Raw genomic sequence first — 461373 nt, forward strand, 5'->3', positions numbered from 1 at the left:
AAATATCGTAAGAAATTATTTGATTTTGAAAGCATTTTTACCAGGAAAATAAGCTGTATTTCCTAATTCTTCCTCAATTCTTAATAATTGATTGTATTTCGCCATACGATCAGAACGAGATGCTGAACCTGTTTTTATTTGACCACAGTTCAAAGCTACTGCTAAATCTGCAATTGTATTATCTTCTGTCTCTCCTGAACGGTGTGACATTACTGAAGTGTAACCCGCATTTTTAGCCATATTAACAGCTGCAATAGTTTCAGTCAAAGTTCCAATTTGGTTTACTTTAATAAGGATTGAATTAGCAATTCCTTTTTCGATACCAGTAGACAAACGTGTTACATTAGTAACAAATAAATCATCACCTACTAATTGTACTTTATCTCCAATTTTCTCTGTAAGTAATTTCCATCCATCCCAGTCATTTTCATCCATTCCATCTTCAATAGAAATGATAGGGTATTTAGCTACTAATTCAGCTAAATATTCTACTTGTTCAGCAGAAGATCTCACTTTACCAGTTTCTCCTTCAAATTTAGAATAATCGTATTTTCCATTTACGTAAAACTCAGCAGAAGCACAATCCAAAGCAATCATGATTTCATCTCCAAAAGTATATCCTGCAGTTTCAACAGCTTTTTTGATAGTATCTAAAGCGTCTTCAGTTCCTCCAGCTAGATTTGGTGCAAAACCACCTTCATCACCTACTGCTGTAGAAAGTCCTCTATCGTGTAACACTTTTTTCAAGCTATGAAAAATTTCAGTTCCCATTTGCATTGCATGTGAAAAAGAAGTTGCTTTCACAGGGAAAATCATGAATTCTTGAAACGCGATAGGCGCATCAGAATGTGATCCTCCATTGATGATATTCATCATTGGAACCGGCAATGTATTTGCAGAGACACCACCTACGTATCTGTATAAAGGCAATCCTAATTCATTAGCAGCAGCCTTTGCTACAGCTAGTGAAACACCTAAAATTGCATTTGCTCCTAAGTTTGATTTATTTGGAGTGCCATCTAAATCAATCATCATTTGATCAATTAGATTTTGTTCGAAAACTGAAACACCAACAAGTTCTTCAGAAATAATGGTATTCACATTTTTCACAGCATTCAAAACTCCTTTTCCAAGAAATGCTTTTCCTCCATCACGTAACTCAACTGCTTCATGCTCTCCTGTTGAAGCTCCAGATGGTACTGCTGCTCTTCCTAAAACACCATTGTCTGTAATTACATCTACTTCTATTGTAGGATTTCCTCTTGAATCGAAAATTTGTCTTGCGTGAATTTTGATAATAATACTCATATACTAAAATTTTAAATTTTAAAATACAAATATATTCTATCTTTTTGAATGATTTTATGAAAATAATGAATGTTATTAACGAAAACGTTATAATTTTTTGGCAAACAAAACATTTAAGCTATTTTAAGAATTTATTTTTACATTATCTGTTATTTTTTTCAATTCCTTTAAAATCTAATTCAGGAAATGCGTGCTACATTAACTAAAAATTAATGACACTTACTTAAGCATAAAATCAATTGATTTCAGCAAACAAATCAACACAAATAGCCTCATTATAAATTATATACATTAAATTTATACAGCTTTTTTAAAACCAAAAAATCCACGTACTATTACAGCATTCCAGATTAGCAATTTTTATAATTCAATTTCTAAATTAAAAAATAAATATGTGATGGAAGCTTTAAAAAACCTTAACAATTTAATGAATTCTAGTGAAATTGTAGCATTATTGAATAAAACGGCTTCTTCATTGGAAAATTCAACAGATTTAGACCCACTAATAGACTATATAGGAGATGCAAAATATGTCCTTTTAGGTGAAGCGTCACATGGCACACATGAATATTATACATGGAGAGCTAAAATAACACAACGACTCATTCAGGAGAAAGGATTTTCATTTGTAGGAGTCGAAGGAGATTGGCCGGATTGCTATCGTTTAAATCGGTATGCAAAAGGATATTTAGATTCCGAGAAAGATATTTTTAGCGTTATGAATGAGTTTAAAAGATGGCCTACTTGGATGTGGGCAAATTGGGAAACAGCAGCATTCATAGATTGGCTCAAGGTATATAACGAAAGCCTTTCTGCTGATAAAAGAATAGGATTTTACGGATTGGATGTATACAGTTTTAGGGAATCTATGAATTCGATCATTCAATATTTAGAAAAAAATGATCCAAAAGCACTTGCAGTTGCAAAAACAGCTATGAAATGTTTTGAACCCTAAAATAAAGACGATGGGCAATCTTATGCCAGAGCCTCTTCATACGTTCCAGAATTATGCGAGAAAGAAATCCTGCACATGCTTACGGAAATCATTAAAAATGTACCCAATTACAACCATGATACAGAAAATGTTTTAAGCACAGAACAAAATGCATTTATTGCCAGAAATGCCGAAAAATATTATCGCGCCATGATAAAAAGAGGATCTGCCTCATGGAACATTAGAGATGAACACATGGTCTCAACTATAAAACGACTTATGAAATTTCATGGAAAAGATGCTAAAATTATTGTTTGGGAACACAACACCCACATTGGCGATGCCCGTGCTACAGAAATGGCTTCCGAAGGAATGGTAAATGTAGGACAGCTAATGAGAGAACAACATTTGAATGATGGAGTTGTCGCGGTAGGATTTGGCTCCTATAAAGGAAGTGTCGTTGCCGGCAGAGAATGGGGTGATTCGATGCGAAAAATAAAAGTTCCCGAAGCAGTTGTGGGCAGTTGGAAACATGCTTTTCATCTTGCTGGCAATGGCAAAAACAAATTATTATTAATGAATAAAGTAAAGGATGAAGAATGTCTTTCATCTTATATAGGACATCGTGCAATAGGAGTTGTCTACAATCCTGAACACGAAAGATTCGGAAATTATGTTCCCACAATATTACCAAAAAGATACGATGCTTTTATTTTTCTAGACGAAACAAGTGCATTACATCCCATACACATACAGCCAGACGGAAACCAAATTCCGGAAACATATCCTTTTGGAATGTAATTGTAATTAAAAAAAGGGTTTGACTTTTAATTAAGTCAAACCCTTTTTATTACTATTTAATTTTGAAATTTATTCTAATTTATCCTTTTATGTTCTCTATAAATTGATCAAACAAATAAGAAGAATCATGTGGTCCTGGACTTGCTTCCGGATGGTATTGAACTGAGAAACAATTTTTGTTTTTAATTCGCATACCTGCAACCGTTCCATCATTTAGATGAAGATGAGTAATCTCTAAATCAGGATGATTATCCAGTTCTTCCTTATTAACAGCAAAACCATGATTTTGAGAAGTTATTTCTCCTTTTCCGGTAATGATGTTTTTTACAGGATGGTTGATCCCTCTGTGACCATTAAACATTTTATAAGTAGAAATTCCGTTTGCTAAACCAATAACTTGATGTCCTAAACAAATTCCGAATAAAGGCTTGTCATTTTCAAGGATTTCTTTTGCAACTTGAATAGCTCCAGAAAGTGGTTCCGGATCACCAGGTCCATTAGATAAAAAGTATCCATCTGGATTAAATGCTGCTAAATCTTGGTACGAAGAATCAAAAGGAAATACTTTGATGTAGCAATCTCTTTTGGCAAGATTACGAAGGATATTCGTTTTAATCCCTAAATCAAGCGCCGCAATTTTATAAGTTGCATTTTCATCTCCAAAAAAGTAAGGTTCCGTGGTAGAAACTTTAGAAGCTAATTCTAAACCTTTCATGTCTGGAACTTTTGCCAATGCAATTTTTAGTTCTTCTATTGAAGTTTCATCAGTACAAATGACTGCATTCATAGCGCCATTGTCACGAATATAACTTACTAGCGCACGTGTGTCTACGTCAGAGATACAGATTAGGTTTTGCTTGATAAAATAGTCTTCTAAACTCCCTGAAGCATCTTCACGAGAATAATTGAAGCTAAAGTTTTTACAAACCAATCCCGCTATTTTAATACTTTCTGATTCAACTTCTGAATCATTTACCCCATAATTTCCAATATGGGCATTGGTGGCTACCATTAATTGACCAAAATAAGATGGGTCAGTGAAAATTTCTTGGTAACCTGTCATTCCAGTGTTAAAACAAACTTCTCCAAAAGTGGTTCCACTTATCCCAATAGATTTTCCATGGAATATGGTTCCGTCACTTAATAAAAGAATTGCTTTTTGTCGTGTTGTATATTTCATTCTTTGATTTCTATTATTTTTTTAATAGTCTCATGGAACTCGCAAAGCTAGTTTCATCTGTAGTTAAATATTGTGCAAATTTAATCCTTTAAAGCAATGGATGCAAGTTTTTGAAATTTATTGTAAAATAAAAACATTCTAATCTAGCCCTGATGGGAACGGCATCCTTTTGCTTTTCTTTAAAAGCAAAAGATACAGTGGACAGCAGGAAGATGCGCAATTAAATCCCAAGGTTTTTGCTCCAAAAAAAACCAAAAAAAAAGGATAAACTAGTACTAGCTTATCCTTGATTTTTATTGAATGATTATTTTCATAATTACTCAGCAGTGTCTGTAGTTGTTTCAGTTTCAGCAGCTGGAGCTTCAGTAGCTTCATCTTTCTTAGCTTTTCCACCACGACGGCTTTTTGCTTTTTTAACTTCTTTTTTACCACCATTGTAAAGTTCATTGAAATCTACTAATTCGATCATTGCCATATCAGCATTATCTCCTAAACGATTTCCAACTTTAATGATACGAGTGTATCCACCTGGACGGTCTCCTACTTTAGCAGCTACGTCTCTGAACAAGTCAGTTACGGCATATTTGCTACGTAAGTAAGCAAAAACGATACGACGATTGTGAGTCGTATCAGCTTTAGATTTTGTTATAAGCGGCTCAACGAATTGTTTAAGCGCTTTTGCTTTAGCGACAGTAGTGTTAATACGTTTGTGCTCGATAAGAGAACAAGCCATATTAGCTAACATAGATTTTCTATGTGCAGTCTGTCTGCTTAAGTGATTGAATTTTTTTCCGTGTCTCATTGCTATGTAAATTTAAACCTTGCGGCTTAGATTATTCTTTATCTAGTTTGTATTTTGCTAAATCCATACCGAAGTTCAAATTTTTAACTGCAACAAGTTCATCTAGTTCAGTTAAAGATTTTTTACCGAAATTACGGAATTTCATTAGGTCATTTTTATTGAACGATACTAAATCACCAAGTGTATCAACTTCAGCCGCTTTCAAACAATTTAGTGCTCTTACAGAAAGATCCATATCAACAAGCTTAGTTTTAAGCAATTGTCTCATATGTAATGATTCTTCATCATATGATTCTGTTTGTGCAATTTCGTCAGCCTCGAGTGTAATTCTTTCGTCAGAGAACAACATGAAATGGTGAATTAAAACTTTTGCAGCTTCAGTAAGGGCATCTTTTGGATTGATAGAACCATCAGTTTTTATTTCAAAAACTAATTTTTCGTAATCTGTTTTTTGCTCTACACGGAAGTTTTCAATGGCATATTTTACATTTTTTACCGGAGTAAAAATTGAATCTGTAAAAATAGTTCCAATTGCAGCATTCTGTTTTTTGTTCTCTTCAGCAGGAACATATCCTCTACCTTTTTCGATCGTTAAATCAAAATTAAGTTTGATTTTACTGTCTAAATTACAGATAACTAGTTCTGGATTCAAAACTTGAAAACCTGAAATAAATTTTTGAAAATCACCAGCTGTTAATTGGTCTTTACCTGAAACAGAAATAGTAACTGATTCATTATCGATATCTTCAATTTGACGTTTGAAACGTACTTGTTTAAGATTAAGGATAATTTCGGTAACGTCTTCAACAACTCCTGAAATAGTAGAAAACTCATGATCTACACCTTCAATGCGAACAGATGTAATTGCATAACCTTCTAATGCTGAAAGCAAAACTCTTCTAAGTGCATTACCAACGGTCAATCCGTAACCTGGTTCTAAAGGTCTAAATTCAAATTTACCTTCAAAATCGGTTGAATCGATCATGATAACTTTATCGGGCTTCTGAAAATTAAATATTGCCATAAATTTCGACTAAGTCAATTATTATTTGTTGTACAACTCTACGATTAATTGTTCTTTAATGTTTTCTGGGATTTGAAGTCTCGCAGGTACAGAAACGAAAGTACCTTCTTTGATATCATTATTCCAAGTAATCCATTCATAAACATGACTTGAATTAGATAAAGAACGTTCGATAGCTTCTAATGATTTAGACTTTTCACGAACAGCAACTTTATCACCAGGCTTAAGGTGGTAAGAAGGAATATTAACCACTTCACCATTTACAGTAACGTGTCTGTGAGAAACGATTTGACGAGCACCTCTTCTAGAAGGAGCAATACCCATTCTGAAAACAACGTTATCTAATCTTGCTTCACACAATTGTAATAAAACTTCACCAGTAACTCCTTTAGTAGCTGATGCTTTTTCGAATAAATTTCTGAATTGTTTTTCTAATATTCCGTAAGAATATTTAGCTTTTTGCTTTTCCATTAACTGGACAGCATATTCAGATTTTTTTCCTCTTTTTTTAGCCATCCCGTGTTGTCCGGGTGGGTAATTTCTTTTTTCGAAAGCTTTATCGTCTCCGAAAATTGCCTCGCCAAATTTACGAGCAATTCTTGTACTTGGACCAGTATATCTTGCCATTTTAAATTGTTTAAGGTAGAGATTATGAATTCAGGTCTTATCCTTCGATAATCTATATTCTACCTAGGTTATACTATAAATATTTTGAGTACTAAACTCTACGTCTTTTAGGAGGACGACATCCATTGTGAGGCATTGGAGTAACATCGATAATCTCTGTAACTTCAATTCCACCGTTATGCAAAGAACGAATAGCAGACTCACGTCCGTTTCCTGGTCCTTTTACATAAACTTTTACTTTTTTAAGTCCAGCTTCAAGAGCTACTTTACTACAATCTTCTGCTGCCATTTGGGCTGCGTATGGAGTATTCTTTTTAGAACCTCTAAAACCCATTTTACCAGCTGAAGACCAAGAAATAACTTCACCTTTTTTGTTTGTCAAAGAAATGATGATATTGTTAAAAGTAGCAGAAATATGAGCTTCTCCCGTTGATTCAACGATAACTTTACGTTTTTTTGCAGTTGCTTTAGCCATATTACTTATTATTTAGTTGCTTTTTTCTTGTTGGCAACAGTTTTTCTCTTACCTTTTCTTGTTCTAGAGTTGTTTTTAGTTCTTTGTCCTCTTAATGGAAGACCAGTTCTATGACGGATACCTCTATAACATCCAATATCCATTAAACGTTTGATGTTTAAAGAAACTTCAGAACGTAATTCTCCTTCAATTTTAAAAGTTGATACCGCCTCACGAATTGCTCCGATCTCGTCATCATTCCAATCTTGAACTTTTTTATCTTGGCTAACTTGAGCTTTTTCTAAAATCTCAACAGCTCTACTTTTTCCTAATCCGAAGATATAGGTAAGTGCTATAACACCTCTCTTATTTTTTGGGATATCTACCCCTGCTATTCTTGCCATAACTATCCTTGTCTTTGTTTAAATCTAGGATTCTTTTTGTTTATTACGTACAATCTCCCTTTTCTTCGCACAATTTTGCACTCGGGACTTCTCTTTTTTACTGAAGCTCTAACTTTCATTTTGAATATCCTTTAATATCTATAAGTAATTCTTGCTTTTGACAAATCGTAAGGGCTCATTTCTAGTTTCACTTTATCACCAGGTAATAATTTGATGTAATGCATACGCATTTTTCCAGATATATGTGCGATTACAATATGTCCATTTTCTAACTCTACACGGAACATTGCATTTGACAATGCCTCAATGATTGATCCGTCTTGTTCTATTGCTGATTGTTTTGCCATAAGTTAAGCTACTGCTTTTCTATTTTTACCACTCTTCATCAAACCATCATAATGTTTATTCAACAAGTATGAATTAATTTGCTGCATTGTGTCTATGGCAACTCCAACCATAATTATTAATGAAGTACCTCCAAAAAACATTGCCCAAGATTGTTGAACATCCATAAGACTCACAACAATTGCTGGGAACACAGCTATCAAAGCAAGAAATAAAGATCCTGGAAAAGTTATCAAGGACATCACTTTGTCAAGATAATCAGAAGTTTCAACTCCTGGTCTGATACCTGGAATAAAACCACCACTTCTCTTTAAATCATCAGACATTTTGTTAGTAGGAACTGTGATTGCAGTATAAAAGAAAGTAAATACAATTATTAAAGTTGCAAATACAAAGTTATACCAAAATCCAAACATATTACTAAAAGCGCCAACGATTGATTGTGATGCATCTGATTTAGACAAACCTGCTAAGGCTGCTGGAATAAACATAATTGCTTGCGCAAAAATTATTGGCATAACCCCAGAAGCATTAAGCTTCAAAGGAATCCATTGTCTGTTTCCACCCAACATGTCTTGTTCAAAATCACCTGATGTTGTACGACGTGCATATTGAACAGGAATCTTCCTGATCGCCATAACCAATAACACACAACAAATGATAACTAATAACCAAATGATAATTTCAATAACTAACAACATTGGTCCACCATTATTATTGGTAACTCTTGTTGTAAACTCTTGAATAAAAGCCTGAGGTAATCTAGCCAAAATTCCAACCATGATTAACAAAGAAATACCATTTCCAATTCCTTTATCAGTAATTTTTTCTCCTAACCACATGGCAAAAATTGTCCCTGTAACTAAAATAACTACTGAAGAAAATAAGAATTCAAATGAATTGAATCCCAATAAAAATGCATTACTAGGTAATGTTCTATATAAATTATAGATATAAGTTGGACCTTGAACTAAAGTAATTCCTATTGTCAACCAACGAGTAATTTGATTAATCTTTTTTCTACCGCTTTCTCCGTCACTTTGAAGTTTTTGCAAATAAGGAATCGCAATTCCCATTAACTGAACAACAATTGAAGCAGAAATATAAGGCATAATCCCCAAAGCAAAAACAGAAGCTTGAGAGAATGCACCTCCAGTAAACATGTCAAGAATTGAACCAATTCCTTCTTTAGTTTGCCCAGCTAAATTACCTAACTGTGTAGCATCAATACCTGGCAGGGTTACTTGAGCCCCAAAACGATAAACTAAAAGCAAACCCAATGTTATTAGGATTCTATTTTTCAGTTCTTCGATTTTCCAAACATTACTTATTGATTCAATAAATTTCTTCATATTAATTGAAAAATTACATTGTTACAGCTTCTCCACCAGCAGCTTCAATAGCAGCTTTTGCAGTAGCAGTAAATTTGTGAGCGGTTACTTTTAATTTTGCTGTCAATTCACCTCTACCTAAAATCTTAACGATTTCATTTTTAGTAGCTAAACGATTAGCAACATAAACTGTCATATCAACAGTATCTTTAATAACACCATTATCAACTAAAAGTTGAAGTGTATCAAGATTTACACCTTCGTAATCTTTACGATTGATGTTTGTAAAACCAAACTTAGGCACACGTCTTTGAAGTGGCATTTGTCCACCTTCAAAACCAATCTTTTTAGAATAACCAGAACGAGATTTTGCTCCTTTGTGACCTCTTGCAGAAGTACCACCTTTTCCAGAACCTTCTCCTCTACCTAATCTTTTATTTTGATTGTGTGTAGAACCTTCAGCAGGTTGTAAGTTACTTAAATTCATAACAGTATTTGTTATTTAGTTTCTTCAACAGAAACTAAGTGTTTAACTTTATTTATCATCCCAAGGATTGTAGGGTTTGAATCATGCTCTACAACTTGTCCCATTTTACGTAGACCTAAAGCTTCTAATCCTCTTTTTTGAGTAAGAGGACAGTTGATTTTGCTTCTAACTTGTTTTACTAATAATTTAGCCATAATTTCCTTGAATTAACCTTTAAAAACTTTTTCTAAAGAAACACCTCTTTGTTTTGCAACAGTATAAGCGCTTCTCATTTGTAATAAAGCATCAAAAGTTGCTTTCACTACGTTGTGAGGATTTGAAGATCCTTGAGATTTAGATAATACATCATGAATTCCTACTGATTCAAGAACTGAACGAACAGCTCCACCAGCAATAACTCCTGTACCATGAGAGGCAGGAATTAAAAATACACGTGCACCACCAAATTTACCTTTTTGTTCGTGAGGAACTGATTGACCATTCAAAGGAATTTTTACTAAATTTTTCTTAGCATCTTCTACTGCTTTCGCAATTGCTTCAGAAACGTCTTTAGATTTTCCTAATCCGTGTCCAACCACTCCATTTTCATCACCTACAACTACAATAGCAGAAAAACCAAAAGCTCTACCTCCCTTTGTAACCTTAGTAACACGATTTACACTTACCAAACGATCTTTTAATTCAAGACCACTTGGTTTTACTAACTCTACATTCTTGTATTTACTATTAGACATACTATATTAGAATTTAAGTCCAGCCGCTCTTGCGCCTTCCGCTAATGATTTAATACGACCGTGATATAAATAACCTCCTCTATCGAAAGTCACTACGTCTATCCCAGCTTTTAAAGCTTTTTCAGCAACTAGTTTTCCAACCGCTGTAGCAACTTCAATGTTCGTACCGTTACCTATTTCTTTTTCTCTTGAAGAAGCTGCCAATAAAGTAACTCCGTTTACGTCATCAATAAGTTGAGCGTAAATTTCTTTGTTACTTCTAAATACAGATAGTCTTGGATTAGTAGCAGTACCACTAATTGTTTTTCTAATTCTGAATCTAATTCGTTGTCTTCTTTCAGGTTTTGTTAATGACATAATCTTATTTTTTAAGCTGATTTACCTGCTTTTCTTCTTAATACTTCACCTACAAATTTAACACCTTTTCCTTTGTACGGCTCAGGCTTACGGAAACCTCTGATTTTCGCAGCTACTTGACCTAAAAGTTGTTTGTCAAATGATGTTAATTTAACAATTGGATTTTTACCTTTTTCAGATATTGTTTCTAAAGTTACTTCTGGAGCAATTTCTAAAACAATATTATGAGAATATCCAAGAGCTAAATCTAACTTTTGTCCTTGATTTGAAGCTCTGTAACCAACTCCTACCAACTCTAAAGATTTAGTAAAACCTTCGTTTACACCAATAATCATGTTATTGATTAAAGATCTATATAAACCGTGTTTTGCTCTTTGGTCTTTGTGATCAGACGATCTATCAACTTGAACTTGACCGTCTTCAACCGTTACAGTAACGTCCGAGAACTCCTGTGTAAGTTGACCATTTTTTCCTTTTACTGTAATAATACCATTTGCAACTTCAACAGTTACACCAGCAGGGATTACAACCGGATTTTTACCTATTCTTGACATCTTCTACTATTTTAATGATTAGTAAACGTAACAAATTACTTCACCACCAACATTTAACTGTTTGGCTTGTTTTCCTGTCATCAAACCTTTTGATGTAGAAACAATAGCAATTCCTAATCCGTTAAGGATTCTAGGAATTGATGAAGAACCTGAATACTTACGTAAACCTGGTTTACTAATTCTTTGGATATCTTTAATTACAGACTCTTTAGTATCTTTATCATACTTCAAAGCGATTTTGATTGAACCCTGAACAGCGTTGTCCTCAAATTTGTAACTCAAGATATAACCTTGATCAAATAAGATCTTAGTTATTTCTTTTTTTAGATTAGATGCAGGAATTTCAACAACTTTGTGGTTTGCAGCCACAGCGTTACGAACTCTTGTCAAATAATCTGCAATAGGATCTGTATACATGTGTATTAATTTGCGGTTATGGTTTTCATAGGATACTCATCCTATGAACCTTTAACCAATTTATAAATGTGTTTGTATTGACGTAACTGAGTTACAGTCTACCAAGATGCTTTTTTAACACCTGGGATTAATCCGTTATTTGCCATTTCACGAAATGTTACACGTGAAATACCAAATTGACGCATATATCCTCTTGGTCTACCTGTCAATTTGCAACGATTGTGCAAACGAACCGGAGAAGCATTTTTCGGTAATTTTTGCAAACCTACGAAATCTCCAGCTTCTAACAAAGCTTTTCTTTTCTCAGCATACTTTGCTACAGTTTTTTCTCTCTTAACCTCACGGGCTTTCATTGATTCTTTAGCCATATCTTAATTCTTTTTAAAAGGTAAACCTAATTCAGCCAATAGTGATTTTGCTTCTTTATCAGTTTTTGCAGAAGTAACAAAAGATATATCCATTCCTGATATTTTGTTTACTTTGTCAATATCAATTTCTGGGAAAATGATTTGCTCCAAAACACCAAGGTTGTAATTACCTCTTCCGTCAAAACCAGTAGCTTTAATTCCGCTAAAATCTCTAACACGTGGTAAAGCAGAAGTGATAAGTCTATCTAAAAACTCATACATTCTTTCTCCACGCAAAGTAACTTTTGCTCCAATAGGCATCCCTTTTCTCAATTTGAATGACGCAACGTCTTTCTTTGAGATTGTAGATACTGCTTTCTGTCCAGTGATCTTTGTTAACTCATCAACTGCATAGTCAATTAGTTTTTTATCAGATACAGCTGCACCAACTCCTTTACTTAAAACGATTTTTTCCAATTTTGGAACTTGCATTACGTTTACGTATCCGAATTCCTCTTTAAGAGCAGCAATTACTCTGCTCTTATATTCTTCTTTTAGTCTAGGTATATACGCCATTACTATAGTACTTGATTAGATTTTTTTGAAAATCTTACTTTCTTATCTCCTTCTACTCTAATACCAACTCTAGTTGTTTCCTTAGTTTTAGGATCAATTAAAGATATATTAGATATTTGTATAGAAGCTTCTTTCTTTACGATACCACCTTGAGGGCTTTTCGCGCTTGGTTTCGTATGTTTTGAAACCATGTTTACACCTTCAACTATCGCTTTGTTTTTCTCACGGTAAACACGTAAAACTTTACCTTCAGCACCTTTATGGTCTCCAGCAATTACTCTTACGATGTCACCTGATTTTATTTTTAGCTTTATCATCTTAAAAACGAATTAAAGCACTTCTGGTGCTAATGATACAATTTTCATGAATTGTTTTTCACGAAGTTCTCTTGCTACCGGACCAAAAACACGAGTTCCTCTCATTTCACCAGCAGCATTTAATAACACACATGCGTTGTCATCAAATCTAATGTATGAACCATCGGCTCTTCTTACTTCTTTTTTGGTACGTACAACAACTGCAGTTGAAACAGCTCCTTTTTTAACGCTTCCGTTAGGAGCAGTATCTTTGATAGAAACTACAATCTTGTCACCAACAGAGGCATACCTTCTTTTGGTACCTCCTAAAACACGGATAGTTAAAACTTCCTTTGCTCCAGTGTTATCTGCTACTTTTAGTCTTGATTCTTGTTGTACCATAATTATTTAGCTCTTTCTAGGATTTCAACTAACCTCCAACATTTTGTTTTACTCATAGGACGCGTTTCGCTAATCCTTACAGTATCTCCAATGTTACAGTCGTTCTTTTCGTCGTGTGCGTGATACTTTTTAGTTTTCAACACGAACTTACCGTATAATGGGTGCTTTACTTTACGTACTTCAGCAACAACAATAGACTTGTCCATTTTGTCTGAAGTTACAACACCAACTCTTTCTTTTCTTAAATTTCTTTTTTCTTCCATCTTTCAGCAGATTACAATTATTGCAACTCTCTTTTAGTAAGTTCCGTAGCTAATCTTGCAACTGTTCTTCTTACACTTCTAATTTGAAGTGGGTTCTCAATTGGAGAAATAGCGTGAGCCATTTTTAGGTCGGCATATGCCTTCTTAGTCTGGCTAAGTTTTTCTTGCAACTCCGCTGCAGAAAGATCTTTTATTTCTGATTGTTTCATAATATAATATAGATTATGCTTCGAAATCTCTAGCAACGACGAATTTAGTTTTTACTGGAAGCTTTTGAGCAGCAAGACGTAACGCCTCTTTTGCAACTGACAAAGGTACTCCTCCAACTTCAAACATAATTCTTCCGGGTTTAACAACAGCTGCCCAATATTCAACGGCACCTTTACCTTTACCCATACGTACCTCAAGAGGTTTCTTAGTGATAGGTTTGTCTGGAAATATTTTGATCCATAATTGTCCTTCTCTTTTCATAAAACGAGTTGCAGCAATACGCGCAGCTTCGATTTGACGAGAGGTTAAGAACATTCCATCTTCATGTACAGATTTAATACCAAACATTCCATTAGAAAGTTCATGTCCTCTTTGAGAGTTCCCTTTCATTTTACCTTTTTGTACCTTACGGTATTTTGTTCTTTTAGGCTGTAACATTTTTCTTTAGTTTAAAAATTTACTTTCGTTTACGAGCGTCTGGTTTTCCACCTTTATTAAAAGGTTTTCTGTCTCCTCTAGGAGAATCACCACCTTTACCACCAGCACCAGATTGTTTTTTGTCCATTCCGGCAAGTGGAGAAAGATCTCTCTTTCCATAAACTTCACCTTTCATGATCCATACTTTGATACCCATTCTACCATAAGTAGTATGAGCTTCAGCCAAAGCATAATCAATATCAGCTCTGAAAGTTGATAGAGGAATTCTACCTTCTTTGAAACCTTCTGAACGTGCCATCTCTGCACCATTCAAACGACCAGAAATCAAAACTTTGATACCTTCTGCGTTCATACGCATAGAAGCAGCAATAGCCATTTTGATTGCACGTCTGTAAGAAATTCTGCTTTCGATTTGACGACAGATGCTTGTAGCAACTAGATACGCGTCAAGTTCAGGTCTTTTAATTTCAAAGATGTTGATTTGAACCTCTTTGTCAGTAATCTTTTTAAGTTCTTCTTTCAACTTGTCTACCTCTTGTCCACCTTTTCCGATAATGATACCAGGTCTAGCAGTAGTGATAGTAACGGTTACAAGTTTTAAAGTTCTCTCGATGATTACTTTCGATACACTAGCTTTTGATAAACGAGCATGGATGTACTTTCTGATTTTGTGATCTTCGGCAAGTTTATCACCGTAATCATTTCCACCATACCAGTTTGAGTCCCATCCTCTGATGATACCAAGTCTATTTCCAATTGGATTTGTCTTTTGTCCCATGCTGCTTAAGAATTGCTTTGTGTGTTATTGATAGCTCCAAGCACGATTGTTACGTGGTTAGAACGTTTTCTTATTCTGTGTGCACGACCTTGAGGAGCTGGACGAAGTCTTTTCAACATCATTCCACCATCTACTCTGATCTCTTTTACGAATAAACCTGCTTCTTCCATATTAGCTTCAGGGTTTTTTGCTTGCCAGTTGGCAATTACAGATAAAACCAATTTTTCTAATTTTCTTGAAGCTTCTTTAGAACTAAATCTTAAGATGTTTAGTGCTCTTTCTACCTTCTGACCTCTTACTAGATCTGCTACTAAGCGCATTTTTCTAGGTGAAGTAGGGCAGTTATTTAACTTTGCGAAGGCCAAAGACTTGTTAGCCTCTTTTCTTGCGTCTGCTGTTTCTCTTTTACGAACTCCCATTGCTTCTTATTTTTTACCTTTATTTTTTGCTCCAGCATGACCTCTAAAAGATCTAGTTGGTGAAAATTCTCCTAATTTGTGACCTACCATGTTTTCTGTTACGTAAACTGGTACAAATTGACGACCGTTATGAACTGCGATAGTTTGTCCAACAAAGTCTGGAGTAATCATAGAAGCTCTAGACCATGTCTTAACCACTCCTTTATTTCCACCTGCGATGTTTTCTTGAACTTTCTTGTCTAACTTATAATGAACGAAAGGTCCTTTTTTTAATGAACGTGCCATATCTTATTATTTCTTTCTACGTTCTACGATATACTTGTTACTCGGGTTTTTCTTAGAACGAGTTCTATAACCTTTAGCTGGTATTCCATTTCTTGAACGTGGATGTCCACCAGAAGAACGTCCTTCACCACCACCCATTGGGTGATCGACAGGGTTCATTGCAACAGGTCTTGTTCTAGGTCTTCTTCCTAACCATCTTGTTCTACCTGCTTTACCAGATACAACTAATTGGTGGTCTGAATTAGAAACCGCTCCAATTGTAGCCGAACAAGTCAACAAGATTAATCTTGTTTCACCAGAAGGCATTTTAATTGTAGCATATTTTCCATCTCTTGCCATTAATTGAGCAAATGTTCCAGCAGAACGAGCAATTACAGCTCCTTGTCCTGGTCTCAATTCGATACAAGAAATAACAGTTCCAAGTGGAACTCTACTTAAAGGTAAAGTATTACCAATTTCAGGTTGAGATTCTGGACCAGAAACTAATTTCTGACCAACTTTCAATCCGTTTTGAGCAATAACATACGTTTTCTCTCCATCAGCATACGCCAACAAAGCGATAAATGCAGTACGATTTGGATCATATTCAATTGATTTAACCGTAGCAGGAATTCCTTCTTTAGTACGTTTAAAATCAATGATACGATATCTCTGCTTGTGACCACCACCCGTATAACGCATGGTCATCTTTCCTTGACTATTTCTACCACCAGAGTTTTTTATCGGCGCTATCAAAGAGCGTTCCGGCTTATCAGTTGTAATGGCGTCATAACCATTCACAACTCTAAATCGCTGACCTGGGGTAATAGGTTTTAATTTTCTTACTGACATTTTATCTTAGATATTGTTGTAAAAATCAATTGTTTCTCCTTCTTGTACTTGAACAATTGCTTTTTTAATTGCATTCGTCTTTCCACTGATTAAACCACTTTTAGTGTATTTAGTAGTTCTATCCGGTCTTACGTTCATCGTGTTAACACTCAAAATAGTTACTCCGTAAGCAGCTTCAACAGCTTTCTTAATTTGCACTTTGTTTGCTTTTTTGTCAACAACGAATCCGAAGCGGTTTAAAACTTCACTTTCTTTGGTTACTTTTTCCGTTACTATAGGCTTAATTATGATGCTCATATCCTATTATTTACTTAAATTTTCTTCAATTATCTCCAAAGAACTCTCTAAAAGCACTAAATTATTAGCGTTTAATATAGCGTAAGTACTTAATTCTAAGCTACTTACTACGCTAGAGCCTTTTAAATTGCGTGACGACAAATATACATTTTTATTTGTATCACCCAACACAAACAGGGATTTTTTATTCTCTAACTCTAAAGCTTTCAAAACGTTGATGAAATTTTTAGTGTTTGGAGTTTCAAAATTAAAGTCTTCAAGAACGATAATGTTCGACTCTTTTGCTTTAATTGAGAAAGCAGATTTTCTAGCCAAACGTTTCAAGCTTTTATTCAATTTGAATGAATAACTTCTTGGTCTTGGTCCAAAAACTGTTCCACCACCTTTAAACAATGGATTCTTTGCACTACCCGCACGAGCAGTACCAGTTCCTTTTTGTTTTTTAATCTTACGAGTACTTCCCGCTACTTCAGCTCTTTCTTTAGCTTTGTGCGTTCCTTGTCTTTGATTAGCAAGATATTGCTTAACATCAAGGTATACTGCGTGATTGTTTGGTTCTATACCAAATACTGAATCAGAAAGTTGAACTTTTCTTCCAGTATCTTTTCCGTTGAAATCTAATACTTTTGCTTCCATTACTTCTGAATGATTACATAAGAGTTGTTATGACCAGGAACACATCCTTTAATAACAAGTAGGTTCTTATCAGCCACTACTTTTAAAACTCTAAGGTTTTGAACTTTTACATTGTCTCCTCCCATTCTTCCAGCCATACGCATTCCTTTGAATACTCTAGATGGATAAGAAGAAGCTCCTACAGAACCTGGCGCTCTTAAACGGTTGTGTTGACCGTGAGTTGCTTGACCAACACCACCAAAACCGTGACGTTTTACAACCCCTTGAAAACCTTTACCTTTAGATACACCTTGTACATCTACAAATTCTCCTTCAGAAAAAATAGAAACATCAATAAGATCTCCTAATTTTTGCTCTGTTGCGAAATCTTGGAATTCAACGACTTTTTTCTTAGCTACAGTTCCCGCTTTTTTAAAGTGACCTAAAGCCGCTTTTGTGGAATGTTTCTCGTTTTTGTCATCGAAACCAAGTTGCAACGCTTCGTACCCGTCAACACCTTTGGTTCTGACTTGGGTAACAACACATGGTCCAGCTTCGATTACTGTACAAGGAATATTCTTCCCGTTCTCGTCGAAAATGCTAGTCATGCCGATTTTTCTACCAATTAACCCAGACATAAATATTAATTATTAATTATTAAATATAAATATAGAACGCAGCTTTTAACCGAATCCTATTTTTTTAAGTGGGTGCAAATGTATAACTTATTTACACACAAACCAAAAAAATATTTTTCGCTTAAAAACAGCGTTCCTTTCTTACTAGTAAGCTATTTAAACTTTGATCTCTACTTCAACACCGCTAGGCAATTCAAGTTTCATCAAAGCATCAATAGTTTTTGATGAAGATGAATAAATGTCAATTAATCTCTTGTATGACATTACTTCAAATTGCTCTCTCGCTTTTTTGTTAACGTGTGGAGAACGTAGTACTGTAAAAAGTTTTTTGTGTGTTGGTAATGGAATTGGTCCTGTAACAACTGCACCGGTACTTTTTACCGTTTTTACAATCTTCTCAGCAGACTTGTCTACCAACATGTGATCGTAAGATTTTAATTTTATTCTGATTTTTTGACTCATTTTCTTAAAGATTATGCGTTTCCTTTTGCTTTTTTGATAACTGCTTCTGAAATATTAGAAGGCGTTTCAGAGTAGTGTGAAAATTCCATAGTAGAAGTTGCTCTACCTGAAGAAAGCGTTCTTAACGTAGTAACGTATCCAAACATTTCAGATAATGGCACATCTGCCTTAATAGTTTTAGCACCAGCTCTATCACCCATATCATTCACCTGACCTCTACGACGGTTGATATCACCTACGATATCTCCCATGTTTTCTTCTGGTGTAATCACTTCCATTTTCATGATTGGCTCTAATATAACAGCACCAGCTGCTTTAGCTACCTCTCTATAACCCATTCTTGCTGCAAGCTCAAAAGAAAGTGCATCAGAATCCACCGGGTGGAAAGATCCGTCTAATAAAGTTACTTTCAAACTATCTACTTGGTATCCTGCTAAAGGACCTGTTTTCATAGCTTCTCTAAAACCTTTTTCAACTGATGGAATATATTCTTTAGGAACGTTACCACCTTTTACTGCATTTACAAATTGCAATCCAACTGGAGCTTTACCGTCAACTTCATCTGCTGGCTCAAGTATAAATACGATATCACCGAATTTACCACGACCTCCAGATTGTTTTTTGTATGTTTCTCTATGTTGTGCTTTCTTAGTAAAAGCTTCTTTGTATTCAACTTGAGGCTCACCTTGATTCACTTCAACTTTGAATTCACGTCTCATTCTATCCACTAAGATATCTAAGTGAAGCTCACCCATACCAGAGATAATAGTTTGACCCGAAGCTTCATCTGTTCTAACTGTAAAAGTAGGATCTTCTTCAGCCAATTTAGCCAAAGCCATACCCATTTTATCTACGTCAGCTTTAGTTTTAGGCTCAATTGCAATACCAATTACCGGCGCAGGGAATTTCATACTTTCTAAGATAATTGGGTTCTTTTCATCACACAATGTATCTCCAGTTTTAATATCTTTAAATCCAACTGCTGCTCCAATATCACCTGCTTCGATATATTCGATTGGGTTTTGCTTGTTAGCATGCATTTGATAGATACGAGAAATTCTTTCTTTATTTCCTGAACGAGTGTTCAAAACATAAGAACCAGCATCTAAACGTCCTGAATAAGCACGGAAGAAAGCTAAACGACCTACGAATGGGTCAGTAGCAATTTTAAAAGCTAAAGCAGCGAATGGCTCTTTAACATCTGGCTTACGCAAAATTTTAGTTTGATCTTCTTCCAATAAATCAGCATCATCAGGATGAATTCCTTCGATACCATCTTTATCCATTGGAGATGGCAAATATTTACATACTGCATCTAACATGAATTGAACTCCTTTATTTTTGAAAGAAGAACCAGCAATCATAGGAATGATAGCCATATCCATTACAGCTGCTCTTAATGCAATGTTGATTTCTTCCTCTGTAATAGAGTTTTCATCTTCCATGAATTTTTCAAGCAAAGTCTCATCATAATCAGCTACTGCTTCGATAAGAATCGATCTGTATTCTTTAACTTCTTCAAGCATATCTTCTGGAATAGGCACAATATCATAAGTTGCTCCTAAACCTTCCTCATGCCATACTATAGCTTGGTTTTTAACTAAATCCACAACACCTTTGAAATCATTTTCTTCACCAATTGGCAAAGTGATCGCAACTGCATTTGATTTCAACATATCTCTTACTTGTTGACATACCATCAAAAAGTTAGATCCTTGTCTATCCATTTTATTAACGAATCCAATACGTGGAACTCTGTATTGATCTGCTAATCTCCAGTTAGTTTCTGATTGCGGCTCAACACCATCAACAGCACTAAATAAGAAAACCAAACCATCAAGTACACGCAAAGAACGGTTTACTTCAACTGTAAAGTCAACGTGTCCCGGGGTATCGATAATATTGAAGTGATAAGGCAATGTTTCAGGTAAAATTTTACCTTGTGTAGTTGGAAAATTCCATTCACAAGTTGTAGCAGCAGAAGTAATTGTAATACCTCTTTCTTGCTCTTGTGCCATCCAGTCCATTGTTGCAGCACCATCGTGTACTTCACCAATTTTGTGTGATTTTCCAGTATAGAACAATATACGCTCCGTTGTTGTTGTTTTACCAGCATCAATGTGAGCAGCAATTCCTATGTTTCTTGTATATTTAAGATCTCTAGCCATTTCTTAAGAATTAAAATCTAAAGTGAGAGAATGCTTTGTTAGCTTCTGCCATTTTGTGAGTATCCATTCTTTTCTTAACAGCAGCTCCTTCTTCTTTAGCCGCAGCTAAACACTCTGAAGCTAATCTCTGAGCCATTGATTTTTCGTTTCTTCTTCTTGAATAAAGAATCAACCATTTCATCGCCATAGAAATTTTTCTGTCTGGTCTAATTTGCATTGGAATTTGAAATGTAGCTCCACCAACTCTACGACTACGTACTTCTACGTGAGGCATAACATTAGTTAACGCATCTTTCCAAATTTCTAATGACGGTTTCTCTGCATCTTGTTTTTTAGACTCAATGATGTCAATTGCATCATAAAATACTTTAAACGCTGTCGATTTTTTTCCATCCCACATTAAGTTGTTCACAAAACGTGTTACCAGTTGGTCATTAAACCTTGGATCTGGTAAAAGTGGTCTTTTCTTTGCCGCTCTTTTTCTCATGTCTTTTTTTTAATAAAATGTCATACCCATACAGCTGTGACGAATCACATCTCTACAAGAAATAACTTTTTAAATTACTTTTTTGCTTCTTTTGGGCGTTTTGCTCCGTACTTAGATCTTCTTTGCGTTCTTCCTGCTACTCCTGACGTATCAAGCGCACCACGAACGATGTGATATCTAACTCCTGGTAAATCTTTTACCCTTCCACCCCTAACTAATACTATCGAGTGCTCTTGTAAATTGTGTCCTTCACCAGGGATGTAAGCATTCACTTCATTACCATTTGTCAAACGTACACGCGCTACTTTACGCATTGCAGAGTTTGGTTTTTTTGGCGTTGTAGTGTAAACACGCGTACAAACCCCTCTTCTTTGAGGACAAGAATCTAAAGCAACCGATTTACTCTTCTTAGTTATCTGAGTTCTTCCTGTTCTTACTAATTGTTGAATTGTTGGCATAATTAATACTAAAAATTTCTTATTATATTAAATTCCCGCTTTTTACGGGGTTGCAAATGTAGAAAATATTTTTTACTCTACAAACGTTAATTCATTAATTTTCAATAAGATTATTTTATCATTTGATTTTTATCACAAACAATAGATATTTGCGTTACTTTTATTAAAAATACATACTCATTTGAAATCCACCTTTATTTTACTTTTCTTTCTGAATTTTTGCCTTAATTCTTCTGCGCAGAATTTTCGATTATTGATAACCGGAAGTAATTCATTAGAAACAAAAACTATAGATTCACTCAAATACAATACAGAACACAAAAACACGAAATCCATTAGCGAAGAAATACACAAACTTTCAGAAAAACTATCCGAAATAGGCTATATCGACAACACTACTTTAGAACTTACTAAAAAAGAAGACTCTAGTTACGTTGCGAATTTTGAGTTAGGAAAAAAAATAAAATCTATACGTATATATATAGGTACAAATAATCCATTCAACAACTTGTCAGATATAAGCAAAAAAGACACATTAACGCTACCCTACACAAAAATTAATTCTTTTCTAAAAGAAGCTGTTCAAAAATTAGAGCAAAACGGATTTGCATTAGCAAAATTAAAACTGATTAATATTAAAAGAATCGATACCGAAATTTACGCAGATTTAAAACTAGATTCAGACCAAAAAAGAACACTAAACTCCATAATAATAAATTATACAGAAAATAACCGATCAAATAAATTCCCAAGTGGGCATTTAGCACAAATTAACAGAAAATACAAGAACAGCATTTTTAATCAAAAAATAGTAGACCAAATTTATAATGATTTTGAAAAATTCGGATTTACCAACCAAGTAAAATATCCCGAAATTTTATTCACAAAAGACACAACAAAAGTTTTTGTATATCTTGAGAAAAAAAAATTCAATACTTTTGATGGTTTTATTGGATTTTCAAATAACGAAAATAAAAAAACAACCCTAAATGGTTATTTAGACGTAAAGCTAGAAAATATTTTAGGCTCTGGTGAACAATTATCCGTTTATTGGAAAAGCGATGGAAACGACCAAAAAACATTTAATGCCAATATTGAACTGCCTTATTTATTTAAAACTTCGATAGGATTAAAAGCACAAATTCAATTATTCAGACAAGACAGCACTTTCCAAAACACAAAAACAGCAATTAACTTAAGCTACTATACTAACTACAATACACGTTTCTATATAGGATACCAAGCTACAGAGTCAAGCGACATTCAAAACTCAGTCGACACTTCGATAAGCGATTTCAATAATTCCTTTTTAACATCCAGCTTTAACTATACAAAATTAGATTTAACCAATTTCAACTTTCCTATAAAATCAATTTTTTCTATAACCACCGGAATCGGAAAACGAGAAATCAACAATAAACCAGAAAACACCAACAAAAGCAATCAATTTTTTTTAAATATTCAAGCGACACATAACTTTAGCTTAAACAAAAAGAATATAATAAATATAAATAGCCAGAATTATTATTTACAAAGCAATCGTTATCTTGCAAATGAACTTTTCCGTTTTGGAGGATTCAACAGCATAAGAGGCTTTACAGAAAACAGTCTACAAGCATATTTCGCAACTTCAATTCTTACAGAATACAGATACTTACTCTCTACCAATCTATATGTACATTCAATACTAGATTACAGCATCTACAAGAACAAATCAGACATTGAACAAACAGACAACACCGAAAAACTACTAGGAATAGGACTTGGATTTGGACTACAAACAAAAAATGGGTTGTTAAAATTTGCTATTGCAAATGGCAGCACAGAAGACCAAGAAATTGAAATTTATAACACTATAATCCACATCTGTTATAATGTTAAATTTTAATTACAATAAAAAATAGAGATTTATATATTAGGAAAGTTAACAAATTATTAAGAAGTTTGCGAGACTAATTCAAAATATTAAAAAATGAAACTAAAGTTCAATGGAATCTTAGTACTATTAGTAGTACTTATGGCGCAGCTAACTTTTGCGCAAGAAAGATCTGTTTCAGGTGTTGTTTCTGATAATGCAGGATTGCCGATACCAGGCGTGAGTGTATTAGTAAAAGGAACAAATTCAGGAACACAAACTGATTTTGATGGAAAATACTCTATCAAAGCTTCTCCAAGTCAAGTCTTGGTATTTAGCTACATTGGGATGAAAACCCAAGAAGTTACAGCTAGTTCATCAACTGTTAATGTAAAGTTAGCAAGTAGCGCATTAGAACTTGAAAGCGTGGTGGTAACAGCTTTAGGTATTAAAAGAGAGAAAAAATCTCTAGGTTACTCTACTCAAGAGGTTAAAGGTGATGCTGTTTCTAACGTAAAAAGCTCAAACTTTGTAAACTCTTTATCAGGTAAAGTTGCCGGTATGGAAATTAAAACATCAGGAAACCTAGGTGGTTCTACTCAAGTAGTTATTAGAGGTAATAACTCAATTGCAGGTAACAACCAAGCTTTATTTGTTGTTGATGGAGTTCCAATAGACAACAGCAATTCTAACACATCAAGCCAAAAAACTGGTGGAGGTGGTTTTGACTACGGTAATGCTGCATCTGATATTAATCCTGATGATATTGAAACTATTAACGTTCTAAAAGGAGCTGCTGCAACAGCACTTTACGGATCTCGTGCTTCTAATGGTGTCGTAATGATCACTACTAAAAAAGGGAAGAGTCAAAAAGGTATTGGCGTTACAATTAATTCAAGCGTAACTTTAGGAACTGCAGATAAAGAAACTTTACCTAAATATCAAAATAAATATGGAGCAGGTTATGGACCATACTATGACTCGGCTGATGGTTATTTTGGCTTAGCTGATATAAACGGAGATGGTATAGATGATTTAACAACTCCTTTTACAGAAGATGCATCATATGGTGCTGCATTTGATCCAAGTTTATTGGTTTACCAATGGAATTCTATTTATCCTCAATTACCTGGTTACGGAAAAGCAACTCCATGGGTAGCTGGTAAAAGCAACCCTAATTCTGTTTGGGGTACTGCAAGTACTACTGTAAACTCTGTTTCATTAGATGGAGGTACAGATACAAGCGCATTTAGATTAGGTTTTACTAACTTAATGCAAGAAGGTAACTTACCAAACGGTAGTCTTAAAAGAAATACGATATCTTTTTCAGGATCTCAAAATTTAACAGATAAATTAAAAGCATCTACAAGTTTCAATTTTGTAAAAACTGACGGAAAAGGTAGAAATGGTACAGGTTATTCTTCTAATAACGTAATGCAACAATTTAGACAATGGAATCAAATGAATGTTGATTTCAATGAACAAAAAGAAGCTTATTTTCTTACTAGAGAAAATATTACTTGGAATCCTAACTCATCTACGAATTTAAAACCAATTTACTCTGACAATCCGTACTGGACTTTCTATGAAAATTATGAGACAGATACAAGATCAAGATACTTTGGAAATGTTGCCTTAGAAGATAAGTTAACAGATTGGTTGAGTATAATGGGTAGATTTTCTTTTGATAGCTATAGCGAATTACAAGAAGAAAGAATAAATGTTGGAAGCTCAGATGTATCTAAGTATTCAAGATATAACAACACTGTTGCTGAATATAATTATGATTTAATGTTGAATTTCAATAAAAATTTAACTGAAAAATTAAATTTAGAAGGAAACATTGGTTGGAGTTTAAGAAACAACATCCAAAACAGCATTTTTGCTGCTACTAACGGAGGTTTAAACAAAGCACGTCTATACTCTCTTTCAAATAGTGTAAGTCCTATTCTTGCTCCTGTTGAATATGACGCAAACAGCATGGTAGATGGCGAATACATTAGAGCGAGTTTAGGTTATGATGGTTATGCTTACTTAGAGGGTACTTTTAGAACTGACCGTTCATCTAATTTACCAAAAGCTGATAACAGATACAATTATTTCTCAGTTTCTGGAAGTTTAGTGTTCTCTAAATTCATTGAAGCAAAATGGTTAACATTTGGTAAATTAAGAGCAAATTATGCTGAAGTAGGTAGTGATACAAGTCCTTATAGAGTTTTTAATACATTTGATATTGGAACTCCATTTGACGGAACTGGTGTTGCTTCAAACCCAGGGGCTCAAAACAACTTGAACCTTTTACCTGAGAGACAAGAAAGTTATGAATTTGGTTTAGAAATGTCTTTTTTAAACAGACGTCTTGGTTTTGATGTATCTTATTATAACGACCAAAACATCAATCAAATTACAAGTATTCCATTATCAACAGCAACTGGATATAATTCAGCTGTATTAAATGCTGGAACTATTGAAAACAAAGGATTAGAAGTACAGTTTAATGCTACTCCATTTAAAACTAATTCTTTCAAATGGGATTTAAATCTAAACTGGTCTCAAAATAAAAGCTTAGTTGTTTCATTACTTAACGGTATTGAAAACTTACAATTAGCAGCATTACAAGGTGGTGTATCTATCAATGCGACACCAGGACAACCATACGGAACTATCCGAGGAAGTGATTTTATTTATGCTGCAAATGGCCAACCAATTGTTAATCAAACTGGATCTAGAATTGGTACATACCAAAGAACAGCTGCAAGTAATGTTGTGATTGGAGATATCAACCCAGATTGGAAAGCAGGTCTTAATAATAGTTTCACTTATAAAAACTTGAATTTAAGTTTCTTAATTGACATGCAAAAAGGTGGAGATGTTTTCTCTCTAGATACTTGGTATGGTTATGCAACAGGTATGTATGACTTCTCTGCAGCTAACAATGATTTAGGAAATCCAAGAAGAGACCCAATAGTTGGAACACTTGGAAACTACGGTGCTAACAGTGGTGGTGTTATTATGCCAGGTGTTGCTCCTGATGGAACACCAAATCAAGCTAGAGCAAATGCAAGTGTCTACACTACTGCTGAAGGTTACGCAAGAGCTCCTAATAAATTACATGTTTATGACGCTGGTTATGTTAAGTTGCGTGAAGCAAGTTTAACTTACAATTTTGATAGTAAAATGTTAAAACAACTTCCTTTCACTAATGCATCTTTTTCATTAATTGGAAGAAATCTATGGATTATCGACAAAAACACTCCTTATACTGATCCAGAAGCTGGTCTAAGTTCTGGGAATGTTCAAGGGTACCAATCTGGAGCTTATCCATCTATAAGAGAAATCGGAGCAAGTCTTAAACTACAGTTTTAAAAAATTAAATTATGAAAAAAATAATATTAACAACATTAACTATTATTACTTTAATATCTTGTCAATCAGATGACAAATATGAAGATAAAAATAGAGATCCAAAAAACCCTACACAGGTTAGCTCAGAATTTTTATTCAATGCAGCAACCAAGAGTTTATTTGATCAAATGACAAGCACAAATGTGAACAATAACATCTATAGGATGTTAGGTCAGCATTGGACAGAAACAACTTACGTAGATGAAGCTAATTACGATTTCAATACACGTAATATCACACAAAGTCACTGGTCTGAAATCTACAGAGATGTTTTGGCAGATCTAGCTACAGCAAAAATAAATAATGATGCAGATCTTACTATATCAGCTGAAACCAAAAAAACAAAAAATGCTCAAATTGAGATATTGACTGTTTATGCTTGGGCACAAATGGTTGAAACATTTGGGGATATTCCTTATTCTCAAGCGTTAAATGCGGGTCAGTATGTATTACCAGTATACGATGACGCTGCAACCATTTATAGCGATTTACTTACTCGTATAGCTGTTGCAATACCAAATTTAACTGATAGTGGTTTTGGTACAGCAGACAAAATTTATGGTGGAGATACTGCTAAATGGAAAAAATTCGGAAATTCATTAATGTTGAGAATGGGTGTACGAGTTGCAGATGTTCCTGCTTTGGCTACTAAATCAACAGCGGCTATTAAAGCAGCTGTTAGTGGTGGTGTATTTACATCAAATGCAGATAATGCAAGTTTAGTTTATTCTAATGCAACACCTAATACCAATCCTGTTTGGGTTGATCTAGTACAAAGCGGAAGATCGGATTTTGTTATTGCTAATACATTAGTAGATTTCATGAATAATCTTTCTGATCCAAGAAGAGCTGTATATTTTGATCAAAATTTAGGGACTGGTGTTTATGAAGGAGGACCTTATGGAGATAACAATGCTTTCTCATCATACACTCATGTAAGTGATAGAGTAATAGACCCAACAAATCCAGCATCTTTGATTGACTATTCAGAAGTGTGTTTTTACTTAGCAGATGCAGCGGAACGTTCTATTTCAGGAACACCTGTTAATGCTGCTCTGTTTTATAATGCAGGTATTACTGCATCATTCGACTATTGGGGAGCCCCTAATGTAGCTACTTATTTAGCAAATCCTGCTGTAAATTATGCAACAGCTCCAGGAACTTGGAAAGTAAAAATTGGAAATCAACTTTGGTTAGCAATGTACAACAGAGGTTACGAAGCATGGACTGCTTGGAGAACTTATGATATGCCTGGATTTAACCTTCCAGCTGTTTCTGAAGATCCTGTTCCAACAAGATATACTTATCCTATTAGCGAACAAAACTTAAACAAAGTCAACTATACAGCAGCATCTGCAGCAATTGGTGGCGATACGCAAACAACAAAAGTATTCTGGGATAAATTCTAATTATCACTTAATTCAATTATTAAAAACCATCCCATTTTTTGGGGTGGTTTTTTTTTATATCTTTGCGCCATGGAAAAAGAACATCAAATATTTGGGATTAGAGCAATAATTGAAGCTATACAAGCGGGTGCAACTGTAGACAAAGTCTATATTCAAAAGGAAGCGAGCAGCGAACTGATGAAAGACCTGATGAAAGTTATGAAGCGTGGTAATATTAATTTTTCTTATGTACCAGTTGAAAAACTAAATAGATTGACACCAAATAACCATCAAGGTGCGGTGGCTACCATATCCCCTATATCATTCTTTGACTTAGAATCTTTGATAGAAACAGTAATCGAAAACGGAAAAAAACCTTTGTTTTTGATTTTAGATCAAATATCTGATGCACGTAATTTTGGTGCTATAATCAGAACTGCTGAGTGTACTGGAGTGAACGGAATCATTGTTCAAAAAGCAGGTTCGGCACCTGTAAATGGCGATACTGTAAAAACATCAGCCGGAGCAGTATTTAATATTCCCATTTGTAAAGTAGAACACATTAAGGACGCTATTTTTCTTTTGCAAGCTAGTGGTATAAAAACTGTAGCAGCTACTGAGAAAACAGATCAAAATATTTATGACATTTCATTAAACGAACCTGTAGCAATCATTATGGGATCGGAAGATAGAGGTGTAAACCCATCAGTACTTAAAATTGTTGATGAGAAAGCTAAACTTCCTATGTTTGGAACTATTGGTTCACTAAATGTATCAGTGGCTTGTGGAGCTTTTTTATATGAAGCTGTAAGACAACGATCTTAGATTGTTGGACTTCTTAGATTTTTAGAATACTATATTCTCTAAACTATTTACTAAAATGAATTAAGACTTATGTTTTGATTCATTTTTTCCATTTGTGACAATCTCATAATCTACTGGAAGACTAGAAGTATAATACGTTGAGAATTCCTGTTGTTCTTCATTTTCTTCAATTTTTGGGATATTTACAAAATTTCCATCAGCATCGAAACGCTGCATAAATTTATCTTCTGAAGGATCAAAATCTGGGCGTTCCCAATCATATTTAATGACTTTTTTATATTCAGGAGTTTTATAAACTAACGAAAGAAAAAAACCTGTGAGCAATCCTCCCAAATGACCTTCCCAAGAAATAGATTTATTTCCTGTAATTTCAGGACTTGGAAAAACATACCAAACCAAACCTCCATACACAACTATCACAGCAAGTGACAAAGCTACCAATCGATTGTATTTAGTTTGTATGCCTTTAAAAAAAATAAAACTAAAGAGAACATAAATCAATCCGCTTGCCCCTATGTGGTAATTATCTCTACCAATAACCCAAGTGATACATCCCGAAACTAAAATTCCGTATCCAATAACCTTTACCGATTGCTCTGCATAAAAAAATTGTAAAGCTGCCAATAAAATTAATAAAGGAATCGAATTATTATACAGGTGCTCCATATCAGCATGTATAAACGGACTAAGAAAAACGCCTTGTAAACCTGCAAAAGTTCTAGGATAAATTCCGTTTTGGACAAAGTCAAAATCAAATCGAATTTCCAGCCAAAAAACAAACCACAGGAATACCACAAAAAAAAGTGGTAACCCAATAACTGAATTGGTAAATTTAAAATGCTTTTCCATGAATAGCGAGAAGTTTTATATTCTGGTTTTAATTCAAAAACTTATCCAAAAGCAATTTAATGCTATTTTGTCATATTTAAACTGAAAACCATTTTTTAATGCTACTACCTAGCCCAGATGGAAACGACATCCTTTTATATCTCGTTTTTTCAACGAGATGTAAAAGATATAGTGTACAGCTGGAAATAGCTCCTAACGAAACAAATTTTGACAATCCAAGACAAGTTCAGATTAAAAAAAACAGTAATTTTACGTTATGGAAGCACCACTTGCAGAACGCATACGACCACAAAAATTAGAAGACTACATCAGTCAATCCCACCTTGTAGGACCAAATGGTTCATTGACACAACAAATTGCAAAAGGAATCATCCCATCGTTAATATTTTGGGGACCACCGGGAACTGGAAAAACTACATTAGCACAAATTATTGCGCAAGAATCGAAACGACCATTTTATATTTTGAGCGCCATCAATTCTGGTGTAAAAGATATTCGTGATGTGATTGAAAAAGCGAAGCAAAGCGGTGGTTTGTTTACCGCTAAAAATCCTATTTTATTTATTGATGAGATTCACCGTTTTAGCAAATCACAACAAGATTCTTTGCTGGCAGCAGTAGAAAAAGGTTGGATAACACTTATTGGCGCCACTACAGAAAACCCGAGTTTTGAAGTGATTCCTGCATTACTTTCCCGTTGTCAGGTTTATATTTTGAATGCCTTTACCAAAAAAGATTTAGAGTCTTTGCTGGAACGCGCCATGAAAACAGACGCTTATTTATCTACAAAAAATATTGTTTTAAGCGAAACAGAAGCGCTACTGAGACTTTCCGGTGGCGATGGACGAAAGCTATTAAATATATTTGAACTTGTCGTAAATGCGTCCAATGAAGACGAAATTGTAATCACAAATGATCGTGTTTTTGCCTTGGTGCAACAAAATACCGTTTTGTATGACAAAACTGGCGAACAACATTATGACATAGTTTCTGCTTTTATCAAATCCATTCGAGGTAGTGATCCTAATGGAGCTGTATATTGGCTTGCCCGAATGATTGAAGGCGGAGAAGATGTAAAGTTTATAGCACGAAGAATGCTAATTCTAAGTAGTGAAGATATAGGAAATGCTAATCCAACGGCTTTTATTATGGCAAATAATACTTTTCAGGCAGTTGCTACAATTGGATATCCTGAAAGTAGAATTATTTTGAGCCAATGCGCCGTTTATTTAGCGACTTCACCTAAAAGTAATGCTTCCTATTTAGCCATCGGAACGGCACAACAACTTGTAAAGCAAACTGGAGATTTACCGGTTCCAATTCATTTACGCAATGCTCCAACAAAACTAATGAAAGAATTAGGCTATGGTGAAGAATACAAATACTCGCACGATTACACCAATAATTTTGCTGAACAGGAATTTTTACCTGAAGCATTAAGCAAAACACCTATATATATTCCTGGGAACAATTCCAGAGAAAATAGCATCAGGGAATTTCTTAAAAACCGTTGGAAAGATAAATACGGATATTAAGTTTCATAAAAAAGGTCTTGATTTCTCAAGACCTTTTTTATGAAACTATTTTAGATAACAGCTTTCTGAAGTTTAAAACTTAACATCTACTTTTTCAGAAATCAATTTATCGTTTTGATAATATTCAAAATACCACTGATTATCTTTTAGAATTAATGACCCTTGAACGGTGTCTTTCATTGCAATAAAGGAATTTGGTTGAGAGGTTTTGAATAACTTCATAACAACCTTTGGTGTGCTATCTATCAATTGAAAACCTGTAGCCGTAGGTTGTGCATACAATAAATTAGAATCTCCAACTACAGTATTGACCACAACTGGCTCACTCACTACATTTTTAACCACAGCAACAGGAGATGCCATAGGCTTAACAACTTCTGTTTGTATCACAGGTTCGACTTTAGCAGCCACATTTCCATTGTATTTATATTGCAAAGCGTAAACAGATTTAAATGCTTCATTTAAAGCTTCTGTGTAAGCAACCTTATATTCTTTCTCTTTACTTTTTCCAATTATCGATTGGAATATTATTTTTCCATAACAATCTTTCAGTGTTATAAAAAGTTTTGTCGTCAAAAAGCCGTTATCTTTAACCACATCAACATATAACAAACTGCATCTTTCATTATACTCGGCCGGTATAGTTTCACTGGCATAAAATGAAACGAAACCTGCTTTATTTAAATTAAACTTGGTTAATGTATTCAACCGGAATTGGTTTTCGCCATTGAGAAAATCGTATTTCAAAGGAACAATTACAGCTTTGTAATCGTTCACAGATTGAGAATAGGAATAACTAACGACCAATAATAACAATAATAAAAATTGCTTTTTCATATTTATAAATATTTTTTAAGTTCTAATAAATGATTAATTTGTTTAATTTGCTGCTCAACTTGTATTTTACTTTCATTAAAAAAAATAGCATCTAATCCCGCGTCAAGAGCACCTTGCACATCTGCATCTAAGCTATCCCCTATCATAATACTATTTTCTTTTTTGGCTTTGGCTAAATCTAAGGCATAATCAAAAATAATTGGATTTGGTTTTTTTACGCCTGCCATTTCAGAATTTGTGACGGTTTGAAAATAACTCCCAATATTAGAATTATGTATCTTTTTGTATTGAACCTCAGCAAATCCATTTGTAATTATATGAAGATTATATTTTTGATTCAAATAGTCTAAAACTTCAAAAGTACCGTCAAAAAGATGATTGTTTTCAGGTAAAAAACGAATATAATCATTTGCTATGGCATCAATTTCTTCGTCAGAAATCGAATAATCAAGAGCATCAAAAGAATACTTCAATCGATTATAACGCAACTCTTCATGCGTAATTTTATCATATTGATATAGCTTCCAACATTCTTGGTTTATTGGCACATATTTTTCAATAAAAACTTTGGTTTCAATTGCGGGATGATTTTTATTAAAAATAGTCTCAAATGTCAACTCTGAATTTTTATCAAAATCCCAAAGCGTATGATCTAAATCAAAGAAAACATCAGTTATTATAGTATGTTTCATTTTATGTTTTAAAATATTCCTTCATCAGCAAAACTAAAATAGTTTTTTTCAGTAACAATCAAATGATCTAGTACTTTTATTTCTAAACTATCGCCTGCCAATTTTAATTTTCTTGTAATCTGTTTGTCTGCATCACTTGGAATCAGAGTTCCCGATGGATGATTGTGACACAAGATTAATCCTGTTGCACCCATCTCTAGCGCTGTTTTAAAAACGATGCGAACATCTACTAATGTTCCGGTAATACCGCCTTTACTCAACTGGGATTTAGAAATAACCTTATTCGAGTTATTCAAATAAATAATCCAAAATTCCTCGTGTGGCAATTCACCAATAATAGGCTGCATAATTTCGAAAATGATTTTACTGGAAGTCACTTTCTTTAAATCTACCGCATCTTCCGCCCTTCTTCTTCTTCCTAATTCTAAAGCAGCTATAATCGAAATGGCTTTCGCTTCACCAATTCCTTTGAAATTCATTAATTGCGAAATGGATAATTTACCTAATGCATTCAAATTATTGTCTACACTTGCTAAAATCCTTTTACTCAAATCAACAGCCGATTCGTTTCTACTTCCTGATCCAATCAAAATGGCAATCAATTCTGCGTCACTTAAAACACTTTTGCCTTTCAGCATTAGTTTTTCTCGTGGCTTATCATCTTCGGACCAATTCGTTATAGGAAAAAAGGAATTTTCAGCCATTCATTTGTTATTTAAATTTGTTTCCGCATGCAAATACTATTTTCTAAACCCACATAAGGCTCATAATTATCAACTATGCTATATCCTGTTTTTTGATATAAAGCGATAGCTTCCTTTTGTTTGTATAATGTTTCCAAAACAGAAAATGAATATCCTAAATCATGAGCCCAAAGTTCTAGCTCACGTAAAATATTTTGAGCTAAACCCATTCCTCTGGCTTCAAGAGAAACAAACATACGCTTTATTTCAATTGTATCCTTATCGTATTTCTTAAAACAACCACATGCTACAGGATTGTTTTCCAAATAAATAACAACAACATTTGGATTTAATTCAATAATATTATTACCCCAATAATCTGTTTTCAATTCCGGATAACGCTCCCACAAACTTTTATCTAATGCGCCAATGAGATTTATAAAATCGGGATTTTCACTTGTAGTTTTAGAAATTCTTATAGTATCACTCATATCACTTTTACTTTACCAATTCCTTTACCTCATCAAAGTTTAATCCGCCATAATTACCGGAACTCATCAACAACAAAGCAGAATTTTCAAGATTTAAATTAAATAAATAGTCTTTGAAATCTTTTGGATTCGTATAAATAATTAAATCTTCACGATTAAAAGATTTAGCAATTTGGTCGTATGTAACTTCTTCAAGCTGTTTGATTTTTACAGCGTCAGGGGAATAGAAAACTACTGCTTTATCCGCATATTCTAATGCACCTTCATATTCTTTTAGAAACTCTGCATTCAAACTGCTATAGGTATGCAATTCTAGACAAGCCACCAAAGTTCTGTTTGGATATTGCTCTTTAACTGCTTTAGTAGTTGCGACAACTTTACTTGGTGAATGCGCAAAATCCTTATAGGCAACTTTTGTTTTGCTTTCTGCAATTTTTTCCAATCGTTTTGATGCTCCTTTAAAACTGGCAATGGCTTCATAAAAATCAGCTTCATCGACTCCCATGTTTTGGCAAATCCATTTGGCTCCAGCCAAATTATTAAGATTATGTGCTCCAAAAACTTCAATTGGCATATCGCCTTCTGGTGTTTCTAGAAGTGTCACACCATCATTAACAGAATATTTTGGAGTATGATACGCTAGTTTACGGATTGGGTTCGTAGCAGCTTCGGACACACGTTTTACTTCAGCATCGTCTTCATTGTAAACTAAAATTCCGCCATTGGTAATTTTGCCAATAAAAATTTCAAACTGTTCTACATAGTTCTCATACGTTGGAAAAACATTAATATGATCCCAAGCAATTCCTGAAATTAGGGCAATGTTTGGTTGATACAAATGAAATTTGGGTCTTCTATCAATTGGCGAAGACAAATATTCATCTCCTTCCAAAACGATAAAGTCATTCTCCTCCGTAAGATGTACCATCGTATCGAAACCTTCCAATTGTGCGCCAACCATATAATCTACTGCTATATCATGGTAATGCATCACATGTAAAATCATTGAAGTTATTGTTGTTTTTCCATGTGAACCGCCAATAACTACACGTGTTTTATTTTTGGATTGTTCGTACAAAAACTCGGGATAAGAATATATTTTAAGTCCTAATTCTTGTGCTTTTAGTAATTCCGGATTATCAGCTTTTGCATGCATGCCAAGAATAACTGCTTCAATATCTGATGTTATTTTTTCTGGAAACCAGCCCAATTCTGGAGGCAAAATTCCTTTTTTATCTAATCTTGATTTTGATGGTTCAAAAATAGCATCGTCACTTCCCGTAACTTGATACCCTTTGTTGTGTAATGCTAAAGCCAGATTGTGCATGGCGCTTCCTCCGATAGCTATAAAATGTGTACGCATTCTAATTTTTGGTTTATGGTTGTTGAATTCCAGAGAGATTAAAATCTATCTTGAACTTTTTTTATTATAGGTTTCTAATACTAATTTTGCTTTTTCTGGCTCTCTCATTTTGTTCTTGTATAAGTTAGCTAGCTTTTGATAACTTATTTTTGAACCTCCAATAAGTATCGCTTTTTTATACTGTTGCTCTGCAACTTTATATCTTTTAAAATATTCCTCAATATGACCTCTGGACAAATAACCATCAACAGGTGATAATCGCAACAATTCATTTGAATATTTTATAGCTTTGGATTCACTACCTCCTACAATTCCCGGCAACTGAATATATAATTCTATCAAAGCCCAACGTGATTCAATGTGTTTTGGATTAAGACTTATCGCTTTTTCAAAAGAACCTTTGACTTCATCAATCATGCCAAGCGCTTTAAATTTACTTGTTTCTTTGGCTTTCATCCCTAAAGCTCCGCCATATTTATAATAATAATCCGCTTCTGAAGGTTTTAAAATTTTTAGTTTTTTGTAATAAACAATCGCTTTATCCCATGATTTATAATAACCTGCAATATCTCCTAAATATTCGATTGTTTTCAAATCTGAAGAATTGGACTTCAAAACAGATTCAAACAGGGATTGTGCCTGTTCGTACTTTTCCTCTTTAAACAGTTTTTCTGCTTTATCAAAATTGGATTGAGACCAAATCATAATAGGAAATAACAAAAAGACCAGTATAATATGTTTCATCCTCCAAAAATAAGGAAATTTATAATTGTAATTCTCCAAGGATGTGAAAGGTTTAACTATTTTTTATAAAAAAGCCGTCTCATATATCATACGAGACGGCTTTTATAATTTATTTAAAAAATCAAGAATTAGTCATTCAACATTTTCCATAATTTATCTTTCAATTCTGTTAGTCCTTGTTGAGCAACAGAAGAAATAAACATGTATGGTACATCCTTGAAAGCAACGTCTAATTCTGTTTTTAATTCTGCTTTCAACTCATCATCCAGCATATCGCATTTAGAAATCACCAACAAACGCTCTTTATCAAGCATTTCAGGATTGTATTTTGTCAATTCGTTAACTAAAATATCATATTCAGCTTTGATGTCCGGCGTATCAACAGGAACCAGAAAAAGTAACGTTGAATTACGCTCTATATGACGTAAGAAATAATGTCCTAATCCTTTTCCTTCGGCAGCACCTTCAATAATTCCGGGAATATCTGCAATTACAAAAGATTGAAAATCTCTGTACGCAACAATTCCAAGATTTGGTTTTAAAGTAGTAAAAGGATAATCTGCAATTTTTGGTTTAGCAGAAGTCAATACAGACAATAAAGTTGATTTCCCTGCATTAGGAAAACCTACCAAACCTACATCAGCAAGTACTTTTAATTCAAGAATCACATCCATTTCAACACCAGGCAAACCTGGTTGAGAATATCTAGGAGTTTGATTGGTAGAACTTCTAAAGTGCCAGTTTCCTAAACCACCTTTTCCACCACGAGAAAGTATTTGCTTTTCACCATCTTCGGTAATTTCAAATAATATTTCTCCGGTTTCCTTATCTTTTACTACCGTTCCTAATGGAACTTCAATGAATTTATCATCTCCATCTGCACCTGTACTTCTGTCTCCACTTCCATCTCCACCATTACCGGCTTTAATATGACGAGCAAATTTAAGGTGAAATAATGTCCATAGACCTTTGTTTCCTACAAGATAAACATGTCCTCCACGACCTCCATCTCCTCCATCTGGCCCACCTTTTTCAATAAACTTTTCTCTATGCAAATGCGTAGATCCTTTTCCTCCTTTTCCGGAAGAAACATATATTTTAACGTAATCTACAAAATTCCCTTCAGTCATTTTTTCTAATATTCAATGTTCAGCTTTAGCATTTAGTACTCATTTTGAGTAATTTAATCCTAAGCTATTTAATTTTTTAATGCTTTCACCATCACTTTATCAATCTTCACGCCATCCATATCAATGACTTCTAACTCAAATTTTTGCCAAATCAATTTTTCTCCTTGTTTAGGAATATGAGAGAGCTCCGTCATTATTAATCCACTCACTGTGGTTACTTCATAATCATTGATTAATTCATCTAATTCAAAGTAAGTCAAGAAATCATGCAACGAATAGTGTCCGTCAACCAACCAGCTTCCGTCTTCTCTTTCAATCAACTGAAAATCATCTTTATAAAAATCAGAAGCATCACCAACCAATGCTTCCAAAATATCATTCAAAGTAATTACTCCTTGAAAAACACCATATTCATCTGAGACAAATGCATAATGAATGCCTGTTTTTTTAAAGTTTTCTAAGGCTATATATGCGGTGGTTTGCTCCATCATAAAAGGAGCTTCTGTCATTATATCCGCCAAATTGAAGTTTTCATTTTCAAAATGGGCGAAAATATTTTTCAGGTTAACGACTCCAACAATATCATCATAATTTTCACCGTAAACCGGATAAATAGAATGCAATTCTTTGAGCATAAATTCCTTAACCTGTTCTTTATCAGAATGCAAAGGTAAAAAAACCACTGACTTCCTGTGTGTCATCAATGAATTTATTTTTCTGTCTCCAATATGGAAAACGCGCTCCACAATATCTTGTTCAATTTCTTGAACTTCTCCTCCTTCAGTTCCTTCTTTGATTATCGCTTTTATTTCCTCTTCGGTTACTTTACCGTCAGCGGTAGGCTTTATTTGTAAAATATCCAATAAAAAATCTGTAGAATGTGTTAACAACCAAATAAATGGTGCCGTTACAATTGAAACAATTTTCATGGGTAATGCCACTGCTTTGGCAATGGATTCCGGATGATTCAAACCGATTCTTTTAGGTAATAATTCTCCTAGAACTAAAGAGAAAAAAGTTAAAACTACTACAACAATCCCCACAGCAACTGATGGTGCGTATGGTTTTAGAAATTCAAATCCGCTTACAAAAGTCTCTACATCCATTGTGATTTTATCACCACTATAAATACCGGTAAGAATTCCTATTAGCGTTATTCCTATTTGTACGGTTGATAAAAATTTGTTTGGTGAGTTCGCCAAATCCAATGCGATTTTAGCACTTTTATTTCCTTTTTTTGCCGCGGTCTCTAATCTGTTTTTTCTTGCTGAAATCAATGCGATTTCTGACATAGAGAAAACCCCATTTAATAGTATTAGAAAAAATATTATTAGTATTTCCAATTTTTTAGTTGATTCGTTTTTTATTTAAAATCTGATTTCTGAATTTGATTTTCTGAAATCTCCAGTCTGGATTTTAGCCCAGATGGGAATGAAAAGCCCAGAGTTAAAAAAGCTAATTTTTCTTGTCAAAAAAGAGCGACCAAAAGAAGCTCCTTTTATGGCTTAGAAAAATAGATTTTTTAACGAGGACTTGTAATGTACAGCTGGAATTGCTCCTATAAATTATCAATCACGTTGCTTACTCTTTCTGTAATTTCAGCGATTGTACCTATTCCGTTTACTGCATAAAATTTACCTTGCTCCTCATAATAACTCATTAAAGGCGCTGTTTTTTCATTGTATTCCTGGTAGCGATTTCTGATTTTTTCTTCATCTTGATCATCAATTCTACCACTTGTTTTCCCTCTTTCCAAAAGACGTTTTACCAGAATCTCATCATCGGCTTCGAGTGCAATTGTCGCTGCAACTTTAGAACCTATTGACGTTAGAAATGCGTCTAAAGCTTCGGCTTGTGAAATTGTTCTTGGATATCCGTCAAACAATATTCCATTAGTATCCGGGTGTTTATTTACCTCATCAATCAGCATTTTTGTAGTCAATTCATCTGGAACTAAATCTCCAGCATCCATAAATACTCTTGCTTGTTTGCCAAGTTCTGTATCGTTTTTTAAATTAAAACGAAATACATCGCCCGTTGATATATGTGTTAATTTGTATTTTTCTTTCAAAAACTCTGCTTGAGTTCCTTTACCAGCTCCTGGTTTTCCAAATAAAACAATGTTAGTCATGTTGTTGTGTCGTTATTCTTTTAGTTTATATACTTCGGGTAAATTTCTTCCTAATCCATCGTAGTCTAAGCCAAAACCCACAATAAATTTATTTGGAATTCTAATCCCAATGTAATCTATTTTGATGTCTTTTGTGTATGCTTCAGGTTTAAAAAAAAGTGTTGCTATTTTAAAATGTTTTACATTTTGCTTTTTGAATAATTCTTTCAGTTCAACCAATGTATTTCCGGTGTCAACTATATCTTCGATTATGACAACAGAACGTCCAGTTAAATCCTGATTTATACCTATTAATTGTTTCACTTCGTTTGTAGTAGAAGTTCCTTCGTATGATGCCATTTTAATGAAAGATACTTCACATGGTTTTTTATATTGTTTCATAAAATCAGAAACAACCATAAAAGCTCCATTCAATACTCCCACAAATACCGGCGTTTCATCAGCAAAATCAGCTTCTACTTGCGAAACCATTTTAGCGATGGCAAAATCAATTTCTTTGGCAGAAATAAACGGAACAAATTGTTTATCGTGAAGTTGTATCATTATTTTCGTGTTTAAAATAATGCGCAAAGATACAGAATTCGGATTTGACAATTGATAAATGGGCATTAATTTCTAATTTTAAGTAAATTCCACAAAAAAACGAGTCAAAATGTATTAAAAGCAACAAATGATACAATAGAAATTATGAAGAAAATAAAATAGCATTTTCGGATTCAATCATTATAAAGTATCTTTGCATAAACATACAACTACACAATGAATTATTTTTCTTCTGATTTTAAATTGGGAATTCTCGGCGGAGGGCAACTTGGTAAAATGCTGTTGTTTGACACCCGAAAATTCGACATACAAACTTATGTTCTTGATCCAAGTGATGAAGCACCATGCAAGATAGCCTGTAATAAATTCTTTAAAGGTGATTTAATGGATTTTGAAACGGTGTATAACTTTGGTAAAAAAGTTGATGTTTTAACTTTTGAAATTGAATTGGTAAATCTTGAAGCTTTAGTAAAACTAGAGGAAGAGGGAGTAAAAGTATTTCCTTCGCCAAAAACGTTGAAATTGATTCAAAACAAAGGAATTCAGAAAGATTTCTACACGCAACACACAATTCCAACTGCAAATTATAAACGATTTGAGAATCTAAAAAGTCTAATTGTTGATATTTTAGATTCTAAAACAAAACTACCGTTTGTATGGAAATGTACGGAATTTGGTTATGATGGAAATGGTGTAAAAGTGATTCGACAAATCTCGGATTTAGACAATTTAGCCAATGTAGAATGTATCGCCGAAGAAATGGTTCCGTTCAAAAATGAACTAGCCGTTATCGTTTGTCGCAATCCATCAGGCGAAATAAAAACTTATCCTGTGGTAGAAATGGAATTTCATCCAGAAGCCAATCAAGTGGAATATGTGATTTGTCCTGCTCGTATTGATGATAAAGTTGCCGAAAAAGCAAGAGCAATCGCATTGAATGTTTCCGAAAAGTTCAATCATGTTGGTTTATTAGCAGTTGAAATGTTTCAAACTGAAGACGATGAAATCCTTGTAAACGAAGTTGCTCCTCGCCCACACAATTCAGGTCATTATTCCATTGAAGCCAGTTATACTTCACAATTTGAAAACCATTTGAGAGCAATTCTTAATTTGCCTTTGGGAAATACCGACAGTAAAGTTGCTGGAATTATGGTAAATCTTTCGGGTGAAGAAGGCTATTCCGGTGATGTTGTGTATGAAAATATTGAAAAAATATTAGGTTGGAACGGAGTTACACCTCACATTTATGGCAAAAAACAGACACGTCCTTTTAGAAAAATGGGACATGTAACGATAGTAAATCCAGACATCAATGAAGCTCGAAGAATAGCTGAAAATGTAAAAAACACGATAAGAGTAATAAGTTAGTTGAAAGATTGAAAAAATTAAAAGATTGAAAAATTCAGAATACCAACTAAATTGAGTTTTTCAAAAAATCTTTAAATACTTAAATCTTTAAATCTTTAAATAAAAAATAATGAAAGTAGCCGTAATCATGGGAAGCATTTCTGATATGCCCGTAATGCAAGAAGCAATAGACATTTTAAAAGCATTCGATATAGAAATAGAAGTCGATATTGTATCAGCACACAGAACTCCCGAAAAATTATTTGATTTCAGCAACAATGCACACACTCGTGGAATTTCGGTAGTAATAGCTGGTGCTGGCGGAGCAGCGCATTTGCCAGGAATGGTAGCTTCTATGTCGCCACTTCCAGTAATTGGCGTACCTATAAAATCAAGCAATTCAATCGATGGTTGGGATAGTGTTTTATCCATTTTACAAATGCCAGGTGGAGTTCCCGTAGCAACTGTAGCATTAAACGGCGCAAAAAATGCAGGAATTCTTGCCGCTCAAATTATAGGAAGCCACAATAAAAGCGTGATGGAAAAAATCATTAAATACAAAACAGGATTGAAAGAAGCGGTTAACATAGCTGCTGAAAGTCTAAAAAAATAAAAAAAGCTCCATTACGGAGCTTTTTTTATTTAAAATCTTGAATCATTTATTCAACATCTACTGCTATTTCTAAAACTCCTTCAAATTCCGAAGCAATTATATCTTCTTTATTCAGCCAATACTCAGAGGTGGTAATGGTATAATTCAGATTATCTGTAGTTGTTAAATCCCACAAAACATCCTCAGCTTCCGGAAAAGGAGCATTTTCATTCATTGCGTGATCAAACAATCTTTTAATCAGATTAGTGTCAGATAATCCTTTGCTCAATAATTTAAGCACATTCTCTTTGGTCAACTGCATCTCATTTTCACTTTCTAATGGCGCAATTGTAACCGTTATGATTGTTGCTTTTGCATTGGGAAATTTACCGTTATAGGCTTTGAAAAGCAATTGATTGATATGAAACAAAGTTGAATGTAATCCTATTTCAGGATATTCTTCACACACTTTATCCAAAAACATATCATTAGAAATTTGGTGAATTTGCCCTTCGTTTAAATGTTCTGATAATTTATATTCTAACACGATTACGGCTGCCTCTTTGGGTTCAAAATCAGAAATTGCCATAAATAATAATTCTCTTAAACTGGAAGCATCTGCATCTGAAGCATCCGGATAATCGAACTTTTCAAGCAGTTTAATATAATCATCATTTGTCCAATAGGTTTCAATTTCGTCTACAGTATTTGCGCTATTTATTGTAATTTGATAGTTCATGTTTTCTTTGAATATTTATTTCTTGTTTCGATTTGTCTCTTCAGAAACCCATCTTTTTTTTACAATTTAGGGCTTTATTACCGTGGAACGAAATAAATAACATTTAAATAACACAATCAGCAATGGCATTTTGAAATAAATCAATTGCTTTATCAACTTTATTTTTTTCATTAAATCCGTACATTTGTTATCTTTAAACATCGAATTATTTTTATTAAAAAATACAAATGAGCATCTTAACACACCATTTCAATACAAAGTATAATACTGCGCCTTTTTCGAAAATTAAAAACGAAGATTTTCTTCCTGCTTTTCAAAAAGGAATCGAATTGGCAAAAGCCGAAATCGATGCTATTGTTAGAAATCCCATACAGCCTACTTTCGAAAACACCATTGAAGCATTAGCTTTCAGCGGAGATGTTTTGGATAGAATTTCAAGCATCTTTTTTAATTTGAATTCAGCAGAAACCAATGATGAGATTCAAAAAATCGCTCAGGAAGTTTCTCCGTTATTATCTGAATTCGGAAATGATGTTCGTCTTAACCCTGATTTATTTGCCCGAGTAAAAACGGTTTATGAGCAACGAGAAAAACTGAATCTAAATCCAGAACAAATCACACTTTTGGATAAAAAATACAAAAGCTTCTCCAGAAACGGAGCGAATTTGCCAGAAGACAAAAAGAATCAATTACGAGAAATAGACAAAGAATTATCGAAATTGAGTTTGCAGTTTGGCGAAAATGTTTTGGCCGAAACGCAAGCCTATCAATTGCATATTACCAATGAAGCAGATTTAGCTGGTTTACCGGAAGGAACTATCGAAGCCGCTCATTCTTTGGCTAAAAGCCAAGAAAAAGAAGGTTGGATTTTCACGCTGGATTACCCAAGTTATGTTCCGTTTGTGACCTATGCTGATAATCGTGAATTGCGCAAGAAAATGGCAATCGCTTTTGGCGCGAAAGGTTTTCAAAACAATGAATTTGACAATCAGGAAATTGTACTTAAAATTGCAAAATTGCGTTTTGACAGAGCACAGGTTTTAGGTTATGCCACTCATGCTCATTTTGTACTTGAAGAACGAATGGCAGAAAGTCCGGAGAAAGTGAAAACATTTTCGAATGATTTATTGGAAAAAGCGAAACCGGCAGCTTTGAAAGAATTTGCACAATTAACCGCTTTCGCAAAAGAACTTCACGGAATCGAACAACTAGAGAAATGGGATGGCGCGTATTATTCGGAGAAATTGAAGCAACAATTATTCAATTTGGATGATGAAATATTAAAACCTTATTTTCAATTAGAGAAAGTTCTGGACGGTGCTTTTGCAGTAGCGCAAAAATTATACGGAATCACTTTCGAAGAAATTTTTGAAGTGGATAAATACCATGAGGAAGTAAAAACATACGAAGTAAAAGACGAGGAAGACCAACTGGTTGCTGTTTTTTATGCTGATTTCTTTCCAAGAAAAGGCAAAAGAAACGGTGCTTGGATGACGTCTTTTAAATCGCAATACATAAAAAAAGAAATCAACGAAAGACCACATATTTCAATTGTGTGCAATTTCACGAAACCTACCGAAACAAAACCATCATTATTGACTTTTAATGAAGTAACGACTTTGTTTCATGAATTTGGTCATGCGCTGCACGGAATGTTGGCAAACACGACATACCCAAGTTTATCCGGAACAAGTGTATATTGGGATTTTGTAGAATTACCAAGCCAGATTTTAGAAAACTGGTGTTACGAACCGGAAGCTTTGGCTTTGTTTGCGTATCATTATCAAACTGGCGAAATGATTCCGATGGAATTAGTACATAAAATTAAAGAAAGTGCCAGTTTCCAAGAAGGAATTGCAACGATGCGTCAATTGAGTTTTGGATTATTGGATATGGGGTGGCATGCGCAAGATCCTTCCAATATCAAAGACATCAAAGCTTTTGAAACCGAACAGTTTGCAGCCACACAATTGTATCCTGAAGTAAAAGAAAATGCGATGAGCACCTCTTTCTCCCATATTTTTCAAGGCGGCTATTCTTCAGGGTATTACAGTTATAAATGGGCCGAAGTTCTGGATGCTGATGCTTTTGAATATTTTCAGGAAAAAGGTATTTTCAATAAAGAAGTAGCTACAAAATTCAAAGAAAACGTGCTGTCTAAAGGCGGAACAGAACATCCGATGATTTTGTACAAACGCTTTAGAGGACAAGAACCTAAACCGGAAGCATTATTGAGAAGAGCAGGATTGGTATAAGTATAAATATTTGAAACCCGAAGTATAATGCTTCGGGTTTTTTAATACACTTTTAGCACAGAAAGCTAAAAACAACAATTTATTCTTGCATTACTTTAAATGTATTATTAAAAACAAAAAACATTTGATATGATAACAACTATTAAGGTTTTAACTAAAATAAATGCCCCAATACAAACTGTTTTTGATCTATCCAGAGACATTGACACACACCAAGAATCTGTCAATTTCACTAAAGAAACTGCAATTGACGGCATCACTTCCGGACTAATCAATTACAACGAAACCGTTACTTGGCGAGGCAAACATTTTGGTGTTTATTTGACTCATAAAAGCCGAATCACAGCCATGAATTTATACGACTATTTTGTTGATGAAATGGAAGAAGGAAAATTCAAATCATTCCGACATGAACATATATTTAATGAAAAAGACGGAGTTACTATAATGAAGGATAAATTACACTATGAAGTTCCCTATGGATTCTTTGGAGAATTATTTGATTTATTGTTTTTAAAAAATCACATGATTAATTTTATCATCGAAAGAAATAAAACCTTGAAAGCTTTATCAGAAAATGAGAAGCAATAACCACCAAACAATCGGGACACTTTCTACCCAAAAGGAAGTGTAATATTTAGACCGTTTTTCATTTGCAAAAAGCATAAATAATGAAATGATAATCACTAAAATCAAGTTGATAATCAATTGATTTTTGTCAAAATTACTTTTAAAAAATTCTAAAAAATAAAACGGAAGTAAAAGTAATAACCCTAATATTTTAGTGCGCTTCACTCCTATTTGCTGCGGTACTGTTTTTAAATGCGGATCGTCTTTTGCCAAATCAATAATTTCAAAAATAAGTACCAATACAAAAATCAAGATAAAGCGTTGCATACATTTTAAATAGAAATCGGAAGTAATTGGAACATGAGCATTCAAAACTGGCAAAGCCAATGTCACTCCAACCCAACACAATGCTACAATATAAATTTTAACACCTGCCCAATTCCTGGCATTTTTCTTATTTGGAAAAAAGGAAAGTGTGTACAATAATGTAACACTCAAGAAAACTACTGCGACTATTTGGGTTATACTTTGCAGCTTAAAAAAATAATATCCGACTAAAAAAAGAGCAAAAAAGCTAAATAAAGCAATCGTTTTTAACTGCTTACGCATTTGCAACCTTTGAACTCTGGCCAACGCATCGTATTTTACAAAATTATATCCTACAATTGTTCCAAAAAAAGCAAAGTTAGCAACTGGCTCATCTACTGGAATGTGGAACATGTGTTGCGTCATTCTAACCAAGGCATAACAAGACAAACCCACGTGAATGCTACTATTAATGTAAAAATCGAATATTAGTTTCAAAAACCTCATTAGACAAAATTAATCAAAGTGTTAACAAGAATGGCTTTTAGTTGAAAAATTCACAGAAAATCAAGTTAAAAAAGTCTTTTAATAGCAGATTAATATTTATTTTTACAGCCTTTTAAAACAAGAAACACACAACCCATTTTATATATAATGAAAACAGACGCTTTTGCATTAAGACACATTGGCCCAAGAGAAAATGATCTAGAACATATGTTGAAGACAATTGGGGCAGCAACACTTGACCAATTGATACATGAAACTATCCCAAGTGATATTCGTTTAAAATCTGATTTGGACTTAGAGCCTGCAATGACTGAATATGAGTTTGCAAATCACATTCAAAAATTAGGGAATAAAAATAAAGTTTTTCAATCGTACATTGGTTTAGGATACAATGCAGCCATTATCCCTGCGGTAATCCAAAGAAATGTATTTGAAAATCCAGGATGGTATACTGCTTATACGCCATATCAAGCTGAAATCGCGCAAGGTCGTTTAGAAGCGATTTTGAATTTTCAAACGATGGTTATCGAATTAACCGGAATGGAAATCGCTAATGCCTCTTTATTAGACGAAGGAACTGCTGCTGCTGAAGCAATGGCGTTACTTTTTGACGTTCGTTCTCGCGATCAAAAGAAAAACAACATCAATAAATTTTTCGTTTCTGAGGAAATATTACCACAAACTTTATCGGTTTTACAAACACGTTCTACGCCAATCGGGGTTGAATTAGTGATTGGAAACCATGAATCATTCGATTTTTCATCGGAATATTTTGGAGCAATCCTTCAATATCCAGGGAAATTTGGACAAGTTCATGATTATACCGCATTTATCGCTAAAGCGGCTGCAAGCGAAATAAAAGTAGCCGTTGCTGCTGATATTTTAAGTTTGGCAAAACTGACTCCTCCGGGAGAAATGGGTGCTGCAGTAGTTCTTGGAACTACACAACGTTTCGGAATTCCGTTAGGTTACGGTGGTCCACACGCTGCTTATTTTGCCACAAAAGAAGAATACAAAAGAAGTATGCCCGGAAGAATCATCGGTGTAACTGTTGATACGGATGGAAATCGTGCTTTGCGTATGGCATTACAAACACGTGAGCAACACATTAAACGTGATAAAGCCACTTCAAATATTTGTACAGCACAAGTTCTATTGTCAGTTATGGCAGGAATGTATGCTGTTTATCATGGTCCAAAAGGATTGCAATATATTGCTAATAAAGTACATGCTTCGGCAGCAACATTGGCAAATGCATTAGAAAAATTAGGTTTACAACAAACCAATACTGCTTTCTTTGACACAATTGTTGTTAAAGCTGATACACAGAAAGTAAAAGCGATTGCTGAACAAAACGAAATTAACTTTTATTACATCGACGAAAATACCGTTTCAATTTCTTTGAACGAAACTACAAGTATTGCTGATTTAAATAAAATTATTGCCGTTTTCGCTTCCGCAAAAGGCACTCAAGGAACTACAATTGACAGTTTATCAGAAACCAATCATTTCCCAGAAAATGTAAACAGAACATCAACGTTCTTGCAACACGATGTTTTCAATAAACACCATTCAGAAACCGCTTTGATGCGTTACATCAAAATGTTGGAAAGAAAAGATTTGGCGTTGAATCATTCTATGATTTCATTGGGATCTTGTACCATGAAACTGAATGCCGCTTCAGAAATGTTGCCTTTAAGCATGGCACAATGGAATAACATTCACCCGTTTGCTCCATTAGATCAAGCGCAAGGATACCAAGAAATGTTGGCTAAATTAGAACAACAATTAAATGTTATTACTGGTTTTGCAGGAACAACATTACAACCTAATTCAGGTGCTCAAGGGGAATATGCCGGATTAATGGTTATTCGTGCGTACCACCAATCTAGAGGAGATCACCATAGAAACATTGCTTTAATTCCATCATCGGCTCACGGAACAAATCCAGCTTCGGCGGCTATGGCAGGAATGAAAGTTGTGGTTACTAAAACATTGGAAAATGGAAATATTGATGTAGAAGATTTACGTGAAAAAGCAATTCTTCACAAAGACAATCTTTCTTGTTTGATGGTAACGTATCCATCAACTCATGGTGTTTTCGAAAGCGCTATCAAAGAAATCACACAATTGATCCACGATAACGGTGGACAAGTATATATGGATGGTGCCAACATGAATGCTCAAGTTGGATTAACAAATCCTGCAACTATTGGAGCTGATGTTTGTCACTTGAACTTACACAAAACATTCGCTATTCCTCACGGTGGCGGAGGACCTGGTGTAGGACCAATATGTGTTGCACCACAATTAGTGCCATTTTTACCTACAAATCCAGTAATTCCAACAGGTGGAGAAAACGCTATTACAGCTATTTCTGCCGCACCTTGGGGTTCTGCTTTGGTTTGTTTGATATCGTACGGTTACATCTGCATGCTTGGCGCTGAAGGTGTGAAAAAATCTACTGAATATGCAATTTTAAATGCAAACTACATTAAAGAGAAATTAAACGGTCACTATGATACGTTGTATTCTGGAGAAATGGGTCGTGCGGCACACGAAATGATTTTGGAATGCCGTCCATTTAAAGAAAAAGGAATTGAAGTAACTGATATTGCTAAACGTTTGATGGATTATGGTTTTCATGCTCCAACCGTTTCTTTCCCAGTTGCCGGAACTTTAATGATTGAACCTACTGAAAGTGAAAACTTAGAAGAGTTAGATCGTTTTTGTGATGCTATGATTGCGATCAGAAAAGAAATTGAAGCTGCTACTTTAGACAATCCAAATAATGTATTAAAAAATGCACCACATACTTTGATGATGGTAACTACTGATAGTTGGAATTTCCCATACACTCGTGAAGCAGCAGCATTTCCACTAGAATACATTGCCGAAAATAAATTCTGGCCTACCGTTCGTAGAGCAGATGAAGCATACGGCGATAGAAATTTAGTTTGTTCATGTGCGCCAATTGAAGCGTATATGGAAAACTAATTCTTAAATATTTTAGAAAAAACAAAAATGCCTCGATATATCGAGGCATTTTTTTTATAAGAATATTCTAAATCTAGTATTTATATCCTAAACCAGTTTTTATCGCTTGTGTTCCACCAAATTGATTAGAATTTGCTCCAACTGTAGTTTTATCAGAAATCATCAATACAAAAGGACAACCCAATATTGCAGCGGACATTTTAAGCTTTTTCTCTGCTTTTTTGTCACCTGTATTACCTGTTTGAAGATTAATCATTCCTGTTTTTCCCCTAACTTCGCCTACTTTTTTCAAACCAGCGATGTATGATTTTTCTTCAAGAATAATCACTTTTTCCCAATCAGCTTCACCAGCAACAACTATTTTTTCAGTAACCTCTTCTACTCTACCACTTTTACCATAAACAATTTTTTCAATTGCATATTTCCCGATAGAATTTTCAGCATCTTCACCATCATATTTAAAAACAACCGTGTATTCATCTACACGCATAACTTTTCCATTTACGATTTCACCACTGTGTTTTGTGATAACATCAACTTGAGCACTTGCTAAAGTTGCAGTTAAAATCATAGAAAACAATAAAATAATTTTTTTCATTTTTTATTAATTAGTTATTTATAATTATCAAAAATATAAAAAAACTTACAAAACCAATAACATTTAATAAAGAAATTATAATCCTACAAAATTAAGATTATAGCTAAAAACCTGCGGGAAATAATTTAACATACGCTTCATTGTAAATAAACATGAAATCCTAATCCTCAAAATATCAATTTTATCAATTGCAACAATTAGGAAATAAATATCGCATCGTTTTTTGCAATTCGTAATAAAATAATCAATATTTTTGCCAATAAATTATTATTTCATAATTATATGCATGCATAGTAAATTTTGTGAGTGTACTAATTTATTTATCATTAAATTAGCCTGAATTTTTGGAAAAACAACCCGATGAAAATAAAAATAACTGGAATAGGAAGTTATATTCCTGAGAAAAAAGTAAGCAATACTGACTTTAGTGAACATGTTTTTTTGAATGAAGACGGAACAGCTTTTGGATACCCTAATGAAGTAGTCATTAATAAATTTAAAGGAATTACCGGTATAGAACACAGACGTTATGCCGAAGACCAATACACTTCTTCTGATTTAGCTTTTTTTGCTTCTCAAAAAGCAATAGAAAATGCAGGAATTGATCCGGAAACGATTGACTATATCATCTTTGCTCATAATTTTGGTGATGTAAAATCCGGAACAACTCAATCCGATATGATTCCGAGTTTAGCCACACGTGTTAAAAATAAATTACAAATAAAAAACCCAAAATGCGTTGCTTACGATATCCTTTTTGGATGCCCGGGCTGGATTGAAGGCGTACTTCAAGCCAATGCATTTATAAAATCCGGCATGGCTAAACGCTGTTTGGTAATTGGTGCTGAAACCCTTTCCAGAGTAGTTGATGCGCATGACAGAGACTCCATGATTTATTCTGATGGCGCCGGTGCTTCTATCATTGAAGCTTCTGATGATGAAACAGGAATGTTGGCTTACGAAAGTGCTACTTACGCAAATGATGAAGCTAATTACTTGTTCTTTGGAAAATCATACAACCCAGATTTAGATCCAGACATTCGTTACATAAAAATGTATGGACGTAAAATCTACGAATTTGCATTAAGCCAAGTTCCTGCTGCAATGAAAAGTTGTTTGGACAAAAGCGGATTAGGCATTGATGACGTAAAAAAAATCCTTATCCATCAAGCCAATGAAAAAATGGATGAAGCTATAATTCAACGTTTTTACAAATTATACGACAGACCCGTTCCAAAAGACATCATGCCCATGAGCATTCATGAACTAGGAAATAGCAGTGTAGCCACCGTTCCTACCCTTTTCGACTTGTTAATTCGTGGAGAAATAGAAAACCAATCCATACAAAAAGGCGATGTTCTAATCTTTGCATCCGTAGGAGCAGGAATGAACATTAACGCATTTGTTTACAGATATTAAAATTGTGAGGAACACAACAATCAGGAGCTAATCCGGCTGTACACTACAATTCCTCACTACAAAACTTGTTTTTCTAAGGTGCAAGAAAGCTTCTTTCAGTCGCTTTTTGCACCTTGAAAAACTACATTTTGAAGTTCCGGGATTTTCATTCCCATCCGGGCTAAAAAACAATGCCCAAAAACACATTTATTACTATATTTGTGCCTTCGTGCCCTAGCGGCAAAATCAAAAAAACATGTACGAAAAAACGTTTCCCAATAAAAGATTCAAACATACTTTAGAATTTCTAAAAAAACACGTCTCAACTTCAGAAACCATATTAGATTTAGGCGTAGAAAATCCTTTTTCTAAAATCATGAAATCCGAAGGATTTGCAGTTACAAATACAACAGGAGAAGACTTAGACAAAGACCAATCCGTATTTTCAACAGAAAAAAAAGATGTCGTAACCGCTTTCGAAATCTTTGAACATTTACTAAACCCTTACACGATTTTAAGCGAAATAAAATCGGATAAACTTTTTATATCTATCCCAATGCGCTTGTGGTTTTCACCAGCTTATCGAAGCAAAACCGATATGTGGGACAGACATTACCATGAATTTGAAGATTGGCAATTGGACTGGCTTTTGGAAAAAACAGGTTGGAAAATAATCGACCGTGAAAAATGGACAAATCCCGTAAAGAAATTTGGTCTTCGTCCTTTATTGAGAAAATTTACCAATAGATATTATATTGTTTACGCTGAAAGGGCTAAGATTTAAGATTGTTGCTTAATGAATGTGGATTTATGATTGTGATAATGGATGTAAAAATCTGAAATCAAGAATCGTTAATCTTCATTCAAAAATATTTTAAATGAATTATTATATTGTTATTCCGGCTCATAACGAAGAAGCTTTCATCGCTTTAACTTTAGATTCTTTGATTTCTCAAACTGTTTTACCAAAAAAAGTAGTGATTGTCAATGATAATTCTACTGATAAAACAGCTGAAATAGTAACCGCTTACGCCAAAGAAAATCCGTTTATCTCTTTAGTAAACAAAACTTCCAGCGCAATACATTTACCGGGAAGTAAAGTTATTCAGGCTTTTCATAAAGGATTCGAAACATTGGACGAAGAGTATGATGTTATCGTAAAACTGGATGCCGACTTAATTCTACCCAACAACTATTTCGAAACTATCTTAAACATTTTCGAAAAAGATGCAACAATAGGAATGGCTGGCGGATTTGCCTACATTGAAAAAAATGGCGAATGGATTCTGGAAAATCTAACCGATAAAGATCATATTCGTGGTGCGTTTAAAGCCTATAGAAAAGCATGTTTCCAACAAATAGGAAATTTAAAACCGGCTATGGGTTGGGATACCGTTGATGAGTTATTATCAAAATTTTACGGTTGGAAAGTCGTTACCGATGCTTCCTTAATTGTTAAACATTTAAAACCAACTGGAGCTAATTACAATAAAACGGCCCGTTACAAACAAGGAGAAGCGTTTTATACTTTAGGCTACGGATTTTTAATCACTTCGATAGCTTCTGCAAAACTGGCGATGATGAAAAAGAAACCATTACTTTTTTTAGATTACATCAAAGGTTTTTGGAAAGCAAAAGCAGCTAAAACACCATTATTGGTAACCGCAGAACAAGCTAAATTTATTCGCAAGTATCGTTTGAAGAAAATGAAAGAAAAAATTTTCTAACGAAAACTACGAACGCATAACTTATAACTCATAACTATTTTTGTAATTTAGCCCATATTCACAAAACTATGATGCTCATTCGATATATAACGCAGATAGGAAGATACTTCTTAATGCTCAAAGAAATTTTCAATAAACAGACAAAATGGTCTGTGATGAGAAATCTAATTTTTAAGGAAATAGATGATTTAATCATTGGTTCCCTTGGTATTGTAGCATTCATTTCTTTCTTTGTTGGAGGTGTTGTTGCCATACAAACTGCATTGAACTTGACCAATCCATTAATTCCAAAATACCTTATTGGTTTTGCAACAAGACAATCTGTAATATTAGAATTTGCACCTACTTTTATCTCAGTGATTATGGCTGGAAAAATGGGTTCTTTTATCACGTCAAGTATTGGAACCATGAGAGTAACAGAACAAATTGACGCTCTAGAAGTGATGGGAGTTAACTCCTTAAACTATTTGGTTTTTCCAAAAATAATAGCTTTACTACTTTATCCTTTCGTTATTGGAATCAGTATGTTTCTGGGTGTTTTAGGTGGCTGGATGGCTGGTGTTTATGGCGGATTTACTTCAAGTGACGAGTTTATAAATGGGGCTCAATTGGATTTTATTCCATTCCACATCGTTTATGCTTTCCTTAAAACATTGATTTTTGCCATGTTATTAGCAACTATCCCTTCTTTTCACGGGTATTATATGAAAGGTGGCGCACTCGAAGTAGGACGCGCAAGTACCGTATCCTTTGTTTGGACCTCAGTTACCATAATTACTTTTAATTACATATTAACTCAATTGTTACTTGGCTCATGATAGAAGTAAAAAACATAGAAAAATCATTTGGCGGTATCAAAATCCTTAAAGGAGTTTCCACGATTTTTGAAACAGGAAAAACGAATTTAATTATTGGACAAAGTGGCTCTGGTAAAACCGTCTTGCTTAAAAGTCTTCTAGGAATTCACACTCCTGAATCTGGAACAATTTCATTTGACGGGAGAATTTATTCTGAATTAAATCCAGATGAAAAACGCGATTTACGAACTGAAATAGGAATGGTATTTCAAGGAAGCGCCTTGTTTGACTCCATGACAGTAGCCGAAAACGTGGGCTTCCCATTGAAAATGTTCACCAAAGACAACAATTCAAAAATTCAGGAGCGCGTAGACTTTGTATTAAAAAGAGTCAACTTAACTGACGCCCATAAAAAATTACCTTCGGAAATTTCGGGAGGAATGCAAAAAAGAGTTGCGATTGCGCGAGCTATTGTAAACAATCCAAAATACCTGTTTTGTGATGAACCAAACTCTGGTTTAGATCCAAATACGGCTATTTTGATTGATAATCTTATCAAAGAAATCACCGAAGAATACAATATCACAACGGTTATAAATACGCACGATATGAACTCTGTGATGGAAATAGGAGAGAAAATTCTATTCTTAAAAGATGGTTTAAAAGCTTGGGAAGGAACCAAAGAAGAAATTTTCAGAACCGATAACGAAGCTGTCGTTGCCTTTGTTTATTCTTCTAATTTATTCAAAAAAGTACGAGAAGCATATTTGAAAGAGTAAATCTAGCTTGATTTCAACAATTCTACCTCAGCATTAGGATTGAATAAATAAGTCTTTCCGGAACTCATTTCTAAGCATTCAAAACGCTTGGTTCTTATGGCTATTTTCTTGAAAATCTTTCCGTTTTGGATTCGGAAAACACTTCCATAAGGAATTTCAAACACATAATTTTTATCATTTTGCTGATCAAATTGTTTCAGTGCCAAAGCCAAAGTAGCATCCGTATCACTGCTGGCTGTTGGGTTTTTGAAATGCCTCGCCAATAAAGGCAATAAGTGATTCGGGAAAATTTCTGGTCGAATGTAAGGAATCATCAACCGTTGAAAAGAATATTTCCACTCGTTACCATGAGGTTTTATATTTCTACCAAATTTTTCGAAAGCCACCAAATGCGAGATTTCATGAATCAACGTAATCAAAAACTTGTATTTATTCAGATTTGAATTTACCGTGATTTCATGCTTTCCATTTAACCCTTTTCGATAATCCCCATGACGCGTCTGACGCTCGTTTACAATCTTAAGATGCACTTGATTGGCAACAATAAGTTCGAAAACGGGTTTTACCGCATGCTCTGGTAAATATCTTGAAAGTGTTTCGCTCATAACTTAAAATTTATAACTCCAAGTTACGGATTGGTAGAAGAAACTTGCAACACTTTCCCGTTGAAATATTTATTTCCGGTCAAAGTGAAATCATAAATATAATTTGCCATTTCACCCGCTGTTATTGGAGCTTGATAGCCTGGAAAAGCTTCTGCCAGCATTTCTGTTTGCACAGAACCCAAAGCCAAAACATTGAAAGAAATTCCACGCTCTTTGTATTCTTCTGCTAGTAATTCTGATAGCGTAATAACAGCTCCTTTACTTGAACTATAGGCTGCCAATCCGGCAAACTTTAAACTTCCCTGAATCCCACCCATAGAACTTATAGTCACTACATGGCTTCCTTTTTGTAAATAAGGCAGGCAAATTCTAGTCAAATTAGCAACTCCAAAAACATTGACTTTATAGATGTTTTCAAAATCATCTTGAGTCGTTTCTGAAAAAGGTTTCAACAATAAACTTCCTGCGTTATGAATGACTGCGTCTATTTGTTTCCAAGATTTGGATAAAAAATCGCTTACTTTCACTAATTCAGACTCCGTAGCTAAATCAACCGAAAGACAGGTAATATTTTCATTACCCAATAAAGCTTGAGGAATTTTTCTGGAAATGGCTAACACTTGATGTCCCGCATTAGCAAATTGCAATGCCAACTCAAATCCTATTCCCCTACTTGTTCCTGTGATGATGATATTTTTCATAGAGCAAAAATAAACAAAAACGATAAAAAACTAATGCTTTACGCAAAGGATTCTTGCTGTAATAAAAATTAAAGATTCCTATAATTTTACTTATTTTTGACAAACCAAATTAACATCTGAATTTTCATAAAATGACAGAAAGCATACAATTCGAGACTGCAAAAATAAGTGATATTGATGGCGTATTGGCATTACAGGAATTGTACCTTGTAGCTAATTTATCCGAAGAAGAAAAAGCTTCCGGGTTTGTTACCACGCCATTTACCATTGAACAACTAACCGAAGTCATCAATGAAAACAACTTATTTATTGCCAAAGACAATAACAAAATCATTGCTTACATTTTTGCAGGAAGTTGGGATTTTTTCAAACAATGGCCCATTTTCAATTACATGAGTTCCTTGTTTACGGAGCTGACCTTTTTGGATTTTGAAATCACCACAAACAATAGTTTTCAATATGGCCCTATTTGCATTCACAAAGAATATCGCGGCAAGGGATTGATAACGCCACTGTTTGAATTCATGAGAACACACATGCTTCATAAATATCCATTGGCCTTAACTTTCATTAACAAAATCAACATTCCGTCTACGAAAGCGCATACCGAAAAACTAAAATGGACCATTATTGGAGATTTTCAATTCAATAATAACGAGTACTTTATTTTGGCGTATGATATGAGTCAGGCAGTTTCTTAAACTATTTAAGCATTATAATTTCTTGTGTCGGCGTGTTTGCCATTTGTGTTACAGCAGGCAATAATTCCTGAATAAATGAAGTCATGTGCGGAATATCCATTGCTTTGAAATCATCTGAAACATGATGGTAGAATTCAAAATTTTCAAAATCAAATGTACTAACGGATTGGCAAGGCACTTTGAAAACATCATAAAAAGAGAAATTATCTGACCTGTAGAATAATTTATATTCGGCTTCTTTCGGAAGAAAACCAATCGTATTTTTTCCAGTATATTCATTGATTTTACCTGCCATATTAGATTTATCAAAACCTGTAATATAAGCTAGATAATCTCTTTTCATTGGTACACCAATCATTTCAATATTGAACTGAGCATACAATTTAAAATCCTGTGCTTTCAGTTTTTTGGCTAAATGTTTAGACCCTAATAACCCTTTTTCTTCTCCTGCAAAAAACACAAAAAGAATGCTTCGTTTATTATTTTTGGCAATGCTGAAATATTTTGCCATTTCAGCAACTGCAGTTGTTCCTGATGCATCATCATTGGCTCCATTATTTATAAAATCACCATTTATTCCTTTTTTATCCAAGCCAATATGATCGTAATGAGCACTTAAAATTATAAATTCATTTTTAAGAACTGGGTCGCTTCCTTCAATAAAACCTACAATATTGAAAGCTGGTTCTTTAAATGTAGACAAGGTATCGCGATACGATTTGAAATAGGGTTTCACATTGTTATTTTTGAAGAACTGCTCCAAATAATCAGCGGCTTTTACCATTCCTGCTTTTCCGGTTTCTCTTCCTTCTAATTCATCCGAAGCTAAATATTTTAAAGTCTCGGCAACATCATTTTCTGTTACTTTATATTCAGCCGCAACAATTTTTAATTGCGCGTTACTCACAGTTTGAGCAATTACTGACGAAGCTGACAAACAACCGAAGAAAATAAAAGAAAGAGACAGGAATGCTTTTTTCATGATTATTGAGATTTATTTTTTTATGATGTGACTTTATTTCTATAATATTTCTTGTAGACTTTTACCATTTGAACAATAGCTAAAACTACAAAAAATGACGGAATCACCACTGGCATTACATATTTAGAAAAGCCAGTTGTGTTTTGAGACAAGGTATTTAATATCAAGACCAAAGTCATCATTCCAAAAAATGTACCTATTAAAGTCCCTGAAACATAATATAATTTTAGCTTATTTACAATGGAGATATAATTCCCATTCATCAAATAAAGGTTCCAACCGGTCCAAAATGGCAATTGAAGAAAATTGATACAATTCAAAAATACACCGATCAGGAAAGGAGAATACATTGCATATTTCTCTAGAATACCTGGCTCTTCCATTGTTTGGTTGGAATTAGCATAAAAAGAATACCCTAAAATCAACAGAAAGAAAACGGCAAAAAAATCAATAATCTTCATTAATTTTTTATTGTTGACCAATTGTTTTGCGAAAATTAAAGTGAAATAAATCACAAACATCTCCACAAAAATCACTCCCAATAAAAAGAGAATCAAACTTTTCATTCCCAGCTTTGAATAGATTTCAAAACCTACTACATTCAAATATCCCAAGGGTATCGAACCGATAAAGCTCACTAAAAAACCAACAAAAATGTTTTTTAATGCCTTCATAATTTTAGAAATTTACAATTTTATTGCTTTGTTCCAGATGCATTCTGTATTCTTTCATCCCGTCTTTATGCAGTAAATACGGAGCGCCATTTTTATGGTTTGCCACGCTTATTTCATACATATAGGTAATGTGACGTGCGAGTTCTTTCCATGCAAAAAGCAAAGAATGCTTTGGATCATAAATGTGTGTGGGCTCACTTGCAGCGCCATTAAGCTCCACGACAGAAAAGTTCAATCCTTGTTCTAATTCTTCAATTGTATTGTACATCACATCCAATCTACCAAAGTAGAAACCTGGAATTTGCAGACACATTTCGTTTATTGTTTCCGTCAATTTTGGTGTAATCCAATGACTTCCATCAATGAATTTTGCACCTCGTGCATGATTCCCATAAGGTACCAAATTCAATTTTTCACCTTTTGGAAGAATATCGAGTAGTTTTTTTCCGTATTCCTGCTTCAAAACCTTTAATTGCAGTTCGTATCGAGGATTTTCTTTGATTAATTCTTCTACGGTAGAGAATCCGTTTCCGGTAATAATTAGAAATTCTTTGGAAACTATTCCGGTAATTCTGCCCGCTTTTTCATGAGGATAACGCACATAAAAAATCCCAACTTCATTTTCGTATGGAATTAAATCCTGAACTACATAATCGAAATTTGCTTTTTCAGCATATTCTTTTAAATCATCAATGGTATTAATTTTTTTAACCCCAGATCCTCGCAGTCCAATATCTGGTTTGGCAATCAAAGGATATTTTATTTTTGCTTCTTCAATAGTATTAACAATTTTTTCAAGAGCAATTCCTTCTTTTATTAATTCCGTTTTTGGGTAATATTTTTGTGGAATCAAATTGTAGATTTCTTTTTTGGACTCCATCATAAAACCTCCATTTTTTATGGTTGGATTAGAAGCATTAAAGAAAAAAATAGATTTTGCCTTGATGGAATAATAGGACCAAAGAAAATAAATTGGAATGTAAACAATCTGAAAAGGCCAGTATTCCCAATGCGTAATTTTATGAAAAAATAGTTTCAAATTAAGTTCTTTAAACGGTGATAAATGAGGTCGAAAAATCCTGTTGTGCAATCAAATCGTAATGCAATATAGCTACTTTATTTTTTTCAATAACCGATTGCGTGATACTTAAGGTTTTCATCTCGTCATTTCTATTGATGACTAAACCGTTTTCATCATTTCCTTCTTCGGTATAGCGATGAAAATCGTGCATTTTTGATTCCGAAATTTGAAAATTGTCATGCATAAAAGTATGAAACCAGTTGGCACGTTTTTCACGAATCGCTGATGGATACAAAGTCGATGAAGACCAAATATGATTTTGATGAATGTCCAAAGATGTCGTTTCTTTCTCTTTTCCGTTCCAGCGCAGTTGAAAAAGAGCATTGTTTTGAAATAAAACTAATGTAAAAGGCTCTATGTTTTCCAAATCAATTTCTGTCCAGAAATCCTTAGGAGAAATACTGCTGATCATCTCTAAAACTATCAAACCACGGCTTTTTCGATATGGAAGTTGCACTTCATGTTTTTCGTCAGCGCCATTTAACAGCACTAAAATTGTTCCGTCAGCATTAGCGACAAACCAAGTTCCTCCTGCTTTTGGATCTTTTGGAAAAATAAGATTTTTCCCGTTTACGGTATAACTTCTTGGAGGTATTGCACTCGGTCTTACTGTTTTTTCATCCCGATTTGAAGTAATGATAATTTTATCATTCGTTGCTACAAAACTTACTGTGCACATTGATTTCTATATTCTATTGTAGAACGGGCAACTCCAAAATTAGCGTCAATTATAACTGTTTCACATTGTAAAATAGCAACTTTAATAAGCGCCTGATGATGAATGCAATGTTCTAAATTATACAGTAACTCTCTGAAATAGTTGCTTTCAATTCGAATTTCCTCTCCATCAATAATTTGCAGCAACTCGATGTTTTTATTTTTTTTATCTAAATTTTGTTGAATCAACACAATATTTTCAATAGCAAAAGCAGTATCCGTTTGAATACGGGTATTTCGTTCTCTTTTATCATAATTCACAATGCCTAAATCATATTGATTTTCTAAGCATTGAAACATTTCAATAATATGCCTTGTATGCTCCCCAATAGTTGCATTACTTAATTCCGTACAAGAATTTGAATATTCTTTTTGAGACAATTGATTCAGCAAATCAATTAGTTCGTTTAAACTATTATTAATAGAAGGTATTAGCATATTTAAGTTTTAATTCAACAAATTCATCACTTTAGTCCTATCCTTAAAAACTAAAGTAACACAACAAAGAAAGGTAATTAGTGCCAAAATAAAAAGTGTACCACCATCATTTTTCACTTCAATCCCAAGCACGAACAGATGAGCAAAAATCGCACCAACCATAACGCCGCAACCCATTATAGCACCAAATAACGAAGTTCTGGGTATTAAAATCAAAATTACCGTAATCAACTCGGCTATTCCAGTGCCAATTCTTCCATACGGTTCTATTCCCAAAGCAGAAAAAATATAAACTGATTCTTCACTCGCTGTAAATTTAAAGTACAAAGTTTGCACTAAAATCACCGCCACGGCGAGTCGCATTATCCAGAAAAATATACCTGATTTCATAATTCCTGTTTTTTTACTTAATCCTTTTACTCCAATTCGCATCCGCTTTCATCATCAATCCGGTTTCCTCTTTATTCCAGCTTTTCAATGTATTATTAAAGAAAGCATTGTAAAACAAATACAACTTTCCATTACTAATCTTGAAAGTCTCTGGATTTATAGACACTTTTTCATTGGAATCTCCCATTGCATACGCACACCAACCTCCGTATTGAGGTTCAAATTTTGAAGGATTTTTCAAAAAATATTCTTTATTTACTAGCATCGAAAAATAATAAACCACACCTTCATACGATGCTGTTATTTCTTTTTTCCCCTTCACTGCTTTTCCTTGTTTAAAATAAGCCACTGGATCATATCCTTGAATAGCCACATTTTTTTCAAGATTAAAAAGAGTAACTCGTTTGTTATCCTTTTGCGAAAAGCCAGAAAAAGTACACAATACGGTTAGAATAAATAGTAGCTTCTTCATGATTATTTATTTAAAGATTTTGCAACGGCAATCAACAAATCATTTGAAATTCTATTTTTGAAATTAGGTGTGATGTATTCAAACTCAATTTCACCATTTACATTTAAAATAAACACCGTAGGAACAGGTAAAAAAGAACTATTCACACCTTCGGAACCTTTAGTTATAGTAGTCTTATAATTTTCTGGAGCTTGAAAAGCAATTCCAACAGCTTTAGACAATTCACCTGTACTGTCCGATAATAATAAATAATTTAATTTTTCTTTATCATCCGTTACCTTCAAGCTTTTTGGAGCATCCGGACTTATCGCGATAATTTGATATCCTAAATCCAGTAATTGTTTTTCGGCTTCCCCCAATGCCGCTAAATGAGCATTACAATATGGGCACCAACCACCACGATAAAATACTAAAACGGTCCTTTTCTTACTGATTAATTCCGTTAAATTAACATTCGTATTTTCTACTGATTTTAAATTGAAATTAGGAATTTTTTCTCCAATAAGTAGTGGAGCAATTTCCGTAGCCAATTTTGGCAAATCATTTTGAGCCTGAACGGATAATCCAATTACAAATAAAGCCAGACAAATTATTTTTTTCATAGTGTTACTTTTTGATGTTGTAAAACTACTGTGCAATTTCGAATAGATTTGTCGGCTAGATTACAGTTCCACTAAAATAATTATAATTTAGGGATATCCGTTATAATGATTTCTTTCCTACTGTAAATGATGGTACCATTCGTTTCCATTTCATTAAGCAATTGAGTTGCTGTTTGCCTTGAAGTACAAATAATTTGCGCAATATCATTTTGGGTCAGATAATTTTCAATTACCACTTTATCTTCTATTTTTTTACCTTCTTTTTCAGCCCAATCTTTTAGAAACTGAAACAATCTGGTTTTTGCGTCTTTAGAAATCAAATTAGAATAACTGTTCTTAATCCGTTTCATTTTTAGCCCTACGAACTTTGTATAAGATAAAGCCAGACTTGGATTTCGCAACAATAAATCTTCAAAATCCGACATTAGAAAACTACAAATGGCCACATCATCCGAAAGCACTTTTGCATATTCATTGGACTGGCTGTCAGCTTCCAAAGTCAGTTCTCCAAATAAATCTCCTTTTTGAATAATATCTTTAATCGTTTCATTGCCGTCTTCATCGACCGCAACAATCTTTATATTTCCTTTTTTCAGCAGAAAAATTCTCGGCAAATCCGAAGAAGAAAAATAGATAATCTCACCTTTCTTTGCTTTTTTAAAACCGGTGATAATACACAATTGTCTGATTTGTCCAAAACTCAACGTTCGAAACAATTTGTGATCGCGCAAATACCAATATTTTAAATCCTCATACATAAAAAAATTCTTTCAGTAAATGTATTAAAAAAACGATTTAAAAAACAAAACCCTTTCCAGCCGAAATTGGAAAGGGTTTTGATAAACTATTTTATATCCTTTAAGAAACTAATCCTCTTGAAATTACAATTCGTTGTATTTCAGAAGTTCCTTCATAAATTTGAGTAATTTTAGAGTCACGCATCATACGTTCCACATGATATTCAGCAACATAACCGTTTCCTCCATGAATTTGAACCGCTTCATTTGCTACTTCTAAAGCTATTTCTGACGCGTATAACTTTGCCATAGCACCAGAATGTGCGATATCTTTACCTTCATCTTTTTCACAAGCCGCTTTCATTACCAATAATTTTGCAGCAGTTACTTTTACATACATATCAGCCAGTTTGAAAGCAATAGCCTGATGATTGAAAATTTCTTTTCCAAATGCTTTTCTCTCGTGAGAATATTTTAAAGCAATTTCGTACGCTCCAGTTGCAATTCCTAACGCTTGAGATGCAATCCCTATTCTTCCGCCATTTAAGACATTCATTGCAAAAGCAAATCCAAATCCGTCAACACCAATTCTATTTTCTTTAGGAACTTTTACATCCGAAAACATTAATGAATGCGTATCACTTCCGCGAATTCCCATTTTCTTTTCTTTTGGTCCAATATCAAATCCAGCCCAACCTTTTTCAACAATAAAAGCATTGATTCCTTTGTGTCCTTTTTCAATATCCGTTTGAGCAATAACTAAATATGTTGATGCAGTTGACCCGTTAGTAATCCAGTTTTTAGTACCATTTAATAAGTAATAATCTCCTTTATCTATCGCAGTCGTTTTTTGCGAAGTCGCATCACTTCCAGCTTCAGGCTCTGATAAACAAAAAGCTCCAATAACTTCCCCTTTTGCAAGCGGAACCAAATATTTCATTTTTTGCTCTTCGTTGCAATATTTTTCAAGACCAGCGCAAACTAAAGAATTATTAACTGACATGATTACAGCTGCTGAAGCATCCACTTTTGCGATTTCTGTCATTGCCAAAACATACGAAATACTGTCTAAACCAGACCCACCGTATTTAGGATCGACCATCATTCCCATAAAACCTAAATCGGCCATCATTTTCACTTGCTCAGTAGGAAATTTTGAATGTTCATCACGTTCAATAACACCAGGTAATAATTCTACTACAGCAAAATCTTTAGCGGCTTGTTGAATCATTAAATGCTCTTCGGTTAGATTAAAATCCATATTTTTATTGTAAATTAAATGTTCTTAAATTTGTCGTCAAAAGTAATTATTAAATATCAAATTTCAAACGATTTCGTAAATTTAGCCAATGTTTAAAGAAAAGTATACTATTATAGGTGTTATGTCCGGAACCTCGCTGGACGGAGTCGATTTGGCGCATATTGTCTTTACTGTCAAAAACAACAAATGGGACTTTCAAATCCTGGAATCTGAAACCGTTTCGTATAGCATTGATTGGTTAAACAAATTGAAAATAGCTGTCGATTTTTCTGAAGCTGCTCTCGAAAAATTAAATCAAGACTACACGCAACTTCTGGCTGTTATTATTTCTGATTTTATCGAAAAATACGAAATAAAAGACCTCGATGCTGTTTGTTCCCACGGACATACTATTTTGCACCAACCACAAAACGGATTCACACTTCAAATTGGTAATTTACCCGAAATAGCTACTTTAATTAACCAAACTGTCGTTTGTGATTTCAGAGTTCAAGACGTACAATTTGGCGGTCAAGGCGCACCTTTGGTTCCTATTGGCGACCGAATTTTATTTTCTGAATATGAGTATTGCATGAATTTAGGTGGTTTTTCGAATGTTTCTTTTGAACAGAATAACAAAAGAATCGCCTTTGATATTTCGCCTGTAAACACCGTTTTAAATTTTTATGCGAATCAATTGGGATTAGATTATGATGACAAAGGAAGTATTTCAAGAACCGGAATTTGTAATAAAGATTTATTAAATGAACTAAATGCGTTGGATTTCTACCAAAAGAAACACCCTAAATCATTGGGCTTCGAATTTGTAAAAGAAACTGTTTTACCTATTATCGAAAAATATTCCATTCCCATTGAAGACAAATTACACACTTTCACCGAACATGTGGCGTTGCAAATTGCTTTGGCTTTGCCCAATAAAAACGGAAGCCTTTTTATAACTGGCGGCGGTGCTTACAATGATTTTCTTATAGAGAGAGTTCAGTATCATTTACCCAAAATGAAGCTCATTATTCCGTCAGCTAAAATATTGGAATTCAAAGAAGCACTGATTTTTGCATTACTCGGTGTTTTAAAATTACGCGGAGAAATCAATGTTTTGAGCAGCTTTACAGGTGCAAAAACAGATCACAGTTCTGGAGTTATTTATAACAATTGAATATTTTAACTAAACTATATTCCCTCATCGCTTAAAAGACTAATTTTAGCAAAAATTTAACCTACACAACTCATGAAAAAACTCTTATTACCCCTATTTACACTGTTTTTACTTATTCAATCCAACATCGTTACAGCGCAAAGCCAATTTGATGTCAATGGTGTTATTATTCCAAGAGAAATAAAATTCCAAAATAAAACGCTTCAGCTTAACGGGTTTGGAACCAGATCAAAAATGATGATTGAAGTATATGTTCAAGCATTATATTTAACAATACTTTCCCAAGATGCAAAAGATATTATTGACAGTAATACTGAAATGGCTATCAGAATACAAATCACCTCTTCAATGGTTTCATCAGCTAAGTTAACCCGAAATTTAAATAAAGGTTTCGAACAGTCTTCTAAAGATGTTCTTCCTACTTTAGTCCCAAGAATGGAACAACTTAAAGGTATGCTAAGCGATGAAATTGTAGAGAATGACATTTTTAATTTGATTTATAATCCTAATGATACTTCTCTTTGGGTCTACAAAAACGACAAATTAAAAGGTAAAATAGCAGGATTTGATTTCAAAAAAGCATTCTTTGGAATTTGGCTTTCGGATAATCCTGTGGGTGAAAACCTTAAAAAGAATTTATTAGGTCAATAAAAATTATTGTTTGAAATTATTCAAAAAAATAAATAATTCACATTATTCTATTTTTTATATTTGCCTAAATTAAACATATCGCAACAAATGAAAGATTTATTAAAGAAATTCGAAAATAAAGAACCTGAAATAGTTTTCCATTGGAAAGATGCTGAAACAGAAGCCGAAGGATGGACAGTCATCAATTCGCTTCGTGGTGGTGCTGCCGGTGGTGGAACTCGTATGAGAAAAGGGTTGGATATGAATGAAGTTTTGTCTTTGGCAAAAACCATGGAAGTGAAATTTTCAGTTTCTGGACCTGCTATTGGCGGAGCAAAATCTGGAATTAATTTTGACCCGAATGACCCAAGAAAAAAAGGCGTTTTACAACGTTGGTATAAAGCCGTTTCTCCTTTATTGAAAAGTTACTACGGAACGGGTGGAGATTTAAATGTAGATGAAATTCACGAAGTAATTCCGATGACGGAAGAATGTGGTGTTTGGCATCCGCAAGAAGGTGTTTTTAACGGTCATTTCAAACCGACCGAAGCAGACAAAATCAACAGAATTGGACAATTGCGTCAAGGTGTGGTGAAAGTGATTGAAAATCCAAAATTCTCACCAGATGTTTCCAGAAAATATACTATTGCTGATATGATTACCGGTTATGGCGTTGCAGAAGCTGTTCGTAATTATTATACAATCTATGGTGGAGACGTAAAAGGAAAGAAAGCAATCGTACAAGGTTTTGGAAATGTAGGTTCTGCTGCCGCTTTTTACTTAGCCGAAATGGGCGCTAAAGTAATTGGTATTATCGACAGAGACGGAGGATTAATCAACGAAGAAGGATTCTCTTTCGAAGAAATAAGAGCTTTATTTCTTGCAAAAGACGGAAACAAACTGGTTGCTGAAAACATGATTCCTTTTGAAGAAATCAATCAAAAAATATGGACTATTGGCGCTGAAATATTCACTCCGTGTGCCGCTTCCAGACTAGTAACTCAATCTCAAATTGACAGCTTGATTGCGAATGGCCTTGAAGTAATTTCGTGTGGTGCAAATGTTCCTTTTGCCGACACAGCAATCTTTTTTGGTCCAATTATGGAACATGTAGATCATAAAGTGAGTTTAATTCCTGACTTTATTTCTAATTGTGGTATGGCGCGTGTTTTTGCTTACTTCATGGAAAAGAAAGTACAAATGACGGATGAAGCTATCTTCCAAGACACTTCGGAAATCATCAAAAAAGCAATTGAAAAAGCACATGCTTTGAATCCAAGTAAAACAAATATTAGTGCCACTGCTTTTGAAATCGCATTGAAGCAGCTTACTTAAAATAAAATAGTTTTTTTTACTATTTATCGGAACTGGGATTAAGCAGATTTTAAAATCTATTTAATCCCTTTTCTTATTTCTAGTTTTAAGCGAAAGCAATATTATTTATATTCTGGCAGTCGCTTTTTACTCTTGACAATTTTTAGTACTTTTCAACGTTTTTTAGTAATACACTTTTTAAAATTTAAAATACAAATGAGTTCCACCATTTCATCAGATCAAAAGAAATCGTTAGCACTATCCATTCTTTTGTATGCGACAATGTTGTTAATTTTATTTTTCATCCGCTTTTGGCCTCCCGCAAACATGGATGAACTTGCTGGCGGCGGTGGTGGCGGTGGCGTTACAGTAAATTTTGGTGACAGCGATTTAGGATCGGGTGCGAATTATAAAAGTGAAGTTTTGGAAGTAAAAAACCAAACCAGACAAACGCCTGCAAAATCAACTCCTGACGAAGCTATTTTATCCCAAGAAAACAGCACCGAAGAAACTGTTGTCATTCCGACGAAAGAAAAAACTAAAAAACCAATAGTCGTTGTAAAAGAAGAAACAAAACCAGTAGTTGTAAAACCTAAAGTTTCTAACAATACCAATGATGCTTTATCCAGCATTCTAAAAGGTTCTAATAAAGGTGGCGATGGCGATGACAAAGCAGCCGGAAACAAAGGAAAAGCCAACGGAAGCTTGAGTTCTAACGGTTATTATGGAACGGGTGGTTCCGGTGGAGGAACAGGCGGAGGAAATGGTACCGGAACCGGAATAGGAACTGGCAGTGGCTATGGCTCCGGAAGCGGAGGAGGAACCGGAAGTGGTTCAGGCGGAGGAGTTGGATACTCCTTAGGAAACCGAAAAGCACTCTCTAAACCTGCACCAAAATACACATGTAATGAACAAGGGAAAGTAGTTGTAGAAGTTTCTGTTGACAGAACCGGAAGGACTGTAAATGCAGTTGCCGGTGTAAAAGGAACTACGAATACCGCAAAATGTTTATTAGATCAAGCCAGAATTGCTGCAATGAACACGAGATGGGATGCCAGCAGCGATGCCCCGGAAAAGCAAGTCGGTAAGATTGTTTACAATTTCAATTTGAATTAAAATCATATAAAGCTACATAAAAAATGCCTCGAAATATCGAGGCATTTTTTTTATTTTAAAATCAGCTTAACTAATTTACTTTGTAAAACTCTTAATGAAATCACTTAGGACTGGTGGCAATCACAAACTTCAGATTGTTCTTAACTCCTATTTGCAGTACGTCAACTAAGTCTTGTACTTGTAAATTGAATGGAATGCGAACAATTACAGTTTGGTCCTTTGATGAATCCATCTTAGACATCAAGGTTGTTTCCAGTTCTTCAAATGAAACAGGTTGCTTGTCGATGTAGAATTTTTTATCTTCTGTGACAGATAAACTAATGTATTGCTTGTTTGTTTTTTCGTTTGATTGTGCTTTTGGCAACGTCATCTTGATAACATTAGGATTCGCCAATGTTGATATAATCAAGAAAAACAACAACAGGAAAAACATAATATCACTTAATGAAGAAGTCGCGACCTCGGCATGAAATCTTCTTTTTCTTTTTATAGACATATTATGATCTTTGAATAATATTTACAAATTCTAATATTTGTTTTTGAATTTTTAAAGCAAAATTATCAATCTTACCGTTTAATAAATGATATCCGCTATACGCAATAATACCTACAATTAATCCAGCACCACTACTGATCATTTTCTCATACAATCCTCCAGAAATATTACCAATACTAATGTTTTCAGTTACCGAAATACTGTAAAATATTTTAATAACTCCAGAAATAGTTCCAATAAATCCTAATGTAGGTGCAATACCGGCAATAAGTCCCAAATGACCTAAATGCTTTTCCATTCCTCCTATTTCGATATCTGCAGCACGATCCATATTAGATTCAATCTCAATAATAGGTCTCCCAATAACCAAAATACCTTCTTTTACAATATTACCCGAAGCGGTATTATTTCTTTCTGCAATGGATCGAGCCAAATCAAGATTTCCTGAATTTAGATTATCCCGAACATCGCGCATCAAAAGTGCATCAATTTTTGATGCTTTACTGATGTACAAATAGCGTTCAATAATCAGATAGAAAGTGTAAAATAATAGAATCCCGATTGGGATAAGCCATACACCACCTTTTAAAAGGAATCCCAAAGTGGATATTTCGGTATTTGGAGCAATTTTTTCGATAACTACGTTTGAAGCAGCGTTGGTAATGGTGTCGGCCTGTAATTGTATAAAACTAAACATATAATATTATTGTATTTTAATCATTAATTCTAAAAATTATTTCAATTTTGCACTAAAGATACTTTTCGATGTACTATTAAACTAAAAAAATCGAAAAATATTTTAAACAACTACTATTTTATTACAAAAATGAACTATCAGGAAACCATAAATTGGATGTTTAATCAACTCCCGATGTACCAACTTCAGGGCGCTTCGGCCTATAAAAAAGATTTAACTAACACGCATTTACTCATAGCTCATCTTCATCATCCACAAGAAAAACTAAAGTGCATTCATGTTGCGGGAACTAACGGAAAAGGCTCGACATCACACATGTTAGCATCCATACTTCAAGAGGCTGGTTATAAAGTTGGATTGTACACTTCACCACATTTAAAGGATTTCCGGGAACGCATAAAAATTAACGGAAAGGATATATCTGAAGAATTTGTCACTGATTTCATCAATGAGCACAAAAGTTTTTTTGAATCCAATGACATGAGTTTTTTCGAAATGACCGTTGGATTAGCCTTCGATTATTTTGCCAAAGAAAAAGTAGACATCGCCGTTATTGAAGTGGGAATGGGCGGAAGATTAGATGCTACCAATATTATCACTCCATTAGTTTCGGTAATTACCAATATAGGATTGGATCACACACAATTTTTAGGAAATACATTAGAAGCTGTCGCTTTCGAAAAAGCGGGGATTATCAAACCCAACATTCCTGTAATAATAGGAGAATACACTCCTGAAACCAAACCTGTCTTTTTGGCTAAAGCCAAAGAATGCAATTCGGAAATTTATTTTGCTGCTGATTTAATTTCAGAAACCTATCCTTCTGATTTAATTGGCGATTATCAAATACACAATAAAAAGACAGTTTTACAAACCATCACTGTTTTAAATAGTCAGAGCGAATTTAAAATCACTCCCGAAAATACAAAATTTGGTTTGTTGAACGTGGTAAAAAACACCGGACTTCAGGGAAGATGGCAACAATTGAATGAGTTCCCAAAAGTTATTTGCGACACGGCACACAATAAAAACGGACTGGAAATTGTATTGAATCAAATACAAAAAGAAGATTTTGATACTTTACATATTGTTTTGGGAGTTGTAAATGACAAAGATTTAGATGAAATCTTACCATTATTCCCTAAAAAAGCAATCTATTATTTCTGTAAAGCCAATATTCCTCGCGGGCTGGACGTTCTAATTTTAAAACAAAAAGCAGCAACTTTCGAACTGAAAGGCGAAGTATATAATTCTGTTTCAGAAGCTTATAAAAGAGCAATTGAAAACGCAGCAAAATCTGATTTTATATACATTGGCGGAAGCACCTTTGTAGTAGCAGAAATTTTATAATTTTTTTGGTTTTTACTTGCAAATCTAGAAAAGTGGCGTATATTTGCACACGCAATAACGGAAACGAAAGTAACCAAATTGTTTAGGGCAATTAGCTCAGCTGGTTCAGAGCACCTCGTTTACACCGAGGGGGTCGGGGGTTCGAACCCCTCATCGCCCACTTTGAGGGATAATCTTTAGATTATCCCTCTTTTTTTGATATATAAGATATCCCTTTTCCTCCATTTTACTGGCATTATGAGATAACAGATCTAACATTGTAGGTGTTCGATATATACCCTTTTCATAGTACAAATTGCCATCGAACACCATGTTTACAAACTGACGTTTTTGCAAAACATCTGACTTTGTATATATGTGTCTGATATCACCCAATAAATCCAGATTGCTGTCCAAAACCTCGAAAGCTTTACCTTTATTTGTACTGAATCTTTCTATTGCAGCTGTAAGGTTTAATATATGATCACTGTAGGTAGAATACCATCTGTCGTAAGTATCTTTGTTTATCTCGTCCCTAAACCATTTTTCTTCTACCGCATTTAATCGCTGCTGAACTTCTTCCAGTTCATTTTTTTTGTCTGCTGCCTTTTTCCTGTTTGCTTTTACTTCCTGTTCAAGTGAAGCGTAACAGCCATTTCTTATATCCTTAATCTGTCTTTCGGGAACGCTCATAAGGTCACAGGCATTTAAGAACTGCTCATGTGCTTTGATTGCACTTATATTGTTATGTTTTGAATGCTTGCATTTATAATAGTAGAAGTATTTTCCAGATTTACCACGAGAAGGCGCACCAGTAAGCGGAGTTCCACAATGGCATTTTACAACTCCTCGTAGCGGTATTTCATCATCGATAACTACCTTTACTTTATCAACTTTCTTCATTTTAGACTGTACCATTGTCCATGTTGTCTTATCAACTATTGGCTCATGAATGGCTGGGAAAAGACCTCCCGGCAAATCTTTGAACGGCTCAACCCTTACAAGCCCTGCATAAACGGGATTTGCAAGCACACGATCAATAGCCATGTTGCCTTTCCTGTCAAAACCTGATTGATAAGCTATTTCTTTGATTTTATATAACGGCACATCACGCAGATACATATCATAAATTGTTTTGACAATTTTAGCTTCTATCTCATTTACTTCAAGGTGGCGCTGTTTTCCTTCTCCAACCTTGCTGTAGCCGAAAGGTTTTTCTCTAGTAAGGAAACGACCTTCTTTAGCACGGGCGGTATAGAGTCCGCCACGCACTTTTATACTCCTGTTGATATTGTCTTCTTCAGCTAGCAACAATTGTAAGCCTGCTCGGAAAAAGCTTCCCGGTGTATCATAATCAAAAACTATCCCTTCGGTCACGCTGATAATCTGAATACTGTATTTTTTTTGGAATTGTTTGACCAAACTCATAGCTTCACCCGCATCCCTGCTGAAACGGTCAAGCTGGTCTACAAGTAGGTAATCCACTGATTTATAATGTTTGGCAATGAATGCCTGTAATTTTATAAAATCGGGACGGTCAAAAGTCTTGGCACTTTTACCCCTGTCGATAAAGGAATCTACCAACTGTATATTATTATATTGCAGGTATTGGTCGGTATACAATTCCTGTCTTTCAATCGAGCCATTACTTTGCCCTAATTGACTAAATCTTAAATATCTAATCGCCCTCTTCATATAATTCTTTCAATGTTAATGATACAATAATTTCAATCATTAAATCTACGAATTTTTGTTCTTTTTCCTGTTCTATATCTTCATAATTTTTCAATATATATTCTTCTATATCAGTCTGTTTGACATCTTCATGCTTCATTTTGTACCTCCTTTGCCTTTTGTTAAAACAATGTTTGTTTTTAAGTCTTATGAATTTAACCCATCTGAAAGCTTAGGAGTAATTACAGTCTCACCGAGGAACTCTTTGGCTGTATTAGTCTCAAGACAACATTGAATACAGTTATAAAAAAACAAAGACAATCCCTCCTTATCGTCGGGACAGTCTTTGTTTTTAAAAATTGTTGGTACAGCCAATTTGATGAATCACTCCTTTGTCGTGAATCAACAAAAAGGCTGGCGATTAAAATTGATAGTATGCACTATCTTTTTTTGCGTCTGGCTTTCTTTTTCATTTGGTTGACAAATAATTCTTCATCATAGTCTTCTGCTTTTCCATTGGATAATAACCCTCCAAAGACTTCAATAAGGTTGTTTTCTTCATGGCTATAGGACATATTTTCCTTAACCAAAAAGTCAAACAGCTTGTGTGATTGTTTGATATCTTCATTTATAGTGGCATTGTTCTTTGAAGCAAGATTTCCTTGTACTGGCTGCTCCATTTTATTGCCATTATTCCACCAGTCATTGAATACGTTAGCCGAAAGGTTTTTGCCTAATTGCGAACCATTCCACACGGATTTTGAACTATGGTCAATAAAGGTTATTCCATAAACTCTGCCTTCGGTATTTCGTCTTACAACGGTATTAATACCTCGTTCCAACAACCTTTTTTTGAATTCTTTTTCATCCGATGCCGTCTGTAAGCACATCTCAATGGTTGTCTTAAGCAAAGCTTTGGATGGCTCATTTTTCAACAATTCTTTGGACTTCCCATAGTGTTGTTGAAGCTGAACATATCCTGCCTGTTTACCGAATAGCGAAGCCTTAAAAGGATTGCTTGCTTTTTCTCCCTTTTCATTTAATGCAAAATATACCAGTCCTTGTTTTGGGATTCCATTAAATTCCCCCTTGACTTCTTCGGCGGTAATATTGAAAAGGGAAAGCAGGGCATTGTAGGTGCCGAAACCCTCAAATTTGTAGTACTTTGGCAAATGACGGATTACCGAAGCCATCTGGCTCTTTATGTCCCCAGCCTTATAATCAACGGGTTTGAATATTTGATTTTGTGGATTTTGCTTTTTCTCGATAGCCGATATCAGGCAGTATTCTTTTTCCAATTCACGACAGACATCCATCGAACGCCTTTTTTCAAATTTATCAGATATTTTTCTTCCCTCTTCATCCACGCAAACCGATACAATATGAATATGGGTACGGTCAATATCAGTATGCTTGAATACCACAAAAGGCTGTTCAGCGTAACCCATTTTCCGCATATACTCCTGAGCCATCAGTTTGAATTTTTCATCACTTACCTTATCCTTCGGATCAGGATTGAGAGAGACATGTAATATTGGTTTTTCAGTCTTTCGATTGGCCAGCAGGTACGGTTCAAAAGAACGCAACAGTTGACCGACTGCATAACTGCCATCAGGAGTTTCAATTATCTTATTGGTATACAAAACCTGCCCGTTTTCCTTTTCCACTTTGAGCTGATTGTACACCAACGCACCATACAGATTGTTGCCTCTTCCGATTTTCGCTATCATTTTTTCAGGTATTTTGCTTCAAACTCCTCAGTTAGTAGAATGATTTTTTGGCACAATACCGCCATTTCTGCTGTCTGCTTTTCCAATTTATAGAGATAGGCTGCGGCTTTCTTTTCAGAAAAATTGCGGTAAAGTATTTTTACTACTTGGTTATAATTGGTTCCTACAGCCCTGAACTGGCCGAATAAAGTGGTCAGGCGCATATAGTAATCCATGGTTGCCTTGTCAACCGTTATGGTCGTAATTCCTTTTTGGAAAATACATGCCGTAATAAAATGCGCCATTACATCCATGCGTGAAGCTTCATAGAGAGAAAGGAAACATGCATTTTCCTCAGCACTAAGGCTTATAGAATAGCGGTGAACGGCGGGATCTTTCTTGGGATTCCTGCCTCCTTTATGCGGGGTGGTTTTGCCGTTGTCTTCCATAACCATTTTTACTGGTTTCGTCTAAATAATTTTAAAACCAATATACTTAATCATTAGTGATCGCTTCTGGATATTGCAGAATATGGAAGCATTTGGCTTATTATTTCCGCATGTGGATTTTCGCTTTAAGGACAACTCCCGTCAAATAAAGCCACGACAGGACAGTATGTAAGAGTGCCCCGCTTTCGGAATTAATTTCATGAAAAACGTGAAATTATGCTCTACAAAGAAACAGTCAGCAAGGAGATGTGGGAACTTCTCCAGAAACTTATGAAAGATGAAAAGCTGAAAGACTTCAGCCTTGTTGGAGGCACGGCTCTTAGCCTTATGATAGGCCATCGGCTAAGCATAGATATTGACCTGTTTACAATTAGAGATTTTGATGAACTGGCAATGCTTTCCCATCTTAAAGATCAACATCCGGTAAAAATCAGGGAGATACTTGAAAACACCATGCTTTTAGATATAGGCCTGGTTAAGGTAGATATCATTGCCCACCGATATCCGTGGCAGGAACCAATTCGGACTGAAGAAGGTGTACGTCTGGCATCTTTATATGACATCGGTGCTATGAAGCTTCATGCGATTTTCCAAAACGGCACAAGGATAAAAGACTTTGTTGACATGTATTTTCTTTTGGAACACCATTCCCTTAAAACCTATTTAGAAACTTACCAAAACAAATATAATGGAAATCCGAGACTAGCTGCTCTTGCATTAATGGATCATAGAAATATAGACAAAGAAGAAAAAGTCAAACTCCTGAAAGGCAAAGAAACCAATTGGAACAAAATGACCCAGCGACTAAAAAAAGCAGTTTTCAATCCTTCCATTTCATTTTCTGAATCAAAAAATCAAATTCCTCCACCCAATAAAGGAAATGGATTTAGACGCTAAGCGTTTGAATAAGAAGTTAAAAAATCGTATATTTACTTCATGGCACGAGTTAAAAAAAATAAGGCATTCCCAAATCTAAACCCAGTATTTTTTTGGGATTTCGATATAGATGCAATGGACTTTGAGAGAGCCTATAAAACTATTATTGCCCGTATCGTAGAGCGTGGAGGAAAAGAAGAAATCAACGAAATTGTTCGTTTCTACGGCCTTGAAAAGGTGGTGAAAGCGATTCGTGACGAAATTTATTTTCTTCCAAATTATGCCATTGACAAGGCTTTAAAATTGTTTCCTGAACTTAAAAAGGAAGAGATGTACTGCTATCTTAACCGTAAAGATAAACCCTACAGCTGGATCTAGTTTTTATACTATAAGCCATTCTTACGAACAAATAAATAAAAAGAAAACGAAGTTAGGCCAAGCATTAAACTTAGCAAAAGACTACGGCATAATGTCTTGCTCGTTCCTCACAATCCACCCTTACGGGACTTATTCCGTTTCCTTTTGCTAAGTTTACTGCCAGCCCTGTGAAATTGCTTTCTTTTTCTTTTTTACGGTTTTTCTGTTTTCTTTTGAATTTATATTTATGCCTTTGCATATGCACATACAGCAATATTTGAAAGCTTAAATATTTACTCATGTCCACATTCATATTTATATGTAAAAGCGTATATACATAAATACAGTTTTAAAAGCATATGTATATATTTCAATCTGTAGCTATTAACAACTATGCTTACATGTTTACTTTTGTAAAGTAGTGCGTTGCTACAGAGCTTTGTGCTTATGGGGTGACAAGCGTAAATACATAAATACGTAAATACATAATTAGGTAAGTTTGATTTCCAAACTTGATTGTGATAAACAATCATAATCCTTATACTTCGATGATTATACTGGTCTGAGATTTGAAATCGAACGCTTTTTAAATTAATTTATTGAATTAATTTACCTTCCAGTTTAGCTATATCAAAAAAAGGGCATCAAGCCCTTTCAATTAAAACCATCGGTAAGAATATTTTCGAGAGAAAATAGCAAGTTGTGTTTTGAACTGCTTGAAATACTTTCCGCAGCTCAAAACCACTTGCCCTTGCAGGGGGCTGGAAAACGTCTCCAAAGTCGGCGTTTTATCAAAATTCTAAATGGATTTACGATTAACGAATAAGTGCAGTTTGAAAAAACTGCACTTATTTATTTTTATTCCTTTAAATATCGGTCAAACCAATTGGTAATTCGTTTTGTAAGGTCCATTTTATTCTCCTTGATTACAATTACATGCTGGTCTTTTGGATATACTAATAAAACATTCTTTTTCTTGGCTCTCCTCAACGCATTATAAAAAAGTAAACTCTGTTCGTAGGGTAAATTAGTCTCCATTTTACCCACCCAAGACAGTAATGGTGTAGTAACATTATCTGCATAAAGTATTGGTGAATTTTTTAGGTACAACTCTTTGTCTTTAAAAATAGACTTTCCTATTCTCCATTGTTGCGTTTCACTTCGCCATAATTCTGGAATATTGAGACTTTTTGAGTTACTAAAATACCAACTTACCATGTCTGAAATTGCTGCACCCGATACTGCAGCTGCAAAAATTTTCGATTTTGTAATGATGTAATTTGTTTCATAACCTCCGAAAGAATGCCCTATTAAGCCAATATGTTTTGCGTCAATCATTCCTGTTTTTACAACTGCATTGTTTGCAGCAACAACACAATCCAGTGCACTATTGCCGGTTTCTCCTTCATAATATTTCACATCAGGCATTAGTACAAAATAATTCTGTTGCACAAAATGTTTCACATTAAAACCGGTATCGTTGTATAAAGTCGGAATGCAATATTCATGCAATGAGTTAGTGATTTGTGAGTACACATTGATTATCATCGGATATTTTTTACCTACTTCATAATTTACTGGATAATATAATAATCCTTGCAGTTTGTCTCCTTTTGAATTTGAAAATGAAATTAGTTCTACCTTTCCTTGATTAAAGTTTTTATCATGGGTATTGCTTTCAAACAGAACCTTATTTACACCGTTTTTAAATGATACAATTCTTGGAGACTCATTATGCGATTGTTCTCGATAGACATAGACTTCATTATTGGCTCTACGCAATTCATCTGATTTTGTAGCATTATTTGCTAGTGGAATTAAAGTGTTGGATGTAGAAACTAATTTGAATTGTTGTGCTTTGGTGGTCGCATTTCTTGCTGAAACAATTAAATCATTAGCTGAATTAATTTCAGTTAGTGCCCAGCCATTGTAATTATCATTTCCTATTTGCTTGATATTTGAACCATCTACAGTGAAGTAAGTACCGCTTTCTCGACCTTTTGTAATCCGTTTTAGTTTACTTGTTTTGATATCAAATTTAAAAATATCAAACTCATCTTGTAGCAAAAGGTATTCTCCATTATCACTCCATCCTTTCATTCCAAAAACATGTGGTCTTGTTATGTACTTTAAATCATTTGAAACCCATTCGGAGCCTGCAGGTGGCACAATTGACACCGTAGATTGTTTTTTTATATTGTAGAGCCACCAATTTTTATCTTTAAAATAGCATATGTATGCTCCATTTGGAGAAAAAGACAATAAGTAATTTTCACTAGGTTGCTTTTCCAAAAATAGCTTTTTGGTACCATCAGCCAGATTGTACAAGAAATAGTCAACCTCACCATAGCGCTTAAAATGAGGAGCATATGCCGTTGGATTGTAAAGTAATGCAACTGATTTACTGCCGTTAAGCTGTACAAAAGGGAGTTCTTTACTTGTAATCGTATTCCAGCGCTTTTCTTCAATAAACCAAACCGATAAAGTGGAATACCCTTCTAAATTTTCCCTACTTGCTTTTGGATAAATCCATAAATCTTCTGTATCCCAAACCTCGACATCGTCTTTTTTTGGTGTTGCCTCTTCTTTGACTTTCGCGATTCCAAAAAATACCCTTTTACCATCACTTGAAATTTTGAAAGATTTTGTGGTAACAATTTCATGCTTTTCTGGAAAATTTGAGAATGATTTTGGTTCAAAGGTTTGAATACTGTTATCTTGGTTTTTGTAGAAGTTCAGTTTTGTGTATTTCCCGTTGATGCCCTCTTCGAGCCAAAAAACACCTTTTCCATATTCTGCCAATGTAAGACCAAATAACTTGTGTGGCGTTGTGTGATATTCTGTTTTTTGGTTTGTCCTAAGATTTATTGTTCCGAAACTACTTTTCCCATTATTGTTAGTGAGATAAGTCAGGATATTGTTAGGCTGGTCCAATTGGTATTCTGTTACATTTGGAAGTTGGATGATTTCTTTATTTTTTATGATCCTCACCATTAATTCCCCATCATTGGAAAAGCTCACAATAATTTTTCCGCTGTTGGCAAATTCAAAAGCAGTACAATTTGATATACTAATGTTTTCACTATTTTCTAAGTTAGTTACTATTACTTTATCTCCTTGAAAGGCACCAAATGCAATTTCACCACCAAATTTGCCTTGTGTTCCTTGTGGAAAACTAAATCCAATATTTTTCTGCGTATGTTTCACAAAGAGTGTATCTGAACCATTGCTGTACTGCATATCAAATGATATCCAGTTTCCCTTTTGGGAAATAGCTCTGTTTTCTAATTTGCCCCACCTTTCATACTCTGCTGCAGCAATATTCTTTTTGGAATGATCCTGCCCGTAAATAGAGCAGGATAATACTATCCAAAATGACAAAATTGTTTTTTTACAAGAATAACCTAAAGCAGTATTACTATGGTTTTTTAATAGCTTCATAACTTTAATAACCTGTGTTTTGTGGTTGTAAATTTGGATTTGCGTTCAATTCTAGCTCTGGAATAGGCCACAAAATATCTGAACTATTCCAACCTGGTTTTGAAACAGATAATACTCCATCAGCTGTTCCACTGCGCTTTAAATCAAAAAAGCGATGCCCATGTTCCGTAAAAAACTCAAATCTTCGCTGTTTTTGAATTTCAGACAAAATTTCAGAAGTGATAGTTGATGTAATTATTGGTAAACCAGCGGTCGTTCTTATCTTATTTAAATCTTCTTTTGCGCCTGCTAAATCGCCTTGTTTTGCTCTTGCCTCGGCTCTGATCAAATATTGTTCTGCTAAGCGCAACACAATAGAATATTCCTGCGAACTTGTTGTTGCGGTGCGCAGTTTGTATTTATTGGGATGATACCAAGTATTCAGTCCGGTGGTAACTGACTTTGTCCAATTCACTTTGCGTTGGTCGCCTGTTTCAAATGCATTCATAAAATCGGCACGAAGCGCACAAACTGGTGGCGGTCCAGATACGAAAATAAAAGTTGTACCTTCATTACTATTTCGTACCGCTGTAGCTGATGCTAATTGCCAAATAGTAGTTTTACTATTTCTTAGAAAAATTTTGTTTAAATCCGTTTCCCAAGCATAAAGCGGACTATTGATAACAGTAGTTGCTTCATTTGCTGCTGCTGTATTTTTATTCCTGTATAAATATACTCTCGCCAGCATGGCTTTGGCCACCATTTTATTGGGTTTTGCACGATCCGAAGAACTATAATTTTCAGGTAATCTTGAACTGGCGCTTTCTAAATCCTTCGCGATTGCTGCATATACTTCATCCGCAGCACTACGCATAACTTTTCTATTAATTTCATAATTGGTTCCTGTAATATAGGGGATGCTACCATAAATTTGTAACAGATAAAAATGTACTAGAGCACGAACGAATAGTGCTTCACCCGACACTCTGTTTTTAACCGCAATAGGTAACCCGGTCGAATTTTCAACTCCTTGAATAACTGAATTTGCGTTATATATTTGACTATAGCTTGAAGTCCAAAGTGACGCCACAGTAGCATTATCAGCTGTAAGCGCATTGTTGTAAATAGGTAGGGCAATTGTAGAGTTGGTATAATCTTGTAATTCATCAGCGTACAATCCCATTCTAACAGATGCACCAGTAGGTAACCCAGATAGGATGCCGCCGTCACGAAGTTGTGCATAAATTTGTGCCATTGCTGCATTTGCTGTCAATTCACTTTCAAAAACTGTAGTTCCTGTAAGCTGAGAATTAGGCAATGGAACCTCGACAAAATCACTACAGGAACTTGAAAAAAGTATCAGTGCCAAAACCAAAAGAATGCGATACACCTGATATGGCTTTGTTTGTACCGTTATAAATTGTAAATTTTTCATATAACTATTTTTTGAGGATTAAAAGTTTAATGTCATTCCGCCACTGATCACTTTTAGCGGAGGGAGGAATCCTGAGAACTTAAACTCGGGATCACCTGCTTTGTAAGATGTAAATGTGAGTAGGTTTTGACCTTGAATAAAAAGTTTACATTTTACATTAGTGGTCGCTTGTAACGGAATATCATAGGAAAGTGATATGTTTTTTAGTCTGATAAAAGAGCCGTCTGTAATTACAGCATCGCTTTCTATGTATCTATAATAAGCGCTTACCGCAGCACCATTTAGTCCCGTAGTGTGCAGTTGCGAACTGCTTTGATCCCCAATTTGCTGCCAAGCATCACCACTAGTGTTGCTTTGGTTTACTTGACCACCTCCCGGAACATTTGAAATGTAATCGTAATTATCTCTTTTTACGAACTGCAATAAAAAATCCAATTGCCAATTTTTATAGTCCAATTGGTTTTGGATGCCTCCAAAATATTTAGGAGATAAGTCCTTGCTAATTTGCTTGTCGCCTGCTGTTATGCTTCCATCCCCATTTAAATCTTCAAAATCGTATAATCCTGTTTGTGGATTAACACCTTTACTTTGGTATAATTTTACAATATCAATGGATTGGCCAATCACATACCGATTTGCAAAAGTAGAACCTGAAAGATTCGGGAAAGAAAGTAATTTATTTTTTGCAACGGCCACATTGAAGTTTGTTGACCATTTAAAAGAGTTTGAATCAATATTTAGGGTTCTTACGGAAAATTCAAAACCTGAATTTTCAACGGTAGCATCAAGATTCGCATTCAATGACAAGAAACCTGTTGTAGCTGGCATAGGAATACCCACCAATTGATCCGACGAACGATTTCTATACAAAGCTAGCGTACTAAAAATTCGGTCTTTAAAAAAACCAGTTTCTAAAGCTAATTCTAGTTTACGATTGGTTTCCCATCCAAAATCGGCATTATAAAGTCGTGTAGGTTGTAACCCAATTATGCCCTGATAATTTGCACCAGTTGTACCGTAAGTATCATAAAACTGATAATCTCCAATTTGATCATTACCTGTAGTTCCATAACTAAAACGGAGTTTTCCAAAACTCATTTTACTATTTTCTGGATTGAATTTTTCTTTGCTAAAAATCCATGCAGCTCCAATAGCACCAAAATTAGCATATTGTTTGCCTGGTCCAAATCGGCTGGAGCCATCCCGACGACCTGTAAAGTTTAAAAAGTATTTTTCGTCGTAACTGTAATTGATGCGACCAAAAAAAGCTTGATAACGGTACAAAAAGGTATCGCTATTGGTTGTGTTTTTTGTAATTGCAGAAGCTAAGTTGTTAATCAGATTGTTGTTTGCAAAACCAATACCCGATTGGAATAGGCGTTCTGTACGTTGCTGTTGGCTTGTCATCCCCACTAGTACATCAAATTTGTGGTTTCTAAAATTTTTGAAACCTCTTAGTTGTGGCTCTATAATCCATGATTGTCTGCTGGTAAGGTTTAAGTACATTAAGGAATTGTCACTCCCAACTTCGTAAACGGGATTGTAAATGGTGGATGGTATTGTTCGAACTTCTTCGGTTTTTAAATCGGTAAAACCAAAATTTGATTTTATTTCTAAACCTGGAATTAGTTCATAAGACAATACGCTGTTGGCCACCAAGTCATTAGTATTTGCACGGTAGGTACTTTTTAGAGGTGCCAAAGGATTTTCGAAGGTATCATTTTCCCAATTCAGATTTCCATTTGAATCGTACAGTGCGGGAGCGTTTGGTGCCAAATAACGCGCTGTTAACGTCAAATCTGTCGCTGCTTGTAGATTATCTTGTGCCGTGTAATTTCCCGAAAAAGAGATTTTGAATTTCTTATCTAAAGAAGTGTGGTTTATTGAGCTAAGAATCCCTCCTTTAATGTACCTGAAATCTCCCGGAAGGACTGTTCCCTCGGTTCTGTAGTTCCCACTAATCAAGAATTGTGTTGTTTCACTACCACCAGAGATACTGGTTCTAAAGTCATTGATTGTTGCTGAACCGCCTAATAATTCCTTTTGCCAATTGGTATATCGAGTTTGATCCCAAGTTCCATTTATATCATAATCGGTATCCGATATTGGAATTCCATCATTGATAAATGCTTGTTTACGCATCGACAGATACTGCTGCGTATTCATCAGCTCTACAAATTTAGTAGCTGTACCAACGGCCGTTGAGGCCGTTACTGAAATGTTTGTTTTGCCTGATTTTCCTTTTTTTCGGGTAATTAATACCACACCATTTGCTCCCCTTGAGCCATAAATTGCCGTTGCATCGGCATCTTTTAATACTTCGATGCTTTCAATGTCATTTGGGTTAATACTGTTGAGCGGGCTGGCTTGGCTTGGTAATGCCGTTGAAGTATTCGTGCTTCCTATGGACTCGTTTGAATAGGGTACTCCATCAATAATATATAATGGTTCATTTCCATCAAGACGAATACTATTGCGACCTCTAATTTTAATTTGGAAACCACCGCCGGGAGTTCCTCCATCTTGAATGATATTGACACCTGCCAATCTTCCTTGCATTGCAGCTAGTACATTTGTGACAGGTTGCTTGTCGATGTCTTTTGCAATCATTCTTACAATACTACCGGTTTGCTCTTTTTCTTTAATAGAATAATATCCGGCATTTATTACGATTTCCTTTAAAGTCGTTGCATCTTCAGTCAATTTTACATTGATAGTTACTTGATCTGCAACTACAATTTGAATCGTTTTATAGCCTAGATAGGAAAAAACCAAAACATCATTCTCCGCTGCTAGTATGGTGTAATTTCCATTTTCATCAGAAAATGCTGTTGGTGGCTTATTTTTAACCTTTATGGTTACACCAGGAACTGTGCTGGTATCATCGGTAATTATACCTTTGATAGATCGTGTTTGCGCATTTAATCCTGTTATGAAGCACAGGAAAAGGATGCAGGACAGTTTGGACAGTTGTGTTGTTGTCCAAAACTTCAAAAATGATTTTTTTTTCATACTTTTGAATTGGTTTAGTTAGACTTCGGTTTAGTTTGCTTTGGTCCTCTATTCGTCCGCCAAGAAGAGTTAGAGGGCCTTTTTTTTCTGATTAGCCTCGAAAGTGCTAAGGCATAGATTTTTATTTTTTAAGTCATAGGCGTTATCTGTATTTATTAGGTGTTGTCACATCTCAGCAAGCTGTGTGATGTGAAAATAATTAGTTATTTTTCTTAGTTATTGCTGTTTATATAAAAGCATCGGAACCAGAAAGCCAACAAATTATCAGTGTAATTAAAGCTAGAATTAAAGTAACTTTTATAGTTTTATAGTATTTCATCTTTTCGTTGTTGTTTGCTGTTTTTCAATTTATTATTTCGATTTGCGCCATTGCTGTTACCACAGATCTTGAGAGCACTCTTTTTTGGGTGCAAAGGCTTTTGAATTTATGTTGTTTTTTAGGAAAGTACACTGCCGTTGCCAGTTGCAGCCCAACGCAGGCAGTGCGTTTCCAAACTAACTAATTCAATTAATTGATTTACGATACTGTAAAAAAGAAGATTTGCTAAGAATAAAAGGGAGTACCTTTTGCGCATAAAAAATGGCATGGAACTCAGCTTATTGCCCTTGAGGTACTGGTATACCGTGCAACAATAAGTGAGCCCACGCCATGGGACGTGAGCATCATACTTATCATCTAGTTGCAAAAATTACCAGTTTTCAAGAGCTAGATTCTAAGCGAATGCTTCAATATTTTATTTGAAGGATCGCAAAAATACAATTCATTTCTGAATAGGAAACAAATATAGAAATATTTTTCAAATACTGGCATATATCCCAATAATTTTTTTACTAATAAAATGGAAATTGCTTGAAAACATATTGAAATGGAAATAAATGCAGATTTACAAAAATATATAGGAAAAAGAATTTCTGAAATAAGATTAAAGAATAACCAAACTCAACAGGACATTGAATTTTTGACCGGTATTGATTCTGCTGAGGTTAGTAAGTATGAAAGTGGTAAACGAAATTTAACTCTAAAAACTTTAATGAAGTTTGCTAGAGCTTTACAAGTTCATCCTAAAGAGTTATTTGATTTTGAATTTGATATTAAAAAATACCGAGTTGATGAGTAAACAAAAAAATAAAAATTTGAAAGATGCTAAGGCATCTTTTTTTATTACCTAATTGGAAAACCTTAAAGAATTTTAGAAAGGGTTTTGTACGTTAGTTATTGAATATAAATTATCCAAATGAATTCGCAGTAATTTAACCAAAAAGGATTCATATCGATGGTCAGTTCGCACATGTATACAAGAATTACCGGGTTATAATAATAGTAAATCAACTGAAATTTATACTCAAGTAAGTACGAAAAGTATTCATCAAATAAAAGTCCATTTGATAATTTGTAAGATAATAATTAAAATGTATATTTGAATGTTATACGCTACTAAGTAGCGCCTATCCACCCAAAATAAGATGTATATGCGCTACTTTATAGCGCATATATACAAGTTAGCGGAAACCCTTGGAGAACTCAAGAAAAAATGAGTAAAATAACTTAATCCTATAATAATGTTTGATTTTCGTTTACAAGTATTTCACAAAGTAGCAAAACGACTTAATTTTACAAAAGCTGCCGAAGAATTATTTATTACGCAGCCAGCAGTTTCAAAACACATACAAGAAATTGAAAGTTTTCTGAAAACTAAACTTTTTGAAAGAAATGGCTCAAAGGTAAAATTAACAAAAGCAGGACTTATATTATTTTCTCATACCGAAAAAATATTTGAAACCTATCGTAATTTAGAATTTGAAATTAATTCTCTTTCTCAAAATTTCAACGGAAAATTAAGAATTGGTGCGAGTACAACAATTGCTCAATATCTTTTACCTGAAATTTTAGCATCATTTCATAAAAAATTTGACCAACTTATCGTTTCTTTAGAAGCTAATAATACAGAACAAATTGAAATTGCGCTGCAAAAAAATGAAATTGATTTGGGTATCATAGAAGGAAAATCCAAAAAAGCCTATCTAAAATATACCGAATTTGTCAAAGACGAAATTGTTTTAGTTTCAAATAGCACAAATCCTCTCTCAAAAAGACAAAACATTACTATTGATGAGCTGAAAAACATTCCTCTCTTGTTTCGCGAGCAAGGATCAGGAACACTAGAAGTTATTGCACATCATTTAAAATCTTTGAATGTAAAAATTTCAGATTTAAAAATTGAAATGCAATTAGGCAGCACTGAAAGTATTAAAAATTATATACTTCAGAGCAACACTATGACTTTTATATCATTACATTCCATATACAAAGAACTTAAAGAAAATAAATTTACAATAATAGATGTTCAACATTTGTCTATCGAAAGGAGTTTTTACTTTATCCAACAACAAGGTCAAGTTGAGGCTTTACCCGAATTATTTATGAAATTTGCCAATCATTATAACTTTAAGTAATGACGCATAACTTTTTACAATTTCCAACATATCCTTTATTTCCAGAAATTTGTACCAACAATAATATATAAAGTAAGATGGAAAATCAAAAAGGATTCAAAAATTTATTAGACAAAAGTATAACCACGAGAGAAGTGTTTTTTTTATTAGCAGTTGTACTCTGCTTGTCTCCATTAATATCACCGCCAATTGCCCTACTTATGGGTTTAATAATTGCGCAATTTATTGGACATCCATATTTACATCTAAATCATAAAGCAACTCATATATTATTACAGGTTTCTGTTGTTGGTTTGGGCTTTGGAATGAATGTTACAAGTGCATTAAAAGCGGGTAAAGAAGGTATTTTATTTACAATAGTTTCTATTATTGGAACATTAGTAATTGGTTTCTTTATGGGTAAGTTTTTAAAGATAGAAAAAAAGACTTCTTACTTAATATCAGCTGGAACAGCCATTTGTGGTGGAAGTGCTATTGCTGCTATTTCTCCTGTAATAAAGGCAGAAGAAAAACAGATATCGGTTGCATTAGGAACCATATTTATTCTAAATTCTGTAGCCTTATTTTTATTTCCTTTTATTGGGCATCAGTTAAATTTATCACAATCACAATTTGGAATGTGGTGTGCAATTGCTATTCACGATACCAGTTCAGTTGTAGGTGCAGCAAGTAAATATGGTCCGCAAGCTTTAGAGATTGCTACAACTGTTAAATTAGCACGAGCATTATGGATAATTCCTGTTGCTTTTTTATCAACTTTTATTTTTAAAAATAAAGACAGTAAAATAAAAATTCCTTACTTTATTGGATTATTTGTTCTTGCAATGATTGCAAATACCTATATTCCTTTTGTTCAACAATACAATCATTATTTAACAAATTTTGCAAAAGCAGGATTAACGCTTACCTTGTTTTTAATAGGATGTGGATTGAATAGAAAAACAATATCCTCTGTTGGATTTAAACCATTAATTCAAGGTGTAATTCTATGGGTGATTATAGCAACTGCTGCACTTTGGGCTGTAACAACTTTAACAAACTAATAAATTAAAAATATGAAAAATGAATTCAAAATTGGAATGTTAATACTATTCTTTAGTATTATTGCTACCAAAACTCAAGCGCAACAAATCTTTGACGGCAACATAAAAAATAATTCTTTAGCAATAAGTCCAACCGAAAATATTGCATTAGCATCAAACAGCGACGTAAATTTCGTAAGTGTTTATAATCTAAAATCTCGTAAATTAATAAAAAAGATACCTGGATTCATCAGTCCAAGAAACATCATTTTTTCGCCTGATGGAATGAAGTTTTACATCACTGACAGCAGCACCGGATTTTTAACTGTACTGGAAACAAAGAACTTTAAAATCATTGAAAAATATGCGGTAGGCTTTGGAGCATTTGGTTCAGCAATTAGCAACAATGGTCAAGAAATTTATATTAATAATGAGGCAACAAATACAGTAACGGTAATTGACCTTTCAAGTAAATCGGTAAAAAAAATAATAACAGGTTTTGCCGAACCAAGACAAGGTATTAAATTAAACGCAACAAATACAAAGATTTACGTGACCAATTTTGCCAGCGACGCTATTTCTGTTGTGGACGCAGCAACTTTAAAAATCGATACAACTATTACTGGTTTTAGCAAAATAAGAGCTATCTCTATTACTAAAGATGGTGAAACATTATTTGCTGCTAATAGTGGTTCCAATTCCATTGCAGTAGTTAATTTAAATACAGGTATAATCGCTAAAACAATTTCTGTAGGCAAAGATCCTTATGGCGCATCATTATCTTCAGATGAAAACATTTTATTGAGTGGAAATAAAGAAGATAATTCTCTTTCAATAATTGATGTACCAACACTAACTAATATTGGAGTGATAACAGGATTTAATGAACCAAGACAAGCGATTGTTTACTCTAAAAACGGTAAAAATGTATTTGTACTAAACAAAGATTTATCTATTAGTGTAGTTAATCTTTCTGAAAAGAAAATAATATATAGTATTCAGAATTAATAAATTTCCTAAAAAAGGTAAAAGGGCTATCCGCTAACAGCCGTTTCTCGCAATTGCGAATTTTGTGGTAAGTTCTCGTTCTCGTTTCGCAAGAATTTTTATCTTTAACAGAAAATAAAAAGTTCCGAACTTCGCAACTGACGAGAAGCGGCGGAACGTCAGGCTGTGAAAAAACCTCTTTTTTGCGTTAAAATCTTCAATTTTTCCTTTTCTACAATCCAAAAGAAAGCCTTTTAAGAAAGGTCTTTTTTAGGCTGCTAATTTTAAACTGGAAAAAAAGAACTCTAAATTCAGCTTTAAATAACTCGTTTTTAGCAAAAACAAGACTTTTGCCTTGTAGGGTGAGTTCCATTTTTTGAGTTTGGCAATCAAATCGGGAACGCCTAGGATATTGATACTGCGTTTGATGTTATACACCAGCATAATCAGGCTGTGTTCTCCGTTTACTTTTTCTAATCCCGTTAAGTTGGTATGGTTATAGCCCCATTGTCGTTTGATGGTGCCAAAAATATGTTCATTAATTTCTTGCCTCATGCGGTACAACTGCGCATTTGCATGGTAACGCTTGTTGTTTTCTTCTACGGCATCGGCATATTGGCTTCGGTCGATTTCTCTGCCTGCAGCTCTACTTGTACATAAATGCTTTACGGGACATTCTTTGCATTTTGGGGTTCGGTATTTTTTAAAATTATAACTGTCTTTATCTGTAGTTTTCTTATGCCAACTGCCTGTAGTTTTTAGTGTTTCGCCTTGTGGGCAAGTATAAGTATCGGTGTCGTGATCGTATTGAAATTGGGCTACCAAATAAGCCTTGGTCGTACCGTTTTCGTTACTTTTTCCTTGTTCAGGCTGTGCTACAATGGTAGTTATGTTGGCTTGTTTGCAGATTTCTATTTGTTTGCCATTATGGTAACCTTTATCGACCAATGCAGTATAGGTTTCGATACCCAGATTCTCTTTGGCTTCTATGGCAATAGCTGACAAAGCACTGCGATCATTCTTATTGATGGTGTGCGTGGCTACAACAAGATTATTTTTAGCATCGACTGCGGCTTGAACATTAAACGAAATTTCAACTACTTGTCCTTGAACTAGTAATGCTCTGGCATCACTGTCAGTTGTGCTTATTTGAGGCTCGCCACTTGCTTTTAGTTTTTCTTCCAGTTGCTCATAACGCAATTTGTTCCCTTTCAATCGGTCTAACTTTTGTTGGATATTTTGGATTATAGCTGGATTATCTTTGCCGTCATTTTCTTCCAAGGTATCCAAGTATTCTTGGGTCTTAGCTTCAATATAAGCTAAGTGTTTGTCTATTTTCTTTTGGTTAAAATTGGCTTTCTTACTATTGTGCGCGCGACTTTTGGTGCCATCAATAGCTATAGTTTCACCGCCTATTAAGTCAGAATCTTTTAAAAAGAGAACATAGAGTTTGAATAATTTTTTCAAAGCAATAGGATTGTCTTTTCTAAAATCTGAGATGCTGTGGTAATTGGGACGAATATCCTCTAAAAGCCATTGCATTTCGATGTTTCTCAAACATTCCTTTTCTAGATCACGGCCACTTCTGATTCCGTTGAGATAACCGTATAAATACATCTTTAGAAATACTTTACTATTGAAACTTGGGCGACCTTCGGTCTTGAGCGTTTTTACAGCAAAATCGAGTTTAGAGAGGTCAATATATTCGACAAAGGCATCTATAAATCGCACCTGATTATCGGGACTTATAGTGTCTTCTAAACTTGAAAAACGCATTTGTTGACGGGAAATACCTGTGATATGTTGCATTCTTAAAAATACGAAAAATCTTCTTTTTATACTAGTATTTTGTTATATTTGATGATAATACAACGGAGGTTTTTTCACAGACTGACGTTGGCAGACATATTATGACGAAACTACAAACAACAACATTCTTCTTCTTAATCATTCTTTTTGCAAATTGTAAAAAGAACGATTATGATATTGAATTTAACAAACAAGTTTTGACGGAAATTTTGCCAAGCATCATAGACTCAACTTGCGTTGATACTAGAATATTATCAAATGCTCCACCACCATATGGGAAAATGATTTTTGATAAAGAAGGTCGATATGTGAAAATTGATTCTACAAAAGCAACGGCGGAAGAAATTCAAAGATTGAAAAATTGGAAAAAAGATATTGCAGAAATAGAAAAAGATACTTCAAAAGTTATTATAGCCTTTGACCCAAAAATTTCTCCCTACGAAAAAGAATATGAATTAATTGTGAGTAAAGATTTTCCAAAAGATACTTTGAAAAAATTGATAGTTAATAAAACAAAGGAATACTTCCTAAATTACAAAAACATAAGATTGAATGGCAAATTCAAACTAAAAAACATAAACGAATTCGAAAAAGAGAATGTTTTTGAAAGAAAATATCAATTTAACTTTTCAGGAATATTGAGAGTTTCAGGAATAAAATTTGATAAAAAACAAGAAAACGGAATTCTTGAAGTGGGATTTATTTGCGGACGAGAATGTGGATATGGTAATAAAATCTATATCAGAAAAGTAAAAAACAAGTGGAAAATAATTAAAATGGAAAGAAATTGGATTTCGTAAAAAAAATACGCCTGCCAACAGCTAGAGATTCGTTGCGTGCGCAGCACGAACAATGAAACTCCGGTTGAACGGAACCGTTCACTGGCAGGAACTATGGAGTTATCGTAAAGTTTTAAAGGAGAATTTCAAGAGGATTTAGTGTCCTCTTTTTTTTTGAGAAGGATTTTGGGTTTAGTTTCGTATTTTCGGTCACTTATGAACACACGTTCCCTTACCCATAAAATTAGTTTTGACAGGGAATTGTGTTGTGGCTACTGCCAAAAAACCATCGATAGCTATGGTTTCGCAACCTATCAAATCAGCATCTTTCAAGAATGAAACAAATAGTTTGAAAGGGTTATTAAATGCGATCAGGTTATTTTTCTAAAATCTGTAATGCTGTGGTAATTGCGACGAATGCCTTCTAAAAGCCATTGCATTTCAACGTTTCTTAAACATTCCTTTTCTAGATCTCGATCATTCCTGACCCCGTTGAAATAACAATATAAATACATCTTTAGAAATACTTTATTATTGAAACTCGAACGACCTTCAGTCTTGAGCGCTTTTACAGCACAATCGAGTTTAGAGAAGTCTATATATTCGACAAAAGCATATATTAATAACACCAAATTATCAGGCTTATAGTATCTTTTAAACTTGAAAAACACATTTGATGGCGGCAAATTCCGGTAGTGTGTTGCATTCTTAAAAATACGAAAAATCTTCTTTTTACACAAGTATTTTGCTATATTTGGTGAGAATACAACGGAGGTTTTTTCACAGGCTGACGTTATGGGCAATTTGTGGGCAAGAATATCAAATATAGAATAAATGGCAAAACAGCAGATTGAAGATAAAATTCGAGATAAACTCGCTATAAAACTTAACCTAATTGAAGATGGATTGACATATATTGATGACGAATATCATCTCAAAAATCCAAATGGAGCTGGTGGTTTTGTAGATATATTTGCCAATGATACCAATAATAACTTTGTAATTATAGAGGTAAAGCGTTCAGACGCCGCATCAAGAGAAGCGATTACAGAACTTTCAAAATATGTTGCCCTTCTAAAGCGAAAAAAAAATCTTAAGAATAGTGAAATACGGTTAATTGTAATTTCGACACATTGGCATGAATTATTAGTCCCATTTTCAGAGTTTTATCATGCAACTAATTATCAGTTGAGTGGTTTTAAGCTTACTGTTGACAAAGATTATAACCCAATTTCAGTTGAAAAAATTGAAGCACTTCCTGAAATTGAGGGTAGAAATATTTGTAGGCGACATTTTATTAGATATTATAAAACTTATGAAGATTTACTTGATTCAAAAAAAGAAATTGTTAAGCAAGCCACTACTTTAGGTATACACGACTATATTCTTGTAGTATTTAATTTGAATTTTGTGGACCCATTTTATGGAGCAACAAAAGTACTTTATTGGGCGCCACAACTCAAATCGCGTGAATTTTATATTGAAAAGCTTACTGAAGTTCTAGATTCAGAAAGTCTTAATGAAATATTAGAAACAATAGAAGAACTTGATGATGAAGATGCATTAGACGAATTATCTGAAAGATTAGACGGTGAGATTGATGTAACTTGTGAAACTTGCGAAATTGGATATCCAGAAAAATTAACCGATCGACTCATTGAAATGTGGAGTCTCGAAAAAGTTTTCAAACTTGGAGTTTTTCAGGAAGATGAACGTCTTTCTGAATCTATGATTCTGATGGATTTGAAAGGTCTTAATGGAGCATCATTTATGCATTTTTTCTCTACGCTAAAAAGTGAAAACCGCTCAAAATTTAACGAAATTGAATCGAATATAGAAACTCCGTTTTTCAACAACTCAATTTGGAAACATGATGTCAAAGACATTATTTCTTATTGCAAGAAAAAGACTCATTCAACCATGTTAATTTCTATTTTTAATAAAGACGACATTTTTGAAACCATTTGGCAATCAATTTCTTGTAGAGACTCAAAATTGTGGGCACCTCGTTTTTTTGTTATAGTTGATCCAAATGATTCCTCTAAAGCCGTTGAGTTTTTTAGTGGAGAAATTGTTTGGGAAAGAAAACAGTTTGAGATAAATAACATAATTCAAGAATCGTTTGAAAACTTCGAAGAATATCTTTTTGCAAGACATTTTGGAGAACAAAGGCAACATAATCATTTGCTTATGGAAAAAATGGGATTGAAATATGTTACCAACTACAAAAAAGTCGGTAAAGAAGTCGAAACGGATTTGAACGACATTTTGATTCGTAATAAAACAATATCTGAAAAAAGCAAAATCGAAACTGTGCCTTTTGATACATTTCTTACAGAAAATATAAACGAGTTAATGATTCTGTTCAATTACTTTGAAAATGCGCATTTAGGTAATGGAATGTTCGCAAATTTTTAAATTCAAACTGCCCATAACACAGGCTATAATAAATTGCTGCCTTTCAATTAAATAGAACCACTTTTTTTCATAACTTCCAACCTGGTAACAGAGAATACTCAGCTTCGAAAGCCGCAACTTCTCATAGCCTGGAAACGTTAGCAATAATACTAAAACAACATTAGATTTATGAATGAAAATTTTGAATGGGAACAGTTTAAAAGTGAAATAAACTCTTTGTCAGAAAAAGGTAAAATTATTTATGAATCTAAACCAAAAAACAATAACGAATTTGATGTTTTTTCTGAAAACTATAAACTTTGGAAAATTGAAGTTATAACTTTTTTAACTAATTCATTTAGTGCAGAAAACTACTTTGTCCAAAATTTCAAAATTTCAAATTCTAATAGATATAACTTTGGGAATACTCAAAACCAATTGAACAACAAATTAAAGAGAAAAATGAAGACTTAAATTCTGACCTTCGATATATCAATTTCATAATAAATATCGTTAGCGTATCTGATGTTTTAACTAAGCCAAATGAAATTGACTTATCAATTAGACAAAACTATACTTCGGATGAAATCCTAGAACTTATTCTTGAAAAATTGTATGATTTATATGGAGATGGAATTTACCCCATTTTACAAATATTGGAAGGAAATGGAATTACTTTGAAAAAAAGACGAGAAGAATTTGATTATGTTTCTATACTTGAACAAAATGGCTATGTTAACAGCAACAATATCGCAAGACAAGCTGACGCACAATTGACATTAAATGGGAAAATATATATTGAAGAAAAACGAAGACTAACTGTTCCAAATTATAGCTCAATTAATTATGATAATGAAGAACTTAGTATCAAAATAGACGATTTGAAAATTCAATTAGAAAAGTTAGGTTTTGGTCAACAAATAATCTTCGAGGAACTTGAAGAATTAAAAGAATATTATACTTACTTAAACAAACAAAGTTGGGCACAATTATTCAAAGGAAAATTAATCGATTTAGGTTTATCACAAGTTATTAATGCTGATATAATGAAATTAATGTATGAATCAATTGTACATGATACACTTAGAATCCAATAAGTACTATTAGCAGTAATTATAAAAAAAACGATCGAATGAAGAAAATATTATTATTGACTTTAACACTTATTTCTTTATCAACTTATAGTCAGGAAGAAAAAATACAAATGATATCCAAATATGACAATCCTGAATTTGGTTCAAAAGAATTTATAATACAGAACTTTCAAGGTATTGAAAAACTAAATATTGTTTTTTCAAATTCTGAAAAATTGAAAGATAAAAACTTTAAAATAATTATTCGTAAATACAAAAACGGTCAAATAGAAATTGAAAAAAATGTAATAGATACTAAAAATGAAGAGCTACCAAAAATTGGAAAAAACTTCAATTTTTCAATTGTAAGCCAGCATATTTTACAAAACGAAAAGATTGGATTTTACTTTCCAAATTTTTTTAATAAACAAATTTTTGAAATTAATAAGAAATTCAAAGATGGCTCATTTCTACTCAGAGATGTGTGCGGAAATGAATCTGATAAAATTGATTTTGAACTTGGAAAAGAAACACAAATTGCTTTAATTACACCGCCAAATGACAATCCAGATAAAGGCAATTTAGGATATTGTGAAGTATCAAAAGGGAATATTGATGTTGAAAAATGGTATGAAAAATATAAAATTTCGGAATTTTTCTTAATCTACTTAATTGTTGAAGAATAATAACTGTTGCTAACAGCCGTTTGGCAAGATTTGGGTCTTACGCTTAATTTAAAATTTATCTTGTCTTTGGAAAATTTACGATAACCCGATAAATAAATCTTAATTTAGTCCCAAACCCGCTGAGTACCGGAACGTCAGGCTCTGAAAAAACCTCATTAAATTTAGAAAGTATTCGGAGGGCTACCAAAAAAAATCTCAAATATGAGAATCTTAAGAGGTAGATTTTAGTTTTTTCACAGACTGACGTTGGAGGCAATTTTACGAACCGACGTAACCACAAAACAGACACAAATATTTAATAATTTTCAGAACATAAATGAAACAATTTTTTAGACTAACAATACTTGCAACAACAATTCTATTTACAAGTTGCAATTTATCAGCACAGCAAAAAGACAACTATTCAACAAAAATTGACAGTTTACTACTAACTAAAAATCCGAGAGATTTTAACGGAGTAGTTTACATTCAACAAAACGGAAAATTGAAATATGCTAAAGCATACGGATTTGCTAATTTAAACAAAAAATCACCTCTAAAAATCGACGACAAATTCTCTACAATGTCGATAGCAAAACAATTTACGGCTACGCTTATCTTACAAGAAGTTGAAAAAGGAACGATTGATTTGCAGACGCCTATTCGTAAATATTTACCTAATTTAAAATATTCTTGGGCAGATACCGTTTCAGTTCATCAATTGCTTAACAACACCTCGGGTTTGTACAGCGAAAGTATAGATAAGCCTTTGAAATTTAGACCAGGTACTGCATTCAATTACTCAAACGTTGGTTATTTTGTGGCTGGAATGGTTTTGGAAAAGCAAAGTGGAAAAAGTTTTGAAACTTTAATATCGGCATTATTTAAGAAATGTAAAATGAACAATAGCTATTATCCGGACGAAACCAATAGTATTTTTTTGACCAAAGGACACCTTATAAAAAAAGAGGGAACGATAATGCAATTTGAAAAAATCAGCTTAACACCTGACCAGTATTGGGGAAGTCATTTAATTGTTACCGCATCAGATTTAGCCAAATGGAACGAATGTTTGCATAATGGAAAATTATTAAAACCAGCTACTTACAAACTGATGACTAATTATTCTATTACCAACAAACATCAACTTTTTAGTGAAAATCCTATTGGTTATGGTTATGGTTTGCGAATTAATGATAAAGACGACATCTATGAAATTGGACATACTGGTTTTCATCCAAGCGAAGGATTTACGGCAGTAAATTTATATTACCCTAAAACCAAAACAAGTGTCATAGTGATGGAAAATCAAGCCCATGAAAACTTTGAAATTGCTTATTATTTCGAGCAGGAAATTAGAAAAATAGTTAAAGAAAGTAAACTTTTGAAATAAATCGCTTCAATAAAAAAAGCACTATTGCTGTTTTGCAGTATAATATCATTTATAGTAAATGCACAAACAAATCACAGGAAATAATTAAAAATTAGTCGAACAAAGCAAGCTGAGCAAATGCTCGGCTTTCTTATTTTACATCATTAAGCAAACCCGAAAGGGTGTCTTTATATTTTCTTGGAAACGAAAGCATCAAGAATATTAAACAAGGTCTGTTTTTCTTCATCTGACAGCGTTTCTTTAAATGTCAATTTTTCCATTAAACTTTTATCGTTGGAATGAATGTCTCTTATTTCTTCGGCAGACGCAAACAGTTCGGCAATCGAGCAACCCATTGCTTTTGTAATTTTTTCAATCGTAGAAAATGATGGGTAAGTTTTATTGTTTTCTATACGACTAAATTGTGATTTGTAGATACTTGCCTGCCAAAACAATAAATAGCAGATGTTTCATTCGATTGTTTTTGATATAGAAATAGAAGACAAGAGATAAACGGGTTATTATAATTATATTTCGTATCTATATTGTCAGGTTCAACCTGACAATATAGCTTTGGTATGTATATCGTACTAAATAAATAATTGTTGATATTATTATATTTTGTTTCATTGTAGTCAGGTTAAACCTGATATGTTAACTATGAGGCATAAATTTATATCTACACAATCTAATTAGATTTACTGCATTCGAAATTTTGATTAAAAGCTGGATAGTTCTATATGCACTATTATGCCAAATTATTTAACGAAGCTAAAAAAAAATTCTGGTGCAAATCACGAAGTGTAGATGATTTATTTTAAACTATGTCATTAATTTTTTGGAACGTTGGCAAAGAAGTGGCGACTGAAATGTAAAACGTACTTTTAATACCGTAAAAAGGAGAATGTTGGAGTTATCAAACAAGTAGTTCGTTAAATGAAGCTAATAAATAAATGAGTTGTGCACGGTGAGAAAAAATATATAAAGACAATTATTTATTATAAACTTATATTTGAAAAAAGGCTTTAATTATAAAAACCGAAGTCTAGACTTTTCAACTTACACTTTTTGCGATAGTGTCCAGAATTCCATTTATATCTGAATATTTAAAAAAATATTGCTTTCAATACTAAGTGTCAATTATACTTATACATTAGAAACCAATTAAAATTAGTATTTTAGGCTAAATCAGATAATAATCTAAAAAAAAACCACTTCTCTTTAACAAAAAGTATCTTTTAAAAATAATTACAAATATTAAAACGTTTTAATGAAGCCTACACCTAATTGTTTGCCATTATAGAAAGGTGCTATAGCTGACATACTATTTTTTTCTTTGGATTTGAATATTTTTTCTTGTATCCATGGATTGATCCAATAGGCAACTTTTGTACTTAAAATTCCAATTCCAGCACCTGCAACCACATCTGTTAGCCAATGTTTGTCGTTGTAAATTCTGAATGCTCCTGTACCAGTAGCAATTATATATCCTGAAATTCCATACCATATTGAGACATCTTTATACTCTTGCCAAAGGAACTCTGCGCCTGCAAAAGCCGTGGCTGTATGTCCAGATGGAAAAGAATTGAAACCACTACCATCAGGTCTTTCGACTTGTGTAATTGATTTTAAACTTAAAACTGATGCTGAGATAATTAAATAAGAAGTACCGAGTATTATGGTTCTGTCTTTAAAATTATGTTTTCCTTTTATGCCCAAAGCATTTAATCCGTAAACTGATAAAGCTGGTGCATATTGCGAGAAATCGTCAATGGTTACTTTTTTATCGATATCTTCATTTACTTCTTCTTTTATTTGAGTATTGAAGAGTTTTAATTGATCACTTTCAATACCAATTACACCATAACCTATTAAAACGGACGGAATGATTAGTTGTTTTAATTTGAATTTATGCGTGCTGTCGGTTTTCGGAATAGTATCTGTATCAATTTTCTTCTCTTGAACACTTTCAATCTGGTTCTGTGCATGCAATGTAGCTATACTTAATAATGAAAATAAAATGGTTTTAAACATGGTAAATAATTTAAAAGGTTACGCGTAGTTTTATACCATTATGATTTCATTGTTAAGATTAGTATTCCGCCTATAATCATCAAACCACCCAAAGCTATGCGCCAAGTAAATTGTTCGTTTAGAAATATAAAAGAAAGTACTAGTGTGATAATTATACTTCCTTTATCGATTAATGCCACTTCGGAGACTGTGCCTATTTTTATTGCTCTATAATAAAAGACCCAAGAAATTGCCGTTGTTAGAGCCGAAACACCTAACAACAAAACATCTTTTTTGGTAAGATTAGAGAAATCTTTATAATTATTAAAAACTATGATGTTAAACCAAATAAAAATAAATACGAATGAAGTCCGAATAGCCAAGCCTGTATCGGAAGCTACATTCTTTAAACCTGCTTTAGCAACTACCGATGTCAAACCAGCGAAGAACATCGATATTAGAGCAAAAATTTGATACTGTTTCATAACTTAATTAGTTTAAATTTTATTCTGTCAAAACTTCTAATCCACTTTTTATTATTGTAACTTCTATTTTATTTGTTCTCAAATTATGAAATTCTCCGTCAATTTGCGTGTCTACGAAGATTTTCTTAGGCATTTCTATATTTATTTTTTCGATTAATGTGTGTCGTGCTTTTTCGAATTTTTCTATTTTATTTGATATTACTCTCATACCTAAAATTAGTTTATCAAATAAGTTTAGTTTAGAAATTACAACTAAATCTAATAGACCATCATTTAAACTTGCTTTAGGTGTTAAACTCATTCCATATCCCATTTCATTTGAATTAGAAATAAAAATCATGAAGGCATTTGTATTGACAATATGATTGTTAAATGAAAGTATCGTTTCCATCGGATTAAATTGAATACTTGATGCTATAGAAGCCCGAACATAAGAAAACAATGTTCTCTTACTGTAACTCTCATATTTTTTTATAATCGTTGCATCAATTCCAACCCCCACATTGCTAAAAAAATAATGGTCGTTTACTTTTCCAACATCAATAAATTGTGTGTTGCCTTTACGTATAATTTCCGTTGCTTTATCCAATGATTTTGGAATGTTTAGATTAGAAGCTAAACCATTTCCAGAACCAACTGGAATAATTCCTAATTTTATTTTGGTATTAATTAAACACGACGCCACTTCATTTATGGTGCCATCTCCGCCACATACTACAATACAGTCCGGATTGTTAGAAATTGCATTTTGGGTAAGGATGATTGCGTGTTTTTTATAATTTGAATAGTCAACTGCAATCTTATAAGTTTCCTTTGGAAAATGCTTTTCTAATTCGGTTTTGCCAATATTATGTTTTCCACTACCTGATATTGGATTAACAATAAAATGAATGTAAACCATTATTCAAGCAGCTTATTAGTAAATAAATAATCAGCAGTTTGATACCAAGAAATGGTTTCATTTAGGAAATTTTTGTCCAATGGCAATGGTTTTAATCTATTATCGGTTTTATTCCAAGTATAAAATGCTTGCTTCTTTTGGTCAGACAAAATCATTACTTTTTCTTTTTTCATCAATACTAATTTTCTGTATGTTCCTACTAATGCGCGTTCTTCAAAGTTTGGATTAAATACATTTTTACCAAAGAAATTGCTTTCGTAACTCCAATTCATCATTGAAAAAAATGTTGGAAAAACATCTATTTGAGAGCATTGTTTTTTTACTTTTTGGTTTATTGCTTCTGGAAAATTTATTATAAATGCCGGGATGTGATAATTGGCAACATCAATTTCATCTTTACCTGCACTACTAGCGCAATGGTCGGCAATAATTATAAAAACAGTATTCTTGAACCAAGGTTTGTTTTTGGCTTTTTGAAACATTTTTTTTAAGGCATAATCAGTATATTTTACAGCTCCTTCACGACCAGTTCCTGATGGAATATCAATTGCATTGTCAGGATAAGTATACGGTCTGTGGTTGGAAGTTGTCATTACAAAATTGAAAAATGGTTTGTTGTTTTTGTAATGTTCATCAGCCACTTTAAGCATTTTAGAGTAAATGTCATCATCACAAATACCCCAAGCATTTTCAAAAGTCACTTCGTTATCATTAATATTATTTCGTACCGTTTTAATTTTATCACTTAAAACGCTACCTCGTCCACGATCATAAATTGTAAATCCGTTGCCACCAAAATACGCGTTCATATTATCAAAATAACCATCGCCGCCATAAAAGAAATTTGAGTTATATCCTTTGGTTTTAAAAACATTTGAAACGGTATATAGGTTTTGATTTTCGGGACGTTTTACGATACTTTGTCCCGGTGTTGGTGGAATACAAAGTGTCATTGCTTCCATACCACGAACGGTTCTAGTTCCTGTGGCATATAAATTGTCGAAAAACACACTTTTTTGAGCTAAACTATCTAAAAAAGGTGTAATATTTTCTTTATTTCCAAACTCGTTCATAAAACTACCACTAAGACTTTCAACCAAAATAAATACTACATTCTTTTTACTTGGCTCTTGGTTAGTTGTGTCTGTTATTGTTCTGTGAATAGATAATCCTTCTGATTGGTATTTACTGTTTTTATCGCTCAATTTATTTCTAATAATAGCAAAAGCCGATTTGTTATTTACAGAAGTATAAAACTCATAGTATGCCATTTGATTGTTTCTGAAAGCTGCAAAAAATGAATAAATTCCCGATTTTGATATTTCAGCGTTGTATCTATTTTTAGACCATTCCGCCTGATTATTTGTTATAAATGTTGTAAAAAACAAACAAGAAACTACACCAGTACCTAACACAATACTTTTTTCTTTTAAAGTTGTAGTTTGTGAAAATGTGTTTTTGAAGGCATTTCTTTTATAAAATAGAAATAAGACTAAAAATACAATTAATGATACTCCACTAATTAATATTGGTAGAGGATATGATTGTTGAATGTTTGAAATAACTTCGTGAGTGTATATTAAATAATCTACTGCAATGAAATTAAATCTCGTTTTGAATTCGTCCCAAAAAGTAATTTCGGCAAAAAAGGTAAATACTAATATAAAGGTTACTACTGTGGTAAAAAACCAAATGAATATTTTATCAACCAACGAGCCAACCCATTTATTTGGAAAAATGAAGTAATAAATAATGGCAGGAAATACAATAAAACTAATTGTACCTATATCGAAAAATAATCCTGTTAGTACTGTTCCTAAAACAGTGAAAATGTTAAACGAAACTTCGTCGTATTGCCATATAAAAAAAATAATTCTTACTATCTGAGAGATAATAACAAACCATAATACAAAAGTAAGTAACAATGCGTATCTGGTTGATAAGTTGGTTTTTTTGAACATAATAGTTGGTAAATAATATTTTGAAAGAGAGTGAAATAGTGATTTGTAAACAGAAAAAAACACCCACACATACTGTCTAGATGCTTTAAAAAAAATCTAACTAACCTTGTCTTTAGTGATGAAATTACCGTTCTCGTCAAAAAGCAAATCCTTGCCTTTAATTTCGGCTTCGTATATTATAGTACCTTCTTCAGTAACAATTTTTGCTGCTTCTTTTACTTTTTGATTTTTATAATTATCCTTTAAGTATTGCAACGCATTTTTAGGCAATTGACTGACTTTAATTTCAATTTCTGTTTCAACAATTTTTCCATCTTGACTTAACAAAACCGAATTATCTACATTATTCAAATCAAAACTTGCTTCAAAGTTTTTCCCTTCCTTATCCCATTTTACTTCTTTTGCTTTTGGAAATTTTTGAAGAAGCGCATTTTTGACTACTTGAGGCACATTTTGCTCTTTCGTTTTTTGAGCAAACGACACTAATGATACCATTATTAAGGTTATCACAATTATTGATTTTTTCATTGCTATTCTATTTTATAAATTAATAATAGTCAAAGATGAAAACCAATTTAGAATAAATATTGAATTTTGGGCTTGGGACTGTTTTTTATGAAGTTTTTATGATATTACTTTCCAATAATCAGTTTTTGTTTTTCTATTTTATTGTTTTTAATAATGGCAACGGTTATTAATAGCATTAAAATTGTAAATAGTATAGCTGACGACAAGTAGTTCCAAAATTTAGACCGCCTTTTTCCAAAGGTTTTGTAAGTAAATCTCCAAAAGTTGCTCCGAATGGTCGTGTTAAAACAAATGCTAACCAAAACGTTTCTTTGCTAGAGCTCGTGGCGACTTATGGAAAGCTTTTTTTCCATAATTGCCCGAGAGAAGTTATGAAAAGTAAATGAACAATTTACCGAAAAACTAGCCATGAGTTTTAGCAATTGTTGGCAGATGCCCTTTATTCTTCTGTTTCCGTTCTGTTTTGTAATCCTTTCATAATTAGGTTTCGGGTTTCAATAAATTTAAGTCTGATAGGTATAAATACAAATCGGATTACAAAAAATATAAGTCACACATAAATAAATATAAATTGGATTGATATAAATAGGACAAACAGAAATGTAAATGCGAAACATATTTATATAAATGCGGAGCAGATATATATAATTGCGATAGCAATAAATATAAATCCGCTAGTTAGTTTTATATTTCTGTTTGTAACATACACTATTTTTATATCTCCAAAATCTTTACAAATAATACCAAACTAATTTGTTAAAAAGCTTGACCTATGCCGATGTAGAAGAGTTTATCTTCTTTTGATATTCCGTAATCAAATGATAAAATTGTGGACTGATTCCAAGCAATTCTTGCACCTAAACCATACGAGTAACGAATGTTTTTAAAGTTTAGATTTTGCCATTCGTCTCTTACTGTTCCTGCATCAAAAAATGGTGCGACACCGAAAGCAAATCTTTGTTTTCCTAATTTTGTTTCTGCAATTCTATATCTTATTTCAATATTTGTGAACCACATAGAACGTGCTAAAAACCGATTTGCTCGATAACCTCGCAATGATTGCTTTCCACCAAGTGCATTGATGCTACCTTCTGGACTCCATTGGTCTTGAAATTCAAAAAATGGGGCATTCGAGCCAAAAATGTTACCAACTCCAAATCTTCCAGCGATAACAGTTCTTTTTCCAAAAGGCAACTTTTGATATGCTCTTGCTTGAATAAAAAGTTTATTGAAATCAAATTGTGAGCCAATATATTTGCCAGAATATTCATTTGCTATTTCAAAATAGTAACCTTTGGTTGGGTCGGGTTCAAAATCTCTTGTGTCATAAATTAATGCGGTTTGTAAAATTGAAATCCAACCACCATTTAAGCCAGATATTAAGCCTTGATTAAAATCTCTTTGCAAAAGTGAAAATCCATTTGGAGCAGTAGTTTCTTCTCCTGAATTTGGATTTATTGCCTCTGCTTCCTCTCCCTCAAAAGTTTTATAACTTAAATTTTGAATTTCATAACCACCCATTACTCGCCATTTTCCGTTTCCTATTGCGTAATCTCCTTTTAGATTAAGCATATATTCTGTTTCTCTAAATCGGTTTGACAAGGCATCTGTCACAAAACTTGCTTCGCCAATTCCACCTGGTCTCAGCGTTTTTCTTGCTTTGTCAAATGCTTCATATGTTGAAAAAGTAATGTTTTCATTGGATGGCAATCGTAGATTGCCCAACGTTGATTCTGTTGAGCCAAAATATAAATTTGCTGGATTTTGTTGTGCTTTAAAATCAATTTTAAATCTCCAACGTGTTCCTTTATAATATGGTACATCTAAAGATAAAATTAATTCTCTTGCGTTTGAAGTGTAATATGCTGCATTAGCTTTTAGTTTTGCCAAGTAAGGTGTGTAGGCAAAAAGTGGATTTGTTCGTTCGCCGTTCCAATAGACATTACTTCTAAGACCAAAACCAAAACCTGTAACAGGATCTGATGAAAAGTCAGGCAAACCCGTTATGAAAGTTCCTTCTCGTTTTTTTGCAAGGTCATCATCTGACATTCGTTTTGATTTTACAAATGAAAGTGTATCGTTTACTTGTGCGTTAATCGAGTACGTTGAAATAGTTAAAATAAAGCAAAAGAGAATCTTTTTAATTAATTTAAGTTGCGACATAATTTTGGGTTCTTTTAATTATTTCGCAAATATCGTAAGTGATTGTGTTTTCATAAAAATGAAATAAGTGCAAAATGATTGATTTGTACCAATTACTTTTTTTACAAAAGATTTTTCTTGAATTGTGTTGGTGTTAAGCCTTTGAATTTCTTAAATGTAGCATTAAAAGAAGATTTAGAATTAAAACCTACATCTGTAGCGATTCCTAAAAGTGTAAGATTATTGTTTTGGTCGTTTTTTAGTCGGTTTACAAATTCTTCCACTCTATATTCATTTATGAAATCTTGAAAATTGGTATTCATATGTTCGTTTAAAACTTCAGAAATGTATTGACGCGGAATATTTAATTTATCTGAAACATCTTGTATGGATAATTTTCCATCAAGATATATTTTATCAATTTGCATTGCATTGATTAAAGCAGTTTTATATTTACTAATTGTTTCATCGTTTAGATTTGAGTTTTTGTATTTACCGATTTCTACTTTAGGTAAAATTTCTTTATTACCATTAAACAACTTAAAAGTTATAAAATAGAATAAAAACGCAACAACTATTAAAAGATATGAATTGAAATTTTGGTCGTATAAAAACGGTAATTCTGATAATCCAACGATTTTAAGAATATCATTAATGAGTGAAAAAACGAACAAAATAATGATTGGAATGATGAAATATATAATCCAATTTTTTCTTTTACTTGAAATTATGGAAAATAAAATTAGTAATAAGTAGATGATAAAAGTTAATTCGCAGAATACTTCTAAAACTTCAATGACTATATTAGTTTGAATTAATTTTATTTCAATTACTTCAAGAATTAGATAAATGATATTTGGTATGAAAAAACAGTAATCTGATTTTATAAACTTTTCTTTATTGCTTTTGAAATACCTAAAAAACAAAAATAGAAATGTTATAAAAAGTGTGTTATCGAAAAGAAACCAATCGGTGTTATTAACAAATATATTATTCTTGTCATCTCCAATAATGTATAAAACGATAGAAAATAAACTTCCGAATAATAACCAAAAAGTTGTGTTCTTATAACTATTGCGATTGTTATATAAAACAAAAAGGACGAAAAGTCCTTGAAGTAATGCAATAATTTGAATTGTTTTAAGCATCATTAAAATTTACTGTTTGCAAGATACAAAATTTGAAAAATATTTAATAGTGCGAAATATCTTTATATTATTTTAGATAATGTTTCTTTTTATCGAGGTTTTTATGCGTTTCGTGCAGCTCGAGGGTTTCTGCCATCAATAGTACTTCCGAAACTTTCAAAAAATAGTGTGCTAAAATTAGTAGCAGTAATAAACTTCCAATAAGCAACGCACCACCAAGAAACCCAAGACCTGAATTATCGGCTAAAAAGTCGCCTAACGCTGTACCCAATGTATTAGAAAATAAAATAGCTATCCAATAGAATGTTTCACCATGAAATGTATTAATATCGTTTACGGATACTGATTTCTCCGTTTTTTTCCATGCTACAAATGTTGCAATCAATATTGTAATTAGAAGTAATGAACCGGTGGCATATCCTAAGCCTAATGTGCGATCCATAAAATCTGACATTGTAGTTCCAGCTGTGCTTGTTGCCAAAATTACTGACCAATATAGCATTGGTTTGTACTTTGTAGCATACAATTGCAATTGAAGAGTAACAATGAAAAAACCAACTAAGATTAATGAAATCAATGCATAACCAATATTTAATGTCATTGAAAATAAATCTCCTGCTGTTTCACCTAAAGTGGTAGCGCAAATTTTCATTATCCAAAACGCCATTGTAATTTCTGGTAATTTTTTCATTAGAACTAATTTAGAATTTATAGTTGTAACCCAGTCTTATTACTTGTGTTTCGTAATAGTCATTGCTAGTATAACTAAAATCTTGTCCTTGAATTTCTTTTTTAATTACCAAAGTATTTAATAGGTCAGTAGCATTTATAAAAAATTCTCCTTTACCATTTTGAACTGATTTTTTCAATCCTAAATCAATAGAAAATCTTGATTTAATTTTGCCTTGCGGAATAATATCTGGTGCTAAATAAACAGCCGTTAGTTGCGCATCCACTTTTTTAGTTAAGTGCAATGTGTTGTTCCACTTTATATTTCCTGAGAAAACATCTTGTTTTGCTGCCGAAAAAGTATTTGGCTGTGGATATAAATTTTGAACTGTAAACGCACCGATTTGATTATAATAGGCATTAAGATTAATATTGGAAGAATACCATTTTACAATATCTTGTGAAATGACCATTTCAACACCTGTATTTGAACTTTTATTTACGTTTTGAAAAATGGCATAAATCAGATTACTACTAGGAACTGTAGAAGCTATTCTTGTTATTGTAGCATTGGTAAAGCGATGGTAGATAGCGGAATATAAATAGCCTTTTTTCAAATTTCTTTTGAAACCTAATTCCACTAAATTAGTGAATTGTGGTCTTAGTCCAGGATTACCAACTTTGATAATTTCGGCATCGTCGTACTTTGGAAATATTCTAATATCTACTTCGTTTGGTCTGTCAATTCTGCGGTTGTAGAACAATGATATTTTGTTGTCATCATTGATTTTATAAGCAAAACGGAAATTAAGAAATGGTTCGAAATACGAATATCCATCAGTTCTATAGGTTGGATGGTTTGGATTTACCTCGTATTCTAAATCTAAGTATTCTAGGCGTAATCCGATTTCGGCTTCGATTTTATTGGTTTCATAAATGTAGTTTCCATAAACTGCTGGAATAATTTCTTCATAGGTTGCTTTACCACCTGCACTTGCATCCAAAGGCGAATTATTTCCTGGAAAGAATTGCATGTTTGTTGGAATAATACGGTTTCGAAATTTGAACCCTGTTTCAATTCGTCCGTATTTTAAAGGTTTTATGTAATCGATATTTAGATCTATTACACTTTCATCTGATAATAATTTGAAGGAATCTTTACTCGAAAAACTTGGCAAAATGTTATCGAAGAAATATTTTTCATCTTCTCTATGAAAGGTATAATTGAAGCCAATATTTAACAAATGTCCGGCTTGCTTGAATTTATGTTGATATGCAGCAGTTCCCATCACTGTTGTTTTTAATTCATCCTCTAAAAATTGCCAAAGTCGTAATCGTTCGGAATAGTCTGCATTAAAAAAAGGTTGGTCGCCGTTATCAATAATTTTTTCTGAACCAAATAAACCCGAAACGGTTAGCGTATTGTAATCATCGATATTCCAATCAATTCCCGATTTAATTGTTGAAAAATGGGTGTTTCGATTTCTTTTTAATTGTTGGCTAATTATTGTGCCGTCATTGTATGTTCGTGTTACAAATTCATTTTTATTTAGGGTTTCTGTGTATAGATAATCGCCTTGAAAAAACGCATTAATTTTATTTTTGCGATAATTGAGTGATAGTGTAGGATTGATTTTTGGTGTTAATGAATATTGTGGTCTTATTGTAGGCAAATTTTCTTTTCGTTCCCACAAAGCACCTAAACCCGACGTAAAACCCACTTTACCATTAAAGCCTTCTTTTTTGTTTTTCTTATAGATGATGTTAATAATTCCAGCATTACCATTGGCATCGTATTTTGCAGATGGATTATTAATGATTTCTATTTTATCTATTGCTGAAGCAGGAATATTATCTAAACCCGATTGATTTCCGAAGCCTGTTAAAGCAGTTTGCTTACCGTCAATCAATACGGTCACTTTATCATTGCCTCTAATTTGTACTTTTCCGTCTTGGACTGTAACCCCTGGTAAGTTTTGCATGGATTGTAAAACAGAGCCGCCACTTTGACTAATATTGTCAGCCATAGAAAAGGTTTTTTTATCCATTTTCTCGCTGACAGTATTTGTTTTTGATACTACTACTACTTCTTGTAAGGTTGTGGCATCTTCTTCTAATTCGATAGTGCCTTGATCTAAAAACTCGGAAAGGGATCCAACATAAACTGATTGTGTCTTGATTTTGAACCCAATAAAGGAGAATTCTAAAATATAGTTTCCAGATTTGATATTGGCCAATGAAAATCGACCTTCCTCATTTGTTATTGTTCCGGCAATTAAAGTAGCATCTTTAGAAGTTTTTAATGCCACATTTACAAATGGTAATGCAAGTTTAGTTGTTTTGTCTTTTGTGTTACCCGACACTGTTACTGATTTATTTTGTGCCCTTAAATTTGCTACCGATAATAGTAGCATTGTTACTAATAGAACGTTTTTAATTCGCATCATGCTTTTTCCTTTTATTTTTTTTGAACAAAGTTCTGAATGGAATTTGAAGAAATATTGAATTTTAAAAAACTATTTCGAATTTATGCATTCTATCCATAAAATAGTAGTTAACGGACCAATGGTTTGTATCCGCAATTTTTTTAATGATCGATAATCCTAAACCATTTCCTTGAGAGGATGGATTGGATTTAGAAAAACGCTCAAACATTTTTTCAGTCTGTAAAGCTATGAGTATTCCTGTATTTGCGAAAGTTATACTATGATTAGTAAGTTTGATTATAACTTGACCATTTAATACATTGTGATTTATGGTGTTTAAAAATAAGTTACTGATTATCATTTCTGCCAGAAAATGATTTGATTTGGCTTCAACTTCATTTGATAATTCTGTTGTAATATCTATTTTTTTTGAAAGTGCTTGTTCATTAAAAAAGGTTAGTTGATTATTGATAATATCTTTTATGTTTATTTTCTCAATCTCATTGTATGAATTGCTATCAATTTTTGATAACACCAACAGATTTTTATTAAGTTTAACCAACCTTGTGGTAGTGTTGTTTAAATCATCAATCAATTTAAATTGTTCTGAGTTTAGGTCATTTCTTTGAAGTATATTCTCTAATTTACCTTTAAAAATTGCAATTGGTGTTTGCAACTCGTGTGCTGCATTTTCTATAAACTCTCTTTGACTTTGATAAATGCTAGAGTTTTTATGGATTAAGCTATCGATGGCACTATTTAATCGGTTGAACTCTTCGGTTGTGTTTTTAATTAATTTTACTGAAGTAGATTTGTCAATTTCAAATTGTTCCATTTTGTCTAAAGCTGCATAAAATGGTTGCCATAATTTTTTTGAAATTATTTTGGTGATAATGAAAAAGCCTATAATTAAAAGTACTAATAGTGAAATGAAAAGAATTACAGTACTTCCAATTAGATTTTCTTTTTCGACCATATTTATTTTGGCAGAAAAAGTGAACCATTTGCCTTCAATTTTTACTGGAGCGTTGAGCACTCTAAATGGTTCGTTTTCTTTAGTTAATGCATCGTAATAACTATGATCAAATAAACTGTCTTTTTGTATGCCATTGAATTTTTCGAGATTTACATCGCGATTGAACTTGTTCCAAAGCGTTATGTCCATTATAGTTAAATCATCTTTAGTAAATTTATCAAATTGCTTTTTTATCGCATATAAATCCTCATTAGCATCGTCTTCATATAAAATATTAGAAATAATATAAAATACAGGACCAACTGTGATTAGTATTACTAGCGCATAGATAAAATAATAATTTAGTGTTTTTTGAAGTAGTTTTTTATTCATCTTGCCATTTATAACCTGTTCCATAAACTGATTTTAGATAATCTGTTGCGCCCATTTCTTTGAGCTTCTTTTTCATGTTTTTAATGTGCGCATATACAAAATCATGATTGTCTAACATGTCCGCCATATCACCCGATAAATGCTCGGCAATGGCACTTTTGGATAAAACTTTATTTTTATTACCAATCAAAAATAGTAATAAATCCATTTCCTTTTTGGTAAACTCGATTTTCATGCCTTTGATTTTGACCGACTTGCTTATTGTATCTATTTCTATTTCATTAAAGGAAATCACATTTTTTCCATTGAATTGTTTTCGTCGAACTAATGCTTGAATGCGAACTAATAATTCTGATAAGTGAAATGGTTTTGTTAGGTAATCATCGGCACCAAGTGTTAGCCCTTCAATCTTAGTTTCTAGAGTGTCTTTGGCAGAAATTATAATTACTCCATCTGTTTTGTTTTGCTTCTTTAGGGCTTCTAAAATTTTAAATCCATTACCGTCAGTCAACATTAAATCTAAAAGAATACAATCGTACGAATATAAAACTATCTTCTCGATAGCACCTTTTAAGGTAGTTGCTGATTCACAAAGAAAATCGTTACTGCTCAAGTAATTTATGACACTTGTTGCAATTTCGATTTCATCTTCTATTATTAAAATTTTCATATCACAAAGAAACTAATCAATTTTGAATATAAATTGAATTTTGCTAATATTTCAAACTCATACCTACACAAAATCCCATATCGTTATCATAATGTATTCATGTACTTAGGTTTCTTTTCATAATATATTTCAAGCCAAAAATGTATAATTTGTCAGTATTCCACATTAAATCCATTCTTATACTTTTAGAAACTGGAATGTCCATTGGTTCTAAGTGAAATCTGAAATTACCATCGGTAAAGACTTCAGCTTGTTCTTTTATAACCATTGGTATTGTATTTTAAAGACATTTGCTAAAAACGGAACGATTGTCTTTAGCATTGGACTGCTTTAAAAGGTTTTTTTCCATTTGGCCACCTTCCATTCCTCTACAAAGCCAATCAAAGCAAATGAATGGCATTAACATTGTGTTTTGCCAATATATCTACCAATATTTGTTTCTGTTCCAAGACCACGTTGGAATTCGAAACAAAAGTGAAATTATTTTATATTCTCGAAAAATGTCAAGACAGGTATCAAGAGTTCGATTTCAAACCCTGACAGCCCACACAAAGACAAACAACGCCATTGGATTCCAATGGTGTTGTTTTTAGTTAACATTCTTGACAAATTAGTTCGCTTAATTTTTTGGATCAAAACCAAAACCTAATTATCACAAAAACAAATATCAGTTTATTTAAAAAAAACAATCGTAGTATTATGTTTTGTGTACTATTGTAAAAAGACACCCTTGCTTATTTAGCACATATACACCAATAAAGAGGTAGATATACGCTTTAAAGTAGCGTATATATACAAGTTAGCCGTCATTGCGGAAATTAGGATAAATAACAAGAAGATGCCGAAAAACTAACTAATGAACTTTTAAAATTCTACTAAACAATAAAGCAGTACACAACAGCTACAACAGATTTGGACAATTGGCTTAATGGAAAGTTGATCTTGTATTTAATGATTTGGCAAATCCGAAAACAGAGTTTAATTTAGTCCCAAACCCATTGTAGTACCAAGAAGTTAGGCGTCATTTTTCAAAAAAATACGTTGAAAACATAAAATTAAATGGTAATATTTCTCAATTTTAGTTGCAACTCTAATTACAATATTTATTCTAATAGAATTTTTTGAAGATGAATTTTTTTCAAAGAACTATCTTTGAATATCAGAAATAATGAAGGCATTTAATAAATGAATTTGTAAAAAACCGATCTAAACAAATGTAAAAATTAATCCTAGGACGGTTTTAATGGCTCAGAAACTGTCCATAATAAGAAATATTTGAATTTCAAGTATTTTCTGAAACCATTATCCCAAAATGTTTCATCAATAAGTTTTTTGACAATATTTTTTTCTGTTCCTTTTTTATTAGTTTGCTTGAACCTGTATATACTCTTCATCTGTTACCGCTTCTAACCAAACTGGTACACCGTTTTTGGTATTTGTAATGGCTACTTGTACAAAATGGGTATCAATACTCGCACCGTGCCAATGTTGAATATTTGGTGGACATTTGATTACATCCCCTTTACGAAGTGTTTTTTTAGGTTGCCCTTTTTCCTGATAATATCCAACTCCATCGGTTGCTAACAAAATTTGTCCACCCGGATGAAGATGCCATTTTGTTCTTGCTCCGGGTTCAAAGGTTACATTTCCCACTGAGGTTGGATTAAGGCTATCAGCAGCTATCAGCATTTGTAAATAAGCTGTGCCAGTAAAATTAGCATTTGTGATTTTTTCTCCTTTAGGGAAAAGAAGTGATTTTTGTGATTCTGTTTTTGTTGAAAGTGTTGGTTTATTTTGTGCTTTACAAGAAAATACAAATATTCCAATAAGCAATATTCCTGCTATATTTTTAAGTTTCATCTTTTTAAATTTTAAAGATTAGTTTGATAAAAATTCACCAATTTATTTACGGCTTGCGATACATAATCAGGTTTCCAATAGGTTTCAATATGAGTAGCACCATTAATAAGAAATAATTCTTTGTTTTTTGCATTGGTCGCTTTGTTAAAAGCATCGTCAGTCATATAAAAACTATCGGCTTTACTACCTGCTATCATTAATAATGGTTGATTTATCAAGTCCATATTGGTACTAGCATCAAACGTCATTAAATCCATAAGACTGCTTTTAGTATACTTAAATGTAGAATTTGGATGCGCATGTGTTTTGCCGTAATACTCAAATCCTTCACGGTATAAATCAAACGGCAATGCAGCTATTTGTTTATCCGTAAGCTGAGTATCGCCTACATACATAATTGTACCGCCTGCTGCTTCTTGTGTGCGGGCATCAGAAGCTTCTTTTAATCGTTGCTGGATTGTAGAAAATTGCGAATTCATAAAACCATTACGCCTTACTACACCTGAATTGAACATACTCACTGTGGCTATTGCTTTAAATCGTTTGTCAGATTGGGCTGCCTTTAAAGAATAACCGCCGCCACCACAAATTCCTAATAATCCAAGTCTTGAAGTATCAACTCCTTTGTATTGAGAAATAAAATCGGCCATTGCGTGTACGTCTTCAATTCGGTTTGCCGGTTTATCCACATTACGAGGCTCGCCGCCGCTGCCACCTTGGTAAGCCGCATCTGCCGTGATTGTAATATAGCCTTGTTCTGCTAAACGTTGTGCATATAATCCTGCAACCTGTTCTTTTACACCGCCATTAGGGTGTGCAATGACTATTGTTGGGTATTTTTTTGATGTATCAAAGTTAGCAGGTGTGTAAACATTAGCAACTATTGTAATTTCTTTAATTTTATAGTTCACAGGATGGATGTTTACTTTTCCCTTTACATTTTCTGTGATAGCTCCATCATATACTAAGGTATATGGATTTTGCTTTTGTTCCTTTTGGGTAGTTTGAGCACTTGACATCTGTACCGTTATTATTGAAATTACTATTGTGATTATTAATGCTATTTTTTTCATTTATTTTATTTTTAAATTATTTTTCTATTTACTTTTCAACACTTCGCTTACTACTTCTTTTGCAACTTTAGTTTTCTTTGCGCCTATAAATGGTTTGATCACGACTAAAAATTCTTTCAACTGTTCAGGGGATACACCTAGATTGATAGCAATTGATAAATGACTTTTTAGCATGGGTTCAGCATCACCAATTGAACTTATAACAGAAATTGTAACCAATTCTCTTTGAGTAAAGGTTAAAACGTCTCTTTCAAAAATATCTGCAAATAGGTGTTCTTTTAAAAAAGTATCTAGTACTGGTGCAAAAGCAGAATATCCTGTAAGTGTATTCGGTTGTGGTGTTTTGGTAAGTTGCTCTAAAATGGTTTTACCTCTTTCATATTTATTGCCATCCTCTTTGATAGGAGAAGCTTCTTTGCCAGATTCATCGTTAATCCCTTTTGTTCTTCGTTCGCTAAGCACTTCCATAAAAGTTTGCAATCCTCTAATACTCCTTGGAAAACCGCAATAGGCGTAGGTATGGATCAATATTTCTTTTATTTCATTCACAGTAAGTCCCGCTTCAAGACCTTTGTTTAACTCTGATTTTAGAGTGACTAAATCGCCTTTGGTTGTCAGTGATGCAATGGTAATAATGCTTTTTTCTTTTGCGCTTAAATTACTTTCGATAGTTGTCAACTGTTTTGCTTTAACATCATTAGGAGACAACGTAATGCATACAATAATGACTATTAAACTGAAAATTTTAAAATCCTTCATCTTTATTTTATTTACTGTTATTTCAAATATTTCAATTCTTCAGAATCCCTATTTTTTTTAACCATGTTTGTATTTCTTTTTCGGCTTCAATTTTCTTTTCACCTTCCATTACAAATAAAATTCCATCTCTTTCTTTACCTCCTTGAATGGAAAATCCTTCCAATATTTTGCATTCAGTGCATAGCTCTTTAATCTTATCAAAACTGCTTCCAATACCATAACCAGCATTGGTGTTAAACGGAATAATAGTTTTACCTTTTAAATTGTATTGACTTAAAAAACTTCTCATTGGCGGCGGTAATTGCATTCCCCAAGTTGGAAAACCTATAAAGACAGTATCATATTTTTCAATGCTGTCAATTTTGGTTTTAAGTGCGGGTAAAAAATCAGTTTCATTTTCCTTGGCGACCTGATTAACAATTGCTTTGTAATTTTCAGGGTAAGGATTTTGAAGCTCAAGTTCAATTAATTTGCCACCAGTTTGTTTATGAATGATTTGGGCAACTGTTTTCGTGTTTTTTGTTCGAGTCAGATAGACAATTAGAATACTATTTTTATTCAAAACATCTTTTTCTTGCTTAACAGTACTTTGTGCTTTGGAACAGCTCGAAAATAAACTAGCTGTTATTATCATTATTAAACAACATGTGGTTACTATTTTCAATTGAATTATTATTTAGGATTATATGTCGGCTGTATTTAATTAATTCAGCTTTTTGTCTTTTAGCCATTTACTCATTAAATCAGCCACTTCTATATTATTTAAATCTGAAAAAGGAAAATGTGTATTGCCTTTGAGACCTGCCTCAGGAAGATGTACTACGGTTACATCTCCACCATATTTGTTTACTACATCTCGCCATAAACGCGCCATTTGTAGTCGTACTCTCCATCCGTCTGACCCAGGATTGTTAGAGAGGCTTTCAGGAATATTATCACCATAATAAATGACAATTGGTATTTTAGTTAGCTTCATAAATTCTTTCATAGGAATCGAACTTGCTTCAAGTGAACCTGCCGAACTCGTTAAAGGAGATGGAACTTCACCCTCAGGAAATAAGAATCCGCTACCTGGTTCGTAAGATACTATTGCTTTGACATTTTTATTTTTTACAGCAGTGAGCCATCCCATACCACCAGAATGGGAATGTGTAACTAAAATTGCAGGGCCTATTTTGTTGAATAATGCTGAAACCGCATCTGAATTAACATTACTATCGATAGCACCAATGTTTGGAACCATAGATCGAAAATATTGATTTAGTGTTTCCGTGTCTTGAGCAAATTGGACACCATCAAAATAATTGGGCCAAACACCAATACGGAAGACATCAAACCATTGCTGTTCATCTGGAGTTGGATTGATGGTAGCTGCTACAGTACTTCTGCCAGCATTCCCTCTCCTTGGTTGATCAATCACATAGACAGGAAAGTTTCTGCGGAGAAAAATATTTTGATAGCCTTCTCGTCCGTCGGGCGTGCTTTCCCATGTTTTAGAAAACTGACCTATGCCGTGCCACATCACCAATGGATATTTGCGAGCCTTTACAGGAATTTGATAAAAAACATAGGCGTGGTCTCCACGAAACGTTTGTCCTTCAGGAGTAGGTTTGTATGGATCGAATGTGCCAGGATTGGTAATGATAGTTCCTCCAACAGCAAAACTTCCTTGTTCTATAATTAGTAACGGTTTTTGTTTCTTGCTTTTTTGTGCATAAAACGATGATTGGAACATCAATAATAAACAAAATATACTCAACGATCTTATTACTTTATTTTTCATCATAATTGTTTTTATTTATTGTCTTCAAATGCCTTTTCTATTACATCTAATCGTGCTTTTCTGTAATCCGAAAAATTACCTGCCGATCCATCTGGTTTAAATTCAAAAATATCATTTTTAGCGCTATCATATACCGGCCAAAGAGGTAATCCATTTCCATTTGGATTGCCCGTTTTAGCAAAGTTAACCCAATAGGTATTCATCATTTTAGCTATTTCCTGATCTTTCGTATCAAATTTAGAACCATTGCGTTCTATTAGATTGTCAAATACAAAAGGAATTTCTGATGCATGTGAGGCTCCATATTTCATTCTATCCTTCATAGAAATAGGTACATAAGAAAAGAGATAAGTATATACTGGTATCAATTTTGAAGTAAAAGCTCTAGCGGTAAACCTCGCAGGCTCCGCCCATACTTTATCTGTATTGACTAATGTTAGCATCTTAGCAAAATCAACAGTACCATCAGCTTCATAAGCTGTAGCAGCTTCTTCACTAAAATTACCAAACAATTTTAGTAATTCTTCTTTAGATTTTGCATTAACAAAACCTGCTGGAACTTCAGCACTATTTGAACCTATGAGAAGAGGAACATGAGCCTGTCTGCCTGCCTTGTAAGCACTCTCTGCTGTTTCAACAACCAGTTTACCGTCGAGAATAGGACCAGAATAGATAGGTATACCCCCAGGGCCATCAGTTTCCTGACCTCCATCTATAATATCAGCAACACTAAGGGAGCGGAGTTTTGCTAATACTGTTGCGTCCGTGCCTTCGATTCCATGTTTGTGGGCAAAGTTTTTTCCAATTATTTCTGCAGAAACGGGGTAGTGTGGGTCGGTATTCTCTTCCTGAATTGGTCTTCCTGTCAGTACGCCATCACGACCACCGCCTGACTCGATTATTGCCTTTTGGAAAAGACCTTTTGCAGCGGGTATAGTCAGCAGTGAATGCACCGAAACACCACCGGCTGACTCGCCGAAAATGGTTACGTTTTTTGGATCACCACCAAAAGCGTTAATGTTTTCCTTTACCCACTTGAGTGCAGCTATCTGATCCATATAGGCATAATTGCCTTTAGGTTCTTCTGGATGTTCCTTGCTTAATGCTGGAAATGCAAAAAATCCAAGCCGTCCTAACCGATAATTGAAAGAAACAAGTACAATATCCTGTTTTGCAAATGCTGATCCTGTAAATCCATTTCCACCACCACTGCCTCCTACAAATCCGCCACCGTGAATCCAAACCATAACAGGTAATTTTGATTTTTTTGTAGCTGTAGCTGGTGTCCAAATATTAAGAAATAAGCAATCTTCAGATGAATTTTGTGCCATGCCTGCACCACGAGGCCAACTCGCCTGTGGACAATCTGCACAAAACTTGCTTAAATCTTTAACTCCGCTCCAAGCAGTAACTAGCTGTGGAGGTCTCCAACGATTTACACCCACTGGTGCTGCCGCATAAGGAATACCTTTGAAAACTGAAACATCTCCTTCAGTTATACCACGCAGTAGTCCAGAAGCTGTTTTTACTATTGGCGTTGCTCCCGCAGTTGCATTGTCCATCTTTTGTTGTGCGTATAAACTGCAACCAATAATTATTGCTAAACCTATTACTATTTTTTTCATTTTTAAAATTTTATTGTCCTGGAGTCATCAGCTTGGTGAACGACAGTGAACCTAATTTCCAATTATCATTTACCTTAACATATACTTCGGTTACAATAAAAGGATTGGTAACTTCATTCCCTCCTACTACTGCTAGTAGTGTAATTCTGTTTAAAAGGATCGCGGTATTACCGATAATGTTTACTGACACTTCGTGAACATCTGCTTTCTTGTAATGAATTCCTCCACTTTTAATTACATTGATTTCTTGGGCTTTCCCCCAACTTCCTCCCATGTGTACAAAGACAGATTTATCATCAAACAAAGGGGTAAGTTTATCGACATTTTTATCGGCCATCCATTCCCATTTTTGTTTTGAAAGCGAAATAATTTCTTGCTCAGCTGTATTTTGAGCAAAAGTATTAGTTGTAAATAAAACAAGAAGAAGTAGTCCAAAGATTGATTTTTTCATAGTACTAAATTTTAGTATTATCTATTTTTTATTGTTATTTCTGAATTTGATGCTTATCTCGAACACTACTGAATGTTAAAGCTAACAATTTCCAATCTTTACCTTGTTTTTGATAGGTTTCTGTTACGGTAAATTCAGTCACGACTTCGCTTCCTCGTACTATCGCTTCTAGGGTAATTCTGTTCCAAAGGATTGCCGTTTTTCCAAAAGTCTCTATTGCTAAATCATGAATTTTGGCATTTTTATACCAGATTCTTCCCGTTTTAATAATATCGAGTTCTTCGTCTTTTTTCCAAGTGCCACTCATGTGGACAAATTTTGATTTGTTGTCAAAGAGTGGTTCTAATTTGGTAATATTTTTATCGGCCATCCACTCCCATTTTTGTTTAGAAAGTTGAATAACTTCTTGTTCAATGGCTGAATGAGTAGGCGCAACAGTAGTTGATTTGTTTTCTTGTGCAAAAGAAAATTGGAAGCTTGCTACTGCAATAAGACTCATAATTAATGTTTTCATATCGTATATTTTAAATTTATATTCTAATTATGGTTTTTTCTTTAACGGAGCTTCCACATCAGAAAAAGCTTGAACAAAGGCAGGTAATCTTTCACCCTGAATTTGAATAGCATCCAATTGATTATTGAATTCCTTTAGTTCAGCTGAGGTGAATTTTATTTCATCTGCTCCAATATTTTCCAGCATGTGTGCCATCTGTGTTGTGCCGGGTATTGGAACAATCCATGGCTTTTGTGCCAGTAGCCAAGCCAGTGAAATTTGACCAGGAGTGGCGTGTTTTTGCTCACTCCAGTTTTTTAATAAATCTCCAAGTTTTAAGTTGTGTGGTAGATTCTCTGGCGAGAAACGGGTTTCATTTCCTCGGATATCACCCTGAGCGAAACGTGTCTGGGCATCAATGGCTCCAGTAAGAAAACCAACTCCAAGAGGACTCCATGGAACGAAACCAATACCGAGTTCCTCACAAAGCGGTATGATTTCCTTTTCCGGACCACGCCATAATAACGAATATTCGTTTTGAATCGCTGTTACAGGATGAATAGCATGTGCTCGTCTTACGGTTTGCGATCCCGGCTCAGACAATCCATAATGCAATACTTTCCCTTCTTTTATCAAATCCTGAATAGCTCCAACTACATCTTCAATGGGAACCTGCGGGTCTACACGATGTTGATACAATAAATCAATTCTGTCCGTACGAAGTCTCTTCAACATTCCTTCCACAACAATTTTGATGTGTTCAGGACGACTGTTTAAGCCTGGTAATCGAGCACCCGTTTCTTGGTTAATATTCCACCCAAATTTAGTTTCGATGACTATTTTATCACGGAAAGGTGCTACACCTTCTCCCAGAATTCGTTCTACTTCAAAAGGACCGTAAGCCTCTGCTGCATCAAATAAGGTGACTCCTTTATCAAAGGCAGTTCGAATAATATTGTGCATTTCTGGACGAGAGGGAATAGTAGTTTGATACGTACGGCTCATATTTTGAACACCAAGTCCTATGCTGGAGACTTCAAGTGAAGCGCCAAGTTTGCGCTTGCTTGAAACAGTGGCTGGTGTTAATTCTTTATTTTCAACAATTGGTGTTACCGCATTGGATTTTGCTAAAGAATTAAAAGGCAAAAATGCACTTCCTGCCAAAGCGAGTCCTGCTGTTTTTAAAATGGATCTACGATTCATAATTAAATTTATTAAAATAGGATAACTTATACTACTCAACAAATTTCCGACGAAGGTGGGATGTTATTGGTACATAGATTACGGATTGTTCTACCAATATTACTTATTGTGATTATTATATGATAATTGATATCTCCAAATGCATAAATTTGTATTGTAAAATTATAATTATCATGAACAAAGTAGTCAAGTTTAATACAGTTAGTGAATATAATGCATTTAATAATAGCGAAACTTTACATCCATTAATAAGTGTAATTGATTTTTCTAAAGCCGACGAAAGATCTTGGGAAGGAGAGAAGACTGTTAGAATTTATTATGGCTTTTATTGTATCTTTTTGAAAGATATAAAATGTGGTGATTTGCGCTATGGTTGTGATTACTATGATTATCAAGAAGGCACGTTGGTTTTTGCTGGACCAGGGCAGGTAATGGAAGTAGAGACTGACGGTAAAGTATATCAACCAAAAGGATATGCCTTAGTTTTTCATCCTGATTTAATACATGGCACTTCTCTTTTTAAAAGTATAAATGATTATAATTTTTTCAGTTACAATGTAAATGAAGCATTGCATTTGTCGGAACGCGAAAGACAAATTGTTTTAGACTCTTTTTCAAAAATCCATTTAGAATTACAACTTGGAGTTGACAAGCATAGCAAGAAACTTATTGCTTCAAATATTGAATTGTTTTTAAACTATTGTGACCGTTTTTATGACCGCCAATTCATAACAAGAGAAAATGTTAATAAAGGAATTTTAGAAAAATTTGAAGAGGTGTTAAACAGTTATTTCACAACTGATAAACCCAATACAGTTGGTTTGCCATCAGTTGCATATTGTGCTGACGAACTGCATTTATCCGCCAACTACTTTGGTGATTTAATAAAAAAGGAAACAGGTAAATCAGCTCAAGAATACATTCAAAATAAAATAATTGATGTAGCAAAAGACAAAATTCTGGTAGACCATTTGACTGTAAACGAAATCGCTTATCAGTTAGGCTTCAAATACCCGCAGCATTTTTCTAGATTGTTTAAACAGCGAGTAGGATACACTCCTAATGAATATCGAAGTTTGAATTAAAACCATATTAGTAACCCGATAATTTGACCAAATAAAAAAAACTACAAAATATAGGAAAGTATATTTGTCGGTTTTGTGACCCTGTCGGGACAATTTTCGAACCTTTTTTTAAAAGATCTGGAACTTTTGAGTGGACCATCATATATTTAATAAAGGAAACAAAAACATTAAATTATATCCTTAACTCCATATCCACTTTAACTTGGTATATTCATTTAGTCCAAGTATTCCTAAACTCAAGTCTTTGTTTGCTTCATTTCGCTAATGACTATTTTTACATCTATTATTGGTTTTCTTTTAGATATGCAGTAATTCATTAAAATCGAAGAAGTTAAACTTTTTTACATTAGTGCACCAAATAAATCTAAATTCAGTATTTTTGCATAGTGAAACAGTCAGTAAACATAGCAACAATTTTTCCCAAACACTTATTTTGGGATATGGATTATAGCAAACTTAATCTTTCTAAAGATAAGTCTATTATTATACCAAGGGCTTTATATGCAACAACTCCAGAAACATTTGAAACAGACATTCTAAAATTAGAAGCATTGTATTCTGCTAAAGATATTGTTAAATACTTAAAATTAACGACAGAGAATATCAGTAACAAAGTTTGTATAAGTGTTGCAAAAAGATACAATGTAAAGCCATTTCTTCGTTTTTCGCTCTAATTTATGAAGGCAGTTACTCCAGCAATAATTAAAGCCATCATAGAATTACAAACATTACCAACAGTATCAAAATTTACTTTAGGTGGAGGTACAAATCTAGCATTACAATTCAATCATAGAGTTTCTGATGATATTGATTTCTTTTACGATGGAATAATTGGCAAAGAAGGATTTAAAAACATCGAAAATGAAGTCAAAAAGTACTTTGGCACGAAAGCAAAAAGCTTTGACGATCCTTGTGATATAAACGACCAATATTGCTTTCTGCGTTTCTTTCTTGATTTAGAAGATGGTTTAACCATAAAAGAGGAGATGCTTCAAAACATGAAGAATTTGTTCGGGGTAGAAGTAAATCAAGGAATAAATTTACTTTCAAAAAAAGACATTGGTTTGTTCAAACTAATCAGTACCTCAAACCGTTCTACCAAAAAAGACATTTATGATTTAGACTTCATAAGCGATACAATTTCATTAATCGATTTATATGAAGACTTAAAAGCAAAAACACTTAAATTCAATAAAGAAGAAGATAAAACAATATTTGATTTAAGTAAAAACAAGACACCTATTGACAATCCAGAATTATTATTAAAATTTGAAGATAATTCCGATTATTCAAAGTTTCCATCACACACAAACGATACAATACAAATCATCGATGGAAGCAAAACTTGGATTGAGGCAAAAATAAGTTGGCGTTCAAAAGTAAGAAGACTTTACAGCCATTTAGGTAAAGATTTCCCTGGACCAAAAGGAATTAAAATCAAATAACTATAAAAAAGGATCGCTATCGGTAATCTTTTTGCACCCGCCCAGTCAACCCTCTAGTAGCATATTGTCGCTTTCTCCGTAAACTCCACAACTGCAATAAGCTACTTTACAACCCTTGAAAGAAGTTTTTAAAATTTATAGAACTCAATAAAGAAGAAATTTTTCGGGTTGGAATGAGCGCAAGCAGTTAAAAACAATTTCGATACGACATTCCCCTATTTTAAATATTTAATTTTATATTTTCGAAAAATGTCAAAATAGGCACCAAGTGTTCGATTGCAGTCCCTGACAGCCCACAGAAAGACAAACAAAGCCACCGGAAGACAGTGGCTTTGTTTTTTAGTTGCTAATTTAAATAGGTAATCACTTAAAGCGGACAGTAAGCATTTTCTAATCCGGGAGAACCAAATTTTTGCCCGGTTCGCCACCTTCTACATTGCGCTCTGGCCATATGACATCTAATCTTGAACGATTTATATACCATTTACCATCTAAAAGTTTATATTCATCCGAATACAACCCTAACAACAATAACGGGCTTTCTCCATTATTCCTTTCACTAACCAAATCAATCAGGTAGCAACGCCCTTCTGCCGTATCAGGACTTGTCAGTTCAACCCATTGATTGGTTATGCTATGAAGGAATGGATAGCTGCCATGGTTCTGCTGATCATAGTCCGAAAATGCCTTTTCTAATCCTGCCTTGATTTCAGCACGGCCTCGCCAAGGATTTCGATCTGTCTGGCAAATGGCATCCTCAGAAAATAGTGAAATTACACTTTCTATATTATTACCATCCAGGTAATGTGCGTACCTGATTCTCAAATTCTTGATTTCTTCAATTGCAATAAATTTCTCTATTGTGCTTATATCCATAATTACTTTATATTACTTGTTGTTATAATTTTTCTTCCACTAAATTATTCATATTAAAAGCTTCTGCGAGTAGCTTTACACCTTTGATCCGGTTTTCTGCACCAAAAATATTTGGCATTATCATAATTTCGCTGGTATTGTAAAAACTGGCTAATATCTTAATCTGCCGCTTTACACTTAATGCATCCCCTACAATAATACGATTCCGGTTATAGCGTATAGTTCGTTTTTCCTGCTCAGTATAGGTATAGTCCGCAATGGCTCTGGGTGACAAATAAAAAGGTGTTTCCCTTCCGGATTCAATCATGAGCAGCCAATGGTCAAAAGATCTGGCAAGCTTTTCAGCTTCTTCCTCCGTTGCAGCTACAGCCGCAAAAGTAGCTACTATAGTTTTTGGACTTTGGTGCATCTCAGAAGCTACAAAATTTTGTTCATAATTCTTTATTGCAGCAACACCATCATCACCAGGATTAATGAAATGTGCAAATACAAATGACATACCTTCTTTTGCGGCAAAGGTGCCGCTATATTCACTCGTTCCAAGTGACCAAAGCCTTGGCTTGGTGCTAATTTTCGGCATTACTGGCAAGCTTGAAAGATCTGAAAAATATTTTTTAAGGTCATGAAGTTGCTGCCCATAAGGAACAATTATGCTCTTTCCAAGATTTAAGGCCGCACTTGCAAGCTTATCGCCTCCGGGCGCGCGTCCCACACCCAGGTCAATTCGACCAGGATATAATGCTTCTATTAGTTTTATACCTTCTGCCACCTTGTAAGCACTGTAATGTTGGAGCATCACCCCACCTGACCCAATCCTGATTGATTGGGTGCTGGCTGCAAGATGCATCATCAGCATTTCGGGATTACTGCCTGCCAAGGTTTGCATTCCATGATGTTCCGATACCCAAAAACGCCTGAATCCTAAACTGTCTGCAAGATTTGCCAATTTGGTAGTGGCACGCAAAGCATCTTGGGAAGAAGTGTTTTCATCTATGGGTGAATAATCTAAAATACTTAAATCAATCATAATTGTAAAAGTTCATTTAACGTTGGGCTACAACAGGATAATCAGTATACCCTTTTGGACCAGGTACATAGTAAGTACTTCGGTCCGCAGCTTGCAATGGCAGATCCTGTTCAAATCGTTCTGCTAAGTCGGGATTACTGATGAACAGTTCGCCAAACGAAACCATATCGGCAATGCCTTCCTCTATAGCTTTGTTAGCGGTGTCTTTTGTAAATCCTTTGTTAATAATCAGGGTTCCATTGTAAAGTGCCCTATATCGTTTTGCAGTATCCCAAACAAATTCGAAAGGGTCTTCTATTGTATCCATCGAAAAACCTGAAATGTGAAGGTAGGCAAGGCTATAATCGTTTAATCGTGTGGTAATATATTCGAAAAGTGCATCAGTCTCATCATCTGTTACTATCCCAAATGTATTATGCAGCGACGGGGCTATGCGCACACCGACTTTAGAAAGAGGAATTTTTACGCTGATCCTGTCCAGTATATCGAATAGAATCTTTGCCCGTTTCTCTAAAGTCCCGCCATAGTTGTCGTTCCTCAAATTTGAACACTTTGCAAAGAACTGGTGTAGAAGATAGCCATTAGCCCCATGTAGTTCCACTCCATCGAAACCGGCTTCGATAGCATTCATGGCAGCCTGTTGGAAATCAACAATGGTTTGTTCAATATCCTCCGGTGTCATTTCCTTTGGTACAATGGTATCCTGAAATCCATTTTTGGTAAAACACTTAAAGTGCGGATTAACGGCTGATGGGGCTAACGGTAGTTTCCCCTCAAGTAAATCCGGATGGGAAATGCTGCCGACATGCCATAACTGCGCAAAAATTTTCCCTCCCTTTTCGTGCACCGCAGCTGTTACCTTTTTCCAACCTTCTATCTGGCTTTTGGTATAAATATTAGGCACATTGATATATCCGATGGCGTGACCGTTAATAAAGGTACCTTCAGAAATAATCAGCCCGGCTGAAGCTCTTTGCTGATAATATTCAGCAATGAGGTCGGTTGCTTTTAATTCCTCGTTATCGGCACGGCAGCGGGTCATTGGCGCCATTACTATCCTGTTTTTAAGATTTAAATTATTTTGATTGTACGTTTCTAAAAGCTTCATAAAGAACTATTTTGTATTTTTGACAAAATTAAACCATACATGCCGGGAATACAATTACGGCATAATCATTAACATACGGCATATTTATGCCCTATTAAAAATAATCATATTATGTACGATCGCAAAATCATAAAGGAATATAAATGTGGCATGGAAGTTACGATGGAAATTATTGGCGGTAAATGGAAGCCCTGCCTTATTAACTATATCCATTCAGGATTAAAACGTCCCAATGAGCTACAAAAGGCTATACCTAATGCATCAAGGCGTGCACTAAACATCCAGCTAAACGAATTGGAACAACACGGTATAATTTCAAAAAAGATATTTCCAGTATTACCTCCTAAAGTAGAATATTCACTTACAGAAGAAGGTAAGAGCCTCTTACCAATTACCTTAGAAATGGATAAGTGGGGAATGGCTTATAAAGATAAATTCCTTGCAATTATATGTAATGTTAAAGATAAAAATGAAGTTGAGGCTTAATTGGGAATATTCCAGAATAGCTCCCTACTTAACGTTTAACAATGTGAAAATGCGTAATAAATGTTAGTGAGGTTGTGCCATAACAAATACATAAGTACTTAAATCTCCTATTTCAAATTCTCTAAAAATGTCAAAATAGGCACTAAGTGTTCGATTCCAATCCCTGACAGCCCACAAAAAACTCCATTAGAAATAATGGAGTTTTTTTTATGTCTAATAGTTTATGGAACACATTACCTACATCCTTTTTAGCGGAATTAAAAATAGATATTATATTGGTTTCACTTCTAATTTAGAAGAACGTATTATTCGACACAATCAAAAAAGCAAAGGTTTTACCGGCAACGTAAATGATTGGAAAGTTGTTTATATCGAAAAACACGAAACAAAAGAATTAGCTCAACAAAGAGAATTACAAATCAAATCTTGGAAAAGCAGAATTAAAATTCAGGAACTAATTTCAAAAAAATATTAGTTCAGCTGGTTCAGAGCATTCCGATTCTATCGGAAGTGGTCGGGGGTTCGAACCCCTCATCGCCCACAAGAAACTCCATTAGAAATAATGGAGTTTTTTTTATGTCTAATATTTTCCCTCCTGTAATAGGATCAAGTTCAAAAGTTGGAGGTCATATAAAAGATTAGATAACCTCAACAAAAAAAATAGCAATACACAAAAAACTCCATTATTTCTAATGGAGTTTTTTATGTTTATTTTTAAGATTACCAACCCTGCGTCAATCCGTTCTTTACGACTTCTTCGTATTTTTCTTTATCGAAACTATATAAATTTGGAGCTTTGTGCGCTACATTACTCTTCTTCTCGTCCAACTTTGTCAAGATTCCGATTGCCATTATCTTTCGCAGAAAATTTCTACGGTCGAGTTTTCGTCCCAATATGGTTTCATATAATTTTTGTAATTCCGGAATAGTAAATTTTTCGGGAAGCAAATTATATCCTACCGGCATCAAATTCAACTCCATGCGAAGGGTTTCCAATGCTGTATCCAGAATTTGTCTGTGATCCAAAATCAATTCCGGTACCGCATTATGGTCAATCCACTCCACAATTTCATTTTTGCCTTCAGGCTGCGGAACCGTTTGTAAAAAATCGACTAAGGCATAATACCCAACCGTTACAAAACGACTAGCATACCATTTTCCTTCGTCTAAAGGGATTCCGTAAAAATCCAGAACAGCATTACTAACATCAACACTACACCTTCTAGCTGCTCCGAAGGTAGAAAACTGCCTCAGAAAAATCCCTTTCAATCCTGTTCTGCCATGTAACACAGTTACGGCAGCCTCATCAATATCTTCATTTACAGGTACAAAACCGCCAGGCAAAGCCCATTTATCGCTGTACTTTGTTTTTATCAATAACACTTTGAGTTGATTGTCATGAAATCCGAAAATCACACAATCTATTGATAAACCCGGCTGATATTCTTCCTTGTTATCTAAAATGGTTTTTAACATGTGATTTATTCTAGTAATTAATATACCCTTTGAAAGACGCAATTTAGTTTATTTTTTTTAAGAAAATAAAAGTGCGCCCAATTTTGAAAACTCGTCATTCTTGCTTTTTGGTTTGAACCAAAAAAATATTTCGGCAAAGAAACAAATCCATTCAACAAGAAAACATATTTACACAAAAAAATAGTAAAAAAAAATCATTTACAAAAAAAATTGTGAAATTTTATAGTGAATGCATTGTGAATCAAAAAAAGATGTACATTGCGTCAAAATAACACATAAGATTATTATTTAAAATAGTTACCAAAAAACAACCAAATTAAAGACTATGAAAAAAATCATTTTACTACTTATTGGACTTGTATTGTCTTCACAATCGTATGCCCAAGCAGTAGATTATCGCGCTAAGGCAAAAAAATTAGTTTCTCAAATGACCTTAGAAGAAAAAGCTTCTTTGTGTTCCGGTGAAACAGCTTGGTCCACAAAAGCCATAACCAGACTAGGAATTCCTTCTATTTTTATGACTGACGGACCACATGGTTTACGTAAAGCGGAAGGTTTTGACTTTACCAACAGCGTTCCTTCTACGTGTTTCCCAACTGCATCTGCACTTGCTTCCTCATGGAATCCTGCTTTGGCACAAAAAATGGGAGAAGCTTTAGGAATCGAATCTCAAGCTAACGATGTTCAAATATTATTAGGACCAGGAGTAAATATGAAGCGTTCCCCTCTTGGTGGGAGAAACTTCGAATATTTTTCTGAAGATCCAGTTCTAGCCGGAAAAATTGCTATCGGTTTTATAAATGGAGTTCAAAGTCAAGGTGTGGGAACTTCCATGAAACACTTTGCAGCAAACAGTCAGGAAGCTGAACGTATGTCTAATAGTTCTAATGTTGACGAACGTACCTTGAACGAAATATATTTTCCAGCCTTTGAAATGGCCGTAAAAGAAGCACAACCTTGGACGGTAATGTGTTCATACAATAAACTTAATGGAACATACGCATCTGAAAACTCCTATTTATTGAATCAAATGCTAAAAGAAAAATGGGGCTTACAAGGCTTTGTAGTTTCTGATTGGGGCGCAGTAAACGAAAGAGCTCTAGGAGTTGGTGCCGGATTGCATTTAGAAATGCCTGCAAGCGGAGGTTTTAATGATAAAAAAATTGTTGAAGCTGTAAAAAAAGGAACTTTGGCGGAAGCCAGATTGGATGAAATTGTAACTGATTTACTTGCCATTACTCTAAAAGCAAAAGACAGCCACAAAAAAGGAATCGTTGTGGACAAAGTAAAACACAATGAATTAGCCAGACAAGTAAGTGGCGAATGCATTGTTCTATTGAAAAACGACAATGCGATTTTACCACTAAAATCAGCTTTAAAAAAGATAGCTATTGTTGGTGATTTTGCGAAAAATCCTCGTTATCAAGGAGCAGGAAGCTCACAAGTGAGACCTACACAAATTGTAAATGCACTGAATGAATTACAAAAAATGGCAAAAGGAACTCAATTTTCCTTTTCAACAGGGTATAATACTGCTGGAGAAACAGATGATGCTAAAATTGCTGAAGCAGTTCAAAATGCAAAAAATTCAGAATTAGTGATTGTTTTTGCTGGTTTACCGGACAGTTATGAATCAGAAGGTTTTGACAGAAACAACATGGACTTGCCTGCAGGTCACAACAAATTGATTTCAGAAGTAGCAAAAGTTAACAAAAACATTGTAGTGGTATTGATGAATGGCGCTGCTGTTTCTATGCCATGGAAAAACGATGTTGCTGCAATTGTCGAAGCGTATCTTGGTGGTCAAGCCGGTGGTGGTGCAATTGCTGACGTGTTGACTGGAAAAGTAAACCCTTCCGGAAAATTATCTGAAACCTTTCCTACACGCTTGGAAGATACTCCAACTGCAATGGATTTCCCTTCAAAAGACGGAAATGCAAATTATGGTGAAGGAATTTTTATTGGATACCGTTATTATGACAAAAAGAAAATCGAACCTAACTTTCCTTTTGGTTATGGTTTGAGTTATACCTCTTTTTCGTATTCTGATATTAAAGCCAATACTACAGCAGCTAAAGATTCTGATGCAATCACCATATCAGTAAAAGTAAAAAATACAGGTAAAATTGCAGGTAAAGAAGTTGTTCAACTTTATGTTCATGAACAAGAAAGCGAAGTATCAAGACCCGAAAACGAACTGAAACACTTTGAAAAAGTAGCATTGCTAGCCGGAGAAGAAAAAACAGTTACATTTCAATTGACTTCACGTGACTTTGCTTATTTCAATTCAAAATCTCATGATTGGGCTATAAAATCAGGGAAATTTGACATCCTTATTGGAAGTTCCTCTCGTGATTTGCCTTTAAAACAAACCATCACTATTGAATCTACAAAAGCTGCAAAAATAGTGCTGACACGTGAATCATTATTTAAGGAATTCAAAAAATCTCCAAACAGTCAAGCGATATACGAACAACTGGTTCAAAGTTTCACTGGTGCCAATAAAAAACCAGAAACGGAAGATGAGAAAAAAGCAGCTTCATTTTTAGAGGCAATGTTAGCCGATATGCCAATCAATAAATTTCTTTTATTATCAGGAGGAAAATTCACAGAAGAAAATCTGGATGGTATTTTGAAAGCTGTCAACCAAAATTAAAAATTGTTATTAATTGTTGTTAAAAAAGTATTGAAAAAGAATTTAATTGGATATCGTCTATAGAGCACATCTAAATTAAATTCCCTCTCATCAAGTCTATTTCCCTAATTAAATACCATAACTACAAGTTCGTTAGGCAATAGATGTAGAGTCAATACTTTTTTTTATTTTAGAACTCAATCGACAGTATTCTTAGAAATACTGTCGATTGAGTTTTTTTTATTTCACTAATTCAAAAGTCGTTTTTAAACGAATATCTGAAGAAGAAGAACCAATCATCAAATCAAAATCTCCCGGCTCAGCAATCCATTGTAGTGCAGTATTGTAAAAAGATAACTTTTCTTTGTCAATGATAAATTTGATGGTTTTTGTTTCACCCGCATTCAGTTTTATCTTTTGAAAATCTTTCAGTTCAATTATTGGTCTGACAACTGATCCTACTTTGTCTCTCAAATACAACTGAACTACTTCTTCACCAGCTACTTTTCCAGAATTTTTCACGTTTAATGAAACCTCGATTTTTTCAGTATTTTTAATTTTATTTTTGGATAATTTCAAATCTGAATATTCGAAAGTGGTATAACTCAATCCAAAGCCAAAAGGAAATCTAGGACTATTTTTTAAATCAGTATACGCAGAAACATAATTGGAAGCCGTTTCATTAGGAGCTGGTCTTCCTGTATTAAAATGATTGTAATAAATAGGAATTTGTCCTTCTTCTCTTGGAAAAGACATTGGCAATTTTCCCGAAGGATTGTAATCGCCAAACAAAACATCAGCAATAGCATTACCTGCTTCGCTTCCTAACCACCAGGTGTAAGCAATTGCTGGGACATTATCTGCAGTCCAATTAAAAACAAGCGGTCTTCCCGCATTAATCAAAACCACGACAGGTTTCCCGGTTGCTTGAATCGCTTTTACCAGTTCTTCCTGAACTCCAGGCAAATGAATATTACTGCGACTTTTAGCTTCGCCACTCATATCTGCTCTTTCACCAATACTCAAAATCACAACATCGGCTTGATTGGCAACAGCAATTGCTTCCGCAAAACCATCTTTGTTATCCCCTTCAATTTCACACCCTTTGGCGTAAAGCAATTTAGTTGAACTACTTACTTTATTTTGAAAACCTTCCCATTGCGAAACCACTTGTTTGTCATAATCTAGTTCTGGCAATTCTACAGCCCAAAAACCCATATTTTGTTTGTGCTCTTTAACCAAAGGTCCAATAAAAGCAATTGTTTTTGTGTCTTTGGAAAGTGGTAAAATGTTTTTCTCATTCTTCAATAACACGATACTTTTTGCCGCAATATCCCTTGCTGCTTTTCTGTGCTCCGGATTGTTCAATGCAGCTTGCTCTCTCTCCGGATTCGAGTATTTATAAGGATTATCAAAAAGTCCTAATTCAAATTTTTTGCGCAAAATTCTTTTTACGGCATCATCAATCAAGGCAATTGGCACTTTATTTTCTTTAACCAACTCCGCTAAATGGTATCGATACGCATTGCTTTCCATATCCATATCACTTCCTGCAGTTATGGCTTGTAACGCGGCTTCTTTATTGTCTTTTGAATATCCGTGATTGACCATTTCTCCTATCGAACCCCAATCAGAAACTACAAAACCTTGAAAGTTCCATTTTCCTTTAAGAATGTCTCTTTGCAGGTATTTATTTGCTGTAGCTGGAATTCCGTTAATATCATTAAACGAATTCATAAATGTTGCGGCTCCTGCATCTAGCGCTGCTTTAAAAGGAGGCAAATACGTTTCCCAAAGCATTCTTTCGCTCATATCTACTGAGTTATAATCTCTCCCGCCAACAGCTGCTCCATAGGCTGCAAAATGTTTCACGCAAGCCATTACCGAATTGACATCACCTAAATTACCCTGAAAACCTTTGACTCTGGTGTAAGCAATTCTCGAACCTAAATAAGTATCTTCTCCAGCACCTTCCATTACTCGTCCCCAACGCGGATCACGAGAAATATCAACCATGGGCGCAAATGTCCAGTGAATTCCACTTGCCGATGCTTCTACAGCAGCAATTCTTGCTGAAAGTTCCATCGCTTCTAAATCCCAACTTGCAGCTTCTGCTAAAGGAAGTGGAAATGTAGTCTTGTATCCATGCACCACATCCTGACCAAACAACAATGGGATTTTTAATCGAGATTGCATCGCTAATTCTTGATACTGTCGCGTATATTTAGTTCCTAAAATATTCAACATCGATCCAATTAAACCTTTTTTAATTTCGGTTTCCTTATTTGGATTTATGGTTATAGGTCCAGTCGCTTGATTGTTTCCCGTATATTGATTAAGTTGTCCAATTTTCTCTTCGAGTGTCATTTGCTTAAGCAAAGCATTCACTTTTTGGTCAACTGTTTTTTGTTGGGAAAACCCAATAAAAAAAACCAATAAAAGAACTGTAGTTCCTATTTTTTTCATTTCAAATTTCTTTGTTGTTTCACTAGCTATTTAGAATAGTATGAAACGAGTTTATAGTCTTGTATGCCTTTATTTTTTTGCTTTTTTAAATTCCAAAAAGTTCAAATTGAAATTTCCTTTTTCGAAATGTACTTTAACTTTATTCGTCCCTTGTTTTAAAACCACATTTTTTAAAATCACCGTTTTCCAATTGTCTTTTCCGCCTGAAGATGGAATTGTTATTGTTTCAGAGATTTTCCCGTTTTCATCTTCTAAATAAAGTTTTCCACCTGAAGCCTCACTCGCATAACGAATAGCAACATCAAAAGTAGTTTTAGCTTTCACCTCAACGGTGTATTGCAACCATTCACCATCTTCAATAAAAGCAACCTGAAATCCATTTGTCATTGTATCATTGCAAGACTCAATATCAACTCCATCATTTCGCATCATTCCGCCTTTGTTCCATTTAGTAAACTTTGTCCCGTCATAATTAGCGACATCTTTATCCAAATAAGCGTATCCGTTTTGTCCTAAATCATATTCAGTTGCGAATACTTTCCCTGGCAAAGAATGTTTTTTGTATTTCTTAGTATCGGTTGTTTGAACTTGTCTGAACATGGCATCAATCACATCATATCTGATGGTCAGATTTTTCATTTTGAAGTTTTCAGCGATATCCATTACTCCTTTTTTGGCAAAATCTGCAGTAGGCTTCGCTCTTTCATTATTCCAATATTTCAACAATTGATCGTATTCCGGAGTTTTTGTAACCGAAGTAACTCCAGCTAAATTTTCAATTTTTTTCATTGGCCAAAAAGCCCAACCAATATTATTTGCCTCCACTAAAGAAATAGCTTCCTTGAACCAAACATTAGAATTTTCTCCACTTTCTCCCAACCAAATTGGGACATTGTATTGGGTTCTGTAATCCAACATTTTTTGTATCGAAGCTGTGTCATTTTGGTTCCAATATTTATGAAAACTCAACGCCATATTTTCATCCCAAAGCGGAAACATTCCGTTGTAATTATTTCCCCAGCAATTCCCTTCAATGAAAATTAAATGATTTTTATCGATGGCTCGAATGGCATTTGTAACTCTAACTTGCAAGGCTTTTAAAGGCGCATTCGATGTTTCATCACAACCATTTTGATTTGTTCCCGTAAAATTCCAATTTGGTTCATTGATAATATCATAAGCTCCTATCCAAGGATTGTCTTTGTAACGCTCTGCTAATTTTTCCCAAAGCGCGACCATTTTATCCTGATTGGCCGTACTTTCCCAAAGTGATGGTTTTGCAGAATCATAATCAGAGATATTAGCGTCTTTTCCTTGTCCACCCGGAGCTGCATGCAAATCCAGAATCAGATATATTTTATTGGCAGCACACCAGTTTAATAAATCATCGGTCATTTTGAAACCTTCCTCCAGCCAAGTATTCTGACCGGAAACCGCTTCTTGTTCAAGAGGCAATGTGTATAAATTGTAATGCATTGGCAAACGAACAGAGTTGAAACCCCAAGCCGCCAATGAATCAATATCTCTCTTTGTTATTCCATTTGCTTTATAGGCATCATAAAATTCTTTGGCGTTTTTGGCACCAATTAAATCCGTTATTTTTTGCTTAATTACATGTTGAGGACCTGCAAATGAACCGGTTTGAAGCATATATCCTTCCTGAACCATCCATCCGCCCAATCCCAAACCACGCAACACAATATTTTTCCCGTTTCCATCGACAATTTCTTGTCCTTTTCTATGTAAAAATCCCTGTCCAAACGAGGCAATTGAAAAAGAAATAAAGACCATTAAAACTATTTTCTTCATAAAGTAGGTTTTAGAATAAGACCGTTTAAAATTTAATACACTAATGTTTGAATCCCATGAGCAGGAATTACAACAACCGTTTTCTCAGTAGCAATAATTAAATTATACGTAACACTTTTATCGCTATGATTCATTACTACAGTAACCATTTTTCCATCTTTATTAAGGAATGAAGTACTTATCAAACTGCTTCGGCTTACTGCTGTACTGACTCTTTTAGCATCTGGTCGAATGAATTTTGAAAAATGTCCGATGTAATAATACGAAGGTGTGTAAATTAATTCTCCTGAATTAGTATCTGCATGAATGGGTGCAAAACAAAAATTCCCTACGTGATTTGGTCCGCCATTTTGGTCCAAAAGAATATTCCAATCCGTCCAACCCACAGTTCCATTATTAAAATCATTAATCATAGAAGTTCCATATCGTTCTCCGTTTGCCCAAAATTGGTATTTCTTAGCATCAAATTTTTCGACGCAACCTTCGGTAAACATTAAATTTTTAGATGGATAGGCTTCGTGTACTTTTCGAACATTATCAAACATTGGTTCACCTCCTGCCCAAGTTTCGTACCAATGAAATCCCATTCCCCAAGCATATTTTGAAGCTTCCGGATCAGAAAAAATAACATTGGCTCTCTGGTTCATCAAATCACGGTTGTGATCCCAAACCACAATTTTTTTACTTCCTAAACCTTCTTTTTTCATTGTTGGCCCAAGGAAATTCTTCAAGAAATCTCTTTCGGCTTCTGCAGAATACACACATGATTCCCAGGTTTGGGTTGCCATAGGTTCGTTTTGAACAGTTAATCCCCAAATTGGCATTCCCTCTTTCTCATACGCTTTGATAAATTTCGTATAATAATTTGCCCAAGATTGATAGTATTCCGGAAGTAACGTTCCTCCTTTTAGCATGTTGCCATTGCTTTTCATAAAAGCGGGAGGACTCCATGGCGAAACATAAAGCAATAATTTTCCACCAGCCGTTTTTATGGCTTCTTTAAGCATTGGAATGCGATATTGTCTGTCGTGATCAATATTGAACGTTTTTAAATCCTTGTCTCCATCTTTGATATACGTATAGCTTCCGCTCGAAAAATCAGAACTATGAATGGTGGTTCTCAATAACGAATACCCAATACCTTTTTCTTTATCATAGTAGGCATTCAAAAGTTCTTGCTGTTTCTCTTTGCTCAATTTTGCAAAAACCTCAGCACTGGCATCCGTGATTGCTCCGCCTATTCCCATGAAGTTTTGGAATGTTTTAGTTGGTTCCACAAAAACAGAAATCTCTGTTTCTAAAGGCTGTTTGGAACTGCTAAAACTCAATTTATCGGTTTGTGTTAATCGCAACTTTGTATTTTCTGCTGTAGTATAAACGGTAATCGTTTTGTCTTTTGTAGAAAAAGATTTAAGTTTAGCTTGGCTTTTTTGCTGAGAAAAAGCAAAAAAAGATGTTGCCAAAAGTACTACTGTCGTTATTCTTTTCATGATATTATTATCTATTTTATTTACCAGATATACGTTCCTACCGAACCTGCTTCGAGTGAAGTTTTTACCCAGTTTCCATTGTATTTGATATTGAAAATTTCGGAAGTGTTTCCATCATTTTCAACAATTAAAACTTTTTTCCCACTTGGCGTTTTAAAAGCCACATTGTTTAAATTTCCACTAAAGTTACTCGAAATTCTCACAGAACCGGCAGGAACAAATTTAGAAGCATGGGCAATGATATAATATCCTACATTTCTTGTAAAACTATCACTGCTGTTAATCGTCAATGCGCCTTTACAAGTGGTACAACCGCCCGGAGTATTTGGTCCAAAAGAAGCATTATTGGCTAAGTTCCATTCTAATGCTGTTTTACTCCAATTACGCATCGAGCCGATAATTACATTTTTCACATGCCATTTCAAATCCCCTTCAAAACTTCCTGTAGAAGACGTGTATTGCTCCGTGAAATAGATGTTTTTATTGGGAAAAGCACTGTGAACTGTAGACAAAGCACTTATATCTCCTTCGTACAAATGAAATGCAGAACCATCAACATAAGGATTTGCTCCTGGATCATTCAGCACTGCAATAGGATATTCCGGTTTGTTGCAATTATGGTCGTACGCCACAATTTTAGTCGATAAGTTTGCAGTTTTGAAAGCAGGACCTAAATGATTTTTTATAAAATCAGCCTGATGCAATGCAATCATCAACATACTTGGATTATTGCCCGGATGCAAGGGTTCGTTTTGAGGCGTAACAGCATCAATAGCAATTCCTTCGGCTTTCATAGTTTGAATGTATTTTACAAAATATTTTGCATAAACCTCATAATATTCCGGCTTCAAGCTTCCGCCAACAAAACCATTGTTGTCTTTCATCCAAACTGGAGGAGACCACGGAGTAGCCATTATTTTAATATTTGGATTGATTGCTACAATTTCTTTCAGCATTGGAATCAAATCCGTTTTATCTGGTGCTAAACTAAAATTGTCCAGATTCATATCCGTTTGCCCGCTTGGTAAATCATCATACGTAAATGGCGCGGCATTCAAATCGGATGCACCAATGCTAATTCTTAAATAGCTTATTGCAATAGAATTGTCATTGGTTCCAAATAATTCTTTTAATAATTCTTGTCGCTTTTGGGTATTTAATTGATTAATAACCTGAGCGCTTCCTCCTGTTAAGGTATATCCAAAACCATCGATTGTTTGAAACACTTTAGAATCGTCAACCTCAATATTAGCATAGGTATTATAGGCTGTGCCAAATGCTAAAACTGATGTTTGTTTTTGAAGCACCGCACTTTGATTGCCTTTTGTCAACCAAAAATCCATTTCATTTGTGACTGCCACTGGCGGAGTTGGCGTAGGTGCTGGAGCCGGATCAACAGTATCTCCAGACGGAGAACACTTTGACATAAGCAACGTAAGGGTTAATACAACTAAAAATTTCATAGTGTTTTTTATAGTGTTCATAATTTATTTAAAGTTTACTTCAACATAAACCGGCAAATGATCTGATGGATATTTCAAGTCTTTTGAATCACTCAAAACGGCATATTTTTTTACTTTCAAAATGCTATTCTTCGAAATAAAAATATAATCAATCAATTTAGTTACGGGTTCGTTGTGTTTAAAATTATTAAATGTTCCATAAGGCCCGAAAGGTTTCTCTTTCGAAACTTCTCTAGCGTCATCCATTGCTTTTTTAAGCAGTATTATTCTGTCCTCTTTAGGCTCTGAATTTAAATCACCCATAAGAATCACAGGATAATTTTTTGTGTTTAGTTCCTTAATTTTCGAAAGAATTAATTGGATTCCTTTGGTTCTGGCTTCTTCGCCTATGTGATCCAAATGTGTGTTAAAAATCCAAAAGAATTGTTTTGTTTTCAAATCTTTGAACAATGCATACGTACAAACTCTATTGTAGGCAGCGTCCCAACCTTTTGAAATTGTGTTGGGTGTTTCAGAAAGCCAGAACGTATTGCTTTCTTTAACTGTAAATCTTTCTTTTTTATAAAAAATATTGGACAATTCTCCTTGCCCAATTCCGTCTCTTCCAATACCTACATTATTATATTCCAGAAGTGAATTTGTAATATCAACAACCTGATTGGGTCTTGCTTCTTGGACTCCAAAAATATCAGGATTGTAAAATTGAATTTGAGAAATGAAATAATCTTTGCGAAGACTCCAAGCATTCTCTCCGTCACTGGCAACATCTAAGCGAATATTGTATGTCATCACTTTCAATGTTTGCCCATTAGAAAAAAATCCCATTAGCAGAAAAACTCCCGAAACAATTATTTTTTTTACCTGATTCATGTATACTATTTTTTGATGAATTAATATTTGATACCAAATATAACACTTCATTAGAGCTTCTATCCAACTTACAAACAGAAGCTCCCAATGAAGACCTAACTAAACAAAAATATAATTAATTGTAAACTCTAATATAATCTACCTCAAAAGTGGAAGCCGTAAAATTAGGATCTATTGCTCCGCCAAAATTCCCTCCCATTGCACAATTTATGATTAAGAAAAAATTCTGATTAAAAGGAAGACTAGCCGAGTTTGCAAACGTATAAAACAATTGATTGTCAACGTAAAACTTAATTGATGTTGCTGACCAATCTATTGAATAAATATGAAACTCTGTTGAAGCATTAGGAACCATAACCGTGCTTGTATCAGGTGTATTTCCTGAACGCCCGGGAGAATGCAAAGACCCATGAACCCTGTTTTGGCTGTTGCCAACATGTTCCATAATATCAACTTCTCCACATGCGGGCCAAGCAGTTGTGCTTATATTGCTTCCTAACATCCATAAAGCAGACCAAGTTCCAGCACCCAAAGCCAGTTTTGCCTTAATTTCCACTCTTCCGTATTTGAACGAAAATTTATCTTTTGAAAGAATTCGAGCCGAAGTATAATTGCTTCCGCTAAAACTTTCTTTCAGCGTTTTAATTTTTAACAAACCATCCTGAACAATTACATTTTCCGGTCTGTTCGTGTAATATTGGGATTCATTGTTTCCCCAGCCACCAGCACCTAAATCATAACCCCATTTTGAACTATCGGGAGCGCCATTGACATTAAACTCATCTGACCAAACTAAAACAGAACCCACAAAAACCGTTACTGAGATAGTGGAAGAAACAAACTGTCCTGAATTATATGCTGACACATATATAACATAGGTATTTGTACCCGCTGTTGTATAGGTATAAGTAAAACTTCCATTTGTTAGCTCTTTAGTTTCTCCATTACCAAGTAAAATTTTATAAGAAGTCGCATTAGTCGCACTGATGTTAAAATTTACTGTTCCGCTTCCATCGCCGTTTGGGTTTTGTGCAGTTGCACCAGCTACTGTTGCTGAAACCGAAAGATTTGAAGGCACAGTTACCGTTTCTTCTTCGGTATTATTACTACCACTGCATGATAACAACATGAAAAAATTAGCCAAAGCCAATAAAAACATATAATTCTTATTTTTCGAAAATTGAAGTACCATATTATTTCCCATCCTTTAAAAGCTTTTTATGATTAAAATAAAGCTCAGAATTTTTGACAATTCTGAGCTTACATTTTATAATTTATTAAAGTGCTGGTTTCAATTTTAGATACCAAGCATTTCCAGTTTCGGTTCCTTGTACTCTAAGATACATGTAAGTTGATGTAATAACCAAGATTTCATATTCTTTTTGAACTGCACCATATCCTATGAAAGTATCTACACCTGACAATAAAATACTCGTTTGGGTAGACGTTGAATTATCAGCATTAGTAACTACTACCGGCGCACCTGATGATGCGGGTACAAAACTAAAAGCAGAAGTTCCGCCTCCGTAATTATAACATCCTTCATCTCCTGAACCCGGAATACCCGGAAGAGTTGTTAGTGAACCTGTTTTTGTAAATGCACCGTCCGGAGTAGTAACTTGCAAGGAGTATGTTCCCGAAGCTGCAACTTTAGCAAAAGTAAAAGTGGCTGTGTAAAAACAATTTGCAGAAGCTACTTTTTCATTAACACCACCGGCCCACCATTCTGGTCTGATAGAAGCAACATTCCAAGGACCTACGCCAAGATGACCTGCTACACTTTTATCTACTACCCACCTTTTTGAAGCATTATTTGTTAATGCAGTAACAATTTCCGGAGCAACAGTAAAATCACTTCTTACAGTAACGTCTTTAGTAACATTAGTAGAAGATCCTCCTTTGCCATAAGCTACAACAGTTATTCTATAAGTGTTTACCCCAACAGAAGTGTATTTCTTAGTAGCCTTACCTGTTGGTAAATAAACTAAATCCAATGGAGTACTTGCATCATAATCGATTTTATACGAAAGAGCATTGTCTCCTGTCACCGAAATTTTTACACTTCCAGAACCATCACCGTTTGGATGCGTCGCATCTACTCCGACAACCTCAGCATTTATGACAACATTTGCTGGTGCCGATAATTCCCCCAAACTATACTCTTCTTCGTTGCAGCTAATAAATGTTAGTGCTACTATGAAAAGCCCTAAAATGTATTTGATATTTGTTTTCATATTTTTTTTAATTAGTTAATCTAATATTGTCTATATAAATTACTTCTCCTGATCCTTTTGCTGAATCATCGTATCTAAATACAAGTTGAGTAAATTTGGCATTAGCCGGAATTGCTGCAATTGTACTGAAATCAAATACTAATTCTTGCCAAGAATTGGCAACAGTATTGGCTACTTTTAAAACTGCAACACCATTTGCAGGTGTTCCGCCTACTGCCCATTCTAATTCTACATTTAGATTTTTACCCACTTCTGTTGCATACATCAATAATTTGATTTTATTTCCAGTTGCAAAATCTATCGGAGAATCTAAAGGAGTATAAGTTCCACTCCAAGTTTCTGCTCCTGTTGATTTTGTATATTTCCAAACTGTAGCACTAGTGTTTAATCCTGTTGGAAAAGGATTTGCTATTACTGCAGTTGAAATTCCACCAAAAGTTCCACCAACTCCATAATTTTGAGTTGTTAATTCATAGGTAATTGGTAACCCGTACGCATTGTAAATAATAGTTGGTGTCGTTTTTTCGGTTTTGGCAGCGCCACCGCTTAACGCAACAACTTTTACATTATACGTTCCGGCAACTGCATAATCATGAGCAACTTCTCCATCAGTAGCTAATGGCGTTCCAACTTCATTAGGAACATCTCCAAAATAAACTAAATACGATTTTGCATAATCCGCTTTGGCTTTTACTTTTAAATTGTGAATGTTTTTATTTAAAGTAACCGCTAAGTTTTCTGGCGCTCTATACACAACATCTAACGGGAATGTTTGCTCAGTTGTCGATCCAGAAATTGATGTCGCAGTGATTTTTACCGTATATTTCCCTTCTGGATAAACATGGGTTGTACTTGCTCCAGGAGCTACTTTAACTGACGATACTGTTCCATGTCCGTATTCTACTTTGAAAGAAACAGCTCCATCTGCAGTAGGAGTTATTGTTACTTTTCCTGAATTATCAGTGCTGATGTCAAATATCTTATTGAGATTAGCCGATGATTCCGCACCTAAAAGAGCAGTATCTTCGTTGATTCCCTCCACAGTACAACTTAGAGCTACAAGCAGTACTAGTATAAAGCTGAAAATTAATTTTATCTTTTTCATAATTTTATCTTTTATTAATTATAGCCAGGGTTTTGTTTCAATTTAGTCCCTTGAAGTTCTCTTACTGGTATAGGAAAAATTTCATCTTTACCGGCAACGAAACCTCTGTTTGATAATTTAGACGCTGCATCACCCCATCGAACAAGATCAAAAAATCGGTGTCCTTCACCTGCAAGTTCCATTCTTCTTTCATTTTTAATGGCTGCAAGTGTAACCGGAACAGAAGGCAAACCAACTCTTGATCTAACTGCATCAAGTAAAGCTTGAGCTCTTGCTCCTGAACCTAATGCTTCGGCTTCCATCAAATAAGTATCTGCTAATCTTATGATATAAGAATTTTGTCTGTAATTCAATTCTGCTGCTCCACCACCAGTTCTTACATCTTCTTTTCTAGGAAGGAATTTGTTTAAGAAATATCCTGTATCTTGATATCCACCAATATAATCAGCTTTACCAGCTGCTTTTAAAACTTTCAAATCCAATATTGTAGCACCAAATCTTGGGTCTAACTTAATGGCGTCATATAAATCTTGAGTGATAACATTAAAACTCCATCCTGATGGTAAATCAGGTGCTGTTGAACCTGATGGTCTTGAATAACTTCTAGGGCCTACCATAACATTCAATGAATTCCCTTCGTCTCTACCTGAACCCCAGAATCCCCAGTCAGAATTACCGGCACTGGTGTGAGAAACTTCAATAAGTGACTCCGTATTAAACTTATTAGAAACTACCCATAAATCACTAAAATTGGTCAGCAATTTATTCCCATATTGATTTGTTCCACCCGGCGTACCATTTACTAAGGCAAGAATAGCTGCTGCTTCGGATTTTTTACCTTCTTGTAAATACACTTTTCCAAGCAATGCCTGTGCAGCACCTTTTGTTAGACGTCCAGATTCTGTATCAGCAGGAACAGTTGTTGGTAAAGTGGCTATTGCCTCAATCAAATCTTTCTCGATTTGAGCATAAACTGCTTCTGATGTCGCTTGCTCCACTTCATACATATTAGTAGCGGTCAAAGGCTCCAATAATAATGGAACATTCTTGAACAATCTAACCAAGTTGAAATAATACATGGCTCTCAATGCTTTTGATTCTCCTGCAAATCGCGCTTTCACATCATCTGGCATGGCAACACCCGGTAATTTCAATAATAAAGTGTTTGCTCTAAAAATTCCTTGGTAATGATCATTCCAAAAACTTCCCGGAACTATTGTACCTGTAAGTGTATGCGTAGAAAAACCCTGTATTCCAGCTCCATCTGTAGAACCACCTCCACCTGCGTAGAAGTCATCAGAACCAGCATTCATCATACCTACCATGTTTTCAAAACCACCCGTGTTTTTTCTAATCGCATCATAAACTCCTACCAAAGCTGCTGTAGCTTGGTCTTGATTCGCATAATAGTTATCCGAAAGAAATGACCCCTTTGGCGTTATATCTACAAATTCTTCCGTACAGGAACCGAATGAAACCACAGCTGCTGCAATAAATAAATATTTAAATTTTATCGTTTTCATAATTCTTGATTGTATTAAAATTGTAAATTAGCTCCAAGCATAAATGTTCTTGCTTGTGGATAAATTCCTTTGTCTATCCCGAATACACCGCCACCAATTTCTGGATCATAACCCGTGTATTTAGTTATAGTCAATAAGTTCTCGGCAGTTAAATAAAAACGTACTTTATTGGCTCCAATTTTACTCACCACACTACTAGGCAATGAATATCCAAGTTGAACTAGTTTAAGTCTTAGATAATCTCCTTTTTCCAAGTAAAAATCTGACATCTTTCCAAAATTTCCATTGGTATCATCATTAGTTAGTCTAGGATAATCATTTGAAGTTCCTTCACCTGTCCATCTGCTTAAAGCAATCGTTTGATAGTTTGCATTTCCTACATCCAGTCTTCGCAAGCCCTGGAAAATTTTATTTCCTGCTGCTCCTTGAGCAAATGCCATCAAATCGAAGTTTTTATAATCTAAATTTAAGGTCAGACCAAAAGTGTATTTTGGAATATTACTTCCTAAAAATTGTTTGTCATCATCTCCAATTGAACCATTACCGTCTGTATCTACCCAACGGAAATCTCCAGGACGGGCAGCTGGCTGAATCAAACCTCCAGATGAATTTGTATAAGCATCAATTTCTGCTTGATTTTGAAAAATACCTGCTGTTTTAAATCCATAAAATGAATTATATGATTGTCCAACTTGTGTTCTTGTTACTGCTCCCATAGATTGAAAAGAAGCATCGCCCACTAAATAATTAGAATCTGCTGCCACATAAGTAACTTTGTTTTCTAAGTAAGCAACGTTCCCATTAGCAGAGAAATTAAAGTCACCAAAAGTCTTTTTATATCCTAATTCAACCTCGATTCCTTTATTGTCCATATCGGCAACATTACCTATTGGACTTGCAGTCACACCTACATAACCCGGAATATTTATTGGACGTAAAATCCCTTTGGTTGATTTTTTGTACAAGTCTACAGTAAGACTTATGTCATTAAAAAGTTTGGATTCAAAACCAACATTTGCCTGAGAAGTTTCCTCCCATCTCAAATCTGGGTTATCAAGTGTAAGGTTAGCATAACCAGTCGTAATTGCTCCTGCGTTTCCAAAAGAATAATTATAACCACCTTCAACTAGAGAAAGGTATCTAAAATCTGGTATGGCATCATTTCCAACGACTCCGTATCCACCTCTTATTTTAAAAGTATTAAGTACTTTACTTTCTTTCCAAAAATCTTCTTTGGTTAAAACCCACCCTAAATTAAACGATGGAAATACACCGAATTTATTGTTACCACCGAAACGTGTAGAACCATCACGACGAATAATCCCTGTAAATAAATATTTCTCTTTGTAATCGTAATTCACACGTGAAAATAAAGAGTTCAATTTATGATGCGTAGAATCGTACGTATAACTGCTTCTGTCAGATTGTGGTATATCAAAGTTAAAAGAGGCATCTTTATAATTGGTCACAGGCAATCCAAACAATGTAGCACCAAGACCTCCACCAATATTATCAACATAAGATCCCTGACCCAATAAAACCGTTAAGTTATGATCCCCAAATTGATTTGTATACGTCAATATATTTTCAACATTCCACGCAAAACTTTTGTTTTCATATTTGCTGTAGTTATTTTTTAGCACATTTGAAGTTGCACTTAAATAGAAAACAGGTGTAAATCCTTGACCTCCCCATGTTGCTAATTTTGCTCCAAAAGTTGATCTCACTTTTATATGACTTGTTATAGCCGCTTCAATATATGCGTTACCAACGATGTCATCTGAAGTTCCATAACTTCCTAATCTTGTTTTGGCATAAGCCAAAGGATTCGTCATTTCTTGACCAACCAAACTTGAAATTCCATAAGGATTTCCGTTTGCATCACGAATTACAGGATTAGTAGCATAAGGCGCATCATTCGCTTTTACAGGATCCGTTTCTACCAAAGGAGTAGTTGGGTCTAAGTTGATTGCTGAACTTAACGGCCCACCAAACTCACTGTTTGTATTTCCGATACCAATTGTTTTTTGTCTCGAAAAACCCAATGTTTGTCCGAAAGTAAATACTTTAGATATTTTATGTGTTGAGTTTAAACGGAAATTCTTTTTGCTGTAATTTGATATTTCTGTTGAAACAATTCCTTCTTGTTCTTGAAGTCCAAAAGAAGCATAAAAATTAGAAACATCAGATCCACCGCTGATACTCAATTCATGTGAATAACGGAAAGCGCTTGTATTAAAAATTGCTTTTTGCCAATCTGTACCAACTCCTAAAGCAGATAAATTAGGGAATATTGCAGGTCCACCGGCCGCAACTGATTTTTCATTTAACAAAGCACCATATTGTGTGGCGTTCAGTAAATTTAACGTTTTTTCTGGAGATGAAATTCCTGAAAAACCATTGTAGTTCACAGAAATTTTTCCTGATTTTCCTTTTTTGGTTGTTACCAAAATTACTCCTGTTGCAGCACGAGTACCATAAATCGCAGCAGAAGCAGCATCCTTAAGTACTTCAATCGACTCAATATCAGATTGATTAAGGAATCCTATTCCACCACCATCTACAACAACTCCGTCTACAACCCAAAGTGGATTATTACCACCATCGCCAAAAGTAGTTACCCCTCTGACACGGATTGTTGATCCAGAACCTGGTTGCCCAGAACTGGCAGCAATAGTAACACCGGAAACTCTACCTTGTAAAGCTTGCTCGATACGACCATTTGGTACTTTCTCAAGATCTTTTGCTTTTACGCTCGATATTGCTCCAGTAACAACACTTTTCTTTTGAGTTCCGTAACCTACAACGACAACTTCCTGCAAGTTTTCTGTTGAAGATTTAAGTTTAACATCAACTCGACTTCTTCCATTGATAGCTTCCTTTGAAGTAATATAGCCTACATAGCTAAACTCTAAAGTGGCTTTTGAATCAGCCTTAATTTGATAGTTCCCATCAAAATCCGTAGCCGCAGCTTTGGAAGTTCCTTTAATTAAAACGCTTACTCCTGGGATGGGCAGCCCGTTTTCGTCATATACTTTTCCGTTTACAGTAACATCTTGTGCTTGTGCATAAACTGAGAATAGAATAGATAAAAGACAAAAAATGAACAGTTTTGTAAATTTCATATTTCTAAAAATTTTGGTTAATTAATTAGTAATTTGAAGCAATATTATCACTATTTTTTCTATATTCATTTTAATTATTTACTACAAAAACACATCAAATACATTTTTAATACTTAACAAAAACACATCAAAAAATTTATAAATACTTGTTTTTAAATAGATTAAATATTTTTTTGCTTTGTTATTTAAATGTTAATTTAAATAAAAACCACTACATTTATGAAATAAAGAGAAATTGCGTTTTATTTATTGAATTCATTGAAAAACCATCGTTTTATAAACAATAATAATTGCCCTTTTTTAATAACAATCAACTCATTACACTTAGACTTCAATCATGAGATTTACCAAACTCCATATTCTGATTTTTTTGATTTTATCATCCTTTACAACAATCTATGGACAGGTGAAAAATATTGGCTTGCCGGAAATTAGAAACTATAAAAGAACCGACTATAAAGGTGGTACTCAAAACTGGAACATAGATCAAGATAAAAACGGCAATTTATATTTTGCGAATAATAATGGTCTTTTCCAATTTGACGGATCATCATGGAAAAAATACAGTTTACCAAATTTATCTGCTATCAGATGTTTGAAGATTGATGACTCCGGGAGAATTTTTGTTGGAGGCTATGATGAATTTGGATATTTCAAAGCTGATTCTAAAGGAAAACTGGTTTATTTTTCAGTTTCAAAACTAATAAACAAGGACAACATCAAGGCAATTGACTTCATCTGGAAAATTCATATTCACAAAGGAGAAGTACTATTTCAATCGTTCACAAGAGCCTATATTTTCAAAAACCAGAAGCTTAAATTACTGGAATCCCCAAACAGATTTCAGTTTTCATTTCACGTAAAAAACCAACTTTATTTTCAGGATATTTCTGCAGGAATATTGGAATATAAAAATGGAAAATTGTTTCCGTTAAAAGGAACTACCGTTTTGAACACTACAGAAATCTGGGGAATGTTCCCTATGCCAGATAATAAAATACTTATTACAACTTTAGACAAAGGGCTTTTTATATATGACAATGAAAAAATCACTTCATGGAATACCGAAGCAAATTATTTTATCAAAAAAAACAGTTCCCTTGGCGGGGTAACTATAAAAGATAAGTTCATCATTCTGAATTCCGTATTAGACGGCATGATCATTTGCGACTTAAACGGAAATATAATTCAGCACATCAATCATAAAAAGGGATTGCAAAACAACACCGTACTGACTTCATTTATTGACAGTAAAAACAACCTTTGGCTGGGACTAGACAATGGAATTGCCTTTATTAATGAAAATTCTCCATTTACCTATTTTGGTTTCAGTTATGATTTAAGTACCGTTTATGCTTCTGCTGCTTATAAAGGAAACCTTTACGTAGCCACTAATCAAGGTCTTTTTTACCATTCTTGGAGCAATAGCATTAAAGAAGACACTTTTAAACTTGTTGAAGGAACTACAGGTCAGGCTTGGAATATTCAAGTGATAGACGATCAGCTAATCTGTGCTCACAATAGAGGCGCTTTGTTGGTTTCGGGAGGAAAAGTTATTAAAACATTAGACAACAAAGGGCATTTTGGCTTTAAGCCAATTCCTAACCGCCCTAATTACTTAATTGGGTCAACCTACTACGGATTTACCATATTTGAAAAAACATCCGGCGGATGGAGCTATAAAAATCAAGTAGAAGGATTTGACCTATCGGCCAATACATTTGAAATAGATGAGCTTAATTTATGGTTAAAAAAAGACAATTTACTTTACCAGCTAACCCTATCAGATGGTTTAAACAAATTTAAATCTATAAAAACACATAAAAATCTATCCAACTCAGTTAAGGGAATAGGGAGTTTACAACGAATGAAAAACAACGTATACTTTCAAACAGATAATCGTTTTTATAAGTATTCACAAGAACAAGATTTGTTTTTTGAAGATAAAAAAATTAGCGCGGTATTTAAAGATGTTCCAAAAATATATTCTTTAACTGAAGATAATTATGGTAATATCTGGTATATTTTCAGCGAATCATTAGGCGTTTTAATGAAACAGAAAAATGGCACTTATAAAAACTCTATTGCGCCTTTTTCCAGTTTAACAGGCAATCTCGTAAACAACTACATCTCCGTAAACACGATTAATCCTGAAAATATATTAATTGGTTTAACCGATGGTTTAGCCCATTATAATCCGAAACTACAGAATTATTCCGTGTCAAAACCAATAGCATTTATACGAAGTTTTTCTTATCCTGGAGATACAATAATCTTAGGAAACGGGCAAAATAAGATTGACATGCTCAAAATACCTTATTCAGCAAATCGCGTAAAATTCACGTTCTCGTCTCCAACTTATGAAAATCTGGAGAATGTAGAATTCTCCTACCAACTGGAAGGTTTTGATGATCGATGGAGCGCTTGGTCTTCCATTTCAATTAAAGAATACACTAACTTAAGAGAAGGTGATTACAAAATGAAATTAAAAGTGAGAAACAGTCATGGGATTCAATCGCAAGAAGCAATTGCTACTTTTACTGTTTCCCCACCTTGGTACAGGCATTTTTTGGCATATTTATTTTATCTTTTACTAATTGTTGCTTCTGTGTTTTTCATTCGCAACAGAGTAAAAATGAAGATACGAAAAAACAAATATTATGAGACAATTGAACAACGAAGACTTTATTTAGAAAAGGAATCAAAAATAAGACAGGAACAATACGAACTGGAAAAAGAAATCGAAAAATTAAAAAGTGACAAGTTGCAAATTAAGATTTTAGCTAAGGACAAAGAATTAGTCAATAATTCGCTGCAAGTAGTTAAGAAAAACAAAATCCTAAATGGCATCATTTACAAATTAAAAGATATCAATGTCGAATCTTTTGATGATTCTACCAAGTTTCAATTTACAAAATTGAATAAAAGCATCACCAAAGAAGTGAATGCAGACAAAAGCTGGAAAGACTTAGAAAAACACATTAAGAATGTCCATTTTGATTTCCTGAAAAGATTAAAGGAAAAATATCCTACAATATCTCCTCGAGAACTGGATTTATCAACCTATCTATTAATGAATATGTCAACGAAAGAGATTGCCGAAATCATGAATATCTCAAACGGAGGAGTAGAACTGGCACGTTACCGATTGAGAAAAAAACTAGGACTCAATAAAAAAGAAAATCTAATTGGATTTCTAATGAGCATTTAATAAAAACCAAAAATGCCATCATAAATTACTATGATGGCATTTCTATTATAAAAACAGCTGTTCTTTATGTCAAGAAATTTAAAGTTCGCTCCAATGCCATTCCCCTGGATCCTTTTATCAAGATAGTACAATTATTGAATTCAGTCATTGGTAAATGATTTGAAAATTCTTCAAATGTATTGTAAAACCAAAAGTTGCTTTTTTCAAATTTATTGGCATAAAATGCTGAACCGATAAAATAACATTTCACGTTATCTTCATTCGAAAGCAGGTCAACTATTGCTTTATGCTCTTGCTGACTTTCCCTTCCTAACTCAAACATGTCTCCCAAAATCATTGCTTTATTTGAACTCTCTAACTGCAGAAAATTCTCAATAGCTACAGCCATGCTGCTCGGGTTTGCATTATAGGCATCCAGAATAATTTGGTTAGTTCCTTTTGTCAATAACTGCGATCTGTTATTCTCAGGCACATAGCTTTCTAAAGCTTCTTTTATTGCGATATCATCAATTTTAAAATACTTTCCTATAGTTAGCGCCGCATTGATGTTATTGGCATTGTACAAGCCTATTAAATGCGTTGAAATAGTTATATCAGAATAGTTTATTGCCACAAATGGATTTGCTTTAACTGAGGTAATATTTACATCCGCGTTTGTTTTATTTATGCCAAAAGAATAGGCCTTTAACGACATTGACTTTTCAACTTGAATAGGATCTTCCAGATTTATAAAAGCAAGTTTATCATTTACAGAAAGGTACTGATACATTTCGCTTTTTCCTTCAATCACTCCTTCAACACCACCAAAACCTTCTAAATGCGCTTTTCCAAAATTAGTGATGTAGCCATAATCCGGTTTTGCTAATTCACATAGAAATTCAATTTCTTTTTTGTGGTTCGCCCCCATTTCAACAATTCCAATTTCTGTTTCTGAATTAAACGAAAGCAATGTCAACGGAACACCAATGTGATTGTTAAGGTTTCCAACGGTAGCTTTAATATTGAATTTTTTAGAAAGAACAACATGAATCAGTTCTTTGGTCGTAGTTTTTCCATTACTTCCGGTAAGGGCAATTATAGGGAGTTTTAAATATTCACGGTGGAACTTAGCCAACTCCTGTAAGGCTATTAAACTGTCATCAACTAAGATTGTTCTTTGGTCAATAAAATAAGATTCATCGTCAATTATTACATAAGAAGCTCCTTTATCTAATGCTTCTTTCGCAAATGTATTAGCATCGAAACGCTCCCCTTTTATGGCGACAAATAAGGAGTTGAACTCAATCTTGCGGGTATCAATCGAAACCGATTTACATTTTAAAAATAAACTATGAATGTAACTAATATCCATTTGAAACGATTTAAAAAAATAAAAGCCCTAATCAAAGGGCTTTTATTTTTATTTTATAAAAAAAATTAATTTCTAGCTGTTTTTTTCTTGTCTGCTTTAGGCCCTACTCTAGACATAGCACATCTAAAACCGATGTAATCTGTAGCCATATCTTGTGGAAAATACCTTCTTTGAGCAGGATCTAACCAATAAGCTCTATCTCTCCAAGAACCACCTTTATAAACTCTAACTTCATCATTTATTAAAGTTGTTCTCTTGCTAGATTTATCATATTTTCTAACCATTTTACCTAAACTGTCTGTAGTAACATTGTGTTTAGGTGAGTTATACATGATTTTCTCATCTTTTTGTTTTTCAGTATCCGCTTCAGAAGATCCAAAGTTATAATATCTAGTAGATTGTTTATCACCATCTCTGTAATTAGTATTATCACTTTTGTCGAAATTCTGTCTCAAATACGTCTCTTTTTCATCAACAGGAACTTGAGCAATTTGACCCGGGAATTTTCTGGCAACTATTCTACCGTTACTTAAAGTATCAAATTTCATATTCTCTTTGGTAACAATTTCAACCTTACCGTCTGCCCCTATTTTATTTTTAGTGTATTGATTTCCTCTAAAATAATTGAAGTCATTCGCTTCATTGTCGATTATAGGTCTGTAAACGTCTTGTACCCATTCAGCAACATTTCCAGCCATATCATACAATCCAAAATCATTTGCAGGGTATTTTTTAACTTCATTGGTAATATCTGCACCATCATCGGACCAACCTGCAATTCCACCGTAATCTCCATTACCTTGTTTGAAATTGGCTAACTGATCTCCTTTACTTTGTCTTTTACCTGAACGAGTATAACCTCCTGACCAAGGGTATTTTTTTTGACCTTTATAGATATTGTATTCTCTTTGTCCTACATCGGCAGCAGCTGCATATTCCCATTCTGCTTCAGTTGGTAGTCTGTATTCAGGAAGAAGTATTCCAGAAGAGCGCTGTGCATAAACATTTTTAGGTTCAATAACTTTACCGTCTTTTCCAGCTTTAGGAGCTTTTTTACCTCCATTTTTTCCTTTTAATACAATTTCTTCATTTCCTCCGTATGCCAAAGTAGGTGAATTCAAATACGTTTCTGTATCAAAATTACTGTCAGCCGTTACATCTAAAGTCTTTGCATTCTTTTTAAGATATCCGTTTTTTTCCAAAAGTGCTTCATTTACACGTTGCGTTCTCCAGTTACTGAATTCAACTGCTTGAATCCAATTTACTCCAACAACAGGATATTCTGCATAAGAAGGATGTCTTAAATAATTATTAGTCATCGTTTCATTGTAACCCAATCTATTTCTCCAAACTAACGTATCAGGTGAGGCGCCTTCGTATATGTTTTTATAATTTTCTTCAGTGGGTGGGTAAACACTTTTCAACCAATCTAAGTAATCTAAATACATAGAGTTTGTAACTTCAGTCTCATCCATATAAAAAGACTGAACGTGTTGTTGTGTTGGCGTATTATTCCAATCATGCATAACATCATCCTCTACTTTTCCCATAGTAAATGTACCACCTTCCACAAAAACCAAACCTGGCCCTGCTTGTTGTTTTTTACTTGAACCTGCTTTTTTGCTGTCCATATTCCAACCGGTTGCTCTTGAGGTGTTTTTGGAGCTGGACTTTTTACTGCAACTGGAAAAACCAATTACTAACAGGATTGATATCAACAATCGTAAGCCCATAATTTTGTTTGCTTTCATACTCTTTAGTAGGTAATAATAGTAGGTAATAATTTAAGTGCCGCAATATAATAATTAACCATTAATCAACATCATACTTTTAAATAATTTTCGCCGATGTAATTTTAACAATAAATTATATATCAAAACGCAAATTTATAATATTTATTATTTAAATCACACGAAATGGTTTATTTTTACTGATAAATAATAACTCACTATTAATCACGTTAAAAAAACGATGAGAAAAATACTTTTGGCTTATTTATGCCTGATTCCTTTTGTTTCTTTTGCTCAAATTAAAGGTGACGCAGTCATTGAATGGACAGATAAAAAAGAAATGTCCTATGGCGATTTCAAAGTCATTATCCCTCAATTTACAGGAAATAATTTTCATTATGATGCTTCCCAAAAGGCATTGCTTTATACCTTAAAAATAAAAGAGCCAATCTCTTTTAACGAAGGGAAAGTCACAATCACAAATGTAACTTACGAAACAATCACAACTTCACAACTTGGCGATTTGGCTTCCGAAAATATTCCTAAAACAATAAATGCATATCTAAATGTAAGCATTTCAAGAGACATCAGAGACGCTTTTATCAATCTTTCACCTATAATTAAGGACGATTTCGGTTTTAAACGCATAAAGTCTTTTTCCTATGAAGTAGACGCCAATACTGCCAGAATATCACAATCCAGCAAAAGCGCAAGCACAAATAGCATCATCAATTCTGTTTTAGCAACAGGCAACTGGTATCAATTTTATGTTGAAAAATCCGGTGTATATAAAATCACTAAAACTTTTTTACAACAATTAGGGTTAGACCCAAATACATTAGACCCGCGAAAAATAAAAATTTATGGTAATGGCGGACGAATGCTTCCGCTATCAAACAGTATTTTTTATCCAAACGACTTATCCGAAAACGCAATTCAAATCAATGGTGAAGCCGACGGAATTTTCAACAACGACGATTATATACTTTTTTATGCCGAAGGAGTTGACACTTGGAACCAGGAAAGCTTGACTTTTACTAATCTGTACGATACAAAGTCCTATTATTACATTACTATTCAAGGTGCCGATGGAAAAAGAATCGCTCCTATGGCTCAACCTTCCGGAAGCAGCACTTTAAACATCACTTCTTTTGACAATCAACAATACCACGAGGTAGACCTTATTAATGTAGCGCGATTAGGTCGCCAATGGTTTGGTGAATCATTTGAAGTCAAAGACGAACAGGAATTCGATTTTAATTTCCCTAATTTTGATCCTTCAACTCCTGTAAAAGTGTTATTAACAGCTGCTTCAGCTGCATTTACCCCAACTACTTTGAATGTGACTGCAAATGGAACTGCAGTTGGCACTATTTCTTTTCCTGCTTTAAACAATAATTCCGGAACTGAGTTTTATTTAGGTTCTTTACCAAACAACACTAGCTTTAATGGTGCCGAAAACATAAAAATAAAATTGAAATACAATAATAATGGTGTTCCGGGTTCCAAAGGCTTTCTGGACAACATAAGGCTTATCGCCAAGCGAAAACTGCAAGGCTACGGAAAACAGTTTCAATTTCAATACGATCAATCCAATTCAAGTTTTGGAATTGTGAATTACAGCCTTTCAAACACAACAGATATTCCACAAATTTGGGATGTCACCGATATTTATAATGTAACCACTATCGAAAACTCAAATCAGAGCACAATAAATTTTAAAGCAAACTTGGGAGAACTCAGAAAATATGTCGCTTTAGATGCTTCGGATTATTATACTCCTTTAAAAGATACCAAATCAAAAGTCACTAATCAAAACCTAAAAGGAACAGTATTAAAAAACGGACAAGGTCAATTTCAAGACATCGATTACGTGATTATCACACCCAATTTTTTAGCCGCACAAGCTGAAAAATTAGCCACTTTTCATCGCACCCAATCCAATTTAAATGTAAAAGTAATTTCATTAGAGTCCATCTATCAAGAATTTTCTTCGGGAAAGCAAGATGTTGCAGCAATCCGAAATTGCATTAAGTACATCTATGAAAATGCTTCGGCACCGGAGAAAAGAGTAAAGTTTGTCAATCTTTTTGGAGATGCCTCTTATGATTTTAAAAATAGAATCACAAACAACACTAATGTCGCGCCCATTTACCACGCCTTAAACAGTAGCACAACGGGTGAATCATCTTTTGCCTCAGATGATTTTTTTGGATTAATGGATGCTACAGAAGGAAATGTTGTTTCGTATTTTGGAGGAATCGATATTGCTGTGGGCAGAATGCTGGTGAATGATGCCAAACAAGCTGACGAAATGGTAAATAAAGTCATCGAATATCACGACTTGAAATCCTACGGAAGCTGGAGAAATAACTTCGCATTGGTTTCTGATGATTCAGATATAACATCCGATGCCAGTTTACAAAACAGACAAAACAGCCTTGCAAATACAATTGCTTCCGAAAAACCATTTCTAAATGTGACTAAAATTCTTTTAGATTCTTATGTCCAAGAAGCATCCGCAGGAGGTTCCAGATATCCAAAAGCAAGAACGGACTTCTTCAATGCTTTCGAAAAAGGGGCTTTGGTCTTTAATTATTTAGGACACGGTGGCGAAGATGGCTTATCAGGCGAACGCATTTGGGAAAAATCAGATGGACAGAACTTGAGCAATCAATACAAGTATCCTTTATTTATAACTATCACTTGTGAATTTTCCCGTTTTGACAATCCTTTAAGACCAACCGCTGGAGAATATACCTACTGGAATCCTAAAGGCGGAGCAATCGCAATGATTACTACCATTCGATCCATTGGACAATTCAGCGCAGAAAATTTCAACGACGCTCTGACAAAAAATTTATTGTCGTACAATTCGAACCAATATACTTCAATTGCAGAGGCGCTGCGAATTTCAAAAAACAGCAATCCAAATTCAGCCACCAATGTTGTTTTTTATATTGGCGATCCAGCATTGATGCTTGCAATTCCAAGACCAAAAATTAGATTAACTAAAGTAAATGACATTCCGGTCACCCAAACCATTGACGACTTCAAATCATTGGCAAAAATGAAACTGACAGGAGAAGTTACCGATGAAAACAATAACTTGTTGACGAATTATAACGGAGAAGTTTCTACAACTATTTTTGACAAAACAGTTTCAAGAACAACATATAACAATGACGGTAATAGTCCGCCTATTAATTTCAATGTTTTAGGCGAAACAATATTCAGAGGAAACGCATCAGTCACTAATGGCCAGTTTGAGTTTAGTTTTGTTGTACCTAGAGACATTAGAGTTCCATTGGCCAACGGAAGGATTAGTTTTTATTCCAAAAAAAATCAGTTATTACAGAACGAAACCGGGTATGATTCAACAATAAAAATAGGCGGAATAAATGAAAATGCAACCGCAGACAATATTAGTCCAAGAGTTAAGTTATATATGAATGACGAGACTTTTGTTTCTGGCGGAACAACTAATGAATCCCCATTTCTTGTTGCACTGCTTGAAGATGAAAACGGAATAAATACGGCAAGCGGAATAGGTCATGATATTGTTGCTATTCTTGATGGAGATGTAAGCAATCCCTTTGTACTGAATGATTATTATCAAACAACATTAGACGATTTTACAAGTGGAACTCTCCGGTTTCCGTTGCGCAATTTAGCTCCGGGATTACACACTATAACATTCAAAGCGTGGGATGTATACAACAACCCGATAACCGCTGAGATTCAGTTTATTGTTGTAGGTGATGAAACGATAACATTGACACATGTGTTGAATTATCCAAATCCGTTCGTTAATTATACTGAGTTTTGGTTTACACACAACAGACCATTTGAACCATTGGACGTTCAGGTTCAAGTAATGACAATAACAGGAAAAGTGGTTTGGACAAAAAATCAAATTATCACAACTGAAGGATTTTTATCAAAAGAAATCACTTGGGATGGCAAAGATGATTTTGGAGATAAAATAGGGAAAGGCGTTTATGTCTACAAACTAACCGTCAAATCAAGTCTAACAAATAAGAAAACTGAAAAATTTGAAAAACTTGTTATACTTTAATAAAATACTATATTTGTTTAATAAAACTTCCTACAATAATGAAAAAAATAACATTACTTTTTATCTTTTTATTTGTAATTTCTTTTACAAAAGCACAAGATAGAGTTATAAACCCGGGGGTTCCCTTTTTATTAGTTGCAGCCGACGCTAGAGCTGCAGGTATGGCAGACGTAGGAGTTGCAACATCAGCCGATGCTTTTTCACAACAATGGAATCCGGCCAAATATGCTTTTGCAACGGACCAAAAAGGATTTTCTATAAGCTACACACCTTACCTTACTGACCTGGTTAATGATATATCATTAGGACAATTGACCTATTATCAAAAATTAAATGAAAGAAGTGCCTTTGCAGGAAGCCTTCGTTACTTTGGTTTAGGTGAAATTGAATTACGCGAAACAGGTGATCCTAACGAAGCACCTAGAATAGTTTCTCCAAACGAGTTTGCTATTGATGGTTCTTATTCCTTAAAGCTAAGCGAGAAATTCTCTATGGCTATTGCGGGAAGGTTTATCAATTCAAATCTAAAAGTGGCTTCAGATAATAACGATGCATCATCTGCAAGTACATTTGCTGTTGATGTAGCCGGTTTTTACCAATCCGAAGAAATAGCGTACAACGAATTCAACGGAAGATGGAGAGCGGGATTTAATATCCAAAATTTAGGTCCAAAAATCAGTTATGACAACGATGACTTTAACAACAACTTCATACCTGCCAATTTAAAAATAGGAACTGGTTTTGATTTTATTTTAGACGACTATAATAAGGTTGCTGTCAATGTTGAATTTAACAAACTATTAGTTCCTACACCACAAGATCCAGATTTAAACGGTGACGGAACCGTAACAACTGAAGAAAGTAATCAAAACAACCAGAATTACCGCGCTATTGGTTGGACTTCCGGTGTTTTCGAATCATTTGGTGATGCTCCTGATGGATTTAGTGAGGAATTAAAAGAAGTTACTTACGCTGTAGGCGCCGAATATTTGTACCAAGATTCCTTTGCGATGCGTTTGGGATATTTTCACGAAAGTCCTTTAAAAGGTGCTCGTCAATTTTTCTCGCTTGGAGCAGGTTTCAAATACAATGTTGTCAAAGTAGATGTTTCTTATTTATTCTCGGCATCAAAAGTAAAAAACCCTTTAGAGAACACGCTTCGTTTTTCTCTTACCTTCAATTTTGGAGACAAATATGACGAATATTAAACATAAATAAAATCCACAAATAACAATCCAAATTTCAACACCATGAAGTTTGGATTTTTTTTCCTTAAAAAAGTATGAAAGAAATAACAATTACCACTCAATTCAAAGTATTCGATTCCATTCAAGATTTACCAAATGACATTCAGGAATTAATGACGCAAGCCGTTGAAGTCCGAAAAAATGCTTATGCTCCCTATTCAAAATTCAGAGTTGGAGTTGCAATTTTTTTAGACAACGGTAAAACTGTATTAGGTTCAAACCAAGAAAACGCAGCCTATCCTTCGGGACTGTGCGCGGAACGTGTCGCTATTTTTTATGCCGGAGCAGTGTATCCGGAAGCCAAAATTTTAAAAATGGCAATCACTGCTGCTTCTGACTCGAATCAAACTACAGCTCCGATTCCTCCTTGCGGATCTTGCAGACAATCTATCGCCGAATACGAAATCAAACAAGAGACCCCTATCGAAATCTATTTTATGGGAGAAATTGGCGCAATTTACAAATCAGAATCCCTGAAAAACTTGCTTCCATTTATGTTCGATAAAAAATTCTTGTAAAAATTCCAAAAATTGCCTATTAAATTTTAGTTCTTACTTGGAATGTCTTATTTTTGCATTTCGCAAATTTGTGGGAGGAAACTATTTTGCGTTATAGGTACAAATTGATAATACAATAACACTTTAGCAAAAGAAAAATTCAGATGAAAGAAGTTACAAAAGAAGTATATTTAAAGTGGTATGAAGATATGCTGCTTTGGAGAAAGTTTGAGGACAAACTTGCAGCATTATACATCCAACAAAAAGTTAGAGGATTTCTACATTTATACAATGGTCAAGAGGCCGTATTAGCTGGTGCATTGCACGCAATGGACTTGACAAAAGACAAAATGATTACTGCTTACAGAAATCACGTTCAGCCAATAGGTATGGGAGTTGATCCTAGACGCGTAATGGCAGAACTTTTAGGAAAAGTTACCGGAACTTCAAAAGGTATGGGTGGTTCTATGCACATCTTTTCAAAAGAGCACCGTTTTTATGGTGGGCACGGAATTGTAGGAGGACAAATTCCTGTAGGTGCAGGATTAGCTTTTGCAGACAAATATTTTGAAACTGGCGGTGTTACTATGACTTATTTTGGTGATGGTGCAGCACGTCAAGGATCTTTACACGAAGCTTTTAACATGGCTATGTTATGGAAACTTCCAGTAGTTTTCATTGTTGAAAACAATGGTTACGCTATGGGAACTTCTGTAGAAAGAACAGCCAATCATACTGATATCTGGAAATTAGGTTTAGGATACGAAATGCCTTGTGGACCAGTTGACGGAATGAACCCTGTAAAAGTTGCTGAAGCAATGACTGAAGCAATTGACAGAGCACGTCGTGGAGACGGACCAACTTTCTTAGAAATGAAAACATACCGTTATAGAGGTCACTCTATGTCGGATGCACAATTATACCGTTCGAAAGAAGAAGTAGAAGAGTACAAAAAAATTGATCCAATTACTCAAGTTTTAGATGTGATTAAAGATCAAAAATATGCTACAGAAGAAGAAATCGAAGCAATCGATCAAAGAGTAAAAGATTTAGTGGAAGAATGTGTAACATTTGCCGAAGAATCTGAATACCCTCCTATTGAACAGCTATACGATGTAGTATACGAACAAGAGAACTATCCATTTTTACCTCATAAACTATAAATCAATTATGGCAACAATAATTACAATGCCTCGTTTGAGCGATACGATGACGGAAGGAACGGTAGCGACTTGGCTAAAAAAAGTAGGTGATAAAGTAAGCGAAGGTGATATCCTTGCAGAAATTGAAACTGACAAAGCAACAATGGAATTTGAGTCTTTCAACGAAGGAACACTTTTACACATAGGAATCCCTGCAGGTGAAACTGCACCGGTTGACTCATTATTAGCAATTATAGGAAAAGAAGGCGAGGACATTTCGGCATTACTAGCAGGAAAACCAGCTGATGCAGCTCCAGCTAAAGAAGAAACAAAAGTTACTGAAGAAACAGCAACTACTCCTGAAGTTACAAAAGCTGCAGCACCTGCAACAGCTTCATTACCAAAAGGAGTTGTAGTTATCACGATGCCGCGTTTAAGCGACACCATGACAGAAGGAACAGTAGCTACTTGGTTGAAAAAAGTAGGTGATAAAGTAAGCGAAGGAGACATTCTTGCTGAAATCGAAACCGACAAAGCAACAATGGAATTCGAATCTTTCAATGAAGGAACTTTATTATACGTAGGAATCGAAGAAGGAAATACTGCACCAGTTGATAGTCTTTTGGCAATCATTGGACCTACAGGAACTGATATCAGCGGAATTGCTGAAAATTATAAAACTGGTGGAGCGCCACAAGCAGCTCCTGCAGTAGCAGAAGAAAAAGAAGTTGCTTCAACAGAAAAAGCTTCGGAACCACCAATCGTTCAAGAACCATCAACTGACGGTCAACGAATTTTAGCATCGCCATTGGCAAAGAAAATTGCAAGTGACAAAGGAATTCAATTGACTCAAGTAAAAGGTTCTGGTGAAAACGGACGTATTGTAAAAAGCGATATCGAAAACTTCACACCACAAACTAGCGCCGCTCCAGCACCGACAAGTGCTACCCCAGCGAAAGCAGAAACTGTAGCTGCTGCAAAACCATTTGTACCTGCAGGAGAAGTTATCACAGAAGAAATCAAAAATTCGCAAATGCGAAAAATCATTGCAAAACGTTTAGCAGAGTCTTTATTCACTGCGCCACATTTCAACTTAGTAATTGAGGTAACTATGGACGAAGCAATGAAATCAAGAGCTATCATTAACAGCGTTCCTGATACAAAAGTATCATTCAACGATATGGTAATAAAAGCGTGTGCATTAGCATTGAAAAAACATCCAAAAATAAATTCTCAATGGAGAGAAGATGCTATCATCATCAACCATCACGTGAATATTGGAGTTGCTGTAGCTGTTGAAGACGGATTAGTAGTTCCTGTATTACGTTTTACAGATGCTATGAGTTTATCTCAAATTGGCGGAAGCGTTAGAGATCTTGCAGGAAGAGCTAAAAACAAAAAATTATTGCCTACAGAAATGGAAGGAAGTACTTTTACAGTTTCTAATCTTGGAATGTTTGGTATTACAGAATTCAACTCTATCATCAATCAACCTAATTCTGCTATCCTATCCGTAGGAGCTATTGTAGAAAAACCGGTTGTGAAAAATGGTCAGATTGTTGTAGGAAACACAATGATGTTATCTTTAGCTTGCGACCACAGAACAATTGATGGTGCAACTGGAGCTCAATTTTTACAAACATTGAAACAATTTATAGAAAACCCAGTTACGATGCTTGCGTAATAACTCGGTTCTTAAAATACAAATCCCGTCTTGTTTTTAAAACTTGACGGGATTTTTTATTTATTCTTCTCCTCAATCCATCGAGACATATATTTGGTACTTTTTAAAGTATGATGTTGCAACATTGCCCCCATAAAATTGCTCAACCGATGTTGCTCAAAATTAGATCGTAAAAATTCTATTTTAGTACTAAAGTCAGTTTCGAACAAACCTTTAGAATATCGTTGATTGACAATCTCAATTCCGTTTTTTTGGGCTTTAACCCAAACTGTTTTGTCTAGATACAATTGTACTGCTCCATCGACAAAATCAGCTACATCATCCCTAATAAAGCCATTCCAAGGCAAATCCCCGTGCATGGATTCAGAACCAATAGTAGTCGTTACGCTTGGCGTTCCGCATTGCATCGCTTCCAATAACTTCCCTTTAATACCGGCTCCAAAACGCAAAGGAGCCAAAACAACTCGCGCTTCCTTAACTACGTCTTGAGCGTTGCTAGCTCGTCCCATAATTAAAAAACTATCTCTGACATTATTCAATTGTATTACTTTTTGTGAAGGATAAGCACCATAAACGTTCAAAACAGCTTCTGGCACTTGCTTTTTTATTAAAGGCCAAATCGTTTCTTTTAAATACTGAACGGCATTCCAATTGGGCTCATGAAGAAAATTTCCGATAAAAATAAAGTCTTTTCGATTTTCAAAAGAAGGCAGTTCCTCTATTTCAGAACTCAAGATTGGTTCCAATAGAAAAGGCAAATAATACAATAATGCTTTATCTATTTTGAATGTAGATTCTAATAATTCCATTTCAAACTCGGAAATCATCAAAGACAAATCACAACGTAAAATACTTGCAATTTCGCGTTTCGCAACCTCTTCTACAAATAAATCAGTTGTACTAAAAGAACGATTTTCCTTAAACGCTTTCTGGCGAGCCAATCGCAAACAATGTAAATCTTCAGTATCTAATATTCGCAACGCATCAGGGCAATTTTCAGCTACACGCCAACCAAATTGCTCCTCCATCATAAAACGATCAAACAAAACTACAGCTGGATTCAGTTCTTTTACAAAAATATCAAAACTGGAATTGTTCAGTTCGATTGATTTTTTATCCACCTCATATTCGCCTAAATCAACCATAAAATCACTGTTTTGCGCAGGACTGGCAAACGTAATGCTAAAACCTTGTGCTTTAAAAAGTGAAATCAGCTGCATCATCCTTCCTCCTGCTGCGGACGAATTTGGCTCCGGCCAAACAAAACCAATAATTAAAAGCTTTTGAACCTGATTCATATTATTATAAATTTCAATTGCAAAATAATGCTATTTTGTGTTCAATCCCGTCATTTGGACAAAAAATAGATTAGAAAACACTAATTTTGTTCTAAATAAATTTCAGTATCATGTTAGGATTAAAATTAGCCACAGACCCTCGTTGGGTAAATATAGTCGAATCGAATATAGAAGAAATCTTGACGGATCATGCTTGGTGTGAACAAAAGGCAGCATCAAATGCGATAAGTCTGGTTACTTATAACTCCGAATTGGAAGAATTAGTAACCGAGATGCTGATTATTGCAAAAGAAGAATTAGATCACTTGCAATTAGTTCATAATTTAATCAAAAGCAAAGGACTGACTTTAGGCAGAGAAAGGAAAGATCATTATGTAAATGAACTTTTTAAATTTATGAAAAAAGATGGCAGCCGAAAAGATGCTCTTTGTGATCGATTGTTATTTTCAGCTATGATTGAAGCCAGAAGTTGTGAGCGGTTTAAAGTTTTATCAGAAAACATAAAAGATGTCGAATTAGCCACTTTTTACAGAGACCTCATGATTTCCGAAGCGGGACACTATACCACTTTCTTGGGTTTCGCTCGAAAATATGCTGACAACATTGATGTAGACAAACGCTGGAAGGAATGGATTGAATTTGAAACTTCGATTATCACGAATTATGGTAAACAAGAAACGATTCACGGTTAATTAAAAAATATTATATTAAACAAAAAACAGGATGCTCTACGGCATCCTGTTTTTTAATATTTACTATTATAAGAAGCTTATTTCACAATCATGAACTCAGAACGTCTGTTTAAGGCATGTTCTTCTTCGGTACAATTTTCCTGACAATCCACTTTAAATTCTGATTCGCCAAAACCTTTTCCAGTTATTTTATCACCACTAATTCCTTTTGAAATAATGTATGCTACAGTAGCATTTGCTCTTCTCTCAGAAAGATCTAAGTTAAATTCATCAGTACCTCTAGAATCAGTATGTGCCTTAACATAAATTTTCAGTTTATCATTTTGAGACATTACATAAACCAATTTATCAAGTTCTGCAGCACCATTCTTAGTTATATTGCTTTTGTTGTATTCGAAATAAATAGGATTTAAAATAATTTCGGTTTCAGTAATTATAACTTCAATTGGATCAATTACTGCATCAACGGTAACTTTCCCTTCACTAATTTTAGCTACAGGAAAAGATTTTGAAACATAACCATCTTTAAAAACTTCTATAGTATATGGCTTCTGACATTCTACGTCATAAAGAACTTCTCCATTCATATTAGACATTTGAGTATCTAAAACTGTGTTAGTCGCATCTAAAATAACAACTTTAGAATTAGCTAATAACTCTCCAGTTTTGGCATTTTTTACCACACTAAGAATCTGCCCTTTACATACTGGAATAGAACTATAGATATGGTCTACACCACTACGATTACTGGATAAATAACCAATATTTTTTTCTTTATTAAATGTAAAAGCAAAATCATCTTTCTCCGTATTTACAGGTTTTCCAATGTTATATGGTTCCTCATCTTTATTTAAATCAACAGAAAAAACATCTAAGCTTCCAAAACCAGTCAAGCCGTTTGAAGAAAAATATAAAATAGCATCCTCTGTTACAAAAGGAAAATTCTCGTCACCAGCTGTATTAATTTTATTCCCTAGATTTTCTGGCACGCCATATGTTCCATCATTATTCACTGTTACTTTCCAAATATCAGTTCCTCCTACAGAACCAGACATATTAGAAGCAAAATAAAGAACCTTCCCATCTGCATCTATAGATGGATTCCCCATAGAATAACTTTTACTATTGAATGGCAGTGGAGTAATAGATCCCCATTTACCGTTTTCTTTAACAGCTTTGTAAAGATTCACTTGACCAAATTTCAGCTTGTGTGTTTTATCTTTCTCGAATAATTTATCTTTGAAACTTTCGCTTGAAAAATAAACAACATTACCGTCTTTGGTCATTGTAACAGGACCTTCATGAAACCTACTGTTTAATTCATCTACAGGAATTGGCTCTGAATAGCTTCCATCAGCATTATAAGTAGACTGATAAATGTCTAAATAAGGTTCGTTATTCCAACCGTATATTTTATTGCTTTCATTTCTGGCACTTGCAAAATAGAGTATATCTCCATAAAGACTTGCTCCAAAATCTGATCTTTGAGAATTAACTGAAATTTTATCTACAACAAAAAGTTTTTCTTTATTCAATAGCTCCGAAAGGTAATTTGGATTCTTATTGAATTGTTTAGCTCTCTGATCGTCTGGTACTAAAGCTGAAAATGTTTTCATTTGAGCATTAGACTCCGCGTATTTACCGTTAGATTTCAACATTTGAGCGTATCTATAATACGTTTCTGCATCTTGTTTTGTTTGTACAGCTTTGGCGTACCATTTTTCGGATTCTACGGTATTGTGCATATAATAATAACTATCACCAAGTTGTTTAGTCACATAAGCATCTGTATTTCCTTTTTCAACTAAAGCTAGATATCCTTCAACAGCTTCAACATAATCGTAGCTTTCAAATAATTTATCTGCATTTTTAGTCTCTTTATTTTGTGCGCAAAGTGAGAAACCTGCCAGCACAAAAAACAGTAAAAGTGTATTTTTTTTCATTAATTATAAAAATTAAATTTTAGAAAAATCTAGGAGAACGTGAAACTTTTTTCGATTCAAATAAATCATATAACAATATGAATTCATGTGATGATGGAGAAGTTACTTTCAAATCTGAAATAATATGATCGTAAGCATACCCAATTCTTAATTCAGGTGTGATAGCAAAATTGACCATTCCGCCAAAACTGTCTTCCAATCTATAAGTTGCTCCAATCTCAAATTTTTCTTGATATAAAAAATTGGCGGAAACATCTAAAGACGGAGATACATTAAACGCCGATTTTAACATTAACGAAGGCTTGAATTTCAATTCATAATTAAGATCAAAAACATAACCTGCGGTTAAAAAATAGTGAGACACATCTGAACCATATTCACGTCCATTATAATCTAAGTGCGCTGATTTAATCATATTTGGAATCGAAAAAGATACGTAATATTTGTCTGTGTAATAAAACAACCCTGATCCTAAATTAAATGATGTATCGTTGATATCTTCTCCAAAAATACCTTCATTAGGGTCTGGCAAACTGGATTGAATATCCCTGAGCCCTACTTTGTGAAAAGAGACTCCAGCTTTTAAACCAAATGCCAATCTTTGTGTGTCTCCTAATTTCAAAGTATAAGAGAAGTCTCCAAATACATTTTGCTCTGTTACCGGTCCAATCTTATCTGATATAAATGATAGACCAACACCTACATTCTTTCCCGCTGGAGTATGACCTGCGAAAGTAAATGAAGCTGGTGAATCTTCAATGTTTACCCATTGTTTTCTATATAAAAGACCAAAAGAAATACTCTCATTAGAACCTGCATAGGCTGGATTAATAACATTCATATTATACATGTACTGAGTATAATGTGGGTCTTGTTGCGCTTTTACATCCATATAGGCAATAAGAATTAAAAGAGACATCAATATTTTTTTGTTCATATCTATTTATTTTTCGGTTTATTGGTCTATTTAAAAATTTACAGACAAATAAATATATTAATTACTGTTTTTCTCTGATTAAATAAATCCAACCTGTTTTTGGTTCTCCACTATTAAATTCTATCACATAATAATAGGTAGCACTTGGAAGATCTTCTCCTTTGTTTGACTGACCTTTCCATTGGTCTGTATAATTGGTCTGATTGTAAACCTTGATACCATATCTATTAAATATTTCCAGTTTTTTAACATCCATCAATCTTAAATCAAAGAAGTCATTTGAACCGTTCCCATCAGGGGAAATTCCTTTTTGGATATTACAATAAACAGACTCTATAACTACATTATTTGATGTTTCACAACCCGTATTCGTAGAAGTTACAGTAAGGGTATATGTTACAGGGAACACTACTTGTCCGCTTGGAGTTGATGCTATCACATCAGTTACGTTTAACACATTTGAATTAGTTCCGATAGGAGCTCCAGTATTATCCTTCCATTGGTAAGACACATTGTTTGGATCATATGAGCCTAATAGTGGATTTGCTGTTATAACATATTCTTTATTTTCGCAATCACCTATTGTTTCAAATTGAATTTGTGGAGGAATCGCGTTTATAGTTATTTCAGCACCTATAGTTATACAGGCAATACTATTTGTAAATCGCACACTCATTGTATATTTCCCTGGCGCCAAATTATTAAACACATTGCTGTTTTGATAACCATTACCTAAACTGTACTGAACGTTTGCTTGAGTACTAATTGTAATGCTTCCTGATGGTACTAAACATGTTGGTTGTACAACTTGAACCAAAGTTGGAGTTGACGGTAATAAAGGAAGTGGATTAATAGTTACACTTGTCAGACTTTGAACTGAACATGTATTGTCCGCAATATTTCTAACATATAATATATAATTATTTGGAGCTAATCCTGTAAATGTATTTGAAGCTTGATAGGTTGTTCCATTCAAACTATATTCGACTCCAGATTGAGCTGCTATTACAATAGTCCCAGATGTAACGGAACATGTTGGCTGAACAACGCTAGAAGTTGTTGGAACTACGGGAGGAGTTGGAATTGCATTAATCGTTACCGCAGATGTTGATGTATTTAAACAGCTAATATCAGCTGTGTTTCTTACATACAAGGTATAATTACCCGGAGCCAATCCTGCAAATGTATTTGAAGCCTGATACGTTAAACCATTTAAACTATACGCAACTCCAGGTTGTGTAGTTATTACAATAGTTCCTGATTGCACAGCACATGTTGGTTGTACCACGCTAACTGCTGTTGGCACTAGCACTACTTGTATAGGATTAATTGTTGTTGTTGATGCCGAAGAAGTGACACAAGTAGTATCAGAAAGATTTCTTACATACAAAGTATAAGTAGTTCCTGGAGCCAATCCTGTGAAGAGATTTGAAGCTTGATACGTTGTACCATTCAAACTATATTCTACCCCTGTTTGTGCTGTTATGGTAATGCTTCCTAATGGCATTCCACACGTAGGTTGAGTTACACTTGCCGTTGTTGGAACTACTGGTGGAGTTGGAATTGCATTAATTGTTGTTACAGATCCAGATGAAGTTACACAAGTGTTATCGGCTGTATTTCTAACATATAATGTATAAGTTCCAGGAACTAATCCTGTGAACGTATTTGAAGCTTGATATGTTGTACCATTCAAACTGTATTCTACTCCAGTTTGTGTTGTTATTGTAATACTTCCTGATGGTATACCACAGGTAGGCTGAACTAAACTTACTGTTGTTGGAACTACTGGAGGAGTTGGAATTGCATTAATCGTTATTGGAGATCCAGATGGAGTTATACAAGTATTGTCAGCAATATTTCTAACATACAAAATATAAGCACCCGGAGCCAATCCGCTAAAAGCATTTGAAGCTTGATACGTTGTACCATTCAAACTATATTCTACACCTGTTTGTGTAGTTATGGTAATGCTTCCTGATGGTGTTCCACACGTTGGTTGAGTAACACTTGCCGTAGTTGGAACTACTGGAGGAATTGGAATTGCATTAATTGTTGTTGCTGAAGACGATGAAGTTACACAAGTAGTATCAGCAGTATTTCTAACATACAAAGTGTAATTACCCGGAGCTAATCCTGTGAAAGTATTTGAAGCTTGGTAGGTTATACCATCTAAACTATACGCTACCCCAGATTGTGCTGTTATGGTAATACTTCCCGATGGCGTACCACATGTTGGCTGAGTAACGCTTGCCGATGTAGGAACTGCTGGAGGGTTTGGAATTGCATTAATTGTTGTTACTGACCCGGAAGAAGTTATACAAGTATTGTCCGCTGTATTTCTAACGTATAATGTATAAGTAGTACTTGGAGCTAATCCTGAGAAAACATTAGAAGCCTGATACGTTGTACCATTCAAACTGTACTCTACTCCAGTTTGTGTTGTTATGGTAATACTTCCTGTTGGTGTTCCACAAGTAGGTTGAACAACACTTGCTGTTGTTGGAACTAGTGGAGGAATTGGAATCGCATTAATGGTTATTGAAGACACAGATGGAGTCACACAGGTATTATCAGCTGTATTTCTAACATACAAAGTATAATTACCCGGAGCTAATCCGCTGAAATCATTTGAAGCTTGATACATTGTGCCGTCCAAACTATACATTACTCCTGTTTGTGTTGTTATGCTAATACTTCCTGATGGAGTACCACACGTAGGTTGAGTAACACTTGCTGTAGTTGGAACTACAGGTGGAGTTGGAATTGCATTAATTGTTGTTGATGACCCAGACGAAGTTACGCAAGTATTGTCCGCTATATTTCTAACATACAAAGTGTAATTACCCGGAGCTAATCCGCTGAAAACATTTGAAGCTTGATAGGTTATACCATCTAAACTATACGCTACCCCAGATTGTGCTGTTATAGTAATACTTCCAGATGGTGTACCACATGTTGGCTGAGTAACGCTAGCCGATGTAGGAACTGCTGGAGGGTTTGGAATTGCATTAATTGTTGTTACTGACCCGGAAGAAGTTACACAAGTATTGTCTGCTGTATTTCTAACATAAAGAGTATAAGTAGTACTTGGAGCTAATCCTGAGAAAACATTCGAAGCTTGATATGTTACACCATCCAAACTATACTCTACCCCAGATTGTGTTGTTATGGTAATGCTTCCTGTTGGTGTTCCACAAGTAGGCTGAACAACGCTCGCTGTTGTTGGAACTACAGGAGGAATAGGAACTGTATTAATTGTTATTGCTGCCCCAGATGGAGTCACACAGGTATTATCAGCTGTATTCCTAACATACAAAGTATAATTACCAGAAGCTAATCCATTGAAAGTATTTGAAGCTTGATACGTTGTGCCGTCCAAACTATACATTACTCCTGCTTGTGTCGTTATTACGATACTTCCAGATGGTGTTCCACACGTTGGTTGTGTAACACTTACTGTAGTTGGAACTACAGGAGGAGTTGGAACTACATCAATTACTGTTGGTGACGCTGATGAAACTACGCAAGTAGTATCCGCTGTATTTCTAACATACAAAGTATAAGACCCCGGAGCTAGTCCATTGAAAGTATTTGAAGCTTGATAGGTTATCCCATCCAAACTATATTCTACTCCTGCTTGTGCCGTTATAACGATACTTCCAGATGGTGTTCCACACGTTGGTTGAGTAACACTCATCGTTGTTGGAACTGCTGGTGGAGTTGGAACTGCATTAATTGTTGATACTGATCCAGATGAAGCGGTACACGTATTATCGGCTATATTTCTAACATATAATGTATAACCTCCTGGAACTAATCCCGTAAAAGTATTTGAAGATTGGTAGGTCGTACCATCCAAACTATACTCTACTCCAGTTTGCGTTGTTATAACTAAACTTCCAGATGGCGTAGCACATGTAGGTTGAATAACGTTTGCCGTTGTTGGAACCACTGGAGGAGTTGGAATTGCATTAACAACTGCAGGAGTAGCTGATGAAAGCACACAAGAATTATCTAATTTATTTCTAACATATAAGGTATAATTCCCAGGTACTAATCCCGAAAATGTATTAGAATCCTGATAAACAGTACCATTTATACTATATTCAACCCCTGGTTGTGTTGCAATTACAATAGTTCCGGTTTGCAAAGCACATGTTGGTTGTGTAATGCTGGCCGTTGTAGGGATTGAAACAAAATTCATCGTAATATTTGCCTCTGAATAACAAGGTGTTAATGCAGCTGAAGCAACAACTACAGGATTTGGATCTTTAAGATTATAATCTATGGCAGCAATCCCATAATCTAAATTACTAGTTCTTTCCGGACTCAAAAATGAATTAGTAACCGACTGACTACCATCTTCTTTGTCATTCATTGTCAAAGCAAAAAACTTAATATCTCCTGTTGTATAACCAATTGCAAATTCCAGTGATATTGACCACCCAATTCCAATTTAAAGTGAGCACCTGATTCCAATTCAAAATGACCACCCAATTCCGGGGCAAAATGACCACCCCATTTTTCATTAAAAACTACTCTTTTTCATCTGTTAATTAGTGTTCAAATATACTTAAATATTATCCTTTGTTTATCCCTCTTTTTTTTCTCATAGATTCTCCATGTAATTCGAGTCGATGAGATTGATGTATCAGCCTATCCAAAATTGCATCAGCTATGGTTTTTTCTCCAATGATGTCATACCAGCCTTGCACTGGGATTTGTGAGGTTACAATGATAGAACCGTTATTATGCCTGTCTTCAATGATCTCTAAAAGGGTAATTCGGTTACTGCTATCCAAAGCTTGGAGTCCAAAATCGTCTAATATAATAACATCTTGCCGTTCTATTTTGGCCAATTCTCTCAGGTAAGAACCATCTGCTTTGGCCATTTTTAATTTAGCAAACAGCTTCGAAGTATTAAAATAACTTACTTTAAAACCTTGGATACAGGCTTGATAACCTAATGCTGTGCCTAAATAACTTTTGCCTACACCAGTGCTTCCCGTTATTAAAATGTTTTCATTTTTTTCGACAAATTCACATTCTGCCAGACGCAGTATGGTATTTCGATCCAGATTACGGGTTTGGTCAAAATTGATACTTTCAATATTTGATTTGTAATGGAATCGGGCGTTGGTGATACTGCGGGCAATACGCCGATTGTGCCTTTCATCCCATTCGGCATCAATAAGCATCGATACAAACTGATCGAGCGTGTAATGGTCTGTTTTTCCGCTTTCAATGGCTGTTTTAAAAGCATTGTGCATGCCGTAAAGCTTCATTTGTTTCATTTTTGTTACTGTGGATTCATTCATGATTACTGTGTTTTAATTTAATTATAATACTGTTTTCCTCTTATGTTAGCGTGAATTGGAAGTTCCTGCTCAGGTTCTTGTTCAAATTCGATATGATCTAAGTTGTTTTCTAAAATATTTTGAATGGTCTTAAAATTGTAAATTTTAAAATCAAGTGCCCGCTTACAGGCATTTATTAATCGCTCTTTCCCTACCTTTTTCTCGAAGTTTAATATTCCCAAACAACTTTTATAAGCCTGTTCAGGATGGTTTCTACTTTCAATTATTTGCATAATATATTCTGCTACTGACTCGTCAATACTACTGGCCCAATCAATGAAGCGGGCAGCACTCCACTGAGCTACAAATTGATGCGTGCTAGCCATATGTTCCGGGATTGTGGTATAGATATAAGGTTTGTAATTCCTTGGATGGATGGCTATTCGATTGTATTTGTGATAGATCTCTACCGTTGATTTGGTATACAATAGTTTCGCTTTTTTCTTGACATATTGATACGGAACGCTATAGTAATTTTTGTCCTGACTTAATTGAACATGCCCATTTTGCATTACTGTTGCAAAGGATTGGTATTTGATTTCAAAACGTTCTTGTGGTAATGGACTTAGTTTTTGTTGTTCATCTTCTAAAAATAATTCTATCCGAGAGTACGGACGTCCTGTGAGTTTTCGACTGTTATGAGCATCCAATAAATCCCATATTTGCTGGTTTAATTCTTCCAGAGAAAAGAATTTAGTTTCTTTTAGATTTACATAAATCCTTCGATACAAGATCTTAACAGCTCCTTCAACCAATGATTTGTCTCGGGGTTTATAAGCCCTGGCAGGCAAGATTGTAGTTTGGTAATGTTCGGCTAAATCAGCCAAGGTTTCATTAATGGTGGGTTCAAAACGACTGCTTTTTATCACTGCAGATTTTAAATTATCCGGAACAATTGCCGCAGGAGTACCTTCAAAAAAACGCATAGCATTTTCTACCGATGTAACAAAATCTTCCTTTTGTTGGCTCATGGAAGCTTCGGCATAGGTGTATTGACTGGCTCCTAATATGGCTACAAAAAATTGTACTTCTTTAATTTCTCCCGTGTCTTTATCAATGATGGAGAGTGTTTTTCCAGCATAATCCACATACATTTTATCACCCGCTTTGTGATTCATGTGCATCACTGGATTGACTCGTTTGCTCCATATTTTATAATGATGTCCAAATTGCGAGCTTCGGTAACCATTAGGATTTAGGACAATATATTGCTCCCACATGTGCTGTATGGTAACGCCAACTTTTTTTAGTTCGCGTTCCATTTTAGGAAAAAAATCATAAAGAAGCTGCAGTTTGGGACTGATTGATTCCACGGTAGTGTGTGAGAACAAAAGTTCTAACTCAGCATCAGTTTTTTCACTAATTACTTCAAAACTTAATCCTAGCACTTCAAATAAAGAAATATACTTCTTTACCGTATTTCTAGAAAGAGATAAGTACTTACTTATGAATAACTTACTTTTTCCGTTACAGTAGAACTTAATTGCTTTTCTAATTTTACTCATGTCTGTTATTTTGTTTGCCATAATCCGTCTTTTTTTAACGAATGTATGGTGCTAACAACATGAAAAAGTAAGTAGTTTTTGATGATCAATTGTACCCCAAAATTAGGTGGTCAATTTGAACTGGAAAGTGGTGGTCAGTTTGCTCCGAAACTGGTGGTCAATTTGCACTGGAATAGGATGGTCAATTTGACTGGTTTTTCCAACCAATAAGAGATTTTAAAACTTCTACTTCAAAACCAAGATTATAATCATTAATCCCACTATTATTTTTATTAACACCCATTACTGCTGAAGGAATACCTGTCGCAGCACTTCCTAAATAAGTTTTAACTGAAGTGCCTGTTCTTAATTCAATAACATTAGCATAATAATTCGTTTCGGCTGCATCTGTAGAAATAACTAAACAATAATCAGCCTGAAAATAAGAATCGAAAGTACTAGGATTATTATTAAAAATATTAAAGGCTCTAACTAATGGATCAGAACCTGCTTCATCACCATAATTTGAAACATTAAATCCTCCATTTTTAGTATCAAGAAACAACAAAATACTTCTATTATTTAAAACTTTACCAGCAATCCCTAAAACTACCTTATCTTCTAAAGCACTTATTTTTAAAGAATTTAAATATCCTGTTGAAGCATTCGCAGATAATGGAGCGGAAAGAAAGTTATCCTCTAAAGCTCCCGTTCCCCATGATGTCTCAGTAATAGATCCATCCATAGTAACTGCATATCTAGTCCTTACTTTAACAACTTGACCATCAGTTAAAGCATTAGTTGTAAACATTCTATTTGTTGACATGCCTTGCATAACAACACCATCAACAGAAAACTCGAATAAATCTGCTCCACCTGAAGCAGTAAAAGTAACTGGTGTTCCTAAACATAAAGGACTTGTTGTATTATTTGGTGGAGAAGCTGTCAAAGTAACCGCTGAAGGCGCTACATAAATTGATGCTACGACCGGTACACGTGTACTAATATCACTTCCTGACCTACTACGCACATAATACGTTCTAGTTGAACTAATACTTGGACTGTAAATAGTTCCAGTGTAAATAGGGGTTGTTGATGTTTGAGAAGTAAACCATTCAATAGTTTCTGTACCATTAGCTCCAAATGCGTAAACATTTACCTGCATTAAACTAACACCATCACCACAAGAACTACCAGCAGTAGTTGAAGGTGGTGGTAAAACAGCTTTGGTTTTTGAAATCCTTAATGATTTTTTATTTTTTTTTATTGTATCTGCAGAAATCAATTTTGAAGAAACATCAAAATTCACATCATGTAATTTCACAAGATCCTTTAAATTTTTCGAACTTAATGTAAACCCAAATAATAAATGAAATAGTAAAAATAAAAGTAATTTTTTCTTCATAAACTGATTTTTGTAGTTAATATATAACAGTATAATATTTTTAATCACTAAAAGTATTCTTTTATTTCCAATGAACAAATCAAATTTTAATAAAAATTTAACTATTTAAAAATAAAGAGATTAAATAGCTATAATCTTCATACCTATTTGAATAGTTTATAAAAACTCAACCTTATCAAACACTAAAAACCCTCATCACATATATGATTAGGATTTAAAAGAATCAAAAACAAGTTCAGATTAAAGAAAGGCAACGAGTCGAGGCGTTAGCCGAACACGTCTTACCGCTGTAAAACAAAAAATCCTCATCAAATGAATGATGAGGATTCTTCAAAGAAAGGCGACGACATACTCTCCCACATAACTGCAGTACCATCTGCGCAGGCGGGCTTAACTACTCTGTTCGGGATGGGAAGAGGTGAGCCCCGCCGCAATAACCACCTTAAGAGGTTATAATTGCTTTGGGCAATTATTGTAACAATTAAAAATTTATCATTGATAATTAATTACATAATATCTTAACATACTGAGATAAAGAAAATAAAAAGTATTAGAAAGTTTCTTCTCCCGTCCCGAAAGACGGGAGAAAAGCGTACATAAGCTTACGGGTTATTAGTACTACTCGACTATGACATTACTGCCTTTACATCTATAGCCTATCAACGTGGTCATCTCCCACGACCCTTAAAAGAAATCTCATCTTGTGGTGGGTTTCGCGCTTATATGCTTTCAGCGCTTATCCCTTCCAAACGTAGCTACTCTGCGATGCCACTGGCGTGACAACAGATACACTAGAGGTTTGTCCAATTCGGTCCTCTCGTACTAGAATCAGATCCACTCAAATTTCTTGCGCCCACAGTAGATAGAGACCGAACTGTCTCACGACGTTCTGAACCCAGCTCGCGTGCCACTTTAATGGGCGAACAGCCCAACCCTTGGGACCTTCTCCAGCCCCAGGATGTGACGAGCCGACATCGAGGTGCCAAACCCCCCCGTCGATATGAGCTCTTGGGGGAGATCAGCCTGTTATCCCCGGCGTACCTTTTATCCTTTGAGCGATGGCCCTTCCATGCGGAACCACCGGATCACTATGCTCTACTTTCGTACCTGATCGACCTGTATGTCTCTCAGTCAAGCTCCCTTATGCCATTGCACTCTACGCACGGTTACCAAGCGTACTGAGGGAACCTTTAGAAGCCTCCGTTACTCTTTTGGAGGCGACCACCCCAGTCAAACTACCCACCAAGCAATGTCCCCCGCAATGCGGGGTTAGGCCTCAGATAAACAAAGGGTTGTATTTCAACAATGACTCCACAACGCCTAGCGACGCCACTTCACAGTCTCCAACCTATCCTACACATCATTTATCCAAGGTCAATACTAAGCTATAGTAAAGGTGCACAGGGTCTTTTCGTCCCACTGCGGGTAAGCGGCATCTTCACCGCTACTACAATTTCACCGAGCTCATGGCTGAGACAGTGTCCAGATCGTTACACCATTCGTGCAGGTCGGAACTTACCCGACAAGGAATTTCGCTACCTTAGGACCGTTATAGTTACGGCCGCCGTTTACTGGGGCTTCATTTCAATGCTTCTGATTACTCATAACATCTCCACTTAACCTTCCAGCACCGGGCAGGTGTCAGGCCCTATACTTCATCTTACGATTTTGCAGAGCCCTGTGTTTTTGATAAACAGTCGCCTGGACCTCTTCACTGCGGCCAGCATTGCTGCTGGCGACCCTTCTCCCGAAGTTACGGGTCTATTTTGCCTAATTCCTTAGCCATGAATCTCTCGAGCACCTTAGGATTCTCTCCTCGACTACCTGTGTCGGTTTGCGGTACGGGTACTTATTACCTGAAGTTTAGAGGTTTTTCTTGGAAGCCCTTAGGCGCACTATCTCTTTGTCCGAAGACTCCGAGTACTATCGTATTTCCCCAAGCCGCGTGGATTTGCCTGCGCAGCTTATAGGTAGGTACTTCAACGAACTATTCCGTCAGTTCGCGGCGCTTTCATCACTCCGTCACCCCATCACAGTAATAACTAGTACGGGAATATTAACCCGTTGTCCATCGACTGTCCCTTTCGGGTTCGCCTTAGGTCCCGACTAACCCACAGCTGATTAGCATAGCTGTGGAAACCTTAGTCTTTCGGTGTGCGGGTTTCTCGCCCGCATTATCGTTACTTATGCCTACATTTTCTTTTCTAACCAGTCCAGCATACCTTACGATACACCTTCAACCCTGTTAGAATGCTCCCCTACCACTCCATAATTTAATATGAAATCCATAGCTTCGGTAATACGCTTATGCCCGATTATTATCCATGCTCGTCCGCTCGACTAGTGAGCTGTTACGCACTCTTTAAATGAATGGCTGCTTCCAAGCCAACATCCTAGCTGTCTGGGCAGACAAACCTCGTTCTTTCAACTTAGCGTATATTTGGGGACCTTAGCTGATGGTCTGGGTTCTTTCCCTCTCGGACTTGGACCTTAGCACCCAAGCCCTCACTGCACGGAAACATTATATAGCATTCGGAGTTTGTCAGGAATTGGTAGGCGGTGAAGCCCCCGCATCCAATCAGTAGCTCTACCTCTATATAACTTTGCGCCGTGCGCTGCACCTAAATGCATTTCGGGGAGTACGAGCTATTTCCGAGTTTGATTGGCCTTTCACCCCTACCCACAGGTCATCCGAAGACTTTTCAACGTCAACCGGTTCGGACCTCCACACTGTGTTACCAGCGCTTCATCCTGCCCATGGGTAGATCACACGGTTTCGCGTCTAACACTACTGACTAAAGCGCCCTATTCAGACTCGCTTTCGCTACGGATCCGTGGCTTAACCACTTATCCTTGCCAGCAACGTTAACTCGTAGGCTCATTATGCAAAAGGCACGCCGTCACCCAACGAATGGGCTCCGACCGCTTGTAAGCGTATGGTTTCAGGATCTATTTCACTCCGTTATTCACGGTTCTTTTCACCTTTCCCTCACGGTACTGGTTCACTATCGGTCTCTCAGGAGTATTTAGCCTTAGCGGATGGTCCCGCCAAATTCAGACAGGGTTTCACGTGCCCCGCCCTACTCAGGATACCACTATCAATATCTTCTATTACTTATACAGGGCTATCACCTTCTTTGGCTCTACTTTCCAGTAGATTCTAATTCTATCCGCATCAAATTTCGTGGTCCTACAACCCCAACATTGCCGTAACAACATTGGTTTGGGCTAATCCGCGTTCGCTCGCCACTACTTACGGAATCACTTTTGTTTTCTTCTCCTCCGCCTACTTAGATGTTTCAGTTCAGCGGGTTTGCCCACCTATCGGTGTACTATGTCTTCAACATAGTGGGTTGCCCCATTCAGGTATCTGCGGATCGTATCGTGTGTGCCAATCCCCGCAGCTTTTCGCAGCTTATCACGCCTTTCATCGCCTCTGAGAGCCAAGGCATCCCCCATACGCCCTTATTTTGCTTATTGTACCAATCTCGTTACTTAAAACGAGACCGTTTCTTTTACTTGCCTAATGATAAACAAGTAAAAAATGCTTTCTACTTTTTATTATTTTCTTATCTCAATATGTCAATGAACTTTTTTCTAGTGATTAGCCCTTAGTAATTAGTGATTAGTTTTTGACTAATTACTTTTTACTCTTTACTATTCACTCGAATAGTGGAGAATAACGGAGTCGAACCGTTGACCTCCTGCGTGCAAGGCAGGCGCTCTAGCCAGCTGAGCTAATCCCCCAATCTAATTATGAATTGTGAATTATGAATTATGAATTTATATTTCATAACTCCTCAACTCTAGAATTTCTTCTTTTATTTAAGCTTTAAATAGTTGTCTCGGACAGACTCGAACTGTCGACCCCTACATTATCAGTGTAGTACTCTAACCAGCTGAGCTACGAGACACTCTTATTCTTAAATGGTATTATTTGAACTAACAGCAAGAGTAATAAAATGTTGGTATTTGTTTCCTTCTCGAACTTTCGTCTTCTTTCCCTAGCGTGTATTGCTACTAACACTAAGGCTCTAGAAAGGAGGTGTTCCAGCCGCACCTTCCGGTACGGCTACCTTGTTACGACTTAGCCCTAGTTACCAGTTTTACCCTAGGCAGCTCCTTGCGGTCACCGACTTCAGGCACCCCCAGCTTCCATGGCTTGACGGGCGGTGTGTACAAGGCCCGGGAACGTATTCACCGGATCATGGCTGATATCCGATTACTAGCGATTCCAGCTTCACGGAGTCGAGTTGCAGACTCCGATCCGAACTGTGACCGGCTTTGTAGATTCGCTCCTGGTCACCCAGTGGCTGCTCTCTGTACCGGCCATTGTAGCACGTGTGTAGCCCAAGGCGTAAGGGCCGTGATGATTTGACGTCATCCCCACCTTCCTCTCAGTTTGCACTGGCAGTCTCGTTAGAGTTCCCGACATGACTCGCTGGCAACTAACAACAGGGGTTGCGCTCGTTATAGGACTTAACCTGACACCTCACGGCACGAGCTGACGACAACCATGCAGCACCTTGTAAATTGTCTTGCGAAGGGTCTGTTTCCAAACCGGTCAATCTACATTTAAGCCTTGGTAAGGTTCCTCGCGTATCATCGAATTAAACCACATGCTCCACCGCTTGTGCGGGCCCCCGTCAATTCCTTTGAGTTTCATTCTTGCGAACGTACTCCCCAGGTGGGATACTTATCACTTTCGCTTAGCCACTGAGATTGCTCCCAACAGCTAGTATCCATCGTTTACGGCGTGGACTACCAGGGTATCTAATCCTGTTCGCTACCCACGCTTTCGTCCATCAGCGTCAATCCATTAGTAGTAACCTGCCTTCGCAATTGGTATTCCATGTAATCTCTAAGCATTTCACCGCTACACTACATATTCTAGTTACTTCCTAATAATTCAAGTCCTACAGTATCAATGGCCGTTTCCCCGTTGAGCGGGGAGATTTCACCACTGACTTATAAGACCGCCTACGGACCCTTTAAACCCAATGATTCCGGATAACGCTTGGATCCTCCGTATTACCGCGGCTGCTGGCACGGAGTTAGCCGATCCTTATTCTCACAGTACCGTCAAGACATTACACGTAATGTTGTTTCTTCCTGTGCAAAAGCAGTTTACAATCCATAGGACCGTCATCCTGCACGCGGCATGGCTGGATCAGGCTTGCGCCCATTGTCCAATATTCCTCACTGCTGCCTCCCGTAGGAGTCTGGTCCGTGTCTCAGTACCAGTGTGGGGGATCTCCCTCTCAGGACCCCTACCCATCGTTGCCTTGGTAAGCCGTTACCTTACCAACTAGCTAATGGGACGCATGCTCATCTTTCACCGTTGTGACTTTAATTATAAAGTGATGCCACTCTATAATACTATGAGGTATTAATCCAAATTTCTCTGGGCTATCCCTCTGTGAAAGGTAGATTGCATACGCGTTACGCACCCGTGCGCCGGTCTCTAGTTCCGAAGAACTATACCCCTCGACTTGCATGTGTTAAGCCTGCCGCTAGCGTTCATCCTGAGCCAGGATCAAACTCTTCATCGTATATTGTGTGAGATCAGATAAATCTTCTCTCTTTGTTTATTCGACTAAATTCTAGTGGTTTTTTCAAATCTCTCGATTCTATTACTCTCATTCTTTTGTTTTGAAATCTCTTTCAAAACGGCTGTCAATTCAATATGTCTAGGAACGTGTTCTTCTTTGTTTTTCCCTTCGTCAACACTACTTAAAGTGTTTCTCGAAGCGGGTGCAAAAGTACAACTTCTTTTTTAACTGGCAAGAAAATTTTGAAGTTTTTTTTGGAAATTTTTATCTCCGTTTTACTACCGTTTTCTTATCAGTTTGTCAAGGAACTTTGCGCGTTTTGCGGGGTGCAAATGTAATAAGCTCTTTCTAATCTCACAAGCTTTTCTGAATCTTTTTTTGAAAATAAATTTCCTCTCTCAATCCAGTTTACTTGTCAGTCTTCTAAAGAACGTCTGCGTCATTGCGGGTGCAAAAGTAGCACCTTTATTCGCTTTTACAAGCTTTTTTAAACCTTTTTTTTCATGTTTTTACAACCCAATCTTTAACTCGCTGAAAACATGATTCTTGAAACACAAAGTTTTTTATACTATTCAACAATCTTACAGCTGATTAATGGGATTTCAAATCAAAACCACCTATTCCAATAAAGATGGGCAACTTTCAACTGCCTTTCCTTTCTTTATAAAATCTTAGGGAATTATCGCTTTATTGTCTTTTCTACAGCTATTCGATGCGTTTTGCTCCTTGGAAACAGCTTACCTTACTAGTACGCTAACAAAAAAAAATGTCTGGATTAATAAGATGGTTTTATGCTATACCTTATATAATAACAAACTTCTCTTTTCTATTCTCTCCTATATATAAGGACACAAAATATACATCAAAACAACAAAAAACTCTACTTATCCAAAGTTCGCGTTAGGGATAGCAGCGAATAGCCCACAGTCCCGCCTTTTTTTGGCGGGACGAGGACTTGTAGCGAATAGCCCGACTCCTTAATATAAAGAAAGGCGATTCTCCACTAAAAGAATCGCCTTTCTTTATATTAAAGAGGAACGCCAAAAAGAATTTCCTAATCGAAACGTATGGCTTTCACCGGTGATATTTTGGTTATTATATAGGACGGAATTAATAATACCAGGAAACAAACGGTCACTGTAAGCATATTTAATAAAAGTATGTATCCCCAATTTAAGTATACTGGCGCTTGATTGACGTAATAGTTCTCAGGAGGAAGTTGAATTATCCCGAATTGTTGTTGGATTAATAATAACGAGACACCTATTAGATTCCCCCAGAAGAGTCCTCTTACTATAAGGTAGAAGGCGTTGTAAAGAAATATTTTTCGGACTGACCAATTATTAGCCCCTAATGCTTTTAGAATTCCTATCATTTGCGTTCGTTCAAGTATAAGCACTAATAACGCTACTACCATATTTATTGTAGCAACAAGAATCATGACTACTAATATAACGATGATGTTGAAATCAAATAGTTGAAGCCATTCGAATATATAACTGTATTTTTCAATTATAGTTTTGGAGTCTAATGTTGATGCTGTTTGCGCATATACTTGCTCACCCGTAGCTTCTATAGTATCAAAATCGTCAACAAAGACTTCGAAAGCACCTATTTGATCTGGCGCCCATTTATTGATACGCTGCATGTGACGAATATCTCCTATTATATAGGTAGCGTCGAATTCTTGAAAACCAGAATTAAAAATTCCAACAACATCAAAATTCCTCAAGTTATACCCACTCTCTTTCATGAAAAAAGTATTGAATGCGTCACCCACTTTCAAATTCAATCTATTTGCTATAAACTCAGAAATCACAACTTCTTCATTTAAATTCCCATTGACATTTGGAATTCTCCCTTGAACAATGTATTCCTTTATATTATCCCATTTATAATCATTTCCTACTCCTTTGAAAATAATCCCTTCGAAAGCAGTTTCGGTTCTAATAATTCCGGCTTTACTGGCAATAGCCTGAATATGCTCAACTCCGGGAACAGATGTAAACTTTGGATAAAAATCTTGTTTTTTAGAAATGGGTGTCAGCGTAACTTCGGATTGATTGTTGTCGTAATTCGAAATAATGATATGTCCATTGAAAGCCGAAACTTTCTCTCGAATTTTTTGCTGTAGTCCAATTCCAGTTGCTACTGAAACAATCATCATAATCATACCAATGGCAATTGCCGAGATTGCAATTTTTATAATTGGCGCAGATATGCTACTTTTATAATCTTTAGCGGTTATAAGTCGTTTGGCGATGAAATATTCTAAATTCAATTTGATTGCTTTTCTAATTTGGATTTGCTTCGCCAGTTTGCGTAGCTAAAGCCAAAAATACAGCTAAAACACGAATTACACTAATTGGCATTAATTTTATTTGAACTACTATATGATTCCATTTTTAAGAATATCGGTTAGTTTTATATTTTTAACAATCATTTCAACTTCCTGTTCAGCAAGGAAAACAAATGACAGCGAAAATCTAAAACCAACTTTAGAAAACACTAAAAACAACCTAACTATCGAAATAAAGACTGGAGCTGATAATTACAACCATTATTTACCATTATTAAAGGATAAGAAAATTGGCGTTGTCACTAATCAAACCGGAATTCTATCTAATAAAACGCATTTAGTAGATTTTCTATTAGAAAAAAACATTGCTATCCAAAAAATATTTGCACCAGAACATGGTTTTCGCGGAACTGCAGATGCAGGTGAACATTTAGTTGATGGGAAAGATTCTAAAACTGGACTTTCAATTATTTCGCTTTATGGCGATAACAAAAAACCGAAACCAGAACAACTAGCCGGAATTGACATTATGGTTTTTGATTTGCAAGACGTAGGCGCGCGATTTTATACTTATATTTCTTCGTTACATTATATCATGGAAGCCTGTGCCGAAAATAATATTCCACTTTTAATTCTTGACCGACCAAATCCAAACGTAAGTATTGTAGACGGGCCAATTCTTGAAACTGCATATACCAGTTTTGTGGGAATGCATCCAATCCCTTTGCTTCACGGAATGACAATTGGCGAATATGCGCAAATGATAAACGGTGAAAAATGGTTAAAGAATGAAGTACAATGCAAATTGACCGTTATTCCTTGTATTAATTACAATAGAAAAATGAATTATAGTTTACCTGTAAAACCTTCACCGAATCTTCCGAACGATCAAGCCGTAAATCTTTATGCGAGTTTGTGTCTTTTTGAAGGTACAAATGTGAGTGTGGGAAGGGGAACTGAAAAACAATTTCAGATTTATGGCTCTCCTTATTTACCTAAAAGTGATTTTAGTTTTATTCCTAAACCAAATTTTGGCGCACAAAATCCTGTTTACAATGGTATCGAATGTTACGGAGAAGATTTATCTACAGCTAAAAAAGTAAATCAATTAGAATTAAAATGGTTAATTAAAGCCTATCAAACTACAACGGACAAATCTAAATTCTTCAATCCTTTTTTTACCAAACTCGCAGGAACTAAAAAATTACAAGAACAAATAGAAGCTGGGACTTCGGAAGATAAAATCAGAGAAAGCTGGAAAAAAGGGCTAATCGATTTTAAAGAAATGAGATTGAAATATTTGATATATTAAAAAGGAATAAAGAAACGAGAAGCACGACTTGCTAGTACATTAGTTACAAGGGCAATTTCTTCTTCATTTCCTCTACAATATTAAAAGCTGCCGGACAAATAGCTACGTTTTTCAACGTTAAATCTGTGATTTGCTGGAACTTTTTTCTATCTGTGTGTGGAAATTCTCTACATGCTTTTGGACAAACATCATAAATCATACATGCATTTTCATTATCCAGAAAAGTACACGGCACACTTTGTAACACATAATCTCTGTCTTCGTCAATGCGAAGATATTGCTCGATAAACTGTTGTGGTTTTTGTCTAAGATATTTTGAAACACGCTCAATATCTGCATCCGTAAATAATGGTCCAGTAGTTTTACAACAATTAGCACACGTTAAACAATCCGTTTTCTTGAATTCAGCATCATGTAAATCTTGCATCACATAATCCAAATTCTTTGGTGTCTTCTTTTTCAGCTTATCGAAATACTTTTTGTTTTCGATATGCTTATCTTTGGCTTCTTTAGGAAGATTGTTTAAAATAGTGTTCATTCGTAGATTTGTTTTTCGGTTATTCGATAAAACATTCCGCGAAATTACTTAAAACAAACCAACAAATCACCAAATTAACACATCAACTACAATGAAAGACCTTTTTGGCAAAGCCATACTCGATTTTCAAACTAATAATTTCCCGGAAGATTTAATAACGGAAACCTCCATTTCCGAAGAAGATGAAATGAGTGTTGAATATCTATTTCGTTCCTATGACGAAATGCCAAAACTAGAGCAGAAAGCATTACAACTTGCGAAGGGAAAAATTTTGGATGTAGGTTGTGGCGCAGGAAGTCATAGTTTGTGTCTACAAAACGAAAGAAATCTTGACGTTCACTCGATTGATATTTCTAAAAATGCAATTGAAGCCTGTAAATTACGCGGTTTAAAAAATACTAAAGTTCAGAATATTCTTGAAATGGACTCTGATAATCCTGAAAATAAATTTGACACCATTTTATTATTAATGAATGGTACCGGCATTTTTGGAACACTGAAAGAAACCACTACATTTTTACAGAAACTAAGAAGTTTGCTAAACCCAAATGGACAAATTCTAATTGATTCTTCGGATATAATTTATATGTTTGATAATGACGAAGATGGCGGAAAATGGATTCCAAGTAATGGATATTATGGCGAATTGACTTTTACAATACGTTATAAAAACGAAAAAGAAGACAAATTCCCTTGGCTTTATTTAGATTATAACACTTTGCAAAATGCGGCTTTCGCCAATGGATTACAAAGCGAGTTAATTCTTGAAGGGGAACATTATGATTATTTAGCCAAACTTTCAATTTAAAAGAACACATTTTAGAATGGAAAATACAGCATTAGAAAAATTACGTTATCCTATTGGGAAATTTATAGCTCCAGAAAGCTATTCCAGCGAATATCTAACTAATAAAATAGCAGAAATCGCCAGTTTCCCTGAACGATTGAAAAAAGAAGTGCTTCATTTAACCGAGGAACAACTCGAAACACCGTATCGAAAAGATGGCTGGACTATTCGTCAAGTAATTCATCATTGTGCCGATAGTCACTTAAATTGTTTTATTAGAATCAAATGGACGCTGACCGAAGATAATCCTACAATAAAATTCTATCACGAAGACCGTTGGGCTGAATTACATGATAATATGACAATGCCTATCCAACCTACACTTTCGTTTCTGGAAGGTTTACACTTTCGTTTGGTATATTTAATGAATAGCCTATCAGAATCTGATTTAGAAAAATCCTTTATTCATCCTGAGCATAACACAGCATTTCAATTGAAGGAAATAATTGGAACTTATGCTTGGCATGGAAATCACCACTTAGCACATATCACAGCATTAAAAGAACAAAAAGGTTGGTAATTGAACGTTAAAACCATTTTTACCATTGATAAAAAATCCCAAATACAATTTGCATTTGGGATTTTTAAATTTTAAGGAATATTCAAATATTTATGGGTCTGTAAAGAAACACGCCATTTTGGATTGTTCATCACATAATCTACAATCAGCGGAGTCATTTCTTCTTTTTTACTCCATTCAGGTTGTAAAAACAGAATGGCATTACTATTCACTTTTTCAGCTTGCTCTTCAGCAAAAATAAAATCGTGTTTATTATAAATGATAACTTTCAACTCATGTGCATTATCATAAACCGTTTGTGTAGGTAGTTTATTTTTCTTTGGAGACAGACAAATCCAATCCCAATTTCCAGTAAGCGGATACGCTCCTGAAGTTTCAATATGAACTTTTCTATTATTTTCTTTTAGCTTTTGCGTCAGCAAAGTCATATCCCACATCAAAGGCTCTCCACCAGTAACTACAACAGTCTCTGAGTATTTACTTGCATTTGTAACTATTAAATCTACACCTGTTGGAGGATGTAATTCTGCATTCCAGCTTTCCTTAACATCACACCAATGACAACCCACATCACATCCGCCAATTCTAATAAAGTATGCAGCTGTCCCAGTATGAAATCCTTCCCCTTGTATAGTATAGAATTCTTCCATTAACGGAAGCATGGCACCTTTATTAACTTCTAATTGTATTTCTTTTGATAACATTATTTTATTTTAAAGTGCAAAGATAGTTAATTTGAAAATGAGTTAATTTGAAAACAGAAACTAAAACAATAAACTTTAAAAAACAGAAATCTACGGTTCATAATGATTCTAAAAAAATTCAATACAATTGATAAAATTAAAATTTCATAATACCATTAAACAAAAAAAAACCGATAGTTAAAAAACTATCGGTTTATTAAGTTAAGAAACAAGTATCTTATTTCAATGTTTTCAATGATTCAGTTGCATAAGTATTAGCCGGATCAAGCGCTAATGTTTTTCTGAAATATTCGATCGCTTTAGCTTTATCTGTATTAGCATAATTAGCAGCGATGTTATTGTATGACTCAATAATTTTAGCTTTTACAGCAGGTTTTGCAGTTTCTTCAGCACCTAAAGCAGTAACTTTAGCTACATAATCCTCATAATTTTTAGTCATAATATCATCTTTATCAAGCAATCTATTCGTTCTTGCTCTGTAAAGATAAGCTTCATGATATGTTGGCGATGCCACTAATACTCTTTCGAAAGCAGCATCTGCTTTTTGTAAAGCAATAACATCTGGTTTTACATCTTTACTATTATTAGCATAATAATTTGATAAACCATAATAAACATTATCATCAAGATACGTTTTAGAATCTGCAATATTAGCACCAAATTCGAAAATTGAAGCTGCTTCTTTATATAGTTTTTGCGTAAATAATTTTTTACCAACTTCGCTTAAATCTTGAACTGCCAAAGGCTCCATTTCAACTGCCTTTTTAATATCTACTAATCCAGCATTAAAAGCTGTTGCGTCAATTGCTAATCCATCAGCGCTAGTTCCTTTTTTAATTTTGGTTAAACCTAAATATAAATAATCTAAAGCGATAGCTTTGTTTCCTGGAGCTGCGATAAAGCTTTCCAATGATTTGATAGCTACATCAACATTTCCGTTTTTATAAGCAGCATATCCTAAATAACGATAGATTCTTGGATTAACTTTATCTAATTCAATCATCTTATTAGCTTCTACTTCAAGAGCAGCATAATCCTCTACCAAGATAAGGAAGTCAGCACGACGCATTCTTGAGTGAATAGAATAATCCGTTAATGACATATATTTATCATAATACCCTATCGCTGTTTTATAGTTTGCAGCAGCTTGAGAAGGTTTATTACGTGCTATTTTATAATATGTTTCAGCTAGTTCTCTATAAACTGGTCCATAATTAGGATTTATTGCGATAACTTCATTATAAGCTTTCAAAGCTTCGTCATAAGATTTAGCACCTTTCAACAAAACACCCAATTGCATTTTAGCTCTCAGCAAAGTATTATCTGCTTGAAAAGCACTTCTATAAGCAACATAAGCTTCATTTTGTTTGCCATCACCATAATAAGCGTCTCCTAATGCTAGTTGTAATTGCGCATCTTGTGGATTGTTTATCACAGCACGGTTCAAAATTGCAATTGCACTTTTATAATCCGGTTTAGCAACATTCATGTAAGCTCTTGCTATATAAACATACACTTGTACGTCTTTCTTTTTGATGTCTTTTGTAGCCAAAGCAAATTTAGCTTGTGCTCCAGTCACATCATTTTTATCTAAATCCATTTGACCTAAACCAATATAATTCAATTTAGCTCCTTCAGATGTATTTAATCCATTTTGAAAATAAATTTTAGCAGAATCCTCTACACTTTGAGTAAGATATACATTCCCTAAAGTAAAGAAAGCTGCACCATTACTTGGTTTTGCTTTGATAATCGATTTTAATATCGATTTAGCACTTTCAAATTGCTCTGCATCGATAGCCTTTTTTGCCTGATTAATATCTTGTGCTTGACTCGCAAAAGCGGAAGCCAACAATGCAACACTAAAAAATTTTAATTTATTCATTTTAATTGTAGTTAATTTATTTTTTATCATTTTGGTCTTTACCAATTATCGTAAACTTCCTTGTGGGAATACGAACTGGTAGCAATCCAGATTTTAAAATTATTCTTTGTCCGACATCTCCAGCAACAAAAGAGGCGAAGCCCATTCCTAATCCAGAAAAACCTTGACAATTGATTATATACAAATCACGTGCCAAAGGATATTTCCCTTCTGCTATATTATTTTGTGACGGGATATAATAGTTATCACCTTTAAGACCTTTAACACCTAAAGTAGTAACATTATCAACATATTTTTGCATTGCTGGTAATGGTTGTGAAAGCCAATTAACTCCCACTACACCAATCATACCCTCATTTTCTGAAACATATTTTATAACTTCATCATTAGATTTAAATGAGAAGACACCTTTTTCAGGTATGGCTTTTATACCAGCCAAAGAATTCATGTAACGTACTGTACTTGAGTTAAGGTTATCAAAAACCAATCCTTTGATTGATGCTACAGGCTTGCCTTGCATAAAACTAATAACATCATTTAACGCTACAAGAGTATCTTTATTGCTTTTATTAGAGATAAAAGCTACAGCATCGGTAGCGAAAATAGTTATTTTAGGATTAATTTTTCTTTGTTTAAAAATCTTCTCTTCTTCAGTTGTCAAACTTCTGGATAAAATAGCTATAGCAGCTTTTTCATTAAATAAAGAATTAACCGTTTCAGATTCAGATTTGGAAACAAGTTTTATTTTAGCCTTATATTCATTTTCAAATACGGCTACTTGATCTTCAATAATAGGAGCTAAAGTTTCATCTACATAAATTGTGGTTGAACCTTTCAGTATTGTTTCTTTGTCTTTTTTATTAGTAGCTTGATTACACGCAAACACCAATATCACTATTGAAAACAATATAAAATACGGAAGTTTAGAATAATTTTTCATGATCTAGTTATTATTATCATTAATAATTCGAAAGAATCTAAAAGAAGCATATACAATAAGTAAAGCCCCAAAAGCAACTCTATAAGTAGGCTCCATTGCTAGGGGGAAATTCTTCATAAAGATAATAAATAAACCTAAAACAAGGTAAACTAGAAAAAACAAAATTCCTAAAACAAGAAGAAATCGCTCTTTAAGCGATTTCTTCTTAATATTATTAAGTATGTTATTTAACATTATTCTGCAGATTGAATAGTAATTGGAAGAGAATAAAGTACTCTTACTTTTTTACCATTTTGCTCACCCGGTGTCCATTTAGGACATTTTTTCAAAACACGGATAGCTTCTTTTCCTGTTCCATAACCGATATCTCTAATTACTTTAATATCAGTCAAAGAACCGTCTTTTTCAACAACAAAAGTAACGTAAACTTTACCTTTTAATCCTTCTTCTTCTGGAGTTTGATAGTTATTACCAACAAATTTGTAAAATTTATCGATTCCTCCTGGGAAATCAGGCTTAACCTCAATACCAGCAGTGTTATAAATTTGGTTATCAACCTCTTCAACTACAGCTGCAGTTCCAGTACCAACCGGCTCAACTGTTAAAACAGCATCTGGATCTCCTTTTATAGTTTCATCACCTAATTTTTTGTCTTTAATTTCGACAGTTTTAGGTGGTTCTTCTGTCACTTCTTCCGCTTTTGCAACCACTGGTTTAACAAATTTTACTTGATCCACTTTTGGTGGCGGTGGTGGCGGTGGTGGAACATCTTTTTTTACTTCTTCCTTGGGTGGCAATTTGATACTAACAATTTTAGTATCTAAAGTATCATCACCTTCCGAAGAATCTGGTAGTAAGCTTAAAATAAGTGGCATACTAACAGCTAGAGCAAAAACAATTGCACCAAAGATAAGTGCTCTAACAGTAGTCTTGTTATTTGTTTTTCTTAGTTCGTAAGCTCCATAAGCTTTATTACGACCTTCGAATACAATATCAAGCCATTGGTTTGTGAATATATCTAATTTCATTTTTCTTAATTATTAGGTTATAGAGTAAATGCTAAAATCTTATTTACCTTCTAACAATTTTAGTTCTTCTGGAGAAAAATCATTTACAATTGCATTTGAAGGTACGCCTACAATAGCCATCTCATCTAGTATGTCTACTAAATTACGGTAATTTGATTTTTTACTTGGTTTGATAATTACTATTAAACCTTTGTCTTTGTTCCCAGTGTATTCAACTACTGATTGTTTTCTTTTCAATAATTCTTTACGAATACCCTCTTTACCATAAGAAATATCTTTAGGACCAGCAATTGGAGTTGCTAATAAACCCATGTAATAAACCATCTTATCATTGTCTCCTAATAAAACCGTTAATGTACGATTTTCATCAACCTTGATTGGTTTATCAGTAGGATCATCTTCTTTATCAGGCAAACCCAAAGGCATCGATTGTGGTTTAGACAACGTAGTCGTAAGCATAAAGAACGTAATCAATAAGAATGCCAAATCCACCATAGCAGTTAAATCTACTTTTGAGTTAGCTTTTTTACTTCTTACTTTTCCACCTTTTTTGCCATCTCCGTCGCCGGTATTTAATTCAGCCATTTTAGTGTATTTTTTTAGTTATTTTTCTGTTGCTCTCAAACCAGTAACAAGGTTGAAGTTATTGATTTTCTGATCTTGTAAAATATCCATAACGCGTTTAATCGCTGGATACTCTTCTTTTGCATCACCTTTTATAGCAATTTGCAATTCTTTATCATTAACATCAATATTTGCAATACGAGAATTGTAAATCCATTCATGTAATTGATTATTCAATGAATCTTTAGGAACACCTGGCTGTAAACCTGGCTTACTTCTATCCCCTGTTTTCATTGCAATCAATTGCTTCAGACTAGTAATTGGAACTCCAATACCTTCCATTAAAGCAAACTTAGCAGATTCTTCTTCCGTAAATTCAACACCGTATTTTTGTCCCATTAACTCAAGTGCCTTTTTTCTAACTTCTCTACCCTTTAAGTCAAAGAAAACTTTTCCTTTTCCTACAGTTATAGTAGCTAAATTATCATCTGGCAACTTAGATTGAACTTGCGATGCAGGCGTATCAACTGGCAATGCCTCAGGTATCTTAGCTGTTGCTGTCATTACAAAGAAAGACAACAATAGAAAGGCCACATCACACATAGCAGTCATGTCCGTAGACCCTGCTTTTTTCTTCATTTTTATAGCCATTAATATATTTTTTTATACTTACAAGAAAATAGAATCTGTTTTTCAGATTACTATTTCCTTGCAAATTAAATTATTAATTATTTTTTTGTACTTCTGTAGTGTCTGTAAGTATTTACAATTGTATTACCTGCCTCATCAATAGAGTAAGTCAAAGTATCAATTTTAGAAGTAAAAAAGTTATAAGCAATAATTGCTAAAGCTGAAGTAGAAATTCCTGTAGCAGTATTAATCAATGCCTCAGAAATACCATTTGCAAGAGCAGCTTGATCAGGAGTACCTGCAGCAGATAAAGCACTAAATGCTTTAATCATACCTGTAACTGTTCCTAACAAACCAGCAAGTGTACCTAATGATACCATTGTAGAAAGAATAGTCATATGTTTTTCTAACATTGGCATTTCTAATGAAGTAACCTCTTCTATTTCTTTGTGAATAGTTTCAGCTGCAGCTTCGCTATCTAAACCTTCGTTTTTAACTTCTTGGTATTTTAATAAAGCTGATTTTATTGGATTTGCAACAGAACCTTTTTGTTTGTCACATGAAGCAATAGCTCCTTCAATATTACCATCTTTAATATCTTTTTGTACACTTGACATGAATTTATCAAGATTTCCTGTACCAGCTGCTTTAGAGATTACAGCATAACGCTCAAATGAGAAAACAACCACCATCAAAAGACATCCTAACAAAATTGGTACAATAGGACCTCCTTTGTATACCATTGCCAACATATTTCCTGGTAATGGGTGACCTGTATTAACACCGCCTTCGAAATTAGCGCCATTACCCATTATAAAATTCCAAATTAACCATCCAACAAAAACACATGCTACAATAATGATTCCTGAAATCATTCCTCCTCCGTTTGCACCTTTTTCTTTTTTAACGTTTGCCATTTTTTTTTAATTTTAATAGTTTTAAATAAATTATCTTAGTTATATTAAACTTGTAGTAGAGCAAATTTATATTTTTAGTTTAAATAAAAAAACTTTTTTTAATTTTATTATAATTAAATTTATTTCAAAAACACATTTGCAATTTACTACTTTGCATTTATATCAAAATACTCAAACAAATCTACTCTTTTACGAAAAATAACGTATTTTTTTATGATATATTAACACAATATTTCAATATCTAACTCCCATCTGTCAAAACTAATATTTTATATTATTAACAATAAAAAAGCAGGAAAACTGCAGTATACACTAAAATTTCAGGTTTTGTAAAAAAAATAATACCTTGCAAATGATTTAAATCTAAACTTATTATGAGCAGAAAAGAAGATTTCATACAACAAATTACAGACGGATATAGTTCTAAAGGAGAAAGTATTACTCTTGGCGGAGCTATATTAGACGGAGAAGCTTTACCCAATGCACATGTAAAAATACCGCTAAAAACATTAAACCGTCATGGATTAATTGCAGGGGCTACCGGAACCGGAAAAACCAAAACCATACAAGTACTGTCAGAACAATTATCATCCTTTGGAATCCCTGTATTGATGATGGATATAAAAGGTGATTTTAGTGGTATTGCAAAAGAAGGAGAAGAGAAAGCATTTATTACTGAACGACATGCTAAAATAAACATCCCTTATAATACGGCAAGTTTTCCTGTTGAATTATTGAGTTTATCAGAACAAAATGGTGTTCGTCTTCGCGCAACTATCTCTGAGTTTGGACCGGTTTTATTTTCTCGAATCCTAAATTTAAATGATACCCAAGCCGGAGTCGTTTCTGTTATTTTCAAATATTGTGATGACAATAAAATGCCTTTATTGGATTTAAAAGACATCAAAAAAGTAATCAATTATATTACCGAAGAAGGAAAAGACGAAATTGAGGAAAGCTATGGCAAAATTTCCACTTCAACAACGGGCACCATCCTGAGAAAGATAATAGAATTAGAACAACAAGGTGCTGAACTATTTTTTGGAGAAATGTCTTTTGACGTTGACGATTTGATGCGCATTGATGAAAACGGAAAAGGATACATCAACATTTTGAGACTGACTGACATTCAAGATAAACCTAAATTATTTTCAACATTCATGCTAAGTTTATTGGCTGAAATCTATCAGCAAATGCCTGAAAAAGGAGATTCGGACCAGCCAGAATTAGTGATTTTTATTGATGAAGCTCATTTAATTTTCAATGAAGCCAGCAAAGCATTATTAGAACAAATAGAGACTATTGTAAAACTTATTCGTTCCAAGGGAATCGGGATTTACTTCATCACTCAAAACCCAATGGACATTCCAAGTGGTGTTTTGGCACAATTGGGTTTAAAAATTCAACATGCTTTAAGAGCTTTTACTGCCAATGATCGAAAAGCCATCAAACAAACCGCTGATAATTATCCAACATCTGAATTTTATAAAACGGATGAAATTTTAACTAGCTTAGGAATTGGAGAAGCATTAGTAACTGCATTAAACGAAAAAGGAATTCCAACACCACTTGCAGCAACAATGATGCGTGCTCCTATGAGCAGAATGGATATTTTAACTGAGAGTGAAATTCAAGAAATCAATAACAGATCTAAACTGGTAAAAAAATACAGCGAACTCATTGACAGAGAAAGCGCTTATGAAATGCTAAATAAAAAAATTACCGTTATTGAAGAAGCAGCTGCAGAACAAGAACAGGAAAAAACATCTGAAAAAGAAGAAGCTAAAGGTCCTAGTACAGCAAGTGTAGTGGGGAAATCCGTTTTAAAAGTATTGACAAGTGCTACTTTTATAAGAGGTGCTTTTGGTGTTTTGACAAAAATGTTTAAAAAATAAAATTCTCCAATACCCTTTTAGAATTAAAACTCTAAAAGGGTATTTTAAAAAGTAACATTAAAAATGAAAAAATATTTTATTCAAAAAGCACCTTTTATAGTTCCAACAACTGATGGTAAACTAATCGAAGAGCATCACGGAATTGCTACCACAAACAATCCCGAAATTTCGATTGCACACATGATTGCACCTCCTAAATGGAGCGAACCTTTTCAAACACCTGAATTTGAAGAATACACTTATGTCATTGCAGGAAAAAAGCAATTCATCATTGAAAATGAAATTGTTATTCTTGAAGCGGGCCAATCTATAAAAATTGAAAAAAATACTCGAGTGCAATATTCCAATCCTTTTGATGAGCCTTGTGAATATATTGCCATTTGCAAACCTGCATTCGATTTTACTAAAGTACATCGTGAGGAATAAATAGTGCCGATGGAAGTAAAAATCTATCGCAACTATATCGAAGCAAACAACTCGAAAAAATTATTGCAGTAATTCCAAGATTTTATTCTCTACCGTTTCAGTATCCCAAATATTCTCGATGTTTTCCATTTTCAAAACTTCCTCCATAATCGCATTTTGATAATCTCCAATAGCCAAAGCTTCGGCATAAGGACGATCACTAAAAGTTACTCTGCTATAAAGCGGAATCCATTTCTCGGGATATTTATCTGAGAATGATTTTTCGATTTTCTTTTGCAACAAGAATTTCTCATCAGCTGTTTTAGAACTCATTTCCATAAAATTACGATAGGAAAGTTCCGCAATTGCATCAGCGTTGGGTTTACGGGATTTTTGATATTCCGAGAAAATCGTTTTCCAATCATCTCCGTATTCTTCAATCATTTCATAAAGAATTGAAATGTCCTCAAAGCCCGCATTCATTCCTTGCCCGTAAAATGGAACAATTGCATGACAAGCGTCACCAATTAGTGCAATTTTATCTTCATAAGTCCATGGAAAACATTTCATCGTCACCAATGTACTTGTTGGATTTTTAAAGAAATCCTCAGTCAGTTTAGGAATTACATCAATGGTATCCGGAAGGTTTTTCTCAAAAAAAGTTTCTACCTCTTTTTGGTTTTTCAAAGAAGCAAAAGAATTTTCTCCTTCAAAAGGCATAAATAAAGTACATGTAAAACTACCATCTAAATTTGGTAATGCAATCAACATATATTCTCCACGAGGCCAAATATGAAATGAATTCTTGTCTAGTTTATGGGTTGCATCCGAGTTTGCAGGAATATTTAATTCTTTATATCCAATAGGTAAAAATTCTTGTGAATAATCAAACATACTTTGGCGCTGCATGCGATGACGGATTCTGGAAAAAGCTCCGTCGGCTCCAAAAACCATATCATATTTCTTTTCTTCCCAAGCACCTCTTTCGGTTTCACCGATGTGCAAAGTAGCATCATCTAAGGTTACATCCCAGATTTTATGTTCGAAAAAGAATTCTGCTCCTGCGGCTTCCGCCAAATCGATCATTTTTCTATTCAAAGTTCCTCTGGAAATCGAGTAAATAGATTCTCCTTCTTGTCCGTAATTTTGAAAATTAAGTTTATCAACAAGATGAATGGCCCTTTTATCCATTGGGATGGCAATTTCTCGCACGGCATCTCCTACTCCTACGCCATCAAGCGCTTTCCAACCTCGGTTAGACATAGCTAAATTAATAGAACGACCTGAAAACTGAATTTGTCTGATATCTGGGCTTCTATCAAAAACATGAACCGTATGACCAGCTTTGCGAAGGTAAATAGCTAATAAAGATCCAACTAATCCAGAACCTACAACCGCTATTTTTTTGGGAATTTGCATTAATTTTTTATAAAAAGTTAAGCAAAATTACTGATTTTATTAGACTAAGAACTTTAAAACTATTAATTTTTACGTGGAATAAAAACCAATTTTGTTGAAGTTCTAACAATCTCCTCCTTATTCAGCATCATTCTTCTAAATTTTCCAGTATTATAAAGCTCCGCTTGATCACTGTAATGCGCACTTAAAGGGTTTCCTGATTGCCCTGTTGGAAGGATGCTCCAGCTGTTTTCGATATCAGAAAAATCAATAATTCTTCTTGTTGACGGACCTCCTTTTACGATATAATTTCCATCATCGGTAAAATCAAAAAACAAATTATTAATGACTTCTGTAGCACCCGAAACCTCAAAAGGACCTACATTGAAAATCCTTCTTAACGCAGCCACTTTACCCAATGGATGCTGATGTTCTACCGTATGAACTTTATTCCAAGTCCAATCAGCAACCGAAGTTCCCAATTGTTCTTCTAAAGCTACAATTGATTCTTTAAACGATTGTGATATAATTTTACTTCGGGTTTCTTTTTCATTTTTAGTACTTATATTATCCCACCAAGGCGACGCTGGATTCACAATTTGTTTTGCAATGATTTGCTTCATAATATGTGTTCCTAAAAATTGCTTGAAATGAGCTGCACCAAGTTCATCTTCGAAAGTATTTTTTAAATAATTAAAAATCCATTTATTGTAAATTGTTGGTGCAACATCAGCAAGATTATTCGAACCTTTCCATTCTTTCAAAACAGTCAAAGCTTCTTTCTCGTTTTCAGAAAGTGTTTTCTGATCAACATTTGAGATTAACTGCTTAACCACCTCTGGAGCAACTGATGACGTATTATCAAAAATCATTTCCCCTACCGCAGTTTTATCCCAATTTGATTTTGGTTCTAATAATTGCGTAATTCTTTTTGCTCTGTCTTCAGGAAGATAATAACCTGGATATAAAAATCCATCTATGGGTTCCGGTTGATTGTTCGCAGAGTACACATAATTCCATTTTGGATTTACCGCCGATGGATTTTTGGAGAAATCCAAATATTCTTTAATATCATCTTTGCCACTGGCACCATCTAAAATAAAATTAGGATTTACGCCCGCATTATGCTTGTATAATTTCCCTGTTGCCCACCAAGCCACATTTCCTTTGGCATCGCCATACATCACATTCAAACCTGGTGCCGCTATTAAACTGACTCCTTTTTGAAAATCTGCTTTACTTTTAGCATGCGAAAGTTGATAAACAGCATCAAGAATTTGTATGGGTTGTTGTGTATAAATCCAAGACATTGCGACAGGCTTGTCTTGCTGCAAACCATCAATCAAATCATTTACGACCGTGCCGTGGCGAGTCACTTTAATATTCAAAACCACATCGGTAGAATCTTTTACTTTTATAATTTTTTTTCGAATTTCATACGCGCTAAAACCATTTGGTGTCTTGTACGTTTTTGCATCATTTGGATTATTCTCCTCTTGATACAAATCGATATCATCATTTTCAAACATTGTCAAACCATACGCATAGTCACGATTGTGTCCCAATAAAGGATATGGAGTTCCTGCCAAATAACATCCGTACAATTCAAAATCTGGCGTTACTACATGAGCTTCATACCAAGTTCCGGGCTGTGAAAACCCAATGTGTGGATCATTAGCAAAAATAACTTTCCCGTTTTTAGTTTTCTTTGGTGCAATAACCCAACTGTTACTTCCTATAAAAGGAGAAATTGGAGACTGATCTAAAATCGAAGCTACCGACTTTGAAATAGCAATATATTCTTGAGATGATTCTTTGGCATTTTTAATTCGGGTGGTATTAAACGAACCATCAATCCCAAAATCCTTGAGATACTCCATTCCGTATTTGTTTCGAATATCAGTCAATAACGGATCTGATTTTTGAGCCATTGCAAAACTAAAAGACATGTAACCAAAAATATTGTAAACATCTTTAATCGTAAACTTCTCTTTTTTAACCCCCACCAAACTGAACTCTATTGGCGTTGTTCCTTCTTCTAAATATTGATTAATTCCATCCAAATATGCCATGGTCAATTGATAACTTGGGCTGTTTTTATCCAAAGCTGCAATTGCTTTTGCTGAAGCTTCTTCAATTCCAAGTCCTGCAAAGAATTTATCATTTTTTAGTGCCACTGAGCCAAAAATCTCCGATAATCGTCCCGGTGCAATACGACGCATCAATTCCATTTGCCACAATCGATCTTGGGCATGAACATAACCCAAAGCCATCATTGCATCCTTTGAATTTGTTGCATAAATATGTGGAACGCCAAACTCATCAAAATAAACTGTCGTTTCTTTTTGAATATTTTTCAGTTGCAATTTGCCTTCATATTTTGGCTTTAGATAAAATCCATAAATAATTAAAGCCACAACTAAAACTACCACTACCGAAAGTAAAACGAGAAGAACTATTTTAAGTTTTTTCATATTTAAATAAATTGATAAACAAATATATACGATTTGAAAGTTATTTAAAATAATTTATTTAAACGAGTGTGATTCTGGTAAAATCGATTAAATACCATTATTTGTTTAATTTGTTTAATTTATTTTAAAATTAATTAAACAAAAAGTATATTTGTTCCAAATTAAAAAGATATGAAACACATTTCTAGAGATGATATTTCTCAAATGGAGAAAGTCGAAAGATTGAATTTAATTAATTCTTGCACCGGTTATAAATCAGCTAATCTTCTGGCTACAAAATCCCTTGATGGAAAATCTAATGTAGCAATTTTTAGCAGCGTGACCCATTTAGGAAGCAATCCGGCACTAATAGGATTTATCATGAGACCAACAACCGTTCCCAGAGATACATATAAAAACATAAGAGAAAATGGTTATTTTACCGTAAATCATATTACTGTAGATATGATTGAAGATGCGCACCATACATCAGCAAATTATGAATTAGGCATTTCTGAATTTGATAAAACTAATTTAGAAGAAGAGTACAAACCTAATATTGAAATCCCTTTTGTGAAAGGAAGCCCAGTTCAATTGTATTGCAAATATGTGAATGAATATTACATCAAGGAAAATGATACGATTCATATAATTGCCTCTATTGAAAATTTATTTTTTGAAGAAGAATTAGAACATAAAGATGGCTGGTTACAAATTGACAAAGGAAATGTTATAGCACTAAATGGTCTTGATGGGTATTGTTTACCTAAACTAGTAGATCGTTTTCAATATGCTCGAAAAGAACTTCCAACCACTTCCTTTTTTAAAAAATAAAAAATGACAAAACTACGGCTTATCCTTGGTGATCAGTTGAATTTAGAACATTCTTGGTTTCATGAAAATGATGACAATACTATTTATGTCCTTGCCGAAATGCGTCAGGAAACCGACTATGTAAAACATCATATCCAAAAAGTGGTGGCATTTTTTCTTTCGATGAGAAATTTTCACACCACTATACAAGCACTCGGACACCAAGCAGTCTATTTTAAAATTACGGATGCCGATAATCCACAGGATTTAGAAAAAATCATTGCCGTTTGTATCGAAAAATATAAAATCGAAAAATTTGAATACCAATTACCCGACGAATATCGGCTGGATCAACAACTAAAAACGATTTGTTCCAATCTAAAAATAGAATCAGAAGCTTTTGACTCCGAACATTTTTACACCACGCGTCATGAACTTTCTGATTTTTTTGAAGGCAAGAAATTGTTGTTGATGGAGAATTTTTATCGCAACATGCGAAAAAAACACCACGTTTTAATGAATGGATCAACTCCTGTGGGAAACCAATGGAATTTTGATGCCGATAATCGTAAAAAATACAAAGGTGAAGTTCCTGTGCCATCAGAAAAAAATTTTCACGCCAATGTTTCTGAAGTTGTTTCCCAAATCAAAGAAGCTACTATCGTCACTTTTGGAAATATCGATGTAAATAATTTCAGTTGGCCTACTTCCCGTCAGCAATCTTTAGAGGTATTAGATTATTTCTGCACTAATCTGCTGAAACATTTTGGGGATTATGAAGATGCAATGCATACCGATGAAAAATTCCTTTTCCATTCTCGTTTGTCTTTTGCTATGAACAGTAAAATGCTTTCGCCAAAAGAAGTAATCGAGACCGTTATTTCTTTTTATCATACCAATGAAACTGAAATAACCCTTTCACAAGTAGAAGGATTTGTGCGACAAATTCTGGGTTGGCGTGAGTATATTCGAGGAATTTATTGGAAAGAAATGCCACATTACGCTCAAATGAATGTATTGAAAAACGACAACAAATTACCGAATTTTTTTTGGACGGGTAAAACCAAAATGAATTGCATGAATCACGCTATTAATCAAAGTTTAGACGAAGCTTATGCACATCATATTCAACGGCTCATGGTAATAGGGAATTTTACACTACTCACACAAATTAATCCTGATGAAGTAGATGCTTGGTATCTAGGCGTTTACATAGATGCTATTGAATGGGTCGAAATGCCTAACACCCGCGGTATGTCACAATATGCAGATGGCGGAATTATTGCTACAAAACCTTATGTTTCCTCAGGAAGTTACATCAATAAAATGAGTAATAATTGTAGCAAATGCCATTACAATGTAAAAGAAAAATTTGGAGAAAAAGCGTGTCCTTTCAATACGCTATATTGGAATTTTCTAGATGAGAAAAAAGAGTATTTTAAAGGAAATCAACGCATGGGAATGATGCTGAATTTATTGAATAAAATAAATCCCGAAGAATTATACAAAATCAAAGTTAAAGCCAATGCCATTATCCAAAATATGGATTCTTATTAAACTGAAGCATCCATAAATAAAAAGAGTGTATAAATTCGATACGAACTTATACACTCTTTTTTATTAAAAGAATAAATCTATTCCTTTTTACTTCCGTCTATAATAGCTCCTGTTCCCGCACCAATACCAGCACCAGCAACACCACCAATTATAGCTCCTTGAACTTTTTTCTTACTTATAATTGCTCCTGTTGCTGCTCCAACTCCAGCTCCAATTACGGCACCTTTAGCAGTACTGCTCCAACCTTTCTTTTGTGTGGTTGTTGTAGTGGTAGTGGTAGCCGATGGTTTATTAACAACGACAACTTCTTTTTGGGTTTCAATTTTGGTTTCCTCAATTTTAGCCATTTCAACCTGCATGGAATCAATAACTCTTTGTTTTTCAATTTCAACTTTCATCGAATCTACAGTCGCTAGTTTTGCTTTTTCGATTTCCATTTTTCCTTGATTTTGACAAGAAACAACAACTGCAGCTATTAGTATAAAATATAATACTTTCATAATTTTAAGTTTTACGATTAATAATAATACAAAGAAACATTCAAACCTGTTAATATGCTTTATACAATTTAAACTATTTTTTATATAATTCTGCGTCTAAACTATTTTAAAATCCCGGATTTCAATATTTGTCCAAAGTGATACATGTCTTCAAAAGAACAATATAATGGAACGGGTGCTAATCGAATAACATTAGGTTCACGCCAATCCGTAATCACACCATTTTTCATAAGATAATCAAACAAACTGCGTCCTTCCCCATGAAGCAACACTGATAATTGCGACGCTCTTTCTAATGGATTTGACGGCGTAATGATTTCGAAAGTACTATCGACTTCTTTGTCAATTTCATGCAGAATGAATTCTAAATAGGAAGTAATTGCATCTCTTTTTTGAATTAAAGCGTCCATCCCAATTTCATCAAACATTTCTACAGATGCTAAATATGGCGCCAGAGAAAGTACCGGTAAATTGCTTATTTGCCAACCATCGGCTCCATGAATTGGATCAAAAGTGGGTTCCATCTTGAAACGTCGTTCTTTATTATGTCCCCACCAACCAGCGAATCGTGGCAACTCCGAATTGTTGTGGTGTTTTTCATGAATGAAACATCCCGAAGCATTCCCAGGACCTGAATTCATGTATTTGTAACTGCACCAAGCTGCGAAATCCACATTCCAATCGTGCAATTCCAATTTTATATTTCCTGCGGCATGCGCTAAATCCCAACCTACATAAGCGCCCGCTTTATGACCAGCAGCAGTAATGGTTTTCATATCAAAAACTTGTCCTGTGTAATAATTAACACCGCCTATTAAGACCAAAGCTAACTCATCACCTACTTCTTCAATTTTAGCCAAAACATCTTCTAAACGAATGTTGTGTTCCCCTTCGCGACGCTTGATTTCAACAATCGCATCTTCTGGTTTGTATCCATGAAAATGCACTTGGCTTTGAAACATATATTGATCCGAAGGAAATGCTTTTTCTTCGCAAATAATTTTATATCTGGTTTTTGTAGGTCGGTAAAAAGAAACCATTAACAAATGAAGATTTACCGTAAGCGTATTCATCACCGTAACTTCACTCGGTAACGCACCTACAATTTTACTTAATGGATTTGCAAATCGTTCGTGGTAATCCCACCACGGTTTTTCACTGTAAAAATGACCTTCAACAGCTAAACTTGCCCAATCATTCATTACCTCATCTACATAATTTTTAGTACGTTTGGGCTGCAATCCCAATGAATTTCCCGTAAAATAAATTACTTTTTTTCCATTTACCTGCGGAAAAATAAATTCATCTTGGTATTTATGTAATTGATCTTGCGAATCGAGTTGTTTTGCAAATTCAAGGGTATTTTCGAATGCCATATTTTGTATTTTGTTTGTAAAAGTAGTAAAAAAAGACTGATGCATAAAAGACTTATCCCCGATTGACGATACATAAAATAGTTAAAATTATGAATGAGAAAAAATAGTTCCTGAATACTATACGGAAATAAAAAACAACTCGTTATTTAACTATATTTAATTGAATTTAAAACTCTTACCTATGCTTAAAAACAGTTTGAACGTTATTATTATTGCTATCGCCGTGGTAATTTCCTCCTATTTATTTTCGAATGCTTTTCAGAATCGAAATAAAAGCAATGACACGATAAGTGTAACTGGCTCCGGAAAAAAGGATTTCGTATCAGATTTGATTGTTTGGAACGGTTCTTTTTCTAAAAAAAGTGTGACTCTGAAAGAAGCGTACGCAGCATTGGATTCTGACAGAGAGAAAATAAAAAGCTATTTATCAGGCAAAGGAATTGCTCCGAATGAAATGGTATTCTCAGCAGTTAATTTCAATAAAGATTTTGAAACGACTTATAATGAAAACGGAACGACAAGACAGCAAATTTTCACTGGATTTACCTTAACCCAAAGCGTGAGTATACAATCTAAGGAAGTAAATAAAATCGAAGAATTATCCAGGCAATCAAGCGAGTTAATCAATTCTGGTGTGGAATTTTATTCTTCTCCTCCTGAATATTACTATACAAAACTTGCCGAATTAAAAATAAAAATGATTGCCGAAGCTACAAAAGACGCGAGTATCAGAGCAAAAAGCATTGCTGAAAATGCAGATGCGAGTTTAGGAAATCTAAAAAAATCAGATATGGGTGTTTTTCAAATTACGGGTCAAAACTCATCGGAAGATTTTTCTTATGGCGGCTCCTTCAATACGCAATCCAAAAACAAAACGGCTAATATTACGGTGCGATTGGTGTATCAAGTGAATTAGGAATACAAATCATAAATCATCCCGAAATTGTTTTGTGTGAGGGATGGAAGCGGCATCCTTTATTTTCTTTCTTTAAGAAAATAAAGATACAGCGTACAGCCCGACCCTTGGGGCACACCAAAAAAAAAATCTCGCCATTACTGACGAGATTTTGTTATTTAGAATATGATTATCCCGAAGTTTCGGGACACATTAGATGATTAACATCGCATCACCGTAAGAATAGAATTTATATCCTTCTTTGATTGCTTCGGCATAGGCTTTTTTCATTAAATCATGTCCACAGAATGCTGAAACCATCATTAATAAAGTTGATTTTGGCGTATGGAAATTAGTAATCATACACGTTGGAATCGTAAAATCATGAGGAGGAAAAACGAATTTATTTGTCCATCCATCAAAAGGATTCAGGGTGTTTTGTGACGAAACTGAGCTTTCAACGGCACGCATAGAAGTAGTTCCTACGGTACAAATACGTTTCTTTTTAGCTTTTGCTTCATTCACAATATCACACGCTTCTTGAGTAATTTTTAATTCCTCAGAATCCATTTTGTGTTTTGATAAATCTTCAACCTCAACTGGATTAAAAGTTCCCAAACCTACGTGAAGCGTTACTTCGGCAAATTTAATTCCTTTGATTTCCAGTTTTTTCAATAAATGTTTCGAGAAGTGCAATCCTGCAGTTGGTGCTGCAACAGCCCCTTCTTCTTTAGCATAAATGGTTTGGTAACGTTCCGCATCTTCCGGAGTTACGTCTCTTGAAATGTATTTTGGGATTGGAGTTTCTCCAAGTTCCGTTAATTTATTTCTGAATTCTTCATAAGAACCGTCGTAAAGAAAACGCAATGTTCTTCCACGTGAAGTCGTATTGTCGATAACCTCAGCTACTAACGAATCGTCATCTCCAAAATATAATTTGTTACCAATTCTGATTTTACGTGCCGGATCAACCAAAACATCCCAAAGTCTTTGCTCAGAATTTAATTCTCTAAGTAAAAAAACTTCGATTCTTGCTCCTGTTTTTTCTTTGTTTCCATACAAACGCGCTGGAAAAACCTTAGTATTATTCAGAATTAAAACATCTCCGTCATCAAAATAATCGATAACATCTTTGAACATTTTATGCTCTATAGTTCCCTTTTTACGATCAATAACCATTAGACGAGCTTCGTCTCTGTTTTCAGCTGGATATTCGGCAAGAAGTTCTTTAGGTAAATCGAATTGAAAATGTGATAATTTCATTTGATAAAGTTATGAGTTATAGATTATGAAGTATGAGTTTTGAAGTCATACTTCTAAATCGTGTGCAAATATACGATTGTGAGATAGGCGTTGTCAAGTGTTTTGCTGTTTAATTTAGTTTCGAACTTGTATAGCAACAAAGCGACAAAGGTTTAGCCCCGTAAACATTGAGAATTAAGATGTGATTTCAGTCACATTAAAATCTAATTTTTTCATATCTTCCCAAAAATCAGGGTATGATTTAGAAACTACTTCCGCATTTTCGATGATTATTGGCACTTTTAAAGCCAAAGGTGCAAATGCCATCGCCATTCTGTGATCGTTATACGTAGCTATTTTAATATTATGATTGATTTCATTTGAAGCCACAAGCGTCAAGCTATCATTTGTAACTGATATATTTGCTCCAAGTTTTGTCAGCTCAATTCGTAGTGCTTCAAGTCTATCGGTTTCCTTAATTTTCAAGGTGTGAAGTCCTGTAAGATGACAACCAATTCCTAAACCAAGGCAAGTAACTACAATGGTTTGAGCAATATCTGGCGTATTATTTAATTCTAAGTTTAAAGTTTCAGGCTTAAAATTAGACTGTTTAACCAAAGTCATTTTGTTTCCATCAAAATGCGTTTCAACACCCATTTGTTTGTAGATTTCAACCAAAGCCGAATCGCCTTGCAAACTAGTTTCTTTATAACTGGTCAATGAAATCGTCGCATTTTCTGCCAAAGCTGCTAAACTAAAAAAGTAAGAAGCAGAACTCCAATCGGATTCTACGGTCATTACTTTAGATTCCACTTCTTGTTTTGGATAAACGGTAATTACATTTCCTTCGAAACTGGTTTTGATATCTAAATCATTCAACAAAGCCAAAGTCATTTTGATATAAGGAACTGAAGTGATTTCACCTACTAAAGTTATTTCAATACCGTTTTCCAGTTTTGGCGCCACTAACAACAATGCCGATATGTATTGACTGCTCACATTTGCAGGAATAGTAACTTTAGAAGCTGTGATTTTTTGTCCTTTGATTCGAATAGGCGGATAACCTGCTTCTTTCTCGTAGGATATTTTTGCACCTAATTGTTCCAAGGCTTCCACCAAAACTTTTATTGGACGCTCCGTCATTCTCTGAGAACCAGTCAAAACTACTTCTCGACCTTCGTTTACAGCAAAATAAGCCGTTAGAAATCGCATCGCCGTTCCAGCATGATGAATGTCAACTATTTCCTCGTTTCCTTTCAATGCTTTTTGCATGACTTCACTGTCATCAGAGTTGGAAGTATTAGCCAAAGTAATATTTGGAAAAAGTGCTTGTAACAATAATAGTCGGTTGGTTTCGCTTTTTGAACCGGTAACTGCAATTTGAGCTTGTAAATTAGAATGGGAAGTTTGTAACAGTAAATTCATGTTTTTAATTATGAGTTATGAGTTATAGCTTAAGCATTCGACTCAAATAATTTAAGGACGCAATTTACCACTACTCATTCACAATTCATAATTTACAATTCACAAATTATTTGAGTTTTTCGTTGTTTTTGTGACGGTCTTTGTCCCGAATAGACTTTAAACCCATCTTTTTATCGAAAGCAGCCTGCAAATCGATTCCTGTTTGATTTGCTAAACACAATACTACGAAAACCACATCGGCTAATTCTTCGCCTAGGTCCTTATTTTTGTCGCTTTCTTTTTCAGATTGTTCTCCATAACGGCGAGCGATGATTCGGGCTACTTCGCCTACTTCTTCTGTAAGTTGCGCCATATTGGTCAATTCGTTAAAGTAACGAACGCCATGTTCTTTTATCCAAGTGTCAACGTCTAATTGGGAATTTTTTAGGTTCATCGGTATGCTTATTAATTATATTAGAATTTAAAACTCTGAGGAGCTGTTATTAAAAATTACACTTTTATAAGTACGATTTTCTCGTTTTGTTTTTCAATCATTTTTTGATAAAACTCTTTTAACATTGGATAATACTCTGGTGTAATGATTGGTGTATTTATTTGATGAGCTATCACTAACTGAATCAAATTTCCTGATGCATTTATCATGAATTTAAAGCTGCCTAAATTGTCCTGCATATTTAAAAGCAATGGAGTAGGAATTGTTTCTACTTTATATCCAGCAGGAATTTTAATCGCTATACTGTATCTATCAATAAAAGGAAATCCATAATCTATTGGATATTCTCTATTTTCTTGTTTGAAAGGATTTTGCTCTACAGCAAAAAACAACATTGGATTTATATAAATACTACCTGCAATAATTTCGCTAAAATTCGAACCTGAATATGAAAACATTTCTACAATTGGCGCTTTTAAATCTTTTTCACTTGTTCTTGAATATTCATTTATTTCAATTTTATTATTCTCATTCTCTAATTTTTCAAGATAAATATCCTCTTTTAAATCCACAACTTTTTCTCTAAAAATCATTGCGTTATAATCTGTTCTTTGGCGCTTCAAGTCACCTGAAACCTTTCCATTGGCATCAATTTCATAGTTCATAACTACTACGTCATTAGATGATGCTTTAGGCATTAAATCTACTTCTATCGAAGTGCCATCTTTCCGTATTAATCTTCCAACCCAATTCAGAGCTCTTAATGGCAAGACATTTGGAGTAGAAAATCTATCTGATGCATCAAGCAACACTAGACCATTCGCCATTTCAACTGCAGCGATTACATAATTAAAAGCAGTTCTATTAGGAAACAGTGCAATCCCATTTGAGCGCGTACTTACCAAAACTGGATTAGCAGTAAGCCCTATATGCCTTAGCATAGCGGTTAACATTAAGTTAATTTCAGCAACATTACCTGTTTTGTCTTTGTATGCTTTTTTCACCCCATCATTACAGGAATAACCATAATAATCATTCCATTTTACTGTGGTTTTAACGTAATTCAATATTGCAGTAATTTTTTCTTCCGGTGTATTTAATCCCGCTATAACTAGCTTTAAATCTTCTTCAAAATAACCTGTTTTATTCAATTCAGGCCCAAAATCATCATAATCATAAATTGTTTTAGTTACTGATGCCCAATCTGTAGACAAGGTTTTATAAGGTTGGTTCGGGAATCTCACTACAGAAAGCTCATGGGATATACTTGTTGAATAGTTTGCAATATTATTAACATAGGCCTCCTCTTTCATTGCCGGAAGATTTTCTGCAAGATAAGCAGTTCTAGTTTCTGAAAATTCTAACTTTTCTTGTGAAGAAGAACTAGTTGTACTCTCTCCTGGTTCTGCTTCTGGTCGATAAGAATAACTTATTATTTTATTGTGTTTTTCAGTAGTTATTTTAGGCGAAATAAACCCCTTTAGATTTGGATTATACACAAAATACTCTGGTATAAAAGTTTTAAATTCAGAGAAGTTCACAGGAATACTGGATTGAAAACTCCATTCTGTTAATTCACTAAAACGGGATGAACGCATTCTATATTTAAATTCAACAACTGAGCCTACTTTTACATTTGGCATAGTGATTTTTTTTCGTCCCCAATATTTATTAACTTTTTCATCAAACTCACCATCACTTTTTAGTTTTGTCTTCTCAATCTTACCATTTATTAAATTATAAGTAATAGCATCAGAGATAAAAACCGTTTCTTTCGCATTACTACCAATGTAATATCTTACTGCTTTATTTGCCCAATCGTATCCCTCTTTTTTATAAATTTTAATACGAGTTGTAACTTCTGTAATCATTACAAAACCATCATTTTGACTATATTCAAAATCGACTACCCCTTTTTCGAACAGGATAGCTGCAACGGCGCTGGAATCTTTCGGATGATTTTTCTCCTGAAGTTCCTCAACTGAAACTTTCCCTAATTTAAATTCTTGTGCATTGCCTTTAAAAAAAAATAAAGTAAAAAAAAGAATAATGAGTAGTTGGCTACATTTCATGGTTTTATTGGTTTTGGGTTAGAATAATTTTGGCATTATCATTTTTTGAAATCTGTTCTATAAAAAGACGATACTCATCATATTCTTTGTTCGAATACAATCCTTTTTTAACGAATAAGGTTCTTTTATAAACCAAATTAGAGGCATCTCTTTTTACAACCTCTGTTTTATATTCCCCGAATTTACTATTCAATTCATAATTATCAGGCAAAAATTCAGTAGAAAAACCTGAAGGAAGAGTTATTGTTATCTCATCTTCATCCAAAAAACCTCTTTGTATTTCTAAAGGATTTTTACGGTTTCTTATTCTCTTGATATTAGCATTTGTCTGGTTGAAAGCATTTACCACAAATATTAATTTATTCGCTAAAAAGTTACCATAATTCACTGCATTAATTTCTACATTTTCAGTTAACCGGATCTTATCTTTATCATTTGAAAATGATATTTTATTTATTTTCAAATTATTGATATTCTCCCAATATTCCTTATAATGTGCTTCTTTTTCTGTTGGCTGTACATTTTCAATAGCTGCTTTTTGACTGTATTGTGAACCTTCTGAAGCAATTGTAATTTTTCCAGAGAAATCTCCATTTGCTGATAAAGTATATGTTCCCTTACTTATTTGAGTATTTCCATTATCTTCATAAACTTTAGTTCTAACAATTTCTCCTCCATCCGGTTTTATAACCAAAACCTCTCTGTCATCTGTAAAAGTACCCTGATATCCAAAGGGATCATCTTGACTGGTACATTCTAACCAAGTATAATTATTCCCATTTGGAATAGACAAAATAACGTGATTGCCTTGCATGGATACAAAATCAGACTGAATGCTTAGTTTTTTTCTATCTCCATAGAGAATAGTGTAGTAAGATGGTACATTTACCACATCCAATAAGGCCTTAGTATAATTAGTCAATGCTTTACAATCTCCATATCCCAAACGATCCACATCAGTAGCAAGCATAGGTTTCCATCCGCCAATTCCAACTTGAATACTGATATATCTTACTTTTTGTTGTACAAAATTGTAAATTAATTTTGCCTTCTTGATTGGGTCTTTTTCATCGCCAACAAGGGCCTTAACTTTCATTTTGGTTTCATCTGGTAAATCAGTTGTTCCTGATAAAATTTTATCAGAATACCATTGTCCAAACTCCTTCCAAGTCTTTGCATTTCCGTCTACTCCCTCTAGATGAAACAACTCTAATCCCATCATCACTTTTGGAAAAACAGAATTATAAACCGGACTGTAATCTTCTTGTTTTTGAGCCAAAATATTGGTAGCAGTATATGAAAGTTGCGTTGCAGTATCAATCGTTTTATCAATTTTGGAATTAGAAAAATTGAATTCCATTTTCTTAAAACCTAAATTATCAGGATATTTTACATTCAAAATACTTTTTTCGACACTTACAAAATAATCACTTGAAGGATACCATTTCGGAATAAAAGCGGTAGTAGAAGTTTCTATTTCGCTATCAAAAACTACTGTAAAGGGATATTGGACGGGAGTATAATCTAAATAAAGATAACGGTTATCCGAAAAAAGGGTACCACCTTCACCGGAACTTTGGTCTTTAAAATCTTTACGCTTAATTTTTTTTATTTCTTTTCCTAAAATATCATAAACAGTTGCTTCGATATTTCTAATATCGGTCCTTTTATCATAACTTTCAATAGCGTCAATTGCACTAAGACCTTTTTCATTTAGAACCGTCACCACTCTTTTAGTAGTAATACTCATGCTTCTTTGTGAAGCAATAACAATGTCTATTTGATTCAAACGAACTACAGCATTGGCATTTTCTTTTAAGCTATCGGAAATGTTCAAAGAGTTATATTCTATCTTTTGAGCAAAAATAAAAGACGTAAAAAACAAAAACAGGAAAGAAACATATTTGAAAATCATAAAATTCTTTTTATCAAAAATATAAGAATTTTTCGATTAAAGAAAACTTAATCTCTATTTTTACTGTCAATTACTATCGTTACTGGACCGTCATTCAACAAAAGTACTTTCATATCTGCACCAAAGATTCCGGTTTGTACTTTCTTTCCCAATTCAATTTCTATTTTTTTTACAAATTTCTCGTACAATGGGATAGAAACTTCTGGTTTTGAAGCTTTTATATAGGAAGGACGATTGCCTTTTTTGGTAGAAGCATGTAATGTAAATTGGCTTACCACAATAATATCTCCGTCAATGTCTTTAACGGATAAATTCATGACATCGTTTTCATCGCCAAAAATGCGGATGTTAGTTATCTTATTAACAAGCCAATCTATATCTTCTTGAGTATCGGCATCTTCAATACCAACTAAAACCAACAGTCCTTTTTGGATATCGGCTACAATTTTATTATCGATAGTTACGGATGCTGAGGAAACTCTTTGAAGGACTATTTTCATTTTTAAAATTGAAATTGATTTTTGATATTGTTATTCCCTCGTTTTATCACTTATTATTCTATCTTCATTATGAATATCAGTACGATAATGTTCATCATCGCCTTCCAGAATTTTAAGATAACTTCTATAACGAGACCAAGCAATCTCGTCTTTTTCCAATGCGGCTTTAATAGCGCAATGCGGTTCGTCTTTATGCAAACAATTATTGAATTTACACTGGTCTTTCAATTTAAAAAACTCAGGAAAATAACCACTCACTTCCTCTTTTTCCATGTCTACAATTCCAAAACCTTTGATACCTGGTGTATCGATGATTCTGGCATTAAAGGACAAATCATACATTTCGGCGAAAGTAGTTGTATGCTGTCCTTGTTTACTTGCTTCAGAAATCGTTTTTGTTTTTAAATGCAAAGAAGGTTCCATTGCATTTACCAAAGTGGATTTTCCAACACCGGAATGCCCAGAGAACATACTCACTTTGCCAATCATCATTTCTTTCAACTCCTCAATTCCTTTCATTTCAGTCGAAGAAACGCGCAAACATTTGTACCCTATTTCCTGATACACATGCTGCATGTACAATTGTTCATCAAGCGTGGCATCATCAAAAGTGTCTATTTTATTAAAAACCAGTATCGTTTCAATTCTATATGCTTCGGCTGTAACCAGAAAACGATCAATAAAATTAAAAGTCGTTGGCGGATTATTAATCGTAACTAACAAGAAAACCCGATCAATATTAGACGCAATAATATGCATCTGATGTGATAAATTCACTGATTTACGTACAATATAATTTTTCCTGTCGTGAATTTTATGAATGGTTCCCGTAACCGTGTCTGATGTTTCTTCGAGTTCATAATCCACAACATCGCCCACAGCAATAGGATTGGTACTTTTGATTCCTTTAATTCGGAATTTACCTTTCATACGGCATTCGATAAAATCACCTTGTTCGGATTTTACGGTGTACCAACTTCCTGTAGATTTGTATACGAGTCCTGTCATTTAGGATTTTTGATTGAAGATTAACGATTTTAGATTTCTGATTTAAAACCTAAGACTTTGCAAAGATAAAGGATTTTTGATTGAAGATTAACGATTTTAGATTTCAGATTTAAAATCTAAGGCTCTGCAAAGATAAAGGATTTTCGATTTTTGACATTAGAAGACTCTAAAAACAAAAAAATCCCAAAACATAACGTCTTGGGACTTCATAAAATTTAAATTCTCATCACCGAAATCTAAAATCAGAAATCGTTAATCTACACTCTTAAATCATTTTAAGCGTTCAATACTTTTTCTTGGTGACCAATACTTTCTTGGTGAATAGCTTTGAACATTTTAAGTACAAACTCTTCAGTCAATCCTTTTTTCTCACCCTCTAAAATCATTTTTCCTAGAATTTCGTTCCAACGATTGTTTTGCAATACAGCAACGTTAGCATCTTTTTTCACCTGACCTATTTCGTCTGCTACTTTCATACGCTTCCCTAATAAATCCAATAAAGTAGCATCTAAAACATCGATATTAGCTCTTAACTTAGCCATTTTTTGAGTAAACTCATCCGATACATCATTTACTTTTCTAACTTTCAAATCAATAAAGATTTGTTTCAAAGCGTCTGGCGTAACTTGTTGTGCAGCATCACTCCAAGCATTGTCCGGATCGTAATGTGTTTCGATAATCATACCATCATAATTCAAATCCAAAGCTTCTTGAGTAACTTCAAGAATCATTTTGCGATCTCCTGTAATATGAGACGGATCAATGATTAAAGGCAAATCAGGGAATTTATTTTGTAATTCGATAGCAATCTGCCATTCTGGAATATTTCTGTATTTTGTTTTTTCGTAAGTAGAAAAACCTCTGTGAATTACTCCTAATTTTTCAATTCCTGCCATGTATAAACGCTCAACACCACCTAACCATAAAGACAAATCTGGATTTACCGGATTCTTAACCAATACGATTTTTTTAGTTCCTACTAAAGCATCTGCAATTTCCTGCATTGCAAATGGATTTACGGTAGTTCTTGCACCAATCCACAATACATCAATATCATACTCCAAAGCTAATTTTACGTGAGCAGCATTTGCTACCTCTGTTCCCATTAACAATCCCGTTTGTTCTTTGGCTTTTTTCAACCATTTCAATCCTATTTCCCCAACACCTTCAAATCCTCCCGGACGCGTTCTTGGTTTCCAAATTCCTGCTCTAAAAACACTTACATCCGAATCTTTCAATTCATGTGCAATTTTCAATACTTGTTCTTCTGTTTCAGCACTACAAGGTCCTGCGATTACAAATGGATGAGTCAAATTGAATTCATTCAACCAATTTCTCATTTCTTTCTTGTTTTCCATCTTTTTTAATTTTTATTTTTTTATTGTGTTGTTCTTCTTCTTGAAACTGTTTTCTGAGACTGCGCCTGCCCCAAAAAACGGTCTATTTTTTTACATTAATTCCGTTTAATATTTCCTTTATTTTATTGACACTTTGCATTTCATTATAAATCGCATCGTAATCTTCCTTTTCTAATAATTCTTTAAATTTTGATAAATTCGAAATGTATTCATCCAATGTTTTTACAACCTGCTTCCTGTTTTGTTTAAAAATTGGCGTCCACATTGCTGGCGAACTTTTGGCTAAACGAACCGTACTTTCAAAACCGGAACCGGCCATATCAAAAATATCCTGTTCGTCTTTCTCTTTATTGATTACCGTTTTCCCCAACATAAAGGCACTGATATGCGATAAATGCGATACATATGCAATGTGTTTATCATGTGATTTCGGGTCCATATAACGGATTCTCATTCCCATAGCGGTAAAAAGTTTCAATGCCTTTTCCTGTAATTTGAAAGTTGTTTTCTCTACTTCACAAATAATATTCGTTTTCCCTTGAAACAACCCTTTTATCGCTGCCGAAGGTCCTGAAAACTCCGTTCCTGCAATAGGATGCGTAGCAATAAAATTTCTCCTTTTAGGATGATGGGCAACTGCTTCACAAATAGGTGTTTTTGTAGAACCTACTTCAAAAACAATCGTATTGTCCCCAACAACATCCAATACTTTTGGCAAAACAATCAATGCTACATCAACAGGAACCGAAACGATTACAAAGTCAGCATCAACTAAATCATCAAATGTTGCCGCTCCATCAACAACTCCTAAAGCTAAGGCTTCCGCCAAATGACTTTCGTTGTTATCAATTCCATAAATTTTGGCTTCCGGATGCAGCGTTTTAATGTCCAATACCATCGAACCGCCAATTAATCCTATTCCTATTACAAATACTTTCATCGTTTTATTTTTATACCTACAATGTTTTAAAAACCTTGAAGGAAAATCTGAAATCTAGAATCGTTAATCAACAATCTAAAATCTATTTATAGCTTCTTGTATTTTTTCTTCTTTTACACAAAGTGCAAATCGAATATATCCTTCTCCATTAGAACCAAAAATGGTCCCCGGTGTAATAAAAATAGATTTGTCATATAAAATTTCATCAATAAATTTCTCTGCCGATGTAATTCCGTCTGGCAACTTTGCCCAAACAAATAATCCAACTCCTTCTTTATATACTTTACAGCCCAACTTCTCAGCTAGTTGTTCGGTAAGAATTCTGCGTTTTCTATAAATCGCATTCATCGATTCAAACCAAGTCTTGTCACTTTTCAAAGCTTCAATAGCTCCTTTTTGAATCCCGTAGAACATTCCGCTGTCCATGTTGCTTTTTACTTTTAGAACAGCATCAATACAAGCTGCATTTCCTAAAACCATTCCAACTCTCCAGCCTGCCATGTTAAAAGTCTTACTCAAAGAATTCAATTCTAAAGCCACATCTTTGGCGCCTTCTACTTGTAACAAACTCATCGGATTGTCATTCAAAACAAAACTATACGGATTGTCATTGACTAACAAAATGTTATGTTTTTTAGCAAAAGCCACTAATTTTGAAAACAACTCCAAACTTCCTCTTGCTCCTGTTGGCATGTGCGGATAACCAATCCACATGATTTTCACTTTAGATAAATTCAGTTTTTCCAAAGCTTCGAAATCAGGTTCCCAATTATTTACTTCTTTTAAGTCATAATAAACAGGCACTGCCCCTACTAAATTCGTCACCGAAGTATACGTTGGATATCCTGGATTTGGAATCAGTACCTGATCTCCTTCATTCAAGAAAGCCAGTGAAATATGCATGATTCCTTCTTTGGAACCCATCAAAGGCAAAATTTCGTTAGCTGGATTCAACGCTACTTGAAAGTTATTCTGATAAAAATCAGCCATACCTTGTCGTAATTCCGGCAATCCTTGATAACTTTGGTATTGATGCGCATTTTCATCTTGCATTGCCATAACAACTGCATCAACAACCGCTTGTGATGGCTGTAAATCCGGACTTCCAATTCCCATATTAATAATTGGTTTCCCCTCAGAAGCCAATTGTCTTACTTCTCTCAGTTTTGAGGAGAAATAGTATTCTTCAATTATATCCAGACGTTTCGCTGTAGTAATCATGGTTTTGTATTTTTATATTCGCCTAAAACCTTAAAGTATTCCGCCATAATGGTCAGTAATGCTTTTGCTTTAGTATAATCTTCGTATTTTTCGAAAGTAACATCCACAAAAAAGGAATATTTCCAAGGCGTTTCTATTTTTGGCAATGATTGTATTTTGGTTAAATTCAATTTACAATCACTCATCACATTTAAAACTGCCGCTAAACTGCCGCGTTTGTGATCCAATTCAAATTTGATGGAAGCTCTGTTTATTTCGTTTTCATCAACAAATGAGTTCTCCTTTTTAATAATAACAAATCGTGTCATGTTATTATTTATCGTCTGAATTTCCGGAGCCAAAATCTCTAAATCATACATTTCAGAAGCCGTTTTACTCGCAATTGCAGCAATTCCTTTCAACTGATGTTGATGTATTCTTCGAGCCGTTTCGGCAGTATCTTTATCTTCAACTAATTTTATGTCCGGATACTTTTTCAAAAACTCCATACATTGCAATAACGCCATTGGATGTGAATGCACTTCTAAAATATCCTCAATTTGTTGCCCTTTTAGCGCCATTAAATTTTGATGAATATCTAAATAATGCTCTCCAATAATGTGTAAATTGTTTTTATCAATCAAGGCATAATTCGGAATAATTGGTCCTGCAATAGAGTTTTCTATAGCCATAACCGCCTGATCTGATTTTCCTGAAAGCAAACTATCCACTAACTCTTCAAAAGACAAACACTCATCTACCTCAACATTTTGATAGTAATAATCCTGTGCCACCTGATGATGGAAAGAGCCTTTTATACCTTGTATTGCAATCTTAGTTCTCATTCTAAGTTATTATTTGTTTCTATTTGAAAATGAAATTTTGATTCGTATTATATCAATTTTCATTTATCTTATTTCAGTTATATTCAAAAAAAAATCCTGATTTTCATCAGGATTGTATATTAGTTTTATTTGTTTGTTTGTTTTCAAATAACCATAGCACAATCCCTTACTTCCTAAAGAAGAAATAATAAGTGTTGCTAAAATAAAAACGGTTATTAGACATTGTATGTTGTGTGTTATATTTAATATTTACACTGCAAATGTAGGGCTTATTTCAAACCGACCAAAAAAAAATTATTGTTTTATTTAACAAAAAAAGAATTCTTTGTGAAAGCTGCTTATTATTGCAAAATACCTAAAAAAGAGACTTCTAACCTATCTCTTATTACTGATTTCTAAATGCTTTTTTCAACTAATTCAAACTAAAAAAGCGTTTAAGCTGCTAAATTAGCCGAAAGCCATTTTTTTCCCTCTGCAATTCGGGTAACTACCATCGCTGAAACTAAATCTCCATTTGCATTCAACAGGGTCGCCATAGGATCTACTAAGGTTCCTACAATCATCGCGGCTGGTAAAGCTTGCTCCATAGGAAATCCATAAACGGTTATCGCTAGAATTTCACCTATATAACCTCCATTTGGAATTCCGCCCTCGACTACCGAAACAATTACTGTAATTCCCAATGCCACTAGTAAATTATAAGGATCTGTGAAATCTTTACCAAACATGGCAAAAATAACCGCGATTTTTATAATGGACAACATACTCGAACCGTCTTTGTGCAAAGGTGCGCCAAGTGGAATAACTACATTCCTGATATGACTCGGGATATTCATTTTTTCGGCGCCTTCAAGATTCGCCGGAATTGTCGCAATGCTGCTGCAAGTTCCCAATGCCGTTAATGAAGGCGTAATATTGTTTTTCCAAAATACTTTAAATCCTAATTTCCCTCCGGCGATAAAAGCATACAAACTAAAAAATACGACAAAGTAAAAAGCACAAACTGCATAATAAAGCCCTAAAGGTTTTGCGTAAGCACCAAATAATTGCGGTCCAAAAATCCCAACCTGATACGCAAAATAAGCACCCAAACCTATTGGAGCCGTTTTCATAATCATGTGTAACAATTGCTTCATCACTTCATTTCCTGAATTTAGGAAACGACTGAAATCTTTCCCTTTTTCTCCCGAATGCAAACTGGCAAATCCTATTAAAAAAGAAAATATAATGAGCGCCAACATATTTTTTCGAGATAAAAGTTCAAAAAAGTCACTTGCAGTAAGCAACTGGGTAATTTGTGAACCCGTAGAACTTTCCTGAATTGTTTCCAATGGAATTTTGGAAATGATAATATCTTGCTGAACAGGGAATAACAATACGCCAACAATCATCAAAATGGCCGAAATCAATACTGTACTTAAAAATACGCCAATGACGATTACAAATAACTTCCCCAATTTCTCTGATTTTTCTAAATTGGCAATCGAAGATGCAATCGTAAAAAAAATCAAAGGGATAATTGCCGTGAACAATAAATTCAAAAATATATCGCCCAAAGGTTTAATGACTTCCACTCCTTTCCCAAAAACTAAACCCAATATACTTCCTGCCAGAATCCCGCCAAGTAGCAATAAAATACTTTTGTAGTTTTTCAGAAAACTGCCTGATTGTGTATTTTTCAAATTCATATCTATATAGTTTATGGTAAATATATAAATCTAAAATAGAATATCATCTCGCTTTGTAAAACTTTGATAAAGGACTTTTTAGCTATTGGGTTACAAAAAACAATAAATCAATACTTTTTCTGTTTACTTTTGCAACAAATAAAATTCCATGTCAATAGAAGTTACTAATATATCCAAAAGCTACGGTGCCCAAAAAGCACTGGATAAGATTTCATTTTCCATTAATAAAGGGGAAATCGTTGGTTTTTTAGGTCCAAATGGAGCCGGAAAATCGACTTTAATGAAAATATTGACAACGTATATCAATGCCGATGAAGGTACAGCTATCGTAAATGGAAACGATGTAAACACACAGCAAAAAGCCGTTCAGCTTTCCATTGGTTATTTACCGGAACACAATCCGTTGTATTTGGATTTGTATGTGAGAGAATATTTGGCTTTTAACGCAGATGTGTACAAAGTAGCCAAATCCCGCATTGAAGAAGTAATTCAATTGACAGGTTTAAGTACCGAAAGTCATAAAAAAATAGGACAATTATCCAAAGGATACCGTCAGCGTGTAGGTCTTGCCAATGCTTTATTACACAATCCGGATGTTTTGATTCTTGACGAACCAACAACTGGTTTAGACCCAAATCAATTGATGGAAATTCGTAATGTGATTAAAAACGTAGGGAAAGACAAAACCGTTTTCCTTTCTACGCACATTATGCAGGAAGTCGAAGCCATTTGTGACCGCGTTATTATCATCAATAACGGCAAAATTGTTACCGATAAAAAACTGGACCACTTAATTTCCGAAGACAAGGAGCAAGTTATCGAAGTAGAATTTGATTATAAAATAGAGGAACAAGCTATTGCCAAAATCGAAAATCTTGTTTCTTACAAGAATACACACGACATGATTTGGGAATTGACTTTCAAAGCGGATAAAGACATGCGACCGGCTGTTTTTGATTTTGCTAATGCCAATGGTTTGAAAACACTTCAACTGAATCAAAAAAATAAAAACCTCGAGGCAGTATTTAGAGAGATTACGAAGTAGTTTACAACTAAAAAAGCTCGTTTAAATTTGATTTTAAACGAGCTTTTTTATAAAATACGATTAGGGAATTAAAAAACCTTACTCGCAATTTGTCTAATATTCTCTGATTTCCCCATAGAATAATAATGTAATACCGGAACTCCTGCAGCTTTCAATTCTAAAGATTGTTGAATTGCCCATTCGATTCCTACTTGTCTGATATCCGCATTATTTTTACATTGGTCAACTGCATGAATTAAATCTTCCGGCAAATCGATTCTGAAAATTTGTGGTAAGACTTGCAAATGTCTTTTTACGGCAATTGGTTTAATACCTGGAATAATAGGTACAGTAATTCCCATTTCTCTGGCTTTAGCAACAAACTCAAAGTATTTAGCATTATCAAAGAACATTTGTGTCACCACATAATCCGCACCTGCATCCACTTTTTCTTTCAACCTTTTTAAATCAGATTGTAAGGATGGAGACTCCAAATGCTTCTCCGGATATCCAGCAACTCCAATACAAAAATTGGCTTTATTATCAATATCCATTACATCGTGCAAATATTTTCCGCAATTCAATTGGTTGATTTGTTTCACTAAATCAACCGCAAAATCATTTCCTCCTTGTTTCGGAATAAAATATTGCTCGTCTTTCATCGCATCACCACGTAACGCCATCACATTATCAATTCCCAGATAATGACAATCGACTAATAAATACTCGGTTTCTTCTTTGGTAAAACCACCGCAAAGCACGTGAGGAACCGTATCTACGTTGTATTTATGCTTTATCGAAGCACAAATCCCAAGCGTTCCCGGACGCATTCTGGTCAGTTTCTTATCTAATAAACCATTGCCTTTATCCACGTAAATATATTCTTCGCGAGAAGTAGTTACATCTATAAATGGTGGTTTAAACTCCATCAACGGATCAATATTATCGTATAATTCCTGAATGCTTTTGCCTTTTTGAGGCGGAATAATTTCGAAGGAGAATAAAGTTTCTCCTTTTGCGTCTTCAATATGTTGTGTTACTTTCATTTTCTTTAGTTTGAAGTTTAAGGTTTAAGGTTTAAGGTTCTCTCGAACAACTTTAAACTTTAAACTTTAAACAAAATTTCAACTTTAAACTATTTTCTAATCTGCTATATTTGGGTTCAGCCATTTCATGGCAACTTCTGTCGATACGCTTCTTCGTTTGGCATAATCAATAACTTGGTCTTCTTTTATTTTTCCAAGTCCAAAATACCTACTTTCCGGATTTCCAAAATAATATCCAGAAACCGATGAAGCCGGCCACATCGCCATACTTTCTGTTAAAGTCACTCCAATTTCTTGTTCTACATTTAGTAATTTCCAAATCGTTGGTTTTTCTAAATGGTCGGGACAAGCCGGATAACCCGGTGCTGGACGAATTCCTTTATAAACCTCTTCAATCATAGCCTCGGTAGATAAATTTTCATCAGCAGCGTAACCCCAAATCTCTTTACGGATTTTTTCGTGTAAATATTCTGCAAAAGCTTCTGCAAAACGATCCGCCAATGCTTTCACCATAATCGAATTATAATCGTCTAAATCTTTTTCGAATTCAGCCGCCCATTCATCCACACCAAAACCGGTTGTTACACAAAATGCTCCCATATAATCCTTTTTACCGCTGTCTTTTGGAGCAATAAAATCAGATAAAGCGATATTTGGAGCACCTTTCGTTTTTTGTGATTGCTGACGCAAAGTCAAGAATTTCTCTAATACTTTTCCACTTTCGTCGCTCAATTCGATGTCATCATCATTCACTTGATTCGCTGGAAAAATTCCGTAGATTCCTTTGGCTGTCAGTTTCTTTTCTTTCAAAATAACGTCCAACATTTCTTTGGCATCCGCAAAAACCGAAGTAGCTTGTTCTCCAACAACAGTATCCGTTAAAATCGCTGGATATTTCCCAAACAATTCCCATGTTCTAAAAAACGGTGTCCAGTCAATATACGGAACCAAAACATCCAAATCGACTTCGATTGTTTTTGTTCCAATAAAATTAGGCTTCATTGGGTTGTAATTTTCCCATTCCAATTTCAGTTTATTGACACGAGCTTGCTCAATAGTCAAGAAATTTTTGTCACGCGAACGGTTCAAAAACGTCTCTCTAAAAGCATCATATTCTGCTCTGATGTCACTTGCATATATTTTTTTCTCACTGTTCAATAAATTTCCGGCAACCGTTACGGCTCTCGAAGCATCATTTACGTGAATAACCGTTTCTCTATACTGTGGTGCAATTTTCACGGCAGTATGCGCGCGCGAAGTGGTTGCTCCACCAATCATAACTGGAATTTTTATGTTTCTTTTGTCTAATTCTTTAGCCAAATACACCATTTCATCAAGCGAAGGTGTTATCAATCCGCTTAATCCAATAATATCAACATTGTGTTCTATAGCTGCCGCGATAATTTTCTCAGGCGCAACCATCACACCTAAATCAATAATCTCATAATTGTTACAAGCCAAAACAACCGAAACAATATTTTTACCAATATCGTGTACATCGCCTTTTACAGTCGCCATTAATATACGACCTGCAAAACTTGAAACACCATCTTTTTCGGCTTCAATGAATGGTAATAAATAAGCTACCGCTTTCTTCATTACACGAGCAGATTTTACCACTTGTGGCAAAAACATTTTACCCGACCCAAATAAATCTCCAACGACATTCATTCCTGCCATTAGGTTTATTTCAATTACTTCGATAGGTTTTGTTGCTGCAAGTCTGGCTTCTTCAACATCGATTTCTATAAATTCATCGACTCCTTTTACTAGCGAATGCGTCAATCGTTCCTGAATAGTTCCCGAACGCCATTCTTGAACTGTTTTTTCATTGCTCTTTACATCTCCTTTTACATTCTCGGCAAAGTCCAACAATCTTTCCGTGGCATCATCGCGTCTGTTCAAGATTACATCTTCAACGTGTTCTAATAAATCTTTTGGAATTTCATCGTAAATAGAAAGCATTTCTGGATTCACGATTCCCATCGTCATACCATTTTGAATTGCATGATATAAAAATACCGAGTGCATCGCTTCACGAACCGTGTCATTTCCTCTAAACGAGAAAGAAACATTACTTACACCACCACTAATATGCGCATGTGGAAGATTCTCTCTAACCCATTTTGTTCCTCTAAAGAAATCCAATGCGTTTAAGCGGTGTTCTTCCATTCCTGTTGCAACAGGAAATATATTCAAATCGAAAATGATGTCTTGTGCAGGAAATCCAACTTTGTTTACCAAAATATCATACGAACGTTGGCAAATTTCAACTCTTCGCTCGTAATTATCTGCTTGACCCACCTCATCAAAAGCCATAATAATTGCTGCAGCGCCGTAGCGTTTAATCAATTTAGCATGATGAATAAATTGTTCTTCCCCTTCTTTCAAAGAAATAGAATTCACAACACTCTTTCCTTGCACTACTTTTAATCCTGCTTCAATAATATCCCATTTCGAGCTGTCAATCATGATTGGCACTCTGGAAATATCAGGTTCCGCAGCGATTAGATTTAGGAATTTTGTCATAGCATATTCGCCATCGAGCATTCCTTCATCCATATTAATATCGATGATTTGTGCGCCACCTTCTACTTGTTCTTTTGCAATGCTAAGTGCTTCTTCGTATTTTTCCTCCTTGATTAATCGAAGGAATTTTCTAGAACCTGTAACATTCGTACGCTCACCAATATTCACAAATACGCTGTCCGGCGTAATGATTAAAGGCTCTAATCCCGATAATACAAGGTTTTTTCTAGTTTCTGCTTGTGCCATTTTTTATTTTTTTTTGCCCTAAAATCAATAATTACAAAGAATTCCTGGCTATAATTCAGACGCGATACATCGCGTCTCTACGTTACATTGTCGCTGTTGATACTCTAGGTTTATACTCCTTTGCGATATCAGCAATCAACTTGATGTGCTCTGGCGTTGTTCCGCAACAACCGCCTATGATATTTACTAAATTGTCGTCTAAATATTCTTTGATGAAAGCTTGCATCTGTTCTGGCGTTTCATCGTACTCACCAAATGCATTTGGTAATCCCGCATTAGGATGTGCCGAAACATTGAATGACGTATTATGCGCCAAAGTTTGTAGATATGGTTTCAGCAAATCAGCACCCAAAGCACAATTGAAACCTACGCTCAATAATGGAATGTGCGAAACCGAAACCAAAAAAGCTTCTACGGTTTGACCCGAAAGTGTTCTTCCTGATGCATCCGTAATCGTTCCGGAAACCATGATTGGAATATCAATATTACGTTCGTCTTTGACTTCTTCAATAGCGAAAAGTGCTGCTTTTGCATTTAACGTGTCGAAGATGGTTTCTACCAAAAGCAAATCACTTCCTCCATCAATCAACGCTTCTACTTGTTGTTTGTAAGCAATACGTAAATCATCAAAAGTTACCGCTCTGTATCCCGGATCATTAACATCTGGTGACATGCTGGCCGTTCTGTTTGTTGGTCCTATTGAACCGGCTACAAAACGAGGTTTACCTGGATTTTTGGCTGTGAATTCATCGGCTACTTCACGGGCAATTCTTGCTGATTCATAGTTGAGTTCGTATACCAAATCTTCCAGATGGTAATCGGCCATTCCGATAGTAGTTCCAGAAAAAGTATTGGTTTCAACAATATCCGCTCCTGCTTCAAAATAAGCTGCGTGAACGGCACGAATCGCTTGTGGTTGCGTTAATGACAATAAATCGTTGTTCCCTTTTAAGGAATGTGGAAAATCTTTGAAACGTTCTCCTCGAAAATCTTCTTCGGAAAAATTGTAGCGTTGCAACATGGTTCCCATAGCTCCATCGAGTATGAGTATGTTTTTTTTAATAGCTTCTTGAATTGTTGACATCTTTTGTTTTATTCTCGCAAAACATTATAGTATTAAGCGCTTATTATTAATTACAAAAGTTCAATATATTAGCTCTTTAGCCCCGATTACCTCACTTAATTACTATTTTCATAGGAGTTCGATGAACTACGTTTGCAGTGAAAATCCTTTCTCGTCCTGAACTTGTTTCAGGGTGAGAAAGATTGCAACGAAAGCGGGAACGGTATTAGCAAAAAACGCCAATTGTTCGCTCCTGATACTGAAATAAATTCAGTAAGCTAAATATCGATATGTTGTCAAGAAAGGGTTTGAGAAATACTAAGTGAGTATTCGTGTGTTATCTATCTTAAATACTGAAACTGGTTCTGTATAAAGTAGAATGTAGCACCTTCTTTAAAGATAAAGGGTTGCTAAGGTTTCATTGGGTCTTTCCCTCCGCCTTTCGTGATAACTTTCAATAAATATATGAACAGTGCAAAGTAAAGACATAGCGCTAATACTTGCAAGTATTAGCGCTATATTTTTTAACTAGTTTGTATTATGTTGTTAAACTATGGCTTTCACCACGGCTTTTGGAGCTTCTTTACGAGTTCCGTCAAATCCGTCAACACCAGAAACTGTAGTGTATTTCAATACATATTTCTTACCTGGATTGATGATTTGGTAGGCTGCCTGACACATTAATGTGGCTTCGTGGAAACCACAAAGAATCAATTTCAGTTTTCCCGGATAGGTATTTACGTCACCAATGGCAAAAATCCCTGGAATGTTCGTTTGGTAATCCAAAGCATTATTTACTTTGATGGCATTTTTTTCAATGTCCAATCCCCAGTCTCCGATAGGGCCTAATTTTGGTGTTAATCCAAAAAGTGGAATAAAATAATCCGTCGCAATGGTTCTATGTGCGCCATTTTCCTCAATATCAATTGACTCTAAATGTTCCGCTCCGTTTAAACCAACTACTTCTGCAGGCGTAATCATTTTTATTTTCCCTGAGTTCTTCAATTCCTGTACTTTTTCTACAGAATCTAAAGCGCCTCTGAATTCGTTTCTACGGTGAATCAAAGTTACCTCAGAAGCAACATTCGACAAGAAAATACTCCAGTCCAAAGCAGAATCTCCTCCTCCGGCAATCACGACTCTTTTGTCTCTGAATTTTTCCGGGTTTTTAATAAAGTATTTAATTCCTTTATCCTCGTAAAATTCGATGTCTTCAATCAATGGTTTTCTTGGTTCAAAACTTCCTAAACCACCTGCAATTGCTACCACAGGAGCATGGAATTTTTTTCCTTTATTTGAAGTCACAATAAAACTTCCGTCTTCTTGTTTTTCAATGGTTTCTGCACGTTCTCCCAGTGTGAATCCTGGTTCGAATTGCTTGATTTGTTCCATTAAATTATCTACTAAATCTCCGGCTAATACTTCCGGAAAACCTGGAATATCATAAATAGGTTTTTTTGGATATAATTCAGATAATTGTCCGCCTGCTTGTGGCAAAGCATCTAAAATATGACATTTCAGTTTTAACAATCCTGCTTCAAAAACTGCAAATAAACCTGTTGGTCCGGCTCCTATTATAAGTATGTCTGTTTTAATCATTTTTTTATTCTTTATGTAATGTAATTGTGCTAAACTATTTAATTGCAAATTAACGATTGATTTTTACTACTTTCAATGATAAATATCATTCGCTATTTTGTGCTGTTTTTATTCTTTATTTTTTAATGCTTCGGTGATTTCGTTCATCTTTTGTACTTTTTCTTCGAAATTTCCTTTTAGTGTCTTGCGATATTCATTCAGGTTTTCGACCATTTTATTGATATCGTCTGGAATTATTTCTTCGAAAAACTCCCGTAATCTTTTGGCAGTTGTCGGTGATTTTCCATTAGTTGAAATAGCGATTTTTACATTTCCTTTGGTTACAATTCCGCCCAAATAATAATCACACAAATCTGGTGTATCAGCAATATTGCAAATCAAATATCTTTTTCGAGACAAATCAAATACTCGTTTATTGACTTTTAAATCATCGGTACAAGCAATCACCATGTGTCGTTTCTTCAACATTTTTTTCTTGAACTTGGCTTTAGTCAATTTCACCGAAGGATGTCTTTCGACCAATTCTTCCAGTTCTGGCAAAAACCTTGGTGCAACTACCTCAACATTTGCATTCGGACTTGATTTCAACATGAAAGATAATTTTTCTAAACCCACGTTTCCTCCACCTACAATCAACACGTTCAGGTTTTGTAGTTTTAAAAAAACAGGATATAATTCATTTCTTTCCATTATAATCGTATTTCGTTTGATAGAAATTCTTCGTAAAATCCTTTCAACTTATTACTTTCTTTGACTACTTCGCCAATAACAATTATTGCTGGCGAACTTAATTTATTCTCTGCCACAACTGCTTGAATTGTGTCAATCGTTCCAACTCCAATTTTTTCCTGTGGAGTAGTTCCGTTTTGAATAATCGCAACGGGAGTTTCTCCTTTGGATTCTTTTTGGAATAAAGAAACAATTTGTGATAATTTGCTCATTCCCATCAAAATCACAACAGTTGCTGACGATTGCGCAGCTAACGCTACATCATTTGACAAATTCCTATCAGAAGTTGTACCTGTAATTACCCAAAAACTTTCTGAAACACCTCTTTTTGTCAAAGAAATTCCTTGGTAAGCGGGAACTGCAATCGAAGATGAAATTCCGGGTACTACAAATGTAGGGATTCCAAAACTTTCTGCGAATTCTATTTCTTCGCTTCCACGTCCAAAAATAAATGGATCTCCACCTTTTAATCGAACGACATTTCCGTACGTAAGCGCATTATCAACAATCAACTGATTGATTTGGTCTTGCGTATATTCATGGCAACCTTTTCGTTTACCCACAAATATTTTTATGGCACTTTTTGGCGCATGAATCATTATTTCATCATTGGCCAGCGCATCATACAAAACCACATTCGCTTCAGCAAGAGCTTTTACTCCTTTCAGAGTAAGCAAATCCGGATCGCCAGGACCAGCGCCTACTAAAGTTACTTTTGGTTGTATTGTATTATGCATTAGCTAAATCTTTTGCTCTGTATTTTTCTATGTTTTCAAAAAAGGCAACTCCTTCTTGAATGTATTTTTGTGCAAATTCCGCAGAAGGCTCATTCGCTCTGATTTGGTATACTAAATCTTTGAACGTTGAATTCAACTCAATTTTATTGCTTTCGATAAAAACGGTGTCAAACAAATCGATAATTCCTGCATGGTGATTTGTTTTTTGGTTTTCAGCAAGCAATAATGCTTTAGCTCCATTTACAAATCCTGCGTATGCTAAATAAATTGCATCAGCCCATTTTCCTTCATCAAAAGCTTCTTGTGCGAAAGTCATTTTGTCTTTGGCTTCTAATATTAAAGTAGCTACTAAATCAATTACTACACCAGCACATTCTCCTACTCCAACTGCTTTCACGTAGTTATCAGCATTACCCCAATCTACAAAATCAGCTTCGGTAAGATTAGTCAAATCGGCTAATGGTTTCAAAAACTCGTAGAAGTATTTCTCACCTTTGGCATCATAATAATTCAAAAATGACTGTCCGTTTCCGTTTGTTTCAAAATCATTTAAGATGAAACGCAATGCATCAGGTCCTCTTCGGCTTGGAATTTTGATTACTTTATCCGAAAATCTTCCATTTCCGTTTCCTAAATTTCCTCCGCCTAATAACACTTGTAATGCTGGTGCCACTAATTTCCCTGAATTGATAGACATTCCCTGAAAACCAATTTCGGCCATATTGTGTTGTCCACAAGCATTCATACAACCACTGATTTTAATCGTGATTTCCTTATTGTTGCTGTATTGTGGATATTCTGTTTCTAAAACTCTTTCCAGTTCTACTGCGATTCCGGTACTGCTTGCAATTCCTAAATTACATGTATCTGTTCCCGGACAAGCTGTAATATCTGAAATGGTATTGTAACCCAAAGCCACAAAATCTAATTTGGCTAATTCTTGGTAGAAAAAAGGTAAATTTTCTTCTTTTACGTGACGAATTAAAATATCTTGTCTCAAAGAAAAACGCAATTCATTCGCTGCATAATTTTTGATTAATTCTGCCAATGCTCTTGCTTTATCCGTATAAAAGTCACCTAATAAAACTTTGATTCCAATCGCTACATAACCCGCTTGTTTTTGCGCGATTACATTTGATTTTTTCCAAGCTTCGAAAGCTGCTGTGTCTTCGATTACTACTTTTGGAACTTCCAATAAAGGAGCAGGAATTGCACCATCAAAAGCAGTTGTATCGATTTCAACTGTTTGGTAAGACAAGGCTTTTTTCTCTTCTTCCACCAATCGTAAAAACTCGTCTCTTCCCAAATCTTTGATTAGGAATTTCATACGTGCTTTTAAACGTTTTGCTCTTTCGCCATAGCGATCAAAAATTCTTAAAACACCTTCAGTTGTTGGGATAATTTGGTTTACCGGAATAAACTCCGATAATAATTCAGCATGACTTGGTTGTGAACCTAATCCTCCACCTAACATTACTTTGAAGCCTCTTTCGCCGTTTACAATTTTTGGAATAAATCCTAAATCATGCAAATAACTCAATCCTGTATCTTTATCCGAAGACGAAAATGACATTTTGAATTTACGTCCCATTTCCTGACAAACCGGATTTCTCAAGAAAAACTGAAACAAGGCATGCGCATAAGGCGACACATCAAAAGGTTCTTCTCCATCGATTCCTGCCGTTTCACTAGCCGTAATATTTCTCACGGTGTTTCCACAAGCTTCACGAAGTGTAACATCATCTTTCTCTAGTTCAGCCCAAAGTTGTGGTGTTCTATCCAAACTTACATAGTGAATCTGGATATCCTGACGCGTTGTAATGTGCAAACGTCCGGTTGAATATTCATCAGAAACTTTAGTAATTCGTAACAATTGTTCGCTGGTCACTTTACCAAAAGGCAATTTGATACGAATCATTTGTACGCCTTCCTGACGCTGACCGTACACTCCTCTCGCCAAGCGAAGGCTACGGAAACGTTCGTCATCAATTTTTCCGTCACGGAATAAAGCAATTTTTCTTTCTAAATCGATAATGTCTTTTTGGACAATCGGATTTTCTATTTCGGTTCTAAAACTTTCCATCTGTGTGTTGTTTTTGGCAAAAGTTAGATTTAGTTTATAAATCCAACTCCAGCAGTTGTGTTGGTTGCAGCATCAATTAAAATAAAAGCGCCGTTTGATTTGTTGTCATTATAGGCATCAAAATACAAAGCTTTGCTTAATTTAATATCTACTTCGCCTATTTCATTTATAGCCAATTGAGTCGCTGGTGTAACTCCAGAATAATCTGTAGCGATTACGTTTTTCACGCTTTCAATTTTTGCCAAAACTCTGTTGGTATTGTGTTGTACCAAATATTTTGTTCCTGGAACTAACTTTTTGCTGTCCATCCAACAAATCGTTGTATTGATATCTTTTTCGATTTTAGGAAGTTCATTCGATTTTACAATCATGTCTCCTCTTGTAACATTGATATCATTTTCCAATTCTAAAGTAATCGAAGAACCTGCTGTCGCTTCATCAAATTGCTGATCGAAAAAGTGAATATTAGTCACTTTAGATTCTGTCAAAGAAGGAAGAACCGTTACCGCATCACCCACTTTAATATTGTTTCCGTATAATTTTCCGGCATATCCTCTAAAATCATGATACTCTTCCGTTTTTGGTCTGATAACCGTTTGAACTGGGAAACGTGCTTTACCTGTTTCAAAAATATCTTCTGGCTCTAAAGCTTCTAAGTGTTCCAAAACCGTTTGTCCTTTGTACCAAGGCATGTTCTCTGATTTATCAGCTACATTTCCTCCATTGATAGCACTCAACGGAATGTAACTTACGTTTTGCTCTTTGAATGAACTTTTGCTGTTCAATGCCTGAAAATCAGCTTTGATTTTGTTGTAAACTTCTTCCGAATAATCAACCAAATCCATTTTGTTTACCGCAACAATCACTTCTTTTACTCTCAATAAATTATTGATAAAAAAGTGTCTGTACGTTTGCTCAATAACGCCTTTACGAGCATCAATCAAAATAATTGAAACCTGTGAAGTCGAAGCTCCCGTAACCATGTTTCGTGTATATTCTACGTGACCCGGAGTATCGGCAATGATGTAACTTTTCTTGGCTGTCGAAAAATAAATATGCGCCACATCAATCGTGATTCCTTGTTCTCTCTCCGCAACCAAACCATCAGTAGCCAAAGAAAAATCAAGATAATCATATCCTTTTTGTTTGCTGCTTTTTTCTATTGCTTCAATCTTATCTGTAGTCAACGATTTTGTATCGTATAATAATCTCCCGATTAAGGTACTCTTTCCGTCATCTACACTTCCTGCTGTTGCTATTTTTAAAACTTCCATTCCTTGTTTTTTGTTTGAAGTTTAAAAGTTTAAGGTTTTCAAAACACCTTATGTAAACTTCTAAATTTGATTTTTTTATTTTAAATGTTGAATTATAAATTTTAAATGTCTCGGAACAATTCATAATTTATAATTCATACCTTATAATTGTTTTCTAAAAGTATCCTTGTTGTTTTCTTTTTTCCATCGCGGCTTCAGAACGTTTGTCATCTATTCTGGCTCCTCTTTCTGAAATAGTCGAAGATCTGATTTCGCCTACTACTTCTTGAATTGTTGCTGCGTAAGAATCAACAGCTGCCGTACAACTCATATCTCCAACGGTTCTAAAACGAACAATTCTTTCTTCAATTTCTTCATCTTCTTCTTGGTATACAAATGGAGAATGTGACCAAATCATACCATCTCTCAAGAATACTTTACGCTTATGTGAAAAGTAAATCGATGGGATTTCGATTTGCTCTTGCTCAATATAACTCCACACATCTAGTTCAGTCCAGTTCGAAATTGGGAAAACACGAACGTTTTGACCATTTTCAATTTTTCCGTTCAAAATATCAAACAATTCCGGACGTTGGTTTTTCTCATCCCATTGACCAAAATCATCACGAACAGAGAAAATACGTTCTTTAGCTCTTGCTTTTTCTTCATCACGACGCGCACCACCAATACAAGCATCAAATTTAAATTCTTCGATTGCATCCAAAAGTGTAGTCGTTTGCAAACTGTTTCTGCTGGAATATTTCCCTGATTCTTCTACCACTTTACCTTCGTCAATAGCATCCTGAACATTACGAACGATTAATTCCAATCCTAATTCAGCAACTAATTTGTCTCTAAATTCAATTGTTTCCGGAAAATTGTGTCCAGTATCTACGTGCAACAATGGAAAAGGAATTTTTGCAGGAAAAAATGCTTTTTGTGCTAAACGCACCAATGTAATCGAATCTTTTCCTCCAGAGAAAAGTAAAACCGGCTTGTCAAATTGAGAAATAACTTCTCTAAATATGTATATCGCTTCGCTTTCTAAAGCGTTTGTTTTTAATATGGTACTCATTATTATTTGGTAATTTGTTTATTTGTTTATTCGGTTAAACGACCAAACAGATAAACGATTAAACTTTTTATTTTTGGTGCAAACCACATTCTTTATGACTTGATTCCCATGACCATCTTCCTGCTCTGATATCCTCGCCTTCGGCTATAGCTCTTGTACAAGGCGCACAACCAATGCTTACAAACCCTTTTTTATGTAAAGCGTTTTGTGGCACATTATTTTTTTCTAAATAATCCTCTACTTCTTTCAAAGTCCATTTTAATAATGGATTGAATTTTATGATATTGAAATGAGCATCGTATTCAAAGGCTGCCAGATCATTTCTATTTTCTGATTGCTCGGCTCTCAAACCGGTAATCCAAATTTCATTTCCTTTTAAAGCTTTAGTCAACGGTGCTACTTTTCGAATGAAACAACATTCTTTTCTATTCTCCACCGATTCGTAAAAGCTATTTGGTCCTTTTTGATTTAACAAATTTTCAACTTCAGAAGCTTCCGGAAAATAAACTTTAATTTCCTTTTTATACTTTTTCAATGTCTTATGAAAAACGTCATACGTCTCTTGAAATAATCTCCCTGTGTCCAATGTAAAAATGGTAATTGGTAAATCATTTTGACCAATCAAAGCCGTAATCACTTGATCTTCCTGCCCAAAAGAAGTAGAGAAAACCACTTTATCTTTGAATTCATTAGCTAAAAACGAAAGTGTTTCTTCAAGTGAAAAATCCTTTGTTTTATCTAATAAAGTATTGGTTATTGCTATGCTCATAATTTCGTTTCTATTTATAATAATTTAGACAGTGTTTTTAAACTCAAAACAATAATTAAAATCCCTACCAAAATCATCATAGGTTTTCTCTTTATTTTATTGACTAAAATAGCGGCAATTGGAGCGGCAATCACACCACCTAAAATCAACCCTATAATCACTTGCCATCCTTGTATTCCTCCAAAAAGCATAAATGTTACACCACTGGCAAAAGCTACTGCAAACTCGGCTGCATTTACAGAACCTATAGTATATCTTGGATTTCTGCCGTTTCCAAGTAAAGTTGAAGTCACAATTGGTCCCCATCCGCCGCCACCGACAGCATCCATAAAACCTCCAAAAGAAGCCAAAACACCTAATTTTTTAGTTTTCTTTTTAATGATATTCTTTTTCAATGCTTTTCTAATAATTATAATGGCCAGCGCAATCATATACACGGCTATAAATGGCTTAATTGCATCTCCGTCAATCACATCCGACAATAAATAAGCACCGGCAATAGAACCTAAAACACCCGGAATTAACAAATGTCTCACTAGTTTTTTATTAATATTCCCAAATCGATGATGAGAAATCGCTGAAGCTCCAGTAGTAAACATTTCAGCAACGTGAACTCCTGTACTGCTGATTGCGGGCGGAATTCCATACGCCAATAAAAAAGAAGTAGAAGTTGCTCCATAACCCATTCCTAAAGTTCCATCCACTAATTGCGCAAATATCCCGATACAGAAAAAGATTAAAAATTCCTGATTAAAACCAGCCAAAAAACCATTCCAAGAAAACTCAGCATAATGATTGTAAACTAATGTCGAAAACAACCCTATCAGCAAAACAACAGGAATTACAACCCATAAACGCTCCGCGAAAGTATTTCCCGATTTTACATTGACATTAACCTGTTTCAATTCTTTGTTCATGCTTTTATAATTCAACTGTTTTTTATTATTTAAATCCATTACCCTATCGGAATAGTAGATTACTGTGCAAAAGTAAAACTTTTAACTTAACTACAAAAATTTTTTTGTGATTTATTGTCTAAAATGCAATATCAGCCAGTGTATTGTTTTCCAATATCATAAGCGTATTGTCGCGAACTTCTGTCATTAGTTTACGAACTGCACAAGTGGCCTCATCCGTACAGTCGTCACATGGCTCATAAAAATTGTGGCTGGCACAAGGAAGTAATGCAATTGGCCCTTCAAGGATGCGATAGACATGGGCCATATTTATTTCCTTAGGGTCTTTTATCAGATAATAGCCTCCGCCCTTTCCTTTTTTGGCTCCTAAAAAACCAGAATGGCGTAACAGTAGTAAAATACTTTCCAAAAACTTAATCGAAATATGTTCACTCTTCGCTATTTCAGCAATTTGTATCGGTGTTTGATCTTTCTGGCGTGCCAAAAAGGTCAATGCTTTGATTCCGTATTTTGTTTTTTTTGAAAGCATTTTAAAAGATATAAGATTGGAAATTAACGATTTTTGATTTTAGATTTCAAAGTAATCTGAAATCTACATGTCTTTTATTGCAACAAAAATATACTTTTTGATTTAAGAAATACGGAATAGAAATTAACGATTTTTAAAATGCACAAAATGTGTCTTCAAAAACCGTTAATCTACTCCCGAAACTTCGGGACTAAAATTTTTACGAAAGCGCCTGCTCTAAATCAGCAATAACATCTTTCACCGTTTCCAATCCTACTGAAATACGTACCAAACCATCCGTAATACTCACTGCCAAACGTTCTTCAACTGATAATTTACTATGTGTTGTTGATGCCGGATGCGTTACAATCGTTCTCGTATCACCTAAATTTGGAGACAACGAACATAATTTTATTTTATCCAAAAATGCTCTTCCTGCTTCTATTCCGCCTTTTATTTCAAATGCAACGATGTTACCTCCTAATTTCATTTGCTTTTTGGCAATTTCGTATTGCGGATGCGATTTCAAGAAAGGATACTTCACTTTATTAACCTGGGGATGGCCTTCCAAAAACTCAGCCACTTTCAAGGCATTTTCACAATGTCTATCTAAACGAATCGCCAAAGTTTCTAAACTTTTTGATAATACCCAAGCATTAAATGGAGATAAGGAAGGACCGGTAAGTCGAGAAAACAAATAGATTTTTTGAATCAATTCAGCGTCTCCAACGGTAATTCCACCCAAAACTCTACCTTGACCATCTATTAATTTTGTAGCTGAATGCACTACCAAATTTGCCCCCCATTTTATCGGTTGTTGTAAATAAGGTGTCGCAAAACAGTTGTCAATAATCAAAATCAAATCATGCTTTTTGGCAATAGCACCTAACAGTTCCAAATCGATAATATCTACCGCTGGATTAGTTGGAGATTCTGCAAAAAGTATCTTTGTATTAGGTTTTATGAAACTTTCAATGGTTTCAGGCTTATCGATGTCAAAATACGATGTTTCAATTCCCCATTTTGGAAAATAATTAATAAACAATGAATGTGTCGCTCCAAAAACACTACTTGCCGAAACAATATGGTCTCCGGAGTTCAACAAAGCCGCCAAAGTTGAATACACAGCCGCCATTCCTGAGGCAAAAGCAAATCCCGACTCAGCACCTTCCATTTTACAAATTTTCTCTATAAATTCGTTGGTATTTGGATTGCTGTATCGGCTATAAATATTTCGATCTTTCTCCTCGGCAAAAGAAGCTCTCATATCTTCAGCATCTTCAAATACAAAACTAGAAGTTAAGTATAAAGGCACGGAATGTTCTTGAAATTGTGTTCTTTCTAATTGAGTACGTATGGCTTGGGTTTCAAAACCAAATTCTTGTTCGTTCATTTTATTTTTAGTTTAAAATTTAAGCTTTAAAGTTGTTTGGATATTCAAATCCAATCTTTAATTAAACTATAATGGTTTATTATTTAAAACTACTTTGTAATGTATCGTTGCGGTTGGTTCTAATGTTTTAGAAACCGAGCAGTATTTTTCAAAAGAAAGTTCTGCGGCTCTCGCTGCTTTTTCTTCATTAATTGGACCTTCCAAAAAGAATACTACTGTAATATCCTTGAATGGTTTCGCTTCTCCTACTTGTACACGTTCCCCTTCAACCTCAGCTTTGAAAGAAGTGATTTCCTGACGTTGTTTTTTCAAAATCGAAATCATATCAATGGCACTGCATCCCGCAACACCCATCAATACTAACTCCATCGGACTCGGCCCTTTATTGTCACCGCCAAATTCTGGTCGGCTATCTACATTTACTATGTGCCCACGTTCGTTTTTTAATTCAAAGTGGAAATTGTCGTTTACTCTGTTTAGTGTTATTTTCATATTAATCCCCTCCTCAACCCTTTCGCCACGGCGAAAAGAGAGCCAAGACTGGAGGCTGTCCCTTTTTTAATTAATTATATTTGTTCAGACGCGGATAAAACGGATTTGCTATCGCAAAAACTCGGATTTTTGTTTTTTACATCTGAAATCAAAAATCGTTAATCCACAATCTTAAATCTTTACCCTTTATCTGATAATCTCAAAATATCTCCAAAAACGCCTCTTGCCGTTACTGCTGATCCTGCACCTGCGCCTTGAATTACAATTGGTCTGTCGCCATACGATTCTGTATAAATTTCGAAGAAAGAATCCGAACCTTTCAATCCGCCTAAAGCCGTCTCTGAGGGTACAGAAACTAATTTTACTTCTAAATTTCCTTTATCATTTTGCAAATCGCCTGACAATTCACCTATGTATCGCAACACGTGATTTGGTTTTTGTTCGGCTTTTATTTTAGCATAAATTGGATCAAATTCCGTCAATTTATTTAAAAAACTAGAAACATCACCTTCTCGTAAATGTTCTGGAATTAAATTTTGAATATCAATTTCTTCAAACTCATTTTGCAAGTCTAATTCTCTTGCCAAAATCAATAATTTTCGACCTACATCATTCCCACACAAATCTTCTCTTGGGTCTGGCTCAGTATATCCGTTATCAATAGCTTCTTTCAATATTTCGCTGAACGGAACGTCTTTCGCAGAAAAATTATTAAACAAATAACTCAATGTTCCTGAGAAAACACCTTTAATTTTCGTGATGTTTTCACCTGAAAGATGCAATAATTTAATCGTATCAATCAACGGCAATCCCGCACCAACATTAGTTTCATAAAGATAACTCTTTTGATTATCCGCTAATACTTTTCGCAATTTTTTATAAAAACTATAACTCAACGTATTGGCCACTTTATTAGAAGAGATCAAATCGAAACTGTTTTCTGCCAAAGGAATGTAATTCTCAACAAATGTGGCACTTGCGGTGTTATCAATCGCAATCAAATTCTCCAAATGATGCTCATTTGCGTAAGCAATTACATCGTCAATAGTATAAGAAAAGCCATTGTTTTGAATCTCGTTTTTCCAATTTGGAGTAACGCCATTTTTATTTAAAAGTACATTACTTGAATTGGCAATAGCAAAAACATTCAGTTTGATGTCTTTCCTTTTTTCGATGGTTGCTGCCGATTCCAATATTTGGTTAATCAAAGTTCCACCTACTAATCCATGTCCGAAAATAGCAATATTGATTTTCTTTGAAACTCCAAAAATCTCTCCGTGAATAACGTTTAAGGCTTTGTTCAGTTGCGATTTTTTCACAACCAAACTCACGTTTTTACCGGTAACGGTATTATTGAAAAGAATCGGGACAATTTTATTTTTTATCAAAGCCGTATATGGCTTGTGAAACGTGCTCAAATCCTGTCCAATGATAGAAATTACCGAAACATTATCGGTTACCGTAATTTTATTCACATCTTTTGAATAGAAATCATTTTCGAATTCTTTTTCTAATTCAATCATTGCTTTAGTCGCTTTATCAGCGGCAACGACCAAACCAATTCCTCTTTCTGAAGAACCTTGAGAAATGATGCTTACGCTAATATCATTGTCTCCCATCACTCTAAAAATACGGGCATCAACGCCAGTTTTTCCCAGCAATCCTCTTCCTTCCAGATTAACTAATGATACATTTTCAAGTACCGAAAGTGTTTTAATTCCTTCTTTATTAGAATTGGATGTGATTAATGTTCCTTTATTTTCGTGGTTGAATGTGTTCAAAATACGAAGCGGAATGTTTTTTTCCAACAAAGGAATAATGGTTTTTGCATGAAGAATTGTTGCTCCAAAATTAGCCAACTCATTCGCCTCGTTAAAAGTCAAATGGTCGATTTTCTTAGCATCAAGCACCAATTCAGGATTTGCGGTATAAATTCCGTCAACGTGTGTATAATTCTGTAATTCGTCAGCATTTAAGTAATTCGCAATCAGTGAAGCGGTATAATTACTACCGTTTCTTCCTAAAGTTGTCGTGTCATTATTATTATTAGAACCGATGAAACCAGTAACAATATTCACGGTAGTTCCGTTATTTTGTTTGAAATAATTGATGACATTTTTCTTCGAAATTTGTTCCAAAGGTTGTGCATCACCAAATTTCGAATCTGTTTTTATTAATTCACGAGTATCGGCAAAACGGGCATTTATTCCATTTTCAACTAAAATAGCCGTCAGTAATTTTGCAGAAAGCAATTCCCCTTTTGATAAAATCTGGTCTTTAATTTTATTGCTGTAATCACCAATTAAGCTTACGCCTTCGAATAATTTTTCCAAAACATTGAATTCCTCAGACAAATCTACCTCTTGATAATCGTCTTGTTGGTATTTTTTAAAGTCCTCAAAAAGCGGTTTGTAATCTCCGTTTTTAGAAGCAATACCTAAAATTTCTTCTAATTCATCTGTAGCATTTCCACGTGCCGATACTACAATTGCAATTTCTTCTCCTTGATTTACTTTATCGGTAATAATTGCAACTACTTTATTTATTCCGTCGCCATTCGATAAAGATTTACCTCCAAATTTTAATATTTTCATTGTGTTGTGTTTTTTTGGCTTAGAATATATCCTGAAGCAAATTGTGTAATTGTTTGTATTCTATCAAAAAAGCGTCATGTCCGTGAATGGAAACGATTTCCTGATAGGTGACATTATTTTTATATTTTTTTAATTCCTCGTATGTTGCTTTATTTTCATTTGCCGTAAAAAACAAGTCTGAATTGATTCCGATGATATGAATATCAGCTTCAATTTTTGACGTTATTTCTTCGAATGAAGAGCTATTTCTAGTAATATCTATCGTCTTCAATAATTGATTCATCATTTTATAAGACGAAATTTGAAACCGTTTTTGAAGTTTTTTACCGTGATGATCCAGCCAACTTTCAACATTGAAAATGGCTAATTCCTCATTAGTGGTTCTCTGAAATTTTGCAGTAAAAGATTCTGGAGTTCGGTAGCAAAGCATGGCATGAATTCGAGCGTCTTCAATAGGTTTTGAAGAATTCTTTAGAATTTGCTCTTGCAAAAAGCAATTGGCAATTAACCAGTCTGTCGATTTCCAATCGGTTGCGATAGGAATTAAATGTTGCGTGATTTTTGGTTCTAAAGCAACCAATTCCCAAGCAATTCCTCCGCCAACAGAACCGCCAATAATAGCATAAAGCTGTTTGATTTTAAGAAAATGAATGCCTTCAATAAAAATTCTGGCAATGTCTCTGGTATTAAATTCCGAATAATTCTCAATAACGGCATCATCAAAACCATTTCCCGGAACATTAAAAGCCAGTATTGTATATGTATTAGTATCGATAGTTTTGTGTACACCAATTAAATCATTCCACCAACCTTTGTCTCCCACAACTTGGGAATTTCCGGTTAATGCATGATTTACCAAAACGATTGGAGCGGTATGTAAAGCCGGTCCAAAAACTTGAAAACTTAAGTTTAAGGCAGGATAAAAAGCCCCACTTTCGGTGGTGAAATTTTGTACGGTAATAGATGTTGGTTTATTTTCCAATTTCAAATCTTTTATGATTTTTGATTTGTGTCTGGAAATATTAGAAAGAAAGCTAGAAGTGAACTAGAAGAATTCTTTGTGTTATCTTTCCTTTAGATTCTGAAATATCCCGAGGCTTCGGGACAGAATAAAGGTAGAATGCAGCACCTTCTTCGATAAATCGAAGGGTTGCTAAGGCTTCATCGGGTCTAATCCCTCTGCCTTTCTTTATAACATTTCAATACGTTTTTGAACTTAAAGGCACAAATTAACTACTATTTTTTTAAACAACCAAATTTTTATCAAATTGGTTCTAATTGATTTATTGCAAATTGACTTGAAAAAATCGCACGCATAATTATTATCCCGACGAAAGAGAAAACACCATATTAGGGTTTTATCTTTCGTCGAAATCATAATTTGAGATTTACCATCAAAGATTCAAAAGCTAAAACAACCATCACTTTTTTAAATAAAAAGTTCTTCATTTTCTTTTGAATACATTTGGAACAGCAATGAACTCGGCACTATTTTTTGTGCCAAAGGATCATTTTTTGAAATTTCAAATCTTGGATTAGTCAATTCATTTTTTGAATCGATTTCCTTTTTAGTTTTGGTTCTAAAACTAAAGCTTTTTAGTAACCGAAATGCCTTTGGGAAATGTTTTGATGTGCTCATAATCTTTTAATTTATGATGTTAGTTTTGTTTTAAATTATTTTTGAATTCTGAAATTCTCTATGCTTATTAACTAATCTGAATAAAAAAAACCTTTTAGATGCGTATCCAAAAGGGGTTTTTAAGTTGTGTTATAACTTATACTTTTGGAATCAACAGACACGAACGCACATAATGGCATTGGCGCAAATCATATTTTTGACTTTAAAATTATTTATATTCTGGATTTTCAGGTTATTCATTCTATGATTAATATTGTTTTATTTTCAGCTAAATAGAGTTCAAAAAAAAAGCCTCCCATTTTTTTGGGAGGCTTTTGCTATATAAATTTGAATTAAAATTTAAGCAATACACGACCCACAGGACTTTTCCTGAATGGCTTTTGACATATTACACACATTAAATTTCATGTTTCTTTTTTTGTTGTAACAAATATGCTAACTATTTCTGAATTTTCCAAATAAGTTTTAAAAAAAATACAAAGAAAAACCAGCCTCGCATTCCCTTTTGTATTTATATAAGTAGATGAAAAGATTTATCAGCAAAAAAAAGTTAAGATTAATTTGCAATTCAAAATGGTTTCATACATTTGCACCCGAATACAAGAGGAAAAATTTGAACTGATTGCAACCTCTTCATAATGAAATCAATTCATTATGGATACTGAAAATTTTTCAGTAGAAAAAATGCTAAAGCAGAAACTCTTCTTTAGTCCTTTTCAGCAATTATTTTTTCTCGCTTAATTTTAAAATAATAATTATTATGGCCTATTTATTTACGTCAGAATCTGTAAGCGAAGGACATCCAGACAAAATTGCAGATCAAATTTCGGATGCATTAATTGATAATTTTTTGGCATTTGATGCTGACTCAAAAGTAGCTTGCGAAACTTTAGTAACTACTGGCCAGGTAATTTTGGCTGGTGAAGTAAAATCAAATACATATTTAGACGTGCAACAAATCGCTCGTGATGTAATCAAGAAAATTGGTTACACAAAAAGCGAATACATGTTTGAAGCTAATTCTTGTGGAATTCTTTCTGCTATTCACGAACAATCTGCTGACATCAATCAAGGTGTTGACAGAAAAAATCCTGAAGAGCAAGGTGCTGGTGACCAAGGAATGATGTTTGGTTACGCTACTAATGAAACGGAAAATTATATGCCATTGGCACTTGATTTATCTCATAAATTATTGCAGGAATTGGCTATTTTAAGACGTGAAAATAACGAAATTACGTATTTGCGTCCGGATGCTAAATCTCAAGTAACTTTAGAATACAGCGATGACAATAAGCCAACTCGTATTGATGCCATTGTAATCTCGACACAACATGATGATTTTGACGAAGAAGCTAAAATGCTTGCAAAAATCAAAAAAGACATTGTTGAAATATTGATTCCAAGGATTATTGCAAAAAATCCAACACATGCACATTTATTCAATGATGCAATCCAATACCATATTAATCCAACCGGGAAATTCGTAATTGGAGGGCCGCACGGAGATACTGGATTGACAGGAAGAAAAATCATTGTGGATACTTACGGTGGAAAAGGTGCTCACGGTGGTGGTGCATTCTCTGGAAAAGACCCAAGTAAAGTAGACAGAAGTGCTGCTTATGCTACACGTCATATCGCTAAAAATTTAGTTGCAGCGGGTGTTGCTGACGAAATTTTAGTTCAGGTTTCTTACGCAATTGGTGTGGCTAAACCAATGGGTATTTTTATTGATACTTATGGTACTTCAAAAGTGAATTTGACCAATGGTGAAATTGCTAAAAAAGTAGAAGCTATTTTTGATATGCGTCCTTACTTTATTGAGCAACGTTTAAAATTAAGAAACCCAATCTATAGCGAAACTGCTGCTTACGGGCACATGGGACGTACTCCAGAAACGGTTACTAAAACTTTTTCTGCTCCAGGTGGAAATGAAAAAACAGTTACTGTTGAATTGTTTACTTGGGAAAAATTAGATTTCGTTGACCAAGTTAAAACTGCTTTTGGATTATAACTTTGGCTTTAAAACCTTAGAAATTTAAATCTAATTATATATCAAACCCCGAATTCTGTTACTGCAGACTTCGGGGTTTTTGTTTGGCTATGTGCAGTATTATTCTTTACTTAGTAAAAAATAACTTACCAAAATAATGGCTAAATTCCCTTCTTTCCAAAGCGTAATACGAGCTTCACAAAAAACCATTTTCAGGTTCCCGCTAGAAACCATACTAACGGTTTTAGGGACAGTATTCGCAATTTTACTCTCAGAAGAAAGAAATGCTACAATGGAGAATTTTTATACTAAAAGCATCATGTGTTGCTCGCTGTGTTTAGTTTTATTTCTTTCCGTTAGTTTATATTTCTCAGCGACTCAGAAAAACAGTTGGATTCGATTTTTAACAAGTTTACTACTTGGCGGAATAGTAACTGCTTTTATATTTAGCTTTTCGAAAAAAATTACAGATGTAGAAGCATTACAATTTTTAGTACTCAATATTGCTTTGCATCTATTGGTCTCATTTTCCGGTTTTATATCAAAAATCTACAACCAAGAAGAGTTTTGGGAGTTCAACAAACAGCTTTTTCTTCGTATTCTAACGGCTGGCTTGTATAGCGTTGTATTGTATTCCGGATTATCCTTAGCTATTTTAGCGGTACACCATTTATTCAATGTACATTTTTATGACAGAATATATCTTCACTTATTTTTCATCATCGCAGGGATATTTAATACGGTTTTCTTTTTATCTGGCGTTCCTGAAACCAACAACGAATCCTCTCCACTTATTTTAAAATATCCAAAAGGTCTTAAAAATTTTACTCAATATGTTTTGCTTCCATTAATCAGCATTTACTTAGTGATTTTGATTTGTTATGAAACTAAAATCTTAGTCACACTTTCTTTACCTGTGGGCTGGGTTTCTAATCTCGTTTTGGTTTTTGCCATCTTTGGAATACTTTCTTTTTTACTCGTACATCCTATTGCCGAAGAAACTGGAAATCTTTGGATGCGAACCTTTAACCGTTGGTTTTATTATTTATTAGTTCCGTTATTGGGATTATTATTTTGGGCTATTTTATATAGAGTCCACTTATACGGATTCACACATGAGCGCTATTATGTATTGGCATTGTCAATCTGGTTAACCATTGTAGTAGCTTATTTTATAATCAAAAAAGAGCCTAAAATAAAGTTCATCCCTATTACAATGTGCATAACGGCTTTGCTTACCATTCTTGGACCGCAAAGTGCAGATTCAATATCCAAAAACAGTCAGCTTTCGAGATTTGAATCCTATTTGCAAAAAATAGAAAAGGAAAAACTTACTTTCGAACAAGAGCAAGATTTAAGCAGTATTGTAAATTTTTTAGAGGAAAACTATGGCTCAGAAGTACTTCTTCCATTTACAAAAGACAAACTTACTGCTCTGATTAAAAAGGACAAAAAACCAAATTCTTACCAAATCATGGAAGCATTGGGGCTCGATTATCGTTCTTCATACGACCAAAAAGAAAAAAACAACAAAGAATATTTTTATAATTTTTATGAAAATAACAATCAAAACATAGAAAACATTCAAGGGTATGATGTGTCTTTCTCCATCTTGAATAACGAAGATTTAGAATGTAACGAATGTATAACAATCGATGAGAGGTCTTATTCTATTATTTCTACTGAAAAAGAATACGGAGTAGACTTACAAATTAATCAGGACATTGTTCCGTTGAAGATTGTTGATTTTGTGAACCAAACCCCAGATTTTGATTCTAATGAAAATTGGAAACAAAAGATTACACAAAGAATTGAAACTTCTAAATACTCGATTTTAATATACTACATGAACGTAAGTGGAAAAAGAAAAGGAAATAAAAAAACGGTAGATCATTTCCAAATCAAAGTGTTACTGGGAATTAAAAATTAAAAAAAAGCCTTTGAAGAATGAACTTCAAAGGTCTTTTATCTTCAGGTAAATCTACTACAAATTATACTTTAAAGAGAAAATTACATATCGTGGTTGAACAGTATATTGCGAAGTTCTGGTGGCAAACTGGCTGAAATTGTCATCATTTAATGAGGTTGTATTCAATAAATTCGTTCCACTCATTTTATATTCTAACTTGCTGCCTTTCTTTTGATAAATCAAACTGGCGCTCAAGAAATCATATTCATTATTGACCGTTTTCGTGTTGTTATAATAATGATAAAACTCATATTCAGCAACGAAAGAGAAACTCTTTAAAAAGAAATAATCCAGTCTCGCAAAAGGTTTTTCGGTGTAAAAAGTAGTATTATTATAATCGTTGGTTACAATATTATATCCCAACTCTAAATTAGGCATATTCTTGTAATTTGTTGACGCTTTCAAAGTATAGCTTTGGGTAAAACTCTCGTTTGTTGATAACACATTATTCTGAATGTTATTGAATTTTGACCAATTCAAATTAGCTCCTAAAGATGCTTTGTAATTCTTCAAAAAAGAACGACCGTACGAACCATTTCCTGACAAAGTTTCATCGGCAAAATCAGAATTAAAAGGAGATGACGTTTGATTTACTCCATTGAATACTGCTCGAGTTTTTATTGCATCGACTCTTCTGGAATAAGAAGCTAACGCATTAATATTTTCAAAATTAAACATGTTGTATTTAAAGTAGCGCAAGGAATGCACTTGTGCGGTAGCATTTTCCAAAAGTCGGTTTCCTTTAGTCAAACTGTTGTAATTAGAGAAAACAAATCCTTCAGCAAGTTGATTGATGTCCGTAAAATTATTGGTATACGAAAAATTATAGGTTAATGTTTCCGCTTTTTTGATTTGGTAAATCGCCAAGAAATCAGGTAATGCTCTGAAGAAATTTTGACTGTTACTAGTTCCTAATTGCTCATTTGTCATGTTGTAACTATGCAGACTTACTCCCGGTGTAAAAGTAAATTTGCCACTCAAAATCTTATAATGCAATCCTAAAAACGTATCATTGAAATTGTAATTTACATCATTTGTGTTGGCAACATCATCTAAATTATTGACTGTTTCGTTATCCAAAATCTGAAAAATACTGGAGTTGAAATTTTGATGGGAATACGTATTTCCTAACGTAACATTGATGTTGCTTTTTGGGGTAACCATGTAATAATAATCCAATTTAGCGTCAATCTTACTGGTTTTTACAAAACGACTTTGGTTGATGTTATTTCTGTTTTGCCCAGCAATATAATCGGCTAAATTAAACGGTTGCGATTGTAAATTAGCATTATAAAAAGGATCTTCCTCTTGGTACAAATGTTGCATTTCGAAAGCAAAAATATTCTTGTCACTTTGCGTAAAATACAAACTCAGGTTTTGATTTACCGAAATTGGATCTTGTTTTTTTAATGTATTGATGTTTTCTGTATTCGAATTACTGTTGACAATAGATTCTCTTAACAGTGAATTATTCTCGTCTAGTTTAGACAATTTGGTTAAAACATCATAATCAAATTGAAACCTCGCACTGGGTTTATAACTGGAACTCAATTTGAATAATCCCAAATTACTTTTTTGATTTGCAGTTTCCTGACGATTCTCTGTAGAGAGAATTTCAGAAGAATTAGGCTGTAAAATATTCGTTTGTGACTTTGTTTCTAAATCTGTTTCAGAAGAAGAAAGAATCCCAAAACCGCTTAACGTCCACGCTTTGTTTACATTGTATGAAAAGTTTGTAGCTCCAAATTTAGTCTCAATTTCTTTGGCGCGATTATTCCTTAAAAGTGAAATCCCTAGATCATTCGAGGACACATTAAAACTGGAACCACCTTTTTGCATCATGCCTCTAAAACCGCCCGTGAATTTAAAATAATCCTGAACTGTCAACGGCAATTCCCCGATATTATTGAAATTCGTAATTAAATTGATGCTGTATTTCGGACTGTAATAGAACAATTTTGGGTTTATCAAATAGCGGCTTTCCTCGTGTGCAACTCCTATTCCTGCGGTCATATCTCCAAACCAGAAATTCTTCTTTCCTGATTTCAATTTGATATTCATCGCAACATTATCCTGATTGTTCTCCACTCCTTTTAGTGCGCCAATTTCGCTGTAGTTGCGCAACACTTGGATTTTATCAATGGCATCAGCTGGAATATTTTTGACACCTAACTTCGTATCACCATCAAAAAAATCTTTTCCTTCCACCATTAATTTGGATACTTTTTTCCCTTCGACTTCAATTTCGCCATCAGCGTTGACCTCAACTCCGGGTAATTTTTTGAGAATATCTTCCAGTTTTCGTTCTGTTCCGGATTTAAAGGAATCGGCATTATAAACAATAGTATCTCCTTTTATCGAAACCGGCATTTCCCGAACAATTTCAACTCCATCCAATTCGATTCCACCTTCTTCAAGGGCAATATTTTTAATGCTGTTTTCTGAAGTTGTGGTAATTTCCAACTCTTTATTCTGCATTCCCAAATAACTGATTTTTAAGCTATATGCAGTATTTGGTTTTAGATTAAGAAGAAATTTTCCTTTATCATTTGTTATGGCGTAAGAATCCATTGCTTTTGTGGCTTTATTTACTGCCATTACATTGGCCATTTCAAGTCCAACTGTTTTTGAATCGGTTATGAGACCTTCTAATTTAACGGATTGCGCAAAGGAAAATGAGGTAATAAAAAAGAAGGCAATTAGTATTGTATTTTTCATTTAGAAATTATGGATGAAATCTATAGTATTGATTTTAAACTCTGATTTGGCTTATTTTTACCCTCCAATTCTCATTCGCATTCCGCCATTTCCGCCACGTCCTTGATTCATCTCTCTGAACTCTTCCATTTTTTTCAAAACGGTTTCGTCAAATTCTTTCTGAGTAGTAACTTTTCCTTTCGTTGACGCTTTTATTTCGGTTTTAACTTTAGGATTCAGAACTACTTTCGAACATAAAATAACCGTTTTACCGTCATTTACTTCCAATATCAAACCTGGTAATCCCCAATAGTTCTCCGGCCCTTGATTCACTGGAATTTCCGGCGTATACCAAGCTGTAATTATAGTTTCTTTCGGCATATCCAACTCATCCATAAGATTAGTTTTCTTAGTAGCATCTGCTGGTTTTGTTGTTGCGGCATCTTCTTTTTTTGGTCTAAAATTTCTAAAATCGGTTTTACTTGCAGGACGCACAGCAGTTGCCTTGAAGCAATTGTAACCACCAATAACACGGGTTTCACCTTCCATTTTCCATTGTAAATTAGGCAACGAATCTTTCACAAGAAACTCTTTTCCCATGAACTCTTTATCAACAGTATATGATTTCTCTTTTACGTTCTTATAATACGTTCCGCCACCTCCGGTCATAGACATCATCATTCTCATTCCGCCACCACCTTGACCTGGAGTATCTAATTTTTCTTCTTCTTTATATATCGATGCCGATTTATCAAAATTAAGAATAAACGTCTTTTCGAACATTTTCTTCATTCTTTCCTCGATCATTTTTTGCATATCCGGAGTCATCTCCTTATTGCCTTCCATTCGCGTTTTAAAATCGGAAGTACTTGTTTTCGATTCGTAAACTGCCATTCCTTGAAATTCCTGAGCGTGAAGTCCCATAAATGATGCGACTGCTAATACTAATGTGAAAATTACTTTATACATACTTTTGGATTTTAATAAATAAGACTGAAAAATACTATTTTTGTTACAAGTATTCTGTTAAAATAATAATAAGACAATCATAATTGTATATGGTTTAATCGTAATTTCGCTTTCATGAAGAAATTAGTATTTTTACTCTTTATCGCCTCTTTTTCAGTAGTATCGAGTCAGAACCAAAAATTAACTCCAACTAAAATTGACTTCATTCGTTTTGATGGAGATGCGTTTTTAGGATACGATTCGTTTGGTTTTTATTACACCATCAAAAACAATGTTTTTTCTAAAATCAGCAAACGAGATACTTTAGAATATAAAAATATTTCTTTGGGTAAAATCACTACAGTTGACCTGCAAAATCCGCTTAAAATCGTATTGTTTTACGAAAATTTCAACAGTGTTATTGTATTGGACAATCAATTGAATGAAACTCAAAAAATCAATTTTTCAGACCATACGATTCCTATTGTAGCTTCAGCAATTGGAATAGCTTCTCAAAATCAATTGTGGGTTTACAATACTATGAATCAGCAACTGGGACTTTATGATTATTTAAGCAATAACTACAAGACTATTTCGGTCCCTTTTACAGAAAACATTAAAAATTATTCTTCGGATTTCAATGTCTTTCATTGGATAGACAATAAAAACAACTGGTACGTATGTGATATTTTTGGAAAAATAATAAGTAAGGGAATAATTCCTGATTATGATTCTGTTACAATTATTAATGAAAACCAGTTTCTCTATTCCAAGAACTCCATTTTGATTTTAGAAGATGTAAAAAAAGGTAAAAAAACTGAAATTGAAATTTCAGAAAAAACGTTTAAAAAATTCTGTTACAAGGACCAAATTTTATCTATTTTTACATCAGCAGGAATTACAAATTATAAAATCACAATACCGTAATGCACATAGCAATAGCAGGAAATATAGGTTCCGGAAAAACAACTTTAACTCGATTATTAGCGAAACATTTTAAGTGGGAACCGCATTTTGAAGATGTAGTTGACAATCCATACTTGGATGATTTTTACCATCAAATGGAACGTTGGTCATTTAATTTACAAATTTATTTCTTGAATAGCCGTTTCCGTCAGGTGATGCAAATTCGCGAAAGCGGTAAAAAAATCATTCAGGACCGAACTATTTATGAAGATGCTCATATTTTTGCTCCTAACCTTTATGCAATGGGCTTGATGACCAATCGCGATTTCCAGAATTATTCTTCTCTTTTTGAATTAATGGAATCTACGGTTAAAGCACCTGATTTATTGATCTATTTAAGAAGTTCTATCCCTAATTTAGTGGGACAAATACACAAACGTGGTCGTGAATACGAAAACTCAATTTCTATTGATTATTTGAGCCGCTTGAACGAACGATATGAAGGTTGGATTCAAACCTACGACAAAGGAAAGTTATTAATTATTGACGTTGACAACATAAATTTTGTTGACAACCCTGAAGATTTAGGAAATATTTTTAACCGTATCGATGCCGAATTGAACGGATTATTCTAAAACCATTCCATCCTATAAACAAAAATGCCTCACAATTGCGAGGCATTTTTTATTTTTATATCTTTATGTATCAATTTGTTAGCTTAAATAAAAATCAAGCTAATTTACTTTTACCGCCCTTAGTTTACCACATAAGACATTAATCAACTGGTTTTTCTGATTATTAATTAAAATCTAAAAATCATGAAATGCAAAAGTTTAAAAACCAAAACCGTTTGTTTTTTATTAGTTATAGCGCTTATTTTTCAAAGTTGTGGTGTTTATAAAAAAACGCCGGTAACTTTAGAGCAAGCTGTAACTGCTGACAGTAAAGTTTTAGTAGTAAATGCAGACAATAAAATATTCAAATTTATCAGAATTGAACAAATTGACGGAATATACTATGGACACTTAAAAACCAAAGGTAAAATTGAAAAAATACCGCTTACCGAGAGCGATTTGAAAACCATACGTGTTCTTAATAAAACAGCGACAAACATAGGAAATATTGCAATTGTCGTTGGCTCTCTGGGAGTTGTTTTTTTAGTTATCGCAGCTATTGAACTTTCTAGTTGGTATGATGATTGGGGAGATTGGGACTATTAAATATTTAGAAAGGTTCAAGTATGTAAAATTAAAAATGCCCCGCAATCGCGAGGCATTTAGTATTTATAGTTTTTAGCTGATTATTTCAAAGAGTCTATTTGAGTTTGCACTTCTTCGTCAGTTCCTTCAAATTTTTGAATAGTAACTTTCCCGTTGATACTTGTTTTAATAGTAGCTTTTACTTTTCCATCAACATTTGTTTTTTCGATAGAAACTTCTTTAGAAACCATTTCGGTAGCTACTCCGGAAGCATTCATAAATTTACACGTTTTGCTGTCACATCCTTTTGCAAGACATTCTTCTTTAGACATAGAAGCACACATTTCAGTCGAAGCGCAACACGCTGCTTTATCAGAAATTGTATGACTTCCATTTCCTAAAATTGGGGCAATCACCAAACCTATCAAACACGTCAATTTAATCAAAATATTCATTGATGGTCCAGATGTATCTTTGAACGGATCACCAACAGTATCTCCGGTAACGGCCGCTTTGTGCGCATCAGAACCTTTATAGGTCATTTCACCATTAATCATAACTCCTGCTTCAAAAGATTTTTTGGCATTGTCCCAAGCACCACCGGCATTGTTTTGAAAAACAGCCCAAAGTACACCGGAAACGGTAACTCCAGCCATATAACCTCCAAGCATTTCTGCGATTAATTGGTTATTATCCGCATAAACTAATTTCCCAAGTAAAACAATCGCAATTGGGAAACCAATAGTCAAAATTCCCGGTAACATCATTTCGCGCAAAGCGGCTTTAGTAGAAATATCGACACATTTAGCATATTCCGGTTTTCCGGTTCCTTCCATAATTCCTGGAATTTCCCTGAACTGACGACGCACTTCATACACCATATCCATTGCGGCTTTACCAACAGAATTCATGGCCAAAGCAGAGAAAACTACCGGTATCATTCCGCCCACAAATAACATGGCTAAAACGGGTGCTTTGAAAATATTGATTCCGTCAATTCCCGTAAACGTTACATAAGCAGCGAATAAAGCCAGTGACGTTAATGCCGCCGAGGCGATTGCAAATCCTTTTCCAGTTGCTGCAGTTGTATTTCCTACTGAATCCAAAATATCGGTTCTGGTACGTACTTCTTTTGGTAACTCACTCATTTCAGCAATTCCACCTGCGTTATCAGATATTGGTCCGAAAGCATCGATTGCCAGTTGCATTGCTGTTGTTGCCATCATCGCCGAAGCAGCCAATGCCACACCATAAAATCCTGCAAAAGCGTACGATGCCCAAATTGCAGCTGCAAATAATAGAACGGTTGGAAATGTAGAAATCATTCCTGTAGCCAGTCCTGCAATTACATTTGTACCTGCTCCGGTTGACGATTTTTGTACAATTGCCATAACTGGTTTTGTACCCAATCCTGTGTAATATTCCGTAACAGATGAGATAACTGCTCCAACCACTAATCCGACGATTGTAGCATAGAAAACTCTCATCGAGGAAATTTCTTTAGTTCCTTCTCCGAAGAAATCCATTTTCATGGTTTCCGGCAACATATATTGTACTAAAAAGAAACAAGCGATAGCTGTTAAAATAATTGAAACCCAGTTTCCTATATTCAATGCTTTTTGAACCTGTGCTTCTTTAGCATTATCATCTGTAATTTTCACTAACATCGTTCCGATAATAGAAAATAAAATTCCAAAACCAGCGATTGCCATTGGTAATAAAATAGGTCCTATTCCGCCAAAAGCATCTTGAATATTTCCGCCCATATCTTTGATTACATAATTCCCAAGAACCATAGCTGCTAAAACTGTCGCAACATAAGAACCAAATAAATCGGCACCCATTCCGGCAACATCTCCCACGTTATCTCCTACGTTATCTGCAATTGTAGCAGGATTACGAGGATCATCTTCGGGGATTCCAGCTTCTACTTTACCTACTAAATCAGCACCAACATCGGCAGCTTTTGTATAAATTCCACCACCAACTCTGGCAAACAAAGCGATAGATTCTGCTCCAAGAGAAAACCCAGCTAATGTTTCCAAAACAATAGTCATATCTTCAGTAGAAGTCCAAATTCCATTCATAAAAAAGTGAAAGAAGAAAATAAAGAAAGTGGTCAACCCTAAAACGGCTAAACCTGCAACTCCTAATCCCATTACGGTTCCACCGCCAAAAGAAACTTTTAATGCTTGTGGTAAACTTGTACGGGCAGCCTGCGTAGTTCTAACATTTGTTTTTGTTGCTATTTTCATTCCCATATTCCCCGCTAAAGCAGAGAAAAAAGCTCCAAAAATAAAAGCAACTACTATTAATATATGTGTAGTTGGAACGATAAATGAAATTCCGGCCAAAACAACACTTGCTCCAATTACAAAGAAAGTCAATAACCTATATTCTGCTTTCAAGAAAGCCAAGGCTCCTTCGTAAATGTAATCTGAAATCTCTTTCATCTTACCGTCACCCGGATCTTGTTTTAAAACCCATGCTCGTTTTGTAAACATAAATGCCAGTCCAATAAATGCCATGGCTATTGGCAAATAAATCATTATTGTATTCATAATTTTGGTTTGGTTTTTGGTTAATATTAATACTGTAACAAAACGAAAATAAACAAAAAAGCAATACTCTTAACAGAGTATTGCTTTTTTTATAAAAATTATGGTAATTATTTATTTAATACTGAATAATCCTTCTGGTTTATTCTCAATTTGATTAAAACGCTCCGTACATTCTTTAATAATTGCGTACGCTTCGTTTACATCTCCCCAACCTTCAACATCAACTTGTTTGTTTTCAAGATCTTTGTACACTTGAAAGAAATGTTCAATCTCTTTTAATAAGTGTGGATTAATATCTGAAAGGTTTTCCAATGAATTCCAGATTGGATCTGAAACTGGTACACAGATTACTTTTTCATCTGGTCCTTTATCATCTGCCATGTGGAAAACACCGATAGGTTTTACTTCCATTACACATCCAGGAAAAGTTGGTTCATTTACTAAAACCAAAACATCTAATGGATCTCCGTCCAATGCTAATGTCTCAGGAATAAATCCGTAATCAGCCGGGTACATCATCGAAGAGAATAACATTCTATCAAAACGCATTCTTTTTATTTCGAAATCATATTCGTATTTATTTCTACTTCCTCTTGGTATTTCGATTAAGACATCGAAAGTTGTTAATTTGTCTGCAGTCATTTTAGTTTTTTCTTTTCTATATTTATGGGTGCAAAAGTAAGGAAAGTATCCCTTTTTACAATAAAAAATTTATGTTATCTCTTGATTAAATTTTAACAGTGAGTACTTTAGTAAACCACTGTCCTATTTCGTTTCTTTAAATAATGATGCCATAAAAGATAGGTAGCATAAGAACGATACGGACTCCATTGTATTGCATGAATTTCCATGGCATCTTTATCATGAATATCAAGCAATTCCTTTATGGTATTTACGACCGCAATATCTCCTAAAGGCAATAAATCCGGAGATTGCAGACAAAACATTAAATAAATATCGATGGTCCAGTTTCCTATTCCTTTGATTTTGATAAGTTCTTCGCGTACTTGCTGAGCCGTTTTGGCTGGCAAACTTTCTAAATCTAGCTCTTTATTTAATATCGCTGTTGCCAAAGCTTTTATATACGATGTTTTTTGTCGGCTTACGCCAAGATTCCTAAATTCCTCGTCCGATATGTGAAGAAGAATTTCCGGTGCTATGGCTTTTTGACTGGCTTTTATTTTTAAAAAAGTAGCTTTAGCAGAATCTATAGATACTTGTTGTTCCAAAATTAACAATACCAAAGTCTCAAAACCTTGCGGTCTTTTGGGAATAGTTGGCATTCCGTATTGTTCAATAATTGACTTGAAAATGGTGTCTTTTTCTAAAAGGTAGTCGATAGCTTCTTGCATAATCTGATGTTTTTTAGCCCAGATGGAAACGACATCCTTTTTATAAGGCGATTTTTCTTCGCCTTATAAAAAGATATAGTGTACAGCTGGAATAGCTCCTAAAAATTAAACCCGAACGATCCTTTTACAGTAAAACGATTCGTGTCAGGCGTGTTGAGATAATTGCCTCGCCAAGCGAAATCGATGCGGAACACTTTGAAGATATTCCCAATTCCGGCGCTATATTCCCAATACACTTTTTCGGGTGCATTGTATATTAAACCCGAAGCATTAATCGCTCTGTTTTCATCAGAAATGGTTCCATAAACCCCTTTTACGGATACAATTTCTCTCCAATTGAGTTTACGCATAAACGGAATTCTGGAAAAAATTCGACCATTGAAATTGTGATTCCACTGCAAAGTAGCATACTGGTCTGACACAAATTCATAGAAATTTAGGTTGCTGAATGTGTTTTCTATGGTGAAATAAGTTTGATTCCCGGGAATAACACTCAGTAATCCTAACGGCACTTTCCCGAAGGTTTTCCCCACTTCCATAATAATATTGGTTCTTCCTAAAGGCCCTATAATTATGGGTTGTTTGTAATACAATTGTAATTTATCATATTTGAAATCACTGTTTAAAAGCCCTTTGAATCCATGACTATAATTCACAAAAAAGCGACTAAACGGACTGTCAACATTGCTTCTTTCAACTCCAAAACCTATGGTTTTTCTCTTTGGCGAATATTCAACCTGGAAATTAACTTCAGATTGTTTTACTTCGCTTTCGGTAATCGAATTTGCTATATCCGTATAATAATCTAAGCTAAACGTAGTAGAAGCGGACTCTAGTGTACGATACGAAAATCCTGTTTGAAACGTTAAATTTTTTATGGGCTCTATTTCTATCGCAACGTTAGTCAAATTGATGTTAGTCAATTTCCCGTTGCTACCGGACGAAAATACGGAGGACGAAGCAAAACTTCTACCCAAAACATCGTTTGTGGTGGTTAAACTGGCGCCTATTTGTTCAATGTCGCGCCTATTTCCTCCGGACAAAATGATTCGGTTTTTCTTGTCAACCATCCATTTCCCCGAAAGTCCATATTTGAATTTATCATCATCAAATCCATACGCTGTGTAGGCTTGAATACGCCAAGGATCGTTAGGTCCAAAATAGGTTCTTCCTCCTACTCGCAATCGCACTCCTTCGACTTCATTGTATCCAAATGTGGAAAAAACAGGTCCGTAATCGAAGTTTTTAAATTCTACATAACCGCTTCCAAGTATCGAAACCAAACTATACAATCGCTTAAACTTATCTACGGTTTGCAATGTGTCGAGCATTTTATAAACGCCCAATTCATCCTTGCTTAAGTTTTCAAAACGGTTTTCATTCCAGTATTCATCCGATTTATTGTAGACTTCGTCATCCATATAATTGACCTCATCTTTATAAAAAGCTACTGGTTGCTCCTTATTAAATTGATGATTTCTATAAAAACTGGTTCGTTTCCCGTAAACTCCTTTAGAATTTTCTTTTTTGTTTAAAGCAAAGTCGGACATTAGATAATCCTTGGTCAATAAGAAAACAGAATCACTGACCACTTCAAATTCTTGTTCTAAGTAAATATCTTTTACCCAGTTGATATTGGCGCTTTTGGTAACTGCCATATTGATTTTCTTTATGGCATATGTAGAATCATTCACCCAAAAATCCCCTTTGAAAGTCAATTCGTTTTTACGCCTTGGATAGAAAACAATATTATAACACCACTTATTGTCAATATATGCACTGTCTTTCAAGACATAATTATAGACATCAATTCCTGTTTTAGACAATGGGCTGGTAAAGCTTTTATCAAAAAAAGTCAAGTAATTGTTGTAGATATTATAATCTGAATACAAGTCTTTCACAAAGGATAAAATCTGTTGGTTTCCATTAAACCCAGACGTTTTATTGGCCTTTATTTTCTCTTTTACTTTCTTTAATTTATTATCTCCATAAACATCATTGAGCGATTCATTTATAAAAATAGGCAAATAGGTTTTCCCGGTTACTCTGGAAGTATCCATTTGATTAAAAATAAACTCCATCCCTTTGAAAAGTTTGTTTTTCATAAAAGCACTATCAATAGAATTCATGTCAAATTCTATTTTTTCATACTTTTCCATCTGGTATTGGTCAAACTGATACAATCCGTTTTTACGTTTTCTTTCCCAAATTTTTCTAAGAATATCTAGCGCAGGATTATTTTTTTTGGACGTTTTTCCGGCAAAAACAACAACTTCGCTTAGGCTTTCGGCTTCACTTAGCTGAATTTTGAAATTGTAATTTACAAGTTTGTCCAAAACAATTTCTTTCTCAGAAAAACCTACTGAAGATATCAGCAAAATGGAATATGATTTTTGGGATTCAAGGTAAAACTTCCCATCTTCATTAGTCACAATCCCTTCACTGGAGCCTTTAAAAACCACATTCGCAAAAGGTATAGGCTGATTTGATTTGTCTACCACAATACCGCTCACTTTAGTTTGTGCAAAAACTGCGCTTGCAGAAACCAATAGAAAAAACAAGAGAAATAAGAGATTCTTTTTCATAATCATTCAAAAAAAAACTTCATCAAATAAATAATTGATGAAGTTTCAAATATAGGTATTTAGACATCTAGATTATTTGAAATTTAGACCGTCGACTGTTAAAGTTTATCTAAAAATCAAATTCTAAAAAAATCTATTTTTTATACATTACTTTTTTAACCGCTTTTACCACATCACCTGCATTTGGCAACCATTCTTTCAGTAATACTGGAGAGTAAGGCGCTGGAGTATCTGCAGTTGTGATACGTTGAATAGGCGCATCCAAGAAATCAAAAGCGCGTTCTTGAACAATATAGGTAATTTCAGAAGCAACACTTGCAAAAGGCCAAGCTTCTTCAAGAACCACTAATCTGTTTGTTTTTTTAACCGATGTTAAAATCGTCTCATAATCCATAGGACGTACGGTTCTCAAATCGATAATTTCACAAGAAATTCCTTCTTTGGCTAATTCATCAGCAGCAATATGGGCTTCTTTGATGATTTTTCCAAAAGAAACGATAGTCACATCAGTACCTTCACGTTTGATATCAGCAACTCCAAGTGGAATAGTGTATTCACCATCTGGCACTTCTCCTTTATCACCATACATTTGTTCTGATTCCATGAAAATCACAGGATCATTATCACGAATAGCTGCTTTCAACAATCCTTTTGCATCATAAACCGTAGATGGAACTACCACTTTAAGACCCGGAGTATTCGCAAACCAGTTTTCTAATGCTTGTGAGTGAGTCGCTCCTAATTGTCCTGCCGAAGCTGTTGGGCCACGAAAAACGATAGGTACATTAAATTGTCCACCTGTCATCTGACGCATTTTGGCAGCATTGTTTATAATTTGGTCAATCCCTACTAAACAGAAATTGAAAGTCATGTATTCTACAATCGGTCTACATCCGTTCATTGCTGATCCTACTGCAATACCAGTAAAACCAAGTTCAGCAATAGGAGTATCAATTACTCTTTTCTCACCAAATTCAGCAAGCATTCCTTTAGATGCTTTGTACGCACCATTGTATTCTGCAACTTCTTCACCCATTAAGTATATGGACTCATCGTGACGCATTTCTTCACTCATCGCTTCGCAAATGGCCTCTCTAAATTGTATCGTTCTCATATTATATGTTGTATGTGTCTAATTTTCGAAAAGCAAAAATAAATATTTTATATCACTTAAAAGCATAAATTACTTTAAATTAATCATGATTTATAGTGATAATTTTCAGGAGCTATTTCCGGCTATCCGCTGTATCTTCCTGTGGCTAAAGGAGCCACAGGAAGGATGCCGCTCCTATCCGGGCTACGAAATCGTAATAGTATTGAAAAATATTATGCATGCATAGTATATTATTCGAATTATTATTTTAAATTTGTCAAAGCTTTTTAGAAAAATCAAAATATATACTTATGAAAATATTAGTTTGCATCAGTCACGTTCCTGATACTACTTCAAAAATTAACTTTGTCAACGGTGATTCTGAATTTGACACCAATGGAGTACAATATGTAATCAATCCAAATGACGAATTTGGTTTAACGCGTGCTATTTGGTTTCAAGAGCAACAAGGCGCAACTGTAACTGTTGTAAATGTTGGAGGACCAGAAACCGAACCAACTTTAAGAAAAGCATTAGCAATAGGCGCTAACGAAGCCATTCGTGTCAACGCAAATCCTACTGACGGATTTTTCGTTGCCAAACAACTTGCTGAAGTAATTAAAAACGGAAGTTACGATGTAATTATCGCTGGAAAAGAATCTTTAGACTATAATGGTGGAATGGTTCCTGGAATGATAGCCGGAATTTTAGGATACAACTTCCTTAATTCTTGTACTAACCTGACTGTTGACGGAACAAATGTAAAAGCTGTTCGTGAAATTGACGGAGGAAAAGAAACCGTTGCTACTACTTTACCATTAATCATTGGTGGACAAAAAGGATTGGTTGAAGAAAAAGACTTACGCATTCCAAACATGAGAGGAATTATGACAGCAAGAACTAAAGCCTTGACAATTCTGGAACCTGTGGATGCAACTGTAAACACAAAAGCAGTGAAATTTGAAAAACCAGCTCCTAAATCAGCAGTGAAATTAATTTCTCCTGACAATTTAGATGAATTAATCAATTTATTACACAACGAAGCGAAAGTGATTTAATGTTTTGATTGCTGATTGAAGATTTACGATTTTTGATTGCTGTCCCGAAGTTTCGGGAGCAAAAAAAATCGAGAATCATTAGTCTAATTTCTAAAATCAAAATTCTAAAATCGTTAATCTAAAATCTAAAATTATTATGTCAATATTAATATACGCGGAATACGCAGAAGGAAAATTTAAAAAAGTAGCATTCGAATTAGCTTCTTACGCAAAAAAAGTAGCAGAAACTTTAGGAACTACCGTTACGGCTGTAACAGTAAATGCAGGAGATGTTTCAGAATTATCAAAATACGGAGTAGACAAAGTATTGAAAGTAAACAACGATAAATTATCAGGTTTTACAGCAAAAGCATACGCTGATGTTATCAAACAAGCTGCTCAAAAAGAAAACGTAAAATTAGTTTTACTTTCATCAACTACAGATAGTATTTATCTTTCGTCACTTGTTGCAGTAGCTTTAGAAGCTGGTTATGCGTCAAATGTTGTAGGATTACCGGTTTCAACTTCGCCTTTTCAAGTAAAAAGAAATGCTTTTTCAAACAAAGCTTTTAACATCACTGAAATTACAACAGACGTAAAAGTTCTTGGTCTTGCTAAAAACTCTTATGGTGTTTTTGAAAATGCATCTACATTAACTCAAGAAGATTTTAACCCAACTATTGGAGACAATGATTTTGGTGTAAAAGTAGAATCAGTAGAGAAAGGATCTGGAAAAGTTTCCATTGCTGATGCTGATATTGTAGTTTCTGCTGGTCGTGGATTAAAAGGTCCTGAAAACTGGGGAATGGTAGAGGAATTAGCTACAGTTCTTGGAGCTGCAACTGCTTGTTCAAAACCAGTTTCTGACTTAGGATGGAGACCTCACGGAGAACACGTAGGACAAACTGGAAAACCGGTGGCTACTAACTTATATATAGCGATAGGAATTTCGGGAGCGATACAACATATTGCGGGAATCAACTCTTCTAAAGTTAAAGTTGTAATCAACAGCGATCCAGAAGCACCATTTTTCAAAGTAGCTGACTACGGAGTTGTTGGAGATGCTTTTGAAATTGTACCTAAATTAATTGAGAAATTTAAAGCTTTCAAAGCTCAGAATTCCTAAACAACAGGAAATCATTAAATCGATTTAAATGCTACTTAAAAACAAGATATTTGTATCTTTGCTTTTAAGTAGCATTTTTTTTAACAAAAAATGAAACTTGATTTTCATCAAAAATAAGTACGCTGTACTTACCCATTTAAGAATTATGAGCTTAGTTAAATTATCCATAAAAGGAATTTCATACAGTCAAACTCAAAACGGAGCCTATGCTTTGATATTGAATGAGGTTGATGGCGAAAGAAAATTACCCATTGTCATTGGTGCTTTTGAAGCACAATCAATTGCTATTGCATTAGAAAAAGAAATAAAACCACCACGTCCTTTGACTCATGATTTATTTAAAAATTTCGCAGAGCGTTTTGATATTGTGGTAAAACAAGTCATTATTCATAAGCTAGTTGATGGTGTTTTTTATTCGAGTATCATTTGCGAAAGAGATAAAATAGAGGAAATTATCGATGCCAGAACATCCGATGCAATTGCGTTAGCGTTGCGTTTTAATGCTCCTATTTTTACCTACAAAAACATCTTGGACAAAGCAGGAATATACTTGAAAGCGAATCCGTTGGAAGCCAATAAAGACTCCCAAGAAATTGACGATGTGTTATCTAATCCAGAGACTTTTGGTCATGAAGAGGAAAGCAATCAGTCTGGAGAAACCTATTCTAAACACAGTTTACAGGAATTAAATGAACTGTTAGACCAAGCGGTTTCACATGAAGATTACGAAAAAGCAGCAAAAATTAGAGACGAAATCTCGAAGAGATAACTTTATCTTGATTTTCATTATTGCATTATTTGATACATAAACGATTAACCTCGTAAAAAATGCAGCTGTATTTAATGCTGCACTTTTTTATATATTTTTCTTGACATCTGTTATAAAACTAATCTATGAAAACAAAATTTGTCCTTATTGCCGTAACCTTATTTATTTCTACAGTCGTATTTTCTCAAGATTATTATTTACACTGCGGAAAAATTCTAAACACTCAATCTGGCAAAGAGTTATCGAACCAAACCATAGTTGTTTCTAAAAACAAAATCATAAAAATACAAGATGGGTTTGTATCTAAATCCAAACCCGAAGACATTGAAATCGACCTAAAAAACAAATATGTATTGCCAGGTCTTATCGATTTACACGTGCATATTGAAGGAGAGCACGACACTAAAAGTTACATGTCGAAATATTTAGACAACGAGGCTGACGTTGCATTTCAAGCAGTTCGTTGTGCCGAAATCACCCTTCTGGCCGGATTCACAACCGTACGTGATTTAGGAGGAACCGGTGTTAATATCTCTATAAGAAATGCTATTAACAAAGGAATCGTAAAAGGTCCAAGAATATATACTGCAGGAAAATCGATAGCCACAACAGGCGGACATGCAGACCCAACGAACGGAAGCAATAGAAAACTTGTAGGCGATCCAGGCCCACATGAAGGTGTAATCAATTCTCCGGAAGAAGCAGTAAAAGCAGTAAGAGAACGCTATAAAGAAGGAGCCGATGTTATTAAAATCACAGCTACAGGCGGTGTTTTAAGCGTGGCAAAAAGTGGTAAAAATCCTCAGTTTACTTTAGAAGAAATTAAAGCTATCACTACAACTGCCAAGGATTATAATATGCTTACTGCCGCTCATGCACACGGTGATGAAGGCATGCAACGAGCCATATTAGGCGGTATAAAAACCATTGAGCATGGCACCTTTATGAGTGAAGAGACAATGGAATTGATGAAAAAATACGATACTTATTTAGTTCCTACCTTAACGGCTGGAAAAGAAGTCGAAAAAAATGCAGAGATTACTGGTTTTTATCCTGACATAGTAGTTCCGAAGGCCAGAGAAGTTGGCCCACAGCTGAAAGCTACTTTTGCCAAAGCATATAAAAAAGGAGTCAAAATTGCTTTTGGAACCGACGCCGGAGTTTTTGCTCATGGTACAAATGCAAAGGAATTTGGTTATATGGTTGAAGCCGGAATGCCTGCATTAGCCGCTATACAATCAGCAACAACAACAAATGCCATGTTATTAGGCATTGGAAATGAAGTAGGACAAATCAAAGAAAACTTTTTGGCAGACATTATCGCCGTAGATGAAAATCCTTTGAATACTATCAAAACGCTGGAAAAAGTAGTATTTGTAATGAAAGACGGAAAAATATATAAAAACTAAACTTGCTTACCGCAAAATAGAATAAAGTACAATGAAGCAATATTTAGACTTAGTGCAGCACGTAATGGAAAACGGTTGTCAAAAAGGAGATCGTACCGGAACTGGAACGAAAAGTGTATTTGGTTACCAAATGCGTTTTGATTTGAATGAAGGTTTCCCAATGGTTACCACTAAAAAATTACACCTAAAATCTATTATCTACGAATTGCTTTGGTTTTTAAAAGGGGATACAAACATCAACTACCTTCAAGAAAACGGAGTTAAAATTTGGGATGCCTGGGCAGATGCCAATGGAGATTTAGGGCCCGTTTATGGACACCAATGGCGCAACTGGAATAGCGAAGAAATTGACCAAATCTCAGAACTTATTAAGGAATTAAAAACCAATCCTAATAGTCGCAGAATGTTGGTTTCGGCATGGAATCCTTCGGTGCTTCCGGACACTACAAAATCATTTGATGAAAATGTAGCCAACAATAAAGCCGCTTTGCCTCCTTGTCACGCTTTCTTTCAGTTTTATGTTTCTGACGGTAAGTTATCGTGTCAATTGTACCAGCGAAGTGCTGATATTTTCTTAGGCGTTCCTTTTAACATTGCTTCTTACGCCTTACTCACCATGATGATTGCACAGGTTTGCGACTTGCAACCAGGAGAATTCATTCATACTTTTGGTGATGCACACATTTACAACAATCATTTTGAACAACTTGAATTGCAATTGTCCCGTGAGCCAAAACCATTACCAAAAATGATTTTGAATCCTAATATAAAAGACATCTTCGCATTCGATTTTGACGATTTCACTCTCGAAGGCTACGAACCACATGCCTTGATAAAAGGCAGTGTTGCGGTCTAATCCAATAAAAAAACGGTGTTTTAGTTAAACTACTAAAACACCGTTTTCATTTCCTGCAAACTCATTCCATTTAAAAGAATCTGCTTCTGGCTCATTTACAAATGTGCCGTCTATAACGTATTTGAATTCATAAGCTGCATCTTTATTTACATCAAATACACCTTTGAAAGTACCATTTTTTAATTTGCTTAAAGCTCCTTCAGCAACACTCCAATTATTGAAATCTCCAACAACGGAAGCTTGACTTGCTTCTTTTGCAGCTACCGAAAAAGTAACTTTACATACTGGTTTTGTTTTAACGAATTGTTTCTTGATTGCCATAACTATTTCATTTATAGATTTATAAGACAAAGGAAATAAAAGAATTTGAACTTCCAACAGAGACCTAAAGATTTAATAGAATAGCCCAAACTATGTTAATTTATGAATAATTCAATAATTATAGGCAGGCTAAATTTACTATTCAAAAATCAGAAAACGTTTTCATTCTAAATAATCTACGGGCAAAATAGTGACTTTCCAAAATAAATTTTACCTTTATAAACAAAATTTTGATCAATGGAAAAAGAACTACACGAACAGTACGAGTATGCAAGGAGAAGAATTAAACAAAAAAAAAGACTGTATTTTCATTTTGTTCTTTTCGTTTTAGGGAGTTTACTTTTATTTATTGCTAATAAATTTTTCGAAATTGCCGTAGATTCTCACTGGTCAATTTGGGTAATTACTATATGGTTGTTCCTTTTTATTTTACATTTTATAAAAATTTTCATCACGGATCGTTTTATGAATAAAAATTGGGAAAGAGAACAAATAGACCGACTTGTAGCTTTACAACAAAAAAAACTAGATCAATTACAAACACAGGTTAACAACGACGACCTTAAATAACAGTAAATCAATTATGATAATAATGATTGCGGCCGTTGCCGAAAATAATGCTCTAGGTAAGGACAACGAACTGGTTTGGCATTTGCCAAATGATTTCAAAAGATTTAAATCCCTTACCTCCGGACATCATATTATAATGGGAAGAAAGACATTTGAAAGTTTTCCGAAACCATTACCAAACAGAACCCACGTTATAATCACCAGACAGAAAGAATATCAAGCCGAAGGTTGTATCATAGTTGACAGTATTGACAAAGCATTAGCAGTTTGTCCCAAAGACGAAGACACATTCATAATTGGTGGTGGTGAAATTTATACATTAGGACTTCCCTTCACTGACAAAATAGAAATTACACGTGTTCATCACAACTTTGAGGGTGATGCGCATTTCCCCGATATTAATGATGAAGAGTGGAAAATAATAGCCTCAGAATTTAATAAGAAGGATGAAAAACATCTCTACGATTATTCGTATCAGACATTCATTAGAAAATAAAACAAAAAAACATCCTTTTTACGGGATGTTTTTTTTTAACCATTGATCAAAGAGATGACCTACTCTTGAAAGAGGATTTGATAACATAAAATAAAAATTACAAATATTAGTAATACTCCAGAAATGAAGATTATAACATTTGAAGTTTTCTGAGAATACATCTCAAAAAAGCCTTTAATACCAAATACCACGAAGGTACTAAAGACGAAAAAAATTAAAATTTCCAAAAACAAATTTAATCCTAAGAACGTATGTTGCGCTTTAACTACAACACTGCTTTGTAAAACAGTGTTTTCAAAACAGCTAACAAGAACAAATGAGATAAAAAACGCTAAAATTATCCACTTGATTTGGTTGATCGGTTCTCTTTTAATCATTTAATATGGTTATTTTCCTGAATAACAAATTTGTACAATTAAATCTTTAGTTACAATACCCACTTTTAGTGATATTTCAAATAAAGTGAATTCTGGATTTTAAGCTATTTTAAAAACTAAAAATAAAACTTGTTTCTAATTTTTGAAACCCATTTTAAGTTCGTCAAGTTTGTATTATATTTGTACAAATTAAAAAAATGTCAGAAAAAATAACACCCTATAAAGATTCAGCTCTAGGTAAAAAAGAACAAGTTGCTAAAATGTTTGACACCATTTCTGGAAATTATGACAATCTGAATCGTGTCATTTCTTTCGGTATTGATATAAAATGGCGTAAAAAAGTATTGCAAATAGTTTCAAAGTCAAACCCGAAGGTTATTCTGGATATTGCAACCGGAACAGGTGATTTGGCAATTTTGATGGCGCAAACAAATGCTGAAAAAATCATTGGACTAGATATCTCTGCAGGAATGCTGGAAGTAGGCGTAAAGAAAATTGCTTCAAAAAATCTTTCTAATACTATTGAAATGATTTTAGCAGACTCAGAAAACATGCCTTTTGAAGACAACTATTTTGATGCGATAACCGTTGCTTTTGGAGTACGTAATTTTGAAAACTTAGAAAAAGGCTTAGCTGAAATTTTAAGAGTCTTAAAACCTAACGGAGTATTTGTGATTCTAGAAACTTCGGTTCCAGACAAAACACCTTACAAACAAGGATATAATTTTTACACTAAAAACATTCTTCCATTAATAGGCAAAGTTTTCTCTAAAGATGATGTTGCTTATGGATATTTATCTGAATCTGCTGCTGCATTTCCTTATGGAGAAGCATTAAACAATATTTTAAGAAAAATTGGGTTTATAGATGTTGTAGCCTTACCACAAACTTTTGGAGTAGCTACCATTTACTCAGCTTCTAAAAAATAATACTGAAGATTTCAGCATAAACATGAGAAAAATAATTGTCTTACTATTTTTTGCTTTTATTATAAAAGGATACGCTCAAAAGTCTAAAAACATATTTAGCAGAGACCCTATTATTAATTTGGAAAATTTTCAAAAAAAGAGAATGTACTACGGGTTTTATCTGGGATTCAACTCGTATGATTTCAAAATAGACTATAAAACGGTAGGACCTGATATTCTTATAAAAAGAACTACCGGATTTAATGTAGGAATCGTCGCTGATTTGAAACTTCAGGAATATATTGACTTGCGATTTGAGCCAGGTCTTTATTATACCAAAAGAGACTTATATTATCCAAATTTCACAAACAGTGGAGATGCGCTTAGGGAAGTGAATAGTACTTACATCCATTTTCCGTTATTAGTGAAATTCTCCTCACTTAGAACAGGGAATATTCGTCCTTATTTAGTAGGAGGCGTATCTGCAACGTTAAACTTATCCAGCAATTCTAAATTAATTGATGACAATTTAGAACAACGCTTTAGAGTAAAAGCGTGGACAACTAATTATGAATTGGGTTTCGGAATTGATCTTTTTTCAGAATATTTTATATTTTCCCCTTCCATAAGAGGTGTTTTTGGAATGAATGACGAATTAATCCGAGACAAAGACCCAAACAGTCCATGGACAAGCAATATAGAATCCTTGAAAACCAGAGCAGTCTTCATTAATTTTACTTTCCATTAAAGACTTACCCTCTACAAAACTCACTTAATACTATAGCGGTAGCGGTGGCAACATTAAGGCTTTCAGTTTTTTGAAGATCTCCAAAACGAGGAATTGTGAGTCTGTTTTTGACTAATTTTTCAAGTGCTGCAGAAACTCCATTAGCTTCATTACCCATAATAATAATCCCTTCTTTGGGCAAAACCGATTTATAAATATTCTCTCCATCCATAAAAGTACCAAAAACGGGTAGTTTTGTTTGTGCAATAAAAGCATTAAGATCAATATAATTTACGTTAACCCTGGCTATAGAACCCATAGTTGCCTGAACAACTTTTGGATTATAAATATCAACAGTCTCCTTGGAACACAACAACTGTTTAACACCAAACCAATCACACAAACGCAATATAGTCCCTAAATTTCCCGGATCACGAATAGCATCAAGCGCTACTATTAAACCGGTTTCAATAATTGGTTTTTCCAATGGCATTTTAAAAACTCCCAAACAAGTATTTGGGGTTGCTAATGCACTTATTTTTTTTAAATCATTTTCTTGAATAATCGTTTTTTTAGCTGCTGGAACTTCTTCAAAATCATTTTGGGTGGTATACAAATGTTCCAATTCAAAATTAGACTCCAATAGTTCATGAATCCCTTTTACGCCTTCGGCAAAAAATAATTTATTGGCAATTCTATATTTTTTTTGCTGCAAACTCGTTATAAGCTTTATTTGGTTTTTACTAACCATAAAATAATGTACTTTTGAATTAAATATTTTAGAACACTTGAAAAAAACTTCCACAAAAATAACTGCATTTATTCTAATTGCAATACTAATTTGCGCTTGTAACGCTGTAAAAAGAGTTCCGGACGGAAAACTTCTGCTTACAAAAAACGAAATTACTGTAAATGATAAAACAATTAAGGATGAAAATGTTTTTAATCAACTGTATCAAAAACCAAACAGTACCTTACTTGGATACCGTTTAAGATTGAATCTTTACAATCTTGCCAACCTAAATCCAGATTCAACGTATCAAGCCAAGTTTACAAATAATCCGGAAAAATTTAGAAGAAAATCAAAATGGCTCTCTGAAAAACAAGTTAATCGACTTGGAAAATCGTTCTGGTATCACGGAATCCATGATTTCTTAAAAAAAACTGGAGAACCTCCCGTAATTATCGATAAAGACAGAGCGGACAAATCTTTGTTGCGTTTGAAATACTACTACTTCAACAATGGTTTTTTTAATGTCAATGCCAATTACAAAATAGACACTTTGAGTATCAAAAAGGGCAAGATAAAATACGCCATTACTCCTGGAAATGCTTATTTTTTAGATTCCTTGAGAACTACTATTTTAACTCCGGCTTTAGATTCTTTATATGAGAGCAACAAGTCAAACACATTTATCAAATCAGGAAATCAATATAAAACAGAAGATTTTGAGAATGAAAAAAACAGAATCACCACTCATTTCAGGAACAACGGAGTGTATTATTTTCAACCTAATTATGTAACTTTTGACATAGACACCATTAAAAAAGTCAATCAGGCAAATATAAACCTGATGATTAATAATTATTCATATCAAAATGGTGATTCAACCCGAACAGAACCTTTTAAAATATACAAAATAAGTGATGTAAATATTTACACTGATTATTCCCCAAGCAATAACAGTATAAAAATTACAGACAGCACTACTTACAAGAACTTTAATCTATACAGTCAGAACAAATTAAGATACAAGCCACGAGCAATTACTAATGCTATCTTCATTACAAAAGGAGGATTATTTGCCGATTATAAAACCGTCTTGACAACTCGGTATTTAAACAATCTTAAAATTTTCAACTATCCGTCAATACAATATGAAGTTGACCCAAGAGATTCCACTGCACAATCATTGATTGCAAAAGTGTATTTGACACCCCGAAAAAAATATAGTTTTGGGACAACATTAGATGTTACTCATTCTAACATACAGGATTTTGGTGTGGGCTTAAGTGTTTCTGAAACAATACGAAACGTTTTCAACGGAGCCGAAACACTAGAATTAGCTGTGCGTGGTAATATTGGATCTTCAAAAGATTTAGCGAATCCAAAGAATAATTTCTTCAATGTATCTGAATATGGTTTGGATTTAAAACTTAACATTCCAAGGATTTTCATGCCTTTCAGCACTGAAAAAATCATTCCTAAAAGCATGATTCCATCAACACTAATCACAATGGGTTTTGCAAAACAACAAAATATTGGTTTAGACAAAGAGAATTTTACAGGAGCATTATCCTATAATTGGACTCCAAAAAGAAACAATACCGCTAGATTTGATTTGTTCAACACTCAGTTTGTGCGAAACCTAAATCAACAGAATTACTTTAATGTTTACGGTTCTTCTTATAATGCTTTGAATGAAATCAGCAAAGAATACAACACAAATCCATCCTATTATAACAATGACATTGATAAAGATTTGCTTATTGAAGAAGGAACCGCTGGCTTTACTAATGATGTGCTCACGGGCAACGCCAACTTTTTGAAGCCACTAGAAGCCGAAGATTTTCAGTCTGTAAAAAGCATTGAAGAGCGAAGACTTAGGCTTACGGAAAATGACTTTATTTTGGCAACCAGTTTCACTTTCTCAAAAACAACCAAAAAAGATTTAACAGACAATACTTTTTATCTTTTTAAAACAAAAATAGAATCGGCAGGAACCATTTTATCTGCTTTTGCAGCATCAACAAATCAAAAGAAAAACTCAACTGGCAACTATGAAATATTCAATTTAGAATATTCAGAATACATAAAAACAGAATTTGATTACATTAAACATTGGGATCTATCCAAAGAAAAAATATTTGCATTCCGATCGTTTTTCGGGATAGCCATTCCATTTGGAAATTCAGACTACATTCCTTTTTCAAGAAGTTATTTTTCAGGAGGATCAAATGACAACAGAGCATGGCAACCGTATGGTTTAGGACCGGGCAGCAGTGGCGCATTAGACGATTTTAATGAGGCAAATATGAAAATTGCCATTAGCGGAGAGTATCGTTTTAAGATATTAGGCAGTTTAAAAGGAGCACTTTTTGCCGATGCAGGGAATATTTGGAACGTATTGGACAATGTAGAGGATGAGAAATCGACATTTACACAATTTAAGGACTTAAAAGATATCGCATTAGGCACTGGATTTGGGCTTAGATATGACCTGAGTTTTTTTGTAATTCGTTTTGATTTAGGATTTAAAACCTACAATCCAGCCAATGAAACCAACAAAAGATGGTTTAGAGAATACAATTTTGCTAACTCCGTTTTAAATTTTGGAATAAATTATCCGTTCTAATGCTAATTAATTCTTATTTTTGCAAACTAAAAACTAAATAAAATAACTAAAAAAATTACAATGGCACACAACATAAAACCAGGCGTAGCTACAGGAGATCAGGTTCAGGAAATTTTTAATTATGCTAAAGAAAAAGGATTTGCACTTCCGGCAGTAAATGTTACGGGATCAAATACGATCAATGGTGTACTTGAAACTGCAGCAAAACTTAATGCTCCGGTTATCATTCAATTCTCTAATGGAGGAGCACAATTTAATGCAGGAAAAGGACTTTCTAATGCAGGTGAAAAAGCAGCAATCGCTGGTGGAATTGCTGGTGCATTACACATTCATACTTTGGCGGAAGCTTACGGAGCAACCGTAATTTTACATACTGACCACTGTGCAAAAAAATTATTGCCTTGGATTGACGGTTTATTAGATGCTTCAGAAAAACATTTTGCTGAAACTGGAAAACCATTATTTTCTTCTCACATGATTGACTTATCTGAGGAGCCTATCGAAGAAAACATCGAAATTTGCAAAGGATATTTAGAAAGAATGAGCAAAATGGGAATGACACTTGAAATCGAACTTGGAATTACAGGTGGTGAAGAAGACGGTGTTGACAACTCTGATGTTGATAGTTCTAAATTATACACACAACCTGAAGAAGTTGCTTACGCATACGAAGAACTTTCTAAAGTAAGCCCTAAATTTACAATTGCAGCTGCTTTTGGAAACGTACATGGAGTTTACAAACCAGGAAATGTAAAATTGACTCCAAAAATCTTAAAAAATTCTCAAGATTTTGTTCAAAATAAATTCAATACAGGACACAACCCGGTAGACTTCGTTTTCCACGGTGGTTCAGGTTCTACATTAGAAGAAATCAGAGAAGGAATAAGCTACGGAGTAATAAAAATGAATATCGATACTGATTTACAATTTGCTTTCACGGAAGGTATCCGTGATTACATGGTAAAAAACATCGATTATTTGAAAACTCAAATTGGAAACCCAGAAGGTTCTGATGCTCCAAACAAAAAATATTACGATCCAAGAAAATGGTTGCGTGAAAGTGAAGTTACTTTCAATGCAAGACTTGAGCAAGCATTTGCTGACTTGAACAACGTAAATACACTATAATAGATTAAGTTTAATTCCAAATCCCGATGTAACTATCGGGATTTGAAATCTAAACCATAAATTACAGGAACTGATTACTGAACACTGAATACTAGAAAAATGGCTTGGTTTAAAAGAAAAGAAAAAGGGATTACTACTGCTACCGAAGACAAAATGGACATTCCAAAAGGACTTTGGTACAAATCTCCAACTGGAAAAATTATTGATGCCGATGAACTAGCTCGTAACTTATTTGTAAGTCCCGAAGATGGTTTTCACGTTAGAATTGGAAGTACAGAATATTTTCAAATTTTATTTGACAACAATGAATTTGTTGAATTAGATAAAAACATGACTTCTAAAGATCCTTTGCATTTTGTTGACACAAAAAAATATGCAGATCGTTTGAAAGATGTTATGGAAAAAACCAAACTTAAAGATGCAGTGCGTACCGGAGTTGGTAAATCAAAAGGAAAAGATGTTGTTATCTGCTGTATGGATTTTGCCTTTATCGGAGGTTCTATGGGAGCTGTAGTGGGAGAAAAAATCGCAAGAGGAATCGATCACGCCATCAAAAACAAACTGCCTTTTGTAATGATTTCAAAATCAGGTGGAGCAAGAATGATGGAAGCTGCATATTCATTAATGCAATTAGCAAAAACATCAGTAAAACTGGCTCAACTTGCCGAAGCAAAATTGCCTTACATTTCGTTATGTACGGATCCAACAACTGGAGGAACAACTGCTTCTTACGCCATGTTGGGAGATATTAATATTTCTGAACCAGGTGCATTAATTGGCTTTGCCGGACCAAGAGTTGTAAGAGACACAACAGGTAAAGATTTACCGGAAGGTTTCCAAACTGCTGAGTTCTTACTTGAACATGGTTTCTTAGACTTTATTACACCTAGAAAAGAATTGAAAGACAAGATTAACTTGTATATCGATTTGATTCAAAACAATACTATTAGATAAATGAAAATCCCGAGCAATCGGGATTTTTTATTTTTTAACTATTTCACTACAAACAAAAACAGCTTTCAAAATTATCTGAAAGCTGTTTTTTTATTTCTTTAATATAAAGTTCGTATAATTTACATTCCTGTTCTAATCGCTTCCACAGGATCTAGTTTTGAAGCAGAAATCGCTGGAAGTATTCCGGATATCAATCCAATTACAGCAGCTAAACCAGTTCCCAGAATAATATTCCCAGCGCTTAAAACAAATTCGAAATCTAATGCTTTTGTCAAGATTACAGAAATTATCCAAACCAGAAAAAGTCCAATCATTCCGCCAATCACTGAAAGTATTATGGCTTCAAACAAAAACTGAAAAAGTATAAATCTGTTTTTGGCTCCTAATGATTTCTGAATTCCAATCAAATTAGTTCGCTCTTTTACCGAAACAAACATAATATTGGCAATCCCAAAACCTCCTACCAGTAACGAAAAGCCACTAATTATCCAGCCTACAACATTCATTTGTCCTAAAATTCCATCTATAAGATCCGTAAAACCAGAAAATACATTAATAAAAAAATTGTCTATTTCACCTGCTTTCAAACCTCTAAAACTTCTTAGTTTTTGAGATATTTCACTTTTATAGGCATCCATATCCACGCCTTTTTCTGGTTTAAAAATAATAACATTAGTCAAGGAAGTATTGTTGTCTCCATACAACTGACGAACAAAATTTACTGGAATATAGGCTGATGTATCATTACTGTCTCCAAACAAACCTGAACCTTCTTTTTTGATGACACCAATAACCGTAAAACGCTTGCCATACAAACGAACATTTTTTCCGATAGGCTCAGACTCTTCAAATAAGGATTTTGCAATTTCATTTCCCAAAACAATAACTGTTGCACCAGAATTAGCTTCAGATTCATTATAAAACCTCCCTTTATCAAATTCAAGGCCTTGAATATCTATAAATTCATGTGAAACAGGAACAATATTGATGTCACTTACTGTTTTCGATTCATATTTAATAGTCTCTCTTCGAGTAAATATTTGATATGCCATCTGGTCCGTATTAGTCATAGCCCCTTTCATGAAATTGTACTCGTCGTACTTCACATTAGGAAATTGCTCTCTTTTCCATTGTGGAATCTCTGAAGGTCCAAAAGAAAATTTCATTAGATAAATCGTATTTTTATCTAAACTACTCAAGTCTTTTGTAATTTTTCTGTCTAAAGAATCTACAGCCGCAAGTACAGCTATAATCGAAAAAATTCCAATAGTAACTCCTAACAAAGAAAGCAATGTTCTTAACTTGTTGTTTCGCAATGCATTCATTGCAAAGCCCAAACTCTCTTTTAATAATCGAAGGTAAACTAGCATAAAATCTTTTTTGTATTAAAGTAAAATTCCATAAATATTAATCAAAAACCTAATGAAAAATGCATTCGTTGCCGTGTGAATCAATTATTTTACCTTTGCCAATGAAATAGGAGTAAAAATTACACATTATCTCATTTTCAAATGGCTTAATTTTCACATTAAAAAACTATTTTTGCACTTTATAACTATAACTACATAATGAACACAACAAAAACAATTCAATCTGCATTAATCTCTGTCTTTTCAAAAGAAGGATTAGAACCTATAGTAAGACAACTAAACAGTCAAAATGTTACACTTTATTCTACTGGAGGGACTGAGGATTTTATAAAAAATTTAGGAATTCCTGTAATTCCTGTTGAAGATGTTACTTCCTACCCCTCTATTTTGGGTGGTAGAGTAAAAACATTGCACCCAAAAGTTTTTGGAGGAATCTTAAACCGCCAAGACAACGAGAGTGATGTACAACAAATGATAGAGTTCAACATTCCACAAATAGATTTAGTAATTGTTGATTTATATCCTTTTGAAAAAACGGTAGCTTCCGGAGCTAGTGAATCAGATATTATTGAAAAAATAGATATTGGTGGTATTTCTTTGATACGTGCTGCCGCAAAAAACTTCAAGGACACGGTAATTGTAGCATCGGTTGACCAATATGGTTTGCTTTTGGACTTGATTACAGAGCAAAATGGAGCTACAACATTGGAAGACAGAAAATTATTGGCTACAAAAGCATTTCATGTTTCATCTCATTATGACACTGCAATTTTCAATTATTTCAACACTGACGAAACAATATACAAACAAAGCATTGCTAACGGTCAAGTTTTAAGATACGGTGAAAACCCACATCAAAAAGGATTTTTCTTCGGGAATTTTGACGCAATGTTCAACAAAGTTCACGGAAAAGAATTGTCGTATAATAATTTATTAGATGTAGATGCTGCCGTAAATTTGATTAATGAATTCAAAAATGACGGCCCTACATTTGCTATATTAAAACACAATAATGCCTGTGGTTTAGCGTCAAGAACTACTATTAGTGAAGCGTATCTTGCGGCTTTGGCCTGCGATCCTACTTCAGCTTTTGGAGGTGTTTTAATTTCGAATACAAAAATTGATGTTGCTACTGCTTCAGAAATAAACAAATTGTTTTGCGAAGTTGTAATTGCTCCAGAATATGATACTGAAGCCATTGCAATTTTACAAGAAAAGAAAAACCGAATTATATTAATCCAAAACGAAGTAGAATTACCACAAAAACAAGTTCGTACTTGCTTAAACGGAATTTTAGTTCAGGAAAGAAACAACATAACCGACAATAAAGAAGACTTAAGAACCGTTACTATAACTGAACCTACTGAACAAGAAATTCAGGATTTAATTTTTGCTTCTAAAATTTGTAAAAACACAAAATCAAACACGATTGTTTTTGCAAAAAACGGTACACTTATTGCGTCAGGTACAGGACAGACATCAAGAGTTGATGCCTTGCAACAAGCAATAGAAAAAGCGAATAATTTTCACTTTGATTTGCATGGTGCAGTAATGGCAAGCGACGCGTTTTTCCCTTTTCCAGATTGTGTAGAAATCGCTAAAAAAGCCGGAATAACTGCTGTAATTCAGCCAGGAGGATCTATAAAAGACGAATTGAGTATTAATTATTGTAATGAAAATAAAGTTGCAATGGTATTTACAGGAACTCGTCATTTTAAACATTAATTTGTTTAACTTTGCCCGTCACAAATTTATAACTTTTAACCCTTAAAAAACTTATGGGATTTTTTGATTTCATGACCGAGGATATTGCGATAGACCTTGGTACCGCCAACACTTTAATCATCCATAATGATAAAGTTGTCATAGACAGCCCTTCGATAGTTGCTCGTGATAGAGTTTCAGGCAAAATCATCGCTGTTGGTAAAGAAGCCAACATGATGCAGGGAAAAACACATGAAAACATTAAAACGATAAGACCTTTGAAAGATGGTGTAATTGCTGATTTTGATGCTTCAGAAAAAATGATCAGTATGTTTATAAAAAGCATACCGGCATTGAAAAAAAGAATGTTTACTCCCGCATTAAGAATGGTTGTTTGTATTCCTTCAGGTATTACTGAAGTGGAAATGAGAGCTGTAAAAGAATCATGCGAAAGAGTAAATGGCAAAGAAGTTTATTTGATACATGAACCTATGGCAGCAGCAATAGGTATTGGAATAGACATCATGCAACCAAAAGGAAACATGATTGTTGATATAGGTGGCGGAACAACTGAAATTGCAGTTATTGCATTAGGCGGAATTGTATGTGATAAATCAGTAAAAATTGCTGGTGATGTATTTACAAATGACATCGTTTATTACATGCGTACACAACACAATCTTTTTGTTGGAGAAAGTACTGCTGAAAAAATCAAAATTCAAATTGGTGCCGCTATCGAAGATTTAGAAACTCCTCCAGAAGACATGTCAGTTCAAGGTAGAGATTTACTTACCGGTAAACCAAAACAAGTAGAAGTTTCTTATAGAGAAATTGCGAAAGCATTAGACAAATCAATCCAACGAATTGAAGATGCAGTAATGGAAACTTTATCACAAACACCTCCTGAATTAGCAGCCGATATTTACAACACAGGAATTTATCTTGCAGGTGGAGGATCTATGTTAAGAGGGCTTGATAAAAGGATTTCGCAAAAAACAGATTTACCTGTTTACATTGCAGAAGATCCATTAAGAGCAGTTGTTAGAGGAACTGGTATGGCACTTAAAAACATTACTAAATTTAAAAGCATTTTGATTAAGTAATTCGTTTTTGTTACACTTGCAAGCCTTCAAGCACAAGTCAATTTACAACAATTAGATTACAAAAAAAGACATACAGTTATTTACATTATACCGTTAAGAAATGCAGCAAATATTTAATTTTATTTTTAAAAACAGTAATAGATTACTGTTTTTGCTGCTTTTGGGTATCTCGTTATCACTCACAATTCAATCCCATTCTTTCCACAGAAGCAAAATAATTAGTTCCGCAAACTTTTTAAGTGGCGGAGTGTACGAAAAAGTGAATAACCTTAACGAATACTTGAATTTAAAAACTCAAAATGATGCACTTGCTCTTGAAAATGCAAAGCTAAGAAGCCTTCTATTCAATCGTAAAGATACTACTGCAATAAAAAAACTAGACAGTATTAAAGGGGTAAAACCAGACGATATTGTTGTTTCCAAAGTAATACACAACTCCTATAATGTCCATGAAAATTACTTAACCTTGAATTCAGGAGAATTGCAAGGTGTAAAACCAGATATGGGGGTAATTAACAGTTTAGGAATTGTTGGAATCATAGAAAATACATCGCCAAAATATTCTACTGTAATCAGTATTCTGAATAAAAAATCTCAAATCAATGCCAAAATCAAAAAGTCAAATCACTTTGGGTCACTTGTTTGGGACGGAAAAAGTACTGGATTTGTTCAACTGGTTGATGTACCTAGATTAGCAGCCATTAGAAAAGGCGATACAATCGTAACTGGCGGACAATCTGTAATTTTTCCAGAAAATATAGGAATAGGTACAATTGAAAATATCTATACTGAAGAAGAAACTAATTATTATAAAATAAACGTCAGACTATTCAACGATATGACAAATTTAGGCCATGTCTATATCATAAAAAGGAAAGATCGTGAAGAAATCATTAATTTAGAAAAAAGAGAAAAGGATGAATAGCGCATTGTTAGTCAATATTTTTCGATTTATTCTGTTATTGGCAGTTCAAATTATCATATTCAACAATATGAATTTTTTGGGTTATATAAGCCCTTTCCCTTATATATTGTTCATAATACTTTACCCTGTAAACGGAAACAAATCTGGTCTTGTAGTAGCGAGTTTCATACTTGGACTTATTATGGATATGTTTAGCAATTCAGGCGGAATACATGCCACTGCATGTTTAGTTCTAGCCTATTTTAGACCCGCTATTTTTAAATTTGCTTTTGGTCTAAGTTATGAATATCAAACTGTAAAATTAAATGACGTTTTGACACCTGAAAGATTCTCTTTTATATTACTTTCTGTTGTTATACACCATTTTACGTTATTTTTACTGGAAGCATTCCAGTTTAGCTTTATTTTTGATATACTAATTAGAACATTATTAAGTACTGTATTCACAATCATTATTTGCATTATCATAATATATCTTATTAAGCCGAACAAAAGATGAGAAAAGTCTTGTTGCCTTCTTTAATCATTATAGCTACATCTTTGCTTGTAATGCGTATCTTTTATTTGCAGATTGTTGACGACACTTTAAAACTAAAGTCTGAAAACAATGCCATTAAAAAAAAGTATGAATATCCTGAAAGAGGATATATGTATGATAGAAAAGGAAAGTTATTAGTTGCAAACCAAGCATCTTATGACATCATGGTCATTCCTAGAGAAGTCAAAAATACTGATACTTTAGAATTTTGTCAATTATTGAATATCACAAAAGAAGATTTTATTAAAAAAATTGAAAAAGCTACAGTATACAGTCCGCGCTTGCCATCTGTTTTTTTATCTCAGTTAAACAAAAGTGAATTTGCTGCGTTTCAAGAAAAAATAAGAAAATATGAAGGTTTTTATTTTCAAAAACGTTCCCTTCGTGATTATGAAGTAGATTTTGGAGCCAATATTTTTGGATTCATCACTCAGGTAAATGAAAAACTAGTCGCCAAAAATCCGTATTATAATAGTGGTGACTTAATTGGGAGACAAGGAGTTGAAGAAAGCTACGAAGATCTTTTACGCGGAGTGAAAGGTGTAAAATACATTCAAAAAGACAAATACAACAGGGAAATAGGTTCTTATAAAGATGGGAAATACGACACTATCGCTGTTCAAGGAGAAGACATAAATCTGACCATAGATGCTGAAATTCAAAAATATGGGGAGGAATTAATGATTAATAAACGAGGTGGAATTGTAGCAATTGAGCCTAGTACCGGTGAAATATTGGCGCTTGTAACTGCTCCATCGTATGACCCCGGAATATTAGTAGGAAGACAACGATCTAAGAATTATACTGAATTATACCGCGATTCCATAGCAAAACCACTTTATGACAGAGGTTTGCTGGCTGAATATCCACCAGGATCTCCATTCAAGATTTTAACTGGACTTGTAGCATTACAAGAAGGAGTAATTGATGACAATACTACTGTTTTTTGTAATCGTGGTTTTAGCTATGCAAGAGGACGTTTTATGGGGTGCCACTGTCATGGAGGCGCACTTCAATTACACCGAGGTATCTTTGAATCTTGCAACTCCTATTTTGCAACGGCTTACATGAAGACCATAAATAAATATTCAAAACCTGCACAAGCGGTTGATATTTGGAGCAAACACGTGAAAAGTTTTGGTCTTGGACAATTCATGGGATATGATTTACCAACTGGTAAAAAAGGAAACGTACCCGATTCAAAAACATACAAACGCATTTATCCTAACGGTGGCTGGAGAAGTACTACTATTGTTTCTAATTCAATTGGACAAGGTGAAGTTCTAATGACTCCTATTCAGCTGGCGAATATGATGGCAACAATAGCTAACGAAGGTCATTATTATACGCCTCATATCATCAAGAAAATTGAAGGGCACAAAATTGACGAAAAATTCACTACCAAACATGAAACCACAATTGATAAAAAACATTTCAAACCAATTATCAGCGGTTTATTTGATGTTTACAACTTAGGAACCGCAAGATCCCTAAGAGTGGAAGGAATTGATATTTGTGGAAAGACTGGAACAGCAGAAAATTTTGCTAAAATTGGAGGAGTACGCGTAAAAATGGAAGACCATTCAATATTTGTAGCTTTTGCACCAAAAGACAATCCAAAAATTGCAATTGCAGTTATGGTTGAAAATGGTGGATATGGAGCAACTATAGCTGGACCAATTGCCAGTTTGATGATAGAAAAATACCTAAGACAAAAAATCACCAGAGTTGACTTAGAAAAAAGAATTCTTGCAACAAGTTTACAAAGTCGATATGCTAAATTAGGAGGACTGTCAGAAGCCGTAAAATTACAATTAAGAATTAGCGATTCTCTTCAAAAAAAGAAAACAACTATTCCAACAGTGAAAGCAAAAACAGATACCACAAAATCGAATAAACAAGCTATTTAATTCAGATGAAAAACCAAAGCATAACAAATAACATTGACTGGATAAGCATAATAATCTATGTTTCATTAGTTATTTTGGGTTGGCTAAATATCTATTCGTCTTCGCTCTCATCAATGGAGGACACTCATGAGAAACAGCTTATATTCATTATATTGACTATCCCGTTAATTTTCATTGTGCTTTCTGTTGACGGTAAGTTTTATGAAAAATATGCAAGTATCATTTTTGGAATTTCCTTACTTACATTAGCCGGATTGTTTTTATTTGGTAAAACAATAGCGGGTCAACGTTGTTGGTATGCAATAGGCAGTTTCACGATTCAACCTTCTGAATTTGCAAAAGCGGCTACAGCTTTAGCCTTAGCGAAATATTTAAGTGACACCCAGATCAATTTAAAAGAAGTCAATAGGCAGGTACAAGCTCTTGCAATAATTCTTTTGCCCGTCATCCTGATACTTCCGCAACCTGACCCCGGAAGTGCTTTAATATACAGCATATTCATCATAGTTTTATACCGCGAAGGGCTACCGTCATGGTATGTTTGGACAGGATTTATTACCATCCTTTTATTTGTATTAACACTGATATTAGAGCCACAATATGTAATTCTTATAGCATTAGTTACATTAATATTAGTTCATTTAAAATCAAGATTAGCCGATAGAAATATTGTTCTAAGCAGCATCCTTTTAGTGGTTATTTCTGGATTTGTACTGTCTGTAAACTATGTTTTTGAAAATGTATTTAAACAACACCACAGGGATCGTTTTAACATACTTTTAGGCAAAACCGTCGATCTGAAAGGAATCGGTTATAACACCAATCAATCAGAAATAGCCATTGGTTCTGGAGGTTGGTTTGGAAAAGGGTTTCTTGAAGGAACGCAAACCAAAGGCGGATTTGTTCCTGAGCAACATACAGATTATATATTCACAACAGTGGGTGAAGAATGGGGATTTGTTGGTTCCTTAGTAGTTATCGCTCTTTTTGCAGGTTTATTTCTTAGAATAATATACTTGGCAGAAAGACAAAAAACAAAATTCAGCAGGGTATATGGATATTGCGTTGCAGGGGTTTTATTTACACATTTCTTTGTAAATATAGCCATGGTAGTTGGTATTTTCCCAACAATTGGGGTTCCGCTTCCTTTCTTCTCTTACGGAGGTTCGGGACTTTGGGGCTTTACTATATTGTTGTTTATATTTATAAAAATGGACGCCAATAAAGTAAACGAGTGGTAATTAAATAGGTTTTAATTATTAAGATTTTATTCTTGTATATAGTTTTATTTCAATTATTTATACGTTTACCACTTTACAAAAACAGAAACTTTAAAAATTCTTATTCCCAGTAGAGTTAATTAAAACTCCAATTTTTATAATCTGTCCTTTTTTCCAATTGATTTTCAATGTTGTCATTCAATTTTGGAAAGAAATTAATTCCGGTCAGTTTTTCGATATAATCAACCGAAACCACAAAGCTATATAGTGGTTTGTCACTTTCTGAATTGGGAATTAGGAAACCAATCATTTTAAAGTTCCCACCAGAATTATCCAATAAAATTTTATAAAAAAACTTAGGAACCGAAACCTTTTCTTTACCTATTGTTATTAATGAGGATTCTAAAACTCCACCCGTAATCACATAAATTCCATCATATTTTACAGCCCAATAACGTACTTTTTGTTCTAATCTATTCCAGACACCGTTATTAAAATTACGCACTTGAGGAGAAATATTTGAAGTGAAAAAAGTTTCGTTATAAGCATCTAAAGCAAACTCCATATCGCCTGCAGGACAAAGATGCCCTTTATCATATATTGACTTTTTATAATTTCTCCAATCAGCAGAACCCGTTTTTACTTTGGCATCCTCAATAAAAAAAGGACGCTTAAAGTTATTATTCTTAATATAGTTTTTCTTCAGCTCATAAGCCACCCATTCTGCCTGTTCATGAGCTTCATTATAGGACAAAGTGTAATACTTATGTCTGACAACTTGATTGGTTGTAGATGAGGGTAAAAAATCAAAATTTCCCACTGAACTTACAGCACTATTCTCAGCACTAACAACCTGAATTAAGTCTCCTTTCTTTCTTCCATTAGATGCATCCAGATTACCTACTTCCAAATCCTTTTTACAGGAAGAAAAAAGGATTCCGTAAAGAATAATAAATATCAACGCGAATAATTTTCTATTTTTCATTGCTAACTATATATAAGGATTCTTCTGTTTTTAAAATCAAAACTAACAGTCTAAATTGACTAAAAAAAAACCATCTGACAGCTATTTTAAATATCAATAATTTACTCAAACTAAAAACGCTCCAAAAATTCTCATTGAATTTCTGGAGCGTAATAGTTACTAATACTTGTATGTTTTATGAACTAACAAATTCTTTATTAAGATTTCGCTAGTTTATTTTTTTTCATTTTAACAGGAATATCTTTTTTCGAAATTGATTTAGGCTGTAAATCATCCAAAACATTAATTGCCTCTTCTACATAAATATCTTTAGCTAAAGATTCATGCCAGATTTCTCTTTTTTCTTTCAAAGAAGCATCTTTACTCATCACTTCAGCTTCATAAGGTAAAGAAGTAAATGTCAATGTGTTTTTGTAATTTACGATTGGCTTATATTTTTTAGCCTTCTCTTCAATTTCGGCTTGAGCAATTTTAAATTTGTCAATATTCAAACTATAAACATTCTCTTCACTTCTACTGTCAATCCATTTTGCATTTTCCTCAATTAATTGGAACTGTGGATTTTTACTAATTCTATTTTTACTATTGGCAATTGCTTGATTAAAGTTGGCATTATTATTCCAAACACTATAATCAGCCTGATCAATTTTATCCCAAGGCATTGCATTGTCAATGTCACGTTCGCCCATTTTTAAATAAGCATATCTGTCCGGCATAACAATATCACTTTGCACACCTTCTAGTTGAGTAGATCCACCATTTATTCTATAAAATTTTTGTGTAGTGGTCTTTATTGCACCCAAATCCCCTACTGCACTATTGCGCACAAAAGTATTCAAGTCATATACATTTTGCACCGTTCCTTTACCGTAGGTTTGCTTACTTCCAATGATGATTCCTCTTTTATAATCCTGAATTGCAGCAGCTAGAATCTCTGAAGCCGAGGCTGAGAAACTATTTACCATAATTACTAAAGGACCATCCCATTCAATTTTTTTATCTCTGTCATAAAGAACTTCTTTTTGTCTTCCTGCTGATTTAATTTGCACAATTGGACCTTGTTCAATAAACAATCCTGCAATATCAACAACAGTAGACAAAGATCCACCACCATCATCACGAACATCAAGAATAATTCCGTTTACACCTGATTTTTTTAATCGGTCAACTTCTAATGCAATGTCTTTTCCTGCATCTCTTCCATCTTTATTTTCAAAATCAATATAGAATTTTGGTAAATAAATTACTCCGTATTTCAGTCCATTTTTATTTACAATACTGGATTTTGCATACGTTTCTTCTATTTCAACAATATCTCTGATGATAGAAATAATCTTAATGGTTCCGTCCACTTTTTTCACAGTAAGACGAACTTCTGAACCTTTAGGCCCTTTAATTTTCTTCACAACATCATCCAAACGCATCCCTACAACATCAACCGCTTCACCATTACCTTGAGCTACTTTCATGATCAAGTCTCCTGCTTCTAGCTGTTTTCCTCTCCAAGCTGGACCACCAGAAATAAGTTCAGAAATCTCGGTAAGATCATTTTTCTTTTGCAAACGAGCTCCAATTCCTTCTAATTTACCGCTGATACTTTGATCAAAACGTTCTTTATCCTCTGCTGCTAAATAATTAGTATGCGGATCAAAACGCGCTGTTATAGAATTCACATACACTGAAAACCAGTCATTTCTATCTAAATCTTTAATGAAACCAAAATATTCATCTAATGATTTTGCAGAACTTTCTCTAGTTTCTTTTTCCAAAGCATCAAAAGATTTAACTTGATAAGTGGCATCATTTTTCTTTTTATCTTCTTCTAATTTTTGTTTGTCAACAAGAGATGAAAGGGTAGACAATTTGATTTGTTTACGCCATTTGTCACTAAGTTCAGCAACATTTTTAGAATAAGGTGCTTTTTCGTAATCAATATTGAAACTTTCTTCAACTGAATAATCAAAAGGCTTGCTCAAAACATCTTTGTAAATCTTTTTACTTTCTTCCATACGCTTAATTAAACGCTCGTATGTCAAATTGAAAAAAGTCAAATCCTTATTCAATAGCTGATCGTCTAATTGCGTTTCAAATTTTGAAAATTCATCAATATCTGATTGCAAAAAGAATCGCTTAGAGGGATCTAACGCTTCAATATAATCTTTATATATACCTTTAGAGAACGTATCATCAATTGTGGCTGGGCTATAATGCCCTTTCTCAATAACAAACGTCAATAACTCTAAAAGCAATTTATCTTTTTCGGGATCGGATGATTGTTTCGCATTCATTTTGAACGCAAATAATGTCACCGAAAGGCATACAACTACAAGAAGTATTTTATAATTTCTTTTCATAAAGTTAATAATAGTATTCATGAATCTTTTAATGTAAGTTACGGTAAAAACTATGCCAACAGTGGCTAGGCCTCCATAAATTTTTGTTAAAGATATAAAAATGTTCTTTTGTTTTAAGTTAAATGAATCAACATAACATATTTTTATCTTTTGTTTACACATTCCATTCTGTGTTATTACATTTGTCTTCAAAATTATCAATAATCAATCCCTTTTTGAAATATAAAACAATGAAAAAAGACAGACCTTTAATTTTAATAACCAATGATGACGGTATTTCGGCTCCCGGACTTAGAGCATTAATTGCCGTTATGGCAGAAATAGGCGAAATCGTTGTGGTAGCACCTGACAATCCTCAAAGCGCCATGGGTCATGCCATTACCATAAACAGCACTTTATATTTGAATAAAATTTCTAAAGAAAATGACCCATTTAAAGAATACAGCTGCTCTGGAACACCAGTAGATTGTGTGAAATTTGCAGTAAATGAAATTTTGAAACGAAAACCGGATTTATGTGTTTCCGGTGTCAATCACGGATCAAATTCTTCCATAAATGTGATTTATTCCGGAACAATGAGTGCGGCAATTGAAGCAGGTATTGAAGGAATTCCTGCCATTGGTTTCTCTTTATTGGATTATGATTGGAATGCCAATTTTGACAATATAAAATCTTTTATTCGAAAAATATCCTTAGAAGTTTTAGAAAACGGACTGCCGGAAGGAGTTGTTTTGAATGTGAACTTTCCAAAATTAGAAGAAAAAGAGATTAAAGGAATACGAATTTGTCGTCAAGCGAAAGCACTTTGGGTAGAGAAATTTGACAAAAGAAAAACACCTCAAGGAAGAGATTATTACTGGCTTGCAGGAGAATTTGTAAACCAAGACAAAGGCGAAGACACTGATGAATGGGCTTTACAAAACGGATACATATCCGTTGTTCCTGTTCAATTTGACTTGACAGCACATCATGCGGTACAACAACTTAACACCTGGAAATGGAATGAATAAAACAGACTTGTTTATTGGATTTTCCACAACCCTGCTTGGGAGTTATATTTTTATAACTTTTTTTACGGAATTTAATTTCATTGCTGGAATTCAAATTATGCAATCACAGGGGAATTTAGGCAAAATCGTAACATTAGGTTCTATTCTTACACTAGTAGCATTTGGTGTTTTACTCAAAATAAACAAAGAAACAATGGCTCGCGGTGTGGTTTTAGCCGTGATAATTATGGCAATTCTCACTATGTTTATTTAAGAAATGTTATTAGTTTATCTTTGCAAATTGAAAAAACAGATTATTAAAAATAAATATGATTTTATACGTTTGAAATCCAAATTTATAAACTCCTAATCAAGAAAGCATGAAATATTATATTATAGCGGGTGAAGCTTCAGGCGATTTGCATGGTTCAAATTTGATGAAAGAACTGTATAAAAAAGATCCAAATGCTGACATCCGATTTTGGGGTGGTGATTTGATGAAAAATGTTGGCGGTACTTTAGTGAAACACTATCGGGAATTAGCGTTTATGGGTTTCATCGAAGTGATTTTTAACTTAAAAACTATTTTGAATAACATCAAAATATGCAAAAAAGATATTCTTGAGTTTCAACCCGACGTTCTTATTTTCATAGATTATCCAGGTTTCAATTTGCGTATTGCAAAATGGGCCAAGTCGTTGGGCATGAAAACACACTATTATATTTCCCCTCAAATCTGGGCTTGGAAAGAAAGTAGAATTACCGACATCAAACACGATATTGATAAAATGTATGTGATTTTACCTTTCGAAAAACAATTCTACGAGGACAAACATCATTTCCCTGTTGAGTTTGTTGGGCATCCGCTGATTGATGCTATTCACAACCAACCCGCAGTTGACCCTGTCCTTTTTAGAAAAGAAAATCAATTAGACGAAAAACCAATTATCGCTATTTTACCGGGAAGCAGAAAACAGGAAATCACTAAAATGCTATCTGTAATGTTGAGTGTTGTCAATGATTTTCCCGACTATCAATTTGTAATTGCCGGCGCTCCAAGTCAGGAATTCTCTTTTTATAAAAATTTCATTTCTCATGAAAACATAAAATTCATCTCCAATAAAACATACGATTTATTGCGAAATTCAACTGCCGCATTAGTGACTTCAGGAACTGCAACTCTGGAAACGGCACTTTTTAAAGTACCGGAAGTGGTGTGTTACAAAGGCAGCTGGGCTTCCTACCAAATTGCGAAACGAATCATCACGCTTAAATACATTTCATTAGTAAACTTGATAATGGATGAAGAAGTAGTCACCGAATTAATTCAGGAGGAATGTACCACAAAACGCATTCGTGAAGAACTTAAAAAAATCCTGGAATCCAATCATCGCAATACGCTTTTAGAAAAATATGCGTTATTAGAAGACAAATTAGGAGGCATTGGCGCCAGTGAAAAAACCGCTAAATTCATTGTTTCTGATTTACAATAGTTTACAACTAATTTACAGCTATTTAAATTCATCAAAAAAATATTCTTTTGAAAAATTTCGCATTTCTACTATTGATTCTTATTTTTTTTACGGCTTGTAAATCGACTTCCCCCATAGTCACTTCTAAAAAATCAGACACCAAAAAAGAGAAATTAACGAAATCTGATAAAAGAAAAACAAATCGTCTTGCAGAAGAATTGATTGATGCAGCAGCTGAAAATCTTGGCGTAAAATACAAATATGCAGGCACGACAAAAGCAGGTTTTGATTGTTCCGGTTTGATGTATACCATTTTTAGTTCACATAATATAACCCTTCCCCGCAACTCTTATCAACAGTCAAAAATAGGTGAGGTTATCAATACAGAACGCGAAGAGGCGCAAAAAGGAGACTTAATATTCTTTAAAACCAACAAAAATTCACAGATAAATCACGTAGGAATCGTCATTGAAGTTAATGATGATGAGATAAAATTTATCCATTCTTCTACTTCAAAAGGAGTAATTATTTCCTCTACCAAAGAACCCTATTATAAAAAAACCTTTGTACAATTAAATCGGGTGTTATAGTCAAGCTAAAAAGCTATATAACTTTTAAAAATAAAGTTTTTTCTTGCTAAAAATGTGTACTTTAGATACATGAAAGTACTCCATTTTCCTTTAGCGAGAATAACAATTGGATTTATTTCAGGAATCCTTTTCGCCTACTACTTTCATCTACCGCTATCATTACTGTTTATCTTACTTTCAATATCCATTGGTGTTTTTGGAGTGTTGTATTTTTTATTCAAAAACAAAAACAAGAAGATTTTCTATTTTGGTTTGACAACATATCTTCTGTCTTTTCTTATCGGAATTTCGACCCAAGTAATTCACATTGATCATTTTCAGAAAAGCAATTATATTCACAATACGACTATTTTTGAAAAACCGCATTCCATTTCCATAATTATCCGCGAAAAGCTAAAAAGCTCTCCGTTTAGCGACCGCTACATTGCCATTATAAACCGTGTAGATGAGAAAAAACAAACAGGAAGAATCATCCTAAACATTCAAAAAGACAGTTTGCATCATGAATTTGAGATTGGGACACCTTTACTTATTAAAGGGATTTTATCAAAAAACAAACCTCCTAATAATCCCAATCAATTTGACTACAGCAAATACCTCGAAAACAAACAAATCTATGCGCAACTGTATGCTGATGTTGATAAAATCAAAATTGGAACGAAAATCGAGAAAAACATCTGGTATTATTCTTCTAAATTAAGAACCCGAATTATTCATAATTTAGAAAAAAACAACTTCAACAAAACCGAATTAAATGTTGCCATAGCATTAATAATGGGACAACAACAGGATATTTCACCGGAAATCATTCGGGATTACCAATATGCCGGAGCGGTACATATTTTATCGGTATCAGGACTGCACATTGGATTCATTTTAATTTTTGTCACTTTCATTCTAAAGCCTATTCCTAATACTAAACGGGGTTCATTTATAAAACTACTCATCATTCTCGCCTCTTTATTCAGTTTCGGAATCATCGCGGGATTAGCGCCTTCGGTGGTGCGTTCCGCAACCATGTTTTCGTTTGTTGCCATTGGAAATCATTTACGAAGAAGCGTTAATATTTACCACACTTTATTAGTTTCCGTATTACTGATTTTGCTTTTTGAACCATCTTTTCTATTTGATGTTGGTTTTCAGCTAAGCTATTTAGCGTTGTTTTTCATTATTTGGCTGCAACCGCTTTTAGCCTCAATTTGGTTACCAAAAAATAAAGTTTTAAAATACATTTGGGATATTCTTACGGTTTCGTTTGCTGCACAATTAGGAACTTTACCATTGAGTATTTACTATTTCCATCAGTTTCCGGGTTTATTTTTTGTGACCAATTTAATTATCATCCCAGTATTGAGCATCATAATGGTTTTGGGCGTTTTAGTAATGCTTTTAGCGGCACTTAACAGTATTCCAATATTCCTTTCAGAATTACTGGAATGGAGCATTTATTACTTGAATAAAATCATTAATACAATTGCGTCTTTAGAACAATTTATAATACAAGATATTCCACTGCATTTTTATTTGTTGTTTAGTAGTTATTTGCTATTATTTACTGCAATTATTTGGCTCAAAAAACCAAGTTTCAACAGATTAGTAATGGCACTGGTTTCAATCATCATTCTTCAAATATCATGTCTGGATATTCAATGGAACATTCAAAACGAACAGGAATGGATTGTTTTCAATATCAAAAGAAATACATTACTTGCAGAACGAAATGGGGAAAGTATTACGGTCTATGCCAATGACAGTATTTTGAAAACTGCTCAAAAAAACAATACATTAAAGTCGTATCGAATAGGGAATTTAAGCAGTCTTAGAGAGAAAAAAGTACTGCAAAACCTTTTTTATTTTAATGGAAAAAAGATTTTCATTTTAGACAGTTCGGGTGTTTTTCCAAAAAACATACATCCGGATATCATTGTACTGACACAATCTCCCAAAATAAATTTTGAACGCTTGTTGCAAACTATAAAACCAAAGATGGTCGTAGCAGATGCCTCCAATTATAAAACCATTCAAAAACAATGGAAGGCAACTTGTATGAAACAAAAAATCCCTTTTCACGCTACGAGTGAAAAGGGATATTATAAATTGAATGACTAATTATTTCTTCTGTAGAAATCCATTTGCAACAGCCAACCATGCAGATGGTCCGCCAGCAACATATCCGGTACTTCCCAGACCTTGAAAATTCACTTTGCCATCTACAGTTGTAACATTAGCAAAATGTACTGTAGGGAATCCTTGAATAGCAAAAACTTGTTGTAATTCGTCATTTTGTTTTTTAATCTCAGGAGTCTGTGGTGCTTTTCTAGGATAATCTAATTCTACCAGAACCACATTTTCTTTGGCCCAAGCTGCAAATTCAGGAGTTTTCAAAACCTCTTTTTGTAACCTGATACACCAACCACACCAATCGCTACCGGTAAAAAACAGTAACATTGGTTTTTTAGTTTTATTAGAAACGTCCATAGCCTTAATGACATTGGTTTCCCAAACTAATTCTTGTGCTTCAGCGGCAAATGATCCCGCAAACAATAACAAAGCAACTATTATTTTCTTCATATTTATAATTTTTAATTATTGACAAATCAAAAACAATGCCTAAAATTTATCGAACACCATGCATTAATTTCTTAATTACCGGCCCCATCAAAATTGAGAACAAAGCCACTACAATAGATATTATTGCTAACATCCAGAAAAAATAACTCAATCCGTGTTCATTGGCAATTTTATCAATATTTTCTCCGAACATCCCTGCTCCTTTCATTCCTATTGCAACTGCAAGATACCAAACTCCAAACATAAATGCAATCATTCTAGCAGGAACTAACTTACTTACATAAGACAATCCTACCGGCGAGATACACAATTCAGCCATAGTATGGAAAAGATACACCAAAATAAGCCAAATCATACTTACAGAAGCTGTTTTTGCACCAGCTTCAATTCCGCTTGCGCCAAAAGCTACACAAGCCATACCAAGCGCTAATAATCCCATTCCGATTCCGTATTTTAAATTAGCCGCAGGATTGTATTTACTTTCCCACCATTTTGAAAACAATGGCGCTAATGAAATAATAAACAAGGAGTTTAAGGTAGAAAACCAAGTAGCTGGAACTTCGGTCAATGCAGTAGTTACTTTATCAATTTTCAACGCTTGTAAGGTTTCATCAGACAATGATAAATATCCTGCAGTGTAATAATCTTTAGCCAACATCCATATTGCTATTGCCCAAATAATTATAAAACTCACACTTAGAATAATATTTGCAATAGCATACAACTTGAATGTTTGTTTGAACAACAAAATCAATACCCAAGTAATAATAACTAAAGGTAAAATAGTAATCAATGAATTCATCACTAAAAATACCACACTCCAATTACCTGTTAAAACTCTATCCGTATAATCATTCGCAAAAATGGTTAAACTGTTTGGAGATTGTTCGAAAATTGCCCAAAAGAAAATAGTCAGGAATGCGAAGAATGTAACTGCTATTAATTTTTCTTTAGTGATTTTAGAATATTGGGTAAATCTGTATATCAATAATATAATAAACACAACCAATGCTGAAACTATAGCAATCGAATTACCATTTGGTCCTAAGAAAGAAAAAACATTTACTTTCCCTCCGGATATTTTGGAAGCAGGATCATTTAAAAGCCACAATAAAGCTAATAATGATGAAAATGCAATAGCCGCTAATTGTATTGGTGAAAAAGGATTTCTTTTATCCGTATCCAAAGCTTCTGCTTTCGCTTTGCTTTCTTTGTTTGGTTTTAAACCAATGTCTCCAAAGATATTTTGTGACAACCAAAACTGTAACATTCCAAAGAACATAAAAATTCCGGCAAGACCAAAACCATACGTCCAACCTACTTTTTCTCCTAAATAACCACAAAGTAAAATACCAAAGAAAGCCCCGGCATTTACACCCATGTAGAACAATGTATAAGCACCATCCTTCTTCTCAGGACGGTCTTTGTACATTTCAGATACGATTGATGTCATGTTTGGCTTGAAAAAACCATTTCCAAAAACTAACAATACTAATCCTAAATAAATAGAAAATTCTGTTTCAACAGCCATAGAAGCGTGTCCTAAAGTCATCAAACTGGCACCTACAACAACTGCCCATCTAAAACCTATCACTTTATCGGCAAAATAACCACCTAACATCGTGGATAAATAAACCAATCCAACGTAGGATCCAAATAATGCAGAAGCATTTTCACGAGTCCATTCCCAACCACCGTCTGTAAAGGAGGCGGTTAAAAATAATATCAATAAAGAACGCATTCCATAGAATGAGAATCGCTCCCACATCTCTGTGAAGAATAAAACGAATAATCCCGCTGGATGTCCTAGAACGGTACTTTTAAAAAATTGATCTGTAGTATTTTCACTCATGTTATTAATTGTTTAATTCTTTGTCTACTCCGTGCATTAATTTTTTGATTACTGGCGATAGTAACAATAACAGTAATCCGAAACCAAGTCCTGTATAAAATAAATATTCAAAAAGCACTAAGTAACTCTGTTTTGCTAAATTTAAATCCGGTGCTGTACCATTTGAAGTATCTACAGAAGCGATATTAGCTAAGATGGAAGCGATAAATTCTGAACTGGCTGTTGCCAAAAACCAAACGCCCATCATGAATCCCACGATTTTTGCTGGAGATAATTTAGTCACTGCAGAAAGTCCTACCGGTGACAAACTCAATTCTCCGCATGTATGCAAAAGGTACGCTAATATTAGCCAAATTGCCGCTACTTTTCCTGTACCAGAAAGATTTATTCCCATAACTAATGCTCCAAAACCTAAACCGACTAAAGCTAATGCTAAAGCAAATTTTACGGCTGTATTAGGATTGTATTTTCCTAAATTTGGCCATATCCAAGCAAAAACTGGAGCTAGCAAAATTATAAATAAGGCATTAAAACTTAAGAACTGTCCGGCAGAAATTTCATAACCAAATATAGTTCGGTCTAAAATCCTGTCAGCAAATAAATTCATCGAGGTATATGCCTGTTCAAACAATGCCCAGAATACAATTGTAAATACAATCAGAATGGTCAAAGCAATCAATTGGTGACGTGCTTTTCCATCTAACTTTGTAACGGCATAATAAACAATATAAATAAAGGAAATACCACCTGCTATTTTTAAAGCCCATGAAACCGCATTATGATTTTGAACCATCTGCCAAAACAACAATGTCGACAATACGCTTCCAATATAAATTAGCCATTCATTTTTAAGTCCAAACGATTTTTTTTCTAATAAAGAAGCATTGTTTGATTCGCCTTTTCCCATCAATAGTTTTCTACCGGAAATGAAAGTCAACAATCCAAAAAACATTCCGACTCCAGCTGCACCAAAACCATAACTCCAACCATACGTTTCTCCAAGCCAAACACATATTAGCGTAGCCATAAAAGATCCTAAGTTGATTCCCATGTAAAACAAAGTGAATCCAGAATCTCTTCTTTTATCGCCTGTTTCATATAATTCCCCCACTAATGAAGAGATATTGGCTTTTAGAAAACCAACTCCGACAATTATTAAGGATAATGAAAAGTAAAATATTTGTAAGGCGGTTTCGTCCCGTGTAATTTCGCCAGTAATAGATTCAGTTGCGGCATTCCCTTCATAAGCCATTCCTACATGACCTAACACAAGCATAATACCTCCAAAAACAATGGCTTTTCTAAATCCCAGATAACGATCCGCTATAAAACCACCTAAAACCGGAACAGCATACACTAGAGCAGCATAGCTTCCAATGAGTAAATTTCCAGAAGTATCCGAAAACAAATGGTACTTTGTCAGATAAAAAATTAATAAAGCTTTCATACCGTAGAACGAAAACCGTTCCCACATTTCGGTAAAAAACAATATAAAAAGCGCCTTTGGATGTCCAAAAAATTCTTCCTTATTCAATGAGTCGTTTGTCATAAAGCGCTGTTATAAGTTTCCTTTGATAAAATTAGTCATTTTTGTATACAATTGAATTCTGGTTTTTCCACCATAAATCCCGTGATTATTGTCTGGGTAAATTTGGGAATCAAATTGTTTATTAGCCTGAATCAAAGCTTCCATCATTTGCATGGAGTTTTGAACATGAACGTTATCATCTCCTGAACCGTGAATCAAAAGAAATTTTCCTTTCAATTTATCCACATGGTTTATTGGTGAATTATCATCATATCCGCTCGCATTTTCCTGTGGTGTCGTCATGTAACGTTCCGTGTACACACTGTCGTAGAATCTCCAGTTTGTAACCGGAGCTACAGCAATTGCCATTTTAAAAACATCGTTTCCTTTCATGATACAATTAGACGCCATAAAACCACCATACGACCAGCCAAATATACCAATTCTAGATTTATCAACAAATGCGTAATTTCCTATTACTTTGGCAGCATCAATTTGATCTTCCACTTCGTATTTTCCTAATTGCAATTGAGTCACTTTTTTGAAATCAGCGCCTTTAAAACCAGTTCCGCGTCCGTCAACACAAGCAACAATGTAACCTTGTTGTGACAACATCATAAACCAATAATCATCCGTACTGTTCCACTCGTTATTCACTTGTTGCGAACCCGGACCAGAATATTGGTACATAAAAACAGGATATTTTTTTGTTGGATCAAAATCTTTAGGTTTAATCACCCAAGCATTTAGTTCATTTCCTTTTGCCGTTTTTAAAACAAAAAACTCTTTAGCAGGCAAATTATAGCTTTTTAGTTTCGAAGCCAATGATTCATTGTTTTCAATAACCTGAACTTGTTTTCCAACTTTAGCTTCGTTCAACGTATACGTCGTAGGTTGTGACGCACTAGAAAATGTGTTGATGTAGTATTGAAAATTCGGGCTGAATGTCGCTGCATTCGTTCCTGTATTTTGTGACAAACGCACTTTATTTTTTCCGTCAAGACCTATTCTGTAAACATCTCTATTAATAGATCCATTTTCTACAGACTGATAGAAAACCGTATTTGTCTTTTCGTCTAAACCATAATAATTAGTCACTTCCCATTTTCCTTTGGTCAGTTGGTTTTTCAATTTTCCGTTTTTATCATATAAATAAATATGATTGAAACCGTCTTTTTCGCTGGTCCAAATAAAACTGTTGTCTTTCAAGAAAGTCAAGTTATCCGTAACATCAACATACGCTTTGTCTTTTTCGTTCAAAACTACTTTTGAAGTTCCTGAATTACCATCGATAAACAACAAATCCAAATTATTTTGATGACGATTCAATACCTGCGCAGATAATGTATTTGCATCATTCGTCCATTTCATTCTGGCGATATAAAAATCAGTGTAATTACCAAGGTTTACATTTTTTACCCCATTGGAATTTACATCATAAATATGTAAAGAAACTAGAGCATTCTTTTCACCGGCCTTTGGATATTTAAACGTTTGCATCATTGGATACAATTCTTTACCAAACATTGACATCGAAAATTCCGGAACTTGACTTTCGTCAAAACGAATGTAAGCCACTTTTTTGCTGTCAGCACTCCAATCGAAAGCTTTTACGAAAGCAAATTCTTCCTCGTAAACCCAATCCGTAATACCGTTAATAATGCTGTTTTTTTGTCCGTCTGTAGTAATTGGAGTCGATTTATTAGAAGCTAAATCATATACATACAGATTATTTTCTTTGGCGTATGCTATCTTTTTTCCATCAGGTGAAAAAGTAGGTTCCTGAACCTGAAAATCAAATAGCTTTTTTAATTTTTTACTGGCTATATCGTATAAATAATAATCAGCAGTAAAGGAGTGACGGAAGATTTGATTCGTATTGCAAGCCAATAAAATCATTTTTTCTGAAGCATCAAATGTATAACTGTCAATCCCGTTTGAAAGTTCTTTGTGGGATTTTGTATCTATAAGTGTAGCTACTTTTTTTAAAGTTGCAAAATCATACAAATCGATTTGCATACTTCTGGACTGGTTGTCTAAATTCAATACAGTGTATTGATTTGTATTTTTCATGGACTGTAATTCATCCATTCCTTGAGCACGAAAAGTGCCGTTGTAAATTTCATCAATTGTGATTTTTTGTTGGCCAACAACAGTAAAACACAGGAATAAAAATAATGCAATAATTTTTTTCGAATACATGATATTTCTTTAAATATAAAAACCGTCAATTTTAGTGAAAAATTTACAATAATTTCACATTCGATGTGTTAAATGTTAAAAACAATATTCTAAACACCCATTTATTGAGGATATTATCATAGTAAACAAAACAGCTAAAAGCGTATCTTTGCAGGTATACATATTATAATCTATTGAGAATGAATAAGGCCATTAGCGGATTTTCTAAATTATCCAAAGAAGAAAAAATTAAATGGATTGCCAATCAATATTTTTCAACACCTTCAGAAGCCATTTCCTTGCTGAAAAACTACTGGAATTCTGATGAAAAAATACAGAAATTACATGATGAATTCATCGAAAACACGATAACTAATTTCTACATTCCGCTGGGAGTTGCTCCTAATTTCCTGATTAATGGAAAATACAGCACGATTCCTATGGCAATTGAAGAAAGTTCTGTGGTTGCCGCTGCCGCAAAAGCTGCTAAGTTTTGGTCCACACGTGGCGGATTTAAAACAACCGTAATCAACACCGAAAAAATTGGTCAGGTTCATTTTATCTATAAAGGAGATGTTTCAAAATTGAACTTATTTTTTGCCCAAAACAAAAGCAAATTTTTCGCAGAAACAGAATCGATTACAACAAATATGCAAAAACGCGGTGGCGGAATTTTAGACATCACCCTAAAAGACAAAACCGATTTATTGCCCAATTATTTTCAGCTGCATGCCACTTTTGAAACCAAAGACAGCATGGGAGCTAATTTCATCAATTCGTGTCTGGAACAATTTTCCAAAACATTAAAAGAAGAAGCACATAATTATGACTTGTTCACGGAAACGGAGAAAGACATTGAAGTCGTGATGAGCATCCTTTCGAATTATGTTCCAAATTGCATCGTAAGAGCCGAAGTTTCTTGCCCAATTGCTGATTTAGAAGAAAAACACATTCCTAATCCTCTAGAATTTGCAGAGAAATTTGTGCAAGCTGTTCAAATAGCTGAAGTCGAACCATACCGTGCCGTAACGCACAATAAAGGAATCATGAACGGAGTGGATGCCGTAGTTCTGGCAACAGGAAATGATTTCCGTGCCGTCGAAGCTGCAATTCATGCCTATGCTTCCCGAAACGGAAAATATTCCAGTCTTTCCCATGCCAAAATAGAAAATGGTGTTTTTACTTTTTGGTTGGAAATCCCTTTAGCATTAGGAACTGTTGGTGGTTTAACTTCCTTACATCCATTGGTAAAATTATCATTGGAAATGCTGGAAAAACCATCTGCCAAGGAATTAATGCAGTTTGTAGCCGTAGCCGGTTTGGCCCAAAACTTTGCCGCTTTGCGCTCTTTGACCACAACAGGAATTCAGGAAGGACACATGAAAATGCATTTGAACAATATTATCAACCAGTTTGAAGCCAATGATGAAGAACGCGTTTTAATCCTAAAATATTTCAAAAAGAATACCGTTTCACATAGCGCTGTGGTGACCTATATTGAAAGTTTAAGAAAATAATTTTATCTTGAAGCAACAAAAAATAAGGTTGCTTCGTTCCTCGAAAAGACAATGAAAAAAACATTCTACAGTAACGGAAAACTTTTAATCACAGGAGAATACCTGGTTCTTGATGGCGCAAAAGCATTTGCATTACCCACAAAAATGGGGCAAAACCTCAATATAGAAGAGGGAAACAACAAGGAAATAATCTGGAAAAGTTATGATGCGGACGGAAGCATTTGGTTTGAAGACACTATTTTATTTTCTGATATTTCAAAGGGAGTTAATCCTGAAAATGAATCGGTAAAAACAACACTTACGACTATTTTACACGAAGCTTTTAAGTTAAATCCTGATTTCATTTTAAATTCAAATGGATACCGTATTACTACTGAACTTGGATTTCCTAAAAGCTGGGGTCTGGGAACGTCATCGACTTTGATAAACAATATTGCCCAATGGCTCCAAATAGACGCCTTTATACTGCTTAAAAACAGTTTTGGAGGCAGTGGTTATGATATTTCCTGCGCACAGAACAACACTCCTATCCTATATCATCTGGAACAAGGAAATCCCATTGTTGAAAAAGTAACCTTTAATCCAGAATTTACACAAAACCTATACTTTGTATACCTTAACAAAAAGCAAAGCAGCAAAACCGCAATAGCGGCATACAACATAAATAAAAAAAACAATCTGGCAAAAACCATTGCTTTAAATGACAGTATAACTTCAGAAGTTTTGAATGCCACTGCGATTCAATCTTTTGCTACAGCAATACAAAAACACGAAGTACAAATGAGTATTATTCTGGAAACACATACCATAAAAGAATCTTTATTTCCTGATTTTAATGGCGTGATAAAAAGTCTTGGCGCTTGGGGAGGTGATTTTGTTATGGCGATTGCAACTGAAAATCCAACTGACTATTTTGTTTCAAAAGGATATAAAACTATCGTTCCGTATAATGAAATGATATTGTCTTAATGTTTCATAATTAATCCACGCTTACAAATAAAACTTCATTAAAATAAAAATTCCGATACATTCAATATGTATCGGGATTTTTTATTTTGATTAATTACTTTTTCAAAAATTAGTAATTGAAATCTATTCTGTTGTCTTCAATTTTAGCGTTAGCTTTCAATGCAGGAATTACTCTACTTGCATCTGAAGCGCTTTGTGCTTTTAATTTAGTCACATAAGCTGCGTGGCTTTTTAAAGCTGGTGCTTTTACTGTGCTTGTGTTTTTCACTACATAAACTCCAGTATTTCCTTCAATTGGAGCAGATAATTTATTAGCCGCTAATGCGAATGCATTTCCAACTACTTTTGGCTCTTGACCAACACCTGGCAACATGGTGTTTTCCATAGTAAGACCAGTTGCTTGTTGTACCGTTCCTCCTACTGCTTTTGCAATTGCTTCAAGAGAAGAACCTGACATTTTAGCTTTGATAAGTTCCGCTTTTTTCTTGTTTTTAAGAATTGGCTCCACATAAGGTCTAACTACTGAAACGGCTACTAAACCAGAATCGTCAATACTTTTCAATTTTGCAATTACGTGACCTACATTAGCTACTTCAAATCTTTTTACAGATCCTACTTTAACTCCATCTTCAAAAGCCCATCTTACGATTGTTCTTTGATTGCCTAATGTTCCAAAGTTCTCATCCATTCCTTTTACAGAAACAGCTGGAGTAACTTTAAGTCCCATATCTTTTGCAACTTTATTAAAATCTTTATCAGCAGCATCCATTTCTAATTTAGTTGCTTGAGTAAATATCTTATCAGAAGTTGCTTCTGAAGCTTCGATTTTTTGAGCTACAGTAGCCAAACGAATTCCGTCTTGCTTGTCCGTTATTTTAACAATATGAAAACCAAAATCAGTTTCTACTAAACCAACTTTACCGATACCATTATTAAAAACAAAATCATTAAATGGTTTTGGCAATTGGTTTGGACCAAAATAACCTAAATCACCACCTTGTTGAGCTGACTGATCTTCAGAATTTGTGAAAGCCAACATCATGAAGCTATCCGGATTTGCATTAACCTGAGCTAAAATAGATTCAGCTTTAGCTTTAGCTTGCTCTTTTGTTCTTTTCTCTTTTTGATTTTGAGCTTGAGAACCTTCATAACCTATAACAATATGACTTGCTTTAGTATTAATTCCTGATTTCATTCCCATAGATTTTGAAATACAGTAGTATTTTCCAAACATGTATGGCCCATAAACTGCACCTGTAGCTAGGTTGAATAATTTATCAGCATCTACAGCCGGTAAATCTTTTTTAGCAATGTAAGTTGAATCATAAGGAACATCTGAATTTGAATTCACAAAGTCAATTGTGTTCGTAGTTGTTCTAAATCCTGGCAATGTATCGTTTTTACCAGTAGCTTGGTTGTAAACCACACTTCCTGTCAACAATGAATTTATTTTTGTTTTTACTTCAGATTCGTCCTCAGCAGAAGCTTTGTCTTCGATCAAAACATATTCTACTTCGCGAGACTCGTCAGCTTTGTATTTTTTTTCATTTTTCTTCATGAATTCAACAATCTCAGCATCAGTAATTTTTACTTCACTGTCTTTAATTGTAGAATACAAACCTGCAACGTAAGCAAAGTTTACTTTGTTTGCTTCCATTTCATATTTCAACTTTCCTTCGCTTTCAGTTGTGTAAACTGCTGCTTTAATCAAAGTATTATACATTTGGTATTTAGCATTCAAATCAGCATCTTTCTCTCTATCTTTCAAGAATTGAGCTTGTGCAGGATTTGCTTTGAAGTATTCTTTGAATTTTACAACATCAAAAACACCGGCAGCATTCAAGAACAATGGATTTCCACCAATATTTTGATCAGCTTTCAAAACTTCCAATAAGTGTTTTTCACCAACTCTAAGTCCTAATTTATCAAATTCAGAAGTTAATAAAGCTATAGAAACTTCTTGTTCCCAAACTCTGTTTGCTGCTTCAGTTGACGTAATCCCCTGACCACTTTTTTCAACATTACTTACTTTAACTCTAAAATCTTCAAATGAAATATCTTTTCCATCGATGCTTCCTACATCTTTTGATGTACTGCTGAAACCACCGCTATTGAATATATCACCTATGATAAATGCTAATAAACAAAACCCGATAACGAGTATCAGAAGAAGTGAACGTTGTCTAATTTTTTGTAAAACTGCCATTTTATTGTTGTTAATTTTTATATTCAGTTTGCGAAAATACAATTATCTAATTAATAATTATACTAGTAGCGTTTTATTTTGCAAGAAATTTTATTTTCCTAAAAAAAATCACTCTTGTACGGTCATTTTTACTAATTCTATTTTCTTATTTGTGGCTTCTTCAATTATAAAATGATAGCTGCCTATGGAAATTGCATCGCCTTTTTGAGGAATTTCTTTTGTGAAATCTACTATAAAACCGCCAAGTGTTCCGTAAGAATCACTTTCAGGAATGTCTAACTTATAAGTGTCATTCAAATATTGGACATCAAATCGAGTTGAAAAAATAAAGACTCCTTCTCCTAATTCTTTTTCTATCAATTCTTCGTCTGAATCGTGTTCATCTTCAATTTCGCCAAAAAGCTCTTCTACAATATCTTCTATGGTAATAATTCCTGAAGTTCCTCCGTATTCATCCAATACAACGGCGACGCTTTTTCGCTTTTTAGTAAGCAAATTCATAGCGTCCTTTATGAATATAGTTTCCGGAACAAACTCAACCGAAATTACAATTTCCTTGATATTATTTGGTTTTTTAAACAAATCAAACGAATGAACATAACCAATGATATCATCAAGAGAATTTTGATACACCACAATCTTGGAATACCCAGTTTCTATGAATAATTCTTTGAGATTTTCAATTGAATCGAATACTTCAACCGCAATAATTTCCGTTCGGGGGCTCATTACATCTCTGGCTTTCACACCGGAAAACTCTAATGCATTTTGAAACATTAATATTTCAGAATCCACCATTTCATTATCCTCAACACTACTCATTTGTTCGGTAATGTAATTTCCGAGTTCTATTTTACTGAAATACAACTGAATATTATCCCCTTCCGTTTTGAAGAATTTCTTCAAAATGAAATCAGAAATTCCAATAAAAAAAGTAGAAATAAAATAGAAAAACTTATAAAAAACATAAGCCGGAACTGCAAAAATCTTAATTAATGAGTTGGCATAAATTTGAAAAAAAACTTTAGGAAGAAACTCAGCTGTTATCAATATGACTAGTGTAGAAACCAGAATTTGAAGCACTAAACTTAGCCCATCTGAAAAATGATATCCAAACACAGCAAACCAACGCATCACTAATTCGCCCATAAAAAAACCATAAACCACCATCGCTATAGTATTACCAATAAGCATGGTTACTATAAAGTTAGTTGGTTTTTCAGTAAGCTTTGTAAGTATTTTTGAAACGAAATTATCTTGTTTTTTTTCAATTTCAAGATAAATTTTATTTGAAGAGACAAAGGCTATCTCCATACCTGAAAAAAAAGCACTTAGTATTAGACACAATATGATAATACTAACTTCCATTAATTAGGATTTTTTGTTTCGGTCATCAAATTTTTTGGCAAATTTTCTCCTGAAGAAAAACATAAAAATAGCCAATCCTGCAATCATAAAACTCAACCAAAACGTTCCTTCGGGATCATTTAATTTAGTGACACCGTCATAAATGAAATAAGCACCAAAAACTAGATAAACGTATTGTGTGTATTTTAGGTAATTCATAATATATTGTATTAATCGGCGGATTCTATTTCGCCAGTTATTTTTTGAGAATTAATCACTTTGAAATCTTTGCTAAAATCGATTCCTTGTCCATTTGAAGTTCCTTTTGGATCCGATAATTTAAACTTTCTTTCCGTAAAGAACCATTCGTTTTTTTGATCAAAATACAATTGCTCAGTTTCTAAGGTCTGACCATCTTCGGTGAAAATTTTCACTTTCCCTTGCAAATCAATAATATTTGTGCCTTTATACGAAATAGCATAATTAGACTTGATAAAGGTTTTCTTCGCTTTTTTATCGAATAAGGTAACATCGATTCCTTTTGGAAATTCCGTAAAAGGAAAGTCAACACTGGAGTAATCCAACATTTTAGTACTTACAAGAATTGCCGTAATTCGCCCGGAATCAGTGTATTTCAAATTTACCATATCTGCGTCACTATTTGGGATAAATTCTGAAAAATTAATCTTCTGAATTTCCTTAAAATTACTTTCGCAACCAAAAAACAGTGTCACAGCAAAAACTGTGACAACTGATTTAATATACTTTTTTTTGACTACAGTCATACGCTGAACTTGGCGAAGAAATTTGGCAATACTACCAATTCTTGTTTTTAGTTGAATTTTCGTTTTTCAAACCATTTGTCATTAAGTGAAAAACTCACACTTAAGTTTGCATAGTTCTCCTGAACAAGATTTGCTTTTGTAGTTCCTTTTTTTCCTAATTCGAAACCAAAGTTCACATTTGAGAAACTACCCGTTATCGGAAGTCCCAAACCAAAAGTCACACCCATATCATTTATCGATTCAGAGTTGATTACCAATCCTGTTTTTTCATATTTAATACCGGCTCTGTATACAATTCTTTTTGTATAACTAGAAAACGAATTATAATTAGGAATGTAATATCCTCCTAAACTAACGCTTCCATATTTTCCATACCCTACATTAGCTTCATCATTATATTCATTTGCCTGACCCGAAGTTTTACCGTAAGAAACATTACCGCCAACAAGCCATTTCTTAGCCTCACCAATACCTCCACTTAATGATATTTTACTAGGCATTGTTATACTTGCTTCAGTTTTAACATCACCAAGAACATCAACAACAGCCAAATCAAAATTTGAATTATAGATTACTGTCGAAATATTTCTAGTGTTTTTAGACGTTAAAGAACTTTCCAATGAATACGTTAAACTACTAAAAAGAGTGATTTTTTTATAGATTTTGGTTTGATACATCATTCCAAGATTAAAATTTACTCCAGATAAATCTGCTGAATTCAATTCGCGCGTCCCAATTGGAACTTCCTGAATAAACTCAAGACTATTGGTTTCAATTTTTCCAAAATTATAATTCACATCGGCACCAATGTTAAAATTAGGGGCAATTTTATATGCTACACCCAAAAAAGCTTTATTCAAACCTCCTGTCCCATTAAAACGCTTGTTGTTTTCTGTTCCAGTTTCTGAAATAGATTCAATTTTATACCCAACAGAAGAATACGGAATCAATCCAAAACCTAATCCAAACTTACCCAAAGGCAAACCAACTGCTAGGTAATCCAAAGTAGTTCTTCTGGCATTAGCTGATTCAGTACTATTTTTTAAAGTTGTAGTCCCGTAAGTTCCTCCTAAAGTAAAAGTTGTCAGTTTAAGATTTGCGTAACTGGCTGGGTTTTGTAAGTTTATGTGAATACTATCCTGTTCAACAGCTACACCTGCCATAGAGCGGTTTTCAAGCGTTCCTTTGAATCTTACGTCCCCAATTCCGTAGAAAGAATATGGAGAAGATGTTCCTTCTTGAGCAAAAGACACTAATGATAAAAGCAAACAGGCGCTTATTATAATTTTTTTAATCATTTTTGATTTTATATTGAAATGTTTGATTCAAACTTTCCAGAAGAAAATTTGAATTGGCAAATATGGTATTTTTTAATCGTTTAGCCAAAAAATCTGTGTCGCCACCCGTTAAAATTATTATAAAATTTGAATACCTTGCTTTATATTCATCGATAAAACCGTCAATCTCATAGACGAAACCGTTCACCACGCCAGAATGAATCGATTCAGAAGTGGAAGTTCCAATGAAATCTTTGGGACTTTCTAATGATAACAAAGGAAGTTTGGCCGTAAAATTATGTAACGCTTCGTAGCGCAATCGCAATCCTGGCGCAATGGCTCCGCCCAAATAATTATTCTCTTCATCAATAAAATCGTACGTAACACACGTTCCGGCATCAATAACCAACCGATTCTGATTTGGAAACTGAAGCGTGGCTCCTGCTGCAAGAACCATTCGGTCAATTCCCAAAGTTTTAGGAGTCGCATAACGATTCAGGAACGGAAAAGGATCTTCATGGGATAGAAAATGCACATTCAATACATTGTTATAGGCTAAAAAAGACTGTTTTTCGACATCTCCAACAGAGGAAACGACCAAATCAGTTATTTTTTCGAATTTTTTTAAAATATTTTCAATATTTTTTTGAAGTTCTATTTTAGAAAAAACAAAAATTTCAAAAAGGGTAGCATCCTCAAAGACAGCCGCTTTAATTCTGGTATTTCCAACATCGATAACTAAAATCATAATTTGGTTTTTGATGTTGCGAAGGTACGAATTGATTTTTTTTAAAAAATGTTTTGGATAAACTAAAAATCATTCTATATTTGCACCCGCAATAGCGAGGTACCTTAGCTCAGATGGTAGAGCAATGGACTGAAAATCCATGTGTCCCTGGTTCGATCCCTGGAGGTACCACAAAACCCGAATAGAAATATTCGGGTTTTTTGTTTAACATCATTTCTAAAGATGCATTATCTCTATATTCTTTATTCAAAATCCACAACTAAATATTATGTTGGCGAAACACATAATATAGAAGAGAGACTAATAAAACACAATAAACACACCTATTCAGGATCATTTACAAAAATCGCTAATGATTGGGATTTAACCCTCCTTTTTAATTGTTCAAACAAAGAAGATGCTATTTTTCTTGAAAGATTTATCAAGAAAATGAAAAGCAGAATTTTTATCGAAAAAATAATTAAAAACCCTTCTATTCTTGAAGACATTTTATCCAAAAAATAATCCATGCATCCCTGGTTCTCCCGAAGCCTCGGGACTGGAGGTACCACAAAACCCGAATAGTCCCGACGATTCGGGATTCGGGTTTTTTGTTTAACATCATTTCTAAAGATGCATTATCTCTATATTCTTTATTCAAAATCCACAACTAAATATTATGTTGGCGAAACACATAATATAGAAGAGAGACTAATAAAACATAATCAACACACCTATTCTGGATCATTTACAAAAATCGCTAATGACTGGGATTTAACCCTCCTTTTTAATTGTTCAAACAAAGAAGAGGCTATTTTTCTTGAAAGATTTATCAAGAAAATGAAAAGCAGAATTTTTATCGAAAAAATAATTAAAAACCCTTCTATTCTTGAAGACATTTTATCCAAAAAATAGTCCATGCATCCTGGTTCTCCCGAAGCCTCGGGACTGGAGGTACCACAAAACCCGAATAGTCCCGACGCTTCGGGATTCGGGTTTTTTGTTTTCAAGCAATTCCCAACATGACATTTCTTTAAGCTGTCACTCATCTACTTCTCCAATTTATATTCTTTTCCAATAAAATCTAACGCTTTTAAAATTTCTACAAAAGCTTAAACTATACTTATATTCTATTTTTAAAGGAAAAAAATTAGACAAAAACCACCTCTATCCCCTTTTTTAAAATTACTTAGAATAAAAAATTTTAAATTAAGTATTTAAATATAAGTATTAATACTTATATTTGCGTAATAATACTTAATTAATTAGATTATGATTAAAGTAATAGTAGTCGGAAACGGCATGGTAGGTTACAAATTTTGCGAAAAATTCATTGCAAAATCAGGACATGAAGAATACCAAATCACCGTATTTGGAGAAGAGCCAAGACGCGCATACGACAGAGTTCACCTAAGTGAATACTTTGCAGGAAAAAGCGCTGACGACTTATCATTATCAACATCAAATTGGTATGAAGAGCATAACATTACCCTAAACACCTCCGAATTAATTACTGATATTAATAGAGAGCAAAAAACAATACATACACATCTAGAGAAAACACATACTTATGACTACTTAGTTTTAGCAACAGGTTCAGCCGCTTTTGTGCCACCCATAGAAGGAGTGGACAAAGAGGGTGTTTTTGTGTACAGAACCATTGAAGATCTGGATGCAATTATGGCTTACGCCAAAAAAATAAAACGAAATGGCGCTACCGAAGCTGCCGTTTTGGGTGGTGGATTATTAGGACTAGAAGCCGCGAAAGCAGTATATGACTTAGGACTGAATCCTCATGTAGTCGAATTTGCTCCTCGATTGATGCCAAGACAATTGGACAAAGGCGCCAGTGACATGCTGCAATCAAAAATCGAAGAACTTAACATTAGCATTCACCTTAACAAATCAACACAATATATTGCTGGAGAGCATGCTATCACAGGAATGATGTTTGAAGGAGATGATTTACTTAAAGTAGACATGCTGGTAATTTCCGCAGGAATAAAACCACGTGATGAACTAGGAAGAGTTTCAGGGCTGGAAGTGGGCGTACGAGGAGGAATTGTAGTAAACAACCAGATGCAATCTTCGGATCCTTTTATCTATGCGATAGGCGAAGTGGCACTTTACAACCACATGATTTACGGTCTTGTGGCTCCCGGATATGAAATGGCCGATGTTGCCGCTGAACAAATCCTGAAAGGAGCTAAAACAATGAGAGAAACCATCGACATGTCGACACAATTAAAATTAATTGGCGTTGAAGTGGCGAGTTTTGGAGATCCATTTATAGAAAATGAAGAAGTGACCGCCATTGTTTACGAAAACAAATTAAGCGGAATTTATAAAAGAATCAACGTTACTAAAGATTCCAAAACCTTATTGGGCGGGATTTTAGTTGGTGATTCCAGTGATTACAATGCATTGTTCCAAATTTACAACAATGCCATGCCGTTACCCAAAAACCCAGAAGATTTGATTCTTGGTTCGAGAGGCGGAGAAGCATCTTCTTTTGGAAGTGCAATGGATTTACCGGATACTGCTGTAATCTGCTCTTGTGAAAATGTAACCAAAGGCGCTATTTGCTGCTCTATTGTTGATGAAACTTGCGCTACTTTTGGAGATGTTGTCAAACACACTAAAGCAACAACAGGCTGTGGCGGATGCAAACCGATGGTTGTTGACTTAGTAAAAGAAACTCAAAAATCATTAGGAAAAGAAGTCAAAGATGTTATTTGCGAACACTTTGCCTACAACAGACAAGAATTATATGACATCGTAAAAATCAATAAATTCACGAACCACGACGAAGTGTTAGGAGTTGTAGGAAAAGGAGATGGATGTGAGGTTTGCAAACCTATTTTATCTTCAATATTTTCCAGTATTTACAATGATACTGCCAATAAACACATCACAGCACAGGATTCTAATGACAGATTCCTCGCGAATATTCAACGTAACGGAACCTACTCCGTAGTACCAAGAATTGCCGGTGGAGAAATTACTGCCGACAAACTTATCGTTATCGGTGAAGTGGCCAAAGAATACAATTTGTACACCAAAATTACCGGAGGGCAACGCATCGATTTATTTGGGGCCCAACTAAATGATTTACCAAAAATTTGGAAAACTCTAATTGACAATGGTTTCGAAAGCGGTCATGCGTATGGAAAATCACTGCGTACTGTAAAAAGCTGTGTGGGTAACGCTTGGTGTCGCTACGGAATGGACGAAAGTGCCGGTTTTGCTATCGAATTAGAAAACAGATACAAAGGACTTCGTTCGCCTCATAAAATAAAAGGTGGTGTTTCTGCCTGTATTCGCGAATGTGCAGAAGCCAGAGGAAAAGATTTCGGATTAATCGCAGTTGAAGGTGGCTGGAACTTATACATCTGCGGTAACGGTGGTGCAAATCCTAAACATGCCGTATTATTGGCCGAACAAATTGACAGAGAGACCTGCATCAAATACTTAGATCGTTTCTTGATGTTTTACATCCGTACAGCGGGTCCATTAGTGCGAACTTCTACTTGGCTGGAAAAACTGGAAGGCGGATTAGATTATCTAAAAGAAGTAGTTATCGATGACAGCCTGGGAATTGTAGAAGCATTAGAAACAGAAATGCAAGGCTTGGTAGACACTTTCGAATGTGAATGGAAACAAGCGATTGAAGATCCTGAAATGATGAAACGTTTTAGCCATTTCACTAATTCTGACGAAGCCGATGACAACATTGTTTTTGTTCCGTTAAGAGATCAAAAAATGCCTAAATCTTGGTAATCAGTCATTTTAAAATAAAAACAACTACTACATAATACACAACTAATTAACTGTTTTTAGCCTTTGATTCCTCTCCTTTGGAGAGGGCTGGGGTGAGGAAAATTAAAAGATTATTCAAATGGAAAACATTCTAAATCAATACGAAACCGTAAATTTAAACGAAGTAAAAGTATGGTTCAAGGCAGGAAAAACTGCTGATTTTCCCAGCAATGGTGGTGGCTGCATCAAATACAAAAACAAACAAATCGCCATTATAAAATTTGACCGAAGAAACGAATGGTACGCTTGCCAAAACTTATGTCCTCACAAAATGGAAATGGTACTTTCCAGAGGAATGATTGGTTCCGCTGATGATATTCCTAAAATTGCCTGTCCAATGCACAAGAAAACATTCTCCCTTGTAGACGGATCAAATTTGAATGGAGATGATTTAAAAATTGCCACCTATCCGGTAAAAATTGTTGAAAATGAGGTCTTCGTAGGCTTTTTGGAATAATTATGTATCTTTGATTTTTAACTTTTCAAATGACAACAACTCCATTTCAAAACGCCAGCGCATGGATTGATGCAGAAAATGCACAAGATCCAAATCACGAAATCTATCAATCCGTTTCTCATCCAAAGGAACTATTGTATTCTAACAGAATGTACGAAAGGCTTATGGATTTTTATCCAAATGCATCCGAAGCTGTTCAGATTGCTTCCAAAGCACAACACATCTGCCGATGGAAAGTAGCCCGGGAATCCTATCCAATGGACCGTGTGGGATATTTGAAATGGCGCGAAGATTTGAAAAAATTTCATGCTAAAACTACGGCTGCAATTTTAGAAAAAGCAGGTTATTCCGAAGAATTTATTGCACGGGTTTCTTTTTTAATCGAAAAAAAATTACTCAAAAAAGATGCTGAAACACAACTACTCGAGGATGTAATTTGTCTCGTGTTTCTGGAATATTATTTAGACCCTTTTGTACACAAACACGATAGAGAAAAACTGAAAAATATCATTCTGAAAACTTGGAATAAAATGTCCGAAAAAGGGCATCAGGAAGCACTAAAAATCAACTTTAGCACAACAAACTTTCAATTGATAAAAGAGGCTCTTGGATTGTAATTCGATTTCTTTATGAAAAACAAAGTGGCAACATCCATAGATACGATTTCATTCAAAAACTTAAGACGATTGTATTTATTCGCCTTATTGACGATTGCAATAACGGTACTATTGAGCCAACTTTTGATACAATACAACCTAAACAGTCAACGAAGCGATTCGCGAATAATCAACATTTCCGGAAAACAAAGAATGTTGAGCCAGAAATTGACAAAGGAGATTTTGATTCTGAATTTTGTAACAGACACTTCCAAAAGCAAGCAGAAAATCATCCGAATCAATGAAATAATCTCACTTTGGAAATTCAACCATAATGCGTTGGAAAAAGGAAATGACAACCTTGGTTTCCCAAAAGAAAAAAGCCCTGCACTCACTAAATTATTTGTAGCTATCAAACCCAATTTTGATACTATACTTAATGCCGCAACCCGACTTTTAGAAAACAAAAAATCACATACAAAAGAACAGGAGAATCAAAAATTAGTTCAAACTATTCTTGAAAACGAAAGTATTTTCCTTTCGAAAATGAATGAAATTGTTGGTGAATATGATAAAGAAGCCCTCGAAAAAGTAACGTTGCAAAGCAAAACGGAATATGCAATTTTACTGTTTACTCTCTTGGTTTTGCTATTGGAATTCATTTTTATTTTCAAACCAACCAACAAAAAAGTAGAGACACTTATTTTTAAACTTTTGTTCTCCGAAAAAAAGGCTTTGAAACTCGCCCACGATACCGAAATCATAAGCGAAATAAAAGAAAACTCCGTCAAAGAATTGAAATCGCTCAATTACGCCATGGAAAATACGTTGCTCTATTGCCGCGTTGCACCCGATGGAAAACTGATACACATTGGAGAAAAATTCTCTAAACTACTGCAATACAATCCCTTTATTTCTGATAAAACTTTCTCTCAAGTCGTAACTCCAATAGAGAAAGAACAAATCGGTATTGACCGGATTATTGCTGAAAAACAGCGAAGTGGCTGGCAAGGGGAAATCAACATTACCAATAGAAACGGGGAATCGATTTGGCTGGACTTATCAATGGTTCCAGTAACCATAAAAAAAGAAGAATCCGAATTATTAATTATCTGTTTTGATATTACTGAACGTAAAAAAGCAGAACAGGAAGTCGAGCGATTGAACACTGAAAATGTAACCGACAAAATCAATCAGCAGAAGGTTATTTCGAGTAAAATTGTCGAAAATCAGGAAAACGAACAAAATAGAATTGCACGAGAAATCCACGACGGAATTGGACAAATGCTCACCGGATTAAAATTCAGTTTGGAAAGCATTAATTTGGACGACAAAGAAAAAGCAGCCCAGAAAATTGAATACCTCAAAAAACTGTCTTTAGATATTATAAAAGGTGTTCGCACCGCCACATTCAACTTAATGCCACCGGAATTAAGCGACCACGGAATAAACTCTGCGCTTGCAAAACTTACTCAAGAATTATCAAAACTGACCGGAAAGAATATTCTTTTTTACAACAAAACTAATTTTGATAAACGCCTGGATTCTTTAATTGAAATAAACATTTACAGACTTACGCAGGAGGCCATAAACAATGCAATTAAGTATGCCGATTCTTCTCATATTATCGTACAACTTTCGCATAGTAATTCTATTTTGAGCATTACAATAGACGACAACGGAAAAGGTTTTGACATTGAAACGGCAGAAAAAAAGCGAAACAGCGAGTCTGGAATGGGATTGCTTTTTATGAAAGAAAGAATACAATATATTAATGGCCGTGTTTTCTTTAACTCCATTCCTGGTGAAGGAACCCGAATCACCTTCAATATTCCTATATAAAAGATAAATTTTAGAATTTGGACTTTATTTTTAAGAATTACGTATCTTAGCCTACTTTTTAGGTTTTTATACGTAAAAATTAGATTTTAAAATTAAGTAAATTATGAGTAATACTATTCGAGTTGTATTGGCAGATGACCATGTATTTGTGAGAGACGGAATCAAATCATTATTGGAAAACGAAGCAAATATAGAAGTTGTCGGTGAAGCGACCGACGGTCTCGAAGCATTGAAAACAGTAGAAAGCTGCAAACCTGACTTACTAATTTTAGACATTCGTATGCCTAATATGACAGGAATTGAAGTTGTTGAAAAACTACGAAGTCAAAATAATTTGGTAAAAATTGTTATGCTGTCCATGCATGAATCAGAGGAATACGTATTAAAATCAATTAAAGCCGGAGCCGATGGATACTTACTAAAAGGATCCAGTAAAGAAGAATTTCTTAAGGCATTACAGACTATTGCTAATGGAGGAAAATATTTCAGCGGCGATATTTCATCCATATTAATTGGACAACTGAACAACTCCACTTCTATTCAGGAACCAAAACCAATGCAGGACGAAGAGCAGTTGATTACCAAAAGAGAACGAGAAATTCTTAAACTTTTATTGTCAGGCAAAGGAAACAAAGAAATTGCCGAAGCTTTAGATATCAGCAAAAGAACTGCCGAAGTGCATCGTTTTAATTTGATGAAAAAATTAAAAGTCAAAAACTTAATGGAACTTTCCAATAAAGCCAACGAGTATTCCTTGATATAAGTACAATTCTAAAAACACTTATTTTTCAAGAATACGTATGCTGTTTTCTTTATTTGTTGTTTAAAACAATCCAAACTCCATATTTAAAAACTATTTCTGAGGCAATCTAAACTGTTTTTAACCCTAAAAAGAACGACTTGTTTGAGGATTTTACAATATATAGATTCAATTATGGCTATTTAGAAATAAATGCATCGAATTTTAAAATATTCACATAAATACGTATTTTTACGTATAATTTACTTAAATTAAGTAATAGTACTTATATTTGTAAAAAATATAGGTACGATGAAAACTTCAAACTCTTTATCCCAATCGCATAAAATTTTGTTTTTAAATACACTGGCATTCACAATATGTTTTGCTTGTTGGACTTTAAATGGTGTTTTGGTAACTTTCTTGGTAGACAACGGTATTTTCAAGTGGAGCGTTGTACAAGTGGGATGGCTTCTGGGAATCCCGATTCTTACGGGTTCCATTATGCGATTACCAATTGGTATTTTGACTGATAAATTTGGCGGAAAATATGTCTTCTCCATACTACTCCTTCTCTGCTCTATTCCCTTATTTCTACTGCCATTAGCGGATAGTTTTTTTATGTTTGCCCTTTTAAGCTTTTTGTTTGGTATGGTAGGAACAAGCTTTGCCGTTGGTATTGGCTATACTTCTATTTGGTATCCAAAAGAATGGCAAGGTAGAGCATTGGGGATTTTCGGAATAGGAAATGCAGGAGCCGCCATAACTACTTTTTTGGCACCTTCGTTATTAAATCATTTTTCAATTGAAGACCCGCAAAACGGTTGGAAATTATTGCCTGTTATATATGGTTTTGCTTTAGTCGTTATTGGGATATTTTTCTTGATTTTTGCCAAAAACAAAAAAATAGAGAACCATACCAAAACCGTTTCTCAAATGCTGCAATCCTTAAAAAGTGTGCGTGTTTGGCGATTTGGAGCCTATTACTTCTTGGTTTTTGGATGTTTCGTTGCCTATTCACAATGGTTGTTGCCTAACTTCATGAATGTATACCAAACGAGTCTTGTCATGGGTGGATTATTCGCCACGATGTTCAGCTTACCGTCTGGGGTGATTCGCGCTTTTGGAGGCTATTTATCAGATAAATTTGGTGCTCGAAAAGTGATGTATTGGGTATTGGGTTCCTCCGTAATCCTAAGCGCGTTGTTGATGATTCCAAAAATGGATATTACCACAACGGGACCCGGAGTTTTGGCCACCAAAAAAGGAACCGTCACAATGATTTCTGATTCGAAGGTGAAAATTGGTGATACTGACTTCGCCATTGCTCAAAAGACAATACAAACGCAGCAAAGTTCTATTTTTCCGGTTCGAACATCGTGGCAACAAGTTGTTGTGAGTCAGAATCAAGATGTCAAGAAAAAGGAATTGATTGCTAAAGGAATTACCCAAATTCGTTTTGATGCCAATATGTGGGTGTACTTAGTTTTGGTGATTCTGATTGGTATTTCCTGGGGAATTGGGAAAGCTGCCGTTTACAAACACATTCCAGAATATTTCCCGACAGAAGTTGGCGTTGTAGGTGGAATGGTAGGAATGATTGGTGGATTAGGCGGTTTCTTTGGACCAATTATCTTCAGCTATTTATTGACAGCCACCGGCATTTGGTCCAGCTCTTGGATATTCATCCTGTTATTTTCAGCTATTTGTTTGATTTGGATGCACTATACAGTAACGAAAATCATGAATGAAAAACAACCTACGCTATCCCGAGAAATGGAGCGCAAAAAATAAAAATATACTTTTTTGAATGGGTTATTTGGGTTAAAGAAATTGTTATTCATACACTAATTCCCTATTATACAGTAGAGACACACTGCAGTGCGTCTCTACATTTCGATTCCTCTAGAAAGTTTTTACTTCATACACAGATATAAGACTAATTTTCCTATTACGGTTTATGTCTTGTGTAGAAGCTAAAAAAAGTATTCAACCGCAGATTCACAGATTTTATGTTTGTGATTTGCGGTTTTTGTTTCTAATTAAATGTGCCAAATCAACCACGACTTGGCGAATTAACGATCATTGATTTAATTGCATTTACAAGACATTTTAAATTTAAGTGTATATTTGAGATTGATGATAAATACTACGATCTAAAAACCCAATTAACCTGTTTATCGTATCGTAGAGACGCACTGCAGTCTCTAGGTGCGTCTCTACAATGCGGTTATGTCGTACGTCTTTACAATGTCCCCTGTTTAAATATATACCCAACAAAAATCCCCGTAACGTTTTAACATTACAGGGATTTTTCACTCAAAAAAATTAAATAAAACTAACTTTTATACACCATTCCCATATCTTCGATGGAGAATTTATCGGTTAAGAGGTGTAATAATTTATCTCTTAGCTCAATATATTCGGGCATTTTTACGATTTCGATTTTGTTTCTGGGTCTTGGCAAATGTACTTCTACAATTTCCCTGATAGTTGAAGCCGGGCCGTTATTCAACACTACAATTCTATCGGATAGGAATAATGCTTCTTCGATATCGTGCGTAATCATAACGATGGTTTTCTCTCGGTTGTTTAAATTCCATAATTTCAACACTTCCAGTTGCATCGAACCTTTGGTTAAGGCATCCAAAGCGCCAAAGGGTTCATCTAATAACAACACGCCAGGATTAATAGCAAAAGCTCTGGCAATAGCAACTCTTTGCTTCATTCCACCCGATAATTGTCCCGGTAATTTATCTTTATGTTCGTATAAATTGACCATTTTTAGGTTTTTTTCTACGATTTCCAATTTCTCTTTTTTGGAGCAATCCATAACGGAATCTACGGCTTGAAAAATGTTTTGTTCGACAGTCATCCAAGGCAAAAGGGAATAATTTTGAAAAACGATCCCGCGATCCGGTCCCGGTCCTTTTATTTTTTTATTGTCTAATGCTACTGTTCCTCCAGTTGGCGTAAGCATTCCTCCTATCGCATTCATAATAGTCGATTTTCCACAACCGGAATGTCCAATGATGGAGATAATTTCCCCTTTTTTGATGGACAGATTGATATCTCTTACAGCAATATATTTTCCTTTTGGTGTTGGAAACGAAATTTCCAAATCTTTGATTTCTAAATAACTCATGATTTCTTTATTTAATGATTTGAAGATTGGCTCTAAAAATCGATGTTATTTTATAGTGAATTCTTTATGTATCGGGTTTGTGTGAGTGATGGCAGTGGAGCTCTTTTTTGAGCCGATTTTTTTCGGCTTAAAAAAAGCGGGAACGTACAGCACGACCCAAAGTTGCGAGGCGACAGACGAAGCAATCTGAAGGGGCACGCCCAAAAGAAAAACTTCCTGATTTTAAAACTACGCTTTGTAAGCTACTTTATTTTCGATAAAAGTGAAGATTCTGTCAAAAAGCAATCCTACAATCCCGATGATAATAATGGCCGAAATTACTTTTTCGAGGCTTAGCGCATTCCAGCTGTCCCATACAAAAAACCCGATTCCTGCGCCACCAGACAACATTTCGCCCGCTACAATTACCAACCAAGCAACGCTAATACTCAATCGCAATCCGGTAATGATGTGTGGTAAACTGTATGGAATTAAGATTTTGGTGAGGTATCTCATCTTGGAAAAACCAAAAGCTTTGGCCACATTTTTATGATCTTGCGGAATCGAAGCCACTCCAAAAGAAGTGTTTATCAACGTGGACCATAATGAGGTGATGAATACGATAAATATGGTTGCCATTCCGGTATCTTTGAAAACTACCAAGCCAATTGGGAACCAAGCCAGCGGCGAAACTGGCTTGAGCAATTGAACGATTGGATAAAAAATTTGTTTGCAAATAGTGCTTGCTCCCATTAAAATCCCGATTGGAATTGCGATTAAAGAACCCAACAAAAACCCGGAAAGTACTGTTTTGATAGAGCTGAATAATTGCAATCCAATTCCTTTGTCATTTGGTCCGTAATCATAAAACGGATCACTTAACATTTCTTTTAAAACGGTCAAAGTAGCCAATGGTCCAGGAAGCGCGTCTTGAGTAAAATAACTCAATACGCTCCAAAAGCCTCCAAAAATAACCAAACCAATTCCGGCAAAAAAGCCTGATTTTGATTTTTCAAGTAGTGTATTTACGGCTAATTTGAGTTTATAATTTTCTGCTGCGACACTTTTTTTGCTTTCTGTCGCCACATTGATGGATGAATCTAATGCATCAATAGTTAGTGTGTTTTTATCAGACATGGTTCTAAAATTTAGTTTAATAATTCATTTATCTTTTTACAACTTTCAAATAAGCCGCAGGATTTGCAGGGTCAAAAACCGTTTTATCCATAGTAAGCGCAAATGGTTTCATATCGTCATTTGGCACTTTAATCTTCATGCTCGCCGCTACTTCTTTATACAAATCATCCAAAATTAATTTATCAGCAATGGCAGCATAATTTGGTGCTTCTTTCAAATATCCAAATCTAACAAACTGTGCCATCGCCCATATTGCGTGCGATTTACGAGGAAAGTTTACCATGCCACCTTTGTGAAACAACATATAATCTTTGGCATATACTTGTGTTCCTTGGTTGCAACCCAAATCATAATTTCCCATCAATCTGTTCTCGATTACATCAGCCGGAGCGTTCACGTAAGGTGCTCTACCGATAATCGCCGCTGCTTTTTTACGATTTACAGGATTGTCTAACCAAATGCAGGCTTCCATAACGGCTTTCATTACTTTAACTAAATCGGCTTTGCGTTTGGCACTAAAATCTTTGTTTACCACCAAAGCTTTTTCCGGGTGATCTTTCCAAATATCCTGAGAAGCCACTTGTGTAAATCCAATTCCTTGTTTTACCGCAACACCGCCCCAAGGTTCACCTACACAAAATCCATCCATCTTACCCACTTTCATATTGGCAACCATTTGAGGCGGTGGAATTGTAATGATTTTTACTGCTTTTTGATTCAAACCAGCAATTGACATCCAGTTGCGCAACCATAAATCGTGTGTTCCTCCAGGAAATGTCATCGCAAAAGTCACTTCTTTTTCGGCTTTTAATTTGGCTGCAACAACCGGAGTCACTTTATTCATTTGTTTGAATCCTACTTTTCCACAAAAATCTTTTGAAAGTGTAATCGCTTGTCCGTTTACATTCAACATCATTGCAATTTTCATTTCGGAACCTGCTTTTCCACCTACTCCAGTGTATACTGAAAATGGCATGGAATACAAACAATGTGCTCCGTCTAATTCTCCTGTTAGGATTTTGTCACGAACATTTGCCCAAGACGATTCTTTGGTTACCACAACCTCAACACCGTATTTCTTGAACAAACCCAATTCCTTTGCCATAACTATTGGCGAGCAATCCGTAAGTGGTATAAATCCTAATCGCACCGGATCATTTTGGGCGGTTATTGTTGTAAAAGCCGAGCTAAATACTACTAAAACCATCAATAGTATGGTTTGGAAAGTCCTTCTTATTTGTTGATTTGATTTTTTCATTTTAAAAAGATTTAAAAGTTATTTTTTTATTTTTTAGCTAAAAAATTAGGTTTAACATTGACCATCACATACGCAAATTGCGGGCTTAAATCTGGTGTTGTAACATTTTTAACCGCTGCAGAAGCCATAGAATTTGTCGCTTTCATGATAGAATAACCCGCTTCAATATTGATCATTTTGGTTAAATTGTATTTCACTAACAAATCCACTTCGGTTCCTAAATAATAACTTAATTCTCCTCCGGCTCCGTTAGATAATTTATCCGCAGCTTGAAAACCATGAACATCTAAAAAGAGACTCAAATTATCTTTTACATTGTATTTCACTTTGAAGAAATAGTTTAGCAATCCTTGTTTTCCAAAGCCATTCGCCGCATAGAAATAATCCATGCTTCCCCAGAATTTATGTGGTGTTCCGTAAAGCGGATCAAAACGATTATTATCTGACGTTGCCGTTACTGTTTTTGTACCGTCATCACCCGATAAATAATCGATTCCGGGACCTACAAATAATTTTCTTCCCACTTGTAAAGTTGAAGTAATCGAAGCAAGATTAGCACTTATAGAGCGACCGTCTTTGTCCTTTCCGCCTTGGTGGTAAAGACTTCCCGTAAGATTCAGTTTTCTGGTAATGGCGGAATTAAAATAAAATCCGGTTGTATTGCGGCTCCAAACTCCTTCTCCATATACTTTGGTAGTTACCGCCGGAGTTCCTGAAGTTACATTCGTGTATTTATTGAAATCATCTTTGAAGAACAGAAAAGACACGTCTCCAAAGAAGAATTTTCGACCTAAATACGCATACTGAAAGGATTTATACATCGTTCCAATTCCGTTTGTACCAGCACTATAAGCAGGATTTGTCCCGTTATAAATGGTGCTTGTGTTTAGTTCTTTATTTTGGTTAAAAGCAGCTCCAACATCGGCAATCCAACCTTTATTTGCAAACTTAAAAACAACAGCATCGTGTCTTCTTCCTTGTTGCAACCAGTCTAAACCGCCCAATACTTTTTGGTCATCATACGAGATTTCCTGGCGTCCAAACTTAACAGATAGATTTTGGATTTTACTAATCGTATCATTCAACATAATCTCTCCCCAAGCTTCATGCAATAAAATTCCGTTATTCGCTTCAGTAGTTGTTCTGTTTATAGTTGAAGCATCTTGACCCCAAACGCGTACGTCTTGCAAAGCCATAAATACTTTAAAACGATACCCTGTATATCCTATATTTAATCGCGCTCTTTGAGAAGTAAACAAACCTGCTTTATCATCTTCTTTCTGCAACGTTCCTTGTCCTGCTCTAAGTTCTGTTCTTTCTCTTACTTGTCCTGTTGCTGTTAATTGCGCTTTGGTTTCGTTATAACTTAAAAATGTTAAAGCAATGCCTAAGAAAATAGATTTCGAAAGAGTTCTACTTGACATTTTTTCTTTGCTTAATCCTTGAATACGTAATGATGTGATTTTAATCTTTTGCATAATCATCTGTTTTAATTAGTATGAAGCAAATTTACGTAAGTATAAATACTTACGTATAATATAAAAAACAGCTGTAAATAGCTTTTTAATACCAGAAAAAAAGTAGTTATGTCAGTTTAATTTCTGCCTTTTAGCAGTAAATAGCAACAAACGCAGCAATAGCTTGAGGTTAGCTGAATTGAATACGTAGAAAAGGAAGTGTAAACTTCTGGGATTTTCTGGAGAGGCATTTTGATAATTGACTTTTAAAGACTTTCGATGTCAATTAAATGGGAAATGAGTGGTGAATCTAATCTGAAATTGAACACTAAAAGTATTTGTGTTCTTTTATTTCAGATTTTAATTTGTCTGTGTTGACCAATCCTATTTTCTTACCGATGGTTGTTATAAGGACTTCTTTCTTTAAACTTGAAATCACTCTAATTACCTGCTCATCAGTAGTTCCTGCAAAATCGGCAATTTCTTTTCTGGATAAATCCAAATCGATAACACCGTTCAACTGACCGAATTTTTTATGAATATACAATAAGGTATCAATGACTCTTTCCCTTACGTTCATTTGGGCAATTTTTCGAATGTTATTCTCGCTTTTATTCAATTCTTCTGCGTAGAACAACATTAAATCAAAGGTGAATTCGGGAACATTATGAAGTATTTCCAGCATATCTTCATTACTGAAATTACACAACATCGTATCTTCTAAAGCGTACGCTCCAATGTGGTAGCGCTTGCTCGTACCGAAGCCTCTAAAACCAACTGTATCGCCATCTTTAGTCAAACGTACAATTTGTTCTCTGCCGTGAATGCCTGTTTTTACAGTCTTTACTTTTCCTTTGTAAATAAAATACAAGCCTTGGATTGGCGCTCCTTCAATTATAAATTGTTGCGATTTTTTACAAGTGAAACTTCGATTTTTATCAATGTACTTTTTCATTTGTTCTAAATGAAGGTGCTTTTTTATGAAACAATTTTCATTTACGCAACTGGTACAAGTGGCTAATTCTTCTTTCATACGTAGCTAAAATTTAAAAATCGTTTACAAAATGATGGGATGCATTCATTTATTTTAACCAAAAATATAAAATAATATTCATTTAATACGTATTAATACGTAAAAATACTTATTTTTACATTTCAATATCTTAGTTAGCGCTCAAATACAGGCTTTCATTATTAATAAAGAAATTCGATAATGCAAAATTCAGAAATCAAAACTACGTGTTCCTATTGTGGAGTAGGATGCGGAATTATAGTAACCAATGATTCTAAAAATGGAGTATCGGTAACTGGCGACAAAAACCATCCTGTCAATAAAGGAATGTTATGTTCCAAAGGGATGAACTTGCATTATGTAGTCAATGACACTTCTGACCGAATCCTATATCCGGAAATGCGATGGAGCAAATCACATCCTATGGAACGTGTGAGCTGGGATACCGCTTTAGAACGTGCAGCGGCAGTTTTTACCTCCATCATAAAAAAACATGGCCCTGATAGCGTTGGATTTTATATTTCCGGACAATGTCTTACTGAAGAGTATTATTTGGTAAACAAGCTCGTAAAAGGATTTCTGAAGACCAATAATATAGACACCAACTCTCGCTTGTGTATGAGTTCAGCTGTGGTGGGTTACAAAAAAACATTTGGTGAAGATGCCGTTCCTATCGCTTACGACGATATTGAACTCGCCGATACCTTTTTGATAACAGGAGCCAATCCTGCTTGGTGTCACCCAATTCTTTTTAGACGTATCGAACAACACAAAGAAAAGAATCCAAAAGTAAAAATCATTGTAATTGATCCCCGAAAAACAGACTCGGCCTTAAACGCCGACTTGCATTTACAAATCATTCCGGGGACTGATATTATTTTATACCATGCTTTGGCCAAAAGGCTAATCGAACAAGGATATGCCGACACTGATTTCATCAAAAACCACACTGAAAATTTCAAACTATATAAAGATTTAGTTCTTGCAAGCTCGCTAGAGAAAGCATCAAAACTTTGCGGAATACCCGTAAACGATATCAAACTAGCCGCTGATATCATTGGCAAAGCCAAAGGATTCCTTTCGCTTTGGGCAATGGGACTCAACCAAAGTGCTATTGGCGTAGACAAAAACACCGCTTTACTCAACCTTTCTTTACTCACCGGACAAGTAGGAAAACCGGGCTCTGGGCCTTTTTCATTGACGGGTCAACCCAATGCTATGGGTGGTCGTGAAGTGGGCGGAATGGCAAATTTACTAGCTGTTCATAAAGAATTGAACAATCCTGTTCACCGAAAAGAAGTTGCTGATTTTTGGGGAGTGGAAGACATCTCCGAAAAACCGGGATTAACGGCAACAGAAATGTTTGACGCCTTAGAATCTGGAAAAATGAAGGCGATTTGGGTTATTTGCACCAATCCGTTGGTGAGTTTACCCGATTCCCGACGCGTCGAAAAAGCATTGGCTAATGCCAAATTTGTGGTAGTTCAAGAGATTTCCCATAATGCCGATACCTCAAAATTTGCCGATTTATTATTACCCGCTGCGGGCTGGTTAGAAAAAGAAGGTACGATGACAAATTCGGAAAGACGAATTTCCTATTTACCAAAAGGCATCAATGCTCCGGGAGAAGCACTTCCCGATGTGGAAATCCTGACTCGCTTTGCTAAAAAAATGAATTTTAGCGGCTTTAATTTCAACACCACCGAAGACATTTACAAGGAATATTGCCTGATGACAAAAAACACCAGCATTGACATTTCCTTTTTAAATTATAATCGATTAAAAAACGAAGGCACTTTTCAATGGCCGGTTCCCGATTATGGACATCCAGGAACGCCTCGTTTATTTACTGATAAAAAATTCTATACGCCTTCGCAAAAAGCAATTTTTAATCTGCCGACAGCGATTGAAAACACCTCCGAACAACCCAGCAATCAGTTTCCGTTTATTTTAACAACGGGACGCATTCGAGACCAATGGCATACGATGACCAAAACGGGAAAAGTATCCCGATTGATGACGCATATCCCAAGTCCGATGCTGGAAATAAATCCTATTGACGCCTACAAAGCAACCATAAAAAGCGGCGATATTGTAGTAGTGACGAGCAAAAATGGGACTGTTCGCGTAAAAGCAAAAGTATCTGATTCGATTAGAGAAGGCGTGCTTTTCTTGCCCATGCACTGGGGAAAACAACTGGAAAATGATTTGAACAGAACCAACAATTTGACCAACACCGTTGTTGACCCAACCTCGAAAGAACCTGATTTTAAGTTCACCACCGTTTCTGTTGCCAAATATGTGAAACCTTTTGAGAAAATAGCAGTCGTTGGAGCTGGAGCAGCCGCTTTCCGATTCATTCAGAACTATAGAGAAATCAATACTTCGGATGAAATTATCGTGTTTTCGAATGAAGAAAATCCTTTCTATAACCGCGTTTTATTGCCGGAATATGTAACGGCAGAACTTTCGTGGGAGCAGCTTTTAAAAATCAAAGACGAAGCCTTGAGCAAGCTCAATATCACGATGAAATCGAATGTGTCAATTGATACCATCAACACTAAAGAAAATACAATTCTGGACAGTGATGGCATCGTTCATTCTTTTGATTCCTTGATATTGGCAACCGGAAGCCGACCTTTTATTCCTGAAAATGCGCAATTGCATTTGCCGGGACGCTTCACCATCAGAAAAAAAGAAGATGCGGACCGATTGAAAAACTATCTGGATGATACTAATTTGCCTCCCGAAGAGCAACATGTTGTTATTGTAGGCGGTGGTTTATTAGGATTGGAATTGGCCGCAGCCTTGAAACATAAAAAAGTAAAAATTACGATAATTCAAAGGGCTTCCCGATTAATGGAACGTCAATTAGACCGAATCTCCAGTAAATTACTGGCTGAAGAAGTACAGCTTCGGGACATTCAAATTTATTTTGACAATGAAGTCAGCACCGTATTCGAAACTGAAAATCCGAACGAAATTGAAATCGCTCTCAAAAGTGGTCGAATCATTACAGCCAATGCCATCGTGTACACCATTGGAACCATCCCAAATATAGAATTAGCCAAAGAATCAGGGATTTCCTGCGGACGTGGCGTAAAAGTAAATCAGTATTTACAATCGTCGAATCCAAATATTTTTGCCATTGGCGAAATAGCCGAATTCAACAATCAGTTATTCGGAATCACCTCAGCTGCTGAAGAACAAGCGGATGTTTTGGCTAATTTTATGGCCGGCGACATCAGCAGTTTTTATAAAGGTTCGGTTTTAATGAACATTCTGAAACTCGAAGACATCAATTTATGCAGCATTGGAGAAATTGAAATTCCAGAGAATGATGATTCCTACGAAGAAATTGTGTTTTCTGATTTGGGAAAAAGATACTATAAAAAGTGTATCGTCAAAAACGATTTGCTGGTAGGCGCCATTTTGATGGGCGATAAAAATGAGTTTGCCGAATTCAAAACCATGATTGAAAGCAAAATTGAATTATCGGACAAGAGAAATACATTGCTGAGAGGAAGTTCGAATGCGAAACCCGTTTTAGGAAAACTTGTTTGCTCTTGCAGCCAAGTGGGAAGCGGCAATATTGAAGAAGCCATAAAAAGCGGTGTGACTAATTTTACCGAATTATGCAAAACCACCGGTGCCGGACTGGGCTGTGGAAGTTGTAAAACCGAAGTAAAAGAAATTTTAGCAAAAAATAAATAATAGTGGTCAGTGATCGGTGGTCAGTTTACAGTCAGTAACTGAACACTAATTACTGAATACTGAACACTAAATAAACATGGAATTGACAAGACTAATAGTAAAAGGAGGCGTGATTTCACCAGGTGAATTGCGAGAAATTGTAAATATGGGTTTAGAACAAGGGCTGGATTCCATCTCCTTTGGTTCTCGACAAGATATTATATTTCCAAAAGATTTTACGGCGGTAGATAAGGAAAAAGTAGGTAAAAATCTTTTTGTACATCCCAATGAAAAAAGCGGAAATAACATTGTTTCGTCCTATGTTTCCACCGATATTTTTAGGAATACACCTTGGCTTACGGGAAATAAATTTTTATATATTTTAGAACAATTCAAGGAACATCCCAAGCTAAAAGTTAATATCACCGACCCAAAACAACAGTTGGTTCCTTTGTTTACGGGACACATCAACTTCATTGCTTCGGATCACGAGGACTACTGGTTTCTATACATTCGTTTGCCAAAATGGGACAAAATGGAAATGTATCCCGTACTGATTTACAGCTGGAATATTGCTGAAATATATTATGAAATTGAAAAGAAACTTATTGAAGAACCGGATTCTGTTGAGATGATTTTTCAATTGGTCAGCGATGCTTTGGACACCAATAATAGAACCATAGACAAGCCCTTGAACATTCCTTTTTACCCATTTCCATATTACGAAGGCATGAACCGATTGGGAATTGATCAATATTGGCTGGGTTTGTATTGGAGAAATAACCTCTATGATTTAGATTTTCTGAAAGAAATGTGCGATTTATGTTTTGATTGTAAAATTGGTAAAATATGCATCACGCCTTGGAAATCTTTTATCATAAAAGGGATTCCAAAAGACAGAAAATTAGACTGGGAAAAATTCCTGGGCAAAAAAGGAATTAATGTGCGTCACTCCTTATTGGAACTCAACTGGCATTTACCCGTTGCGATGGAATGGGCGTTGAATCTCAAAACTTTTCTGGTTCGAACGCTGGATCAATTTGACATCAGTACGTACGGACTTACTTTTGGAATATCAGAATACAACCGAGACGGACATTATTTCACTTCGATTGTAGTAGAAAAAAATGAGTTGCCAAAAGACTTGGAATCCATCAAAATTAGAGACACCTATAATGTTTTGTATGCCAAAAATTTTGACCCCAATACCAAAGAATATATTGTTCATGCGCAAGATGTTGACAAACTAGAATTGCCAACCATTTTGATTGAATTGAGCAGGAAATATTTTGATGAATTAGGAAATCAAATTGCTGAAGTCCCTGCAAAAGCAGCCAAAAAAGAGACCACAACACAAGATATTCATCAATGTCCAGAGTGCTTGACTTTATACAATTCAGAATACGGCGATGTTATTCAAGGCATTGAAAAAGGAGTTTTATTCAAAGATTTACCGGAGGATTACTGCTGTTCTTTATGTGAATCTCCAAAAATAAACTTTGTCGTATTAGCCGGAGAAAAACTGGGCACTTTGTAAAAAGCCATTTGTAAAAATAAATAACGCATCTAATGAACACTACTTTCAAAACGGTAAGTTCCTCACATATCACCATTTCAGAATTAATGCTGCCTTCGCACACTAATTTTAGTGGTAAAATTCACGGAGGTTACATTTTATCCTTACTCGATCAAATTGCTTTTGCCTGTGCTTCCAGATTTTCAGGGAATTATTGCGTAACGGCTTCTGTAGATACAGTGAATTTCTTGAAACCTATTGAAGTGGGCGAATTGGTGACCATGAAAGCCAGCGTAAATTATGTGGGAACGAGTTCTATGATTATTGGCATTCGAGTAGAAGCCGAGAATATTCAAACCGGAGTCGTAAAACATTGTAATTCGTCTTATTTCACGATGGTTTCCAAAGACAAAGAAGGAAAAAATGCTCCTGTTCCAGGATTAATTTTAACCAATCTAAAAGAAGTGAGCAGGTTTCAAAACTGCGTGAAACAAATCGCTTTGAAAAAAGAAAGAGAATACCAAAGAAGCATTGCGACTTTTGGATCTATTGAAACTATTTTGAGTTTAAATCAGTATAATGTGAAGGTGGAATTGCAGTAATAATTAATGATTATTAAAATAAAACTGCAACTTCCCTCAATGTTGTATGGTATCGTTATCCTATACAATTTATAAATAATCCTGTCGGATGGGTGTAAAAACATCAACTACCTGACCAGCTTCAATAATTTCAATAGAATGTTCCACATTGGCAGGAATCGAATAAGTATCTCCTTCAGATAATAAAAATTCTTCTTCAGAGAATTTCAATTTGTATTTCCCGGAAATAACATAACCGCTCTGTTCGTTAGGATGTTTATGAAAAGGAACAAAATCAGTTGACTTATACAGCATTTTTGTAACCATGGAGTCTTTACCAATGGAAAGAACGACAAAATCAACTCCTAAAAATTGTTTTGGGGTAGCATTTTCTTTTTTTACTATATTTTTCATATTCTCTACAATTGATTGTTTAAATTTAATTCCATTTGGATATTACAGCGTTTGTAAGGTGTGGCTAGCCCAGCTACTTTCTGGAAGCCTAACTTATGATATAGATTTATTGCGGGTTTCAGAATGGTATTACTTTCCAAATATAATTTGGAAGCACCCAATTGCTTCGCAGCATCAACAACAGCTTGACCAAGCAATCCTCCGATGTTTTTGCCTTGTGCATTTGGTGAAACTGCCATTTTTGCCATTTCAAAATCATAGTTGGCATCATTCATTTTAATGAGTGCGCAAACTCCAACTGGTTCATTATTGTATAACGCAACGAAAATCTTCCCGCCTTTGTCCAGAATATATTCTTTTGGATTATCCAAAGCTTTATAATCGGCTTCTTCCATTTCAAAGTAAGTGGAAATCCATTCTTCGTTCAGCGATTTAAAAGCGGACTGATATTGGGGAGTGTATTCCACAATCTGGACGTTTTTACTTTCACGCAGTTTTTTTTGCTCCTGTACTCGTCTAAACAACGACTTTTGTTCAAACAAAAATTCCCATTCTTCAATTGCTTCCCAAAGGTTGTGTGTGGCTTCCGTTATAATGCCTTCAATTGCGGCATCTACATCAGTACATTGCACCTTGATTTTTTCCGAAAGCACTGTTCCTTTTTGGGTTAACCCCACGAGAGTCCTGCGTTTATCCTTTGATTTTAGATTTTCCTGAACCAATCCGGAAACCGTCATTTCTTGAATGATTTTAGTAACCGATGGTTGAGAATGTCCTATTTCATTAGCGATTTCGGTAATGGTCTTTTCGCCCTCTTCTGAAAGGACAAAGAACACGGGAAACCATTTTGGAGAAAACTCCACTTGGTATAATTCATAAATTTGGGCTGCGTTTTCGGTTACTGTAGCGGTCAGTAAACGTAACCGACTACCCAAAGCCATTTTTCCTGTTTTTTCGAATATTTTCATGTTGTATAATTAATTACATAACTAGTTATGCAAATATAAAAAATAATCTTTATTCTCAAAATTTATTTTTAAATTCTTGATAAACAAAAAATGGGTAATTATTTCACAATCTGATTGTAAAATAATTACCCATTACTACTATATAGACTTCAATTATCAAGAAAAAAAGCCGAAGAACTATGCTACTTTCTACTCAAAGCACTGCTGTCCACTCTTGATGGCGTATCTTTTCCGTTTACGATAGTAGCAGAACTGATGGCAATGGCTTTAATGATTTGTGTCATATTCACCATATCAAGAGTTTCTATTTCATCACTTACTTTGTGATAATTAGGTTCGCTGTCCATTTTAGACGTCGATATCGTATGTGCAGGAACGCCTAGTTTTGCCAGAGTCGCATTATCGGAACGATAGAATAATTGTTGTTCCGGATAAGGATCCGGATAAAACTTAAACGCTGATCCTTGTAAGTTTTTCTGAAGAATTTCTCCCATACTAGATTTTTCAAAACCAGTAATGTAAGCCGAATTTTTACCCCATTTTGATTCCGTTCCTATCATTTCCAAGTTAAACATAGCCATTACTTGATCCGGATTTAATTGTTTCGAAAAATATTGTGCGCCGTATCCGCCAATTTCTTCTGCTACAAATGTGGTAAACAATATCGTACGCTCATTATTGTTTAGTTTCTTGAAATACTTGGCCAGCATGATTACGGCTGTAGTACCGGCGGCATCATCATTGGCACCATTATAAATAGAATCGGTAGCATCGTGCTCCACTCCTTCTGCAGGGGAACCAACACCTAAATGGTCATAATGGCCGGAAAACACAACATATTCATTTGGTTTGCTTTTGCCTTTCAAAACGCCTACTACGTTATTTAATGCATTTTTTGTAATTGTATTGGTGCCTTCTATTGAAAATTGAGTTGCATCAGTTGGACCAAAAACAAACACCACCGAATTTCCTCCTGGATTAGCAGTCATTTGCGGAATGTGTCTCATATTTGCGATTCGGGGTTTAAAAGAAGCATCCACAAGAACCAAAAGGTTTTTTTCGCTCTGGTAATATTCGTAAAACTTCGGACCAAATTTATCTCCGGCATTTATTTTCACAACCTGAACATCGCTTTTTTCAGTCATAGCAAGTTGCGGTTGGTAGGAAAAAGAAACCACATCCGCTTTATCTATCGCTTTACCATCAATCAGCACCTTTAGGGAAACATTTTTAGACTCCGTCATGGAAAATTCCTGCTTGAAATCTTTCGCTCCGTTAAATGTTTGCAGTCCTATTTTCTTAAATTCAGATTCAATATAAGAGGAAGCCTTATCAATACCCGGAGTAAACGCTCTTCGGCCTTGCATATCATCCGCCGAAAGCACTTTCTCTATCTTGGTAACGTCTTTTGTATTGATAATTTTATTGATGTTCTGGGCCTGCAACATACATGCCGAGCAAAGTACAACAGCACTTAAAACAATTTTTTTCATAAAGTATAGCTTTTAATAACAATAGATTCTACAGTAAGAGTGCAGTATTGAAATTGTGTTACAGTAAAACTACTAAAAAGGTTTGGACCTATTTATAATTTGGAACAGAATGATTGCCTTTTCAAGAACAAATCCTCCTGCTGTCCGCTGTATCTCGTAGTCCCGAAGCGTCGGGATTACGATGATGCCGCTTCCATCAGGGCTAGGAATCACGAACTTTTTTCATAATGACATTTTCACAATCTGTTTATTATCAACGCTACCGCACGAATCCTTTCGTGTGGTTCGTAATCATTAAATAGTAAACATTCTAAAAACAACTACATCATCAATTAATCCTTTTTGACCTGAATAATCAATAGCACTACTGTATACATAATCTTCTGCTTTATAAACTAAGCCTCCTTCTACAGGATTATTGTGTACATAATCTATCTTTTGTTGAATAACGGCATTGCTCCACAACTCAATAGGTTGATTATCATGACGCCAAAATTGATAATGTTTTACATTTGAACTTTTTTCAGCTTCTTTTTTAAAAAAATCCAACAAGAATTCTTTTCTGCTCTCTCTTGGATTTTCTTGTATACTTTTTACAATTGATTGACTGGTAAACCGTTTTAAATCACCAATCAATAATTCAGGCTTCTGATCCTTTATACTTCTAAAAACTAAATGCACATGATTACTCATAATGCACCAAGCATGAATTTCTAATCCTTTGTTTTTTTGACAAAATGCTACACTTTCAAGAAATAAATCCTTGTACTCATTACGAGTAAATACATCTAACCAACCTACCACTGCAAAACTTATAAAGTACAAACCCTCTGGATTATGAAATTTATAATTCCTACTCATAGATTCTGTTTTAAGATTAAGTTTAGTTATAATTTACACGAACCACACGAAAGGATTCGTGCGGTAGCGAAGAAATAGCTCTGATAATTCTAAGACATTATCATTTCAAACATGCAAATTAATTACTGAAAAATCTGATAAATTAACTTTGATAATTAGCTTATTTTCAAAAATAATTCCTTCTTACTTGTAAACTTTACGGGAAACCGCATTCACTTTCTTTTTTGCGCAAAAGCCCTAGCCCCGGTAGCAGTGAAAAGCGGGTAGCAACGAATAACGGGATTAGCTCCCAATAATAATAATGAAGTATTAACCCCCAATAGCAATCATGCTGCGGTTGTCTTGATTCAAAGCGGGATTATTTACATCCTCGATAGTAGTCATTCCTGCGCGTACTTTCTTTTTGTTTTTAATGGCAAAAGCAATCAGGTCTTCTATCGCTTCGCCATTTCTGAAAGGCGTCAGTAGATCTGTTTCGGAGTTGGAGAACAGACAGTTTTTTATTTTTCCGTTGGCCGTAAGGCGAATTCTATTGCAACCGTCACAAAAAGGATTGGTTATCGAACTGATAATCCCAAAACTTCCCATGTAGTTTTTTATTTTGAACTCCCTTGCGGTGAAGTTTTTATCGTCTTCTAATTTCTCTACATCCGATTCCCGGAAATGATGTTGCATCTGATCCAGAATCTCCTTTTGAGAAACCATTTTACTCTTATCCCATTCATTTCCTGCAAAAGGCATGAATTCTATAAACCGAATCGAAATGGGTAAAAATTGGGTGAGTTTTATAAAATCAATGATTTCATCGTCATTGAATCCTTTAATTAAAACCACATTGACTTTGATTTTGAAATCATTGTTCAGCAATAAATGTAAATTATCAATTACACTCTGAAACTGGTTTCTAAGCGTAATCGAATGGAATTTTGAAGCCACCAAAGTATCTAAACTCAAGTTGATTTTTTTGACGTTAAACTGCTTTAGAACGTCAATATGTTTGTCAATCAGAATTCCGTTTGTAGTAATGGAAATCTCGGTTTTGAGCGACCCCAGTTTGGCGATTATTTCAGGAAAATCTTTTCGTAACAAGGGTTCCCCGCCGGTCAATCTTATTTTGTCAACACCATTATTGACGAATGTTTGGGCAATGGCGTGAATTTCGTCAGCCGTCATCAAGCTCGCTTTTGGACTTAATACAATTCCATCGGCTGGCATGCAATAGGTACAACGCAAATTGCATTTCTCAATTAGAGAAATACGCAAATAGTTGTGTTTACGTCCAAAATCATCCGTTAAAACAGCATTATTTGGTGTCATGATTATTGCCTTTTAAAATATGAAAAACATGCAGCACATGAGGAAATATGGCGTCCATAGATTCCTTTGCGCCATTGGTTGAACCCGGTAAAGCCAGTACCAACGAATTGCCTAAAGTTCCCGCAACGGTTCTGGAAAGCATGGAATACGGCATGCGCTGTTGCCCGTAATTGCGTATGGCTTCCTCAATTCCCGGAATTCTGGTTTCTAATAACGGTTCCAATGCTTGCGGCGTAACATCTCTTGGCGAAAGCCCGGTTCCTCCTGTAAAAATGATCAATTGATTTTCTTTTGCGAAAGCTTTAGTTCGCTCTTTAATCACATCCATTTCATCTGGTATGATTTCGTAATGTGTCGTTTCCACGCCGCTAATTTCCAGTTTTTCGACAATTATTTTACCGGAACGATCTTGTTTATCTCCCGCAAAAATAGAATCGGAACAAACAAAAACCGCCGCTGTAATGGCGGATGGAAATCTATTTTTGAAAGATGATTTTCCGCCTTCCTTACTAATTAGTTTAATGGTCGAAATCTCGATGTTCTTATCAATTGGTTTCAGCATATCATACATCGTAAGCGCCACAATCGAAGCACCGTGCATCGCCTCGACCTCAACTCCGGTTTTATAAACCGTTTTCACATTGAAAATAATATCAATACTCAATTCGTTGATTTCATATGCTACCGAAGTAAATTCAATTGGAATAGGATGACAATCCGGAATGGATAAATGCGTGTTTTTCACCGCAAATAACCCGGCAGTTTTTGCCATTTCCAGCACGTTCCCTTTTGGCACCAGATTATTCACAACGGCATCAATAGTTTCTTGCTTGCTGACTATAACTGTTGCTTGAGCTGTTGCGGTGCGGAGCGTACTTATTTTATGTGTGATATCAACCATTTTTTTTAAAATGTTTAAAGTTTAAAGTTTCAGGTTAAATCTGATAACGACTAATTATAGAAACTACGAACTACTTTTTAATTTTTTTGTACTTTAAAATGTTTAAGCCAATCATTAAAGACAATCGCTATCGACAACGGAAATTATGACTTTCGCCTTTAAGACCTTCGACAACGGAAATTATGACTTTTATTACTACAAACTATTTTTCTTCCAGGTAAAAGTACTATTTTCAAATATTTCTTTACCAAAAATAGGCACATCAGTTTTTATCCAATTCACAATTGTTTCCGTGGCATCATACACTTGCTTTCTTCTTGTTGCCGAAACAAACACAAACAAACAGATTTCTCCGGCTTTCACCGTACCCAAACTGTGATAAATGTGCATGCAAATCAAATCGAATTGTGCAAAAGCTTTCTCTCTAATCACACTGAGTGCTTCGTCTGCCATTTCCTCGTAAGCAGTATAATCAATTGCTACTACGGTTTGACTGTCAATAACATCGGCTCTGACTTGACCCAAAAAAATATTATGTGCTCCAATAGTGGTTTTCGATTGGTGTTTAGCTATCGACTGCCCTATAAATTCCGAAGAAATGGGTCCTTGAATGAAAACAGTTTTCTTACTCATGATTTTATTTTATTAATACTTACAAAGTTTCAAAAACCTTGTAGACATCTATTTTATCTAATGCTTTAGCGCCACCAGCAATACTTTTGGCATTCGCAAAATTATTATTTCTAAGAATCTCCACTGCCTTTTTGCTTCTAATTCCGGATTGGCAAAAAACAAGTAATGTCGCATTGACATCCAGTTGATGCAATTCAGACTCTAAACGATCCAACGGTATTTGAATCCCATTTTTGATTGTTATTTTTGGGTATTCATCAGCATTCCGAACATCCAGAAAAAGAACTTCCGGATGATGCATTTGTTCCAATGCAAGTGCAGCACTAATTTCAATAGTTGCAGTTTCTATTGAGCTATATTTATTTTCGAAAGCTAGTAAATCAATAGCATGCATCGCTTTTTTTGAAAACTCAAACTTCTGTTGTTCGTTATTCAACATATTGTACACCAATAATTTTCCAGACAACAAATCCCCTATTCCCAAAACCATTTTCAATACTTCATTTGCTTGAAACATGCCGATGATTCCCACCGATATTCCCATAACACCTGCATCATTACAGTTCTTAACCTCATTGGATTCATCCGGAAATAAACAGCGGTACGTAGGTCCGTTTTCATAATTAAAAACAGAAACCTGCCCTTCAAATTTATAAACAGAGCCGTAAACAAAAGGTTTGTTGGTTACACCACACGCGTCATTAATCAAATATTTAGTATCCAGATTATCCGTTGCATCGACTATAATATCATATTGTTCGAATAACAAAATTGCATTTTTCGAATCTAATTTTTCAGTGAATGCATTTATTTTTATCGAAGGATTGAGTTCCAAAGCCATTGCTTTTGCTTCGAGAACCTTACTTTTCCCCACGGAACTGCTTTTGTAAATCACTTGGCGTTGCAAGTTGGTCACTTCGATTCTATCATCGTCAATAATACCAATTTCCCCTATTCCGGCTGCAGCCAAATACGGTAAAACAGCCACACCCAACCCACCTGCGCCAACAATTAAGACTTTGGCTTGCTGCAGTTTTTGTTGCCCATCAATTCCTACTTCAGGAAGTATAATTTGTCGGTTGTATCGTGCTGTTTCCATAATCTTAGTCTTTTATAATTCCCCTTTAGGGGTTAGGGGTACTATCCTCCGGCAAATGGCGGTAATAAAGCTACAATATCGTTACTTTTTAGAATATAACTGGAAGTATCTTGCATTATTTTTTGATTAATGGCGATGCTAAATGAAAGTAAATCCAATTCGTATTTATATTTCAATACAGACAACAAATCCTTTAAAGGCATATTCGAAAAAGAAAATTCTTCTCCTTGACTTTTTGTTTTCTCGGCTATGGCGCCAAAATATTTAACCGCTATCATGACATTACATTTAAATTTTGAAAAATAAACTCATCTTCTAAATTCTCCTCTTGAAAATAAGCCGTTAATTTTGAAGCATTTCGCACCACTTCACCAATGACGATAATTGCAGGAGAGGAAAGTTGGTGCTCTTCGACTAATTTCGCAATCGAACTTATGGTTCCTACCACTTTTTTCTCCGTGTCTTTTGTTCCGTTTTGAATGATGGCAACTGGTAAATCATCGGTCCTGTTGTTTTGATAAATCAAAATAATTTCGTCCAATTTATTCATACCCATCAATATCACCACCGTTGCTGAGGATTGCGATGCCAAAGCCACGTCTTTAGACAACTTATGATCCGAGGTAGTTCCGGTAATTACCCAAAAACTCTCGGCAATTTTTCGTTGTGTCAAACTGATTCCATTAGATGCAGGAACGCCTAAAGCCGATGAAATTCCGGGAACAATTGCTGTTTCCAAATCAAATTTTTCAGCATATTCAATCTCTTCGCTTCCTCTTCCAAAAACAAATGGATCGCCGCCTTTTAATCGAACGACATGACCAAAACGTTTTGCCATCGACACAATCAATTCATTAATTTGATCCTGACTGTACGCGTGACACCCAAAACGTTTCCCCACAAAAATGATTTCTGCCTGCGTAGCATATTGCAATAACTCTTCATTTACAAGGGCGTCATACAAAACAACATCAGCTCTTTCCAGCGCTTTGATGGCTTTTAAAGTAATCAACTCTACATCTCCGGGACCCGCCCCCACGATTGTCAATTTTGGTGTATTTGAATTTTTCATTTTAACTGGGATAAATTGGTATTCAATTCGTTCAACTCGGCAACAGAATTTATATTTTTAAACAAGTGTCTTTTGGCATCCGTAATCGGAATCAATTGATGTTTTACATTTGAAATGAAGCGCATCATTTTCAAATCATTTACATCAATTGCCTCTTTTAAAACAGGTAGTATTCTTTTTGAATATATTCCTATCAAAGGATGAATCCGATTTATATCTTCAAAAACAGAAACATCAAAATTTGTACCATGCTTTTCAATCAACTCCAATAGTATTTCACTAGAAATCAATGGAATGTCGCAACTCAACATCAAACTCATCTCTGTTTCTGAATGAACCAGAGCGGTATATATTCCGCCCAAAGGTCCTTTATCAACTACTATATCTTTTATTTTCTTGTATGCTAAATAATCATAATCGTTTGTATTGGTAATCAATTGAATGTTACTCGATATTGGCAAAACCGCTTCAATAATATGCTCGATAAAAGGTTTGTTTTGGTACAATACCAATCCTTTCTCCGACTGCATTCGGCTACTTTTCCCTCCACAAAGAATTGATACTTGCATTTTTTTTTTATTTTTAAAGAGATGAAAAAACTTAGAAACAAGAAGCATGATTATGATGCTGCTTTTAAAACTAAACCATCAATCTTAATTTATTTCTATCTTTTCTCTTGTTTCTTGCTTCAAACTATATTCTTCTTAACCTAATCAATCAACTTTACACTCCTTACTAGGATTATTATTTTCTATCAATAAAGCGGTATAACCTGTACTTCCTGATCTTTTGCAATATTTACAACATCATAAGGCAAATAAATTAAAGCATTTGCTGTTGCAAAAGTGTTTAACATCGCTGAACTTTGACTCTCCAGAATGGTCACTTTTTCATCGTCATACAACCCTTTCAAGAACAGTGATTTTCCGGATGTATTTTCAAACGGAACCGTAATTTTTCGTTTAATTTTTGGCAAATAAATAGCTTCAAAACCCATACTTATTTTTAGCGCCGGATGAACGTAAATATAAAAACCGGTCAATGTTGACGCTGGATTTCCTGGCAATGCAAAAACTATCGTTTTGTCTTTTTTTCCAAAAAACAAAGGTTTTCCCGGTTTCTGATTAATTTTATAAAACAACTCTTCTACTCCATTTGACAAAAGTGCCTGTTTTACAAAATCATAATCCCCAACCGAAATTCCGCCAGAAACCAAGACCACATCAAACGCAGAAAGACAGCTTTTCAACACTCTTTTTGTCGCTTTCAGATTATCCTTCACACGGAATATTTCTATTTTCTTAATCCCTATTCCCTGCAAAGCGGATTGCAGCATAATCGAATTACTTTCGTAAATCTTTCCTTGAGCTAATTTTCTTCCGGCTTTCACCAATTCGTTTCCCGTGACTACAATGGCAACTTTTGGTTTGGCATAAACTGTAATTTCCGTGATTCCCAAACAAGCTAAAAAACCAATAGCAGCAGGAGTAATCAATGTATTCTTTTCTAATACGAGTTCGTTTTCTTTGATTTGCTCGCCTTTGTTTCTGACATTGGCAAAACGAACAGGCATTTTAGTTATTTCAACCGTTTTATTTTTAACCGCAGTATGTTCCTGCATGACAACCGTATCCAAATCATCAGGAACATAAGCCCCTGTAAATATTCGAATCGCCTGATTTTCCTTTATTTTTTTATTCGAAAAGTCACCCGCCTGCGAAGTGCTTACCACATCAAATTGCTGCAATTCACTATGTATAAAAGCGTAACCGTCCATCGCTGATTGCCTGAAAGGCGGCATATCCATTGGCGAATAAATTGTTTCTGCCAAGATAAAACCAAGTGATTTTGCCACTTTAATTTTTCTGATGGGCATCTTGCAACTATTCTTTGCAATTATCGATAAGGCTTCTTCGACTTGTACCATAACACTTTTTAAAAAATAAGTATAAATACTTATTACAAATATAAGTACTTTTATCTAGTTAGATTGTTTTTTATGAAAAAATTTTACAGCAAAAATTTCATACCATCGAGTTACTGAATACAAAACAAAAGATACTATTGCAAACAAAGCGATTTCAAAACACATTTGGGATTCTAAACAATCGCTTTATTTCAAAAAGGATAAAATTTATCAAACACACACATTTTTTTCAATAAAAATGCGCCTTTAATAAATTTCAAACGATTTTATTATATAATTCTCTTTTATATAGTTGCTAAATTACTATATTTATGCAAAATTTATATATATGGAACTTTTAACGTGTCCGAAATGCCAAAGCAACCACATTATAAAAAGTGGCATAATCAACAGTAAACAAAGGTATTTATGCAAAAAATGCAACTATTTTTTTACGGTAAATAAAATAGGTAAAAAGATCGATGATTACTATGTAACCAAAGCATTACAGCTCTATCTCGAAGGCTTGAGTTTTCGTGAAATCGAGCGAATTATTGGGGTTTCCCACGTAACTGTAAGCAACTGGGTAAAGACATTTAACATAAAAAAACCATCTCACGCCAACTACCATCCTACTTATAAGATTTTTAGCCACTTAGAACTAATCGAATATTTAAAAAACAAACAATTACTTTCCGGTGCAGGTATGATAATAACGGAACTTGGAGATAAGTTTATGCTTATAAAATGGGAAAGATTCAAAGATTAACTATATACCTTTACACATAAATATATCTAAATTTTTTTTCAGAATAAAATAATAGAATTTGGTACTTTATTAACCAACCATTTAACAACCAAAATTTTATTTATGAAAAAAATATTTTTTATAGCGGCAGTACTCTTATTGTCCCTAAAAGGTTTTTCACAAGGCTCAGTTGATTACGGCAGCGGAATGAAATTCAATTTGAACGAGGATGGTTCAAAATACATGCGATTTATTGCATGGAACCAAATATGGTTTCGTTCCAGCCAAATGAACCCCGGAACAATGATTGGAAATGAAGCGGCAACAACCGGAACCGACATTGGAAACAGACGTTTGCGTTTTCTTGCCTACTCTCAATTATCTAAAAGATACATGATTGTAACGCACTTTGGAATCAACAATCAAACTTTTACTAATGGTGGTGCAGCGGGAACTTCAGGAACTGGAGGATACGGTGCCGGAAAAAAACCAGGCCTATTTTTTCACGATGCTTGGAATGAATACGCATTAGTTTTACCTGAAAAAGACAAAAAATTCAGCTTATCTCTTGGTGGAGGATTGCATTATTACATGGGATTATCCAGAGCAACAATGGCTTCTACATTGAACTTTTTAACCATTGACGCACCTATCTTCAACTGGCCGTTAATTGAAAATTCAGATCAGTTTGCCAGACAAATGGGTTTATTCGCCAAAGGTAAATATGGTAAATTAGAATACCGCTTGAGCTACAATAAACCATACGCTACAAACTTAGCGCCCACTAATGTAACCACTGCAAGTGATGCCGTAGCCGTTGACAACAGCGGAAATACGAAATGGTCTAAAGCAGGTTATTTCGAATATCAATTTTTAGATCAAGAAGCTAATTTACTGCCTTATAAAGTAGGAAGTTATTTAGGGACTAAAAAAGTATTCAATATTGGTGCTGGTTTTTACACTGCTCCAGATGCTACCAGAACTTCCGTAAACAACACTATTGAAAAACACAATATCAATCTTTTTGCTGCAGATGTTTTCCTTGATTTGCCTGTTGGAAAAAAAGAAAATAAAATGGCCGTTACCGGATACAGTGTTTTCTATGATTACGATTTTGGACCAAACTATTTACGTAATGTAGCCATTATGAATATTGGTTCTGTTGACCCAAACTTCACAGGAAACAGAGCATTGGCAGGACCAGGAAATGCACAAGCTACCATTGGATCTGGAAATATCTGGTACACACAAGCCGGAATTTTATTGCCAAGCAAAGTAGACAAACCTAAAGTACGCGTACAACCTTTTGGAGCATTTACGTATAAAAGTTTTGACGCTTTAGACAAGTCCAGTACCCAATTTGATCTTGGAACCAACTTTTTCTTGGATGGACAACATGCCAAAATCACTGCACAATATTCAACAAGACCCGTTTACACGACTCCATCTACTATCTCAGGATCAAAAGGAGAATTCGTAGTACAACTTCAAATCTATCTATAAACAAATTTAAAAATATAATTTATGAGTACTAAATCAACAAAAGGAATTTGGAAAGTCATTTCCGCATCCTCAATGGGTACAATGATCGAATGGTATGATTTCTACATCTTTGGAAGTTTAGCCGTTGTAATTTCAACTAAATTTTTCCCTTCAGATAATCCCACAGCAGCCTTCTTATCTACCTTGGCAACATTTGCAGCCGGATTCGTAGTGCGTCCTTTCGGAGCTCTTTTCTTTGGTAGATTAGGAGATTTAATTGGAAGAAAATACACTTTCATGGTTACGCTTTTATTAATGGGTGGGGCGACATTCTTGATTGGGTGTATCCCGAGTTATGAAACTATTGGATTCATGGCGCCTTTATTAGTATTAATTCTTCGTTTGCTTCAAGGTCTTGCTTTGGGTGGTGAATATGGCGGAGCCGCAACCTATGTGGCCGAACATGCTCCCGTCGGGCAAAGAGGATACTGGACTTCTTGGATTCAGACTACAGCAACGGTTGGATTATTCATCTCTTTGATGGTGATTTTAGCGACCAGAAATATCCTTACACCGGAACAATTTGACGAATGGGGATGGAGAGTTCCGTTCTGGGTTTCTATCATCATGGTAGGAGTTTCGTATTTGATTCGAAAAAACATGGATGAATCTCCAGTTTTTGCTAAAGCGAAAAGCGAAGGAAAAACCAGTACCAATCCATTGAAAGAAAGTTTTGGAAATCGTTACAACTTGAAATTTGTATTGTTGGCTTTATTTGGTGCAACCATGGGGCAAGGAGTTGTTTGGTACACCGGTCAATTTTACGCGATGAGTTTCTTAAAAACGGTAATGGCGATAGACTCTTCTCAAGTAGATACATTACTGGGAATTGCATTAATCCTGGGTACACCATTTTTCATCTTCTTTGGTTGGTTAAGTGATAAAGTAGGTAGAAAATACATTATGATGGGCGGAATGTTATTGGCTATTGTCTTGTACAGACCAATCTACAAACAAATGTACGAAACCACATCAGTAAAAAATAAAACCGAAATTGTGGCAAACACTAAAGTTGTTGCTGAATTAAAGGAGAACAAGAAACAAACTATGGATTCTATCTATACAACCAACAAAGAGTATGCAGATGGAACGACATTAGTAGAAGTAAAAACGGTATCTTTAGAAAACGGTACGGCTAAAGTTGTAGACGGAAAACCAAAAATAGAAACCAAAACAACTATTAAAATTAACTCCAGCGACAATTGGGCTTTGATATTTTTAGTATTTGTACAAGTGATATTTGTAACTATGGTTTATGGTCCTATTGCAGCGTTCTTAGTTGAAATGTTCCCGGTAAAAATCAGATATACATCGATGTCATTGCCTTACCACGTAGGAAATGGAATTTTTGGAGGATTACTTCCTGCTATTTCAACCTATTTTGTAACCAATGCAAAAGACTTAGGTCATTCGGAGTTTTACCTCGAAGGACTTTGGTATCCAATTGTTATTGCTGCAGTCAGTTTTGTAATTGGAATGATTTACATCAAAAATAAAGATAAAAACGCTCACGTATAAAAAACACAGCTATGAATCAAATAAAAAGAATATTAGGATTAGTTTGGATTGCATTTGCTGCTGCTGCAGCGTATTTTTGCATCTTTACTTTTGGATTGCCAAAATTTATGTCAGGAAAACAAGAGGATTTAGTATTCGGAATTATTATCCTTTTTATACTCACCCCATTAATCGTTTTAGGATTAGGAACTTTTGGGTATTATTCCTTAATGGGTGATTATGACGAAAAAGACAACTAACTGAATTCCAAAATAGACAGTCTCTGCATGCACTTGCAGAGATTGTCTATTTTTAAAATAAAACCCCAGATTCGAAAACAGAATCTTTAAAAAGCGAAAGCAAACACCGCTGCAAAGCAAACCGTATCTTCTTATGAAAAAGAGACATGAACAAAAGTTGGTTATCCTTTCAATGCTAATGCTATTAGCTTTGAACGTGCCGCTCTTGCTGTTATTTGACAGTTCAAAACCACTTTTTGGATTCCCAATCATATACATTTATATCTTCTCGGCATGGCTGTTTTCAATTGCTATATCGTACTTAATCATAAAAAGATATTATGAATAGCATTGGACTCTTATTAATATTAATGCTTTATTTGTCGATTCTTTTTTACATTGCCTATTGGTCCGAAAAAAGAAGCCATTCTAAATGGACAAATAATCCTTACATCTATTCCTTTTCGTTAGCCGTATATTGTACAGCCTGGACCTATTACGGCAGTATTGGCGTTGCTGCAGAATCCGGTTTAAGTTATTTACCCATTTATTTAGGTCCCATATTAATTATCCCCACATGGATGATTATCCTCAAGAGAATTATCCGAATTTCGAGAGTAAATAAAATTTCCAGTATTGCGGATTTTATTTCTTTACGATATGGAAACAGTAGATTTCTGGGAGCACTAGTAACCATAATTTGTATTTTCGGAATCTTACCATACATTTCCTTACAGCTAAAATCAATTTCGGACACTTTTCATATTGTTACCAAAACGCAGGCGAGTTCCAATATTTTTACAGATACTACAACCTATGTTTGCATGGCACTGGCTTTATTTGCTTCTTATTACGGAACAAAATATGTAGATGCTTCCGAGAAAAGACGCGGTATTGTAACCGCTGTAGCAATGGAATCCATTTTGAAATTAGTTTTCTTCTTAATCGTTGGTATTTATGTTACCTATTTTGTTTTTGACGGGTTTGATGATATTTATCAAAAAGCTGCTGTCCTTAAAGATTTTGATAAAAAAAACACCATCGGCGGCATTACAAACGGAATCAACTGGTTCTTTCTTTGTGTTTTATCCATGTTTGCTATATTCCTATTACCAAGACAATTCCATACTGCTATTGTCGAAAACAATAAAGAAACCCATATCCGAACAGCAATTTGGCTTTTTCCGTTGTACCTGTTACTTTTCAACCTTTTTGTATTTCCAATTGCTTGGGGAGGTAACATACTTTTTGAAGGCAAAGGTCATAATTCAGACACCTATTCCTTGCTGATACCTCAGCTTTTTGATAATAACGTACTGACCGTTTTAGTATTTCTGGGTGGGTTCTCAGCAGCCATTTCGATGATTATTGTATCTTCCATCGCTCTCGCCACCATGTTGAGCAACAACTTATTGATTCCGTATGGCTTTATTGGTTCACTGGAAAATTCTTCACAGAAAAAGAACAGCAAACGTATTGTAAACAGTCGAAAAATAGGAATTTTTTCTCTTATTATTTTGGCGTATGCCATCTATAGAATTTTCATTTTGGATTATTCCTTAGTGTCCATCGGACTGGTTTCATTTGTCATTATAGCACAACTGGCTCCCTCTTTTTTTGGTGCCATATTCTGGAAAAGAGGTTCTAAAAACGGCGCTGTAACAGGAATTATCCTTGGGTTTTTAACCTGTTTCTACACGCTATTAATTCCGTACGCCATAGGAATCACAAAATCAACCAGTCTTTTTATTCAGGAAGGGCCTTGGGGAATTGAATTGCTAAAGCCTTTTCAACTTTTTGGTTTGGATTATTTAGAACCCATACCACATGCTGTTTTTTGGAGCTTGCTCATTAATATCATGAGTTATGCTGCTGTATCGGTGAGTTTCAAAGGGAATTACAGAGAGCGTAATTATGCCGAAATGTTTGTGGATATTGACAAATACATCACCAATCACGAAAATGCTTTTGTGTGGAAAGGAACCGCTTACATCTCTGACATTCAAAAAGTGCTGCAGCGATTTCTTGGCGAAGACCGAACAAAACGAGCTTTGACTATCTTCAATTTAAAATACAACATCGATAAAAATATCACGACTGCCGATGCGCGATTTATAAAGTTTGCCGAGAATTTATTGACGGGACACATTGGTACGGCTTCCGCCAAAATATTAATATCAAGTGTAGTTAAGGAAGACAAAATCAGTTTGCCCGAAGTGTTGCGAATTTTGGAGGAATCCAAAGAAAATATAATTATCAATAAAAAGCTGACAGATACTTCGAATGAATTAAAAAAAATATCAGAACAATTAAAAAATGCCAATCAGGAATTGGTCAACAAAGACATTCAAAAAGATGAATTTCTGGATACGGTTACCCATGAATTGAGAACGCCAATAACAGCGATTCGTGCCGCAAGTGAGATTCTTCATGACGATGATGACATTCCGGAAGAATTGAGAAAACAGTTTTTACAAAACATCATTTCGGAGTCCGATCGCTTGAATCGTTTGATTGATAAAATTCTGGATTTAGAAAAATTTGAAACTGGAAAGCAAAAGATTTATTTGTCTAAAAACAACATCACAAAAACGATTAAAAAAACTTTAGATTCCCTGAATCAATTAATTAAAAACAAAAACATAACTGTTGAATTCAAGGATTCCAACAAAGAAATAAGAGCTTTTTATGACGAAGAACGAATTGTTCAGGTGATTCATAATTTATTATCGAATGCCATAAAATTTTGTTCGGAAACAAATGGGAAAATAGAACTTTCGATTCTTGAAAATGAAACCAATATAGAAGTCAAAATTCACAATAACGGCAAAATAATTAAAGAAGAAGATGCTGAAGCCATTTTTGATAAATTCTATCAATCGAGAAACCAGAATATTAAAAAACCAATAGGAAGCGGTTTAGGTTTAGCCATTTGCAAACAAATTATAGAACACCATAAAGGAAGTATTTGGAGTGAAAATAATGTAACTGACGGAGCCACTTTCATCTTTACGTTACCCAATTATAATACAACAGAAAATAGTTAAAAATGAAAAAGATTTTAATTGTAGATGACGAGCCAAACATTGTAATGGCACTGGAATATACTTTCAAGAAGAACAATTTTGAAGTTTTTATAGCACGTGACGGACAAGAGGCTTTGGATATTTTAGAAGTACAACTTCCCGATGTGATTATTCTGGATGTGATGATGCCTATGGTTGATGGTTTTGCCACATTGGAACAAATAAAAAAAGACGAGCGATTGCGGCATTGCAAAGTCATTTTCCTTTCAGCAAAAAATAAAGAAAAAGACATTGAAAAAGGACTTTCATTAGGTGCCAATTTATATGTGGTCAAACCTTTCTCAGTCAAAAAATTAATAGAACAAGTACAGGATTTAATTCAATAAGAAACAAATTCAACACCATGAAATACGAAGAAATTTATGCCCGAAGCATCGACCAACCGGAAGCATTTTGGGCAGCGCAGGCAGATGAAATTGAGTGGTACAGTAAACCGGAAACAATTTTGTCGAAAGACGAGAACGGCTATCCGCTTTGGTACAAAGATGGCGAGTTGAACATTTGTTATCTCGCATTAGACAAGCATATTCAAGACGGATATGGCGATCAAACCGCCTTTATTTATGATTCTCCGGTAACACAAACCGTAAAAAAATACACCTATTCAGAAGTAAAAACCGAAGTGGCAAAACTCGCAGGAGGCATGCAATCACTAGGATTAAAAAAAGGAGATACTGCCATAATTTACATGCCAATGATTCCTCAAACTGCATTTGCCATGCTGGCTTGTGCGAGAATTGGAGTTATTCATTCGGTTGTTTTTGGAGGTTTTGCACCGCATGAATTGGCGATTAGAATCGATGATTGCAAACCCAGAGCAATCATAACGGCATCATCCGGAATAGAGATTGACCGATTAATTGCCTACAAACCTTTGGTAGATGAAGCTATTGAACTTGCTTCTCACCGACCAAAAAAAGTAATTGTTTTCAACAGGAAATTAGGCGCCAGAATTCCGTTTAAGAAGTATGATGTGGATTACGACGCCTTGGTTTACGGCTCCGAAGAAACGCCTTGCATTCCTTTACACTCCAATCATCCGCTGTATATTTTATACACTTCCGGCACTACAGGAAAACCCAAAGGAATCGTAAGAGATACCGGTGGTTATGCAGTAGCATTGAAATTTTCCATGAAATACATCTATAATGTAAACCAAGACGAAACTTTTTGGGCGGCTTCAGATATGGGTTGGGCAGTTGGTCACAGCTACATTCTTTACGGACCGTTATTGAATCGAAATACCACCATAATTTTTGAAGGGAAACCTATCAAAACTCCAGATGCGAGTACGTTTTGGAGAATAATTTCAGAGCATAAAGTGGGCACCATGTTTACGGCTCCAACTGCCATCAGAGCAATCAAGAAAGAAGATCCTGATGGAGAATTCATCAAACAATATGATTTAAGCCATCTTAAAAATCAATTTCTGGCGGGAGAACGTTGTGATAACGCCACATTAGAATGGTACCAACAGCACATTCCTATTCCTGTAATTGACCATTGGTGGCAAACAGAATCTGGCTGGCCAATGATTGCTAATTCTCTTGGAATTGAAAAAATGCCTGTGAAATCCGGTTCCGCAACAAAAGCAGTTTGTGGATATGACATTCGGATTTTTAATGAAAACGGCGAAGAATTAAAACCGAATGAAGAAGGATTGGTTGTCGTAAAACTACCTTTACCTCCAGGAAATATGTTGGGAATTTGGGAGAACGAAGCCCGTTTTAAAGCCAGTTATTTCAGTAAATTTGACGGATATTATCTATCGGGCGACGGTGGTTACAAGGATGAAGACGGTTATATCTTCATCACCGGAAGAACGGATGATGTCATTAATGTGGCTGGACATCGTTTATCAACCGCGGAAATGGAAGAAGTTGTTGCTTCCCATCAATCCGTTGCTGAATGCGCTGTTATTGGAATTCAGGATGAGTTAAAAGGGCAAGTTCCTTTGGCTTTGGTGGTAACCAAATTAGGCGCCGAAATTGAGCATTATCAATTGGAACAAGAAATCATTAAACTGGTTCGCCAGCAAATTGGAGCTGTAGCTTCGTTACGAAATGTAGTCATTGTACAGCGATTACCAAAAACGCGCTCGGGGAAAATCCTCCGAAAATTAATGCGCAGTATTACAGATGGCGAGTCATTTCAAATTCCGTCAACTATAGATGACGAATCGATTGTGGACGAAATCATTGCAACATTAAAAAAATATAAAATAGGGGTTTATAATTTATAAAATTTATCAATAATCATGAGTTACTATAAAATTAATACTTTAGAAGAATACTTCAAACACTACAAAAAATCAATTCGCGAGCCAAGAAAATTTTGGGATAAAATTGCTTCCGAAAATTTCACTTGGTACCAACAATGGGACAAAGTAGTCGATTTTAATATGGCTGAGGCCGAAATAAAATGGTTTACAGAAGCTAAAGTAAACATTACAAAAAACTGTATCGACAGACATCTTGCTAAAAAAGGAGACAAAACGGCTATCATTTTTGAACCGAATGACCCAAATGAAGCAGCATTGCATATTTCGTATAATGAATTGTACGAACGCGTTTGTAAAATGGCAAACGTATTGAAAGAACAAGGCATACAAAAAGGAGATCGTGTTTGTATTTATTTACCAATGATTCCAGAATTAGCCATTACCACTTTGGCTTGCGCCAGAATTGGAGCCATTCACTCGGTTGTTTTTGCAGGATTTTCTGCTTCGGCAGTAGCTGCAAGAATAAATGACAGCGAATGTAAAATGGTCATCACTTCTGATGGTGGCTATCGCGGAAACAAAACGATTGATTTAAAAAGTATCGTTGATGAAGCTTTATTGAATTGCCTTTGTGTGGAGAACGTTTTGGTTGCCAAAAGAATAAATTCAACTATCAATATGAAAGAAGGTCGTGACCAATGGTTGCAACCACTTTTAGACAAAGCTTCTGATAATAACGTAGCCGAAATCATGGATGCCGAAGATCCTTTATTCATCCTTTACACATCCGGTTCAACCGGAAAACCAAAAGGAATGGTGCATACCACAGCCGGTTATATGGTGTATACCGCGTATACTTTTAAAAATGTTTTTAGTTACGAAGAAAATGACATTTTCTGGTGTACTGCTGATATTGGTTGGATTACCGGACATTCTTATATTCTTTATGGACCGTTATTGAATGGAGCCACAACTGTAATTTTCGAAGGGGTTCCGTCCTATCCTGATTTCAGTCGTTTTTGGCAAACCATCGAAAAGCATAAAGTCACTCAGTTCTATACTGCTCCAACAGCCATTAGAGCTTTGGCAAAAGAAAGCATCGAATACGTACAACGCTATCAATTGACTTCTTTGAAAGTAATTGGATCTGTAGGAGAACCTATCAACGAGGAAGCTTGGCACTGGTACAACAACCACGTAGGAGATAAAAAATGTCCAGTTGTAGATACATGGTGGCAAACAGAAACCGGAGGAATTATGATTTCGCCAATTGCTTTTGTAACCCCAACAAAACCAACTTATGCTTCTTTGCCATTACCGGGAATTCAACCCGTTTTAATGGATGAAAAGCGCAACGAAATTGAAGGCAATCAAGTAACCGGAAGTTTGTGCATTAAATTTCCTTGGCCAGGAATTGCCAGAACCATTTGGGGCGATCACCAGCGTTATAAAGACACCTATTTTTCTACCTTTCCAGGCAAATATTTCACTGGAGACGGTGCGTTGCGTGATGAAGTTGGGTATTATAGAATTACGGGTCGCGTAGATGATGTAGTTATTGTTTCCGGACATAATCTGGGCACTGCACCTATTGAAGATGCCATCAACGAACATCCGGCAGTTGCGGAATCAGCCATTGTAGGTTTCCCTCACGACATCAAAGGGAATGCTTTGTATGGTTTTGTAATTCTAAAAGAAACGGGAGAATATCGCGACAGAGAAAATCTTAGTAAAGAGATTAACCAACACATATCAGACCATATTGGACCGATAGCAAAATTAGACAAAATTCAGTTTGTTTCCGGTTTACCAAAAACACGTTCCGGAAAAATCATGCGCAGAATTTTGCGTAAGATTGCCGAAGGAGACTACTCTAATTTTGGAGATATTTCAACGTTATTGAATCCTGAAATTGTGGAAGAAATCAAAGACGGAAAAATTTAGATTTTAGTTTTAATTGTTGTTAAAAACTGCTTCCTAAACGAAGCAGTTTTTTTATATAAAAAAGGCTGTCTTTGTAGAGACAGCCTTTCAAACATTTAAAACAAACAAACCGTACTATTCCTTAATGAACTTCAATACCTGAACTCCATTATTCTCATCATACGCTTTTACTATATAAAAACCTTGATTCAAATCACTAATTATATATTGATTCCCTTCAGATTGATTTGCATCAAACGATTTTACCAATTGTCCCGTTATAGAAAAAATTTGAACTTTGGAAGTTGCAGCATTTAAAGTAAAATAACTCGAAGCCGGATTTGGATACAACAAAACAGTTGGTGCTTTTTCATAATCAACTATTGCCAAAGAAGCCGTTTTGTTTCCATAGATTCGGTATTCACCAGCCGGAATTGTGATTGGATCATTTACATTAGTCACCGTGATTGTTGTATTGTCCATCAAATTGTACCACTCACCTGTGTAAGGAAATCCAGTTGCTACATTTTGTGTAGTAACATTAAAATTAGCCAAGATCAAAACATCTTTAAGTTGGCTTGACGCCAAAGTGCTATTGGTAATTTTGATATTTGGATACAAGGAACTAGTATTCGATATGGTTGCAGTTCCTGAAAAAACAGGCTCTACAGTTTTCATCGTAATCATTTTGGACCAATCGTTATAAATTTTACTTCTATTGGTATCTCCAAGCCAATTAGTAACCCATTGCGGTTGCTGTTTGGTATCTAATTTACAATCCCCAGAAGTAGCATCGGACGAAGTATTTACCGTTCCATTGTTACAGGCAAAAATAGAATTTTCCCAACCTAGCTCACCAAAATGCCAAATCATCTTTGGTCCTGGAACCAATAAAGAAACGGCTCCAATTGCTGACATTCTAGACAAAGCTACATTTAGTGTTTTTACATTATGGGCAGCATTGGTACTATTCCCGAATTGTAAATTTTTATACATTAATCGTTCTTCATCATGACTTTCGGCATAACCCATCAATCTATTTGTGGTAAAACCTCTGCTCGTACTGTTCATACGAGAAATATTTCCGGCAAACCCCATTGACAATTCATTGTATTGACCGGTCATTATTCCCCACATCATAATTCCTTTACTTGGCGTTTCATTAATTCTGTAATTTGCCCAAAGTTGCTCTTCATCATCATTACCCAAGTGCTCAAAAATAGTATAATGTGTTGGGTCTAAACTCCAAGAATAATCAGCATATTTTCGCAATACATCTACTCTATCTTGTTGTTTAACTCCGGTACAAGCTTCTTGACCACCAGTAACATTAGCAGGACAATTTTGAGTAAATCCTTTGGTTAAATCCCAACGAAATCCGTCAATTTTATATTCTTCTACCCATTGTTTAATGACACGCTGCACATAGTTTTGTGTTCTGGGTTGTTGATGATTAAAATCCTCGCCCACACTATAACTGTGCATTGCCGTTGTATTAAAATAAGGATTTTCAGTTGAAGGAGAACCCCAACCATCTCCGTCAGGATCATTCATCCACATACGAAGCATTGGATTTCTTCCAAAAGCATGATTCAATGCTACATCAAGAATTACCGCAATTCCGTTTTGATGGCATAAATCCACAAACTCTTTCAATTTATCAGAAGTTCCGTAGAATTTATCCAAAGCCATATGAAAAGAGGTATTATAACCCCAACTTTCATTGCCTTCAAATTCCATTACAGGCATTAATTCAATCGCATTTATTTTCAAATTTTTGAAATAATCGATTTTATTAATCAAGTCTTGATAGCTTCTATTGGCATCAAAATCACGAACCAATAATTCATAAACAACCAGTTTTTCTTTAGCAGGTTTAACAAAATTAGTGGTGGCACTGCTCCAAGCGTAAGGAGTTTTTCCAGTTTGCAATACCGTTACTTCTCTGTCTTGACCTACTGGATAAACCGGAAGATTTGGATAAGTAGAAGCTGGAATAAAAGGATCATCATTAGGAGACAAAACTAGAGTCGAATACGGATCGGCAGTTTTCACTAAAGAAGGCGTGCCTGCAATAGGTGTAGCATCAACGACCCAATACTGATACGTATAATTTGTTCCTGAAACTAATCCGTTTAATTCTAACCAAAACTTACCAGAAACAGGATCTTTTTTCATCGCATAAGAAGCCGTAGGCTGCCAGCTGTTGAAACTTCCTGCTACATAAACAAAATCTTTGAATGGAGCATCTAAAACCAAAGTTGCTTTTGTGGCATCAGCAGCATTATAATTGATTCCATCTAATAAACCTGCTGGCATTGACTCACTAACCGTACCCGGATTGACTACAGCACCGAACTTTTTAGTGATTACGGTTGTTCCCTGAGTAACCAGCAGCTCGTAATTTTGGTTCCCTGTAATATTCGTATGATTATAGGAATAACTGGAAGTGGCAGCATTTGTATTTAAATTTGTACCATTTGCTTTTAGCACATAACTGGCATTTCCACCGGTATTAGTAGCTGCAATAGTCAAACTTCCACCTGAAGCAATAATTGTTGAACCATTTTCAGCCGGAGTAGTTAATGTCACTTGGTACGCACCAACTTCAACATAATTATCTTGCGATTTTTTATCTCCAGTTCCGTCCTTAGCTTTAATAAGAAAGCCTATTTTCCCTATTCCATTTCTATTGTAAAAGGTATTTGGAGTAAATGTTTTAGTATAGGTATTCGTAACTGAGTTGTAAGCAAACCTATTCGCTTCGTTGGACGCAGTCCATGTACCGTTAGTAGGACAATCAATACTGTTTGCATCATTGATGTCAAAAGACCAAGTCCACATGTATAATGCGTTTCCGGTAACTCCCCAAGTTGCTTCATTTACATTATTCCCATTGATGGTAATGGTAATAGATGTCGTTTCTTCAAAAGTAGCTGGGCTTATGGTATAAGCGATTGTTTGTTGCTGAGCTGAAGCGACAATTGAAAGGAAAAACAATAAAAAAAGTATAGTTTTTTTCATGGTTTAGTGTTAATTAAATTAGATAGAAAAAGGCTACCTATGAGATAGCCTTTAAATATTTTGAAATAAATTATTCTTGATTTGGCAACATCAAATAACTACCATCTAAATCATTGAAATAAATTTTGTATTTTGATTTTGCAACTGGAATATCTCCTCCACTAGCACCATTACCAGTAAACCCTGAAAATTCCGTATCTCCTCCCCAATTAGTATCCCAAGCATTGTTTGCTCTAAATTTCCCTTTACCGTCAAATAGAGAAATACTTAGTGTCCAAACATGAGGACTAAATGCTGACACAGTCATTTCTGAATCATCTCCAGACCAACCTACATCAGAACCAGTTCTTGATGAACCTAAGAAACCGATTCTTGAATAAACTGATGCCGCAGAAGCGTTATAAGGAACTAAAGTGTAAGCTAACGTTTCAACATTAAATGTAAAAGTGTAGTATCCTGAAGCTGAAATTGTAAATTCACCTGCATTATCTTTAATTTCAATTGTATTATTTCCTGCATTCCCTAATTGAGAAGCCCAACTCCCTTTTTCAGAAATTAGCTTAAAATTTCCTTGAGTAAAGTACCCTGTAAATTTATAAATACTTGGATTCGTTCCACCTCTAAACATAGGTTGGTGTTTCGTATCAACATTATTATCCCAACCACCTTCAACAGCTGCGCCAATTAAATACCAATCTGTAAATGCGTATGGCACTAATCCTGTATACGCATTAACTAAAATAGTCAATGGTGTTTCAGACATCATTTTTTCAACTCCTGCAAGGCTTGACATTACTTTTATATCATAAGATCCTAATTGATCAGGTATACCACCTAACTCAATTACTGCTTGATTTAAGGTTTTTACAGTAACTTCGAGTTGAGTTGCACCAGAAGTTCCTCCTAATTCAATTGCTTTTGTAAAATCGCCCCCTTTAACATCAATTAAAAGTTTGTATCCTATCTCAACATCGCCACCATAAGTTGCTTTGGTCCAAACAAAACGCTCTGCAACATCATCAGCATTTTCTTCAAGTAATACATATGATTTATCATTTTCAGGCGCAACTAATTCCGGAGTATCAACTCCTTGAATTACTGGTCTATCTTCTACATCTTCAACGCTACAAGACAAGGCAAGTATCGCGAATAAAGCAATTACTGATTTAGTTATATTTTTCATTTTTCTATTTATTTTAAATATTATTAATATCCAGGGTTTTGTTGTAATTTACTGTTTGATGATAATGCAGTAGCAGGAATAGGAAATAAATTTCTAAACGCTTGTGTTGGCGCTCCACCAGCTACATTTCCTTTCCAAGGCCATATATAACTACCGCCTGAAAATTTACCAAAACGAATTAAATCCGTTCTTCTGTGACCTTCCCAGTGTAGTTCTTTTGCTCTTTCATCAAGAATTAAGTTTGCACCTGTAGCATCAGCAGTAAGAGTAGCTATAGTTGAAGCATTTGCTCTGGTTCTCAAAGCATTTACATAGCCTCTTGCAGTTCCAAGATCACCTACTTTACCAACTACCGCACATTCAGCATACATTAAATAAGCATCTGCCAAACGGAACATTGGAAAATCAGAATCAGAAAAATTCCCTGCCTTATCTGAACCAGAAACACCATTAACATCTACATTTCTAAATTTTTGAATAGCATACCCATCAGTAAATGAACTAACATCAACGATTTCTTTCGTTTGTCCATCCGTATAAAATTGTCCTCTTGTATCTGTAGTGTTTCCATTAAACTTATCTACAAATGCCGATGTAGTTCTGATTCCGGCCCAACCACCATTGATTCCAAATTCAGAAGCTTTCATGGTACCACCAACTGGTGCATGCGTCAAGAAAGTAGTTCCACCATAAGTTTGAGTTCTTAGACCATCAAAAGCAATTGCAAAAATGAATTCGTTTTGAGCTCCATTTTTATCATTGTCAGCTAAAAATAATTGGTTGTAATTAGTATGCAAAGCATAACCTGACCCTATCACTTTAGTAATTAATTGCAATGCTCCTGCGTAGTTATCAGTACCAATATATACTTTCGCATTCATATACAATTTAGCTTGTAACATCCAAGCTGCTGCTTGGTCTACACGATATGCTTCATTGGTTTTTGCAGCTTTCAATTCAGGTGTAATTGCTGTTAATTCCTCATCAACAAACTTGTATAATTCAGCTCTTGTAGCATACTCAGGGTAAAAGAATGTACTTGGAGAATTTTCAGTCACCAAAGATCCACCACCAAACATATCGATTAAGTGCCAATATGTCAATGCTCTTAAGAAACGTGCTTCTGCTCTGTACGTTTTAATTTCTGCTATTAAAGCAGCATCAAGACCTCTAGATGCTAATTTCTCATCAGTAGTTTGTCTTAAAAACTCATTACAGTTTACAATTTGAAAAGAGAAACGAGCAAATGTAGCCGTGATAAAACGGTCTAAAGAAGTCCAAGTCTGATTGTGAAGATCTTTTATTGTTCCGTCATTCCAACCAATAACAGCCTCGTCTGTAGTTAATTCCTGCATTAACCAATACCCTCTGATGTATTGACTTTCTCCTTCATCAATTCCAGAGATATCAGGAGAACCAGCTGCAGTTTGACCTGAAGTAGCAAATCCTGCGTATAATTTAGCCAAATATTGTTTGTACGACTCTGGCGTGCTAAAAAATTCTTCACCTGGAATTGCATTTGCGCTATCCGGGACTTGGTTCAAATCATCTGTACACGATGGGAATAACATCACCAACAGTAACAAAGAAATACCCAATAATTTTATTTGTGTCTTTTTCATTTTTCTTGTTATTTGTATTAGAAATTAACGTTTAAACCTAACGTGAAAGTAATTGGTCGTGGGTATAAATTTCCATCAATACCTCCAGAAATTTCTGGATCTAATCCTTCATATTTAGTAATTACCAAAACATTTTGAGCTGATAATGTCAATTTAACTAATGAAGTTGAATTCTCTTTTTGATTGAAAGTATATCCAACACTTACGTTATCCAATCTAATAAAAGAAGCATCTTGAATGTAGTAATCCGATTCGAAACGTTTTGTGTCATTTGATCTAAATCCTGTTTCCAAAAGGTTTTCAACACCGTTTGATAAATCTGTATTTCTGATCAAAATGTTATTGAAAGAACCTTTGCTTGAATCTACGTTGTTGTAATTATAGTTACCCCAAGATCCTCTCCAGTTCATTCCCATATCAAAGTTTTTGTAGGTTACACTTGTATTGAAACCGTAAAAAACATCAGCTGCAGGTTTGTGAAAACGGTATTTATCTTGTTGTGTAATCAATCCGTCTTTATTTCTGTCGATATACACACCGTCTAATGGTTTTCCATCAACGCCATACGCTTGCTCATATACATAAAATGAACTTGGCGCATATCCTACTTGGTGATTTTGAATCGTGTTTCCTGTAGCACCTTCATACCCTCCAATATTAATACCCGGAGTATTAGGTTGTGTAGTCGTCAACTTAGTAATTTTAGAATCTTGGAATGTTATGTTTCCACCAATTCTCCATTCAAAATCGTCATTACGAACAGGAATAACTTCTGCAGCAATTTCAATTCCCTTATTTTCGATTGTACCTACGTTGTAATTATCATAATTAGAGAATCCAAAGAAAGATGGGTTTTGAGTGTACAATAATAAATCTTCAGTAGTTCTTTCGTATAAATCAACACTACCTGTAATTCTATTGTTCACAAATCCAAAATCTAAACCTGCATTTACAGTAGTAGTTTGTTCCCATTTCAAGTTACTGTTATACGGCTGTGGTCTGTATGTAGTATAAAAATCACTTCCAAACTGGTATTGAGCAGCTGTATTAGATGCTAAATACAATGGAATAGATGGGTAACTAAATCCAATATCCTGTTGTCCGGTAATACCCCAACCTCCACGGATTTTTAATGTAGATATAGCAGACACATCTTTCAAAAAGTTTTCTTCATTCAATTTCCAAGCTAAAGCAACAGCAGGGAAATTTGCCCAACGATTAGTTTCTGTAAATCTTGAAGTTCCATCACGTCTGTAAGACAAGGTCAATAAATACTTGTCAGCGATAGTAATATTTGTTCTTGCAAAGAAAGATTGCAAGTTGATACGTGATGGAAAAGATGGTGGTGAAGTTGTGTTTTTAGTCTGAAATTCAAAATTTGAAGAATTATAAAACTCTCTAAAATCTTGATATGAATATCCTCCAGTTACATCAAAAACAGTATTGATTGCATCTACTTTTTTATTGTAGTTTAAAAATAAATCCATCAACTTATTCGAACGAGATTGTGTTCTTTCATAGCTATTGTTATATCCAGAACCTGACAAACCATTTAGGTAATTAGCATCTGTATTACCGAAAGATCTACCACTTAATTCATCATAACCAAAGTTAGCAACCGCTTTCAACTCTGGTAAAAAATGCATTTTATATTCCGTTTGGATGTTTCCAATACTTCTGTATGAAGTACCATAATTATTTTGTTGTTCAATCAAAGACAATGGATTTCTTCCAGCCAATTGATTGATTTCAGTAGCAGAAGTATACCATTGAAAAAAGGTACCGTCAGGATTTCTTACAACCTGAGTTGGGTCAAAACGAATAGCTGAACCAATAGCACCTCGGTCACTATAATTACTGTTTATAACTGACGTATTATTGTTCAATTCGATTTTTAAATGATTGTCCAAGAAATTACCTGTTACACCAACACCTAATGTTGTTCTCTCCATGTTATCTCTTTTCAAAATACCATTTAAATTAGCATAACCTACAGACGCTCTGTATACTATATTATCAGAACCTCCACTTAATGAAATATTATGGTCTGTACCAATAGCTGTTCTGTAAATCTCATCTTGCCAATCTGTATCAGCAGCACCCATCAAAGCTATTTGTGCAGCATTACCATTAGCCGTTACGAAATCTCTAAATTGAGTACTTGACAAAGCATCCACTTTATTTGTGATTTCAGATACTTGAAAATTTCCGTTATAATTTATTTGTAAATCCCCTGCTTTTCCTTTTTTGGTAGTAATGATAATTACCCCATTAGAAGCACGAGAACCGTAAATTGCAGTCGCCGAAGCATCTTTCAAAACCGAAATAGATTCGATGTTGTTTTGGTTGATAGTAGACAATGGATTTCTACTTCCTTCTACTCCACCAGCAGCAACTGGCACTCCGTCAATTACATATAAAGGATCGTTATTTGCAGATAAAGAAGACCCACTTCTAATTCTAATTGTAGCACCTTCACCTGGAGAACCTCCTCCATTGATAATTTGCAAACCAGCAACTTTACCTTGAATCATTTGATCCGCAGAAGTTACAGGTCCTTTATTAAAATCTTTAGTTGTCAATACCGTTACAGCTCCTGTAGCATCTTTCTTCTTAACTGTTCCGTATCCTACTTGGATTACAACTTCTTTTAATTGATTCGCATCTTCTTCTAAAGAAACGTTTAATGATTTTTGGGCAACATAATCCACTACAGTATTTTTATATCCGATATAAGAAAATACTACTTTATCACCTTTCTTAACATTAGATAACAGATATTTACCATCAAAATCAGTAGAAACACCATTAGCGGCACCTTGTACATTTACATTTACCCCCGGAATTGGCTGTCCTGACACTTTATCAAGAACAGTTCCGCCAACAGTATTCTGAGCCAGAATACTAAAAGGGAGTAGCAGTAATAAAATTAACAACTTTTTATAAATTGTTTTCATACTTTTTGTTTAAATTAATTTAATTTTTTGTTGAGTTTTCAACCTTAACTATTACTTCGAATGTTAAATTTATGTAAATTTAGTCACGCTCGACAAGGCCCCTTTTTATTTGACTTACGAAAACGTAATAGTGTTGAAAACTTTCTGATTTACATAAATTTTTATCAGTTTAATTACCATTTATAAAATTTAATTTTATCTTTATTAAGAAATAATTTTTTACCATATCTTCACCATGAAAAGGAAAATAACGCTTAAACAAATTGCAAAAGAATTAGATGTATCCATTTCTACCGTTTCAAAATCTTTGAGAAATAGCCTCGAAATAGGTGAAGAAACCAGACTAAAAGTTCAAGCATTTGCTAAATTTTACCACTACAAGCCAAACAATATTGCACTTAGTTTAAAAAACAGAAAAACCAAAACCATTGGAATCATTATTCCAGAAATAGTCCACCATTTCTTTTCAACAGTTATTAACGGAATCGAACAGGTTGCAAATGAAAATGGATATAGCGTTATCATCTGTCTGTCAGACGATTCCTTTGACAAAGAAGTCTTAAATATGGAAATGCTGGCTAATGGCAGCATTGATGGTTTTATCATGTCGCTTTCAAAAGAAACCCAATTCAGAGGCGATTTTCATCATATTACCGAAGTCATCAATCAAGGAATGCCCGTTGTGATGTTTGACAGAGTTACCAATGATATCCTTTGCGACAAAGTAATTATAGACGATAAATATGCGGCTTATGAAGCCGTTCAAAGCTTAATTGATAAAGGACGCAAAAAAATTGCCCTGGTGACCACCGTTGACTATGTAAGCGTAGGAAAACTAAGGACTGATGGCTACACTAAAGCACTTCTGGATAACGGAATACCTTTTAATGAAGACCTAATCATCAAAATTGAAGACATTGACACCTGCGAAATCACTATTGGAAAACTACTGGAAGACAAAGCTATTGATGCCGTTTTTGCTGTAAATGAACTTTTTGCAGTTACTATAATCAAAACAGCTAATAAAATAGGACTGAATGTGCCGAATGATTTAGCGGTTATTGCTTTTACAGATGGTATAATTTCCAAATATTCTACTCCTACTATTACTACCGTAAGTCAGAGTGGAATAAAAATGGGAAATAAAGCCGCAAAAATGCTAATTGAAAGACTCGAATCTGAAGAAGACGAAGAGGACGAAAACTATAAAACTGAAGTAATTGAAACCCATTTGATAGAAAGAGAATCAACTAATTAATTTTTATTTGTTAGTTTATTCATTACTACAACCTTGTAGTTGAAAATGTTTCCTTTAATTTTTTTATGAGAAACAAATGTTTGAAATATATTTTTATATTTACCCATTCAAAGCTTCAACTTTTACTTCGAAAATAAGATAAGTTTTGATAAGCATAGCGCTTATCGTATTAATTTTTTAAATTACGATAATGGAAAAGCGTAAATTAAGTTTCTGGCAAATTTGGAACATGAGTTTCGGTTTTCTAGGAATACAATTTGGTTTTGCACTGCAAAACGCAAACACTTCAAGAATTTTTGAAACATTAGGTGCAAAGGTTGATGAAATCCCTATTTTATGGATTGCTGCTCCTGTTACCGGTTTAATTATCCAACCTATAATTGGTTATTTTAGCGATAGAACTTGGACCAGATTAGGCCGACGCAGACCTTATTTTCTGATAGGTGCCATTTTATCATCAATAGCCTTGTTTATAATGCCCAATTCACCTTCGTTGTGGATTGCTGCTGGAACATTATGGATGATGGATGCCTCAATCAACATTTCGATGGAACCTTTCCGCGCCTTTGTTGGGGATAATCTACCCGAAAAGCAGCGAACTTTAGGTTTTGCCATGCAAAGTTTTTTCATTGGATTGGGTGCCGTTGTCGGTTCCTTACTGCCTTACATTTTCACAAATGTTTTTGGCGTAAGCAATACTGCAGCTGAAGGAATCATCCCAGATTCTGTAAAATGGTCCTTCTATATAGGAGGAGTTGTTTTTCTGTTGGCGGTTTTGTGGACTGTTTTTAAATCTACTGAATATTCTCCTAAAGAATTAGAAGCTTTTGAACAAAAAGACAAAGACACTAAAGAAATAGCTCCAATTGAAACTGAGTTCGAAAGCAAAGCGAATATCAAAAGACAATTCAATCTAGGACTTGTAATGACTTTGTTAGGAAGCATCATTTCGTTTATTATTTACGAAAACCAACTTACTAAAGAACTCTACATTTTATTTATAGGCTTAATTGTGATTGGAATCTTATTTATGGTTACTTCCAGACTTAGGGTTGTCCAAATAAAAAATGGTTTCACGATCATCATGACCGATTTATTGAACATGCCCACCACAATGAAAAAATTGGCTTGGGTTCAATTCTTTTCTTGGTTTGCACTTTTTTCCATGTGGATTTACACGACACAAGCCGTTACACAACATATTTTTGGAACAACAGATACGACTTCAAAAGTATACAATGATGCTGCTGACTGGGTATCAGTTCTTTTCACGGTTTACAATGGAGTAGCTGCTGCAGTTGCTTTTTTATTGCCTGTAATAGCAAAAAAAGTAGGGGTTCGATCCACACATTTACTGGCATTGTGCTCTGGTGGTGTAGGATTACTTTCTATTTATTTTATTGGAGACAAATATTTATTATTAATTCCAATGTTAGGCGTTGGTATTGCATGGGCCAGTATTTTATCAATGCCTTATGCGATGTTATCTGGCGCTTTACCAGCAGCAAAAATGGGTTATTACATGGGAGTTTTCAACTTTTTCGTAGTTATTCCTCAAATTGTTGCCGCAACAATCTTAGGTTTTATTGTCAAACAATTTTTTCAAAACGAACCTATTTACGCATTATTAATTGGCGGAGTATCGATGATATTTGCCGGTTTACTTACCCTTAGAGTAAACAACAGAACAAAAATTGAAATTCATGAATAATAGAAAAGCATTCATATTTGACCTGGACGGAGTAATTGTTGACACAGCAAAATACCATTATTTAGCGTGGCAAAAAATCGCAAATGAGTTAAATATTGAATTTACACTGGAACATAATGAATTATTAAAAGGAGTAAGCCGTGTGCGCTCTTTGGATATTATATTAGAATTAGGAAAAGTGGAAGCTTCACAAGAAGATAAAGACAGATGGTTACTTCAAAAAAATGAAGAGTATTTATCCTATTTAGTTGACATGGACGAAAGCGAGATTCTTCCTGGAGTATATCCCATTTTAAAATTTCTAAAAGAAAAAAATCAACCGATAGCATTGGGTTCTGCGAGTAAAAATGCCAGACCTATTCTGGAGAAAACAGGAATACTATCTTATTTTGATGTTATTGTCGATGGAAATGATGTGACCAATGCAAAACCTGATCCTGAAGTTTTCCTGATTGCCGCTAAATTATTAGAAACAAAACCAGAAGATGCTTTTGTTTTTGAAGATTCAGTGGCGGGAGTTCAAGCGGCCAATATTGGAAACATGACCAGTATAGGAATCGGTGAAGCTGGTATTTTGCATGAAGCAAAATACATCTTTAAAGATTTCACAGCAATTGATACTAACTTCATAGAAGACTTAATAAAAAGATAGAATAAAAAATAAGAGGTTCCATAAACTGTGGTAAAACCATAAAATCGAACCTTTAAACCATACATTTTTCAAACTTTAAACAACAAGGAAAGAATGAATCAAGATTATATAAAACCAGATAATTGGTCAATCATAGAAGAAGGATTTGATGTAGAGAGCGTAAAATCATCTGAAAGTTTGTTCAGCATTGGGAACGGTGCAATGGGACAACGTGCTAATTTTGAAGAAAATTATACTGGAGAAACATTCCAGGGAAGTTACATCGCAGGAATATATTACCCGGACAAAACTAAAGTGGGCTGGTGGAAAAACGGTTATCCGGAATATTTTGCGAAAGTTTTAAATGCTCCCAATTGGATTGGAATCGACATCGAAATCAACGGAGAAAAATTCGATTTGAATACCTGTACCGAAGTCAAAAATTTTCGTCGTGAGTTGAACATGAAAGAAGGTTGGTACAATCGCTCTTTTGAAGCCACATTGAAAAACGGAACTCAAATAGCAGTTACTATTCGTCGTTTTCTTTCTATCGTTTTGGATGAAGTTGGGGTTATTAATTACGAAATCACACCTTTGAACAAAGATTCAAAAATAGTGTACAAACCATATATTGATGCTGGTGTAACCAATGAAGATGCCAACTGGGAAGAAAAATTCTGGGAACCACTTGAGGTGAAAAAATCAGTAAATGAAGCTTTTGTAACGGCACAAACGTTCAAAACACATTTCAAAGTAACCACTTTCATGCAAAATAGCATTTTGTCTAATGGTGAAAAAACGGCTATTTCTCCCTCTAATATTGATGCAACTTCCGATAAAATTCAATTTAGTTATGATGTAATTGTGGCTCAAGGCCAAAAATCATCTATACAAAAAATTGGTGGTTACACGGTTTCTTTAAACCATGAAAACACCGTTACTGCAGCGGAGAAAGTGATTCAATCCGCATTAGCGTTAGGATACGAGAAAATGTTGCAGGACCAGATTGATGCTTGGGCAAAAATTTGGGAAATGTCAGATATTACAATTGATGGCGATGTAAAAGCACAACAAGGAATTCGTTTCAATATTTTTCAGTTGAACCAAACCTATTTAGGAAAAGATTCCCGTTTGAACATTGGACCAAAAGGTTTCACAGGAGAAAAATACGGAGGATCGACTTATTGGGATACCGAAGCGTATTGCATTCCGTTTTACATGGCGACCAAAGATCAAGAAGTGGCTCGAAACTTATTGACCTACCGCTACAATCAATTGGATAAAGCCATTGAAAACGCTGCTAAATTAGGATTTACTAATGGTGCTGCTTTGTATCCAATGGTAACTATGAACGGTGAAGAATGCCATAACGAATGGGAAATTACTTTTGAAGAAATTCATAGAAACGGAGCCATTGCATTTGCCATTTATAACTTTCACAGATACACTGGCGACTACAGTTATATCCCTGAAAAAGGACTGGAAGTATTAATAGCAATTGCACGTTTTTGGCATCAAAGAGCCAACTTTTCGACTCATTTAAACCAATATGTAATTCTTGGAGTTACAGGTCCAAATGAATATGAGAACAACGTAAACAATAATTTCTACACCAATTATATTGCAAAATGGTGTTTGGAATATACCTACGAGCAAATTCAAAAGGTATCTCTGGAATATCCTTCAGATCACAAAAGAATTACGGAAAAAGTAAAAATCTCGGATTCTGAATTACAATCTTGGAAAAAAGTTTCGGATAATATGTACTTCCCTTTTTCGGAAGAACATAACGTGTATTTGCAACAAGACGGTTTCTTGGACAAAGAATTAGTTCGCGTAGCTGATTTGGATAAAAGCCAAAGACCAATCAATCAAAAATGGTCTTGGGACCGAATTTTACGTTCGCCTTACATCAAACAAGCCGATGTTTTGCAGTGCTTCTATTTCTTTGAAGATCATTTTTCGAAAGAAGAACTGAAAAACAATTTTGAATTTTACGAATCATTTACCGTTCATGAAAGTTCACTTTCGCCTTGCGTGCATTCGATTCAAGCGGCTTTATTAGATAAAATGGATATGGCGTACACGTTCTATTTGAGAACTTCACGTCTGGATTTAGATGATTACAATAAAGAAGTGGAAGAAGGCTGTCATATTACATCGATGGCAGGAACTTGGATGAGTATCGTGGAAGGATTTGGCGGAATGAGAATTAAAGAAGATACGCTTCATTTTTCTCCAAAAATTCCAAAAGAATGGGAAGGTTACTCGTTTAAAATTAATTTCAGAAATCAAATTTTGAAAGTAGCAATTAACCATAAGGAAACAACTTTTTCAATTGATGGCGACAAAGAATTGAAAATCATAGTAAATGGTCAGTCTGTAATCGTTAAGTCTGAGAATTTAGTTACGGTATAATAAACAATTGCTAGAACTTGTAGTTAATTCTATCACTTGATCCCAAGCCTCGCTAGGCTTACTAACAATCCCAATAACATTGGGATTGTTTAATTGATAACTGTTCTTAATTCAAATTTGAGGATTCCAATTTTTATAAAATCGGCTGACTATTTTAAAGTAAAAGACTTTATTTTAAGTGAGCGAAAAATCTAAATGTCAATAAAATATATTTCACAATGCATAAAACAGGTTCGTTTCCGTTCATAAATAGGAGCTTTCTAAAAAAAATAACCTTATTCCTTTTTTTTATGTCTTTAACTTTAAACGCTCAAATCGACAAAATTGAACCGCCTTTTTGGTACGCAGGAATGCAAAATCCAGAACTGCAAATTCTTTTTTATGGCAAAGACATTTCTCAATACCAAGTCACGGTTTCTAATGGCATAAAAATAACTAACGTTAAAAGAACGGAAAACTCCAACTACATTTTTGTTACCATTGACACCAAAAAAGTGGCTGCTTCTGATTTCCTTTTTACTTTTAAAAACAACAACAAAGAAACGTTTACACAAAAATACAGCTTGCGCCAAAGAAGAGAAAATTCAGCGCAACGCAAAAGCTTTGATTCTTCGGATATGATGTATTTATTGATGCCGGATCGCTTTGCCAATGGAAACAGAAACAACGACAGTGAAAATGCTACCCAAGAAAAATACAATAGAGAATTACCGGGCGGAAGACACGGTGGCGATATTGAAGGCATCATAAAAAACTTAGATTATATAGCAGAACTGGGCGCAACGACCATTTGGAGTACGCCGCTTTGTGAAGATAACGATGCCAAACATTCCTATCACACCTACGGTCAATCTGATGTGTATAAAATAGATCCACGTTTTGGAACCAATGCTGATTATGTTCGATTAGCAGCCGAAATGCACAAAAGAGACATGAAACTCGTGATGGATTATGTGACGAATCACTGGGGAATTGAACATTGGATGATGAAAGATTTACCTACGAAAGAATGGATCAATCAATTTGAAACCTACACGCAAACCAATCATAAAAGAACGGTTATCCACGACACTAATGCTTCAAAATTTGATAAAAAAATCACGATAGACGGTTGGTTTGTCCCATCGATGCCCGATTTAAATTTGACAAATCCTTTGACTTTAAAATACCTGATTCAAAATGCGATTTGGTGGATTGAATATGCCGATTTGGATGGATTTAGAGTAGATACTTATAATTATTCAGACCCAAAAGGAATTGCAAAATGGACAAAATCCATCACCGATGAATACCCAAATTTTAATATTGTAGGGGAAGTTTGGATGCAAAGTCAAGCGCAAATGGCGTATTGGCAAAAAGACAGTAAAATTGCTGAAATACAAAATTACAACTCGTATTTACCAAGTGTAATGGATTTTACATTATATGAGGCAACCAGTAAAGCATTCAGTGAAGACGAAGGAACTTGGGACAAAGGAGTGGTAAAAATGTATGACAATTTTACAAATGATTTTCTGTATCCAAACATCAATAATATGTTGATTTTTGTTGAAAATCACGACACGAATCGTTTCAATCAAACCTACGGAAACGACATCAGAAAATACAAGATGGCAATGACTTTGATGGCTACCGTTCGTGGAATTCCTCAATTGTATTATGGAAGCGAAATAGGTATGGCCGGTGATAAAAACAAAGGCGATGCTGATATTCGTCAAGATTTCCCTGGCGGTTGGGAAGGCGATCAAAACAATGCTTTCATCAAAGAAGGAAGAACTCCGGGACAAAGCGATTATTTTAATTTTACTTCTAAATTATTCAATTGGAGAAAAACAAAAGCGGCGGTTCATTTTGGAAAAATGACACATTACATTCCGGAGAATAACATCTACGTTTATTTTAGATACAACAAAGATGAAACGGTGATGATTTTAATGAACAACAGTAATGAGACCAAAACTGTCAATACACATCGTTTCAAAGAAAACATCAAAGACTTTAAAACAGGAAAAGATGTAATTTCTGAACTTACATTTGACGTTACAAACGAAATTATAATAGAACCTAAGTCAGTTTTGATTTTAGAACTTAAGTAATTTGAACCTTGTAAAGCATTTAAGCGATTTGATAATTCCTTATATGTTTCAAAAAAAATAATCATTTAATGCTATAAAAATGAAAAAATATTCAATCTCACTTTTACTATTAACCATGACAATAATGAGTAGTTGCTCCAGTACACAAACAGTTGCTGAGAGTAACAAAACACCTTTCGTTTGGGAAGGAGCGAATGTTTATTTCTTAATGACAGACCGTTTTAATAATGGCGACACTTCAAATGATATAAACTTCAACAGAACCAAAACAACGGGAAAACTTCGTGGTTTTGAAGGTGGTGATATCAAAGGAATTTCTCAAAAAATTGACGAAGGTTATTTTGATAAATTAGGAATTAATGCCATTTGGTTTACACCAATAGTGGAGCAAATTCACGATGGTGTTGACGAAGGAACCGGTTTAAGTTATGGTTTCCATGGCTATTGGGCGAGAGACTGGACGAACTTAGATCCTAACTTTGGAACAAAAGAAGATTTGGCTGCATTAGTTCAAAAAGCACACGCACACGGAATCCGAATCATTCTTGATGGCGTAATCAATCATACCGGTCCCGTAACTCCCGAAGATACGGTTTGGCCAAATGATTGGGTGCGAACAGGACCCAATTGCGATTACAAATCGTTTGAAAATACAACTGCGTGTACGCTGGTTTCTAATCTTCCGGATATAAAAACAGAAAACAATCAAGCGGTAGCGTTACCTCCTTTTTTAATCGAAAAATGGAAAAAAGAAGGACGTTACGAACAAGAAATGAAAGAACTTGATGCGTTTTTTGCTCGCACGGGATACCCAAGAGCCCCAAAATATTACATCATCAAATGGTTGACGGATTATATTGCGGATTACGGAATTGACGGTTATCGTGGCGACACGGTAAAACATACCGATGAAACCGTTTGGGCTGATTTCAAGACCCAATGTGATTATGCTTTTGCAACTTGGAAGAAAAACAATCCGACAAAAGTTTTAGACAACAATCCTTTTTACACCATTGCTGAAGTTTACAATTATGGCATCAGTGGCGGACAAGTTTTTGATTTTGGAGACAAAAAAATAAACTATTTTAAAAATGGTTTCAACAATATGATCAATTTTGAGTTCAAATGGGATGCACAAAAAGACTATGAATTTATATTCTCCAAATATTCTGACAAGCTAAACAATGACTTAAAAGGATATAGTGTTTTGAACTATTTGTCTTCACACGATGACGGCGGACCATTTGATGCAAATCGTACCAAAACTATAGAAAGCGGAACAAAATTATTACTGAGTCCTGGACTTTCTCAAGTATATTATGGTGATGAAAGCGCTCGTTCTTTAGTTATCGAAGGAACAAAAGGCGATGCTACCTTGCGTTCGTTTATGAATTGGGAAGCTATCAAATCAAATCCTGAAACTCAAAAAACGCTGTTGCATTGGCAAAAATTAGGTCAATTCAAGAAAAACCACCCTTCGATAGGAGCAGGAATTCACAAGCAAATTTCGGCTCAACCGTATATTTTTAGCAGAACTTTCTCTAAAGGAGATTATACAGATAAAGTAGTTGTTGGATTGGATTTGGTAATTGGTACAAAAGAACTTGCTGTAGATTCAATTTTCGCAGACGGCACACCATTAAAAGATGCCTATTCCGGAAAAGAAGCAATTGTTTCCAATGGAAAAGTGACAATCAATACTGAATTTGATATTGTTTTATTGGAATTGAAAAAATAATTTTTAAAATAATTTAATCCAAACGCCTTTAGAAATGAAGGCGTTTTTTTTATGTTTACCTTTACCAAAAAATAAAAAGACAATGCTCAAAATTGGACATCGTGGCGCAAAAGGATATGAACCAGAGAACACCTTTGTTTCGTTCCAAAAAGCATTAGACATGCAAGTGGACGGCATTGAACTCGACGTGCATTTGAGTGCTGATGGTGAAATAATGGTTATTCATGACGAATCTATTGACCGAACGACCAACGGAAAAGGTTTTGTAAATGCATTATCTTTGCGCGAATTGAAAGCCTTTAGAATAAATGGAGAGCAGCAAATCCCAACTCTGAAGGAGGTTTTTGATTTGGTAAACCAAGATTGTTTTATCAATATTGAGCTCAAAAGTTATGAGGCAACCAATAAAGTAGTTTCGCTTATTGAAAAATACGTCACTAAAAAAGGATGGAAATACGACCGGTTTTTAATTTCCAGTTTTGATTGGAATGCACTGCAACAAGTGGCGTTTTTAAATGATAAAATTCCAATTGGCGTTTTAACGGAAACCGATTTAGACTTGGCTTTGGCTTTCGCCAAATTCATTCAGGCAAAATCCATTCATCCGCATTTTCATTTATTGACAAAAGAAAACACGGCAAAAATACAGGAAAAAGGATTGCAGGTTTTCCCATGGACCATCAATAAATTAGAAGACATTCAAAAAATAAAAACATTCAACGTAAACGGAATCATCACTGATTTCCCAAATAGAATATGAACCAGAATTTCGATATAATAATAGTAGGCGGCGGCGCAGCAGGTTTTTTTACAGCGATTAATATTGTGGAGAAAAATCCAAAATTAAAAGTTGCAATTCTGGAACGCGGAGCTGAAGTATTGCAAAAAGTTAGAATTTCCGGTGGCGGAAGATGCAACGTAACGCACGCTTGTTTTGAACCGAATGAATTGGTAAAGTTTTATCCGCGTGGCGAAAAAGAATTACGCGGTCCTTTTCATCAGTTTTGTTCTGGCGATACGATTGAATGGTTCGAGAAACATGGCGTAGAACTCAAAATTGAAGCGGACGGACGCATGTTTCCCGTTTCGAATTCGTCTCAAACAATTATTGATTGTTTCCTGAAAGCAACACAAAAACTAGGAATTGCAGTGCTTACGGGACAAAGTGTACAATCTATTTTCAATCCCGAAGTTTCGGGAGAAAATTTTTGGAAAATTGAAACCCAAACTGAAAATTATCTTGCCGAAAAGCTAATTTTAGCCACAGGGAGCAATCCTAAAGTCTGGGAAATGTTACAGAATTTTGGTCACGCAGTTGTCAGCCCCGTTCCTTCCCTATTCACATTCAACATCAAAGATTCCAGAATAAAAGAATTGCCCGGAGTTGCGGCACAAGTAACCGTAAAAGTAAAAGACACCAAACTTACTTCAACAGGACCGTTGTTAATTACCCATTGGGGAATGAGCGGACCCGCAATATTGAAACTCTCGGCTTGGGGCGCCCGAATCTTGCATGACAAAAATTATCAGTTTACTATTTTCGTGAATTGGTTGAATGATGAAGACACTTCCGATGTCGAGAAAAAGCTAAAAGAATTAAAACAGGAACACGCTAAAAAATCAGTTTCCAAGAAATCCCCATTCGAATTAACCAATCGATTATGGGAAAGTTTAGTGCTCGCTTCCGGAATTGAAGTGGAGACAAAATGGGCCGATTTATCTAAAATACAATTGCAAAATCTAGCCAATCAATTGACGAACGGGACTTTTCAGGTCAACGGAAAAAGCACGTTTAAGGAAGAATTTGTAACTGCCGGAGGAATTGATTTAAAAGAAATTAACTTCAAAACAATGGAAAGCAAATTGCATGAAAACCTTTATTTTGCTGGTGAAATCGTGAATATTGATGCCATCACAGGCGGATTCAATTTTCAGAATGCATGGACGAGCGGATTTATTGTGGCAAATGCAATTTAAATTTAATTAACAAGAGTTTAAAACTTCAGTAAGTTTTATTTAAGAAGATTCTGATAACTTTACTATCGTATTATCAGAAACTTATGAAAACAAAACTACTCGCCTCCTTTTTTATTTTATTTCTTCACCATAGTGGTCTAGCACAAATTAGCAACCGCATTCAGGGACAAGTATTATTTGATAAAACCGCTGCAACCAAAGTTGAAGTAATCAATTCAACCTCCAAAACCGTTATTTTGACCGATACTGATGGAAAGTTTGCAATTAACATTGAAATTAATGATGTATTAGTTTTTGTTGCTAAAAATCATAAAATTAAAGAAATAAAAATTTCAGTAGCAGTATTAAACCAAGGTGCTCTTAAAGTAACTTTATCTTCTAAAGTAGAAGAGCTTAAAGAAGTGGTTGTTCAAAGCATGCCGTCCATAAAACTTGGTAAAGATGCTAAATGGGAACAAGCCAAACTAGATCAATACGCTCTTGAAAAAAATGCAAAATCATTAAAAAATCCTGGCATTTATACTGGTACCATTGAAAACGGCATGAATTTAATGAGAATTGGCGGAATGATAGCTAAGTTGTTCCAGAAAAAGAATACTGATACAGAGGTAAAAGGTCCTGTTCTGCCTTTTGTAGAGGCTGCAAAAACCCAAATCGAACCAGAATTTTATACCGACACATTACAACTTCAACCCGAGGAAATTGGAAAATTTCTAGATTTCTGCAACAAAGACCCAAAGTCAAAAATAATTGCTGAACAACAAAATGTACTTTCGCTTCAGGAATTTATGAGTCTCAAAATATTACATTTCAAAAGCAAATAAACTTTTAAAATATCATTGCAACCCAGACAAAAGTAAGTTTCTGAAATACGAGATCTTATCTATTCAACCACCAAATACTTCCATTTAAAACGGCGGCAAAACTTACCCAAGCCAAATACGGAAGTAATAAATAGCCTGCAATTTTATTGATTTTGGCAAATTGAACGTACGTTTCAAAAATCATCAACCACAATACAATAATTTCTAATCCGGCTAACATTGGATTGTGTAAACCAAAGAACAAATACGACCACAAAGCATTTAGTGCCAATTGTATTGCAAAGAAAACCAACGCTTTTTTTACAACTTCTTTTTCTGATTCAATTCTATCCCAAACTAATCCTGCGGCAACGCCCATCATCACATACAACATACTCCAAACTGGTGCAAAAACCCAATTAGGCGGATTAAAACTTGGTTTTACTAAAGTTGGATACCACGTTGTAATGGCAGATCGAGTTACAATTCCAGAGAAATATCCAATCGCAAGACACGTAACAACAACAGCTAATATTCGGGTGATCTTATTCATTTTTATATTTTTTAAAATGTACTATTTTCTTGAAACATATGAGCTATTTAAGAAACAATAAGTGTACTGATTATCTCGTAAACTTTATATTTCTAACCATTAAGGAATTAAGAAAAATTAAGCCCAATACTTAATGAAGCTTAATTCCTTAATGGTTAAAAAATCCTTGATGGACTTATATGATTATTTTTATTGTCCAAATTTACTTAAATCTTTGTAACGATTAACCAACTAAACGAATAAACAAATAACCCAAAAAAAGTATCTTTGCGTAAATTTATACATTCATGATTTCAGCAAACGATTTTATTCCATCAAAATATACACATTCGATTGAAAGCGGAAATTTTCAATGGAGCGCGCCCAGTAACATTGCTCTTGTAAAATATTGGGGAAAAAAGGACAATCAAATTCCAGCCAATCCTTCGGTGAGTTTTACCTTGAATAATTGTAAAACGATAACGAAATTGGCTTTCGACAAAAAAGAAAACGACGGTACATTTTCCTTCGATTTACTTTTTGAAGGGAAACCAAAAGAAGATTTCAAGCCAAAAATTCAAAAATTCCTGGAGCGAATAGAAATCTATTTACCGTTTTTAAAAGACTTCCATTTTACGATTGACACAGAGAATACCTTTCCGCATAGTTCCGGAATTGCTTCGTCAGCATCTGGAATGGCCGCTTTAGCGATGAACTTGATGAGTTTAGAAAAAGCGTTACATCCTGAAATGACTGAGGAATATTTCTATCAAAAAGCGTCTTTATTAGCACGTTTAGGTTCCGGAAGTGCTTGCAGAAGTGTAAAAGGCCAAGTGGTGGTTTGGGGAAATCATGCAAATATCTCCGGAAGTTCTGATTTATTTGGGGTAGAATTTCCTAATGCGATTCATGCAAATTTTAAGAATTTTCAAGATACTATTTTACTGGTTGACAAAGGTGAAAAGCAGGTTTCAAGTACCATTGGGCATGATTTAATGCACAACCATCCTTTTGCCGAAAGGCGATTTGCACAAGCACATGAAAATTTAGACCAACTGATTACCATTTTTGAAAGTGGGAATTTAGAGGAATTTATCAAAATTGTAGAAAGCGAAGCCTTGACTTTACATGCTATGATGATGACCTCGATGCCTTATTTTATATTAATGAAACCAAACACTTTGGAGATTATAAATGCGATTTGGAGATTTAGAAATGAGACTAAAATTCCAGTTTGTTTCACGCTGGATGCTGGTGCAAATGTGCATGTTTTATATCCTGAAAATGTGGCCGAAACAGTTTTACAATTTATTAAGAACGAATTAGTTGGCTATTGTCAAAATGGTCAGTACATTTGTGACGAAATTGGAAATGGAGCTTCGTTGATTTAATCTGTTTTTTTCCTATCTTTATTTTTTAAAGAGCTGAAATCATGGATATTCAATCAGAGAAATTAGAATTGATAAAAATGTTATTAGAAACTGATGACAAAACGATAATCGAGGCTATAAAAAACATTTTCAAAGCACAAAAAAAAGATGTCTGGAAAGAACTATCTCCTGAACAACAAGAAGAAATTGATCTTGAAATTCTAGAGGCTAATCGCGGAGATCAAGTTGATTTATAAAAACTATTTGTTACAACATATAATTATCAAGCTTAAATTGTTAATTTACAACCCAATATGAAAGGACCTTTATTTTATTCAAAAATATTACTCTTTGGAGAATACGGAATTATTCGTGACTCAAAAGGGCTTTCAATCCCATATAATTTTTACAATGGTGCACTTAAGAGAGATGAAAATCCAACTGAAGAAGCCATCAAATCAAATGGTCACTTAAGACGTTTTGTAAAGTATTTAGAAACTCTACAAAAAGAACAATCTGACTTAGTTACTTTTGACCTGACTACATTAAAAAACGATGTGGAAACCGGAATGTATTTTGATTCCAGTATCCCACAAGGATATGGCGTAGGCAGCAGCGGTGCACTTGTAGCAGCGATTTATGATAAATATGCACAAAATAAAATCACGGTTCTGGAAAATTTGACCCGTGAAAAATTATTGCAATTAAAAAATATATTTTCTCAAATGGAGAGTTTTTTCCACGGAAAAAGTTCTGGTTTAGATCCTTTAAACAGTTATTTGAGTATCCCGATTCTGATTAATTCTAAAGACAATATTGAAGCAACCGGAATTCCAACACAAAGTTTTGACGGAAAAGGTGCAGTATTTTTATTAGATTCAGGAATTGTGGGCGAAACTGCTCCGATGGTAAATATTTTCATGGAAAGTCTGAAGGACAAAGGTTTCCGTGCGATGTTGAAAAATCAATTTGTGAAATATACGGATGCTTGTGTGGAAAATTTCCTTGGCGGAGACATGAAATCATTGTTCATGAATACTAAGAAATTATCAAAAGTAGTTTTGAATAACTTCAAGCCAATGATTCCGGAACAATTTCACGGAATTTGGCAGCAGGGAATTGACAGCAATGATTATTATTTAAAATTATGCGGTTCAGGCGGTGGCGGTTACATCTTAGGTTTCACTGAGGATTTAGAAAAAGCCAAAGCTTCTTTGAAAGATTACAAACTTGAAGTAGTATATCAGTTTTAAAAAATTTCATACTCCCACAAATTTATGCTGATAGCACAATTTTGTGGAAAACAACCAATTTCAAATTAGAAAAACACGAATTTACTGGGTCAAAGAACCTTGTAAAATCGTGTTTTTTTATGCTTTTGTGGTAATTCGTTTATTGAAAAAAAATATGTTTTTTTGGCAAAACCTTAAAAAACAAAAATTAAATTATTCAATACAAATAAATTTAAACCAAATCTTACATTTTCAATAAAAAACATCTTATCTTTAAACATCTGATTTTTTTTGCCCCACTACCTACAAAAAAAACTATATGACTGAAAATAAAATTCTTGAAAATTTTAAGCGAAGCAATATTTTCATTCCTCTGATTATAGTAATTATATCCTGCTCCTCGTTGACTATCATCAACTACCTAACCATTAAAATCTTGTCGGCATCCAGAGCGTATGTAAATGGAGAATCTCATTATTCCAAAGGACAAAAAGATGCAACACGCCACCTCATCACGTATTTATTTACTAATGACAATAGTCAATGGAAATTATTTAACGACGAATTAAGTGTTCCTATAGGAGATAAAACTGCGCGAATTGGCTTAGTTAACAATAGCGATATTGAAATAATCAAAGATGGATTTAGAGCTGGCCGAAATGACGAAAGAGATCTTGATGATTTAGTTTGGTTATTTCAACATTTTCACTCCGTTCCTTTTTTAGCAAAAGCGATTAATGAATGGGAAAAAGGAGATCAATTAATTGACCAATTGGCATTGATTGGAAATGAGGCCCATAAAAAAATAAGTACCAATACTTTAAGCCCAAACGAAAAAGAAAAAATTTTCCAACAGATAAATAGCATTACCTACAAACTAACTATAAATGAGCGTAATTTCTCTGATGCACTAGGAGAAGGCACTCGCTTAATTAAAACCTACCTTCTTTTTACCAATATTTTTTTTACGTTAATAATCATTGGAAGTGTCAGTATTTATTATTCTGTAATGATTAATAAGCTAAGACGCTCAAAACAAGAAACAGAAGATAAAAACAGGAATTTAATAATAGCCAATAAAGAACTTGATAAGTTTGTATACAGTGCCTCTCATGATTTAAGGTCGCCCATCTCTTCTTTGAAAGGATTAATAGAGATTGTAAAATTAGAAGATGATTTGGATGAAATCAGAGATTATTTAGACTTAATGCATCAAAGTCTTGATAAGCAAGACCAATTTATTAGAGATATAATTGATTATTCCAGAAATAAACGAAAAAAAGTAACTACAGCTTCTGTTAGTATAAATGAAATTATAGATGAAATTATTTCTCAACATTTTTATATTAAGGGAACGAATGAAATTGCCATCAAAAAAAACTTATCCGTTGATGAAGTCCAAAGCGATGGTTTGCGATTAAAGATTATCTTGAATAACTTACTATCAAATGCTATCAAATATTCTGACGAGAAAAAAGAGAAGCGTTATATTGCTATTAAAACGTATACCAAAGGGGAATTTTACAAAATAGAAATTGAAGATAATGGCATTGGAATTAACAAAGAATACCAAGTCAAAATTTTTGAAATGTTTTTTGTAACCAATAACAGCAAGAGAGGTTCCGGTTTAGGTCTTTACTTAGTAAAAGAAGCTGTTGAAAATCTTAATGGAAACATAACCGTAGATTCAAAAATGAATATAGGAAGTAAATTTACAGTAACGATACCCATACAACATGAGGGCCAATTATAAAGTTTTGATAATTGACGACAATATAATTGATCAAATTGTCACGAAACAATTACTAAGAAAAACACTGGGTATAACTGAAATAAGCACTGCCAATAATGGTAAAGAAGGAATTCAATGGCTTACTAATTACAAAATCAGTGCTGAAGAATCTCTGATAATTCTGTTAGACATTAAAATGCCCGAAATGGATGGATTCGAGTTCCTTTTAAAATACGAAATGCTCTCTGAAGAATTGAAAAAGGAAACTCAAATTTTCATGCTTTCCTCAACATTAGACCCTAACGATATTACGCGGGCAAAAAACAATACATACGTCAAAACTCTTTTGAGTAAACCTTTACCAATTAAAAAATTTGGTAAAATGATTTATCCTGATTCTTCCCTTTAATAAGCAATTAATTTTGAATCAAATGAAATCAGATTTAGCTCTATAGAATTATCCGAAATAAAGGTAGTATTTCACAATATCCTCTTAAAAGAATTCCCGTTTATGAGTTTTTGTAAAGAAATCAAGTTGATTTTAAAAACAAAATCCTAAATTTGAGCATAAATAGGCAAGTTTGCTATACCGATGTAAAAACTTGACAAAAAACTACTAATAAAAAATGTTAAGCAGGCAACAGAAGCTTTTAGTGATGAAAATTGTCAGTTTGTTTTCTGTCGTTAGAGGCTATAACATTCCGGTAATAATTTTGGCACAATACCTTTCGTCTATATTTATTTTGGCTCCCGAAAAAAGAGCGTTGGATATTCTACTCGATTTCAATTTATTTATATTGGTTTTTGCTTCTTCGCTAACAATTGCTTCCGGATATATCATCAATAATTTTTATGACAGTCGAAAAGATTTAATCAATCGTCCCAATAAGTCGATGCTGGATCGATTAGTGAGTCAAAAAACAAAACTAAACGTCTATTTTACACTCAATTTTATAGTGGCTTTAATGGCTTTGTTTGTTTCTTGGCGCGTATTTTTATTCTTTTCAGGATACATATTTTTCATCTGGTTTTATTCTCACAAAATAAAAAAATACCCAATAATAGGAAACTTGACAGCTGCTTTGCTGGCTGTTTTACCTTTTTTTGCCATACTGCTGTATTTTTATACTCGGATTCCATATGAAGAGATTGAAAACTATAAAAGACAGCTTGGCGTTATTTTTTCGCATGCCACTTTTTTGTTTTTGCTACTGTTGATTCGAGAAATGATTAAGGATTTAGAAAACCTAAAAGGTGATTTAGCCAATGATTACAAAACGATTCCTATTGTTTACGGCGAAGAAATATCGAAAAAAATCATTACTGTTTTGACAATTCTGACTATTGTTCCCGTTTATGTTTTAATCGAAATTTACGATGTGGGTTACATGGATGTTTATTTTTATTCTTGTCTGATTGTACTAATTTTTTTCTTGGTTTACTTGTGGAAATCAAGCACAAAAGCACAATTTTTATTGCTTCACAACACTTTGAAATTCCTTATTGTTGCGGGTGTTTTTTGTATTGTATTGATAAATCCGAGTGTTTTATGGCACGGGAAAAAATTGTTGATGACGGTTTAAACATTTTCTTCTTCGGGATTATAAAGGTTGAAAACCATTTTCTCAAGAATTCCCAAATACCTCCATTTGGTTAGCCCCGATAGTCCCGAAGCTTCGGGAGAAATCCTTTTATTTTTTACTGCCAAAAAATAAAAGATTGTAATGAATAGCGGGAATAGCTCCAAAAAACGAAACTAAAACGTATTAATTAGCTTATAAACTAGATAGTTAGCGTTTTTATAATTGGCTGTTATTGATTGTCAAGTATATAAATAGTATCTTTGCACAAATTATTGGAATATTATGAATAACAAGGAAGGCAATAATAAGAAAAGTGGTCCAAGAACAACTAGCTCAAGACCAAGTTCGAATAAGCCAAAACCTGCCATGCAGAAGCGCGCTCAAGGGCCGAAAAAAGTTAAAGTAAATACTAAAGTTGCCGATATCGCTACTGATAAAGTAGAGAAAAAACCAAATCAAGCACCAAAGAGACCGAAAGTAAAAGACGAAATTCGTTTGAATAAATACATTGCTAATTCTGGTGCGTGCTCGCGTCGTGATGCTGATATTTACATTCAATCCGGGACTGTAAAAGTAAACGGGATTCCTGTTACCGAAATGGGATACATGGTAAAACCTGGAGATGTTGTGAATTTTGATGGTGCTACTTTGACACCGGAGAAAAAAGTATATATCTTACTAAACAAACCAAAAAACTTTACGACTGCCATGGACGAAGGTCAGGAATATCGTAATGTATTGGAACTGGTAAAAGGTTCTACGACTGCAAAAATTGGTGCCGTGGGAAGAATGGACAAAAATACAACTGGTTTGTTATTGTTCACGAATGACACGGACATGATTCGTAAATTTACGTTACCAAGCCAAAAATCATCTAAAATTTACCAAGTTTCATTAGACAAAAACTTGAAATTTGAGGATTTAGAAAAAATAAACAAAGGTTTGACTCTTGACGGACACCGCGTTTTTGTGGAAGATGTAAGTTACATTGACGGAGAAGCTAAAAGTGAAATTGGTTTGCAATTAAGATCCGCTAACGTAAAAGTGGTTCGTTCTATTTTTGAACACTTTAGTTATGATGTATTGCGTATTGACAGAGTTTCTTTTGCAGGTTTGACCAAAAAGAATTTGCCAAGAGGAAACTGGAGATTGCTTACTGAACAAGAAATTATCAATTTGAAGAACGTTTAATATTTCTTTGAAATTATAAAAATGAAATCCCTTCCGTTTACACGGAATGGGATTTTTTTAATTAAAAATTCAACCCTAAATTAGTATGACACCAGAAAAACTACAATCAATTGCTTTTAAATGGTTTGAAACTTTCAACAATAAAGAATTAGAAAAATTATTGTCTTTATACGATGAAGATGCTGTACATTTTAGTCCAAAACTTAAAATGTACAAACCGGAAAGCGACGGTTTTGTTACCGGCAAAGAAGCATTACGAGAATGGTGGAAAGATGCTTTTGAGCGTTTGCCCAGCTTGAATTACAAGGTAAAATCGCTAACTGCAAATGGAGATCGCGTTTTCATGGAATACATAAGAACGGTTACCGGTGAAGAGGATTTACTGGTGGCGGAAGTATTAGATATCAGAGAAGATAAAATAATTGCTTCCCGAGTGTATCACGGATAAAAACATATTTTTTTAAAATCTGTTTTTTTTTAAAGATATAGAAAAATAGAAACCTAAGATCCCATTCGTTTTAAAGCGGATGGGATTTTTTTTGCGAATAAGAACTAAAAACAGAAAAAGTCCATGTTAAAGCATTACAAATAGAAACATATTTGGGAAATAATTAATTTTTTTGAATAAATTAGCTACAATTATTTAACTATCATCCATTATGAGAAAAATAAGCGCACTTTTTATCACATTGACAACCTCTATATTGCTGGTCAACTGTAAACCTGAAGACAAAAAAGAAGACTTTGGTAGTCTGACAGAAAATTATTTTGACGATAAAAATGCGATGAGTCCATTGGATGCAACGCAAAATGGTCAAAACGAGTATAACGATCAGCTGCAATTTGAAATGACGGACAGCTATAGAAAGTCGCAAGAAGCTTTTTTTGACAAATATCAAACTGCCTTAAAAGCTATCGATAAAGAAAGCCTATCTGAAGAAGAAAAAAACAGTTATGAAATCATAAAATGGGAAGTTGAGATTGGCAAAGATTTATTGAAACAACCTACTAACCTACTTCCTGTACATCAATTTTGGGGGACACACCTAACGATGGGGCAGTTTGCGGGAGGAACCAGCGCGCAACCTTTTAAAACCGAAAAAGACTATACTAATTTCCTAAAAAGGATGGACAAATATTCCATTTGGATAGATTCGGCTATGGTGTATATGAAAAAAGGAATGGCAAAAGGAATTGTGTTGCCAAAATCATTAACAACAAAATTAATTCCACAATTTGCTGAAATGGCCACGCCAAAAATCGAAGATAATTTATTTTACTCGTCGATAAAATTGATGCCCGCTACTTTTTCTGATGCAATAAAAAAAGACTTAACCACAAAATATACGGCTACTATCAATGATAAATTGATTCCACAATATAAAAAAATGGCTGATTTCCTGACCAATGAATACCTCCCTGCATCAAGAGCAACCAGCGGAATAGGAAGTTTCCCTTTCGGAAAGGATTTGTATGCTACATATGTAAAACAATGGACTACAACCGAAATGACTCCGGAGGAAATTCATGAATTGGGATTAAAAGAAGTAGCTCGGTTGAATGCCGAAATGGAAAAAGTAAAAGCTCAAGTAGGCTTCAAGGGCACTTTATTAGCATTCTTTGAGGAAGTTAGAAACAAAAAGGAATTAAAACCTTTTAAAAGTCCTGAAGAAGTGATTGCTAATTTTCAAAGTATCTATACCCGAATCAAACCGAATGTAGACAAATTATTCGCATTACAACCTAAAACAAAATTTGAAATCAGAAGAACGGAAGCCTTTAGAGAAAAAACCGCAAGTGCCGAATATATGCAAGGAACAGCTGATGGTTCCCGTCCCGGTATCTTTTATGTTCCAATACCTGACGTAGCTAATTATAATCTTTATGGAGACGAAGACTTGTTTTTACACGAAGCAATTCCTGGACATCACTTTCAAATTTCGTTGCAACAAGAAAATGCCAATCTTCCTGATTTTAGAAAATTCAATTGGTTTGGCGCATACGGCGAAGGTTGGGCTTTGTACACCGAAAGCTTAGGTAAAGAACTTGGATTGTATCAAGATCCGTATCAATATTTTGGAATGTTAGGCAATGAAATGCACCGAGCAATCCGATTAGTAGTGGATACTGGATTACACTCTAAAGGTTGGACCAGAGAACAAGCTATAAAATATTCATTAGAAAATGAGGCTGAAAGTGAAGCCAGCATTATTCCGGAAATAGAGCGTTATATGGCAATTCCGGGACAAGCATTGTCTTATAAAATAGGGCAGTTAAAAATTATAGAGCTTCGTAAAAAAGCCGAAGCTAAAATGGGTACAAAATTTGATATTAAAAAATTTCACGAGAAAGTATTGGAATCTGGAGTGATGCCTTTAGCATTATTAGAGATGAAAGTAAATACGTGGATAAATGAAGCTAAACAATAAAAACTAACAAATCATGAAAAAACTATTGCTAAACACATCATTGCTGTTTTTTACCGTATTAAGCATTAATGCACAACGACTTATGGACACCATGGATCCTACCTCTTCAGGGGCTTTATTTAGAAACGATGTTTTGAATAAAAAAGAAATGACAAAAATAGAAGGGTCTGAATACTTAGTTGACGAATTTAGGTTAGCTGAGGTTTCTGGGATTCCTCAACAGATTATGGTCCGTTATAATGCGATGACGGATATGATAGAAGTTCAAAATGAAAAAAAGGAAGTTTTTTCATTAATGAAAAAGGAGCCTTTTAATATCATAACTATTATTCCATTCACGGATAAGATCAAGCTTTTAAATTATAAAACTAAAGACGGAGAAGTAAATGGATATTTAGTAGAATTATTTAATAAGAATGATGTTGCTTTATACAGAAGAGATAAAATTGCCATTCAAAAAGGAAAAGAAGCTATCAACTCATATTCTCCTGCCACATCCGCAAGATATGTTAAAACAAATGACGAGTATTATTTGAGTCTAAAAAATGAGACGGCTGTTATGATGCCAAAAAACAAGAAAGAACTTCAAGATCTTTTCCCATCGAAAAAAGAAGAGATTGCAACGTATCTAAAAAAGAATAATTTTTCTTTGAAAGAGGAAAAGAGTATCATTGAAATGGTAAAATTCATATCTAATTTCTAATACATACAAAAAAAGCTTCTCGATTGAGAAGCTTTTTTTTGTGCGGATAATAGGACTCGAACCTACACGCCTTGCGGCACCAGATCCTAAGTCTGGCATGTCTACCAATTTCACCATATCCGCGTAATTGTGGGTGCAAAGATAAACATAACTTCCAATTTTCAAAGTAAATTTGACAAAAAATATTCATACTCTTTTTTGTACTTTTGAAATATAAACAAAATTCAAATAATGGAAAATATTAAAGCATACGTTCAAGAACACAAAGATCGCTTTATCAACGAGTTAGTCGAATTATTAAAAATTCCATCCGTAAGTGCCGACACTGCTTATTCGCATGATGTTTTTGAAACAGCAGATGCCGTAAAAGCAAGTTTAGAAAAAGCAGGTTGTGATTTTGTTGAAATTTGTGATACTCCAGGTTATCCAATCGTTTATGGAGAGAAAATCATAGACAAATCATTACCAACCGTTTTAGTATACGGCCATTATGATGTTCAACCACCAGACCCAATGGAATTATGGACTTCTCCACCCTTTGAACCCGTAATCAAGAAAACCGAAATTCATCCTGAAGGTGCCATTTTTGCCCGTGGATCATGTGATGACAAAGGCCAAATGTACATGCACGTAAAAGCATTGGAATATATGGTTCAGTCAAACACTTTGCCTTGTAATGTGAAATTCATGATTGAAGGCGAGGAAGAAATTGGCTCTAAAAGTTTGAGTTGGTTTGTGGAACGCAATCAGGAAAAACTAAAAAACGATGTGATTTTAATTTCGGATACCGGAATGATTTCAAATCAGCAACCCTCAATCACAACCGGATTACGTGGGTTAAGTTATGTAGAAGTAGAAGTTACGGGACCAAACCGTGATTTGCATTCTGGTCTTTATGGTGGTGCTGTTGCCAATCCAATCAATGTTTTGGCTAAAATGATTGCGTCACTTCATGATGAAAACAACCACATTACCATTCCTGGTTTCTATGATAATGTAGCAGAATTATCACTTGAAGAAAGAGCAGAAATGGCCAAAGCGCCTTTCAATTTAGAAAACTATAAAAAAGCTTTAGACTTAAATGACGTTTATGGCGAAAGCGGTTATGTAACTAACGAAAGAAATTCCATTCGCCCTACGCTAGATGTCAACGGAATTTGGGGTGGTTACACAGGAGAAGGTGCTAAAACAGTGATTGCCAGCAAAGCTTTCGCTAAAATCTCGATGCGTTTGGTTCCAAATCAAGATTGGGAGGAAATCACCGAACTTTTCACAAAACACTTCACAAGCCTTGCTCCTGCTGGCGTTACCGTAAAAGTAAAACCACATCATGGCGGACAAGGTTATGTAACCCCGATAGACAGCATTGGCTATAAAGCCGCAAATATGGCATACACCGAAACCTTTGGCGTTCCCGCAATTCCGGTGCGTTCAGGAGGAAGTATTCCTATCGTAGCGTTATTCGAAAAAGAACTCAAAAGCAAGACTATTCTAATGGGATTTGGTCTGGACAGCGATGCCATTCACTCGCCAAACGAACATTTCGGAATCTTCAATTACCTAAAAGGAATTGAAACCATTCCGTTGTTTTACAAATATTTCGTGGAGTTGTCAAAATAAATTCCTTTAATTAAATACTATATCCGCTCTACACAGGGCGGATTTTTTTTGGGCGTTTCCCGCCAAAAAAGGCGGGTCAGGCTGTCCGTTCTCAATCTTTTTATTTTTTAAAGAAAAAAAATAAAAAGGATTTCCACTCCCATCCTTAACGCAAATCCCTGAATATCAAAATATTTTTATTTAAAATTTGTTTATTTCATTTTATATTCTACATTTGTAGAGCAAACTCTATTTCTGTAGAACAAAATCATTTTATGCGACAAACTGTAATTGTAATAGGCTTGGTATTATTATTATTTGGTTGCAAAACCAATCAAATGAAAAATAAACTTAGAGAAGGACTTTGGATTGAACAATACACACAAGACAGTTCCCATTATAAATCGGTTGGAAAATATCGAAAAGGTGATCCCATAAAAAAATGGAGCTATTACTTAAATGGTAAAATCATTAAAAGAGAAAAATACAAAGACAACATCTGCAACACTACTTTTTATCATAAAAATGGAAAAATACAGTCCAAAGGAAAGACAAAAATGGAAACGAGCGATAAGTACGCGCATTGGTTTTATTTTGGTGACTGGAACTTCTTTAATGAAGATGGAAAACTAATAACAATAAAGAAATACAATAACGGGGAATCACTTTCCGAAATAGAAATTAAATAAACATGCAACAACTAACAAACGCCGAAGAACAAGTAATGGAGCACCTTTGGAAACTCGAGAAAGCCTTCATGAAAGACTTGCTTGAAGCCTATCCAAAACCAAAACCCGCAACCACAACCATTGCTACTTTATTGAAAAGAATGATTGACAAGCAATTTGTATCCTACAATGAATTTGGGAACTCTCGGGAATATTATCCTTTGGTCAAGAAAACCGATTATTTCTCGAAACACGTCAACGGATTGATTAGTAATTTCTTCAACAATTCGGCATCGCAATTTGCTTCTTTCTTTACCACCGAAACGAATTTATCGCAAACGGAACTGGAAGATCTCAAGAAAATAATAGACAGTGAAATTCAAAAAAAGAAAAAATGAGCGACTTTCTAATCAAATCGACAATTACTTTATTCGTGCAACTGGCGGTGTATTATTTGTTTTTGGAAAAAGAAAAAATGCACGTTTTCAATAGGTTTTACTTGTTGTTCAGTCTTGTTTTTTCGATGGTGATTCCATTTATAACTATTGAAGTGATTCAGGAAATAACACAACCAACAGTCAATCCGGGAAATATCCAGATACTGCAAGGAAACGCTGTAATACTGGAGGAAACTAACTATCTGGCAATAGGATTATGGAGTTTGTATGGTTTAGTAACACTTATTTTGGCGATACGTTTTATCAGCAATATCAATAAGATTTCGTCTAAAATGAAGTCGAATACTCCTATTGAGTATAAAAATGCCAAATTGATTTTAGTTCCCGAAAAAACGTTGCCACATACTTTCTTGAATACGATTTTCATCAACGAGACGGAATACAACAACCGTCAAATTGAAGCTGAATTGTACACGCACGAACTCACTCATGTAACCCAAAAACACACTTTGGATATTTTATTCATCGAACTATTGAAAACCGTTTTTTGGTTCAACCCCATTTTTATTTTTTACAAAAAAGCCATACAACTCAATCACGAATTTCTTGCCGATGAGAAAGTCGTGACCTCCTATAACAACGTTCCGTTCTACCAATCTTTATTACTATCGAAAGCAAACGAGAACCAAACTTTTTACTTGGCCAGTAATTTGAATTATTTAATAACAAAAAAACGATTGCTCATGATGACAAAAACCACATCAAAAACAGAAGCTTTATTAAAAAAAGCAATGCTAATTCCTGTAGTAACTGCCTTATTGTTTTTATTGTGTACGAAAGTCGTTGCACAAGAAACCAATGTAAAAAAAGAAACTACTCCTGCGAAACCCGGAAATTTAATTAAAACGTATTACGACAAAACTACTTTTAAAATCAAAGATGAAAAAGGAAAGGTTGCCAGCGAAAAAAAATACAATGAACTAACTCCTGTAGAAAAGAGAGCTATACCTTCTATCCTATCCAAGCAAAAAGAATTGCCTACAAACGAGGAACTTCTGGGGATTTTAAGTAAAGGAGCTCCAGAAGTAATTGAAATTGATGCGTACGATTCTGAAAATCAGTTTGTCCAAAAAGGGGAAAATGAAGTATACAATACTGCTGGAATAACGGAAAAACCAGATTTCCCAGGGGGAATGATGAAATTCTATCAATTTGTCGGCAATAATTTTAAAACTCCAGAACAACCTAATTTAAAAGGAAAAGTATACATCACCTTTATAATAGAAAAAGACGGCAGTTTAAGCGATATAAAAAACATACGAGATATTGGTTTTGGAACCGGTGAAGAAGCCATACGTGTTTTAAAATTATGCCCGAACTGGATTCCCGGAAAAATGAACGGTGTCCCTGTCAGAGTAATGTATAGCTTACCAATAACTTTACAATCAAAAGTATAATAGTAAAAAAACAAATCCGCTTCAAAAGGAGCGGATTTATCAAACTAAAAATCTAAAAAAAACTACTAACTAAACTCTTTATCAGGATTATATCCTAAATACGACATGGATTGTTCTTTGAAAACAACACCATATTCCTCTAATTCTTTCAAAATAGGCACATAGACTTCTTTACGAATAGGCAATTGAACTCCCGGAGTCGTGATTTTACCATTCAATATTAATAAAGTCGCCATGGCAACAGGTAAACCCACTGTTTTTGCCATAGCCGTATACGTTTGATCGTCGCCAATACAAACCATTTTTGAATCTATTTGTTCTTTCTTGCCATGTATTTCGTATCCAAATTTATGATACATGACAATCATATCTTTATCTTTAGGTTGAAGTGTCCAACTATCACTGAGTATTTTCTCTAAAATTTGAGCCGGAGTAGCATTCTTCAATCCTACTTTTTTATCCCGATTGAACAAATCTAATTCTAACAATTTATCCCACATGATGTCATCTTGGTCAATTTTTAGAATCAAACGCGTTTTAATTTCTACAGAATCTGTTGGATGATATGGTAAAAAAGAATTTACAAATTCTCTATAACTCATGTTTTCAGAATCTTCCATGATGTAACTATCATCCGTCATTCCTAACTGAACAAACATATTCCAAGCTTTAGAGAAACCAACTCTGCGAATCGTTCCTCTATATAAAGTAAGCACATTATCTAAACCATACACACTTCGATATTTCAAGGAATCCCGATTCGAATACGCTTCAAACCGACCATAACCTTCAACATCCAGAAACTCAGTTCTACGGAATAAATTACAATACGGAATGTATTTATAAGTACCTTCCTGAATAAATTTGGCAGCGCCACCTTGACCGGCAAGAACTACATTACGTGGTGCCCAGGTAAATTTGTAATTCCAAAGATTCGTATCGGATTCTGGAGCTACAAGACCTCCACAAAAAGATTCAAAAAGAAGCATTTCTCCGCCTTTTTCTTTAATCTCATCAATCACTTTCATTGCACTCATGTGGTCAATTCCAGGATCAAGTCCAATTTCATTCATGAAAATCAGATTATTTTCTTTGGCTGCAGCATCTAATTCCTGCATAGCATCACTTACGTAGGAAGCGGTAACCAAATGCTTTTTGTAAACAATACAATCCTTAGCTACCTCAATATGCAAATGAGCCGGCAACATTGAAATAACAATATTGGCTTTCTGAATCGCTTCTTTTCTTTGATTTTCATCAAAAATATCTAAGGCAATCGCCGTTGCATTGGGATGATTATTTGTCTTTTTTTCAGCTAATGCCAATGACAAATCACCAATTATAAGATGCAAGTTCTCTTTTTCTGATTTACTTAAAAGATAATGTATCAAAGATGAAGCTGATCTTCCTGCCCCGATGATTAAAATTGTTTTCATTTTTTATAATTATAACACAAACATACAAAATTGTTGTATTTATAACAAATAGTGTTGCAAAAAAAATCATGTGAGTTGTAAAACCTGATTTATTATCAATCAACAACTAAAAAAGTATCTTATAAAACGTTTTTAATTTAAAGAGATATGAGATACTTTTGCAATAAAAACAACACTAACATGGACAAAAGGATAATTTCAACAGGAGCTATTTTAGGAATGATTGCTATAATTCTTGGTGCTTTTGGCGCACATGCCCTAAAAAAAGTACTGTCTATTGAACAATTATCTACTTTTGAAACCGGAGTACGCTACCAAATGTACCATGCGCTATTTTTATTGTTTTTTGGACTAATGAAAGGTATCCCTCAAAAAACAAAAAAAGTAATCTATTTTTTAGTTCTTTTTGGTGTAATTTTATTCTCTGGGTCTATTTATCTATTAGCGACAAACCACCTTACTTCTTTTGATTTTAAAATTATAGGATTCGTTACTCCCATTGGCGGACTCCTATTAATACTGGGCTGGGGCGTTTTATTAATGAATATTATGAATAAAAAATCACAAAATTAGAAGAATCAAAGGCTATCTAAAATATAATTTCTACTTTTGCAGTCTATAAAAAAGAAACTACACAACAATAAATTTATGGACAATAACACGCTTTTCTCGCAATCGATTTCGTTAAAAGAATTAGGAATTGAAAATGCAAAAATTCATTACCAGTTATCCCCTGAAGAATTACACGACATAACAATAAAATTAGGTCAAGGAATTGAAAGCTCAACCGGTGCATTAGCAGTAAATACAGGCGAATATACTGGCCGTTCTCCTCAAGACCGATATATAGTAAAAGACAGCATCAGTGAAAATCAAGTTTGGTGGGGAAAAGTAAATATCCCTTTTGAATCAGATGCTTTTGAAGCACTTTATAACAAAGTAACCTCCTATTTGTCCAACAAAGAGGTTTATGTAAGAGATTCATACGTATGTTCTGATCCAAATTACAGATTAAATATTCGCGTAATCACAGAAACTCCTTGGGCAAATTTATTTTGTTACAATATGTTTTTGAGACCAGAAATGGACGAATTATCAAACTTCGACCCAGAATGGACTTTACTTTGCGTGCCTAGCTTTATGGCAGATCCTGCTATAGACGGAACGCGTCAGAGCAATTTTGCAATTCTTGACTTTACTCGAAAAGTAGTTTTGATAGGCGGAACCGGTTACACAGGTGAAATGAAAAAAGGGATTTTCTCTGCATTGAATTTCATTTTACCAGTTTTCAAAAACACATTACCAATGCACTGTAGTGCCAATGTTGGAAAAGACGGAGATACTGCTATTTTCTTTGGATTATCAGGAACTGGAAAAACAACTTTATCTGCGGATCCAAACAGAAAATTAATTGGTGATGATGAGCATGGCTGGACTAATGAAAATACAGTTTTCAACTTTGAAGGTGGTTGTTATGCAAAAGTCATAAACCTTTCTGAAGAAAACGAACCAGATATTTTTAGAGCTATAAAAAAAGGAGCAATCCTAGAAAATGTAGTCCTAAATAAAGACACTAATGAAGTTGATTTTGAAGATATTTCAATCACACAAAACACCAGAGTAAGCTATCCTATTTATCATATTGATAACATTCAGCCAGGTTCTATTGGGAAAAATCCAAAGAATATATTTTTCTTAACTGCCGATTCATTTGGAATATTGCCTCCAATCTCTAAACTTACTCCGGGGCAGGCTGCATACCACTTTATTTCTGGTTACACGGCAAAAGTTGCAGGAACAGAAGCTGGAATTACAGAACCTCAGCCTAATTTTTCGGCTTGTTTTGGCGCACCATTTATGCCTTTGCACCCAACAAAATATGCTGAAATGTTGAGTAAAAAAATGAAAGATGCCAATGTAAAAGTTTGGTTAATCAATACGGGTTGGACAGGCGGTCCTTACGGAATAGGAAGCAGAATGAAATTAAAATACACACGTGCTATGATTACCGCTGCATTAAACGGAGAATTAGACGATGTGGCTTACGAAAATCACAAAGTATTTGGAATTGCAAAACCGCAAACCTGTCCAAATGTTCCTAGTGAAATATTAAATCCAAGAAATACCTGGGAAGACCCTGAACTATATGATAAAAAAGCGGTGGAATTAGCTCAAAAATTCAAAGCTAACTTCGCCAAATTTGAAGAATTTGCCAACGCCGAAATTATGGCAGGAGCACCATTAGCTTAAGTTAATATTAATTCAAAACCAATAGAGCCGTTCGTAAAGAGCGGCTCTATTTATATATATAAAATCGGTAATTAAAAACATATCAACTATTTATACCAATATTCATTTTTTGGCGTTAAATTTGTAATCATCAATCAATCAAAAAAATCAATCATGTTAAAACAATTTTTCATCCTTTGTTCCGGAGCTGACAAAGACCTTCTTGAAGGCTGTTCCGAAGGCGAACAAACCAAATACGTCGGTATTGGCGCCACTGTTTTCTTCACCGCCGTCATGGCTTTTCTTGCCAGTTCTTACGCACTATTTACCGTTTTTGACAGTATATATCCCGCAATCGCTTTTGGTATCGTTTGGAGTTTACTTATTTTCAATCTGGATCGTTTTATTGTTTCCACTATTCGAAAAAGAGACCAGTTTGGAAGTGAATTTCTGCAGGCAACTCCTCGAATTATTTTAGCGATAATCATTGCAATAGTGATTTCAAAACCATTGGAAATTAAAATTTTCGAAAAGGAAATTAATACCGTTTTATTAAAAGAGAAAAATGCCATGGCTTTGAATAACAAAAAGGAAGTGGCGAATTATTTCAAGTCCGATTTAGACAAAAACAAAGCTGAAATAGCAGGTTTGAAATCGGAAATTACCAAGAAAGAAAAAGAAGTCAATACACTTTATGAAACGTATATCACAGAGGCCGAAGGAACTGCAGGAACCAAAAAATTAGGTAAAGGGCCGGTTTTTAAAGAAAAAATTGCCAAACATGATTTGGCCAAAAAAGAATTGGACACCTTACAAAAAACCAACTTGGCTAAAATTGCTGAAATGGAGAAAAACACTAAAACGCTGCAAACCGATTTAGACAAGAAAGTTACCGAAACACAGCCTATTATTGATGGATTTGACGGTTTAATGGCACGAATCAACGCCTTGGATAAATTACCTTGGCTTCCTTCGTTTTTTATTATGCTCTTGTTTTTAGCCATTGAAACTTCTCCAATTATTGCCAAATTACTTTCTCCAAAAGGTGAATACGATTATAAATTAGAAGATTTAGAAACAGCGTTAAAAGCAACAATCGAACAAGACAAATACCAACGCACGTTGTTAGTAAAAACAAGTGCAACGATGCACGATAAAGTCTACGGAGATATTGCTGATGATAAGAAATTATATGATTTGCAACGAAAAAATGCTACTGATTTATTAGAATTACAATCCAATAATTTTGTAGAAAAGCAGAAAAGAACTTTATAATAAAAACAACAAAACCCGACACTTAAGAGTTGTCGGGTTTTTTATTATTCATTCTTTGATTCTTTTCTAAACTACATATAACTTAAAATTTCTTTTTTGAAAGCATCATATTCGCCTTGTAAAATCAATCCGTTATCCAATAATTTTTTATAATTCTGTAGTTTTTCAAAAAGTTCGTCTTGTGATAAATCATTTAAAGATTTGTCTTTTGGACTTGTTGAAACGGCTTCGAATTCCTGATTTTCAGCAGAGAAATTTGGTTGTGAAATCGGCATTATTTCAGCAAAACTAGTCACCTCTTCCGTTTCCATTTCTTCGATAATTTCCACTTCTTCCATTGGAGCAGCCAGAACTTCATCCATCATGGTTGCGTTTAATACAGAACCAACTTTCAGTATATCCAATTGTTCTTTGGCATACGTAAAAATCTTTCTAGCTTGGATTTTAGGAATATAATCAATCGAAACTTCCATATTTGTTCTGGTTGTAAAAGAAAACTCTGAACCCAAGATATTTTCTTTCACAAAAGTGCCTTCAATCTCATCCCATGTGTAATCAATAAAATTCATTGAAAGTCCCAGATTTTTGGGCTGACAAATGATAATTCTTTTATTGGTCATCACAATACTATCCGGCAAAACGGTAATCGCTGGTTTTTTTTGAACAGCAATATATCCGATTTCTTCATTTTTCATCAATAAATCACTCAATTTTGAAGCGATTTTTTCAATAGCTTTTGGGTCTTGTTCTTCGTTTAAAAACTTCTTAAATTGTTCTTTCATATGATATGCTGAATTTATTTCAGTATGTGTTTGTAATTTTTATTCTGAATTCTTTCGCAAAAGTAATGCCTAATTTTCTAATTCTTGAATTTCACTTTGCAATTTCTTTGTTAAACTTTTGAAAACCAATTCATAGGAATGATCAATCAACTCCTTGACAAGCACATCTTGAACTGACGCATTTATCGCAATTGTATTCCAATGGGTTTTACTCATATGAAAACCCGGCTGAATGTCATCGTATTCAGCGCGTAATTCCTGGGCGTGCTCCGGATCACATTTTAAATTGACTGACGGCTGTCCTTTTTCCCATTGACTTAAAGACGATAATGCAAACATTTTACCCCCCACTTTAAATACCAATGTATCTTCATCAAAAGGAAAATGTTCCGTCACTCCTTTTTTAGACAAGCAATATTCGTAATATGTTTCTAAGTTCATTTATGAAATTATTTTTTCATCATTTAAAATAGCATACAAAACCGGTTTACTGGGACTCGCATCATTCTCAAAAGATGCGATTTGTAAATTCAGCAAATAATTGCCGTCTTTCACTTTGTCAGAAACAAAAATCATTTCCGTAATCGTACAATCCAATCGTGCATCAGTATTCAGATTGTTAACATCTTTTACATTCCAAAACGCTTTGTGTGCCAATAATTTTCCATCATCTTTTTCTTTATCGACACTTGGCAAATCAATCAATAAATGTTTAATACCGCTTTCGCGAATGAAACGCGCAGCATCTTCCTCCAGAAAAGGCGGGTTCGTATTGGAATATTTTAAAGATTTTTTTATTTTAAAATTCGGAAGCGTTCTAATAATTATGGCTTCAGGAGTTTTTCCGCTCAAACCGTTTTCAATCTGATTTTTTGTTATTACCAAATCTTCTCCTTGTATTTCCGGCACAACCGAAATCAATTCTGCCAAAAAGAAAAACTGTTTCAACGACTGATTAATGCTGTAAAACTCTCGTGTAATATGCCCCAGACATTCGGTGTGCGTTCCATGTCCGTGTGGATTGAAGAAAATATTATTAAAATTAGTAGAAGATTTTCCCTCAGAAACTTTACCTATCCAATCCCCAAAAACAACGGGTTCAATTACTGGTTTGTCAATATACCAAGCAATTGGATTCTCGTCTGTATTTGTCAACGGAATCGAAATATCAATGGGTTTTGATAGGTTAACTTCGAAATTGTTGATTTTTGCTTTCATAGTTTTTTTACCGCAAAGGTCGCAAAGGTTTACGCAAGGCTCGCAAAGTCAAATTTAAAGATTAATTTCCACGCCTTTTGACAAATAGACGACGAAATTGTTGATTTTTACTTTCATATTTTTTTTACTACAAATGACGCAAAGATTTGCGTAAGGCTCACAAAGTCATGATTAAAGATTATTTACAATTCGTTTTATTCCATCTTTTATCAAAACAACATTAAAATTTATAAGTAAACCTAGCTTACAATCAGTCAATTTCAGATACGTTAATAATTGAGCAAAATGAATATCATTTAAAGCATCCACCGATTTTATTTCTAAAATCAATTTATCCTCAACAATAATGTCAATTCGGTAACCAATCTCTAATTTTACTTCTTCATATACCAAAGGCAAGGATTTTTGTTTTACAACATTCAAACCCAATTTCTTTAGTTCATAATATAGACATTCTTCATAGGCGCTCTCTAATAATCCCGGTCCAAGTCCCTTATGGACTCTCAAAGCACAATCAAATACAATTCTTGATAATTCATTTTCAGTCATACTAATAAATCTTTGTGAACTTTGCGTAAACCTTTGCGAACCTTGCGGTTAAATAATTATTCCAAATTTAAATAAAATAAATCTGATGCAATTCCATCTGTCAAAAACTTTCCTTTCGGTGTTGATTTCAAGATATTGTTTTCGATAAAAACTAAATCATCATTAAGAAACTTCTGTACTTGTTTATTTAGATAGTCCAAATATTCATCCCCAAATTCCGTTTTTATTCTATCCAAAGAAACGCCCCAAATCGTTCGCAAACCCGTCATAACATATTCGTTATATCGGTCAGCTGTCGAAAGAATTTCTATTTCATTGGGCAATTTGTCTTCTTTAATAGATTTTAAATAAAGAGAATTATTCGATACATTCCAACTTCTTGAAACGCCATCATAACTATGTGCCGAAGGACCAATTCCAATGTATTTTTTCCCCAACCAATACGCTGAATTGTTCTTGGAAAAATAATTTTCCTTCCCAAAATTCGACAATTCATAATGGATAAATCCATTTGCTTCAAGCGTTTCTACCAAAATAGCAAAATGCTCTTGGGCAACTTCATCCTTAGGAGCCGCAATTTTTCCGGTTTGTATCAGTTTATTCAAAGCGGTTTTTGGTTCCACAGTTAACGCATAACTCGAAATATGCGGAATCCCAAAGGACAATGCTGTTTCAATGTTTTGTTTCCATTTTTCGTTACTCATTCTCGGAATTCCATAAATCAAATCGAGGGAAATATTGTCAAAATATTTGGTAGCTTCTTCCAAACATTTTTTGGCTTCCGCCGAATTATGAGCGCGGTTCATCAATTGTAAATCTTCTTCAAAGAAAGACTGAATCCCAATGCTTAATCGGTTGATTTTACTTTTAGACAATTCAATTATTCGTTCGCTTGACAAATCATCAGGATTGGCTTCCAGTGTGATTTCGGGATTTTCAATCACAGAATAATTGCTATAAACTGCAGCAATCAAAAAATTAATTTCTTCAGAAGTTAAAACACTTGGCGTACCTCCACCAAAATAAATGGTTTCGACATCTTCATTCTCAAACTCACTTTTACGCATTTGAATTTCTTTGGCAATAGCCAAAACCATTTCTTCTTTCTTCTTCATCGAAGTCGAAAAATGGAAATCGCAGTAATGACACGCCTGCTTGCAAAAAGGGATATGAATATAGATTCCTGACATAATTAGTGGTCAGTAATCAGTGATGAGCGGTCAGTTCTACAAACTGAATACTGATAACCGACTACTATTTTTTAACTCGTTCTTCGTTTTGTTTTACAAAAGCATCCCAACCCGTATAGCTTTTAGCGCCAACCACTTTTCCGGAATTGAAAAAATGACAAACTGCAGCTGCCAATCCATCGGTACTGTCAAGATTTTTAGGCAATTCTTTCAGTCCTAAAAGTTGTTGAAGCATTTTGGCAACTTGCTCTTTACTGGCGTTTCCGTTTCCGGTAATCGCCATTTTTATTTTCTTAGGCTCATATTCAGTTATAGGAATATCTCTTGAAAGTCCCGCTGCCATTGCTACACCTTGCGCACGTCCCAACTTTAGCATCGATTGTACGTTTTTACCAAAGAAAGGCGCTTCAATTGCAATTTCATCTGGATTGTGTGTATCAATCAACTCAATCGTGCGTTCAAAAATGATTTTCAGCTTTTGATAATGATTGTCGTATTTGGACAATTGCAGTTCATTCAATTGCAAAAACTCCATTTTTTTATTGACAATTTTTATCAATCCAAAACCCATAATCGTAGTTCCCGGGTCAATTCCTAATATGATGCGTTCGTTTGCCAATTTTAATTTGTTATTTTGCAGTAATGATTACAATTCCACACAAAACTAAGCAATTCCTCGTACTTCTAATCAAACTTTTGATTGTGGGTGGCGCGTTTTATTTTATTTACAATCAATTGGCCAATAACGACAAACTGGATTGGCAAAAATTCATTGTTTTATTCCAGAAAAACCAATCCATTGGCGGAATCGCGTTTATTTTGTTATTGAGTGTTTTGAATCGGTTTTTTGAAATATTGAAATGGCAAAACTTAGTCGAGTTTATCCATAAAATATCTTTGGGCGAAGCAACAAAACAAGTTCTTGGTGCATTAACCGCGGGACTTTTTACGCCAAATGGCGTGGGCGAATATGCCGGAAAAGCATTGTTTTTTGATAAATCAAACACTAAAAAAGTGATTTTCTTGAATCTGATTTGCAACGGAATCCAAATGATATTGACTGTTATTTTTGGAATTTTCGGGTTGTTGTATTTCAATGCACAATACAATGTAATTACTACGAAAACCGTTATGATTCTGTTTGGCATTTGTTTTTTGGCATTTGGAATCTTGTTTTCTTTGAAAAAAATAAACATTAAGGGCTATTCTATCGAAAAACTGATTCATAAGATTAACGAAATCCCAAAACCTATTCATCAAAAAAATATCTTTTTAGGCATTTGTCGTTTTCTGGTTTTTTCGCACCAATATTACTTTTTGTTCCTGGCTTTTGATGTTGACTTACCTTATTTAATAGCCATTGCCACGATTACAAGCGTTTATTTCCTAGCTTCCTCTTTGCCTACATTTCAGTTTTTGGACTTTGCAGTAAAAGGAAGTGTGGCTGTATATTTCTTCGGAATTCTTGGCGTAAACGAATGGATAGTAATTTTTATAACCACACTTATGTGGTTTCTGAATGTAGTTCTGCCGGTAATAATTGGCAGTTATTATGTTTTGAATTTTAAAACTAAAAATCCAATATGATTTTTGTTTTGTACTTCGTTATAGTCCTCTATTGCGTTGCGATTGCCTTCTTGATTTATGGTTTCACCAAAGTAAATGCTATAGATTATATTGGCTTAACGCCAAAAACAAAATTCTCGATTATTGTTCCTTTCCGGAATGAAGCCGAAAATTTACCCATTCTATTGGAGAGTTTGTCGAAATTGAATTATCCGATGGAATTGTTCGAAGTGATTTTGGTCGATGATTTTTCTGAAGAAGCGTTTAAAATTCCAAGCTTAAAATTTAAAGTTTCGGTTATAAATAACGTCAGAGTTACGAATTCGCCCAAAAAAGATGCGATTGTAACCGCAATGCAAATTGTAAATACAGACTGGATTATCACCACCGATGCCGATTGTGTAGTCAATGAAAACTGGTTATTGACATTGGATAATTACATTCAGCTTCATGATGTTGCTATGATTACCGGAGCGGTAACGTATAATTGTGGTAATTCGTTTTTGCATCATTTCCAGCAATTGGATTTGGCGAGTTTACAAGGCGCAACCATTGGTAGTTTTGGCATTGATAAAGGATTTATGTGCAATGGCGCCAACTTTGCGTATACCAAATCCTTTTTTCAAGAACTGAATGGTTTCAATGGAAACGATGCAATTGCCAGTGGCGATGATGTTTTCCTGCTGCAAAAAGCGATTGCCAAATCCCCTGAAAAAGTGCATTATCTAAAATCTCAAAATACGATTGTCACTACTAAACCTCTGAATGACTTGAAATCGTTGTTTTACCAACGCGTTCGTTGGGCATCCAAAACAAGTTCGTATCAAAGTACTTTCGGAAAAGGATTGGGACTATTAGTATTTGCGGGAAATCTGAGTTGGCTTTTCGTTCTTGGTTTTTGGGTCTTCGGTTTAACTGCTTTTCAGAATGTCTTTTTATTATTTACTTTGAAGTTTTCAGTTGATACCGTTTTGATTTACAAATCCAATGAATTTTTAACCAAAACCAAAATACAGTATTTGATTTTGGGCAGTTTATTCTATCCTTTTTTTAGTGTGAGCGTAGCTTTGTATTCTTTGTTTGGAAAATATGAATGGAAAGGCAGAAAATTTTAACTTACACTAATGCCCTAGCCCAGATGGAAACGGCATCCTTTTTCTTTTTTCCTTTAAAAAAGAAAAAGATACAGTGAACAGCTGGAAGCAGCTCCAGAAAAACTACTCTACTTTTAGAATAACCGGAAGTATAAATTGGGTTTTTACGGGAATTCCGCGTTTTATGGCGGGGTTAATTTTTGGGAAATCAACCAAACGTGCTTTAAGAATACTGTCAATTTTGATTTTGTCGTAGGCAACCGAATCTTTTGGAAATTGAGGCTCGAATTGGATGGTCGCATTTGGAAAAACAGTAACCTTTACTTCAATCGTATCCAGTTCAGGATAGAGAATCGAGAGGGTGTCAACGCTCAATTTCTCTTGAATCAGCAACGTTAAAACTTCAAAAAAACACTGTTGACGCTGTTTTTTATCTTCTATTTTTTCGCAATCCACTACCGATGGGTATTCATCGACTTCTTTCCAGTTGATTGATTTCAGTTCCTTTTGCAACAATTCCTTTTCCGATGGAATTTGCTTGTCAAAGTATTGACAGGAATTAAAAAATATAAATACTAAAAAGAGGTAATACTGCTTCAAGGTTTTGTTTTTGAATTGGACTAATATTCTATAAAAATACAATTATTTTTTTGGAGAGGCTTTCGAAAGCAAATAATCTTCATAGTTTTCAGCAAACCATTTCTTTTTGTTTTCGGCGGCGACTTCTTTTTGATCCGGATACAAAGCTGCCAATCTATCTGAAAAAATAGCAATCTGAATCGTATATTTATAAAATTCCTCTTTTGTCAATACTAAATTTGGATTTGATTTTTTATCGGAAAACTCAAAAAAAAGTCTGTCAAACTCTTTCATCGAAAAATTTAATACTTTTACTCTATTCTCGTTGTAAATAGCCTCCTTTAAAATCATATCGTTGCTTTTTACAATTTTTTCCTGAGCATTTACGGCACAAAAAGAAAAAGTAAAAAAGAAGATAATCGAAAATGAAACTATTAATTTAATATCTTTCATAAGCTGGTTAGGTGTTGCTTTTGTGTTTTCAAAATTACTAAAAATAAATTTATGGATGTACTGCTTTTGGTTCTTGGTTTCATGTGTGTTATTTTGGGCATTTTTGGTAGTTTTTTACCCGTTTTACCCGGACCCAGCATCAGTTGGGTTGGGTTGGCATTACTTTATTTTACGAATGCTGTTCCGGCAAATTATTGGATTTTAGGAATTGCATTGTTAGTCACTGTTATCATATCGGTTTTAGATTACGTGATTCCGGCTAAAGGAACCAAGAGATTTGGCGGAAGCTCTTATGGCGTCTGGGGAACTAACCTCGGTCTGATTATTGGAATCCTTGCTCCTATCCCTTTTGGGTTCATTATCGGTCCTTTTGTTGGCGCGCTAATAGGAGAACTTATTTATGATTTTAAAGACCACAATCGGGCTTTGAAAGCAGCCGCAGGTTCCTTTATAGGTTTTCTGGCTTCCAGCTTTATGAAATTTGTGGTTTGCGTAATGTATTTAGGATTGTTTGTATGGACTGTTTGGCACTATAAATCGGAATTGTTCTAATGTACCATTAGTTTTAAGAATTCTTTTTAAAAGAAAAAGCTTTTCAGTTATGAAAAGCTTCTTATTACTGGTCTCGTTTTTAGAACGAGAGGACTCGAACCCGTCTCGTCCCAAAAGACGAGATGACAGGCATGCGTTCTATTCAACTTGAAAACTCGTTAATAATCTTTCTATCGAAGCAACATTAAGCTTTTTCAATCGTAATTCTTCTTTTAATACTTCTGTTTTAGTTTCAAATTCTTTGAAATACACCAAAACCCATGGACTTTTTCCAGAAGTGTATCGGCTTAAATCATTATTGTGTTCAAAAATACGCTTACCAAGATCTTGTGTAAATCCTTTGTAAAATAATCCTTGATGATTTTTTATGATGTAAACAAAACACATATCGATTGCTATTTGAATTTTACAAAAACAAAAAAAGCTTTTCTATTACGAAAAGCTTTTTGTTACTGGTCTCGTTTTTAGAACGAGAGGACTCGAACCCGTCTCGTCCCAAAAGACGAGATGACAGGCATGCGTTCTATTCAACTTGAAAACTCGTTAATAATCTTTCTATCGAAGCAACATTAAGCTTTTTCAATCGCAATTCTTCTTTTAATGCTTCTGTTTTTGTTTCAAATTCTTTGAAATAAACCAAAACCCACGGACTTTTTCCAGAAGTGTATCGGCTTAAATCATTATTGTGTTCTAAAATACGCTTACCAAGATCTTGTGTAAATCCTTTGTAAAATAATCCTTGATGATTTTTTATGATGTAAACAAAATACATATCGATTGCTATTTGAATTTTACAAAAACAAAAAAAGCTTTTCTATTACGAAAAGCTTTTTTATTACTGGCGGTCTGGACGGGACTCGAACCCGCGACCCCATGCGTGACAGGCATGTATTCTAACCAACTGAACTACCAAACCAGTATTTTAATCTATAACATTCTAATTCTTAAACACAGTTCTTGAATCGAACCCGTCTCGTCCTAAAGACGAGATGACAGGCATGTATTCTAACCAACTGAACTACCAAACCAGTATTTTAATCTATACCATTCTAATTCTTAAACACAGTTCTTGAATCGAACCCGTCTCGTCCCAAAAGACGAGATGACAGGCATGTATTCTAACCAACTGAACTACCAAACCAGCTTCATTTTAAATCAAAAAAGCTATCCACAAAAGTGGAAAGCTTTTCATTGGTCTAACTACTAAACCCGCTACGAGTTACAAATTCGTAGCAAACAACACAACTAACTTTAGATACTTTATAGGGGCAAAAAAGCCTTTCTGTTACGAAAGGCTTTCCCCAATATTGCGGTCTGGACGGGACTCGAACCCGCGACCCCATGCGTGACAGGCATGTATTCTAACCAACTGAACTACCAAACCTCTGCGTTATTGCGGTGGCAAAGATACAATAGATTTCCGTTTACACAAGCGTTTTTTGAAAAAATAATTGATAAATTTTAACCTTATTATCCAAAGTTTTGTTTTTCAACCAAGTATGTCATTAAAATTTTTTCAAAACTTTCTCCAACACTTACCGGAATGTACTTTATTCGGTTTTGTGAGCAGGTCAAAGCGAGTTTCTTAAAGTAACTTTCTGTCTGTTTTTCGTATTCTTCTTTGACATTATCCGCAAAAACTGCTACTTCTTCTCCTGTTTCTACATCAATAAACTTCCTTGGAGCATTATCAAAGTCAAAATTTAACTCTGTTTTGTTATCGACAACGTGAAACAAGACCACTTTATGCTTGTTGTGTTTCAAATGCTGCAAGGCATTAAACAGCGCTTCCTCATTTCCGGACTGAAACATATCCGTAAACAAGACAATCATCGAACGACGGTGAATCTTCTCGGCTATTTGATGTAAAAATGTAATTGTATCAGTACTTTTTTTAGTCGCAGGTTTCTCTAAAAGCCCTTCAAGTGTATTTAAGATCATTCTATGATGGCGATCACTGCCTTTTTCAGGAGCATAGTACTCATATGTATCCGAAAACACACTTAGTCCCACAGCATCGCGTTGCTTCTTTAAAAGATTCATTAAAACCGCCGAGGCCAAAACAGAAAAGCCAATCTTATTCTCAAAAAATTGCTGACCGCCTTTTAGTTTCGGATAATGCATTGAAGAGGAATTATCGATAATAAGATGACACCGCAAATTAGTTTCTTCCTCAAATCGTTTGGTGTATAAACGATCCGTTTTGGCAAACAATTTCCAATCAATGTGCTTAGTACTTTCGCCAACATTATAGACTTTATGCTCAGCAAATTCTGCCGAAAATCCATGAAACGGACTTTTATGCATTCCTGAAATAAAACCTTCCACAACCTGATTGGCCAGCAATTCAAGATGCTGAAAACTGGAAATTTTCTCTATTTGCGATTCGATTTTCATATTCCAAATATATTAAAAGATTGAACGATTTAAAAATTTAAAGATTGAAAAGAAAATAGAACCACCTTTGATTCTCTGATTTTAAAATCATTTTTAATCTGTCAATCTGCATTGTTTTTATATGCCTGATTGAAACGCGGTAAATCCCACAAAAAAAGGCTTGACTTTCGCCAAACCTTTTTTTTGAATCTTTTCAGATTCTATATAAATCATAATCTACCGATTACAACAAAGCGTCTAAACTATCAGCGTAAGTTTGTTTAGGAGCAACTCCTACTTGTTTCCCTACTACTTCTCCGTTATGAAAAACCAATACTGTTGGAATATTTCTCACTCCGTATTTTGCAGCAAATTCTTGGTTTGCATCAACGTCTACTTTACCTACGACTACTTTACCATCGTATTCAGTACTTAATTCGTCAATGATTGGCCCTACCATTCTACAAGGTCCACACCATGCTGCCCAAAAATCCACCATTACCGGTTTGTCTGATTTCAAAACTACTTCTTCAAAAGTAGCATCTGTTATTGCTAATGCCATATTTATTTTTATTTAAGTTTATCGTTTGAATATTTAAAGTCTCAAACTCGAGTACAAATTTAGAAATTAAAAACTAATCAAACGCCATTCATAAATTAGTTTTGACTATTAATATATCGTCAATTCTTATCACTCCATTTCAACCCATTTAGGATTGCAATAATCAGGAGCTACTTCCCGCTGTACGCTGTATCTTTCCTTGTCTAAAAAAAACAAGGAAAGGATGTCGCTTCCATCAGGGCTGAGGCATTCTGCTCTAATTCAACTTAAAATTAATCTGCATTTTTTCCAGTTCCACTAACAATTCATTCGAAATCTTGATTTTTAGTTTTCTACTGGCCATGGTTAGTTTGGTCACCACTTTTATTTCTTCGACTTCTTCTACTTTTTCTTCAGTACTTGTTTCCGGAATTTCGAGAGTTTCCATTTCAGAATCTTCATTTTCATCGACAAAAGCTACTTCTTCATTTTCTATCTCAACAGGAGCAACAGCAACGAGTTTTTTTGTTTTCTCTAACTCCATGATTTCAAAAGTCACTGTATTATCTCCTTTATTATCCTGAAAAAGATGGCTTAATCTATGAATAAAATCAGCTTCCAAATCTGCAATATTCAAAAGCACAACTAATTTTCTAGCAAAGGTTTCTAACACATCCTGCAATTGTTTTACTTCTACAAATTGCAATCTTGGCTCCCCTTTTTTACCAGTATCACGGTCAGTCCAGCCTTCTTTTACCAACACTTTCATAAACGTAAAATTATTTTCAATAAAGAAATGACGAAACTTTAGATACTCCTCCCCAAAAATTCTAAACTCATAACTTTCGTCATAACCCTCCAGAGTAAACATACCCCAGCCTTTTCCATTTTTCGCTACTCGGTGTTGCACATTATTGATAATCCCCCCAAATGCCAGGTTTTTACTGACATGCAATTCCATATTTTTAAGTGCTTCAAGCTTGGCATTACAAAAATATTTCATTTCAAATTTGTAATCATCCAGCGGATGTCCCGAGATGTAAATTCCAACAACCTCTTTTTCTTTTGCGAGTTTTTCCATTGTGCTCCAATCCTCGCAAGGTGGTACAATAGGTTCTGCAATTTGCACTTCGCTGGTATCTCCAAACAAACTTACTTGAGAGGAATTTTCATTCTCCTGAAACTTCGATCCATACCGAATCGCTTTTTCATAAAAAGTAATTCCATCACCATCATCATGAAAATATTGCGCTCTCGTGGTTCCTAAAAACGAATCAAATCCTCCGGCCAAAGCCAGATTTTCCAATGCTTTTTTATTCGCCGCACGCAAATCAATACGTTTGGTCAAATCAAAAATCGATTTGTATTTTCCATCTTTTCTGTTTTCAACAATTGTTGCCACAGCTCCGGAACCAACTCCTTTTATCGCTCCCATTCCAAAACGTACCGCGTAATTATCATTTACGGTAAATTTATAAAACGACTCATTCACATCAGGTCCTAAAACTTGCAGTCCCATTCGCTTACATTCTTCCATAAAAAACGAAACCTGCTTGATATCATTCATGTTATTCGAAAGCACCGCAGCCATATATTCCGCAGGATAATTCGCTTTCAAATAGGCCGTTTGGTACGCAATCCAAGCATAACAAGTCGAGTGCGATTTATTAAATGCATATTCAGCAAAAGCTTTCCAGTCATTCCAAATCTTCTCTAACTTGTCTTTGGCATGACCTTTTGCCATCGCTTGCGAAATGAATTTTGGTTCCATTTTAGCCAAAACATCAATCATTTTTTTTCCCATCGCTTTACGCAAAACATCGGCATCCCCTTTCGAGAAATCCGCCAGTTTCTGGGACAAAAGCATTACCTGCTCTTGGTAAACGGTAATTCCGTAGGTATCTTTCAGCAATTCTTCGCAGTCATCCAAATCATATTCGATTGGCTCTTCCCCGTTTTTTCGTTTAATAAAACTCGGGATATAGGCAATCGGTCCTGGACGATACAAAGCATTCATGGCAATCAAATCCGGAAATACTGTCGGCTTCAATTCCTTCATGTATTTCTGCATTCCCGGACTCTCATACTGGAAAATACCTACTGTTTCTCCACGTTGGAAAAGTTCATACGTCTTCAAATCATCAATTGGAAATTCATCGGGATTCAGGTCAATTCCTGTTCTATATTTTACTAATTTAACAGTATCTTTTATCAGGGTTAGGGTTTTCAAACCCAAGAAGTCCATCTTCAACAAACCGGCACTTTCCACCACCGAGTTATCAAATTGAGTCACATACAAATCCGAATCTTTGGCGGTAGCCACAGGAACAAAATTGGTAATGTCGCTTGGCGTAATAATCACACCACAAGCGTGAATTCCCGTATTTCTCAGATTTCCTTCCAAAACTTTGGCTTGCTGAATTGTTTCTCCACCCAAATCACCTTCATTCGCAAGACCTATTAATTCCTTTATTTTATCATATTCTTCGGGACGAACCGCCTTCTTAATCAGATTTTCATCTTCATTCAAAAAGCGCGCTAAATTCCACTTGGACGGCATCATTCCCGGAATCAATTTTGCAATTTTATCCGCTTCAAACAATGGTAAATCCAGTACACGAGCAGTATCACGAATCGCTGATTTTGTTGCCATTTTACCATAGGTGATAATCTGCGCCACCTGTTTCGAACCGTATTTCCGAATCACATAGTCCATTACACTGCTTCGCCCTTCATCATCAAAATCGATATCAATATCGGGTAGTGACACACGATCCGGATTCAGGAAACGCTCAAAAAGCAGGTTGTACATCAACGGGTCAATATTGGTTATTTTCAAACAATACGCCACTACCGATCCTGCCGCAGAACCCCTTCCCGGCCCTACAGAAACTCCCATACTTCTCGCCTCAGCAATTAAATCCTGTACAATCAGGAAATAACCCGGATAACCAGAATTGGAAATGGTCAATAATTCAAAATCCAATCGTTCCTGAATTTCTTCGGTAATCACGGGATAGCGTCGATTAGCTCCTTCAAAAGTAAGATGCCTCAAATACGCATTTTCACCTCGAACTCCACCATCAACTGCATCTTCAGGATTATTAAATTCAACCGGAATTTCAAATTTTGGAAGTAAAACTTCCCGTGCCAAATCGAAAATCTCAATCTTATCCACAATCTCCGAAATATTCGAAATCGCTTCCGGCAAATTGGCGAAAAGCTGTTTCATTTCGTCTCCCGACTTGAAATAATATTCCTGATTTGGTAATCCGTAACGATAGCCGCGACCACGGCCAATAGGCGTAGTTTGCTTTTCACCATCACGCACACAAAGCAAAATATCGTGTGCATTCGAATTTTCCTTGTCTATATAAAAGGTATTGTTTGTCGCAATAATCTTGACATCGTGTTTCCTTGCCAATGAAATCAAAGACGAATTCACCCGATTTTCATCTTCTTGATTGTGACGCATCACCTCAATGTAAAAATCTTCCTTGAATTCATTTTTCCACCAAATCAAGGCTTCTTCGGCTTGGTTTTCACCTATGTTTAAAATCTTATTTGGGATTTCACCATAAAGGTTACCAGACAAAACAATAATATCTTCTTTGAATTCCTGAATGACTTTTCGGTCTATTCTTGGCACATAATAAAATCCTTCAGTATACGCGATAGAAGACATTTTAGCCAAATTATGGTAGCCTTTTTTGGTCTTCGCCAAAAGCACTATTTGGTAACCATTGTCTTTAACCGACTTATTTTTATGGTCTTCACACACAAAAAATTCACAACCAACTATTGGTTTCATTGTGACTTCGGTAGGCTCATCGCCATTTTCGATTGCCGCTTTATTTTTGGCTTCAGCCGCTTTATTATGGTATAAAATATCACGGACAAAATGAAAAGCCCCCATCAAATTCGCATGATCCGTCATGGCAACCGCAGGCATTTTTTGCTGTGCCGCCGCTTTTACCAATGCCGCAATACTAATCGTAGATTGCAACACCGAAAACTGCGTATGATTATGCAAATGCACGAAAGGTGTATCTATAAGCACCTTTTTATTCTCAGAAAGCTCTTGTCTTGAAACCGCAGGCGCTTGTTTTTCACCAAACTGCTGACGAATTTTATCCGAAGCTTCCTTGAGATTTATATGTTTTAAACCAATGAGTTTAATCTCGCTTGGATTCTTATTTTGAAAGTCTTGAAAATAACTGGCTGGAACATCGAGTTCTTCTTTTGTGAAAACATCACGACGAATCAACTCCAAGAAACAACGCGTAGTTGCCTCCACATCGGCAGTGGCATTGTGCGCCTCTCCAAAAGGTTTATTAAAAAGATACGAGTGTAATTCCGTTAACGTAGGCAGTTTGAATTTACCACCACGACCACCCGGCAATTTCAATAAGGAAGCAGTAACTTCGGTACAGGTATCCAAAATTGGCATGGAACTCATTTGGCTTTCAACGCCCATTCTATAGAACTCACAACCCATAATATTGATATCAAAACCTAAATTCTGACCTACAATGAATTTGGCTTTACCTAATGCAATATTGAATTTTTCTAAAACTTCCGCCAACGAAATACCATCGGCTTCTGCCAGTTCCGTAGAAATACCGTGAATTCGTTCCGCATCATACGGAATATTAAAGCCTTCGGGCTTGACCAAATAATCTTGATGCTCGATGAGTTTTCCCATATCATCGTGCAACTGCCAAGCGATTTGAATACAACGCGGCCAGTTATCCGTATCTGAAATGGGAGCGCCCCAACGCTTTGGTAATCCTGTAGTTTCGGTATCGAATATTAAGTACATATCTGGAGTTGAAGTGTTTGTGATTTTAAAAAATCGCAAAAAATGAATTTCAAATTTAGTTTTTTTTAGAGTAGAATAGAAGTAAGTTATCAACAAAAAACAAATTTATTTTCCAGAACTATTCTCTTATTAAAACTACAATCACTTTCAACAAATCAGCTTGATAGTATCTTGTTAAAAAGATAAAAAGAGTACGTATTGATTTTTTGGATGTCGTAGTATTTCATCAAAAAAAAATACTGAAATACAGCTAAAAAATATACCTTTTACTAAGAAAATCACGTTGAAAAACAACTTCAACAAAATTCAAATAGTCAATTTAAAATTAAAAAAAAGTCGATTTTTATTCCATTTAATTAAATATTTACAAATATAACAGCATTTTAAGAGCGTAATCTAACTATTCAATAAATATCAAAAACCTCAAAAAATTAATTTTTTATTGTATCTAAATAAAAAACTGCATTACTTAAAAAGAAGCTTAAAAGATAAAAATCAGCAAAGAAATACGCTAATATGGTTTTGGGTATCGTATATAATGAAATATTAAAAAATAAAGACTTGATTCTTTTTTTAGTTTTGCTTTCATTGTTATCATCTTAGCCAACTTGGCTAGAAAAAAATACATTAAAAACATATTAAAATGAGTACTACATTATTTGACAAAGTATGGGATTCGCACGTAGTGCGTAAGATAGAAGATGGACCAGACGTGTTTTTTATTGACCGTCATTTCATCCATGAAGTTACTAGTCCTGTAGCTTTTTTAGGTTTAAAAGAAAGAGGAATTTCAGTATTATATCCAGAGCGCACTTTTGCTACTGCGGATCACAACACCCCAACTATAAATCAACATTTACCGGTTCAAGATGCATTATCTGCCAATCAACTTAAGGCATTAGAAGATAACGCAGCTGAATATGGTATTTCTCACTGGGGATTAGGTCACCAAAAAAATGGAATTGTACACGTAGTAGGTCCTGAAAACGGAATTACTTTACCTGGTGCGACTATTGTTTGTGGAGATTCCCATACTTCTACACATGGTGCTTTTGGTGCAATTGCTTTTGGTATTGGAACTTCTGAGGTTGAAATGGTGATGGCTACACAATGTATCATGCAACCGAAACCAAAGAAAATGCGTATCAACGTAAATGGTGAGTTGAGTAAAGGTGTGGGTCCAAAAGACGTTGCACTTTATATTATTTCTCAATTAACTACTTCTGGAGGTACAGGATATTTTGCAGAATATGCAGGAGATGTTTTTGAAAACATGTCTATGGAAGGCCGTATGACGGTTTGTAACTTGAGTATCGAAATGGGTGCTCGTGGTGGTATGATTGCTCCTGACCAAAAAACATTTGATTTCCTTGAAGGAAGATTATACGCTCCAAAAGGAGAAGCTTGGACAAAAGCAGTTGAATATTGGAAAACGTTAAAAACGGATGCTGATGCTATTTTTGATGCAGAATTAAACATCAATGCTGCAGATATTGAACCAATGATTACATATGGTACGAACCCCGGAATGGGAATTGGTATCTCAAAAAATATTCCAAACGCCAACCAAGTAGAAGGTGGCGCCGAAACATATAAAAAATCTTTAGCCTACATGGGCTTTGAAGAAAATGACGTAATGATTGGGAAACCAATTGATTTTGTTTTCTTGGGAAGTTGTACCAATGGTAGAATTGAAGATTTCAGAGCTTTTACAGAAATTGTAAAAGGAAGAAAAAAAGCAGATAACGTTACCGCTTGGTTAGTTCCAGGTTCTCACGTAGTGGAAGCTCAAATTAAAGAAGAAGGATTATTAGACATTCTTACTGAAGCTGGTTTTGTATTACGTCAGCCAGGTTGTTCGGCTTGTTTAGCGATGAACGATGATAAAGTTCCTGCCGGAAAATATGCAGTAAGTACTTCCAACAGAAACTTCGAAGGTCGTCAAGGTCCCGGTTCAAGAACATTATTGGCAAGTCCAATTATGGCCGCTGCAGCAGCAGTTACCGGAAAACTAACAGATCCTAGAGATTTATTTTAAAAAATTTCAGAATGTAGATTAACAATTTTTGACCGGAGCTTCAGCGAATTGGCGTAGCATTTCAGATTTCGTTAAAATCGACACAACATTCAGTTTAAATTATAGAATATAAAATAATATTAGTTAGCGCTTAAGATTACATTTTCCTCACGGTAAATCAAAAATCAGAAATCGTTAATCAAAAATCAAAAATCAAATGGCATACGATAAATTTAATATCCTTACCAGTAGTGCAGTGCCACTACCAATAGAAAATGTGGATACCGATCAAATCATCCCAGCACGTTTCTTGAAAGCTACCAAACGTGAAGCTTTTGGAGACAACCTTTTTAGAGACTGGAGATACAACGGAGATGACACTCCAAAAGCAGATTTCGTATTGAATGATGCGACTTACAGCGGGAAAATATTAGTTGGCGGAAAAAACTTTGGTTCGGGTTCTTCAAGAGAGCACGCAGCTTGGGCAGTTTACGATTATGGATTTCGCGCTGTAGTTTCAAGTTTCTTTGCTGATATCTTCAAAGGAAACTGCTTAAACATTGGTGTTTTACCGGTACAAGTGAGTCCGGAATTTGCCGAAACAATCTTCAACGCTATTGAAGCTGATCCGAAAACAGAATTGGAAATCAATTTACAAGAACAAACTATTACTTTGTTAGCAACTGGCGCAAAAGAATCTTTTGACATCAATGGATACAAAAAGAATAATATGTTGAATGGTTTTGATGATATTGACTATTTACAAAACATCAAAGAAGAGATTGTTGGGTTTGCCAATACACTTCCTTACTAAAAACAAACAATAAAAAGCAGTTATCTTACGCTCAATAGTATTGTTAAGCCAGATAACTGCTTTTACCTTTTTATAAAACGCAACAGCAAGATTTCAAATCACTGAAGTCAAAACCACTTTTAGCATCAAATTTATAATGAAAAAAAGAAAAATTGAAATAATGGATACGACACTCCGTGACGGGGAACAAACCTCGGGAGTATCATTTTCTGCTGCAGAAAAACTAACCATTGCACAATTATTACTGGAAGAATTAAATATTGATAGAATCGAAATTGCTTCAGCACGCGTGAGCGAAGGAGAATTTCAGGGCGTAAAAGGAATTATGACTTGGGCTGATGAGAAAGAATATTCTAATAGAATAGAAGTTTTAACCTTTGTTGATGGCGGACTTTCAATAGATTGGATGAAAAAAACTGGAGCTAAAGTCCAGAATTTACTAACCAAAGGATCTCTTAACCATTTAACACATCAGTTAAAGAAAACACCTGAACAGCATTTTGCCGAAATTGCGCAAACAATAGCATTAGCTCAAGAAAATAATATTGAGACCAATGTATATTTAGAAGACTGGAGTAACGGAATGCGTAATTCACCTGAATATGTGTTTCAATATTTAGATTTTTTGACCAAACAACCCATCAAAAGAGTTTTATTACCAGACACTTTAGGCGTTTTAATCCCTTCTGAAACTTTTGAATTTATTTCGAAAATTATAACAAGATACCCTGAAACTCATTTTGATTTTCACGCACACAACGACTACGATTTAAGCATCGCAAATGTAATGGAAGCAGTAAAAGCGGGCATTCAAGGACTCCATGTAACCGTAAACGGAATGGGAGAACGTGCTGGAAATGCTCCTCTTGAAAGTACTGTTGCCGTAATTAATGACTTTTTACCGCAAATAGAAATCGGTGTAAAAGAATCTTCATTATACTCTGTGAGCAAATTAGTCGAGACTTTCACCGGATATAGAATTCCTGCCAACAAACCTATCGTTGGTGACAATGTATTTACGCAAACGGCAGGTATTCATGCTGATGGCGACAATAAAAACAATTTATATTTTAATGATTTACTTCCGGAACGTTTTGGAAGAAAACGAAAATACGCCTTAGGAAAAACATCCGGAAAAGCTAATATCGAAAAAAACCTTCAGGAATTAGGTTTAAAATTAAATCCCGAAGACTTAAAATTAGTTACACAACGCATCATTGAATTGGGTGATAAAAAAGAGACCGTTACCAAAGAAGATTTACCCTATATCATTTCTGATGTTTTAGACAGCCAAACCTATCAAGAAAAAGTTGTTGTTGAATCATATGTACTGTCACATGCAAAAGGACTTCGCCCTTCGACCACTTTATGTTTAAAAATAGACGGAGAAGTAATTGAAGAGCATGCACAAGGTGACGGACAATTTGATGCTTTCATGAATGCATTGGCAAAAATATATAAAAGCAAAAATTTAGAATTGCCAAAATTGATTGATTATGCAGTACGAATTCCACCAGGAAGTAGTTCTGATGCATTATGCGAAACCATAATTACCTGGACGAATAATGAAAAAGAATTCAAAACCAGAGGACTGGATTCAGACCAAACAGTTGCCGCAATAATAGCAACCCAAAAAATGTTGAATGTTGTTGCTGCCCAATAATAAATAGAAATACATTAATATAAAATAGACCTAATGAAATTTAACATAGCCCTTTTAGCCGGAGACGGAATTGGACCTGAAGTAATCAATGAAGCTGTAAAAGTTTCGGATGCTATTGCAAAAAAATTCAATCATGAAATCACTTGGACGCCAGCTCTTACAGGAGCTTGTGCTATTGATGCCGTTGGAGTTCCTTATCCTGACGAAACGCATGAAATTTGTATGAAAGCAGATGCTGTTTTGTTTGGAGCCATTGGACACCCAAAATACGACAATGACCCAAGTGCTCCTGTAAGACCAGAACAAGGTTTATTGTTAATGCGCAAAAAATTAGGCTTGTTTGCCAATGTGCGTCCAACATTTACATTCCCATCTTTGATTGACAATTCTCCGTTGAAAAGAGAACGTATCGAAGGAACTGATTTGGTTTTCTTGAGAGAACTTACCGGAGGAATTTATTTTGGAGAAAAAGGAAGAAGAGACGATGGCGAAACCGCTTTTGACAATTGCGTATACACAAGAGCAGAAGTACAACGTTTAGCTAAGAAAGGTTTTGAACTAGCGATGACACGTTCTAAAAAATTGTGTTGTGTGGACAAAGCCAATGTATTGGAAACTTCTCGTTTATGGAGAGAAACTGTACAAGCCATGGAAAAGGATTATCCTGAAGTAACTGTAAGTTATGAATTCGTTGATGCTGTTGCCATGCGTTTGGTACAATGGCCGAATTCGTATGACGTATTGATTACAGAAAACTTATTTGGTGATATTTTAACAGATGAAGCTTCGGTAATTTCTGGCTCTATGGGATTAATGCCGTCAGCATCAGTAGGAGAACATACATCGTTGTACGAACCTATTCATGGATCTTACCCACAAGCGACTGGTTTAAATATTGCAAATCCATTAGCGACAGTATTATCTGCAGCTATGATGTTTGAAGACGCTTTTGGATTAAAAGAAGAAGCAGAAGCGATCAGAGCTGTAGTTAACAGATCATTGGAACAAGGAATTGTAACAGAGGATTTAGCTTCTAAAGACTCAAAAGCATACAAAACAAGTGAAGTTGGTGACTGGTTGGTTGCTAACCTATAAATTCTTAAAGTTTATTTGTTTAAAAATTGAGTAATAGCTAAGATTACAACCTGAAAAACAACACTCATTTTAGCTTTTACTCAGCTTTAAACAGAATAATAAACAACAAAAAAGGTGTCAATAAAATTGACACCTTTTTTTATAGCTAGAAAAAAATATTAATATCCTCCTCTGTTTCCACCACCACGGTTATCTCCACCACGGCTGTTTCCACCACCATAACCACCGCGTGAATCTCCACCACGACTGTTATTGTTAAAACTTCTTCTTTCACCTTCTGGTTTAGGCTCAGATTTGTTTACTACAATTGCACGTCCTTGAACAGTAGCACCGTTCAATTCATCAATTGCTTTTTGAGCTTCGTCATCATTTGGCATCTCAACAAAACCAAATCCTTTACTTCTTCCAGTAAATTTATCAGTAATAATTTTAACTGAATCAACTGCTCCGTAAGCCTCGAAAGACTCTCTTAAATCTGCTTCCTCAATACTGAATGGAAGGCTTCCAACAAAAATATTCATATGTACTTATTTAAATAATAGAACAAATGTACTCTAATTTTTTTCTAATCTACTATATATTAGCTTATTTATGTTTTTATTTTAATTTCAAAAAAAGGAAATGCTTTAGTAGTTTTAGAAAACCAACTCCTCTATATTACTGAACAAGAGAACTAACTATAGGAACCTTATAAAAAACCCCATGTTGAAAATTCACAACCGGATTGGCTAACGAGTTGCTATTTGTATTTTTAGCATTAAACTTAAAAGTACCGGTAATCGTTTTATTTACGGCATCATATTGAGTTATCACAATTTGCCCTTCTCCAATTCCAAAGCCTGTAGAAAAAGTAACCAACCCATTTGTAGCATCAGTGACTGTATAAATCGCTTTTTTGGACTCACTGGTTCCTAAAAAATAAATTTGGGCCGCGGTAGAAGTAGTTTTTAAGGATAACGTTTCATTTGCAGTAAAGGATTCTATAAGCAAAGATCCATCAGCAGCTAATGTTGCTTTAGATTGTACTCCTCTCCAAAACACATTATCCTTCATGCCTTGAAGCGAAGGATTATTAAAAGTAACATCTTCTTCACAAGAAATTAAAGAAAAAAGCACGACAATAAACAAAAAATATTTTTTCATAAAATGCATCTTTTAGAGAAACAAAAGTATGACATTAGACCTTAAAAAAATAAAAATCCACTAAAAAATAAAAACATCGACATACCTAAAACATTACTGTTCATTAAAATACCAATCGAATTAGTATTTATCGATAAAAAATGTATCTTTGCACCCTTAATTAATCGAGGTCGAGTACCTCAAAATTTAATCACAAGATTATGTCAGTAAAAATTAGATTACAAAGACACGGTAAAAAAGGAAAACCTTTTTACTGGGTTGTAGCAGCAGATGCTCGCTCAAAAAGAGATGGTAAATACTTAGAAAAAATCGGTACTTACAATCCAAACACAAACCCAGCAACTATCGAGTTAAACCTTGATAGCGCAGTAAAATGGTTGCACAATGGTGCTCAACCAACTGATACTGCAAAAGCAATTCTTTCTTACAAAGGAGCTTTATTGAAACATCACCTTGATGGTGGTATCCGTAAAGGAGCTTTAACTCAAGAACAAGCTGATGCAAAATTAGCTACTTGGTTAGAAGCTAAATCTGGAAAAGTTGATGCTAAAAAAGAAGGTTTGACAAAAGCACAAGCTGATGTTAAAGCTAAAGCTTTCAAAGCAGAACAAGATGTTAATGCTAAACGTTTAGCTGCAGCTGCTCAAGCAGAAGCTGACGCTATCGCTGCTGCAACTCCAGCTGTTGAAGAAGAAGTTGCTGAAGTTGAAGCTGAAGAAGCTCCAGCTGCAGAAGAAAATAACGAAACAACTGAAGCATAATTTTAGAAGGCGAAGATGCGTAAAGAAGATTGTTTCTACTTAGGTAAAATCGCTAAAAAATTTAGTTTCAAAGGGGAAGTTCTTGCCTATTTAGACACAGACGAACCTGAGTTATACGAAAACTTGGAATCAGTGTTTGTTGAATGCAACAAACACTTGGTTCCTTTTTTTATTGAAAGCAGTTCACTGCACAAAAACGACTTCCTTAGAATTCGTTTTGAAGATATGAATACAGAAGAAGATGCCGATGCTGTCATAGGCAACGACTTATATCTTCCCTTAAATATGTTGCCAAAACTTACTGGCAATAAATTCTACTTCCATGAAGTAATTGGTTTTGAAGTTGAAGATAAACGCCTTGGCATTGTTGGAAAAATTGAATCCATAAATGACACTACTGCTCAGCCATTATTTGAAGTCTTAAACGGCGATGTAGAAATTCTTATTCCTATGATTGACCATTTTCTTGTAAAAATTGACAGGGAAAACAAAAAAGTTATCATGGATCTACCGGAAGGACTTATTGAAATGTATCTTTAGAAAAGTTAATTCGGTTATTTGTTTATTCGGTTAATCGAAAAAATCGTTACTCTAAAACCAAAGTATTCAGTTGCTAAAATCTGAAATCAAAAATCGTTAATCCTCAATCTGAAATCATCATGTTTTCATTCAAGCAATTCTCCATCCAACAAGACCGTTGCGCCATGAAAATTGGAACTGATGGTGTTTTACTTGGTGCTTGGACACCCATTGAAAACAATCCATTTAGTATTTTAGACATTGGAGCTGGAACAGGCGTAATCGCTTTAATGCTTGCGCAAAGAAGTAACGCGGAACAAATTGACGCTTTGGAAATCGACGAAGAAGCCTACGAACAATCCGTAGATAATTTTGAAAACTCTCCATGGAGTGATCGTTTATTTTGTTTTCATGCCGGTTTGGATGAATTTGTAGAAGAACCAGAAGACGAATACGACTTAATTGTTTCCAATCCTCCATTCTATACTGACGATTACAAATCTGAAAATGAACAACGCGATTTAGCACGTTTTGCAGATGCAATGCCTTTTGAAGATTTAATCGAAGCGGCCGCTTTACTACTTTCTGAAAACGGTGTTTTCTCCGTCATAATTCCCTTTAAAGAAGAAGAAAACTTCTTGGCTTTAGCCGCAGCATACGAATTATATCCTTTGAAAATCACTCGTGTAAAAGGAACTCCAACTACCGAAATCAAGCGCAGTTTATTGGCTTTTAGCCGAAATGAAAATGCCATCATTACTCCTGGTGAATTGATTATCGAAACTTCAAGACACCAATACACAACAGAATATATTCAACTGACAAAGGATTTTTATTTGAAAATGTAATGTACATTTTGAATTCAAATTCTTTTTTTCTTATCACAATTTCTTCCTTTTCCAAATATTAAAAAAGCGATATAAAGTTTTCAGGAATATTTTTTTAATTATACTACATATGTTTCTGTATCAATGTTTCAATTTCCGGACTTGATGGTCTTGGAGCATCAACACTGATGATTTTCCCATTTTTCCCAAACAACACAAAACGCGGAATAGTACCTACATTTATTTGTTTTAACAATTCGTCTTTATCTGATTTTACAAGTAGAAAACTATTCTCTATATTAAGAATATCATCGTATTCAGCCATTGCTTTTTGCCAAGCGGTGTTACTTTTATCAATTGACAGAAATACAAAACCTACATTTGGGTATTTTTGCATCAGCTTTTTTTCACTCGGAAATTCTTCGCGACAAGGCATACACCAGGATGCCCAAAAATCGACTAAAACTAATTTACCTAAATGCTTTTTTATAATATTTTGCAAAAATACGGGGGCTGCTTTTGGCTGTAAATCTTTGTTTATAGCATCTAGAAATGCTTGGTTTTTGCAATTTTCTCTAAATAAATCAACTGTTTTTTTAGTAACAACTATTTGTACTTCTCGATTATTTAAGGCACTATCAATATTAGAATACAGTAAGTAGTCTATAATTTTTTGATTTGAAAAGTTTTTAGATACAAATTCCATCTTAGTATATAAATCATTTTTCAAACCTAATTTATTCATTGATTTTACAACATAATTATCTAGTAGGACTTTATATTCCTCACTTTTTAACAACTCATCAGCTTCACTAAAACTTTTTTCTATTGCTGAAAAAGTTGACGGATTTATAACTTTGTTTTCTAATTCATTGTATTTAATCATACACCAATACATTAAAGTAAAATATTGATAAAACTCTTTTGAAACTTTGTCGTTTTTATAATTAATTTCTAATAATTCCTGCTCTTTACGATATTCATGATCAAAATATTTTGGCATATTTGACAATAGCCGAATTTGCTTGAGTCCATTATAATCTGAAATGTTTTCACTTTTTCCATATTTTTCGAAACACTCATTTATAAATTCAGATTCTGATTTTCGATATTTATTGAAATTACAATAATAACGTATTAATCCTTTCTCATTTATATCGAATTCTATGGTCTCATTTGGCGCTGCAAAAATTAACGTATTTCGAAAGACCTGATTGCACAGCAATACTGTGGGATAATCTATTTTCATTTTTAAAATCCTATTATTGCTATTAACAACCATAGGAGTCCTTAACATTTCTATTGACTGACAAGTTAATACAATATTATCCTCACTATCACCAATGTAATTAATAGTGATCTTTTGTGAAAACGAAAGCGTTGAAATTAAAAACAATACTATAATTTTTTTAATTGTAGTCATAGTAAATCATTTTTTACGTTAAGAAACTCTAATAAATTAAGCAGTAAGGCTGTTTTGATTGTAATTTATTTATTACAAAATCGAATATAGGAATATTTAAATCAAAACCCGTAAATAATCTCTATAACTCTTATGTATTATAAAGATTGGCAGTATAAATAGTTTATTTTAAAAAAATGTATCCTTTTTATTCTATTCCTGAAAACAGAAATCTTTCGAACTACAACAATTTCCTAAGAATTAATTCAACTGCGTCAAAAATAGTATTAGATTTAACAAGGCATTACTAAAAAAGAAACGATCTTTTTTAATAATTTTAAAAAAATATAACATTTGTTAATGCTTTTGTTATATTTCTTTATGTAAATTTGCATCACATAAAAATTACCTAACCATGAGACCAGACTTATTTCAAGCTCCAGATTACTATAACTTAGACGATTTACTAACAGAAGAACACAAATTAGTACGTGATTCAGCTCGTGCATGGATAAAACGTGAAGTATCTCCTATTATAGAAGAATATGCTCAAAAAGCAGAATTTCCAAAACAAATCATTAAAGGTTTAGGTGAAATTGGTGGTTTTGGACCTTACATTCCGGAAGAATATGGTGGTGCAGGTTTAGACCAGATTTCATACGGTTTAATTATGCAAGAAATTGAACGCGGTGATTCTGGTGTTCGTTCCACTTCATCTGTACAATCTTCTTTAGTAATGTATCCAATTTGGAAATATGGGAATGAAGAACAACGCCAAAAATACTTGCCTAAGTTAGCAACGGGTGAATACATGGGATGTTTTGGATTAACGGAACCTAATTACGGTTCAGATCCAGGAAGCATGATTACCAACTTTAAAGACATGGGCGATCATTATCTATTGAATGGTGCCAAAATGTGGATTTCAAATGCACCATTTGCTGATATTGCAATTGTTTGGGCAAAAAATGAAGAAGGAAGGATTCACGGTTTAATCGTAGAACGTGGAATGGAAGGTTTTTCTACTCCAGAAACACACAACAAATGGTCTCTTCGTGCTTCATCAACCGGAGAGTTAATTTTTGATAATGTCAAAGTACCAAAAGAAAATTTATTGCCAAATAAATCTGGATTAGGAGCGCCACTTGGCTGTCTTGATTCAGCGCGTTACGGAATTGCCTGGGGCGCTATTGGTGCTGCTATGGACTGTTACGATACGGCACTACGTTACGCAAAAGAAAGAATCCAGTTTGACAAACCTATTGCAGGAACTCAATTACAACAAAAGAAATTAGCCGAAATGATTACTGAAATCACCAAAGCACAATTATTGACTTGGAGATTAGGTGTTTTAAGAAATGAAGGAAGAGCAACAACAGCTCAAATCTCAATGGCAAAAAGAAATAATGTGGATATGGCAATCCATATTGCTCGTGAAGCAAGACAAATGCTAGGCGGAATGGGAATTACAGGAGAGTATTCTATCATGCGACACATGATGAATCTTGAATCTGTGATTACTTATGAAGGAACCCATGACATTCATTTGTTAATTACCGGAATGGATATCACTGGAATTCCGGCTTTTAAATAGTAATAAACAACTATTAAAGTATTTATAAAATTGATAGAAAAAGCTTCTTGGAAACGAGAAGCTTTTTTATATTTACATAAAAATACCACTTATGAATATTGAAACAATCAACAATAGCATTCAGCCCCAAAAAGAACTATTGTTACAACATTCTTTATATAAAAAAGTAAAAACAATTGAGGACTTACAATGTTTTCTAGAAAATCACGTGTATGCAGTTTGGGATTTCATGTCTTTATTAAAAGCATTACAATCTAAATTAACGTGTACAACAACTCCTTGGTTCGCCACTGAAAATCCTGAAACCAGATATTTGATAAACGAAATAGTCCTTGCCGAAGAATCAGATTTGACAATTGACGGTCGTCGCCAAAGTCATTATGAAATGTATATTGAAGCGATGGAAGCCTGTGGAGCAAATACTTCTGGAATCGAACATTTTTTATCCGAAGTAAATTCGCTTAAAAACATATTTGTTGCCATCAAAAAAAGCAATTTACATCCTAACATTAAAGCCTTTTTAGACTTTACTTTCAGAGTTATTGACGAAGGGAAATCTCATGAAATTGCGGCTGCTTTTACCTTTGGAAGAGAAGATTTAATCCCAAGTATGTTTACCGCTATTTTGAAAAATTTTCAAGAAAATTTTCCGCAAACTGATTTGAGCAAACTCATTTATTATTTCGAAAGACATATCGAGTTAGATGCTGATGATCACGGTCCAATGGCAATGAAAATGATAACAGAACTTTGTGGAACGGATGCTCAAAAATGGTCTGATGTAGAAGAAATTTCCATTTTAGCCTTAGAGAAACGCATCGGACTTTGGGATGCTATCGAAGAAACAATTATGATGAATGTTGAATTGGCATAAAACCAATACTTTCAAATAAACGTAACTATTATTTAGAAATGAATTATATCAAATTTCAAAATAATGAAAAAACAATTCCAAGTAATAGTTGCGTTCTTTTCACTGCTTTTTATCGTGAGTTGCAGCACTGAAAGTCCAATTCCCGAAACAACTCCCACACCAGTAATTACAGCTCCACAAACACAGGCCAAATCCTATAATTATTTAGCTATTGGAGACAGTTACACCATTGGACAGAGTGTTTGTGAAACGTGCAGATTCCCCGCACAATTATCAAAAAGCTTAGGCAATTTAAATTCGAACAATACCTATTCTTTAAAAATTATTGCACAAACCGGTTGGACTACCACCAACTTAATTTCGGCTATAAATACTCAGAATCCAACTTCTAATTATGATTTAGTCACACTGCTTATAGGTGTAAACAATCAATATCAAAACAAGCCTTTTTCGTTATATGAAAAAGAATTTCCTGAATTAGTAAACAAGGCTATTGCTCTTGCAAAAGGGGATAAAACGAATGTAATTGTAGTTTCTATTCCAGATTATGCTTATACTCCTTTTAGTCAAGCATCAGGAAATCAAACAACAATTTCTACAGCAATAGATCAGTATAATACTTTTGCAAAAAAATACTGCGATGACAATACGATACTATTTATAAATATAACTGACATCACCAGACAAGGTTTGACCAATAAAAATCTAGTAGCTCAAGACGGATTACATCCTTCGGAATTAGCGTATTCTTTATTTGTAGAACGAATTTTACCAAAAGCGACTACTATTTTGCAAAACTAAAAAATGCATCTTGTTTTAGAAACGAGATGCATTTTTTTTAATTTTCCGGAGCCAGCTCCAGTTCTAATCCTTCGAGGCTTTCGGTGATTGGTATTTGACAGCCCAAACGACTGTTTGATTTTACGTAAAATGCTTCTGAAAGCATCGCTTCTTCATCATCGCCCATTTCCGGTAAAGGCACATCATTAAGAACATAACATTGACAAGAAGCACACATGGCCATTCCGCCACAAGTTCCTTCTACAGGAAGCTCATAAGCTTTACATAATTCCATGATGTTCATGGCCATATCCGTAGGAGCCTGTAATTCATGCACTACTCCTTCTCTATCTTTAATTTTTATTAATACATCCATTTTTTAAATTTGGAATTGGTTTGTTAATCAATTGTATACTTTTGGAATGGGAATTGTTTGTGCGTGAGGGATAATAGCCAGCTACCGAAGTAGCGCGGATAGCCCGACGCTTTTAAGAAAAGAGGCAACTACCCATTATATCGAGTAGCCTTTTTTCTTAAAAGGGTCACGCCCAAAAACATTATAGAATATTTACAACAGTTTCTATTTGTGGTGCAAACTTTTTGATGGTGGTTTCCACGCCGGCTCTTAGTGTCATTTGGTTTACACTGCAACTGGTGCATGCTCCTTCGAGACGTACTTTTACGTGTTTGTCGTCTTCGATAGAAATCAGTGTGATATCACCGCCGTCAGAATTCAAAAAGGGTCTGATTTCTTCGAGTGCTTTTTGAACTTCTACTAATAATTCTTCTGTTGTCATTTTCTTTATTTAAAGATTGAAAGATTAGAAAATTGAAAGATTAAAAATCATTTCAACCATTCTAATTTCTATTTTTTTACTGCGGAACAACCGGCCATAGTTGTAATTTTAACAGCCTCAGTCGCAGGTAAACTTTCGTTTCTACTTACTACTTCCTGTACTACGTTTCTAGTGATTTCTTCGAAAACAGTTTCGATTACTGAACCTGTTTGCATCGCTGCCGGACGACCGTAATCTCCTGCTTCACGAATAGATTGTACAATTGGCACTTCGCCGAGGAATGGTACGCCTAAGTCTTCTGAAAGATTTCTGGCACCTTCTTTTCCAAAGATATAGTATTTATTTTCAGGTAATTCTTCCGGTGTGAAGTACGCCATGTTTTCAATAATTCCTAAAACAGGAACATTTATTGCTTCAGACATGAACATAGAAACTCCTTTTTTAGCATCGGCCAAAGCAACTGCTTGTGGAGTACTTACTATTACTACACCCGTAATTGGCAATGATTGTACGATTGAAAGATGAATATCACCCGTTCCTGGTGGCAAATCGACTAACATGAAATCCAATTCTCCCCAGTCTGCATCAAAAATCATTTGGTTCAATGCTTTAGAAGCCATTGGTCCTCTCCAAATTACCGCTTGACTTGGTGCCGTAAAAAATCCAATTGAAAGAATTTTTACTTCATAACTTTCAACCGGTTTCATTTTTGATTTCCCATCAACTGTTACAGAGATTGGTTTTTCATTTTCTACGTCAAACATGATTGGCATGGATGGTCCGTAAATATCGGCATCCAGAATTCCAACCGAAAAACCCATTTTTGCTAATGATACCGCTAGATTTGCAGTAACTGTAGATTTTCCTACTCCACCTTTACCAGAAGCAACTCCGATAATATTTTTTATTCCTGGAATTGATTTTCCTTTGATTTCTGGTTTGTCCGGAACCTCAACTTTACTATTGATTTTGATTTTTGCATCCGGAGATACTAATTCAAGAATTGTTTTTTTGATATCGTCTTCTGCACGTTTTTTAATGTGCATCGCCGGCGTGTGTAATACTAAATCCACTACAACCTCATCACCAAAAGTAATCACATTTGCTATTGCACCACTTTCAACCATATTTTTCCCTTCTCCAGCTATAGTAATCGTTTCTAAAGCTTTAAGAATGTCTTTTCTATCTAATTTCATTTTTAGTTTACTGTTTTCTATTGGCATTTTAGCGCCAGAATATTATCTTTATTTAAACTGATTTCAGATTACAAAGATACTATGAAAAGTTCTTATTATAAAGAATTTGTATTGCATTTATTGATGAAGAAATTGAGGGCGATTATTCGAGAAAATATCGCTTTTGGACCACAACAAAGCTGATGTATTCAACTCTTACCGATTACTCAATCCTAACTTCCGGTTGCCAGAAATGTTTTTCAAAATCCACAATTTGGTTATCAACAACTTCTATACCTTCATTTTCCAATAATTGCTGCATCAAATTGGTTCCGTCAAAATGAAGTTTACCCGTGAGCAATCCTTTTCGATTGACCACGCGATGCGCCGGAACATCTTCAAGATTATGCGAAGCATTCATTGCCCAGCCCACCATTCGAGCAGAACGAGCGGTTCCTAAAGCTTTTGCAATAGCACCATAAGAAGTGACTTTTCCGTAAGGAATTTGTCTGGCGATGGCGTACACACGTTCAAAAAAGTTGTCGTTTGACATATTTATAAAATCAGATAAAACGGTATTTTTATGCTGTTTAAAACTACCTCAAATAATATCGAATAATATTAATCAAGGTAATTAAAGCTATCAATCCTGTTATACTTCCTATGATGGTATTCATGTTTTTCATCATATAATTCGTTTTATCTTCTATTTTCTGGAAGAAAGTGATATATAAATAAAAAACTAGAAAAGAACCCAATACCACACCCGTTACAAAAATAAAAACATGTGAAATATCAAACACAAACAAATTATAAGAAGCTAAAGTGATACTTACAAAAACATAATATGGAATGGGGAAAAAATTAAGTGCAGAGAGTAGCATTCCAAGAAAAAAACGAGTAGAAGTGCTCTTCTTTTTGATTTTCCCTTTCTTTGCTTTTGGCTTTTTGGCAATCAACAAGAAATAAATGGTTAACACTGAAAAGATAACAAATCCCACTTCTCGCAGTAAAACAATCACATCCGGTCTGCCTTCAATGTACCTGGCAAATAATATGGCCAGTGTCGCTTGGAAAAAAATTACAATTACCGCTCCTAAAACAAACCAATACGCGCTTATCTTTCCTTCTCTCAGATTCACTTTGGCGGCTGTCATATTGATTAATCCAGGAGGTGTAATCCCTACAAAAGCAGTAACAAAACCCAAAAACAAGGAAGTAATTAAATTCATAGGCAAGATACGAGGATCAAAAAAGCAAAATTATTCTTTAATTTTAAATCGAATATACGTAATTGCTTTGTTAATTTCCAAATATTGTTTTTCATAAAAAGTTTGAAATGCAGTCACTTCTTCCGGACTTCCCTCATTTACATACACATTATGATTGGCATATAAAACTTCATGTCCTTCACCGTGCAATAACCCAAGAGTGTATCCGTGCATGAACTCGCTGTCGGTTTTTAAGTTTACGACACCTTCTTTTTTAAGGATTTTTTTATACAATTGCAAAAACTCCGAATTGGTCATTCTGTGTTTTGTGCGTTTGTATTTGATTTGTGGATCCGGAAAAGTAATCCAGATTTCGTCCACTTCATTTTCGGCAAAAATGTGGTTGATTAATTCAATTTGAGTTCTGATGAAAGCCACATTATGCAATCCGGTTTCAACAGCAGTTTTGGCACCACGCCAGAAACGTGCTCCTTTGATATCGATTCCTACGAAATTTTTATTTGGATATCTTTCGGCAAGACCTACTGAATATTCTCCTTTTCCACAGCCTAATTCCAGCACTAATGGATTATCATTTTTAAAGAATTCCGAATTCCATTTGCCTTTAAGCGGAAACAAATCTCCTACTACCTCTTCTCTCGTTGGTTGAAAAACGTTATTGAATGTTTCGTTTTCCTTGAACCTTTTTAATTTATTTTTGCTTCCCACTTTTTCAGAATATTTCGGCAAAATTAAGGAAATATATAAGACCGAATGGTTTGTCAGAGAAAAAATAAAGAAAATCATTCCGAAAACCTTCGCAATTATAAAATTATTTTTTCGGTTGCATCGTATTTATAAGAAAGTCTTCCATAAACACAATTGTTTTTTCATCATTTCCTCAATTTTCCTGAAACAAATAAAATCAGAAAATTAATATAATACGCTATAAATAAGCGATTTGAAAGCAAACACATTGTTAATTCACTTTACACCAAGAATATATTTCTTTACCTTTATATAAATAATTATGCCATGAGAAAATATGTTTTATCCATAGCAGTTATATTATTTGGCTTTTCGCTTGTCACTGTTTACCATAACAGAAATGAAAATCTGACGGCTAAGATGATTGCTTTTGCCTTGTATGTCTTTCAGGAATCTACTGATGACAAATCCATTGACAGCACTGCTGTTGTCCGTTTTTTCAAAAAATATCCCAATTTAAAAAAACACCAGTCGGACGTTAATGCTTTGTACAAAAAACGAAATTACACTTCTATTTGGTTTGATAAAAAAGGGCTCATTGAGTTTGCCAATTTGTTATACTCCAAAGTAAATCAACTGGAGGAAGAAGGTTTAAAATCCCAAATTGCATACAAAGAAAAAATTGATGCTGTTTTTAATGATACTAATTCAGATGATTTACCCCAAATTGAAACAGAACTCATGCTGTCTTCCATGTATGTTTTTTATGCTAAAAAAGTATACAAAGGAATTAATATTGAAAAAACAGATGAAATGGGATGGTTTTTACCCAGAAAGAATCTGTCCTATGAAAATCTTTTAGACTCTTTATTAGTTGATCCCAAATTATTAAGCAAGAATGAACAACAACTGTTTGGACAATATTACAAACTGCGCGAAGTATTAAAAAGATACCGTCAAATAGAGAAAAATGGGGAATGGAATCCCATAGCAATAGATTCATTGGAAAGAGTATTCAAACCAAAAGACAGCTCAAAAACCATTGGACAAATCAGACAGCGACTTGCCGTTATGGGTGATTTAAAACTGGACTCTAAAAGCAATGTGTACGATGCCGAATTAATGGCGGGCATCTTGAATTATAAAAAGCGAAATGGCTACAAAACAGATTATCTCATTGCATCCAAGCACATTCAACGCATGAATATCCCCATCGAGAAATACATTAAAACCATTATAGCAAATATGGAACGCTGCCGGTGGATTGACCCAAAGCTCACAATAGCAGACGAACACATCATTATAAACATCCCATCCTATAAACTCTTTTACAAAAAAGATGGCGTAAATATATTAGAATCAAAAATACTTGTAGGGAAAAACATGACTGAAACAGTTGTTCTCAGCAGCAACATAACCAAAATAGTATTTAGCCCTTATTGGAACATTCCTAAAAGCATCGTCGAAAATGAATTAAAGGATTTAATGACTTTGAACGAAGACTATATGACTGCCCATAATATCGAATGGAACAATGGGAATCCCAGACAAAAACCCGGCCCTAGAAACTCTTTGGGACTCGTTAAGTTTGTCTTTCCAAACTCGGATGATATTTATTTACACGATACACCGTCTAAAGATTTATTTCAATACGAATACCGAGCCTACAGTCACGGCTGCATTAACATTGAAAAAGCCAAAGAACTAGCGTTGTTGATTTTAAAAGACGATCCGGATTGGCCAATCGAACGCATCAATGAGGCCATGAAAGGCGAAAAAGAAACGCCTTACATCCTGAAAAAGAAAATTCCAATTCACATTGGTTATTTCACCGCTTGGGTAAACGATTTGGGAGAAATTAATTTTTACAACGACATTTATATAAGAGACGAACGTCTAGCGGAACTCCTTTTCTCCGATGATTCTAAATAAACTTATTGTTTGGACTGCCTCCTTTTATCATCCTATTTTACTTCCAATGAAATAGACATCACAATTCACTTTTACTTCTATAAAGTGCCAATGTAGTAGCGCTTTAACATTTATCTATTTCATCTAAAAAACGATACAAATCAGTAAAACCAATGGTTAAAGTCTCTTGATTGAAAATAATTTAGTTTTAAGTATTTAATAATCAATTTATTATAAAAACGTTTCTTTTTTTAATTACATTTATATTCTAAAATCCAACTTATGAAACTAAAACCATACCCAATTAAAACACAACTCGTGTTGGTATCTTCCATTTTGTTGCTAGGTGCTTTTAACACTTCTGAAAAATCAGATCTGCTCCTTTCCGGGATTAACAAGGAAAACATGGACACATCTACTAAACCAGGTGATAATTTTGATGCCTATGTCAACGGAACCTGGAAAAAAAACACTAAAATACCAGATGACAAAGCCTCTTATGGTGCTGGCTATATGGTTTATGAAAAATCACAAGAAGACGTAAAAGCCATTATCGAAGCTTCTTCCAAAGGTGATTTTGCAGCCGGTTCCGATGAACAAAAAATTGGGGACTTTTATGAAGCCTTCATGGATACTAAAACTAGGGATCAAAAAGGAATTACACCCTTACTTCCGGAATACAAAAAAATTGATGCAATAAACAACTATACTGATCTGGCTGCTTATTTTGGATATGCCAATAAATCCGGAAGCAACATTCCTTTTTCCGTTTCGGTAATGGAAGATTTAAAAGATCCAACTAAGTACATGCTTATTTCTTGGCAAGGTGGTTTAGGATTACCAGATAGAGAATATTACTCCCTTGAAGATGCCAAATCTAAAGAAATTCAAAAAAAATATGTAACCCATATCGAGAAGATGTTACAACTTGGTGGAATAGCCAATGCACCTGATTTATCTAAAAAAATCATGGCATTAGAAACTGTTTTGGCTGCCCAACACATGAAAAAAGAACAAACCCGTGACATTGTAAAACTGTACAACAAATATGCTATTAAAGATTTGAACCAACTTATGCCTGATTTTAATTGGGCCAGCATGTTACAGAACGCCGGAATCCTGAACCAACAAAACATCGTCGTTGCACAAGTTGATTACATCAAATCGCTCAACACAATCATAAAAACAACACCTTTAACCACTTGGAAAGCCTACCTGAAATGGAATGCCATTCATGGGTCGGCAACATCGTTGAACACCGCTTTAGACAATGAAAATTTTGACTTCTATGGCAAAACCCTTAACGGGATACAAGTAAAACAACCATTATGGAGAAGAGGTGTTGACAGAGTAAACAATAGCCTTGGTGAAATCGTTGGAAAGGTTTATGTAAAAAAACACTTCTCTCCTGAAGCCAAAGAACAAGTAACACTTTTGGTTAAAAACCTTCTTAAAGCTTACGGGGAAAGCATAAAAAATCTGGATTGGATGAGTCCGGAAACTAAAAAACAAGCCTTAGACAAACTCTCTAAATTCACTCCAAAAATTGGTTATCCTGACAAATGGAGAGATTATTCTACCTTGAAAGTCGTAAAAGGCGACTTGTACGGCAACCAACAAAAAGCCACCGCTTTTGAATACAACAGGCAAATTAATAAATTAGGAAAACCTGTTGACAGAACCGAATGGGGAATGACTCCACAAACCGTAAACGCTTACTACAATCCTCCACTTAATGAAATCGTATTTCCTGCAGCCATACTACAGCCACCGTTCTTTGATGTAAAAGTGGAAGGTGCTGCAAACTATGGCGGAATTGGCGCAGTAATTGGGCATGAAATTGGTCATGGTTTTGATGACCAAGGAAGTACCTTTGATGGTGACGGAGTGTTGCGTAATTGGTGGACACCTGAAGATTTAACGGCTTTCAAACAAAAAACAGGTGCATTAGTTGCGCAATACAATGCTTTTAAAGTATTTCCTGACCTTAATGTGAATGGGGAATTTACCCAAGGGGAAAACATAGGCGATTTAGGCGGATTATCCATTGCTATAAAAGCCTACAAAATGAGTCTGGAAGGAAAAGAATCGCCTGTTTTAGAAGGTTTCACCGGTGAACAACGTGTGTTATTAAGCTGGGGACAATGTTGGTTAGATAATACTCGTGACGAAGCTTTGCGAAATCAAATCGCTACTGATCCACATTCACCGGCAAAATTCAGAGTTAATGGTGTAGTGCGTAATATTCCTGAGTTTTATACCGCTTTCAACATACAACCTACCGATTCCTTGTATCTGGCTCCAGAGAAAAGAGTCAAAATCTGGTAATCATACGATGTATTCATAATAAAAAACCTCTGCTAAAAAGCAGAGGTTTTTTTATGCAAAAAAAGCAATCCTACCAAAAATGCTAAACGGATTTATTGTTTCGATTTTAATGTTTTTATCATGGCATCTTCGATAGAAGCTTTAACTTTTATGACTTCACTCGAGTTGTCATTTGGAATCGTCATAGACAAAACGTAGTGTTTTATTTTCCACTCCTTGCCTATTTTTACCAAAACACCCGAGCCACGGCAAATCTTCATTTGGGTATTCAACAATTCATCAAACCAAGCAGTTTTACCCGTTTTATCAAAATAAATGTGGCGTTCCAAAGCAGTAAAACTCCACGCTTTCCCTTTATCAAAATGTGGTTTTGCATACGCCTGAAAATCCTTTTTATTCCAATTCTCGGTCGCATCGGTACCAATGAAAATAGCATCCTCCGTCATCAAACTAAAATAAGCATTATAATTAGCTTCTGATGCGGCTTTATGCCAAGCATCAAGTGTGGAATTGATGTTTGCTTTTTCTTTAGTATTGTCTTGATCTGCAGAAATAAAGGAGGAAAACAGCAAAATACTTAAAGAGAACAACATTATTTTTTTCATAATTTTTGGATTTTCAGAAATTTATTGGATAAAAAAATTTGGTTTAAAAATAAAATAAAAAAATTAAACAGCTAATTTACAGCTATTTAAATCCCGTAAAAGATTAAATTTTACTCTAAAAGTAAAGATACTGTTTTAACCTTAAAAAACACAGCCCGTTCAGCACTGGTAGTACGATACGGGATTTGACGTATTTTTGTAATGCCTTAAAAGAATTCTTTTACCCGTTAAAATTCAACCTATGAGAAAGTTATGTTCCCCAATACTGATTATTGCTTTTACAATACTGTTGACTATTGTTTCCTGTAAAAAGAAAAATAATCCCGATTCCTCTAAGAATCAAACCAGTTTAAATACCGTTGAAATTGCTTTTGACAGCACACAGCTTACTACTTTTTTTGAAAAATATCCAAAACTGAAAAATTACCAAGCTGATGTAGAAAAATTATACCGCAAACATCAATTTCATTACATCTGGTTTGACAAAGACGGACTCAATGAATTTGCAGGTTTGCTATACAACAAAGTCAATAATTTGAGTCAGGAAGGAATTGAAACTGAGATTCCGTACAAGGAAAAGCTAGATGACATTTATGATAATCCGGAGGACAATCAAAAAGCAAGTATTGATACCGAGTTATTGAGCTCCGCACTGTACTTTTTTTACACGAAAAAAGTATACGATGGAATCAGCACTCAAAAATCAAAGGATTTAGGATGGTTTTTGCCTCGAAAAAGACAATCGTATGTCAATTATTTAGATTCATTGTTAATCAATCCTTCTTTAATCAACAAAGAAGAAAAAGGTGTATTGAAACAGTATTACCTGCTTAAAGATGTCTTGCAGGAATACCGCAAAATAGAAAAAAAGGGCGGATGGAAAGCCATCGCTATTGACACAACGGTCAAATCCTATAAACCCGGAGACAGTGCCGCAGCCATTGCACAAATCAGAACGCGCCTGTTTATCACGGATGATCTTTCCCGAGATTCCAAAAGCGCCGTATATGATGCTGAACTAGCCAAAGGAATTTTAAAATTCAAAAAGAGAAGTGGCAATCTCCTCAACAAAACGATTCTGCCGGAACATATCAAATACATGAATGTGTCCGTTGCAGAACGCATCAAAACCATCATGGTCAATATGGAACGTTGCCGATGGATTTCGAACGACATCACCAAATCCAAAGAATTAATTGTAGTCAATATTCCAGCCTATGAATTAACCTTTTTCAGAGATGGAAAACCCGAATTACGCTCCAAAGTTGTGGTGGGAAAAGCCATGCATAAAACCGTAATTTTTAGTGCGCCAATGAAATATATCGTGTTCAGACCGTATTGGAATGTGCCGACCAGTATTTTAAAGAAAGAGATTCTTCCTGCCATTGAGAAAAATCCAAATTACCTCGCCGAGCACAACATGGAATGGAAAGACAGCAATGTAAGACAAAGACCCGGACCTGAAAATTCATTGGGATTAGTGAAATTTTTATTCCCAAATTCGAATGCGATTTATTTGCATGATACGCCATCCAAAAGTTTATTTGGGAAAGAAGACCGCGCTTTTAGCCACGGATGCATTCGTGTAGCCAAGCCCAAAGAACTTGCCGCTATGATTATGAAAAATGATAAAAAATGGAATCCTGAAAAGATAGAAACCGCCATGAACAGCGGAGAGGAATATTGGTACACGCTTAAAAACAAAATCCCGGTCTATATAGGTTATTTTACCGCTTGGGTAGATGCGGATGGCGTAATTCATTTCTACGAAGATGTGTATAAAAGAGATGAAACATTAGCAACCTTACTGTTTGATAAATAAAAGACAACCTGTTTCTCCAGAGAATAACTAACAAAAAAATGACACTATCTTATTTAGACAGTGTCATTTTTTTATTGGTATTTCCCAAAAGGCAACTATTTAATACGCTTTCTGTTTTTCGAAAGCAGTGTCCAACACTTTTTTGATTTTGTCCAAGGCACCGTGAAAGGCTTTTTCGGTAGTATCGGCATGATTGGTAACCGCTACAGGCTGCATATTTACTGGACGGGCTTCGATAAGGCATCGTTTGTCGTTGATTCCGAATTTATCACTGTTTTCGTCTGCAAGATGCACTTCTAAACGGGTCACTTTATCTTCAAAACGAGCCAAAGCTGTTCCTAATTCCTCTGCAATATACGCTTTCAAACGTGCGTGTCCTTCTACATTGTTGTCTGTGTTGATCTGTACTGTCATGTTTTTATATATTTAATGTTCTCTTTCAAATTTACCGATTGCAGTATGAAAAACCGAACCAATTAATAAAACATTGTGAAAATAAACAGTATTTAATTATTGAAATTTCTCAGGATAAATAATATCGAAATAGTTTTCAAAAGCCTTGCAAAGTAATTCTTTATCAAGTTCAAATAACTCCTTTCTAACATTCCAATCTTTTATGAATTCTTCATCTTCTTCACAGATTTCTTCTCCATGAAGCTTTCTAGTTAAAATGTCGCTGAGTAAAACACGGTCGCAAGAATCGTAATTTGGATAAAAGGCTTCTATGAAAGACCAATAGTTGTGATTCCTTTTTTGAACTTTTTCTATAATATTTTTATCAAAAGTAGGCTTAGTGAAATGTACATTTTCTACTGCAAGAATACCTTTATATTGTGTTGTAAATTCAAAATCATCCAAAAGTGTTTCAAATGAAGAGGAAATTAAGTATTTTTTATTGCATCTTCAATCGAAAATCCTCTTTCGTTTCCTTTATGCTCTCCATTCTTGTAAATAGCAAATAATTTTAGTTCTTTCATTTTTCAAAAATAGTATCAAGATGATATTCTAGAAATTCTTTTCTTGGTAAATATTTTATTCCATCAACAATTCTTTGGTTTTCAATCGAAGCAAAATGACTTTGGTAAAAAGAAGTACCTTTTTTATTTTTTAAACCACTAGACAATATCACTTGATAGCTTGAGTTTACACCAATTAACCCTTTATCAAATGCTTTGTCGTAAAGAGCAGAAAGGCAAATTCCATTCTCGGGATTTAATCTTTCGTTTTCATTTTTTGACCAAGGGACAATATGACTTGCCAATAATAATTCAGGAATATCAATTCCTGTTATAGCACATTTAGTAGCGTAATTAGTTAAAACCATTTGTCTAAAAACAGACTGATTTACTCTAGTTTTCACTTCACGAATAACCGTTTCTCCTTTTAATCCTTTTAAGTCGAAAAGAATATCTTGGTATTTATTTTCTATGGAAGTATTTTCTTTTTGAGCTAAAATTTGTTCGCTGAGAAAAACCAGTTCTTCCTGATTGTGAAAGAATTCATCCCAGATTGGTTTAACTTGATTCATCCCTCCTTTTAAACCGCCTACTCCTCTTCCTTGATGATAGGGATCAACACTTGCAAAATTACCTAATCTCATCCCGATAGAACTTGGCGTCCTGCCTAATATATTTGCCAGAGCAATAACTTTTGGATTACCCTTATGAGTTTTCCCGAATTCAATTTTTAAATACAAATTAAAAGCAAGTATTAATTCTTCACGAGTCCAAAGGTTTTTTTGAGCCATATCGTTATTTATCTATTACACAAATATAAATGTTTTAAAGTGTAGCGGAACAAAACTATTTTAATATTGCTTTTCACACAACGGCTTATTAGTCACTTAAAATAAAAAATCCAAATTATAATTAATTATACAACTGACCCGCCTGCAATTGACCTCATTAATTTTTAGTTTTCAACTTGATTTATTAAAACAGAATTACCATAAAACAAAAAAAACGCTACTCTTTCGAATAGCGTTTTTTGAACTTCTTATCAATTTATGATGTGATTGCCACGTTCCTCGCAATGACAATCGTCTGAGGAATCGAATGCCCTAGCCCTGATAGCCCCGAAGTATCGGGAGGCATCCTTTTCCTTCCGCCTCTTTCGGCGGATATAAAGATTGTAACGGATAGCAGGAAAAAGCTCCTGAAATATCCCGAAGCGTCGGGACAGGATGAATCCTGTTAGTCCAACTATGGCAATAACACGACTCCCATGTTGAATAAGGTAAAGGCCTGAATATCGACATTTTCCTGAATGGTTGCCGCTACGGATTTTCCGGCGCCGTGTCCTGCATTGATATCAATACGGATTAGGGTTGGGTTTGTTCCAGTTTGTTTTTCCTGTAATTCGGCAGCAAACTTGAAACTGTGCGCCGGCACTACTCTATCATCGTGATCGCCCGTAGTGACCATCGTTGCCGGATATTGAATTCCTTTTTTTATGTTGTGTACGGGAGAATACCCTTTGATGTAGTTGAACATTTCCTTGCTGTCCTGCGCCGTTCCGTAATCGTACGCCCAACCTGCTCCTGCGGTAAAGGTATGGTAGCGCAACATGTCCATCACGCCCACCGCCGGCAAAGCGACTTTCATCAACTCCGGACGTTGCGTCATGGTAGCACCTACTAGCAATCCTCCGTTTGACCCTCCACGAATGGCCAAGTATTGTGAAGACGTATATTTTTGAGCAATCAGATATTCTGCCGCTGCGATGAAATCATCAAATACATTTTGTTTTTGCATTTTGGTTCCCGCATCGTGCCATTTCTTTCCGTATTCGCCACCACCACGTAAATTTGGTACAGCATAAACACCTCCGTTTTCCATCCAAACGGCATTGGCAATACTGAAACTTGGTGTCAAACTCACATTAAATCCTCCGTAACCATACAGCATGGTTGGATTTGTCCCATCAAGTTTCAATCCTTTTTTGTAGGTGATAATCATTGGGATTTTGGTTCCGTCTTTAGAAGTATAAAACACTTGTTTGGACTCGTATTGCTCGCTGTCGAAATCTACTTTTGGTTTTTGATACACCGCCGAAGTTCCGGTTTGTGGTTCGAATGAAAAGGTAGAACCCGGAGTAATATAATTCGTAAACGAATAATACAATGTTTTCTCTTTTTTCTTTCCGCTAAAACCACCGGCAGTTCCTACGCCCGGCAATTTAATTTCACATACCAATTTCCCAGAATAATCATATTGTTTCACTACTGAAACGGCATCTTTCATATAATTAGCAAAGAAATACCCACCACCTGTTGATGGAGACAAAACATTTTCCGTCTCTGCAATGAAATCTTTCCAGTTTTCCGGTTTTGGATTATTAACATCAACGGTAACGATGCGTTTGTTGGGCGCATTCAAATCAGTTTCTATGAATAATTTTCCGCCTTCGTTTTCAATGATGTTGTTGTCGCTCTTGAAATTATCTACAATAGTCACAATAGGACTGTTCGGTTTTGTCAAATCTTTGATGTACAATTCGTTTCCGTACGTAGAATTGGATGCTGTGATAACCAAATAATGATCATCCTCAGTCACGCCACCGCCTACATAACGACGTTTTTGGTCGGCACCAAAAATTACTTTATCGTCTTTTTGTGCGGTTCCCAATTTGTGAAAATACAGTTTATGTTGGTCGGTTTTTGCCGATAATTCGCTTCCTTTTGGTTTGTCATAACTGGAATAGTAGAATCCTTCGTTTCCTTTCCAAGACACGCCACTGAATTTTACATCGACAATAGTGTCTTCAATTACTTTTTGGGTAATAGCATCCATGATGATGACTTTTCTCCAGTCGCTTCCTCCTTCTGAAATGGCATACGCCACTTTGGAACCGTCTTTAGAAAAATCCAATCCGCCAAGCGAAGTGGTTCCGTCTTTAGAAAATGTGTTGGGGTCTAGGAACACTGTTTCAGTTCCTTTGGCGTCTTTTCTGTACAACACCGATTGGTTTTGCAAACCGTTATTTTTATAGTAATACGTGAAATTTCCTTCTTTGAAAGGCGCGCCTATTTTCTCATAATTCCACAATTTTTCCATTCTTGCTTTTAACGCATCACGAAACGGAATTTGCGCCAAATACCCGTATGTCACTTCGTTTTGGGCTTTTACCCAAGCACCTGTTTCAGCCGATTTGTCGTCTTCGAGCCAGCGGTACGGATCCGAAAGCTTGGTATCAAAATACACGTCAACAGTTTCCCCTTTACTTGTAGTAGGATAGGTTACAGATTTTGGTTTTTGGTTTTGTCCAAAAGTCGCCATTGCAGAAGATACAGCCATTATTAAAAAAGTTTTTTTCATTAGATTCTGTTTTAGGTTGTTACAAAAATAGGGAAATAGTTAGTGTTGTAAACGAGGAAAAGTCTTAAAAAAAACTAAAATACGCTACTCTTACGAATAGGATTTGGTTTAAATCATAATATCACCGATACTTATATGTTGAAAAATATAAACCATATAAGTCATGTAAGTAAAAAACGCTACTCTTTCGAATAGCGTTTTTGTTTTTTTGCTCAAGCAAATGAATTACAAATTAAAATTCACACCCAAAACGATGTTTCTTCCAATGTTTGGAATACCATCTGTTTTTAGACGGGAAAGATGCGCAATGTATCTTTTATCAAATAAATTATTCCCGTTGATATTGACATCAAAAGCTGTTTTACCCAGTTTTACAGTTCCACCAAAACCTAAATTTACTAAGTTATACCCATTCGATTCTGTTTCAAATCCACTTACATTTTTTTGATTGAAGGTACTGGAAACATTCAAAGTTGCAAAACCATCTTCCAACCAGTTTTTGATTTTGAATTCGGTTCTAATGGTGTTGTTCCAATTGTTAGCCGGGATTAACGGCAAGTAGTCTCCGTTTTGTTTCTCGCCGGTCACGGTTTCAAAACTTGTTTCAAAATGCAACCAATCCAATGGATGCGGATGAAAATGCAATCCAACTTCACCTCCATATAATTTGGCATTATTCTGAATATAATCAAAAACAGCATTTTCGTCAATCACTGCTCCTGTTGGCGAAGTGTAGATATAATTATTGATGTGATTGTAAAATCCGTTCACAAAAAACTCAAAATGATCCGTTTTGTATTCTAAATTTAAATCCGTTTGCACGTTTTGCTCGGTTTCTAAATCGCTGTTTCCTACTTCATAGCGATTCGTTCCTTCATGCACTCCATTTGAAGTTAACTCAGCAAGGTTTGGTGCTCTAAATCCAGAAGCAACATTCAAACGCAAGGTCAAATCATCAGTCAGATTGGTTTTATAACCCAACGACGCATTAAAACTGTCGTATGATTTATCGATGGCTTCAAAAGAACCTTCTTCGCCTGCAATTCCTTGCGCATCCGTAGTAATATTTCTATTATCGAAACGCAATCCGGCTTGCAACACATTGGAATTCCACTCATAATTAGCCGTTCCAAAAACACCAAAATCATTTGTAACCGCATCCGGAATTAAATATTCTTCTCCTGAATTTGTGTTGGTTTGGTGCATTCCCTGAACTCCAAGAATGGTTTCTATTTTTCCCATTTTTGGTAAATGGTATTTTGCATTGTAATTGAATGTCTTCAGTTTCATGTGTAAAACCGCCACATTGCTGTCTTCAAACTCACTTCGATCATTGGCAACATAACCTAAATCAACATCCAATTTTGATTTTTCGAAAAAGAAAACAGAATTCAAACTCAATAAATGATTGAAAACACCTTGTTTTGGAAATCCGGTTTTCTTGCTCGTCGATTGGTCTGCTCCAAACGCTTCGGGACCATCTTCCGGAATTCCTAAATCCAATTCATTGTAATTGTAACGCAATACACTTGAGAACTTGGCATTGCTGTAACCAATTCCTGTTTTGAAATCGGTTTCATTGTAACGAGTATTTGTCACTCGGTTACCATCGGCAATTTTATAATCAGAATGCGTGTTGTAACTTCCACGAGCCATGAATTTCCAGTTGTCTGTAGATGTTTTCAAACCTAAAGAAGAACTGCTTCCGGCGGTATTCGAGAAATATTTTTGACTGAAGTTCGCTTTAAAAGTATTCGCATCAGCAAATTTTTCGGGGTTAAAATACAAAACACCACCCAAAGCATCGGAACCGTACAATAAAGAAGCTGGCCCTTTGATCACCTCAACGCTTTCTATTCCTGAATCGTTCAATCCCAAACCGTGTTCGTCACCAAACTGTTGATTTTCTATTCGAACGCCTTGCGAATACACCAAAACACGATTGCCGCTCAACCCGCGAATTACCGGTTTCCCGATAGAAGTTCCAGTAGAAACCTGAGAAACTCCGGGAATAGTAGCCAATCCTTCGATTAAAGTGGCCGTTCCTTTTCGTTGCAAATTTTTGATGCTTTCATGCTCCACTTTCATCACGTTTTGCGATTGAATTTTATTGAAAGCCGTAGAGACGATTACTTCGTCCATTTCGAAAATTGCTTCTTCGAGAATAATATCAAGTGTGTTTTCTTTTTGAAGACTGTTTATGGTTTTATTTTGGGTTGCAAATCCTACGAACGTAAAGCTGATTTTTAAGTTTCTATTTGGCAGATTTGAAAAAGTATATTTTCCGTTTTCATCTGTTGTGGTTCCTTTATGCAATTCTGATGCATAGACTGAAACGCCTTTTATGGGTTGGTTTTTTAAATCGGTTACCGTTCCCGAAAGGGTATTTTGCGCTTGAAGCATCGCCGAAAGTCCCAAAAATAGGGCTATGATATATTTTTTCATTGAAAATGATTGTAGTATCCCTGTTGTCGGCTTTCTCCGAAGAGAGTTTACCGAGACTGGAATTATTTAGTAAATAAAATGCTTCCAACAAAATCAAATTATTGAAGTTGCGTGGAAAATAAATTCAACAGAAGCTGAAATGAATTTAGCAGAAGCTGAAATAAATTCAGCTTAGATTATTTACTGGAGGACCTCGGAGGGAATACAAACTGCCGGAAAACGAAATAACCGTTTCCGCTGCAGTAAAAAAATAAGGGATTTCTTCACTACTGGAGTACAATTGATAGGAGAAATCTTTTGGAGTAATATAACTTCCAAAAGCAAATTCACAAACGTAACAATGGTCTAATTTGTGATGTTGGTGCGTAATCTCTGTACCGGTAACATTGTATTTATGGTGGCACTGCTTTTGCGAAAGCTGTTTTTCTAAATGCTCATACGTATGCCATGACTGGAACAGCATTGAAAACAATACTGTAACAACCAGAGAAAGACTTAGTATGAGCTTATTCTTTTTCATTCGAGTCAAAGGTAAGAAAAACAGGAAAAAAGAAAACCATTTGTCTCACAAAATATATTTTTGCGAAACAAATGGTTTCATTTTAAAGTGAAAATTGATTTACACCAATTTGGCTGCAATCAAATATTCAGCAATTTGTATCGTGTTTGTAGCCGCTCCTTTTCTCAAGTTATCCGCAACAATCCACATATTCAATGTATTTTCCTGGCTTTCGTCACGACGAATTCTACCTACAAAAACCTCATCTTTTCCTTGTGCATACATTGGCATTGGATACGTATAAGTATCATTATTGTCCTGAACCACTACGCCATCGGTATGATGCAAAATATTTCGTACTTCATTTACGTCAAAATCATTCGAGAATTCTACGTTTACCGCTTCACTGTGTCCGCCTACAATTGGCACACGAACTGCAGTTGCTGTAACAGCAATCGTGTTGTCGCTTAAGATTTTTTTGGTTTCACGAACCAGTTTCATCTCTTCTTTAGTGTATCCATTTTCTTCAAAAGAATCACATTGTGGAATCGCATTTCTGTGAATTGGATATTTATACGCCATTTCACCTTGAACACCTGCGTATTCATTTTCCAATTGTTTTACTGCTTTTACACCAGTTCCAGTGATAGATTGGTAGGTAGAAACAATCACACGTTTGATGTTGTATTTTCTGTGCAATGGAGCCAAAACCAAAACCATTTGAATGGTAGAACAGTTAGGATTTGCGATGATTTTATCTGCTGCAGTCAATTCTCCTGCATTGATTTCCGGTACAATTAATTTTTTGGTTGGGTCCATTCTCCAAGCAGATGAATTATCGATAACGGTTGTTCCTGCTGCCGCAAATTTTGGAGCCCACTCCAATGACGTATCGCCACCCGCAGAGAACAAAGCAATATCTGCTTTCATATCTACTGCCGTTTGCATGCCCACAACTTTATATTTTGTACCCTTGTATTCAATTTCTTTACCCACTGATCGCTCAGAAGCAACCGGAATTAATTCTGTTACAGGGAAATTTCTTTCTGCCAAAACTTTCAACATTACTTCGCCAACCATTCCGGTAGCGCCTACAACTGCTATTCTCATCTTATATTTTTATTATTACTTCGTCCGTTCGCCTTTCAGGCTCGGGTGAATATTAAATTTGAAGTACAAAAGTAAGTAATATTGAAATCAAAACAAGGGTGTTAACAAAAAATAACAAAATGTTACAAATACAACAGTTCATTGTTTTCTATTTTAAACAAAAAGAAAAACCGCCTCTATTACGAAGCGGTTTAGTCCTGAAATTAATTCAGGATAAATTAGAATATATAATGTAGCGGAAATTATTTTTTCAATAAATCTCTAATCTGAGTCAATAATTCTTCTTGTGTTGGTCCAGCCGGAGCAGCTACAACAACAACTTCTTCTTTCTTTCTAGCTTTTTCAGCAGCTCTTAAAACAACGAAAATAAAGAACGCAATAATCACGAAATTAATAATCGCCTGAACCAAGTTCCCGTATGTAATCACAGCGGCACCGGCAGTTTTAGCAGCAGCTAAATCTGCATAACTGTTTCCGTCCAGGGTTACGAATTTCTGGGTAAAATCAATTCCACCAGTCAATAAACCTACAATTGGCATAATAACATCATCAACGGCAGATCCAACAATTTTACCAAATGCACCACCAATAACAACAGCAGTTGCCAAACTTAAAACGTCTCCCTTCATTAAAGAAGCCTTAAAATCACTAAAGAATCCCATAATTTATTTTTTTAGGTTAAAAATATACTTGAATAACGAATGTAATAAAAAAATTAACATAATTAACAGTCTTTTACCCAATATTTAATTACTCTCTATAAAAAACTCGTTTTACTCGTTGGGAAATACTGGTAAGGATCTCATAGGGTATTGTGTTTAATTTTTGTGCCATATACGTTACCGTTGGGCTTTCGCCAAAAATAATTACTTGATCTCCTTCTGCGCATTCAATTTCAGTAACGTCAACCATCAGCATATCCATACAGATACTGCCAACAATGGTTGCTTTTGACTTTTTGATTGTTACAAAACCTAAACCATTTCCCCAACTTCTGGAAATACCATCGGCATACCCAATAGGAATTGTGGCAATTTTTGTAGGTTTCTCGGCAATGAATCTCCTGCCATAACCAACGCTTTCGCCGGCAGCAATACTTCTGATTTGTGAAATCACCGATTTGAGTGTTCCCACATTTTCAAGCTGTTTTTGTTCTTCAGCATCATTCGAAACTCCATAAAGACCAATTCCCAAACGCGTCATATCGTATTGAGAACCCGGATAATTACTGATTCCGGAAGTATTTAAAATATGTCGCAATGGTTTTATTTGTAATTCTGCCATCAATTTTGAAGATAATCTTTCGAATAAATCAATTTGTGAATATGCAAAATCCTTGAATTCCAAATCATCGCTTGTGGCCATGTGTGACAAAATACTTTTTACTTTAACGGTTTGATTTCCTTTTAAAGTCGCAATCAAATCATCAATCGTATTATTCTCAAAACCCAAACGATGCATTCCCGTGTCGAGTTTGATATGTATCGGAAAATGGTTTAAATTCTTTTGTTCGGCAATTTTAAGGAACGCATGAAGTCCTTTTAAACTATAAATTTCAGGTTCCAATTGGTGTTGAATAATCGCAGAAAAACTGGTCGTTTCAGGATTTAAAACCATAATAGGCAAATGAATTCCTGCGCTTTTCAGCGAAATTCCCTCATCGGCGAAAGCCACACCCAGATAATCCACTTTGTGATGTTCCAGTAATTTAGCAATTTCAAAACCGCCATTTCCATATCCAAAAGCCTTCACCATCACCATAATCTTGACATTAGGCTTCAATTTTGATTTAAAGAAATTCAGGTTATGACTAATCGCATTCAGATTGATTTCCAGAACAGTTTCATGAGTTTTCTCTTCTAGCAAAGAGACAATTTCCTCAAATTGAAACGTTCTCGCTCCTTTGATTAGAATAGTTTCATTGGCAAAATTCAAATCATCAAATTTTGATATAAACTCGGCTGTATTTTTATACGTTATGCAATTGGCAAACTTTTTTTCGAATGCCGAAATGGTTTCTCCAATCCCGATAACGCGGTCAATTTTATTAGAAACAATCAACTGGGAAACTTTAGCATACAATTCGTCATTAGACAAACCACTTTGAAAAATATCCGAAAGAATCACCGTTTTCTTCTTGTATTGCTTTTGACTTTCGAGAAAATCCAATGCTATTTTCAACGACTGAAAATCGGAACTGTAACTGTCATCGATAATACTGCAGTTGTTGATTCCGTTCTTGACTTTCAAACGCATTTCTACCGGGTACAACAATTCCATTCTATTTTGAATGGTTTTTTCATCGTATTTAAAATACAATAAAACCATCAAACAGGAAATTGCATTTTCAACAGATGCTTTATCCTGAAAAGGAATTATCAATTCGAATGAATCTCCTTTATATCGGTATTGAATGGTGGTGCTGTCGTTTTTTATCGCTGCATTGTAGACAAAAACATCCGCTTCTTGTGAATCAAAACTCCAAGTAAACACATTTTTTTTTGAAAAAATAATGGCATCAACCATTTCGTTTTTTTGGTAAATAACCACTTCTGAATCTTCAAAAAGGGTAATTTTCTCTCTTATTTTATTCTCTAAACTTATAAAACCTTCATCATGTGCAGAACCAATATTGGTAAGAATCCCAATCGTAGGCTTGATTATTTTCTGCAGTTTTTCCATTTCAGAATGGGTAGAAATTCCGGCTTCAAAAATCCCAAGATTGTGTTGCTCATTGATTGCAATTATTGACAACGGAACACCAATTTGTGAGTTGTAACTCTTTGGACTTCGAATAATGTTATAATCCGGACTCAATAAAAAATTAAGCCATTCCTTAACTATCGTTTTGCCGTTACTTCCGGTCAATCCGATAATAGGGAAATCAAAAAGACTGCGATAGTTTGCCGCAAATTGTTGCAAAGCGGTTAGTGTATTTTCGACAACAAAGAAATTAGCTTTGCCTTCACATTCTTCAGGAATATGGGTAACCACAAAATTCTGAACGCCAGTTGCAATTAAATCCTTGATGTACTGATGGGCGTCATTATTGGCTCCGACCAATGCAAAAAACAAAGTCTGCGGTCCGTTTTGCAAAGAACGACTGTCTATAGCAATAGCATCTATGGCCAAATTAGCGTTGTTACCAATGAATGTAGCAGGAATATTTTGAATACTTTTTAGGATTTTCTGGCTCATGGAATTAGAAAGAGATTGGAGTAGATTTCTGGTATAGAAATTATTCTTTTAATAGTTCGCTATTATAAAACTTCCTCAAAAATAACACTTCTTTTCAAAACGATGACTTAGACACACTATAATTATACCCAATTCCGTTTATTTAAGAAAAATGGCTTATTTGCTTTTTTGTGGAAAATTTAAAATTTTTTTTCAAACCATTAAGAAATTAAGTTTCATTAAGAGGTAGCGCTTAATGAAACTTAATTTCTTAATGGTTTAACTATAAAATAGAACATATTTCACAAAACATCCGGCAGAACAAAAAAGAAACAATAGCATTAGCTTTACTAATTTTGACAGATTACTTATATTTGTTTTTAGAAAAAAATCAGACGTTTTGAAAAAAATCCTCCCATTGTTTTCCTATGTTTTCCATCCGATATTCATACCGGCAATGGCTACGTTGTTTTACCTTTATTTTAGCGGTGCTGATTTTGTAAGTCAAGAAAAACTATTTGTTTTGTTTCAAGTTCTGGTGGTAACGGTAATTCTGCCTTCTTTGGTATTTTTATTATTACGCACGGCAGGAAACATAGATTCCATAATGCTTGCCGAAGTATCGCAACGCAAAATCCCATTAATACTTCACTGCTTTTTGCTTATTTTATTGGTAAAAAAAAGCATAACAATAGACCGATATCCTGAGTTGCATTTTTTTCTTTTGGGCGCACTTTTGAGCACTATATTGGCGCTTATTCTTTTGTTTGCCAATATAAAAGCGAGCCTTCACATGATAGCAATCAGTTCCTTGACGGTTTTTATAATTGGATTGAGTTTACACCTTCAAATTCAAAACACATTTACAATTGCTGTTCTGATTCTCCTTAATGGTTTTGTGGCTTCCTCCCGATTAGAAATGAAAGCACACACCAATAAAGAATTGGTTATAGGTTTTATGTTCGGAGCAGTTCCTCAGTTGCTTTTGTTAGTGCTGTGGTTATAAAATGTAGAATATAATTCCAATATTCAGTGATTTCATATCAACCGATTCGTCATTGACTTTAGCCGATTTAAAGAGTGAATTCAAACCGTAATAGGCGTATAAATTAATTGTATTGTAACCTGATGAAATATAAGCGCCATACTGAAATTTATTGAAATCTTGATTTCCCGTCACTACCACTTTCCCATCAGCACTATTGAAAATAGACCTGTCATAAAGTAAATAACTCAGCTTAAATCCTCCGTAAATTCTCCAAAATTTATGACTTTCATAAGTAGAAGTTCTCCATCTGAACTCCAGAGGAACATCAACAGAAAGCAGAGAAAATTTGTTTTTATCGTAAGCGATATCCGAATCGATAATAGTATATACCGGCGTTCCTGCAGGTGAAGAAATGGCTAGATTCTGATTGTAATTATTATATGAAAAACCAATACCGGAAGCTATAGCAACCGTTCGTTTTTTATTAATGGGCATATCTCTCAAAAAACCTGCCGACAGCCCCGAAGAAAACTTACTTTGCGTCACCCCGGACGGCTTATTCATCAGGGTATTATACGTTATTGCAAAATAAAACTGATCCTCTCTATACAAGGAATCAACCTTTATCTCCGGAGCATTTTCAGTTGTTGCATTTTCTTGTGAAAAAACATTCAAAACCGATAAAAGAAGAAAACAACTAAGAAAAATTCGCATATTGTTTTGGATTTAAATTGCTCAATGGTTGTTTAAAACACATTTCAGGTTTTAATTCTCATTATAACGTTACAAATATACCATTTTGATAGTTTTCTTATAGATTATGACAATAAATAAACTTTCATAAAAATGAACCGATACAAAACCTCAAAAAAATAATTAACATATTGAATCCAACAAGTTTAATATTTTTCGAATAAATTGCTTGTTAAAAAATTAAAACCAATATTTTTACTTTAAAAATTTTAACGATTACTCAAAAACGTCTTCAAATCAGACTTAAAACAATACAACCATGCAAATTGGAATTATAGGATTAGGAAAAATGGGCTTCAACCTTGCCCTTAATTTACAGCGAAATGGTTACGACGTAGTAGCCCAAGATGTCAATACTGACTTCGTAGAGAAAATCGGTCAGGAAGGAATTACAACGGCACATTCTGTTAAAGAATTGTGTCAAAAATTAAACAATCGAAAAGTGATTTGGTTAATGGTTCCTGCAGGAGAAATTGTAGATGGAGTAATCACTTCATTGCTTCCTTTTTTAGAAAAAAACGACATTATCATTGACGGCGGAAACTCTAACTATAAAGATTCCAAACGCCGTTATTCCCAACTCAAGGAACTTGGTGTTGACTTTTTAGACTGTGGAACTTCAGGCGGAACATCGGGAGCGTTGAATGGTGCTTGTACAATGATAGGCGGAGAACCAGCCGTATTTGAATATGTAGCACACGTTTTCAAGGATATTTCTGTCGAAAACGGACATCTTTATACTGGTGCAGCAGGAAGCGGACATTTCACGAAAATGGTTCATAACGGAATCGAATACGGAATGATGCAATCTATTGCTGAAGGTTTCGAAGTTTTTGAGCATTCTGAATTTGACATTGATTTCGAAAAAACAGCCAAACTGTTCAATCATGGTTCTGTGGTGCGCAGTTGGTTAATGGAACTCACTGAAAATGCTTTTTCAAAAGATCCAAAATTAGACAGTATTAAAGGAATCATGCATTCTTCCGGCGAAGGAAAATGGACACTGGAAACCGCTTTAGACTTAGGTGTTCCTACTCCGGTTATTGCTTTATCGATAATGATGCGCTACCGTTCCCAGATGCAAGATACGTTCTCCGGAAAAGTGGTAGCGGCACTTCGCAATGAATTTGGCGGCCATGCAGTCGAAAAAAACGAATAACCTGATTACTCAAATACCCGCAAACCAATTCGAAGCTAATTTTTAATTTTTCAAATTCAAGTACATGTCAATATTGATCTTAATTGCAAGTATCCTTTTATTACTTGTCTTGATTTCCGCAGTAAAACTCAATGCGTTCATCTCCTTAATTATCGCTTCTTTCTTTGTGGGAATTGCCAAAGGCATGCTGTTTCCTACTATCCTAAATTCCCTCCAACAAGGAATTGGCAGCACTTTAGGTTCTTTGATTTTGATTATTGCTCTTGGAGTTATATTGGGAAATATCCTTTCAGATAGTGGCGCAGCACAACGAATAAGCTCGGTGATGATTCGGTCTGTTGGAGTGAAACACATCAAATGGGCAATGTTAGTTACGGGTTTTGCCGTAGGAATTTCTATGTTTTACAATGCCGGTTTTGTGATTTTGATTCCAATGGTTTTCGCTGTCGCAAAAAGTACGAAGCAGCCTATAATCTATCTTGGAATTGCCATGGCATCTGCACTTTCGGTAACTCACGGTTTTTTGCCACCTCATCCGGGACCTACAGCCATTGCTGTAATTTTCAAGGCTGACATTGGCAAAACGCTGCTGTTCGGATTGATAATTGCCATTCCTACTTTATTGATTGCGGGAATTGTTTTTCCAGAATTTATTAAGAAGATTGTCGCTAATCCACCCAAAGGATTATTCGAAAGTAAAACATTCGCTGAAAACGAAATGCCTTCTTTCATGATCAGTTTTATAACGGCTCTGATTCCTGTTATCTTAATGGCTATGGCAACAATAAGCGAGTTGACCTTGCCTGAAATATCTTCTATACGTCAGATTCTTGGATTTATTGGAAGTCCAACCACTTCTATGCTTCTTGCGGTATTGTTTGCAATTGTTTTTTTAGGCATCAATCGCGGTCGAAAGATGCAGGACATTATGGATAAATCTAGTTCGGCACTGAGTTCCGCCACGATGATTATTATGATTATTGCGGCCGGAGGCGCTTTCAAACAAGTATTGATTGACAGTGGCATTGGTACTGATTTAGCCGTTTTTTTCGAAACTTCTACACTTTCTCCGTTAGTATTGGGCTGGCTTGTGGCTACGATTATCAGGATAGCTTTGGGTTCAGCAACTGTAGCAGGATTAACTGCGGCAGGGATTGTACAACCTTTAGTGGTTAGTTCAGGAATAAGTCCAGAATTGATGGTTTTATCAATTGGAGCCGGAAGTTTAATGTGCTCTCACGTAAATGATACGGGATTCTGGATGTTTAAAGAGTATTTCGGAATAAGTATTTCGGATACCTTTAAAACATGGACCGTTATGGAAACCATCATTGGAGTGATGGGATTGATTGGCGTACTATTGCTTAATTTACTAGTCGCATAATCTAAATTAAACTAAAGAAAATGGAGCAATTTTACATCGGAATAGACATTGGCACCACAGCAACAAAATCCGTGTGTTTTGACAGAACCGGAAAAGTGATTCGAGAATGTAGTCAATCCTACGCTATGTACCATCCGAAAGCCGATTGGAGCATTCAAAAACCCAATGAAATTTTAGTGGCTGTTTTAGGATGCATCCAAGAAATAACAAAAGGGATTCAGCCTCAGTTCATCAGTTTTAGTTCGGCTATGCAAAGTATAATTGCAATAGACAATACAGGAGAACCGCTAACCGATGCCATTATTTGGGCCGACAATAGAGCGCATGCATTAGCCGAAGCATTAAAAAAATCCGAACAAGGAAAAAATTTCTATCAAAAAACAGGAATTCCAATTCATACCTTTTCACCCATGACCAAAATTGCTTGGTTAAAGGAGTATGATGCGCCCAATTTTTCTAAAACGTATAAATTCATTAGTATCAAAGAATACATTTGGCATCATCTTACCGGCGAATATGTAATTGATTCCTCGATGGCATCAGGTACAGGTTTAATGAACATTCATACACTACAATGGGAATCGGATATTTTAGATTATTTAAAAATAGCAGCATCCCAGCTTTCCACCATTGTTATTCCAACCCACAAAGCCAAAGGACTATCCGATGGTTTTCAGTATATTTTGGGTGGCGGTGACGGCGTATTGGCAAATTTAGGAACCGGAGCTATGGAAACAGGCCGAATGGCGTTATCCATTGGGACTAGCGGCGCAGTTCGTTTACCTGCTGACAAACCTTTTATTGATCCGGAAATGCGAACACAATGTTATCATTTAATGGACAATCAGTATTTGAAACTGGGAGCGGTTAATAATGGCGCAATTGTTTTGCAATGGCTCAAAGAATCCATCTTAAAAACAAATGAATCTTTCGAAGAATTATTCAAACAGGCTGAAACCATTCCTGCTGGATCCGAAGGTTTACTTTTTGTTCCATATTTATTAGGCGAAAGAGCTCCTATCTGGGATGCTTCCGCACAAGGAACGCTTTTAGGAATCCGAATTATCCACACCAAAGCACATTTGATTAGAGCAACACTGGAAGGCATCTTATTTGGATTATTGAGCATTACCGAAATCTTACTCCCAAATCCGGAAGAAAGATACAAAATCACCATAATGGCGAGTGGCGGTTTTGGAAAAAGTGAACTTTGGTTGCAAATGGTCGCTGATATTTTTCAAATGAAAGTAATCGTTGCTGAAACAATCGAAGCTTCTGCTTGGGGAGCCGTTTTGATTGGATTTAAATCCACTGCTATTGAAATTCCAACTGAAAATAAAGTTGGAAAAACTTTTTTACCAAATAGAAATTATAAGGAAATCTACGAACAAAGTTTTGAGAAATTCAAAAAGGTGTATTCCTTGTTGAAAGATATTTAAAAAGAAGAAATTAATGCTCGGCGCTTCGTGCCGGATCCTTTTTTGTTTTATAGCTTAAACAAAAAAATTTGCCACGCTATAACTAGAGATTAACTTCGTTGATCCCAAGAAGGGCGTCTCACAAAAAAATTAATGCTCGGCACTTCGTGCTAATCCTTTTTTGTTTTATACGCTAAGACAAACTAAAAAGTTTGCCACGCTATAAAACAAAAAATGCTCCCCTTTCAGGAAGCATTAGTTTTTTTTTGCAGAGAGGATGGGATTCGAACCCACGATGCAGTTACCCACATACTAGCTTTCCAGGCTAGCTCCTTCAACCACTCGGACACCTCTCTATTTTATTTGAGGTTGCAAATAACCATAAAAAAAATGAGTTAGAAAAGTAAAATCTAACTATTATGCTATTTCTCCTCGCAAAGCAGTTTCAAAAATACTTTTGAAGTCTTTTTGAGCTATTTTTTGACCTAACAAATACATTAATTTGGTTATAGCAGCTTCGGTTGTGATGTCTTTTCCTGAAATCACACCTATTTCTTTCATCCCTGTACTGGTTTCATATTGCCCCATACTCACGCTTCCGCCGGAACATTGTGTAACATTGATGATGTGCAAACCCCTACCAATTGCTTTTTTTAATAAGTTCAAAAACCAATCTTCAGTAGGTGCATTTCCTGCTCCATAGGTTTCTAAAACAATCCCTTTAAGATCTGGAATATCTAAAATTGCTGCTAAAACTGCTTCGCTGATACCCGGAAACATTTTTATAATTGCAACGTTATTGTCTAAGTTTTTATGAACCTTGAATTCTTTATTTTGGCTGTTAGCCAAAAATAATTCCGGGTTTAATTTTAAATGAACTCCTGATTCAACTAATTCAGGATAATTTGGAGACGTAAATGCTTTGAAATGTTCCGCATTAATCTTTGTGGTTCTATTGCCTCGGTATAACTTGTATTCAAAATAAAGACACACTTCACTGATAACAGGTTCGTCATTGTTTCGCAAAGACGCAATTTGAATGGCGGTAATCAGATTCTCTTTAGCATCAGTACGTAAATCTCCAATAGGCAATTGAGATCCCGTGAAAATAACTGGTTTTGATAAATTTTCGAGCATAAAACTCAATGCTGATGCTGAATACGACATCGTATCTGATCCATGAAGCACCACAAATCCATCAAATGAAGCATAGTTCTCTTCGATAATCGTCGCGATTTTAGCCCATTTTTCAGGATTCATATTCGACGAATCAATTGGGTTTTCGAAAGAAATAGTTTCGATATCACAATCCAATTGTTTCAATTCTGGAATCCTTTGCAATAATTTACTGAAATTGAATGCCTTGAGCGCTCCAGTTTCAAAATCTTTTCTCATACCAATGGTTCCACCGGTATAAATTAAAAGTATTTTAGCTTTAGATAACATCGTGATATTTTGATTTATTCATAACCGGATTTGCATACATTGCCAAAAATCCTTGTAATGCAATTGGATTTTCCTCATCGATACGCATTTCTAATCTGCGTTCGAAAAGTGATTTTTCATTTTCTGTATAAAGATGCGAATGGGTATCAATCTTGTTTACAATATCGTACGCAATAAAATTCGTTGGCCATAACTTATAATTACTCAATATTGCATCATCAATTACTTGCGCCAAGGCTACTATTTGCTTGTTGGAATTATCGTTTTCAGCTTGGATGGCATCTATTTCAGTGTCCAAAACTTTACCTATATGAATGTGAATTCTTTTTTTCTGACCCAAAGCTCCACTAAGAATGGTCATAAAATCTTCGTTTTTTTCTTTAACATAGATTTCATTATTGGCTTCAGCCATCAATTGAGGCATTTTTAAAGCATCCGTTGGATCGTATTCATACGAAATAGAAACCGGTACAATTTTGATTTTCTTGAAATAATCCATCAAATTCTTTTCATCAGAAGCCATTCCCAGCATTTTCAAAACACCTGGATTTGTGGCATCATTACCGTCTTTCGTTCTTCCTTCTCGTTGGGCAATCCAAACAGAACGGTTTTCATGCTGCAATAAATTTCCAATATATTCGGACAATAGCTTTGAACTTTGCAACATTTCTCTTGGTGTCAAGCCACGTTGTACCAAAAAATTACGATTCAGTTTCGCTAATGTCTTCAGGAACGATTTTTTGACTAAATTATCTCCAATAGCTGATGCAGTCATCACTAAACCATGTTCAAACAAGGCCGAATTTAATAAAGTGGTATCCAAAAGTATATCTCGATGATTCGAAATAAATAAATACGAAGTATTGGGTTCTAAATTTTCAAAACCAGAAGTAGTCAAGCCTTCCGAGCTTTTTTCTAGTATTTTTTGAACCGATTGATAAATAAAATTACATTGAAAGTCGCGAATGGAATGCGTTTTTTTGAGTTGTTCTTTCCAAACTTCGTCTGCAACATCCGGAAAAGTAAAATTCATTAATGCCTTCATCATTGGATGATGGATGACATCTTGAAGTGCCTCGTTTATTTCGGAATCATAAAAAGGCCGAATAGCGTCAAATTTCTGCATTTTGGTTCTCAATTTTTGTGTGGACAAATGAACAAAAAAAATATCAAAATAAGGTGAATTCTACTTTAAATCCCAAAAATAGCTTTAGAATTCTCCGTTGTTATTGCCGCAATATCATTTGCCGAAAGGTTATAAATTTGCGCTAACTTATCTACAACATTAACAATGTAACTACTTTCGTTTCTTTTTCCTCTATAAGGAATCGGTGCTAAATATGGGGAATCCGTTTCTAAAACAATGTGTTTCAAATCTATCTGATTCAAAAACTGGTCGATTTTTCCGTTTTTGAAAGTCACAACTCCGCCTATTCCTAATTTCATATTGTACGAAATCGCCTGTAATGCCTGCTCATAAGTTCCTGAAAAACAATGGAAAATCCCAAATAAATCATCTGATTTTTCTGCTTCCAGAATTTCAAAAATTTCATCAAAAGCTTCACGACAATGAATCACAATAGGTAATTTATATTGTTTTGCCAATTGGATTTGCCTTTTGAAAGCGATTTGTTGCAGAGGCAAATGTGTTTTATCCCAATACAAATCAATCCCAATTTCGCCCACTGCGTAGAATTTTCTTTTCGCCAATTCGTTTTCCACATGTTGCAATTCTTCCAGATAATTTTCTTTTACATACGTTGGGTGTAACCCCATCATTAAGAAAACAGTATTGGGATGATTTTTCTCCAATTCATACATCGATTCGGTACAGGTAGAATCGATTGCAGGTATAAAAAAACGGGAAACGCCGGCATCAATCGCACGTTGAATCATTTCGTTTCTATCTTGATCAAATTCCTCTGAATATAAATGTGTATGCGTATCGGTGATTGTTATAGCTGCTTCCAAGTGTAAAGTTTAAGGGTACAAAATTACAAGAATAAAAGTTGTCGAAAAAATGGTTTTAAAAAGATTCACACAATTCCTTCACTAACTCCATGTATCTTTGTAAAACAGAAATAAATCACTGAAATAAATTCAGCATAATGAAGAACCTACACGATATCCTTAAAAAAGAAAACTACAGAAAAGTAAAATTTAAGATAACTAAAACACAGCATCTTTTAATAAAAGCAAAAATCAATGGTGTAACAGGCAACTTCATTCTAGACACAGGAGCTTCAAACAGCTGTGTAGGATTTGAGAGTGTCGATTTGTTTTTATTGGAAGCCAAAAAATCAAAGACAAAAGCCGCTGGTGCGGGAGCCACAGGAATGTTTACCCAACTGGCTTTAAAAAATCAATTGCAACTTGGTACTTGGAAAGATTCTGATTTTGAACTCGTTATTTTTGATTTATCTCATGTAAATGAAGCGCTAACACAACACAAGGCCAAACCGGTTCATGGCATTATAGGGGCTGATATTTTAATGAAAGGGAAAGCAATTGTCGATTACTTTAATCATTGTTTGTATTTGAAACACTATACTTTTTCAACGAAAAATAAGCAACAACACCACTTATCATCATCAATAAACCCCCAAGAATAAATGGCATTCCTGCAAATTCAAATGGTGCCCCTTTATGTGTAAAATAATAAAAGAGACCTGACATTACTGGCGGGCCAATAATAGTTGCGGCGCTCATTAAACTGGCAATAGTTCCTTGAATTTCACCTTGCTCTGATGGCAAAACATGATTTGAAATTATAGCTCGCAATGCTGGACCAGCAATACCGGCAAGACAATACGGAACCAAGAAGAGAAACATCATCCAGCCCTCTGAAGCAAAAGCAAACAAAAACATTCCAATAGTATATAATACCATTCCAACATAAATACTTTTTTCATTTCCTAATTTTCGGCTAGTCCATCGTATCAAGCCTCCTTGAACAAGACTTACTAAAACTCCAACAACGCCTAGCGAAATCCCTACCATTTTTTCGTCCCAACTAAATTTGTACATAGTGAAATAACTCCAGTTGCTTTCGACAGCATGTGATCCAACATAAATCAAAAACAAAGCAATCAATAATCCATATAACGATGGGTATTTTTTTAAATTCAAAAAAGCCCCAATTGGATTGGCTCTTTTTAAATTAACGGGTCTCCTGTTTTCTTTTGATAATGACTCAGGCAAAATAAAATAACCGTACAAGAAATTTAGCATACATAAGACGGCTGCCGCATAAAACGGAATTCTAGATCCGTACTGCCCCAAAACTCCTCCTATTACGGGTCCAATTATAAATCCTAGCCCAAAAGCCACCCCAATCATTCCGAAATTTTTGGCTCTGTTTTCTGGCGTGCTCACATCGGCTATATACGCTGAAGCGGTTGAAATACTCGCACCTGTTAATCCTGCAATTACTCTTCCTATAAATAGCCATGTAATCGTTGGGGCAAACGCCAACAATATATAATCCAATGAAAAGGCAAAAAGCGAAATTAAAATTATGGGTCTTCGACCAAATTTATCACTCAAATTACCAATTAAAGGTGCAAACGTAAATTGAGTTATCGCATAAGCAAATGTTAACCAACCACCATATTTTGCTGCATCACTAACATCGCCGTGAATTAATTCTTTAATCAATTTTGGAATAACTGGAATGATAATTCCCCAACCAGTTATATCAATTAACATTGTGATGAAAATAAAGCTGATAGCGGCCTGTTTTTTATTTGATGCCATAAATAGTATTGGTTAGTAATACAAATAAATAAAAAATCCTGTTTAGAAACACTAAACAGGATTTTTTTATATTCTAAAACCTTAAAACTATAGTTCTAATGCTTTTTTAGGATTGTTATCCATTAATAATTCCATTGGGTTTTCTAACGCTTCTTTTACAGCTACCAAGAATCCAACAGACTCACGCCCATCAATAATTCTATGGTCATAAGACAACGCTACGTACATCATTGGGTGAATTTCCACTTTACCGTTTACAGCAATTGGACGCTCGATAATGTTGTGCATTCCAAGGATTCCAGATTGTGGAGGATTGATAATTGGCGTACTCAACATACTTCCAAAAACACCACCGTTAGTAATCGTGAACGTTCCGCCAGTCATATCATCAACTGTTATTTGCCCGTCACGCGCTTTTAATGCCAATCTTTTAATATCTGCTTCAACTCCACGGAAAGTCAAGTTTTCAGCATTACGAACTACAGGAACCATTAATCCTTTTGGTCCTGAAACCGCAATTGAAATATCGCAAAAATCGAAAGCAATCTTATGATCACCATCCATCATTGAGTTTACATCCGGGAATAATTTTAATGCTCTGGTTACTGCTTTAGTAAAGAAAGACATATATCCTAAACCAATTCCACCATGTTTTGCTTTGAACGCATCTTTGTATTCATTACGAATCAAGTTGATTGGCGTCATATTTACTTCGTTAAAAGTAGTCAACATTGCTGTTTCGTTTTTAGCGGCAACTAATCTCTCAGCCACTTTACGACGCAACATAGATAATTTAGTACGCTCTGTTCCACGAGAACCACCTGTAGGAGTTCCCATTGAAGGCACAGCATTTACTGCATCATCTTTGGTTATTCTTCCGTCTTTTCCAGTTCCTGTTATGGAAGCTGGCGCTATATTTTTTTCGTCTAATATTTTTCTTGCTGCTGGAGATGGAGTTCCTGAAGCGTAAGTTGCTGCTGGAGCTGCTGCTACCGGAGCCGCTTTTGGTGCTTCTGCTTTAACTTCAGCTTTTGGTGCTTCAACTGCTGCTGCTGGTGCATCACCTGCTGGTTTTGCTGCACTAGTATCGATTAAACAAACTACCGCTCCTACTGCTACTGCATCGCCTTCTTCTGCTTTTAAAGTAATGATTCCGCTTGCTTCTGCTGGCAATTCTAATGTTGCTTTATCAGAATCAACCTCAGCAATTGCTTGGTCTTTCTCTACATAATCTCCGTCTTTTACCAACCAAGTTGCAATTTCAACTTCTTTTATAGATTCCCCTGGTGATGGGACTTTCATTTCTAAAATCATCTTTCTTTTAGTTTAAAGTTTAAAGTTAAATCATTTAAAGTTTAAGGTTTAAAGTTCTACAAATGGGACTTTAAACCTTAAACTTTAAACTTTTTTCTATCTAAATAAATTTTTATCAAAAACCATTTTTATCGCATCGGCCTGACGACGTTTTGCTCTAGTGTAACTTCCAGCCGCTGGAGCTGCATAGGCTTTTAGTGAAGCCAATCTCCATTTTACTAAATCGAAATTCATCAACATGTAACTGTAAGCTCCCATGTTTTTTGGCTCTTCTTGTGCCCAAACATAATCATCAGCGTTTGGATATTTAGCAATAATCGCTTTTAATTGCTCAACAGGCAATGGGAATAATTGTTCGATTCTAACAACTGCTACATCTTTACGACCATTGTTTTCTCTTTCGGCAGTGATGTCGTAATAGAATTTTCCAGTACAGAAAACTAATGTTTTCACATCGGCTTTATTCACTGTTTCATCATCAAATGTTTCCTGGAAATTTCCTGTTGCAAATTCTTCAACAGAAGAAACTACTCTTGGATCACGCAACAAACTCTTTGGTGTAAACACAATAAGTGGTTTACGGAAAGTTGTTTTCATTTGTCTTCTCAACAAGTGAAAGAAGTTGGCTGGCGTTGTACAATCGGCAACATACATATTATGTCTGGCGCAAAGTTGTAAATAACGCTCCATTCTTGCAGAGGAATGCTCTGCTCCTTGTCCTTCATATCCGTGAGGCAATAATAAAACAATTCCGTTTTGGTTGTTCCATTTATCTTCTCCACAAGAGATGTATTGGTCAATCATAATTTGGGCTCCATTACTGAAATCTCCAAACTGTGCTTCCCAAATGGTTAATGTATTTGGATTTGCCAAAGCATATCCATAATCAAATCCTAAAACACCGTATTCAGATAAAAGAGAATTGAAAATATTGAATTTTCCGGTTGCTCCTTCTAAATTACTTAACAAAGTCACCTCTTCTTCTGAATCTTCTACTTTTACAACAGCATGACGGTGAGAGAATGTCCCACGCTCCACATCTTGTCCGGAAATACGAACATCGTATCCTTCTTTCAGAAGCGAACCATACGCTAAATGTTCGGCCATAGCCCAATCCAGCTTATTCGTTTCGAAAAACATTGTTTTTCTGTCGTTGATCAGTTTTTGTATTTTGCTGATAAATTTTTTATCTGTCGGTAAGTTACAAATCACGTTTGCAACCTCAGTAAGTCCTTCTTTTGGGAAAGTAGTATCTACTTTTTTAAGCATTTCAACATCTGAAACTTGCTCAAAACCTTTCCATTCATTTTTCATGAACGGAGTAATAATAGTCAAATCTTTTTTACGCGATTCTTCTAAATTCACTTCCAAGTTTGACTTGTATTCTTGCTCTAATCCTTTTACAAAAGTACTGTCTATCAATCCTTCTGCAAGCAATTTGTCCATGTAGATATCTCTTGGATTTTTGTGCTTTGCAATGATTTTGTATAATACCGGCTGGGTAAAACGAGGCTCATCACCTTCGTTATGTCCGTATTTTCTATATCCTAATAAATCGATAAATACATCGCGACCAAATTGCATTCTGAAATCCAACGCAAATGACATCGCATGAACTACCGCTTCAGCATCATCTGCATTTACGTGTAATACTGGCGAAAGTGTTACTTTGGCAACATCCGTACAATACGTAGAAGAACGTGCATCAAGGTAATTAGTCGTAAAACCTACTTGATTATTGATTACAATATGGATTGTTCCTCCGGTTTTATAACCGTCAAGTTGTGCCATTTGTACAATCTCATACAAAATTCCCTGACCTGCAATTGCAGCATCACCGTGAACAGCGATTGGCAATACTTTAGAGAAATCGTTAGGGAAATATTTGTCTTGCTTTGCTCTTGTAATTCCTTCGATAACTGCACCAACAGTTTCAAGATGCGAAGGATTTGGAGCCAAATTGATATTGATTTTTTTTCCGGTGCTTGTAACTTTGTCAGCAGTAAGTCCTAAATGGTACTTTACATCTCCATCAAAATATTCCTGATCGTAATCTTTACCGTCAAATTCACCAAAAATATCTTGGGTTGATTTGCCAAAAATATTTGCCAAAACATTCAAACGACCACGGTGTGCCATTCCCATTACAAACTGCTCTACTCCTTTTTCGGCTGCTTTTTCAATTAAAGCATCCAAAGCCGGAATGATTGATTCTCCACCTTCAAGAGAAAAACGTTTTTGACCTACATATTTAGTATGCAAAAAGTTTTCAAAAGAAACGGCTTGATTTAATTTATTCAGAATTGATTTCTTTTCGTCCAAAGAAAATTTAGGCTGATTGTCATTAACCCCCAATTTTTTCTGAATCCACTCCACCACTTCTGGATTACGGATGTACATGTACTCCACCCCAATATGCTGACAATATATAGTGTCAAGGTGAGTTATAATTTCTTGAAGCGTACACGGTTGTATATTGATAACCTTTGCCGCGTCAAAAACAGTATTTAAATCTGCTGCTGAAAGTCCGAAATTCGAAATTTCAAGTGTAGGTGATGAAGTCCTTCTTTCACGAACCGGATTTGTTTTGGTAAACAAATGCCCTCGAGAACGGTATCCATCTATTAATTTCAATACATTAAATTCCTTTTGAAGCTTATCTGATACTAAATTAATATCTGAATTATTAGCTGCAAAATTAGCGATTTGTTCAACCTTGTTCTCCTCGTTGTAAGTAGTCATCCCAAAATCGAAACCTTGAAAAAAACCTCTCCAACTTGGCTCAACGCTATCTGGATTCTCTAAATATTGATCGTATAATTGTGCGAAAAATTCGGTGTGTGCTGCGTTTAAAAATGAAAACCTATCCATAATATTTAGTGAATATACTTTTTTGTTAAAATAGTTTGGCAAAAGTACAATAATAGAATAAATTTATAATTTATTTTAAGATACTTTTACATTGAAAAATGTTAAAAAACTGAAAACTTATGACAAAGAATAGCTTTTTAGACGATTCCAAATCATTAATGGTGATTATTATCCTATTTTTTTCAAGTTGCATGTTTGCACAACAAAACACATCCTCTACTAAAACCCAAAATGAGTTTTGGAGGAACGTACAATTTGGAGGCGGAATAGGTTTAGGCTTTGGTTCTGGCTATACGGACATTTCATTGGCGCCAAGTGCCATTTACAATTTCAATGATTATGTGGCTTTAGGTGTTGGCTTACAATATAAATATTTAAAACAAAGAGATTATTACGCTTCCCATTTGTATGGCGGCAGTGTTATAGGTCTTTTTAATCCAATACAAGAAATCCAACTTTCCGCTGAACTGGAACAATTAAGAGTTAATGTAAATCTGGATGGATCCAATAGTAATTCACAAGATTACTGGAATACGGGATTGTTTATTGGTGCAGGTTATAGATCCGGAAACGCAACAATTGGTGCCCGTTACAATGTTTTGACCGATAAGAATAATATTTACGGCAGTGCCTTTATGCCATTTATCAGAGTTTATTTTTAACATAAACGTACTCTGACCTGGATACGAATAATAACTAATACTTATTCCTGAACCAGACTTTTTGCCATTCTCTTTTTAGAATCAAAAAAGAGACCTGCTCGGCAAGAACTACTAAATCAGAACCGTCTAGTTTTTTTATTTCTTCCTCAGAAACATCAATTATGTAAAGTAAATTGAGGTATTCAGCAAACTTGTATTGAATGAGTCGATAGATTTTCTCATGTAATTGTAACTTCAATTCATTAGGAGAAATACTCAAAGGAAAATCAATTGCTTCATTAGCCAAATTAAAATCCTTATTCATTTGTTCGATTAATTTCAAATATAAGTTTTCGCCTTCTGCTTCAGTAAGTAGTAAATCGGTATTTTTTGGAACTATAAACATTTAATTTCAGATTGTTGATTAACGAATTTAGATTTTTGATTTTAAGAAACTGCTCAAAATGTTTGATTTTTTTTTGAATTATACTGATTTTTGAAATAGACCATTATTTATCCGAAGTAAAACTTCTGCGATCAAAAATCTAAACTTTTCTTCCCATTAAGTTTTCACCAAAAGCCTTCAACATTTCTTTTTTATCTACGCTGATATTCATTTTATCCAACGTTTGAAAAGCCTTAAACGTAAAATCCTGAATCGCATCTTGAGTTGCTTTTGAAGCACCTGAGCTGTTAAAAAGTTCTTTTACCGTTTTGATTTTCTCCGTATTGTCTTCAGGCTGAATGGAGAACAATCGTCTTAATTCTTCTGCTTCTGTTTCATTTGAAAAAGCAACCGCTTTAAGATACAAATACGTTTTTTTATTTTCTATAATGTCACCACCTACTTGTTTTCCAAAGGTTTCAGGATCACCAAAAGCGTCCAGAAAATCATCCTGTAATTGAAAAGCCAAGCCTAAATTCAGTCCAAAATCATAAATCAAATTTGCGTTTTCTTCTGAAGTTTCTGCAATAATCGCTCCCATTTTCATGGCGGCAGCAACCAAAACAGCCGTTTTATATTGAATCATTTTCAGGTATTCAGGAATGGTAACGTCGTTTCTTTCTTCAAAATCAACGTCCCACTGTTGCCCTTCACAAACTTCAAGAGCGGTTTTGCTAAATAACTTCGCTAAATCCCGAAAAATAATCGGTTCATATTGTTCGAAATATTGGTACGCTAAAATCAGCATGGCATCACCAGATAAGATTCCGGTGTTTAAATTCCATTTCTCGTGTACCGTTTCCTGTCCTCTTCGCAATGGCGCATCATCCATAATATCATCATGAACCAATGAGAAATTATGAAAAACTTCAACAGCCAAAGCCGCCGGTAACGCTTTTTTATAATCTGCATCAAAAACCTCTGCACTCATTAATGTAAGCACCGGACGCATTCTTTTCCCACCAAGATCTAATATATAATGTATGGGTTCGTATAGATTTCTCGGTTCTTTGGTTTCATATTGTGATTTCAAATAATCCGAAAGAAACTCTTGATACTGGTAAATAGAATGCATAAAATAATTTTTTGGCTAATTTACAGTATTCAATTTGCATTACAAACTCCCTTTTGTCATCAAATGTTAAATAAATCAAAATACATTGGAAACTATTTTAGTATTCAAAGTTTCCTACTTACATTTGCCAACGAAAATTTAACGTTTTGAAATCTTTAGCGGTTTTAAAATAAATTCCAAATACAACGCAACGAATTATGAAAACAAAATGGACAGTTGACTCGAATCAATCAGATGTTCTGATAAAAATGAGACACTCAATAATTGCTTATCTGGCAGGTTCCATAAATAAATTCAACGGACATATTGATATTGAGGATAATCAAATAGAAGATGCTTCGATTGAATTCTCTTTGGATGTAAATAATAAAGATGCAAAACTAGAACAAATAGATACTCATCTGGGGCTGAATGACTTATTTGATATTAAGGAGTTTCCAATTATTAGTTTCAAGTCGACCTCATTCGAAAAAGTCAATAAAAACATCAATTTTTTGAAAGGAAATCTTACCATAAAAAACATCACAAAAGTAGTGGAGCTTGATGCTGAATTCATTGGATTCAATACGTATGATGGCGATCAAAAAGCTGCTTTTGAAATAACTGGTCATATTAATCGCAAAGACTTTGGTTTGAACTTTACTTCATTTAATCAAACTGGCGGTTTAGCTTTAGGACAAGACATTAAGTTTATGGCAAACTTAGAATTAACCGCTTAATAAGAAAGCAAATGTTAAATAAACATAAAATTTAAGGAAACTATTTTGGTTTTCAAAGTTTCCAAATTACATTTGCACCAAATTTAACAGTTTAAATAAATCACAACTGATTAAGAATAAAGAAAATGAAAGAGAAAATTATATCCAAAGCAAAAGAGATGTTTTTGAAACTTGGTTTCAAAAGTATTACTATGGATGATATTGCCGGTGAAATGTGCATTTCCAAGAAAACGATTTATAAATATTTTGCCAATAAAGAATTATTGATAGAGGAAAGTGTTCAAATCATTCACAAAGAAGTACGTCAACTTATTGAGGAAGTAACTTCTAAAAACTACAATGCCATTGAAGAAAACTTTCAAATCAGACGCATGTTTGATGATATGTTTAAATCCTCTGAAACATCACCTATTTATCAATTAAAAAAACATTACCCGGAAGTTTACAAAAACGCCTTAAAGTTTCAAGTTGATGAATGTGAATTTTGTTTTAGACAGAATATTGAAAAAGGAATTGCACAAGGTTTGTACAGAGAAAGCCTAAATATTGAATCTTATATAAAGTTTTACTATTACTTAATTTTCAGTATTAACGAGAACACACCTTCAGAAAGAGAAGCTTATAGCCTTGAATTTGATGCATTAGAATACCACACAAGAGCAATGGCTACAGAAAAAGGAATTACCGAATTAGAAAAAAACTTACTTAATCCAATTACATAAACAATGAAAAAAATAATCACACTATTAACCCTAACATTTGCACTTGGCGCCAATGCACAAGAAGTCAAATCACTTACGCTAAAAGAAGCGATTAACTACGCTTTAGAAAATAAAGCGGAAGCCAAAAAAGCAAAACTACAAGTAGAAAATAGTGAGTACCAAATTCAGGAAGTGCGTTCACAAGCGTTACCTCAAATTTCTGCTAACGGTAATTTGACTTACAATCCTATAATACAAACAACAGTTATTGATGGTGCAGGATTTGGCGCACCGGGAACAACCATTCAGGCTGCTTTTGGTCAAAAATGGGTTTCAACAGCCGGTGTTTCTTTGACACAAGCTATATTCGACCAAACGGTTTTTACAGGTTTGAAAGCGGCAAAATCCACTAGAGAGTTTTACCAAATCAACGAACAATTAACTGAAGAGCAAGTAATTGAACGCGTGGCCAATAATTACTATCAGGTTTATGTTCAAAGACAAAAACTGACTGTTATTGACAGTATGTATAAAAACACCACTAAAGTAAAAGACATCATTAAAGGTCAGTATGATAATGGTCTAGCCAAAAAAATTGATTTGGATCGAACTTTAGTAAGGATTTCAAACATCAATACGCAACGTCAACAAGTTTTGAATGCAGTTCAAATTCAAGAAAATGCATTGAAATTTTACATGGGAATGCCAATAGAAACTCAAATCGAAATTCCACAAACGGCATTTGAAGTGAGCCCACAATCATTATCAGAAGTTCCAAATACGGCAAACAGAACAGAATATTTGCTTTTAAAAAAACAAGAACAACTTTTATTTTATCAAAAAAAGGCTGTTGAAGCAGGATATTACCCAACATTATCATTGAACGCAGGTTACAATTATATTGGTCAGGGTCCAAAAATGCCTATTGGAGGAAAACCATCTGACGGCGTGTATTGGTCTGATTTCTCTTCAATTGGATTGAATTTAAAAGTGCCTATTTTTACTGGATTTAGTACTCGTTCCAAAGTAAGACAAGCCGATATTGATTTGAGAACCATAAAAGAAGACATCAACGATACAAAATTATCTCTTGATTTGGCTTTTGCCAATGCAAAAACTCAAATTGACAATAGCTTAACCACTATCAACAATCAAAGAGAAAATGCGCAATTAGCTAAAGAAGTTTTAGACAACACCAGAAACAATTATGTACAAGGATTAGCCTCTTTAACTGATTTACTGGATGCTGAAAACTCATTGACTGAAGCACAAAACAACTATACATCTGCAATATTAGACTACAAACTGGCAGAAATACAATTAATCAAATCAAAAGGCGAATTAAAAACACTTATAAATAACTAACAAAAATGAAAAAAAATATAATAATCATAGTAGCAATTTTAGCAGCTTTAGGCGTTATCGCATATACTTTAACGAAAAACAAAGAAGAAAATGAAGCAAAAACTGCTATTGTTGCAGAGAAAAATGCCAGTGTTTCTGTAAAAGTTGCAACCGTAAAAATCGAAGAAGTTTCTCTTGATTTTTCTGCCAATGGAAATTTTGCGCCACTACAAGAATTGAGTTTTTCTGCTGAGAAACCAGGAAGAGTAGTTCGTGTTTTAGTTGAAGAAGGAGACAGAGTAAGAATAGGTCAAACTTTAGCAGTTGTAAGAAGCGAACAAATTTCGGCTGATTTACAAACTGCAGAGGCTTCGTATCAAAATGCATTGACGGATTACAGCCGTTTTGAAAATGCTTTTAAAACTGGTGGTGTGACGAAACAACAATTGGATCAGGCCAAATTGAATTTGGTAACTTCAAAATCAAGATTACAACAAGCAAAAGTTAATATTGGCGATACCAATATCAAAGCGACAATTAACGGAATCGTAAACAAAAAATACATTGAACCAGGATCAGTTCTTGGCGCTGCTACGCAAATGTTTGACATTGTAAATGTTTCAAAATTGAAATTGAAAGTAAACGTTAACGAAAATCAAGTTGCAGGTTTAAAAGTAGGCAATACAATTACCGTAAAAGCAAGTGTGTATCCTGACGCTACATTCTCTGGAAAAATTACCTTCATCGCACCAAAAGCAGATGCAAGTTTGAACTTTCCGGTAGAAATAGAAATTGCTAATAACGCTTCAAATGATTTGAAAGCCGGAATGTACGGAACTGCTGAATTTGCTTCAAACCAACAAAAACAATCGTTGATGATTGTTCCTAGAAATGCTTTTGTAGGAAGTGTGAGCAGCAACGAAATATTTGTAATCGAAAATGGAACTGCTAAACTGAAAACGGTTACTGCAGGAAGAATCCTTGGTGATAAAGTAGAAATTTTAAATGGACTTTCTGATGGTGAAACTGTAATTGTTACAGGTCAAATCAATCTTCAAGACGGATCTAAAGTGGACGTTATAAAATAAGTCTTAAAGTCGATAGTCTTAAAGTCATAAAGAAACCGCTTAAAGCCTAAAGCTTAAAGCCTAAAGCAAAGAAAAAAATGAAATTAGCAGAAATATCCATAAAACGTCCCTCATTAGTTATCGTATTATTTACGATTCTAACATTAGGAGGACTGTTCAGTTACAGCCAATTGGGCTACGAATTGATTCCAAAATTCGAAACCAATGTAATTACTGTTGCTACTATTTATCCTGGAGCGTCTCCAAGTGAGGTAGAAAATACGGTAACTAAAAAAATTGAAGATGCGATTGCATCCTTAGAAAATATTAAAAAAATAGACTCGAAGTCATACGAAAGTTTGTCTACCGTGTCTATTACATTGACCTCTTCGGCTGATGTTAATATCTCTATGAACGATGCGCAACGTAAAATAAACGCTATTCTTAGTGATTTACCGGATGATGTTGAAACGCCTTCGTTGAGTAAATTTTCCTTAAGCGATTTACCAATTATGACTATTGGTGCCAACGGAAAAATGGATGAAGTTGCTTTTTACGACTTAATTGATAAAAAATTAGCACCCGTTATTTCTCGAGTAGAAGGTGTGGCGCAAGTAAATATTATTGGTGGTCAAGAAAGAGAAATTCAAGTCAATCTTGATGCAGTAAAAATGCAAGGTTACGGACTTTCTGTTCCGCAAGTACAACAAAATATTTTATCTTCTAATTTGGATTTTCCAACAGGAAACATTCAAACTCGTGAGCAGAAAATATTAATTCGTTTGGCCGGAAAATATAAAAATGTTGATGAATTAAGAAACTTGGTTGTATCCTCTAAAAACGGAATTCAAGTACGTTTAAGTGATATTGCTGATGTTCAGGATACTCAAAAAATCACTGAAAAAGTAGCGCGTGTCAATCAAAAAAGCGCTATTATTTTACAAATTATTAAACAATCGGATGCTAATGCGGTTGCGGTAAGTGAAGAATTAGTTAAAACAATTGCTAAACTGGAAACCGATTATAAAGCGAATGGTTTAAAATTAGAAATCGCTAAAGACAGTACCATTTTTACCCTAGAAGCTGCTGATGCTGTTGTACACGATTTACTTATTGCGGTACTTTTAGTTGCACTTGTAATGTTGTTTTTCTTGCACAGTATTAGAAACTCGTTGATTGTAATGGTTTCTATTCCTGCTTCATTAATTGCTACTTTCATCGGAATTTATTTGATGGGATATACTTTAAACTTAATGAGTTTATTAGGTCTGTCTCTTGTTGTAGGTATTCTTGTGGATGACGCCATTGTGGTTCTGGAGAATATTTACAGGCACATGGAAATGGGTAAAAACAAGGTTCGTGCAGCCTATGATGGAACTGCAGAAATTGGTGGAACCGTTGTATCGATTACCTTAGTAATTGTGGTGGTATTTTTACCAATTGCAATGAGTACCGGATTGGTTTCTAACATTATTACGCAATTCTGTGTAACAGTAATTATTTCAACATTGTTGTCTTTAGTAGCTTCATTTACAATCATTCCGTGGTTG

401 protein-coding genes, 8 tRNA genes, 3 rRNA genes, 3 pseudogenes and 2 riboswitches (1 of these 417 cut by a window edge) are annotated in these 461373 nt (G+C 34.7%); of the genes and pseudogenes, 160 read left to right on the top strand and 255 right to left on the bottom strand.

The genetic code is table 11. From position 1 onward, the window contains the following. Nucleotides 1–15 precede the first annotated feature (15 nt). Nucleotides 16–1308, bottom strand: a complete 1293-nt coding sequence (eno, locus tag Q1W72_RS05530) for a phosphopyruvate hydratase (RefSeq protein WP_099713436.1) — start codon at nucleotides 1306–1308, stop codon at nucleotides 16–18. A gap of 427 nt (nucleotides 1309–1735) precedes the next feature. Here eno and Q1W72_RS05535 point away from each other — a divergent pair. Then, nucleotides 1736–3043, top strand: a pseudogene (locus tag Q1W72_RS05535) (erythromycin esterase family protein). Nucleotides 3044–3122: 79 nt separating this feature from the next. Here the strand turns inward: Q1W72_RS05535 and carA are convergent. From carA to rpsL, 33 genes are all read right to left on the bottom strand, one after another. After that, nucleotides 3123–4223 carry a glutamine-hydrolyzing carbamoyl-phosphate synthase small subunit gene (gene carA, locus Q1W72_RS05540; RefSeq protein ID WP_099713437.1) on the bottom strand — a complete coding sequence of 367 codons (1101 nt, stop codon included), beginning with the start codon at nucleotides 4221–4223 and terminating at the stop codon, nucleotides 3123–3125. Between the two features lie 316 nt (nucleotides 4224–4539). Beyond that, entirely contained in the window at nucleotides 4540–5025 is a 486-nt protein-coding gene (rplQ, locus tag Q1W72_RS05545; RefSeq protein ID WP_099713438.1) for a 50S ribosomal protein L17, read from the bottom strand. Nucleotides 5026–5056: 31 nt separating this feature from the next. Beyond that, entirely contained in the window at nucleotides 5057–6049 is a 993-nt protein-coding gene (locus tag Q1W72_RS05550) for a DNA-directed RNA polymerase subunit alpha (protein ID WP_039110214.1), read from the bottom strand. Nucleotides 6050–6070: 21 nt separating this feature from the next. Then, nucleotides 6071–6676 (bottom strand): 30S ribosomal protein S4, encoded by a 606-nt coding sequence (rpsD, locus tag Q1W72_RS05555; protein WP_099713439.1) that lies wholly within the window; start codon nucleotides 6674–6676, stop codon nucleotides 6071–6073. 91 nt (nucleotides 6677–6767) lie between these two features. Beyond that, a complete protein-coding gene (rpsK, locus tag Q1W72_RS05560) occupies nucleotides 6768–7151 on the bottom strand; it encodes a 30S ribosomal protein S11 (protein ID WP_024981527.1) in 384 nt (127 codons plus the stop codon). A gap of 8 nt (nucleotides 7152–7159) precedes the next feature. After that, nucleotides 7160–7534: a 30S ribosomal protein S13 gene (gene rpsM, locus Q1W72_RS05565; RefSeq protein ID WP_091203660.1), complete on the bottom strand. Its 375-nt coding sequence runs from the start codon at nucleotides 7532–7534 to the stop codon at nucleotides 7160–7162. 2 nt (nucleotides 7535–7536) lie between these two features. Beyond that, nucleotides 7537–7653, bottom strand: a complete 117-nt coding sequence (ykgO, locus tag Q1W72_RS05570; RefSeq protein ID WP_008992256.1) for a type B 50S ribosomal protein L36 — start codon at nucleotides 7651–7653, stop codon at nucleotides 7537–7539. Between the two features lie 12 nt (nucleotides 7654–7665). After that, nucleotides 7666–7881, bottom strand: a complete 216-nt coding sequence (gene infA, locus Q1W72_RS05575) for a translation initiation factor IF-1 (RefSeq protein ID WP_007136545.1) — start codon at nucleotides 7879–7881, stop codon at nucleotides 7666–7668. 3 nt (nucleotides 7882–7884) lie between these two features. Then, nucleotides 7885–9231 (bottom strand): preprotein translocase subunit SecY, encoded by a 1347-nt coding sequence (gene secY / locus Q1W72_RS05580; protein ID WP_099713440.1) that lies wholly within the window; start codon nucleotides 9229–9231, stop codon nucleotides 7885–7887. A 13-nt stretch (nucleotides 9232–9244) separates the two neighbouring features. Next, nucleotides 9245–9697: a 50S ribosomal protein L15 gene (rplO, locus tag Q1W72_RS05585; protein ID WP_066081007.1), complete on the bottom strand. Its 453-nt coding sequence runs from the start codon at nucleotides 9695–9697 to the stop codon at nucleotides 9245–9247. An 11-nt stretch (nucleotides 9698–9708) separates the two neighbouring features. Next, nucleotides 9709–9891 (bottom strand): 50S ribosomal protein L30, encoded by a 183-nt coding sequence (rpmD, locus tag Q1W72_RS05590; RefSeq protein ID WP_035668100.1) that lies wholly within the window; start codon nucleotides 9889–9891, stop codon nucleotides 9709–9711. Nucleotides 9892–9903: 12 nt separating this feature from the next. Next, the gene (gene rpsE, locus Q1W72_RS05595; RefSeq protein ID WP_035668102.1) at nucleotides 9904–10431 is read right to left on the bottom strand and encodes a 30S ribosomal protein S5; all 528 of its coding nucleotides are present in this window, start codon (nucleotides 10429–10431) and stop codon (nucleotides 9904–9906) included. A gap of 6 nt (nucleotides 10432–10437) precedes the next feature. Then, the gene (gene rplR / locus Q1W72_RS05600) at nucleotides 10438–10788 is read right to left on the bottom strand and encodes a 50S ribosomal protein L18 (RefSeq protein WP_039110219.1); all 351 of its coding nucleotides are present in this window, start codon (nucleotides 10786–10788) and stop codon (nucleotides 10438–10440) included. An 11-nt stretch (nucleotides 10789–10799) separates the two neighbouring features. Beyond that, nucleotides 10800–11342 carry a 50S ribosomal protein L6 gene (rplF, locus tag Q1W72_RS05605; protein ID WP_099713441.1) on the bottom strand — a complete coding sequence of 181 codons (543 nt, stop codon included), beginning with the start codon at nucleotides 11340–11342 and terminating at the stop codon, nucleotides 10800–10802. 18 nt (nucleotides 11343–11360) lie between these two features. Then, complete coding sequence (gene rpsH / locus Q1W72_RS05610) at nucleotides 11361–11759, bottom strand: 30S ribosomal protein S8 (protein ID WP_099713442.1); 399 nt, start codon at nucleotides 11757–11759, stop codon at nucleotides 11361–11363. Nucleotides 11760–11857: 98 nt separating this feature from the next. After that, on the bottom strand, nucleotides 11858–12127 hold the full coding sequence (gene rpsN / locus Q1W72_RS05615) for a 30S ribosomal protein S14 (protein WP_026707007.1): 270 nt from the start codon (nucleotides 12125–12127) through the stop codon (nucleotides 11858–11860). 3 nt (nucleotides 12128–12130) lie between these two features. Next, entirely contained in the window at nucleotides 12131–12682 is a 552-nt protein-coding gene (gene rplE / locus Q1W72_RS05620) for a 50S ribosomal protein L5 (RefSeq protein ID WP_099713443.1), read from the bottom strand. Nucleotides 12683–12684: 2 nt separating this feature from the next. After that, nucleotides 12685–12999: a 50S ribosomal protein L24 gene (gene rplX / locus Q1W72_RS05625; RefSeq protein WP_035668111.1), complete on the bottom strand. Its 315-nt coding sequence runs from the start codon at nucleotides 12997–12999 to the stop codon at nucleotides 12685–12687. 12 nt (nucleotides 13000–13011) lie between these two features. Further along, a complete protein-coding gene (gene rplN / locus Q1W72_RS05630; RefSeq protein WP_026717863.1) occupies nucleotides 13012–13380 on the bottom strand; it encodes a 50S ribosomal protein L14 in 369 nt (122 codons plus the stop codon). 2 nt (nucleotides 13381–13382) lie between these two features. Further along, the gene (gene rpsQ / locus Q1W72_RS05635) at nucleotides 13383–13643 is read right to left on the bottom strand and encodes a 30S ribosomal protein S17 (protein WP_039110222.1); all 261 of its coding nucleotides are present in this window, start codon (nucleotides 13641–13643) and stop codon (nucleotides 13383–13385) included. Nucleotides 13644–13660: 17 nt separating this feature from the next. Then, nucleotides 13661–13852 (bottom strand): 50S ribosomal protein L29, encoded by a 192-nt coding sequence (gene rpmC, locus Q1W72_RS05640; protein ID WP_035668115.1) that lies wholly within the window; start codon nucleotides 13850–13852, stop codon nucleotides 13661–13663. A gap of 13 nt (nucleotides 13853–13865) precedes the next feature. Then, nucleotides 13866–14291 carry a 50S ribosomal protein L16 gene (gene rplP / locus Q1W72_RS05645; RefSeq protein ID WP_007803637.1) on the bottom strand — a complete coding sequence of 142 codons (426 nt, stop codon included), beginning with the start codon at nucleotides 14289–14291 and terminating at the stop codon, nucleotides 13866–13868. 19 nt (nucleotides 14292–14310) lie between these two features. Further along, the gene (gene rpsC, locus Q1W72_RS05650) at nucleotides 14311–15069 is read right to left on the bottom strand and encodes a 30S ribosomal protein S3 (RefSeq protein WP_035668118.1); all 759 of its coding nucleotides are present in this window, start codon (nucleotides 15067–15069) and stop codon (nucleotides 14311–14313) included. Nucleotides 15070–15074: 5 nt separating this feature from the next. After that, on the bottom strand, nucleotides 15075–15488 hold the full coding sequence (rplV, locus tag Q1W72_RS05655; protein ID WP_035668120.1) for a 50S ribosomal protein L22: 414 nt from the start codon (nucleotides 15486–15488) through the stop codon (nucleotides 15075–15077). A gap of 6 nt (nucleotides 15489–15494) precedes the next feature. After that, nucleotides 15495–15773: a 30S ribosomal protein S19 gene (rpsS, locus tag Q1W72_RS05660; RefSeq protein WP_007136562.1), complete on the bottom strand. Its 279-nt coding sequence runs from the start codon at nucleotides 15771–15773 to the stop codon at nucleotides 15495–15497. A gap of 6 nt (nucleotides 15774–15779) precedes the next feature. Next, nucleotides 15780–16604 carry a 50S ribosomal protein L2 gene (rplB, locus tag Q1W72_RS05665; protein WP_035668122.1) on the bottom strand — a complete coding sequence of 275 codons (825 nt, stop codon included), beginning with the start codon at nucleotides 16602–16604 and terminating at the stop codon, nucleotides 15780–15782. A 6-nt stretch (nucleotides 16605–16610) separates the two neighbouring features. Beyond that, nucleotides 16611–16901: a 50S ribosomal protein L23 gene (gene rplW, locus Q1W72_RS05670; RefSeq protein WP_035668124.1), complete on the bottom strand. Its 291-nt coding sequence runs from the start codon at nucleotides 16899–16901 to the stop codon at nucleotides 16611–16613. Nucleotides 16902–16907: 6 nt separating this feature from the next. Then, a complete protein-coding gene (rplD, locus tag Q1W72_RS05675; RefSeq protein WP_035668126.1) occupies nucleotides 16908–17537 on the bottom strand; it encodes a 50S ribosomal protein L4 in 630 nt (209 codons plus the stop codon). Beyond that, complete coding sequence (gene rplC, locus Q1W72_RS05680) at nucleotides 17537–18154, bottom strand: 50S ribosomal protein L3 (protein ID WP_099713444.1); 618 nt, start codon at nucleotides 18152–18154, stop codon at nucleotides 17537–17539. Before rplC ends, rplD begins: the two co-directional genes overlap by 1 nt. 156 nt (nucleotides 18155–18310) lie before the next feature. Further along, a complete protein-coding gene (rpsJ, locus tag Q1W72_RS05685; protein ID WP_011963470.1) occupies nucleotides 18311–18616 on the bottom strand; it encodes a 30S ribosomal protein S10 in 306 nt (101 codons plus the stop codon). Nucleotides 18617–18627: 11 nt separating this feature from the next. After that, complete coding sequence (gene fusA, locus Q1W72_RS05690) at nucleotides 18628–20784, bottom strand: elongation factor G (RefSeq protein ID WP_099713445.1); 2157 nt, start codon at nucleotides 20782–20784, stop codon at nucleotides 18628–18630. 10 nt (nucleotides 20785–20794) lie between these two features. Beyond that, on the bottom strand, nucleotides 20795–21271 hold the full coding sequence (gene rpsG / locus Q1W72_RS05695) for a 30S ribosomal protein S7 (protein WP_035668130.1): 477 nt from the start codon (nucleotides 21269–21271) through the stop codon (nucleotides 20795–20797). A 74-nt stretch (nucleotides 21272–21345) separates the two neighbouring features. After that, nucleotides 21346–21729, bottom strand: a complete 384-nt coding sequence (gene rpsL / locus Q1W72_RS05700; protein WP_007136570.1) for a 30S ribosomal protein S12 — start codon at nucleotides 21727–21729, stop codon at nucleotides 21346–21348. Between the two features lie 181 nt (nucleotides 21730–21910). On the opposite strand from rpsL, the gene Q1W72_RS05705 reads away from it, so the two are divergent. The 4 genes from Q1W72_RS05705 (at nucleotide 21911) to rlmB (ending at nucleotide 29202) form a co-directional block, all read left to right on the top strand. Beyond that, nucleotides 21911–23617, top strand: coding sequence for a hypothetical protein (locus tag Q1W72_RS05705; protein ID WP_302137598.1), 1707 nt, complete (start codon nucleotides 21911–21913; stop codon nucleotides 23615–23617). Nucleotides 23618–23701: 84 nt separating this feature from the next. Beyond that, on the top strand, nucleotides 23702–26950 hold the full coding sequence (locus Q1W72_RS05710; RefSeq protein ID WP_099713447.1) for a SusC/RagA family TonB-linked outer membrane protein: 3249 nt from the start codon (nucleotides 23702–23704) through the stop codon (nucleotides 26948–26950). Nucleotides 26951–26961: 11 nt separating this feature from the next. Beyond that, a complete protein-coding gene (locus tag Q1W72_RS05715; protein WP_099713448.1) occupies nucleotides 26962–28398 on the top strand; it encodes a SusD/RagB family nutrient-binding outer membrane lipoprotein in 1437 nt (478 codons plus the stop codon). Between the two features lie 69 nt (nucleotides 28399–28467). After that, on the top strand, nucleotides 28468–29202 hold the full coding sequence (rlmB, locus tag Q1W72_RS05720; RefSeq protein WP_099713449.1) for a 23S rRNA (guanosine(2251)-2'-O)-methyltransferase RlmB: 735 nt from the start codon (nucleotides 28468–28470) through the stop codon (nucleotides 29200–29202). A gap of 60 nt (nucleotides 29203–29262) precedes the next feature. Here rlmB and Q1W72_RS05725 read toward each other — a convergent pair whose 3' ends face one another. After that, nucleotides 29263–30051, bottom strand: a complete 789-nt coding sequence (locus tag Q1W72_RS05725; protein ID WP_099713450.1) for a rhomboid family intramembrane serine protease — start codon at nucleotides 30049–30051, stop codon at nucleotides 29263–29265. 256 nt (nucleotides 30052–30307) lie between these two features. On the opposite strand from Q1W72_RS05725, the gene Q1W72_RS05730 reads away from it, so the two are divergent. Further along, nucleotides 30308–31585 (top strand): replication-associated recombination protein A, encoded by a 1278-nt coding sequence (locus Q1W72_RS05730; protein WP_099713451.1) that lies wholly within the window; start codon nucleotides 30308–30310, stop codon nucleotides 31583–31585. Between the two features lie 72 nt (nucleotides 31586–31657). Here the strand turns inward: Q1W72_RS05730 and Q1W72_RS05735 are convergent, their stop codons facing one another. From Q1W72_RS05735 to hpt, 10 genes are all read right to left on the bottom strand, one after another. Beyond that, nucleotides 31658–32422 carry a hypothetical protein gene (locus Q1W72_RS05735; RefSeq protein ID WP_099713452.1) on the bottom strand — a complete coding sequence of 255 codons (765 nt, stop codon included), beginning with the start codon at nucleotides 32420–32422 and terminating at the stop codon, nucleotides 31658–31660. Nucleotides 32423–32424: 2 nt separating this feature from the next. Continuing rightward, nucleotides 32425–33114: a YjjG family noncanonical pyrimidine nucleotidase gene (locus Q1W72_RS05740; RefSeq protein WP_099713453.1), complete on the bottom strand. Its 690-nt coding sequence runs from the start codon at nucleotides 33112–33114 to the stop codon at nucleotides 32425–32427. 8 nt (nucleotides 33115–33122) lie between these two features. Next, on the bottom strand, nucleotides 33123–33818 hold the full coding sequence (gene radC / locus Q1W72_RS05745; protein ID WP_099713454.1) for a DNA repair protein RadC: 696 nt from the start codon (nucleotides 33816–33818) through the stop codon (nucleotides 33123–33125). Nucleotides 33819–33829: 11 nt separating this feature from the next. Beyond that, nucleotides 33830–34288: a GNAT family N-acetyltransferase gene (locus Q1W72_RS05750; RefSeq protein WP_099713455.1), complete on the bottom strand. Its 459-nt coding sequence runs from the start codon at nucleotides 34286–34288 to the stop codon at nucleotides 33830–33832. 7 nt (nucleotides 34289–34295) lie between these two features. Continuing rightward, nucleotides 34296–35651: a UDP-N-acetylmuramate--L-alanine ligase gene (locus Q1W72_RS05755; protein WP_099713456.1), complete on the bottom strand. Its 1356-nt coding sequence runs from the start codon at nucleotides 35649–35651 to the stop codon at nucleotides 34296–34298. Between the two features lie 45 nt (nucleotides 35652–35696). Further along, nucleotides 35697–36395, bottom strand: coding sequence for a lipopolysaccharide assembly protein LapB (locus Q1W72_RS05760; RefSeq protein WP_302137600.1), 699 nt, complete (start codon nucleotides 36393–36395; stop codon nucleotides 35697–35699). 128 nt (nucleotides 36396–36523) lie between these two features. Next, nucleotides 36524–37525, bottom strand: a complete 1002-nt coding sequence (gene obgE / locus Q1W72_RS05765) for a GTPase ObgE (RefSeq protein WP_099713458.1) — start codon at nucleotides 37523–37525, stop codon at nucleotides 36524–36526. Between the two features lie 68 nt (nucleotides 37526–37593). Beyond that, a complete protein-coding gene (locus Q1W72_RS05770) occupies nucleotides 37594–38817 on the bottom strand; it encodes a hemolysin family protein (protein WP_233206839.1) in 1224 nt (407 codons plus the stop codon). A gap of 266 nt (nucleotides 38818–39083) precedes the next feature. Beyond that, nucleotides 39084–39656: an adenylate kinase gene (locus tag Q1W72_RS05775; protein WP_099713460.1), complete on the bottom strand. Its 573-nt coding sequence runs from the start codon at nucleotides 39654–39656 to the stop codon at nucleotides 39084–39086. A 12-nt stretch (nucleotides 39657–39668) separates the two neighbouring features. Beyond that, nucleotides 39669–40199 (bottom strand): hypoxanthine phosphoribosyltransferase, encoded by a 531-nt coding sequence (hpt, locus tag Q1W72_RS05780; protein ID WP_099716186.1) that lies wholly within the window; start codon nucleotides 40197–40199, stop codon nucleotides 39669–39671. Between the two features lie 216 nt (nucleotides 40200–40415). Here hpt and Q1W72_RS05785 point away from each other — a divergent pair, with 216 nt between their 5' ends. Both Q1W72_RS05785 and purE read left to right on the top strand, forming a co-directional pair. After that, complete coding sequence (locus Q1W72_RS05785; RefSeq protein ID WP_099713461.1) at nucleotides 40416–41567, top strand: 5-(carboxyamino)imidazole ribonucleotide synthase; 1152 nt, start codon at nucleotides 40416–40418, stop codon at nucleotides 41565–41567. 106 nt (nucleotides 41568–41673) lie between these two features. After that, a complete protein-coding gene (gene purE, locus Q1W72_RS05790) occupies nucleotides 41674–42159 on the top strand; it encodes a 5-(carboxyamino)imidazole ribonucleotide mutase (RefSeq protein ID WP_199074816.1) in 486 nt (161 codons plus the stop codon). A gap of 46 nt (nucleotides 42160–42205) precedes the next feature. Here the strand turns inward: purE and Q1W72_RS05795 are convergent, their stop codons facing one another. Next, complete coding sequence (locus Q1W72_RS05795; protein ID WP_099713463.1) at nucleotides 42206–42877, bottom strand: hypothetical protein; 672 nt, start codon at nucleotides 42875–42877, stop codon at nucleotides 42206–42208. Between the two features lie 227 nt (nucleotides 42878–43104). Here Q1W72_RS05795 and Q1W72_RS05800 point away from each other — a divergent pair, with 227 nt between their 5' ends. Further along, a complete protein-coding gene (locus Q1W72_RS05800; RefSeq protein ID WP_302137603.1) occupies nucleotides 43105–45132 on the top strand; it encodes a M3 family metallopeptidase in 2028 nt (675 codons plus the stop codon). Between the two features lie 129 nt (nucleotides 45133–45261). Continuing rightward, nucleotides 45262–45723 (top strand): SRPBCC family protein, encoded by a 462-nt coding sequence (locus tag Q1W72_RS05805; RefSeq protein ID WP_315167230.1) that lies wholly within the window; start codon nucleotides 45262–45264, stop codon nucleotides 45721–45723. Here the strand turns inward: Q1W72_RS05805 and Q1W72_RS05810 are convergent. Beyond that, nucleotides 45703–46515, bottom strand: coding sequence for a hypothetical protein (locus Q1W72_RS05810; RefSeq protein WP_099713465.1), 813 nt, complete (start codon nucleotides 46513–46515; stop codon nucleotides 45703–45705). The genes Q1W72_RS05805 and Q1W72_RS05810 overlap by 21 nt on opposite strands. 147 nt (nucleotides 46516–46662) lie before the next feature. On the opposite strand from Q1W72_RS05810, the gene gcvP reads away from it, so the two are divergent. After that, nucleotides 46663–49512: an aminomethyl-transferring glycine dehydrogenase gene (gcvP, locus tag Q1W72_RS05815; protein ID WP_099713466.1), complete on the top strand. Its 2850-nt coding sequence runs from the start codon at nucleotides 46663–46665 to the stop codon at nucleotides 49510–49512. A gap of 73 nt (nucleotides 49513–49585) precedes the next feature. Here the strand turns inward: gcvP and Q1W72_RS05820 are convergent, their stop codons facing one another. Continuing rightward, on the bottom strand, nucleotides 49586–50110 hold the full coding sequence (locus tag Q1W72_RS05820) for a hypothetical protein (RefSeq protein WP_099713467.1): 525 nt from the start codon (nucleotides 50108–50110) through the stop codon (nucleotides 49586–49588). 360 nt (nucleotides 50111–50470) lie between these two features. Here Q1W72_RS05820 and Q1W72_RS05825 point away from each other — a divergent pair, with 360 nt between their 5' ends. The 5 genes from Q1W72_RS05825 to Q1W72_RS05845 all read left to right on the top strand — a co-directional run bounded on the left by Q1W72_RS05825 (nucleotide 50471) and on the right by Q1W72_RS05845 (nucleotide 54811). Beyond that, complete coding sequence (locus tag Q1W72_RS05825) at nucleotides 50471–51529, top strand: 3-oxoacyl-ACP synthase III family protein (protein ID WP_099713468.1); 1059 nt, start codon at nucleotides 50471–50473, stop codon at nucleotides 51527–51529. Nucleotides 51530–51764: 235 nt separating this feature from the next. Further along, nucleotides 51765–52292 (top strand): methyltransferase, encoded by a 528-nt coding sequence (locus Q1W72_RS05830; RefSeq protein WP_099713469.1) that lies wholly within the window; start codon nucleotides 51765–51767, stop codon nucleotides 52290–52292. Between the two features lie 94 nt (nucleotides 52293–52386). Then, nucleotides 52387–53235: a glycosyltransferase family A protein gene (locus tag Q1W72_RS05835; RefSeq protein ID WP_282711806.1), complete on the top strand. Its 849-nt coding sequence runs from the start codon at nucleotides 52387–52389 to the stop codon at nucleotides 53233–53235. A gap of 68 nt (nucleotides 53236–53303) precedes the next feature. Then, complete coding sequence (locus tag Q1W72_RS05840; protein WP_099713471.1) at nucleotides 53304–54053, top strand: ABC transporter permease; 750 nt, start codon at nucleotides 53304–53306, stop codon at nucleotides 54051–54053. After that, on the top strand, nucleotides 54050–54811 hold the full coding sequence (locus Q1W72_RS05845) for an ABC transporter ATP-binding protein (protein ID WP_099713472.1): 762 nt from the start codon (nucleotides 54050–54052) through the stop codon (nucleotides 54809–54811). Before Q1W72_RS05840 ends, Q1W72_RS05845 begins: the two co-directional genes overlap by 4 nt. Nucleotides 54812–54813: 2 nt before the next feature. Here the strand turns inward: Q1W72_RS05845 and Q1W72_RS05850 are convergent, their stop codons facing one another. Together Q1W72_RS05850 and Q1W72_RS05855 are read right to left on the bottom strand one after the other, a co-directional pair. Further along, nucleotides 54814–55416 carry a SprT-like domain-containing protein gene (locus Q1W72_RS05850; RefSeq protein WP_282718116.1) on the bottom strand — a complete coding sequence of 201 codons (603 nt, stop codon included), beginning with the start codon at nucleotides 55414–55416 and terminating at the stop codon, nucleotides 54814–54816. A 23-nt stretch (nucleotides 55417–55439) separates the two neighbouring features. Beyond that, nucleotides 55440–56117, bottom strand: coding sequence for an SDR family oxidoreductase (locus Q1W72_RS05855; protein ID WP_302137608.1), 678 nt, complete (start codon nucleotides 56115–56117; stop codon nucleotides 55440–55442). Between the two features lie 131 nt (nucleotides 56118–56248). Here Q1W72_RS05855 and Q1W72_RS05860 point away from each other — a divergent pair, with 131 nt between their 5' ends. Further along, nucleotides 56249–56818 carry a GNAT family acetyltransferase gene (locus tag Q1W72_RS05860; protein WP_302137609.1) on the top strand — a complete coding sequence of 190 codons (570 nt, stop codon included), beginning with the start codon at nucleotides 56249–56251 and terminating at the stop codon, nucleotides 56816–56818. A gap of 1 nt (nucleotide 56819) precedes the next feature. Here the strand turns inward: Q1W72_RS05860 and Q1W72_RS05865 are convergent, their stop codons facing one another. The 10 genes from Q1W72_RS05865 to Q1W72_RS05910 form a co-directional block, all read right to left on the bottom strand. Further along, nucleotides 56820–57800 (bottom strand): M28 family peptidase, encoded by a 981-nt coding sequence (locus tag Q1W72_RS05865; RefSeq protein ID WP_302137611.1) that lies wholly within the window; start codon nucleotides 57798–57800, stop codon nucleotides 56820–56822. A gap of 20 nt (nucleotides 57801–57820) precedes the next feature. Continuing rightward, complete coding sequence (locus tag Q1W72_RS05870; RefSeq protein ID WP_302137612.1) at nucleotides 57821–58474, bottom strand: hypothetical protein; 654 nt, start codon at nucleotides 58472–58474, stop codon at nucleotides 57821–57823. Between the two features lie 4 nt (nucleotides 58475–58478). Beyond that, nucleotides 58479–59513 carry a D-alanine--D-alanine ligase gene (locus Q1W72_RS05875; RefSeq protein WP_302137613.1) on the bottom strand — a complete coding sequence of 345 codons (1035 nt, stop codon included), beginning with the start codon at nucleotides 59511–59513 and terminating at the stop codon, nucleotides 58479–58481. A gap of 10 nt (nucleotides 59514–59523) precedes the next feature. Next, nucleotides 59524–60234, bottom strand: coding sequence for an NRDE family protein (locus Q1W72_RS05880; protein WP_282711811.1), 711 nt, complete (start codon nucleotides 60232–60234; stop codon nucleotides 59524–59526). After that, nucleotides 60222–60710 carry a DinB family protein gene (locus tag Q1W72_RS05885; RefSeq protein ID WP_113636783.1) on the bottom strand — a complete coding sequence of 163 codons (489 nt, stop codon included), beginning with the start codon at nucleotides 60708–60710 and terminating at the stop codon, nucleotides 60222–60224. Before Q1W72_RS05885 ends, Q1W72_RS05880 begins: the two co-directional genes overlap by 13 nt. A gap of 9 nt (nucleotides 60711–60719) precedes the next feature. Continuing rightward, a complete protein-coding gene (locus tag Q1W72_RS05890; protein ID WP_282718132.1) occupies nucleotides 60720–61100 on the bottom strand; it encodes a DoxX family protein in 381 nt (126 codons plus the stop codon). A gap of 13 nt (nucleotides 61101–61113) precedes the next feature. After that, nucleotides 61114–61572, bottom strand: coding sequence for a YHS domain-containing (seleno)protein (locus Q1W72_RS05895; RefSeq protein ID WP_302137615.1), 459 nt, complete (start codon nucleotides 61570–61572; stop codon nucleotides 61114–61116). Between the two features lie 2 nt (nucleotides 61573–61574). Next, nucleotides 61575–62174: a peroxiredoxin-like family protein gene (locus Q1W72_RS05900; protein WP_121340928.1), complete on the bottom strand. Its 600-nt coding sequence runs from the start codon at nucleotides 62172–62174 to the stop codon at nucleotides 61575–61577. An 80-nt stretch (nucleotides 62175–62254) separates the two neighbouring features. Further along, entirely contained in the window at nucleotides 62255–62932 is a 678-nt protein-coding gene (locus Q1W72_RS05905; RefSeq protein WP_302137616.1) for a Crp/Fnr family transcriptional regulator, read from the bottom strand. A gap of 100 nt (nucleotides 62933–63032) precedes the next feature. After that, nucleotides 63033–64172, bottom strand: a complete 1140-nt coding sequence (locus tag Q1W72_RS05910; protein WP_099713485.1) for an acyl-CoA dehydrogenase family protein — start codon at nucleotides 64170–64172, stop codon at nucleotides 63033–63035. Between the two features lie 88 nt (nucleotides 64173–64260). Between Q1W72_RS05910 and Q1W72_RS05915 the strand changes: the two genes are divergently transcribed. The 4 genes from Q1W72_RS05915 (at nucleotide 64261) to Q1W72_RS05930 (ending at nucleotide 68388) form a co-directional block, all read left to right on the top strand. Then, nucleotides 64261–65328 carry an anhydro-N-acetylmuramic acid kinase gene (locus Q1W72_RS05915; protein WP_099713486.1) on the top strand — a complete coding sequence of 356 codons (1068 nt, stop codon included), beginning with the start codon at nucleotides 64261–64263 and terminating at the stop codon, nucleotides 65326–65328. Between the two features lie 72 nt (nucleotides 65329–65400). Then, nucleotides 65401–65979, top strand: coding sequence for a chalcone isomerase family protein (locus Q1W72_RS05920; RefSeq protein WP_099713487.1), 579 nt, complete (start codon nucleotides 65401–65403; stop codon nucleotides 65977–65979). Between the two features lie 87 nt (nucleotides 65980–66066). Beyond that, on the top strand, nucleotides 66067–67293 hold the full coding sequence (locus Q1W72_RS05925) for a Glu/Leu/Phe/Val dehydrogenase dimerization domain-containing protein (RefSeq protein ID WP_099713488.1): 1227 nt from the start codon (nucleotides 66067–66069) through the stop codon (nucleotides 67291–67293). Between the two features lie 195 nt (nucleotides 67294–67488). Continuing rightward, nucleotides 67489–68388 (top strand): hypothetical protein, encoded by a 900-nt coding sequence (locus tag Q1W72_RS05930; protein WP_099713489.1) that lies wholly within the window; start codon nucleotides 67489–67491, stop codon nucleotides 68386–68388. 100 nt (nucleotides 68389–68488) lie between these two features. Here the strand turns inward: Q1W72_RS05930 and Q1W72_RS05935 are convergent, their stop codons facing one another. Continuing rightward, nucleotides 68489–68884 (bottom strand): biopolymer transporter ExbD, encoded by a 396-nt coding sequence (locus tag Q1W72_RS05935; RefSeq protein WP_099713490.1) that lies wholly within the window; start codon nucleotides 68882–68884, stop codon nucleotides 68489–68491. 1 nt (nucleotide 68885) lies between these two features. Continuing rightward, on the bottom strand, nucleotides 68886–69581 hold the full coding sequence (locus Q1W72_RS05940; RefSeq protein ID WP_099713491.1) for a MotA/TolQ/ExbB proton channel family protein: 696 nt from the start codon (nucleotides 69579–69581) through the stop codon (nucleotides 68886–68888). 129 nt (nucleotides 69582–69710) lie between these two features. Between Q1W72_RS05940 and Q1W72_RS05945 the strand changes: the two genes are divergently transcribed. Further along, on the top strand, nucleotides 69711–70931 hold the full coding sequence (locus Q1W72_RS05945) for a folylpolyglutamate synthase/dihydrofolate synthase family protein (RefSeq protein ID WP_099713492.1): 1221 nt from the start codon (nucleotides 69711–69713) through the stop codon (nucleotides 70929–70931). Between the two features lie 85 nt (nucleotides 70932–71016). Further along, nucleotides 71017–71091 (top strand) — tRNA-Val (locus Q1W72_RS05950). Here Q1W72_RS05950 and Q1W72_RS05955 read toward each other — a convergent pair. The 4 genes from Q1W72_RS05955 to mobA all read right to left on the bottom strand — a co-directional run bounded on the left by Q1W72_RS05955 (nucleotide 71082) and on the right by mobA (nucleotide 74742). Further along, on the bottom strand, nucleotides 71082–72605 hold the full coding sequence (locus Q1W72_RS05955) for a recombinase family protein (RefSeq protein ID WP_099715594.1): 1524 nt from the start codon (nucleotides 72603–72605) through the stop codon (nucleotides 71082–71084). The genes Q1W72_RS05950 and Q1W72_RS05955 overlap by 10 nt on opposite strands. Then, nucleotides 72589–72744, bottom strand: coding sequence for a hypothetical protein (locus Q1W72_RS05960; RefSeq protein WP_158234603.1), 156 nt, complete (start codon nucleotides 72742–72744; stop codon nucleotides 72589–72591). The genes Q1W72_RS05955 and Q1W72_RS05960 overlap by 17 nt, the downstream gene beginning before the upstream one ends. A 280-nt stretch (nucleotides 72745–73024) precedes the next feature. After that, nucleotides 73025–74314 (bottom strand): conjugal transfer protein MobB, encoded by a 1290-nt coding sequence (mobB, locus tag Q1W72_RS05965; protein ID WP_099715593.1) that lies wholly within the window; start codon nucleotides 74312–74314, stop codon nucleotides 73025–73027. After that, nucleotides 74311–74742 carry a conjugal transfer protein MobA gene (gene mobA / locus Q1W72_RS05970; RefSeq protein WP_099716346.1) on the bottom strand — a complete coding sequence of 144 codons (432 nt, stop codon included), beginning with the start codon at nucleotides 74740–74742 and terminating at the stop codon, nucleotides 74311–74313. The genes mobB and mobA overlap by 4 nt, the downstream gene beginning before the upstream one ends. 216 nt (nucleotides 74743–74958) lie before the next feature. On the opposite strand from mobA, the gene Q1W72_RS05975 reads away from it, so the two are divergent. Both Q1W72_RS05975 and Q1W72_RS05980 read left to right on the top strand, forming a co-directional pair. After that, nucleotides 74959–75639: a nucleotidyl transferase AbiEii/AbiGii toxin family protein gene (locus tag Q1W72_RS05975; protein WP_099715592.1), complete on the top strand. Its 681-nt coding sequence runs from the start codon at nucleotides 74959–74961 to the stop codon at nucleotides 75637–75639. Nucleotides 75640–75678: 39 nt separating this feature from the next. After that, on the top strand, nucleotides 75679–75996 hold the full coding sequence (locus Q1W72_RS05980) for a hypothetical protein (RefSeq protein ID WP_302137618.1): 318 nt from the start codon (nucleotides 75679–75681) through the stop codon (nucleotides 75994–75996). Nucleotides 75997–76066: 70 nt separating this feature from the next. Here the strand turns inward: Q1W72_RS05980 and Q1W72_RS05985 are convergent, their stop codons facing one another. The 4 genes from Q1W72_RS05985 to Q1W72_RS06000 all read right to left on the bottom strand — a co-directional run bounded on the left by Q1W72_RS05985 (nucleotide 76067) and on the right by Q1W72_RS06000 (nucleotide 83842). Next, nucleotides 76067–76276, bottom strand: coding sequence for a hypothetical protein (locus tag Q1W72_RS05985; protein WP_302137619.1), 210 nt, complete (start codon nucleotides 76274–76276; stop codon nucleotides 76067–76069). Nucleotides 76277–76833: 557 nt separating this feature from the next. Then, nucleotides 76834–79416: a prolyl oligopeptidase family serine peptidase gene (locus Q1W72_RS05990; protein ID WP_099715589.1), complete on the bottom strand. Its 2583-nt coding sequence runs from the start codon at nucleotides 79414–79416 to the stop codon at nucleotides 76834–76836. Between the two features lie 4 nt (nucleotides 79417–79420). Then, entirely contained in the window at nucleotides 79421–80830 is a 1410-nt protein-coding gene (locus Q1W72_RS05995) for a RagB/SusD family nutrient uptake outer membrane protein (RefSeq protein ID WP_302137621.1), read from the bottom strand. 18 nt (nucleotides 80831–80848) lie between these two features. Then, a complete protein-coding gene (locus Q1W72_RS06000) occupies nucleotides 80849–83842 on the bottom strand; it encodes a SusC/RagA family TonB-linked outer membrane protein (protein ID WP_302137622.1) in 2994 nt (997 codons plus the stop codon). Nucleotides 83843–84708: 866 nt separating this feature from the next. On the opposite strand from Q1W72_RS06000, the gene Q1W72_RS06005 reads away from it, so the two are divergent. The 4 genes from Q1W72_RS06005 (at nucleotide 84709) to Q1W72_RS06020 (ending at nucleotide 88326) form a co-directional block, all read left to right on the top strand. Then, a complete protein-coding gene (locus Q1W72_RS06005) occupies nucleotides 84709–84960 on the top strand; it encodes a helix-turn-helix domain-containing protein (protein WP_302137623.1) in 252 nt (83 codons plus the stop codon). Nucleotides 84961–85402: 442 nt separating this feature from the next. Beyond that, the gene (locus Q1W72_RS06010) at nucleotides 85403–86296 is read left to right on the top strand and encodes a LysR family transcriptional regulator (protein ID WP_302137624.1); all 894 of its coding nucleotides are present in this window, start codon (nucleotides 85403–85405) and stop codon (nucleotides 86294–86296) included. A 77-nt stretch (nucleotides 86297–86373) separates the two neighbouring features. Continuing rightward, the gene (locus tag Q1W72_RS06015) at nucleotides 86374–87339 is read left to right on the top strand and encodes a YeiH family protein (RefSeq protein ID WP_302137625.1); all 966 of its coding nucleotides are present in this window, start codon (nucleotides 86374–86376) and stop codon (nucleotides 87337–87339) included. A 12-nt stretch (nucleotides 87340–87351) separates the two neighbouring features. Further along, a complete protein-coding gene (locus tag Q1W72_RS06020; RefSeq protein WP_302137627.1) occupies nucleotides 87352–88326 on the top strand; it encodes a beta-propeller fold lactonase family protein in 975 nt (324 codons plus the stop codon). A gap of 249 nt (nucleotides 88327–88575) precedes the next feature. On the opposite strand, the gene Q1W72_RS06025 is transcribed toward Q1W72_RS06020, so the two are convergent. Further along, nucleotides 88576–90114 (bottom strand): IS1182 family transposase, encoded by a 1539-nt coding sequence (locus Q1W72_RS06025; protein WP_302135917.1) that lies wholly within the window; start codon nucleotides 90112–90114, stop codon nucleotides 88576–88578. A gap of 101 nt (nucleotides 90115–90215) precedes the next feature. Here Q1W72_RS06025 and Q1W72_RS06030 point away from each other — a divergent pair, with 101 nt between their 5' ends. Further along, nucleotides 90216–90914, top strand: a complete 699-nt coding sequence (locus Q1W72_RS06030; protein ID WP_302137628.1) for a hypothetical protein — start codon at nucleotides 90216–90218, stop codon at nucleotides 90912–90914. A gap of 350 nt (nucleotides 90915–91264) precedes the next feature. On the opposite strand, the gene Q1W72_RS06035 is transcribed toward Q1W72_RS06030, so the two are convergent. Next, the gene (locus tag Q1W72_RS06035; RefSeq protein ID WP_302137924.1) at nucleotides 91265–91408 is read right to left on the bottom strand and encodes a transposase; all 144 of its coding nucleotides are present in this window, start codon (nucleotides 91406–91408) and stop codon (nucleotides 91265–91267) included. 319 nt (nucleotides 91409–91727) lie between these two features. Between Q1W72_RS06035 and Q1W72_RS06040 the strand changes: the two genes are divergently transcribed. The 5 genes from Q1W72_RS06040 to Q1W72_RS06060 all read left to right on the top strand — a co-directional run bounded on the left by Q1W72_RS06040 (nucleotide 91728) and on the right by Q1W72_RS06060 (nucleotide 96421). Next, nucleotides 91728–93311 (top strand): endonuclease NucS domain-containing protein, encoded by a 1584-nt coding sequence (locus Q1W72_RS06040; RefSeq protein WP_302137629.1) that lies wholly within the window; start codon nucleotides 91728–91730, stop codon nucleotides 93309–93311. 168 nt (nucleotides 93312–93479) lie between these two features. After that, a complete protein-coding gene (locus Q1W72_RS06045) occupies nucleotides 93480–93764 on the top strand; it encodes a hypothetical protein (protein ID WP_302137630.1) in 285 nt (94 codons plus the stop codon). A gap of 137 nt (nucleotides 93765–93901) precedes the next feature. Further along, on the top strand, nucleotides 93902–94387 hold the full coding sequence (locus Q1W72_RS06050) for a hypothetical protein (RefSeq protein ID WP_302137632.1): 486 nt from the start codon (nucleotides 93902–93904) through the stop codon (nucleotides 94385–94387). A 35-nt stretch (nucleotides 94388–94422) separates the two neighbouring features. Further along, on the top strand, nucleotides 94423–95049 hold the full coding sequence (locus Q1W72_RS06055) for a hypothetical protein (RefSeq protein ID WP_302137634.1): 627 nt from the start codon (nucleotides 94423–94425) through the stop codon (nucleotides 95047–95049). 316 nt (nucleotides 95050–95365) lie between these two features. After that, on the top strand, nucleotides 95366–96421 hold the full coding sequence (locus Q1W72_RS06060; RefSeq protein WP_302137635.1) for a serine hydrolase: 1056 nt from the start codon (nucleotides 95366–95368) through the stop codon (nucleotides 96419–96421). A 167-nt stretch (nucleotides 96422–96588) separates the two neighbouring features. Here the strand turns inward: Q1W72_RS06060 and Q1W72_RS06065 are convergent, their stop codons facing one another. From Q1W72_RS06065 to Q1W72_RS06165, 22 genes and pseudogenes are all read right to left on the bottom strand, one after another. Further along, entirely contained in the window at nucleotides 96589–96855 is a 267-nt protein-coding gene (locus Q1W72_RS06065; RefSeq protein WP_302137636.1) for a helix-turn-helix domain-containing protein, read from the bottom strand. Between the two features lie 802 nt (nucleotides 96856–97657). Further along, nucleotides 97658–98434: a phosphatase PAP2 family protein gene (locus Q1W72_RS06070; RefSeq protein ID WP_099715583.1), complete on the bottom strand. Its 777-nt coding sequence runs from the start codon at nucleotides 98432–98434 to the stop codon at nucleotides 97658–97660. Nucleotides 98435–98472: 38 nt separating this feature from the next. Next, nucleotides 98473–98898 (bottom strand): EamA family transporter, encoded by a 426-nt coding sequence (locus tag Q1W72_RS06075; protein WP_099715582.1) that lies wholly within the window; start codon nucleotides 98896–98898, stop codon nucleotides 98473–98475. 19 nt (nucleotides 98899–98917) lie between these two features. Beyond that, entirely contained in the window at nucleotides 98918–99799 is an 882-nt protein-coding gene (locus Q1W72_RS06080; RefSeq protein WP_099715581.1) for a diacylglycerol kinase family protein, read from the bottom strand. Further along, the gene (locus Q1W72_RS06085) at nucleotides 99799–101760 is read right to left on the bottom strand and encodes an LTA synthase family protein (RefSeq protein WP_099715580.1); all 1962 of its coding nucleotides are present in this window, start codon (nucleotides 101758–101760) and stop codon (nucleotides 99799–99801) included. The genes Q1W72_RS06080 and Q1W72_RS06085 overlap by 1 nt, the downstream gene beginning before the upstream one ends. A gap of 96 nt (nucleotides 101761–101856) precedes the next feature. Beyond that, on the bottom strand, nucleotides 101857–102288 hold the full coding sequence (locus Q1W72_RS06090) for a PepSY-like domain-containing protein (RefSeq protein WP_099715579.1): 432 nt from the start codon (nucleotides 102286–102288) through the stop codon (nucleotides 101857–101859). Between the two features lie 175 nt (nucleotides 102289–102463). Beyond that, nucleotides 102464–102553: pseudogene (locus Q1W72_RS17030) on the bottom strand (hypothetical protein); the annotation flags it as partial. Between the two features lie 491 nt (nucleotides 102554–103044). Next, complete coding sequence (locus Q1W72_RS06095) at nucleotides 103045–104451, bottom strand: DUF5982 domain-containing protein (protein WP_099715578.1); 1407 nt, start codon at nucleotides 104449–104451, stop codon at nucleotides 103045–103047. A gap of 101 nt (nucleotides 104452–104552) precedes the next feature. Beyond that, nucleotides 104553–105581: an AraC family transcriptional regulator gene (locus Q1W72_RS06100; RefSeq protein WP_233206905.1), complete on the bottom strand. Its 1029-nt coding sequence runs from the start codon at nucleotides 105579–105581 to the stop codon at nucleotides 104553–104555. 64 nt (nucleotides 105582–105645) lie between these two features. Continuing rightward, nucleotides 105646–106269 (bottom strand): hypothetical protein, encoded by a 624-nt coding sequence (locus Q1W72_RS06105; protein WP_099715577.1) that lies wholly within the window; start codon nucleotides 106267–106269, stop codon nucleotides 105646–105648. 10 nt (nucleotides 106270–106279) lie between these two features. Beyond that, on the bottom strand, nucleotides 106280–108694 hold the full coding sequence (locus Q1W72_RS06110; protein ID WP_233206904.1) for an outer membrane beta-barrel protein: 2415 nt from the start codon (nucleotides 108692–108694) through the stop codon (nucleotides 106280–106282). Between the two features lie 61 nt (nucleotides 108695–108755). Then, on the bottom strand, nucleotides 108756–110045 hold the full coding sequence (locus tag Q1W72_RS06115) for a HAMP domain-containing sensor histidine kinase (protein ID WP_099715576.1): 1290 nt from the start codon (nucleotides 110043–110045) through the stop codon (nucleotides 108756–108758). Beyond that, complete coding sequence (locus Q1W72_RS06120) at nucleotides 110014–110691, bottom strand: response regulator transcription factor (RefSeq protein WP_099715575.1); 678 nt, start codon at nucleotides 110689–110691, stop codon at nucleotides 110014–110016. The genes Q1W72_RS06115 and Q1W72_RS06120 overlap by 32 nt, the downstream gene beginning before the upstream one ends. Nucleotides 110692–112053: 1362 nt before the next feature. Beyond that, the gene (locus Q1W72_RS06125) at nucleotides 112054–112551 is read right to left on the bottom strand and encodes a cupin domain-containing protein (protein WP_113633792.1); all 498 of its coding nucleotides are present in this window, start codon (nucleotides 112549–112551) and stop codon (nucleotides 112054–112056) included. 11 nt (nucleotides 112552–112562) lie between these two features. Then, complete coding sequence (locus Q1W72_RS06130; RefSeq protein WP_302137638.1) at nucleotides 112563–113624, bottom strand: alpha/beta hydrolase; 1062 nt, start codon at nucleotides 113622–113624, stop codon at nucleotides 112563–112565. Nucleotides 113625–113648: 24 nt separating this feature from the next. Next, nucleotides 113649–114383: a carboxymuconolactone decarboxylase family protein gene (locus Q1W72_RS06135; RefSeq protein WP_302137639.1), complete on the bottom strand. Its 735-nt coding sequence runs from the start codon at nucleotides 114381–114383 to the stop codon at nucleotides 113649–113651. A 31-nt stretch (nucleotides 114384–114414) separates the two neighbouring features. Next, nucleotides 114415–115017: a flavodoxin gene (locus tag Q1W72_RS06140; RefSeq protein ID WP_302137640.1), complete on the bottom strand. Its 603-nt coding sequence runs from the start codon at nucleotides 115015–115017 to the stop codon at nucleotides 114415–114417. A 69-nt stretch (nucleotides 115018–115086) separates the two neighbouring features. After that, nucleotides 115087–116169, bottom strand: coding sequence for an alpha/beta fold hydrolase (locus Q1W72_RS06145; RefSeq protein ID WP_302137642.1), 1083 nt, complete (start codon nucleotides 116167–116169; stop codon nucleotides 115087–115089). Between the two features lie 8 nt (nucleotides 116170–116177). Further along, on the bottom strand, nucleotides 116178–117791 hold the full coding sequence (locus Q1W72_RS06150) for a carboxylesterase/lipase family protein (protein ID WP_302137643.1): 1614 nt from the start codon (nucleotides 117789–117791) through the stop codon (nucleotides 116178–116180). A 10-nt stretch (nucleotides 117792–117801) separates the two neighbouring features. After that, nucleotides 117802–118242, bottom strand: coding sequence for a nuclear transport factor 2 family protein (locus tag Q1W72_RS06155; RefSeq protein ID WP_302137645.1), 441 nt, complete (start codon nucleotides 118240–118242; stop codon nucleotides 117802–117804). A gap of 34 nt (nucleotides 118243–118276) precedes the next feature. Further along, nucleotides 118277–118756 carry a nuclear transport factor 2 family protein gene (locus Q1W72_RS06160; RefSeq protein WP_302137646.1) on the bottom strand — a complete coding sequence of 160 codons (480 nt, stop codon included), beginning with the start codon at nucleotides 118754–118756 and terminating at the stop codon, nucleotides 118277–118279. Nucleotides 118757–118783: 27 nt separating this feature from the next. Beyond that, the gene (locus Q1W72_RS06165) at nucleotides 118784–119938 is read right to left on the bottom strand and encodes an aldo/keto reductase (RefSeq protein ID WP_113633800.1); all 1155 of its coding nucleotides are present in this window, start codon (nucleotides 119936–119938) and stop codon (nucleotides 118784–118786) included. Nucleotides 119939–120111: 173 nt separating this feature from the next. Between Q1W72_RS06165 and Q1W72_RS06170 the strand changes: the two genes are divergently transcribed. The 3 genes from Q1W72_RS06170 (at nucleotide 120112) to Q1W72_RS06180 (ending at nucleotide 122468) form a co-directional block, all read left to right on the top strand. Next, on the top strand, nucleotides 120112–121023 hold the full coding sequence (locus tag Q1W72_RS06170; RefSeq protein ID WP_113633801.1) for an AraC family transcriptional regulator: 912 nt from the start codon (nucleotides 120112–120114) through the stop codon (nucleotides 121021–121023). A 440-nt stretch (nucleotides 121024–121463) separates the two neighbouring features. Beyond that, nucleotides 121464–121697, top strand: coding sequence for a hypothetical protein (locus tag Q1W72_RS06175; protein WP_113633944.1), 234 nt, complete (start codon nucleotides 121464–121466; stop codon nucleotides 121695–121697). A gap of 3 nt (nucleotides 121698–121700) precedes the next feature. Beyond that, the gene (locus Q1W72_RS06180; RefSeq protein ID WP_302137647.1) at nucleotides 121701–122468 is read left to right on the top strand and encodes a nucleotidyl transferase AbiEii/AbiGii toxin family protein; all 768 of its coding nucleotides are present in this window, start codon (nucleotides 121701–121703) and stop codon (nucleotides 122466–122468) included. Nucleotides 122469–122858: 390 nt separating this feature from the next. On the opposite strand, the gene Q1W72_RS06185 is transcribed toward Q1W72_RS06180, so the two are convergent. The 3 genes from Q1W72_RS06185 to Q1W72_RS06195 are packed head-to-tail and all read right to left on the bottom strand — an operon-like array spanning nucleotide 122859 to nucleotide 125479. Continuing rightward, nucleotides 122859–123344 (bottom strand): nuclear transport factor 2 family protein, encoded by a 486-nt coding sequence (locus tag Q1W72_RS06185; protein WP_302137648.1) that lies wholly within the window; start codon nucleotides 123342–123344, stop codon nucleotides 122859–122861. Between the two features lie 22 nt (nucleotides 123345–123366). After that, a complete protein-coding gene (locus Q1W72_RS06190; protein ID WP_302137649.1) occupies nucleotides 123367–124371 on the bottom strand; it encodes an LLM class flavin-dependent oxidoreductase in 1005 nt (334 codons plus the stop codon). A gap of 16 nt (nucleotides 124372–124387) precedes the next feature. Beyond that, a complete protein-coding gene (locus tag Q1W72_RS06195) occupies nucleotides 124388–125479 on the bottom strand; it encodes an alkene reductase (RefSeq protein WP_302137650.1) in 1092 nt (363 codons plus the stop codon). Nucleotides 125480–125590: 111 nt separating this feature from the next. Between Q1W72_RS06195 and Q1W72_RS06200 the strand changes: the two genes are divergently transcribed. After that, on the top strand, nucleotides 125591–125965 hold the full coding sequence (locus Q1W72_RS06200; RefSeq protein ID WP_302137651.1) for a helix-turn-helix domain-containing protein: 375 nt from the start codon (nucleotides 125591–125593) through the stop codon (nucleotides 125963–125965). A gap of 223 nt (nucleotides 125966–126188) precedes the next feature. After that, entirely contained in the window at nucleotides 126189–126440 is a 252-nt protein-coding gene (locus Q1W72_RS06205) for a GIY-YIG nuclease family protein (RefSeq protein WP_121340920.1), read from the top strand. A 245-nt stretch (nucleotides 126441–126685) separates the two neighbouring features. Here the strand turns inward: Q1W72_RS06205 and Q1W72_RS06210 are convergent, their stop codons facing one another. Then, complete coding sequence (locus tag Q1W72_RS06210; protein ID WP_121340919.1) at nucleotides 126686–127441, bottom strand: NUDIX domain-containing protein; 756 nt, start codon at nucleotides 127439–127441, stop codon at nucleotides 126686–126688. A 325-nt stretch (nucleotides 127442–127766) separates the two neighbouring features. Between Q1W72_RS06210 and Q1W72_RS06215 the strand changes: the two genes are divergently transcribed. Next, the gene (locus tag Q1W72_RS06215; protein WP_199074746.1) at nucleotides 127767–130097 is read left to right on the top strand and encodes a glycoside hydrolase family 3 C-terminal domain-containing protein; all 2331 of its coding nucleotides are present in this window, start codon (nucleotides 127767–127769) and stop codon (nucleotides 130095–130097) included. A gap of 219 nt (nucleotides 130098–130316) precedes the next feature. Here Q1W72_RS06215 and bglX read toward each other — a convergent pair whose 3' ends face one another. The 10 genes from bglX to Q1W72_RS06265 all read right to left on the bottom strand — a co-directional run bounded on the left by bglX (nucleotide 130317) and on the right by Q1W72_RS06265 (nucleotide 146161). Then, nucleotides 130317–132542: a beta-glucosidase BglX gene (gene bglX, locus Q1W72_RS06220; protein ID WP_099713528.1), complete on the bottom strand. Its 2226-nt coding sequence runs from the start codon at nucleotides 132540–132542 to the stop codon at nucleotides 130317–130319. 69 nt (nucleotides 132543–132611) lie between these two features. Beyond that, the gene (locus Q1W72_RS06225; RefSeq protein WP_302137653.1) at nucleotides 132612–134351 is read right to left on the bottom strand and encodes a cellulase family glycosylhydrolase; all 1740 of its coding nucleotides are present in this window, start codon (nucleotides 134349–134351) and stop codon (nucleotides 132612–132614) included. 32 nt (nucleotides 134352–134383) lie between these two features. Next, a complete protein-coding gene (locus tag Q1W72_RS06230) occupies nucleotides 134384–135841 on the bottom strand; it encodes a glycoside hydrolase family 30 beta sandwich domain-containing protein (protein ID WP_099713530.1) in 1458 nt (485 codons plus the stop codon). Nucleotides 135842–135861: 20 nt separating this feature from the next. Further along, nucleotides 135862–137325 carry a glycoside hydrolase family 30 beta sandwich domain-containing protein gene (locus tag Q1W72_RS06235; protein WP_302137654.1) on the bottom strand — a complete coding sequence of 488 codons (1464 nt, stop codon included), beginning with the start codon at nucleotides 137323–137325 and terminating at the stop codon, nucleotides 135862–135864. A 3-nt stretch (nucleotides 137326–137328) separates the two neighbouring features. After that, on the bottom strand, nucleotides 137329–138174 hold the full coding sequence (locus Q1W72_RS06240) for an endonuclease/exonuclease/phosphatase family protein (RefSeq protein ID WP_302137655.1): 846 nt from the start codon (nucleotides 138172–138174) through the stop codon (nucleotides 137329–137331). Between the two features lie 115 nt (nucleotides 138175–138289). Next, nucleotides 138290–139378, bottom strand: a complete 1089-nt coding sequence (locus Q1W72_RS06245; RefSeq protein WP_302137656.1) for a family 16 glycosylhydrolase — start codon at nucleotides 139376–139378, stop codon at nucleotides 138290–138292. A gap of 73 nt (nucleotides 139379–139451) precedes the next feature. Beyond that, complete coding sequence (locus Q1W72_RS06250) at nucleotides 139452–140408, bottom strand: hypothetical protein (RefSeq protein WP_099713531.1); 957 nt, start codon at nucleotides 140406–140408, stop codon at nucleotides 139452–139454. 7 nt (nucleotides 140409–140415) lie between these two features. After that, entirely contained in the window at nucleotides 140416–141513 is a 1098-nt protein-coding gene (locus Q1W72_RS06255) for a hypothetical protein (RefSeq protein ID WP_143394869.1), read from the bottom strand. A gap of 14 nt (nucleotides 141514–141527) precedes the next feature. Then, nucleotides 141528–143036 (bottom strand): RagB/SusD family nutrient uptake outer membrane protein, encoded by a 1509-nt coding sequence (locus Q1W72_RS06260; RefSeq protein WP_302137657.1) that lies wholly within the window; start codon nucleotides 143034–143036, stop codon nucleotides 141528–141530. Between the two features lie 14 nt (nucleotides 143037–143050). Further along, nucleotides 143051–146161 carry a TonB-dependent receptor gene (locus Q1W72_RS06265; RefSeq protein ID WP_282718653.1) on the bottom strand — a complete coding sequence of 1037 codons (3111 nt, stop codon included), beginning with the start codon at nucleotides 146159–146161 and terminating at the stop codon, nucleotides 143051–143053. Between the two features lie 337 nt (nucleotides 146162–146498). On the opposite strand from Q1W72_RS06265, the gene Q1W72_RS06270 reads away from it, so the two are divergent. Further along, on the top strand, nucleotides 146499–149372 hold the full coding sequence (locus tag Q1W72_RS06270; protein WP_099713535.1) for a triple tyrosine motif-containing protein: 2874 nt from the start codon (nucleotides 146499–146501) through the stop codon (nucleotides 149370–149372). 64 nt (nucleotides 149373–149436) lie between these two features. Here Q1W72_RS06270 and murF read toward each other — a convergent pair whose 3' ends face one another. Beyond that, complete coding sequence (gene murF, locus Q1W72_RS06275) at nucleotides 149437–150723, bottom strand: UDP-N-acetylmuramoyl-tripeptide--D-alanyl-D-alanine ligase (RefSeq protein ID WP_302137660.1); 1287 nt, start codon at nucleotides 150721–150723, stop codon at nucleotides 149437–149439. A gap of 65 nt (nucleotides 150724–150788) precedes the next feature. Next, the gene (gene gldJ, locus Q1W72_RS06280) at nucleotides 150789–152474 is read right to left on the bottom strand and encodes a gliding motility lipoprotein GldJ (protein WP_099713537.1); all 1686 of its coding nucleotides are present in this window, start codon (nucleotides 152472–152474) and stop codon (nucleotides 150789–150791) included. A 220-nt stretch (nucleotides 152475–152694) separates the two neighbouring features. Here gldJ and porU point away from each other — a divergent pair, with 220 nt between their 5' ends. From porU to Q1W72_RS06305, 5 genes are all read left to right on the top strand, one after another. Then, nucleotides 152695–156531 carry a type IX secretion system sortase PorU gene (gene porU, locus Q1W72_RS06285; protein ID WP_302137661.1) on the top strand — a complete coding sequence of 1279 codons (3837 nt, stop codon included), beginning with the start codon at nucleotides 152695–152697 and terminating at the stop codon, nucleotides 156529–156531. A gap of 38 nt (nucleotides 156532–156569) precedes the next feature. After that, on the top strand, nucleotides 156570–157739 hold the full coding sequence (gene porV / locus Q1W72_RS06290; RefSeq protein ID WP_302137663.1) for a type IX secretion system outer membrane channel protein PorV: 1170 nt from the start codon (nucleotides 156570–156572) through the stop codon (nucleotides 157737–157739). A 74-nt stretch (nucleotides 157740–157813) separates the two neighbouring features. Further along, nucleotides 157814–158296, top strand: a complete 483-nt coding sequence (gene cdd, locus Q1W72_RS06295) for a cytidine deaminase (protein WP_302137665.1) — start codon at nucleotides 157814–157816, stop codon at nucleotides 158294–158296. A 143-nt stretch (nucleotides 158297–158439) separates the two neighbouring features. Then, complete coding sequence (gene pdhA, locus Q1W72_RS06300) at nucleotides 158440–159438, top strand: pyruvate dehydrogenase (acetyl-transferring) E1 component subunit alpha (protein WP_099713541.1); 999 nt, start codon at nucleotides 158440–158442, stop codon at nucleotides 159436–159438. A 7-nt stretch (nucleotides 159439–159445) separates the two neighbouring features. After that, nucleotides 159446–161101, top strand: coding sequence for a pyruvate dehydrogenase complex dihydrolipoamide acetyltransferase (locus Q1W72_RS06305; protein WP_302137667.1), 1656 nt, complete (start codon nucleotides 159446–159448; stop codon nucleotides 161099–161101). 56 nt (nucleotides 161102–161157) lie between these two features. Here Q1W72_RS06305 and Q1W72_RS06310 read toward each other — a convergent pair whose 3' ends face one another. Continuing rightward, on the bottom strand, nucleotides 161158–162399 hold the full coding sequence (locus Q1W72_RS06310; protein WP_302137669.1) for a glycosyltransferase: 1242 nt from the start codon (nucleotides 162397–162399) through the stop codon (nucleotides 161158–161160). A gap of 110 nt (nucleotides 162400–162509) precedes the next feature. Between Q1W72_RS06310 and Q1W72_RS06315 the strand changes: the two genes are divergently transcribed. Beyond that, the gene (locus Q1W72_RS06315) at nucleotides 162510–163091 is read left to right on the top strand and encodes a tRNA-(ms[2]io[6]A)-hydroxylase (protein ID WP_099713544.1); all 582 of its coding nucleotides are present in this window, start codon (nucleotides 162510–162512) and stop codon (nucleotides 163089–163091) included. A gap of 77 nt (nucleotides 163092–163168) precedes the next feature. Here the strand turns inward: Q1W72_RS06315 and Q1W72_RS06320 are convergent, their stop codons facing one another. The 12 genes from Q1W72_RS06320 to Q1W72_RS06375 form a co-directional block, all read right to left on the bottom strand. After that, nucleotides 163169–165034 carry an OmpA family protein gene (locus tag Q1W72_RS06320; RefSeq protein WP_099713545.1) on the bottom strand — a complete coding sequence of 622 codons (1866 nt, stop codon included), beginning with the start codon at nucleotides 165032–165034 and terminating at the stop codon, nucleotides 163169–163171. A gap of 19 nt (nucleotides 165035–165053) precedes the next feature. Further along, the gene (locus tag Q1W72_RS06325; RefSeq protein ID WP_099713546.1) at nucleotides 165054–165971 is read right to left on the bottom strand and encodes a type IX secretion system membrane protein PorP/SprF; all 918 of its coding nucleotides are present in this window, start codon (nucleotides 165969–165971) and stop codon (nucleotides 165054–165056) included. A 61-nt stretch (nucleotides 165972–166032) separates the two neighbouring features. Continuing rightward, on the bottom strand, nucleotides 166033–170352 hold the full coding sequence (locus tag Q1W72_RS06330; RefSeq protein WP_302137670.1) for a gliding motility-associated C-terminal domain-containing protein: 4320 nt from the start codon (nucleotides 170350–170352) through the stop codon (nucleotides 166033–166035). Between the two features lie 202 nt (nucleotides 170353–170554). Next, nucleotides 170555–171292 carry an IS21-like element helper ATPase IstB gene (gene istB / locus Q1W72_RS06335; protein ID WP_113667236.1) on the bottom strand — a complete coding sequence of 246 codons (738 nt, stop codon included), beginning with the start codon at nucleotides 171290–171292 and terminating at the stop codon, nucleotides 170555–170557. Between the two features lie 17 nt (nucleotides 171293–171309). Then, complete coding sequence (istA, locus tag Q1W72_RS06340; protein WP_158730039.1) at nucleotides 171310–172857, bottom strand: IS21 family transposase; 1548 nt, start codon at nucleotides 172855–172857, stop codon at nucleotides 171310–171312. 160 nt (nucleotides 172858–173017) lie between these two features. After that, entirely contained in the window at nucleotides 173018–174220 is a 1203-nt protein-coding gene (locus Q1W72_RS06345) for a hypothetical protein (RefSeq protein ID WP_302137671.1), read from the bottom strand. 335 nt (nucleotides 174221–174555) lie between these two features. Then, a 5S ribosomal RNA gene (rrf, locus tag Q1W72_RS06350) occupies nucleotides 174556–174665 on the bottom strand. Nucleotides 174666–174812: 147 nt separating this feature from the next. Further along, nucleotides 174813–177700: ribosomal RNA gene (locus Q1W72_RS06355) — 23S ribosomal RNA — on the bottom strand. A gap of 193 nt (nucleotides 177701–177893) precedes the next feature. Then, nucleotides 177894–177967 (bottom strand) — tRNA-Ala (locus Q1W72_RS06360). A 93-nt stretch (nucleotides 177968–178060) separates the two neighbouring features. Beyond that, nucleotides 178061–178134 (bottom strand) — tRNA-Ile (locus tag Q1W72_RS06365). A gap of 124 nt (nucleotides 178135–178258) precedes the next feature. Further along, nucleotides 178259–179772, bottom strand: a 16S ribosomal RNA gene (locus Q1W72_RS06370). Together the 16S, 23S and 5S rRNA genes with 2 tRNA genes alongside form the textbook arrangement of a ribosomal RNA operon. A gap of 1054 nt (nucleotides 179773–180826) precedes the next feature. Continuing rightward, nucleotides 180827–182053, bottom strand: coding sequence for an ABC transporter permease (locus Q1W72_RS06375; protein ID WP_302137672.1), 1227 nt, complete (start codon nucleotides 182051–182053; stop codon nucleotides 180827–180829). A 112-nt stretch (nucleotides 182054–182165) separates the two neighbouring features. On the opposite strand from Q1W72_RS06375, the gene Q1W72_RS06380 reads away from it, so the two are divergent. After that, entirely contained in the window at nucleotides 182166–183383 is a 1218-nt protein-coding gene (locus tag Q1W72_RS06380; RefSeq protein ID WP_302137674.1) for a DUF1343 domain-containing protein, read from the top strand. 43 nt (nucleotides 183384–183426) lie between these two features. Here the strand turns inward: Q1W72_RS06380 and Q1W72_RS06385 are convergent, their stop codons facing one another. After that, nucleotides 183427–183921, bottom strand: coding sequence for a YkgJ family cysteine cluster protein (locus Q1W72_RS06385; RefSeq protein ID WP_302137675.1), 495 nt, complete (start codon nucleotides 183919–183921; stop codon nucleotides 183427–183429). A 91-nt stretch (nucleotides 183922–184012) separates the two neighbouring features. On the opposite strand from Q1W72_RS06385, the gene Q1W72_RS06390 reads away from it, so the two are divergent. Beyond that, complete coding sequence (locus Q1W72_RS06390) at nucleotides 184013–184729, top strand: bifunctional 2-polyprenyl-6-hydroxyphenol methylase/3-demethylubiquinol 3-O-methyltransferase UbiG (protein ID WP_302137676.1); 717 nt, start codon at nucleotides 184013–184015, stop codon at nucleotides 184727–184729. Nucleotides 184730–184745: 16 nt separating this feature from the next. Further along, the gene (locus tag Q1W72_RS06395; protein WP_302137678.1) at nucleotides 184746–185288 is read left to right on the top strand and encodes a YfiT family bacillithiol transferase; all 543 of its coding nucleotides are present in this window, start codon (nucleotides 184746–184748) and stop codon (nucleotides 185286–185288) included. A 71-nt stretch (nucleotides 185289–185359) separates the two neighbouring features. Here the strand turns inward: Q1W72_RS06395 and Q1W72_RS06400 are convergent, their stop codons facing one another. The 7 genes from Q1W72_RS06400 to Q1W72_RS06435 form a co-directional block, all read right to left on the bottom strand. Further along, a complete protein-coding gene (locus Q1W72_RS06400; RefSeq protein WP_099713552.1) occupies nucleotides 185360–185992 on the bottom strand; it encodes a 7-carboxy-7-deazaguanine synthase QueE in 633 nt (210 codons plus the stop codon). A 217-nt stretch (nucleotides 185993–186209) separates the two neighbouring features. Continuing rightward, on the bottom strand, nucleotides 186210–187877 hold the full coding sequence (locus tag Q1W72_RS06405) for a tetratricopeptide repeat protein (protein WP_302137679.1): 1668 nt from the start codon (nucleotides 187875–187877) through the stop codon (nucleotides 186210–186212). A 16-nt stretch (nucleotides 187878–187893) separates the two neighbouring features. Beyond that, on the bottom strand, nucleotides 187894–188817 hold the full coding sequence (locus tag Q1W72_RS06410) for a PstS family phosphate ABC transporter substrate-binding protein (RefSeq protein WP_099713553.1): 924 nt from the start codon (nucleotides 188815–188817) through the stop codon (nucleotides 187894–187896). 233 nt (nucleotides 188818–189050) lie between these two features. Further along, nucleotides 189051–189845: an energy transducer TonB gene (locus Q1W72_RS06420; RefSeq protein WP_099713555.1), complete on the bottom strand. Its 795-nt coding sequence runs from the start codon at nucleotides 189843–189845 to the stop codon at nucleotides 189051–189053. Between the two features lie 39 nt (nucleotides 189846–189884). Continuing rightward, the gene (locus Q1W72_RS06425; protein ID WP_099713556.1) at nucleotides 189885–190430 is read right to left on the bottom strand and encodes a biopolymer transporter ExbD; all 546 of its coding nucleotides are present in this window, start codon (nucleotides 190428–190430) and stop codon (nucleotides 189885–189887) included. A gap of 18 nt (nucleotides 190431–190448) precedes the next feature. Next, nucleotides 190449–191060, bottom strand: coding sequence for a biopolymer transporter ExbD (locus Q1W72_RS06430; protein WP_099713557.1), 612 nt, complete (start codon nucleotides 191058–191060; stop codon nucleotides 190449–190451). 77 nt (nucleotides 191061–191137) lie between these two features. Beyond that, nucleotides 191138–191956: a MotA/TolQ/ExbB proton channel family protein gene (locus Q1W72_RS06435; protein ID WP_099713558.1), complete on the bottom strand. Its 819-nt coding sequence runs from the start codon at nucleotides 191954–191956 to the stop codon at nucleotides 191138–191140. Between the two features lie 374 nt (nucleotides 191957–192330). On the opposite strand from Q1W72_RS06435, the gene Q1W72_RS06440 reads away from it, so the two are divergent. Together Q1W72_RS06440 and Q1W72_RS06445 are read left to right on the top strand one after the other, a co-directional pair. Further along, nucleotides 192331–193851: a helicase HerA-like domain-containing protein gene (locus tag Q1W72_RS06440; RefSeq protein WP_302137681.1), complete on the top strand. Its 1521-nt coding sequence runs from the start codon at nucleotides 192331–192333 to the stop codon at nucleotides 193849–193851. A gap of 63 nt (nucleotides 193852–193914) precedes the next feature. Next, complete coding sequence (locus tag Q1W72_RS06445) at nucleotides 193915–194277, top strand: cupin domain-containing protein (protein ID WP_302137682.1); 363 nt, start codon at nucleotides 193915–193917, stop codon at nucleotides 194275–194277. 60 nt (nucleotides 194278–194337) lie between these two features. On the opposite strand, the gene Q1W72_RS06450 is transcribed toward Q1W72_RS06445, so the two are convergent. Then, nucleotides 194338–195675, bottom strand: a complete 1338-nt coding sequence (locus Q1W72_RS06450; protein WP_099713560.1) for an NAD(P)/FAD-dependent oxidoreductase — start codon at nucleotides 195673–195675, stop codon at nucleotides 194338–194340. A 62-nt stretch (nucleotides 195676–195737) separates the two neighbouring features. Beyond that, nucleotides 195738–198128, bottom strand: a complete 2391-nt coding sequence (locus Q1W72_RS06455) for a penicillin acylase family protein (RefSeq protein ID WP_302137684.1) — start codon at nucleotides 198126–198128, stop codon at nucleotides 195738–195740. A 171-nt stretch (nucleotides 198129–198299) separates the two neighbouring features. On the opposite strand from Q1W72_RS06455, the gene Q1W72_RS06460 reads away from it, so the two are divergent. Both Q1W72_RS06460 and Q1W72_RS06465 read left to right on the top strand, forming a co-directional pair. Further along, the gene (locus Q1W72_RS06460; protein WP_302137686.1) at nucleotides 198300–198941 is read left to right on the top strand and encodes a flavin reductase family protein; all 642 of its coding nucleotides are present in this window, start codon (nucleotides 198300–198302) and stop codon (nucleotides 198939–198941) included. 3 nt (nucleotides 198942–198944) lie between these two features. Further along, a complete protein-coding gene (locus Q1W72_RS06465) occupies nucleotides 198945–200477 on the top strand; it encodes a cryptochrome/photolyase family protein (RefSeq protein WP_302137687.1) in 1533 nt (510 codons plus the stop codon). Between the two features lie 77 nt (nucleotides 200478–200554). Here the strand turns inward: Q1W72_RS06465 and Q1W72_RS06470 are convergent, their stop codons facing one another. Together Q1W72_RS06470 and kynU are read right to left on the bottom strand one after the other, a co-directional pair. Then, a complete protein-coding gene (locus tag Q1W72_RS06470; protein WP_121340895.1) occupies nucleotides 200555–200977 on the bottom strand; it encodes a glycine zipper family protein in 423 nt (140 codons plus the stop codon). Between the two features lie 101 nt (nucleotides 200978–201078). Beyond that, entirely contained in the window at nucleotides 201079–202353 is a 1275-nt protein-coding gene (gene kynU, locus Q1W72_RS06475) for a kynureninase (RefSeq protein ID WP_302137689.1), read from the bottom strand. Nucleotides 202354–202534: 181 nt separating this feature from the next. Here kynU and Q1W72_RS06480 point away from each other — a divergent pair, with 181 nt between their 5' ends. After that, nucleotides 202535–203269, top strand: a complete 735-nt coding sequence (locus tag Q1W72_RS06480) for an SIMPL domain-containing protein (RefSeq protein WP_121340894.1) — start codon at nucleotides 202535–202537, stop codon at nucleotides 203267–203269. 192 nt (nucleotides 203270–203461) lie between these two features. On the opposite strand, the gene queA is transcribed toward Q1W72_RS06480, so the two are convergent. From queA to Q1W72_RS06540, 12 genes are all read right to left on the bottom strand, one after another. After that, nucleotides 203462–204511: a tRNA preQ1(34) S-adenosylmethionine ribosyltransferase-isomerase QueA gene (gene queA, locus Q1W72_RS06485; protein WP_099713566.1), complete on the bottom strand. Its 1050-nt coding sequence runs from the start codon at nucleotides 204509–204511 to the stop codon at nucleotides 203462–203464. Between the two features lie 174 nt (nucleotides 204512–204685). After that, nucleotides 204686–205915, bottom strand: a complete 1230-nt coding sequence (aroA, locus tag Q1W72_RS06490) for a 3-phosphoshikimate 1-carboxyvinyltransferase (RefSeq protein WP_099713567.1) — start codon at nucleotides 205913–205915, stop codon at nucleotides 204686–204688. 106 nt (nucleotides 205916–206021) lie between these two features. Then, nucleotides 206022–206348, bottom strand: coding sequence for a nucleotide pyrophosphohydrolase (locus tag Q1W72_RS06495; protein ID WP_099713568.1), 327 nt, complete (start codon nucleotides 206346–206348; stop codon nucleotides 206022–206024). 56 nt (nucleotides 206349–206404) lie between these two features. Next, entirely contained in the window at nucleotides 206405–208420 is a 2016-nt protein-coding gene (locus tag Q1W72_RS06500; protein ID WP_302137692.1) for a DUF3857 domain-containing protein, read from the bottom strand. Between the two features lie 4 nt (nucleotides 208421–208424). Further along, on the bottom strand, nucleotides 208425–210335 hold the full coding sequence (locus tag Q1W72_RS06505) for a DUF3857 domain-containing protein (protein WP_302137694.1): 1911 nt from the start codon (nucleotides 210333–210335) through the stop codon (nucleotides 208425–208427). A 47-nt stretch (nucleotides 210336–210382) separates the two neighbouring features. Further along, entirely contained in the window at nucleotides 210383–210835 is a 453-nt protein-coding gene (dtd, locus tag Q1W72_RS06510) for a D-aminoacyl-tRNA deacylase (RefSeq protein ID WP_302137695.1), read from the bottom strand. Between the two features lie 30 nt (nucleotides 210836–210865). Next, the gene (gene rsgA, locus Q1W72_RS06515) at nucleotides 210866–211843 is read right to left on the bottom strand and encodes a ribosome small subunit-dependent GTPase A (RefSeq protein ID WP_099713572.1); all 978 of its coding nucleotides are present in this window, start codon (nucleotides 211841–211843) and stop codon (nucleotides 210866–210868) included. 275 nt (nucleotides 211844–212118) lie between these two features. Then, a complete protein-coding gene (locus Q1W72_RS06520) occupies nucleotides 212119–213201 on the bottom strand; it encodes a bifunctional 3-deoxy-7-phosphoheptulonate synthase/chorismate mutase type II (RefSeq protein WP_099713573.1) in 1083 nt (360 codons plus the stop codon). An 82-nt stretch (nucleotides 213202–213283) separates the two neighbouring features. Further along, nucleotides 213284–214141 carry a prephenate dehydrogenase gene (locus Q1W72_RS06525; RefSeq protein WP_099713574.1) on the bottom strand — a complete coding sequence of 286 codons (858 nt, stop codon included), beginning with the start codon at nucleotides 214139–214141 and terminating at the stop codon, nucleotides 213284–213286. A 75-nt stretch (nucleotides 214142–214216) separates the two neighbouring features. Beyond that, on the bottom strand, nucleotides 214217–215362 hold the full coding sequence (locus Q1W72_RS06530) for an aminotransferase class I/II-fold pyridoxal phosphate-dependent enzyme (RefSeq protein ID WP_099713575.1): 1146 nt from the start codon (nucleotides 215360–215362) through the stop codon (nucleotides 214217–214219). Then, nucleotides 215359–216186 carry a prephenate dehydratase gene (locus Q1W72_RS06535; RefSeq protein WP_099713576.1) on the bottom strand — a complete coding sequence of 276 codons (828 nt, stop codon included), beginning with the start codon at nucleotides 216184–216186 and terminating at the stop codon, nucleotides 215359–215361. Before Q1W72_RS06535 ends, Q1W72_RS06530 begins: the two co-directional genes overlap by 4 nt. Nucleotides 216187–216620: 434 nt before the next feature. Beyond that, on the bottom strand, nucleotides 216621–217874 hold the full coding sequence (locus tag Q1W72_RS06540; protein ID WP_302137698.1) for a dicarboxylate/amino acid:cation symporter: 1254 nt from the start codon (nucleotides 217872–217874) through the stop codon (nucleotides 216621–216623). 148 nt (nucleotides 217875–218022) lie between these two features. Between Q1W72_RS06540 and gldA the strand changes: the two genes are divergently transcribed. After that, entirely contained in the window at nucleotides 218023–218919 is an 897-nt protein-coding gene (gldA, locus tag Q1W72_RS06545) for a gliding motility-associated ABC transporter ATP-binding subunit GldA (protein WP_099713578.1), read from the top strand. A 68-nt stretch (nucleotides 218920–218987) separates the two neighbouring features. Here the strand turns inward: gldA and metF are convergent, their stop codons facing one another. The 17 genes from metF to Q1W72_RS06630 all read right to left on the bottom strand — a co-directional run bounded on the left by metF (nucleotide 218988) and on the right by Q1W72_RS06630 (nucleotide 239570). Beyond that, the gene (gene metF, locus Q1W72_RS06550; protein WP_099713579.1) at nucleotides 218988–219944 is read right to left on the bottom strand and encodes a methylenetetrahydrofolate reductase [NAD(P)H]; all 957 of its coding nucleotides are present in this window, start codon (nucleotides 219942–219944) and stop codon (nucleotides 218988–218990) included. Between the two features lie 96 nt (nucleotides 219945–220040). Beyond that, entirely contained in the window at nucleotides 220041–222719 is a 2679-nt protein-coding gene (gene metH, locus Q1W72_RS06555; protein WP_099713580.1) for a methionine synthase, read from the bottom strand. Nucleotides 222720–222801: 82 nt separating this feature from the next. Then, nucleotides 222802–223803, bottom strand: coding sequence for a homocysteine S-methyltransferase family protein (locus Q1W72_RS06560; RefSeq protein ID WP_099713581.1), 1002 nt, complete (start codon nucleotides 223801–223803; stop codon nucleotides 222802–222804). Between the two features lie 313 nt (nucleotides 223804–224116). Next, nucleotides 224117–224236: riboswitch (SAM riboswitch) on the bottom strand. A gap of 92 nt (nucleotides 224237–224328) precedes the next feature. Continuing rightward, a complete protein-coding gene (locus tag Q1W72_RS06565) occupies nucleotides 224329–225381 on the bottom strand; it encodes an NAD(P)/FAD-dependent oxidoreductase (protein WP_099713582.1) in 1053 nt (350 codons plus the stop codon). A 108-nt stretch (nucleotides 225382–225489) separates the two neighbouring features. Continuing rightward, on the bottom strand, nucleotides 225490–226071 hold the full coding sequence (locus Q1W72_RS06570; protein ID WP_099713583.1) for a bifunctional precorrin-2 dehydrogenase/sirohydrochlorin ferrochelatase: 582 nt from the start codon (nucleotides 226069–226071) through the stop codon (nucleotides 225490–225492). Continuing rightward, the gene (gene cobA / locus Q1W72_RS06575; protein WP_302137699.1) at nucleotides 226071–226847 is read right to left on the bottom strand and encodes a uroporphyrinogen-III C-methyltransferase; all 777 of its coding nucleotides are present in this window, start codon (nucleotides 226845–226847) and stop codon (nucleotides 226071–226073) included. The genes Q1W72_RS06570 and cobA (Q1W72_RS06575) overlap by 1 nt, the downstream gene beginning before the upstream one ends. After that, nucleotides 226840–228930, bottom strand: coding sequence for a nitrite reductase (locus tag Q1W72_RS06580; RefSeq protein ID WP_302137700.1), 2091 nt, complete (start codon nucleotides 228928–228930; stop codon nucleotides 226840–226842). The genes cobA (Q1W72_RS06575) and Q1W72_RS06580 overlap by 8 nt, the downstream gene beginning before the upstream one ends. A gap of 29 nt (nucleotides 228931–228959) precedes the next feature. Further along, entirely contained in the window at nucleotides 228960–230204 is a 1245-nt protein-coding gene (locus Q1W72_RS06585; RefSeq protein WP_302137701.1) for a sulfate adenylyltransferase subunit 1, read from the bottom strand. A gap of 154 nt (nucleotides 230205–230358) precedes the next feature. Further along, nucleotides 230359–231258, bottom strand: coding sequence for a sulfate adenylyltransferase subunit CysD (gene cysD, locus Q1W72_RS06590; protein WP_099713587.1), 900 nt, complete (start codon nucleotides 231256–231258; stop codon nucleotides 230359–230361). A 67-nt stretch (nucleotides 231259–231325) separates the two neighbouring features. Continuing rightward, nucleotides 231326–232027 carry a phosphoadenylyl-sulfate reductase gene (locus Q1W72_RS06595; protein WP_121340880.1) on the bottom strand — a complete coding sequence of 234 codons (702 nt, stop codon included), beginning with the start codon at nucleotides 232025–232027 and terminating at the stop codon, nucleotides 231326–231328. 14 nt (nucleotides 232028–232041) lie between these two features. Next, entirely contained in the window at nucleotides 232042–232944 is a 903-nt protein-coding gene (locus Q1W72_RS06600) for a sulfite exporter TauE/SafE family protein (RefSeq protein WP_099716196.1), read from the bottom strand. A 118-nt stretch (nucleotides 232945–233062) separates the two neighbouring features. Continuing rightward, a complete protein-coding gene (locus Q1W72_RS06605; RefSeq protein ID WP_099713589.1) occupies nucleotides 233063–233473 on the bottom strand; it encodes an Rrf2 family transcriptional regulator in 411 nt (136 codons plus the stop codon). 199 nt (nucleotides 233474–233672) lie between these two features. Then, entirely contained in the window at nucleotides 233673–234845 is a 1173-nt protein-coding gene (locus tag Q1W72_RS06610) for a PLP-dependent aspartate aminotransferase family protein (protein WP_121343256.1), read from the bottom strand. 66 nt (nucleotides 234846–234911) lie between these two features. Next, entirely contained in the window at nucleotides 234912–235337 is a 426-nt protein-coding gene (locus Q1W72_RS06615) for an OsmC family protein (RefSeq protein ID WP_099713591.1), read from the bottom strand. Nucleotides 235338–235516: 179 nt separating this feature from the next. Further along, entirely contained in the window at nucleotides 235517–237931 is a 2415-nt protein-coding gene (gene thrA, locus Q1W72_RS06620; protein ID WP_302137703.1) for a bifunctional aspartate kinase/homoserine dehydrogenase I, read from the bottom strand. Between the two features lie 19 nt (nucleotides 237932–237950). Then, the gene (locus Q1W72_RS06625; RefSeq protein WP_233206843.1) at nucleotides 237951–238913 is read right to left on the bottom strand and encodes an alpha/beta fold hydrolase; all 963 of its coding nucleotides are present in this window, start codon (nucleotides 238911–238913) and stop codon (nucleotides 237951–237953) included. A gap of 78 nt (nucleotides 238914–238991) precedes the next feature. After that, nucleotides 238992–239129, bottom strand: a riboswitch (SAM riboswitch). 231 nt (nucleotides 239130–239360) lie between these two features. Further along, nucleotides 239361–239570: a hypothetical protein gene (locus tag Q1W72_RS06630; protein ID WP_099713594.1), complete on the bottom strand. Its 210-nt coding sequence runs from the start codon at nucleotides 239568–239570 to the stop codon at nucleotides 239361–239363. Between the two features lie 760 nt (nucleotides 239571–240330). Here Q1W72_RS06630 and metK point away from each other — a divergent pair. Then, nucleotides 240331–241581 (top strand): methionine adenosyltransferase, encoded by a 1251-nt coding sequence (metK, locus tag Q1W72_RS06635; protein WP_099713595.1) that lies wholly within the window; start codon nucleotides 240331–240333, stop codon nucleotides 241579–241581. Between the two features lie 136 nt (nucleotides 241582–241717). Beyond that, nucleotides 241718–243490 (top strand): DUF4153 domain-containing protein, encoded by a 1773-nt coding sequence (locus Q1W72_RS06640; RefSeq protein WP_099713596.1) that lies wholly within the window; start codon nucleotides 241718–241720, stop codon nucleotides 243488–243490. A gap of 54 nt (nucleotides 243491–243544) precedes the next feature. Here Q1W72_RS06640 and Q1W72_RS06645 read toward each other — a convergent pair whose 3' ends face one another. Both Q1W72_RS06645 and Q1W72_RS06650 read right to left on the bottom strand, forming a co-directional pair. Then, entirely contained in the window at nucleotides 243545–246247 is a 2703-nt protein-coding gene (locus Q1W72_RS06645; protein ID WP_302137704.1) for a carboxypeptidase-like regulatory domain-containing protein, read from the bottom strand. 57 nt (nucleotides 246248–246304) lie between these two features. Continuing rightward, nucleotides 246305–247195, bottom strand: a complete 891-nt coding sequence (locus Q1W72_RS06650) for a GLPGLI family protein (protein WP_302137705.1) — start codon at nucleotides 247193–247195, stop codon at nucleotides 246305–246307. 114 nt (nucleotides 247196–247309) lie between these two features. Between Q1W72_RS06650 and Q1W72_RS06655 the strand changes: the two genes are divergently transcribed. From Q1W72_RS06655 to Q1W72_RS06665, 3 genes are all read left to right on the top strand, one after another. Then, on the top strand, nucleotides 247310–248101 hold the full coding sequence (locus Q1W72_RS06655; RefSeq protein WP_302137706.1) for a hypothetical protein: 792 nt from the start codon (nucleotides 247310–247312) through the stop codon (nucleotides 248099–248101). After that, a complete protein-coding gene (locus tag Q1W72_RS06660; protein ID WP_099713600.1) occupies nucleotides 248101–248715 on the top strand; it encodes a deoxynucleoside kinase in 615 nt (204 codons plus the stop codon). Before Q1W72_RS06655 ends, Q1W72_RS06660 begins: the two co-directional genes overlap by 1 nt. A 183-nt stretch (nucleotides 248716–248898) precedes the next feature. Further along, nucleotides 248899–249300, top strand: a complete 402-nt coding sequence (locus tag Q1W72_RS06665; protein ID WP_282713123.1) for a hypothetical protein — start codon at nucleotides 248899–248901, stop codon at nucleotides 249298–249300. 80 nt (nucleotides 249301–249380) lie between these two features. On the opposite strand, the gene Q1W72_RS06670 is transcribed toward Q1W72_RS06665, so the two are convergent. From Q1W72_RS06670 to Q1W72_RS06690, 5 genes are all read right to left on the bottom strand, one after another. Next, the gene (locus Q1W72_RS06670) at nucleotides 249381–251840 is read right to left on the bottom strand and encodes a sodium-translocating pyrophosphatase (protein ID WP_302137707.1); all 2460 of its coding nucleotides are present in this window, start codon (nucleotides 251838–251840) and stop codon (nucleotides 249381–249383) included. 111 nt (nucleotides 251841–251951) lie between these two features. Then, nucleotides 251952–252482, bottom strand: a complete 531-nt coding sequence (locus tag Q1W72_RS06675) for an inorganic diphosphatase (protein WP_099713603.1) — start codon at nucleotides 252480–252482, stop codon at nucleotides 251952–251954. Between the two features lie 107 nt (nucleotides 252483–252589). After that, complete coding sequence (locus Q1W72_RS06680; protein ID WP_099713604.1) at nucleotides 252590–253192, bottom strand: DNA-3-methyladenine glycosylase; 603 nt, start codon at nucleotides 253190–253192, stop codon at nucleotides 252590–252592. A 98-nt stretch (nucleotides 253193–253290) separates the two neighbouring features. Next, nucleotides 253291–255777, bottom strand: a complete 2487-nt coding sequence (locus Q1W72_RS06685; protein ID WP_099716197.1) for a DUF5686 and carboxypeptidase-like regulatory domain-containing protein — start codon at nucleotides 255775–255777, stop codon at nucleotides 253291–253293. A gap of 133 nt (nucleotides 255778–255910) precedes the next feature. Beyond that, the gene (locus Q1W72_RS06690) at nucleotides 255911–256891 is read right to left on the bottom strand and encodes a pyruvate dehydrogenase complex E1 component subunit beta (protein WP_091204253.1); all 981 of its coding nucleotides are present in this window, start codon (nucleotides 256889–256891) and stop codon (nucleotides 255911–255913) included. 290 nt (nucleotides 256892–257181) lie between these two features. On the opposite strand from Q1W72_RS06690, the gene Q1W72_RS06695 reads away from it, so the two are divergent. The 5 genes from Q1W72_RS06695 (at nucleotide 257182) to Q1W72_RS06715 (ending at nucleotide 262067) form a co-directional block, all read left to right on the top strand. Continuing rightward, nucleotides 257182–257928 (top strand): electron transfer flavoprotein subunit beta/FixA family protein, encoded by a 747-nt coding sequence (locus Q1W72_RS06695; protein WP_121340868.1) that lies wholly within the window; start codon nucleotides 257182–257184, stop codon nucleotides 257926–257928. 136 nt (nucleotides 257929–258064) lie between these two features. Further along, nucleotides 258065–259033, top strand: coding sequence for an electron transfer flavoprotein subunit alpha/FixB family protein (locus Q1W72_RS06700; RefSeq protein WP_302137709.1), 969 nt, complete (start codon nucleotides 258065–258067; stop codon nucleotides 259031–259033). Between the two features lie 145 nt (nucleotides 259034–259178). Further along, nucleotides 259179–259802 (top strand): bifunctional nuclease family protein, encoded by a 624-nt coding sequence (locus Q1W72_RS06705; protein ID WP_121343254.1) that lies wholly within the window; start codon nucleotides 259179–259181, stop codon nucleotides 259800–259802. A 125-nt stretch (nucleotides 259803–259927) separates the two neighbouring features. Next, nucleotides 259928–261211 (top strand): amidohydrolase family protein, encoded by a 1284-nt coding sequence (locus Q1W72_RS06710; protein ID WP_099713607.1) that lies wholly within the window; start codon nucleotides 259928–259930, stop codon nucleotides 261209–261211. Nucleotides 261212–261242: 31 nt separating this feature from the next. Further along, nucleotides 261243–262067 carry a thymidylate synthase gene (locus Q1W72_RS06715; RefSeq protein WP_099713608.1) on the top strand — a complete coding sequence of 275 codons (825 nt, stop codon included), beginning with the start codon at nucleotides 261243–261245 and terminating at the stop codon, nucleotides 262065–262067. A 24-nt stretch (nucleotides 262068–262091) separates the two neighbouring features. On the opposite strand, the gene Q1W72_RS06720 is transcribed toward Q1W72_RS06715, so the two are convergent. Further along, a complete protein-coding gene (locus Q1W72_RS06720; RefSeq protein ID WP_099716199.1) occupies nucleotides 262092–262388 on the bottom strand; it encodes an isoamylase early set domain-containing protein in 297 nt (98 codons plus the stop codon). A 237-nt stretch (nucleotides 262389–262625) separates the two neighbouring features. On the opposite strand from Q1W72_RS06720, the gene Q1W72_RS06725 reads away from it, so the two are divergent. The 4 genes from Q1W72_RS06725 (at nucleotide 262626) to Q1W72_RS06740 (ending at nucleotide 265487) form a co-directional block, all read left to right on the top strand. Further along, nucleotides 262626–262958, top strand: coding sequence for a 2TM domain-containing protein (locus Q1W72_RS06725; RefSeq protein ID WP_121340865.1), 333 nt, complete (start codon nucleotides 262626–262628; stop codon nucleotides 262956–262958). Nucleotides 262959–262971: 13 nt separating this feature from the next. Next, nucleotides 262972–263454 (top strand): dihydrofolate reductase, encoded by a 483-nt coding sequence (locus Q1W72_RS06730; protein ID WP_302137711.1) that lies wholly within the window; start codon nucleotides 262972–262974, stop codon nucleotides 263452–263454. Between the two features lie 574 nt (nucleotides 263455–264028). After that, nucleotides 264029–264760, top strand: coding sequence for a bifunctional demethylmenaquinone methyltransferase/2-methoxy-6-polyprenyl-1,4-benzoquinol methylase UbiE (ubiE, locus tag Q1W72_RS06735; RefSeq protein WP_302137712.1), 732 nt, complete (start codon nucleotides 264029–264031; stop codon nucleotides 264758–264760). 22 nt (nucleotides 264761–264782) lie between these two features. Next, nucleotides 264783–265487 carry a porin family protein gene (locus Q1W72_RS06740; RefSeq protein ID WP_099713611.1) on the top strand — a complete coding sequence of 235 codons (705 nt, stop codon included), beginning with the start codon at nucleotides 264783–264785 and terminating at the stop codon, nucleotides 265485–265487. Nucleotides 265488–265491: 4 nt separating this feature from the next. Here the strand turns inward: Q1W72_RS06740 and Q1W72_RS06745 are convergent, their stop codons facing one another. Beyond that, the gene (locus Q1W72_RS06745) at nucleotides 265492–266217 is read right to left on the bottom strand and encodes an RNA methyltransferase (protein ID WP_302137715.1); all 726 of its coding nucleotides are present in this window, start codon (nucleotides 266215–266217) and stop codon (nucleotides 265492–265494) included. 37 nt (nucleotides 266218–266254) lie between these two features. Here Q1W72_RS06745 and Q1W72_RS06750 point away from each other — a divergent pair, with 37 nt between their 5' ends. From Q1W72_RS06750 to accD, 3 genes are all read left to right on the top strand, one after another. Beyond that, nucleotides 266255–268822 carry a BamA/TamA family outer membrane protein gene (locus Q1W72_RS06750; protein WP_302137716.1) on the top strand — a complete coding sequence of 856 codons (2568 nt, stop codon included), beginning with the start codon at nucleotides 266255–266257 and terminating at the stop codon, nucleotides 268820–268822. 60 nt (nucleotides 268823–268882) lie between these two features. Further along, nucleotides 268883–269950, top strand: a complete 1068-nt coding sequence (gene fbaA / locus Q1W72_RS06755) for a class II fructose-bisphosphate aldolase (RefSeq protein WP_099713613.1) — start codon at nucleotides 268883–268885, stop codon at nucleotides 269948–269950. Between the two features lie 99 nt (nucleotides 269951–270049). After that, entirely contained in the window at nucleotides 270050–270904 is an 855-nt protein-coding gene (gene accD, locus Q1W72_RS06760; protein ID WP_099713614.1) for an acetyl-CoA carboxylase, carboxyltransferase subunit beta, read from the top strand. Nucleotides 270905–271023: 119 nt separating this feature from the next. Here the strand turns inward: accD and Q1W72_RS06765 are convergent, their stop codons facing one another. After that, the gene (locus Q1W72_RS06765; RefSeq protein ID WP_099713615.1) at nucleotides 271024–272274 is read right to left on the bottom strand and encodes an ABC transporter permease; all 1251 of its coding nucleotides are present in this window, start codon (nucleotides 272272–272274) and stop codon (nucleotides 271024–271026) included. A 198-nt stretch (nucleotides 272275–272472) separates the two neighbouring features. Here Q1W72_RS06765 and purH point away from each other — a divergent pair, with 198 nt between their 5' ends. From purH to rodA, 6 genes are all read left to right on the top strand, one after another. Then, nucleotides 272473–273999 carry a bifunctional phosphoribosylaminoimidazolecarboxamide formyltransferase/IMP cyclohydrolase gene (gene purH, locus Q1W72_RS06770; protein WP_302137717.1) on the top strand — a complete coding sequence of 509 codons (1527 nt, stop codon included), beginning with the start codon at nucleotides 272473–272475 and terminating at the stop codon, nucleotides 273997–273999. Nucleotides 274000–274052: 53 nt separating this feature from the next. After that, a complete protein-coding gene (locus Q1W72_RS06775) occupies nucleotides 274053–275081 on the top strand; it encodes a rod shape-determining protein (protein WP_035668436.1) in 1029 nt (342 codons plus the stop codon). Nucleotides 275082–275181: 100 nt separating this feature from the next. After that, complete coding sequence (gene mreC, locus Q1W72_RS06780) at nucleotides 275182–276006, top strand: rod shape-determining protein MreC (RefSeq protein ID WP_099713617.1); 825 nt, start codon at nucleotides 275182–275184, stop codon at nucleotides 276004–276006. Continuing rightward, on the top strand, nucleotides 275999–276505 hold the full coding sequence (locus Q1W72_RS06785; RefSeq protein WP_099713618.1) for a rod shape-determining protein MreD: 507 nt from the start codon (nucleotides 275999–276001) through the stop codon (nucleotides 276503–276505). The genes mreC and Q1W72_RS06785 overlap by 8 nt, the downstream gene beginning before the upstream one ends. After that, nucleotides 276502–278454: a penicillin-binding protein 2 gene (mrdA, locus tag Q1W72_RS06790; RefSeq protein ID WP_302137719.1), complete on the top strand. Its 1953-nt coding sequence runs from the start codon at nucleotides 276502–276504 to the stop codon at nucleotides 278452–278454. Before Q1W72_RS06785 ends, mrdA begins: the two co-directional genes overlap by 4 nt. A gap of 5 nt (nucleotides 278455–278459) precedes the next feature. Beyond that, nucleotides 278460–279695 (top strand): rod shape-determining protein RodA, encoded by a 1236-nt coding sequence (rodA, locus tag Q1W72_RS06795; protein WP_099713620.1) that lies wholly within the window; start codon nucleotides 278460–278462, stop codon nucleotides 279693–279695. Between the two features lie 115 nt (nucleotides 279696–279810). On the opposite strand, the gene Q1W72_RS06800 is transcribed toward rodA, so the two are convergent. Both Q1W72_RS06800 and Q1W72_RS06805 read right to left on the bottom strand, forming a co-directional pair. Further along, nucleotides 279811–280659 carry a DNA/RNA non-specific endonuclease gene (locus tag Q1W72_RS06800; protein ID WP_302137720.1) on the bottom strand — a complete coding sequence of 283 codons (849 nt, stop codon included), beginning with the start codon at nucleotides 280657–280659 and terminating at the stop codon, nucleotides 279811–279813. 197 nt (nucleotides 280660–280856) lie between these two features. After that, a complete protein-coding gene (locus tag Q1W72_RS06805; RefSeq protein ID WP_121343253.1) occupies nucleotides 280857–283034 on the bottom strand; it encodes a carboxy terminal-processing peptidase in 2178 nt (725 codons plus the stop codon). A gap of 209 nt (nucleotides 283035–283243) precedes the next feature. Between Q1W72_RS06805 and surE the strand changes: the two genes are divergently transcribed. From surE to Q1W72_RS06830, 5 genes are all read left to right on the top strand, one after another. Next, nucleotides 283244–284023, top strand: a complete 780-nt coding sequence (gene surE, locus Q1W72_RS06810) for a 5'/3'-nucleotidase SurE (protein WP_302137721.1) — start codon at nucleotides 283244–283246, stop codon at nucleotides 284021–284023. Further along, the gene (locus Q1W72_RS06815) at nucleotides 284016–284276 is read left to right on the top strand and encodes a hypothetical protein (RefSeq protein WP_302137722.1); all 261 of its coding nucleotides are present in this window, start codon (nucleotides 284016–284018) and stop codon (nucleotides 284274–284276) included. Before surE ends, Q1W72_RS06815 begins: the two co-directional genes overlap by 8 nt. A gap of 106 nt (nucleotides 284277–284382) precedes the next feature. Then, nucleotides 284383–285495 carry a lipid-A-disaccharide synthase gene (gene lpxB / locus Q1W72_RS06820; RefSeq protein WP_121340855.1) on the top strand — a complete coding sequence of 371 codons (1113 nt, stop codon included), beginning with the start codon at nucleotides 284383–284385 and terminating at the stop codon, nucleotides 285493–285495. A 47-nt stretch (nucleotides 285496–285542) separates the two neighbouring features. After that, nucleotides 285543–286064, top strand: a complete 522-nt coding sequence (locus tag Q1W72_RS06825; protein WP_302137723.1) for a C40 family peptidase — start codon at nucleotides 285543–285545, stop codon at nucleotides 286062–286064. A 69-nt stretch (nucleotides 286065–286133) separates the two neighbouring features. Next, entirely contained in the window at nucleotides 286134–288173 is a 2040-nt protein-coding gene (locus Q1W72_RS06830) for a ComEC/Rec2 family competence protein (protein ID WP_099713624.1), read from the top strand. Here the strand turns inward: Q1W72_RS06830 and Q1W72_RS06835 are convergent, their stop codons facing one another. Genes Q1W72_RS06835 through Q1W72_RS06850 form a run of 4 tightly spaced genes read right to left on the bottom strand, consistent with a single transcriptional unit; the run spans nucleotide 288174 to nucleotide 294217 of the window. Next, complete coding sequence (locus tag Q1W72_RS06835; RefSeq protein WP_099713625.1) at nucleotides 288174–288635, bottom strand: thioredoxin family protein; 462 nt, start codon at nucleotides 288633–288635, stop codon at nucleotides 288174–288176. Nucleotides 288636–288681: 46 nt separating this feature from the next. Next, nucleotides 288682–290487, bottom strand: coding sequence for a peptide MFS transporter (locus Q1W72_RS06840; protein ID WP_099713626.1), 1806 nt, complete (start codon nucleotides 290485–290487; stop codon nucleotides 288682–288684). Between the two features lie 4 nt (nucleotides 290488–290491). Then, nucleotides 290492–292036, bottom strand: coding sequence for a peptide MFS transporter (locus Q1W72_RS06845; RefSeq protein ID WP_302137725.1), 1545 nt, complete (start codon nucleotides 292034–292036; stop codon nucleotides 290492–290494). 9 nt (nucleotides 292037–292045) lie between these two features. Further along, complete coding sequence (locus tag Q1W72_RS06850; protein ID WP_302137726.1) at nucleotides 292046–294217, bottom strand: S9 family peptidase; 2172 nt, start codon at nucleotides 294215–294217, stop codon at nucleotides 292046–292048. 179 nt (nucleotides 294218–294396) lie between these two features. Between Q1W72_RS06850 and Q1W72_RS06855 the strand changes: the two genes are divergently transcribed. Further along, on the top strand, nucleotides 294397–295713 hold the full coding sequence (locus Q1W72_RS06855) for a hydroxymethylglutaryl-CoA reductase, degradative (RefSeq protein ID WP_099713629.1): 1317 nt from the start codon (nucleotides 294397–294399) through the stop codon (nucleotides 295711–295713). A 51-nt stretch (nucleotides 295714–295764) separates the two neighbouring features. Next, entirely contained in the window at nucleotides 295765–296682 is a 918-nt protein-coding gene (locus Q1W72_RS06860) for a GYDIA family GHMP kinase (protein WP_302137727.1), read from the top strand. Between the two features lie 109 nt (nucleotides 296683–296791). Here the strand turns inward: Q1W72_RS06860 and Q1W72_RS06865 are convergent, their stop codons facing one another. From Q1W72_RS06865 to Q1W72_RS06890, 6 genes are all read right to left on the bottom strand, one after another. After that, nucleotides 296792–298888 (bottom strand): peptidylprolyl isomerase, encoded by a 2097-nt coding sequence (locus Q1W72_RS06865; protein WP_302137728.1) that lies wholly within the window; start codon nucleotides 298886–298888, stop codon nucleotides 296792–296794. A gap of 108 nt (nucleotides 298889–298996) precedes the next feature. Continuing rightward, complete coding sequence (locus tag Q1W72_RS06870; RefSeq protein ID WP_302137729.1) at nucleotides 298997–300256, bottom strand: hemolysin family protein; 1260 nt, start codon at nucleotides 300254–300256, stop codon at nucleotides 298997–298999. Between the two features lie 3 nt (nucleotides 300257–300259). Then, nucleotides 300260–300454 carry a hypothetical protein gene (locus Q1W72_RS06875; RefSeq protein WP_099713633.1) on the bottom strand — a complete coding sequence of 65 codons (195 nt, stop codon included), beginning with the start codon at nucleotides 300452–300454 and terminating at the stop codon, nucleotides 300260–300262. Between the two features lie 11 nt (nucleotides 300455–300465). Next, nucleotides 300466–301020, bottom strand: coding sequence for an LPS export ABC transporter periplasmic protein LptC (lptC, locus tag Q1W72_RS06880; RefSeq protein ID WP_121340847.1), 555 nt, complete (start codon nucleotides 301018–301020; stop codon nucleotides 300466–300468). A 47-nt stretch (nucleotides 301021–301067) separates the two neighbouring features. Continuing rightward, the gene (locus Q1W72_RS06885; RefSeq protein ID WP_121340846.1) at nucleotides 301068–302318 is read right to left on the bottom strand and encodes a hypothetical protein; all 1251 of its coding nucleotides are present in this window, start codon (nucleotides 302316–302318) and stop codon (nucleotides 301068–301070) included. Further along, nucleotides 302311–303045: a type III pantothenate kinase gene (locus Q1W72_RS06890; protein ID WP_099713636.1), complete on the bottom strand. Its 735-nt coding sequence runs from the start codon at nucleotides 303043–303045 to the stop codon at nucleotides 302311–302313. The genes Q1W72_RS06885 and Q1W72_RS06890 overlap by 8 nt, the downstream gene beginning before the upstream one ends. A 98-nt stretch (nucleotides 303046–303143) precedes the next feature. On the opposite strand from Q1W72_RS06890, the gene Q1W72_RS06895 reads away from it, so the two are divergent. The 9 genes from Q1W72_RS06895 (at nucleotide 303144) to Q1W72_RS06935 (ending at nucleotide 312271) form a co-directional block, all read left to right on the top strand. Beyond that, nucleotides 303144–303216: transfer RNA gene (locus tag Q1W72_RS06895), tRNA-Phe, on the top strand. 51 nt (nucleotides 303217–303267) lie between these two features. Next, nucleotides 303268–303549 carry a GIY-YIG nuclease family protein gene (locus Q1W72_RS06900; RefSeq protein WP_099713637.1) on the top strand — a complete coding sequence of 94 codons (282 nt, stop codon included), beginning with the start codon at nucleotides 303268–303270 and terminating at the stop codon, nucleotides 303547–303549. A 108-nt stretch (nucleotides 303550–303657) separates the two neighbouring features. After that, nucleotides 303658–303939 carry a GIY-YIG nuclease family protein gene (locus Q1W72_RS06905; RefSeq protein WP_099713638.1) on the top strand — a complete coding sequence of 94 codons (282 nt, stop codon included), beginning with the start codon at nucleotides 303658–303660 and terminating at the stop codon, nucleotides 303937–303939. Nucleotides 303940–304296: 357 nt separating this feature from the next. Next, nucleotides 304297–306804 (top strand): nitrite reductase large subunit NirB, encoded by a 2508-nt coding sequence (gene nirB / locus Q1W72_RS06910; protein WP_302137730.1) that lies wholly within the window; start codon nucleotides 304297–304299, stop codon nucleotides 306802–306804. 118 nt (nucleotides 306805–306922) lie between these two features. After that, nucleotides 306923–307300, top strand: a complete 378-nt coding sequence (gene nirD, locus Q1W72_RS06915) for a nitrite reductase small subunit NirD (protein ID WP_099713640.1) — start codon at nucleotides 306923–306925, stop codon at nucleotides 307298–307300. Nucleotides 307301–307329: 29 nt separating this feature from the next. Next, a complete protein-coding gene (locus tag Q1W72_RS06920; protein ID WP_099713641.1) occupies nucleotides 307330–307917 on the top strand; it encodes a DUF4202 domain-containing protein in 588 nt (195 codons plus the stop codon). A 12-nt stretch (nucleotides 307918–307929) separates the two neighbouring features. After that, complete coding sequence (locus tag Q1W72_RS06925; protein WP_302137731.1) at nucleotides 307930–309738, top strand: ATP-binding protein; 1809 nt, start codon at nucleotides 307930–307932, stop codon at nucleotides 309736–309738. Nucleotides 309739–309841: 103 nt separating this feature from the next. Further along, nucleotides 309842–310501, top strand: coding sequence for a response regulator transcription factor (locus tag Q1W72_RS06930; protein WP_302137732.1), 660 nt, complete (start codon nucleotides 309842–309844; stop codon nucleotides 310499–310501). A gap of 288 nt (nucleotides 310502–310789) precedes the next feature. Then, nucleotides 310790–312271 carry a nitrate/nitrite transporter gene (locus tag Q1W72_RS06935; protein ID WP_302137733.1) on the top strand — a complete coding sequence of 494 codons (1482 nt, stop codon included), beginning with the start codon at nucleotides 310790–310792 and terminating at the stop codon, nucleotides 312269–312271. Nucleotides 312272–312815: 544 nt separating this feature from the next. On the opposite strand, the gene Q1W72_RS06940 is transcribed toward Q1W72_RS06935, so the two are convergent. The 5 genes from Q1W72_RS06940 to Q1W72_RS06960 form a co-directional block, all read right to left on the bottom strand. After that, a complete protein-coding gene (locus tag Q1W72_RS06940; protein ID WP_099713645.1) occupies nucleotides 312816–313622 on the bottom strand; it encodes an ABC transporter ATP-binding protein in 807 nt (268 codons plus the stop codon). A gap of 228 nt (nucleotides 313623–313850) precedes the next feature. Further along, a complete protein-coding gene (ntrB, locus tag Q1W72_RS06945; protein ID WP_302137734.1) occupies nucleotides 313851–314738 on the bottom strand; it encodes a nitrate ABC transporter permease in 888 nt (295 codons plus the stop codon). Nucleotides 314739–314766: 28 nt separating this feature from the next. After that, nucleotides 314767–315996, bottom strand: coding sequence for a CmpA/NrtA family ABC transporter substrate-binding protein (locus Q1W72_RS06950; protein WP_302137735.1), 1230 nt, complete (start codon nucleotides 315994–315996; stop codon nucleotides 314767–314769). A 26-nt stretch (nucleotides 315997–316022) separates the two neighbouring features. Continuing rightward, nucleotides 316023–317474 carry an alginate export family protein gene (locus Q1W72_RS06955; protein WP_302137736.1) on the bottom strand — a complete coding sequence of 484 codons (1452 nt, stop codon included), beginning with the start codon at nucleotides 317472–317474 and terminating at the stop codon, nucleotides 316023–316025. Between the two features lie 307 nt (nucleotides 317475–317781). Then, the gene (locus Q1W72_RS06960) at nucleotides 317782–318486 is read right to left on the bottom strand and encodes a Crp/Fnr family transcriptional regulator (protein WP_302137737.1); all 705 of its coding nucleotides are present in this window, start codon (nucleotides 318484–318486) and stop codon (nucleotides 317782–317784) included. Between the two features lie 180 nt (nucleotides 318487–318666). Between Q1W72_RS06960 and Q1W72_RS06965 the strand changes: the two genes are divergently transcribed. The 3 genes from Q1W72_RS06965 to Q1W72_RS06975 all read left to right on the top strand — a co-directional run bounded on the left by Q1W72_RS06965 (nucleotide 318667) and on the right by Q1W72_RS06975 (nucleotide 324276). Continuing rightward, nucleotides 318667–322179, top strand: a complete 3513-nt coding sequence (locus Q1W72_RS06965; protein ID WP_302137738.1) for a nitrate reductase — start codon at nucleotides 318667–318669, stop codon at nucleotides 322177–322179. Between the two features lie 76 nt (nucleotides 322180–322255). Continuing rightward, nucleotides 322256–323695, top strand: coding sequence for a rubredoxin (locus Q1W72_RS06970; protein ID WP_302137739.1), 1440 nt, complete (start codon nucleotides 322256–322258; stop codon nucleotides 323693–323695). A gap of 32 nt (nucleotides 323696–323727) precedes the next feature. Next, on the top strand, nucleotides 323728–324276 hold the full coding sequence (locus tag Q1W72_RS06975; protein ID WP_099713651.1) for an acyl-CoA thioesterase: 549 nt from the start codon (nucleotides 323728–323730) through the stop codon (nucleotides 324274–324276). 69 nt (nucleotides 324277–324345) lie between these two features. Here Q1W72_RS06975 and Q1W72_RS06980 read toward each other — a convergent pair whose 3' ends face one another. The 12 genes from Q1W72_RS06980 to glp all read right to left on the bottom strand — a co-directional run bounded on the left by Q1W72_RS06980 (nucleotide 324346) and on the right by glp (nucleotide 334940). Then, complete coding sequence (locus Q1W72_RS06980; RefSeq protein WP_099713652.1) at nucleotides 324346–324669, bottom strand: cupin domain-containing protein; 324 nt, start codon at nucleotides 324667–324669, stop codon at nucleotides 324346–324348. Nucleotides 324670–324674: 5 nt separating this feature from the next. After that, nucleotides 324675–325637, bottom strand: coding sequence for a helix-turn-helix domain-containing GNAT family N-acetyltransferase (locus Q1W72_RS06985; protein WP_099713653.1), 963 nt, complete (start codon nucleotides 325635–325637; stop codon nucleotides 324675–324677). Between the two features lie 182 nt (nucleotides 325638–325819). Next, a complete protein-coding gene (locus Q1W72_RS06990; RefSeq protein ID WP_099713654.1) occupies nucleotides 325820–327130 on the bottom strand; it encodes a M20/M25/M40 family metallo-hydrolase in 1311 nt (436 codons plus the stop codon). Nucleotides 327131–327424: 294 nt separating this feature from the next. Then, nucleotides 327425–327991: a transposase gene (locus tag Q1W72_RS06995; protein ID WP_099713655.1), complete on the bottom strand. Its 567-nt coding sequence runs from the start codon at nucleotides 327989–327991 to the stop codon at nucleotides 327425–327427. 309 nt (nucleotides 327992–328300) lie between these two features. Further along, nucleotides 328301–329308, bottom strand: a complete 1008-nt coding sequence (gene moaA, locus Q1W72_RS07000; protein ID WP_099713656.1) for a GTP 3',8-cyclase MoaA — start codon at nucleotides 329306–329308, stop codon at nucleotides 328301–328303. Beyond that, the gene (gene moaCB, locus Q1W72_RS07005; protein WP_099713657.1) at nucleotides 329295–330209 is read right to left on the bottom strand and encodes a bifunctional molybdenum cofactor biosynthesis protein MoaC/MoaB; all 915 of its coding nucleotides are present in this window, start codon (nucleotides 330207–330209) and stop codon (nucleotides 329295–329297) included. Before moaCB ends, moaA begins: the two co-directional genes overlap by 14 nt. 195 nt (nucleotides 330210–330404) lie before the next feature. Beyond that, the gene (locus tag Q1W72_RS07010; protein WP_099713658.1) at nucleotides 330405–330842 is read right to left on the bottom strand and encodes a molybdenum cofactor biosynthesis protein MoaE; all 438 of its coding nucleotides are present in this window, start codon (nucleotides 330840–330842) and stop codon (nucleotides 330405–330407) included. 19 nt (nucleotides 330843–330861) lie between these two features. Beyond that, nucleotides 330862–331941 (bottom strand): HesA/MoeB/ThiF family protein, encoded by a 1080-nt coding sequence (moeB, locus tag Q1W72_RS07015; protein WP_099713659.1) that lies wholly within the window; start codon nucleotides 331939–331941, stop codon nucleotides 330862–330864. 41 nt (nucleotides 331942–331982) lie between these two features. Continuing rightward, nucleotides 331983–332219 (bottom strand): MoaD/ThiS family protein, encoded by a 237-nt coding sequence (locus tag Q1W72_RS07020; RefSeq protein ID WP_099713660.1) that lies wholly within the window; start codon nucleotides 332217–332219, stop codon nucleotides 331983–331985. Then, the gene (gene cobA / locus Q1W72_RS07025; RefSeq protein WP_099713661.1) at nucleotides 332216–333013 is read right to left on the bottom strand and encodes a uroporphyrinogen-III C-methyltransferase; all 798 of its coding nucleotides are present in this window, start codon (nucleotides 333011–333013) and stop codon (nucleotides 332216–332218) included. Before cobA (Q1W72_RS07025) ends, Q1W72_RS07020 begins: the two co-directional genes overlap by 4 nt. Further along, complete coding sequence (locus Q1W72_RS07030; RefSeq protein WP_099713662.1) at nucleotides 333010–333582, bottom strand: molybdenum cofactor guanylyltransferase; 573 nt, start codon at nucleotides 333580–333582, stop codon at nucleotides 333010–333012. The genes cobA (Q1W72_RS07025) and Q1W72_RS07030 overlap by 4 nt, the downstream gene beginning before the upstream one ends. A gap of 185 nt (nucleotides 333583–333767) precedes the next feature. Next, a complete protein-coding gene (glp, locus tag Q1W72_RS07035) occupies nucleotides 333768–334940 on the bottom strand; it encodes a gephyrin-like molybdotransferase Glp (RefSeq protein WP_099713663.1) in 1173 nt (390 codons plus the stop codon). A gap of 328 nt (nucleotides 334941–335268) precedes the next feature. Between glp and Q1W72_RS07040 the strand changes: the two genes are divergently transcribed. The 8 genes from Q1W72_RS07040 to acs all read left to right on the top strand — a co-directional run bounded on the left by Q1W72_RS07040 (nucleotide 335269) and on the right by acs (nucleotide 346196). Further along, nucleotides 335269–335688 carry a helix-turn-helix domain-containing protein gene (locus Q1W72_RS07040; protein ID WP_099713664.1) on the top strand — a complete coding sequence of 140 codons (420 nt, stop codon included), beginning with the start codon at nucleotides 335269–335271 and terminating at the stop codon, nucleotides 335686–335688. A gap of 102 nt (nucleotides 335689–335790) precedes the next feature. Then, on the top strand, nucleotides 335791–337170 hold the full coding sequence (locus Q1W72_RS07045) for a porin (RefSeq protein WP_099713665.1): 1380 nt from the start codon (nucleotides 335791–335793) through the stop codon (nucleotides 337168–337170). 21 nt (nucleotides 337171–337191) lie between these two features. Beyond that, nucleotides 337192–338727, top strand: a complete 1536-nt coding sequence (locus Q1W72_RS07050; protein WP_302137742.1) for an MFS transporter — start codon at nucleotides 337192–337194, stop codon at nucleotides 338725–338727. An 11-nt stretch (nucleotides 338728–338738) separates the two neighbouring features. Beyond that, entirely contained in the window at nucleotides 338739–338966 is a 228-nt protein-coding gene (locus Q1W72_RS07055) for a DUF6814 family protein (RefSeq protein WP_099713667.1), read from the top strand. Between the two features lie 320 nt (nucleotides 338967–339286). Continuing rightward, nucleotides 339287–341992: a sensor histidine kinase gene (locus Q1W72_RS07065; protein WP_302137743.1), complete on the top strand. Its 2706-nt coding sequence runs from the start codon at nucleotides 339287–339289 to the stop codon at nucleotides 341990–341992. 2 nt (nucleotides 341993–341994) lie between these two features. Further along, nucleotides 341995–342357, top strand: a complete 363-nt coding sequence (locus tag Q1W72_RS07070; RefSeq protein ID WP_099713669.1) for a response regulator transcription factor — start codon at nucleotides 341995–341997, stop codon at nucleotides 342355–342357. A 17-nt stretch (nucleotides 342358–342374) separates the two neighbouring features. Beyond that, nucleotides 342375–344273, top strand: a complete 1899-nt coding sequence (locus Q1W72_RS07075; protein ID WP_099713670.1) for a propionyl-CoA synthetase — start codon at nucleotides 342375–342377, stop codon at nucleotides 344271–344273. A 15-nt stretch (nucleotides 344274–344288) separates the two neighbouring features. Further along, nucleotides 344289–346196, top strand: a complete 1908-nt coding sequence (gene acs, locus Q1W72_RS07080) for an acetate--CoA ligase (protein ID WP_302137745.1) — start codon at nucleotides 344289–344291, stop codon at nucleotides 346194–346196. A 114-nt stretch (nucleotides 346197–346310) separates the two neighbouring features. Here the strand turns inward: acs and Q1W72_RS07085 are convergent, their stop codons facing one another. The 4 genes from Q1W72_RS07085 to Q1W72_RS07100 form a co-directional block, all read right to left on the bottom strand. After that, nucleotides 346311–349199: an alpha-amylase family glycosyl hydrolase gene (locus tag Q1W72_RS07085; RefSeq protein ID WP_302137746.1), complete on the bottom strand. Its 2889-nt coding sequence runs from the start codon at nucleotides 349197–349199 to the stop codon at nucleotides 346311–346313. 70 nt (nucleotides 349200–349269) lie between these two features. Then, nucleotides 349270–350382, bottom strand: a complete 1113-nt coding sequence (locus tag Q1W72_RS07090; protein ID WP_121340817.1) for a SusE domain-containing protein — start codon at nucleotides 350380–350382, stop codon at nucleotides 349270–349272. 23 nt (nucleotides 350383–350405) lie between these two features. After that, nucleotides 350406–352004 (bottom strand): RagB/SusD family nutrient uptake outer membrane protein, encoded by a 1599-nt coding sequence (locus Q1W72_RS07095; protein WP_302137747.1) that lies wholly within the window; start codon nucleotides 352002–352004, stop codon nucleotides 350406–350408. 17 nt (nucleotides 352005–352021) lie between these two features. After that, nucleotides 352022–354961, bottom strand: coding sequence for a TonB-dependent receptor (locus Q1W72_RS07100; RefSeq protein WP_302137748.1), 2940 nt, complete (start codon nucleotides 354959–354961; stop codon nucleotides 352022–352024). Nucleotides 354962–355196: 235 nt separating this feature from the next. On the opposite strand from Q1W72_RS07100, the gene Q1W72_RS07105 reads away from it, so the two are divergent. The 9 genes from Q1W72_RS07105 to Q1W72_RS07145 all read left to right on the top strand — a co-directional run bounded on the left by Q1W72_RS07105 (nucleotide 355197) and on the right by Q1W72_RS07145 (nucleotide 367614). Further along, entirely contained in the window at nucleotides 355197–356219 is a 1023-nt protein-coding gene (locus Q1W72_RS07105) for a LacI family DNA-binding transcriptional regulator (RefSeq protein WP_099713676.1), read from the top strand. A gap of 190 nt (nucleotides 356220–356409) precedes the next feature. Continuing rightward, nucleotides 356410–357930, top strand: coding sequence for an MFS transporter (locus Q1W72_RS07110; protein ID WP_099713677.1), 1521 nt, complete (start codon nucleotides 356410–356412; stop codon nucleotides 357928–357930). Next, nucleotides 357923–358582: a beta-phosphoglucomutase gene (gene pgmB / locus Q1W72_RS07115; protein ID WP_099713678.1), complete on the top strand. Its 660-nt coding sequence runs from the start codon at nucleotides 357923–357925 to the stop codon at nucleotides 358580–358582. Before Q1W72_RS07110 ends, pgmB begins: the two co-directional genes overlap by 8 nt. 93 nt (nucleotides 358583–358675) lie before the next feature. Further along, a complete protein-coding gene (locus tag Q1W72_RS07120) occupies nucleotides 358676–360979 on the top strand; it encodes a glycoside hydrolase family 65 protein (RefSeq protein ID WP_302137749.1) in 2304 nt (767 codons plus the stop codon). Nucleotides 360980–361269: 290 nt separating this feature from the next. Then, a complete protein-coding gene (locus Q1W72_RS07125) occupies nucleotides 361270–363075 on the top strand; it encodes a glycoside hydrolase family 13 protein (protein ID WP_302137750.1) in 1806 nt (601 codons plus the stop codon). Between the two features lie 79 nt (nucleotides 363076–363154). Then, nucleotides 363155–364813 carry an alpha-amylase family glycosyl hydrolase gene (locus Q1W72_RS07130; RefSeq protein WP_302137751.1) on the top strand — a complete coding sequence of 553 codons (1659 nt, stop codon included), beginning with the start codon at nucleotides 363155–363157 and terminating at the stop codon, nucleotides 364811–364813. An 82-nt stretch (nucleotides 364814–364895) separates the two neighbouring features. Further along, on the top strand, nucleotides 364896–365573 hold the full coding sequence (locus tag Q1W72_RS07135) for a glycerophosphodiester phosphodiesterase family protein (protein WP_302137752.1): 678 nt from the start codon (nucleotides 364896–364898) through the stop codon (nucleotides 365571–365573). Next, nucleotides 365570–366790 (top strand): NAD(P)/FAD-dependent oxidoreductase, encoded by a 1221-nt coding sequence (locus tag Q1W72_RS07140; protein WP_302137754.1) that lies wholly within the window; start codon nucleotides 365570–365572, stop codon nucleotides 366788–366790. Before Q1W72_RS07135 ends, Q1W72_RS07140 begins: the two co-directional genes overlap by 4 nt. Before the next feature lie 83 nt (nucleotides 366791–366873). Then, nucleotides 366874–367614, top strand: coding sequence for a hypothetical protein (locus Q1W72_RS07145; RefSeq protein ID WP_302137755.1), 741 nt, complete (start codon nucleotides 366874–366876; stop codon nucleotides 367612–367614). 55 nt (nucleotides 367615–367669) lie between these two features. On the opposite strand, the gene Q1W72_RS07150 is transcribed toward Q1W72_RS07145, so the two are convergent. Further along, nucleotides 367670–368146: a TspO/MBR family protein gene (locus tag Q1W72_RS07150; RefSeq protein WP_282713196.1), complete on the bottom strand. Its 477-nt coding sequence runs from the start codon at nucleotides 368144–368146 to the stop codon at nucleotides 367670–367672. A 287-nt stretch (nucleotides 368147–368433) separates the two neighbouring features. Between Q1W72_RS07150 and Q1W72_RS07155 the strand changes: the two genes are divergently transcribed. The 6 genes from Q1W72_RS07155 (at nucleotide 368434) to Q1W72_RS07180 (ending at nucleotide 374042) form a co-directional block, all read left to right on the top strand. Next, the gene (locus Q1W72_RS07155; protein ID WP_302137756.1) at nucleotides 368434–369516 is read left to right on the top strand and encodes a diphosphomevalonate/mevalonate 3,5-bisphosphate decarboxylase family protein; all 1083 of its coding nucleotides are present in this window, start codon (nucleotides 368434–368436) and stop codon (nucleotides 369514–369516) included. A 41-nt stretch (nucleotides 369517–369557) separates the two neighbouring features. Continuing rightward, the gene (locus Q1W72_RS07160) at nucleotides 369558–369752 is read left to right on the top strand and encodes a hypothetical protein (protein ID WP_099713687.1); all 195 of its coding nucleotides are present in this window, start codon (nucleotides 369558–369560) and stop codon (nucleotides 369750–369752) included. Between the two features lie 57 nt (nucleotides 369753–369809). Beyond that, a complete protein-coding gene (locus Q1W72_RS07165) occupies nucleotides 369810–370748 on the top strand; it encodes a mevalonate kinase (RefSeq protein ID WP_302137758.1) in 939 nt (312 codons plus the stop codon). 298 nt (nucleotides 370749–371046) lie between these two features. Next, complete coding sequence (locus Q1W72_RS07170; protein ID WP_302137759.1) at nucleotides 371047–372480, top strand: ATP-binding protein; 1434 nt, start codon at nucleotides 371047–371049, stop codon at nucleotides 372478–372480. After that, nucleotides 372464–372868, top strand: a complete 405-nt coding sequence (locus tag Q1W72_RS07175; RefSeq protein WP_302137760.1) for a response regulator transcription factor — start codon at nucleotides 372464–372466, stop codon at nucleotides 372866–372868. Before Q1W72_RS07170 ends, Q1W72_RS07175 begins: the two co-directional genes overlap by 17 nt. Nucleotides 372869–373085: 217 nt before the next feature. Continuing rightward, entirely contained in the window at nucleotides 373086–374042 is a 957-nt protein-coding gene (locus Q1W72_RS07180; RefSeq protein ID WP_302137762.1) for a geranylgeranylglycerol-phosphate geranylgeranyltransferase, read from the top strand. On the opposite strand, the gene Q1W72_RS07185 is transcribed toward Q1W72_RS07180, so the two are convergent. After that, on the bottom strand, nucleotides 374039–374167 hold the full coding sequence (locus Q1W72_RS07185; protein ID WP_302137763.1) for a hypothetical protein: 129 nt from the start codon (nucleotides 374165–374167) through the stop codon (nucleotides 374039–374041). The genes Q1W72_RS07180 and Q1W72_RS07185 overlap by 4 nt on opposite strands. A 157-nt stretch (nucleotides 374168–374324) precedes the next feature. On the opposite strand from Q1W72_RS07185, the gene Q1W72_RS07190 reads away from it, so the two are divergent. The 4 genes from Q1W72_RS07190 to Q1W72_RS07205 all read left to right on the top strand — a co-directional run bounded on the left by Q1W72_RS07190 (nucleotide 374325) and on the right by Q1W72_RS07205 (nucleotide 378365). Continuing rightward, nucleotides 374325–375233: a pseudouridine synthase gene (locus tag Q1W72_RS07190; RefSeq protein ID WP_302137764.1), complete on the top strand. Its 909-nt coding sequence runs from the start codon at nucleotides 374325–374327 to the stop codon at nucleotides 375231–375233. Nucleotides 375234–375318: 85 nt separating this feature from the next. Further along, entirely contained in the window at nucleotides 375319–375681 is a 363-nt protein-coding gene (locus tag Q1W72_RS07195) for a nuclear transport factor 2 family protein (RefSeq protein WP_099713694.1), read from the top strand. A 211-nt stretch (nucleotides 375682–375892) separates the two neighbouring features. After that, nucleotides 375893–377662 (top strand): DUF885 family protein, encoded by a 1770-nt coding sequence (locus Q1W72_RS07200; RefSeq protein ID WP_302137765.1) that lies wholly within the window; start codon nucleotides 375893–375895, stop codon nucleotides 377660–377662. 13 nt (nucleotides 377663–377675) lie between these two features. Continuing rightward, nucleotides 377676–378365: a hypothetical protein gene (locus Q1W72_RS07205; RefSeq protein ID WP_143394870.1), complete on the top strand. Its 690-nt coding sequence runs from the start codon at nucleotides 377676–377678 to the stop codon at nucleotides 378363–378365. A 41-nt stretch (nucleotides 378366–378406) separates the two neighbouring features. Here the strand turns inward: Q1W72_RS07205 and Q1W72_RS07210 are convergent. Then, nucleotides 378407–378488: transfer RNA gene (locus tag Q1W72_RS07210), tRNA-Leu, on the bottom strand. A gap of 108 nt (nucleotides 378489–378596) precedes the next feature. Between Q1W72_RS07210 and Q1W72_RS07215 the strand changes: the two genes are divergently transcribed. From Q1W72_RS07215 to Q1W72_RS07230, 4 genes are all read left to right on the top strand, one after another. Further along, on the top strand, nucleotides 378597–379985 hold the full coding sequence (locus Q1W72_RS07215) for a dipeptidase (RefSeq protein WP_302137767.1): 1389 nt from the start codon (nucleotides 378597–378599) through the stop codon (nucleotides 379983–379985). A 317-nt stretch (nucleotides 379986–380302) separates the two neighbouring features. Continuing rightward, nucleotides 380303–380653, top strand: a complete 351-nt coding sequence (locus Q1W72_RS07220) for a hypothetical protein (RefSeq protein ID WP_240723433.1) — start codon at nucleotides 380303–380305, stop codon at nucleotides 380651–380653. Between the two features lie 2 nt (nucleotides 380654–380655). Then, a complete protein-coding gene (locus tag Q1W72_RS07225; RefSeq protein ID WP_302137768.1) occupies nucleotides 380656–381030 on the top strand; it encodes a BlaI/MecI/CopY family transcriptional regulator in 375 nt (124 codons plus the stop codon). Next, nucleotides 381027–382487 (top strand): M56 family metallopeptidase, encoded by a 1461-nt coding sequence (locus Q1W72_RS07230; RefSeq protein WP_302137769.1) that lies wholly within the window; start codon nucleotides 381027–381029, stop codon nucleotides 382485–382487. Before Q1W72_RS07225 ends, Q1W72_RS07230 begins: the two co-directional genes overlap by 4 nt. Nucleotides 382488–382552: 65 nt before the next feature. Here the strand turns inward: Q1W72_RS07230 and Q1W72_RS07235 are convergent, their stop codons facing one another. Further along, complete coding sequence (locus tag Q1W72_RS07235; RefSeq protein WP_302137770.1) at nucleotides 382553–383923, bottom strand: saccharopine dehydrogenase family protein; 1371 nt, start codon at nucleotides 383921–383923, stop codon at nucleotides 382553–382555. A gap of 180 nt (nucleotides 383924–384103) precedes the next feature. Here Q1W72_RS07235 and Q1W72_RS07240 point away from each other — a divergent pair, with 180 nt between their 5' ends. The 3 genes from Q1W72_RS07240 (at nucleotide 384104) to Q1W72_RS07250 (ending at nucleotide 387427) form a co-directional block, all read left to right on the top strand. Beyond that, on the top strand, nucleotides 384104–384496 hold the full coding sequence (locus Q1W72_RS07240; protein WP_302137771.1) for a DUF423 domain-containing protein: 393 nt from the start codon (nucleotides 384104–384106) through the stop codon (nucleotides 384494–384496). Between the two features lie 75 nt (nucleotides 384497–384571). Next, a complete protein-coding gene (gene pckA / locus Q1W72_RS07245) occupies nucleotides 384572–386173 on the top strand; it encodes a phosphoenolpyruvate carboxykinase (ATP) (RefSeq protein WP_302137772.1) in 1602 nt (533 codons plus the stop codon). Nucleotides 386174–386326: 153 nt separating this feature from the next. Further along, nucleotides 386327–387427, top strand: coding sequence for a DUF4407 domain-containing protein (locus Q1W72_RS07250; RefSeq protein WP_099713704.1), 1101 nt, complete (start codon nucleotides 386327–386329; stop codon nucleotides 387425–387427). Nucleotides 387428–387498: 71 nt separating this feature from the next. On the opposite strand, the gene Q1W72_RS07255 is transcribed toward Q1W72_RS07250, so the two are convergent. The 6 genes from Q1W72_RS07255 to ruvC form a co-directional block, all read right to left on the bottom strand. Then, the gene (locus tag Q1W72_RS07255) at nucleotides 387499–388209 is read right to left on the bottom strand and encodes a PH domain-containing protein (protein ID WP_099713705.1); all 711 of its coding nucleotides are present in this window, start codon (nucleotides 388207–388209) and stop codon (nucleotides 387499–387501) included. Between the two features lie 69 nt (nucleotides 388210–388278). Further along, nucleotides 388279–388650 (bottom strand): MmcQ/YjbR family DNA-binding protein, encoded by a 372-nt coding sequence (locus Q1W72_RS07260; RefSeq protein WP_099713706.1) that lies wholly within the window; start codon nucleotides 388648–388650, stop codon nucleotides 388279–388281. Further along, nucleotides 388651–389427: a cyclase family protein gene (locus tag Q1W72_RS07265; RefSeq protein WP_099713707.1), complete on the bottom strand. Its 777-nt coding sequence runs from the start codon at nucleotides 389425–389427 to the stop codon at nucleotides 388651–388653. A 171-nt stretch (nucleotides 389428–389598) separates the two neighbouring features. Next, entirely contained in the window at nucleotides 389599–389976 is a 378-nt protein-coding gene (locus Q1W72_RS07270; protein ID WP_099713708.1) for a GxxExxY protein, read from the bottom strand. A 56-nt stretch (nucleotides 389977–390032) separates the two neighbouring features. Continuing rightward, nucleotides 390033–391166 carry a radical SAM family heme chaperone HemW gene (hemW, locus tag Q1W72_RS07275; RefSeq protein WP_099713709.1) on the bottom strand — a complete coding sequence of 378 codons (1134 nt, stop codon included), beginning with the start codon at nucleotides 391164–391166 and terminating at the stop codon, nucleotides 390033–390035. 64 nt (nucleotides 391167–391230) lie between these two features. Beyond that, nucleotides 391231–391785 (bottom strand): crossover junction endodeoxyribonuclease RuvC, encoded by a 555-nt coding sequence (ruvC, locus tag Q1W72_RS07280; protein WP_091172893.1) that lies wholly within the window; start codon nucleotides 391783–391785, stop codon nucleotides 391231–391233. Nucleotides 391786–391808: 23 nt separating this feature from the next. Between ruvC and Q1W72_RS07285 the strand changes: the two genes are divergently transcribed. Together Q1W72_RS07285 and Q1W72_RS07290 are read left to right on the top strand one after the other, a co-directional pair. Continuing rightward, a complete protein-coding gene (locus tag Q1W72_RS07285; protein WP_099713710.1) occupies nucleotides 391809–392753 on the top strand; it encodes a hypothetical protein in 945 nt (314 codons plus the stop codon). Continuing rightward, a complete protein-coding gene (locus Q1W72_RS07290; RefSeq protein ID WP_099713711.1) occupies nucleotides 392750–393847 on the top strand; it encodes a glycosyltransferase in 1098 nt (365 codons plus the stop codon). Before Q1W72_RS07285 ends, Q1W72_RS07290 begins: the two co-directional genes overlap by 4 nt. 102 nt (nucleotides 393848–393949) lie before the next feature. On the opposite strand, the gene Q1W72_RS07295 is transcribed toward Q1W72_RS07290, so the two are convergent. Together Q1W72_RS07295 and Q1W72_RS07300 are read right to left on the bottom strand one after the other, a co-directional pair. Continuing rightward, complete coding sequence (locus tag Q1W72_RS07295; RefSeq protein ID WP_099716206.1) at nucleotides 393950–394426, bottom strand: hypothetical protein; 477 nt, start codon at nucleotides 394424–394426, stop codon at nucleotides 393950–393952. Nucleotides 394427–394468: 42 nt separating this feature from the next. Further along, nucleotides 394469–394858 carry a hypothetical protein gene (locus tag Q1W72_RS07300; RefSeq protein ID WP_099713712.1) on the bottom strand — a complete coding sequence of 130 codons (390 nt, stop codon included), beginning with the start codon at nucleotides 394856–394858 and terminating at the stop codon, nucleotides 394469–394471. 51 nt (nucleotides 394859–394909) lie between these two features. Here Q1W72_RS07300 and Q1W72_RS07305 point away from each other — a divergent pair, with 51 nt between their 5' ends. Further along, nucleotides 394910–395410 carry a DUF456 domain-containing protein gene (locus Q1W72_RS07305; RefSeq protein WP_099713713.1) on the top strand — a complete coding sequence of 167 codons (501 nt, stop codon included), beginning with the start codon at nucleotides 394910–394912 and terminating at the stop codon, nucleotides 395408–395410. A 138-nt stretch (nucleotides 395411–395548) separates the two neighbouring features. Here Q1W72_RS07305 and Q1W72_RS07310 read toward each other — a convergent pair whose 3' ends face one another. The 7 genes from Q1W72_RS07310 to dnaE all read right to left on the bottom strand — a co-directional run bounded on the left by Q1W72_RS07310 (nucleotide 395549) and on the right by dnaE (nucleotide 403149). After that, complete coding sequence (locus Q1W72_RS07310) at nucleotides 395549–395797, bottom strand: GIY-YIG nuclease family protein (protein WP_099713714.1); 249 nt, start codon at nucleotides 395795–395797, stop codon at nucleotides 395549–395551. Between the two features lie 136 nt (nucleotides 395798–395933). Beyond that, nucleotides 395934–396182 carry a GIY-YIG nuclease family protein gene (locus Q1W72_RS07315; protein ID WP_099713715.1) on the bottom strand — a complete coding sequence of 83 codons (249 nt, stop codon included), beginning with the start codon at nucleotides 396180–396182 and terminating at the stop codon, nucleotides 395934–395936. 67 nt (nucleotides 396183–396249) lie between these two features. Further along, nucleotides 396250–396326 (bottom strand) — tRNA-Asp (locus tag Q1W72_RS07320). 394 nt (nucleotides 396327–396720) lie between these two features. Continuing rightward, nucleotides 396721–396794, bottom strand: a tRNA-Asp gene (locus Q1W72_RS07325). A gap of 86 nt (nucleotides 396795–396880) precedes the next feature. Next, nucleotides 396881–397807, bottom strand: coding sequence for a DUF58 domain-containing protein (locus Q1W72_RS07330; protein WP_099713716.1), 927 nt, complete (start codon nucleotides 397805–397807; stop codon nucleotides 396881–396883). Nucleotides 397808–398030: 223 nt separating this feature from the next. Continuing rightward, entirely contained in the window at nucleotides 398031–398348 is a 318-nt protein-coding gene (gene trxA / locus Q1W72_RS07335) for a thioredoxin (protein ID WP_026708908.1), read from the bottom strand. Nucleotides 398349–398604: 256 nt separating this feature from the next. Beyond that, entirely contained in the window at nucleotides 398605–403149 is a 4545-nt protein-coding gene (gene dnaE, locus Q1W72_RS07340) for a DNA polymerase III subunit alpha (RefSeq protein WP_302137779.1), read from the bottom strand. A gap of 643 nt (nucleotides 403150–403792) precedes the next feature. Here dnaE and leuC point away from each other — a divergent pair. The 4 genes from leuC to leuB all read left to right on the top strand — a co-directional run bounded on the left by leuC (nucleotide 403793) and on the right by leuB (nucleotide 408738). Further along, nucleotides 403793–405187: a 3-isopropylmalate dehydratase large subunit gene (leuC, locus tag Q1W72_RS07345; RefSeq protein ID WP_099713718.1), complete on the top strand. Its 1395-nt coding sequence runs from the start codon at nucleotides 403793–403795 to the stop codon at nucleotides 405185–405187. Nucleotides 405188–405383: 196 nt separating this feature from the next. Beyond that, a complete protein-coding gene (gene leuD, locus Q1W72_RS07350) occupies nucleotides 405384–405980 on the top strand; it encodes a 3-isopropylmalate dehydratase small subunit (protein WP_099713719.1) in 597 nt (198 codons plus the stop codon). A 136-nt stretch (nucleotides 405981–406116) separates the two neighbouring features. Further along, a complete protein-coding gene (locus tag Q1W72_RS07355) occupies nucleotides 406117–407643 on the top strand; it encodes an alpha-isopropylmalate synthase regulatory domain-containing protein (protein ID WP_099713720.1) in 1527 nt (508 codons plus the stop codon). 33 nt (nucleotides 407644–407676) lie between these two features. Continuing rightward, nucleotides 407677–408738 carry a 3-isopropylmalate dehydrogenase gene (gene leuB, locus Q1W72_RS07360; RefSeq protein ID WP_099713721.1) on the top strand — a complete coding sequence of 354 codons (1062 nt, stop codon included), beginning with the start codon at nucleotides 407677–407679 and terminating at the stop codon, nucleotides 408736–408738. A 158-nt stretch (nucleotides 408739–408896) separates the two neighbouring features. On the opposite strand, the gene Q1W72_RS07365 is transcribed toward leuB, so the two are convergent. After that, nucleotides 408897–409259, bottom strand: a complete 363-nt coding sequence (locus Q1W72_RS07365) for an RNA-binding protein (RefSeq protein WP_099713722.1) — start codon at nucleotides 409257–409259, stop codon at nucleotides 408897–408899. A gap of 136 nt (nucleotides 409260–409395) precedes the next feature. Next, nucleotides 409396–409881 carry a DUF6252 family protein gene (locus Q1W72_RS07370; RefSeq protein ID WP_099713723.1) on the bottom strand — a complete coding sequence of 162 codons (486 nt, stop codon included), beginning with the start codon at nucleotides 409879–409881 and terminating at the stop codon, nucleotides 409396–409398. Nucleotides 409882–410081: 200 nt separating this feature from the next. Here Q1W72_RS07370 and Q1W72_RS07375 point away from each other — a divergent pair, with 200 nt between their 5' ends. The 3 genes from Q1W72_RS07375 to Q1W72_RS07385 all read left to right on the top strand — a co-directional run bounded on the left by Q1W72_RS07375 (nucleotide 410082) and on the right by Q1W72_RS07385 (nucleotide 412009). Beyond that, nucleotides 410082–410642, top strand: coding sequence for a 30S ribosomal protein S16 (locus Q1W72_RS07375; RefSeq protein WP_099713724.1), 561 nt, complete (start codon nucleotides 410082–410084; stop codon nucleotides 410640–410642). 15 nt (nucleotides 410643–410657) lie between these two features. Beyond that, nucleotides 410658–411182, top strand: a complete 525-nt coding sequence (rimM, locus tag Q1W72_RS07380; protein ID WP_099713725.1) for a ribosome maturation factor RimM — start codon at nucleotides 410658–410660, stop codon at nucleotides 411180–411182. Between the two features lie 119 nt (nucleotides 411183–411301). Further along, entirely contained in the window at nucleotides 411302–412009 is a 708-nt protein-coding gene (locus Q1W72_RS07385) for a tRNA1(Val) (adenine(37)-N6)-methyltransferase (RefSeq protein WP_099713726.1), read from the top strand. A gap of 103 nt (nucleotides 412010–412112) precedes the next feature. Here the strand turns inward: Q1W72_RS07385 and Q1W72_RS07390 are convergent, their stop codons facing one another. Next, on the bottom strand, nucleotides 412113–413411 hold the full coding sequence (locus Q1W72_RS07390) for a TlpA family protein disulfide reductase (RefSeq protein WP_099713727.1): 1299 nt from the start codon (nucleotides 413409–413411) through the stop codon (nucleotides 412113–412115). Nucleotides 413412–413805: 394 nt separating this feature from the next. On the opposite strand from Q1W72_RS07390, the gene Q1W72_RS07395 reads away from it, so the two are divergent. The 3 genes from Q1W72_RS07395 (at nucleotide 413806) to Q1W72_RS07405 (ending at nucleotide 416659) form a co-directional block, all read left to right on the top strand. Continuing rightward, the gene (locus Q1W72_RS07395; protein WP_302137781.1) at nucleotides 413806–414984 is read left to right on the top strand and encodes an acyl-CoA dehydrogenase family protein; all 1179 of its coding nucleotides are present in this window, start codon (nucleotides 413806–413808) and stop codon (nucleotides 414982–414984) included. 91 nt (nucleotides 414985–415075) lie between these two features. Beyond that, on the top strand, nucleotides 415076–415858 hold the full coding sequence (locus tag Q1W72_RS07400) for a DUF3050 domain-containing protein (protein ID WP_099713729.1): 783 nt from the start codon (nucleotides 415076–415078) through the stop codon (nucleotides 415856–415858). A gap of 63 nt (nucleotides 415859–415921) precedes the next feature. After that, nucleotides 415922–416659: an SGNH/GDSL hydrolase family protein gene (locus Q1W72_RS07405; protein WP_099713730.1), complete on the top strand. Its 738-nt coding sequence runs from the start codon at nucleotides 415922–415924 to the stop codon at nucleotides 416657–416659. A gap of 37 nt (nucleotides 416660–416696) precedes the next feature. Here Q1W72_RS07405 and Q1W72_RS07410 read toward each other — a convergent pair whose 3' ends face one another. The 6 genes from Q1W72_RS07410 to trmB form a co-directional block, all read right to left on the bottom strand. Next, nucleotides 416697–417014 (bottom strand): 2Fe-2S iron-sulfur cluster-binding protein, encoded by a 318-nt coding sequence (locus Q1W72_RS07410; protein WP_073205174.1) that lies wholly within the window; start codon nucleotides 417012–417014, stop codon nucleotides 416697–416699. Nucleotides 417015–417195: 181 nt separating this feature from the next. After that, entirely contained in the window at nucleotides 417196–417435 is a 240-nt protein-coding gene (locus Q1W72_RS07415) for a NifU family protein (protein WP_091172742.1), read from the bottom strand. Between the two features lie 68 nt (nucleotides 417436–417503). Beyond that, nucleotides 417504–418631 (bottom strand): Mrp/NBP35 family ATP-binding protein, encoded by a 1128-nt coding sequence (locus tag Q1W72_RS07420; RefSeq protein WP_282743094.1) that lies wholly within the window; start codon nucleotides 418629–418631, stop codon nucleotides 417504–417506. Between the two features lie 202 nt (nucleotides 418632–418833). Further along, nucleotides 418834–419163, bottom strand: coding sequence for an MGMT family protein (locus Q1W72_RS07425; RefSeq protein WP_199074752.1), 330 nt, complete (start codon nucleotides 419161–419163; stop codon nucleotides 418834–418836). Nucleotides 419164–419206: 43 nt separating this feature from the next. Continuing rightward, nucleotides 419207–419842 (bottom strand): LysE family transporter, encoded by a 636-nt coding sequence (locus tag Q1W72_RS07430; RefSeq protein WP_099713732.1) that lies wholly within the window; start codon nucleotides 419840–419842, stop codon nucleotides 419207–419209. Nucleotides 419843–419872: 30 nt separating this feature from the next. Beyond that, nucleotides 419873–420550 carry a tRNA (guanosine(46)-N7)-methyltransferase TrmB gene (gene trmB, locus Q1W72_RS07435; protein WP_099716209.1) on the bottom strand — a complete coding sequence of 226 codons (678 nt, stop codon included), beginning with the start codon at nucleotides 420548–420550 and terminating at the stop codon, nucleotides 419873–419875. A 306-nt stretch (nucleotides 420551–420856) separates the two neighbouring features. Between trmB and Q1W72_RS07440 the strand changes: the two genes are divergently transcribed. Then, nucleotides 420857–422461, top strand: a complete 1605-nt coding sequence (locus Q1W72_RS07440) for a murein L,D-transpeptidase (RefSeq protein ID WP_302137782.1) — start codon at nucleotides 420857–420859, stop codon at nucleotides 422459–422461. 261 nt (nucleotides 422462–422722) lie between these two features. After that, entirely contained in the window at nucleotides 422723–424768 is a 2046-nt protein-coding gene (locus Q1W72_RS07445) for a M13 family metallopeptidase (protein ID WP_302137783.1), read from the top strand. A gap of 92 nt (nucleotides 424769–424860) precedes the next feature. Here Q1W72_RS07445 and Q1W72_RS07450 read toward each other — a convergent pair whose 3' ends face one another. After that, nucleotides 424861–425373 carry a nuclear transport factor 2 family protein gene (locus Q1W72_RS07450; protein ID WP_302137784.1) on the bottom strand — a complete coding sequence of 171 codons (513 nt, stop codon included), beginning with the start codon at nucleotides 425371–425373 and terminating at the stop codon, nucleotides 424861–424863. A gap of 241 nt (nucleotides 425374–425614) precedes the next feature. Here Q1W72_RS07450 and Q1W72_RS07455 point away from each other — a divergent pair, with 241 nt between their 5' ends. Then, nucleotides 425615–427195 carry a murein L,D-transpeptidase gene (locus tag Q1W72_RS07455; RefSeq protein WP_282717620.1) on the top strand — a complete coding sequence of 527 codons (1581 nt, stop codon included), beginning with the start codon at nucleotides 425615–425617 and terminating at the stop codon, nucleotides 427193–427195. A 99-nt stretch (nucleotides 427196–427294) separates the two neighbouring features. Here the strand turns inward: Q1W72_RS07455 and Q1W72_RS07460 are convergent, their stop codons facing one another. The 9 genes from Q1W72_RS07460 to Q1W72_RS07500 form a co-directional block, all read right to left on the bottom strand. Beyond that, nucleotides 427295–427609, bottom strand: coding sequence for an HPF/RaiA family ribosome-associated protein (locus Q1W72_RS07460; protein WP_099713737.1), 315 nt, complete (start codon nucleotides 427607–427609; stop codon nucleotides 427295–427297). Between the two features lie 96 nt (nucleotides 427610–427705). Beyond that, entirely contained in the window at nucleotides 427706–428053 is a 348-nt protein-coding gene (locus Q1W72_RS07465) for a hypothetical protein (RefSeq protein ID WP_302137786.1), read from the bottom strand. A gap of 115 nt (nucleotides 428054–428168) precedes the next feature. Then, nucleotides 428169–428942, bottom strand: a complete 774-nt coding sequence (locus tag Q1W72_RS07470) for an HNH endonuclease (RefSeq protein ID WP_302137787.1) — start codon at nucleotides 428940–428942, stop codon at nucleotides 428169–428171. Nucleotides 428943–429396: 454 nt separating this feature from the next. Then, on the bottom strand, nucleotides 429397–431490 hold the full coding sequence (locus Q1W72_RS07475; protein WP_302137926.1) for a prolyl oligopeptidase family protein: 2094 nt from the start codon (nucleotides 431488–431490) through the stop codon (nucleotides 429397–429399). 246 nt (nucleotides 431491–431736) lie between these two features. Then, nucleotides 431737–433956: a TonB-dependent receptor gene (locus Q1W72_RS07480; protein ID WP_302137788.1), complete on the bottom strand. Its 2220-nt coding sequence runs from the start codon at nucleotides 433954–433956 to the stop codon at nucleotides 431737–431739. Between the two features lie 166 nt (nucleotides 433957–434122). After that, entirely contained in the window at nucleotides 434123–434476 is a 354-nt protein-coding gene (locus Q1W72_RS07485) for a hypothetical protein (protein WP_302137789.1), read from the bottom strand. 99 nt (nucleotides 434477–434575) lie between these two features. Beyond that, on the bottom strand, nucleotides 434576–435565 hold the full coding sequence (locus Q1W72_RS07490) for an aspartate-semialdehyde dehydrogenase (protein ID WP_302137790.1): 990 nt from the start codon (nucleotides 435563–435565) through the stop codon (nucleotides 434576–434578). A gap of 242 nt (nucleotides 435566–435807) precedes the next feature. Beyond that, nucleotides 435808–436227 carry a large conductance mechanosensitive channel protein MscL gene (gene mscL / locus Q1W72_RS07495; RefSeq protein WP_302137791.1) on the bottom strand — a complete coding sequence of 140 codons (420 nt, stop codon included), beginning with the start codon at nucleotides 436225–436227 and terminating at the stop codon, nucleotides 435808–435810. 88 nt (nucleotides 436228–436315) lie between these two features. Continuing rightward, nucleotides 436316–438763 (bottom strand): bifunctional UDP-N-acetylmuramoyl-tripeptide:D-alanyl-D-alanine ligase/alanine racemase, encoded by a 2448-nt coding sequence (locus Q1W72_RS07500; protein ID WP_302137792.1) that lies wholly within the window; start codon nucleotides 438761–438763, stop codon nucleotides 436316–436318. A gap of 379 nt (nucleotides 438764–439142) precedes the next feature. Between Q1W72_RS07500 and Q1W72_RS07505 the strand changes: the two genes are divergently transcribed. Beyond that, complete coding sequence (locus Q1W72_RS07505; protein ID WP_282743081.1) at nucleotides 439143–439748, top strand: hypothetical protein; 606 nt, start codon at nucleotides 439143–439145, stop codon at nucleotides 439746–439748. On the opposite strand, the gene Q1W72_RS07510 is transcribed toward Q1W72_RS07505, so the two are convergent. After that, nucleotides 439743–440444 (bottom strand): porin family protein, encoded by a 702-nt coding sequence (locus Q1W72_RS07510; RefSeq protein WP_302137793.1) that lies wholly within the window; start codon nucleotides 440442–440444, stop codon nucleotides 439743–439745. The two genes, Q1W72_RS07505 and Q1W72_RS07510, sit on opposite strands and share 6 nt — an antisense overlap. A 298-nt stretch (nucleotides 440445–440742) precedes the next feature. Between Q1W72_RS07510 and gnd the strand changes: the two genes are divergently transcribed. The 3 genes from gnd (at nucleotide 440743) to Q1W72_RS07525 (ending at nucleotide 444465) form a co-directional block, all read left to right on the top strand. Next, complete coding sequence (gnd, locus tag Q1W72_RS07515) at nucleotides 440743–441642, top strand: phosphogluconate dehydrogenase (NAD(+)-dependent, decarboxylating) (protein WP_302137795.1); 900 nt, start codon at nucleotides 440743–440745, stop codon at nucleotides 441640–441642. A gap of 64 nt (nucleotides 441643–441706) precedes the next feature. Continuing rightward, nucleotides 441707–443026 carry a gluconate:H+ symporter gene (locus Q1W72_RS07520; protein WP_302137796.1) on the top strand — a complete coding sequence of 440 codons (1320 nt, stop codon included), beginning with the start codon at nucleotides 441707–441709 and terminating at the stop codon, nucleotides 443024–443026. Between the two features lie 20 nt (nucleotides 443027–443046). After that, nucleotides 443047–444465: a gluconokinase gene (locus Q1W72_RS07525; RefSeq protein WP_302137797.1), complete on the top strand. Its 1419-nt coding sequence runs from the start codon at nucleotides 443047–443049 to the stop codon at nucleotides 444463–444465. 248 nt (nucleotides 444466–444713) lie between these two features. Here Q1W72_RS07525 and Q1W72_RS07530 read toward each other — a convergent pair. The 4 genes from Q1W72_RS07530 to Q1W72_RS07545 all read right to left on the bottom strand — a co-directional run bounded on the left by Q1W72_RS07530 (nucleotide 444714) and on the right by Q1W72_RS07545 (nucleotide 447849). Beyond that, nucleotides 444714–444800: transfer RNA gene (locus tag Q1W72_RS07530), tRNA-Ser, on the bottom strand. 61 nt (nucleotides 444801–444861) lie between these two features. Continuing rightward, nucleotides 444862–445890 carry an asparaginase gene (locus Q1W72_RS07535; protein ID WP_121340763.1) on the bottom strand — a complete coding sequence of 343 codons (1029 nt, stop codon included), beginning with the start codon at nucleotides 445888–445890 and terminating at the stop codon, nucleotides 444862–444864. Then, nucleotides 445880–447016 carry a 1-acyl-sn-glycerol-3-phosphate acyltransferase gene (locus tag Q1W72_RS07540; RefSeq protein ID WP_121340762.1) on the bottom strand — a complete coding sequence of 379 codons (1137 nt, stop codon included), beginning with the start codon at nucleotides 447014–447016 and terminating at the stop codon, nucleotides 445880–445882. Before Q1W72_RS07540 ends, Q1W72_RS07535 begins: the two co-directional genes overlap by 11 nt. 65 nt (nucleotides 447017–447081) lie before the next feature. Further along, entirely contained in the window at nucleotides 447082–447849 is a 768-nt protein-coding gene (locus tag Q1W72_RS07545) for a TatD family hydrolase (protein WP_302137928.1), read from the bottom strand. A gap of 149 nt (nucleotides 447850–447998) precedes the next feature. On the opposite strand from Q1W72_RS07545, the pseudogene Q1W72_RS07550 reads away from it, so the two are divergent. Continuing rightward, nucleotides 447999–448433 (top strand): annotated as a pseudogene (locus Q1W72_RS07550) (retropepsin-like aspartic protease); the annotation flags it as partial. On the opposite strand, the gene Q1W72_RS07555 reads toward Q1W72_RS07550, so the two are convergent. From Q1W72_RS07555 to Q1W72_RS07565, 3 genes are all read right to left on the bottom strand, one after another. Further along, complete coding sequence (locus Q1W72_RS07555; protein ID WP_099713757.1) at nucleotides 448411–449646, bottom strand: TCR/Tet family MFS transporter; 1236 nt, start codon at nucleotides 449644–449646, stop codon at nucleotides 448411–448413. The pseudogene Q1W72_RS07550 and the gene Q1W72_RS07555 overlap by 23 nt on opposite strands. A gap of 87 nt (nucleotides 449647–449733) precedes the next feature. Beyond that, the gene (gene odhB, locus Q1W72_RS07560; protein ID WP_099713758.1) at nucleotides 449734–450960 is read right to left on the bottom strand and encodes a 2-oxoglutarate dehydrogenase complex dihydrolipoyllysine-residue succinyltransferase; all 1227 of its coding nucleotides are present in this window, start codon (nucleotides 450958–450960) and stop codon (nucleotides 449734–449736) included. Nucleotides 450961–451056: 96 nt separating this feature from the next. Continuing rightward, nucleotides 451057–453831, bottom strand: coding sequence for a 2-oxoglutarate dehydrogenase E1 component (locus Q1W72_RS07565; protein WP_099713759.1), 2775 nt, complete (start codon nucleotides 453829–453831; stop codon nucleotides 451057–451059). A gap of 119 nt (nucleotides 453832–453950) precedes the next feature. Between Q1W72_RS07565 and Q1W72_RS07570 the strand changes: the two genes are divergently transcribed. Continuing rightward, nucleotides 453951–454493 carry a hypothetical protein gene (locus Q1W72_RS07570; protein ID WP_233206845.1) on the top strand — a complete coding sequence of 181 codons (543 nt, stop codon included), beginning with the start codon at nucleotides 453951–453953 and terminating at the stop codon, nucleotides 454491–454493. Nucleotides 454494–454527: 34 nt separating this feature from the next. Here Q1W72_RS07570 and Q1W72_RS07575 read toward each other — a convergent pair whose 3' ends face one another. Next, entirely contained in the window at nucleotides 454528–454878 is a 351-nt protein-coding gene (locus Q1W72_RS07575) for a hypothetical protein (protein WP_099713760.1), read from the bottom strand. A gap of 139 nt (nucleotides 454879–455017) precedes the next feature. Next, entirely contained in the window at nucleotides 455018–455992 is a 975-nt protein-coding gene (locus Q1W72_RS07580; protein WP_099713761.1) for a polyprenyl synthetase family protein, read from the bottom strand. Nucleotides 455993–456189: 197 nt separating this feature from the next. Between Q1W72_RS07580 and Q1W72_RS07585 the strand changes: the two genes are divergently transcribed. The 5 genes from Q1W72_RS07585 to Q1W72_RS07605 all read left to right on the top strand — a co-directional run. After that, entirely contained in the window at nucleotides 456190–456711 is a 522-nt protein-coding gene (locus Q1W72_RS07585) for a YceI family protein (protein ID WP_099713762.1), read from the top strand. Nucleotides 456712–456836: 125 nt separating this feature from the next. After that, nucleotides 456837–457433, top strand: coding sequence for a TetR/AcrR family transcriptional regulator (locus Q1W72_RS07590; protein WP_099713763.1), 597 nt, complete (start codon nucleotides 456837–456839; stop codon nucleotides 457431–457433). 3 nt (nucleotides 457434–457436) lie between these two features. After that, nucleotides 457437–458777 (top strand): TolC family protein, encoded by a 1341-nt coding sequence (locus Q1W72_RS07595; RefSeq protein ID WP_099713764.1) that lies wholly within the window; start codon nucleotides 457437–457439, stop codon nucleotides 458775–458777. Nucleotides 458778–458782: 5 nt separating this feature from the next. Next, a complete protein-coding gene (locus tag Q1W72_RS07600; protein WP_099713765.1) occupies nucleotides 458783–459844 on the top strand; it encodes an efflux RND transporter periplasmic adaptor subunit in 1062 nt (353 codons plus the stop codon). A 77-nt stretch (nucleotides 459845–459921) separates the two neighbouring features. Then, nucleotides 459922–461373, top strand: partial view of an efflux RND transporter permease subunit gene (locus tag Q1W72_RS07605; protein ID WP_099713766.1) — the beginning only. It continues 1725 nt past the right edge of the window; 1452 of the gene's 3177 nt are visible here — the first part of the coding sequence; its start codon is at nucleotides 459922–459924; its stop codon lies beyond the right edge, outside the window.

This window comes from Flavobacterium sp. ZE23DGlu08, from assembly GCF_030505335.1.
Taxonomy (GTDB): Bacteria; Bacteroidota; Bacteroidia; order Flavobacteriales; family Flavobacteriaceae; genus Flavobacterium; species Flavobacterium algoritolerans.

Excerpts from the sequence above, each read along its gene's own strand:
- eno (WP_099713436.1), bottom strand. The coding sequence starts at position 1,308 with ATGAGTATTATTATCAAAATTCACGCAAGACAAATTTTCGATTCAAGA.
- carA (WP_099713437.1), bottom strand. The coding sequence starts at position 4,223 with ATGAAATATACAACACGACAAAAAGCAATTCTTTTATTAAGTGACGGA.
- rplQ (WP_099713438.1), bottom strand. The coding sequence starts at position 5,025 with ATGAGACACGGAAAAAAATTCAATCACTTAAGCAGACAGACTGCACAT.
- Q1W72_RS05550 (WP_039110214.1), bottom strand. The coding sequence starts at position 6,049 with ATGGCAATATTTAATTTTCAGAAGCCCGATAAAGTTATCATGATCGAT.
- rpsD (WP_099713439.1), bottom strand. The coding sequence starts at position 6,676 with ATGGCAAGATATACTGGTCCAAGTACAAGAATTGCTCGTAAATTTGGC.
- rpsK (WP_024981527.1), bottom strand. The coding sequence starts at position 7,151 with ATGGCTAAAGCAACTGCAAAAAAACGTAAAGTTATCGTTGAATCAACG.
- rpsM (WP_091203660.1), bottom strand. The coding sequence starts at position 7,534 with ATGGCAAGAATAGCAGGGGTAGATATCCCAAAAAATAAGAGAGGTGTT.
- ykgO (WP_008992256.1), bottom strand. The coding sequence starts at position 7,653 with ATGAAAGTTAGAGCTTCAGTAAAAAAGAGAAGTCCCGAGTGCAAAATT.
- infA (WP_007136545.1), bottom strand. The coding sequence starts at position 7,881 with ATGGCAAAACAATCAGCAATAGAACAAGACGGATCAATCATTGAGGCA.
- secY (WP_099713440.1), bottom strand. The coding sequence starts at position 9,231 with ATGAAGAAATTTATTGAATCAATAAGTAATGTTTGGAAAATCGAAGAA.
- rplO (WP_066081007.1), bottom strand. The coding sequence starts at position 9,697 with ATGAATTTAAGTAACTTACAACCTGCTGAAGGTTCTACACACAATCAA.
- rpmD (WP_035668100.1), bottom strand. The coding sequence starts at position 9,891 with ATGGCTAAATTATTAGTAAAACAAGTTAGAAGCAAAATCAACTGTCCT.
- rpsE (WP_035668102.1), bottom strand. The coding sequence starts at position 10,431 with ATGTCTAATAGTAAATACAAGAATGTAGAGTTAGTAAAACCAAGTGGT.
- rplR (WP_039110219.1), bottom strand. The coding sequence starts at position 10,788 with ATGTCATTAACAAAACCTGAAAGAAGACAACGAATTAGATTCAGAATT.
- rplF (WP_099713441.1), bottom strand. The coding sequence starts at position 11,342 with ATGTCAAGAATAGGTAAAAATCCGGTTGTAATCCCTGCTGGTGTAACT.
- rpsH (WP_099713442.1), bottom strand. The coding sequence starts at position 11,759 with ATGTATACAGATCCTATTGCAGATTATTTGACAAGAGTTCGTAACGCT.
- rpsN (WP_026707007.1), bottom strand. The coding sequence starts at position 12,127 with ATGGCTAAAGAATCAATGAAAGCCCGTGAGGTTAAGAGAGAAAAAACT.
- rplE (WP_099713443.1), bottom strand. The coding sequence starts at position 12,682 with ATGGCGTATATACCTAGACTAAAAGAAGAATATAAGAGCAGAGTAATT.
- rplX (WP_035668111.1), bottom strand. The coding sequence starts at position 12,999 with ATGATAAAGCTAAAAATAAAATCAGGTGACATCGTAAGAGTAATTGCT.
- rplN (WP_026717863.1), bottom strand. The coding sequence starts at position 13,380 with ATGGTACAACAAGAATCAAGACTAAAAGTAGCAGATAACACTGGAGCA.
- rpsQ (WP_039110222.1), bottom strand. The coding sequence starts at position 13,643 with ATGGAAGAAAAAAGAAATTTAAGAAAAGAAAGAGTTGGTGTTGTAACT.
- rpmC (WP_035668115.1), bottom strand. The coding sequence starts at position 13,852 with ATGAAACAATCAGAAATAAAAGATCTTTCTGCAGCGGAGTTGCAAGAA.
- rplP (WP_007803637.1), bottom strand. The coding sequence starts at position 14,291 with ATGTTACAGCCTAAAAGAACAAAATACCGTAAGGTACAAAAAGGTAAA.
- rpsC (WP_035668118.1), bottom strand. The coding sequence starts at position 15,069 with ATGGGACAAAAGACAAATCCAATTGGAAATAGACTTGGTATCATCAGA.
- rplV (WP_035668120.1), bottom strand. The coding sequence starts at position 15,488 with ATGGGAGTTCGTAAAAGAGAAACAGCAGACGCAAGAAAAGAGGCTAAC.
- rpsS (WP_007136562.1), bottom strand. The coding sequence starts at position 15,773 with ATGGCACGTTCATTAAAAAAAGGACCTTTCGTTCATTATAAGTTAGAC.
- rplB (WP_035668122.1), bottom strand. The coding sequence starts at position 16,604 with ATGTCAGTAAGAAAATTAAAACCTATTACCCCAGGTCAGCGATTTAGA.
- rplW (WP_035668124.1), bottom strand. The coding sequence starts at position 16,901 with ATGAGCATCATAATTAAGCCTATAGTAACGGAAAAAGTAACCAAAGAA.
- rplD (WP_035668126.1), bottom strand. The coding sequence starts at position 17,537 with ATGGAAGCAAAAGTATTAGATTTCAACGGAAAAGATACTGGAAGAAAA.
- rplC (WP_099713444.1), bottom strand. The coding sequence starts at position 18,154 with ATGTCTGGGTTAATTGGTAGAAAAATCGGCATGACTAGCATTTTCGAC.
- rpsJ (WP_011963470.1), bottom strand. The coding sequence starts at position 18,616 with ATGAGTCAAAAAATCAGAATAAAATTAAAATCTTACGATCACATGTTG.
- fusA (WP_099713445.1), bottom strand. The coding sequence starts at position 20,784 with ATGGCTAGAGATCTTAAATATACAAGAAACATAGGAATTGCTGCTCAC.
- rpsG (WP_035668130.1), bottom strand. The coding sequence starts at position 21,271 with ATGAGAAAAAGAGCGGCAAAGAAAAGACCACTTTTACCAGATCCAAGG.
- rpsL (WP_007136570.1), bottom strand. The coding sequence starts at position 21,729 with ATGCCAACAATTCAACAATTAGTAAGAACAGGAAGAACTCAGATAACT.
- Q1W72_RS05710 (WP_099713447.1), top strand. The coding sequence starts at position 23,702 with ATGAAACTAAAGTTCAATGGAATCTTAGTACTATTAGTAGTACTTATG.
- Q1W72_RS05715 (WP_099713448.1), top strand. The coding sequence starts at position 26,962 with ATGAAAAAAATAATATTAACAACATTAACTATTATTACTTTAATATCT.
- rlmB (WP_099713449.1), top strand. The coding sequence starts at position 28,468 with ATGGAAAAAGAACATCAAATATTTGGGATTAGAGCAATAATTGAAGCT.
- Q1W72_RS05725 (WP_099713450.1), bottom strand. The coding sequence starts at position 30,051 with ATGGAAAAGCATTTTAAATTTACCAATTCAGTTATTGGGTTACCACTT.
- Q1W72_RS05730 (WP_099713451.1), top strand. The coding sequence starts at position 30,308 with ATGGAAGCACCACTTGCAGAACGCATACGACCACAAAAATTAGAAGAC.
- Q1W72_RS05735 (WP_099713452.1), bottom strand. The coding sequence starts at position 32,422 with ATGAAAAAGCAATTTTTATTATTGTTATTATTGGTCGTTAGTTATTCC.
- Q1W72_RS05740 (WP_099713453.1), bottom strand. The coding sequence starts at position 33,114 with ATGAAACATACTATAATAACTGATGTTTTCTTTGATTTAGATCATACG.
- radC (WP_099713454.1), bottom strand. The coding sequence starts at position 33,818 with ATGGCTGAAAATTCCTTTTTTCCTATAACGAATTGGTCCGAAGATGAT.
- Q1W72_RS05750 (WP_099713455.1), bottom strand. The coding sequence starts at position 34,288 with ATGAGTGATACTATAAGAATTTCTAAAACTACAAGTGAAAATCCCGAT.
- Q1W72_RS05755 (WP_099713456.1), bottom strand. The coding sequence starts at position 35,651 with ATGCGTACACATTTTATAGCTATCGGAGGAAGCGCCATGCACAATCTG.
- Q1W72_RS05760 (WP_302137600.1), bottom strand. The coding sequence starts at position 36,395 with ATGAAACATATTATACTGGTCTTTTTGTTATTTCCTATTATGATTTGG.
- obgE (WP_099713458.1), bottom strand. The coding sequence starts at position 37,525 with ATGACTGAAGGGAATTTTGTAGATTACGTTAAAATATATGTTTCTTCC.
- Q1W72_RS05770 (WP_233206839.1), bottom strand. The coding sequence starts at position 38,817 with ATGTCAGAAATCGCATTGATTTCAGCAAGAAAAAACAGATTAGAGACC.
- Q1W72_RS05775 (WP_099713460.1), bottom strand. The coding sequence starts at position 39,656 with ATGACTAACATTGTTTTATTTGGAAAACCAGGAGCTGGTAAAGGAACT.
- hpt (WP_099716186.1), bottom strand. The coding sequence starts at position 40,199 with ATGATACAACTTCACGATAAACAATTTGTTCCGTTTATTTCTGCCAAA.
- Q1W72_RS05785 (WP_099713461.1), top strand. The coding sequence starts at position 40,416 with ATGAATTATTTTTCTTCTGATTTTAAATTGGGAATTCTCGGCGGAGGG.
- Q1W72_RS05795 (WP_099713463.1), bottom strand. The coding sequence starts at position 42,877 with ATGAACTATCAAATTACAATAAATAGCGCAAATACTGTAGACGAAATT.
- Q1W72_RS05800 (WP_302137603.1), top strand. The coding sequence starts at position 43,105 with ATGAGCATCTTAACACACCATTTCAATACAAAGTATAATACTGCGCCT.
- Q1W72_RS05805 (WP_315167230.1), top strand. The coding sequence starts at position 45,262 with ATGATAACAACTATTAAGGTTTTAACTAAAATAAATGCCCCAATACAA.
- Q1W72_RS05810 (WP_099713465.1), bottom strand. The coding sequence starts at position 46,515 with ATGAGGTTTTTGAAACTAATATTCGATTTTTACATTAATAGTAGCATT.
- gcvP (WP_099713466.1), top strand. The coding sequence starts at position 46,663 with ATGAAAACAGACGCTTTTGCATTAAGACACATTGGCCCAAGAGAAAAT.
- Q1W72_RS05820 (WP_099713467.1), bottom strand. The coding sequence starts at position 50,110 with ATGAAAAAAATTATTTTATTGTTTTCTATGATTTTAACTGCAACTTTA.
- Q1W72_RS05825 (WP_099713468.1), top strand. The coding sequence starts at position 50,471 with ATGAAAATAAAAATAACTGGAATAGGAAGTTATATTCCTGAGAAAAAA.
- Q1W72_RS05830 (WP_099713469.1), top strand. The coding sequence starts at position 51,765 with ATGTACGAAAAAACGTTTCCCAATAAAAGATTCAAACATACTTTAGAA.
- Q1W72_RS05835 (WP_282711806.1), top strand. The coding sequence starts at position 52,387 with ATGAATTATTATATTGTTATTCCGGCTCATAACGAAGAAGCTTTCATC.
- Q1W72_RS05840 (WP_099713471.1), top strand. The coding sequence starts at position 53,304 with ATGATGCTCATTCGATATATAACGCAGATAGGAAGATACTTCTTAATG.
- Q1W72_RS05845 (WP_099713472.1), top strand. The coding sequence starts at position 54,050 with ATGATAGAAGTAAAAAACATAGAAAAATCATTTGGCGGTATCAAAATC.
- Q1W72_RS05850 (WP_282718116.1), bottom strand. The coding sequence starts at position 55,416 with ATGAGCGAAACACTTTCAAGATATTTACCAGAGCATGCGGTAAAACCC.
- Q1W72_RS05855 (WP_302137608.1), bottom strand. The coding sequence starts at position 56,117 with ATGAAAAATATCATCATCACAGGAACAAGTAGGGGAATAGGATTTGAG.
- Q1W72_RS05860 (WP_302137609.1), top strand. The coding sequence starts at position 56,249 with ATGACAGAAAGCATACAATTCGAGACTGCAAAAATAAGTGATATTGAT.
- Q1W72_RS05865 (WP_302137611.1), bottom strand. The coding sequence starts at position 57,800 with ATGAAAAAAGCATTCCTGTCTCTTTCTTTTATTTTCTTCGGTTGTTTG.
- Q1W72_RS05870 (WP_302137612.1), bottom strand. The coding sequence starts at position 58,474 with ATGAAGGCATTAAAAAACATTTTTGTTGGTTTTTTAGTGAGCTTTATC.
- Q1W72_RS05880 (WP_282711811.1), bottom strand. The coding sequence starts at position 60,234 with ATGTGCACAGTAAGTTTTGTAGCAACGAATGATAAAATTATCATTACT.
- Q1W72_RS05885 (WP_113636783.1), bottom strand. The coding sequence starts at position 60,710 with ATGCTAATACCTTCTATTAATAATAGTTTAAACGAACTAATTGATTTG.
- Q1W72_RS05890 (WP_282718132.1), bottom strand. The coding sequence starts at position 61,100 with ATGAAATCAGGTATATTTTTCTGGATAATGCGACTCGCCGTGGCGGTG.
- Q1W72_RS05895 (WP_302137615.1), bottom strand. The coding sequence starts at position 61,572 with ATGAAGAAGCTACTATTTATTCTAACCGTATTGTGTACTTTTTCTGGC.
- Q1W72_RS05900 (WP_121340928.1), bottom strand. The coding sequence starts at position 62,174 with ATGAAAAAAATAATTTGTCTGGCTTTATTTGTAATTGGATTATCCGTT.
- Q1W72_RS05905 (WP_302137616.1), bottom strand. The coding sequence starts at position 62,932 with ATGTATGAGGATTTAAAATATTGGTATTTGCGCGATCACAAATTGTTT.
- Q1W72_RS05910 (WP_099713485.1), bottom strand. The coding sequence starts at position 64,172 with ATGGATTTTAATCTAACCGAAGAGCATTTAATGATTCAACAAGCCGCT.
- Q1W72_RS05915 (WP_099713486.1), top strand. The coding sequence starts at position 64,261 with ATGTTTAAAGAAAAGTATACTATTATAGGTGTTATGTCCGGAACCTCG.
- Q1W72_RS05920 (WP_099713487.1), top strand. The coding sequence starts at position 65,401 with ATGAAAAAACTCTTATTACCCCTATTTACACTGTTTTTACTTATTCAA.
- Q1W72_RS05925 (WP_099713488.1), top strand. The coding sequence starts at position 66,067 with ATGAAAGATTTATTAAAGAAATTCGAAAATAAAGAACCTGAAATAGTT.
- Q1W72_RS05930 (WP_099713489.1), top strand. The coding sequence starts at position 67,489 with ATGAGTTCCACCATTTCATCAGATCAAAAGAAATCGTTAGCACTATCC.
- Q1W72_RS05935 (WP_099713490.1), bottom strand. The coding sequence starts at position 68,884 with ATGTCTATAAAAAGAAAAAGAAGATTTCATGCCGAGGTCGCGACTTCT.
- Q1W72_RS05940 (WP_099713491.1), bottom strand. The coding sequence starts at position 69,581 with ATGTTTAGTTTTATACAATTACAGGCCGACACCATTACCAACGCTGCT.
- Q1W72_RS05945 (WP_099713492.1), top strand. The coding sequence starts at position 69,711 with ATGAACTATCAGGAAACCATAAATTGGATGTTTAATCAACTCCCGATG.
- Q1W72_RS05955 (WP_099715594.1), bottom strand. The coding sequence starts at position 72,605 with ATGAAGAGGGCGATTAGATATTTAAGATTTAGTCAATTAGGGCAAAGT.
- Q1W72_RS05960 (WP_158234603.1), bottom strand. The coding sequence starts at position 72,744 with ATGAAGCATGAAGATGTCAAACAGACTGATATAGAAGAATATATATTG.
- mobB (WP_099715593.1), bottom strand. The coding sequence starts at position 74,314 with ATGATAGCGAAAATCGGAAGAGGCAACAATCTGTATGGTGCGTTGGTG.
- mobA (WP_099716346.1), bottom strand. The coding sequence starts at position 74,742 with ATGGAAGACAACGGCAAAACCACCCCGCATAAAGGAGGCAGGAATCCC.
- Q1W72_RS05975 (WP_099715592.1), top strand. The coding sequence starts at position 74,959 with ATGCTCTACAAAGAAACAGTCAGCAAGGAGATGTGGGAACTTCTCCAG.
- Q1W72_RS05980 (WP_302137618.1), top strand. The coding sequence starts at position 75,679 with ATGGCACGAGTTAAAAAAAATAAGGCATTCCCAAATCTAAACCCAGTA.
- Q1W72_RS05985 (WP_302137619.1), bottom strand. The coding sequence starts at position 76,276 with ATGAGTAAATATTTAAGCTTTCAAATATTGCTGTATGTGCATATGCAA.
- Q1W72_RS05990 (WP_099715589.1), bottom strand. The coding sequence starts at position 79,416 with ATGAAGCTATTAAAAAACCATAGTAATACTGCTTTAGGTTATTCTTGT.
- Q1W72_RS05995 (WP_302137621.1), bottom strand. The coding sequence starts at position 80,830 with ATGAAAAATTTACAATTTATAACGGTACAAACAAAGCCATATCAGGTG.
- Q1W72_RS06000 (WP_302137622.1), bottom strand. The coding sequence starts at position 83,842 with ATGAAAAAAAAATCATTTTTGAAGTTTTGGACAACAACACAACTGTCC.
- Q1W72_RS06005 (WP_302137623.1), top strand. The coding sequence starts at position 84,709 with ATGGAAATAAATGCAGATTTACAAAAATATATAGGAAAAAGAATTTCT.
- Q1W72_RS06010 (WP_302137624.1), top strand. The coding sequence starts at position 85,403 with ATGTTTGATTTTCGTTTACAAGTATTTCACAAAGTAGCAAAACGACTT.
- Q1W72_RS06015 (WP_302137625.1), top strand. The coding sequence starts at position 86,374 with ATGGAAAATCAAAAAGGATTCAAAAATTTATTAGACAAAAGTATAACC.
- Q1W72_RS06020 (WP_302137627.1), top strand. The coding sequence starts at position 87,352 with ATGAAAAATGAATTCAAAATTGGAATGTTAATACTATTCTTTAGTATT.
- Q1W72_RS06025 (WP_302135917.1), bottom strand. The coding sequence starts at position 90,114 with ATGCAACATATCACAGGTATTTCCCGTCAACAAATGCGTTTTTCAAGT.
- Q1W72_RS06030 (WP_302137628.1), top strand. The coding sequence starts at position 90,216 with ATGACGAAACTACAAACAACAACATTCTTCTTCTTAATCATTCTTTTT.
- Q1W72_RS06035 (WP_302137924.1), bottom strand. The coding sequence starts at position 91,408 with ATGTATTTATATTGTTATTTCAACGGGGTCAGGAATGATCGAGATCTA.
- Q1W72_RS06040 (WP_302137629.1), top strand. The coding sequence starts at position 91,728 with ATGGCAAAACAGCAGATTGAAGATAAAATTCGAGATAAACTCGCTATA.
- Q1W72_RS06045 (WP_302137630.1), top strand. The coding sequence starts at position 93,480 with ATGAATGAAAATTTTGAATGGGAACAGTTTAAAAGTGAAATAAACTCT.
- Q1W72_RS06055 (WP_302137634.1), top strand. The coding sequence starts at position 94,423 with ATGAAGAAAATATTATTATTGACTTTAACACTTATTTCTTTATCAACT.
- Q1W72_RS06060 (WP_302137635.1), top strand. The coding sequence starts at position 95,366 with ATGAAACAATTTTTTAGACTAACAATACTTGCAACAACAATTCTATTT.
- Q1W72_RS06070 (WP_099715583.1), bottom strand. The coding sequence starts at position 98,434 with ATGTTTAAAACCATTTTATTTTCATTATTAAGTATAGCTACATTGCAT.
- Q1W72_RS06075 (WP_099715582.1), bottom strand. The coding sequence starts at position 98,898 with ATGAAACAGTATCAAATTTTTGCTCTAATATCGATGTTCTTCGCTGGT.
- Q1W72_RS06080 (WP_099715581.1), bottom strand. The coding sequence starts at position 99,799 with ATGGTTTACATTCATTTTATTGTTAATCCAATATCAGGTAGTGGAAAA.
- Q1W72_RS06085 (WP_099715580.1), bottom strand. The coding sequence starts at position 101,760 with ATGTTCAAAAAAACCAACTTATCAACCAGATACGCATTGTTACTTACT.
- Q1W72_RS06090 (WP_099715579.1), bottom strand. The coding sequence starts at position 102,288 with ATGAAAAAATCAATAATTGTGATAACCTTAATAATGGTATCATTAGTG.
- Q1W72_RS06095 (WP_099715578.1), bottom strand. The coding sequence starts at position 104,451 with ATGTCGCAACTTAAATTAATTAAAAAGATTCTCTTTTGCTTTATTTTA.
- Q1W72_RS06100 (WP_233206905.1), bottom strand. The coding sequence starts at position 105,581 with ATGATGCTTAAAACAATTCAAATTATTGCATTACTTCAAGGACTTTTC.
- Q1W72_RS06105 (WP_099715577.1), bottom strand. The coding sequence starts at position 106,269 with ATGAAAAAATTACCAGAAATTACAATGGCGTTTTGGATAATGAAAATT.
- Q1W72_RS06110 (WP_233206904.1), bottom strand. The coding sequence starts at position 108,694 with ATGATGCGAATTAAAAACGTTCTATTAGTAACAATGCTACTATTATCG.
- Q1W72_RS06115 (WP_099715576.1), bottom strand. The coding sequence starts at position 110,045 with ATGGAACAGGTTATAAATGGCAAGATGAATAAAAAACTACTTCAAAAA.
- Q1W72_RS06120 (WP_099715575.1), bottom strand. The coding sequence starts at position 110,691 with ATGAAAATTTTAATAATAGAAGATGAAATCGAAATTGCAACAAGTGTC.
- Q1W72_RS06125 (WP_113633792.1), bottom strand. The coding sequence starts at position 112,551 with ATGAAACTTAAAAATATAGCAGGAATATTGCTTATTGGAATATTTGTA.
- Q1W72_RS06130 (WP_302137638.1), bottom strand. The coding sequence starts at position 113,624 with ATGAAAAAAATAGCATTAATAATCACAATAGTAATTTCAATAATAACG.
- Q1W72_RS06135 (WP_302137639.1), bottom strand. The coding sequence starts at position 114,383 with ATGAAGGATTTTAAAATTTTCAGTTTAATAGTCATTATTGTATGCATT.
- Q1W72_RS06140 (WP_302137640.1), bottom strand. The coding sequence starts at position 115,017 with ATGATAATAACAGCTAGTTTATTTTCGAGCTGTTCCAAAGCACAAAGT.
- Q1W72_RS06145 (WP_302137642.1), bottom strand. The coding sequence starts at position 116,169 with ATGATGAAAAATAAAGTAATAAGATCGTTGAGTATATTTTGTTTATTA.
- Q1W72_RS06150 (WP_302137643.1), bottom strand. The coding sequence starts at position 117,791 with ATGAAAAAAATAGTAATAGGTTTAGCAATAATTATTGGTTGCAGTTTA.
- Q1W72_RS06155 (WP_302137645.1), bottom strand. The coding sequence starts at position 118,242 with ATGAAAAAATCAATCTTTGGACTACTTCTTCTTGTTTTATTTACAACT.
- Q1W72_RS06160 (WP_302137646.1), bottom strand. The coding sequence starts at position 118,756 with ATGAAAACATTAATTATGAGTCTTATTGCAGTAGCAAGCTTCCAATTT.
- Q1W72_RS06165 (WP_113633800.1), bottom strand. The coding sequence starts at position 119,938 with ATGAATCGTAGATCCATTTTAAAAACAGCAGGACTCGCTTTGGCAGGA.
- Q1W72_RS06170 (WP_113633801.1), top strand. The coding sequence starts at position 120,112 with ATGAACAAAGTAGTCAAGTTTAATACAGTTAGTGAATATAATGCATTT.
- Q1W72_RS06175 (WP_113633944.1), top strand. The coding sequence starts at position 121,464 with ATGGATTATAGCAAACTTAATCTTTCTAAAGATAAGTCTATTATTATA.
- Q1W72_RS06180 (WP_302137647.1), top strand. The coding sequence starts at position 121,701 with ATGAAGGCAGTTACTCCAGCAATAATTAAAGCCATCATAGAATTACAA.
- Q1W72_RS06185 (WP_302137648.1), bottom strand. The coding sequence starts at position 123,344 with ATGGATATAAGCACAATAGAGAAATTTATTGCAATTGAAGAAATCAAG.
- Q1W72_RS06190 (WP_302137649.1), bottom strand. The coding sequence starts at position 124,371 with ATGATTGATTTAAGTATTTTAGATTATTCACCCATAGATGAAAACACT.
- Q1W72_RS06195 (WP_302137650.1), bottom strand. The coding sequence starts at position 125,479 with ATGAAGCTTTTAGAAACGTACAATCAAAATAATTTAAATCTTAAAAAC.
- Q1W72_RS06200 (WP_302137651.1), top strand. The coding sequence starts at position 125,591 with ATGTACGATCGCAAAATCATAAAGGAATATAAATGTGGCATGGAAGTT.
- Q1W72_RS06205 (WP_121340920.1), top strand. The coding sequence starts at position 126,189 with ATGGAACACATTACCTACATCCTTTTTAGCGGAATTAAAAATAGATAT.
- Q1W72_RS06210 (WP_121340919.1), bottom strand. The coding sequence starts at position 127,441 with ATGTTAAAAACCATTTTAGATAACAAGGAAGAATATCAGCCGGGTTTA.
- Q1W72_RS06215 (WP_199074746.1), top strand. The coding sequence starts at position 127,767 with ATGAAAAAAATCATTTTACTACTTATTGGACTTGTATTGTCTTCACAA.
- bglX (WP_099713528.1), bottom strand. The coding sequence starts at position 132,542 with ATGAAAAAAATAGGAACTACAGTTCTTTTATTGGTTTTTTTTATTGGG.
- Q1W72_RS06225 (WP_302137653.1), bottom strand. The coding sequence starts at position 134,351 with ATGAAGAAAATAGTTTTAATGGTCTTTATTTCTTTTTCAATTGCCTCG.
- Q1W72_RS06230 (WP_099713530.1), bottom strand. The coding sequence starts at position 135,841 with ATGAAAAGAATAACGACAGTAGTACTTTTGGCAACATCTTTTTTTGCT.
- Q1W72_RS06235 (WP_302137654.1), bottom strand. The coding sequence starts at position 137,325 with ATGAACACTATAAAAAACACTATGAAATTTTTAGTTGTATTAACCCTT.
- Q1W72_RS06240 (WP_302137655.1), bottom strand. The coding sequence starts at position 138,174 with ATGAATCAGGTAAAAAAAATAATTGTTTCGGGAGTTTTTCTGCTAATG.
- Q1W72_RS06245 (WP_302137656.1), bottom strand. The coding sequence starts at position 139,378 with ATGGGAAATAATATGGTACTTCAATTTTCGAAAAATAAGAATTATATG.
- Q1W72_RS06250 (WP_099713531.1), bottom strand. The coding sequence starts at position 140,408 with ATGAAAACAAATATCAAATACATTTTAGGGCTTTTCATAGTAGCACTA.
- Q1W72_RS06255 (WP_143394869.1), bottom strand. The coding sequence starts at position 141,513 with ATGAAAAAGATAAAATTAATTTTCAGCTTTATACTAGTACTGCTTGTA.
- Q1W72_RS06260 (WP_302137657.1), bottom strand. The coding sequence starts at position 143,036 with ATGAAAACGATAAAATTTAAATATTTATTTATTGCAGCAGCTGTGGTT.
- Q1W72_RS06265 (WP_282718653.1), bottom strand. The coding sequence starts at position 146,161 with ATGAAATTTACAAAACTGTTCATTTTTTGTCTTTTATCTATTCTATTC.
- Q1W72_RS06270 (WP_099713535.1), top strand. The coding sequence starts at position 146,499 with ATGAGATTTACCAAACTCCATATTCTGATTTTTTTGATTTTATCATCC.
- murF (WP_302137660.1), bottom strand. The coding sequence starts at position 150,723 with ATGGATATTAGTTACATTCATAGTTTATTTTTAAAATGTAAATCGGTT.
- gldJ (WP_099713537.1), bottom strand. The coding sequence starts at position 152,474 with ATGAAAGCAAACAAAATTATGGGCTTACGATTGTTGATATCAATCCTG.
- porU (WP_302137661.1), top strand. The coding sequence starts at position 152,695 with ATGAGAAAAATACTTTTGGCTTATTTATGCCTGATTCCTTTTGTTTCT.
- porV (WP_302137663.1), top strand. The coding sequence starts at position 156,570 with ATGAAAAAAATAACATTACTTTTTATCTTTTTATTTGTAATTTCTTTT.
- cdd (WP_302137665.1), top strand. The coding sequence starts at position 157,814 with ATGAAAGAAATAACAATTACCACTCAATTCAAAGTATTCGATTCCATT.
- pdhA (WP_099713541.1), top strand. The coding sequence starts at position 158,440 with ATGAAAGAAGTTACAAAAGAAGTATATTTAAAGTGGTATGAAGATATG.
- Q1W72_RS06305 (WP_302137667.1), top strand. The coding sequence starts at position 159,446 with ATGGCAACAATAATTACAATGCCTCGTTTGAGCGATACGATGACGGAA.
- Q1W72_RS06310 (WP_302137669.1), bottom strand. The coding sequence starts at position 162,399 with ATGAATCAGGTTCAAAAGCTTTTAATTATTGGTTTTGTTTGGCCGGAG.
- Q1W72_RS06315 (WP_099713544.1), top strand. The coding sequence starts at position 162,510 with ATGTTAGGATTAAAATTAGCCACAGACCCTCGTTGGGTAAATATAGTC.
- Q1W72_RS06320 (WP_099713545.1), bottom strand. The coding sequence starts at position 165,034 with ATGAAAAAAAATACACTTTTACTGTTTTTTGTGCTGGCAGGTTTCTCA.
- Q1W72_RS06325 (WP_099713546.1), bottom strand. The coding sequence starts at position 165,971 with ATGAACAAAAAAATATTGATGTCTCTTTTAATTCTTATTGCCTATATG.
- Q1W72_RS06330 (WP_302137670.1), bottom strand. The coding sequence starts at position 170,352 with ATGAATGACAAAGAAGATGGTAGTCAGTCGGTTACTAATTCATTTTTG.
- istB (WP_113667236.1), bottom strand. The coding sequence starts at position 171,292 with ATGAATGAATCCACAGTAACAAAAATGAAACAAATGAAGCTTTACGGC.
- istA (WP_158730039.1), bottom strand. The coding sequence starts at position 172,857 with ATGGCAAACAAAATAACAGACATGAGTAAAATTAGAAAAGCAATTAAG.
- Q1W72_RS06345 (WP_302137671.1), bottom strand. The coding sequence starts at position 174,220 with ATGAAGAAAAAATTACTTTTATTTTTACTATTTCATTTATTATTTGGG.
- Q1W72_RS06380 (WP_302137674.1), top strand. The coding sequence starts at position 182,166 with ATGATTCCATTTTTAAGAATATCGGTTAGTTTTATATTTTTAACAATC.
- Q1W72_RS06385 (WP_302137675.1), bottom strand. The coding sequence starts at position 183,921 with ATGAACACTATTTTAAACAATCTTCCTAAAGAAGCCAAAGATAAGCAT.
- Q1W72_RS06390 (WP_302137676.1), top strand. The coding sequence starts at position 184,013 with ATGAAAGACCTTTTTGGCAAAGCCATACTCGATTTTCAAACTAATAAT.
- Q1W72_RS06395 (WP_302137678.1), top strand. The coding sequence starts at position 184,746 with ATGGAAAATACAGCATTAGAAAAATTACGTTATCCTATTGGGAAATTT.
- Q1W72_RS06400 (WP_099713552.1), bottom strand. The coding sequence starts at position 185,992 with ATGTTATCAAAAGAAATACAATTAGAAGTTAATAAAGGTGCCATGCTT.
- Q1W72_RS06405 (WP_302137679.1), bottom strand. The coding sequence starts at position 187,877 with ATGAATAAATTAAAATTTTTTAGTGTTGCATTGTTGGCTTCCGCTTTT.
- Q1W72_RS06410 (WP_099713553.1), bottom strand. The coding sequence starts at position 188,817 with ATGAAAAATTATTCTAAACTTCCGTATTTTATATTGTTTTCAATAGTG.
- Q1W72_RS06420 (WP_099713555.1), bottom strand. The coding sequence starts at position 189,845 with ATGAAATTAGATATATTCACAAACCAATGGCTTGATATTGTATTCGAA.
- Q1W72_RS06425 (WP_099713556.1), bottom strand. The coding sequence starts at position 190,430 with ATGGCTGAATTAAATACCGGCGACGGAGATGGCAAAAAAGGTGGAAAA.
- Q1W72_RS06430 (WP_099713557.1), bottom strand. The coding sequence starts at position 191,060 with ATGGCTATAAAAATGAAGAAAAAAGCAGGGTCTACGGACATGACTGCT.
- Q1W72_RS06435 (WP_099713558.1), bottom strand. The coding sequence starts at position 191,956 with ATGGCAAACGTTAAAAAAGAAAAAGGTGCAAACGGAGGAGGAATGATT.
- Q1W72_RS06440 (WP_302137681.1), top strand. The coding sequence starts at position 192,331 with ATGAGCAGAAAAGAAGATTTCATACAACAAATTACAGACGGATATAGT.
- Q1W72_RS06445 (WP_302137682.1), top strand. The coding sequence starts at position 193,915 with ATGAAAAAATATTTTATTCAAAAAGCACCTTTTATAGTTCCAACAACT.
- Q1W72_RS06450 (WP_099713560.1), bottom strand. The coding sequence starts at position 195,675 with ATGCAAATTCCCAAAAAAATAGCGGTTGTAGGTTCTGGATTAGTTGGA.
- Q1W72_RS06455 (WP_302137684.1), bottom strand. The coding sequence starts at position 198,128 with ATGAAAAAACTTAAAATAGTTCTTCTCGTTTTACTTTCGGTAGTGGTA.
- Q1W72_RS06460 (WP_302137686.1), top strand. The coding sequence starts at position 198,300 with ATGAAACACATTTCTAGAGATGATATTTCTCAAATGGAGAAAGTCGAA.
- Q1W72_RS06465 (WP_302137687.1), top strand. The coding sequence starts at position 198,945 with ATGACAAAACTACGGCTTATCCTTGGTGATCAGTTGAATTTAGAACAT.
- Q1W72_RS06470 (WP_121340895.1), bottom strand. The coding sequence starts at position 200,977 with ATGAAAGTATTATATTTTATACTAATAGCTGCAGTTGTTGTTTCTTGT.
- kynU (WP_302137689.1), bottom strand. The coding sequence starts at position 202,353 with ATGGCATTCGAAAATACCCTTGAATTTGCAAAACAACTCGATTCGCAA.
- Q1W72_RS06480 (WP_121340894.1), top strand. The coding sequence starts at position 202,535 with ATGCTTAAAAACAGTTTGAACGTTATTATTATTGCTATCGCCGTGGTA.
- queA (WP_099713566.1), bottom strand. The coding sequence starts at position 204,511 with ATGAAATTATCACATTTTCAATTCGATTTACCTAAAGAACTTCTTGCC.
- aroA (WP_099713567.1), bottom strand. The coding sequence starts at position 205,915 with ATGAATTTACTGTTACAAACTTCCCATTCTAATTTACAAGCTCAAATT.
- Q1W72_RS06495 (WP_099713568.1), bottom strand. The coding sequence starts at position 206,348 with ATGAACCTAAAAAATTCCCAATTAGACGTTGACACTTGGATAAAAGAA.
- Q1W72_RS06500 (WP_302137692.1), bottom strand. The coding sequence starts at position 208,420 with ATGAAATGTAGCCAACTACTCATTATTCTTTTTTTTACTTTATTTTTT.
- Q1W72_RS06505 (WP_302137694.1), bottom strand. The coding sequence starts at position 210,335 with ATGATTTTCAAATATGTTTCTTTCCTGTTTTTGTTTTTTACGTCTTTT.
- dtd (WP_302137695.1), bottom strand. The coding sequence starts at position 210,835 with ATGAAAATAGTCCTTCAAAGAGTTTCCTCAGCATCCGTAACTATCGAT.
- rsgA (WP_099713572.1), bottom strand. The coding sequence starts at position 211,843 with ATGACAGGACTCGTATACAAATCTACAGGAAGTTGGTACACCGTAAAA.
- Q1W72_RS06520 (WP_099713573.1), bottom strand. The coding sequence starts at position 213,201 with ATGGAAAACAAGAAAGAAATGAGAAATTGGTTGAATGAATTCAATTTG.
- Q1W72_RS06525 (WP_099713574.1), bottom strand. The coding sequence starts at position 214,141 with ATGAAAGTATTTGTAATAGGAATAGGATTAATTGGCGGTTCGATGGTA.
- Q1W72_RS06530 (WP_099713575.1), bottom strand. The coding sequence starts at position 215,362 with ATGATTACTACAGCGAAACGTCTGGATATAATTGAAGAATACTATTTC.
- Q1W72_RS06535 (WP_099713576.1), bottom strand. The coding sequence starts at position 216,186 with ATGAGAACTAAGATTGCAATACAAGGTATAAAAGGCTCTTTCCATCAT.
- Q1W72_RS06540 (WP_302137698.1), bottom strand. The coding sequence starts at position 217,874 with ATGAATTTGAAAAATACACAATCAGGCAGTTTTCTGAAAAACTACAAA.
- gldA (WP_099713578.1), top strand. The coding sequence starts at position 218,023 with ATGTCAATAGAAGTTACTAATATATCCAAAAGCTACGGTGCCCAAAAA.
- metF (WP_099713579.1), bottom strand. The coding sequence starts at position 219,944 with ATGAAAGTAACACAACATATTGAAGACGCAAAAGGAGAAACTTTATTC.
- metH (WP_099713580.1), bottom strand. The coding sequence starts at position 222,719 with ATGGCACAAGCAGAAACTAGAAAAAACCTTGTATTATCGGGATTAGAG.
- Q1W72_RS06560 (WP_099713581.1), bottom strand. The coding sequence starts at position 223,803 with ATGTCAACAATTCAAGAAGCTATTAAAAAAAACATACTCATACTCGAT.
- Q1W72_RS06565 (WP_099713582.1), bottom strand. The coding sequence starts at position 225,381 with ATGATTAAAACAGACATACTTATAATAGGAGCCGGACCAACAGGTTTA.
- Q1W72_RS06570 (WP_099713583.1), bottom strand. The coding sequence starts at position 226,071 with ATGGAAAGAAATGAATTATATCCTGTTTTTTTAAAACTACAAAACCTG.
- cobA (WP_302137699.1), bottom strand. The coding sequence starts at position 226,847 with ATGCATAATACAATACAACCAAAAGTAACTTTAGTAGGCGCTGGTCCT.
- Q1W72_RS06580 (WP_302137700.1), bottom strand. The coding sequence starts at position 228,930 with ATGGAAAGTTTTAGAACCGAAATAGAAAATCCGATTGTCCAAAAAGAC.
- Q1W72_RS06585 (WP_302137701.1), bottom strand. The coding sequence starts at position 230,204 with ATGGAAGTTTTAAAAATAGCAACAGCAGGAAGTGTAGATGACGGAAAG.
- cysD (WP_099713587.1), bottom strand. The coding sequence starts at position 231,258 with ATGAGTACCATATTAAAAACAAACGCTTTAGAAAGCGAAGCGATATAC.
- Q1W72_RS06595 (WP_121340880.1), bottom strand. The coding sequence starts at position 232,027 with ATGAGCATAGCAATAACCAATACTTTATTAGATAAAACAAAGGATTTT.
- Q1W72_RS06600 (WP_099716196.1), bottom strand. The coding sequence starts at position 232,944 with ATGAACAAAGAATTGAAACAGGTTAATGTCAATGTAAAATCGGGAAAT.
- Q1W72_RS06605 (WP_099713589.1), bottom strand. The coding sequence starts at position 233,473 with ATGCTTTCAAAAAAAACAAAATACGGAATCAAAGCATTGACCTTTTTG.
- Q1W72_RS06610 (WP_121343256.1), bottom strand. The coding sequence starts at position 234,845 with ATGAACGAACAAGAATTTGGTTTTGAAACCCAAGCCATACGTACTCAA.
- Q1W72_RS06615 (WP_099713591.1), bottom strand. The coding sequence starts at position 235,337 with ATGAAAATAACACTAAACAGAGTAAACGACAATTTCCACTTTGAATTA.
- thrA (WP_302137703.1), bottom strand. The coding sequence starts at position 237,931 with ATGAAAATATTAAAATTTGGAGGTAAATCTTTATCGAATGGCGACGGA.
- Q1W72_RS06630 (WP_099713594.1), bottom strand. The coding sequence starts at position 239,570 with ATGAGCACATCAAAACATTTCCCAAAGGCATTTCGGTTACTAAAAAGC.
- metK (WP_099713595.1), top strand. The coding sequence starts at position 240,331 with ATGGCCTATTTATTTACGTCAGAATCTGTAAGCGAAGGACATCCAGAC.
- Q1W72_RS06640 (WP_099713596.1), top strand. The coding sequence starts at position 241,718 with ATGGCTAAATTCCCTTCTTTCCAAAGCGTAATACGAGCTTCACAAAAA.
- Q1W72_RS06645 (WP_302137704.1), bottom strand. The coding sequence starts at position 246,247 with ATGAAAAATACAATACTAATTGCCTTCTTTTTTATTACCTCATTTTCC.
- Q1W72_RS06650 (WP_302137705.1), bottom strand. The coding sequence starts at position 247,195 with ATGTATAAAGTAATTTTCACATTAGTATTAGCAGTCGCATCATTTATG.
- Q1W72_RS06655 (WP_302137706.1), top strand. The coding sequence starts at position 247,310 with ATGAAGAAATTAGTATTTTTACTCTTTATCGCCTCTTTTTCAGTAGTA.
- Q1W72_RS06660 (WP_099713600.1), top strand. The coding sequence starts at position 248,101 with ATGCACATAGCAATAGCAGGAAATATAGGTTCCGGAAAAACAACTTTA.
- Q1W72_RS06665 (WP_282713123.1), top strand. The coding sequence starts at position 248,899 with ATGAAATGCAAAAGTTTAAAAACCAAAACCGTTTGTTTTTTATTAGTT.
- Q1W72_RS06670 (WP_302137707.1), bottom strand. The coding sequence starts at position 251,840 with ATGAATACAATAATGATTTATTTGCCAATAGCCATGGCATTTATTGGA.
- Q1W72_RS06675 (WP_099713603.1), bottom strand. The coding sequence starts at position 252,482 with ATGACTGCAGACAAATTAACAACTTTCGATGTCTTAATCGAAATACCA.
- Q1W72_RS06680 (WP_099713604.1), bottom strand. The coding sequence starts at position 253,192 with ATGCAAGAAGCTATCGACTACCTTTTAGAAAAAGACACCATTTTCAAG.
- Q1W72_RS06685 (WP_099716197.1), bottom strand. The coding sequence starts at position 255,777 with ATGAAAAAGAATCTCTTATTTCTCTTGTTTTTTCTATTGGTTTCTGCA.
- Q1W72_RS06690 (WP_091204253.1), bottom strand. The coding sequence starts at position 256,891 with ATGAGAACGATACAATTTAGAGAGGCCATTTGCGAAGCGATGAGTGAA.
- Q1W72_RS06695 (WP_121340868.1), top strand. The coding sequence starts at position 257,182 with ATGAAAATATTAGTTTGCATCAGTCACGTTCCTGATACTACTTCAAAA.
- Q1W72_RS06700 (WP_302137709.1), top strand. The coding sequence starts at position 258,065 with ATGTCAATATTAATATACGCGGAATACGCAGAAGGAAAATTTAAAAAA.
- Q1W72_RS06705 (WP_121343254.1), top strand. The coding sequence starts at position 259,179 with ATGAGCTTAGTTAAATTATCCATAAAAGGAATTTCATACAGTCAAACT.
- Q1W72_RS06710 (WP_099713607.1), top strand. The coding sequence starts at position 259,928 with ATGAAAACAAAATTTGTCCTTATTGCCGTAACCTTATTTATTTCTACA.
- Q1W72_RS06715 (WP_099713608.1), top strand. The coding sequence starts at position 261,243 with ATGAAGCAATATTTAGACTTAGTGCAGCACGTAATGGAAAACGGTTGT.
- Q1W72_RS06720 (WP_099716199.1), bottom strand. The coding sequence starts at position 262,388 with ATGGCAATCAAGAAACAATTCGTTAAAACAAAACCAGTATGTAAAGTT.
- Q1W72_RS06725 (WP_121340865.1), top strand. The coding sequence starts at position 262,626 with ATGGAAAAAGAACTACACGAACAGTACGAGTATGCAAGGAGAAGAATT.
- Q1W72_RS06730 (WP_302137711.1), top strand. The coding sequence starts at position 262,972 with ATGATAATAATGATTGCGGCCGTTGCCGAAAATAATGCTCTAGGTAAG.
- ubiE (WP_302137712.1), top strand. The coding sequence starts at position 264,029 with ATGTCAGAAAAAATAACACCCTATAAAGATTCAGCTCTAGGTAAAAAA.
- Q1W72_RS06740 (WP_099713611.1), top strand. The coding sequence starts at position 264,783 with ATGAGAAAAATAATTGTCTTACTATTTTTTGCTTTTATTATAAAAGGA.
- Q1W72_RS06745 (WP_302137715.1), bottom strand. The coding sequence starts at position 266,217 with ATGGTTAGTAAAAACCAAATAAAGCTTATAACGAGTTTGCAGCAAAAA.
- fbaA (WP_099713613.1), top strand. The coding sequence starts at position 268,883 with ATGGCACACAACATAAAACCAGGCGTAGCTACAGGAGATCAGGTTCAG.
- accD (WP_099713614.1), top strand. The coding sequence starts at position 270,050 with ATGGCTTGGTTTAAAAGAAAAGAAAAAGGGATTACTACTGCTACCGAA.
- Q1W72_RS06765 (WP_099713615.1), bottom strand. The coding sequence starts at position 272,274 with ATGCTAGTTTACCTTCGATTATTAAAAGAGAGTTTGGGCTTTGCAATG.
- purH (WP_302137717.1), top strand. The coding sequence starts at position 272,473 with ATGAACACAACAAAAACAATTCAATCTGCATTAATCTCTGTCTTTTCA.
- Q1W72_RS06775 (WP_035668436.1), top strand. The coding sequence starts at position 274,053 with ATGGGATTTTTTGATTTCATGACCGAGGATATTGCGATAGACCTTGGT.
- mreC (WP_099713617.1), top strand. The coding sequence starts at position 275,182 with ATGCAGCAAATATTTAATTTTATTTTTAAAAACAGTAATAGATTACTG.
- Q1W72_RS06785 (WP_099713618.1), top strand. The coding sequence starts at position 275,999 with ATGAATAGCGCATTGTTAGTCAATATTTTTCGATTTATTCTGTTATTG.
- mrdA (WP_302137719.1), top strand. The coding sequence starts at position 276,502 with ATGAGAAAAGTCTTGTTGCCTTCTTTAATCATTATAGCTACATCTTTG.
- rodA (WP_099713620.1), top strand. The coding sequence starts at position 278,460 with ATGAAAAACCAAAGCATAACAAATAACATTGACTGGATAAGCATAATA.
- Q1W72_RS06800 (WP_302137720.1), bottom strand. The coding sequence starts at position 280,659 with ATGAAAAATAGAAAATTATTCGCGTTGATATTTATTATTCTTTACGGA.
- Q1W72_RS06805 (WP_121343253.1), bottom strand. The coding sequence starts at position 283,034 with ATGAATACTATTATTAACTTTATGAAAAGAAATTATAAAATACTTCTT.
- surE (WP_302137721.1), top strand. The coding sequence starts at position 283,244 with ATGAAAAAAGACAGACCTTTAATTTTAATAACCAATGATGACGGTATT.
- Q1W72_RS06815 (WP_302137722.1), top strand. The coding sequence starts at position 284,016 with ATGAATAAAACAGACTTGTTTATTGGATTTTCCACAACCCTGCTTGGG.
- lpxB (WP_121340855.1), top strand. The coding sequence starts at position 284,383 with ATGAAATATTATATTATAGCGGGTGAAGCTTCAGGCGATTTGCATGGT.
- Q1W72_RS06830 (WP_099713624.1), top strand. The coding sequence starts at position 286,134 with ATGAAAGTACTCCATTTTCCTTTAGCGAGAATAACAATTGGATTTATT.
- Q1W72_RS06835 (WP_099713625.1), bottom strand. The coding sequence starts at position 288,635 with ATGAAGAAAATAATAGTTGCTTTGTTATTGTTTGCGGGATCATTTGCC.
- Q1W72_RS06840 (WP_099713626.1), bottom strand. The coding sequence starts at position 290,487 with ATGAGTGAAAATACTACAGATCAATTTTTTAAAAGTACCGTTCTAGGA.
- Q1W72_RS06845 (WP_302137725.1), bottom strand. The coding sequence starts at position 292,036 with ATGACAAACGACTCATTGAATAAGGAAGAATTTTTTGGACATCCAAAG.
- Q1W72_RS06850 (WP_302137726.1), bottom strand. The coding sequence starts at position 294,217 with ATGTATTCGAAAAAAATTATTGCATTATTTTTATTCCTGTGTTTTACT.
- Q1W72_RS06855 (WP_099713629.1), top strand. The coding sequence starts at position 294,397 with ATGAATAAGGCCATTAGCGGATTTTCTAAATTATCCAAAGAAGAAAAA.
- Q1W72_RS06860 (WP_302137727.1), top strand. The coding sequence starts at position 295,765 with ATGAAAAAAACATTCTACAGTAACGGAAAACTTTTAATCACAGGAGAA.
- Q1W72_RS06865 (WP_302137728.1), bottom strand. The coding sequence starts at position 298,888 with ATGGCAGTTTTACAAAAAATTAGACAACGTTCACTTCTTCTGATACTC.
- Q1W72_RS06870 (WP_302137729.1), bottom strand. The coding sequence starts at position 300,256 with ATGGAAGTTAGTATTATCATATTGTGTCTAATACTAAGTGCTTTTTTT.
- Q1W72_RS06875 (WP_099713633.1), bottom strand. The coding sequence starts at position 300,454 with ATGAATTACCTAAAATACACACAATACGTTTATCTAGTTTTTGGTGCT.
- lptC (WP_121340847.1), bottom strand. The coding sequence starts at position 301,020 with ATGACTGTAGTCAAAAAAAAGTATATTAAATCAGTTGTCACAGTTTTT.
- Q1W72_RS06885 (WP_121340846.1), bottom strand. The coding sequence starts at position 302,318 with ATGATTAAAAAAATTATAATAAGCGCCTGTTTGCTTTTATCATTAGTG.
- Q1W72_RS06890 (WP_099713636.1), bottom strand. The coding sequence starts at position 303,045 with ATGATTTTAGTTATCGATGTTGGAAATACCAGAATTAAAGCGGCTGTC.
- Q1W72_RS06900 (WP_099713637.1), top strand. The coding sequence starts at position 303,268 with ATGCATTATCTCTATATTCTTTATTCAAAATCCACAACTAAATATTAT.
- Q1W72_RS06905 (WP_099713638.1), top strand. The coding sequence starts at position 303,658 with ATGCATTATCTCTATATTCTTTATTCAAAATCCACAACTAAATATTAT.
- nirB (WP_302137730.1), top strand. The coding sequence starts at position 304,297 with ATGATTAAAGTAATAGTAGTCGGAAACGGCATGGTAGGTTACAAATTT.
- nirD (WP_099713640.1), top strand. The coding sequence starts at position 306,923 with ATGGAAAACATTCTAAATCAATACGAAACCGTAAATTTAAACGAAGTA.
- Q1W72_RS06920 (WP_099713641.1), top strand. The coding sequence starts at position 307,330 with ATGACAACAACTCCATTTCAAAACGCCAGCGCATGGATTGATGCAGAA.
- Q1W72_RS06925 (WP_302137731.1), top strand. The coding sequence starts at position 307,930 with ATGAAAAACAAAGTGGCAACATCCATAGATACGATTTCATTCAAAAAC.
- Q1W72_RS06930 (WP_302137732.1), top strand. The coding sequence starts at position 309,842 with ATGAGTAATACTATTCGAGTTGTATTGGCAGATGACCATGTATTTGTG.
- Q1W72_RS06935 (WP_302137733.1), top strand. The coding sequence starts at position 310,790 with ATGAAAACTTCAAACTCTTTATCCCAATCGCATAAAATTTTGTTTTTA.
- Q1W72_RS06940 (WP_099713645.1), bottom strand. The coding sequence starts at position 313,622 with ATGAGTTATTTAGAAATCAAAGATTTGGAAATTTCGTTTCCAACACCA.
- ntrB (WP_302137734.1), bottom strand. The coding sequence starts at position 314,738 with ATGTCTGATAAAAACACACTAACTATTGATGCATTAGATTCATCCATC.
- Q1W72_RS06950 (WP_302137735.1), bottom strand. The coding sequence starts at position 315,996 with ATGAAAAAATCAAATCAACAAATAAGAAGGACTTTCCAAACCATACTA.
- Q1W72_RS06955 (WP_302137736.1), bottom strand. The coding sequence starts at position 317,474 with ATGCAAAAGATTAAAATCACATCATTACGTATTCAAGGATTAAGCAAA.
- Q1W72_RS06960 (WP_302137737.1), bottom strand. The coding sequence starts at position 318,486 with ATGAAAGAAGAATTAGCCACTTGTACCAGTTGCGTAAATGAAAATTGT.
- Q1W72_RS06965 (WP_302137738.1), top strand. The coding sequence starts at position 318,667 with ATGCAAAATTCAGAAATCAAAACTACGTGTTCCTATTGTGGAGTAGGA.
- Q1W72_RS06970 (WP_302137739.1), top strand. The coding sequence starts at position 322,256 with ATGGAATTGACAAGACTAATAGTAAAAGGAGGCGTGATTTCACCAGGT.
- Q1W72_RS06975 (WP_099713651.1), top strand. The coding sequence starts at position 323,728 with ATGAACACTACTTTCAAAACGGTAAGTTCCTCACATATCACCATTTCA.
- Q1W72_RS06980 (WP_099713652.1), bottom strand. The coding sequence starts at position 324,669 with ATGAAAAATATAGTAAAAAAAGAAAATGCTACCCCAAAACAATTTTTA.
- Q1W72_RS06985 (WP_099713653.1), bottom strand. The coding sequence starts at position 325,637 with ATGAAAATATTCGAAAAAACAGGAAAAATGGCTTTGGGTAGTCGGTTA.
- Q1W72_RS06990 (WP_099713654.1), bottom strand. The coding sequence starts at position 327,130 with ATGAAAAAAATTGTTTTAAGTGCTGTTGTACTTTGCTCGGCATGTATG.
- Q1W72_RS06995 (WP_099713655.1), bottom strand. The coding sequence starts at position 327,991 with ATGAGTAGGAATTATAAATTTCATAATCCAGAGGGTTTGTACTTTATA.
- moaA (WP_099713656.1), bottom strand. The coding sequence starts at position 329,308 with ATGACACCAAATAATGCTGTTTTAACGGATGATTTTGGACGTAAACAC.
- moaCB (WP_099713657.1), bottom strand. The coding sequence starts at position 330,209 with ATGGTTGATATCACACATAAAATAAGTACGCTCCGCACCGCAACAGCT.
- Q1W72_RS07010 (WP_099713658.1), bottom strand. The coding sequence starts at position 330,842 with ATGAGTAAGAAAACTGTTTTCATTCAAGGACCCATTTCTTCGGAATTT.
- moeB (WP_099713659.1), bottom strand. The coding sequence starts at position 331,941 with ATGGAAACAGCACGATACAACCGACAAATTATACTTCCTGAAGTAGGA.
- Q1W72_RS07020 (WP_099713660.1), bottom strand. The coding sequence starts at position 332,219 with ATGATAGCGGTTAAATATTTTGGCGCCATAGCCGAGAAAACAAAAAGT.
- cobA (WP_099713661.1), bottom strand. The coding sequence starts at position 333,013 with ATGAAAAATTCAAATACACCAAAATTGACAATCGTGGGGGCGGGTCCC.
- Q1W72_RS07030 (WP_099713662.1), bottom strand. The coding sequence starts at position 333,582 with ATGCAAGTATCAATTCTTTGTGGAGGGAAAAGTAGCCGAATGCAGTCG.
- glp (WP_099713663.1), bottom strand. The coding sequence starts at position 334,940 with ATGGTACAAGTCGAAGAAGCCTTATCGATAATTGCAAAGAATAGTTGC.
- Q1W72_RS07040 (WP_099713664.1), top strand. The coding sequence starts at position 335,269 with ATGGAACTTTTAACGTGTCCGAAATGCCAAAGCAACCACATTATAAAA.
- Q1W72_RS07045 (WP_099713665.1), top strand. The coding sequence starts at position 335,791 with ATGAAAAAAATATTTTTTATAGCGGCAGTACTCTTATTGTCCCTAAAA.
- Q1W72_RS07050 (WP_302137742.1), top strand. The coding sequence starts at position 337,192 with ATGAGTACTAAATCAACAAAAGGAATTTGGAAAGTCATTTCCGCATCC.
- Q1W72_RS07055 (WP_099713667.1), top strand. The coding sequence starts at position 338,739 with ATGAATCAAATAAAAAGAATATTAGGATTAGTTTGGATTGCATTTGCT.
- Q1W72_RS07065 (WP_302137743.1), top strand. The coding sequence starts at position 339,287 with ATGAATAGCATTGGACTCTTATTAATATTAATGCTTTATTTGTCGATT.
- Q1W72_RS07070 (WP_099713669.1), top strand. The coding sequence starts at position 341,995 with ATGAAAAAGATTTTAATTGTAGATGACGAGCCAAACATTGTAATGGCA.
- Q1W72_RS07075 (WP_099713670.1), top strand. The coding sequence starts at position 342,375 with ATGAAATACGAAGAAATTTATGCCCGAAGCATCGACCAACCGGAAGCA.
- acs (WP_302137745.1), top strand. The coding sequence starts at position 344,289 with ATGAGTTACTATAAAATTAATACTTTAGAAGAATACTTCAAACACTAC.
- Q1W72_RS07085 (WP_302137746.1), bottom strand. The coding sequence starts at position 349,199 with ATGAAAAAAACTATACTTTTTTTATTGTTTTTCCTTTCAATTGTCGCT.
- Q1W72_RS07090 (WP_121340817.1), bottom strand. The coding sequence starts at position 350,382 with ATGAAAAATATAACTAAATCAGTAATTGCTTTATTCGCGATACTTGCC.
- Q1W72_RS07095 (WP_302137747.1), bottom strand. The coding sequence starts at position 352,004 with ATGAAAAAGACACAAATAAAATTATTGGGTATTTCTTTGTTACTGTTG.
- Q1W72_RS07100 (WP_302137748.1), bottom strand. The coding sequence starts at position 354,961 with ATGAAAACAATTTATAAAAAGTTGTTAATTTTATTACTGCTACTCCCT.
- Q1W72_RS07105 (WP_099713676.1), top strand. The coding sequence starts at position 355,197 with ATGAAAAGGAAAATAACGCTTAAACAAATTGCAAAAGAATTAGATGTA.
- Q1W72_RS07110 (WP_099713677.1), top strand. The coding sequence starts at position 356,410 with ATGGAAAAGCGTAAATTAAGTTTCTGGCAAATTTGGAACATGAGTTTC.
- pgmB (WP_099713678.1), top strand. The coding sequence starts at position 357,923 with ATGAATAATAGAAAAGCATTCATATTTGACCTGGACGGAGTAATTGTT.
- Q1W72_RS07120 (WP_302137749.1), top strand. The coding sequence starts at position 358,676 with ATGAATCAAGATTATATAAAACCAGATAATTGGTCAATCATAGAAGAA.
- Q1W72_RS07125 (WP_302137750.1), top strand. The coding sequence starts at position 361,270 with ATGTCTTTAACTTTAAACGCTCAAATCGACAAAATTGAACCGCCTTTT.
- Q1W72_RS07130 (WP_302137751.1), top strand. The coding sequence starts at position 363,155 with ATGAAAAAATATTCAATCTCACTTTTACTATTAACCATGACAATAATG.
- Q1W72_RS07135 (WP_302137752.1), top strand. The coding sequence starts at position 364,896 with ATGCTCAAAATTGGACATCGTGGCGCAAAAGGATATGAACCAGAGAAC.
- Q1W72_RS07140 (WP_302137754.1), top strand. The coding sequence starts at position 365,570 with ATGAACCAGAATTTCGATATAATAATAGTAGGCGGCGGCGCAGCAGGT.
- Q1W72_RS07145 (WP_302137755.1), top strand. The coding sequence starts at position 366,874 with ATGAAAACAAAACTACTCGCCTCCTTTTTTATTTTATTTCTTCACCAT.
- Q1W72_RS07150 (WP_282713196.1), bottom strand. The coding sequence starts at position 368,146 with ATGAATAAGATCACCCGAATATTAGCTGTTGTTGTTACGTGTCTTGCG.
- Q1W72_RS07155 (WP_302137756.1), top strand. The coding sequence starts at position 368,434 with ATGATTTCAGCAAACGATTTTATTCCATCAAAATATACACATTCGATT.
- Q1W72_RS07160 (WP_099713687.1), top strand. The coding sequence starts at position 369,558 with ATGGATATTCAATCAGAGAAATTAGAATTGATAAAAATGTTATTAGAA.
- Q1W72_RS07165 (WP_302137758.1), top strand. The coding sequence starts at position 369,810 with ATGAAAGGACCTTTATTTTATTCAAAAATATTACTCTTTGGAGAATAC.
- Q1W72_RS07170 (WP_302137759.1), top strand. The coding sequence starts at position 371,047 with ATGACTGAAAATAAAATTCTTGAAAATTTTAAGCGAAGCAATATTTTC.
- Q1W72_RS07175 (WP_302137760.1), top strand. The coding sequence starts at position 372,464 with ATGAGGGCCAATTATAAAGTTTTGATAATTGACGACAATATAATTGAT.
- Q1W72_RS07180 (WP_302137762.1), top strand. The coding sequence starts at position 373,086 with ATGTTAAGCAGGCAACAGAAGCTTTTAGTGATGAAAATTGTCAGTTTG.
- Q1W72_RS07190 (WP_302137764.1), top strand. The coding sequence starts at position 374,325 with ATGAATAACAAGGAAGGCAATAATAAGAAAAGTGGTCCAAGAACAACT.
- Q1W72_RS07195 (WP_099713694.1), top strand. The coding sequence starts at position 375,319 with ATGACACCAGAAAAACTACAATCAATTGCTTTTAAATGGTTTGAAACT.
- Q1W72_RS07200 (WP_302137765.1), top strand. The coding sequence starts at position 375,893 with ATGAGAAAAATAAGCGCACTTTTTATCACATTGACAACCTCTATATTG.
- Q1W72_RS07205 (WP_143394870.1), top strand. The coding sequence starts at position 377,676 with ATGAAAAAACTATTGCTAAACACATCATTGCTGTTTTTTACCGTATTA.
- Q1W72_RS07215 (WP_302137767.1), top strand. The coding sequence starts at position 378,597 with ATGGAAAATATTAAAGCATACGTTCAAGAACACAAAGATCGCTTTATC.
- Q1W72_RS07220 (WP_240723433.1), top strand. The coding sequence starts at position 380,303 with ATGAAAAATAAACTTAGAGAAGGACTTTGGATTGAACAATACACACAA.
- Q1W72_RS07225 (WP_302137768.1), top strand. The coding sequence starts at position 380,656 with ATGCAACAACTAACAAACGCCGAAGAACAAGTAATGGAGCACCTTTGG.
- Q1W72_RS07230 (WP_302137769.1), top strand. The coding sequence starts at position 381,027 with ATGAGCGACTTTCTAATCAAATCGACAATTACTTTATTCGTGCAACTG.
- Q1W72_RS07235 (WP_302137770.1), bottom strand. The coding sequence starts at position 383,923 with ATGAAAACAATTTTAATCATCGGGGCAGGAAGATCAGCTTCATCTTTG.
- Q1W72_RS07240 (WP_302137771.1), top strand. The coding sequence starts at position 384,104 with ATGGACAAAAGGATAATTTCAACAGGAGCTATTTTAGGAATGATTGCT.
- pckA (WP_302137772.1), top strand. The coding sequence starts at position 384,572 with ATGGACAATAACACGCTTTTCTCGCAATCGATTTCGTTAAAAGAATTA.
- Q1W72_RS07250 (WP_099713704.1), top strand. The coding sequence starts at position 386,327 with ATGTTAAAACAATTTTTCATCCTTTGTTCCGGAGCTGACAAAGACCTT.
- Q1W72_RS07255 (WP_099713705.1), bottom strand. The coding sequence starts at position 388,209 with ATGAAAGAACAATTTAAGAAGTTTTTAAACGAAGAACAAGACCCAAAA.
- Q1W72_RS07260 (WP_099713706.1), bottom strand. The coding sequence starts at position 388,650 with ATGAACTTAGAAACATATTACGAATATTGCTTGTCTAAAAAAGGAGTG.
- Q1W72_RS07265 (WP_099713707.1), bottom strand. The coding sequence starts at position 389,427 with ATGAAAGCAAAAATCAACAATTTCGAAGTTAACCTATCAAAACCCATT.
- Q1W72_RS07270 (WP_099713708.1), bottom strand. The coding sequence starts at position 389,976 with ATGACTGAAAATGAATTATCAAGAATTGTATTTGATTGTGCTTTGAGA.
- hemW (WP_099713709.1), bottom strand. The coding sequence starts at position 391,166 with ATGTCAGGAATCTATATTCATATCCCTTTTTGCAAGCAGGCGTGTCAT.
- Q1W72_RS07285 (WP_099713710.1), top strand. The coding sequence starts at position 391,809 with ATGATTACAATTCCACACAAAACTAAGCAATTCCTCGTACTTCTAATC.
- Q1W72_RS07290 (WP_099713711.1), top strand. The coding sequence starts at position 392,750 with ATGATTTTTGTTTTGTACTTCGTTATAGTCCTCTATTGCGTTGCGATT.
- Q1W72_RS07300 (WP_099713712.1), bottom strand. The coding sequence starts at position 394,858 with ATGAAAGATATTAAATTAATAGTTTCATTTTCGATTATCTTCTTTTTT.
- Q1W72_RS07305 (WP_099713713.1), top strand. The coding sequence starts at position 394,910 with ATGGATGTACTGCTTTTGGTTCTTGGTTTCATGTGTGTTATTTTGGGC.
- Q1W72_RS07310 (WP_099713714.1), bottom strand. The coding sequence starts at position 395,797 with ATGTGTTTTGTTTACATCATAAAAAATCATCAAGGATTATTTTACAAA.
- Q1W72_RS07315 (WP_099713715.1), bottom strand. The coding sequence starts at position 396,182 with ATGTATTTTGTTTACATCATAAAAAATCATCAAGGATTATTTTACAAA.
- Q1W72_RS07330 (WP_099713716.1), bottom strand. The coding sequence starts at position 397,807 with ATGAAAATCGAATCGCAAATAGAGAAAATTTCCAGTTTTCAGCATCTT.
- trxA (WP_026708908.1), bottom strand. The coding sequence starts at position 398,348 with ATGGCATTAGCAATAACAGATGCTACTTTTGAAGAAGTAGTTTTGAAA.
- dnaE (WP_302137779.1), bottom strand. The coding sequence starts at position 403,149 with ATGTACTTAATATTCGATACCGAAACTACAGGATTACCAAAGCGTTGG.
- leuC (WP_099713718.1), top strand. The coding sequence starts at position 403,793 with ATGAGTACTACATTATTTGACAAAGTATGGGATTCGCACGTAGTGCGT.
- leuD (WP_099713719.1), top strand. The coding sequence starts at position 405,384 with ATGGCATACGATAAATTTAATATCCTTACCAGTAGTGCAGTGCCACTA.
- Q1W72_RS07355 (WP_099713720.1), top strand. The coding sequence starts at position 406,117 with ATGAAAAAAAGAAAAATTGAAATAATGGATACGACACTCCGTGACGGG.
- leuB (WP_099713721.1), top strand. The coding sequence starts at position 407,677 with ATGAAATTTAACATAGCCCTTTTAGCCGGAGACGGAATTGGACCTGAA.
- Q1W72_RS07365 (WP_099713722.1), bottom strand. The coding sequence starts at position 409,259 with ATGAATATTTTTGTTGGAAGCCTTCCATTCAGTATTGAGGAAGCAGAT.
- Q1W72_RS07370 (WP_099713723.1), bottom strand. The coding sequence starts at position 409,881 with ATGAAAAAATATTTTTTGTTTATTGTCGTGCTTTTTTCTTTAATTTCT.
- Q1W72_RS07375 (WP_099713724.1), top strand. The coding sequence starts at position 410,082 with ATGTCAGTAAAAATTAGATTACAAAGACACGGTAAAAAAGGAAAACCT.
- rimM (WP_099713725.1), top strand. The coding sequence starts at position 410,658 with ATGCGTAAAGAAGATTGTTTCTACTTAGGTAAAATCGCTAAAAAATTT.
- Q1W72_RS07385 (WP_099713726.1), top strand. The coding sequence starts at position 411,302 with ATGTTTTCATTCAAGCAATTCTCCATCCAACAAGACCGTTGCGCCATG.
- Q1W72_RS07390 (WP_099713727.1), bottom strand. The coding sequence starts at position 413,411 with ATGACTACAATTAAAAAAATTATAGTATTGTTTTTAATTTCAACGCTT.
- Q1W72_RS07395 (WP_302137781.1), top strand. The coding sequence starts at position 413,806 with ATGAGACCAGACTTATTTCAAGCTCCAGATTACTATAACTTAGACGAT.
- Q1W72_RS07400 (WP_099713729.1), top strand. The coding sequence starts at position 415,076 with ATGAATATTGAAACAATCAACAATAGCATTCAGCCCCAAAAAGAACTA.
- Q1W72_RS07405 (WP_099713730.1), top strand. The coding sequence starts at position 415,922 with ATGAAAAAACAATTCCAAGTAATAGTTGCGTTCTTTTCACTGCTTTTT.
- Q1W72_RS07410 (WP_073205174.1), bottom strand. The coding sequence starts at position 417,014 with ATGGATGTATTAATAAAAATTAAAGATAGAGAAGGAGTAGTGCATGAA.
- Q1W72_RS07415 (WP_091172742.1), bottom strand. The coding sequence starts at position 417,435 with ATGACAACAGAAGAATTATTAGTAGAAGTTCAAAAAGCACTCGAAGAA.
- Q1W72_RS07420 (WP_282743094.1), bottom strand. The coding sequence starts at position 418,631 with ATGAAATTAGATAGAAAAGACATTCTTAAAGCTTTAGAAACGATTACT.
- Q1W72_RS07425 (WP_199074752.1), bottom strand. The coding sequence starts at position 419,163 with ATGTCAAACGACAACTTTTTTGAACGTGTGTACGCCATCGCCAGACAA.
- Q1W72_RS07430 (WP_099713732.1), bottom strand. The coding sequence starts at position 419,842 with ATGAATTTAATTACTTCCTTGTTTTTGGGTTTTGTTACTGCTTTTGTA.
- Q1W72_RS07440 (WP_302137782.1), top strand. The coding sequence starts at position 420,857 with ATGAGAAAATATGTTTTATCCATAGCAGTTATATTATTTGGCTTTTCG.
- Q1W72_RS07445 (WP_302137783.1), top strand. The coding sequence starts at position 422,723 with ATGAAACTAAAACCATACCCAATTAAAACACAACTCGTGTTGGTATCT.
- Q1W72_RS07450 (WP_302137784.1), bottom strand. The coding sequence starts at position 425,373 with ATGAAAAAAATAATGTTGTTCTCTTTAAGTATTTTGCTGTTTTCCTCC.
- Q1W72_RS07455 (WP_282717620.1), top strand. The coding sequence starts at position 425,615 with ATGAGAAAGTTATGTTCCCCAATACTGATTATTGCTTTTACAATACTG.
- Q1W72_RS07460 (WP_099713737.1), bottom strand. The coding sequence starts at position 427,609 with ATGACAGTACAGATCAACACAGACAACAATGTAGAAGGACACGCACGT.
- Q1W72_RS07470 (WP_302137787.1), bottom strand. The coding sequence starts at position 428,942 with ATGGCTCAAAAAAACCTTTGGACTCGTGAAGAATTAATACTTGCTTTT.
- Q1W72_RS07475 (WP_302137926.1), bottom strand. The coding sequence starts at position 431,490 with ATGGCTGTATCTTCTGCAATGGCGACTTTTGGACAAAACCAAAAACCA.
- Q1W72_RS07480 (WP_302137788.1), bottom strand. The coding sequence starts at position 433,956 with ATGAAAAAATATATCATAGCCCTATTTTTGGGACTTTCGGCGATGCTT.
- Q1W72_RS07485 (WP_302137789.1), bottom strand. The coding sequence starts at position 434,476 with ATGAAAAAGAATAAGCTCATACTAAGTCTTTCTCTGGTTGTTACAGTA.
- Q1W72_RS07490 (WP_302137790.1), bottom strand. The coding sequence starts at position 435,565 with ATGAGAATAGCAGTTGTAGGCGCTACCGGAATGGTTGGCGAAGTAATG.
- mscL (WP_302137791.1), bottom strand. The coding sequence starts at position 436,227 with ATGGGATTCTTTAGTGATTTTAAGGCTTCTTTAATGAAGGGAGACGTT.
- Q1W72_RS07500 (WP_302137792.1), bottom strand. The coding sequence starts at position 438,763 with ATGAGCCAGAAAATCCTAAAAAGTATTCAAAATATTCCTGCTACATTC.
- Q1W72_RS07510 (WP_302137793.1), bottom strand. The coding sequence starts at position 440,444 with ATGCGAATTTTTCTTAGTTGTTTTCTTCTTTTATCGGTTTTGAATGTT.
- gnd (WP_302137795.1), top strand. The coding sequence starts at position 440,743 with ATGCAAATTGGAATTATAGGATTAGGAAAAATGGGCTTCAACCTTGCC.
- Q1W72_RS07520 (WP_302137796.1), top strand. The coding sequence starts at position 441,707 with ATGTCAATATTGATCTTAATTGCAAGTATCCTTTTATTACTTGTCTTG.
- Q1W72_RS07525 (WP_302137797.1), top strand. The coding sequence starts at position 443,047 with ATGGAGCAATTTTACATCGGAATAGACATTGGCACCACAGCAACAAAA.
- Q1W72_RS07535 (WP_121340763.1), bottom strand. The coding sequence starts at position 445,890 with ATGTTATCTAAAGCTAAAATACTTTTAATTTATACCGGTGGAACCATT.
- Q1W72_RS07540 (WP_121340762.1), bottom strand. The coding sequence starts at position 447,016 with ATGCAGAAATTTGACGCTATTCGGCCTTTTTATGATTCCGAAATAAAC.
- Q1W72_RS07555 (WP_099713757.1), bottom strand. The coding sequence starts at position 449,646 with ATGGCATCAAATAAAAAACAGGCCGCTATCAGCTTTATTTTCATCACA.
- odhB (WP_099713758.1), bottom strand. The coding sequence starts at position 450,960 with ATGATTTTAGAAATGAAAGTCCCATCACCAGGGGAATCTATAAAAGAA.
- Q1W72_RS07565 (WP_099713759.1), bottom strand. The coding sequence starts at position 453,831 with ATGGATAGGTTTTCATTTTTAAACGCAGCACACACCGAATTTTTCGCA.
- Q1W72_RS07570 (WP_233206845.1), top strand. The coding sequence starts at position 453,951 with ATGACAAAGAATAGCTTTTTAGACGATTCCAAATCATTAATGGTGATT.
- Q1W72_RS07575 (WP_099713760.1), bottom strand. The coding sequence starts at position 454,878 with ATGTTTATAGTTCCAAAAAATACCGATTTACTACTTACTGAAGCAGAA.
- Q1W72_RS07580 (WP_099713761.1), bottom strand. The coding sequence starts at position 455,992 with ATGCATTCTATTTACCAGTATCAAGAGTTTCTTTCGGATTATTTGAAA.
- Q1W72_RS07585 (WP_099713762.1), top strand. The coding sequence starts at position 456,190 with ATGAAAACAAAATGGACAGTTGACTCGAATCAATCAGATGTTCTGATA.
- Q1W72_RS07590 (WP_099713763.1), top strand. The coding sequence starts at position 456,837 with ATGAAAGAGAAAATTATATCCAAAGCAAAAGAGATGTTTTTGAAACTT.
- Q1W72_RS07595 (WP_099713764.1), top strand. The coding sequence starts at position 457,437 with ATGAAAAAAATAATCACACTATTAACCCTAACATTTGCACTTGGCGCC.
- Q1W72_RS07600 (WP_099713765.1), top strand. The coding sequence starts at position 458,783 with ATGAAAAAAAATATAATAATCATAGTAGCAATTTTAGCAGCTTTAGGC.